The organism is Bradyrhizobium sp. USDA 4354 (genome assembly GCF_054060315.1).
This window is the reverse complement of the sequence record NZ_JBSSDC010000001.1, coordinates 3,709,054-4,170,426: the sequence shown is the minus strand read 5'-3', so window position 1 is coordinate 4,170,426 and position 461,373 is coordinate 3,709,054. Positions and strand designations below refer to the sequence as shown.

394 protein-coding genes and 17 pseudogenes (2 of these 411 cut by a window edge) are annotated in these 461,373 nt (G+C 63.0%); 177 read left to right on the top strand and 234 right to left on the bottom strand.

The genetic code is table 11. The features are described 5' to 3' along the window. From ACVIIV_RS19010 to neuB, 5 genes are all read left to right on the top strand, one after another. On the top strand, positions 1 to 213 hold the final stretch of the coding sequence (locus ACVIIV_RS19010) for an HAD-IIIA family hydrolase (protein ID WP_456745524.1). Its footprint begins 990 nt before the window's first position; the window shows 213 of its 1,203 coding nt (coding positions 991-1,203); its start codon lies off the left edge, out of view; it ends in the stop codon at positions 211 to 213. Between the two features lie 138 nt (positions 214 to 351). Continuing rightward, positions 352 to 1,371, top strand: a complete 1,020-nt coding sequence (locus tag ACVIIV_RS19005) for an NAD-dependent 4,6-dehydratase LegB (protein ID WP_456745523.1) — start codon at positions 352 to 354, stop codon at positions 1,369 to 1,371. Beyond that, positions 1,364 to 2,590, top strand: coding sequence for a LegC family aminotransferase (locus ACVIIV_RS19000; RefSeq protein WP_456745522.1), 1,227 nt, complete (start codon positions 1,364 to 1,366; stop codon positions 2,588 to 2,590). Before ACVIIV_RS19005 ends, ACVIIV_RS19000 begins: the two co-directional genes overlap by 8 nt. Further along, positions 2,583 to 3,761, top strand: a complete 1,179-nt coding sequence (gene neuC / locus ACVIIV_RS18995; RefSeq protein ID WP_456745521.1) for a UDP-N-acetylglucosamine 2-epimerase — start codon at positions 2,583 to 2,585, stop codon at positions 3,759 to 3,761. Before ACVIIV_RS19000 ends, neuC begins: the two co-directional genes overlap by 8 nt. Further along, complete coding sequence (neuB, locus tag ACVIIV_RS18990) at positions 3,758 to 4,828, top strand: N-acetylneuraminate synthase (RefSeq protein WP_456745520.1); 1,071 nt, start codon at positions 3,758 to 3,760, stop codon at positions 4,826 to 4,828. The genes neuC and neuB overlap by 4 nt, the downstream gene beginning before the upstream one ends. Here the strand turns inward: neuB and ACVIIV_RS18985 are convergent. Then, the gene (locus ACVIIV_RS18985; RefSeq protein WP_456745519.1) at positions 4,825 to 5,436 is read right to left on the bottom strand and encodes an acetyltransferase; all 612 of its coding nucleotides are present in this window, start codon (positions 5,434 to 5,436) and stop codon (positions 4,825 to 4,827) included. The genes neuB and ACVIIV_RS18985 overlap by 4 nt on opposite strands. Before the next feature lie 198 nt (positions 5,437 to 5,634). Here ACVIIV_RS18985 and ACVIIV_RS18980 point away from each other — a divergent pair, with 198 nt between their 5' ends. From ACVIIV_RS18980 to ACVIIV_RS18925, 12 genes are all read left to right on the top strand, one after another. Beyond that, entirely contained in the window at positions 5,635 to 6,684 is a 1,050-nt protein-coding gene (locus ACVIIV_RS18980; protein WP_456745518.1) for a nucleotidyltransferase family protein, read from the top strand. Further along, positions 6,681 to 7,589 carry a Gfo/Idh/MocA family protein gene (locus tag ACVIIV_RS18975; RefSeq protein WP_456745517.1) on the top strand — a complete coding sequence of 303 codons (909 nt, stop codon included), beginning with the start codon at positions 6,681 to 6,683 and terminating at the stop codon, positions 7,587 to 7,589. The genes ACVIIV_RS18980 and ACVIIV_RS18975 overlap by 4 nt, the downstream gene beginning before the upstream one ends. Further along, entirely contained in the window at positions 7,586 to 8,287 is a 702-nt protein-coding gene (locus ACVIIV_RS18970; protein WP_456745516.1) for an acylneuraminate cytidylyltransferase family protein, read from the top strand. Before ACVIIV_RS18975 ends, ACVIIV_RS18970 begins: the two co-directional genes overlap by 4 nt. Positions 8,288 to 8,300: 13 nt before the next feature. Beyond that, positions 8,301 to 9,122, top strand: a complete 822-nt coding sequence (locus ACVIIV_RS18965) for an SDR family oxidoreductase (protein ID WP_456745515.1) — start codon at positions 8,301 to 8,303, stop codon at positions 9,120 to 9,122. Between the two features lie 10 nt (positions 9,123 to 9,132). After that, positions 9,133 to 10,656, top strand: coding sequence for a hypothetical protein (locus ACVIIV_RS18960; RefSeq protein ID WP_456745514.1), 1,524 nt, complete (start codon positions 9,133 to 9,135; stop codon positions 10,654 to 10,656). Then, positions 10,657 to 11,547, top strand: a complete 891-nt coding sequence (locus ACVIIV_RS18955) for a class I SAM-dependent methyltransferase (RefSeq protein ID WP_456745513.1) — start codon at positions 10,657 to 10,659, stop codon at positions 11,545 to 11,547. Next, positions 11,544 to 12,476: a hypothetical protein gene (locus tag ACVIIV_RS18950; protein ID WP_456745512.1), complete on the top strand. Its 933-nt coding sequence runs from the start codon at positions 11,544 to 11,546 to the stop codon at positions 12,474 to 12,476. The genes ACVIIV_RS18955 and ACVIIV_RS18950 overlap by 4 nt, the downstream gene beginning before the upstream one ends. A gap of 25 nt (positions 12,477 to 12,501) precedes the next feature. After that, positions 12,502 to 13,890: a surface carbohydrate biosynthesis protein gene (locus ACVIIV_RS18945; protein WP_456745511.1), complete on the top strand. Its 1,389-nt coding sequence runs from the start codon at positions 12,502 to 12,504 to the stop codon at positions 13,888 to 13,890. A gap of 41 nt (positions 13,891 to 13,931) precedes the next feature. Next, positions 13,932 to 15,299 carry a capsular polysaccharide export protein, LipB/KpsS family gene (locus ACVIIV_RS18940; protein ID WP_456745510.1) on the top strand — a complete coding sequence of 456 codons (1,368 nt, stop codon included), beginning with the start codon at positions 13,932 to 13,934 and terminating at the stop codon, positions 15,297 to 15,299. Between the two features lie 11 nt (positions 15,300 to 15,310). Further along, entirely contained in the window at positions 15,311 to 16,060 is a 750-nt protein-coding gene (locus ACVIIV_RS18935; protein WP_456745509.1) for a glycosyltransferase family 2 protein, read from the top strand. A gap of 108 nt (positions 16,061 to 16,168) precedes the next feature. Continuing rightward, a complete protein-coding gene (locus tag ACVIIV_RS18930; protein WP_456745508.1) occupies positions 16,169 to 17,647 on the top strand; it encodes a DUF6056 family protein in 1,479 nt (492 codons plus the stop codon). Positions 17,648 to 17,675: 28 nt separating this feature from the next. Further along, the gene (locus ACVIIV_RS18925; protein ID WP_456745507.1) at positions 17,676 to 18,638 is read left to right on the top strand and encodes a glycosyltransferase family 2 protein; all 963 of its coding nucleotides are present in this window, start codon (positions 17,676 to 17,678) and stop codon (positions 18,636 to 18,638) included. 13 nt (positions 18,639 to 18,651) lie between these two features. Here ACVIIV_RS18925 and ACVIIV_RS18920 read toward each other — a convergent pair whose 3' ends face one another. The 3 genes from ACVIIV_RS18920 to ACVIIV_RS18910 are packed head-to-tail and all read right to left on the bottom strand — an operon-like array spanning position 18,652 to position 21,285. Further along, on the bottom strand, positions 18,652 to 19,575 hold the full coding sequence (locus ACVIIV_RS18920; RefSeq protein ID WP_456745506.1) for a transketolase family protein: 924 nt from the start codon (positions 19,573 to 19,575) through the stop codon (positions 18,652 to 18,654). Then, positions 19,572 to 20,390, bottom strand: coding sequence for a transketolase (locus ACVIIV_RS18915; RefSeq protein WP_456745505.1), 819 nt, complete (start codon positions 20,388 to 20,390; stop codon positions 19,572 to 19,574). Before ACVIIV_RS18915 ends, ACVIIV_RS18920 begins: the two co-directional genes overlap by 4 nt. Further along, complete coding sequence (locus ACVIIV_RS18910; protein ID WP_456745504.1) at positions 20,368 to 21,285, bottom strand: NAD-dependent epimerase/dehydratase family protein; 918 nt, start codon at positions 21,283 to 21,285, stop codon at positions 20,368 to 20,370. Before ACVIIV_RS18910 ends, ACVIIV_RS18915 begins: the two co-directional genes overlap by 23 nt. A gap of 169 nt (positions 21,286 to 21,454) precedes the next feature. On the opposite strand from ACVIIV_RS18910, the gene ACVIIV_RS18905 reads away from it, so the two are divergent. Further along, complete coding sequence (locus ACVIIV_RS18905; RefSeq protein ID WP_456745503.1) at positions 21,455 to 22,408, top strand: sulfotransferase family protein; 954 nt, start codon at positions 21,455 to 21,457, stop codon at positions 22,406 to 22,408. Further along, entirely contained in the window at positions 22,398 to 23,282 is an 885-nt protein-coding gene (locus ACVIIV_RS18900) for a phosphotransferase (protein WP_456745502.1), read from the top strand. The genes ACVIIV_RS18905 and ACVIIV_RS18900 overlap by 11 nt, the downstream gene beginning before the upstream one ends. Here ACVIIV_RS18900 and rfbG read toward each other — a convergent pair whose 3' ends face one another. Together rfbG and rfbF are read right to left on the bottom strand one after the other, a co-directional pair. Continuing rightward, on the bottom strand, positions 23,283 to 24,347 hold the full coding sequence (rfbG, locus tag ACVIIV_RS18895) for a CDP-glucose 4,6-dehydratase (protein ID WP_456745501.1): 1,065 nt from the start codon (positions 24,345 to 24,347) through the stop codon (positions 23,283 to 23,285). Further along, entirely contained in the window at positions 24,344 to 25,114 is a 771-nt protein-coding gene (gene rfbF, locus ACVIIV_RS18890; protein ID WP_456745500.1) for a glucose-1-phosphate cytidylyltransferase, read from the bottom strand. Before rfbF ends, rfbG begins: the two co-directional genes overlap by 4 nt. Positions 25,115 to 25,328: 214 nt before the next feature. Between rfbF and ACVIIV_RS18885 the strand changes: the two genes are divergently transcribed. From ACVIIV_RS18885 to ACVIIV_RS18855, 7 genes are all read left to right on the top strand, one after another. Next, positions 25,329 to 26,291 carry a UDP-glucuronic acid decarboxylase family protein gene (locus ACVIIV_RS18885; RefSeq protein ID WP_456745499.1) on the top strand — a complete coding sequence of 321 codons (963 nt, stop codon included), beginning with the start codon at positions 25,329 to 25,331 and terminating at the stop codon, positions 26,289 to 26,291. Positions 26,292 to 26,348: 57 nt separating this feature from the next. Then, on the top strand, positions 26,349 to 27,635 hold the full coding sequence (locus ACVIIV_RS18880; RefSeq protein ID WP_456745498.1) for a hypothetical protein: 1,287 nt from the start codon (positions 26,349 to 26,351) through the stop codon (positions 27,633 to 27,635). A gap of 4 nt (positions 27,636 to 27,639) precedes the next feature. Then, positions 27,640 to 28,818 carry a CgeB family protein gene (locus tag ACVIIV_RS18875; protein ID WP_456745497.1) on the top strand — a complete coding sequence of 393 codons (1,179 nt, stop codon included), beginning with the start codon at positions 27,640 to 27,642 and terminating at the stop codon, positions 28,816 to 28,818. Positions 28,819 to 28,945: 127 nt separating this feature from the next. Then, entirely contained in the window at positions 28,946 to 29,392 is a 447-nt protein-coding gene (locus ACVIIV_RS18870) for a hypothetical protein (RefSeq protein WP_456745496.1), read from the top strand. Beyond that, positions 29,389 to 30,510 carry a DegT/DnrJ/EryC1/StrS family aminotransferase gene (locus ACVIIV_RS18865; RefSeq protein ID WP_456745495.1) on the top strand — a complete coding sequence of 374 codons (1,122 nt, stop codon included), beginning with the start codon at positions 29,389 to 29,391 and terminating at the stop codon, positions 30,508 to 30,510. The genes ACVIIV_RS18870 and ACVIIV_RS18865 overlap by 4 nt, the downstream gene beginning before the upstream one ends. Beyond that, entirely contained in the window at positions 30,507 to 31,274 is a 768-nt protein-coding gene (locus ACVIIV_RS18860; RefSeq protein WP_456745494.1) for a class I SAM-dependent DNA methyltransferase, read from the top strand. Before ACVIIV_RS18865 ends, ACVIIV_RS18860 begins: the two co-directional genes overlap by 4 nt. Continuing rightward, a complete protein-coding gene (locus tag ACVIIV_RS18855; protein ID WP_456745493.1) occupies positions 31,271 to 32,479 on the top strand; it encodes a glycosyltransferase in 1,209 nt (402 codons plus the stop codon). The genes ACVIIV_RS18860 and ACVIIV_RS18855 overlap by 4 nt, the downstream gene beginning before the upstream one ends. Before the next feature lie 111 nt (positions 32,480 to 32,590). Here the strand turns inward: ACVIIV_RS18855 and ACVIIV_RS18850 are convergent, their stop codons facing one another. Beyond that, the gene (locus ACVIIV_RS18850; RefSeq protein ID WP_456745492.1) at positions 32,591 to 34,168 is read right to left on the bottom strand and encodes a lipopolysaccharide biosynthesis protein; all 1,578 of its coding nucleotides are present in this window, start codon (positions 34,166 to 34,168) and stop codon (positions 32,591 to 32,593) included. A gap of 43 nt (positions 34,169 to 34,211) precedes the next feature. Beyond that, positions 34,212 to 34,850, bottom strand: a complete 639-nt coding sequence (locus ACVIIV_RS18845) for a hypothetical protein (RefSeq protein ID WP_456748773.1) — start codon at positions 34,848 to 34,850, stop codon at positions 34,212 to 34,214. Positions 34,851 to 35,214: 364 nt separating this feature from the next. On the opposite strand from ACVIIV_RS18845, the gene ACVIIV_RS18840 reads away from it, so the two are divergent. Further along, entirely contained in the window at positions 35,215 to 38,829 is a 3,615-nt protein-coding gene (locus tag ACVIIV_RS18840; RefSeq protein WP_456745491.1) for an autotransporter domain-containing protein, read from the top strand. A 15-nt stretch (positions 38,830 to 38,844) separates the two neighbouring features. On the opposite strand, the gene gspM is transcribed toward ACVIIV_RS18840, so the two are convergent. Genes gspM through ACVIIV_RS18795 form a run of 9 tightly spaced genes read right to left on the bottom strand, consistent with a single transcriptional unit; the run spans position 38,845 to position 46,286 of the window. After that, positions 38,845 to 39,426: a type II secretion system protein GspM gene (gspM, locus tag ACVIIV_RS18835; protein WP_456745490.1), complete on the bottom strand. Its 582-nt coding sequence runs from the start codon at positions 39,424 to 39,426 to the stop codon at positions 38,845 to 38,847. Beyond that, complete coding sequence (locus tag ACVIIV_RS18830; RefSeq protein ID WP_456745489.1) at positions 39,423 to 40,460, bottom strand: PilN domain-containing protein; 1,038 nt, start codon at positions 40,458 to 40,460, stop codon at positions 39,423 to 39,425. Before ACVIIV_RS18830 ends, gspM begins: the two co-directional genes overlap by 4 nt. Beyond that, positions 40,460 to 41,374 carry a general secretion pathway protein GspK gene (locus ACVIIV_RS18825; RefSeq protein WP_456745488.1) on the bottom strand — a complete coding sequence of 305 codons (915 nt, stop codon included), beginning with the start codon at positions 41,372 to 41,374 and terminating at the stop codon, positions 40,460 to 40,462. Before ACVIIV_RS18825 ends, ACVIIV_RS18830 begins: the two co-directional genes overlap by 1 nt. Further along, positions 41,371 to 42,075, bottom strand: coding sequence for a hypothetical protein (locus tag ACVIIV_RS18820; protein WP_456745487.1), 705 nt, complete (start codon positions 42,073 to 42,075; stop codon positions 41,371 to 41,373). Before ACVIIV_RS18820 ends, ACVIIV_RS18825 begins: the two co-directional genes overlap by 4 nt. Next, positions 42,072 to 42,467, bottom strand: coding sequence for a PulJ/GspJ family protein (locus ACVIIV_RS18815; RefSeq protein ID WP_456745486.1), 396 nt, complete (start codon positions 42,465 to 42,467; stop codon positions 42,072 to 42,074). The genes ACVIIV_RS18820 and ACVIIV_RS18815 overlap by 4 nt, the downstream gene beginning before the upstream one ends. Then, the gene (locus ACVIIV_RS18810; protein WP_456745485.1) at positions 42,445 to 42,939 is read right to left on the bottom strand and encodes a pilus assembly FimT family protein; all 495 of its coding nucleotides are present in this window, start codon (positions 42,937 to 42,939) and stop codon (positions 42,445 to 42,447) included. The genes ACVIIV_RS18815 and ACVIIV_RS18810 overlap by 23 nt, the downstream gene beginning before the upstream one ends. Next, a complete protein-coding gene (gspG, locus tag ACVIIV_RS18805; protein WP_456745484.1) occupies positions 42,902 to 43,357 on the bottom strand; it encodes a type II secretion system major pseudopilin GspG in 456 nt (151 codons plus the stop codon). The genes ACVIIV_RS18810 and gspG overlap by 38 nt, the downstream gene beginning before the upstream one ends. 23 nt (positions 43,358 to 43,380) lie before the next feature. Further along, positions 43,381 to 44,592 carry a type II secretion system F family protein gene (locus ACVIIV_RS18800; protein ID WP_456745483.1) on the bottom strand — a complete coding sequence of 404 codons (1,212 nt, stop codon included), beginning with the start codon at positions 44,590 to 44,592 and terminating at the stop codon, positions 43,381 to 43,383. Positions 44,593 to 44,597: 5 nt separating this feature from the next. Further along, on the bottom strand, positions 44,598 to 46,286 hold the full coding sequence (locus ACVIIV_RS18795) for a GspE/PulE family protein (protein WP_456745482.1): 1,689 nt from the start codon (positions 46,284 to 46,286) through the stop codon (positions 44,598 to 44,600). 137 nt (positions 46,287 to 46,423) lie between these two features. Here ACVIIV_RS18795 and gspD point away from each other — a divergent pair, with 137 nt between their 5' ends. Then, positions 46,424 to 48,808, top strand: a complete 2,385-nt coding sequence (gspD, locus tag ACVIIV_RS18790; RefSeq protein ID WP_456745481.1) for a type II secretion system secretin GspD — start codon at positions 46,424 to 46,426, stop codon at positions 48,806 to 48,808. 4 nt (positions 48,809 to 48,812) lie between these two features. Then, positions 48,813 to 49,406 (top strand): prepilin peptidase, encoded by a 594-nt coding sequence (locus tag ACVIIV_RS18785; protein ID WP_456745480.1) that lies wholly within the window; start codon positions 48,813 to 48,815, stop codon positions 49,404 to 49,406. A gap of 195 nt (positions 49,407 to 49,601) precedes the next feature. Here ACVIIV_RS18785 and ACVIIV_RS18780 read toward each other — a convergent pair whose 3' ends face one another. The 3 genes from ACVIIV_RS18780 to ACVIIV_RS18770 form a co-directional block, all read right to left on the bottom strand. Further along, positions 49,602 to 50,156 carry a tetratricopeptide repeat protein gene (locus ACVIIV_RS18780; protein ID WP_456745479.1) on the bottom strand — a complete coding sequence of 185 codons (555 nt, stop codon included), beginning with the start codon at positions 50,154 to 50,156 and terminating at the stop codon, positions 49,602 to 49,604. 137 nt (positions 50,157 to 50,293) lie between these two features. After that, a complete protein-coding gene (locus ACVIIV_RS18775; protein ID WP_456745478.1) occupies positions 50,294 to 51,142 on the bottom strand; it encodes a right-handed parallel beta-helix repeat-containing protein in 849 nt (282 codons plus the stop codon). A 793-nt stretch (positions 51,143 to 51,935) separates the two neighbouring features. Further along, positions 51,936 to 55,253, bottom strand: a complete 3,318-nt coding sequence (locus ACVIIV_RS18770; RefSeq protein WP_456745477.1) for a M10 family metallopeptidase C-terminal domain-containing protein — start codon at positions 55,251 to 55,253, stop codon at positions 51,936 to 51,938. Positions 55,254 to 55,453: 200 nt separating this feature from the next. Between ACVIIV_RS18770 and ACVIIV_RS18765 the strand changes: the two genes are divergently transcribed. After that, positions 55,454 to 55,756 (top strand): hypothetical protein, encoded by a 303-nt coding sequence (locus ACVIIV_RS18765; protein WP_456745476.1) that lies wholly within the window; start codon positions 55,454 to 55,456, stop codon positions 55,754 to 55,756. Positions 55,757 to 55,874: 118 nt separating this feature from the next. Beyond that, positions 55,875 to 57,068, top strand: a complete 1,194-nt coding sequence (locus ACVIIV_RS18760) for a CaiB/BaiF CoA transferase family protein (RefSeq protein ID WP_456745475.1) — start codon at positions 55,875 to 55,877, stop codon at positions 57,066 to 57,068. An 87-nt stretch (positions 57,069 to 57,155) separates the two neighbouring features. Here the strand turns inward: ACVIIV_RS18760 and ACVIIV_RS18755 are convergent, their stop codons facing one another. The 8 genes from ACVIIV_RS18755 to ACVIIV_RS18720 form a co-directional block, all read right to left on the bottom strand. Then, complete coding sequence (locus tag ACVIIV_RS18755) at positions 57,156 to 58,022, bottom strand: outer membrane protein (RefSeq protein WP_456745474.1); 867 nt, start codon at positions 58,020 to 58,022, stop codon at positions 57,156 to 57,158. A gap of 160 nt (positions 58,023 to 58,182) precedes the next feature. Then, positions 58,183 to 59,700, bottom strand: a complete 1,518-nt coding sequence (locus ACVIIV_RS18750) for a tripartite tricarboxylate transporter permease (RefSeq protein ID WP_456745473.1) — start codon at positions 59,698 to 59,700, stop codon at positions 58,183 to 58,185. An 11-nt stretch (positions 59,701 to 59,711) separates the two neighbouring features. Continuing rightward, complete coding sequence (locus ACVIIV_RS18745; protein WP_456745472.1) at positions 59,712 to 60,254, bottom strand: tripartite tricarboxylate transporter TctB family protein; 543 nt, start codon at positions 60,252 to 60,254, stop codon at positions 59,712 to 59,714. A 181-nt stretch (positions 60,255 to 60,435) separates the two neighbouring features. Further along, positions 60,436 to 61,410, bottom strand: a complete 975-nt coding sequence (locus tag ACVIIV_RS18740; protein WP_456745471.1) for a Bug family tripartite tricarboxylate transporter substrate binding protein — start codon at positions 61,408 to 61,410, stop codon at positions 60,436 to 60,438. A 199-nt stretch (positions 61,411 to 61,609) separates the two neighbouring features. Next, on the bottom strand, positions 61,610 to 65,521 hold the full coding sequence (locus ACVIIV_RS18735; RefSeq protein ID WP_456745470.1) for a beta strand repeat-containing protein: 3,912 nt from the start codon (positions 65,519 to 65,521) through the stop codon (positions 61,610 to 61,612). Positions 65,522 to 65,991: 470 nt separating this feature from the next. After that, positions 65,992 to 66,789 carry an enoyl-CoA hydratase/isomerase family protein gene (locus ACVIIV_RS18730; protein ID WP_456745469.1) on the bottom strand — a complete coding sequence of 266 codons (798 nt, stop codon included), beginning with the start codon at positions 66,787 to 66,789 and terminating at the stop codon, positions 65,992 to 65,994. Positions 66,790 to 66,839: 50 nt separating this feature from the next. Further along, a complete protein-coding gene (locus ACVIIV_RS18725) occupies positions 66,840 to 68,039 on the bottom strand; it encodes a pyridoxal-phosphate-dependent aminotransferase family protein (protein ID WP_456745468.1) in 1,200 nt (399 codons plus the stop codon). A 138-nt stretch (positions 68,040 to 68,177) separates the two neighbouring features. After that, complete coding sequence (locus ACVIIV_RS18720) at positions 68,178 to 69,380, bottom strand: pyridoxal-phosphate-dependent aminotransferase family protein (RefSeq protein ID WP_456745467.1); 1,203 nt, start codon at positions 69,378 to 69,380, stop codon at positions 68,178 to 68,180. Positions 69,381 to 69,514: 134 nt separating this feature from the next. Here ACVIIV_RS18720 and ACVIIV_RS18715 point away from each other — a divergent pair, with 134 nt between their 5' ends. The 3 genes from ACVIIV_RS18715 to ACVIIV_RS18705 all read left to right on the top strand — a co-directional run bounded on the left by ACVIIV_RS18715 (position 69,515) and on the right by ACVIIV_RS18705 (position 73,751). Further along, positions 69,515 to 70,252 carry a GntR family transcriptional regulator gene (locus ACVIIV_RS18715; protein ID WP_456745466.1) on the top strand — a complete coding sequence of 246 codons (738 nt, stop codon included), beginning with the start codon at positions 69,515 to 69,517 and terminating at the stop codon, positions 70,250 to 70,252. Between the two features lie 102 nt (positions 70,253 to 70,354). Then, positions 70,355 to 73,330: an FAD-binding and (Fe-S)-binding domain-containing protein gene (locus ACVIIV_RS18710; protein ID WP_456745465.1), complete on the top strand. Its 2,976-nt coding sequence runs from the start codon at positions 70,355 to 70,357 to the stop codon at positions 73,328 to 73,330. Beyond that, positions 73,323 to 73,751: a GlcG/HbpS family heme-binding protein gene (locus ACVIIV_RS18705; protein WP_456745464.1), complete on the top strand. Its 429-nt coding sequence runs from the start codon at positions 73,323 to 73,325 to the stop codon at positions 73,749 to 73,751. The genes ACVIIV_RS18710 and ACVIIV_RS18705 overlap by 8 nt, the downstream gene beginning before the upstream one ends. A gap of 196 nt (positions 73,752 to 73,947) precedes the next feature. Here ACVIIV_RS18705 and ACVIIV_RS18700 read toward each other — a convergent pair whose 3' ends face one another. The 6 genes and pseudogenes from ACVIIV_RS18700 to ACVIIV_RS18675 form a co-directional block, all read right to left on the bottom strand. After that, a complete protein-coding gene (locus ACVIIV_RS18700; protein ID WP_456745463.1) occupies positions 73,948 to 74,730 on the bottom strand; it encodes an enoyl-CoA hydratase/isomerase family protein in 783 nt (260 codons plus the stop codon). A gap of 129 nt (positions 74,731 to 74,859) precedes the next feature. After that, complete coding sequence (locus ACVIIV_RS18695) at positions 74,860 to 76,947, bottom strand: molybdopterin oxidoreductase family protein (protein WP_456745462.1); 2,088 nt, start codon at positions 76,945 to 76,947, stop codon at positions 74,860 to 74,862. Between the two features lie 176 nt (positions 76,948 to 77,123). Further along, on the bottom strand, positions 77,124 to 77,930 hold the full coding sequence (locus ACVIIV_RS18690) for an SDR family NAD(P)-dependent oxidoreductase (protein ID WP_456745461.1): 807 nt from the start codon (positions 77,928 to 77,930) through the stop codon (positions 77,124 to 77,126). A gap of 22 nt (positions 77,931 to 77,952) precedes the next feature. After that, positions 77,953 to 79,246: pseudogene (locus ACVIIV_RS18685) on the bottom strand (TRAP transporter large permease). Then, entirely contained in the window at positions 79,237 to 79,788 is a 552-nt protein-coding gene (locus ACVIIV_RS18680; protein ID WP_456745460.1) for a TRAP transporter small permease, read from the bottom strand. The pseudogene ACVIIV_RS18685 and the gene ACVIIV_RS18680 overlap by 10 nt, the downstream one beginning before the upstream one ends. Before the next feature lie 65 nt (positions 79,789 to 79,853). Then, positions 79,854 to 80,825 carry a TRAP transporter substrate-binding protein gene (locus ACVIIV_RS18675; protein WP_456745459.1) on the bottom strand — a complete coding sequence of 324 codons (972 nt, stop codon included), beginning with the start codon at positions 80,823 to 80,825 and terminating at the stop codon, positions 79,854 to 79,856. Positions 80,826 to 81,120: 295 nt separating this feature from the next. Between ACVIIV_RS18675 and ACVIIV_RS18670 the strand changes: the two genes are divergently transcribed. Further along, complete coding sequence (locus ACVIIV_RS18670; protein ID WP_456745458.1) at positions 81,121 to 81,897, top strand: cyclase family protein; 777 nt, start codon at positions 81,121 to 81,123, stop codon at positions 81,895 to 81,897. Positions 81,898 to 81,907: 10 nt separating this feature from the next. On the opposite strand, the gene ACVIIV_RS18665 is transcribed toward ACVIIV_RS18670, so the two are convergent. Both ACVIIV_RS18665 and ACVIIV_RS18660 read right to left on the bottom strand, forming a co-directional pair. Continuing rightward, entirely contained in the window at positions 81,908 to 82,636 is a 729-nt protein-coding gene (locus ACVIIV_RS18665; RefSeq protein ID WP_456745457.1) for a Crp/Fnr family transcriptional regulator, read from the bottom strand. 285 nt (positions 82,637 to 82,921) lie between these two features. Beyond that, positions 82,922 to 83,635 carry a helix-turn-helix domain-containing protein gene (locus tag ACVIIV_RS18660; RefSeq protein WP_456745456.1) on the bottom strand — a complete coding sequence of 238 codons (714 nt, stop codon included), beginning with the start codon at positions 83,633 to 83,635 and terminating at the stop codon, positions 82,922 to 82,924. A gap of 154 nt (positions 83,636 to 83,789) precedes the next feature. On the opposite strand from ACVIIV_RS18660, the gene ACVIIV_RS18655 reads away from it, so the two are divergent. Continuing rightward, positions 83,790 to 84,107: a c-type cytochrome gene (locus ACVIIV_RS18655; protein WP_456745455.1), complete on the top strand. Its 318-nt coding sequence runs from the start codon at positions 83,790 to 83,792 to the stop codon at positions 84,105 to 84,107. 6 nt (positions 84,108 to 84,113) lie between these two features. On the opposite strand, the gene ACVIIV_RS18650 is transcribed toward ACVIIV_RS18655, so the two are convergent. The 3 genes from ACVIIV_RS18650 to ACVIIV_RS18640 are packed head-to-tail and all read right to left on the bottom strand — an operon-like array spanning position 84,114 to position 87,127. Beyond that, complete coding sequence (locus ACVIIV_RS18650; RefSeq protein ID WP_456745454.1) at positions 84,114 to 85,217, bottom strand: ABC-type transport auxiliary lipoprotein family protein; 1,104 nt, start codon at positions 85,215 to 85,217, stop codon at positions 84,114 to 84,116. Between the two features lie 3 nt (positions 85,218 to 85,220). After that, on the bottom strand, positions 85,221 to 85,988 hold the full coding sequence (locus tag ACVIIV_RS18645) for an ABC transporter ATP-binding protein (protein WP_456745453.1): 768 nt from the start codon (positions 85,986 to 85,988) through the stop codon (positions 85,221 to 85,223). 2 nt (positions 85,989 to 85,990) lie between these two features. Continuing rightward, positions 85,991 to 87,127 carry an ABC transporter permease gene (locus tag ACVIIV_RS18640; protein ID WP_456745452.1) on the bottom strand — a complete coding sequence of 379 codons (1,137 nt, stop codon included), beginning with the start codon at positions 87,125 to 87,127 and terminating at the stop codon, positions 85,991 to 85,993. A gap of 176 nt (positions 87,128 to 87,303) precedes the next feature. Between ACVIIV_RS18640 and ACVIIV_RS18635 the strand changes: the two genes are divergently transcribed. Together ACVIIV_RS18635 and ACVIIV_RS18630 are read left to right on the top strand one after the other, a co-directional pair. Beyond that, positions 87,304 to 87,579 (top strand): hypothetical protein, encoded by a 276-nt coding sequence (locus ACVIIV_RS18635; protein WP_456745451.1) that lies wholly within the window; start codon positions 87,304 to 87,306, stop codon positions 87,577 to 87,579. Then, positions 87,580 to 88,068 carry a phage holin family protein gene (locus ACVIIV_RS18630; RefSeq protein WP_456745450.1) on the top strand — a complete coding sequence of 163 codons (489 nt, stop codon included), beginning with the start codon at positions 87,580 to 87,582 and terminating at the stop codon, positions 88,066 to 88,068. It abuts the gene before it with no gap. Between the two features lie 9 nt (positions 88,069 to 88,077). Here ACVIIV_RS18630 and ACVIIV_RS18625 read toward each other — a convergent pair whose 3' ends face one another. Both ACVIIV_RS18625 and ACVIIV_RS18620 read right to left on the bottom strand, forming a co-directional pair. Beyond that, positions 88,078 to 90,771 carry a bifunctional acetate--CoA ligase family protein/GNAT family N-acetyltransferase gene (locus ACVIIV_RS18625; protein ID WP_456745449.1) on the bottom strand — a complete coding sequence of 898 codons (2,694 nt, stop codon included), beginning with the start codon at positions 90,769 to 90,771 and terminating at the stop codon, positions 88,078 to 88,080. 63 nt (positions 90,772 to 90,834) lie between these two features. Beyond that, positions 90,835 to 91,671, bottom strand: a complete 837-nt coding sequence (locus tag ACVIIV_RS18620) for a universal stress protein (RefSeq protein ID WP_456745448.1) — start codon at positions 91,669 to 91,671, stop codon at positions 90,835 to 90,837. A gap of 176 nt (positions 91,672 to 91,847) precedes the next feature. On the opposite strand from ACVIIV_RS18620, the gene ACVIIV_RS18615 reads away from it, so the two are divergent. The 3 genes from ACVIIV_RS18615 to ACVIIV_RS18605 are packed head-to-tail and all read left to right on the top strand — an operon-like array spanning position 91,848 to position 95,379. After that, on the top strand, positions 91,848 to 92,831 hold the full coding sequence (locus ACVIIV_RS18615) for a zinc-dependent alcohol dehydrogenase family protein (RefSeq protein ID WP_456745447.1): 984 nt from the start codon (positions 91,848 to 91,850) through the stop codon (positions 92,829 to 92,831). A gap of 23 nt (positions 92,832 to 92,854) precedes the next feature. Further along, a complete protein-coding gene (locus ACVIIV_RS18610) occupies positions 92,855 to 94,393 on the top strand; it encodes a bifunctional aminoglycoside phosphotransferase/ATP-binding protein (RefSeq protein ID WP_456748772.1) in 1,539 nt (512 codons plus the stop codon). Positions 94,394 to 94,404: 11 nt separating this feature from the next. Further along, positions 94,405 to 95,379, top strand: a complete 975-nt coding sequence (locus ACVIIV_RS18605) for a CHAD domain-containing protein (RefSeq protein ID WP_456748771.1) — start codon at positions 94,405 to 94,407, stop codon at positions 95,377 to 95,379. Between the two features lie 148 nt (positions 95,380 to 95,527). Here ACVIIV_RS18605 and ACVIIV_RS18600 read toward each other — a convergent pair whose 3' ends face one another. Then, positions 95,528 to 97,381: a PHA/PHB synthase family protein gene (locus ACVIIV_RS18600; protein ID WP_456745446.1), complete on the bottom strand. Its 1,854-nt coding sequence runs from the start codon at positions 97,379 to 97,381 to the stop codon at positions 95,528 to 95,530. Between the two features lie 210 nt (positions 97,382 to 97,591). On the opposite strand from ACVIIV_RS18600, the gene ACVIIV_RS18595 reads away from it, so the two are divergent. Further along, a complete protein-coding gene (locus tag ACVIIV_RS18595; RefSeq protein WP_456745445.1) occupies positions 97,592 to 98,320 on the top strand; it encodes a CBS domain-containing protein in 729 nt (242 codons plus the stop codon). A 38-nt stretch (positions 98,321 to 98,358) separates the two neighbouring features. On the opposite strand, the gene ACVIIV_RS18590 is transcribed toward ACVIIV_RS18595, so the two are convergent. The 3 genes from ACVIIV_RS18590 to ACVIIV_RS18580 form a co-directional block, all read right to left on the bottom strand. Beyond that, positions 98,359 to 98,817 carry a RidA family protein gene (locus ACVIIV_RS18590; protein ID WP_456745444.1) on the bottom strand — a complete coding sequence of 153 codons (459 nt, stop codon included), beginning with the start codon at positions 98,815 to 98,817 and terminating at the stop codon, positions 98,359 to 98,361. 21 nt (positions 98,818 to 98,838) lie between these two features. Continuing rightward, positions 98,839 to 100,530 (bottom strand): benzoate-CoA ligase family protein, encoded by a 1,692-nt coding sequence (locus tag ACVIIV_RS18585; RefSeq protein WP_456745443.1) that lies wholly within the window; start codon positions 100,528 to 100,530, stop codon positions 98,839 to 98,841. 148 nt (positions 100,531 to 100,678) lie between these two features. Further along, positions 100,679 to 101,197: a MarR family winged helix-turn-helix transcriptional regulator gene (locus ACVIIV_RS18580; protein WP_456748770.1), complete on the bottom strand. Its 519-nt coding sequence runs from the start codon at positions 101,195 to 101,197 to the stop codon at positions 100,679 to 100,681. A 251-nt stretch (positions 101,198 to 101,448) separates the two neighbouring features. Here ACVIIV_RS18580 and ACVIIV_RS18575 point away from each other — a divergent pair, with 251 nt between their 5' ends. Beyond that, positions 101,449 to 102,624, top strand: a complete 1,176-nt coding sequence (locus ACVIIV_RS18575) for an ABC transporter substrate-binding protein (protein WP_456748769.1) — start codon at positions 101,449 to 101,451, stop codon at positions 102,622 to 102,624. Between the two features lie 29 nt (positions 102,625 to 102,653). Then, a complete protein-coding gene (locus tag ACVIIV_RS18570) occupies positions 102,654 to 103,112 on the top strand; it encodes a cupin domain-containing protein (protein ID WP_456745442.1) in 459 nt (152 codons plus the stop codon). Between the two features lie 9 nt (positions 103,113 to 103,121). Here the strand turns inward: ACVIIV_RS18570 and ACVIIV_RS18565 are convergent, their stop codons facing one another. The 4 genes from ACVIIV_RS18565 to ACVIIV_RS18550 form a co-directional block, all read right to left on the bottom strand. Further along, positions 103,122 to 104,372, bottom strand: a complete 1,251-nt coding sequence (locus ACVIIV_RS18565; protein ID WP_456745441.1) for a flavin-dependent oxidoreductase — start codon at positions 104,370 to 104,372, stop codon at positions 103,122 to 103,124. Between the two features lie 51 nt (positions 104,373 to 104,423). Continuing rightward, on the bottom strand, positions 104,424 to 106,775 hold the full coding sequence (locus ACVIIV_RS18560) for a bifunctional salicylyl-CoA 5-hydroxylase/oxidoreductase (RefSeq protein WP_456745440.1): 2,352 nt from the start codon (positions 106,773 to 106,775) through the stop codon (positions 104,424 to 104,426). Positions 106,776 to 106,877: 102 nt separating this feature from the next. After that, on the bottom strand, positions 106,878 to 107,714 hold the full coding sequence (locus ACVIIV_RS18555; RefSeq protein WP_456745439.1) for an enoyl-CoA hydratase family protein: 837 nt from the start codon (positions 107,712 to 107,714) through the stop codon (positions 106,878 to 106,880). 39 nt (positions 107,715 to 107,753) lie between these two features. Continuing rightward, the gene (locus ACVIIV_RS18550; RefSeq protein ID WP_456748768.1) at positions 107,754 to 108,515 is read right to left on the bottom strand and encodes an SDR family NAD(P)-dependent oxidoreductase; all 762 of its coding nucleotides are present in this window, start codon (positions 108,513 to 108,515) and stop codon (positions 107,754 to 107,756) included. A 192-nt stretch (positions 108,516 to 108,707) separates the two neighbouring features. Between ACVIIV_RS18550 and ACVIIV_RS18545 the strand changes: the two genes are divergently transcribed. Genes ACVIIV_RS18545 through ACVIIV_RS18525 form a run of 5 tightly spaced genes read left to right on the top strand, consistent with a single transcriptional unit; the run spans position 108,708 to position 114,445 of the window. Next, positions 108,708 to 109,523: an alpha/beta fold hydrolase gene (locus ACVIIV_RS18545; protein WP_456745438.1), complete on the top strand. Its 816-nt coding sequence runs from the start codon at positions 108,708 to 108,710 to the stop codon at positions 109,521 to 109,523. Positions 109,524 to 109,536: 13 nt separating this feature from the next. After that, positions 109,537 to 110,826 carry an acyl-CoA dehydrogenase family protein gene (locus ACVIIV_RS18540; protein WP_456745437.1) on the top strand — a complete coding sequence of 430 codons (1,290 nt, stop codon included), beginning with the start codon at positions 109,537 to 109,539 and terminating at the stop codon, positions 110,824 to 110,826. Positions 110,827 to 110,828: 2 nt separating this feature from the next. Next, positions 110,829 to 112,364, top strand: coding sequence for a class I adenylate-forming enzyme family protein (locus tag ACVIIV_RS18535; protein WP_456745436.1), 1,536 nt, complete (start codon positions 110,829 to 110,831; stop codon positions 112,362 to 112,364). Then, positions 112,361 to 113,449 (top strand): NAD/NADP octopine/nopaline dehydrogenase family protein, encoded by a 1,089-nt coding sequence (locus ACVIIV_RS18530; protein WP_456745435.1) that lies wholly within the window; start codon positions 112,361 to 112,363, stop codon positions 113,447 to 113,449. The genes ACVIIV_RS18535 and ACVIIV_RS18530 overlap by 4 nt, the downstream gene beginning before the upstream one ends. 3 nt (positions 113,450 to 113,452) lie before the next feature. After that, complete coding sequence (locus tag ACVIIV_RS18525) at positions 113,453 to 114,445, top strand: 3-hydroxybutyryl-CoA dehydrogenase (RefSeq protein WP_456745434.1); 993 nt, start codon at positions 113,453 to 113,455, stop codon at positions 114,443 to 114,445. On the opposite strand, the gene ACVIIV_RS18520 is transcribed toward ACVIIV_RS18525, so the two are convergent. From ACVIIV_RS18520 to ACVIIV_RS18495, 6 genes are all read right to left on the bottom strand, one after another. Continuing rightward, positions 114,442 to 115,488 (bottom strand): peptidase M29, encoded by a 1,047-nt coding sequence (locus ACVIIV_RS18520; protein ID WP_456745433.1) that lies wholly within the window; start codon positions 115,486 to 115,488, stop codon positions 114,442 to 114,444. The genes ACVIIV_RS18525 and ACVIIV_RS18520 overlap by 4 nt on opposite strands. Before the next feature lie 28 nt (positions 115,489 to 115,516). Then, positions 115,517 to 116,284 carry an ABC transporter permease gene (locus ACVIIV_RS18515; RefSeq protein ID WP_456745432.1) on the bottom strand — a complete coding sequence of 256 codons (768 nt, stop codon included), beginning with the start codon at positions 116,282 to 116,284 and terminating at the stop codon, positions 115,517 to 115,519. Further along, positions 116,281 to 117,066: an ABC transporter permease gene (locus ACVIIV_RS18510; RefSeq protein ID WP_456745431.1), complete on the bottom strand. Its 786-nt coding sequence runs from the start codon at positions 117,064 to 117,066 to the stop codon at positions 116,281 to 116,283. Before ACVIIV_RS18510 ends, ACVIIV_RS18515 begins: the two co-directional genes overlap by 4 nt. After that, complete coding sequence (locus tag ACVIIV_RS18505) at positions 117,063 to 117,908, bottom strand: ABC transporter ATP-binding protein (protein ID WP_456745430.1); 846 nt, start codon at positions 117,906 to 117,908, stop codon at positions 117,063 to 117,065. Before ACVIIV_RS18505 ends, ACVIIV_RS18510 begins: the two co-directional genes overlap by 4 nt. A gap of 94 nt (positions 117,909 to 118,002) precedes the next feature. Next, a complete protein-coding gene (gene ilvD, locus ACVIIV_RS18500; protein ID WP_456745429.1) occupies positions 118,003 to 119,697 on the bottom strand; it encodes a dihydroxy-acid dehydratase in 1,695 nt (564 codons plus the stop codon). 73 nt (positions 119,698 to 119,770) lie between these two features. Then, positions 119,771 to 120,754 (bottom strand): ABC transporter substrate-binding protein, encoded by a 984-nt coding sequence (locus ACVIIV_RS18495; RefSeq protein ID WP_456745428.1) that lies wholly within the window; start codon positions 120,752 to 120,754, stop codon positions 119,771 to 119,773. Positions 120,755 to 120,917: 163 nt separating this feature from the next. Here ACVIIV_RS18495 and ACVIIV_RS18490 point away from each other — a divergent pair, with 163 nt between their 5' ends. Beyond that, entirely contained in the window at positions 120,918 to 121,835 is a 918-nt protein-coding gene (locus ACVIIV_RS18490) for an NAD(P)-dependent oxidoreductase (protein WP_456745427.1), read from the top strand. A 16-nt stretch (positions 121,836 to 121,851) separates the two neighbouring features. On the opposite strand, the gene ACVIIV_RS18485 is transcribed toward ACVIIV_RS18490, so the two are convergent. From ACVIIV_RS18485 to ACVIIV_RS18460, 6 genes and pseudogenes are all read right to left on the bottom strand, one after another. Next, positions 121,852 to 122,415 carry a flavin reductase family protein gene (locus ACVIIV_RS18485; RefSeq protein ID WP_212375233.1) on the bottom strand — a complete coding sequence of 188 codons (564 nt, stop codon included), beginning with the start codon at positions 122,413 to 122,415 and terminating at the stop codon, positions 121,852 to 121,854. A gap of 9 nt (positions 122,416 to 122,424) precedes the next feature. Next, positions 122,425 to 123,655: pseudogene (locus ACVIIV_RS18480) on the bottom strand (acyl-CoA dehydrogenase family protein). A 126-nt stretch (positions 123,656 to 123,781) separates the two neighbouring features. Next, a complete protein-coding gene (locus ACVIIV_RS18475; RefSeq protein ID WP_456745426.1) occupies positions 123,782 to 125,050 on the bottom strand; it encodes a CaiB/BaiF CoA transferase family protein in 1,269 nt (422 codons plus the stop codon). A gap of 241 nt (positions 125,051 to 125,291) precedes the next feature. Beyond that, positions 125,292 to 125,720, bottom strand: a complete 429-nt coding sequence (locus ACVIIV_RS18470) for a GNAT family N-acetyltransferase (protein WP_456748767.1) — start codon at positions 125,718 to 125,720, stop codon at positions 125,292 to 125,294. Between the two features lie 413 nt (positions 125,721 to 126,133). Next, positions 126,134 to 126,751, bottom strand: a pseudogene (locus ACVIIV_RS18465) (PBSX family phage terminase large subunit); the annotation flags it as partial. 158 nt (positions 126,752 to 126,909) lie between these two features. Further along, complete coding sequence (locus ACVIIV_RS18460) at positions 126,910 to 127,251, bottom strand: hypothetical protein (RefSeq protein ID WP_456745425.1); 342 nt, start codon at positions 127,249 to 127,251, stop codon at positions 126,910 to 126,912. Between the two features lie 660 nt (positions 127,252 to 127,911). On the opposite strand from ACVIIV_RS18460, the gene ACVIIV_RS18455 reads away from it, so the two are divergent. Next, positions 127,912 to 129,435, top strand: a complete 1,524-nt coding sequence (locus tag ACVIIV_RS18455; RefSeq protein ID WP_456745424.1) for an FAD-dependent monooxygenase — start codon at positions 127,912 to 127,914, stop codon at positions 129,433 to 129,435. A 141-nt stretch (positions 129,436 to 129,576) separates the two neighbouring features. Here the strand turns inward: ACVIIV_RS18455 and ACVIIV_RS18450 are convergent, their stop codons facing one another. The 4 genes from ACVIIV_RS18450 to ACVIIV_RS18435 all read right to left on the bottom strand — a co-directional run bounded on the left by ACVIIV_RS18450 (position 129,577) and on the right by ACVIIV_RS18435 (position 133,700). Then, on the bottom strand, positions 129,577 to 131,214 hold the full coding sequence (locus ACVIIV_RS18450; RefSeq protein WP_456745423.1) for an AHH domain-containing protein: 1,638 nt from the start codon (positions 131,212 to 131,214) through the stop codon (positions 129,577 to 129,579). A 416-nt stretch (positions 131,215 to 131,630) separates the two neighbouring features. Next, a complete protein-coding gene (locus ACVIIV_RS18445; RefSeq protein WP_456745422.1) occupies positions 131,631 to 132,266 on the bottom strand; it encodes an imm11 family protein in 636 nt (211 codons plus the stop codon). A 203-nt stretch (positions 132,267 to 132,469) separates the two neighbouring features. After that, complete coding sequence (locus ACVIIV_RS18440) at positions 132,470 to 133,246, bottom strand: DUF4261 domain-containing protein (protein ID WP_456745421.1); 777 nt, start codon at positions 133,244 to 133,246, stop codon at positions 132,470 to 132,472. Positions 133,247 to 133,535: 289 nt separating this feature from the next. Continuing rightward, positions 133,536 to 133,700 (bottom strand): hypothetical protein, encoded by a 165-nt coding sequence (locus ACVIIV_RS18435; RefSeq protein WP_456745420.1) that lies wholly within the window; start codon positions 133,698 to 133,700, stop codon positions 133,536 to 133,538. Between the two features lie 331 nt (positions 133,701 to 134,031). Here ACVIIV_RS18435 and ACVIIV_RS18430 point away from each other — a divergent pair, with 331 nt between their 5' ends. Further along, complete coding sequence (locus ACVIIV_RS18430; RefSeq protein ID WP_456745419.1) at positions 134,032 to 134,232, top strand: hypothetical protein; 201 nt, start codon at positions 134,032 to 134,034, stop codon at positions 134,230 to 134,232. Continuing rightward, the gene (locus ACVIIV_RS18425) at positions 134,229 to 134,450 is read left to right on the top strand and encodes a hypothetical protein (protein ID WP_456745418.1); all 222 of its coding nucleotides are present in this window, start codon (positions 134,229 to 134,231) and stop codon (positions 134,448 to 134,450) included. The genes ACVIIV_RS18430 and ACVIIV_RS18425 overlap by 4 nt, the downstream gene beginning before the upstream one ends. A 26-nt stretch (positions 134,451 to 134,476) precedes the next feature. On the opposite strand, the gene ACVIIV_RS18420 is transcribed toward ACVIIV_RS18425, so the two are convergent. After that, complete coding sequence (locus tag ACVIIV_RS18420; RefSeq protein ID WP_212375118.1) at positions 134,477 to 134,725, bottom strand: hypothetical protein; 249 nt, start codon at positions 134,723 to 134,725, stop codon at positions 134,477 to 134,479. A 543-nt stretch (positions 134,726 to 135,268) separates the two neighbouring features. Between ACVIIV_RS18420 and ACVIIV_RS18415 the strand changes: the two genes are divergently transcribed. Together ACVIIV_RS18415 and ACVIIV_RS18410 are read left to right on the top strand one after the other, a co-directional pair. Further along, on the top strand, positions 135,269 to 135,454 hold the full coding sequence (locus tag ACVIIV_RS18415) for a hypothetical protein (protein ID WP_456745417.1): 186 nt from the start codon (positions 135,269 to 135,271) through the stop codon (positions 135,452 to 135,454). Between the two features lie 231 nt (positions 135,455 to 135,685). Then, positions 135,686 to 136,972, top strand: a complete 1,287-nt coding sequence (locus ACVIIV_RS18410; RefSeq protein ID WP_456745416.1) for an NRAMP family divalent metal transporter — start codon at positions 135,686 to 135,688, stop codon at positions 136,970 to 136,972. A gap of 71 nt (positions 136,973 to 137,043) precedes the next feature. Here ACVIIV_RS18410 and ACVIIV_RS18405 read toward each other — a convergent pair whose 3' ends face one another. After that, positions 137,044 to 137,328: a hypothetical protein gene (locus ACVIIV_RS18405; protein WP_456745415.1), complete on the bottom strand. Its 285-nt coding sequence runs from the start codon at positions 137,326 to 137,328 to the stop codon at positions 137,044 to 137,046. A gap of 175 nt (positions 137,329 to 137,503) precedes the next feature. Continuing rightward, positions 137,504 to 138,481: an arginase gene (gene rocF, locus ACVIIV_RS18400; protein ID WP_456745414.1), complete on the bottom strand. Its 978-nt coding sequence runs from the start codon at positions 138,479 to 138,481 to the stop codon at positions 137,504 to 137,506. 262 nt (positions 138,482 to 138,743) lie between these two features. On the opposite strand from rocF, the gene ACVIIV_RS18395 reads away from it, so the two are divergent. Then, on the top strand, positions 138,744 to 139,004 hold the full coding sequence (locus tag ACVIIV_RS18395; RefSeq protein ID WP_456745413.1) for a hypothetical protein: 261 nt from the start codon (positions 138,744 to 138,746) through the stop codon (positions 139,002 to 139,004). A 17-nt stretch (positions 139,005 to 139,021) separates the two neighbouring features. On the opposite strand, the gene ACVIIV_RS18390 is transcribed toward ACVIIV_RS18395, so the two are convergent. The 3 genes from ACVIIV_RS18390 to ACVIIV_RS18380 all read right to left on the bottom strand — a co-directional run bounded on the left by ACVIIV_RS18390 (position 139,022) and on the right by ACVIIV_RS18380 (position 143,492). Continuing rightward, complete coding sequence (locus ACVIIV_RS18390) at positions 139,022 to 141,763, bottom strand: EAL domain-containing protein (protein ID WP_456745412.1); 2,742 nt, start codon at positions 141,761 to 141,763, stop codon at positions 139,022 to 139,024. Positions 141,764 to 141,819: 56 nt separating this feature from the next. Further along, complete coding sequence (locus tag ACVIIV_RS18385; RefSeq protein ID WP_456745411.1) at positions 141,820 to 143,034, bottom strand: FecR domain-containing protein; 1,215 nt, start codon at positions 143,032 to 143,034, stop codon at positions 141,820 to 141,822. A gap of 173 nt (positions 143,035 to 143,207) precedes the next feature. Beyond that, entirely contained in the window at positions 143,208 to 143,492 is a 285-nt protein-coding gene (locus tag ACVIIV_RS18380; protein ID WP_456745410.1) for a hypothetical protein, read from the bottom strand. A 3-nt stretch (positions 143,493 to 143,495) separates the two neighbouring features. On the opposite strand from ACVIIV_RS18380, the gene ACVIIV_RS18375 reads away from it, so the two are divergent. From ACVIIV_RS18375 to ACVIIV_RS18365, 3 genes are all read left to right on the top strand, one after another. Beyond that, positions 143,496 to 144,962 carry a ShlB/FhaC/HecB family hemolysin secretion/activation protein gene (locus tag ACVIIV_RS18375; protein WP_456745409.1) on the top strand — a complete coding sequence of 489 codons (1,467 nt, stop codon included), beginning with the start codon at positions 143,496 to 143,498 and terminating at the stop codon, positions 144,960 to 144,962. A gap of 153 nt (positions 144,963 to 145,115) precedes the next feature. Continuing rightward, a complete protein-coding gene (locus ACVIIV_RS18370; protein WP_456745408.1) occupies positions 145,116 to 145,946 on the top strand; it encodes an alpha/beta fold hydrolase in 831 nt (276 codons plus the stop codon). Positions 145,947 to 146,236: 290 nt separating this feature from the next. Beyond that, complete coding sequence (locus ACVIIV_RS18365; protein ID WP_456745407.1) at positions 146,237 to 146,554, top strand: c-type cytochrome; 318 nt, start codon at positions 146,237 to 146,239, stop codon at positions 146,552 to 146,554. A 305-nt stretch (positions 146,555 to 146,859) separates the two neighbouring features. On the opposite strand, the gene ACVIIV_RS18360 is transcribed toward ACVIIV_RS18365, so the two are convergent. Both ACVIIV_RS18360 and ACVIIV_RS18355 read right to left on the bottom strand, forming a co-directional pair. Next, a complete protein-coding gene (locus ACVIIV_RS18360; RefSeq protein ID WP_456745406.1) occupies positions 146,860 to 147,201 on the bottom strand; it encodes a phasin in 342 nt (113 codons plus the stop codon). Positions 147,202 to 147,341: 140 nt separating this feature from the next. Continuing rightward, positions 147,342 to 147,527, bottom strand: coding sequence for a hypothetical protein (locus ACVIIV_RS18355; RefSeq protein WP_456745405.1), 186 nt, complete (start codon positions 147,525 to 147,527; stop codon positions 147,342 to 147,344). Between the two features lie 626 nt (positions 147,528 to 148,153). Between ACVIIV_RS18355 and ACVIIV_RS18350 the strand changes: the two genes are divergently transcribed. Further along, complete coding sequence (locus ACVIIV_RS18350; RefSeq protein ID WP_456745404.1) at positions 148,154 to 148,510, top strand: hypothetical protein; 357 nt, start codon at positions 148,154 to 148,156, stop codon at positions 148,508 to 148,510. A 46-nt stretch (positions 148,511 to 148,556) separates the two neighbouring features. Here ACVIIV_RS18350 and ACVIIV_RS18345 read toward each other — a convergent pair whose 3' ends face one another. Continuing rightward, positions 148,557 to 149,132 (bottom strand): hypothetical protein, encoded by a 576-nt coding sequence (locus ACVIIV_RS18345; RefSeq protein WP_456745403.1) that lies wholly within the window; start codon positions 149,130 to 149,132, stop codon positions 148,557 to 148,559. Between the two features lie 46 nt (positions 149,133 to 149,178). Next, positions 149,179 to 149,712: a GcrA family cell cycle regulator gene (locus ACVIIV_RS18340; protein ID WP_456745402.1), complete on the bottom strand. Its 534-nt coding sequence runs from the start codon at positions 149,710 to 149,712 to the stop codon at positions 149,179 to 149,181. Positions 149,713 to 149,878: 166 nt separating this feature from the next. On the opposite strand from ACVIIV_RS18340, the gene ACVIIV_RS18335 reads away from it, so the two are divergent. Continuing rightward, positions 149,879 to 150,487: a S24 family peptidase gene (locus ACVIIV_RS18335; protein ID WP_027545883.1), complete on the top strand. Its 609-nt coding sequence runs from the start codon at positions 149,879 to 149,881 to the stop codon at positions 150,485 to 150,487. A gap of 106 nt (positions 150,488 to 150,593) precedes the next feature. Continuing rightward, a complete protein-coding gene (locus ACVIIV_RS18330) occupies positions 150,594 to 150,869 on the top strand; it encodes a hypothetical protein (protein ID WP_456745401.1) in 276 nt (91 codons plus the stop codon). 38 nt (positions 150,870 to 150,907) lie between these two features. Here the strand turns inward: ACVIIV_RS18330 and ACVIIV_RS18325 are convergent, their stop codons facing one another. Then, positions 150,908 to 151,882 (bottom strand): quinone oxidoreductase family protein, encoded by a 975-nt coding sequence (locus tag ACVIIV_RS18325; RefSeq protein ID WP_456745400.1) that lies wholly within the window; start codon positions 151,880 to 151,882, stop codon positions 150,908 to 150,910. A 223-nt stretch (positions 151,883 to 152,105) separates the two neighbouring features. Between ACVIIV_RS18325 and ACVIIV_RS18320 the strand changes: the two genes are divergently transcribed. The 3 genes from ACVIIV_RS18320 (at position 152,106) to ACVIIV_RS18310 (ending at position 154,780) form a co-directional block, all read left to right on the top strand. After that, positions 152,106 to 152,306 (top strand): hypothetical protein, encoded by a 201-nt coding sequence (locus tag ACVIIV_RS18320; protein ID WP_036007702.1) that lies wholly within the window; start codon positions 152,106 to 152,108, stop codon positions 152,304 to 152,306. A gap of 144 nt (positions 152,307 to 152,450) precedes the next feature. Continuing rightward, positions 152,451 to 153,398 carry an AAA family ATPase gene (locus tag ACVIIV_RS18315; protein ID WP_456745399.1) on the top strand — a complete coding sequence of 316 codons (948 nt, stop codon included), beginning with the start codon at positions 152,451 to 152,453 and terminating at the stop codon, positions 153,396 to 153,398. Positions 153,399 to 153,403: 5 nt separating this feature from the next. Then, positions 153,404 to 154,780, top strand: coding sequence for a vWA domain-containing protein (locus ACVIIV_RS18310; protein WP_456745398.1), 1,377 nt, complete (start codon positions 153,404 to 153,406; stop codon positions 154,778 to 154,780). A gap of 27 nt (positions 154,781 to 154,807) precedes the next feature. On the opposite strand, the gene ACVIIV_RS18305 is transcribed toward ACVIIV_RS18310, so the two are convergent. Then, a complete protein-coding gene (locus tag ACVIIV_RS18305; RefSeq protein ID WP_456745397.1) occupies positions 154,808 to 154,984 on the bottom strand; it encodes a hypothetical protein in 177 nt (58 codons plus the stop codon). 350 nt (positions 154,985 to 155,334) lie between these two features. Here ACVIIV_RS18305 and ACVIIV_RS18300 point away from each other — a divergent pair, with 350 nt between their 5' ends. After that, the gene (locus tag ACVIIV_RS18300) at positions 155,335 to 155,556 is read left to right on the top strand and encodes a hypothetical protein (protein ID WP_456745396.1); all 222 of its coding nucleotides are present in this window, start codon (positions 155,335 to 155,337) and stop codon (positions 155,554 to 155,556) included. Between the two features lie 202 nt (positions 155,557 to 155,758). Then, on the top strand, positions 155,759 to 157,078 hold the full coding sequence (locus tag ACVIIV_RS18295; RefSeq protein ID WP_456745395.1) for a dicarboxylate/amino acid:cation symporter: 1,320 nt from the start codon (positions 155,759 to 155,761) through the stop codon (positions 157,076 to 157,078). Between the two features lie 11 nt (positions 157,079 to 157,089). Here the strand turns inward: ACVIIV_RS18295 and ACVIIV_RS18290 are convergent, their stop codons facing one another. Beyond that, the gene (locus tag ACVIIV_RS18290) at positions 157,090 to 158,463 is read right to left on the bottom strand and encodes a hypothetical protein (protein ID WP_456745394.1); all 1,374 of its coding nucleotides are present in this window, start codon (positions 158,461 to 158,463) and stop codon (positions 157,090 to 157,092) included. 97 nt (positions 158,464 to 158,560) lie between these two features. Further along, on the bottom strand, positions 158,561 to 159,835 hold the full coding sequence (locus ACVIIV_RS18285) for an allantoate amidohydrolase (RefSeq protein WP_456745393.1): 1,275 nt from the start codon (positions 159,833 to 159,835) through the stop codon (positions 158,561 to 158,563). A gap of 389 nt (positions 159,836 to 160,224) precedes the next feature. Between ACVIIV_RS18285 and ACVIIV_RS18280 the strand changes: the two genes are divergently transcribed. The 5 genes from ACVIIV_RS18280 to ACVIIV_RS18260 all read left to right on the top strand — a co-directional run bounded on the left by ACVIIV_RS18280 (position 160,225) and on the right by ACVIIV_RS18260 (position 165,761). Next, positions 160,225 to 160,710: a nucleoside deaminase gene (locus ACVIIV_RS18280; RefSeq protein ID WP_456748766.1), complete on the top strand. Its 486-nt coding sequence runs from the start codon at positions 160,225 to 160,227 to the stop codon at positions 160,708 to 160,710. Positions 160,711 to 161,057: 347 nt separating this feature from the next. Beyond that, a complete protein-coding gene (locus ACVIIV_RS18275; RefSeq protein ID WP_456745392.1) occupies positions 161,058 to 162,629 on the top strand; it encodes an ABC transporter ATP-binding protein in 1,572 nt (523 codons plus the stop codon). After that, positions 162,613 to 163,704, top strand: coding sequence for an ABC transporter permease (locus ACVIIV_RS18270; RefSeq protein WP_456745391.1), 1,092 nt, complete (start codon positions 162,613 to 162,615; stop codon positions 163,702 to 163,704). Before ACVIIV_RS18275 ends, ACVIIV_RS18270 begins: the two co-directional genes overlap by 17 nt. After that, on the top strand, positions 163,691 to 164,608 hold the full coding sequence (locus ACVIIV_RS18265) for an ABC transporter permease (RefSeq protein ID WP_456745390.1): 918 nt from the start codon (positions 163,691 to 163,693) through the stop codon (positions 164,606 to 164,608). The genes ACVIIV_RS18270 and ACVIIV_RS18265 overlap by 14 nt, the downstream gene beginning before the upstream one ends. A gap of 76 nt (positions 164,609 to 164,684) precedes the next feature. Continuing rightward, on the top strand, positions 164,685 to 165,761 hold the full coding sequence (locus ACVIIV_RS18260; protein ID WP_456745389.1) for a BMP family ABC transporter substrate-binding protein: 1,077 nt from the start codon (positions 164,685 to 164,687) through the stop codon (positions 165,759 to 165,761). A gap of 109 nt (positions 165,762 to 165,870) precedes the next feature. Here the strand turns inward: ACVIIV_RS18260 and ACVIIV_RS18255 are convergent, their stop codons facing one another. Then, a complete protein-coding gene (locus ACVIIV_RS18255; protein ID WP_456745388.1) occupies positions 165,871 to 167,220 on the bottom strand; it encodes an 8-oxoguanine deaminase in 1,350 nt (449 codons plus the stop codon). A gap of 147 nt (positions 167,221 to 167,367) precedes the next feature. Here ACVIIV_RS18255 and ACVIIV_RS18250 point away from each other — a divergent pair, with 147 nt between their 5' ends. After that, complete coding sequence (locus tag ACVIIV_RS18250; protein WP_456745387.1) at positions 167,368 to 168,195, top strand: FAD binding domain-containing protein; 828 nt, start codon at positions 167,368 to 167,370, stop codon at positions 168,193 to 168,195. Continuing rightward, entirely contained in the window at positions 168,192 to 170,918 is a 2,727-nt protein-coding gene (locus tag ACVIIV_RS18245) for a molybdopterin-dependent oxidoreductase (protein WP_456745386.1), read from the top strand. The genes ACVIIV_RS18250 and ACVIIV_RS18245 overlap by 4 nt, the downstream gene beginning before the upstream one ends. Here ACVIIV_RS18245 and uraD read toward each other — a convergent pair. From uraD to ACVIIV_RS18220, 5 genes and pseudogenes are all read right to left on the bottom strand, one after another. After that, positions 170,915 to 171,802, bottom strand: a complete 888-nt coding sequence (uraD, locus tag ACVIIV_RS18240; protein WP_456745385.1) for a 2-oxo-4-hydroxy-4-carboxy-5-ureidoimidazoline decarboxylase — start codon at positions 171,800 to 171,802, stop codon at positions 170,915 to 170,917. The two genes, ACVIIV_RS18245 and uraD, sit on opposite strands and share 4 nt — an antisense overlap. Positions 171,803 to 171,807: 5 nt before the next feature. Next, the gene (puuE, locus tag ACVIIV_RS18235; RefSeq protein WP_456745384.1) at positions 171,808 to 172,743 is read right to left on the bottom strand and encodes an allantoinase PuuE; all 936 of its coding nucleotides are present in this window, start codon (positions 172,741 to 172,743) and stop codon (positions 171,808 to 171,810) included. Next, positions 172,744 to 173,157 (bottom strand): DUF3830 family protein, encoded by a 414-nt coding sequence (locus ACVIIV_RS18230; protein WP_036045261.1) that lies wholly within the window; start codon positions 173,155 to 173,157, stop codon positions 172,744 to 172,746. It abuts the gene before it with no gap. A 91-nt stretch (positions 173,158 to 173,248) separates the two neighbouring features. Next, positions 173,249 to 173,524, bottom strand: a pseudogene (locus ACVIIV_RS18225) (hypothetical protein). Positions 173,525 to 174,748: 1,224 nt separating this feature from the next. Then, positions 174,749 to 175,147, bottom strand: coding sequence for a hypothetical protein (locus tag ACVIIV_RS18220; protein ID WP_456745383.1), 399 nt, complete (start codon positions 175,145 to 175,147; stop codon positions 174,749 to 174,751). A gap of 292 nt (positions 175,148 to 175,439) precedes the next feature. On the opposite strand from ACVIIV_RS18220, the gene ACVIIV_RS18215 reads away from it, so the two are divergent. After that, entirely contained in the window at positions 175,440 to 175,691 is a 252-nt protein-coding gene (locus ACVIIV_RS18215) for a DUF2798 domain-containing protein (protein ID WP_456745382.1), read from the top strand. Positions 175,692 to 175,698: 7 nt separating this feature from the next. Here the strand turns inward: ACVIIV_RS18215 and ACVIIV_RS18210 are convergent, their stop codons facing one another. From ACVIIV_RS18210 to ACVIIV_RS18200, 3 genes and pseudogenes are all read right to left on the bottom strand, one after another. Continuing rightward, positions 175,699 to 177,486, bottom strand: coding sequence for a chloride channel protein (locus ACVIIV_RS18210; RefSeq protein ID WP_456745381.1), 1,788 nt, complete (start codon positions 177,484 to 177,486; stop codon positions 175,699 to 175,701). Positions 177,487 to 177,498: 12 nt separating this feature from the next. Then, complete coding sequence (locus ACVIIV_RS18205) at positions 177,499 to 178,152, bottom strand: L-fuculose-phosphate aldolase (protein ID WP_456745380.1); 654 nt, start codon at positions 178,150 to 178,152, stop codon at positions 177,499 to 177,501. 168 nt (positions 178,153 to 178,320) lie between these two features. Then, positions 178,321 to 178,568 (bottom strand): annotated as a pseudogene (locus tag ACVIIV_RS18200) (MarC family protein); the annotation flags it as partial. A gap of 111 nt (positions 178,569 to 178,679) precedes the next feature. On the opposite strand from ACVIIV_RS18200, the gene ACVIIV_RS18195 reads away from it, so the two are divergent. From ACVIIV_RS18195 to lon, 4 genes are all read left to right on the top strand, one after another. After that, on the top strand, positions 178,680 to 178,886 hold the full coding sequence (locus ACVIIV_RS18195; RefSeq protein WP_456745379.1) for a hypothetical protein: 207 nt from the start codon (positions 178,680 to 178,682) through the stop codon (positions 178,884 to 178,886). Positions 178,887 to 178,996: 110 nt separating this feature from the next. Then, positions 178,997 to 179,563, top strand: coding sequence for a YciE/YciF ferroxidase family protein (locus tag ACVIIV_RS18190; RefSeq protein ID WP_456745378.1), 567 nt, complete (start codon positions 178,997 to 178,999; stop codon positions 179,561 to 179,563). 153 nt (positions 179,564 to 179,716) lie between these two features. Then, entirely contained in the window at positions 179,717 to 180,100 is a 384-nt protein-coding gene (locus tag ACVIIV_RS18185; RefSeq protein WP_456745377.1) for an Hsp20/alpha crystallin family protein, read from the top strand. A gap of 8 nt (positions 180,101 to 180,108) precedes the next feature. Further along, positions 180,109 to 182,502 carry an endopeptidase La gene (gene lon, locus ACVIIV_RS18180; RefSeq protein WP_456745376.1) on the top strand — a complete coding sequence of 798 codons (2,394 nt, stop codon included), beginning with the start codon at positions 180,109 to 180,111 and terminating at the stop codon, positions 182,500 to 182,502. Between the two features lie 231 nt (positions 182,503 to 182,733). Here the strand turns inward: lon and ACVIIV_RS18175 are convergent, their stop codons facing one another. The 4 genes from ACVIIV_RS18175 to ACVIIV_RS18160 all read right to left on the bottom strand — a co-directional run bounded on the left by ACVIIV_RS18175 (position 182,734) and on the right by ACVIIV_RS18160 (position 187,446). After that, complete coding sequence (locus tag ACVIIV_RS18175; RefSeq protein WP_035705209.1) at positions 182,734 to 183,036, bottom strand: HU family DNA-binding protein; 303 nt, start codon at positions 183,034 to 183,036, stop codon at positions 182,734 to 182,736. 343 nt (positions 183,037 to 183,379) lie between these two features. Beyond that, positions 183,380 to 184,612: an acetyl-CoA C-acetyltransferase gene (locus ACVIIV_RS18170; protein WP_456745375.1), complete on the bottom strand. Its 1,233-nt coding sequence runs from the start codon at positions 184,610 to 184,612 to the stop codon at positions 183,380 to 183,382. Between the two features lie 254 nt (positions 184,613 to 184,866). Next, entirely contained in the window at positions 184,867 to 186,330 is a 1,464-nt protein-coding gene (locus ACVIIV_RS18165) for a GH1 family beta-glucosidase (RefSeq protein WP_456745374.1), read from the bottom strand. Between the two features lie 162 nt (positions 186,331 to 186,492). Then, a complete protein-coding gene (locus tag ACVIIV_RS18160) occupies positions 186,493 to 187,446 on the bottom strand; it encodes a LysR family transcriptional regulator (protein ID WP_456745373.1) in 954 nt (317 codons plus the stop codon). A gap of 79 nt (positions 187,447 to 187,525) precedes the next feature. On the opposite strand from ACVIIV_RS18160, the gene ACVIIV_RS18155 reads away from it, so the two are divergent. Continuing rightward, the gene (locus ACVIIV_RS18155; RefSeq protein WP_456745372.1) at positions 187,526 to 188,101 is read left to right on the top strand and encodes a YybH family protein; all 576 of its coding nucleotides are present in this window, start codon (positions 187,526 to 187,528) and stop codon (positions 188,099 to 188,101) included. 86 nt (positions 188,102 to 188,187) lie between these two features. On the opposite strand, the gene ACVIIV_RS18150 is transcribed toward ACVIIV_RS18155, so the two are convergent. Next, positions 188,188 to 188,595, bottom strand: a complete 408-nt coding sequence (locus ACVIIV_RS18150) for a hypothetical protein (protein ID WP_456745371.1) — start codon at positions 188,593 to 188,595, stop codon at positions 188,188 to 188,190. Between the two features lie 61 nt (positions 188,596 to 188,656). Next, entirely contained in the window at positions 188,657 to 188,824 is a 168-nt protein-coding gene (locus ACVIIV_RS18145; protein WP_456745370.1) for a hypothetical protein, read from the bottom strand. A 301-nt stretch (positions 188,825 to 189,125) separates the two neighbouring features. Between ACVIIV_RS18145 and ACVIIV_RS18140 the strand changes: the two genes are divergently transcribed. From ACVIIV_RS18140 to ACVIIV_RS18115, 6 genes and pseudogenes are all read left to right on the top strand, one after another. Next, entirely contained in the window at positions 189,126 to 190,088 is a 963-nt protein-coding gene (locus tag ACVIIV_RS18140; protein WP_456745369.1) for a helix-turn-helix domain-containing protein, read from the top strand. Then, a pseudogene (locus ACVIIV_RS18135) lies at positions 190,081 to 190,512 on the top strand (helix-turn-helix domain-containing protein); the annotation flags it as partial. The gene ACVIIV_RS18140 and the pseudogene ACVIIV_RS18135, both read left to right, overlap by 8 nt. A gap of 97 nt (positions 190,513 to 190,609) precedes the next feature. Beyond that, on the top strand, positions 190,610 to 190,888 hold the full coding sequence (locus ACVIIV_RS18130; protein ID WP_456745368.1) for a hypothetical protein: 279 nt from the start codon (positions 190,610 to 190,612) through the stop codon (positions 190,886 to 190,888). A 121-nt stretch (positions 190,889 to 191,009) separates the two neighbouring features. Further along, positions 191,010 to 192,215 (top strand): NAD(P)/FAD-dependent oxidoreductase, encoded by a 1,206-nt coding sequence (locus tag ACVIIV_RS18125; protein WP_456745367.1) that lies wholly within the window; start codon positions 191,010 to 191,012, stop codon positions 192,213 to 192,215. Positions 192,216 to 192,306: 91 nt separating this feature from the next. Continuing rightward, positions 192,307 to 193,224: an MBL fold metallo-hydrolase gene (locus tag ACVIIV_RS18120; RefSeq protein WP_456745366.1), complete on the top strand. Its 918-nt coding sequence runs from the start codon at positions 192,307 to 192,309 to the stop codon at positions 193,222 to 193,224. A 153-nt stretch (positions 193,225 to 193,377) separates the two neighbouring features. Beyond that, positions 193,378 to 194,124: an SDR family NAD(P)-dependent oxidoreductase gene (locus tag ACVIIV_RS18115; protein WP_456745365.1), complete on the top strand. Its 747-nt coding sequence runs from the start codon at positions 193,378 to 193,380 to the stop codon at positions 194,122 to 194,124. Positions 194,125 to 194,236: 112 nt separating this feature from the next. Here ACVIIV_RS18115 and ACVIIV_RS18110 read toward each other — a convergent pair whose 3' ends face one another. Beyond that, positions 194,237 to 196,708, bottom strand: coding sequence for a TonB-dependent receptor (locus ACVIIV_RS18110; RefSeq protein ID WP_456745364.1), 2,472 nt, complete (start codon positions 196,706 to 196,708; stop codon positions 194,237 to 194,239). Positions 196,709 to 196,959: 251 nt separating this feature from the next. Beyond that, entirely contained in the window at positions 196,960 to 198,318 is a 1,359-nt protein-coding gene (locus tag ACVIIV_RS18105) for a histidine kinase (RefSeq protein WP_456745363.1), read from the bottom strand. Positions 198,319 to 198,526: 208 nt separating this feature from the next. Between ACVIIV_RS18105 and ACVIIV_RS18100 the strand changes: the two genes are divergently transcribed. Then, positions 198,527 to 199,147: a response regulator gene (locus ACVIIV_RS18100; protein ID WP_008562541.1), complete on the top strand. Its 621-nt coding sequence runs from the start codon at positions 198,527 to 198,529 to the stop codon at positions 199,145 to 199,147. 72 nt (positions 199,148 to 199,219) lie between these two features. Beyond that, entirely contained in the window at positions 199,220 to 200,065 is an 846-nt protein-coding gene (gene fghA / locus ACVIIV_RS18095) for an S-formylglutathione hydrolase (RefSeq protein WP_456745362.1), read from the top strand. Positions 200,066 to 200,095: 30 nt separating this feature from the next. Here fghA and ACVIIV_RS18090 read toward each other — a convergent pair whose 3' ends face one another. Further along, a complete protein-coding gene (locus ACVIIV_RS18090) occupies positions 200,096 to 201,178 on the bottom strand; it encodes an ISAs1 family transposase (RefSeq protein WP_456742802.1) in 1,083 nt (360 codons plus the stop codon). A gap of 115 nt (positions 201,179 to 201,293) precedes the next feature. After that, complete coding sequence (locus ACVIIV_RS18085) at positions 201,294 to 201,866, bottom strand: DUF3280 domain-containing protein (RefSeq protein WP_456745361.1); 573 nt, start codon at positions 201,864 to 201,866, stop codon at positions 201,294 to 201,296. Positions 201,867 to 201,926: 60 nt separating this feature from the next. Here ACVIIV_RS18085 and ACVIIV_RS18080 point away from each other — a divergent pair, with 60 nt between their 5' ends. From ACVIIV_RS18080 to ACVIIV_RS18055, 6 genes are all read left to right on the top strand, one after another. Beyond that, on the top strand, positions 201,927 to 203,108 hold the full coding sequence (locus ACVIIV_RS18080; RefSeq protein ID WP_456745360.1) for an ABC transporter substrate-binding protein: 1,182 nt from the start codon (positions 201,927 to 201,929) through the stop codon (positions 203,106 to 203,108). An 88-nt stretch (positions 203,109 to 203,196) separates the two neighbouring features. Beyond that, positions 203,197 to 204,165 carry a YVTN family beta-propeller repeat protein gene (locus ACVIIV_RS18075; RefSeq protein ID WP_456745359.1) on the top strand — a complete coding sequence of 323 codons (969 nt, stop codon included), beginning with the start codon at positions 203,197 to 203,199 and terminating at the stop codon, positions 204,163 to 204,165. Next, positions 204,162 to 204,968, top strand: a complete 807-nt coding sequence (locus ACVIIV_RS18070; protein WP_456745358.1) for an ABC transporter ATP-binding protein — start codon at positions 204,162 to 204,164, stop codon at positions 204,966 to 204,968. The genes ACVIIV_RS18075 and ACVIIV_RS18070 overlap by 4 nt, the downstream gene beginning before the upstream one ends. Further along, positions 204,965 to 205,813: an ABC transporter permease gene (locus tag ACVIIV_RS18065; RefSeq protein WP_456745357.1), complete on the top strand. Its 849-nt coding sequence runs from the start codon at positions 204,965 to 204,967 to the stop codon at positions 205,811 to 205,813. Before ACVIIV_RS18070 ends, ACVIIV_RS18065 begins: the two co-directional genes overlap by 4 nt. Further along, the gene (locus ACVIIV_RS18060; RefSeq protein ID WP_456745356.1) at positions 205,810 to 206,424 is read left to right on the top strand and encodes a hypothetical protein; all 615 of its coding nucleotides are present in this window, start codon (positions 205,810 to 205,812) and stop codon (positions 206,422 to 206,424) included. Before ACVIIV_RS18065 ends, ACVIIV_RS18060 begins: the two co-directional genes overlap by 4 nt. Positions 206,425 to 206,553: 129 nt before the next feature. Next, positions 206,554 to 206,859: a copper-binding protein gene (locus ACVIIV_RS18055; protein ID WP_100232881.1), complete on the top strand. Its 306-nt coding sequence runs from the start codon at positions 206,554 to 206,556 to the stop codon at positions 206,857 to 206,859. Positions 206,860 to 206,913: 54 nt separating this feature from the next. Here the strand turns inward: ACVIIV_RS18055 and ACVIIV_RS18050 are convergent, their stop codons facing one another. Together ACVIIV_RS18050 and ACVIIV_RS18045 are read right to left on the bottom strand one after the other, a co-directional pair. Beyond that, a complete protein-coding gene (locus ACVIIV_RS18050; RefSeq protein WP_456745355.1) occupies positions 206,914 to 207,471 on the bottom strand; it encodes a PQQ-dependent catabolism-associated CXXCW motif protein in 558 nt (185 codons plus the stop codon). Beyond that, positions 207,468 to 208,352: a substrate-binding domain-containing protein gene (locus ACVIIV_RS18045; RefSeq protein WP_456745354.1), complete on the bottom strand. Its 885-nt coding sequence runs from the start codon at positions 208,350 to 208,352 to the stop codon at positions 207,468 to 207,470. The genes ACVIIV_RS18050 and ACVIIV_RS18045 overlap by 4 nt, the downstream gene beginning before the upstream one ends. Positions 208,353 to 208,479: 127 nt before the next feature. Between ACVIIV_RS18045 and ACVIIV_RS18040 the strand changes: the two genes are divergently transcribed. Together ACVIIV_RS18040 and ACVIIV_RS18035 are read left to right on the top strand one after the other, a co-directional pair. Beyond that, positions 208,480 to 209,403, top strand: a complete 924-nt coding sequence (locus ACVIIV_RS18040) for a quinoprotein relay system zinc metallohydrolase 2 (RefSeq protein ID WP_456745353.1) — start codon at positions 208,480 to 208,482, stop codon at positions 209,401 to 209,403. A gap of 49 nt (positions 209,404 to 209,452) precedes the next feature. Then, positions 209,453 to 210,271 (top strand): quinoprotein dehydrogenase-associated SoxYZ-like carrier, encoded by an 819-nt coding sequence (locus ACVIIV_RS18035; RefSeq protein WP_456745352.1) that lies wholly within the window; start codon positions 209,453 to 209,455, stop codon positions 210,269 to 210,271. A 187-nt stretch (positions 210,272 to 210,458) separates the two neighbouring features. On the opposite strand, the gene ACVIIV_RS18030 is transcribed toward ACVIIV_RS18035, so the two are convergent. Then, the gene (locus ACVIIV_RS18030; RefSeq protein ID WP_456745351.1) at positions 210,459 to 210,818 is read right to left on the bottom strand and encodes a hypothetical protein; all 360 of its coding nucleotides are present in this window, start codon (positions 210,816 to 210,818) and stop codon (positions 210,459 to 210,461) included. A gap of 87 nt (positions 210,819 to 210,905) precedes the next feature. Between ACVIIV_RS18030 and ACVIIV_RS18025 the strand changes: the two genes are divergently transcribed. The 5 genes from ACVIIV_RS18025 (at position 210,906) to ACVIIV_RS18005 (ending at position 214,675) form a co-directional block, all read left to right on the top strand. Continuing rightward, complete coding sequence (locus ACVIIV_RS18025; protein WP_456748765.1) at positions 210,906 to 211,886, top strand: ABC transporter substrate-binding protein; 981 nt, start codon at positions 210,906 to 210,908, stop codon at positions 211,884 to 211,886. A gap of 1 nt (position 211,887) precedes the next feature. Further along, positions 211,888 to 212,625, top strand: coding sequence for an ABC transporter permease (locus tag ACVIIV_RS18020; RefSeq protein WP_456745350.1), 738 nt, complete (start codon positions 211,888 to 211,890; stop codon positions 212,623 to 212,625). Further along, the gene (locus ACVIIV_RS18015) at positions 212,615 to 213,343 is read left to right on the top strand and encodes an ABC transporter ATP-binding protein (RefSeq protein WP_456745349.1); all 729 of its coding nucleotides are present in this window, start codon (positions 212,615 to 212,617) and stop codon (positions 213,341 to 213,343) included. The genes ACVIIV_RS18020 and ACVIIV_RS18015 overlap by 11 nt, the downstream gene beginning before the upstream one ends. 149 nt (positions 213,344 to 213,492) lie before the next feature. After that, on the top strand, positions 213,493 to 214,302 hold the full coding sequence (locus ACVIIV_RS18010; protein ID WP_456745348.1) for a pentapeptide repeat-containing protein: 810 nt from the start codon (positions 213,493 to 213,495) through the stop codon (positions 214,300 to 214,302). Between the two features lie 25 nt (positions 214,303 to 214,327). Next, the gene (locus ACVIIV_RS18005) at positions 214,328 to 214,675 is read left to right on the top strand and encodes a hypothetical protein (RefSeq protein ID WP_456745347.1); all 348 of its coding nucleotides are present in this window, start codon (positions 214,328 to 214,330) and stop codon (positions 214,673 to 214,675) included. 35 nt (positions 214,676 to 214,710) lie between these two features. On the opposite strand, the gene ACVIIV_RS18000 is transcribed toward ACVIIV_RS18005, so the two are convergent. After that, entirely contained in the window at positions 214,711 to 214,920 is a 210-nt protein-coding gene (locus ACVIIV_RS18000; protein WP_018642677.1) for a hypothetical protein, read from the bottom strand. A gap of 235 nt (positions 214,921 to 215,155) precedes the next feature. Between ACVIIV_RS18000 and ACVIIV_RS17995 the strand changes: the two genes are divergently transcribed. Next, the gene (locus ACVIIV_RS17995) at positions 215,156 to 216,334 is read left to right on the top strand and encodes an IS481 family transposase (RefSeq protein ID WP_456743958.1); all 1,179 of its coding nucleotides are present in this window, start codon (positions 215,156 to 215,158) and stop codon (positions 216,332 to 216,334) included. A gap of 261 nt (positions 216,335 to 216,595) precedes the next feature. On the opposite strand, the gene ACVIIV_RS17990 is transcribed toward ACVIIV_RS17995, so the two are convergent. From ACVIIV_RS17990 to ACVIIV_RS17975, 4 genes are all read right to left on the bottom strand, one after another. Further along, the gene (locus ACVIIV_RS17990; protein ID WP_456745346.1) at positions 216,596 to 217,465 is read right to left on the bottom strand and encodes a hypothetical protein; all 870 of its coding nucleotides are present in this window, start codon (positions 217,463 to 217,465) and stop codon (positions 216,596 to 216,598) included. Between the two features lie 231 nt (positions 217,466 to 217,696). Then, on the bottom strand, positions 217,697 to 217,777 hold the full coding sequence (gene pqqA, locus ACVIIV_RS17985) for a pyrroloquinoline quinone precursor peptide PqqA (RefSeq protein ID WP_008562446.1): 81 nt from the start codon (positions 217,775 to 217,777) through the stop codon (positions 217,697 to 217,699). A 219-nt stretch (positions 217,778 to 217,996) separates the two neighbouring features. Further along, positions 217,997 to 218,326: a hypothetical protein gene (locus ACVIIV_RS17980; protein WP_456745345.1), complete on the bottom strand. Its 330-nt coding sequence runs from the start codon at positions 218,324 to 218,326 to the stop codon at positions 217,997 to 217,999. Between the two features lie 144 nt (positions 218,327 to 218,470). Then, positions 218,471 to 218,863: a calcium-binding protein gene (locus ACVIIV_RS17975; protein ID WP_456745344.1), complete on the bottom strand. Its 393-nt coding sequence runs from the start codon at positions 218,861 to 218,863 to the stop codon at positions 218,471 to 218,473. Positions 218,864 to 219,201: 338 nt separating this feature from the next. On the opposite strand from ACVIIV_RS17975, the gene ACVIIV_RS17970 reads away from it, so the two are divergent. The 4 genes from ACVIIV_RS17970 to ACVIIV_RS17955 all read left to right on the top strand — a co-directional run bounded on the left by ACVIIV_RS17970 (position 219,202) and on the right by ACVIIV_RS17955 (position 223,429). Continuing rightward, the gene (locus tag ACVIIV_RS17970; protein WP_456745343.1) at positions 219,202 to 220,866 is read left to right on the top strand and encodes a methanol/ethanol family PQQ-dependent dehydrogenase; all 1,665 of its coding nucleotides are present in this window, start codon (positions 219,202 to 219,204) and stop codon (positions 220,864 to 220,866) included. 10 nt (positions 220,867 to 220,876) lie between these two features. Further along, positions 220,877 to 221,233 carry a c-type cytochrome gene (locus tag ACVIIV_RS17965; protein WP_456745342.1) on the top strand — a complete coding sequence of 119 codons (357 nt, stop codon included), beginning with the start codon at positions 220,877 to 220,879 and terminating at the stop codon, positions 221,231 to 221,233. Continuing rightward, positions 221,230 to 222,159 (top strand): ABC transporter substrate-binding protein, encoded by a 930-nt coding sequence (locus ACVIIV_RS17960; RefSeq protein WP_456745341.1) that lies wholly within the window; start codon positions 221,230 to 221,232, stop codon positions 222,157 to 222,159. Before ACVIIV_RS17965 ends, ACVIIV_RS17960 begins: the two co-directional genes overlap by 4 nt. Positions 222,160 to 222,427: 268 nt before the next feature. After that, positions 222,428 to 223,429, top strand: a complete 1,002-nt coding sequence (locus ACVIIV_RS17955; protein ID WP_456745340.1) for a Bug family tripartite tricarboxylate transporter substrate binding protein — start codon at positions 222,428 to 222,430, stop codon at positions 223,427 to 223,429. A gap of 132 nt (positions 223,430 to 223,561) precedes the next feature. Here ACVIIV_RS17955 and ACVIIV_RS17950 read toward each other — a convergent pair whose 3' ends face one another. Then, a complete protein-coding gene (locus ACVIIV_RS17950) occupies positions 223,562 to 224,530 on the bottom strand; it encodes a helix-turn-helix domain-containing protein (protein ID WP_456745339.1) in 969 nt (322 codons plus the stop codon). 513 nt (positions 224,531 to 225,043) lie between these two features. Between ACVIIV_RS17950 and xoxF5 the strand changes: the two genes are divergently transcribed. From xoxF5 to ACVIIV_RS17915, 7 genes are all read left to right on the top strand, one after another. Continuing rightward, positions 225,044 to 226,849, top strand: coding sequence for a lanthanide-dependent methanol dehydrogenase XoxF5 (gene xoxF5 / locus ACVIIV_RS17945; protein WP_456745338.1), 1,806 nt, complete (start codon positions 225,044 to 225,046; stop codon positions 226,847 to 226,849). Between the two features lie 111 nt (positions 226,850 to 226,960). Then, positions 226,961 to 227,452, top strand: coding sequence for a c-type cytochrome, methanol metabolism-related (locus ACVIIV_RS17940; protein WP_100232899.1), 492 nt, complete (start codon positions 226,961 to 226,963; stop codon positions 227,450 to 227,452). A 60-nt stretch (positions 227,453 to 227,512) separates the two neighbouring features. Continuing rightward, on the top strand, positions 227,513 to 228,622 hold the full coding sequence (locus ACVIIV_RS17935) for an S-(hydroxymethyl)glutathione dehydrogenase/class III alcohol dehydrogenase (RefSeq protein WP_456745337.1): 1,110 nt from the start codon (positions 227,513 to 227,515) through the stop codon (positions 228,620 to 228,622). 30 nt (positions 228,623 to 228,652) lie between these two features. Next, positions 228,653 to 229,216: an S-(hydroxymethyl)glutathione synthase gene (gfa, locus tag ACVIIV_RS17930; protein WP_456745336.1), complete on the top strand. Its 564-nt coding sequence runs from the start codon at positions 228,653 to 228,655 to the stop codon at positions 229,214 to 229,216. 637 nt (positions 229,217 to 229,853) lie between these two features. Then, on the top strand, positions 229,854 to 230,306 hold the full coding sequence (locus tag ACVIIV_RS17925) for a (2Fe-2S)-binding protein (protein ID WP_456745335.1): 453 nt from the start codon (positions 229,854 to 229,856) through the stop codon (positions 230,304 to 230,306). A gap of 1 nt (position 230,307) precedes the next feature. After that, positions 230,308 to 232,620 carry a molybdopterin cofactor-binding domain-containing protein gene (locus ACVIIV_RS17920; RefSeq protein WP_456745334.1) on the top strand — a complete coding sequence of 771 codons (2,313 nt, stop codon included), beginning with the start codon at positions 230,308 to 230,310 and terminating at the stop codon, positions 232,618 to 232,620. 56 nt (positions 232,621 to 232,676) lie between these two features. Continuing rightward, positions 232,677 to 232,937 carry a hypothetical protein gene (locus ACVIIV_RS17915; protein ID WP_456745333.1) on the top strand — a complete coding sequence of 87 codons (261 nt, stop codon included), beginning with the start codon at positions 232,677 to 232,679 and terminating at the stop codon, positions 232,935 to 232,937. Positions 232,938 to 233,194: 257 nt separating this feature from the next. Here ACVIIV_RS17915 and ACVIIV_RS17910 read toward each other — a convergent pair whose 3' ends face one another. The 4 genes from ACVIIV_RS17910 to ACVIIV_RS17895 all read right to left on the bottom strand — a co-directional run bounded on the left by ACVIIV_RS17910 (position 233,195) and on the right by ACVIIV_RS17895 (position 237,522). Next, positions 233,195 to 234,922 (bottom strand): methanol/ethanol family PQQ-dependent dehydrogenase, encoded by a 1,728-nt coding sequence (locus ACVIIV_RS17910; RefSeq protein WP_456748764.1) that lies wholly within the window; start codon positions 234,920 to 234,922, stop codon positions 233,195 to 233,197. Positions 234,923 to 235,051: 129 nt separating this feature from the next. After that, a complete protein-coding gene (locus tag ACVIIV_RS17905; RefSeq protein ID WP_456745332.1) occupies positions 235,052 to 235,705 on the bottom strand; it encodes a QcrA and Rieske domain-containing protein in 654 nt (217 codons plus the stop codon). A 240-nt stretch (positions 235,706 to 235,945) separates the two neighbouring features. Further along, the gene (locus ACVIIV_RS17900) at positions 235,946 to 236,410 is read right to left on the bottom strand and encodes a group III truncated hemoglobin (protein WP_456745331.1); all 465 of its coding nucleotides are present in this window, start codon (positions 236,408 to 236,410) and stop codon (positions 235,946 to 235,948) included. A gap of 260 nt (positions 236,411 to 236,670) precedes the next feature. Beyond that, complete coding sequence (locus ACVIIV_RS17895) at positions 236,671 to 237,522, bottom strand: 3-hydroxybutyryl-CoA dehydrogenase (RefSeq protein WP_036007996.1); 852 nt, start codon at positions 237,520 to 237,522, stop codon at positions 236,671 to 236,673. Positions 237,523 to 237,982: 460 nt separating this feature from the next. On the opposite strand from ACVIIV_RS17895, the gene ACVIIV_RS17890 reads away from it, so the two are divergent. Next, entirely contained in the window at positions 237,983 to 238,681 is a 699-nt protein-coding gene (locus tag ACVIIV_RS17890) for an ABC transporter permease (RefSeq protein WP_456745330.1), read from the top strand. Here ACVIIV_RS17890 and ACVIIV_RS17885 read toward each other — a convergent pair. Further along, positions 238,655 to 239,464: a substrate-binding domain-containing protein gene (locus ACVIIV_RS17885; RefSeq protein ID WP_456745329.1), complete on the bottom strand. Its 810-nt coding sequence runs from the start codon at positions 239,462 to 239,464 to the stop codon at positions 238,655 to 238,657. The two genes, ACVIIV_RS17890 and ACVIIV_RS17885, sit on opposite strands and share 27 nt — an antisense overlap. A gap of 563 nt (positions 239,465 to 240,027) precedes the next feature. On the opposite strand from ACVIIV_RS17885, the gene ACVIIV_RS17880 reads away from it, so the two are divergent. The 4 genes from ACVIIV_RS17880 to ACVIIV_RS17865 all read left to right on the top strand — a co-directional run bounded on the left by ACVIIV_RS17880 (position 240,028) and on the right by ACVIIV_RS17865 (position 246,848). Beyond that, a complete protein-coding gene (locus ACVIIV_RS17880; protein ID WP_456745328.1) occupies positions 240,028 to 242,760 on the top strand; it encodes an autotransporter family protein in 2,733 nt (910 codons plus the stop codon). A 185-nt stretch (positions 242,761 to 242,945) separates the two neighbouring features. Beyond that, on the top strand, positions 242,946 to 244,196 hold the full coding sequence (locus ACVIIV_RS17875) for a hypothetical protein (protein WP_456745327.1): 1,251 nt from the start codon (positions 242,946 to 242,948) through the stop codon (positions 244,194 to 244,196). Positions 244,197 to 244,258: 62 nt separating this feature from the next. After that, positions 244,259 to 244,543 (top strand): TonB-dependent receptor plug domain-containing protein, encoded by a 285-nt coding sequence (locus ACVIIV_RS17870; protein ID WP_456745326.1) that lies wholly within the window; start codon positions 244,259 to 244,261, stop codon positions 244,541 to 244,543. Between the two features lie 295 nt (positions 244,544 to 244,838). Continuing rightward, on the top strand, positions 244,839 to 246,848 hold the full coding sequence (locus ACVIIV_RS17865; RefSeq protein ID WP_456745325.1) for a putative bifunctional diguanylate cyclase/phosphodiesterase: 2,010 nt from the start codon (positions 244,839 to 244,841) through the stop codon (positions 246,846 to 246,848). Positions 246,849 to 246,947: 99 nt separating this feature from the next. Here ACVIIV_RS17865 and ACVIIV_RS17860 read toward each other — a convergent pair whose 3' ends face one another. From ACVIIV_RS17860 to ACVIIV_RS17825, 8 genes are read right to left on the bottom strand one after another with little or no spacing between them, the layout of a single operon-like run. After that, entirely contained in the window at positions 246,948 to 247,667 is a 720-nt protein-coding gene (locus ACVIIV_RS17860; RefSeq protein ID WP_456745324.1) for an ABC transporter ATP-binding protein, read from the bottom strand. Then, positions 247,660 to 248,415, bottom strand: a complete 756-nt coding sequence (locus ACVIIV_RS17855; RefSeq protein ID WP_456745323.1) for an ABC transporter ATP-binding protein — start codon at positions 248,413 to 248,415, stop codon at positions 247,660 to 247,662. The genes ACVIIV_RS17860 and ACVIIV_RS17855 overlap by 8 nt, the downstream gene beginning before the upstream one ends. Continuing rightward, positions 248,412 to 249,410 carry a branched-chain amino acid ABC transporter permease gene (locus tag ACVIIV_RS17850; protein ID WP_456745322.1) on the bottom strand — a complete coding sequence of 333 codons (999 nt, stop codon included), beginning with the start codon at positions 249,408 to 249,410 and terminating at the stop codon, positions 248,412 to 248,414. The genes ACVIIV_RS17855 and ACVIIV_RS17850 overlap by 4 nt, the downstream gene beginning before the upstream one ends. Further along, the gene (locus ACVIIV_RS17845; protein ID WP_456745321.1) at positions 249,407 to 250,282 is read right to left on the bottom strand and encodes a branched-chain amino acid ABC transporter permease; all 876 of its coding nucleotides are present in this window, start codon (positions 250,280 to 250,282) and stop codon (positions 249,407 to 249,409) included. The genes ACVIIV_RS17850 and ACVIIV_RS17845 overlap by 4 nt, the downstream gene beginning before the upstream one ends. Before the next feature lie 11 nt (positions 250,283 to 250,293). Beyond that, the gene (locus ACVIIV_RS17840; RefSeq protein WP_456745320.1) at positions 250,294 to 251,535 is read right to left on the bottom strand and encodes an ABC transporter substrate-binding protein; all 1,242 of its coding nucleotides are present in this window, start codon (positions 251,533 to 251,535) and stop codon (positions 250,294 to 250,296) included. Positions 251,536 to 251,558: 23 nt separating this feature from the next. Continuing rightward, positions 251,559 to 253,934 (bottom strand): xanthine dehydrogenase family protein molybdopterin-binding subunit, encoded by a 2,376-nt coding sequence (locus tag ACVIIV_RS17835; RefSeq protein WP_456745319.1) that lies wholly within the window; start codon positions 253,932 to 253,934, stop codon positions 251,559 to 251,561. Beyond that, the gene (locus ACVIIV_RS17830; protein ID WP_456745318.1) at positions 253,931 to 254,455 is read right to left on the bottom strand and encodes a (2Fe-2S)-binding protein; all 525 of its coding nucleotides are present in this window, start codon (positions 254,453 to 254,455) and stop codon (positions 253,931 to 253,933) included. Before ACVIIV_RS17830 ends, ACVIIV_RS17835 begins: the two co-directional genes overlap by 4 nt. After that, the gene (locus ACVIIV_RS17825) at positions 254,452 to 255,312 is read right to left on the bottom strand and encodes an FAD binding domain-containing protein (protein ID WP_456748763.1); all 861 of its coding nucleotides are present in this window, start codon (positions 255,310 to 255,312) and stop codon (positions 254,452 to 254,454) included. Before ACVIIV_RS17825 ends, ACVIIV_RS17830 begins: the two co-directional genes overlap by 4 nt. Before the next feature lie 255 nt (positions 255,313 to 255,567). Here ACVIIV_RS17825 and ACVIIV_RS17820 point away from each other — a divergent pair, with 255 nt between their 5' ends. Beyond that, positions 255,568 to 256,188, top strand: a complete 621-nt coding sequence (locus tag ACVIIV_RS17820) for a TetR/AcrR family transcriptional regulator (RefSeq protein ID WP_456745317.1) — start codon at positions 255,568 to 255,570, stop codon at positions 256,186 to 256,188. Between the two features lie 5 nt (positions 256,189 to 256,193). Here the strand turns inward: ACVIIV_RS17820 and hutU are convergent, their stop codons facing one another. The 3 genes and pseudogenes from hutU to hutI all read right to left on the bottom strand — a co-directional run bounded on the left by hutU (position 256,194) and on the right by hutI (position 260,664). Further along, positions 256,194 to 257,864, bottom strand: a complete 1,671-nt coding sequence (hutU, locus tag ACVIIV_RS17815; RefSeq protein ID WP_456745316.1) for a urocanate hydratase — start codon at positions 257,862 to 257,864, stop codon at positions 256,194 to 256,196. A gap of 13 nt (positions 257,865 to 257,877) precedes the next feature. Further along, positions 257,878 to 259,453, bottom strand: a pseudogene (gene hutH, locus ACVIIV_RS17810) (histidine ammonia-lyase). Further along, a complete protein-coding gene (gene hutI, locus ACVIIV_RS17805; protein WP_456745315.1) occupies positions 259,450 to 260,664 on the bottom strand; it encodes an imidazolonepropionase in 1,215 nt (404 codons plus the stop codon). The pseudogene hutH and the gene hutI overlap by 4 nt, the downstream one beginning before the upstream one ends. A gap of 85 nt (positions 260,665 to 260,749) precedes the next feature. On the opposite strand from hutI, the gene ACVIIV_RS17800 reads away from it, so the two are divergent. The 6 genes from ACVIIV_RS17800 to ACVIIV_RS17775 all read left to right on the top strand — a co-directional run bounded on the left by ACVIIV_RS17800 (position 260,750) and on the right by ACVIIV_RS17775 (position 266,727). Continuing rightward, positions 260,750 to 262,108: a formimidoylglutamate deiminase gene (locus ACVIIV_RS17800; protein WP_456745314.1), complete on the top strand. Its 1,359-nt coding sequence runs from the start codon at positions 260,750 to 260,752 to the stop codon at positions 262,106 to 262,108. Further along, a complete protein-coding gene (hutC, locus tag ACVIIV_RS17795; protein WP_456745313.1) occupies positions 262,105 to 262,833 on the top strand; it encodes a histidine utilization repressor in 729 nt (242 codons plus the stop codon). Before ACVIIV_RS17800 ends, hutC begins: the two co-directional genes overlap by 4 nt. A gap of 105 nt (positions 262,834 to 262,938) precedes the next feature. Further along, positions 262,939 to 263,883: an ABC transporter substrate-binding protein gene (locus tag ACVIIV_RS17790; RefSeq protein ID WP_456745312.1), complete on the top strand. Its 945-nt coding sequence runs from the start codon at positions 262,939 to 262,941 to the stop codon at positions 263,881 to 263,883. Positions 263,884 to 263,946: 63 nt separating this feature from the next. Then, the gene (locus ACVIIV_RS17785; RefSeq protein WP_456745311.1) at positions 263,947 to 264,720 is read left to right on the top strand and encodes an ABC transporter permease; all 774 of its coding nucleotides are present in this window, start codon (positions 263,947 to 263,949) and stop codon (positions 264,718 to 264,720) included. Then, positions 264,717 to 265,502 (top strand): ABC transporter ATP-binding protein, encoded by a 786-nt coding sequence (locus ACVIIV_RS17780; protein WP_456745310.1) that lies wholly within the window; start codon positions 264,717 to 264,719, stop codon positions 265,500 to 265,502. Before ACVIIV_RS17785 ends, ACVIIV_RS17780 begins: the two co-directional genes overlap by 4 nt. Further along, entirely contained in the window at positions 265,495 to 266,727 is a 1,233-nt protein-coding gene (locus ACVIIV_RS17775; RefSeq protein WP_456745309.1) for a hydantoinase/carbamoylase family amidase, read from the top strand. Before ACVIIV_RS17780 ends, ACVIIV_RS17775 begins: the two co-directional genes overlap by 8 nt. Here ACVIIV_RS17775 and bamA read toward each other — a convergent pair. Beyond that, positions 266,724 to 269,237 (bottom strand): outer membrane protein assembly factor BamA, encoded by a 2,514-nt coding sequence (gene bamA, locus ACVIIV_RS17770; RefSeq protein WP_456745308.1) that lies wholly within the window; start codon positions 269,235 to 269,237, stop codon positions 266,724 to 266,726. The genes ACVIIV_RS17775 and bamA overlap by 4 nt on opposite strands. Positions 269,238 to 269,534: 297 nt before the next feature. On the opposite strand from bamA, the gene ACVIIV_RS17765 reads away from it, so the two are divergent. The 8 genes from ACVIIV_RS17765 to ACVIIV_RS17730 all read left to right on the top strand — a co-directional run bounded on the left by ACVIIV_RS17765 (position 269,535) and on the right by ACVIIV_RS17730 (position 282,331). Beyond that, positions 269,535 to 269,900 carry a hypothetical protein gene (locus ACVIIV_RS17765; RefSeq protein WP_456745307.1) on the top strand — a complete coding sequence of 122 codons (366 nt, stop codon included), beginning with the start codon at positions 269,535 to 269,537 and terminating at the stop codon, positions 269,898 to 269,900. A gap of 1,229 nt (positions 269,901 to 271,129) precedes the next feature. After that, positions 271,130 to 272,674 (top strand): efflux transporter outer membrane subunit, encoded by a 1,545-nt coding sequence (locus ACVIIV_RS17760; RefSeq protein WP_456745306.1) that lies wholly within the window; start codon positions 271,130 to 271,132, stop codon positions 272,672 to 272,674. Then, positions 272,671 to 273,906, top strand: coding sequence for an efflux RND transporter periplasmic adaptor subunit (locus ACVIIV_RS17755; protein ID WP_456745305.1), 1,236 nt, complete (start codon positions 272,671 to 272,673; stop codon positions 273,904 to 273,906). Before ACVIIV_RS17760 ends, ACVIIV_RS17755 begins: the two co-directional genes overlap by 4 nt. 1 nt (position 273,907) lies before the next feature. Then, positions 273,908 to 275,881 carry a MacB family efflux pump subunit gene (locus ACVIIV_RS17750; protein ID WP_456745304.1) on the top strand — a complete coding sequence of 658 codons (1,974 nt, stop codon included), beginning with the start codon at positions 273,908 to 273,910 and terminating at the stop codon, positions 275,879 to 275,881. Positions 275,882 to 275,971: 90 nt separating this feature from the next. Beyond that, positions 275,972 to 276,685, top strand: a complete 714-nt coding sequence (locus ACVIIV_RS17745; RefSeq protein ID WP_456745303.1) for a response regulator — start codon at positions 275,972 to 275,974, stop codon at positions 276,683 to 276,685. Next, a complete protein-coding gene (locus ACVIIV_RS17740) occupies positions 276,682 to 278,013 on the top strand; it encodes an ATP-binding protein (RefSeq protein WP_456745302.1) in 1,332 nt (443 codons plus the stop codon). The genes ACVIIV_RS17745 and ACVIIV_RS17740 overlap by 4 nt, the downstream gene beginning before the upstream one ends. Positions 278,014 to 278,070: 57 nt before the next feature. Beyond that, the gene (locus tag ACVIIV_RS17735) at positions 278,071 to 279,231 is read left to right on the top strand and encodes an MFS transporter (RefSeq protein ID WP_456745301.1); all 1,161 of its coding nucleotides are present in this window, start codon (positions 278,071 to 278,073) and stop codon (positions 279,229 to 279,231) included. Between the two features lie 256 nt (positions 279,232 to 279,487). Beyond that, the gene (locus tag ACVIIV_RS17730) at positions 279,488 to 282,331 is read left to right on the top strand and encodes an ATP-binding protein (protein ID WP_456745300.1); all 2,844 of its coding nucleotides are present in this window, start codon (positions 279,488 to 279,490) and stop codon (positions 282,329 to 282,331) included. Positions 282,332 to 282,348: 17 nt separating this feature from the next. Here the strand turns inward: ACVIIV_RS17730 and msrA are convergent, their stop codons facing one another. From msrA to ACVIIV_RS17710, 4 genes are all read right to left on the bottom strand, one after another. After that, positions 282,349 to 282,864, bottom strand: a complete 516-nt coding sequence (gene msrA / locus ACVIIV_RS17725; RefSeq protein ID WP_456745299.1) for a peptide-methionine (S)-S-oxide reductase MsrA — start codon at positions 282,862 to 282,864, stop codon at positions 282,349 to 282,351. 244 nt (positions 282,865 to 283,108) lie between these two features. After that, positions 283,109 to 283,531 (bottom strand): OsmC family protein, encoded by a 423-nt coding sequence (locus tag ACVIIV_RS17720; RefSeq protein WP_456745298.1) that lies wholly within the window; start codon positions 283,529 to 283,531, stop codon positions 283,109 to 283,111. A gap of 211 nt (positions 283,532 to 283,742) precedes the next feature. After that, complete coding sequence (locus ACVIIV_RS17715) at positions 283,743 to 284,432, bottom strand: VOC family protein (RefSeq protein WP_456745297.1); 690 nt, start codon at positions 284,430 to 284,432, stop codon at positions 283,743 to 283,745. 34 nt (positions 284,433 to 284,466) lie between these two features. Continuing rightward, positions 284,467 to 285,135 (bottom strand): sensor histidine kinase, encoded by a 669-nt coding sequence (locus tag ACVIIV_RS17710; protein ID WP_456745296.1) that lies wholly within the window; start codon positions 285,133 to 285,135, stop codon positions 284,467 to 284,469. A gap of 325 nt (positions 285,136 to 285,460) precedes the next feature. On the opposite strand from ACVIIV_RS17710, the gene ACVIIV_RS17705 reads away from it, so the two are divergent. The 4 genes from ACVIIV_RS17705 to ACVIIV_RS17690 all read left to right on the top strand — a co-directional run bounded on the left by ACVIIV_RS17705 (position 285,461) and on the right by ACVIIV_RS17690 (position 290,593). Further along, positions 285,461 to 288,304 (top strand): ATP-binding protein, encoded by a 2,844-nt coding sequence (locus ACVIIV_RS17705; RefSeq protein ID WP_456745295.1) that lies wholly within the window; start codon positions 285,461 to 285,463, stop codon positions 288,302 to 288,304. Positions 288,305 to 288,422: 118 nt separating this feature from the next. Further along, on the top strand, positions 288,423 to 289,130 hold the full coding sequence (locus tag ACVIIV_RS17700; RefSeq protein WP_456745294.1) for a hypothetical protein: 708 nt from the start codon (positions 288,423 to 288,425) through the stop codon (positions 289,128 to 289,130). A gap of 162 nt (positions 289,131 to 289,292) precedes the next feature. Then, positions 289,293 to 289,493: a hypothetical protein gene (locus ACVIIV_RS17695; RefSeq protein WP_456745293.1), complete on the top strand. Its 201-nt coding sequence runs from the start codon at positions 289,293 to 289,295 to the stop codon at positions 289,491 to 289,493. A 125-nt stretch (positions 289,494 to 289,618) separates the two neighbouring features. Beyond that, positions 289,619 to 290,593, top strand: coding sequence for a helix-turn-helix domain-containing protein (locus ACVIIV_RS17690; RefSeq protein ID WP_456745292.1), 975 nt, complete (start codon positions 289,619 to 289,621; stop codon positions 290,591 to 290,593). Positions 290,594 to 290,651: 58 nt separating this feature from the next. Here the strand turns inward: ACVIIV_RS17690 and ACVIIV_RS17685 are convergent. Together ACVIIV_RS17685 and ACVIIV_RS17680 are read right to left on the bottom strand one after the other, a co-directional pair. Then, positions 290,652 to 292,974 (bottom strand): annotated as a pseudogene (locus ACVIIV_RS17685) (molybdopterin guanine dinucleotide-containing S/N-oxide reductase). Between the two features lie 492 nt (positions 292,975 to 293,466). Beyond that, the gene (locus ACVIIV_RS17680; protein ID WP_456745291.1) at positions 293,467 to 293,661 is read right to left on the bottom strand and encodes a hypothetical protein; all 195 of its coding nucleotides are present in this window, start codon (positions 293,659 to 293,661) and stop codon (positions 293,467 to 293,469) included. Between the two features lie 71 nt (positions 293,662 to 293,732). On the opposite strand from ACVIIV_RS17680, the pseudogene ACVIIV_RS17675 reads away from it, so the two are divergent. Continuing rightward, positions 293,733 to 293,858, top strand: a pseudogene (locus tag ACVIIV_RS17675) (DUF892 family protein); the annotation flags it as partial. On the opposite strand, the gene ACVIIV_RS17670 reads toward ACVIIV_RS17675, so the two are convergent. After that, complete coding sequence (locus tag ACVIIV_RS17670; protein WP_456745290.1) at positions 293,851 to 294,708, bottom strand: SDR family oxidoreductase; 858 nt, start codon at positions 294,706 to 294,708, stop codon at positions 293,851 to 293,853. The pseudogene ACVIIV_RS17675 and the gene ACVIIV_RS17670 sit on opposite strands and share 8 nt — an antisense overlap. Positions 294,709 to 295,178: 470 nt before the next feature. Here ACVIIV_RS17670 and ACVIIV_RS17665 point away from each other — a divergent pair, with 470 nt between their 5' ends. After that, positions 295,179 to 296,498 (top strand): Crp/Fnr family transcriptional regulator, encoded by a 1,320-nt coding sequence (locus tag ACVIIV_RS17665; RefSeq protein ID WP_456745289.1) that lies wholly within the window; start codon positions 295,179 to 295,181, stop codon positions 296,496 to 296,498. A 298-nt stretch (positions 296,499 to 296,796) separates the two neighbouring features. Here the strand turns inward: ACVIIV_RS17665 and ACVIIV_RS17660 are convergent. After that, positions 296,797 to 297,141: pseudogene (locus ACVIIV_RS17660) on the bottom strand (hypothetical protein); the annotation flags it as partial. A 255-nt stretch (positions 297,142 to 297,396) separates the two neighbouring features. On the opposite strand from ACVIIV_RS17660, the gene ACVIIV_RS17655 reads away from it, so the two are divergent. Next, positions 297,397 to 297,648 carry a hypothetical protein gene (locus tag ACVIIV_RS17655; RefSeq protein WP_456745288.1) on the top strand — a complete coding sequence of 84 codons (252 nt, stop codon included), beginning with the start codon at positions 297,397 to 297,399 and terminating at the stop codon, positions 297,646 to 297,648. Positions 297,649 to 297,683: 35 nt separating this feature from the next. Here the strand turns inward: ACVIIV_RS17655 and ACVIIV_RS17650 are convergent, their stop codons facing one another. Then, positions 297,684 to 298,373: a LuxR C-terminal-related transcriptional regulator gene (locus ACVIIV_RS17650; RefSeq protein ID WP_456745287.1), complete on the bottom strand. Its 690-nt coding sequence runs from the start codon at positions 298,371 to 298,373 to the stop codon at positions 297,684 to 297,686. Positions 298,374 to 299,317: 944 nt separating this feature from the next. Here ACVIIV_RS17650 and ACVIIV_RS17645 point away from each other — a divergent pair. Continuing rightward, positions 299,318 to 299,659, top strand: a complete 342-nt coding sequence (locus tag ACVIIV_RS17645; RefSeq protein ID WP_456745286.1) for an H-NS histone family protein — start codon at positions 299,318 to 299,320, stop codon at positions 299,657 to 299,659. 51 nt (positions 299,660 to 299,710) lie between these two features. Here ACVIIV_RS17645 and ACVIIV_RS17640 read toward each other — a convergent pair whose 3' ends face one another. Continuing rightward, on the bottom strand, positions 299,711 to 299,932 hold the full coding sequence (locus tag ACVIIV_RS17640; protein ID WP_456745285.1) for a hypothetical protein: 222 nt from the start codon (positions 299,930 to 299,932) through the stop codon (positions 299,711 to 299,713). Between the two features lie 402 nt (positions 299,933 to 300,334). On the opposite strand from ACVIIV_RS17640, the gene ACVIIV_RS17635 reads away from it, so the two are divergent. Beyond that, positions 300,335 to 301,420: a hypothetical protein gene (locus tag ACVIIV_RS17635; RefSeq protein WP_456745284.1), complete on the top strand. Its 1,086-nt coding sequence runs from the start codon at positions 300,335 to 300,337 to the stop codon at positions 301,418 to 301,420. Here the strand turns inward: ACVIIV_RS17635 and ACVIIV_RS17630 are convergent. Next, complete coding sequence (locus tag ACVIIV_RS17630) at positions 301,417 to 301,812, bottom strand: VOC family protein (protein ID WP_456745283.1); 396 nt, start codon at positions 301,810 to 301,812, stop codon at positions 301,417 to 301,419. The two genes, ACVIIV_RS17635 and ACVIIV_RS17630, sit on opposite strands and share 4 nt — an antisense overlap. Before the next feature lie 247 nt (positions 301,813 to 302,059). Next, positions 302,060 to 302,644, bottom strand: a complete 585-nt coding sequence (locus tag ACVIIV_RS17625; RefSeq protein WP_456745282.1) for a GNAT family N-acetyltransferase — start codon at positions 302,642 to 302,644, stop codon at positions 302,060 to 302,062. A gap of 174 nt (positions 302,645 to 302,818) precedes the next feature. On the opposite strand from ACVIIV_RS17625, the gene ACVIIV_RS17620 reads away from it, so the two are divergent. The 3 genes from ACVIIV_RS17620 to ACVIIV_RS17610 all read left to right on the top strand — a co-directional run bounded on the left by ACVIIV_RS17620 (position 302,819) and on the right by ACVIIV_RS17610 (position 309,773). After that, positions 302,819 to 304,693, top strand: coding sequence for an HAD-IIIC family phosphatase (locus tag ACVIIV_RS17620; RefSeq protein WP_456745281.1), 1,875 nt, complete (start codon positions 302,819 to 302,821; stop codon positions 304,691 to 304,693). Next, positions 304,680 to 304,922, top strand: coding sequence for an acyl carrier protein (locus ACVIIV_RS17615; protein WP_456745280.1), 243 nt, complete (start codon positions 304,680 to 304,682; stop codon positions 304,920 to 304,922). The genes ACVIIV_RS17620 and ACVIIV_RS17615 overlap by 14 nt, the downstream gene beginning before the upstream one ends. Positions 304,923 to 305,132: 210 nt before the next feature. Continuing rightward, positions 305,133 to 309,773 (top strand): DUF4082 domain-containing protein, encoded by a 4,641-nt coding sequence (locus ACVIIV_RS17610; RefSeq protein ID WP_456745279.1) that lies wholly within the window; start codon positions 305,133 to 305,135, stop codon positions 309,771 to 309,773. Between the two features lie 45 nt (positions 309,774 to 309,818). Here the strand turns inward: ACVIIV_RS17610 and ACVIIV_RS17605 are convergent, their stop codons facing one another. The 4 genes from ACVIIV_RS17605 to ACVIIV_RS17590 form a co-directional block, all read right to left on the bottom strand. After that, positions 309,819 to 310,433 carry a transglutaminase-like cysteine peptidase gene (locus ACVIIV_RS17605; RefSeq protein WP_456745278.1) on the bottom strand — a complete coding sequence of 205 codons (615 nt, stop codon included), beginning with the start codon at positions 310,431 to 310,433 and terminating at the stop codon, positions 309,819 to 309,821. Between the two features lie 830 nt (positions 310,434 to 311,263). Continuing rightward, positions 311,264 to 312,577 carry an HlyD family type I secretion periplasmic adaptor subunit gene (locus ACVIIV_RS17600; RefSeq protein WP_456745277.1) on the bottom strand — a complete coding sequence of 438 codons (1,314 nt, stop codon included), beginning with the start codon at positions 312,575 to 312,577 and terminating at the stop codon, positions 311,264 to 311,266. Further along, complete coding sequence (locus ACVIIV_RS17595) at positions 312,574 to 314,277, bottom strand: type I secretion system permease/ATPase (protein ID WP_456745276.1); 1,704 nt, start codon at positions 314,275 to 314,277, stop codon at positions 312,574 to 312,576. Before ACVIIV_RS17595 ends, ACVIIV_RS17600 begins: the two co-directional genes overlap by 4 nt. A 324-nt stretch (positions 314,278 to 314,601) precedes the next feature. After that, on the bottom strand, positions 314,602 to 317,103 hold the full coding sequence (locus tag ACVIIV_RS17590; RefSeq protein ID WP_456745275.1) for an Ig-like domain-containing protein: 2,502 nt from the start codon (positions 317,101 to 317,103) through the stop codon (positions 314,602 to 314,604). 816 nt (positions 317,104 to 317,919) lie between these two features. Here ACVIIV_RS17590 and ACVIIV_RS17585 point away from each other — a divergent pair. Next, positions 317,920 to 318,885: a class I SAM-dependent methyltransferase gene (locus ACVIIV_RS17585; RefSeq protein ID WP_456745274.1), complete on the top strand. Its 966-nt coding sequence runs from the start codon at positions 317,920 to 317,922 to the stop codon at positions 318,883 to 318,885. A 21-nt stretch (positions 318,886 to 318,906) separates the two neighbouring features. On the opposite strand, the gene ACVIIV_RS17580 is transcribed toward ACVIIV_RS17585, so the two are convergent. Beyond that, positions 318,907 to 319,743, bottom strand: coding sequence for a hypothetical protein (locus ACVIIV_RS17580; protein WP_456745273.1), 837 nt, complete (start codon positions 319,741 to 319,743; stop codon positions 318,907 to 318,909). 26 nt (positions 319,744 to 319,769) lie between these two features. Next, entirely contained in the window at positions 319,770 to 320,855 is a 1,086-nt protein-coding gene (locus ACVIIV_RS17575; protein ID WP_456745272.1) for a glycosyltransferase family 2 protein, read from the bottom strand. Positions 320,856 to 320,990: 135 nt separating this feature from the next. On the opposite strand from ACVIIV_RS17575, the gene ACVIIV_RS17570 reads away from it, so the two are divergent. Next, complete coding sequence (locus ACVIIV_RS17570) at positions 320,991 to 321,782, top strand: FkbM family methyltransferase (protein ID WP_456745271.1); 792 nt, start codon at positions 320,991 to 320,993, stop codon at positions 321,780 to 321,782. Then, the gene (locus ACVIIV_RS17565; RefSeq protein WP_456745270.1) at positions 321,779 to 323,050 is read left to right on the top strand and encodes a hypothetical protein; all 1,272 of its coding nucleotides are present in this window, start codon (positions 321,779 to 321,781) and stop codon (positions 323,048 to 323,050) included. Before ACVIIV_RS17570 ends, ACVIIV_RS17565 begins: the two co-directional genes overlap by 4 nt. Positions 323,051 to 323,159: 109 nt before the next feature. On the opposite strand, the gene ACVIIV_RS17560 is transcribed toward ACVIIV_RS17565, so the two are convergent. Then, the gene (locus ACVIIV_RS17560; protein ID WP_456745269.1) at positions 323,160 to 324,137 is read right to left on the bottom strand and encodes a glycosyltransferase family 2 protein; all 978 of its coding nucleotides are present in this window, start codon (positions 324,135 to 324,137) and stop codon (positions 323,160 to 323,162) included. Between the two features lie 290 nt (positions 324,138 to 324,427). Between ACVIIV_RS17560 and ACVIIV_RS17555 the strand changes: the two genes are divergently transcribed. Continuing rightward, on the top strand, positions 324,428 to 325,807 hold the full coding sequence (locus ACVIIV_RS17555) for a glycosyltransferase family 4 protein (protein WP_456745268.1): 1,380 nt from the start codon (positions 324,428 to 324,430) through the stop codon (positions 325,805 to 325,807). A gap of 75 nt (positions 325,808 to 325,882) precedes the next feature. On the opposite strand, the gene ACVIIV_RS17550 is transcribed toward ACVIIV_RS17555, so the two are convergent. The 11 genes from ACVIIV_RS17550 to ACVIIV_RS17500 all read right to left on the bottom strand — a co-directional run bounded on the left by ACVIIV_RS17550 (position 325,883) and on the right by ACVIIV_RS17500 (position 337,824). Beyond that, entirely contained in the window at positions 325,883 to 326,638 is a 756-nt protein-coding gene (locus ACVIIV_RS17550) for a class I SAM-dependent methyltransferase (RefSeq protein ID WP_456745267.1), read from the bottom strand. Beyond that, positions 326,635 to 328,125: a class I SAM-dependent methyltransferase gene (locus tag ACVIIV_RS17545; RefSeq protein ID WP_456745266.1), complete on the bottom strand. Its 1,491-nt coding sequence runs from the start codon at positions 328,123 to 328,125 to the stop codon at positions 326,635 to 326,637. The genes ACVIIV_RS17550 and ACVIIV_RS17545 overlap by 4 nt, the downstream gene beginning before the upstream one ends. After that, positions 328,122 to 329,318, bottom strand: coding sequence for a DegT/DnrJ/EryC1/StrS family aminotransferase (locus tag ACVIIV_RS17540; protein WP_456745265.1), 1,197 nt, complete (start codon positions 329,316 to 329,318; stop codon positions 328,122 to 328,124). The genes ACVIIV_RS17545 and ACVIIV_RS17540 overlap by 4 nt, the downstream gene beginning before the upstream one ends. Continuing rightward, positions 329,258 to 330,283, bottom strand: coding sequence for an NAD-dependent epimerase/dehydratase family protein (locus ACVIIV_RS17535; RefSeq protein WP_456745264.1), 1,026 nt, complete (start codon positions 330,281 to 330,283; stop codon positions 329,258 to 329,260). Before ACVIIV_RS17535 ends, ACVIIV_RS17540 begins: the two co-directional genes overlap by 61 nt. Further along, complete coding sequence (locus tag ACVIIV_RS17530; protein ID WP_456745263.1) at positions 330,256 to 331,434, bottom strand: DegT/DnrJ/EryC1/StrS family aminotransferase; 1,179 nt, start codon at positions 331,432 to 331,434, stop codon at positions 330,256 to 330,258. Before ACVIIV_RS17530 ends, ACVIIV_RS17535 begins: the two co-directional genes overlap by 28 nt. Positions 331,435 to 331,563: 129 nt before the next feature. Further along, positions 331,564 to 332,025, bottom strand: coding sequence for an acyltransferase (locus tag ACVIIV_RS17525; protein ID WP_456745262.1), 462 nt, complete (start codon positions 332,023 to 332,025; stop codon positions 331,564 to 331,566). 33 nt (positions 332,026 to 332,058) lie between these two features. Beyond that, a complete protein-coding gene (locus ACVIIV_RS17520) occupies positions 332,059 to 333,534 on the bottom strand; it encodes an oligosaccharide flippase family protein (protein ID WP_456745261.1) in 1,476 nt (491 codons plus the stop codon). Positions 333,535 to 333,587: 53 nt separating this feature from the next. Beyond that, positions 333,588 to 334,652: a Gfo/Idh/MocA family protein gene (locus ACVIIV_RS17515; protein WP_456745260.1), complete on the bottom strand. Its 1,065-nt coding sequence runs from the start codon at positions 334,650 to 334,652 to the stop codon at positions 333,588 to 333,590. A 36-nt stretch (positions 334,653 to 334,688) separates the two neighbouring features. Then, positions 334,689 to 335,951, bottom strand: a complete 1,263-nt coding sequence (wecC, locus tag ACVIIV_RS17510) for a UDP-N-acetyl-D-mannosamine dehydrogenase (RefSeq protein WP_456745259.1) — start codon at positions 335,949 to 335,951, stop codon at positions 334,689 to 334,691. Continuing rightward, a complete protein-coding gene (gene wecB / locus ACVIIV_RS17505) occupies positions 335,944 to 337,068 on the bottom strand; it encodes a non-hydrolyzing UDP-N-acetylglucosamine 2-epimerase (RefSeq protein ID WP_456745258.1) in 1,125 nt (374 codons plus the stop codon). Before wecB ends, wecC begins: the two co-directional genes overlap by 8 nt. Before the next feature lie 3 nt (positions 337,069 to 337,071). Beyond that, on the bottom strand, positions 337,072 to 337,824 hold the full coding sequence (locus tag ACVIIV_RS17500) for a WecB/TagA/CpsF family glycosyltransferase (RefSeq protein ID WP_456745257.1): 753 nt from the start codon (positions 337,822 to 337,824) through the stop codon (positions 337,072 to 337,074). 225 nt (positions 337,825 to 338,049) lie between these two features. Here ACVIIV_RS17500 and ACVIIV_RS17495 point away from each other — a divergent pair, with 225 nt between their 5' ends. Next, positions 338,050 to 338,937: a glycosyltransferase gene (locus ACVIIV_RS17495; RefSeq protein ID WP_456745256.1), complete on the top strand. Its 888-nt coding sequence runs from the start codon at positions 338,050 to 338,052 to the stop codon at positions 338,935 to 338,937. 117 nt (positions 338,938 to 339,054) lie between these two features. Here ACVIIV_RS17495 and ACVIIV_RS17490 read toward each other — a convergent pair whose 3' ends face one another. From ACVIIV_RS17490 to rfbC, 9 genes are all read right to left on the bottom strand, one after another. After that, complete coding sequence (locus ACVIIV_RS17490) at positions 339,055 to 340,227, bottom strand: hypothetical protein (protein WP_456748762.1); 1,173 nt, start codon at positions 340,225 to 340,227, stop codon at positions 339,055 to 339,057. Positions 340,228 to 340,251: 24 nt separating this feature from the next. Continuing rightward, on the bottom strand, positions 340,252 to 341,676 hold the full coding sequence (locus ACVIIV_RS17485; RefSeq protein ID WP_456745255.1) for an HlyD family type I secretion periplasmic adaptor subunit: 1,425 nt from the start codon (positions 341,674 to 341,676) through the stop codon (positions 340,252 to 340,254). Then, positions 341,673 to 343,886 (bottom strand): peptidase domain-containing ABC transporter, encoded by a 2,214-nt coding sequence (locus tag ACVIIV_RS17480; protein WP_456745254.1) that lies wholly within the window; start codon positions 343,884 to 343,886, stop codon positions 341,673 to 341,675. Before ACVIIV_RS17480 ends, ACVIIV_RS17485 begins: the two co-directional genes overlap by 4 nt. Continuing rightward, positions 343,864 to 344,184 (bottom strand): hypothetical protein, encoded by a 321-nt coding sequence (locus ACVIIV_RS17475; RefSeq protein WP_456745253.1) that lies wholly within the window; start codon positions 344,182 to 344,184, stop codon positions 343,864 to 343,866. Before ACVIIV_RS17475 ends, ACVIIV_RS17480 begins: the two co-directional genes overlap by 23 nt. 10 nt (positions 344,185 to 344,194) lie before the next feature. Then, complete coding sequence (locus ACVIIV_RS17470; protein ID WP_456745252.1) at positions 344,195 to 351,103, bottom strand: DUF4082 domain-containing protein; 6,909 nt, start codon at positions 351,101 to 351,103, stop codon at positions 344,195 to 344,197. 111 nt (positions 351,104 to 351,214) lie between these two features. Continuing rightward, a complete protein-coding gene (rfbA, locus tag ACVIIV_RS17465; RefSeq protein WP_456745251.1) occupies positions 351,215 to 352,102 on the bottom strand; it encodes a glucose-1-phosphate thymidylyltransferase RfbA in 888 nt (295 codons plus the stop codon). Beyond that, positions 352,011 to 353,000 carry a dTDP-4-dehydrorhamnose reductase gene (rfbD, locus tag ACVIIV_RS17460; protein WP_456745250.1) on the bottom strand — a complete coding sequence of 330 codons (990 nt, stop codon included), beginning with the start codon at positions 352,998 to 353,000 and terminating at the stop codon, positions 352,011 to 352,013. Before rfbD ends, rfbA begins: the two co-directional genes overlap by 92 nt. A gap of 7 nt (positions 353,001 to 353,007) precedes the next feature. Beyond that, complete coding sequence (rfbB, locus tag ACVIIV_RS17455; RefSeq protein WP_456745249.1) at positions 353,008 to 354,066, bottom strand: dTDP-glucose 4,6-dehydratase; 1,059 nt, start codon at positions 354,064 to 354,066, stop codon at positions 353,008 to 353,010. Positions 354,067 to 354,080: 14 nt separating this feature from the next. After that, positions 354,081 to 354,638: a dTDP-4-dehydrorhamnose 3,5-epimerase gene (gene rfbC / locus ACVIIV_RS17450; protein ID WP_456745248.1), complete on the bottom strand. Its 558-nt coding sequence runs from the start codon at positions 354,636 to 354,638 to the stop codon at positions 354,081 to 354,083. 354 nt (positions 354,639 to 354,992) lie between these two features. Here rfbC and ACVIIV_RS17445 point away from each other — a divergent pair, with 354 nt between their 5' ends. From ACVIIV_RS17445 to ACVIIV_RS17435, 3 genes are all read left to right on the top strand, one after another. Continuing rightward, positions 354,993 to 357,329 carry an AAA family ATPase gene (locus ACVIIV_RS17445; RefSeq protein ID WP_456748761.1) on the top strand — a complete coding sequence of 779 codons (2,337 nt, stop codon included), beginning with the start codon at positions 354,993 to 354,995 and terminating at the stop codon, positions 357,327 to 357,329. A 77-nt stretch (positions 357,330 to 357,406) separates the two neighbouring features. Continuing rightward, positions 357,407 to 359,410 carry a hypothetical protein gene (locus ACVIIV_RS17440; RefSeq protein ID WP_456745247.1) on the top strand — a complete coding sequence of 668 codons (2,004 nt, stop codon included), beginning with the start codon at positions 357,407 to 357,409 and terminating at the stop codon, positions 359,408 to 359,410. 149 nt (positions 359,411 to 359,559) lie between these two features. Then, positions 359,560 to 361,029, top strand: coding sequence for an exopolysaccharide biosynthesis polyprenyl glycosylphosphotransferase (locus tag ACVIIV_RS17435; RefSeq protein WP_456745246.1), 1,470 nt, complete (start codon positions 359,560 to 359,562; stop codon positions 361,027 to 361,029). Between the two features lie 59 nt (positions 361,030 to 361,088). Here the strand turns inward: ACVIIV_RS17435 and ACVIIV_RS17430 are convergent, their stop codons facing one another. Beyond that, a complete protein-coding gene (locus ACVIIV_RS17430) occupies positions 361,089 to 361,457 on the bottom strand; it encodes an H-NS histone family protein (protein WP_456745245.1) in 369 nt (122 codons plus the stop codon). Positions 361,458 to 362,156: 699 nt separating this feature from the next. Here ACVIIV_RS17430 and ACVIIV_RS17425 point away from each other — a divergent pair. Next, the gene (locus ACVIIV_RS17425) at positions 362,157 to 362,543 is read left to right on the top strand and encodes an H-NS histone family protein (RefSeq protein WP_456745244.1); all 387 of its coding nucleotides are present in this window, start codon (positions 362,157 to 362,159) and stop codon (positions 362,541 to 362,543) included. A gap of 264 nt (positions 362,544 to 362,807) precedes the next feature. On the opposite strand, the gene ACVIIV_RS17420 is transcribed toward ACVIIV_RS17425, so the two are convergent. From ACVIIV_RS17420 to ACVIIV_RS17405, 4 genes are all read right to left on the bottom strand, one after another. Next, positions 362,808 to 363,887: a nucleotidyltransferase family protein gene (locus tag ACVIIV_RS17420; protein WP_456745243.1), complete on the bottom strand. Its 1,080-nt coding sequence runs from the start codon at positions 363,885 to 363,887 to the stop codon at positions 362,808 to 362,810. After that, complete coding sequence (locus tag ACVIIV_RS17415) at positions 363,874 to 365,007, bottom strand: serine/threonine protein kinase (protein ID WP_456745242.1); 1,134 nt, start codon at positions 365,005 to 365,007, stop codon at positions 363,874 to 363,876. The genes ACVIIV_RS17420 and ACVIIV_RS17415 overlap by 14 nt, the downstream gene beginning before the upstream one ends. Before the next feature lie 186 nt (positions 365,008 to 365,193). Beyond that, positions 365,194 to 365,439 carry a hypothetical protein gene (locus ACVIIV_RS17410; RefSeq protein ID WP_456745241.1) on the bottom strand — a complete coding sequence of 82 codons (246 nt, stop codon included), beginning with the start codon at positions 365,437 to 365,439 and terminating at the stop codon, positions 365,194 to 365,196. Between the two features lie 350 nt (positions 365,440 to 365,789). Beyond that, entirely contained in the window at positions 365,790 to 366,128 is a 339-nt protein-coding gene (locus tag ACVIIV_RS17405; protein WP_456745240.1) for a hypothetical protein, read from the bottom strand. Between the two features lie 15 nt (positions 366,129 to 366,143). On the opposite strand from ACVIIV_RS17405, the gene ACVIIV_RS17400 reads away from it, so the two are divergent. Further along, positions 366,144 to 366,359 (top strand): hypothetical protein, encoded by a 216-nt coding sequence (locus ACVIIV_RS17400; protein WP_456745239.1) that lies wholly within the window; start codon positions 366,144 to 366,146, stop codon positions 366,357 to 366,359. 819 nt (positions 366,360 to 367,178) lie between these two features. Here ACVIIV_RS17400 and ACVIIV_RS17395 read toward each other — a convergent pair. Together ACVIIV_RS17395 and ACVIIV_RS17390 are read right to left on the bottom strand one after the other, a co-directional pair. Further along, on the bottom strand, positions 367,179 to 369,320 hold the full coding sequence (locus ACVIIV_RS17395) for a glycosyltransferase (protein ID WP_456748760.1): 2,142 nt from the start codon (positions 369,318 to 369,320) through the stop codon (positions 367,179 to 367,181). A 21-nt stretch (positions 369,321 to 369,341) separates the two neighbouring features. After that, positions 369,342 to 370,622: an HlyD family secretion protein gene (locus ACVIIV_RS17390; RefSeq protein WP_456745238.1), complete on the bottom strand. Its 1,281-nt coding sequence runs from the start codon at positions 370,620 to 370,622 to the stop codon at positions 369,342 to 369,344. Positions 370,623 to 371,072: 450 nt separating this feature from the next. On the opposite strand from ACVIIV_RS17390, the gene ACVIIV_RS17385 reads away from it, so the two are divergent. Continuing rightward, positions 371,073 to 371,711: a hypothetical protein gene (locus ACVIIV_RS17385; RefSeq protein ID WP_456745237.1), complete on the top strand. Its 639-nt coding sequence runs from the start codon at positions 371,073 to 371,075 to the stop codon at positions 371,709 to 371,711. Between the two features lie 103 nt (positions 371,712 to 371,814). Here the strand turns inward: ACVIIV_RS17385 and ACVIIV_RS17380 are convergent, their stop codons facing one another. From ACVIIV_RS17380 to ACVIIV_RS17275, 22 genes and pseudogenes are all read right to left on the bottom strand, one after another. Beyond that, positions 371,815 to 372,351, bottom strand: coding sequence for a tetratricopeptide repeat protein (locus ACVIIV_RS17380; RefSeq protein ID WP_456748759.1), 537 nt, complete (start codon positions 372,349 to 372,351; stop codon positions 371,815 to 371,817). An 82-nt stretch (positions 372,352 to 372,433) separates the two neighbouring features. After that, positions 372,434 to 372,838, bottom strand: a complete 405-nt coding sequence (locus tag ACVIIV_RS17375) for a hypothetical protein (RefSeq protein ID WP_456745236.1) — start codon at positions 372,836 to 372,838, stop codon at positions 372,434 to 372,436. A 14-nt stretch (positions 372,839 to 372,852) separates the two neighbouring features. Continuing rightward, positions 372,853 to 374,478, bottom strand: a complete 1,626-nt coding sequence (locus tag ACVIIV_RS17370) for a type II and III secretion system protein family protein (RefSeq protein WP_456745235.1) — start codon at positions 374,476 to 374,478, stop codon at positions 372,853 to 372,855. Positions 374,479 to 374,705: 227 nt separating this feature from the next. Continuing rightward, entirely contained in the window at positions 374,706 to 375,017 is a 312-nt protein-coding gene (locus tag ACVIIV_RS17365; RefSeq protein ID WP_456745234.1) for a hypothetical protein, read from the bottom strand. Between the two features lie 46 nt (positions 375,018 to 375,063). Then, positions 375,064 to 375,480 (bottom strand): TadE/TadG family type IV pilus assembly protein, encoded by a 417-nt coding sequence (locus ACVIIV_RS17360; RefSeq protein WP_456745233.1) that lies wholly within the window; start codon positions 375,478 to 375,480, stop codon positions 375,064 to 375,066. Further along, complete coding sequence (locus ACVIIV_RS17355; RefSeq protein WP_456745232.1) at positions 375,480 to 376,853, bottom strand: pilus assembly protein TadG-related protein; 1,374 nt, start codon at positions 376,851 to 376,853, stop codon at positions 375,480 to 375,482. The genes ACVIIV_RS17360 and ACVIIV_RS17355 overlap by 1 nt, the downstream gene beginning before the upstream one ends. Before the next feature lie 532 nt (positions 376,854 to 377,385). Next, positions 377,386 to 378,033, bottom strand: coding sequence for a methyltransferase family protein (locus ACVIIV_RS17350; protein WP_456745231.1), 648 nt, complete (start codon positions 378,031 to 378,033; stop codon positions 377,386 to 377,388). 2 nt (positions 378,034 to 378,035) lie between these two features. After that, positions 378,036 to 378,944 carry a type II secretion system F family protein gene (locus ACVIIV_RS17345; protein WP_456745230.1) on the bottom strand — a complete coding sequence of 303 codons (909 nt, stop codon included), beginning with the start codon at positions 378,942 to 378,944 and terminating at the stop codon, positions 378,036 to 378,038. Then, positions 378,941 to 379,873, bottom strand: coding sequence for a type II secretion system F family protein (locus tag ACVIIV_RS17340; RefSeq protein WP_456745229.1), 933 nt, complete (start codon positions 379,871 to 379,873; stop codon positions 378,941 to 378,943). Before ACVIIV_RS17340 ends, ACVIIV_RS17345 begins: the two co-directional genes overlap by 4 nt. Beyond that, positions 379,870 to 381,252, bottom strand: coding sequence for a CpaF family protein (locus tag ACVIIV_RS17335; protein WP_456745228.1), 1,383 nt, complete (start codon positions 381,250 to 381,252; stop codon positions 379,870 to 379,872). The genes ACVIIV_RS17340 and ACVIIV_RS17335 overlap by 4 nt, the downstream gene beginning before the upstream one ends. Beyond that, the gene (locus ACVIIV_RS17330; protein WP_456745227.1) at positions 381,249 to 382,451 is read right to left on the bottom strand and encodes an AAA family ATPase; all 1,203 of its coding nucleotides are present in this window, start codon (positions 382,449 to 382,451) and stop codon (positions 381,249 to 381,251) included. Before ACVIIV_RS17330 ends, ACVIIV_RS17335 begins: the two co-directional genes overlap by 4 nt. Then, on the bottom strand, positions 382,451 to 383,419 hold the full coding sequence (cpaB, locus tag ACVIIV_RS17325) for a Flp pilus assembly protein CpaB (protein ID WP_456745226.1): 969 nt from the start codon (positions 383,417 to 383,419) through the stop codon (positions 382,451 to 382,453). Before cpaB ends, ACVIIV_RS17330 begins: the two co-directional genes overlap by 1 nt. Before the next feature lies 1 nt (position 383,420). Beyond that, complete coding sequence (locus ACVIIV_RS17320) at positions 383,421 to 383,927, bottom strand: A24 family peptidase (protein WP_456745225.1); 507 nt, start codon at positions 383,925 to 383,927, stop codon at positions 383,421 to 383,423. Positions 383,928 to 384,022: 95 nt separating this feature from the next. Further along, positions 384,023 to 384,232 carry a hypothetical protein gene (locus ACVIIV_RS17315; protein WP_456745224.1) on the bottom strand — a complete coding sequence of 70 codons (210 nt, stop codon included), beginning with the start codon at positions 384,230 to 384,232 and terminating at the stop codon, positions 384,023 to 384,025. Between the two features lie 905 nt (positions 384,233 to 385,137). Beyond that, positions 385,138 to 385,884, bottom strand: coding sequence for an SDR family NAD(P)-dependent oxidoreductase (locus ACVIIV_RS17310; RefSeq protein WP_456745223.1), 747 nt, complete (start codon positions 385,882 to 385,884; stop codon positions 385,138 to 385,140). A 50-nt stretch (positions 385,885 to 385,934) separates the two neighbouring features. After that, positions 385,935 to 386,898, bottom strand: a pseudogene (locus ACVIIV_RS17305) (carbohydrate kinase family protein). A 36-nt stretch (positions 386,899 to 386,934) separates the two neighbouring features. Further along, positions 386,935 to 387,627 (bottom strand): class II aldolase/adducin family protein, encoded by a 693-nt coding sequence (locus ACVIIV_RS17300; protein WP_456745222.1) that lies wholly within the window; start codon positions 387,625 to 387,627, stop codon positions 386,935 to 386,937. 17 nt (positions 387,628 to 387,644) lie between these two features. Then, positions 387,645 to 388,304, bottom strand: coding sequence for a PaaI family thioesterase (locus tag ACVIIV_RS17295; protein ID WP_456745221.1), 660 nt, complete (start codon positions 388,302 to 388,304; stop codon positions 387,645 to 387,647). 126 nt (positions 388,305 to 388,430) lie between these two features. Next, a complete protein-coding gene (locus ACVIIV_RS17290) occupies positions 388,431 to 389,000 on the bottom strand; it encodes a peroxidase-related enzyme (protein ID WP_456745220.1) in 570 nt (189 codons plus the stop codon). 13 nt (positions 389,001 to 389,013) lie between these two features. Further along, positions 389,014 to 391,323 carry a molybdopterin-dependent oxidoreductase gene (locus ACVIIV_RS17285; protein WP_456745219.1) on the bottom strand — a complete coding sequence of 770 codons (2,310 nt, stop codon included), beginning with the start codon at positions 391,321 to 391,323 and terminating at the stop codon, positions 389,014 to 389,016. Beyond that, entirely contained in the window at positions 391,320 to 392,078 is a 759-nt protein-coding gene (locus ACVIIV_RS17280) for a CoA-transferase (RefSeq protein ID WP_456745218.1), read from the bottom strand. Before ACVIIV_RS17280 ends, ACVIIV_RS17285 begins: the two co-directional genes overlap by 4 nt. Beyond that, complete coding sequence (locus ACVIIV_RS17275) at positions 392,078 to 392,863, bottom strand: CoA transferase subunit A (protein ID WP_456745217.1); 786 nt, start codon at positions 392,861 to 392,863, stop codon at positions 392,078 to 392,080. Before ACVIIV_RS17275 ends, ACVIIV_RS17280 begins: the two co-directional genes overlap by 1 nt. Before the next feature lie 271 nt (positions 392,864 to 393,134). On the opposite strand from ACVIIV_RS17275, the gene ACVIIV_RS17270 reads away from it, so the two are divergent. From ACVIIV_RS17270 to ACVIIV_RS17255, 4 genes are all read left to right on the top strand, one after another. Beyond that, a complete protein-coding gene (locus ACVIIV_RS17270) occupies positions 393,135 to 394,289 on the top strand; it encodes an ABC transporter ATP-binding protein (RefSeq protein ID WP_456748758.1) in 1,155 nt (384 codons plus the stop codon). Next, on the top strand, positions 394,286 to 396,076 hold the full coding sequence (locus ACVIIV_RS17265; protein ID WP_456745216.1) for an ABC transporter permease subunit: 1,791 nt from the start codon (positions 394,286 to 394,288) through the stop codon (positions 396,074 to 396,076). Before ACVIIV_RS17270 ends, ACVIIV_RS17265 begins: the two co-directional genes overlap by 4 nt. Positions 396,077 to 396,108: 32 nt before the next feature. Beyond that, the gene (locus tag ACVIIV_RS17260) at positions 396,109 to 397,203 is read left to right on the top strand and encodes an extracellular solute-binding protein (protein ID WP_456745215.1); all 1,095 of its coding nucleotides are present in this window, start codon (positions 396,109 to 396,111) and stop codon (positions 397,201 to 397,203) included. A 114-nt stretch (positions 397,204 to 397,317) separates the two neighbouring features. Next, a complete protein-coding gene (locus ACVIIV_RS17255) occupies positions 397,318 to 398,133 on the top strand; it encodes an IclR family transcriptional regulator (protein ID WP_456745214.1) in 816 nt (271 codons plus the stop codon). A 92-nt stretch (positions 398,134 to 398,225) separates the two neighbouring features. Here ACVIIV_RS17255 and ACVIIV_RS17250 read toward each other — a convergent pair. The 7 genes and pseudogenes from ACVIIV_RS17250 to ACVIIV_RS17220 all read right to left on the bottom strand — a co-directional run. Continuing rightward, a pseudogene (locus ACVIIV_RS17250) lies at positions 398,226 to 398,522 on the bottom strand (gamma-glutamyltransferase); the annotation flags it as partial. Positions 398,523 to 398,916: 394 nt separating this feature from the next. Then, a pseudogene (locus ACVIIV_RS17245) lies at positions 398,917 to 399,416 on the bottom strand (flavin reductase). A 31-nt stretch (positions 399,417 to 399,447) separates the two neighbouring features. Beyond that, positions 399,448 to 400,689, bottom strand: coding sequence for a Zn-dependent hydrolase (locus ACVIIV_RS17240; RefSeq protein ID WP_456745213.1), 1,242 nt, complete (start codon positions 400,687 to 400,689; stop codon positions 399,448 to 399,450). Between the two features lie 3 nt (positions 400,690 to 400,692). After that, complete coding sequence (locus ACVIIV_RS17235; RefSeq protein WP_456745212.1) at positions 400,693 to 401,574, bottom strand: alpha/beta fold hydrolase; 882 nt, start codon at positions 401,572 to 401,574, stop codon at positions 400,693 to 400,695. Between the two features lie 11 nt (positions 401,575 to 401,585). After that, positions 401,586 to 402,731, bottom strand: coding sequence for a pyridoxal phosphate-dependent aminotransferase (locus tag ACVIIV_RS17230; protein WP_456745211.1), 1,146 nt, complete (start codon positions 402,729 to 402,731; stop codon positions 401,586 to 401,588). Positions 402,732 to 402,738: 7 nt separating this feature from the next. After that, positions 402,739 to 403,518: an SDR family oxidoreductase gene (locus ACVIIV_RS17225; protein WP_456745210.1), complete on the bottom strand. Its 780-nt coding sequence runs from the start codon at positions 403,516 to 403,518 to the stop codon at positions 402,739 to 402,741. A 67-nt stretch (positions 403,519 to 403,585) separates the two neighbouring features. Continuing rightward, complete coding sequence (locus tag ACVIIV_RS17220; RefSeq protein ID WP_456745209.1) at positions 403,586 to 404,236, bottom strand: GntR family transcriptional regulator; 651 nt, start codon at positions 404,234 to 404,236, stop codon at positions 403,586 to 403,588. Positions 404,237 to 404,527: 291 nt separating this feature from the next. Between ACVIIV_RS17220 and ACVIIV_RS17215 the strand changes: the two genes are divergently transcribed. From ACVIIV_RS17215 to ACVIIV_RS17190, 6 genes are read left to right on the top strand one after another with little or no spacing between them, the layout of a single operon-like run. After that, a complete protein-coding gene (locus ACVIIV_RS17215) occupies positions 404,528 to 405,391 on the top strand; it encodes an ABC transporter ATP-binding protein (protein WP_456745208.1) in 864 nt (287 codons plus the stop codon). Next, positions 405,388 to 406,143: a class II aldolase/adducin family protein gene (locus ACVIIV_RS17210; RefSeq protein WP_456745207.1), complete on the top strand. Its 756-nt coding sequence runs from the start codon at positions 405,388 to 405,390 to the stop codon at positions 406,141 to 406,143. The genes ACVIIV_RS17215 and ACVIIV_RS17210 overlap by 4 nt, the downstream gene beginning before the upstream one ends. A gap of 22 nt (positions 406,144 to 406,165) precedes the next feature. Next, positions 406,166 to 407,182 carry an ABC transporter substrate-binding protein gene (locus ACVIIV_RS17205; protein WP_456745206.1) on the top strand — a complete coding sequence of 339 codons (1,017 nt, stop codon included), beginning with the start codon at positions 406,166 to 406,168 and terminating at the stop codon, positions 407,180 to 407,182. Beyond that, complete coding sequence (locus ACVIIV_RS17200; RefSeq protein WP_456745205.1) at positions 407,179 to 407,994, top strand: ABC transporter permease; 816 nt, start codon at positions 407,179 to 407,181, stop codon at positions 407,992 to 407,994. The genes ACVIIV_RS17205 and ACVIIV_RS17200 overlap by 4 nt, the downstream gene beginning before the upstream one ends. Continuing rightward, complete coding sequence (locus tag ACVIIV_RS17195; protein WP_456745204.1) at positions 407,991 to 408,749, top strand: ABC transporter permease; 759 nt, start codon at positions 407,991 to 407,993, stop codon at positions 408,747 to 408,749. Before ACVIIV_RS17200 ends, ACVIIV_RS17195 begins: the two co-directional genes overlap by 4 nt. Before the next feature lie 4 nt (positions 408,750 to 408,753). Beyond that, positions 408,754 to 410,058 carry an LLM class flavin-dependent oxidoreductase gene (locus ACVIIV_RS17190; protein WP_456745203.1) on the top strand — a complete coding sequence of 435 codons (1,305 nt, stop codon included), beginning with the start codon at positions 408,754 to 408,756 and terminating at the stop codon, positions 410,056 to 410,058. Positions 410,059 to 410,128: 70 nt separating this feature from the next. On the opposite strand, the gene ACVIIV_RS17185 is transcribed toward ACVIIV_RS17190, so the two are convergent. From ACVIIV_RS17185 to ACVIIV_RS17130, 12 genes and pseudogenes are all read right to left on the bottom strand, one after another. Next, positions 410,129 to 410,284, bottom strand: a complete 156-nt coding sequence (locus ACVIIV_RS17185) for a hypothetical protein (RefSeq protein WP_456748757.1) — start codon at positions 410,282 to 410,284, stop codon at positions 410,129 to 410,131. 1,001 nt (positions 410,285 to 411,285) lie between these two features. Further along, complete coding sequence (aroQ, locus tag ACVIIV_RS17180) at positions 411,286 to 411,735, bottom strand: type II 3-dehydroquinate dehydratase (protein ID WP_456745202.1); 450 nt, start codon at positions 411,733 to 411,735, stop codon at positions 411,286 to 411,288. A 14-nt stretch (positions 411,736 to 411,749) separates the two neighbouring features. After that, on the bottom strand, positions 411,750 to 412,496 hold the full coding sequence (locus ACVIIV_RS17175) for an amino acid ABC transporter ATP-binding protein (RefSeq protein ID WP_456745201.1): 747 nt from the start codon (positions 412,494 to 412,496) through the stop codon (positions 411,750 to 411,752). A 58-nt stretch (positions 412,497 to 412,554) separates the two neighbouring features. After that, positions 412,555 to 413,383, bottom strand: a pseudogene (locus ACVIIV_RS17170) (transporter substrate-binding domain-containing protein). Positions 413,384 to 413,433: 50 nt separating this feature from the next. Beyond that, positions 413,434 to 414,090 carry an amino acid ABC transporter permease gene (locus ACVIIV_RS17165; RefSeq protein WP_456745200.1) on the bottom strand — a complete coding sequence of 219 codons (657 nt, stop codon included), beginning with the start codon at positions 414,088 to 414,090 and terminating at the stop codon, positions 413,434 to 413,436. A gap of 10 nt (positions 414,091 to 414,100) precedes the next feature. Next, positions 414,101 to 414,770, bottom strand: a pseudogene (locus ACVIIV_RS17160) (amino acid ABC transporter permease). Positions 414,771 to 414,821: 51 nt separating this feature from the next. Then, positions 414,822 to 415,676 carry a shikimate dehydrogenase gene (locus ACVIIV_RS17155; RefSeq protein WP_456745199.1) on the bottom strand — a complete coding sequence of 285 codons (855 nt, stop codon included), beginning with the start codon at positions 415,674 to 415,676 and terminating at the stop codon, positions 414,822 to 414,824. 15 nt (positions 415,677 to 415,691) lie between these two features. After that, a complete protein-coding gene (aroE, locus tag ACVIIV_RS17150) occupies positions 415,692 to 416,519 on the bottom strand; it encodes a shikimate dehydrogenase (protein WP_456745198.1) in 828 nt (275 codons plus the stop codon). 3 nt (positions 416,520 to 416,522) lie between these two features. After that, positions 416,523 to 417,749 (bottom strand): CaiB/BaiF CoA transferase family protein, encoded by a 1,227-nt coding sequence (locus ACVIIV_RS17145; protein WP_456745197.1) that lies wholly within the window; start codon positions 417,747 to 417,749, stop codon positions 416,523 to 416,525. Then, positions 417,746 to 418,216 (bottom strand): MaoC family dehydratase, encoded by a 471-nt coding sequence (locus ACVIIV_RS17140; protein WP_456745196.1) that lies wholly within the window; start codon positions 418,214 to 418,216, stop codon positions 417,746 to 417,748. Before ACVIIV_RS17140 ends, ACVIIV_RS17145 begins: the two co-directional genes overlap by 4 nt. Positions 418,217 to 418,228: 12 nt before the next feature. After that, positions 418,229 to 418,615 (bottom strand): VOC family protein, encoded by a 387-nt coding sequence (locus ACVIIV_RS17135; protein WP_456745195.1) that lies wholly within the window; start codon positions 418,613 to 418,615, stop codon positions 418,229 to 418,231. 4 nt (positions 418,616 to 418,619) lie between these two features. Then, positions 418,620 to 419,564 carry a ketopantoate reductase family protein gene (locus ACVIIV_RS17130; protein ID WP_456745194.1) on the bottom strand — a complete coding sequence of 315 codons (945 nt, stop codon included), beginning with the start codon at positions 419,562 to 419,564 and terminating at the stop codon, positions 418,620 to 418,622. A 103-nt stretch (positions 419,565 to 419,667) separates the two neighbouring features. Between ACVIIV_RS17130 and ACVIIV_RS17125 the strand changes: the two are divergent. After that, positions 419,668 to 420,644, top strand: a pseudogene (locus ACVIIV_RS17125) (LysR family transcriptional regulator). A 433-nt stretch (positions 420,645 to 421,077) separates the two neighbouring features. On the opposite strand, the gene ACVIIV_RS17120 reads toward ACVIIV_RS17125, so the two are convergent. After that, a complete protein-coding gene (locus ACVIIV_RS17120) occupies positions 421,078 to 421,383 on the bottom strand; it encodes a hypothetical protein (protein WP_456745193.1) in 306 nt (101 codons plus the stop codon). A 363-nt stretch (positions 421,384 to 421,746) separates the two neighbouring features. On the opposite strand from ACVIIV_RS17120, the gene ACVIIV_RS17115 reads away from it, so the two are divergent. Beyond that, entirely contained in the window at positions 421,747 to 422,562 is an 816-nt protein-coding gene (locus ACVIIV_RS17115) for an AraC family transcriptional regulator (RefSeq protein ID WP_456748756.1), read from the top strand. Positions 422,563 to 422,580: 18 nt separating this feature from the next. Here the strand turns inward: ACVIIV_RS17115 and ACVIIV_RS17110 are convergent, their stop codons facing one another. The 12 genes from ACVIIV_RS17110 to ACVIIV_RS17055 all read right to left on the bottom strand — a co-directional run bounded on the left by ACVIIV_RS17110 (position 422,581) and on the right by ACVIIV_RS17055 (position 433,725). Then, the gene (locus ACVIIV_RS17110) at positions 422,581 to 423,300 is read right to left on the bottom strand and encodes an ABC transporter ATP-binding protein (RefSeq protein ID WP_456745192.1); all 720 of its coding nucleotides are present in this window, start codon (positions 423,298 to 423,300) and stop codon (positions 422,581 to 422,583) included. Beyond that, the gene (locus ACVIIV_RS17105; RefSeq protein WP_456745191.1) at positions 423,293 to 424,018 is read right to left on the bottom strand and encodes an ABC transporter ATP-binding protein; all 726 of its coding nucleotides are present in this window, start codon (positions 424,016 to 424,018) and stop codon (positions 423,293 to 423,295) included. The genes ACVIIV_RS17110 and ACVIIV_RS17105 overlap by 8 nt, the downstream gene beginning before the upstream one ends. Continuing rightward, positions 424,011 to 425,045, bottom strand: a complete 1,035-nt coding sequence (locus ACVIIV_RS17100; protein WP_456745190.1) for a branched-chain amino acid ABC transporter permease — start codon at positions 425,043 to 425,045, stop codon at positions 424,011 to 424,013. Before ACVIIV_RS17100 ends, ACVIIV_RS17105 begins: the two co-directional genes overlap by 8 nt. Next, on the bottom strand, positions 425,029 to 425,898 hold the full coding sequence (locus ACVIIV_RS17095) for a branched-chain amino acid ABC transporter permease (RefSeq protein WP_456745189.1): 870 nt from the start codon (positions 425,896 to 425,898) through the stop codon (positions 425,029 to 425,031). The genes ACVIIV_RS17100 and ACVIIV_RS17095 overlap by 17 nt, the downstream gene beginning before the upstream one ends. Continuing rightward, on the bottom strand, positions 425,899 to 427,131 hold the full coding sequence (locus ACVIIV_RS17090) for an ABC transporter substrate-binding protein (protein WP_456745188.1): 1,233 nt from the start codon (positions 427,129 to 427,131) through the stop codon (positions 425,899 to 425,901). Between the two features lie 39 nt (positions 427,132 to 427,170). Then, the gene (locus ACVIIV_RS17085) at positions 427,171 to 427,719 is read right to left on the bottom strand and encodes a flavin reductase family protein (protein ID WP_456745187.1); all 549 of its coding nucleotides are present in this window, start codon (positions 427,717 to 427,719) and stop codon (positions 427,171 to 427,173) included. A gap of 56 nt (positions 427,720 to 427,775) precedes the next feature. Continuing rightward, on the bottom strand, positions 427,776 to 428,126 hold the full coding sequence (locus ACVIIV_RS17080) for a VOC family protein (protein ID WP_456745186.1): 351 nt from the start codon (positions 428,124 to 428,126) through the stop codon (positions 427,776 to 427,778). Then, positions 428,123 to 430,021: an AMP-dependent synthetase/ligase gene (locus ACVIIV_RS17075; RefSeq protein WP_456745185.1), complete on the bottom strand. Its 1,899-nt coding sequence runs from the start codon at positions 430,019 to 430,021 to the stop codon at positions 428,123 to 428,125. Before ACVIIV_RS17075 ends, ACVIIV_RS17080 begins: the two co-directional genes overlap by 4 nt. 2 nt (positions 430,022 to 430,023) lie before the next feature. After that, positions 430,024 to 430,803, bottom strand: a complete 780-nt coding sequence (locus ACVIIV_RS17070; protein WP_456745184.1) for an enoyl-CoA hydratase/isomerase family protein — start codon at positions 430,801 to 430,803, stop codon at positions 430,024 to 430,026. 10 nt (positions 430,804 to 430,813) lie between these two features. Further along, positions 430,814 to 431,968: an LLM class flavin-dependent oxidoreductase gene (locus ACVIIV_RS17065; protein WP_036041881.1), complete on the bottom strand. Its 1,155-nt coding sequence runs from the start codon at positions 431,966 to 431,968 to the stop codon at positions 430,814 to 430,816. A 220-nt stretch (positions 431,969 to 432,188) separates the two neighbouring features. After that, positions 432,189 to 432,920 (bottom strand): creatininase family protein, encoded by a 732-nt coding sequence (locus ACVIIV_RS17060; protein ID WP_456748755.1) that lies wholly within the window; start codon positions 432,918 to 432,920, stop codon positions 432,189 to 432,191. Positions 432,921 to 432,969: 49 nt separating this feature from the next. Beyond that, positions 432,970 to 433,725, bottom strand: a complete 756-nt coding sequence (locus ACVIIV_RS17055; RefSeq protein WP_456745183.1) for an enoyl-CoA hydratase/isomerase family protein — start codon at positions 433,723 to 433,725, stop codon at positions 432,970 to 432,972. A gap of 389 nt (positions 433,726 to 434,114) precedes the next feature. On the opposite strand from ACVIIV_RS17055, the gene ACVIIV_RS17050 reads away from it, so the two are divergent. Both ACVIIV_RS17050 and ACVIIV_RS17045 read left to right on the top strand, forming a co-directional pair. Continuing rightward, positions 434,115 to 434,669: an Lrp/AsnC family transcriptional regulator gene (locus tag ACVIIV_RS17050; protein ID WP_456745182.1), complete on the top strand. Its 555-nt coding sequence runs from the start codon at positions 434,115 to 434,117 to the stop codon at positions 434,667 to 434,669. 677 nt (positions 434,670 to 435,346) lie between these two features. Next, the gene (locus ACVIIV_RS17045; RefSeq protein WP_456745181.1) at positions 435,347 to 436,711 is read left to right on the top strand and encodes a tyrosine-type recombinase/integrase; all 1,365 of its coding nucleotides are present in this window, start codon (positions 435,347 to 435,349) and stop codon (positions 436,709 to 436,711) included. Positions 436,712 to 436,942: 231 nt separating this feature from the next. Here the strand turns inward: ACVIIV_RS17045 and ACVIIV_RS17040 are convergent, their stop codons facing one another. From ACVIIV_RS17040 to ACVIIV_RS17030, 3 genes are all read right to left on the bottom strand, one after another. Further along, positions 436,943 to 438,361, bottom strand: a complete 1,419-nt coding sequence (locus ACVIIV_RS17040; protein WP_456745180.1) for a nucleotidyl transferase AbiEii/AbiGii toxin family protein — start codon at positions 438,359 to 438,361, stop codon at positions 436,943 to 436,945. Beyond that, positions 438,358 to 439,170, bottom strand: a complete 813-nt coding sequence (locus tag ACVIIV_RS17035; RefSeq protein WP_456745179.1) for a type IV toxin-antitoxin system AbiEi family antitoxin domain-containing protein — start codon at positions 439,168 to 439,170, stop codon at positions 438,358 to 438,360. The genes ACVIIV_RS17040 and ACVIIV_RS17035 overlap by 4 nt, the downstream gene beginning before the upstream one ends. A gap of 1,829 nt (positions 439,171 to 440,999) precedes the next feature. Then, positions 441,000 to 441,290: a hypothetical protein gene (locus ACVIIV_RS17030; RefSeq protein ID WP_456745178.1), complete on the bottom strand. Its 291-nt coding sequence runs from the start codon at positions 441,288 to 441,290 to the stop codon at positions 441,000 to 441,002. A gap of 74 nt (positions 441,291 to 441,364) precedes the next feature. Here ACVIIV_RS17030 and ACVIIV_RS17025 point away from each other — a divergent pair. After that, positions 441,365 to 441,814, top strand: a pseudogene (locus ACVIIV_RS17025) (transposase); the annotation flags it as partial. 590 nt (positions 441,815 to 442,404) lie between these two features. Here ACVIIV_RS17025 and ACVIIV_RS17020 read toward each other — a convergent pair. The 4 genes from ACVIIV_RS17020 to ACVIIV_RS17005 all read right to left on the bottom strand — a co-directional run bounded on the left by ACVIIV_RS17020 (position 442,405) and on the right by ACVIIV_RS17005 (position 447,664). Next, positions 442,405 to 443,658 (bottom strand): DUF418 domain-containing protein, encoded by a 1,254-nt coding sequence (locus tag ACVIIV_RS17020; RefSeq protein ID WP_456745177.1) that lies wholly within the window; start codon positions 443,656 to 443,658, stop codon positions 442,405 to 442,407. 936 nt (positions 443,659 to 444,594) lie between these two features. Continuing rightward, the gene (locus tag ACVIIV_RS17015) at positions 444,595 to 445,935 is read right to left on the bottom strand and encodes a tetratricopeptide repeat protein (protein ID WP_456745176.1); all 1,341 of its coding nucleotides are present in this window, start codon (positions 445,933 to 445,935) and stop codon (positions 444,595 to 444,597) included. Next, positions 445,820 to 446,269 carry an adenylate/guanylate cyclase domain-containing protein gene (locus ACVIIV_RS17010; RefSeq protein WP_456748754.1) on the bottom strand — a complete coding sequence of 150 codons (450 nt, stop codon included), beginning with the start codon at positions 446,267 to 446,269 and terminating at the stop codon, positions 445,820 to 445,822. Before ACVIIV_RS17010 ends, ACVIIV_RS17015 begins: the two co-directional genes overlap by 116 nt. A gap of 348 nt (positions 446,270 to 446,617) precedes the next feature. Beyond that, positions 446,618 to 447,664 (bottom strand): transposase, encoded by a 1,047-nt coding sequence (locus tag ACVIIV_RS17005; RefSeq protein WP_456745175.1) that lies wholly within the window; start codon positions 447,662 to 447,664, stop codon positions 446,618 to 446,620. Between the two features lie 157 nt (positions 447,665 to 447,821). On the opposite strand from ACVIIV_RS17005, the gene ACVIIV_RS17000 reads away from it, so the two are divergent. The 3 genes from ACVIIV_RS17000 (at position 447,822) to ACVIIV_RS16990 (ending at position 450,208) form a co-directional block, all read left to right on the top strand. Next, on the top strand, positions 447,822 to 448,016 hold the full coding sequence (locus ACVIIV_RS17000) for a hypothetical protein (protein WP_456745174.1): 195 nt from the start codon (positions 447,822 to 447,824) through the stop codon (positions 448,014 to 448,016). 595 nt (positions 448,017 to 448,611) lie between these two features. Then, positions 448,612 to 449,031, top strand: a complete 420-nt coding sequence (locus tag ACVIIV_RS16995) for a CopG family transcriptional regulator (protein ID WP_456748753.1) — start codon at positions 448,612 to 448,614, stop codon at positions 449,029 to 449,031. Between the two features lie 4 nt (positions 449,032 to 449,035). Then, complete coding sequence (locus tag ACVIIV_RS16990) at positions 449,036 to 450,208, top strand: extracellular catalytic domain type 1 short-chain-length polyhydroxyalkanoate depolymerase (protein WP_456745173.1); 1,173 nt, start codon at positions 449,036 to 449,038, stop codon at positions 450,206 to 450,208. 342 nt (positions 450,209 to 450,550) lie between these two features. Here the strand turns inward: ACVIIV_RS16990 and ACVIIV_RS16985 are convergent, their stop codons facing one another. Continuing rightward, complete coding sequence (locus ACVIIV_RS16985; RefSeq protein ID WP_456745172.1) at positions 450,551 to 451,111, bottom strand: hypothetical protein; 561 nt, start codon at positions 451,109 to 451,111, stop codon at positions 450,551 to 450,553. A 100-nt stretch (positions 451,112 to 451,211) separates the two neighbouring features. On the opposite strand from ACVIIV_RS16985, the gene ACVIIV_RS16980 reads away from it, so the two are divergent. The 3 genes from ACVIIV_RS16980 to ACVIIV_RS16970 all read left to right on the top strand — a co-directional run bounded on the left by ACVIIV_RS16980 (position 451,212) and on the right by ACVIIV_RS16970 (position 454,190). Continuing rightward, positions 451,212 to 452,723 carry a hypothetical protein gene (locus tag ACVIIV_RS16980; protein WP_456745171.1) on the top strand — a complete coding sequence of 504 codons (1,512 nt, stop codon included), beginning with the start codon at positions 451,212 to 451,214 and terminating at the stop codon, positions 452,721 to 452,723. A 68-nt stretch (positions 452,724 to 452,791) separates the two neighbouring features. Continuing rightward, the gene (locus ACVIIV_RS16975; RefSeq protein ID WP_456745170.1) at positions 452,792 to 453,757 is read left to right on the top strand and encodes a helix-turn-helix domain-containing protein; all 966 of its coding nucleotides are present in this window, start codon (positions 452,792 to 452,794) and stop codon (positions 453,755 to 453,757) included. Then, entirely contained in the window at positions 453,747 to 454,190 is a 444-nt protein-coding gene (locus ACVIIV_RS16970) for a hypothetical protein (RefSeq protein ID WP_456745169.1), read from the top strand. The genes ACVIIV_RS16975 and ACVIIV_RS16970 overlap by 11 nt, the downstream gene beginning before the upstream one ends. Positions 454,191 to 454,341: 151 nt before the next feature. Here ACVIIV_RS16970 and ACVIIV_RS16965 read toward each other — a convergent pair whose 3' ends face one another. Together ACVIIV_RS16965 and ACVIIV_RS16960 are read right to left on the bottom strand one after the other, a co-directional pair. Continuing rightward, a complete protein-coding gene (locus ACVIIV_RS16965; protein ID WP_456745168.1) occupies positions 454,342 to 454,512 on the bottom strand; it encodes a hypothetical protein in 171 nt (56 codons plus the stop codon). 246 nt (positions 454,513 to 454,758) lie between these two features. Next, positions 454,759 to 461,373 carry the final stretch of a non-ribosomal peptide synthase/polyketide synthase gene (locus ACVIIV_RS16960; RefSeq protein WP_456748752.1) on the bottom strand. The gene runs 16,122 nt beyond the window's last position, so the window shows 6,615 of its 22,737 coding nt (coding positions 16,123-22,737); its start codon lies off the right edge, out of view; the stop codon is at positions 454,759 to 454,761.

Genomic DNA, 461,373 nt, shown 5'->3' with positions numbered 1-461,373 from the left:
TGCCGCACGAGCGATCGGCGCAAGCCGGCACCGGGCATGATCACCGACCTCGCGCAGCGCTTTCCGGTCGACATGGCGCGCAGCATGGTGATCGGCGACAAGCCGAGCGACATCGAAGCCGCTCGTGCGGCCGGCCTGCCCGGCCACTTGTTCGAAGGCGGCAATCTGGAGAGGTTCGTGAGACAGCGGCTCATTCCGGCCGGCTGGGCCTGAGCGCGCGTCACAAAAACTGCTGCATCCCCGGGCATTTGGCAGCTATCGAGCGCTGCTCTGTTGCGCGCAACCGCCAGTGTGCTATAGCGCCATCTATCTTGTTGCGAACACTGGCTTAATCGCCTTCTGGGGTCCGGCATGGCAGATCTGAGGGACGCCCGCGTCCTCGTTACCGGCAGCGACGGCTTCATCGGTTCGCATGTCGTCGAGGAACTGGCGAAGGCCGGGGCCCGCGTCAAGGCGGTCGTCTACTACAACTCCTTCAACTCCTGGGGCTGGCTGGACACGGTTCCCGCCGACATCATGAAGTCCGTAGAGGTGGTCGCCGGCGACATCCGCGATCCGCATTTCATGATCCAGACGGCCGCCGGCTGCACCGACGTGCTGCATCTGGCGGCGCTGATCGCGATCCCCTTCTCCTACGTCGCGCCCGATTCCTATGTCGAGACCAACGTGCGCGGCACGGTGAACGTGCTTCAGGCAGCGCGCATGGCCGGCGTGCGGCGCTTCGTGCAGACCTCGACCAGCGAGGTCTACGGCACGGCGCAGACCGTCCCGATCAAGGAGAGCCATCCGCTGGTCGGCCAATCGCCCTACTCGGCCTCGAAGATCGCATCTGACCAGATGGCGCTATCGTTCCACGCCTCGTTCGACATGCCGGTCGTCGTCATCAGGCCGTTCAACACCTACGGACCGCGGCAATCGGCGCGCGCGGTGATCCCGACCATCATCAGCCAGATCGCGACCGGCAAGCGCAAGATCCGTCTCGGCGCCGTCAGTCCGACCCGCGACTTCTCGTTCGTCACGGATACAGCGCGCGGCCTGATCGCGGGCCTTACTGCCCCGGCCGAACAATGCGTCGGCCAGACCATCAATCTCGGCAGCGGCTTCGAGATCTCGGTCGGCGCGACCGCGCAGATGATCGCCGACGTCATGGGGACCACGATCGAAATCGAGACCGACGAGGCGCGCCTGCGCCCAGCCAATAGCGAGGTCGAGCGGCTCTGGGCCGACAATTCCAAGGCGCGCCAGCAACTCGGCTGGAGTCCGGAGTTCGGCGGGATCGACGGCATGCGCCAGGGCATTGTGAAGACGGTGAACTGGTTCACCAGCCCCACCAATCTCAGCCGCTATAAGGCGGACGTCTACAATGTCTGAGGCAACGGTGGGAACGACCACGACCGGATCCGACATCTCCGCGCGCACCTTCGATCCGAAGGCGGTTGTCGACGCTGTCCGGCGCGCCGCGGGTACGCCGAACGGCATCCTCGGCCTGCACGAACCGGTGTTTGCCGGAAACGAGATCGCCTATCTCGAAGAATGCATCAAGAGCACCTTCGTCTCCTCGGTCGGCCCGTTCGTCGACCGCTTCGAGCGCATGCTCGAGGAGGTCACCGGCGCCAAGCGGGCGGTCGCCGTCGTCAATGGCACGGCCGCACTGCACGCCTGCTTCCGCCTCGCCGGCGTCGAGCCCGGCGACGAAGTCATCTCGCCGGCGCTGACCTTCATCGCGACGACCAACGCGATCGCCTATTGCGGAGCGGTGCCGCATTTCGTCGATAGTTCCTTCGTCACGCTCGGCATGGACCCGCGCGCCCTCGCCGTGCGGCTCGAGACGATCGCCGAGCGAACGCCGAAGGGCACGATCAATCGCGAGACCGGACGCCGCATCGCCGCGATCTCGCCGATGCACACGTTCGGGCATCCCGTCGAACTCGACGAGATCGCCGCGATCGCGCGCGATTGGGACATTGCGCTGGTGGAGGATGCCGCGGAATCGCTGGGCTCGACCTACAAGGGCCACGCCGTCGGATCGCAGGCGCGGCTCGCGGCGCTGAGCTTCAATGGTAACAAGATCGTCACCACCGGCGGCGGCGGCGCCATCCTCACCAATGACGAGGAGCTGGGGCGCCGCGCCAAGCATCTCACCACCACCGCGAAACTGCCGCACAAATGGGCCTTCGTGCACGACGAGATCGGTTTCAACTATCGCCTGCCGAACTTGAATGCCGCGCTCGGCTGCGCCCAACTCGAGCAGCTCGACGGTTTCCTGGCGAGCAAGCGCCGGCTGGCTGCAGCCTATGAGCGCGTCTTTGCCGATCTACCCGGCGTGCGCTTCTCGCGCGAGCCCGATCGCACCACGAGCAATTACTGGCTGAACGCGATCCTGCTAGACGAGGCGTATGCCGGGCGGCGGGACGACGTGCTCACGGCGCTGAACGAAGCCGGCTTCGGCGCGCGCCCGGCCTGGACCCTGATGCACCGCCTGCCGATGTTCGCGCAGAGCCCGCGTGGCGATCTCGCCACCGCCGAATCGATCGAGCGCCGCCTGATCAACCTGCCGAGCAGCGCCAGCATCAGGGCCCGCGATGAATAGCGTGCCGCGAAAAATCTGCTTCGTGACCGGCAGCCGGGCCGATTTCGGACTGCTGATCTGGCCGATGCGCGCGATACGCGAGGCATCGGGCCTGACGCTTCAGCTCATCGCCACCGGCATGCATCTCGCGCCGGAGTTCGGCTACACGTTCAACACCATCCGCGACGAGGGCTTCGAGGTCGACGAGCGCGTCGAGATGCTGCTCAGCAGCGACACCGGCACGGGCGTCGCGAAGTCCGTCGGGCTTGGCGTGATCGGATTTGCCGACGCGTTCACGCGGTTGCAACCAGATCTCGTCGTCGTGCTCGGCGACCGTTTCGAGATGTTCGCAGCCGCGCAGGCCGCGATGTTCATGCGGCTGCCGATGGCACATCTGTTCGGCGGCGACATCACCGAGGGTGCGGTCGACGAATCCATCCGCCATGCCATCAGCAAGATGTCGCATCTGCATTTCACCAGCAATCAAGGCTCGACGCGGCGGTTGATGCAGCTTGGTGAGCACCCATCCCGTATCCATACCATCGGCTCGGTCGGCATCGATGCCATCAAGCATCTCGATCTGATGAACCGCGACGACATAGGCAACGCGATCGGGATGCCGCTCGGCGAACGCAATGCGCTCGTGACATTCCATCCGGTGACGGTCGAGGCCGGACGATCGGCGGCCGAGCTGGACGAGCTGTTCGCGGCGCTGTCAACGCTCGATCCCGCCTTCCGTCTCACCTTCACGCTCGCCAATGCCGATGCCGAAGGACGCGCGCTGAACGACCGGACCAAGGCCTTCGCGGCAAGTCGGCCGAACACGGTCGCTGTCGCCTCGCTCGGGCAGCTTCGCTATCTTAGCCTGATGAACCAGGTGGACGTCGTGATCGGCAACTCCTCGAGTGGCCTGCTCGAAGCCCCCTCCTTCGGTGTTCCCACGGTGGATATCGGCGACCGTCAGAAAGGGCGCGAGCGCGCAGACTCGGTGTTTCACGCCGCGCCCGAACGCGGCGCGATCGGCGCGGCTATCTCGCAAGCACTTCAGCGTGGCCGCAAGGACACCGTCAATCCTTATGGCGACGGCTACTCCAGCCGGCGATTTGCCGACATCATTACCGGCATCCCGGAGTTCGGGCAGCTCCTGAAAAAGGGCTTCTACGAACTTCCCGCAAGCGGAGTGCGGCCATGACGACGCGCACGCTGATCATCGCGGAAGCCGGCGTCAATCACGACGGCAGCCTGGACAAGGCACTGGCCCTGGTCGATGCGGCCGCCGATGCCGGCGCCCACATCGTCAAGTTCCAGACTTTTAGTGCGAAAGCGCTGGCGGGTGGAGCGGCGAAGAAGGCAGACTATCAGCAGCGCACGACCGACGCCGCCGAGAGCCAGCTCGCCATGCTGGAACGCCTTGAGCTGCCGCAGGCCGCGCATCATACGCTGATTGCGCGCGCCGCCGAACGCGGCATCGAATTCCTATCGACGCCGTTCGACGGCGCTTCACTCGACTTCCTGCTGTCACTGAAACTGCCGCGCATCAAGATCGGCTCGGGCGATCTCACCAATGCACCGCTGCTGCATGCGGCAGCGCGGGCCGGTGCGACACTGATCCTGTCGACGGGCATGGCGACGCTCAGCGAGGTCGAGGACGCGCTGGGCGTATTGGCGCATGGCTACGCGCAGCGTAACGATCCAGCCGGTATCGCTTCATTCCGTGCGGCGTGGCGCGATCCAGCGGCTCGCACGGCGCTCGCACGGCACGTCAGTCTGCTGCATTGCACGACCGAATATCCCTGTCCCATCGGCGACGTGAACCTCGCTGCGATGGCGACGATGCGGTCCGCATTCCAGCTCCCGGTCGGCTATTCCGATCATACCGACGGTTTCGAGGTTTCAGTAGCGGCTGCAGCGCTTGGCGCCACAATAATCGAAAAACACCTGACGCTCGATCGCAAGGCGCAAGGCCCTGATCACGCGGCTTCGCTGGAGCCTAGCGACTTCAAGCGCATGGTCAGCGCCATCCGTAACGTCGAGGCCGCGCTCGGCGACGGCGTGAAGACGCCGAGGGAGTCCGAGGTCAGGAATGTGCCGGTAGCGCGCAAGAGCATCGTGGCAGCGCGCGCGCTGAAGGCCGGCGAGATCATCGGTCCGGCCGACATCACCGCCAAGCGGCCGGGCGCGGGACGGCCGCCGATCGAGTATTGGTCCCTGATCGGAACGGCGGCGCCGCGGGCGCTCGAACCCGACGATCCGGTTTAAAGACGAGGCTTTGCAGGAACCCCGCGCAGCGCGGATCCGGACGGCCATGAACTCGTGACGACAGCGCCCATCGCTACCAGCGAATCATTGCCGATGGAAATGTGATCGCGGACACGACTGCCGAGACCGACAAAGCAGTTGTCACCGATCTCCGCGCCGCCGCCGACCACCGTTCCCGGAGAGAGATGCGTGTAGTGCCCGACGCGCACATCGTGCTCGACGACTGCGCCCGAATTGATGATGCAGTGATGGCCGATCATGCTTCGCGCATTGACGATCGCGCCCGGCATGACGACGCTGCCCGCGCCGATCGTGGCCGACGGCGAGACGACCGCGCGCGGATGAATCACCGACGCCCAGCGCTTGAGCTGCAGCCGGGCGACCAGTTGGCGGCGCGCCGGCCCCGCCTGCATCGTTCCGATCCCGACCACGAAGACGGCATCCGGATAGTTCGGGGCAACGTCATCGGTTCCGAGATAGCGCGCCTCGCCCAGTGTTCCCGGCTGGCGATCGAGGAAACCGACCACGTTGAACTGGCCCGACAGGAGGGCGGCCTCATAAACCATGAAGGCATGTTCGCCGCCGCCGATGATGATCAGATCGTCCATCGCGATTCCCTTAAGCCGCCCCGATCTTAGCGACCGGGCCACGGCGCTTCAAACCGCCGGACCGGCCCGAAAACGCGAGAATTAACAAGGACAACGCAGTGACCCCTGGCGGGGTTGACGCCGCCTCTCGCAGCCGCGATATAGCAGGCTCAGCCGTGGGCCGCGCCCAATATCTGGCGTATACGAGGCAGAATTGCCATGAAATCCTGGCGCAAAGCCGTCGTCGGTACCCAGGCGACCGTGGGCGAGGCCATTGCCGCGATCGAGAGCGGGAGCATCCAGATTGCGCTGGTGCTCGATGACCAGAATCGCCTGCTCGGCGTGGTCACCGACGGCGACGTCAGACGCGGACTGCTGCGCGGCATCGCCCTCACCGGACTTGCGACCGAAATCATGAACCGGACGCCGGTGTCGGCCTCTGCGACCTTGCCGCGCGAGGATCGCCTGCATTTGATGCGGCAGAGATCGATCAAGCAGCTCCCGCTTGTCGACGAGGGCGGCCATCTCATCGTGGTCGAGACGCTCGATGAGCTGCTCGAGCCGCGCCATTACGCCAATCCGGTCCTGATCATGGCAGGCGGCCTCGGCGAGCGCCTGGGCGCGCTCACGCGCGACGTGCCGAAGCCGATGCTCAATGTCGGCGGCCGACCACTGCTCGAGACCATCGTACGCAACGTCGTGCAGCAGGGTTTTGGCAACATCTTCATTTCGGTCAACTACAAGGCCGAGACGATCAAAGACTACTTTGGCAATGGCGCCGCCTTCGGTGCCAACATCCAGTACGTGCACGAGACTGAACGGCTGGGCACCGCCGGTGCTCTCGGACTGTTTCCGACGCCGCCGGATTTGCCGATGATCGTCACCAACGGCGACATTCTCACCACGATCAACTACGGAGCGCTTCTCGACTTCCACAACGGAACGCCGGCGGAAGCGACGATGGCCGTTCGTGAGCACAAGGTGCACGTCCCCTATGGCGTGGTTTCCACGTCGGAGGGCTTTCTCCAGACTATTCGCGAGAAGCCGACCGAGAGCTGGTTCGTCAGTGCCGGAATCTATGTGGTCGGCAGGTCCGTCTTCAGCCATGTCGCGCCCCGCGTCAGCATCGATATGCCGACCGTGCTGGAGCGCGTGATCGCGGGCAAGGGACGCGTCGCGGTCTATCCGATTCGCGAGTACTGGCTCGATATCGGCCGCCTGGAGGATTTCGAGCAGGCGCATGCGGAGTTTCACGAGGTCTTCCCGTGACCTCGACAAACGCCGTCGTAGTTGGTCTCGGCTCGATCGGCACAAGGCATGCGCGCGTCCTGCGCGAGCTCGGCCTTCGGGTCGCGACGGTCAGCCGTCGCGAAGGCGGCGATTACGGATCGATCGCGCAGGCCCTCGCGGCGGCGCATCCGGACTACGTGGTGATCGCCACCGAGGCGGCGCGCCATGCGGACAATCTGCAAGAGCTCGCGCAGGCCGGCTTCCATGGCAACGTCCTTGTCGAAAAGCCGCTATTCGCAACACCTGCATCACCCCCGAAATATCCCTTCGCCCATGTCAGCGTCGGATACAATCTGCGCTTTCACCCCGTGATGACGGCGCTGGCGGAAGCACTGCGCGGGCGCGACGTGATCACGGTCGGCGCCTATGTCGGCCAGGACATCAGGGACTGGCGGCCGGACCGCGATCACCGCGCGACCGCATCCGCCACGGCTGATGCCGGGGGCGGCGTGCTGCGGGATCTCAGCCACGAACTGGACTACCTCTTGTGGCTGTTCGGGCCCTGGCATCGCGTCGCAGCGCTCGGCGGCGCCTCCGGCGCTCGCGACATCGACGTCGACGACCACCTCGACCTGCTGCTCGATATGCAGCGGGCACCATCGGTCCACGTCCATATGGACTATCTCGACCGTCAGGGCGTCCGTCGCATTCGCGTCAATGTCGACGACGACACCATCGAGGCCGATCTCGTCGGCGGCCGTCTCACGGTCAACGGCAAGGCAACGGAGATCCCCAGCGAGCGCGACCAGAGCTACCGGGACATGCATGTCGCGGCGATGAGTGGCGCGAGCCCGGCCTGCTCGCTGCCGGAGGCCCTCGGCGTCATGCATCTGATCGACGCCAGCGAGTGCGCGCTGCGTAGCAAGACCTGGGTGTCGCCGTGAGTCTCCTCTGCACCATCTGCGCGCGAGGTGGCTCGAAAGGTGTCGTCGGCAAGAATGCGCGCGATCTCCTGGGCAGGCCCGTGCTCGCGTGGAGCATCGCGCAGGCGCGCGACACTGGCCTGTTCGATGCGATCGCCTTCAGCAGCGATTCAGATGCTCTGCTCGAGGCGGCGGTGAAGGCCGGCGCCGACATCGTGGTCAAGCGCCCGGACGAGATGGCGACCGATACTGCGCCGAAGCTACCGGCGATCCGCCACTGTCTCGAGCAGGCCATCGCGCAAATGGGCACGACGCCGGAGATCTTCGTCGATCTCGACGTCACCTCCCCGCTCAGGCTGGCCTCCGACATCACCGGTGCGGTGGCGCTGCTGCGCGAGAGCGGCGCGCGCAACGTCATTACCGGGGCGCCGGCGCGACGGTCGCCCTATTTCAACCTCGTCGAGCAGCGCACCGATGGCAGCGTCGGCCTGTCCAAATCCGCCAATCCTCCGGTCACGCGACGGCAGGATGCGCCGCGCTGCTTCGACATGAACGCGTCGATCTACGTCTGGCGCGTCGCGCCATTCCTGGAGCAGCCCGCGGTGTTCTATCCGGATACACGTCTGTTCGAAATGCCGGAAGAGCGTTCGATCGACATCGATTCGGATCTCGATTTTGCGTTGGTGGAGCTGTTGCTCCGTCAACGACTGCCGGCGTGAGGAGGCGCAAGCGATGACCACGAGCTTCAAGGCTCTGTTCGATCTGACCGGGCGTACTGCCGTCATCACCGGCGGGTGCGGTATCCTAGGACGTCGATTTGCCGAGGGGCTTGCCGAGTTCGGCGCCAACGTCGCAATCGTCGACCTCGATCAGGCCGCGACCGATGCGGCGGCAGCCGACGTCGCCTCACGCCATGGCGTCCGTGCCAGAGGTTACGGTTGCGATATCACCAATCCCGACGCGGTGCGCAACACGGCCGATGCGATCGAATCCGACCTCGGACCGGTCTCGGTCCTGCTCAACAACGCCGCGAGCAAGACCCGCGACGTGGACGCCTTCTTCGCACCCGTCGAGACGTTTTCGCAGGACACCTGGCGCGAGATCATGTCGGTCAATCTCGACGGCATGTTCACCGTCGCGCAGGTGTTCGGCGGCCGGATGGCCGAGCGCGGCTACGGCGCCATCGTGCAAACCGCCTCGATCTACGGACTGATGGCGCCCGACCAGCGCATCTACGAAGGCTCCGAATATCTCGGCCGCGCCATCAACACACCCGCGGTCTACACGGCGTCCAAGGCCGGTGTCATCGGCCTGACCAAGCACCTCGCGACCTACTGGGCGGCGAAGGGCGTTCGCGTCAATACGCTCACCCCGGGCGGGGTCGAGAGCGGGCAGAACGAGACCTTCAAGGCGCGCTATGGTGCCCGTATCCCGCTCGGCCGCATGGCTCGCGCGGACGAGATGGTCGGGACCATGCTGTTTCTGGTGTCCGATGCTGCCTCCTACGTGACCGGGCAGAACATCGCCGTCGATGGCGGCCTGAGCGCCTGGTAACAAAACACCAATGATCAAGCGCCTGATCCAGAACACGGTGATTTCGGCGTTTGCCTTCGGCGTGGCCGCTTTGCTGGGCCTGGCGGTCATTCCGCTGATCATCGGGACCTGGGGGGTGACCGAGTTCGGCCTCATCGTCATCTCGCGGCTGCTGCTTCCCAGTGGCATGATGGCGGTGCTGGACCTCGGCCTGTCCGAGGTCGCCACCCAGGTCGTCGCGCGTGCGCGCGAACACCGCAACTGGCCACAGGCCAGCCGCCAGATCGCCTTTTTGGGAGCAGTCTCCATCGCTCTCGCCTTGATCCTGAGCGCCGCCATCTGGCTGGCAACGCCGCTGTTCGTCATCGTGATGAAGGTCGACGCCGCGCATCTGGAGACGTTCACCCGGATCATGCACTACACGGCCCTCGCGAATCTGATCTTCGTTCCGGCGCTGGTGTGGGAAGGTATTGTCAAAGGCTTCGAGCGCTACAACCTGCTCCGCGCTGCGGAGGTCACGTCGACGGCGGCCTATGTCGGCCTGACATTCGCGGCCTCGTCGGCGGCGGCAGGCTTTGAAGTGGTCGCCTACATCTATCTCGCCACGCTGGTGGCCCGCGCCGTCGTCATTGGAATTGCCGCATCCGTCGCCCTGCGGCACAAGCACGTGCGATTGCTGCCATGGACCCCGGACATCCGGCAGGACATTCTGCATCGCTGCCTGCTGCTGCTGCAAGGCAAGCTGATGGGCGGCATTTCCGGGCCGCTTCAACCCTTCCTGATCGGATTGCTGTTCGGGCCCAGGGCCGTCGGCACCTATGACGCCCTGGTGCGATTGTCGCGGGTCTCCAAGGTTGTCGTCAGCCTTCTGACGTCCGCCCTGCTTCCGGTTGCCAGCCGCCTCGATGAACGCGGCAGCGCGGCGTCGTTCCAGCGCCTCGGCGACCTCGGCCTCGTCATGATGCCGATGTTCGTGGTGCCGCCGCTTGCCGCCACCGCGATTCTCTCGCCTGAGATCATGGACATCTGGATCGGCCCGCTTCTTGCCCCCTACGCGTTCTGGATGGGCCTGAGCTTCCTGGTTCCGATCTGCACGCAATATGTGGCGATCGGCAGCCTGATCTTCCTGACGCGGCCTGAGGTCCAGGCCAGGCTCAACAGGCTGGTCGCCATTCAGCTTCTGATCTGGGCGGTGGTCGCCGCCGCAACATTGCATTTGTTCGCGGAACGCGCCCTGATACTTGGCCAGGTCATCGGCAGTATCGCCGTGCTGCCCTTGCAGCTGAGGGAGTTGCGCAACGCACTCGAACTCCATCGCAATCAGTTCGCGAAGGTGATCGGAACCCAGTTCGCAATCCTTCTCCTGGCAAGCGTTTTTCTAGCAACAATTGCAGGTTACATTCGGTTCGACAGCGTGCTAAAGCTCGCGCTCGGTTCCATGGTTTTCTGTCTGGTGACCTGGGTGCTCCAGTACTTTCTGGTCCTCGAGAAGCGGCACCGGACTGTATTTCCCGCAGTCGGACAACTGATGGGACTGACATCCAAAAGCAGCTGAATGAACATCCACGCGACAGACACGAAAGCCGTCATCACAGGTTTCGCTCCGGCGTCGTTGTCGGACAAGGCTGCGACTTACGCCATCGACGCGGCGAGGAGCATCGGTCGTCTCGTCATGCGCCGTGTGAAGCGCACTGCCGATGTCGTTGATTCCGAGTACAATCTGACGCATTGGCAGCGAATGCTGTCCGAAAAGACCTGGACGAAGGCCGCCAGCATCGGCGAGTTCCTGATACCGAAGAATCCCGCGCGGGGCCTTCGCAAGGTGGACAATCGGATTTGCAGGGTCGCGGCCGACGATTATTATCGCTATCGCGCCAGAGCCCTTGGCGACCTGCTCGCGCGGCACACAGGTGGCGCCACGGAAATCATCGAACTCGGCGCAGGCTGCGGCATCAATCTGCTTTCGCTTCACCTCAATCATCCCGACTGGAGGCTGCGCGGGTTCGACATCGCGCCGAACGGAATAGCCGCGGGCCGCGAGATCGCAGCGCATTATGGCCTGTCGGACCGGATATCGCTCGACAGGATCGACCTGACCGACGGCAACGACCCGAGCTATTCCGCCATCAGGGATCAGGTCGTCTTCACCTATTTCTGCATCGAGCAGATTCCTTATGACGTACGCAAGGTGGTGGACAACATCATTGCTGCGAGGCCAAAGCGTGTCATCAACATCGAGCCGACGACGGAGCTGCTGAATCTCTCGAGCCCGCGAGATATCGTCAGCTTCCTCTATATCCGCTCGGTCGACTACCAGACGCAGCTGTTCTCGACGCTCGACGATTACGAGCGGCAGGGCCGCATCCGCGTCCTGGCGCGCGAACGAATGCCGTTCGCGCCGACGATCCACAATGATGGTTTTTTGTATTGCTGGGAGCCCACATGACAACCATCAACACGACGGCTGATCAGCCAGCCCCGAAAAAGGCGAAGATCAGCCAGTTCCGCCGGCTGTTGTGGCACGTCAACCGCACCGACCTCGGATGGGTGCTGAAGGCGGGTCTGACCGCCCTGCAATTGCCGGCGCGCGCCAAACGCATCGCGCTGCTGAAGCAGCTTCCAACGAAGCCCGAATGGGCCGAGGCGAGCCGCAAGCTCGCCGAGGACGGCTACGTCGACGTGTCTACGCTCGTGGATCGCAGCCTCGCGGAAGCCGTCGCATCGTTCGCCGACGGCAAGGTGAAGCGCCTCAACGAGCTCGTCGGCCAGCAGAAGGAGCAGCACAAGTCGTTCTGGGTCAGCCTGCTGGATGAGGACCTCGTGAACGGCTCTTTCGCGACCGACCATCCCTTCGTGCGATACGCCCTGCAGCCGGCTGCGCTGCGCATCATCGGCGACTTCATGCACGATCTACCGCAATTGTCGGACGTGGTGTTGACCTTGTCGCAACCGACTCCGAACCAGGCGCTGAGCTTCTCCCAATTGTGGCACCTCGATCACGACGACAAGCGCGTCTGCAAGCTCTTCATCTACCTGACGGACGTACAGGACACCGCGGACGGTCCATTCACCTTCATTCCTGCGGGGCCGTCCAAGGCGTTCCGCAACTCGCTCAAGAGCCATATGAGCGACACTCAGGTGTTCGCCAAGACCGGTCCGGACGTGGTCAAGGAAATGATCGCGCCCCGCCTGTCGTCTTTCATCGTCAACACCGCCCGCTGCCTGCACATGGGAAGCCGGATCCAGTCGGACCGAAGTCGTCTGCTTTATACGGCAACCTACATCCAGCAGCCGCGCATCTTTCCCGAACCGCCGGCGCGCTTCCGCGCGGTCGGTGCCCTGACAGAGCTCGAGCGCACTGCGATGCGGCTCTGACGCGGACCTGCCGGGAGCTCACATCTTGCGCATAGGCCTGGTGGTCGATCACCCCAAGCGTGACCTGCCGGGGGCAGTCATGCTCGGTTATCAACTCGCACGGCGTGGCGTTTCCGTCATGCTGGTGCCGATGTACGAGCAGGCTGTCGATGTCCCGCGCCTCGGGCTGGACGCACTGGTCGTCAACTACGCACGTCCCGTCAATCTCGACCTGATGCGCAGCTTTGCCGGAGCTGGCCTGGCGCTTTACGTGCTCGACACCGAAGGCGGCGTGCTCGCGGAAAAGGGCGGCAACTCGCCACCGGCAATGGCGGCCCACATCAAGGCCAGCGGCTACGCCGACATTCTGAAGGGCTATTTCTTCTGGGGCAGCCGGCTGCACGACGCTTTTCTCGCGGCCGGAACCATGAAGCCGGAGCAGCTTCACCTCACCGGCTGTCCGCGCTTGGATTTTGCGGCCCCACGCTGGCGCAGGCTGCTCGACGGCGAGCCGCGCGGCTATCTGCTCGTCAACGCCAACTTTCCGCTGGTCAATTCACGCTTCACCGGCAAGCCGGGCGGCGAGCGCGAAGCAATGGTGCGGGCCGGCTGGGATGGCGCCTATGTCGATCGCTTCATCGCGGACCTGAAGCAGGTCTTCACCAACTATCTCGCCGAGATAGCTCGGCTCGCCGCAGCGCGTCCCGACCGCAACATTCTCGTGCGTCCGCATCCCTTCGAGAGCGAGGACGTCTATCGCAATGCGCTTTCGCGCCACGCCAACGTCCTGATCGACGGCACCGGCAGCGTGCTCGATCGCATCCGCAATGCAGCCGCCGTCATTCATCTCAATTGCGGAACGGCTGTGGAATCGGTCCTGCTCGGGAAGCTACCGCTCCAGCTCGAGTACCTGAACACGCCGACGACCGCCGGTCATGCCGCGCTGCCCGCGCGCGTGAGCCGGCCGGTCGCCTCGTTCGAAGAGCTGCTCGGCGCGATCGACCACGTCGAGCGCGAGACCGAGGCCTTCGATTTCGCCCGCGTTCACGCCGCCGATATCGAAGCCTTCTTTCATCTGAACGACGGGCAAGCCGCCGAACGCGTTGCCGATGTCCTGACCCGCGTGACGAGCTCGCGCCGGCCTTACGTCTCGCTGCTTACGACCGTGAAGGGCACGCGCGACAAGCCGAGCGTCGGCCAGATCATCAAGGGCACCGCCAGCGCCGCGCTTGGCTCGGCCGTCACCGAGCGGCTGCGCAGCCAGTTCAATCCGGCCCGGCGCGACAAGCGGATCGCACCATCCATCGTCCAGCCCCTGCTTCAGCGCATCGCCGCTCACGATCAGGCAAGCCCGTCGCAGTTTACGGCAAGGCGCGCGCATTGCGCGATGACGGGCTTGCCGCTCGCGAGCATTGCGATCGAACACGACCACTAGAGCCATGACAACATCTGCAAAGACCATTCTCATCACAACGCTTGCCGAATTACCAGACCCGGTTCTGGATTCCGGTTGCGCAGCGGTTGCGCGCGGCAGGCCATGACGTCGAGTTGCTAGCCTTCGACGATCGCAGCGCAGAGATCTCGACCGCCGAAGGCGTGCCGGTCACGAACATGTATCGCGAGGGCCTCAAGGCAGGCTCATCGCCCGACGATCGGGGAGCCTTCGATGCGCGCGTCGCGTCTTACGGTCTCGACGGGACCAATTTCCTGTTCAGCCATGAGCGCTTCACCTTCGGCATCAGGGATACTGCCGCCTTGCGTCGGCGCTTCATGATCTATGCCAACGCGATGGAGACGCTGCTCGACCGGCTCGAGCGGCAAGGCAAGCGCGCCGAGCTGGTGCAAGAGCTCGGCGGCTTTCTCTCGGTGATCGCGAGCTTCTACGCCGCACGGCGCCGCCACATCCGCAACTGGTTCATCGAGCCTTCGTTCTTTCGCGGCCGGATGTATTTCACGCCGGACAGCTTTGCCGCCCCCGACATGATGGCGGAGCCCGCGGGTGCGGTGTCGCCCGAGGTGCGCGCCTATCTGGACGACACTCTGAGGCAGCGCGCGATCGTCATTCCCAAGAAAGATCAGCATCATTATTCGGCGGCCTTCAAGAAGGTCGTCAATTTGCGCAACGCCAACCGTCTCGTCGAAAAGCTCTGGGACCAGTTCGCGCTCGGTAAGCACCAGGAGTTCGGGCACAATCTGCGCCATGCCCAGGCGCACGCTGCGATGGCGCTCAACGCGACGCGGCTGCGCAAGCTCTACCGGCCGCTACCCGAAACGCCGTTCGTCTACTATCCGTTCCACGTTCCGGCAGACATGGCGCTGACGCTGCGCTCGCCGGACTATCTCGACCAGGTCGCGACCGTTGATTTCCTGCTGCGTACGATCCCGGATTCGCATGTCCTCGTGGTGAAGGAGCATCCCGCCCAGATCGGCGCAATCTCGGCCGCCCGCCTGTTCGAGCTCGCGCGCCGGTTCGACAATTTCGTGCTGTTGCCGCCGCAGACCAACAATTACACCGTGCTCGATCGCGCCGCCGCCGTCGTCTCCGTCAACAGCAAGTCGGGCGCCGAAGCGCTGCTGCTCGGCAAGCCGGTCGTAGTGATGGGCGATGCGTTCTACCGCTCCTGTCCGCTGGTCTATGCGGTCGATCGTCTGGCCGATGTGCCCGCACGGTTGCGCGAGGCGCTCTCCGCCGGGCCGTTCGATCCGGCCAAGGGCGCGCCGTACTTCGAATCAGCCTGGCGCCGGTCTTATCCGGGCGAGCTCTATATCAGCGATGCCAAACTGCTCGACACGTTTGCGGCCTCCCTACGTGCCGCAATCGCCGAGCCGGCCCGTGTGAACTGAACGGACCCATCATGCCGCTCGTTTCGATCATCACACCATCCTGGAACGTCGAAGGCCTGATCGAGGAGACGATCCGTTCGGTACAGAGCCAGACATTCACAGATTGGGAGCTTTTGATCGCCGACGACTGCTCGACCGACGGGACGCCGGGAATCATCGCTGACATCGGCGAGCGTGATCCGCGCGTCAAGCTGATCCGGCAGGCCAGGAATGGCGGCCCGGCGCTCGCGCGCCAGGCGTCGATCGACGCCGCGCAGGGCCGCTATCTCGCCTTCCTCGACAGCGACGATCTGTGGCTGCCCGAGAAGCTGGAGCGGCAGCTCGCGTTCGCGAGTGCAAAGCAGGCCGCCCTCAGCTACACCGCCTTCCGCCGCATCAACGAGACCAACACCGTCACCGGACGGCTGATCGAAGTCCCGGCCTCGCTCAGTTATGGGCAGCTCCTGAAGAACACCGCGATCGCGACGCTGACCGCGATGGTCGACCGCGAGATCGCAGGTCCGGTCGCGATGAAGAACGAGGGCTATGACGATTTCTGCCTGTGGCTCTCGATTCTCAAGCGCGGCCATGTCGCATACGGCCTCAACGAAGATCTGGCGCGCTACCGCGTCAGGGGCTCCTCGGTCTCGAGCCGCCCAATGCGCTCGGCCAAATGGGTCTGGCAGATCTATCGCAATGTCGAACACCTCTCGCCGATCGGGTCGGCTTGGTGTTTTGCTCATTGGGGTGCGCGGGCATGGCTGAAGCGGCGGGAGTTCTAGCGACCCCGCGGTCTGTGTGCGCGCGACGCAGCTACCTGCAACGGCGGAAATGAACATTGCGACCTCGATCGGTTGTCTCTAGTCTGGCCGATGCCGGAGGAGCTTCGGGTGCACAATCAAGGCGTTATACCACTGAAAGCGCGTCCCGTCGTCGATCGCCGAGTCTGGATAGGCTGGACGCTGTGCAGTCTGTTTCCCGCAATTTTTCTGCTGTGTCTGTTTGCGCTCACGTCGCTGAGCGCGCCCGAACATGACGATTTCTGCTTCGCGTTTCAGTACGCGCGGCACAATTTCCTCCAGACCGTTTCGATCTTCTATCATACGCAGTCAGGGCGGGTCCTGGCGCTGTTGCTGACACAGGTCCCATCGGCCATCTCGACGGCGGCAGGTATCAGCCTTCTGTCAGCCTACTCACTGACCATGGCCGTGAGCGCAGGACTGTTCCTGAGCGGCGTGGCCCTCGCCATGATCCGTGCATGGCCCCGCACGGGCGCTCTTCAACTGACTTTCCTCACGCTCGCATTCGCAGGCACCGTGCTCGGTGCGGCGCCGAGCGTAAGAGACCTGCTCTATTGGCTGTCGGCCGTGACCTGTTACCTTCCGCCGGCCTTGGTTACCATTCTGATCCTCGGGGAGTGCATTCGGGCGATCGATGAGCAAACCAACTTTTCATGGCTGCTCAGTCTCGCAATGGCTCTGGGTGGATTCGCCGCTGCGCTATGCAACGAGTTCACCGGCGTCTGGCTCGCGCTGATCCTCTTGGCGTCACTGAGCGCGCGCTATCTTTACGGTCAGAAGCTCCAGATCGCGCACCATGTCCTGATCGCAACAGTCATCGTCATCGGATGGCTCATCGTCGTCTCGGCCGACGGTAACGACGCGCGCATGACACAGCTCCCGAACGGCGGGCGTGTGGTCTGGTCGCTCCATGAAGGGTTTCTCGATGCGCTCGTTGGACTCGGGCGGTTCGCCCGAGAGCCCGCCACCATCCTCTGGCTCGCTACTGCCGGCCTCTTTACATTGGTCGAGGCTGACGCGACGTCCCCGACGCCGCAAAAAAGCAAGCTGTTGGCTCTTGGCACAATCGCGATCAGCCTGGCGTGCTGCTATTTCGAATATTTCACTCATCGATATGCGACGGGGATGCGGCTCATCGAACGAGCACAGAACCAGGCGTTGATCCTGCTGCTGTTCGGATCGACGCTGGGTGTCAGGCTGCTCGTCAGCGCCTACCGCCCGCGGCTACGCGAGCGTCTTGCGGCAGGCATGTGTCGCGGTCTGCTGGATCCGGTCGGGATGCTCGCGAGCCTGACGCTCCTCACGATCGCCTCGCTCCTTCTGAACTCGACGGCGTTCGAGCTGCGCTCGCAGTGGCAAGACCTGTACCCGTACTGGCGGGAGAGTGCCGAACGGCACCGCCTCCTGACAACGAGCCCCGAACCGAGCATTTACATTCCGCGACACAAATGGACGCCGTCCTTGCTGATGACCGCGGACGTGACGGCCGATGCCGAGCGATTGCCTAACGACTGCATCGCCGCATATTACCATAAGTCCGCCGTCTACGCCGCCGATACACCGCGATGACCACTTGCCTTGCCCGAGAGAGAACAACGTGAAAACAATCAGCGTCATCACGCCCTGCTACAATGAAGAGCTGAACGTCAAGGATTGCTATGAAGCGATCCGGCAGATCTTCGAGGGCGAGCTCAAGGGCTATCGGCGCGAGCACATCTTCTGCGACAACGCCTCTGACGACCGCACCGTGGAGATCCTGCGCAAGATTGCGGCGCATGATCCCGCGGTCAAAGTGATCATCAATGCGCGCAATTTCGGGCCGCTGCGCAACACCTACAACGGGGTGATGGCGAGCAGCGGTGATGCCGTTCTCCTGTTCATGCCGGCCGACCTCCAGGATCCACCCGAACTGCTTCCCCAATTCGTCCAGTTGTGGGAGGCCGGGAACGAGATCGTGTACGGCATACGCGCCGTGCGGGAAGAGAGCGGCCTGATGCGTGGGCTCCGCAACGCCTACTACCGCGTGCTGACCAGATTCTCCGAGCTCAAGGTGCCTCCGGGAGTCGGAGACTTCCAATTCGTCGATCGGCGCGTTGTCGAAGCCATGCGTCACGTCCGTGACGCCTATCCCTTCATGCGAATGATGACTTTCGAATGCGGCGGGCGCATGGTCGGCGTGCCCTACACCTGGCGCGAGCGTAAGAAGGGGTTTTCGAAGAACCGCGCCAGCGCGCTCATTGATCAGGGCCTCAACGGACTCGTGTCCTTTACCACGGCGCCGGTACGCTTCGGCCTGTTCGCGGGCTTTCTGATCTCGGCCGCGAGCATTGCCTACGCAGTCCTCAACTTCATCATCGGCCTGGTGCTCTATCAGAAGCTCGCCGAGCCAGGCATCCTCACGCTGATCGTCGCCATGTTCTTCTTCGGCGGCGTGCAGCTGTTCTTCATGGGCATGATCGGCGAATACGTCCTCGCGATCTACGGGCAGGTGCGGGAGAAGCCCGTGGTGTTCGAGCGCGAGCGCGTCAATTTCGATCCCTCTCCGCCGTCCGAGGCCTGACGCGCGGGCGGCGTCAGCGCTTCGCCAGCGATTGCTCGATCCGCGCGACGATCGCCGGAACCGAGAGGCCCGCGGTATCGAGCAGCGCCTCGCGCGATCCCGCATGTGAGGTCTTGCCGCCCTGCTCGGGAATGCCGATGCCCGCAATCGGCGGCCGGACTGCATCGCCGGCAAACATGCCCGCCACCAGGCTGAACAGGCCGCCGCGCAAGATGTGCTCTTCGAGAGTTACGATGAGCGATGCGTCACGCACGGCGTCCCGGATCGCAATCTCATCGAGCGGTTTCAGGCAGGAGACGCTGACCACACCGACCTCCCTGCCGCGCCCGGCGAGCTCGCCGGCGGCCTCCAGCGCGCGCGAGGCGATCGGTCCGGACGCGAGGATGAGGATCTCCCGCCCCTCGCGCAGCGCGCGCGGCTTGCGCAGGTCGGTCACGGCGGCGCCGAGGTTCGGCTCCCCTGCCCGGCTGAGCCGTAGGTAGGACGGCTTGCCGCTTGCTGCGATCAAACGTGTCGCGGCGCGCACCTCCATCGGATCGCAGGGCACGAACACCTCGATGCCCGGCAGCATCGACATGATGCCTGCATCCTCCAGCGCGTGGTGGGTGTAGCCCTGGCTGCCATAGGCATAGCCGGCGCCCACCGCCACGACCTTGACATCGGCGCCGTGGTAGCAGACGTCGTTGCGAAGCTGCTCGAGGCAGCGCAAGGTCGGGAAGTTGCCGATCGAATAGATGAAGACCGTCTTGCCCGACAGCGCGATGCCGGCGGCGATCCCAGCCATGTTTTGCTCGGCAACGCCGACATTGAGATAGCGATCGGGAAATTTCGCCGCGAACGGCTCCAGCACGGAGTAGCCGAGATCGCCGCAGAGCAGCCAGATGTCGGGATTCTCGCTTGCGGCCTGCGACAGGCTCTCGATGAACGTCGTCCTCATGCGCCGACCTCGGCCAGCGCCTGCGCGAGCAGCTCATCCGAAGGTGAGCGGTAGTGCCATTCGAGCTTGTTCTCCATGAAGCTCACGCCCTTGCCCTTCACGGTGTGGGCGATCACGACGGTCGGCCGGCCCGATGCTGCCGGCACGGCGCTCAGCACACGCTCGAGCGCGGCGAGGTCGTGACCATCGATCTCCTCCACCTGCCACCCGAACGATCGCCATTTCTCGGCGAAGGGATCGAGGTTGAGCACTTCGGCAACCGAGCCAAAGCTCTGGATCTTGTTGAAGTCGACGATGACACAGAGATTGTCGAGCCTGTGATGGGGCGCAAACAGGATGCCCTCCCAGTTCGAGCCCTCGTCGCATTCGCCGTCGCTAAGCAGGCAGAACACGCGGCTGCCGGCCTCTGTGGAGCGCGCCGCGAGCGCCATGCCGATCGCAATCGGCAGGCCATGGCCGAGCGAGCCCGTCGAAACTTCGACGCCGGGCACGGCATGGCTGACGTGACCGGTGAAGATCGAGCCGTCACGGCAATAGGTGTCGAGCTCGGCCAGGGAAAAGAAGCCGCATTCGGCGAGCGTAGCGTACATGATCGCCGTGGCGTGGCCCTTGCTGAGCACGAAGCGATCGCGGCTTGGGGTTTGCGGCTCGGCAGGATCGACACGCAGGATCCGCGTGTACAGCACCGCCAGGATGTCCGCCATCGAGAGGCAGCCGCCGATGTGCGAAGCCTTCGCGGCATGCACCATGCGCAAGGCGTGCGCACGAATCCGTCGCGCGAATTCTTTCGGCTCAGGAAGATTTGGTCGCGTCATGCCAGTCTACCGTCTCGCGTAGTCCCTCATCCAACGGCACTTCGGACTTCCAGCCCAGGGCGAGCATGCGCGAAACGTCCGCAGCCAGGATCATAACCTGATCGGGCCGATACGCCAACTCGCCGAAGCCGAGCGCGGCATCGGGATCGACGAGATCGCGCAGCCGCGTCACCGTCTCACGCAGCGGCGGCGCGTCCGCACTGCCGACGTTGAAGATGCCGCTCGCCCCTTCATGCGTGATCGCCAGCCGGAAAGCGCTCGCAGCATCGCGCGCGTGCAGAAACCCCCAGCGCTGCTCGCAAGCCGTCAGGGCCATGTATTGTCCGGAGCGCAAGTTCCGGATCATGCTCGGGATCAGCCAGTGGTCGGCATCCTTCGGGCCGTAGGTCGAGAAGATCCTGAGCCAGGCCACGCGCAGCCCGCGCTCCTCGCACAGGCGCATCGCCATCGATCCGGCCGCGAGCTTGGCCATGCCGTACAACGTCGTCGGCTGCGGCGCGTCGTCCTCCCGGATCGCGCGATCGTAGGGTCCGTATTCCGCCTGCGATCCGGCGCCGACGAAGATCCTGGCGCCGGCCTCGGCTGCGAGTGCGGCAAGGCCCACCGTGTCGGCCACATTGACGGCCTGAACCGGGCTGTTGCGCTCGCTACCTGCGACGCCGCGCCAGGCCATATGCGCGACCGCCTCCGGGGCGAAGGCCGTCAGCGCCCCGCGCAGCCCGTCCAGACGCTCCAGAGCGCCGGGAATCACGTGGAGACGGTCATGCACCTCCCTGAGGCGCCAGGCGGCGCCTGCCGGCCGCAGCAGGACGGCCACCTCGTGCCCCCGCGCCACGAGGTCCGCAACGAGATAGGAGCCCAGAAAACCGCTCGCGCCGGTCACGAAGATACGCATGCGCCCCCCGGTAGATCAGCAACCGGGGCCCGTCAATGCCGGGGTGGGGAAGGTTCGCCGGGGCTGGGAGCCGCGCTCCAGGCCCTGTGACCGATCCGAACTTGATTATCCGGCCCACGCAGCTAAACGGGGGGCCTGGATTGAAGTTCGACGACACAGGGGTAGATGCATGAGCGATTTCAGGCTGGCCATGGTTTCCGCGGGCTTCGAGCACGGCGGAAACGTCACCCATCGCCACTTCGACGGCCATCCCGAGCTGCTCGTCTATCCCTTCGAGTCGCAGCTCGGCAACCGCAGCTTCAACGACTTCCTGGCCTCGGTCGAGCGCGTTCAGTACCGCTATCCCGAATTTCCGGAAGGACTGACGGCGGTCGAGCTCTACGAGCAGATGATCGACGAGGAGCTGAAGACCTTCCTGCGCAAGCGCAACGGCTCCAAGTTCCGCGATGCGGACTGCGTGATGGACGAGAAGAAGCGCGTCGCCGAGTTCGCCCGGATCGTCGGCCAGCCGCCAATCTTCCGCCGTCAGGTGATTGAGGCCTTCTTTCGTGCGACCTTCGCGGCCTGGGAGAACTACTACACCAAGCCGCGCCCGGGTATGGTCCATGTCGGCTACTCGCCCGCGATCGGCATCGATGCAGACCGCATGGTGCGTGACTTTCCCAATATCCGCATCCTGCACATCGTGCGCAATCCGTTCTCGGCGTATCGCGACACCAAGCGCCGCCCGTTCCCGCAGCCGCTGACCAAATACCTGATCACCTGGAACATCTATCACTCCACCGTCGAAATGTTCGCCAGGATGTATCCGGGCAACGTGCGCATCTTCCGCTACGAGGATCTCGTCGAGGACAAGCGCAAGTTCATGACCGAGGCGGCCGACTTCATCGGCGTGCCCTTCGCCGACACCATGCTTTATCCGAGCTGGAACGGCGTCGAGATCAAGGCCTCCATCGCGCCCTGGGGAACCGTGCTCAAGAGCACCAAGGACTACAACCAGGCCATCATCGAGGAGCTCTCGGACGAGGAGCGCAAACAGATCGCACAGGGCACCGCGGCGCTCGCCCGACATTTCGGCTACGATCGGGTCGACTATCTGAGCCCGCTCTATCGTGCTGAGTAAGATCGCGTTCTTCGAAACCGGCGACCGCCCCGACATCGCCGCCGATCGGGCGCGCCTGCTGCCCGCGCTGCGGGGGTATCTGCAACCCTTCGGCCATAATGTCACCGTGACGCCGGCGCCCGGCGGCACGCTTGGTGCCTGCTACGATGCGGACGTCTCCGGCGAAAAGCGCTTTCTGAAGACGCATCTCCCGGGCGCGCGCGCCAGCCTCGCCAAGGAAGCCGACATCCTCGAGCAGCTCTACGGCAACTCGATCGTGCTCGATCGCTTCGACATCCCGCTCGCGGATGGGACGGTGCGGCTCTGCCTCATGATGCCTGCGCTCGCGCCACTCGCCGCCCCGATGCCCCCCGCTGATGCCGCCGCGATGGCACGCGCATACGGTGATCGACTCAAGGATTGGCAGCCGGACGGTCTTGCCTCGCTCGAACACTATCTGGCATCCGCCGCACAGGCCCTGAAAATCCTTTCGGAACGCGGCCTGCTGGAGCAGGCCGGCGCAGCCGAGACGCACCGGCTGATCGCGCTGCTCGGGGATCGTCTACCCGAACTGCCCGTAGCCCTCTGCCATGGCGATTTCGGCCCCAAGAACATCATGCTCCAGGGCACAACGCCGCGCGCAATCGACTGGGAAGACGCGTTCCGGGGTGTCGCCGGGTACGACTATCTCTACTGGCTGACATTCATGGAGAACCGGCCGTTCCTGCAAACGGCTGCCTTCGGCCGGACAGGCCTCTCGCCGGACGTCGAGCGCGCCATCCTCGTGCTCGTCGTGCTGCTCAAATCCTATCTGGCGGTCTTGTCGGGCGCGTATCTGACGCACGCGGTATCGGCCCAGAACCGCATCGCCGAGATTCTCGATCTGCCGCGCTGATCAGGCTTGGGCAGTGCCGGCGACCTGGTCCAGCTGATCGAGCGAGAACCTGCGCAGGTCGCGCCCCTCGCGCAGCGCCTTGTACCACTCGACGGTGAGGCGAAGGCCCTGCACCAGATCGAGCCGCGGCGTCCAGCCGAGTTCACTGCGTGCCTTCGCGCAATCAAGCCTGAGATAGGCGGCTTCGTGCGGATGTGGGCCGGCGTCTGCCGCCCACCGCGCGCCGTCGCCCCACAGCGCGATCAGTTGATCGACCACCGTCCCGACTGGCACCTCGCTTGCGGTATCTGGTCCAAAATTCCAGCCGCCGACGAAACGTCCATCGCCCGCCAGCCGCTCGACCAGTGAGAGATAGCCGAGTACGGGATCGAGCGCATGCTGCCAGGGTCGCACCGAATTGGGATTGCGGATGCGGAGCGCCTCACCCGCCAGGAACGCCTGCATCGCATCGGGCACCAGGCGGTCGCGCGCCCAGTCGCCGCCGCCAAACACGTTGCCGGCACGCGCGGTCGCGACGCGCGCTGCGCCTCTCGCATTGAAGAAGCTATGGCGGTAGGAATGCGTGACCAGCTCGGCGCAGGCCTTGCTGTTGCTGTAGGGATCGTCGCCGCCGAGCCGGTCGCCCTCTCGGAAGGCGGCGCCCATGCCGTTGTTCTCGTAGCACTTGTCGCTGGTGACGTTCAGGATCACCTGCACCGATCGCAGGTGCCGCGCCGCCTCCAGCACATGCACCGTCCCCATCACGTTGGTCGCAAAGGTCTCGACCGGCTCCTCATAAGAGGGCCGCACCAGCGCTTGCGCCGCCATGTGGATGACGATGTCGGGCTCGGCCTCCGCCATCGCAGCGCGCAAGGTTGAGAGATCGCGGATATCGGCGAGGCGATGCTTGATGTCTTCGGCGATGCGCGCCGTGACGAACAGCGCGGATTGGTGTGTGGGCGGCAGCGCATAGCCGTAGACGTCAGCTCCGAGACGGCGCAGCAGCAGCGAGGCCCAGGCGCCCTTGAAGCCGGTATGGCCGGTGAGAAAGACCCTCTTGCCGCGCCAGAATGCCGGATCCGTCACCAGACCCTCCACTTGGCGCGGTTGCCCGTCCACTCACCCTCGAGGAAATTACGATCGCGCAGCGAGTCCATCGGATGCCAGAAGCCGGGATGCACATAGGCGCGCAGATCGTCGCCGCGCGCGAGCTGCTCCATCGGCTCGCGCTCCCAGATCGTCATGTCGCCGGCAATCAGGTCGCCGACCGACGGCGACAGCAGGAAAAAGCCGCCATTGATCCAGCCGCCATCGTCATTCGGCTTCTCCTCGAAATTGACGACCCGGTCGCCCTCGATCGCGACCGCGCCGAACCGTTTGGCCGGGCGGACCACCGAGACGGTGGCGCGGCGTCCATGTGCCTTGTGGAAAGCGATCTCGGCGGCGAGGTCGATGTCGGCGACGCCATCGCCATAGGTCAGCGCAAAAAAGGGCTCGTCTTTGACGTAAGGAAGCACGCGCTTCAGCCGGCCGCCGGTCTGGGTGTCCTCGCCGGTATCCACCAGCGTGACCCGCCATGGTTCGGCGGTTTCGCGATGCACTTCCATGCGGTTCTCGGCGAGATGGAACGTCACGTCGGACATGTGCAGGAAGTAGTTCGCGAAGTACTCCTTGATCATGTAGCCCTTGTAGCCGAGGCAGATCACGAAGTCATTGAAGCCGTAATGGCTGTAAATCTTCATGATGTGCCAAAGAATCGGGCGCCCGCCGATCTCCACCATCGGCTTCGGCCGCGTGCTGGTTTCCTCCGCGATTCGGGTGCCCAAGCCTCCCGCAAGAATTACGACTTTCATTCACCTGCTCCGGACGGGCACGCTTCCCGCGTAGTTCAGACGGCTTCTATACGAAGTGGCGCGACCTGGAAAATCTTCGAGTCGCAAAGCTTTTCGAAGCTTATAGGTGCTATATTACCTAATCGCAAAGCTATTGGCGTTTCCGCCCGTAGCCGATACCACTCTGCCGGCCGCATCCGGACGAGCCCCTCCCGAGACCCTGCTGGAACCGATCATGCCATTTGAAAACTACAGGAACAGCCGCATCCTCGTAACCGGAGGCGCCGGGTTCATCGGATCGCACCTCTGCGAGCGGCTGCTCGATGCCGGCGCGGAGGTGGTGTCCGCGGACAATTACTTCACCGGCAGCCGGCGCAACATTGCCCATCTGATCGCAAATCCGCTGTTCGAAGCCGTCCGGCACGACGTCACCTTCCCGCTCTACATCGAGGTCGACGCGATCTTCAACCTGGCCTGCCCGGCCTCGCCGATCCACTACCAGCGCGATCCCGTGCAGACCACCAAGACCTCGGTGCACGGCGCCATCAACATGCTGGGGCTGGCCAAGCGGCTCAAGGCGCGCATCTTCCAGGCTTCGACCAGCGAGGTCTATGGCGATCCGCTGATCCATCCCCAGACCGAGGATTACTGGGGCAACGTCAACCCGATCGGCATCCGTTCCTGCTACGACGAGGGCAAGCGCTGCGCCGAGACGCTGTTCTTCGACTACTGGCGTCAGCACGGCCTGCCGATCAAGGTCGCGCGCATCTTCAACACTTACGGCCCGCGCATGCAGCCAAATGACGGTCGCGTGGTGTCGTCCTTCATCGTCCAGGCGCTCAAGGGCGAGCCGATCACCGTGTTCGGCGACGGCGGTCAGACCCGCTCGTTCTGCTATGTCGACGACCTCGTCGAGGCCATCATGCGGTTGATGGTGACTGCGGAAGACGTCACCGGCCCGATCAATCTCGGCAACAATTCCGAGTTCACGATCCGCGAGCTCGCCGAAAAGGTCATCAAGCTCACGGGCTCGCGTTCCAAGCTCGAGTTCAAGCCGCTGCCGCAGGACGACCCGCGTCAGCGCCAGCCCGACCTCGCCAAGGCGAAGGCGGTGCTGAACTGGGAACCGAAGGTTGCGCTCGAGGACGGGCTGAAGGAGACGATCGCCTACTTCAAGCACTCGCTAGAAATCGCCTGATCCCGTTCGCAACCTTCCGCGTCCGCAGCGAGCTTCGGCAATGAGCGCACCGCCCGCATGATCAGCGATTTGCGCGCCTACCTGGACTCGAAGGCCGGGCTGAAGACCCTGGTGCTGCTGCACAGCGCCGTCACCTGCCTGTCGCTGATCGAGGTCGCGACCTTCCAGCTCTCCATCGACTTCAATCCGCGGCAGTTGTGGATCGCAGTCATCGTTGCGATCGGCTTCTCCGCCGTCTCGCTGCTGTTCGTCTCTGCCCGCTTCTGCTTCGGCTATTTCGTCGGATTCTACTTTTACACGATGATCCTGGGCTTCCTGTGGATCGACGTTTTCTCCGAGTACGACTATCCGCATCTGCTCGCCGGGATTTCGGCCGCGGTGTCGCTTCTGCTCTTCCTGATCCCCGTGCTGTTCATAAGAGCGCCGCTGCGACCAATCGTGATCCTGTCCAACGACCGCTTCGAGCAGCTGCTCACCCTCATTGTGGCGATCTCTGTCGCTGTCATTGCGGTGGCCGCGACCTACAATTTCAGGCTGGTCTCGATTGCGAACATCTATGACTACCGTGACAGCCTCGATTTTCCAGGACCGCTGCGATATCTCATCGGCTGGGTTTCCAGCGCGCTGCTGCCGTTCGCCTTCGCCTGCTACTGGCTACTCGGCTATGACTGGCGCGCCGTCCTGGTCCTGATCCTGCTGCTGTTGTTCTATCCCATCACGCTGACAAAGTTCGCGTTCTTCACGCCGGCCTGGTTGATCGGGGTGGCCGTGCTGTCACGTCTTCTGTCGACGAGAGCAGCGGCCATCGTCTCGATTTTCGGCCCGATGCTGATCGGGCTGCTGGTGATCTGGCTGACAGAGGCAAGTCTGGGGAGCACTCCCGGCAGATATTTCGACATCGTCAACATCCGGATGATCGCGACGGCATCCGGCGCCCTCGACATCTACAATCACTTCTTCGCCAGCCATCCGCTGACCTGGTTCTGCCAGATCTCCGCCCTCAAGCCGCTGATGCATTGCCCCTACGAGGAGCCGCTCGCGGTGGTGATGCAGAACACCTACGACTTCGGCAATTTGAATGCGTCGCTTTTTGCAACGGAAGGTATCGCGTCCGTCGGCCCCTGGCTCGCACCCCTGACTGCGCTCGCGGCAGGGCTCGTGCTAGCGCTCGGCAACCGGGCCTCCGCCGGGCTCCCGCCCCGCTTCGTCCTGATGTCATCAGGCGTGCTGCCGCACGTTCTGCTCAACGTGCCGCTCTCGGTCGCGATGCTCACCCATGGCACCGCCATCCTGTTCCTGCTCTGGTACGTGATGCCCCGCAGCCTGTTCGAACCGAAGCCGTGACGCCGTGCGCATCCTGATCCTCAACGCCGACTATCCGCGCTTCCTCTCCTGGCTCTACCGGCGGCGGCCCGGCCTCGAGACCGAGCCTTATGCGGCGCAGATGGCGGCACGGAACGCCAGCCTGTTCGGCGTCGCCGATTTCTACTCGCGCAATTTCGCCGGACTCGGACACGTCGCCGCCGACATCCACGTCAACAATCCCTGGATGCGGGCAGCCTGGGCACGCCAGCACGGCCTTGTCGTCAACGCGCCGCCCCCGCCCGGCGCGCCGGCGGCGCGCGATGCCGTTCCCGGCTGGCTGCAACGCGCAGTCGCGCCGTTCAAGCCAGTGCTACGACCGCTAGCGCGCAAGGTCGGCCTCAGCCCGCGCCTCGACGCCGAAGCGGAACAGATCCTGTTGGCACAGATCGAGGACTTCAAGCCCGATCTCGTGCTCAACCAGGATCTGTTTCACGTCGACACACGCCTCGCGCGCCGGATCAAGGGAATCGGCCGCCCGATCCTGATCGGCCAGATCGGCATCTCGCCCTCACGCGGCGAGGACTGGTCGGTCTACGACCTCACGATCTCGCAGATGGCTGCGGTGGTGGACTTCTTCCGTTCCCACGGAGCGCGCAGCGAAGTGGTCCATCTCGCCTTCGAGCCGGGCATCCTCGACGTCCTGCCTCCGCCTCCTTCGCAAGAATTCGATGTCACTTTCGTCGGAGCGGTGTCGGCGGATCACCAACTACGCGTGGCGCAGCTCGAGGCGGTGGCGCGGCGCTACGATCTCAAACTGTTCGGCAGCGGCCTGCACTCCCTTCCCGCCTCCTCGCCGCTGCACCGCTGTTATCAGGGCGAGGTGTGGGGCGTGGAGATGTATCAGGCGCTTCGCGCCTCGCGCATTACCCTCAACTCGCACATCGACATGGCCGGCCGCGAGGCCGGCAATGCGCGTCTGTTCGAAGCAACCGGAGTCGGCGCATTCCTGCTCACCGACTTCAAGGACAATCTCAACACACTGTTCGCTCCCGAGCGTGAGGTCGTCGCGTGGCGCAACGTCGAGGACTGCATCGCGATGATCGATCGCTATCTCGCCGACGACACGGCGCGCCAGTCCATCGCCAAGGCGGGACAGGCGAGGACATTTGCCGCGCATACCTTTCGCCGCCGTGTCGAGGAGATCCTCGTTCACGTCGGCTGAATTCTGGTCGGCGGACGCGGCAATCGTCATACCTCCGTGCGCCCTTGACGGTCTCGGCCAAAATGGCCAAAGTGCGCATCGAGACAGCTATCTCACTCTAATTACAGTGATTTTTTCGAGGCTCACGATGCAACACGTCGAACATGTTCGATTCGGCGACCAGCTCTACGCGATCATCGTGCGGGCCTCGTTTCGCGAGCCCGGCATCCACTTCTTTTCGACGCCGGAGCTGTCGCAGCAGCTCGCCTTCATGAGCCATCCGCAAGGCAAGACCATCGAGCCTCATCGCCACAACAAGGTGACGCGGGAGGTGCACTACACCCAGGAGGTCCTCCTGATTCAGAAGGGCAAGCTCCAGGTCGACTTCTACACGGTCGAGGAAAAATATCTCGAAAGCCGCGTGCTTGTTGCCGGCGACATCATCCTGTTGTGCAGCGGTGCCCACGGCTTCCACGTGCTCGAGCCGCTCGAGATGTTCGAGGTGAAGCAAGGGCCCTATTCCGGCGAGAACGACAAGACCCGCTTCCCCGAAGCCTCCCCGTCCGAAATCCGGATCAAGGATCCGCACCTGTGACCGCCCCGTTCATTCCCGTCAACACGCCGCTGCTCGACGCGAATGAGGCCGACTATCTCGCCGAATGCATCCGGACCGGGTGGATCTCCTCGGAGGGACCGTTCATCAAGCGCTTCGAGCAGGCGATGGCCACGGCCGCCGGACGGCGGCACGGCATCGCGGTCACCAACGGCTCGGTCGCGCTCGACATCGCGGTCCATGCACTCGGACTCGAGACCGGCTCCGAGGTCATCATCCCGACCTTCACGATCATCAGTTGCGCTGCCGCCTTGGTGCGGGCGGGCCTCGTGCCGGTCGGGGTCGATTGCGATCACGCGACCTGGAACATGACGGCGGAGGGCGTGCAAGCCGCGATCACGCCGCGCACGCGCGCGATCATGCTGGTTCACATCTACGGCCTGCCGGTCGATCTCGATCCGATCCTGGCGCTTGCCCGCAAGCACGATCTGAAGGTGATCGAGGACGCCGCCGAGATGCACGGCCAGACCTATCGCGGTGCGCCCTGCGGCAGCTTCGGCGACGTCTCGACCTTCAGCTTCTATCCCAACAAGCACGTGACGACCGGTGAAGGCGGCATGATCCTCACCGACGACGATGCGCTCGCCGATCGCCTGCAATCCTATCGCAATCTCTGCTTCCAGCCGCAGCAGCGCTTCGTCCACGAGGAGCTCGGCTGGAACGCGCGCATGACGAACCTGCAGGCCGCGCTTGGCGTCGCCCAGGTCGAGCGCCTCCCGCGCACGGTCGAAATGAAGCGTCGGATCGGCCGGCTCTACGACGAACATCTCACAGGGCTCAACCGCATCCGCCGCCCGGTCGCCCGCACCTCGTATGCCGACAACATCTACTGGGTCTATGGCATCGTCCTGACCGAGGACGTGCCGTTCAACGCCAAGGAGGCGATGCGGCGTCTCGGCGAAAAGGGCATCGGGACGCGGCCGTTCTTCTGGTGCATGCACGAGCAGCCGGTGCTGCGCCGGATGGGCCTGATGCTCGACGAACGCCATCCGAACGCAGAATGCATCGCTCGGCGCGGTTTTTACCTGCCGAGCGGACTTGCCCTGACCGACGAGGAGATCGCGCGCTCGGCTGAGGCGCTCAAGGAGATCCTGGCGTGACGGTGTTCGCCGACTACGCGCCCTGGTATGATCTTCTCTATCAGGACAAGGATTACGCGGAGGAGACGGCATTCGTCGAAGCGCGGCTGCGCGATCACGGTGTTGCCCCAAGCAAGCTGCTCGATCTCGGCTGCGGCACCGGCCTGCATGCACTCGCCTTCGCCCGCCGGGGGTGGGACGTCGCCGGCATCGATCTCAGCCACGAGATGATCGCGTGCGCCAAAGCACGGGCCGAGCAGGCCGGGCTGTCGATTCCATTCCGGCAGGGCGATGCCCGGGACGCAGGTCCCGAACGCGACTTCGACGCCGTGGTGTCGCTATTCCATGTCGCGAGCTATCAGACCAGCCGCGATGCGCTGACGGGCATGTTCCGCACGGCCGATGCGGCGCTGAAGCCGGGCGGCGTGTTCTTCTTCGACTATTGGTACGGCGGCGCCGTGCTGGCGCAGGGCGTCGAGACGCGTGTCAAGGTGATCGAGCAGAAGCCGCTGCGCCTCACCCGCATTGCGCAATCCGATCATGACGAACAGGCTGCGACCGTCACCGTGAACTACACGCTGTTCTGCGAGGACATGGACCGCGCCACGATCCGGCGCGTCGACGAAGCGCACCACATGCGCTACTGGTTTCCGTTCGAGATCGACGCCGCGCTTGCCGCAAGCGGCTTCCAGCCCGCAGCTCACGCCGCATGGCTGACGCAAGACGCCCCGAGTTCGAAGAGCTGGGCTGCCTATGCAGTCGCCAGAAAGAGTGTCACGCCGTGAGACCACTGCGGCTCGCCGTGATGCTGGAACAAGCGCTCGAGGTCGGCGGCGGCTTCCAGCAGCCGCTCAACGATCTGCTCTGGCTGCGCGACTGGGCGGCAAGTTCGGGCAACGAGATCGTGGTGTACTCGCCCTATCCGAAGACGTTAGACATCCTGAAGGAGTTCGGCGTCACGGCCCGCCTCCTCAAATTCGGCCCGCTCGACCACATCTTCCTGTTCCTGAAATATTGCGGGCCGTTCGATCTCGTCCAGATCGCGCTGAAGCTGAGATCGACATTCGAGCGCGCGCTGATCCGCGACGGCATCGACGTCGTGCACTTCACCTCGACATCGAAGCGGCACCTGTTGCTCTACGAGCTGCCCTTCATCATCACGATCTTCGACGGCTGCCATCGCGACGCGCCGGAGTTTCCGGAGGTCAGGACGTTCGGAGAATTCGAGCGCCGCGAGATTCTGTTCGGCCTTGCCAGCACCAAGGCGGCAGTCGTGATCGTCAATGCGCCGGAGCTGGTCGACGACCTCAGCCGCCGTTATGCTATGGAACGCGAGCGCGCGGTGTGCATCCCGTTCTCACCCTCCACCTATGTCAGCCAATCCACGTCCGATGCTTCTGACGATGCAGCCGTGCTGGCAAGATACCGGCTCGAGCCCGGCTATCTGTTCTATCCGGCGCAGTTCTGGCCGCACAAGAATCACATGACGCTGCTCGCTGCGCTCGCAAGCTTACGCGAACGGGGGATCACGGAGCGGCTGGTACTGTGCGGATCGGATCGCGGGGGCCGCGACAAGATCGATGCAGCGATCCGCAGCTACGGCTTGTCGGATCAGATCTCCATCATCGGCTTCGTCGAGTCCGCTGAACTTGGCGCGCTCTACCGCGGCGCCGCGGCGCTGGTAATGCCGAGCTATTTCGGCCCGACCAATCTTCCACCCTTGGAAGCCTGGGCGGTCGGCACGCCGGTGATCTATCCCGAGGCCTTCAAGGCCCAGGCCGGCGACGCCGCGATCCTGTTCGACTATGACGATCTGCGCTCCCTTGCGGATGCGATCGTCGCTCTGCGCAGCGACGGCACGCGCGAACGGTTGCGCGCGGCCGGTCATCGCAGGCTCGCGCAATTCGCGGCGGAAACCGAAGCCGGCCACCAGCAGTTCGCACGTCACCTCGAACGGCTGAAGCACCGGCTGGCATTGACCGCGCGTTGAACAGCAATAGCTAGAGCATGATCCGGAAAAGTGTGCAGCGGTTTTCCGAAAAGATCATGCTCAAACAATAACCTAAAGCGCGATGACGATTCATCCTGATCTCATCGCGCTTTAGGCTGGAATAAGCGCCCGCAAGCGCTCGCGCAGAGCCGTGCTCAGCAGCGGGCTTGCGAGCCCGCCAACCGCGACCAGCCAGATCGTGCATTCCACGATGAAGTGCACGAGCCCGCTGCCCGGCAGCAGCGCGATGATCGCCTGCCCGATCAGCCAACCCGTTGCCACGATGGCGACGGCCATGACCATCAGGAAGGCGATGTGCCTGAACGGATGATGCAGGGTCTGGCGCATCACCATCAGCGCGAGCAGTCCGAACTGGACGAGAATGTCGCTTGCGACCACCGCGAGCGCAGCACCCAGCGGCCCGAGCCGCGGAATCAGGACGATGGACAGCGTCAGGAAGACCACAAGCTGAAGGCCCTTGGCCCGGATCAGGAGGTCGCCGCGATTGCTGTGATTGGCAAAGACCAGCGCCAGCAGTGACGGCGCGACGGCGGCCGAGCCGAGCAGCAGCGTCACCGTGAGCGGCGCGTCGTAGGGAATGCTGCCATGGGTCCATAACGCGAAGAAGTCGGGCCAGAACGGCAGCAGGCCCGCGACAATCAGGCAGGCAAGTCCGGTCACGAACACCGAGCCGTGGGCGTAGAGCCGGCGCAGCCGATCCTTGTCGCCGACCGCATGGTCGTGGCCAAGCTCGGCGGCGAGCGGCAGCGTCACCTGAAGGCACAGGCCGCGCACCATGCTCGCGATCACGCGGGTCAGCCCCCATTGCGCCACCGCGACGCGGTTCGTGACCAGCGCGGAGACGAGCAGCACCGGGACGTTGACGAGCGCAAGCTCGGTGATGTTGGCGACTGCGAAGGGCACCGCACGGCCGAACTGCCCGACGCTCCAGCGCAGGGATGGCGACACGAACGGCGGTTTGCCGGCGCGGCGCAGGAACGGAAACAGTCGCGGCGCATCGAACGCAGCGAGCACGATCGCGAACAGGAGCTGCATCGACACGAAGGCAATCGCAACCGCAAGCAGGCTGCCGGACAATGCGAGCGCCGCAAGCTGGGCGATCTGTCCGAGCAGCAGCGCGGCGTTTTGCAACCAGACCGTCCGGCCATAGCGGCCGCGCACGCGATAGAGGCCGGAGACGAGGTTGGCGGGCAGGGTCAGAAGCATGCCCAGGATCATCACCAGCATCGCGGCATCGAATGTCGGCGTCGCGTGAAAGCCGAGCACGGTCGACGGCGGAGCCAGAACCACGGCCACGCACAACAGGATACCGAGCACCGCGATGATGACGAAATAGATCCGCAGCAGGGCCGAATAGAAGTTCGCCGTGCGCCCGTCGCAATCGGCGCAGGCTTTGAACGCGAGAAAGCGGTTGATCGCGCGAAGCTGCAATCCGGCATCCGCGACGACGACGAGACTGCCCGCCGCATAGATCGCGAGCCACGCCGCGAGCGTGTCGCCGGTCCAGACGTGCAGAAAGGCGGGGATGAGCAGAAGCTGCTGCGACAGCCCAAGCGCCATCTGGACCAGGTTCGCGGACCAGCCCTGCAAGAGACGGCGGGCGCGGCCGACGCCGGGTCCGCTCGAACCGTCGGCCGGTCCCGGCAGGTCAATTTGCTTGTCGGTCAAGCCGCGTCCTTCCCGTCAAGCAATTGGCCCGGCGCGCCAGTGCTCAGAGCCCATCCGACTCGCCGTTCTTCGGCGTCGAACGCGGCACGAAGGGCGCGAACGACGGGTCGGCCGGGCTCGGCATCGTCAGCTTGCCTCCGCCATCCGCGGGCGGGCTTGCGGGAGCGGCTGCGTCCGGCCGCTGCAGCGCCAGCACCTCGCTGCGTTCGCCCTGCTTGAACGTCACTTCGCGTGGCTGCACCGAAATCAGCGACCAGCCGCCGAGCGTATCGCCCTGCCGCAGGCGCACGACCTTCTGGTCGGTGCGATTGACGAGAATCGCAATGGCATCGCCCTCACCCACGACGGCCCCGACCAGCAATAACGGCGGCGGTGCCTCGACCGGCTTTGGCGGCGGCGCATAGACCTCTTCGACCGGCGTTGCGGCGACCGCGCGCGCCGGCGGCCGGCGCATGGCCGAGAAGATCGGGCGTTCCTGGGTCGCGGTCAGCGCCGAGAGCGGCACCGACCACAACGGATTGCCGCGGGGATTGGGCTTGCTCGGCGCCTGTTGCGCCGGACGCGCGATCGGCCTGATCGTTCCGACATCGATACTTTCAGCGGGACTGCCTACGGCGTCATCGGGCAAGACGTCCACGCGTGAAGAGGTGGCCGCCATGGTCCGAGCGGTGCCCAGAACCACGCACAATACGGCCACTCCTGTCGGCCTGAGCCACCCGGACATCGATATTCCCCTGCGACCGCCGGCCGCGCCACGACGACGGCGAGGCGTCCGCGCCAAACTAGTTCCGATCCGGTGCGCCATCAACCCGCGCCGCCTCGCCGAATTCGACGGAGCCGGGCATTCTCGTTGTTGCAACGCGTGAATATGTTGCTGGATCGCCACGATCTCAAAAAATGCAGGACCGAATGCGCTGGAACCCGGCGTAAATGGATACCCGTTCATTGCGGGCTGCTGCAACGCCATGAGATCATCGCACGGGCGTCGGACTACGCGCCCCGGTTGCATGCTAGCGATGATTTCTTTGCTGATTTGAGAAGATCTGATGGGTGGACGTACGATGGCAGGTGGGCGGATCGGACACGGACTGCGATCCGTCGTGCGCCACTCCCTGGCGATGCTGCTCGCGACCACGGCCCTCGGCGTCGTCGCCGCTCACGCCGTAGACGGCACATGGGTCGGCGGCAGCAGCGATTGGACAGCCCCTTCCAACTGGTCGTCCAACCCGAGCGTGCCGGACGGCACCGCAACCTTCACCAACACCGGCAGCACGGCGGTCGACAACAACAACGGCGTCGTCAGCATCGGCACGGTCGAGTTCACGAGCATCTCGCAGGCCTACTCGGTCACGATCGGCAACCCGTTCATCGTCAACGGAACGGGCATCATCAACAACGATACGGTCAATACGCAGAACTTCGGAGTCACCTCCGGCAACAACCTTGTCTTCCAGAACAGCAGCACCGCCAGCGGCGGCGCCGGTGCCGTGACCATCACGAACGATATCGGCGGCAGCGTCAACTTCATCCAGGACAGCACCGCGGGAACGGCAAGTCTCGTCAACAACGGTTTCGTTACATTCGAGGATTCCAGCTCTGCCGCCAGCGCGCAGATCACCAACAACGGCACCGGCCAGATCGACTTCTTCACCAGCGCCTCGGCCCGCACCGCCACGATCAGCAACGCCGCGGGTGCGTCGCTGAATTTCCACAACAGCACCACCGCCGCCACCTCGTCCATCGTCAACGACGGAACGGTGAATTTCGACGGCTCCGCCACCGCCGGCAACGCCACCATCACGACCAACAACGGTGGCACCACGAGTTTCGCCGGCACCAGCACCGGCGGCAGCGCGCGCTTCATCACCAATGCCGGCGGCACTGTCGACATCTCCGGCCTCACCAGCGGCGGGATGACGGCCGGATCGATCGAAGGCGCGGGCAATTATGTTCTCGGCGCCAATACGCTCACGAGCGGCAGCCTCAACACCTCGACCCAGGTTGATGGTGTGATTTCCGGCGCCGGCGGCGGACTGATCAAGGTCGGCACCGGCACGCTGACGCTGACCGGCACCAACACCTACACCGGCGCGACGACGATCTCGGCCGGGACGCTGGCGATCTCCGGCTTCGGCAGCATCTCGTCATCCAGCGTCGTCACTGTGGATGCGACGTTCGATATTTCGGCATCCTCGGTTCCGTTCAACGCAATCACGACGCTTGCCGGCAGCTCTTCCGGCATCGTCAACCTGGGTGGCAACGGGCTGGTGATCACCAATGGTTCGACTGAGTTCGCGGGCGTGATCCAGGGCTCCGGCGGGCTCGAGGTTTTCGGTGGAACGCAGACGCTGTCGGGCGTGAATACCTACAGCAACGCCACACAGATCGATGCGGGCGCAACGCTGGCGCTGAAGGACAGTGGCTCGATCGCGAATTCGCTCTACGTTGGATTCGCCGGCGCAGGCGCGACGTTCGATATCTCCCAGACCACGTCCGGCGCGTCGGTCACCCGGCTCTTCTCGTTCGGCGCCAACGGAGTCGTCGCGCTGGGATCGAAGACTCTGACCGTCACGATCGGCAATTCTTTCGGCGGCGTGATTCAGGACGGCGGCATCGGTGGCGGCACCGGGGGCAACCTCGCGATCGCGAACGGAGCCGTGCAGCAGCTCTACGGCATCAATACCTATACCGGCACCACGACCATCGCGAACGGCGGCGAGCTCGATCTGGTCAATTCCGGCGGTAGCGACGGCCGCATCGCGACCTCGAGCAGCGTCATTGCCAACGGCATCTTCGACATCGCGGGCCTGAGCGCCGGCACCTCGATCAAGTCGCTCTCCGGCTCTGGCACAGTTAATCTCGGCGCCAACACGCTGACGATCACGGCCGGCAACGGCACCTTCGCGGGCGTCATCGATGATGCCGGCTTCGGCGGCGGGCTGACGTTGACGAGTGGCACGCAGACGCTGACCGGCATCAACACATATACCGGCGCCACCGCTGTGAACGGCGGCACGCTGGTGGTGGACGGCTCGATCCTGAACAGCCCGGTCACCGTCAACACAGGCGGCACGCTCGCTGGCAGCGGCACGGTCGCCGGCGTCCTGATCAACGGCGGCACGCTCGCCCCCGGCAGCGCGGCAAGCCCGTTCAGCCCAATGACGATCAACGGATCGCTGACCTTCACTGCCGCTTCCACCTATCTGGTGCAGGTCTCGTCGACCAACGCCAGCCTCACCCAGGTCACGGGCGCGACCGACCTCGGCGGTGCGGCAGTGCGCGCGAACTTCACTTCGGGGACGGTCAAGAAGCAGTACACGATCCTGACCGCGGCCGGCAGCCTCGTCGGCACCACCTTTAATCCAACCGTTCTCTCCAACATGCCGACGCTCAACGCGACGCTGAGCTACGACACCAGCAACGTGTACCTCAACGTCAATGTGAACTTCACGCCCGCCGGCGGCCTCAACGCCAACCAGCAGAACGTCGCGAACACGCTGACCAATTTCTTCAATGCGACCGGCGGCATTCCCGCGGCCTTTGCCGCGCTGACGCCGGCGGGATTGACGACCGCCTCGGGCGAGCTCGGCACCGGCATCCTCCAGGCCGCGATCAATGCCGACGGCCAGTTCCTGAACCTGATGCTCGACCCGACCGTCGTCGGACGCAGCGGTGGTTTCGCCAAGGCGGGCAGGGTTGCGCAATTCGCCGAGAGCGACGAGGCCGCCGCCTATGCCTCGATGCGGCCGGCCACCGCGCGCGAACGCGAGGCCTATGCAATGGCGACCAAAGCGCCGCTGCTCTCTTCGCAGCCGAGCAGCCGCTGGAGCGTCTGGTCGGCGGGCTATGGCGGCTCGGCCGAGGTCGGCGGCAACGCGCTGGTCGGCTCGCAGGACCTGACCGCACGGGTCTGGGGCGGCGCGGCCGGCGCCGACTACCGGCTCTCGGTGGACACTCTGGTCGGCTTTGCGCTCGGCGGCGGCGGTCTGAACTACTCGCTCGCCAATGCGATGGGCGCGGGCTCGGCCGACCTGTTTCAGGCCGGCGTCTATGGCCGGCACAATTTCGGCTCCGCCTACATCTCGGCTGCGCTCGCCTATGGCTGGCACGACGTCACCACCAACCGCACGGTCGCGCTCACCGGCGCCGACCAGCTCCAGGGCCGCTACAAGGCCGACAGCTTCTCGGCCCGCTTCGAGGGCGGCTACCGCTTCGCAACGCCGATGATCGGCATCACGCCCTATGCGGCGGCGCAGGTGACGAATTTCAACCTGCCGAACTATTCCGAAACGAGCCTCAATGGCGGCGGCCTGTTCGCGCTGAACTACGCCGCACAATCGCTCACCGACACCCGCTCCGAGCTCGGCCTTCGCACCGACAAGTCCTACGCCATGCAGAACGGCGTGCTGACCTTGCGCGGCCGCGCCGCCTGGGCGCACGACTACAATCCCAGCCGCGCCGTCACCGCGCTGTTCCAGACCCTGCCCGGCACCAGCTTCGTAGTCAACGGCGCCAGGGTCGACGCCGACTCTGCGCTCGTAAGCGGCAGCGCCGAGATGAAATGGCTGAGCGGCTTCTCGCTCGCCGCTACCTTCGACGGCGAGTTCTCCGGCAACGTCACCAGCTATTCCGGCAAGGGCGTTTTCAAGTACTCCTGGTGAGCTGACGAAGCCGCCCTACTTCCCCGCCTGCCATTGGCCCGAGACGCCCAGGATCACCCTGACTCGGCCGGCGCCGGCCTCATTCAGAGCCGTCGTCTGCGGCACCTGGACGTCGAGCTGATCGACGAACAGGAACGGCATGCCTGCTTCGAGATCGTAGAGCAGCCTCTGCAGCGCGGACTGTTCCAGCTCGCAGCTCATGACGAGGCCGACGAAGCCGTCCTTCGCTTGCGCGCCTGTTACGTCGACCTGCGACGACTGCACCGAGCCGCCGGCATCACCGACCGCCGCGGCAACCCGCTGCAACAGATTGGCCCCCGCGACCGTGACGGTCGGGCCTTCCAGGAACGGCGTGCCGGGACGCTCGGCCACCGAGGCCGCGGCATTCTTGGCGCCGCCCTTCCTGCCGCGAAACTGGTCGAGCAGGTCGGAGGTCTGCGCCAGCGCCTGGCGGTGGGCGACGATCTCGGCGATCGACAGCCCCGTCGTCAGCAGTAGCCCGCCGGCAACCGCCACATAGAGCGTGACCGCGATCAGCGGCGAGCTTGCAATCGCTCGTGCAACCGCATTGCCTCCCGTGACCTTCGCGCTGCTCATGGCACGTTCCTCGGTTCGATCTGCGCCTCGATATGGAAGCGCTCGCCGGGATCGGAGGAGCTGCGCGTGGTCGGAGCGTAGAAGGTGGCGCGGGTGAAATGCTGGGACTGCTCGATCAACGGGATCAGCGAGGGCGCATCGCGCGTGATGCCGCCGATCTGGAGCTTGTTGCCCGAAAGATGAAGCTCGGTGACATAGGTATGATCCGGCAAGACCCGGCTCAGCGATTCCAGCACGATCACGCTCGCCGGCGTCTCGTATTTGCGGCGTTCGAGCAGCGCGAGCGGCGAGCGCTCGCCACTGTCGCTACCGCGGAGTGCGGCGCGGCGCTGGGCGATCTGCCGTTCGAGCTCCCTCTCCTGCGCGCCGAGGCTGTCCGCCAGATAGCTTGCTGCGACCGACCCGCTCACCGCAGCGACGGCGGCAAGCGCCAGCACCGCTTGCAGCACCCGGCTCAACCGGACCGGGTCTGCCGCGCCGCGCGATCTCTGCTCGAACACCTTGATGCGCCCACCCGTGGCAGCCTCCGTCGCGAACGCGATCGCCGAGGGATGAAAGGACGACACAGCCTCGACGTAGCTCATCGCCAGCTTGCGCGGCGCCGCGGCGATCTCCGTGGTGATGCCGTCGCCGCCATGCGACACCGGAGCGCTGCAACCGAATACGGCCTCGCTCGCGCTCCACGGCGTCAGCCGGTCGATCTGCGCCCGCACGATGCCGTCGAGGAAATCGGCCGCGCGCGCCGGCAGCTCCAGGGTGCGAAACAGGAAGCGCGACGGCCGCAGCACGATCTCGACGCGGCTGCCGCGCACGATCTGCGCGAGGTCGGCGCTCGCGAACTTGCCATTCTCGAACGCGATCTCGTTTGGAACGTTCTCCGACCTCGCCGCCTCCAGCTTGAATGCGCCCGTGTCGGTCTCGACCAGCCTCACCACGCGCGGCGCCACCACCCGCTCCAGGGCGGAAACGATCGTGCCGGCCACCGTGCCGGTCCAGGCATCGAGAATGGCGCGAAGGGACTCGAGCGAGCTCATCACAGAGGCTTTCCAGCGGAGCCGTCGACGGCGTTGTGCCACGACAATACACGATAAGGTTCATCGCCGCTGTCGAGAAGCAGAATGACGATCTCGGCCGAGCTCCGCCGACGCGACGGCAGCTCGACCGCGACCGTCAGACGGTACGCCCTCGAACCCTCGACCGTCGCATTGGCGCCGCCGGCGAGCCCGACCAGGGCGCGCGGATCGACGTTGGTGTCAGCGCGATCGCGCAGGACCTGTTGCAGCCTCTCAGGGGTCATATCCGGCAGCCCGGCTAGCACCTGCGGCGCGGCATCGACCACGTTCACGGTCCGCATGTTGCTGAAGACCGTGACGAAGGGCAGCAAGCGTTCCACGACGGTAGCCGGAATGCCGCGCACGAGCCAGAGCTCGTCGCTGTGCGGAAACGGCGCGTGGCGCGGCAGATAGGGCGCGCCGATCGTGCGGTAGTAGGAATCCTCCGGATTGTCCTGGCCGGGCTCGGCCGACGAGCGCCAGGCGAGAACCCGGTCGGCATAAACGGGTGCGTCCGCGGCGGAGACACCGAGCGCCGTCATCAGCCCCGCGAGCATCGATTTCGACGCCATGTTGAGATCGACGCGCGCAGCCTCCGAGCGGAACGTCACGCTCACCCGGCCGGCGCCGACGCGGGCATTGAAGGTGCCGCTGGTCGGACGCACCGCCTCGTTCTGCGCCGTCAGGCGGTAGGCCGCAAGCTCGAGCCCGGCATTGACCAGCGCGTCGGCCTGCAGCCTGTCGGCATTCACGGCAACCGTGGCCGCCGTGTTGGTGACATAGGTCAGGTAAATCAGCGCGAGCGCCGCCAGTGCCGCCAGCATCCACAGCACAGCGACGACGATGAAGCCGCGGCCGTCACGAACCCCCGCCTGGTCGCGCCGCGCTCCGCTCACAGCTGCTGCTCCTCTTTCTCCGCCTGTTGCGGCCGGGTCCGCGCCGTCACACAAGTCGACGGATTCTTGGCCCGCGCGCATTCGGCCGGCGCCGTGATGTGTGGGGCGACCGCGCCCGAGACCGCGAGCACCTGCCCGGTCACGCTGTCCCGCACGGTGATGCGGATGCGATCCGGCAGCTGGGTCTGGCCACGCCAGGTCGGCAGCCATTGACCGTCCGGTCCGGCATAGGAAAAGCTGACTCGGAACGGCGCCCGGATCAGCACGACCTGATCGACAAAGCGGATCTGCCCGTCCGTCGGCATCGGTTGGAACGGCGCGCGCTCGCGCACCAGCGCGAGCCCCTGCGCGTCGGCCTTTTCGATCAGGCGGACGAATTCGAGCCCAGGACGAGCGCTCGGGCCAAGTGCCGTACGCAGGAAGGTCACTGACAATTCGGCGCCGTCGAACAGGGGCACCTTGGCGTCGCCGTTGACGGTAATCTGCTCGGCGACGGAGAGGTCGGCAACGATGCGGTCGAGCCCGGTCGCGAGTCGCTCGGCCCGCTGCACGCGAGCGATGCCGCGATTCCAGTTCGGCAGCCATTGCGCCGTCACCGTCGCCAGCGCCGCCAGGATGACGGTCATCAGCAGCGTTGCCAGAAGCACTTCGAGCAGGGTGAAGCCTGCCTCGTCGGCAAGCGCGCGGCGCAGGCCCTTCATTGCGCCGCCCTCGGGACCAGCTTCACCGTCGTGATTTGGATCGCAGCTCCGTCGCCGCGCTGGAGGCGCAGGTTGACGGCCAGCGGCACGAATCGGTCGGTGGCAGGATCGCCGCCCGCCACGCGCATCGGCGCGACATCGATCCGCCAGCGGCTGCCGGCCAGTTCGCCGCTCTGCCGGCCGGGTTTCAGCAGAGAGCGCGCCGGCAAATCCGCAAGCAGGGTCTCAGCCGTGCCCGCGAGCGCCAGATGCTGGTCGATCGAACGCGTCCCCCTCGCCGTCGTGGCGATGACCGAGCCGATTGTTCCGAGCACGATCGCGATGATCGCGAGCGCAACCAGCGCCTCGATCAGGGTGAAGCCGGCGGCATCAGAGCAGCTTCTGCGGGACAATCTCGACGCCTCCGGTCAGCCAATTGACACGCACCTCGTATCCCATGCCGGTCCGCGCCAGTGCGATCACCCCGCCGCACGACATGCCTGATGGAAAGAAATCGATCGACCGCCCCGTCGTCCGGTCGGCACAGCGCGCGGCCAGCATCGCCTGCACCACAACGTCGTCGGGCAGACGGATGGTCCGACCGGTGGCGCCGGAACGGATCGCGCGCGCCTCCGCATCCACCTGGGTCGCCACCCTGGTCTGCCGGCGCAGCGCCGCGTTGCGGTCGGCCTTCAGCAGCGCCGCTGTCTCGACCGCGTAGCTCTCCAGCCTCGCGCGCGTCGTCGAGCGCGGGATCGCCGGCAGAATGATCGCCGCGAGCAGGCCGATGATCGCGAGCACGCACAGGATCTCGATCAGCGCAAAGCCGCGCGCCTCGCGAATGCCGTCAGCGCGCGCCGCTGACAATGTCGGCCGCCGTTCCACTGCCGCCCTCCTGACCGTCCGATCCCAGCGAGATGATCTCGAAGGGCGCGCTCGCGCCCGGCGAACGATAGACGTAGAGGTGCCCCCAGGGATCGTTCGGCACGACGCCGCCGCGCAAATAAGGCCCGTTCCAGCCGGCCTGATTGTTGCTGCGGGTCAGCGCGGAGAGCCCTTCGTTCGATGTGGGGTAACGGCCGAGATCGAGAAAGTAGAGATCGAGTGCGCTGGAAAAACTCTCGATCTGGATCTTCGCCGCCTTCGCCTTGGACTCGCTGAGATAGTTCAGCACGCGCGGGCCGACCAGCGCCATGATCATGCCGATGATGGTGATGACGACCAGCATCTCGACCAGGGTGAAGCCCGCCTCCCCTTGCCGCGCACGCCACCTGCCGCGCCTTGCGCATGGATGTTTGGTCACTTCAAGCCTCTCCCGTTCCCTGCCTATCCAACAATCTGGCTCACCGACATCAGCGCCGTCATCACCGACGTGATCAGGCCGCCGACGACGAGCGAGATCGCTATGATCGCCGCCGGACCTGCGATGCCGACGACGCGGTCCAGCGTACGCTGCAATTTGGCCTCGTAGAATTCGGCGACACGCCCGGACAGCATCGGCAATTGCCCGGTCTCGTCGCCGAGCCTGAGCATGCGCACCGCCATCGCCGGCAGCGCCTCCGTTTCGGCGAGAGCATCGGATAGCTTCGAGCCGTGGCGGACGCGGTCCGCGGCATCGCTCCAGGCCATGGACGGGCCGGTCGTCGCCATCATGTCGACGAGGATGCGCAGGGTGATGGTGAGATTGACGCCGCTGCCGAGCAGCAGGCCAAGATTGCGGCAGAACAGCGCCGTGCGGTACGCGCTCATCACGTTGCGGATCGCCGGCAGCCGCGTGATCGCATTGGTGACGCCGCGGCGGACTCGCTCCTGCCGCAGCAAGAGCCACACCGCCGCGATGACGGCCGCAAGCGCGGCCAGCACCGCATCGGAATTGCCGCGCAGAAACGTCGAGATGTTGAGGAAGGCGCCGACGACCGGATCGATCTTGGCGCCGAAATCCAGCAACACGGATGCGAACTGCGGCAGCACGAAGGTGAGAAAGAACAACAGCACGCAACCCGACGCGCCCAGCACGAACAGGGGATAGCGGATTGCATCCGACAGCCGCTGTCTCAGCGCCTCGCTGCGCGTGCGCTCCCCGGCCAGCACCTCCAGCACCTGGTCGAGGGATCCCGAGGCCTCGCCGACCCGCACCAGCGCGACATACATCGGCGGAAACAGCCCCTCGTGCCGCGCCAACGCTTCGGCAAAGCTCTCGCCCGCAACGACGCGGGATCGGATATCGGCAACGACCGGCCGCAGCCGGCCGAAATCGGGATCGGCCGCGAGCAGCTCCAGTCCGTCATTGATGCGGGCGCCGGCGCGCAGCAGCAGCGCGAGGTCGCGGGTGAAGATGGTGACGTCTTCCGGCTTCGGCCTGTTGAAGAGGCTGAACACACGGCCCGCCGAGCCGCCCTCTTCCGGCGTGACGTTGTCGACCAGCACGAGGCCGAGCCGCTCGATCCGCTGTGCGACGTCGCCCGGCCCGGGTGCAGCGATGGCGCCGGAGACCAGTTCACCGTTGGCGTTGAGAGCGCGGTAGCGATAATTCGGCATGAGCGTCAGCGCACCGTCGTGACGCGGAAGACCTCGGGCACGGTGGTGAGTCCGGCCCGGCATTTGGCAACCGCATCCTCCAGCATCGTCGTCATGCCGCCCCGCGTCGCGGCAGCATCGATCGAATGGGAGTCGGTCTGAGGCCCGACCAGCGCGCGCACCTCGTCGGACATTTCGAGGATCTCGAACACGCCGTTGCGGCCGCGATAGCCGGTGCCGCCGCAGCGCTCGCAGCCGGCGGCCTCGTGCACGACCTCCCCGCATTTGAAGCCGATCACCGCAAGGCGCGGGTCCCTGGCAAGATCGGCCTCGGTGAGCGCATGAGGCACCTTGCAGCGGTCGCAGAGCACGCGCACCAGACGCTGCGCCACCACTGCGCGCAGCGTCGACTTCAGCAGGAAGCCCTCGATGCCGAGATCGATCAGGCGGGGCACGGCGGCCGCCGCTGTCTCGGTGTGCAGCGTCGTCAAGACGAGATGGCCGGTCAGCGCCGCATGGATCGCGATATGCGCGGTCTCGGGGTCGCGGACCTCGCCGACCATGATGACGTCGGGGTCCTGACGCACGAAGGCGCGCATGGCCGAGGCGAAGGTCAATCCGATCGACGGCTTGACCTGGGACTGGTTGATGCCGGGAATCTCGTATTCGACGGGATCCTCGATGGTGAGTATCTTTCGCGTGGGTTCGTTCAGGATCGACAGCATGGTGGCGAGCGTCGTGGTCTTGCCGCTGCCGGTCGGGCCCGTGACCACGATCATGCCGTGCGGCATTGCCAATAGCCGCGTCATCCCGCTCTCGTCACGTGCGGCGAGGCCAAGCTTGCTCATCTCCAAGAGGCCGCGGTCGCGCGGCAGCAGGCGGATGACGGCGCTCTCGCCGTGCTGCGTCGGCATGGTCGCGACGCGGACGTCGATCTCGCTGCGCCCGACGCGCACGCGCGCGGCGCCGTCCTGCGGCAGGCGCCGTTCCGCGATGTTGAGGCTGGCGAGAATCTTGATGCGCGAGATCAGCGCCTGCGGCGGAATGCCGTGCGGCGACGGCAGCGCACGCAACAGGCCGTCGACGCGCATGCGCACGGCGAGGCCGGCGCGGAACGGCTCGACGTGGATGTCGCTGGCACGCAGATCCACCGCGCGGTCCAGGAGATCGTTGAGCGCGCGCACCACCGGCGCGCCGCTGGCGAGATCGCGCAGGCTCTCGATATCGTCGTCGGACTGCTGCGCAACGCTCCTGCCGCTTCGCTCGGCATTTGCGTCATCGGCATCGTCGCGTTGATCGAGGACCGTGGTGATATCCTCATACGAGGCCACGACGACATCGACGGGTGCTCCGAACACGATTTCGGCGGCGCGAATGGCCGCCCTGTCGGAGGGATCGGCGACAGCCAGCCGGAAAACGTCGTCAGGCGCGCTGAAAGGAAAGATCGTGGATTCACGCAGAAAGCGGCGCGAGAAGCCGTCGAGGCGAGGCGTTGCCGCAAGCAGTTGCGGAAGGCTCAGCCGCGGCAGACCAAAATGATCGGAGACTTCATCGGCGAATTCGGCTGCGGAAAGATCGGTGGCCTCCCACAATTCACGCAAGGGGCGCGTGAGCGCGGGAGTGGCCGACTTGTCGAGATGGGCATGCGCCCGCGGCGGCAATGAATATTTTTCCAGAAGATGCTGTCGGAAACTATCTGCGGAGCGGTCGCGCATCGCATTCACAGCGTTGACCTTGTTACCTGAATGCAACAACCTCGACGGGACACGGCAGGCCCTTTGCCCTTGACTTATTGCTTAGCAAAAACATAATCGTGGCGCAAATTATTGCGCGTCCGAACCGAGGGGATCGGATGCGATATCCTTTCACTTCCAGCGTTGGCAGGCGTATTTTGTCCGAGGTGGTTCAACCGCTCTTGCGCCTTCGCTCAGCGTTGCCTGGAACGCTCATCCTGTTGTCGTCGGCCCTGCTGCTCGGCGCCTGCATCGTCACCGCCGACCAGTCGATCGAAGCCGACCCGAAGGATCCGCGCGCGCAGGACATTGCCGATAAGATCCGCTCCCTCGATCTCCAGCCGCGGCAACCTGCGGATGCGGGCGCAAGTGGCATTGCGCAGACGAAGCCATCGAAACCGGCGATCTATCTCAGCGATGGTGCAACGCCGCAAGGCGGTGGGCTGGTCGAACGCGACGATGGGGGCGGCAGCGGCTACGACCTCAATTTCGAGAATGCTCCCGTCGCCACCGTCGCGAAAGTCATTCTTGGCGACGTGCTCAACGTCGGATACACGATCGACCCGCGCGTGCAGGGAACCGTGACGCTCGCCTCGGTGCGCCCGGTGCCCAAGGCAGATGCGCTCTACGTGCTGGAGAACGCGCTACGCATGTCCGGCGTCGCGCTGGTCCGCGACCGCACCGGCTATCGGCTGCTGCCGGCGCCGGAGGCCGGCCCCGGCGGCATCGACCGCTCGGTGAACGCCGCGGCTGGCCAGGGCATCACGGTGGTGCCGCTGCGCTACGTCTCGGCCCAGAACATCTTCAAGCTGCTCGATGCCTTTGGCGTGAAAGCCCAGGCCATGCGTCCCGACACCGCCCGCAACACGCTGATCATCAGCGGCAGCGGCACCGAGCGGGCGACCGCGGTGGATACCATTCTCTCCTTCGACGCCGATTGGATGCGCGGGCAATCGGTCGGCATCTTCCCTGTGCGGAATTCCACGCCGGAGCCGCTCATCTCCGAGATCGAGAAGATCATGGACTCGGGCGAAGGCGGCCTGAGCCAGAGCGTGATCAAATTCCAGCCGATCAGCCGCCTCAATTCGATTCTGGTCGTCAGCCAGAAGCCGGAATATCTCAAGCGTGCGCAGACGTGGATCGCGCGGCTCGATCGCTCCGACACTGACGGCGTGAACCTGAAATCCTATCCGCTGCGCTACGGCAATTCCAAAGCGGTGGTGGCGCTGCTGAACGAGATCCTGTTCAGCCAGAGCGCCTCCAGCACGTCCTCGCTCGACAATTCCGCGGGCCAGATCTCGCCTGGCTCGGGCGTCGCGACGTCGTCGTCCGGAACCAATCCGATCGCCTCGCTCAGCGCACTTCCGACCGCAGCCGCGGGCGCCGCGACTCCGGTCACCGGCGCTCCCGGCTCGTCGCTGGCGGCGCGCCCCGCCCCTGCCGCGGCCGGCGCGCCGGGCCAGGACAACGGCTCCGGCTCGCTGCTCGGCTCAGGCGCGAAACCCGTCAACAATGCGATCCTTCAGAACGTGCGGATCACTGCCGACGTCAGCAACAACGCGGTGCTGGTCTATGCCAACGCGGAATCGCAACGCATTGTCGAGCAGACGATCCGGCAGATCGACCGGCCGCAGCGCCAGATCGCGATCGAGGCCACGATCGCCGAGGTCACGCTGAACGACGCGTTGAACTACGGCGTCCAGTTCTTCATCGCCAGCAAGCATGGCTCGGTCTCCAACGTCATCGGCGGCGTCAGCAACAGCGCCGCGGTCGGCAGCAACATCGAGCAGCAGACCAGCGCGGTCAACGCCGCCGCCGGCGCGCTGCTGGGCCGCGCGCTGCCCGGCTTCAACTTTCTGATCGGCGCGGAAAACTCCCCGCGCGTGGTGCTCGATGCACTTCACAACGTCACCACCGTCAAGGTGCTGTCCAACCCGTCGCTGGTCGTGCTGGACAACCAGCCGGCGACCTTGCAGGTCGGCGACCAGGTGCCGTTCTCGACCGGCACCGCGACCGTGCTGACCGCGAACAACACCGTCGTCAACACCATCGATTACAAGAACACCGGCATCATCCTGCGCGTGCTGCCGCGCGCCAATGCCAACGGCAATGTCGTGCTCGACATCGAGCAGGAGATCTCGAGCGTGGCCGCCGGCAGTGCCGGCTCGTTGACGCCGACGATCTCGCAGCGCCGGGTCAAGAGCTCGATTGCGGTGACGAGCGGCCAGACCGTGCTGCTCGCCGGCCTGATCAGCGAGACCGAAAACAAGCAGCGTCAGGGCATTCCGATCCTCGATTCGATTCCAGGCGTGGGCGATGCGTTCTCGCACCAAGGCAATACGCGCAGCCGCACCGAGCTGATCCTGTTCATCCGCCCAACCGTCATCAAGGACGGCGTCGATGCGCATGTCATCGCGGAGGAAATGCGCAGCAAGATGAACAGCCGCCTGGTCGGCACCAGCAATCCCGTGATCACCGTGAGCCCGCCCAAGGCGGCGCGTTAGGGGCGTGGGGGATCAGGCGGCGAAGGTCGGGACGGGCCCCGAGCTCGTGCTCGGCATGACCCTGCTGGCCGGCGTGATCGCAAGCCTCGTCACTGCTCCGGGCGCCGAAGGCCTGTACGGCGCGTTCCTGGCCGCCCTGATGCTTGCGATCGCGGCGAACGATGCCCGCCACTACCGCATTCCGAACGCGCTGACGGGCGCCGCCTTCGCGCTCGCCTTACTCCGCGCCGGCGCGTTCGTGCCCGATATCGGCGTCGAGGCGCTGCTCTGGCCGCTCGCCCGCGCCGCGGCCACCGCGCTTCCGCTCGTGCTGCTGATGGCGGTCTACCGGCGCTGGCGCGGCCGGGACGGGCTCGGGCTCGGCGACGTCAAGCTCGCCGCGGTCTGCGGCGCCTGGCTCGATCTTGCGACCGTCGTCGCAGTGATCGAGCTTGCCGCGTTGCTTGCGATCGGCGCCTATGTCGCGAACGCTGCGCTGCAAGGCAAGCGGCTGCGCACCACGGCTTTCCTGCCGTTCGGGCTATTCCTGGCGCCGGCGATCTGGATCGGCTGGCTGGGCGAGACCTGGTACGCGAACTGGCTCGGCGGCTGGCCGTAAGGGCCCGCCTTCACAAAAACTGCGAAAACAACCCCATGCACAGTAGGCGGGGTCAGCTTTATCAATGACTTATCGGCCGGCACAAAGCGACTGCGGATTTTACGAAGCGATTTGACTCGTCGGGCAAAACACCGGCATGATGTCATTCTGGCCATGCCGCCCGCTCCGGGCACCGCTCGCCGGCAGGCGTGTCGGTCAGTGCTCGCGGCTCGGCGCCCATTCCAGCGCCCGCAGGCGGGCCTGCGCGATCTCTCCGCGAGTCATCTTGGTGGTCACGGCATCCCGGATCCGGGCCCGCGTCTCACGCACCGGCGGCGGCGCCGCGGCCGCGGACAGGTTGAGCCATTTGGAGGCCTCGACGATATCCTGCGGCACGCCCTGGCCGCGGTCATAGAGCAGCCCCAGCGAATATTGGGCGCGGCTGTCGCCCTGCTCCGCCGCGCGCCGATACCACATCGCCGCTTCCGTGTAGTTCTGCGGCACGCCACGGCCGGTCTCGAACAGCAAACCGAGATAGGACTGCGCAGCCGCATTGCCGCGCTCGGCGAGCGGAATGAAGATTCGTGATGCCGTCACATAGTCCTGACGATGGAAGGCGGAGACGCCCTGGCGGACCGATTGGGCGCTGGCGGGAATCGCGAAGACGAGCGCCAGCAGAACGGCGGCACAGCCCCATCCTGGTCGCGAGAAACCGGGCGCCCGCGGCACCGCGCGGCAAAGCCCTGGATCCTGGCTGTCGAGGGTCTCCATGCGACCGTCTCTCCCTGCATCAGCAGACAGACTAGTCCGCAGGCACCCCGAAATCCATAGCGCTGCCGGGCACAAAAAGCTCCGGGCGCACCGCACCCGGAGCTCGTCGATTGGGGCAGCTAAAGCGCGATCATGCTCTAGTGATAACCGCCAGCGGTCGCCGGCGTCGTGTCCGGATTGTTGCCGTTGATCTGGTTGTCCAGATAGGACAGCACGTTGCCGCTGGTGGCGGCTCCCAGATTATTGACGATCGCCGAGCGGCCGATCCGTGCCCCCGCAACGCCGCTGAGCGCGAGGCCCGTGCTCAGGTTTTCGGAGATGGTGCTGTTGTTGACCTGGAGGTTGGTCGAACCCTGCACGCTGATGCCGACGAAGTTCTTGTGAAAGGCCGTGTTGTTGATCAGGACCCGGGAGCTACCCCCGTTCGTATTGAGGGTGATCCCAGCGCCGGCGGCGGCAGTGCCATTGTGCGAGATCACGCTGTCGCGGATCATGAGCATCGAGTTGAAGTTCGAGGGATTGGAGAAGACGCCGGCTCCGCTCGCGCCGTTGAAGTTCCTGATGAAGCAGTGCTCGATGACCACCGAGGCCGCCTGGAGAATGTTGACGCCCTTGATCCCGGTGCCGGCGCCCTCGATGTCGAGGCCGCGCAGCACGACATGATCGGTCGCCGCGGCGTTGATGTTGACGCCGTTGGTGCCCGACCCGAGAATGCTGCCGACGACGCCTTCACAATAGATCGTCATCGCCTTGGTGATGGTCACTGTGCCGAAGCCGGCGGAATCGAGGCAGTTGATCTCGCCGCCCGCGGCCGTCTTCGAGATCGCGCCGGCGAAGGTCTTGCACGGAGCGGTGCGGCTGCACGGATTGACGTCATCACCGACACCGGACACCCACGTTCTGGTCGCCTGGGCATGTGCCGGCTGCGACACGGCGAACGGCAAGAGGAGTCCGGCGACCAGAGTCCAAAGAGCAATACGACGCATGTTGAACCTCCAAAGTTGAACTTAAAAATCTGACTTCTATCAGGCCAGCAGTTTCCAAAGACTAGTGATATCCCACCAGCGGTTAGCCGGTGCCGTGTCCGGAGGCGTTGCCGTTGATCTGCCTGTCCAGCTAGGACAGCACATTGGCGGACGTCGTCGCCCCCGGATTGTTGACGATCATCGAGCGGCCCATCCGCACCCCTGCATGGCCTGGGCGTGAGCCGGTTGCGATGCGATCACCGGTGCGAACAATCCTGCAAGCAGAGCCAAGAGTGCAATTCGACGCATTTCTCCTCCTGAGATTAAGCTGAGATTCCAGCTTGTTGTCATGCACAAGTCTTCGCTGTCCTAGCCCGCGCGTCGCGCGGCCTACGGCATCACTCTTCAGATTTCGCAGAGACCTCCCCCGCCGCTTTGCGGCGCTCGCAATACGGCCTTCGTGTTCAAACGACTCGATAACGCAACGCGATTGGGAAAAAAACGGAAGCAGGCTTTTGGCACACCGCATCGCGCAACTGTTGCGCGATGGAACGCAGGCCTTCTAGTGGTCGCGCCGGATCAGGCAAGGTTCAATCGAACGTAACATTTTATGTGAGGACCTTTTCATCAGGAGTTTGTTCATCAGGAGCTTGCCCTCAAGGTCCCGAAGCTCGTCCAGGACGGCCTCGGCGACGACAGCCACGGACACTGATCGCCCCGCGTCGTGCACCTCCCACGATGGTGACGTTACCGGCCGGCTGTGACAAAGAAATGATCGGCCGCGCGCTCTATCCACACCGCAAGACCCACGTCGTCAGCCCAGCAGGAAACCGGAGCCGTGCAGGTTATGGAGCACATCTATCAGTATGTCAGCCGTGTCGTGACTCCCCGTCACTTGAGTCCAATGCTCCGACGCGGTCCGCGGATCGGCTGGCGCGGGCATAGGGTCAGGGGGCTCGGACGGAGCAGCCAATGAAGCTGGGTTCTGGGTAGAGTTGAACGCAAAGTTGTCACCGAGCGGCGCGGCGCCGACGGTGCCGTCGCCATTGAGATCCTGCTGGAGCGTCGGCTCCAGTGCTTTTAGCGACGGATCGGACCCGAGCACTTCCGGGGCCGCGGCAAGGGTGGTCTGGAAGTTGCCGTTGGCGTCCGTGCTCCAGACCGAATAATGGGCGTTCGCCGAATTCTTCCAGACCACGTCGTAGCCGCCGCCGGACACTTTCTCGGCACCAATCACCGACCAGGTGCCGTAATTGGCCGCGATCACCGAAGCGCCACCAAACTTGAGAGCAGGTCCGACGCCAGTAGACACGTCGGCCAAGTAGTAGCTACCACCGGACAGGACCGCTTTGGTCGATCCGAAAGCCTCAATCGTAGCGCCGCCAATGGGCGCGCCGATCGTGCCGTCGCCGTTGAGGTCCTGTTGGAGCGTCGGCTCCAGCGCTTGCAGCGATGCATCGGTCCCGAGCACTTCGGGGGCAGCGGCGAGCGTGGTCAGGAAATTGCCGGTGGCGTCCGTGCTCCAGACCGAATAGTGGGCGTTCGCCGAATTCTTCCAGACCACGTCGTAGCCGCCGCCACTCACCTGCTCGGCAGCAATCACGGACCATGTGCCGAAATTCGCCGCGACGACCGTAGCCCCCGCATATTTCAGGGTGGGCCCGGCGCCGGTCGAGATGTCGGCCAGGAAATAATTGCCACCCGACAGGACCGTTTTGGTTGATCCGAATGCCTCGACCGTGACGCCACTGACGACGGGGACGCCGGTCGTGCCGTCGCCGTTGAGATCCTGGTGCAGCGTCGGCTCCAGCGCTTGCAGGGACGCATCGCTCCCCAGCACCTCAGGAGCTGCGGCGAGCGTGGTCAGGAAGTTACCGGTGCTGTCCGTGTTCCAGACGGAATAATGGGCGTTCGCCGAATTCTTCCAGACGACGTCGTAGCCGCCACCGCTCACCTGCTCGGCAGCAATCACGGACCATGTGCCGAAATTCGCCGCGATCACCGCAGCCCCGGCATATTTCAGGGTCGGTCCGCTGCCGGTTGAGATGTCGGCCAGGTAATAGTTGCCACCGGACAGAACCGTTTTGGTCGATCCGAACGCCTCGATCGTGACGCCGCTGACGACGGGGGCGATGGGGACCCCGGTCGTGCCGTCGCCGTTGAGATCCTGCTGCAGCGTCGGCTCCAGTGCCTCCAGGGACGCATCGGTCCCCAGCACTTCCGGGGCCGCGGCGAGCGTCGTCAGGAAGTTGCCGGTGCTGTCCGTGCTCCAGACGGAATAGTGCGCGTTCGCCGAATTCTTCCAGACCACGTCATAGCCACCGCCCGTCACCTGCTCGGCCGCAATGACGGACCACGTGCCGAAATTCGCCGCGATCACCGCAGCCCCGGCATATTTCAGGGTGGGACCGGTGCCGGTCGAGATGTTGGCAAGGTAATAGTTGCCACCTGACAGCATCGTTTTGGTCGATCCGAACGCCTCGATCGTGACGCCGCTGACGACGGGGACCCCGATCGTGCCGTCGGCGTTGAGATCCTGTTGCAGCGTCGGCTCAAGCGCCTGAAGAGACGCGTCGCTCCCCAGCACTTCCGGGGCCGCGGCGAGGGTCGTCAGGAAGTTGCCGGCGCTGTCCGTGCTCCAGACTGAATAATGGGCATTCGCCGAATTCTTCCAGACCACATCGTAGCCACCTCCCGACACTTGCTCGGCGGCAATGACCGACCAAGTGCCGTAGTCGGCCACGTTTACCACGGAGCCCGCAAATTTCAGGACAGGCCCGCTCCCGGTCGAGATGCTGCTCAGGTAATAGTTGCCGTTCGTCAGAACCACGCTGGTCGATCCGAACGCCTCGATCGCGCTCGGCACGAGGCTGGAGCTGGCGACCGTCGAGCCACCAAACTGAAAATATTCAACACCGGTGACGGTATCGGTGCCGTCCGGTGAGCCGCTGCGCAAGTCGGTCAGCGTGAACGTCTGTGTCGTCGCGTTGTAGGAAACCGTATAATTGGCCCGGCTGCCCGAATACATTGCGGTATCCGTGCCTGAACCGCCATTGACAGTGTCGTTGCCCGCACCGCCGGTGATCGTGTCGTTGCCGCCGGCGCCGTTCAGCGTGTTGGCGATGGCGTTGCCGATGATCGTGTCGTTGCCGGACCCGCCGTTGGCGTTGTCGATGTAGGAGCGCGCGTCGCCATTATAGAGGTAGGCGTTATAGACGTTGCCCGAGGCGTAGTGGCTGTCGCCGAGATAGGCCAGCTGCACGGAGGAGAACACTGACGACGCACCGGGATTGAGGTTGATGCTGAGGTTCGTCGTGTAGTTCGACAGATCGTAGGTATCTACGCCGCCGCCGTCCCAGATGGTCTCGTAAATGCGATTGGCCGAGCCGCCGACGCCGCCGCCCGGTGCGAGCTGCCCGACGCCATTGATGAACTCCTGCCCCGTGGTCGGATTCCAGGTGTAGACGGTGTTGCTGCTCTGGGTCGTGTAGTCCGCGCCGTACATCACCTGGAGCGCGAGGATATCGTTGGCCATGTAGGTCTGCGAATATCCGTACGCTTCGTTGGTGTAGCCGCTCGTTGTCGAACCGCCGACATAGCTGCGATAGCTCATGACGGTGTATTCGCTGCTGTCATGCGCGCTCGGCACGGCGACGTTGGCGGGGCCGCCGGCCTCCTGGCTGTGCTTGAGGCCGAGGGCGTGGCCGAGCTCGTGCAGCGCGGTGGTGAAGTAGTAATTGCCGAGCTTGGCCAGCGAGAAATTGTACTGAGTACCGAACCAGATGTCGCCGCCGGACGCATAATTGCCGGGATAGTAGGCGTAGGCGGTCGGATTGGCCGCAGGCGACTGCGCGATCATGATGTCGGCGCCGTTCGTGCCCGCATATTGGATGTTGGCGTTGGTGTAGCCGAGGATCAATCCGATCGCGTAGTTGATCGCCGCCTGGATCTGGGTGGGCGCCGAGGCGAAGCCTGACGTGGTCGGCTCGCTGCTGCCGCCGTAATAGGGATTGGGGTAGTCGCTGGATGCGTCAGGAAAACTATAGGTGATCGTGCCCGACCATTTGTAGCCGGACAGCAGGCCGTCGATCTCGGCGTTGTTGGTGGCACTGACATTAACAGCGGTAGCCAATGGACTCTCCAGAGCAACGCGTCGCGTGCGATTCGGGACGAAAGCACATGATTCTAGCTTGAGAGTTAAACGTTTGGTTTAAATTGGGCAGCTCCGCCTGCCCCTCTTCCATAAGACTGTGTTAGCAATCAGATCCGGTAGTCATACGGGGCGAGAACAACAGCCTCGGTTCCTGCGGCACCCGTAATTTGCAGGGTTTCATGAAGCGACGTTCACTCATAGCCGGTCTGTTTGGCGCCTTGATGGCGCTCGCCGGACTGGACCATCACCCCCTCGGAGGACTGCCTGTCATGGTGGAGAAAGCCAAGGCGGACGACAGCGGCAAGGCGGCGCGTGAGCCCTCCATGCCGATGGCCCGCGATCCCGCCGTCGCGGTGGCAGAGGAGTACGAAGCCGCCCGCCGCAAGGGAACGCGCCAGGCGCTCGAGCTCTTCATTGCGCGCCACGGCGATAATCCCCTGGCCGAGCAGGCACGCACGGAGTTGAAGCGCCTGTCGCGCTGATCTCTCGGGCACCACGTCAGGCATGGCGTTTCGGCAGGCGGCATCGGCGCCGGGCCGGCTTGTCGCGTGATCTTTCGGCACTATGGTAGGCCCGCAATCTGTCCCGGAGCCTCTCAAGATGCCCTTTCCGCATGCCTCGGAAGCCCTGTCGCGCTTCACCGTGCTCGATCTGACCCGCGTCCGCTCCGGGCCCACCTGCGTGCGGCAGCTGGCGGACTGGGGCGCCAATGTCGTCAAGATCGACGCGCTGACCGAGGATGCCGGCGGCGAGCAGCCGGGGGGGCCGCGGCGCGGTTCCGACTTCCAGAATTTGCACCGCAACAAGCGGGCCATGACGCTGAACCTGAAGGACGAGCGCGGGCTCGCATTGTTCAAGCGCCTCGCCGCCAAGGCCGACGTCGTGGTCGAGAATTTCCGGCCCGACGTAAAGAAGAAGCTCGGCATCGACTATGAGAGCCTCGCGAAGATCAACCCGCGCATCGTCTATGGCAGCATCTCCGGCTTCGGCCAGGATGGGCCCTATCACAAGCGGCCAGGCTTCGATCAGATAGCGCAAGGCATGGGCGGGCTGATGTCGATCACCGGGGCGCCGGGCGAAGGCCCGATGCGGGTCGGCATTCCCGTCGCCGACCTCACGGCGGGCCTGTTCTGCGCCATGGGCATCCTCACCGCACTGCTCGAACGCGAGGTTTCGGGCAAGGGCCAGTGGGTGCAGACATCGCTGCTGCAGGCGCAGATTTTCATGCTCGACTTCCAGGCCGCACGCTGGCTGATGGAGAAAGAGGTCGCCAAGCAGGCCGGCAACAACCATCCGACCAGCATTCCGACCGGCGTGTTCAAGACCTCCGACGGATACATCAACATCGCCACCACAGGCGGGCGGATCTGGGAGCGCTGTGCGCAGGCGATCGGCGCGCCCGAGCTTTACAACCATCCCGACTATGCGACCGCCCCTGCCCGCTCCAAGAACCGCGATGCGCTCAACGCCGAGATCGAGAAGCGCACCGTGACGAAGTCGACCGAGAACTGGGTCCGCGAGCTCAACGAAGCCGGCGTGCCCTGCGGGCCGATCTATGCCATCGACCAGATGTTCGAGGACGCCCAGGTCAAGCATCTCGGCATTGCGCAGGACGTGCCGAACGACGAGGGCCGCCACATCCGCCTGGTCGGCCAGCCCGTGACGCTGTCGCGCACGCCGAGCAGGATGGTGGCGCGGCCGCCGGAATTCGGCGAGCAGACCGACGAGGTGCTGAAGGAGTTCGGCCTCAGTGCGGACGAGATCAGCAAACTCAGGGACGCCAAGGTGGTGTGAACCTCACGCGCACCGTCTGCAACGACAAAGCCCGGCGTGAGCCGGGCTTTGCTTGTAGTTGACGCCTTTGTTGATCTCGGTACTTGCTCAGTACTTGGCAACCACCGGGCCGCCGAACTGATAGTTGATGCCGGCGCGCAGGATGTGATCGGTGAAGCGCGACGAGACGTCGGCGCTGATCGTGGAGGCCGGTGCCAGCGTGAACGGACCGGACGAGAAACGCCCGAGGTCCATGTAGAGATATTCGAGCTTGGCGCTCCAGTTCTGCGTGATCTTGCCTTCGACACCCACACCAACCGTCCAGCCGGCGCGCGTCGTCGAGTTCGTGCCGATCGAGGCGATCGCCACACCGGCGGGGGTGAAGCCGGTCATGGTGCCTGTCGTCTTGATCTCGCCGAAGGCCAAACCGCCGGTGCCGTAGAACAGGACCTTCGGGGTTGCCAGGATACCGATGCGGCCGCGGACCGTGCCGAACCATTGGAGATGCTGATCGACCGTCAGAGTGGTGCCGGCCAGACCGCCCGGTGGGAGGAACGTCAGGCCGGGAAGGCAGGGCCCGCCGGCAGGCGCGACGCCGCCGCAATTGAAGGTCGCGCGGCCCTTCTCGTCAGACCAATTCAGGTCGCCCTCGATGCCGTACACCCAATTCGCGTTCTGCCAGTTGTAACCGGCCTGGCCACCGGCGACAGCGCCGTTCATGTCGAACGAGCCGCTGGTGATGGATCCCGCCGGGGGCGCGATCGCTGCACCCGTGGCCGAGTTGAAGTAGGAAACGTCCGTGCGCGAGCGGCCCCAGCTGTATCCGCCATTGGCGCCGACGTAGAAGCCGGTCCAGCTCCAGACCGGGTCGACGATTGGTGCCTTGACATAGGGCCTTGCCGCGAGATCGGCGGCCAGCGCGCCCGTCGCAAACAGCGACATCGCCGCCGCCATTCCAATCACTATCCGCTTCATGGGAAGTTCCCCCTTTTGCACGACTTCGTGATGAATATACGTCGAGGAACGCCAAAGAGCTGTGCCACGCCTGCAACATCCAGAAACAATCGAGGCGTGTGGCGCCCTGGACTACAACGACATTTCCGCGATATGCTTTTGAATATGAAGGAGATTTAGCTTATTGCGATGGCGCCCGGGCCCGCTGCGCCCATCCGATGCGACCGAGCAGATTGTCGATGACCGGCCAAAACAGCAGCAGAATCGCCAGTGTCGTGATCGAGCCGACCAGGCCGTTCGACCAGAACACCTTGAGGTCGCCGCCGGAGCCGATCATCGACAGACGAAAGGCGTCCTCGGCGCGATTGCCGAGCACGAGCGCGAGGGTAAACGGCGCCAGCGGAATGCCGATCTTCTTGAAGACGTAGCCGACGATTCCGAAGCCGAGCATCAGCCAGATGTCGAACATCGCGTTCTGGATCGCGTAGGCGCCGATCGCGCAGGACACCACGATCATCGGCGCCACCGCCGCAAACGGCACGCGCAGGATCGAGGCGAAGATCGGCACCGTCGTCAGCACCAGCACCAGGCCGACGACATTGCCGAGATACATCGAGGCGATCAGGCCCCAGACGAAATCCTTGTGCTCGACGAACAGCAGCGGTCCCGGATTGAGCCCCCACACCATGAGGCCGCCGAGCAGGATCGCGGCCGTGCCCGAGCCGGGAATGCCGAGCGCCAGCATCGGCAGCAGCGCCGAGGTGCCGGAGGCATGCGCCGCCGTCTCCGGCGCGAACACACCTTCGATGCGGCCCTTGCCGAAAGTTTCGGACTCCTTGGCGAAGCGTTTTGCCAGGTTGTAGCCCATGAAGGAGGCCGCGATCGCGCCGCCCGGGGTGATGCCGAGCCAGCAGCCGATGAAGGAGGAGCGCACCAGCGTGACCCAGTACTTCGGCAGGTCCCTCCAGACGCCGAGCACGACGCGGAGCGAAATCCCCGCCGCGTGTCCGCGCAACGCGAGGCGCTCCTCCATCGTCAGCAGGATCTCGCTGATGCCGAACAGGCCGATGACGGCGACCAGGAAGTTGATGCCGCGGAGCAGCTCCGGCGAGCCGAAAGTCATGCGCAGATTGCCGGACACGGTATCCATGCCGATGCCGGCGAGCAGCAGGCCCAGCGACATCGAGATCACCGTCTTGTGCTTGGCCTCGCGCCCGAGGCCGACGAAGGAGCAGAAGGTGAGCAGATACACCGCGAAGAACTCGGGCGGGCCGAACTTCAGCGCGAAGGACGAGATCATCGGAGCAAGGAACGTGATCAAGAGCACGGCGACCAGCGAGCCGATGAATGAGGACGTGAACGCCGCGGTCAGCGCCTCCGCCGCCCTGCCCTGCTGAGCCATCGGATAGCCGTCGAACGTGGTCGCGACCGACCAGGCCTCGCCCGGGATGTTGAACAGGATCGAGGTGATCGCGCCGCCAAACAGCGCGCCCCAATAGATGCAGGACAGCATCACGATCGCCGAAGTCGGGTCCATCGTGAAGGTCAGCGGCAACAGGATCGCAACGCCATTGGGGCCGCCGAGCCCGGGCAGCACGCCGACGAAGATGCCGAGCACCAGCCCCACCATCATCAGGACGAGCGTCTTCCATGTCAGCAAGACGGCAAAACCGTGGAGCAGGAGACCAAAAGCTTCCATCGCGGGACCGCCTAGCGACCGAAGGCCGCTTCGAGCGGCCCTTTCGGCATGATGACGTCGAAGGCGATATCGAAGGTGACGAACATGATCGCCGTGAACACGAAAGCGGTGAGCAGCGACTTCCACAGCGCGATCTTGCCGACGAGGCGCATGAAGCCCGCGATCAGGAGGAAGCTCGCGACATAGAGGCCGAGGAACTGCGTCACCAGGCAGAACAGCAGCGTCGGCACGAACACCGCCACCACGCGGCGGGCCTGCGCGCGCGTGACGAAGGTCTCGCGCGCCGCACGGTGCGAGACGAGCGCCGCGATCAGGCCATAGAGGCTGCCGCCGCCGAGGATGATGGAGAGATAGAACGGGAAATAACCGGGCTCCGGCCCGGTCGCATCCCAGGACGCGCCGGTGCGCCAATTGTCGTAGCCGAGCGTGACGGCGAGCGCGAGCAGGAGGAGGCAGACGAGGATCTCGATCGTGCCGGAGGAGACGACGGAGGGCGAGTCGTCTTCAGGCGCGGTCGGATCGTCGACGACGATTTCGATATCGGTTTGGGACATGAGTTGAGCGAATCGCTGTGGCCAATCCCCTCTCCCCCGCTTGCGGGGAGAGGGTTAGGGTGAAGGGGAGTCTCCACGAGGACGGTGAGAGTCAGACTCGCGGAGAGCCCCCTCACCCGGATTGCATCTTCGATACAATCCGACCTCTCCCCGCACGCGGGGAGAGGCGAAGAACAACAAGCTACTTCGCGACGAAGCCGGCTTCCGTCATCAGCGACTTGTTGATGGCATCGTCCTCCTCGAGGAACTGCACCATGTCCTTGCCGGTGAGGAAGATCGGCTTCAGCGCCTGCTTCTCCATGTACTCCTTGTATTCCGCGGTCTGCGTCACCTTGTGGAACAGATCGACATAGAACGCCTGCTGCTCCGGCGTGACCTTGCCGGGCAGGAACATCGCGCGCAGCATCAGATACTGCACGTCGACGCCCTCCTCCTTGCAGGTCGGGATGTCAGCCCAGGACTGCGTCTCCGTCACCTTGCCGGTGTAGGAGATGCGCTCCTTGTCGAACACGCAGAGCGGACGCACCTGGCCGGCACGCCAGACTTCGAGATTTTCGGATGGATTGTTGACGTTGGCCTCGGTGTGGTTGCCGACCAGCTGGGTCGCGGCCTCGCCGCCGGACTTGTAGGGCAGATAGGAGAATTTCGCGCCGGTCTTCTGCTCGAGGAACACCGTGAGCACGTGGTCCTCGCGCTTGGAGCCGGTGCCGCCCATCTTGAACGGCGAGCTTGCGGCCTTCGCGGCCGCGACGAATTCCTTCACCGTCTTGGGACCTGCGCTGTTGTCCCACAGCACGAACTGGTCGAGCGCGACCACAGAGACCGGCGTCAGCTCACGCCAGTTGAACGGGATCTTCGCCGACAGCGGCAGCATGTAGATCAGCGAATAGGCGATCAGCACCTTGTTCGGATCGCCCTCGCTGGATTTCATGTACATCAGCGCTTCCGCGCCCGATGCGCCGCCCTTGAGCGAGACGACGATCGGCTGCTTCATCAGATTGTTCTTCTGGATCGCGGCCTGCATCATCCGCGCCATCTGATCGGAAGCGCCACCCGCGCCGGCGGCCACCACGATTTCGACCGGTTTCGTCGGCTCCCAGCCCGCAAAAGCCGGCGTGCCGCAAAGCGCGGCCGCAAGCGCAATTGCGGCCTTCATTCCATGTCCCACGTGCGTCTTCCCTATGTTCTTGTTTGGATTGGAAATTCAGAGACGAATTCAGCACCCATTGTGCTGACGAATCCGGCCGAGTTCAAGCCATCCTGCATCATCCCCGTTATGACTTTGGACTGAGAATGGCGCGGCGCACAAAAGCGCGGGCCTGCTTGGGCCCGCGCCTCGGCGCGATGGCGAGGGCCTACACGACCAATATGTCGTGCTGATTGAGCAGCACGCCATTCTGGACGGTGACCAATGCGACCGCCGCGCCTCGCGTCCCGTCGGCGCTGTAATAGAGCGTCTGGTTGCCGGTGTCGAAATGGAATTGGGAGGATCCCGAGAACACATCGTCGCCTGAGGTTTCGAACGTCACCTCCATCCCAGCCATCAACCCGCCGCCAAAGCCGCTCGCCGAGACCGCGATCCGGTCCTGCTCGGTGACGTTGTTGAAATCGCCGACCGTGCTCGGACCGGACGGCTGGAGGAAGGCGAAGATGTCGTTATCACCGCCGCCGGTCATGGCATTGCCAGTCGCTGTGGCGATCAGGACGTCGTTGCCGCCGCCTCCGCTCATCGTCTCGGACCCGTTGGTGGCAATCAGGATATCGTCGCCGCCGGTCCCAGCCAACGCGGTCGCGCCGGCCGCGTTGTTGAGGATGGTCGCGCTCGCAATATTGGACGAGGTCGTCGTGCCGTCGGAGGTCGTGTAGCTGAACGAGCCGCCGAGCGTCGCGTCATCGCTGAAGAAGGCATTCCCGAAGCTGAAGGCGCTGCCGCGGGAGCTTGTGGTGATCGTACCGAGCGAAAGGCGGTCGATCGTGTCGGGGTCGGTGTCGTTCAAGGCGAGCGCCCAACTGGGGATCTCGACCGTCGCGCTGGCGCCGACGTCGGTGATGACAGTCTCGCCGACCGCAGTCGGCGCGTCATTGGTGCCGATGATGGTGACGGTGACGTCCTGCGTGGTCGAGCCGCCATTGTTGTCGGCGATCGTCACCAGATAGTCCTGGGTCAGCGTCTGCCCCTGCGCCAGGAACTGGATGTCGGCATTGTTCACCGTGAAGTGCCAGGCGACGGTTCCGGCGCCGGCGGCCTCGCTGACCGGATCGAGCGAGAACGTGCCGACATAACCGCTGTCGCTCGGCACGAAGCTTGCGCTGTGCGTATCCCCGGCGTCGACGTCGGAGAACGACAGCGCGCCTTCCGTGGATTCGGTGACCGGTCCCGTTGCCGGACTGACGTTGACCGAATCGAGGATCATGCCGGTGCCGTCGTCCTCATAGGAGAACTGCAGCAGCGTGGACGACAGCAAGCCGTCGCCGAGCACGTCGAAGGAATAGTGGTTGACGCCGGACGGCACGTTGGCGAGCGACAGGATCGTCACGCCGTCCCACGACACCGTGAACGGCGCGTTGACACTCTCGGGATCGCCGATGACGTCGAAGCTGACGAAATAGTGCTGGCCCGGCGCGGTCGCGACGTTCTGCGACAGCGTTTCCGGGCTGCTGTTCGCGAGCAGCTCGACCGAGTAATGACCGAAGCTGCCGCCGAGCTCGAGTTGTGCGACGCGGATGTGTCCGCCGCCGCTCACTGTCCAATTGGCGAAATTGCCGGCTTCGAAATCGCCATTGAGGATCACCGGTGGGCCGGCATCCTCGGTGACCGATCCGCTGAGATTGGCCGCCGTGACCTGCGGATTGTCGTTGGCGCCGGCGATGTCGAAGGTCAGCGTGGTCGAGGCCTGATGGCCCTGGCCGTCATCGACGGTAAAGGTGAACTGGTCGGTGACGCCGTCGCCGGCGAGAAGCGCGTCCACCGAGGAATCCGCGACATAGCCGTAGGAGCCATCGGCGTTGAGCACCAGCGTTCCATGCGCACCGGCGACCGCATTGCCGACACTGGCGGCGCTGCCGTTGACCTCGGTGATGGTCCGCGGCGTGCTCGAGTCCACCGGCTGCGTGATGTCAAAGATGGCGCCGGTCGCGATTGGCGTGCCGGCGTCAGGGCCCGCGGTATCGGACGCTGCGATCGTCAGCGGCGTCAGGACCAGCGGATCGGCGGCACCATCGATCGTGACGGTGACGGTCTGGGCCGAATTGACGAAGCCGTCCCAGACGTTGACAGAATATTGCACCGTCAGCGTCTCGCCGAGGCTCAAGAAATCGAGATCGGCATCGGCGATGCTGAAAGTCCAGTCGATGCTGCCAGAGCCGTTGCCAGCGGAATCGTGCAGCACCGTGGCGAGCGCCGATTGCAGGTCCACCAGCGTCTGCGCCGGGACGGCGAAACTATTGGCCGACCACACTGCGGAATCCAGCACCACGCTGACCGAATGCGTGTCCGACAAATCGACGTCGCCAAAGCTCAGCGTGCCCGTCGGCACCGGGCTCGTCGTATCGGGCGACGGCGATCCGGTCACCCCCGGCTGCTCGGACAGCGCGGCGGATCCCGGTCCGCTCGTGATCGCCGGCGCGTCGTTGGCGCCGGCGATGACGACGGAGACGGTCTGCGTCGCGCTGGTCGAGCCGTCCGCGACCGTGACGTTATAGGTCACCGTCAGCGTCTCGCCAGCGGCGAGATAGTCGAGATCCTGATCGGCAATCGCAAAATCCCAATCGATGCTGCCGCTGCCGGTGCCGGTGGAATCGTGCAGCGTCGTCGTCAGCGCCGCAGCGAGATCGGCCTGTGTCGCGGCTGGCGGCGTTGGCCCTGAGGCCGAGTCCAGCGTCACCGTCACTGTGTGCGTGTCGCTGGTGTCCTCGTCGGTAAAGGCCAGCGTGCCGGCCGGGGTCGTCGGCGTCGTATCGAGGACGGGGGAGCCGGTGGTGGCGTCCTGCTCGGCCACGGTGGAGGATTGTGGACCACTCGATATCACGACGGGCTCATTGACACCGAGGATCGTGATGGTGACGTCCTGGGTCGTGGCGGCCCCGGAGGGATCGGTGACGGTGACGTGATAGACGAGCTTGAGCGTCTCGCCGCCGTTGAGGAAATTGGCCGAGGAATTTGGAAACGCGAAATTCCAGTCGACCTCGCCGATCAGATGGCCGGTCGAGTCCTGGAGCGAGGTGCCGAACGCGGCGAGCAATTGCGCATTCGTCAGGGGTATCGCGCCGCCGCCCGAGCGGCTCGCCGTGACCGTCGTCCAAACGGTGTGCGCGTCGGCGAGATCGATGTCGGTGAAGACCAGGCTGTCATGCGCGGTGAGATTGCCGCCCGGGTCGACATTCTGATCTTCGACCAGAGCGGCCGATTCCGGGCACGACAGGAACAGCGGCCTGTCGTTGGTGCCGACCACCGTCACGGTGACGGTTTGAGTGGAAACTCCGCCGGCATGGTCGTCGAGCTGCACGGTGTAGGTGATGTCGAGATGCTGGCCAGCGGCCAGATAATCGAAGGCGAGATCGGGCGCGGAGAAGGTGGTGTTGATGGTGCCGGTCGAGGAGCCGGAAGCCTTGACGACGTTGTCGACGTGGAAGAACGACATCAGCTCGGCATAGCCGAACGGCCCCGGCAACAGGCCCGCGGTGGCGCCGGAGGCGGAGACGCCTGTCACGGTCGCGGTGTGCCCGGTGTTGGCGAGGTCGTCGTCGGTGAAGTTGAGCGCGACGTGAACCGTGTCGGGAGAGAGCGACAGCGTCTGGTTGGTCTGCTCGGCGACGGTTGCCGCCGCCGTCGTCATGTTGATGACGGGCTTGTCGTCGGTCCCGGTGACGGTGATCTTGACCGTCTGGATGGCGAAGCCGCCGTGATTGTCGAAGACTTTGATGTCGTAGGTCAGGACCAGCGTCTGGTTCTTGGCGAGGAAATCGAAATCCTCATCGGCGTCGCTGAAGCTCCATTTGAGCTGGCCCGAGCCGTTTGCATCGCTCAGGATCTGCGATTGCATCGCGCTCTGGAAATGGGCGAGCGAGGCCGCCGGGACGGTCGTTCCGCCTGACACCACCGCGGAATGCAGCGTCGCCGACGTCGTATGGGTGTCGGTCCTGTCGCTGTCCCTGAAGCTCATGGTCCCGGACAGCGTATGCAGCGTGGTTGAATCGTTGAGGTTGGCAAATTCGGTGAAGCTGCCCGTTGCGGACGACGAGGTGAAAACCGGCGTGTGGTTGGTCATGGAAAAATCCCTGCCTGCGTTGCCATGAAGGCGTCGCCGCATGAGGTCGCGGCGACGTGACTGATCGGTCCGAGAAATCAGACGTGACTCAACGGTCTTGGCTTGTTCGCGAGATCGTGCCTGGCGTCGGGATGGTCAGCAGCAATGAATTCGGCGCGGCTCGCGTGGTCGAACGTACTTCGTTAGTTTTTCAGTACAATGACTTCTGGTTGCAGCGTTGCCAGCGAGAAACGACTGACCTAACCGATTCGGAAAATGGGCGATAGCGTGCAACCTCAGTGATCTTATTCCCTAGGTTGCAGTAGCGTCAATGTCGATGCGAAAGCCACATGGCGCGGCTCTAGTAGAGCGGAACCAATTGAAAAATTTGCCACAACCCTGCGCGTCGTGAACGACTGCCGACACATGTCAGCCGTCGTTTTCAATTTTCTTGCGCCGAGGCGCATGCAGCAGCGCGTGAAGTGTTGCCGCTACTTGCCCTTCCAGACGGGTGCGCGCTTGTTGAGGAAGGCGTCCATGCCCTCGCGGAAATCTTCGCTCATATAGGCCTTGAGGATGAGGTCCTCGCCCTCCTCGCGCGACAGCGTGCGGCGGATGCGGCGCACCGCTTCCTTGGTCGCCTCCAGCGTCAGCGGCGCGTGGCTGGCGACAAGCTTTGCAGTCTCGTCGGCGCGGCGTTGCAGCGTTTCGACGTCGGGCACGACCTCGTTGAGCAGGCCGAGTGCCAGCGCCTCCTGCGCCTCGACCAGGCGCGCCCTAAAGATCATATCCTTGGTGCGGGCGGGACCAACCAGCGCGACGACGCGGCTGATATTCGACATCGACAGGCAGTTGCCGAGCGTGCGCGCGATCGGAAAGCCCATCCGTGTCGTCTCGGTGCCGATGCGAAGATCGCAGCAGGCCGCGATGCCGGCACCGCCGCCGGTGCAGGCGCCGGCAATGGCCGCGATCACGGGCACGCGGCACTGCTCGAGCGTGCCGAGCACGCGATCGATCCGCGCCTCGTAGTCGAGCGCATCCTGCGCGGTCTTGAAGGCGCGGAATTGCGAGATGTCGGTGCCGGAGGCGAACGCCTTGTCGCCGGCGCCGGTCAGGATCAGCGCCTTGATCGAGCGATCGGCGTTGATCTCCTGGCAGATCTCCGCCATGCGGTCATACATGGCGAAGGTCATGGCGTTGCGCGCCTGTGGGCGGTTGAAGGTGATCCGCGCGATGCCGTCCTGGACGGAGTAGAGCAGGTCTTCGTTGGCAGTCGCAGGTAGGTTCATCGCGCGTCTCTTCTTCGTTATGCTGGTTCAGGCCACCTGAACCGCTAAGCCTAAGCCACCTGGGCCTTCGTCATCGGCACCACGTCGCGTCCCTTCAGGACGTCCATGGCCGCCAGCACGCCGCCGCTCCGGTGCGGGATCTTTGCAAGATCGAGGCCCATCTCGACGCCGGCGAGCGTACCCATCAGCATCAGATCGTTGAAATGTCCGATATGGCCGATGCGGAACACCTTGCCCTTGACCTTGTTCAGGCCGGTGCCGAGCGACATGTCGAAGTTTTCCAGCACCACCTTGCGGAAGGCGTCGGCGTCATGGCCCTCGGGCACGCGCACGCCGGTCAGCGCCGGCGAATGCGCGGCGGGATCGGCACACTGGGTCTCCAGGCCCCAGACCTTGACCGCAGCACGCGTCGCGGCGCTGTGGCGCTTGTGGCGGGACCAGACGTTCTCCAGCCCCTCCTCCTCCAGCATCTTAACCGCTTCACGCAGACCGTAGAGCAGGTTGGTCGCGGGCGTGTAGGGGAAGGTGCCGAGCTTGTTGAAGCTGATGACCTCCTGCCAGTCCCAGTAGGAGCGCATGCCCGGGTTGGCCTTGGCGACGGCGAGCGCCTTCTCGGAGACCGCGTTGAAGCCGAGGCCCGGCGGCAGCATCAGTCCCTTCTGCGAGCCCGCAACGGAGACGTCGATGCCCCAAGCGTCGTGCTCATATTCCATCGAGCCGAGGCCGGAGATGGTGTCGACCATCAGCAGCGCCGGATGCTTCGTGCGGTCGAGGATCTTGCGCGCTTCCGCGGGCGGCGTCACGCAGCCGGTCGAGGTCTCGTTGTGGACGACGCAGACCGCCTTGATCGCGTGCTGCTTGTCGGCAGCGAGGCGCTTCTCGATCTCGGCGAGATCGGCACCATGGCGCCAGTCGCTCGGGATGAAGTCGACGTCGAGTTTGAACTTGTCGGCGATGCCGCGCCACAGCACGGCGAACTGGCCGGTCTCGCACATCAGGACCTTGTCACCAGGCGCGAACACGTTGACCATCGCTGCTTCCCACGCGCCGGTGCCGGACGAGGGAAAGATGATCACGGGCTGCTTGGTGCGGAACACGCGCTGCATGGCAGCGAGGACGGCGAAACCGAGCTCGGCGAACTCCGGACCGCGATGGTCCAGCGTCGGCATGTCCATCGCCCGCAGCACCCGATCGGGCACGTTGGTCGGTCCTGGAATCTGTAAGAAATGCCTTCCAGTATGCACGGTCATCGGCGTCCTTCCCGGTCTAGCCTTGGTTTGGTGGGCGCCGAATAGCACCATTTGACCGGCTTGTCCTCTCCTCCAAAAGGGGTCGTCCGCGCAAAACGGCCGGCCTGCCCCCTCCACCGCCGCGCGTCGCGACCACCCTTACGTGCCGACCACCTTCAGATGCGGCGAGGCATTGCCCTGCGGGCGCTGCTCCAGGAGCTTCATCGCGACGTCGACACCGCCGGAGCGATGCGGCACGCCGGCGACCGACAGGCCCATCTCGACGCCGGTGAGCGCGCCGAGCAGCGTCAGCGCGTTGCATTCGCCGAGGTGACCGATGCGAAAGACCTTGCCGGCGACCTTCGACAGGCCCGAGCCGAGCGACATGTTGTAATTGTCGAGCACCACTTTCCGGAACTGATCGGCATCATGCCCCGGCGGCATCAGCACCGCGGTGAGCACCGGTGAGTACTCGGCCGGCTCCTGGCAGAGGATCTCGAGGCCCCAATGATTCACGGCGGCGCGCGTTGCGGCTGCGAGCCGTTGGTGGCGAGCGAACACGTTGTCGAGTCCCTCTTCGAGCAGCATCGCGATCGCCTCGCGCAGGCCGTAGAGCAGATTGGTGGCGGGCGTGTAGGGGAAGAAGCCTTTTGCGTTCGGCTTGAGCATCTCCTCCCAGTCGAAATAGGAGCGCGGCATCTTGTTGGTCCTGGACGCCGCCAGCGCCTTCTCTGAGATCGCGTTGAAGCCGAGGCCGGGCGGCAGCATGAAACCCTTCTGCGAGCAGCTGACGCTGACATCGACCTTCCACTCGTCGTGGCGGTAGTCGATCGAGCCGAGCGAGGAGATGGTGTCGACCATCAAGAGCGCCGGATGCGACGCGCGGTCGATCGCGGCGCGGATCTCGGCGATGCGGCTGGTCGCGCCGGTCGAGGTCTCGTTGTGCACGACCATGACGGCCTTGATCGCGCGCGCGGTGTCCTCGGCAAGCTTTGCCTCGATCACCGCGGGATCGGCGCCGCGGCGCCAGTCGCCAGGGACGAAATCGACCTCGATGCCGAATCGGCCGGCCATCTGCCGCCACATGGTGGCGAAATGGCCGGTCTCCACCATCAGCACCTTGTCGCCCGGCGACAGCGTGTTGACGATCGCGGCCTCCCAGGCGCCGGTCCCCGACGAGGGGAAGATCACCACGGGGCCCTTGGTCTGGAAGATCTTCTGGCTGCCTTCGAGCACTGTGCGGCCGAGCTCACCGAACTCCGCGCTGCGGTGGTCGATAACAGGCATGTCCATGGCGCGCAGGACGCGCTCGGGAACCGGGCTCGGGCCCGGAATCTGAAGGAAATGGCGTCCCTGATGCATGAAAAACCTCCCTGTCGACGGGTTCTGGCCGGCTCAGCCAGGTATTTTGCATTCATTTTTTGTCTCTTCAATCGAAATCTGGTATCCGATTGTGGACGTCGACGCGACCAAACGGGCAAACTACTGTACTCCAAATGAAATCCACGATTCCCGATACCGGGGTCCCGATCACCCCGCCCGCCGGCAATGGCGGCGACCGCCAGGAGGCCTCGCTTCACGGCGAGATCCTGCTGCGGCTGCGCGACTACGTGGTCGAAGGCAACATTCCCGAGGGCGCACGGGTTCCCGAGCGGCAGCTCTGCGAGATGCTCGGCATCTCCCGCACGCCCTTGCGCGAGGCACTGAAGGTGCTCGCCGCCGAGGGCCTGATCGAGCTCTTGCCGAACCGTGGCGCGCGGGTCCGCCAACTCAGCCAGCACGACCTGGAAGAGCTGTTCGACGTCATGGCCGGACTGGAAAGCCTGGCCGGGCGGCTGGCCTGCGAGGCCATCACGGATGCGGAAATCACCGCGATCGAGCAATTGCATTACGAGATGTACGGCCACTATCTGCACCGCGATATGCACGGCTATTTCCAAACCAATCAGCGCATTCACGAGAGCATCGTCGCCGCCGCGCGCAACGAGACGCTGAAGACCGCCTACGCCAGCTTTGCCGGGCGGATCCGTCGCGTCCGCTACTCCGCCAATTTCGCCCGTAAGCGGCAGCGCTGGGCGGAGGCGATGCGCGAGCATGAAGCTATTCTCGATGCGCTGCGCCGCCGGGCTGCGAGCGAGCTCAGCGACATCCTGTTCCAGCACCTGCGCAACAAGCGGACGGCCGCAATCGAGCACCTGACCGAGCCCCAAGAGGGCGCGCCGGCCTCGCCTTAAGGGGCTCGGCTTGCTGATTTTGCATTCATAATATAATCGGTCTGGAACCATAATGAATAACTCAGCAAGGCTGAGCCTCGCTGGGGCAGTCCGGGATCAGGGATGACCAACGCCTCCTCGCTCGAACGGCGCCTGCGCGCGGAAATGACCGGCGACGTCCTGTTCGACGGCTTCAGCCGCGGCCGCTACGCCACCGACGCCTCGTTCTATCAGATCATGCCGGCCGGCGTGGTGGTGCCGCGGACCATGGACGAAGCGCGGCGGGCGCTGGCGATCGCCCGCGACGAGCGGATGAAGGTCACCCCGCGCGGCGGCGGCACCTCGCAATGCGGCCAGACCGTCAATGACGGGCTCGTGATCGATCTCTCCAAGCACCTGAACCGCATCCTGTCGCTCGACGTCGAGGGCCGCACCTGCATGGTCGAGCCCGGCATCGTGCTCGACGACCTCAACCGCCAGCTCAAAACGCACGGCCTGTGGTTTCCGGTCGACGTCTCCACCGCCTCCCGCGCCACCATCGGCGGCATGGCCGGCAACAATTCCTGCGGCGGCCGCAGCCTGCGTTACGGCACCATGCGCGATAACACGCTCTCGATGGAGGCATCGCTCGCCGACGGCACGCTGAGCCGTTTCGGCGAGGTCTCGCGCGATCTCTCGGACGTCGAGGCGCCCGGCAGCACCCGCGCGCTGTTCCGCCACATGCTCGATCTCGGCACGCGCGAGGCCGAGGAGATCGCCGCGCGCTTTCCGAAAGTGCAGCGCCGCGTCGGCGGCTATAATCTCGATGCCCTGGTGCCGCGCAACGCGCCGAACAACATGGCGCATCTCCTGGTCGGGTCGGAAGGCACCCTCGCCTTCACCACCAAGGTCGAGCTGAAGCTCTGGCCGGTGATCCGCAACAAGGCGCTCGGCGTCTGCCATTTCGGCAGCTTCTACGAGGCGATGGATGCGGCCCAGCATCTGGTCAAGCTCAAGCCGATCGCAGTCGAGCTGGTCGACCGCACAATGATCGCGCTCGGCCGCGACATCGCGATGTTCAGGCCGATCATCTCCGCCGCGATCAAGGGCGATCCGGATGCCGTGCTGGTGGTCGAGTTCGCTGAAGAAGATCAGGCCGACAATCTGGTGCGCCTTAAGCAGCTCTCCGAGCTGATGGGCGATCTCGGCTTCGGCTGGAACAACGAGGCGCGCAAATGGGGCGGCGTGGTCGAGATCACCGAGCCGGCGTTGCAGAGCGGCATTGCCGATTTCCGCGCCGCCGGTCTCAACGTCATGATGTCGATGAAGCAGGAGGGCAAGCCGGTCTCCTTCGTCGAGGACTGCGCCGTGCCGTTGCCGCATCTCGCCGACTACACCGCGCGGCTGAACGAGGTGTTCGCCAAGCATGGCACCAGCGGAACGATGTATGCGCACGCCTCCGAGGGCTGCCTGCATGTGCGTCCCGTGCTGAACCTGAAGCTCGAAAAGGACGTCAAGGCGATGCGCGCCATCGCCGAAGAGGCGTTTGCGCTGGTGCGCGAATACAAGGGCTCGCATTCCGGCGAGCATGGCGACGGCCTGGTGCGCTCCGAATTTCACGAGACGATGTTTGGCGAGCGTCTCGTCTCCGATTTCAGGCAAGTGAAGCAGCGGTTCGATCCCGCCGGGGTTCTCAATCCCGGCAAGATCGTCGATGCGCCCAGGATGGACGACCGCTCGCTGTTCCGCTTCAAGCCGGACTATCGCGTCGGCGAGCTGAAGACGAAGCTCGACTGGTCGGCTTATCCCGGCGCCGGCGGCGGCTTCCAGGGCGCGGTCGAGATGTGCAACAACAACGGCGCCTGCCGCAAGCTCGAAGGCGGCGTGATGTGCCCGTCCTACCGCGCGACGCGCAACGAGAAGGACGTCACGCGAGGGCGAGCGAACACTTTGCGTCTCGCGATCTCCGGCCAGCTCGGCCCCGACGCGCTCGCCTCCGACGAGATGATGGAAACGCTCAAACTCTGCGTCTCCTGCAAGGCCTGCCGCCACGAGTGCCCCACCGGCGTCGACATGGCCAAGATGAAGATCGAGGTGCTCGCCGCGCGCGCCGCCTCCCATGGACTGACGCTGCGTGACCGCCTGGTCGGCTATCTGCCGCGCTATGCCGGCCTTGCTTCGCGCTTCGCGCCGCTGGCGAATGTGCGCAACAGCAGCCCGCTGATGCGAAAGCTGTTCGAGCGCTTTGCCGGCATCAGCGCGCGCCGGGCGCTCCCCGCCTTCCGCAGCGATGTGTTCGTACCGCCCGCCGAAAGCGTTGGCCCGGAGACCGGCCGCGAGGTCGTGCTGTTCGCCGACACTTTCAATCGGGTCTATGAGCGCGAGAACCTGGACGCAGCGCTGCGCGTGCTCGCGGCTGGCGGCTATCGCGTGCATCTACCAAAACCTGCGAGCGGTAGCCGTCCACTGTGCTGCGGCCGCACTTTCCTCTCTGCCGGTCTCGTCGACGAAGCCAAGGCCGAGCTCGACCGGCTGGTTTTGGCCTTCGCGCCGTTAGCGGCACGCGGCGTGCCGATCGTCGGCCTCGAGCCGAGCTGCCTGTTGACGCTGCGCGACGAGCTTTCGTCGCTGCGCAAGGACAACGACGCCAAGGCGGTCGGTGCCCACGCGCTGACCTTCGAGGAGTTTCTGGTGCGCGAGGCCGAGGCCGGAAGGCTGCAACTGCCGCTCGGGACCGTCGCCGACAAAGCCGTTGTGCACGGCCATTGCCACCAGAAATCCTTTGGCGCCTTGAAGCCGGTCGAGCAGGTGCTGCGCCTCGTCCCGGGCCTCAAGGTCGATACCATCGAGTCCAGTTGCTGCGGCATGGCCGGCGCGTTCGGTTATGGTGCGGACACTTATGATGCCTCGATCGAGATGGCCGAGCTGTCGCTGCTGCCGGCCGTGCGGCGCGCGGACCAGGATACGCTGGTCGTCGCCGATGGCACCTCCTGCCGGCACCAGATCCATGACGGCACGCAACGCGAGGCGCTTCACGTCGCACGCGTGCTGGCGATGAGCCTCGATCGCGCCAAGACCCATTCCACTTCTCAAGCCGCAAAGGAAACCAGCCATGGCTGACCTCACGCTCGACACCGCCCGCAAGATCCTCGACGCCGCCTTCGCGAAGGCCGGCGAGCTCAAGCTGAAGCCGCTGGTCGTCATCATCCTCGATGCCCGCGGCGTGCTCAAGCTCGCCGCCGCGCAGGACGGCACCAGCCTGATGCGCGGCGAGATCGCCCACGGCAAGGCCTATGGCGCGCTCGCCATGGGCGTGGGCTCGCGGGCCCTGTTCCAGCGCGCGCAGGAGCAGGCCTATTTCATCGACGCCGTGAACACGATCGCAAAAGGCGCGCTGGTGCCGGTCCCCGGCGGCGTCTTGATCATGGACGGCGCAACGCTGCTCGGCGCCGTCGGCGTCTCCGGCGACACCTCCGACAACGACGAGGCCTGTGCGGTGGCGGGCATCCAGGCGGCGGGGCTGAAGGCGAATGCGGGGTAGACTCATTCCTGAGCGCGTTCGCGCTAAACCATCTCCGTCACCCTGAGGTGGCCGCTTCTTCAGTGGCCCTCGAAGGGCGACGGCCCGGCTGCATCTCGGCCGTACATCCTTCGAGGCTCCCGATGGGGCGCGACGCGCCCCATCACTCGCACCTCAGGATGACGGATAACAAGCAGTTCGAACCAGCTCGGCCCCTCTACCTTCCCGTCCAGACCGGCTTGCGCTTCTCGCTAAACGCCTTCAGCCCTTCCTTCGCGTCCTCGGTCATCGCGAGCAGCGCGATCTGGCTTTCGGTGTAGGCGATGCTCTCGTCGAACGACATCGCAGCGATCGCGCGCATGGCGTATTTGCCGCGGCGGATCGCTGTCGGGGACTTGTCGACGATGCGGCCGATCAGCCAGTCGACCTTGGCGTCGAGCTCAGCCGTGGGCACGACGTAGTTGAGGAGGCCCGCGGCCTGCGCGGTCTTGGCGTCGAACGGTTCGCCCGTGAGCGCCCATTCGTTGACGAGACGCGGCGGCGCGATGCGCTGGAGCAGACTCAGCACCTGCATCGGGAACACGCCCACCTTCACCTCGGGCAGGCCGAAGACGACGTGATCCGCCGCAATCGCCATGTCGGTCATGCAGAGCAGGCCCATGCCGCCGGCCATGCAGACGCCACTGATGCGCGCAATCGCAGGCTTGGTGGCGTTCTGCGACAGCCGCAGCAGATCGGCATAGTCGACATTCGGCTTGGAATGATCCATCGCGAAGGCCGCGCCGGAATTCTGCAAGTCCGCGCCGGCGCAGAACGCCTTGTCGCCCGCGCCCGTCAGCACGATGACGCGGACATCCTTATCGTCGTGCGCGTCGCGATAGCCTTTGCTGATGCCGGCGATGACGTCACCGTTCAGCGCGTTGCGCTTCTCCGGTCGGTTGATGGTGATCCAGAACGCCTGCCCGCGCTTCTCGGTGATGACAGCTGTGGTGTCGGTCATGGCACGCTCGCTTCCTTAGCTCCCGTTTGCAGCCATTTGCGGCAGCTTGGGCGAGAGGTGCAAGCGCAAACTGCGGCGCGGCGCCGCTTTAGCGCCTCGACACAAATTACGCCGCGATCGCGGGCGCGCTCAGGCGACCGCTCTCCGGATCCAGACCTTGTTGTCGTGGAACGCGGCGCCGCCGATCGGGGCGATGGTGTCCGCACCCGTCAGCGTGTTGATGCCGCGGCCGCCGATGTGGCCCTTGTTCGGGTGAACGGATTCGGCGATCAGCACGCCGCGCCGCACGCCCTCGAACAGCGTCGCGACCAGCGTGGTCTCGCCGCGGCTGTTGCCGAGCGTCACCGCATCGCCATCGGCGATGCCAAGCGCGGCCGCATCGAGCGGATGGATCATCACGCTGGCCCTGCCCTCGCGCGCCTGCGAGGACGGCGTCTCGTTGAAGGTGGTGTTGAGGAAGCTGCGCGACGGGCTGGTGGCGAGCCGGAATGGATGGGCCTGATCGGTGTGCTCGATCACCGCCCAATGGTCCGGCAGATCAGGCATCTTGTCGAAATCGCCCATCGTCTGGCCGAACGGCGGATGCGCCCAATCGGCTTTGAAATGGAATTTGCCGTCGGCATGAGCGAAGCCGTCGAGATAATGGGATGTGCGGAAATCCGGCTGCAGGTCGCGCCAGATATCGGCTTCGAGGCCGGCGATGTCGCCGTGATTGCTAAGCTTCAGCGTCGCGTCGATCAATTCGCGCGGCGTCATCTCGAAACCGGGATGCTTGGCGCCGAGCCGCCGCGCCAGCGCCTGCAGCACCTCGTGGTTGGAGCGGCATTCGCCTGGCGGGTCGATCAGCTTCGGCCCGACCGAGATGTGCTGGTGGCCGCCGCCGTAATAGAGGTCGTCGTGCTCCATGAACATGGTCGCCGGGAGCACGATGTCGGCCATTTGCGCGGTCTCGGTCATGAACTGCTCGTGCACCGCGACGAACAGATCCTCGCGCGCAAAGCCCTGGCGCACCAGCGCCTGCTCCGGCGCCACCGTCATCGGGTTGGTGTTCTGGATCAGCATCGCCTTGACCGGGCCTTTGCCTTGGAGCGCTTCGGCGTCGCCGGTGAGGATGCGGCCGATCTGCGACTGGTCGAGCGCGCGCGTGGACTTGTCGATCGCGTCGTGGCCTTCGATGATGGATTCGTTGAAATGCCACAGCGCGTAATTGTTGAAGAAGGCGCCGCCGCCTTCATATTGCCAGGCGCCGGTCACCGCGGGGATGCAGAGCGCAGCATGCATCTGCGTCGCGCCGTTGCGCGAGCGGGTGAAGCCGTAACCGAGGCGGAGGAAGGTCCGCTTGGTCTCGCCGACCGCCTTGGCAAAGGCCTCGATTTCCGCCACCGGCACGCCGCAAATGTTCGACGCCCATTCCGGCGTGCGCGTCTTCAGATGCGCCTCGAGCTCGGCCGGGCAGTCCGTGTATTTGTCCATGTAGGAGCGGTCGGCATAGCCGTCGCGGAACAGGACATGCATCACGCCGCAGGCGAAGGCGCCGTCGGTGCCGGGGCGCAGGATGATCTTGATGTCGGCCTGCTTCATGGTCTCGTTGTCGTAGATGTCGACCGCCGCGATTCTGGCGCCGCGCTCCTTGCGGGCGCGGGAGGCGTGCGTCATCACGTTGACCTGGGTGTTGACGGGATTGGTGCCCCAGATCACCACGAGATCGGACAGCGCCATCTCGCGCGGATCGACGCCGGCGATCTTGCCGGTGCCGATCGCATAGCCGATGCGCGCGACGTTGGCGCAAATGGTCTGATAGAAGCGCGAATATTTCTTCACATGGGTGAGGCGGTTGAGGCCGTCGCGCATCACGAGGCCCATCGTGCCGGCGTAGTAATAGGGCCAGACCGATTCCGCGCCGAACTCGCGCTCGGCCTGATTGAACCGCTCCGCGATCTCGTCCAGCGCCTCGTCCCAGGAGATGCGCACGAATTGCCCGGAGCCCTTCGCACCCGTTCGGCGCATCGGATAAATCAGCCGTTCGGGGTGATGGATGCGCTCGGCGTAACGGGCAACCTTGGCGCAGACCACGCCGGCCGTATAGGTCTGCTTTTTCGAACCGCGGACGCGGCCGATGCTGCGGCCCTCGACCACCTCGACATCGAGGGCACAGGCCGAGGGGCAATCATGCGGACAGGTCGAATGGCGGATTTCGATCTTGGCGTGCTGGTTCATGTCCCAGTTCGTAACACCAAAATACCAGCCAGCCGAGCGCATTTATCCGGCAAGCCCCATGCGATTTGCTCAAAGCGCACGCGCCGCAGGTTCCTGCTGCGATCGCGAAGACGGCTCGGTCAGGTCGAACAATGGCCGTTGCGCGCAGGCGCAATCCCGTACGAGCGGTGCCTGCCCTACTTATGCAGCTGGGTGAGCCCGGTCGGCGGGCCGTCGACGGCGGTCCAACCGCCATCGACGAACAGCGTGCTGCCGCTGACATAGCTCGCGGCGTCGGAAGCGAGATAGGCCACGGCGGCGGCGACCTCGTCGGCGCTGCTCCAGCGGTTGAACACGGTGTGGCCGGCGTAAAGATTGTAGATGTCGGGGCGCTGCTTGAACGGGCCGGTCAACGCGGTCTCGGCGATGCTGGGCGCGATCGCGTTGACGCGCACGCCGGCATGGCCGACCTCGGAGGCGAAGCCCTTTACGAGAAGACCGATCGCTGCCTTGGTCGAGCCGTAGACGCCGAGGCCCGGCTCGATGGTGACGGCGCGCACCGAGGAGCAGGCGATGATGCTGCCGCCCTTCTGCTCGACCATGATGCGGCCGAAAGCCTGGAAGAACCACACCGTGCCCTTGACGTTGAGGTTGAGGACGCGGTCGAGATCCTCCTCGGTGTAGTCGAGGATGGTCTTGCGGATGTTGAGCCCGGGCGTCGTCACCGCGATGTCGAGCCGCGGGAATTTCTGCATCACGGTTCTGGCCAGCGCGTTGACGTCCGCAGCGCTTGCGGCGTCGCAATTCGCTGCTTCCGCCCAGCCGCCCTTGTCGCGAATGCCGGCGGCGGTCGCCTCCGCCGCATCAAGCGCGCGATCGGCGCAGACGACGCGGGCACCGAGCCCGGCCAGCGCCTCGGCCGACGACTTGCCGATGCCGGAAGCGGCGCCGAGAACGATCGCGGTCTTGCCGGTGAGATCGAATAGCTTGCGATAGTCCGTCACTGATAGCGTCTCCCTGGTGCTGCTAGCCCTTGTAGCCCATCAAGAGGCGCGGCAGCCACAGCGAGAATGCAGGGACATAGGTCACGAACATCAGAGCTGCGATGAGCGCAGCGTAGAACGGCAGGATGGTGCGCATCACGGCACCAACCGAGATGCCGCCGATGGCGCAGCCCACGAACTGCGTGGTTCCGACCGGCGGCGTGTTGAGGCCGAGCGCGCAATTGATCAGCATCAGCATGCCGAACTGCACCGGATCCATACCCGCCTTCATCGCGATCGGCAGGAAGATCGGAGTGCAGATCAGGATGGTCGCGGCCATGTCCATGAACGTGCCGAGCACGAACAGGATGATGTTGATGAGCAGGAAGATCATCCAGGGCTGCGTCGACACCTTGCTCATGAGGTCGCCGGCGAAATCGGCGACTTCGTAAAGCCCCATCAGGTACTGGAACATGGTGGAAACGCCGATCAGCAGCAGCACCACGCCCGTCGTCTTCACCGCCTTGGCAGCGGCGCGCAGGAAGTTGCCCCAGGTCATGGTGCGGTAGATGAAGAAGGTCAGCAGGATCGTGTAGGTGACCGCGATGGCCGCCGATTCGGTTGCCGTGAAGACGCCGGACAGGATGCCCGCCAGGATGATGCCGACGATCAGCAGTCCCGGCAGTGCGGCCGCGAGCGAGCGGAAGACCTCGGCCCAGCCCGGGAACTTGCCGGCGGGATAACCGCGCTTCACCGCGACCGCGTAGGCGGCGACCAGCATGCACACCATCAGCACCAGTGCCGGCAGGAGGCCCGCGGCGATCAGCGCGCCGATCGAGACCTTGCCGCCGGCCGCCAGCGCATAGATGATCATGTTATGGCTGGTCGGCATCAAGGCTCCGACCAGCGAGGCGTGGGTGGTGACGTTGACGGCGTAGTCGGTGTCGAACCCCTCTTTCTTCATCATCGGGATCATCACCGCGCCCATCGCCGAGACGTCGGCCACGGGCGAGCCGGAGACGCCGCCGAAACAGCGTGCAGGCGACCACGTTCGACATGCCGAGCCCCCCGCGGATGTGTCCGACAAGATTCTTGGCGAGCTGCACGATCTTGTCGGCGACGCCGCCGTGCAGCATCAGCTCACCGCTGAAGACGAAGAACGGGATGGCGAGGAACGAGAAGATGTTCATCCCCGACATCATCTGCTGGAAGATGACTGCGACCGGCAGGCCTTCGTAGAGGATGGTGCAGATCGCCGACAGGCCGATCGCGAAGGCGACCGGCACGCCCAGGATCAGGAAGCCGAAGAAAGTGGCGCCGAGAATGATCAGTTCCATGAGGGGACGACCTCTTCGCCGCGCAGGAGAGCAATGATGTGCTCGATGGAGAAGGAGACGATCAGGATCCCGGAGGCGGTCAGCGGCACATAGCGGATGACCTCGGGAAGGCCGAGATTGGGGATTTTCACGGTGCCGACCGATGCCCCGAGGATCCAGCCGTTATAGGCCATCGCAATGCCGAACACGGCCACCAGAACGTGGATCACGATCTCGATCTTCTCCCGCAGGTGATCGGGAAGCATGACCAGCAGACTGTCCATGCCGATGTGCCCGGCATCGCGCACGCCGACGGCGGCGCCGATCAGCGTGACATAGAGGATGAGGACCAGCGCCAGGTTCTCCGTCCAGGTCGGGCTGGAGTTGAGCACGTAACGTCCGAACACCTGGTAGAAAACGATGGCGACGATGACGAGCAGGCCCGTCACCGACAGGTACATGCCAAGGCGCGCGACGGGAGCATTGATCCGCGACAGCAAGCCGGTGGACGGGCGCGCCGCTACGGCCCCCTGCTCGTGGCTTGCGACGTGTGGGTCTGTCATCCCGCGCCTCCTTGCGGGATCCGGTGCCGCCTCGCAGCGACGCCGGATCCGGTCCTCGCCCTGTCTTACTTCGTGTCCTGGATCCGTTTGACGAGGCTCTGCAGCTTCTCGTCGCCTGCGAACTTCTGGTACACCGGCTTCATCGCGTCGACGAACTCCGCCTTGTTGGCGATCGTGACGACCTGAACGCCAGTCGCCTCGACAGTCTTGCGGGAGGCCTGCTCACGCTCGTCCCAGAGCTTGCGCATGACGGGCACCGATTCCTTGGCCGCCTTGCGGATCATGGCCTGATCATCCTTGCTCAGCGTGTCCCAGACCTTCTTCGACATCACGAGAACTTCGGGAGCGAGGGAGTGCTCGGTGATGTTGTAGAACTTGGCGGCCTCGAAGTGACGCGAGGATTCATAGGACGGCCAGTTGTTCTCGGCAGCGTCCACGAGGCCGGTCTTGAGCGCGGTATAGACCTCACCATACGGCATCGGCGTCGGGTTGGCCCCGAGGCTCTGGATCATGCCGACCCACAGGTCGGACTGCTGGACGCGGATCTTCAGCCCCTTGAGGTCGGCGAGCGACTTGACCGGTGCCTTGACGGTGTAGATCGACCGCGCGCCGCTGTCGTAATAGGCAAGGCCGACCAGGCCTGCGGGCTCCATGGCCGCCAGGATCTCATCGCCGATCGGGCCGTCGAGGACGGTGCGCATGTGCTGCGTATCCCGGAAGACGAAGGGCAGGCACAGCGCGATGGTCTCAGGCACGAAATTGTTCAGCGGCGATGCGTTGATCCGCATCATGTCGAGCGCGCCGATCTTGAGCTGCTCGATCGTGTCCTTTTCCGAGCCCAGGGCGCCATTCGGAAACACTTTCACGCCGAGCTTGTTGCCGCTCGCCGCCGCGAGCTGCTTGCCCATGAACTTGACAGCCTCGACGGTCGGGTAATCGGCGGGGTGGACGTCGGCGGAGCGGAAATCGCGTGCGGTCGCCAGGGGCGCTGAGACCGCCAGTGCAACGGCTGTGATGATACCGGTGAGCGTCTTCATCTGGGCTTTCCTCCTGGTCGATTGGATTGATTATATCGTTGTCGGGCCGGCTGCAGGCCGCCTTGGGTCGCTCCACTTCAGGTGTGAAGTCAAGCGCCATTGTCGTCCCTAGGGCGGGGCGGCATTCTCTGTCCAAGCCAAATCCGGCATCGATCGATGCAAGAGTTGCATCGATCGATCTGGCGCAATTCATGTGGACGACCAGCCGGGTTGGCGTCGCCGCCACGTGACTTGACGCTGCGAATGGCGGCCCCTCAAGATGGCGGAAACTCCGGACCGCCTTGAGGAAATGCCCATGCCGCGGAAGCTAGTCGATATCTCGGTGCCGCTTGCAAACGACGTGACCGCCGATCCGCCCGGCAATCACCCGACGATCCAGTATATCGATCACCAGCAGGGCCTGCCGCGCATGCTGCAGTTCTTCGACGGCCTCAAGGCGAAAGACCTTCCGGACGGCCAGGGCTGGGCCGTCGAGCAGGTGTCGCTATCCACCCACAATGGCACCCATCTCGATGCGCCCTGGCACTTCCATCCGACCATGAACCGGGGCGAGCGGTCATGGACCATTGACGAGGTACCGCTGGAATGGTGCTTCCAGCCCGGCGTGAAGCTCGACTTCCGGCATCTGCCCGACGGCTACGTGGCGAATGCCGAGGATGTCGAGAAAGAGCTGAAGCGCATCGGACACACGCTGTCGCCGCTGGAGATCGTCGTCGTCAACACCAACGCCGGCGCAAGATTCGGCAAGGCCGATTACGTCAATTCCGGCTGCGGCATGGGTTATGAAGCCACCATGTATCTGCTCGAACGCGGCGTGCGCCTGACCGGCACCGACGGCTGGAGCTGGGACGCGCCGTTCGTCTACACCGCGAAGAAATATGCCGAGACAAAAAATGCGAGCCTGATCTGGGAGGGCCACAAGGCGGGACGGCACGTCGGCTATTGCCATCTCGAGAAGCTGCACAATCTCGACCAGCTGCCTTCGACCGGATTCACGATCTCGTGCTTTCCGGTGAAGATCGAGCGCGCCTCCGCGGGCTGGACCCGCGCCGTCGCCATCATCGACAATTAGGCGAAAGGCGTCACTCGCCGTCGAGGCCGCTCTCGGTGAGCTCGCGCAGCGCGTCGGTATCCAGCACGACGATGGCGCCGTGCTCGAGGCGGACCCAGTTACGGCCGGCCCAGGCGCGCAATTGCTTGTTGATGCTCTCGCGCGTCATCCCGACCATCTCGCTGATCTCCTGTTGCGTGATGGCGAGCGTGCCGCTGCCGGAATCGAGCTTGCGCTCCTCGGTGAGACCGAGCAGCGCACTCGCAAGCCGGCCCGGCAGATTCTGCAGGATCACCTGCTCGACCTGCTGACTGGTCCAGCGCAAACGCGCGCATAGCAGCTCGATGAATTTCATCGCCAGCGCCGGCTGGCTCTTTACGAAGGGCAGGAAGTCCCGGCGGTCGATGATATAAAGCTCGCAATTGGTATTGGCAGTGGCGTCGGCCGACCTGGGCGCGCCGTCGAGCACTGCGATCTCGCCAAAGATCTCCCCGGGGCCGATCAGATTGAGAATGGCGTTCCGCCCATCCGGCGACGAAGAGGAGATCTTCACCGTACCCGAGATCACCGCGAACAGATTGTTGCCGGGATCGCCCTTGGCGGCGATGGTCGCACCGCGTTTGACGGTGGTATGCTTGGCGTAGCGGCAGAGCTGGTCGAGCGCCTCCGGCTCCAGATCCGCGAAGATCGGGTGCTTGCGCAGGACCGATAGTTTGTTGCCCGCCGACTGTCGGGGATCGCCGGTCTTGTCCTGAGGCACGCCGCGGCTCCTAAGACTGCGAGGCACTGGGGTTCCTGCGTAGTCAACGTTACCAGGCTTTTCAACCGGAAAGCATGGACACAGTTTTAGGCATTTGCCGTGAAAACGCCGTGAAGGCGCATCCGAGGGATGCGCCGATGCATTTGGGGCGATGCAGAGTTGCGGGTTACGCAAGCCGTGGTTGCGTTGATGCGCTGCCGTACGGCCGAGACCGGCCGGGCAAGCACCCGGTGGAGCCGGCGTCATTGATCGGGATCAAAATCGGCGCCCGTTGCCGACGGAATGTCAGGCCGCGGCCAGGGCCTCGACACGCGCGGCGTCGCGCAGGCTGATGCCTCCATGGAGGATCTCGATCACACCCTGACGCTCCAGCTTGGTGAAGGTGCGGCTGACGGTTTCGATGGTCAGGCCGAGATAGTCGGCGATGTCCTGGCGGCTCATCGGAAGCGGTACCGTGTCGGACAGGCCCTTGAGCGCGACCAGCCGCTCACGCCAGCCGAGCAGAAAGGTGGCGACCTTCTCGTCGGCCGAGCGTCGGCCGAGCAGGACCATATGGTCGCGAGCCTGGCTCAACTCGCGAATGGCCAGCTCGTTGATCCGCCTGAGCAGCTGCGGCCGGTCATCGATGAAACGGCTGAAGGGCGCTTTTGCGAACTGGCACACGTTCACCACGCCGATCGCATCGGCCGAAAAGTTGTGCCGGCCGGACAGATTCATCCCCAGGAAATCACCGGGCAAGGCAAAGCCGACGATCTGCCGCCGGCCATCGGGCAGCAGCTTGTACAGCCGCATGACGCCTTCGAGGACGTTGTAGAACGAGGTCGTGATGTCCTCCTCGGAGAACACGGTCTCGCCCGAGTCAAAATGGACGCGGCGTCCGAGATGCTCGAATTCCCTGAGCTCGGCCGCATCCAGCGACGAACAAACCGCAGCCCCGCGTACGGCACAATCGTCGCAAAAATGCCCGTTCGGCTCAATCGTGACCACGGAAGGCTTCATCCACCGCTCCTCGCGTCGGCTGACCCCGACACCAAGCCGTGTCCACCGCGCGGCTGCATTTTACTGCACCGCGCCACAGCCGATTGACTCAGATCAAATTTGAGTGGCATCCGCGTCTTATTCTGCCTCCACGGTTCGACGGGATCACTTTTCCATGCTGCAAAGCGCACTGCGTCACGGCCTGATTGGGCTGCTTCTGATTACGCCTGCGCTGGCGGCCCCGACGGCCGAACAACGCGGCAAGGCTTTTGCTCGGGCCAATTGCGCACGCTGTCACGCGATCGATCGCGTCTCCAAAAGTCCGCTCGAGATCGCGCCTCCGCTGCGCACTCTGCATCGGCGCTATCCGGTCGACAGCCTTGGCGAGGCGCTGGCCGAGGGGATCTACACCGGTCATGACGACATGCCGGTCTTCGCGCTCAGCCCGGACCAGATCCACGACCTGTTGTCCTACCTGAAGACGCTGGAATAGTCCGCCTCACACCGCCTGCACGGTCCACCCGATCAGCTCCTTCGCGATGCGCGCGAAGGCCGCATCGAAGGCGGCGACTGAAGCGGCCGGTTCGACCTTCTCGAGCTTTTCGCTGGCCTCGATGAGGCGCGAAGCGATCACCTTGCCGTTCTTGTCGACGATCCGCGCCGACAGTCCGATCTCGGCCCGAGTCTCCCCTTCCGTCGCGATCCGAAAGCGCCGGATATCGACCAGGAGCTGGTAATCCGCCTGCCCGAGATCGCTCGTGCGCAGCGGGGCGTGGGCGATGTCGTAGTTCTCGAAGCAATCGATCAGGCGCGCCTGCACCAATTTCGGAATGCTGTCAGCCCAGAGGAAATCGGCAAAGCCCGGCCTGTCTCCGCTGGGCGCGAACAGCATGCGCTGGGTCTGCAGCATTGCGACCGCCGTCGGCTCGGGAATCGCCAGTGACGCGGACAGCGTCTTGCCGGCCGGTCCGAGATTCTGTGGTGTGCGCAGGTCGTAGGTGATCTTCTGCGCGGGCGTGCCGCCGCCGGTCATCTTCTCGAGGCCCGCCAGGATGCCGTCGATCTTGCCGGTGTTGCGCGCGAGCCCGTCGGAGAAGGTCTTGAAATTCGCCATGGTGTCCTTCAGCGGGCCGGAATTGTCCTGAAGCACCATGTCGACCCGCCGCAGCGCATCGCGCGCGGCCTGCGTCATGCTCTGGCCGGCGCCGGCCTCCGCGATCAAGGTCGGGAGCTCGCCGGACTTGGCGACGATCACGCCGCCCTCCAACGTCACCACCGGCACGCCGGTCAGGCCCTGGAATTCGAGGCCGACCTTGGTGTCGGTACGGACCGGCGTCGCCGTGGCAACCGAGATCGTCGCATTGACGAAGCGCGGGTTGTCAGGCGCGAGCCCGAGCTGGGTCACCTCTCCGACGCGAATGCCGTTGAACAGCACGCCGGCGCCGACCAAGAGGCCAGGCACCGGCCCCTGGAATTGCACATGGTAATTCGTGCGCGGGCCGATGCCGCCGGTGTTGTTCAGCCAATAGACGAAGCCGAACACCGCGAGGATCGCGGCCAGCACGAAACTGCCGATCAGCACGTAGGGAGCGCGGGTTTCCATCTCTCATCTCATCTCGTGTTGCAGCATCTGCGAGCGTTTGCCGTGGAAGTAGGCGCGCACCCAGGGATGCTCGGATTGCAGCAGTTCGCGCATCGGGCCGACGGCCACGATCTTGCCGTCGGCGAGCGCGGCGACCCGGTCGCAGACCGTGGTCAGGCTCGCGAGGTCATGGGTCACCATGAACACGGTGAGCTCCAGGGTCTTTTGCAGCGTCTTGATCAGCGCGTCGAAATCGCCGGCGGCGATCGGATCGAGGCCCGAGGTCGGCTCGTCCAGGAACAGGATCGGCGGATCGAGCGCAAGCGCACGCGCCAGCGCCACGCGCTTGGTCATGCCGCCGGACAGCTCCGCCGGATATTTGTCGGCGTCCCCGGCGCGCAGGCCGACCATTTCCAGCTTGGCGATCGCGATCTCGTCCATCAGCTCCTGCGACAGCACGAGATTTTCACGTAAGGGAAACTGGACGTTCTGACGGACCGTCAGCGAGGAGAACAGCGCGCCTTGCTGGAACAGGATGCCCCATGCCGTGGCCGCGCCTCGGCCGTGGCCACTGGAAGCTTGCCCCATGACCTCGATGGTCCCGCTCCGGCACGGGATAAGGCCGATGATGGTCCGCATCAGGACCGACTTGCCGCCGCCGGACGCCCCCACCAGCCCGAGGATCTCGCCCCGGCGAACGTCGAGCGACAGATGGTCGAGCACGGTCTGGCGACCGAAGCCGACCACGAGGTCACGGACGCGGATCGCGAACTCGTCTTGCGGTCCCTCCATCGTCACATTCCGATCGAGGCAAAGAAGATAGCGAACAGGCCGTCGAGCACGATCACCAGGAAGATCGACTTCACGACCGACGTCGTGGTCTGCCGCCCGAGCGACTCGGCGCTGCCCTTGACGCGCAATCCCTCGCTACAGGCCACGATCCCGATCACCAGCGCCATGAACGGCGCCTTCAGGATGCCCACCTCGAAGTGAGTGACGGAAATGGCCTCACGCAGCCGCGCGATGTAGATCGCCGGCCCCATGTCGCCATAGAACTGGGCCACGAGACCGCCGCCATAGAGCGCGGCAATCGACCCGATGAAGGTGAGGATTGGCAGCGCAATGACCAGGGCCGCGACGCGCGGCAGGATCAGGACGTCGACGGGATCGAGCCCCATGGTCGAGAGCGCGTCGATCTCCTCGCGCATCTTCATCGAGCCGAGCTCGGCGGTGTAGGCGCTTCCCGACCGGCCCGCGACCATGATGGCGACGATCAGCACGCCGAGCTCACGCAGCACCAGGATGCCGACCATGTCGACGGTGTAGGACTCCGCGCCAAATCTGCGGAAATGAAAGAAGCCCTGCTGGGCGATGATCGCGCCGATCAGGAAGGTGATCAGCGCGACGATGGGGATCGCCTGCCACCCGATGCGGTAGAGCTGATACACCAGCGACGTCAGCCGCAGCGAACGCGGCCGTCGCAGCACCCCGATCACCGCCATGAACAATGCGCCGAGCATCTGGAGGAAGATCGTGATGTCTTCCCGCGCCCCGACCGTCGACTTGCCGAGATCGCCCAGCCTCGCCAGAACTGGATTGGGCGCAGCCGCCGGAGCCGGTGTGTGGCGGTTGACCTGGCGCACCTCGTCCATCAGCCCGCTGAAATGGTCGGCGACGCCGACGAATTCGGCCGATCTGCCCGCCGATGCGGCCCTGCGCGACAGCTTTTCCAGGACCCAGGCGCCGAGCGTGTCGAGTGCGCTGATGCCCGACATGTCCAGGGTTACGACGCGCGAGCGATCGACGTCGGCCCCGACCGACCGGGACAACGTCTCGAGCGTCACCACGTTGGCGGCTGTCCACGGCCCTTCAGGGCGCAATTTCAGCACGTCGCCGGACGGCGTCGCGCGTAGCAGCGGTTCGTGGTTCACGCTTCCACCTCGTCGGGACAATTGGTCCCCATTCAGCCGGTATTTCTAGGCCAGCATGTGGCGGCCGGTTTGACCTGTCTCAAGACCCCGAGCACGCCCGGCCTCTTGACGCAAATCAAGCGCGATCGCGCGGGCGGGTCTTAGGCTCAATGCGATTCAATGAGGACACCAACTCCATGTTCGACAGCGACAGGATGAGCGAAGAATTGCGGGCGCTGAAGGTCGACGTCACACGCTTGCTAAGCACCGCCGGCGAGGAGATGTTCGAGAGCTCGAAAGATCGCGCCGAGGCGCTAGCCGATCAGATCAGGGCCGCGCTTGCCGAGCTCGGCGAGACAGTCGACCAAGAGCAGGAGCAGCTCCAGGGTCTGATCGCGGAGCGTCCGATCACATCGCTCGCGTCCGCCTTCGCGCTGGGCGTGGTTGTCGGCTTCATGCTGAGGAGACACTAGGTGAATACCGAGAATATCGTCAAACATCTGCGCGTGCTGTGGCGCACCGACAGGATCATCGCGGATATCAGGCTGCGCCATTTGCTGACCGGCCTCGGCCTGCGCGCCTTCGCGGCGCTGATCGCCGCGTTCGGGCTCCTGATGCTGGAGCTGTCGGCCTATTTCGCGCTGGTGCAGATCTGGAGCACGATTGCCGCGGCTGCCATCCTCGGCGCCGTCAATTTCGTTATCGCGGCCGCTCTCTTCCTGATCGCCGGCCGCGCTCCGTCAGGGCGTGACATCGAGCTCGCCAACGAAATTCACGGCGCCTCCGTCGAGGCTCTCCAGCTCGAGGCGCGTGCGCTCCAGGCGCAGGTGTCAGGCGCAGTGCATCATCCGCTCAGCACGATCGTGCCGGTGCTGGTGCCGCTGATCGCGATCCTCATCAAGAATTTGCGGACAACGACCAAGACGTCCGCCGATGCAAATTCGGCCGAAGCGCGCTCCTAACGGGCGAGCTCAAAGTCTCAGCCTGACGTCGCAAATATCAGGCTCGGCCGGATCCGGCTTGACCTCGAAGCCGAGCTGCCGGCACATGTCGAGCATGACGGTGTTCTCCTGGAGCACGTCGCCCGATATGGTCTTCAATCCTTCCGACCGGGCGTAGTCGATGATCAGCTGCATGAGGGTCCAGCCGAGCCCCCTGCCCTTGAGATCGGACCGCAGCAGGATCGCGTATTCGCCGCTCTCATAGATCGAGTCCGAATGGAGCCGGACGACGCCGACCATTTCGCCGGTGGCCTCGTCAAATGCGATGAAGGCCATCGCGCGTGCATAGTCGAGCTGGGTCAGGCGTGCGATGAACTCGTGGGTGAACTCCTTCATCGGTGCGAAGAAGCGCAGGCGAAGGTCGTGCGCGGTCACGTGACGCAGGAATTCGTGGATCGTCGGCTCGTCCTCGGGGCGCATGGGCCGCACGAAGATGCGCCAGTCGTCCTTGAGCTTGAGGCGCCGCTCCCATTGCGACGGATAGGCGCGAACGGCGAAATTGGCCGGACCGGAGCCGACGAATTTCCGCTGCGGCGACCCGACCGCGACGCGGGCATCCACCGCGGTCACGCCGGTTTCGTCCGCCAGCAGCGGATTGATGTCGAATTCGCGGATCTCGGGAATGTCGGCCGCCATCTGCGCCAGCTTGACCAGCACCATGGCGACGGCGTCTTGCTTGACCGCCGGCACATCACGATAGGCTTTTAGCAGCCGCGACACGCGCGTGCGGTCAATCAGGTCGCGGGCCAGTTGCAGATCGAGCGGCGGCAACGCAAGCGCCTTGTCGTTGATGATCTCCACCGCCGTCCCGCCGCGACCGAAAACGACAACCGTGCCGAAGGTCGGATCGTCGGCCAAGCCAAGGATCAGCTCGCGCGCCTTTGCCTTGACGACCATGGCCTGGACGATGACGCCGGCGATGCGGGCCTCGGGCCGCAGCTTTCTAGCTCGCGCAAGAATGTCCGTGGCCGCCGCACGCACGGCCTCCGGGGTCGTCAGGTTGAGCACGACGCCGCCGACATCGGATTTGTGGATGATGTCGCGCGACATGATCTTCAGCACGACGGTGCCACCCTGCGCGAAGATGTCCTTCGCACAGGTCACCGCCTGCTCGACATCGGCTGCCGCATAGGTCGGCACCATCGCGATATCGTAGGCTTCGAGCAGGTGCTTGATCTCGACAGGCTCGAGCCACTGGCGGCCGTCCGCGATCGCGGCGGTGACGATCTCTCTCGCCCCCCGGGCGTCCGGAACGAACGTATCGGGCATCGCGGGAGGCACCTGGCTCAGCTCCTCCACCACTTCGCGATGCCGGACTAGATGCATGAAGCCGCGCACGGCATCGTCCTCGGTCGGATAGTTCGGTACACCGGCGCCGGAGAGTGCCTGAATGATGTGCTGATCGGCCCCAACCCAGGCCGCCAATACGGGCTTCGCCCATCGGCGGTGCTGCTCGCGATACTTTCCGACGAGCTCCGTCACGGTCGTGGCGATCTCGGCGGCCGAGGCGATCGCCGTTTGCACGTTGAGGACGAGGACTGCGTCGTTGTCGCGATCGGCCAGCAGTTCCTCCAGCGCCGCCGCGTAGCGCGAGGCGTCGGCGTCGCCCACGATGTCGACGGGATTTGCACCGGACCAGGTCGGCGGCAACGCCGCATCGAGCTTGTTGCGCGCCTCGGCCGAGATGGTCGCCGGAATTCCTCCGAGCTCGACCAATCGATCGACGGCGAGGACGCCGATGCCGCCACCGTTGGTCAGGATGGCCAGACGCTTTCCGGTCGGCGATTCGACGCGGCCCAATGTCTCGGCACAATCGAACAGCTCGCGCAGATCGGACACCCGCAGCACACCCGCGCGGCGGAACGCCGCGTCGTAGACGGCGTCGGCGCCGGCAAGCGCGCCGGTATGCGTGGCAGCGGCCTTCGCTCCCTGCGCCATGCGGCCGGACTTCACCACGACGACGGGCTTCACGCGCGCGGCGGCGCGCGCCGCCGACATGAACTTGCGCGCGTCCTTGATAGCCTCGATGTAGAGCAGGATCGCGCGGGTCTTGTGATCCATCGCGAAATGGTCGAGCAGATCGGCAATGTCGACGTCGATCTGGTCGCCGATCGAGACGATACCGGAGAAGCCGACGCCGCGCTGCGCGGCCCAATCCACCATGCCGGCGGCAATCGCGCCCGATTGCGAAATCAGCGCGAGGTTGCCCGCTCCCGGCATGTGCGCAGCGAAACTGGCGTTCAGGCTGACGCCGGGCATCATGATGCCGAGGCAGTTCGGCCCGATCAATCGCATGCCGTGTTTGCGGGCAGCAGCGCTCGTAGCCTCGTGCAGCGATCCCGGTCCCTGGCCGAGCCCGGCCGAGACGATCAGCGCGCCCGCAGACCCGCGTCGCCCGGCTTGGCTGACGATGTCCGGAATCTCGCTCGCGGGGGCGGTGATGACCACGAGCTCGGGCACGAAGTCCAACCTGTCCAGGCTCTTCACCGCCGCGACGCCGCCGATCTCGGCATGGCGCGGATTGACCAGGCCAAACTGTCCCTTGAATTCGGCCTTGCGAATGTTCTCCAGGACGGCACGTCCCACGGACGCCGGACGGGCGCTCGCCCCGACCAGCGCGACCGAGCGCGGCGACAGCAGGTTGTTCAAGCGATAAGTCGACATGAAAGCAAATGCGCCGCGTCAGCCGCGGTTCCGATGGTTGACGATCAGGCTAGAAGAAGAAGCCTAATGCGAGATCATAACCCAGCACGGTGGCTGGCCAATGACGGTCTTTGTCACACCGCCCCATACGATCTCGTTCAGGCGCGAATGATGATAGGCGCCCATCACGATCGCATCGATGCCATGGGAATTCGCCCAGCTTCCCAGTACCTTGCCGATCGAGCTGCCGCCGCCTTTGGTCGTTTCGAACGAGGCATAGACCCCGTGTTCCCGCAAATGATCGACGAGAGTCGTTCCGGATTGCATGACCGCGTCAGTCTTGTCCTCCGCCACGGTCACCACACGAACCGAGGTGGCAGCCCGAAGAATAGGCAACGCGTCGCCGACCGCACGCGCGGCGCGCGCAGAGTGATCCCAGGCAATCATGACGTCTTCGAATTCGGGCCGAAGTTCGTCCGCGAGATGTTCGGGACAGAGCAGAAGAGGCCGGCCGGATTCGAACAAGAAGGTCTCGACAATGCCCTCTGTTCGACTGTCGTGCGGTTTCACCGGAACCAGCGTGAGGTCGCCGAAGCGAGCATGCTCGGCCAAGATCGCTCCGATCTGATCTGCAGGCACCTTACCCGACCGGCTCCGGGCGCGAATGTTGGCCCGCGAAGCTGCGTCGGTGAAGGCATTCAGGAGCTGTTGCATGTCGCCGGCCCCGGGGCTCGCCTGCACGGAATCGCGATCGTAAGGCAGCATCACCTTCGGCCGCTCGAAAACATCTTCTTCCTCGAGCGCGAGCGCGGTGATCCTGGCGCCGAGATCGGCGGCGACAGCCACGCATTTCTCGATCGCAACCAGGGCTGGCCCGCGCGGCTGGCCGACAAGGGGCAGAAAGACGTCCTTGATGGGCATCGGAATTCTCCTCAGTCACCACAATAGGCCGGCTCGCGTTGAGACGCTTGATCCTCGTCAAGGCAGGAGGAAGCTTCATCCGGCCGCCCGGGAACAGGCGTTGACCGACGTCAAGGACTGGTGGCTCGGTCATTCTATGAATAGCTCAATCGGAGCGGTTCGCCCCGGAGAGACTCATGCGTGCGATGGTGTTACCGGCCCCACGAGCACGGCTCCAGATGGAGGAGCGGCCTGACCCGAGGCCAGGCGAGGGCCAGATCCGGGTGAAGGTCAGCGCCTGCGGCGTATGCCGGACCGATCTTCATCTCGTCGATGCCGAGTTGCCCGAGATTCGCTATCCGATCGTGCCTGGCCACGAGATCGTCCGCCGGGTCGATCTCGTAGGGCCGAATGTGACAACACATGCGCCTGGTGACCGGGTCGGCATTCCCTGGCTCGGCTTCACCTGCGGAAAGTGTCGCTTCTGCCGGGAAGGCATGGAGAACCTGTGTGACGCGCCGCTATTCACCGGCTACACGCGCGACGGCGGCTACGCAACCCACACCATCGCCGACGCGCGCTACGCTTTTCCGCTCGGTGAGGCCGGCAGCGACGTGGAGATTGCGCCTCTGCTGTGCGCAGGGCTGATCGGCTGGCGCTCGCTGGTCCTGGCCGGCCCCGCCGACAGGCTCGGCCTCTATGGCTTTGGCGCGGCCGGCCACATCATCGCGCAAGTCGCGGTTTGGCAGGGACGATCCGTTCATGCATTCACGCGAGGCGGCGACACCGCTGCACAAGACCTTGCGCGCCGCCTCGGCGCGGTCTGGGCCGGATCATCGGACCAAATGCCCGACGAGCCGCTCGACGCCGCCATCATTTACGCACCGTCCGGCGAGCTTGTCCCGGCGGCGTTGCGCGCCGTCCGCAAAGGCGGTCGCGTCGTATGCGCCGGCATCCACATGAGCGACATTCCAAGCTTTCCGTATGACTTGCTCTGGCAGGAACGGCAGCTGGTCTCGGTCGCCAATCTGACCCGACAGGATGGCCTCGATTTTTTAAAGATCGCTCCACAAGCCGGCGTGCGCACCGAGACGACGGCGTTTCCGCTCGATCAGGCCAACGAGGTTCTGAGCATGCTGCGGAACGGCCAGATTCTCGGCGCGGCCGTGCTGACGCCCTGACGGTGCTTGCCATGTCCGCTTCGATGAAGGATGAGACGGCGGCTCAGGAGCGCATCTTTGCGATGCTGACCGACCATCCCAGCGTGAGGCGCATCGACACGCATGCTGCCTCGGTGTTCCTGGACGCAAAGCGCGCGCTGAAGATCAAGCGCGCGGTCCGGTTTCCCTTCCTCGACTATTCGACGCTCGAGAAGCGCAAGGCGGCTTGCGAGGAAGAGATCCGGATCAACCGGCCCCTGGCGCCGCAGATCTATCACCGCGTCGTGGCGATCACGGAGGAGCCGGATGGATCGGTGAAGGTCGACGGCGCCGGTCGACCGATCGAGTATGCGGTCGACATGTCGCGCTTCGACGAAAGCAGGACCCTCGATCATCTGGCCAAGGCCGGACCGCTGGACACGAAGCTCGCCTCGGCCGCCGCTGACGCGATCGCGGCTTCGCACGCGGCGGCGACGCATGCCGACGCAAAAGCATGGGTCTCCTCCATCCCGGCCCTAATCGACGGCAACACTGACGGTCTGCGGGCCGGCGGACATTTCAACGCGGAACAGATCGAAAAGCTCGGCAAGGCCTCGCACGCGGCATTCTTACGAATCCGTCCGCTGCTCGCAGAGCGCGGCCGCCAGGGCTTCGTGCGCCGCTGTCATGGCGATCTGCATCTCGCAAACATCGTTCTGATCGATGATCGGCCCGTGCTGTTCGATGCGATCGAGTTCGATGCGCAGATGGCAACGGTCGACGTGCTCTACGATCTCGGATTCACGCTGATGGACCTGTTGCAGCACCATCAGCCAGGCGCGGCGAACATGGTCCTGAACCGCTATCTCGCCACGACGCCGGTCGACAATCTCGACGCGCTCTCGGCCCTGCCGCTGTTCATGTCGATCCGGGCGGCGATCCGCGCCCAGGTTGCCCTGGCACGGCTAAAGCGGCCGCATTCCGATGCTTCCGGCATTGTTGACCAGGCACAGCGCTATTTTGAGCTCGCCAGGATGCTGATCCATCCTCCCGCTCCGCGTCTGATTGCGGTCGGCGGACTGTCCGGCACCGGAAAGACGGTCTTGGCGCATGCGCTCGCCCCGCTCGTCCCGCCGCAGCCGGGAGCCGTCGTGCTGCGCAGCGATCTCGTCCGCAAGCAAATGTTCGGAGTCGAGGACACGCATCGCCTGCCGCCATCCGCCTATACGCCGGAGGTCACGGCCCGCGTCTACGACATGCTGGCTCAGCACGCCCGGCGGGTGCTGGCGCAGGGCCATTCGGCGATCATCGACGGCGTATTTGCTCGTGAGGACGAACGCGACGCGATCGCCGCGCTCGCGCGCGAGCGCAATGTGTCGCTGAACGGTCTGTTCCTGATCGCAGACCTCGCGACCCGGCAAGCGCGAATCGGAAGCCGCCAGGGAGACGCATCGGATGCCACGCAAGAGGTTGCCGCGCTGCAAGAGCACTATAATATCGGCCATGTCGGCTGGGCGACCATCGATGCATCCGGGACACCGGAGCAGACGCTCCAGAACTGCCGGGACGCGATCGCTGTGGGGCAAAAAGGGCAATCTGATTGATGCGATCAAGGATATCGCGACCCACCACTAGCTCGACGGCGACCACGCATGCCAAGCCGGCGACGCGGCGTAACACCCTGCCCGCCCGCCTCAGCCCCGGCATGGCCTGCGATACGGCGTTCCGGATCATCGCCCGCCGTCACCTGGACGCCGTGCTCGCTCAGCACGACGGCACCTGCCGCGGCGATCCCGACGCGCTGCACCAGATCCGCATCGCACTGACGCATCTGCGAACTGCCATCCGCTTCTTCGCGCCAATGGTCGACGATGCCCTGCGGCCGAATGTCTGGGCCGAACTGAAATGGCTGAACGGCCAGCTCGGCATGGTGCGGGACCTTGACGTGGCAATCGAGCGGGTCGTCGCCGAGAGTGGCGACGAGCTTGCCGTGGTCGCCGAGCTTCAGCACTGGGACGAGAAACGGGCCGAGAGCCACCGGCTGCTGGCGCGCGCGCTGCAATCCGCACGTTACCGCCGCCTGGTCGAGCAGACCTCAACGTGGATCGATAGCGGCCCCTGGTCGACCCGGCGCAGCAAGGAAGCCATCCGATTGCGCCGCCGCACGCTCGCCGACCACGCGACGGAACGGCTGACCGAGTGGGAAACGACGCTGCTCAAGAAAGCCCGGAAGCTGAAGAGGCTCGATGTCGAGAAACGGCACAAGCTGCGGCTCCTCAACAAGCGGCTGACCTATTCGATCGAGTCGCTTGCGGATCTGTTCGCCGATGGGGCGGCGACGAAGCAGAAGTCCATCCTCAAGCAATTGCGCAAGGCGCAACGGTCGCTCGGACAATTGAACGACGATGCACGAGGGCAAGCACTGGCTGCGTCCTTGAACGGCGCTGGCCTTAATGCCGGCAAGCGTTTCCTCGATCGCAAGCGGCAAAAGAAGCTGTTGCGAACGGCGTCAGTGGCCTACCGGAAACTGGACAAGGCCAAGCCCTTCCGCTCCTCCGACCTCGCGCCGAGCTCCGAGCCGGAGATCTAAACCGCGATGAGATCGGGATGGTCGTCATCGCGCCATAGATTAGATCTGGCTTTAGATTGAATCGGTCGCCGCGATTCGTTTCCCTCTCCCGCTTGCGGGAGAGGGAGTGCACCTCCATTGCAGCAATTAAACCTGATCTCATCCCGTTCTAGGTGTGGACGTAGTCCCCCGGCGCATCCGGGAGGCCGAGGGCATCTCCAAGTCCGATCTGCGGCGGATCGCACGGGGCGCCTGAGCGTGCCGCCAGCCATTTGGTCCATTCCGGCCACCACGAGCCTTCAACCCGCGGAGCCAGCTTCAGCCATTCATCCGCACCAACATAGGGCGCATCAGCAGCCTTGGTCAGCACCTGATAGCTGTGGCCGGGCTCCTCCGGAGGCGCCACGACGCCGGCATTGTGACCGCCGCTGGTCAACAGGTACGTCACGTCGGCATCGACCTGATAGTGGATCTTGTAGACGGATCGCCATGGCGCCACGTGATCGGCGAGCGTGCCGACCACGAACATCGGGGCATGAATATCGGAGAGCGAAATGCTCCTGCCTCCGACGCGATAGCGCCCTCCCGCCAGATCGTTGTCGAGGAAAAGCTTGCGCAGATACTCCGAATGCATGCGATAAGGCAGCCGCGTGGCGTCGGCGTTCCAGGCCATCAGGTCGCTCGGCGGTGCACTCTCGCCCATCAGATAATCGTGTGACAGCCGCGACCAGATCAGCTCGTTGGAGCGCAACAGCTGGAAGGCGCCGGCCATCTGCGTCGTGTCGAGATAACCGCGCTGCCACATCATGTCTTCGAGAAAGGTCACCTGGCTCTCGTTGACGAAGAGCGTCAGCTCCCCGGCCTCGGTGAAATCGGTCTGCGCGGCAAGGAGAGTGACGGTGCCGAGGCGGTTATCACCGTCGCGCTCCATCGCGGCGGCGGCGATCGAGAGCAATGTGCCTCCCAGACAATAGCCGAGCGCGTGGGTCTTCCGACCCGGCATGACCAGTCCGATCACGTCCAGCGCCGCCATGACGCCCAGTCTGCGATAGTCATCGAAGGCGAGATCCCGATCCCTCGTATCCGGATTGCGCCAGGAGATCGCGAACACGGTGAAGCCTTGGCCAGTCAGATATTTGACCAGCGAGTTCTGCGGCGAGAGATCGAGGATGTAATATTTCATGATCCAGGCCGGCACGATCAGGATCGGCTCGGGCCGCACCTGCGCGGTGGTCGGATGGTACTGAATGAGCTCGATCAGCTCGTTGCGGTAGACGACCTTGCCGGGTGACACCGCCACCGTCTTGCCGACCACGAACTGCGCGTCGTCCGCCAGCTTCGCGTTGGAGAGCAGGCGCATCAGGTCGCTGCACCAGTTCTGCCAGCCGAAGACGAAATTCTCCCCGCCGCTCTGGAACGCCTTCTCCAGCACCTTCGGATTGGTCGCCGTGAAGTTCGACGGCGCCAGCATGTCGAGCATCTGGCGCATCGAGAACTCGACGATGGCTTCATTTGCGTGCGACACGCCGCGCACGCCCGTCGCAGCATCGCGCCACCAGCTCTCTGTTAGCAAAAATGCCTGCGCCAGCAGATTGAACGGCGGGGTCTCCCATTGTGGTCCACTGAAACGGCGATCCCGCCCCTGCGGTTGGATCACGGACCACGGCTTTTGCTGCGGTGACGCTGCGTGCGCGGCGGCTTCCGCCAGCCGGCCGATATCGCGAAGAACGGTGCGGGAAATCTCCATGTGCCGCTGCGGCGCCGCGGCGAGATGCGAACTCCAATCGAGCCAAGCGAGCGACAAGGCAAGCGGCGAGATCCCGCCGGTGAACCGCGCCAGCATCGCGTGAAGGGCGCGGTCAAAAGGATATGGTTCCGATCCGGGCTGAGGACCGGCGGCGACCGGCGTGTGTTCGAGCCTTTCGGGGCTCACCGGCGAGGCTTCGGGACGAGCGACGGCATCAGCGGGGAGAACCTGCACCGCCGGCTCTTCGGCCCGTGGAAATATCTGCACGACGCTCATAGCTCATATTCCTGCGGGCTTCAGTTTCTACGTCGGGAACAGGATACGGCTCGACCTCAAATCCGTCTTGAGCTGCATCAAATTCGGAGCCGGACCACAATTGCTCAATCAGGGTCGACCGTGTTCGCCGATTGACCTGAGTCAAACTGCACCTCGATACCCGAGCTAGGTTTCGCGCATCGGAATCTCAAAGAGCCAGCGGAGTTGTCCATGCGCGCCCACCAGATCATGACCCGGTCGGTCATCTCGGTAACCCCCGACACCAGCATCGTCGAAGCGGCAAATATCATGCTGAAGCGACATGTGAGCGGTCTCACGGTGGTCGACGACACCGGCAAGCTGGTCGGCGTGGTGTCGGAAGGCGATTTCATCCGCCGCAGCGAAATCGGAACCGGGCGCAAGCGCGGGCGCTGGCTGCGGTTCATCCTTGGTCCGGGCAAATCCGCCAGCGACTTCGTCCACGAGCACGGCCGCAAGGTCTCGGAAGTGATGACCGACTCGCCCGTGACCATCACGGAGGATACCGCGCTCGCGGAGATCGTCGATCTCATGGAGCGGAACAACGTGAAGCGGCTGCCGGTCGTGCGCGGCGACAAGGTCGTCGGGATCGTGTCCCGCGCCAATCTGTTGCAGGCGGTGGCGGGGCTCGCCCGCGAAGTGCCGGATCCGACCGCCGATGACGACCACATTCGCAGCCGCATCATCGACACCATGGAGAAGAACGACTGGTGTCCGTTCGGGCTGAACGTGATCGTGCGCGACGGTATCGTTCATCTCAGCGGCGTCATCACCGAAGAGCGCGCACGGCAGGCCGCGATCGTCGCAGCGGAGAACGCCGAGGGCGTAAAGAAAGTGCACGACCATCTGTGCTGGGTCGACACCGTGTCCGGCGTCTATCTGAACTCGCCCGAGGACGACGAGCTCGCTAAGGCAAGCTGACAAGACGAGCTAACAAGGCGAGCTGAACCAGACGCGATTCAGAGTGGAATGACGGCGGTGGCTTCGATCTCGACGCGCGCCGCCTTCTCCACAAGGCGAACGACCTGAACCAGCGCCATCGCCGGATAGTGCGCGCCGAAGATGGCACGATAGATCTTGCCGAGCTCCTTCAGGTTAGACAGGTACTCGTCCATGTCGACGACGTACCAGGTCAACCGCACGAGGTGCTCGGGCCTCGCGCCTGCCTCGGCCAAGATCGCGGCGATGTTGCTCAAGGTCTGCCCCACCTGCGCGACAAAGCCGTCAGCAAGACGCTCTTCGGCATCCCAGCCGATCACCCCGCCCGTGACGACGATGCGCCCCTCGGCGGCCATGCCATTGGCATAGCCCTTCGGCATCGGCCACCCCGACGGCTGGAGCACCTGCACCCGCGAACGGGTGTCATCCTCGGTTGCTGTCGGCAGCACCGCGAGTTGCGGGCCTTTCGGCGTCGTCACGGACAATTCTTCATCCTCTTCTCATTCCGCCGCGACACCTGAGGACGTTGCGGCAGCCTGCGCCAGTTGCCGCAGGGCAAAGCGCTTCAATTTTCCGGTCTCGGTCTTGGGGAGTTGCGTCACGAACTCGATGGCGCGCGGATATTTGTACGGCGCGATCTCGCGTTTGACATGCTCCTGCAACTCGGCCACGAGCTGAGCGTCAGGCGTCACGCCGGGCGCGGCGATGACATAGGCCTTCACGATCATGCCGCGCGCCTCGTCCGGGGCGCCGACCACACCGCACTCGGCGACCGCCGGATGCGTGAGCAGCGCCGCCTCGACATCCGTACCCGCGATGTTGTAGCCGGCCGACACGATCATGTCGTCCGAGCGCGACTGGTACCAGAAATAGCCGTCGCTATCCATCAGATAGGTGTCGCCGGTGATGTTCCAACCGTTCTGGACGTATTTCCGCTGCCGCTCGTCAGCCAGATAGCGGCAACCGGTCGGCCCGCGTACGGCGAGACGGCCCATCGTTCCAGGCGGCACGTCGCGGCCCTCGTCATCGACGATCTTGGCCTCATAGCCCGGCACGGGCTTTCCGGTGGCGCCGGGACGGATCTCGTCCTCGGTCGCACTGATGAAGATGTGCAGCAGTTCGGTCGACCCAATGCCGTCCATCAGCTTGATGCCGGTGGCCTTCAGCCAGGCTTCGAATGTCGGCTTGGGCAGCGTCTCGCCGGCGGAGACGCATTTGCGGAGCGAAGCAATGTTGCGGCCTGCGAGCTTGCCGAGCATGGCCCGGTATGCGGTCGGCGCCGTGAAGCAGACCGTAGTCTTGTACTGCTCGATCGCATTCAGAATGTCGTCCGGCGTCGTCTTCTCCAGCACCACGAAGGAGGCGCCAATATGCATCGGGAACAGCACGCCGCCGAAGCCGAAGGTGAAGGCGAGCGGCGCCGAGCCGATGAAGCGATCCTTCTGCTCGGCCCGCAAGATATTGCGCGCATAGCCGTCGCAGACCGCGAGCATGTCGCGATGGAAATGCATGGTGCCCTTGGGATCGCCCGTCGTGCCCGACGTGAAGGCAATCAGGCAGATGTCATCGGCAGCGGTATCGAGAGCCCTGAACTCCGGGCTCGCATCCGCGATCAGCGCTTCGAGCGAATCGGAGGCGCCATTGCCCCAATAAACCACGCGCTCGAGACCTGGCGCAGCTAGCTTCGCCTTCTCCATCTCCTCGGAGAGTTTTCCGTCGCACAGTGCCAGCGTGATCGCAGCTTTCTGGATCGGATAGGACAGCTCCTTGGCGCGGAGCAGCGGCATCGTCGCTACGACGATGCCGCCGGCCTTGATCACCGCAAGATAGGTCGCAACCATCATGGGGTTGTTGGCAGAGCGCAACAACACGCGGCCGCCGGGGACGAGACCAAGCTTGCCGACCAGCACGTTGGCAATGCGGTTCACCAGCGCCTGCAGCTCGCGATAGGTGTAGCTGACGCCGGGGCTGATGACGCAAGGTGCATCGCCCTGGCCCTGCTCGACCCAGCGATCGAGGAAATAGCTGACGCAGTTCAGTCGCGGGGGATAGCGCAGCTCCGGCCGCGTGAAAATGAATTCGGGCCAGAGCTCGCGCGGCGGCAGATGCTGCCGCGCGAACGTATCGACATGGGCCGTCGCGGCATTGCCGTCACACGGGCCTGACACTTGAACCTTGGCGGCGTTGGCCATCGCACGCTCCTTTCAGCATGGATTGCACCCGGCAGCACGATCTGGAAAACATTTTAGGCTTAAAACAATTTGGCGCAATAGCGGATTTTGGGCACGCCGTGCTTTTTCCTGTGGCAAAGGGGTTCGGCGGCCTGCTCGGCCGGCCTGTTTATGGCCGGCGCCGCGCGGCCGATTTCTGCGCCGAGGCCTTGGTCTTGGCCAAGAGGCGCATCAATTCGCGCACGTCCTTCGGCGAAAGGTCGGCGAAGAGATCGGCGATCCAGGTCTCGTGTTCCGCAGCCATCCTGCGAAACTCGGCACGCCCGAGCTTCGTGAGGCGGATCACCTGGACGCGACGGTCCGTCTCCGAGGTCCGACGGTCGAGATGACCGGACTCCACCAGGCGCTCCACGAGGCCGGTCACATTGCCGTTCGACACCATCATGCGCTTGGAGACATCGGACAACGTCATGCCGTCAGGCGCCTTGTCGAGCTGCGCCATCAGGTCGAAACGGGGCAGCGTGACATCGAACCGCTGCCGCAGGCGTCCGCGCACCTCGCCCTCGATCAGCGTCGTGCAGGTCAAGAGCCGCAGCCACAGCCGAAGCTCTTCGGCGTGGTCCTCCGGCGTTTCGACGGCCTTGGTCTCGGAATCGAGCATGTTGATGCAGTCACTCGCGGCCGGCATTGGCGCCGGCACGGATTCCCCAACGTTTTGAGCTTCAAATAAATCGGAGCCGGCTGCAAGTCCAAAGCTGCAACAATCGACCGCACGTCAATTTCTTTAGGCTTCAAATAATTGGCGCGCCGCTTGCATGCACAGCTGCCCGCAAGGATGTGACGCCTCGAGCTCGGCTTGCCGCGGCGGCTGTCATCGGCATAAGCTTGGATTGGAGTACGTGGCTTGCGGCGCAAGCCAATCGTCACGAAGGACAGATGATGAAGACGCAAATGACCTTGGCCGCAGCCGCAATGCTGTTCGGAACCGTTGTGACCCCTGCCCTCGCCCAGGAGAAAATCAAGCTGGGTGTGATCGTGACCTTGTCAGGACCTGCCGCCGCGCTAGGCCAACAGGTTCGCGACGGCTTCACGCTCGCAGTGAAGGATCTCGGCAGCAAGATGGGCGGCCGCGACGTCGAGGTCGTCGTCGTCGACGACGAGCTCAAGCCGGATGCAGCGGTGACCAAGGTCAAGGGCCTTCTCGAGCGTGAGAAGGTCGACTTCGTGGTCGGCCCGATCTTCTCCAACATCCTTCAGGCGATCCACCGACCCATCACGGAATCGAAGACCTTCCTGATCAGCCCCAATGCCGGCCCGTCGACGTTCGCCGGCAAGGACTGCAACCCGTTCTTCTATGTGACGTCCTATCAGAACGATCAGGTGCACGAGGTCCTCGGCAAGGTTGCGCAGGATCGCGGCTACAAGCGCATGTACCTGATGGTCCCCAACTATCAGGCCGGCAAGGATTCGGTCGCGGGCTTCAAGCTCGACTACAAGGGCGAGATCGTGGAGGAATCCTACATGCCGCTGAACACGCTGGATTTCCAGCCGGAGCTGTCCAAGATCTCGTCGCAGAAGCCCGATGCACTTTTCACGTTCATGCCCGGCGGCCTCGGCGTCAATCTCGTCAAGCAATACCGGCAGGCCGGACTAGCAGATACCATTCCGGTGCTCTCGGCCTTCACGGTGGATGAATCGACCCTGCCGGCGCAGCAGGACGCGGCGGTCGGCATGTTCGGCGGCGCGAACTGGGCGCCCAATCTCGACAATCCCCAAAACAAGAAGTTCGTTGCCGCCTATGAGGCCGCCTATAACGTGGTGCCCGGCACCTACGCCTTCCAAGCTTACGATGCCGCGATGCTGATCGACAGTGCCGTCAAAGCCGTGAAGGGCGACCTCTCCAACAAGAACGCGGTCGCCGCCGCTTTGAAGAAAGCCGACTTCACCTCGTTGCGCGGCACCTTCAAGTTCAACACCAACGGCTATCCGATCCAGGATTTCTACCTGACCAAGGTGGCCAAGCGTCCGGACGGCAAGTTCCAGACCGAGATCGTCCAGAAGGTCTTCGAGAATTACGGCGACCGCTATGCCAAGGACTGCAAGGCGGCGAACTAAGCTGCGTGCTGCGTTACGGGAGGACTGCAATGAAGAGCGAAATCACCGGCATCACCCGGGCCAATGAGGGCATCCAGGGCATTTCCTGGAACATCCTCGGCCAGACCTATGTGCCGAAAAGCTACGCCGAACACAGCTTCTCCTGGCATGCGACGCTTCCGCCGGGCACGTTCGTGCCGCCGCACATCCATCCCGACCAGGACGAGTATCTCTACATGCTGGAGGGCAAGCTCGACTTCATGCTCGGCAATTCGGAGGCGCAGGCAACCGCCGGCGATCTGATCCGTCTCGGCATGGGCGTTCCGCACGGTATCTTCAACAAGTCGGAGCAGACCGCCAAGGTGCTGTTCTGGGTCTCCCCGAGCCGCAAGCTGTTCGACCTGTTCTGGGGCCTTCACAACATGAAGGAGCAGAAGCCCGAGGATGTGGTGGCGATGGCCGCCGAGTTCAACATCCACTTCCTGCCGCCGCCACCGCCCGGCGGCTAGCGGCGCGCGTCAGGCGCGCACCGCGGCAAGTCCCGGCACTGCGGCGAAGCCGGCCTTGGTGGCGTAGCCGCGCACGATGGCTTCGCGCTGGGAATAGCTCAGGACGTTGTCGACATTGTCGAAGCCATCGGGCGCGAGCTGCTCGACGGCGTCGATGACGCCCTCGGGTCCGCCGCGCCGGTTGGAGCGGACGATCTCGGCCGTCATCGGCAGACGCTTCTTCTCGTATTCGAGCAGCGCCTGGCGCGGATGCTCCGCGCGCACCAGCGCGTCCGCAAGGCAGCGCGCGTCGAGGATCGCCTGCGAGGCGCCGTTCGATCCCACGGGATACATGGGATGCGCGGCGTCGCCGAGCAGCGTGACTCTGCCCGCTGACCAATAAGGCAAGGGATCGCGATCGCAGGTCGGATATTCGTAGAATTCGGGCGTCGCCGAGATCAGGCTCTTCACGTCGATATAGGGAACCGAGAAGCGCGCGACATGCGGCATCAGCTCTTCGCGGCGGCCCGGCCGTGACCAGTCCTCTTTGCGCGGCGGAGGTGCATTGCCCTCGCCGACCTTCACCAGCACCGCCCAATTGGTGAGACGGCTTGCCGGACTCGATCCTTCCGCGATCGGATAGATCACCACCTTGGCATTGAGACCGCCGGCCACGATCATCGACTTGCCGGTGAGGAACAGCGGCCAGTCGCGGGCGCCGCGCCACAGCATCAAGCCATTCCAGCACGGCGGGCCCTCGTTGGGGAACAGCGTCTCGCGGACGCGCGAATGTATGCCGTCGGCGCCGATCAGGATATCGCCACGCGCGGTACGGACGTGGGCGCCGGCGCGGTCGAAGAAATAAGCCGTGACGCCGCCCTCATCCTGCGTGAACGCGCCGAGCCGGCAGCCGGTGTGAATCGCGTCCGGCCCGAGCCGCTCTTCGACGGCGCGATGGATGACGCCCTGAAGGCGCCCGCGATGGATCGAGAATTGCGGAACGTCGTGGCCGGCGTCGATGCCGCGGGCTTCGCGCCACACCTCCTGGCCGTGGCGATTGAGATAGTAGAGCTGATCGGTGCGGATCGCGACGTCGTCGAGCTTCTGCAGAAGGCCGAGCCCAGCCAACTCGCGCATGGCATGCGGCAGCGTGTTGATGCCGACGCCGAGTTCGCGAATGGTGTCGGCCTGCTCGTAGATCTCGCAATCCAGGCCGCGCGAGCGAAACATCAATGCGGTGGTGAGACCACCGATACCGCCTCCGACGATAATCGCCTTCATCGCCCTAACTCCACTCGAAACACAGGCAATGGGTTAACGTCGCACGGGCGGTCACTCCGCCGCAAGCGGCTTTGTCGCCTCCGCCTTGAGCTCGGCCCGGGTCTTGGGCTTAGCCTTAATTCTCAGCTCCTCGAGGTCCGCCCGGTCGCGCACGCTGTTCCGGAAAATCTGATCCTTGCCGGGCAGATATTGCGGGGGGCAGAAGGTGTCGTTTGCCCCGTACCAGGCCGCCGCCTTGATGGTGAAGAACGGATCGACCAGATGGGGACGGCCGAGCGCGACGAGATCCGCCCGGCCGGCCGCCAAGATGGTGTTGGCCTGGTCCGCCGTGGTGATGTTGCCGACGCACATGGTGGCCACGCGCGCCTCGTTGCGGACCTGGTCGGAGAAAGGCGTCTGGAACATGCGTCCGTAGACCGGCTGCGCATCGCGCACGGTCTGGCCGGTCGAGACGTCGACGAGATCGACACCCGCCTCGGCGAAGGCACGCGCGACGGCAACAGCGTCGTCGCCAGTGATGCCGCCATCGGCCCAATCGGTAGCCGAGATACGCACCGACATCGGCTTGTGCGGCGGCCACACCGCACGTAGCGCCTCGAAGACCTCGCGCGGGAACCTCAGCCGGTTCTCGAGCGAGCCGCCATACTCGTCCGTGCGGGTATTGGTCAGCGGCGAGATGAAGCTCGCGAGCAGATAGCCGTGGGCGCAGTGCAATTCGAGCATGTCGAAGCCGCAGCGTTCGCCGCGCTCGGCCGCCGCGACGAAAGCGTCTCTCACCGCATTCATGCCGGCCCGATCGAGTTCGCGCGGCACCTGGCTGTCGGGGAAATAGGGTAGCGGTGATGCCGAAAAAACTTCCCAGCCGCCCTGCTCCAAGGGACGGTCCATGCCGTCCCACATCAACTTGGTTGCGCCCTTGCGGCCGGCGTGGCCCAGTTGCAGGCAGATCTTCGCGGCCGAATTGCCGTGGACGAAATCCACGATGCGGCGCCACGCGGCTTCCTGCTCGTCGGTCCAGAGACCGGCACAGCCGGGCGTGATCCGGGCGTCGCGGCTGACACAGGTCATCTCGGTGAAGATCAGCCCGGCGCCGCCGATCGCGCGCGAGCCGTAATGCACGAGGTGGAAATCTGTCGGAACACCTTCCTTCGCCGAATACATGCACATCGGCGAAACCACCGCGCGATTGGCGAGCTCCATCTCCCGTAAGCGGAACGGCTGGAACAGCGGCACCATCGGCCGATCGGTATCGACATCGAAGCCGCTGCTGCGGACGCGCCTGGCGAACGACTTGTCGACCTCGGCCACGAAATCCGGCGCGCGAAGCTTGAGATTGTCGTAGGTGATCGCCTTCGAGCGGGTCATCACGCCGAAGGCGAACTGCACCGGGTCGAAATCCCAGAAGCGGTCGACATGCTCGAACCAGACCAGCGAGACGTCGGCGGCGTGCTGGGTCTTCTCGACCTCCTCGCGGCGGCCGTGCTCGTAAACGTCAAGCGCAGCTTTGATGTCCGGCGCCTTCTCCATCGCTTCGGCCAGGGCGATGGCGTCTTCCATCGCGAGCTTGGTCCCGGAGCCGATCGAGAAATGCGCGCTCGCCTTGGCATCGCCAAGCAGCACCATGTTGCCCCTGACCCAGCGCTTGCTGCGGATCATCGGAAAACTGCGCCACATCGAGCGGTTGGTCAGCAGCTTGTGCCCATCGAGGAACCAGCCGAAGATGTCCGCCATCCGCGCGGCGGACTGAGCCTCGTCGAGACCCGTCAGCCCCGCCCGCTCGAACGTTTCAGGGTCGGTCTCGAAAATCCAGGTCGAGTGCCCGGCCTCGTATTGATAGGCGTGGGCAATGAACGGGCCCCACTCCGTCTCCTGGAAGATGAAGGTGAAGGCGTCGAGCGGCCTGGTCGAGCCCATCCAGGCGAACTTGTTGGAGCGGACGTCGACCTCCGGCTGGAAATGATCGACGTATTTCTCGCGGAAACGGCTGTTGATGCCGTCGGCGATCAGCACGAGATCGGCATCGGCGAAGCGGGATTCGTCGTCGATGTCCACCTCGAAATGCAAGGTGACACCCAGCTCGCGCGCCCGCTCCTGAAGGATCAGAAGCAGCTTGCGTCGGGAGCAGCCGCAAAACCCGTTGCCGCCGACGCGATGCACCGTGCCGCGGAAGTGCACGGCGATATCGTCCCAATAGGCGAACTCCTGGGTGATGCGGCGGTAGCTCGGAAGATCGTGCTTCTCGAAATTATCGAGCGTCGCATCCGAGAACACCACGCCGAAGCCGAAGGTGTCGTCGGCGCGGTTGCGCTCATACACGGCGATGTCGGCGCCTGGCCGCTGCTTCTTCAGCAGGATCGCCGCATAAAGACCCGCAGGTCCGCCACCGATGATCGCGACTTTCATGGGAGCCTCGCCAATTCACCCGGCCATGAAAACTATTTTAAGCCTAAAACAATTTTACGCAAGTCCCCGTCGCTGGCTTGACCACGGATAATAGCAGCCGGCTCAGTCGCCCCTGAAGACCGGCTTGACCTTGTTGGCGAACGCCTCGAAGGCGCGCTCGAAATCCGCCGTGGTCATGCACAGCGCTTGGGCAACGGCTTCCGCCTCGATCGCCTCCTCCACCGACATCGCCCATTCCATGGCCAGCATCCGCTTGGTCATGGTGTTGGCGAAGGTCGGCCCTTCCGCGATCTGTCTCGCCAGAACTTGCGCCTGAGGCAGCACCTGCTCCGGCGTGACGATGCGGCTGAAGAAGCCCCAGCGCTCGCCCTCTTCCGCGGTCATGAACCGGCCGGTGTAGAGCAGCTCGGAGGCTCGGGACTGCCCGATGATGCGCGGCAGGATCGCGCAAGCGCCCATGTCGCAGCCGGCCAGCCCCACCTTGTTGAACAGGAACGCCACCTTGGCCCCGCTGGCCGCAAGGCGCACGTCCGATGCCATGGCGACGATCGCCCCCGCCCCGGCGCAAATGCCTTCGACCGCGGCGACGATCGGCTGTGGGCAAGCCCGCATCGCCTTGACGAGGTCGCCGGTCATGCGCGTGAAGGCGGTCAGCCCCTTGGTATCCATCTTCACGAGCGGGCCGATGATCTCGAAGACGTCGCCGCCCGACGAAAAATTGCCGCCGGCACCGGTAACGACGATGGATTTGACCGCGTCGTCGAAGGCGCAGGCACGGAAGAAATCGGTCAGCTCCCGATAGCTTTCGAACGTCAACGGGTTCTTCCGTTCGGGACGATTGAGCGTGACCGTCGCAACGCCGTCGACCACGGCCAGCAGGAAGTGCTGCGGCGAGTAATCCGCAAGCGGGACGGTGACGGGATTGGCGGGTCTGCTCATGCGATCTCCTTGGCTTCCTTGGTCCGGGCCTCGCGCACCTTAGATTTCACCACCGGCAACAGCGATCGCCTGTCCGGTGATCGCGCCGGCGCCCTCGCCGCACAGCCAGAGCACCGCATCTGCGACCTCCTGGGGCGTGATCAGGCGTCCCTGCGGATTGTGTTTCGCGAGCTCTGCGACCGCCTGCTCGCGACTACGGCCCGTCTTCTTTATGATGTTCTCGATGCTGCCGGCAACGAGATCGGTGTCGGTGAAGCCGGGACACACCGCATTCACGGTCACATTGCTTCCGGCCATCTCGAGGGCAAGGGAACGCACGAACCCGACCACGGCATGCTTGGCGGCAGCGTACGCGCTGACATAGGCATAGCCCTTGAGCCCGGCCGTCGACGCGACCGCGACAATACGGCCATAGGGACGATCCTTCATGTCCGGCAGCACAGCACGGACGGCGTGGACCACGCCCATGAAATTGACATCCATCATGCGCGCAAAAAGAGCGGTGTCCGATTTCGCGAATGGCGCCGATTCAGCGCTGCCCGCATTGGCAATCAGGATGTCGATCGGCTTGCGCGCACTCGCCGCGGCAATGGCCGCTTTCAGTGACGCTTCGTTCGAGACATCAGCCACAGCCGCAAAGTGCGCGGCACCTGCATTGACCGCCTCTTCGAGAACCGCCGCATTCCGGCCAAGCACGGTTACGGTCGCACCAGCGCCGACGAGAGAAGCAGCTATCGCACGGCCGATGCCGCGGCCGCCACCGGTCACCAGCGCGTGCGGCGAGTGCGGCAATCCGGACATGCGCTGGCTCCCTCGGATCTCGTGATCGTACTTCCGATATATTTTAACCTTCAAATTTTTGCAACGAGCGACGCTCGCCGCCGCGAATGCCGCCGCACGCAAGGCGGCCCGAAAATTGCTTTAAGTATAAAATTATTGCTTCCCATCCCCTCCAGGCCTGTTAGCATCAAGGGGCCAGCAAAAGGATGTCGCGTGTCGCAGCCTGTGCCAATGATAACAAAGGACGGACGCTTCGCCTATGAAGCCGCGGGCGATCCGGGCGCGATACCTCTGATCTTCCTGCATGGCATCGGCGGCGCGGCACGGGCCTGGCGGCGGCAGCTTGCCACATTCGGCGACCACTTCCGCGCGATCGCATGGGATATGCCGGGCTATGGCGGATCGGCACCGCTCGCCAGCGTCAGCATCGCTGCCCTGGCGGGGGCGCTCCAGCAATTCATCGAGCAGCTCGGCGCCAGCAGGCCTGTTCTGGTCGGCCATTCCATCGGCGGCATGATCGTTCAGAAGTGGCTGGTGCAATCCCCCAAACTGGCACGCGCGGTCGTGCTGGCGCAGACCAGCCCCGCCTTCGGCAAGGCCGACGGCGACTGGCAGAAATCATTCATCGCGGCGCGGCTCGGGCCGCTCGATCGCGGGGAAACAATGCAATCGCTGGCACCTTCGCTGGTGAAGGAGCTCGTCGGCGATGACCCCGATCCGGACGGGATGGAGCTCGCCCGCGAATGCATGGGAAGCGTGCCCGAGGCCAGCTATCGCGCCATGATGCTGGCTCTCATCGGCTTCGATCAGCGCAGCACGCTTGGGGATATTTCTGTCCCCACACTGCTGCTGTCCGGCTCAAAGGACAACAACGCGCCTGCGCCGATGATGGCAAAGACGGCGACCTATATCCCCGGAGCTGAATATGTCGAGCTCGCCGGCGTGGGCCATCTCGCGAATCTCGAACGCCCCGGTGCCTTTGACGAAGCTCTCGGCCGGTTTCTGAACCCTCTCGCGACCAAAGCGTAAAGGTAACTGCGCGATGACCATGCAAGTCAGCAAGACGATTGGCACGACCAACAAGGTCGCGCTGGATGCGCCGATCTTCGATCCTGTCGCATTCCGCTTGAGCGACGAGCAAGCCGGCATCGTCACGCGCGCCCGCGAGATCGGCCAGAGCGTGTTCGCTACGCGCGCCGCGGCCTACGATCGCGAGGCGACCTTCCCGACTGAGAATTATCGCGACCTGCATCGCGTCGGCCTGCTCGGTATTGCCGTTCCCAAGAAGCATGGCGGCCTCGGCGCGAACTACCAGACCTATGCCTTGGCAGCCGCCGAGATCGGCCGCTATTGCGGTGCGACCGCGCTAACCTGGAACATGCATGTCTGCTCGACGCTGTGGTCGGGTCCCCTCGCCGACGATCTGGACATGGATCCAGAGACGCGCACGGAACACGAGCGACGCCGCGCGGTCCACTATAAGCGCATCGTCGAGCAGGGCGCGATCTATTCGCAGCCCTTCTCCGAAGGCGGCGCGGCGGCTGCGGGCGGTGTCGCATTCGGCACGGAAGCGCGGCCGGTCGAAGGCGGCTGGATCGTCAACGGCAAGAAGATCTTTGCGTCGCTCTCCGGTCATGCCGATTATTACGGTGTGCTCTGCACCGAGGTCGAGGAAGGCGAGAAGGCCTCGCGCCGCAACACGCTCTATCTGGCCATCCCGGCAAAGTCGCAGGGTGTCTCGGTCGTCGGGGACTGGGATCCGCTCGGCATGCGCGGCACGGTCTCGCGGACGCTGCTGTTCAAGGATGTGTTCGTGCCCGAAGACTCTGCGCTGATGCCGCGCGGCGTGTATTTCCAGGCGGCGATGCGCTGGCCGCACATGTTCCTGACGCTGTCGCCGACCTATATGGGCCTGGCACAAGCCGCCTACGACTTCACCGTACGTTACTTGCGCGGCGAGGTTCCGGGCATGCCGCCGGTCAAGCGCCGGATGTACCCGACCAAGCAGATCGCAGTCGCGCAGATGCAGATCAAGCTGGAGCAGATCAAGGCAATCTGGTTTCAGGCTGTGACCGAAGCCCGCGCCAATCCGAGCAAGGAGCAGGTGCTGCGCGCCTACGCCGCGCAATATTCGGTGATGGAGGGCGCCAATGAGCTCGCCGCGCTCGCGATCCGCACCTGCGGCGGTCAGGCCATGCTCAAGTCACTGCCGCTGGAACGGATCTATCGCGACAGCCGCTGCGGCTCGCTGATGCTGCCCTGGACCGCCGAGCTCTGCCTCGACCGGATCGGGCGCGAAGCGCTGTACGAGGCCGGCGAAACGGACGACTGACCGTGGACCTCTGTAGTCTGATCGACCGCAACGCGGCGTTCGCGCCAGACAAGACAGCCATTGCCTTCGAAGGCGAACGGCTGACCTACGCGGCATTCGCCGCGCGCATCGAACGGACGGCGACGGCCTTGAAGCAGGAGCTCGGCGTCGGCCGCGGCGACCGCGTCGCGATTCTAAGCCTGAACCGACCGGATTATCTGGTTCTGCTCTACGCGTGCGCGCGGCTCGGCGCGATGCTGGTGCCGCTGAACTGGCGGCTGGCCGTCGCCGAGCAGCTGTTCATTCTCAGTGATGCCGGCGCCAAGGTCCTGGTGCTCGAGCAGGCATTTTCCGGAGTGCTCGCCGAGCTTGGGCAGTCCGCGCCGGGGACATCCGTCGTCGGCCTCGACTTCACGCCACCTCGCGGCACGACATTCGAAGGTCTGCTGGCTCGCAGCCAGGGCAGCGGCTGCAACCCGCACACCGACCTCTCCTGCCCGCTGCTCATCGTCTACACGTCAGGAACGACGGGACGGCCAAAGGGTGCGGTGCTGCGCCAGGAGGCGCTGTTCTGGAACGGCGTCATGAGTCAGCACATGCACAGCATGACGTCGGACGACCACGTGCTGACCGTGCTGCCGTTCTTCCACGTCGGCGGCCTCAACATCCAGACCACGCCGGCGCTGCAGCTGGGCGCGACCGTCACGGTCCATGCGCGCTTCACGCCGGATGGCGCGCTTGCGGCCATCGAACGGGAACGACCGACGCTCACGGTGATGGTGCCTGCGATCCTCCAGGCCGTGAGCGAGCATCCCGCCTGGGCGACCGCTGATCTTTCGTCACTCAAGGCCGTCACCACCGGCTCGACCATCGTGCCTCCGCACCTGATCGAGCGTTTCGTCGCGCGCGATGTCCCCGTGCTTCAGGTCTATGGCTCGACGGAAACCTGTCCTATCGCCGTCTACACGCGGCTTGGCGGTGACCTTTCGCGCGCGGGATCGACCGGCCTTGCCGGCTTATGCTGTGAGGCGAAGGTGATCGACCAGGCCGGAAACGAACTGCCCGCGGGCACGCCGGGCGAGATCGCGGTGCGCGGCCCAAACGTGTTCTTCGAATATTGGGGCAACGAGGCCGCAACGCGCGATGCGCTGCACGACGGCTGGTATCGCACCGGCGATGTCGGCCTGTGCGATGCCGACGGCTATTTCTGGGTCCGCGACCGCAAGAAAAACATGATCATATCGGGCGGGGAAAACGTCTACCCGGCCGAGGTCGAGCGCGTCTTGCTCGAACATCCTGATGTCAGCGAATGCGCGGTGATCGGCCGGCCGGACCCGCGCTGGGATGAGGTACCGATCGCCTATGTCATTGCGAGATCCGGCTGCCGGCTCGAAGCGGACGAATTGAGGGTGCATGTTCAGGCGCAACTCGCGCGCTACAAGGTTCCGCGCGAGATCGTCTTCGTCACCGATCTGCCGCGAACGGCGCTGGGCAAGGTCCAGCACTTCCTGCTGAAGCAGCTTGATGCGCAGTCCCGCGCGCAAGGAGAAGTATCTTGAAGATCGCAGTTCTGGGTGGGGGAAACGGCTCTTTCGCGGCCGCGGGCGATTTTGCGCTGTCGGGGCATGAGGTGCGGCTCTGGCGCCGCGATGCCGATCAGGTCGCGGCGCATCGCGCCGCCGGCTCGCGCATCCTGGTCAAGGATCACAACGGCCGCCACGACGTGAAGCTCGCGCTGGTCACGACGGACATCGCCGACGCCGTCGATGGCACGGAGATGATCCTGTGCCCGGCTCCTGCCTTCGCGCAAGCAGATATCGCTCGCCTGCTCGCCCCGCATCTGCGGGAGGGTCAGGTGATCTTTCTGCCGCCCGCAACATTCGGCTCGATGATCTTCGCCCAGGCAGCGCGAGATGCCGGCAACCACGCGAAGGCAAGCTTTGCCGAAACGGGCACGCTTCCGTGGCTGACCCGCAAGCACGGACCGTTCGAGGTCGCGATCACCATTCGCGCCAAACGGCTGCCGGTCGGCGTGTTCCCGCTTGACCAGGCGCCCCACGCGCTCGCAGTGATCGGACGCGCTTTCCCAGACGCGATCGAGGCGTGCGGGGATGCGCTGTCGGGCGCACTGATGAACGCAGGCCCGATCATCCATCCGCCGTTGATCGTGATGAACGCCGGCCCAATCGAACATTTCGAGCGCTGGGACATTCACAAGGAAGGCACGCAAGCCGCGATCCGCAAGGTCACTGACGCGCTTGACGCAGAACGCATCGCGGTGCGCGAGGCACTCGGCTATGGCGCGCCGCATTTCCCGCTCGCTCATCACTACGCGAAAGAAGGCGAGATCTGGATGTATGGGCGCGGTTCGCACGACCGACTGACCGATTCCGGCGACTGGCGAGAGCGGATCGTGCTGACCGAGCATCGCTACATGCGTGAGGATCTGCGGCTCGGGCTGTCGCTGCTGGTTTCCGTCGCCGGCCTGGCTGGCGTAGCCACGCCGCTCGCCAAAGCGTTCCTGTCGATCGGCGGCGCGGTCTGCGGCGAAGATTTTGCGCAAGGCGGACGGACGCTCGAGACGCTGGGGCTCGGCAATCTCAGCAAGGCTGAATTGCAGACGCTGCTTCGCAATGGATTCTGATCGATGAATAGTCGCGCCAACATCGCCTGTCTCGGAGCTGGCCGCATGGGCCGCGGCATCGCCGTCGCGTTCGCTTTTGCGGGGCACAGGGTCACGATGATCGACGTCAAGGCGCGCTCGGCCGATGAATTCGCCAAGCTGGAGACGGATGCGCTCGGCGAAGTCGGTAAGACTTTCGCCAGCTTGTCGAAGCTGGGGCTACTGAGCGAAGCAGACGTCGATCCGCTCATCGCCCGGGTCTCGGTGGTCGCGGCCGGCCAAAGCGATGAAGCGCTATCCGAAGCCGGCATGGTCTTCGAGGGCGTTCCCGAGGTCGTCGAACTCAAGCGGGAGGTGCTCGGGGCGGCCTCAAAACAGGTCGGTCCGGAGACAGTCATTGCATCGACGACGTCGACCATTCTCGTCGATGATCTCTCCGGTGCGATCGTGAACCCGCGTCGCTTCCTCAACGTGCATTGGCTCAATCCGGCCTATCTGATCCCGCTCGTCGAGATATCTCCAGGCAAATCAACCGATTCTGCCATCATCGAGCAAGTCAAGACGCTCCTCGAAGGCATCGGTAAGGTACCCGTGGTCTGCGCGGCGACACCCGGCTTCATCGTTCCACGCATCCAGGCGCTGGCGATGAATGAGGCCGCACGCATGGTCGAGGAGGGCGTCGCCAGCGCGGAAGAGATCGACAAGGCTATCCGCTACGGCTTCGGCTTCCGTTACGCCGTGCTCGGGCTGCTCGAGTTCATCGACTGGGGCGGCGGCGACATCCTCTACTACGCGAGCAGGTATCTGGAAGGCGCGCTCGGAAGCGAGCGCTATCGGGCGCCCGACGTCATTTCACGCAACATGCATGAAGGCCGGATCGGCCTGCGCAGCGGCGCAGGCTTTCTCGACTATTCCGGGCTCGACGTCGACGCCTATCGCGCGCAGCGGCTCCAGGCCATGGTCGACCTGCTCCGGCACTTCGGACTGGCGCGCCCCCCGGTGCTCGACCGCAACTAGCCGAAGACGTCCTGGAGCACGCCCTCCCGGACCACCGCAACGCCATCGAGCTCGATCGTCGTGCCCATCATCGGCAGATCGAAATGGCCCGCCGTATAGCGGCCAGCGAATTCGTTGGCTCCGGTCGAGAACAGGAAATTGCCGGAGACGGCCCGAATCTCGGTGCCGTTGGTGTCGCGTTGATCGTACATCGACAGCGCCTCGTAGCGCGCACCCGGATTCATGCCGAAGCCAACATGTGACACCGCATAGGCTTCGCGATCGCCCCAGGCGGCGAGATAGGCACGCATCATAGCAGCGTCGGCGCCTTCACCTTCCAGCTCGACGACATAATCGTCCTTCAACGTCATCTTCACAGGCGACGTCAGGTAGCGCTTGAAGGTGAGATTGATGTCGCCGGGCGCCATCACGAGCGTGCCGTTGATGGTCCCGCTCTTGGGGAAGCTGACGACGATTCCACCCGGCCAATGCGCCAGCGTGCCGGGTTTGTCGGTCCAGCCCCACACACCGACCGTGGACGCGCCGACCATATCAACATCGAGCGCCGTGCCGGCCTTCGAGGTTACCCGCATCCGCTTGGTCCCGCGCAGCATCTTGGCCGCCGCGCGAACACGCTTCTCGAGTGCGGGATCCGGCACCATCCGCTCCAGCGCCTCGGGATGCTCGTTGGAGATCACCAGGATCCGCGCCCCCGCCTTCAGTATCTCGGGGGTCTCAACCGCATGCATCAGGCCCTCGATGGTGCAATCCACCACAAATCCAGCCTGCTGAAGCGCCGTGATAACTGGACCAAGCTTTTGGATCGCCTCGCTCGCCCCCGTCGAGCGGACCGGAACGACATGCCGGTTACGCGGTGTCGGCATCACCACATGAAACGGCCGCGCGCCCATGCGCAGCAGGGCCAGCTCCGCAAGATGCACGTTCAACGCGCGCGACTGGGTTTCCGAGAGGATCGCCGCGGTATCGCCGGCCTTGACGGCGCATCGCTCAAAGATCTCGCAAAATGCGTCAATCCATTTTGCTTCGATGCGATCAGCCAGCATGGTTCTCTCCCGGTCTTCTATTTGTTCGTTACGCTTCGGGAAAACCCCGAAGCAAATACGAGCGCACGGCCCCCAACAGGCCGTTCAGGATCAATCCCAGCAGTGAGATCGTGATCAGCGGCACGAACATATCGACGGCCTGGAAGGTTCGGGCCGCCGTCACCAGCGCGTGCCCCAATCCGTCCGTCGACGTGATCATCTCGGCCAGAAACACCACGATGCAGGAAATGACCAGGCCGATCCGACATCCGGTCAGGATCGACGGCATTGCGGCCGGCAGCACCACCTTGAAGAGGATTTCATAGCGCGGTGTTCCCGCCGCCATGGCCGACCAGATCAGCTTCTGCTCGACGGTCGATGCACCATAATAGGTCGAGAGCAGAATGGGAAAGAGCGCGTCCGCGGCCACCAATGTGACCTTCGATCCGTGGCCGAACCCGAGCAAGAGCAAGAGCGCCGGATAGAGCGCGACCTTGGGCAACGGCGCCAATACACGGACGATGGGACGGACCACGGCGTTGATCGCGGGGCTGGCGGCAGCCGCGATCCCGATGCTCACGCCAAGCACGACCGCAATCGCGAATCCGGCAAACAGGCGGATCAGCGTTGCCGCGATCTCCTGTTGAAACGTCAATGTCACGAGCTGCTGAAACAGCCGGCTGAAGACGAAGCCCGGCGGCGGCAGCAAAACCGCGGGCGCAAAGCCGAATGACACCAGGGCCTGCCACACCGCGATGACCAGCACGATCGGCGCGATCCCGAGTAAGATGTTCGGGGAGAGAAGGCGCGACATCATGAGAAGCTCAGCGGCATGTCGAACTGCGGCTCGGACCAGCGCACGAGCCTGGCACGAACCCTTTCGAAAATCGCATCGAGGCAAATTCCCATCGCCCCCACGATGATGATCATCGCAAAGACGGTGTCGTATTGGCCCATGTCGAGCGCATTGAACAGGATGTTGCCGGCGCCCGACTGACGGGCGATCATCTCACTGGTGATCATCGTGATCAGCGCCAGCACCAACCCCGTGCGGCATCCGGTCAGGATTTCCGGCAGCGCCGCGGGCAGCACGATCCGCACCAGGCGTTGTGCGGGGGAAAGTCCCATCGCGGCACCTGACCACAGCATTTTCTCCTCGACGGCCTTGGCCCCCTCGAAGCTGTGGTAGATTACGGGGAGGCTAACGCCCAGGAAGATCACCAGTGTCTTGGTGACGTCGCCGACGCCCAGCCAAAGCATGATAATCGGCATCAAGGCGGCCTTCGGCACCGGATAAATCACCATCAGCAGGGGGTTGAAGAAGGCCGCGACGGCCCGGCTGCGTCCCATCAACAGGCCCAGCGGAATCGAAAGCAGCACCGCCACGCCGAACCCGATCGCCATGCGGCGAAGCGAAGCGAGGATGTTGGTCAGGGATTCCTTGTCGCCGAGAATGTCCGGAATTGCCCGGACCGCCTCGACCGCCGTGGGAAAGCTGTCGTTCTTCAGCGCAAGCGAGGCGACCTGCCACACGGCCAGCAATCCGATGCAGGCCAGCACCGGAGCCGCCCGCCTGGTCAGGACAGCCGGCGCCATCATGTGGGCACCCCGGCTTGGTCGCTCTCATCGAACATACGCTCGATATCGACGACGTGCTTCTGGTACCGCGCATCGAGCAACAGCTCGTTGCGGCGGCGCGGCCGCGGCAGATCGATGTCGATGACCTGCCGGATGCGGCCGGGAGATTTCGACATCATGACGACCTTGTCCGAGAGGAAGACGGCCTCGTCGACTGAATGAGTGACGAACAGCACCGTTTTGCGGTCGCGCTCCCAGATGTTCAGAAGATCGTTCTGCAGGCGCGTCCGGGTATGAGCGTCGAGCGCACCGAACGGCTCGTCCATCAGCAGCACTTCAGGATGATAGGCGAGCGTGCGCGCCAGCGCCACGCGTTGCTTCATGCCACCGGACAATTCCTTGGGGTAGAAATTCTCAAAGCCCTTGAGGCCGACCATCTCGATCAAGGCCCGGCTTTGCGCTTCGGCCTCGGCGGTGCGTACACCTTGCTGGCGTGGGCCATACATCACGTTGCCGAGCACGGTCTTCCAGGGAAACAGGGCAAACTCCTGGAACACCGGTCCGCGATCCGGACCGGGACCCGTGATCGCCTGCCCTTTCATCTTCGCCGCACCGCTGGTCGGACTGACGAAGCCGCCGACAATGTAGAGCAGTGTCGACTTGCCGCAGCCGGACGGACCTAGGATAGAGACGAAGGCGCCCTCCTCGATCGTCAGCGAGATGTCCGAAAGCGCCAAATGATCTTTGCGCGCCGAGGTCTGAAAGACCTGCGAAACGCGGTCGATCTCGATGATTGCAGAAGCCGGCTTTTGCGACGTCACCGGTCTCACCCATTCGCTCGATCTAGCAGGCACTACCGTCATCCCGTCTTCCGTCTCACTCGCACGAACATTCAGCTGCACGAGCTTAGCAAGAAGCCTGCCAGACAGGCCGTCCTTTTCGCGCGCGTGCGGTGCGTCATTCGAACCACGGCCACTCTGCCGGGCCTTCATGCGTGACGGCGCCGCCCGGCGCCTGCCCAACCAGTCGCGCATATTTTGCGAGCGCACCTGCACGGTGGCGTGGCGGGCGCGGCCTCCAATCGCGGCGCCGCGCGGTGAGTTCCTGTTCGTCGAGCAGGACATCCATCCGCCGGTTTGCGGCATCAATCCGGATCCTGTCACCGTCGCGAACAAGCGCCAGCGGACCGCCAACAAATGCCTCGGGGGCCACGTAGCCGATGCACATGCCGCGGGTCGCGCCGGAGAAGCGGCCATCGGTGATCAGAGCCACTTTTTCACCCATGCCCTGCCCGTAGATCAGTGCGGTGACGCCGAGCATTTCGCGCATGCCGGGACCACCGACCGGCCCTTCATTGCGGATCACGAGAACCTCGCCCGCTTTGTAGCTGCGGTCACGAACCGCTGCGACGCAAGCTTCTTCATCCTCGAAAACGCGCGCAACGCCTTCGAAGAACTGGCTCTTCAAACCGGCGACCTTGATCACCGCACCATCGGGGCAGAGGTTGCCCTTCAGAACTGCCACGCCACCGTCAGGCATCATTGGTGCGCGGGCCGCGTGCACAACCTCTCCATCGGGCGCATTGGCCCCACCATATTCTTCGGCAAGCGTGCGGCCGGTAACGGACAAGCAGCTGCCATCGATATGCCCGCTCTGGATCAGCTCACGGATCACAACTGCCGCGCCGCCGATGTCATAGACGTCCTTTGCCGTGTATTTGCCGCCGGGGCGCAAATTCCCGATCAGGGGCGTCCTGGCAAAGACCTCGCCGACGTCGTCGATGGTGAACGCGATGCCGGCTTCGTTCGCGATGGCAGGCAGGTGCAGCGCGGCGTTGGTCGAACCGCCCGTCGCCGCAACGATCGCCGCGCCGTTCTCCAGGGATTTTCGGGTCACGACGTCGCGCGGCAGCGGCCCGCCCCGCTCCACCATCGCCATGATCAGCCGCCCAGCGCGTCGCGAGATCTGCGCCCGCTCGGCATAGACACCGGGCACCATCGAGACGTTCGGAATGGTCAGCCCCATCGCCTCGGAGACCATTCCCATGGTGTTTGCGGTGAATTGGCCGGCGCACGCGCCGATGGTCGGCAAGCAGGCACGCTCGATCCGCTCGAGCGCGGCGCCGTCGATCTCACCGGTCATGAAGCTGCCGACAGCCTCATAGGAATCGAGCACCGTCAGCGTACGTCCATCCACGCGGCCCGGCAGCGAGCTGCCGCCATAGATGAAAATGGATGGCACGTTGCAGCGAACCATGCCCATCATCACGCCGGGAAGAGTCTTGTCGCATCCGCCGTATCCGATCAGCGCATCATAAGCCAGCCCATGAACGACGGCCTCGATGGAGTCGGCGATCAGCTCCCGCGAGAACAGGGAGAACTTCATCCCCTCGTGGTTCATGCTGATGCCATCGGAAACCGAGACGGTCGAGAACTCACGCGGTGTGCCGCCGGCCTCCTCGATTCCGGTTTTGGCCGCAGCCACCTGGAAGTCGTGGGTCATGTTGCAGGGCGTCTGCTCGCCCTTCATGCTGACGATGCCCACCATCGGCTTGGCAATCGCAGCGTCATCGAGCCCCATGGCACGCATGAATGCACGATGCGGGGCTCGGTCGAGCCCGTCTGTGGTGACGCGTGATCGCAACTTCTTCATATCTGCATCTTCTTCATGCAGCGTCCCGGATGATCCGGAACGCCACGATCTTACGCTCGCTCATTTCGCGCTTTTATTGCAGCGGAGCGACGATCGTCTGATGCTTGAACTGTGCGACATCCAACTTAGGCAGCATCCCTGTCTCTGCATAGATATCCAGCATCTTCTGGATCGCGGGGAAGTTTGGTGCTGCGCCTGGATCGCGACCGAAATCGTTTTCCTTGAGCAGATAGGTCTCGAGCACCGGAACGGGCGCCTTCAGCACTTCGGACACCACCTTCAAGGTTTCCTCGCGGTTGGCCAGCGCCTTCTTCATGCCGGACGTGATGTCGCGGACATAGGCTTTGACCAGCTCCGGATTCTTGTCGACGAAATCGGCACGGCAGGCTTCCAGGATGTGCACGATGTTCGGCATGGCCTGGGACAGCGAGAACAGCTTCCTTGTGCCGCCCTTCGCCTCCGCGCGCGCGGCAAACGGCTGGTTCATGTTGACTGCATCGACGCGGCCTTGGCGCAGCGCGTCCTCGGAGACGGCAAAGCCGACCTCCACCAGCTTGATGTCCTTGGCCGGATCGACGCCATTCTGCTTCAAGAGCAGGTTGAATGGCCCTTGCGTGCCGCCACCGATCACGGAAATGCCGACCGTCTTGCCCTTGAGATCGGCGATTGTCTTGATGGGCGAGTCATCCTTGACGGCCCAGTACACCGAGAAACCGCCGGGCTTCTCGAACACGTGCTGTGCCACGATATAGGCCTTGAGATTGCCGCCGACGACGCCATTGGAAAGCGACAGAGGCGCCTGCGTCGCGCAGTCCAGCGCGCCGGCCGCCAACGCCTGCGTCATCGGCGCGGTGCCCTGGAATTGGGTCCATTCGATGTTGTAGGCCTTACCAATATTGGGAAATTCGGTCGGCCTGCGCATCATCCAGTACTTGGATTCCTCGGCCGGGATGGTCCAGCCGACGCGGATCGTCTGCTGCCCCCATGACGGGCTTGCCCCCGCACTCACGGCTGCTGCCGCTCCCAAAGCCAGGATCCACTTCGAAACGGTTCGCATCGTGCCACTCCGCTGCTCCGGCGCCGACCGGCGCCCCAACCCGACCGCCTCAAATGTTTCATGGTTCAAACAATCAGGCAAGCCATGCGCGCCGGGCGGTTTTGCCGTCCCATGCGCAATGTATGGTAAAGCGGCGTCGCATTGCGACAGAAGGAGGCAACCTATGGCTGATGAGAGCAAGGCAAACCCGCAAGGCACCGAGAAGCTCGGCTATCTTGGCCTTGGACTGATGGGAACGCCGATGACCCGACGCCTACTCAAGGCCGGCTATCAGGTCGCGGTCTGGAACCGCTCGGAGGGCAAGGTGGCTCCGCTCGCCGAGGCCGGCGCCAAGCGCGCGGTCACGCCTCGTGATCTCCTGGTGAACTCGGATATCGTCTTCATGTGCGTGACGGATGCGGCGGCGGTCGAGGAGGTGATCTTCGGGCCCGAAGGTCTGGCAGCAGCACCCGGCTCAGGCAAGCTTGTCGTCGACTTCTCGTCGATACATCCCGACGCTGCTCGCAATCTTGCAACGCGACTGAAAGATGCGAACGGTGCGGGCTGGATCGATGCGCCGGTGTCCGGGGGCACGAAGGGCGCTGAGGAAGGCACGCTCGCCATCATGGCGGGCGGAGAAGCTGGCGACATCGGGAGGGTGCGGCCTTATGTGCTGGCCATGGCGCGCAGGTTCACTCACATGGGCCCGGTCGGCGCCGGCCAGACCACAAAGCTGTGTAACCAGGTGATCGTCGGATGCGCGATGGCCGTCCTCGCGGAGGCAACGCGCCTTGCCGCGAACGCCGGAATTGACGCCAACCGCTTGCCCGAAGCGCTTGCCGGCGGCTTTGCAGATTCCATTCCGCTCCAGCTGTTCGTGCCACGGATGGCGCAGGGCATTCACACCCCGCCGCTTGGTCACATCGCCACGATGCTCAAGGACCTCGATACGGTTGCCGATGTCGCACGGGCGACGTCGACACCGGTGCCGATGGCTTCGCTTGCCGGACAGCTCTTCAGGCTGGCGAAGGCCGCGCGAGGTGCGGAAGCCGACGCGCTGGAGATCTACAAGCTTTCAGCGGCAGAGCGCCACGCTGTCTAGGGCGGCCTGAAGCGCGTTACGGCGCCTTCTTGCGCTCATCGTCGGCCATGAATCGACCGAACGCCCCTCGCGCGAAGAGCAGCGGCTCCTTCGCATTGTAGGTGTAGGCCTCGACCGCGCCGAGAAAGATCACGTGGTCGCCGCCATAGTAGCGATTCACGGAGCGGCATTGAAAGTTGGCGACGCTCTCGGCGAGCACTGGCGCGTTGCCGAGGCCAGGTGTCCAGCCGACGCCGGTGAACTTGTCGTCCGACGATTTTGCGAATTTGTTCGCAAGCGCCTGTTGCGAAGCGCCAAGAACGTTGACGCTGAAATGGCTGGCGTTCTGGAAGATGGTCAGGCTCGAGGAATAGACGACGAGGCTCCACAGAACCAGCGGAGGATTCAGCGAGACCGAGGCGAACGAATTGCACGTCAGTCCGTAGGGCTTGCCGTCGGGCGCTGCCGCCGTGATGATCGTCACGCCTGTTGCATAGGTTCCGAGCGCGTTGCGAAAGTCGCGAGGATCGATTTGCGAGCTGTCGCTTGCGAACTCGTTGGCGGGATCGGGGGCGCGGGGCTGCTTCGGCAGATCATTCATCGGCCGACCTCACAGCGTGAGATTCTCGGACGGCAGGCCGAGCGCCACCCGCCCATAATTGGTCCCCGCCGCATCGAAGTTGAACGCGAGATGCGAGTTGATCGCGTGCGCATCGCGGAATTGCCGCTGCAACACGCCGCTCGTGAATAGACCACGCGCGCCGCTCGCGGCAAACAGCATCGAGACCGCGTCAGTGCACAGGTTCACTGAAAAAGATCCATCGCGCCGATATCTGGTCTTGGTCGCCATGTCAGGGATATGGCCGCACTGTGCCTCCTCCATGGCATTGACGCAGGCGGATCGCATGATCAGGCGTGCGGCATCGATCTTGGCCGAGGCCTCCGCGATCTTGATCTGCGTGCTTTGAAAATCGCTCAGCTTGGCGCGGTTGTAGGTCGAAATGCGATGACGCGCGACCTCCGTGTAATCGTCGAGACACGCCTGCGCATTCCCCAGCGCGACACCGGAGAGGACGTAAGGGAATAGCGAGAACACGGGGAGCGCAAACAGCGGATTCGGATTGACCTTGCTTCCGGGTGTCGGGCCACCTGAGAGGTCGCCGACGGCGACCGTCATATGGTCAGCCACGAAGGCGTCCCTGACCTCCACGTCGCAAGATCCCGTCCCGCGCAGTCCGGCGACGTTCCAGGTGTCCAGCACCTTGTAATCGCCTTTCGGCAGCAGAAAGATTCGGTACTCGATGCCGTCCGCCTCATCGTCGGAGTAGACCACGCTTGCCAGCATATTCCATTCGCAGGAGGCAACGCCCGAGGAGAACGGCCAGCTGCCATGCAGCTGGTATCCGCCCTCGATCCGCGTGGCGCGTCCGGCGGGAAAAATGAACGAGGATGCGATCAGCGCGTCCGGGTTGCGGCCCCAGACCAGATCCTGCGCCCTAGGCTCGAACATGCCGAGCATCCAGTGATGGCTCGCCAGATTGGCGAGATTCCAGGCTACCGACGCATCCGCCTGCCCGAGAAGTTCAGCGCAATCGACAAGGGCGACATAGTCGAGCTCGGCGCCGCCCGATCCGGGCCGGTTGGAGCATCCGGAACAGGCCGGCGTCATGGAGATCCATCTCGGTTTCCGACGGGAGATGCCGTAGCTCCTCCGTCCGCGCCGCCCGCTCACGTAGTCGCGGAACGAGGCTCCGGGCCTTCGCGATCATTGCCGCATAGGCGCCTTCGCCGGCTTCCGACCCGGTGGACCGTCCCATGCTCGGCTTTCGATCCGGCGCCATTCGTGTCCCTCAATTTCACATATTTATGCGGCCGCCCCTTCGCCAAATCAAGCCAATGCAACCGGCATTGCGAAGCATCGACCCGCACGTTGCGCAATGCCCGGTGCCATGCGACCGTCCTTAGGCTCACATCTGCGTCGAGGGTTTGCCGGGGCCAAAAGCACCTTTCTGGGTAAGCTCTGTGATTCGACGTTCGTCGTAACCGAGGATACTGCGTAAGGCGTCCGCGGTATGCTCGCCCAACAGGGGTGCCGCAACGGGATCGATCGCGCCTGTCAGGCTCATTGTGATCGGCGGCTCGATGTTGGGCACCCACTCCGCTGTCGGGTGCGGAATCCGGTTCAGGCGATGGCGCTCGCGAGCCTCGGGCGCATTGAAGCCCTCCTCGACCGTCCGGAGATAGCCAACCGGGATATTGGCCAGCTTCATCTTCGCCATCCAGTTCTCCAGAGTATCGCTTGCAAAGACCTCCGCAATGGCTGCCCGCAAGAGCTCCTTGTTCTCCGAACGGGCTTTGCGCGTGGCAAACTGCGAATCGGTGATGAGATCAGGCCGATTCAGCACCTCGACCACGAGCCGGCGGTAGAGCCGGTCGTTGGCGCATGCCATGTAGAGCGGCCCGTCAGAGGCTTCGTAGACGCCGACGGTGGGAGACCCGCTGGGCGAATTGCCGAACCGGCCGGGGTTTTCGCCGTTGATGAGATAGGCCATACCATAGAAGCCGGTCATTCCCATCGCGACGTCAAACAGAGCGACCTCGACACGTTGCCCGCGGCCGAGCCGCTCCCGCGCCAGCAGCGCCAGCAGGATGGCATTACAGGCAGACATCCCTGTCGCCATGTCCACGATGGGGGGGCCGGTCCGAACCGCCGGGCCGTCGGCAAATCCGTTGAGCGACATGAAGCCGCTTTCCGCCTGCGTGATGGGATCGAAGCCCGGCCGCGAGGCAAACGGTCCGGTACGTCCGTAGGCCGAGATCGAGCAATAGACCAGCCGCGGGTTGAGCGGCGCGACCGACTCATAGTCGAGCCCGAACTTCTTCATGACCCCGCTCGAAAAATTCTCCACGACCACATCTGCCTTGCGGATCAGATCCAGTGCGATTTCTCGAGCCTCCGGCACGGCAAGATCGAGCGCAATGCCGCGCTTGTTGCGGTTCAGACTGAGATAGGCGGCGCTTTCGCCGCCAATCTCGGCGTGCTCATAGGCACGCGTGTCGTCGCCACCGTCGGGATTCTCGATCTTGATGACGTGCGCGCCATAATCGGCGAGCGTCTGGGTGCAGGCCGGGCCGGCGACCACGCGCGTGAAATCGACCACCAGCAGACCATCGAGCGCACTCGGCCCTCCCGTCCCTCGCGACGAACGTACCGGCAATTGAGGCTTGGTGGGCATCGATAGCGCTCTCCCTTACATCGGCTTATGGCCGCCGAATTCCTTGCAGAAGCAAACTTAAAGCCCGACGCGGCCAAGTTCGCAAGAGCCTCACCCGCATCGCCTGAAAACGCGAAAAGGGCCCGGCAGCCATCAGGCTGCCGGGCCCTTCGATATTCTGGGCGTGCAGCTCGCGCTACGTCTCGCGCCGGCTATTCTACGTTCCCCACGTTCCGCATCACGGGAAACCCTGTTCCTTCCCTCAGCAGAGCCACTTTCGCCAATAAAGCGTATGCGACCAAGCCCACGGCAATTCGGGTTCATAGAGCCGATAGCCCGCCTGGATGAAGTTGTTGGCAGATATCGGATTGTCCGTCGTATCGGAAACGATGCTCTCCCATCCGACCCGCCGTCCCCACGCCTCGACTGCGCGCATCAGCCTGCGCTGAAGGCCGCGCCCCCAATGCCGCTGCAAGACCCCGACCCTCGAGAAATAGCCGCCATTTCGAACGTGCGTCGACGGCACAACGCCAGCAAAGGCAACCGCGTCTTCGCGATGATAGGCCAGCCACCAAGCGCCAAGACCGAACTCGGGCATAGCCGCGGCATCGAAGAACGTGAGTTGATGCAGATCGGCTAAGGTGTCGGCAATGTCATCATCGGACGCATCGACGATACGAATTCTGTACATGAGGTGGCTCGTTGCGGCAGAAGAGACCTGGATCGGGCGCGCGGCGACGTCACCACCGCCGTGAAGGCTCACTTGCCCAGCACGACCTTAACACCGAGCCAGACCGCTCCCATGAGACCGGTGGCAATCACTGTGATCACCGCCTTAAAGGTGTAGCTCTGCGCCTGCTCCACGCTCTTTCGCCACCTCCGCAAGTGCTGAAAATCGGCTCTCATTTCGCTGCCGACCCATTGCACGACCCAGATCGTGAAGGCATCCGCCGCGGCGCCCGCGCCGCCGATGTCGATGAAGGCACGCAGCGGCAGCAGTGGATCCGCCGCCACCTTTCCAATCCGCCCCTGAGCGCGCGCTTGCGACAGCAGCGAGGCGAAGTACGCGCCCTCGAAGGCGCGGGCATAATCGCCCTCCCAGATGTGGTCGTAGCGCTCCGGATAGAGCTTCTGATCCAGCAACCGTTCCTCCGCCAGAACCTCCGGAAACCATGGATTGTCGCGCCAATTGGCTTTCACCACCACCGCCCCGTCAGGCTGGCGCCCGCGCAAAAAATCGTCGATCGCATCGCTCTTGCGACGCGGATTCCAGCTCGCCCAGAGTTCGGAGTTCTTGGTGCGGATCGTCGGCCGCAGCAGCGCGAGGCTGCGTCCGCTCAACGATTGCGCCTCGTCGATCCAGGCGATGCGAAAACCTTCCAGTGACTTGATCGAGTCGGCCGTGTGATCCTGAAGTCCGCGGAAGATGATGAGCCCGTCCCCGGGCGTCTCGATCTTGTCGCTGAACAACTTGAAGCCGTGGCCGAGCCCGAGGCTTGCGATCTTGCCTTCGATCAAGCGCTTCGACGATTGCGCCAGCGTCCGCTGCGCCTCGCGGATGCAGACCGCGAGCGTGCCGCGCTCGGCTTGGCAGGTCTCGACGAGAAGCTCGCCGAAGAAATGCGATTTTCCCGAGCCGCGTCCGCCGTAAACGCCCTTGTAGCGCGCGGGCTTCAGCAGCGGCTCGAAGATCTTGGCCGTCGGAATTTTCAGGATGGACACGAGATGCCCTCGTTTGCAAAGGCATCAAACAAAAACCCGCGCCGGATTGCGTCCGCGCGGGCAACACCAACTTCTGTCGATGATGCCATTCTGCCAGTGTTTTGCCCGACGGGTCAACGGTGACCGCGGCGATATTGCAGATCGAGATCTCCGCTGTCTCAAGCGTCATGAACAGCGTCACCGCTGTTCGAGCTCCGCGGATGCACGATGATGCGTTCGATCCGGTGAATCAATTCCAGCACTCCGTCTTCACTGTTCTCCACCGGCTGTGCGGCCTTGCCCCAGCCGCGATCGAGGATGGCATTGGCCGCCGAGACACGCGCCGCCGGCGTTGCATCCTCGCTGCGCATGATGCCGACGAGCACCCTGATCGCCGTCCTGCTGTGGCTGCGCGCAAGCGAGCGGATCTCGGTCGGCGTGCGCGCCCGCGACGTCTTGCCTCGCGTGGGCAAGCTGGCTGCTGCACGCTCGGGCTCACATTCGATGATGTCCTCGCTCACGAGAACGTCTCCCACAGCACGATTGCAACGAGGCCCGCGACGGCCAGCGATATCAGATAGGCGGTCATCTTCTCTCCTTCTGAAGAAAATGCGCGGCAGATCGTGCGAGGGGGCGCGATCGTTTCGGGCGCGAACCCTATCTCCGGTCCCGGAGACCGCAGCGGCGAGGGCAACGGGCCCTGCGCCGCGGGCCGGCACGTTCGCGCGTGCACGGCCAGCAATGGTTCGGACGACGGCGCGCCGATCGGCGCTCCCTGAACGCGTATCAAGCGAGTGCGTGGCCGTAATGCGCCGCCGCCGTCCGATTCCGAAGTCGAGAACGAAAAAACCCGCGGCGGATGTCTCCGCGCGGGTGAACCAAACTCGTCTCGATGATGTCATTATGCCGGTGTTTTGCCCGACGTGTCAAACCTCGTGTCGTGCGCGATTGTCGTCGCACCGAGCGGACATGTAAAAGCCCGCCGCAGATCGCTCCGCGCGGGCTAATCATATTCGTTTCGATGATGCCATACTGCCGGTGTTTTGCCCGACGTGTCAATCGACGCGCGAAAGGACAGCCCCTCCTCCCAGCTCGATATGTGGTGCGCAAGGGGCTTGCTTCAAGCCCCCTGGGATCGCGTAGAAGCCTCGACCCGAACAACGAGTCGAGGGGATCACGACATGCCTGCATTGCTTCCGACGTCCCGGTCGCGCGGCCGAACGCGTGCAGAACGCGCAGCAAGCACCGGCCATGAGGTCATCATCGCCGGCGGCGGCCCGGCCGGCCTGATGCTGGCCGCGGAGCTCGCGCTCGCGCATATCGACGTCGCAGTCATCGAACGGCGTCCCGATCAGGCGATCGTCGAGACGCGCGCCGGCGGATTGCACGCGCGCAGCATCGAGATCCTCGATCAGCGCGGCGTCGCCGATCGCTTCCTGCGCGAGGGCCAGATCACTCAGCTCGCCGGCTTCGCCTGGACGAAGCTCGACATTGGCGATCTCCCCACCCGCTATCCTTACGGGCTCGCGCTGCGGCAGAGCCACATCGAGCGCATCCTGGCCGACTGGGTCGCGGAGCTCGCAGTGCCGATCTATCGGAACCTCGAGGTAACGGGCTTCGCGCAGGACCAGACCGGCGTCGACATTACGCTGTCCGACGGCGAGCGCCTGCGCGCAGACTATCTCGTCGGCTGCGACGGTGGCCGCAGCGTGGTGCGCAAGGCCGCCGGCATCGAATTTGCCGGCTCCTCACCGACGCTCAGCAACCTCATGGCCGAGGTCGAGATGCGCGAGGCGCCGGAATTCGGCCTGCGTCACGACGCGCTCGGCTTTCACGGAATCAGCAAGACCGAGAGCGGACGCGTGCTGGTCGTCGTGACGGAAGCGACGCTCGCGCGCAGCGGCGAGCCGAGCTTGCACGATCTCAGCGACGCCCTCCTCGCCGTGTACGGCACCGACTTCGGCGCGCACAGTCCCGCCTGGATCTCCCGTTTCACCGACGCGGCGCGGCAGGCCACCTCCTATCGCAAGGGCCGCGTGCTGCTCGCCGGCGATGCCGCGCACATCCATCACTCCGTGGGCGGGCAAGGCCTCAACACCGGCCTGCAGGATGTGGTCAATCTCGGCTGGAAGCTTGCGCAGGTCGTGAACTGCATTTCGCCCGAGAGCCTGCTCGACACCTATCACGCCGAGCGCCATCCCGTCGCCGCGCGCGTGTTGAAAAACACCATGGCGCAGATCGCCCTGCTCCGCCGCGGCGACGACGGCCTCAAGGCCGCGCGCGATGTCATGGCCGAACTGCTCGCCATGGACGAGCCGCGACAGCGTTTTGGCGCGATGATGAGTGGGCTTGATATCCGCTATGATCTCGGCGAAGGCCACGCGCTGCTTGGGCGGCGCATGCCCGATCTCGACTTGACGGTCGACGGACAGAAGCTGAGGCTGTTCACGCTTCTGCACGGCGCGCGCGGCGCGCTGCTCAATTTTGGCAAGCGAGGCGGCATCGACATCGCGCCCTGGGCGGATCGCTTGGAGATCGTCGATGCCGATTACGACAGCGCCTGGCAGCTTCCGGCCATCGGAGAGGTCGCCGCGCCGAGCGCGGTGCTGGTGCGGCCCGATGGCCATGTGGCCTGGGTGGGAGACGAGAGCCAGCGCGGACTTGCGGAGGCGTTGACGAGGTGGTTTGGGCCGGGTGGCGCGTAGAGCACGAACGTCTCATGCGCCGCCAAAACAAACAAGCCCGCGGCAGACCCGCGGGCTTGTTTCCGGAATTCTTCGATGATTGCCATTCTGCCAGTGTTTTGCCCGACGTGTCAGATGACGCCGCTCGCTCCGCCACAAAGGTCATTCGGGCCGAAGCAAGGGCCGTATCCAGCGCGAGAACCATTCCTCACTGTCACTGTGTGGATTGACGAGGCCGTCGACTCCGAAGATCGGTGGAGGAATGAGATAGCTCGGCTCGTCTGCAAACACGCCGATCGGCTTGCTCGGTTGCGGCTGCTGGCCGCGAGCGGCCAGGACGGTCCAAGTACCAAACCGCTCGTCGAATTCGGTAGATGGTAGATACGGGACTGGCGCACTTCCCGATGTGAACACGTTGCCCGCGTTCGTCTCATTCACACGGGCGAGACGCCGGACATCTTCGGGTGCGAATGATCCTGCGGCAGATGTGGGCGCGACTGGGAGATCTTTGGCGGGCATGGTGTCAGCTCGCGTGGTGACCCAATCCCCGAAGCGATCTGCAAAAGTGCTAGCGGGCGCTTCTGGATCAAACGAGGAAGCTCCGTCCAGCTGCGGCCTGAGGGTCGATGATCGCAATACGCCCCTGGTGCCGGCCGCGTTGTCAACGCTGAGTCCATTGTTCAATGTGTTGTGCGGAGGCGCTCCTGTCGAGAACACTCCTCCGCCAGGAGTAGCAGCTTCCATCGTCGCGCCGGAACTACTTTCCTGCGCGTTAGCAGCGCGCGTAAAAGCCAAGATGCCTCCAACGCCGAGCAGCCAGGGGAGGATAGAGGGAGCCGCCAGGCCGACGGCGACTCCTCCGGCCAACCAAGGAAGAACATCGCGCTCCGGAGATGTGCCTCCGGCCAACGGGTTCTCGTAGTATGGATTCATGGTTCCGGTGATCGGATCGGATTTTAGCACCAGCGGGTCTGTTGGTGCCGCCGTGGTCGGAGGCAACTGACCGAGCCGCTGTTCATTGGGACTTGGGGTAGCGAAAGGTGGCAGCGCACCTGTAAACCGGGGATCGCTTCGCGTGAACCCTTCATTGTCATTCAGACCGGCAAGGGAAGGTGAGCTGTAGCCCGGCAAGGGCGGAAAGTCGCTCGGGTTGACGGGAGTCGAGCCGGGTATACGAAGGATGCCCGACGAGGGATCGGAGGCTTCAAACTTGGACCAATCCGTGCCGGCCAGATTGCTATTGCCGGAAGTTAGATTAACGCCAGGATTGCTGGCAATCACCTCATCCAGGATTTTCCGCCTCTCGGGGTTATCCAGGTACAATAACCATTTGATCAGATGGTCCAGACCTGCATTCGCTCCTCTTTGCTCGATGTCTCTGATGATCCTGAGTTGATCCGGGTACTGAGCAAGGTAGGCTTTGGGGTCGTCGAAAATCTTTGCATGTAAGCGCTCAACCTCCTCTCGCGTCTTGTCGATCGGCCAATTTGCATAGAGATGACCGTTGAGGAAGCCGACGCGCATTGCATCGATGAGAGTCCTGATCTCCGCAGCTCGCTCGCTTGGACTTTCGGTCTCCTTGATCCGATCCAGTTTCGTTTTGACGGTGCCGGCGTACGAATCAATATGATTACTGGGATGAGGCGATACGCCCAGTCTCGCGGCGATTTTCGGATCTGCTGGCAAATAGATGCGGTTTGCTGGAGAGTCGATATCGAAGATTTCTTTGTCTATACCGAGAAACGCGTCGTGGTCTCTAAAGCGCTTGAGAATAATGTGGTGATCAAACAAAATTGACATGCATCCTCACAAATGAGGCTCATTGAAGTGTGGGCTGATTGGAGTAGGTGGATGAGGCGCGCGAGCACGGGCGCAGCGGCGGGTGCCGCGCGCCTGTCAAACGAGCTGCAATGCTTCTGAAATGCTAGGGCGCGCCAGCGATGCGCTCGATCAGATCATCCGGGCTGGATGCGGGGCACGAAGTGACAATTGTTCGCCAGCCCGAAAGGGGACGCCTCGTGTCATTCTGTTGCGATCGTCCGAAGAAGTGCTGGCGTGCCAGCCGCTGTCTAGCCGCGCTACTGCTAGCGCCAGTGAACAGAAATTCCTCCGTCTCGACTTATCGTTGCCGAAGCGGAGCGGCTGTGACTCCGGCAGACCTTGGGATGCGGAGTCGTATGCGCGCGCCCCCATTCTTGTGAAGGGCCGAAGCAGACTCAGCGTTTCAAGACGTCTCGAAACTTAATTCTCTTGAGGCCCGCAGACTTGCAGGCGTCTTTGAACTCTTGATCGCATATGTAAGTCGAATCCTGGAATGCCATACGGAAAATATGAGCATTGCCGATAGCTGTCTCTCTAAAGACCAGTTTGCCTCCGAAGTACAAGAACTCGTAATATTTCCGGCCATGGTCGAGAAAGCGGATATCGTCCCGGATTCCGATCTTCAGGCGCGATTGCGATTCGTCCAGCGCGTCGAGGACGCGGACGACATCGCACAGCCAAACCTTCGGTCCATCGTAGCGACCGCGCGGCATTCGCACCTCGCATGGCACAAATACAAAGGCCTCCGGGTCAAGCCTCTCGAAGAGGGCCTTTGTCCGCTCCGAAACGAGCCACCAGCGAAAACAGAGCTCGATGTCGCATGGCGGTCGGCCGACCGATTTATCGAACACGAAACGTACCTGCGGGGTAGAAGCCGGCAGACGACGGACTCCGTAGGGAGGAAGGACACTCTCGTCTTCAACCCAAAAACCCGGCCCGCCTCCCAGCGCGAAATTAGGACCTATTTCGTAGAAGCGGCGCTTTCGTACTCTGGGTCGCTTCGCAACTGGAATCGCGTTCTGGTCAGTCATAGCTGAGCCTCGTTGAACGTCGCGCCTGCAACGGCACCCGGCCGAGGCCACGATGAACCACCCAAAAATAAAGCCCGCAGCGTTCCGCGGGCTTCGTTCGGACTCTTTCGATGATGCGATTCTGCCAGTGTTTTGCCCGACGTGTCAAACGATCGCCCTCGAACAGCTTCCACACAACGCCGCAATCTGCCGACGATGCCCACTTACGCGGAATCATCCGTACAGGAAAACACCGGCAGCCCTTCAAAAACATCGGAGTTCTTGTAGCGAACCGCAATCCGCTCGCTCGCACTTGCTCCGATCGTATCGCCGTCCTTCACCACGTTTCCGTGCTCGATCAGATACACGGAAAGCCCCGCCACATTCTCGAACAACGCCGGAAGCGCGAGCTTACCGGACACGAATTCGATCTCACGGCCGACAAAGGCCGACAATCCCATCGTGATCACCCCGATCTTCGCACCTGACCGGAACGGAAGAATGTCGACCCATAGTCTGAAGGGATAGTCCGGATACGGTGCGAGCGACCAGCGAGACGCATCGAGCCATAGATCGGCCGGCTGTGCCACCCGGCCCGCCCACACCACGCCGCAACATTCCGGCACGGTGGCAATCAACGCACCGATGACCGCAGTCGTAAGGCGGGCGGCGACCAGCGGCCGCTCACCTTTTCCGAGCAGCGAGACGATGATATGACCTTGATGGCCCGTTGCCACAGCCTCGCTTTCCGGCCAAGTTCGCGCAGCGCGCGCCCACAGCCCCGGGTCCTGCGGAATAGGTGCCGGCATCGACATGACCGCAACGAGTTCGTTGCCGCAGCGGATGAGCGGCGAATTCGCTTGAGCCGGTTGCGGCTCTTCATCGTCCGCCGCCTCTGTTGCCAACTCCGGATGTCGGACGTGAAGGACTTTGGCGAGTGCTGACATGTCGGGCGTCACCGGCTTGTTCAATAAGACCAAAGCGAGAAGCGAGTTACTCATCGACTACCCCGCAGAAAATTCCAGAGTGAGCCGAAACTTCGGCTCTTCGCTCAGAGGTTGAAACAGGGACCTCTCTAGAACAAATAGAGAACATTGTCAATCGGCGTTTCCTCGCTCGCGCGGAGTGAGCGCAAGATCGCTCTATGCCCCACGCCAATGCAGCGATCGAGGCCAGGCGCGGGCCGAGTCTGGAGCTCGGCAATAGCAAGGCATTCGCCGGGGACGAGCCGACCACCTTCAACCAAATCCCGGATATGGTGCTTCAGCCTTGCAGTTGCACAGTCCCCCGTCATCCGACGTCGCTGCCCTCCTCCTTCGACGGCGCGTCCTGCGTCTTGCGTCCCAGAAACGTATCGGGTGGCGGCTCCTTCAACAGCTCGCGGCATTCACGCACGATCTGGCGCATGTATTCGGCCTGGTCGTGCTCGACAGGCAACGGCCGATAGACCCGCATAGGGGGCTCCCTTCGCTTTGCAGGCGGGAGCACGCTCGGTCTCTCAGCCACCGACGCCCACGGACGAAGCCTTGGCCGGTGATGTCTTGCAAACGACCTGAGGTCGCTTTGGTTCAAAAATGAACTCAGGTCTCACGATGCGCTCAAGTTGAGTAAGTGGCTCAAAGCACTGAAATCACGCCCGAAAATTTAATCTGCGGGCATACCAAATGATACAGACTCTCCGCCGCAAGCCGCGTAAGGTTAGTACATCATCGCAAGGCCCGTGGCATTCATCGGTGATGAGAACGCCAGTTGCGCTCCCGCCCAACGCCAACGAGGGAGTAGCGCCATGCTGAAGCGGCGTCGTTTCAAACAGACCACGACCCTGACCGAGAGACTCGCGGACGAAGCCGCGCGCTGCCGCGCGGAAGCGCGCATGCTGGCGCCGGGGCGCCGCCGCGAGATGCTGCTGCGCCGGGCGCGGCAGGACGAGACGGCCATGCAGATCGACGCCTGGCTGCATTCACCCGGCCTGAGGGCGCCGACATGACACAGCAATATCGCGCTTATCTCGTCGGCGAGAACGGCGTCTTCCGCTCCGCCGAAGCGTTCGAAGCCCCCTCCGATTCCTCCGCTCTGGTCTTTGCGAAGCAGTTCACGCGGCTCGGCAAGGTCGAGGTCTGGCAGCTCGGCCGAAAGATCGCCGTGCTGGAGTCCGAGCAGTCCCGGCCGCGCGAGCCATCCCGCCCGACACTGGCGCGTCAATGATCGCGCGCGCGCGATCGTGACGCCCCTTACTCCTCCGCAAGCTTGCGCTCGATATAGGCGTCCACCGTCTCGGCGAACGAGCGTTGCACGCCGACCGCCACATCGTGCTGGTCGAGTGCGTCGCGCTGGAGCACGCGCAGGCCGCGCCCCCGGGCGCTCACTGGGGCCGTGTTCAGAAACTGATCGATGGCGCCCTTGGCGAGCGGGATGGCCTTGGGGTCGCCCCTGGCGATCAGGAGCCGCAACAGGCTCTGGCATTCGGCCAAGCCAGGCATGGGTTCTCTCACCCTTGCTGCGATTTCGGCTTCGGCCGCTTGACCGGCTGGGTATGGCTGCCAAACAGCGCCAGCAACAGCGCGACTTCTTCCTTCGAACCGATCTGGATCATGATTGTCTCTCCTGTTCGCTCCGTTGGTCGAGGCTTGACCCAGCGGAGTTCAGGACGATCTGGTTTCAGCAATGTTTCAGGCGTGTTTCGTCGAAGCGATCGACATGACGCCTGCCCGCGCCTGTACAGAGGGCGTCGCAAGCACGCGACGCACGCTCAAGCGACGCCTGGCAGAAGTCTGCTGGACCGAGACAAAGCCCGACACGACAAAGGCCCCGCGATGCGGGGCCTTTGTCATGCCGGATGGTCATGCCGAATGCCGGTCATCATCATCGCGACGCCGGCTTGCCTATGGTGTCATTCTGCCAGTGTTTTGCCCGACGGGTCAAACTTTATCTTAAATGCAGCAAAGCGGATTCGGCGAAACGAAATCTCTTCGCGCCATGCTGGGACATGTCGCCTGGACGGGGGCTAGCCGGAGAGACCTTCAATGTACTACGTCGCCACTGCATTGCTGGTGCTGTCGGGACTGTTCTATTCCGCAAGCCGTCATGAGCTCGGCCAATTCGGAGCAGGCGTGTGCAGCTATGGCGGCGCGTTCTGCGATAATCCGGTGGTCCTCTTCACCGGCGCGGCGCTGGCCGCCGCCTGGGGCATGTTCGTCAGCGTCAAGTAGGACGCCGGCGCAGCACCTCCGTCCGGCATCCACATCCGCTACCGGGCGCGAAGCCTGGCGAACGGCCGTGACGTCGTGAATTGCCCGATGCTGCCAATCTACGCCTGTTTTGCCCGACGGAGCAAGTCGACTTAGCATTATCAGAAATGCACGGCGTGCTTGGGTGTCCGGGAACTTTCGTTCTCTTGTCGGCATTTGCTATGAAGACACCACCCTGACCGAGGCCCTTCCATGAGCGACAGCGCCGTGGACCCTAGGAAATCCGCGCCGACGCTGCTGCAACGATTGGGGCCCGGCCTCGTCACCGGAGCTGCCGACGACGATCCTTCGGGCATCGCCACCTATTCGCAAGCGGGCGCGCAATTCGGTTACGGTCTGCTGTGGACCGTGTTTCTGACCACGCCGTTCATGATCGCGATCCAGCTCGTCAGCGCGCAGATCGGGCGCGTCACTGGCAAGGGGCTGGCCGCCAACGTCATGCAGGTTGCGCCGCGCTGGGCGGTTCTGGCCCTGGTCGCCATGCTCGTGACCGCGAACACGTTCAACATCGCCGCCGACATCGCCGCGATGGCCGAGGCGCTCTCGCTCGTCATCGGCGGCCTCAATCACGAGCACGCGCTGATCTTCGCGGCCGGCTCGACCCTGCTCCAGGTGTTCCTGCCCTACCGACGTTATTCGCCCGCATTGAAATTCCTCACCCTGGCACTGTTCGCCTACGTCGCGACCGCCTTCACCGTCGAGATTCCCTGGAGCACGGCTCTGCTTTCCGCGGTGTGGCCGAAGGCAAATGTCAGCGGCGATTATTTTCTGATGGTGGTCGCCGTGCTCGGCACCACCATCAGCCCCTATCTGTTCTTCTGGCAGGCCTCCCAGGAGGTCGAGGAGATGAACCAGGGCGAACGTGACAAGCCGCTTCGCCAGCTCAAGCACGGCGGCAATCCGGAGCTTGCGCGCATCAGGACCGACACCATCTCCGGCATGCTGCTCTCCAACGTCATTGCCTTCTTCATCATTCTCACCACGGCGTCGGTCCTGCATGCCAACGGCGTCACCAACATCAGTTCGGCGACGGAAGCGGCTGAAGCGTTGCGGCCGCTCGCCGGGGATTTCACCTTTGCCCTGTTTGCGATCGGCATCATCGGCACGGGCCTGCTCGCCATCCCGGTGCTGGCGGGCTCGGCCGCTTATGGCGTCTCGGAGATCTTCGGCTGGCGCGCCACGCTGGAAGCCAAGCCGGACGAAGCGGTCGGCTTCTACACCATCATCGCCGCGGCGACCCTCATCGGCTTCGGCCTCGGCTTCACCGGGATCGACTCCATCCACATGCTGGTGTGGAGCGCTGTGCTCAACGGCATCGTCGCCGTCCCGATCATGGCGATGATGATGCTGATCGTCTCGAGCCGCGCCATCATGGGCCGCTTCAGGGCCCGCTCATGGCTGATCGCGCTGGGCTGGCTCGGCACCGCGCTGATGGCGCTGGCCGTCCTCGCCCTGCTCGGCTCGTCGGTGATTGGCTGACGCGAGCGGCCCACGCAGCCGCCGAAGACGAGCAGCGGGCTCCTCAACTACGGCCGCAGCAGCTGAGAGCGCTACGGCGTCACGGGATTGACGGTCGGGGACGTCTTGGGCCCCGGCCGCACTGGCTCGACCGGCGACTTCGGTTTGGTCGGGAGCACCATGGCGCCAGCGGCCCGTGCCGCTTCTCCCGTGGTCGCATACATCGCAACATGGGCCGGTTGGGTCTTGGCGCGGTTCCAGGGGCCGTGGTCGACGATCAGCATTGCCGCAATCGTCACACCCGCGACGATGAGCGCGATCACGCCAGGATGGCGGAGGGCGGTGGAGATGGAGCTTGCGAAACGACCACTTGTCATCGAAGGATCCGCTATTTTCGCTATCGCAGGTTAATTCGATTGCGCCCCACCAGGTTCCCCGTTTCGATCAAGCAAGTTCCAAGCCAACGGGGCCTTTTCCTGCTGCTGCAACCGAATTCCACGTCAAGGAACACGTCTCCGCTGCGCCTTCAGCGTACAAGCGCCATCCGCCGCTTCACTCGCCCGGAGCGATTGCGTTGCTCGGCGTCGGCCGGTCGGTGATCTGCTGGCCGAACAGACTGCCGATAAGCTCGACCGCAGTACGCGCGGTCCGACCACGTTCGTCCAGGAAAGGATTCAGCTCGACGATGTCGACCGAACCTACGACGCCGGAATCGTGCAACAGCTCCATGATCAGGTGCGCCTCGCGATAAGTTGCACCACCCGGCACCGTGGTGCCGACGCCCGGCGCCACGCAGGGGTCGAGGAAATCGACGTCGAAGCTGACATGCAGCACACCATTGCTCGCCTTGACCCGCTCGATGACGCGCCGGATCAGGACGGCGACGCCGAACTCGTCGATCTGGCGCATGTCGACGATCCTGATCCGACGCAAGCGCATCAACTCCTTTTCGAGCTTGTCGATCGAACGCGCGCCGAACAGGTCCAGCCTGTCCGGCTCGATCGAAGCCCGCGGATCGTCGCCGAGCAGACCGTCGAGGCCGGGCTCGCCGCACAAGAACGCGGCTGACATGCCGTGCATGTTCGCGGTGATCGTCGTCTCCGGCGTGTTGTAGTCGGCATGGGCGTCGAGCCAGAGCACGAAGAGTTCGCGTCCACGTTCCCGCCAATGACGGGCCATCGCATTGACCGACCCCATCGACAGCGTATGATCGCCGCCGAGAAAGATCGGCAGCGCACCGGTTGTCGCGATCTCATAACCTCTGCGGCTCAGAGCGCGCGTCCAGCGCTGGATCTCGCGGTAGTGATTGGCTTTTTCGGGCGGGCTGTCGGTGAGGTCCCGGACTTCGGCTATGGAAAGATCGCCGTAGTCGATGACCTGGAAATCCAAGCTTTCGAGCAGTGTCGCAAGGCCGGCGGTGCGCAGCGCCGCAGGACCCATCAAGGTGCCGCGCTGCGAAGCCCCCATGTCGATGGCGGCGCCGAGCAAGGCGATGCGCCGGTCTCGATCTGTCGTCGTCCGATCGGTCACGGCTGTCTCCTGACATCAGCAAGGTTGACCTAGCCTAACAGAGATTCGCACCCGTCGTTTCCCGGGGAAGGTCCGTCCCAGTCGACATATCATTCGGAACAAAATCCCGCGCGCTGAATTGCCCATCCAAGGCCGGCACCCGCCGTCAATCACGGCGCCTGTCGCGGATAGCCAAAGGTCATCAGACCCGCTGTTCAGAACGAGCGCTCGCGCGGATAGCCAAAGGTGTCGGCCTCCATCGTCAGGCCTGGAGGTCGCGCCCTTGAGCACGGAGATACCGCAATCCACGTCCCAACCCGGTGTGGCCGAGCGTGCCATCGATGCAGCGACGGATGTCTCCCGCACGATCGGTGAGGTCGCGGGGGGCCTGCATGCGGCTGTCGACCGCCTGACCTCCGCAATCGAGGCAGCACGAAAGCCTGGCGGCGCTCTCGCGACAGTCGCGGCGATCACGCGCGAAGCACCGCTGGCCAGCCTGTTCGTTGCTTTCCTCTTTGGCGTGGCGGTCGCGCGGCGACGCTAGAAGTGAGGCCGCTTCGCTCAGGCAGCGCTGACAGCGTCGAGCTCGGCCGCGAGGAACTGCTTTTCGAACGCCTCGGCAGGCATCGGACGGCCGAAGAAATATCCCTGCCCCTCCTCGCATCCCATGCTGACCAGGAAGTCGGCAGTTGCACGGTTCTCGATGCCTTCAGCCACGACCGTGAGACCGAGTTGCTTGCTGAGGCCGATTGTCGAGCCGACGATTGCAGCATCGTCGGAATTCGCGAGAAGACCAAATACGAACGACCGGTCAATCTTGAGCCCGTCGAGCGGAAATTTTTTGAGGTAGCTCAGGCTCGCATAACCGGTGCCGAAATCATCGAACACGACTCGGACGCCGAGTTCCTGAATCCGCTTGAACATGGCGAGCACGCGGCGTTCATCATGGAGCAGGATGTCCTCGGTGACTTCGATTTCGAGAAGCGATGGCGTCAGTCCCGTCACGTCGAGCAGTGCTGCAACCGAATGCGCGAGATCGCCGGATTGAAGCTGAGAGGGTGAGAGGTTGAGCGCGACGCGCACGTTATTGCCGGACAATTCCCAGGCTCGCGCCTGACGGCAGGCGGTTTCCATCACCCAGTTCGCGATCCGCTCGGACAGGGCTGAAGTGTTGACCACCGGCATGAACTCTCCGGGCGAGACGTAGCCGCGCAGCGGATGTCGCCAGCGGATGAGCGCTTCGGCTCCGACGAGACTGCCGTCGATCAAACGAACCTGCGGCTGGTAAAACAGTTCGAATTCGCCGCGGTCCGCAGCAAGCGCCAGCTCGCTTTCCAGTGTCAGCCGGCTCTCGAGCTCCTGCCTGATTGCGCTTTCGAAGATCACATGGCTGCCGCGCCGGGTCGCCTTCGCGCGGCTCAGCGCCAGATGGCTGTTGCTCAGGAGATCGTCAGCCTTTTGCCCGCCTTCCGGATAGACGGCGACGCCAACGCTGATCCTGACGCGGTGCTGCCGCGTGCCCGTTGCGAGCGGCACTTCAAACGCGCGCGCGATCCGTTCGGCAAATGCTGCGATCGGCTCGCCGACGTCCGCGCAATCGACCGCGATGGCGAATTCGTCGCCGCTGAGCCGGGCGACGATCGCCTTACCATCGACTTCGCTCCGGAGACGCTCAGCAACCGCGCGCAGCACGAGGTCGCCGGCCGAGTGTCCGAGCATGTTGTTGATCTCTTGGAAGCCGTCGAGCCCGAGCACGAGCAGGGCGACGCCGGAAGACCGCCGCTCCGCCGCGCTAATCAGATCGGTGAGGCCCACATGCAGCATGTTCCGGTTGGCAAGACCCGTCAGCGCGTCGTGTTCGGCCAAATATCTGATGCGTTCAGTTTCACGTTTACGCACCGAAATATCGCGCAGGATCGCTCCGTATTGAAAGCCGTCTGTCCCCTGCCAACCCGAGAAGCTCGCCTCGACCGGAAAGGTTTCCCCGTTCTTGCGCCGGCCCTCGAACTCGACGACGACCGCGCCGCCCGGCACCAGAAGCGCCTGGCGCGCGGCGTCGTGCATGGACGGCCTTGCACCGCCGCCCACCGGCAAAGCGCAAAGCGCTTCGAACGGGCGGCCGATGATCTCGGCCGGCACGTAGCCGAAGATCGCGCTCGCGCCGGGATTCCAAACCGTGATCCGGTGATCCTCGTCGGTGCAGACGAGCCCGTCGCCGAGCGACATCGCGATGCGATGAAAGCGGCTCTCGGCAATGCGTCCGAGCAGGCTACGGAAGTCGATCTCGTCCAGCGCAATTGCCGTCAGATAGGCAATGATGGCGATATGAAACAGCGATGTGTCGATGACGAGGGACCATCTCGCCTGCACCAGGGCCGTGACCAATTCGAGGCCCATCCCGCCCGCGATGAGGATCGCGACGCGAGTTCCTGGTGCGAAGCGGCGCCACGAATACATCATCAGCACACAGATCACGCCCAGGCCAAGGATCATGCCGATATCGGACGTCCAGCGTAGCATCCGGTTCTGAAGGATCGATTCAGCGGCCAGCGCCTGGAGGAGCGGCCCTGAGATGATCTTGCCGTTCGGAACGCTGAACCGGTCACCGAGCTCGAGCGCCGTAGCACCGACGATGATCTTCTTGTCCTTCAGCTTGCCGAGAGTGGCGGTATCGCCGCGCAGCACGTCAACATAGGAGACAATGGGAATGGTGGCCGCACGGATACTGAAATCTATCAGAAAGGGCGGCCGCCGATTGGCATCCTGTCCTGCCAGCACGACCGCCATCGAAGGCATGAAAGCGTCGCCGAGCTTCTCGCCGAACGGATAGCGGCGAACGAGCCCGTCGGCTTCGACTGCGACATTGACGACGGCCGGCCACGATTGGTTGCTGAACGACTTGAGGGGACGGTTGACGTGAGCCGGGCCACCATTCGGCGTCGGCTGCTTGAAGGACGGAAGGATCGTCGAACCGCCGACCTCACGAAGCGCATTGACCAAAGCCTCGTCGGACGCCGGATCCGATGGCGTGCTGAAATCGACATCGAAAGCTATGTCCTGCGCTCCGGCCGCCTCGAGCCTGCGCAGCAGCTCCACGTGCAGCCGGCGCGGCCAGGGCCAGACCCCGATCTGGTCGATCGACGGCGCGTCGATTGCCACGACGACGACATTGCCGCCAGCCTCACGCGATTGCCAGGCGAACCGTAGGTCCGTGAGCGCGTTGCGAAGCGAACCATGCCATCCCGTGGACAACACGATCGCAAGCGCGATCACAACCAGAATATGCGGCCGATAGCGTTTCACTTTGCCCCCCTGCACTGGCGGCGCATGCCGCAAAGTGCTCCCCTATATCGGCGGACCTAGCGGTGGCCCTTGCCCCAATGCCAACCGTAGTGGTGACCATTATTGCCGTTTCCGTTGCTGCCGTTGTTCCCGTTGCCGTTATTGCCCGCGCCGCCGTTGCCATTGCCAGTCGCTCCGGTCCCGTGGCCTCCGCTTGCCGAATTCCCGATGGACACATCACTCGCCGAACCGGCGATCGCAACGGTGGCTGTCGCACTTGACGACGCCGACGTGGCGCTCGCCGCAGGTGCACTGCTGGCTGCGGTAGCTGCCGTCGCATCGGAGCTGTTGGCGACCGGGGTCGTCGCACTCCCCTTAGCATCGCCCCAGACCGTGCCGGAGCTGGCATTCGCGTTACGCACGCGCCCCGGCGCGATGGCGCCATGGGCGAGCCCGCGCGTGACTTTGTGGACGTTCAGTTTGACCTCGCCAAGCGAGCTCGATATTCGCACGACACCGCCCTTGTGAGGCTGTCCTCCAGCCGCTTGGTGCGATGGCTTCGGCGCACCGGCCGTCTTGGTCCCCTTGTCGATCGGACCGAGCGCGTGGATTGCACCGCCGTTCGCCGCATTGCGCGGCGCCGACAGCCCTAATTTCGGCACGGGAACGCGCTCGATCGTCGGGCCGCGCGGCTTGCCGTGCTCGATCGGATTGAACGTCCCGGCACCGCTTAGGCTGAGGCCGGGCTTGCCGTGCTCGAAGACGGTGGCCGCTTGTCCCGGCATGAGCTGGGCAATCTGCCCCGTCTTGAAGTCGGAGACTTCGACCCGGCCGCGGAGCACGCCGACCCTGGTGCTTCCCGCACTCACCGTGACGCTGAATTGCGTTCCCTTGACCACGGCGGCGAGATAGGGCGTCTCGACCTCGAAATGCTTGACGTTGCGCTTCTCGACCTCGAGCAGGATCGAACCCGCCTGCTGGATGATGGTGGTCGAGAGCCCGTCCTTCTTCTCGGCCGGCAAGCCCACGACCGAATTGGGAGCGATCAGAATCGTTTCCTCGCCGCGGACGAGCAGGACGCGTCCGTTGCGGCCGGTGCGAATGGTATCGCCCGGTTTCAGTGTCCCTTCCTGGCTCAACGACACCTGCTGGCTGCTGCTCGTTGCAAGCCAGACCTCGCCTGAGGACTTGCTGACAGACCAGACCCCGTCATCTGCAGCGAATGCGCTGGAGGTCGTTCCCAGGATCAGCACTGCCAGCAAGGCGCGCCGCATTCCAACTTTGCCGAACATGATGATCCTCAGTCCGCGTTTACAGCCAAGCCAGAGGGCTATTCGAAATCACTCAAGATAGGATTATCGGGCAGCCGCCAGCGGCGCGACCGGATTAACCAATCGTTGACCATAAAAAACTATGAAAAATCATGTGGCTAACGACCCCTTACCGCCCTATAGGACAGTCCCCGTCAAACTACGGAGACGGGTTCGCTACGCGTGGTGAGAAGCGGCATCTTCTTACCGCGCTGGTGTTGCTGGGGCCCATTTTCGCGGGAGTTCCACAGGCATTCGCGCAGCAGGCGAACCAGCCGGGATTCGATCCGCGCCAGCCCGAGAAATACTTTGAAAACCAAACCGAACGGGACTCGCTGAACCGGCCTCCGATCAAGCTGCCCACCGTCGATCGGATTAACACCGGCGGCGATACCAAGTCGCAGTTCGTGCTGCGCGGGATCAGCGTCATCGGCGCTCACGCCGTGTCCAGCGATCGCATCGCAGCGGTCTATCAGCCTTATCTCGCCAAGAAGGTCTCGCAGGCGGACCTCGCCGCGATCGCTGGCGCGATCAGCGAGCTCTACCGCGAAGCCGGATTCCACTTGAGCCGGGCCATCGTGCCGCCGCAGGACATTGCCGACGGCCGCGTCCGGATCCAGGTCATCGAAGGCGCCATCGTGCAGGCCGAGCTGAAAGGCGACGGCGCCGAGCAGTTCGGCGTAAGGCCGATGCTCGGACCGGTTCTGACCGAACAACCGTCGCGGCTGGCAACGCTCGAACGCCAGCTCTTCCTGATCAATGGCAGGCCGGGCGTCCGGATCACCGACACCGCGTTGGAGGAGATCGGCGGTACGACCGGCCGCTTCCGCCTGACCATCTATTTGAAGACCTGGCACGTTTTCTCCTCGTTCGGCCTGGACAATCTCGGATCGTCGTCGGTCGGTCCCTGGCAAACCTACGCCACCGGCGCGTTCAACTCCTATCTCACGCCCGGCGACGCGCTGGCGGTCAATCTGTCGACCATTGCCAACGACCCCCGCGAGCTCGGCTTCGCACGCCTGTCCTATGACGCGCCCGTCGGCGTCGACGGTGTGCGCCTCGGCGCTTCCGTCCTGTACAGCGCGGTCCGGCCGGGTGACGCACGCCGTCTCGACAGCGACATCACCACGACCGAAGCTTTCGAGGTGCGGGCAAGCACCGTGCCCATCATGTCGCAATCCTCGGGGCTGACGCTTACCGTGGCGGGGACCTTCAGCAACGTGTCCGAGCACGACATCTACGGCCCCTGGTACAACGACCACATCAGGACCGTCAGTCTGACCGCTGACTACCGGCTTCAGGATCGCTTCGGCGGCACCAATCTCGCGACGCTGACCTACCGCCAGGGCCTCGACATCTTTGGCGCATCGCATTTCGACGATGATCTGTTGTCGCGCGACGGCGCCTCGTCGAACTTCTCGGTGCTGAACTTCTGGTTCACGCGCTACCAGACGTTCAACGACGCCTGGTCGCTCAAGCTCTCAGCTGCGAGCCAGACGGCATCACGGCCATTGTTCACCTCGCAACAGTTTTACCTTGGCGGCGCGGCCTTCGGCCGAGGCTATGGCGCAGCCGAGATCAGCGGCGATAACGGCCTTGCCGGCACGCTCGAGCTGCGCTTCGATCAGAAGCTCAATTTCCGCTATTGGACCGGCTACCAGCTCTACGTCTTCGGCGATGCTGGCGCAGTCTGGAACGACGGTTACCGCCTGAGCGACGGGCTGTCGCTGACATCGGCCGGAGCCGGCGTGCGGTTCTTCCTGCCATACGATCTCCAGGCCGATCTCGGCGTGGCGGTCCCCTTGAGCTACCGGGCGCCGGACAACGAGCGCCGCAACCCACGCCTCCTTCTCACACTGTCGAGCGCGTTCCGAGTCTGCCCCGAACGCGGCAAGGCCGGCTGTCTCTAGCCGCCCTGTCATTCGGGCGATCGACCCGGGAGGCGGCCCTTTCGCGGCCTTGCTCAAAGTCTTGCCTAAATTTAATCCCGTAACCTGCTCACGATCGCTCGATCGGGGGTTCCCAATGACCATGTTCGGTCAAAGGTGATTTGAGACAGAACCATGAAGAAGGTATTTGCAATCCTGGCGTTTCTCTGCGTCCTCGGCGTCGGGCAGTATTTCGTCGTCAGCCAATTCGCGATCCGCCATGAGACCTTGACCATCTTCGACGCCTCGCGCCAGCGGCCGATCTCGGTCGAGATCGCCGTGCGGCGCGATTATGAGACCAAAGCCAATCTCGGCCTCTGGAAGCTCCCGCTCGCCATCATCAGCAACGGCAACACCGTCAAGGCTACCGAATATTCCTTCCTCGCCAACGTGCTCGCCGCGCGAGGCTATCTGGTTGCCAGCATCCAGCAGGACTTGCCGAGCGATCCGCCGCTGATGACTCATGTCGGTCAGCAGTATGTCGGCCGGCGTGAAGTCTACATCCGCTGCGAAGCAAACATCCTCTTCGTGCTGGGCGAACTGAAGAGGCGGCAGGACAACGTCGAATACGACCACATCACCCTCGTCGGCCACTCCAACGGCGGTGATGTCTCCATGTACGTCGCCCATCAGCACCCGGAGTTGGTGTCGAAGGTGATCACGCTCGACAATCTGCGGGTGCCTTTCGTGCTCAGCGACCGCATGAAGATCTTGTCGTTCCGCTCGAAGGACCCGCATTTCGTGACAGATCCCGGTGTGCTGCCGACGCCGGAAGAGGCCAAGGCGCGCGGCATCGACATCATCCACACCGGCGCGCAGCACACAGAGATGAGCGATCGCGGTCCCACCTCGGTCAAGGAGAAGATCCAGGAGACGCTCGACCGCTTCCTGCGTGACAGCGCCAGCAGCGCGCTCGCGCCTGCGGATACGAAGAGCCCAATGATCATGAACCCAGGCGATTATTAGCCGGGTCCGTTTTGCGGCAGATCAAGGCGGCTCCAAAGCGGCGCGATAGAAGAGCCACATGGCGTCGGAGAGACACGTGTCGCACTATATCGAAAGTCTTGATACGAAAAGCCTTGATACGAAAGGCCTTGGCCTGCCCGCGGCAAGAATGTCGGCATTCGTCCGGCATCTCTATCGTTCGACCCGCAGGCTGCTGCGGTCGATCATCTCGCGCATCGATCTCTCGCAGTTTCCGGGATCGTGCTGCGGATGAGCGCGGCGGCTGGAAGCGAATGCAGAAAGATTGCCCTATGCCTCGGCGTTTGAAACGGATTTGCCTGCTGCTTGGCCTGATCTCTGGCGTCGGCACGTCGTCCGCTCTCGCCGCTGATGCCGATCACGGTGCCGACCTTGCCAGGCGCTGGTGCGCCAGCTGCCATGTCGTGGCGAACGGGCAGACCCAGGCGAGCGCCGACGTCCCCTCATTTGCATCCGTTGCGCGCAAGCCGGACTTTAGTCCGGAAAGGCTCGCCTTCTTCCTGCTCGATCCGCACCCGAAGATGCCAAATTTTCCCTTGAGCCGGACCGAAGCCGGCGACATTGCGGCCTACATCGCATCGCTGCGGTAGAGCATGATCAGGACCCGAAGGGCCGCATTAGCGCAAAGTGTGCGGCGGCTTTCCGAAAAGATCATGATCAAACATAACCTGACGAGCGATGACTACTCTTATCGCGCTTCAGCAGCCGCCGGACGATCACGACTTGCCACCAATGCAAATCCCTGCCGGAGGACCGGCAGGGATCAGCAGAAAGGACGACGGACGGCGAATGAAATCATTCGGTGGCCCGTCATGGACCTGCGCAAGTATCGAAGCGCGGATCTCCATGCCACACAAGATCAATTTGTGGGCACCTGTATACACACACCGAAAGATCAGGACTTGCCCTTGCCTGATTGCATGAGACTGCCGGTCATCTGGCGCATGTGATCTCCGGCGCTGGTGAACTGACTGCGCAGGAAATCGGATTGGATTCGCATCGCTTCCTGGAGATCGGTGGCATGCACCAGCTTGCGGGCATGCTCGAAGGCCGACTTCATGTTCTGCTCGGTGAAAGCCAGCGCCTGCTTCGACACCTCCGTCCCCGCGCCCGGAACGGTGGACATCGATTTGGTGGCGGCTTCAAAAAACATGCCGAATGCCTTTTCCGCCTGGTCGATCGTCTTCTCGGCCAAATCGCGCAGTTCGGCCGGAACTTCGAGCTTCGGTTCGATCATGGTCACACTCCTCCCGTTTTCCCAACTGAATACCACACTTGCCGGACCGCCATCCAGCGGCCAGCCTCGGGGGAACGACGCCGGCGGGCCCGGCTCTGGTAGGAAAAGGAGAAAGACGGCAGGTCGGCGCGCGGCCGGACTCAGGACAAGGGGTGCTCGGAAAGAGCTTCTTCGGTGGCGAGATCTTCGACCAGCTTGATCACCTCGAAACGCTGTCGCGGCGCAAGCTTCAGGAACGCTCGGAGCAGGCGCAGACTTTCGACAGTGCTGCTTGCCGGCACACCGAGCTTGAGATGCAACTCAGCCGCGAAGTTGAGGTTTTTCATCTCGCACCTATGACAAGCATCGGCCTTCGTGATCCACTCAAGAACCGCACGCCGCAACAGAACCTATCGCGACGAACTCTCGGTCCGGGGCCCGCCGGGTTGGCACGCTGAACTACATCCAAGCGGCGGCCTCAACCACCTGGTTGTAATTATGCCAAGGAACAACCCCTCGGGCAAGCCCAACCGTGGGTATAGCGATGCTTCGTCTGCATCGCACCACGGCGATTCCGGATAACAGGAATATCAACCGCCGTCACCCACCTGCGTCAACAAGCGCATCAATCACGCACACAGCCCGTGATCGCCGTCAATCGACGCAGCGTTTCGCCTTGTTTCCGATATGAATGCACATTGGCGCGCACGAATTGGCAATCAATGGGCATATACACGCAATTGTTGAGTCCTATCCCGGTGGTTGTATCACCAGCACGAAAGTCGATCCTGCAGCCGGTCCTGGTCCTGGCGCGGCTGTTCGCGGCAGGATCGATCGTTCTGGATATGATTCCGCCGTGAACCGCTGTCCGCGAGCGAGCGACCAAGCCGTTGCGGCACGGCCACGCAGATACGGGCGCCATGGCTGAGGACTCTTCGATTTGGGCGCGCGTCAGCACCAAAAGGACGACGGCATGCTTTCTCGCTGCGATCTCATCAAGGGCGCCGCAGTCGCGCTTCTCACCCTTTCGATACAAGGCGCATGGGCGCAGGAGACCAAAATGAACCTGTTCAAGATCGTCACCGTCAAGGACGAAATCGTGGTCGGATTGTCGGCAGAGGAGCTTCAGGCGCTCGGCGGCAATGATGCGAGCGCCGTTGCACACGCGCTGGCGCAGAAGGGCGATCTCACCGTCTGGCAATACAACGTGCATCGTGGCCCGAACGGCGAATTACAGCAGGCGCCGACCGCAAAGATCGGGCTTTTGGCCAACGCCTCGCTCCGCGTCGAGCCCTACGCCACGCCCTACCAGATTGTCCCTCATCCGTAAGTAACACGCCGGCACGCCGGCGGCCGAAGCCGCCGCCGTGCCGCGATCATCTACGCCGGTCGGCACGCGGTGATCCAATCTCCGTCGCGAAGCCATAGACCAGCGCCAGCCGATCCAGGCATTCGCGAAAACGCCGCGCGAAGTAATCGTTCCAGCGCTGCGTGCGGACGGCACGACGCTGCCCGACCTGATCCATGGTCAGACCCAGCACCAGCACGTCGTGCACCAGCGCGGCGCCATCGGCGCCGAGCTCGCGCTCGACCCGGTTTAGCCGCAGCACTGCCTGACGCTGGCTCTCGGTGACAGGCTCGCGCGTGCCGGTCCCATCGACATATTCGCGGGTCGTATCCACCGCCTGGGGGCCTCGCTCCGCGCGCTCCCAATCGTTCTGGAAGGCGCGCCCGCCACGGTATTGCGCCTCGTCGATCTGGTGGTGCGCGTGCAGCCGGCCGAGCGGATCGCAGCGGACCGAGCGGATGGCCAGAATCTTCTCGCCGGAATCGAGCGCGAGCGGATTGTCGACCTCCACCTCCGCCACCTCGGCGTTGAACGGCACCTCCCGCGATCGCCGGTCGTAGATCTGCGCCAATTTGTAGGACTTGTTACGTCGGGCACGAGCCACTCGGATACTCCTTGCAAGACTGACGATTGAACGGACGGCTGCCCCGTCAGGCGGCCGAGACCAGCTTCAGCACCACGGGGCCTGCGACACGGCCGGACGCAGCCTCGGAACGGCGCGTCAGCCGGGCATGCGGCGCGCAATAGCTGGAGCCTGACTGGCGCGGATGGCCGCAGAAGGTGATGTCCTCCCCGTCCCTGTCGCCGCCGTAGGGATAGCGGCAGTCGGCCGACTCGAGTTCGACCAGTTGGATCAGGCGCGGCTGGACACCGACGCAGCGCAACTTCACCCGTGCCGCAGGCTTCATTGCGGACTTCGGCGGCAGGTTCAGGTTCGGCAACGCCGCCCGACGCGGCGAAAGCAGGCTGGGTTCACCCGGCAAGAACGGCGCGACCGACGGACTCGTCATCCATTCCGGCACGACGAGCCCGAGCCGCTTGGCGCGGCCGACCACCGCGCTGCGCGTGTAAGCCGTTCCAAACCTTGCGTTAATCTGTCTTCCGATCTCCGCATATGACATGCCTTTGAGAAAATAGTCGCGAAGCGCGTCGGAGTGCTCCGACGGCCAATGGCCCGGTTCCATGCTGCTGTCCTGTGATGCGCCTCCCACCAAGGAACGACCGGGGAGACGAAAATACATTCCGTTATTCCGAATACAGAGTCAAGCGGTATTTCTGATATTCATAATTGCATCAATTCCGAATTTCGGATTACAAGAGGCGAGACGGTGCGCAATCGAGGGAATCACCATGTTGGACGTAGCAATGATCGAGCGGGGCCTGGAGAAGACGGGCAAGAGCAAGGGCGGCCTGGCGGCGGCCATGGGCGTGCGACCCGGCGCGGTCTCGGAGATTCTCGGCGGCGAGCGCCTGGTGAAGGCGTCGGAGATCATTCCGATCATGGAATATCTCGAACTCAATCTGGCGCCGATCATGGGCCGCGTCGGAGCCGGCGCGGTGATCGAACCGGACTATGAGCAGGTTCCCCCGGAAGGTCTCGGCGACATCGCATTGCCTTTCCCGATCATGGAAGAGACGATCGCATTCGAGATCGTGGGCGATTCGATGCTGCCCAAATACGAAAGCGGCGACGTGATCGTGGTCTACAAGGACCAGCGCCATCCGCTGTCGAGCTTCTACGGCGAAGAGGCGGTGGTCCGGCTCAAGACCGGCGAGCGCTATCTGAAGACCATCGAGCGGGGAAAATCACCCTCCGTCGTCAATCTCACGAGCTTCAACGCCAAGCCGATCGTCGGCGTGAAGCTCGACTGGGTGGGGGAGATCTGCCTGTCCATGCCCAAGGGGCAGCTTGAGCGGCTGCGCGCGAAATCGGCGCGTCCTCGCAAGAAGGGCAAGTAAGAGAGCGACCGCGGTTTCCGATTTATGGAAATCGCGATTGACAAAATGACGATTTTCCGAAATACTCTGCCTCGTCCCCGACCACGGGGCGCGGCAGGATCGTTTCATGCAATATTTCGTCGTGATGATCGATTATGGACGGCGGGGCCGCGAGGCGGTCGTCGATCCCGAGATCACAAGGCGCGAGGTCATCTCCCGCATCGCCTCGGGCGAATACCAGAACATCTCGTTCATCCACGAAATCGTGGAGAATGCGGTCGAGGACGTGACCGAGACCATCCTGACCGAAGCCGCCCTGCCCCAAATCCCGCCCGAAGATGTCGACCTCCAGGCAGTCCGCCTTGATCACACCCGCGATCTGCGCAAGCACGAACGGACGTGACGCAGGCCAGCCAGCTTGCGTCACGGCCCGGCCGAGCATTAGACCAGGAGAACGGTTGATCCCGTGGTCTTGCGCGCAGCAAGATCGGCATGCGCCTTGGCGGCGTCCTTCAGCGGATAGGTCTGGTGCACCTCGATCTTCACCGCGCCGGACTTGACGACATCGAACAGTTCGTTCGCCATCGCGACCAGATTTTCGCGCTTGGCCGCGTAGGTGAACAGCGTCGGACGCGTGACGTAGAGCGAGCCCTTCTGGGCCAATAGGCCGAGATTGAGCGGCTCAACCGCCCCGGAGGACTGGCCGAACAGCGCGGCGACTCCGAGCGGCGCGAGGCAGTCCAGCGATTTCAGGAACGTGTCCTTGCCGACGGAGTCGTAGACCACCGGCACCTTCTTGCCGGCGGTGATTTCGTCGACCCGCTTCACGAAATCTTCCCGCGTATAGATGATCACGTGGTCGCAGCCATGCGCCTTGGCGAGCTTCGCCTTCTCGTCGTTGCTGACGGTGCCGATCACGGTCGCGCCGAGATGCTTGGCCCACTGGCTCAGGATCAGACCGACGCCGCCCGCCGCGGCATGAAGCAGGATGGTGTCGCCCGCCTTCACCCGATAGGTCTGCCGGATCAGATATTGCGTGGTGAGCCCCTTGAGCATCATCGCCGCCGCGGTCTTGTCATCGACGCCATCGGGCAGCTTCAGCAGACGATCGGCGGGAATCAGCCGCGCCTCCGAATAGGCACCGAGCGGCGAGGCGCCATAGGCGACACGATCGCCCGGCTTCAGATCGGTGACACCTGCACCGACCTCCTCGACGACGCCGGCCGCCTCGCTGCCGAGCCCGCTCGGCAGTTGCGCCGGATAAAGGCCGGAACGGTTGTAGATGTCGACGAAATTGAGGCCGACAGCGGTGTGGCGGATGCGCACTTCGTCGGGTCCAGGCTTGCCGACGCTGACCTCCTCCCAGACCAGGACTTCCGGACCGCCGGTCTTGTGAAAGCGAATGGCATGCGTCATGGGCGTTGCTCCCTTATCGTTGAGGTGAAGTCCGAACACCGGATCGGCCTGTGAAATAGGCATTTGGTCCGCCCGTTACAGTACAGAGCCGTAACAAGAATGCCACAGCGAACGACAAACGGTCGTCGTTCCGGCTCTGTTCGGAAGAGTTGATGAGGGCTCCGGACTAACCGGCGGTAGCCTTTGCGCGGGGTTTGATGGTCGCCTGCGAAGGAGAGCCGAGATGCCAGCTTACGTTCAGCATCATCAGGACGTCGAAATCGCGCCAGTGAATTGCCCAACCTGTATGGGGTTCCTGCCGATGTATGTGCGCGAGGTTGAGCCGCATTGGAGCCTTGCCAAAATCGACTTCGTCTATGAATGCGCCGATTGCGGCGCCGAGCTCAGACAGACGATCCGCAAGCCGGAGCTGCTGCGGCACTGATCGCGACCAGCGATCCGCTCAACTATTTGCGCTGAACGGAAAAACACCGCTCACGCGGATCTGATGTCTCCCAAACGAGACTTGTTCTTTGCCGGGAACGCAGGCAGAACAAGCCTCAACCAAGACCTTTGGGAGCGCCCATTCGTGGCAGATCAGAAGGCCTCGACCTCGATCGAGGCAGTGGAGAGCGGCCTCGCCGCGCAGGGTTATATCGCGAGCCGGCAGATCGCGACCGCCGTCTATTTGTCGCAGCAGATCGAGAAGCCGATCCTGGTCGAGGGCCCCGCGGGCGTCGGCAAGACCGAGCTCGCCAAAGCGATCGCGGCCTGGCGCGGCATGAAGATGATCCGCCTGCAATGCTATGAGGGTCTCGACGAGGCCAAGGCGCTTTACGAGTGGAAATACGCCAAGCAGCTTCTCTATACGCAGATCCTGAAGGACAAGCTCGGCGAGGTTCTCGGCGGCGCGCAGACGCTGCACGCCGCGCTCGACCAGCTCCATGATTTCGGCGACGTGTTCTTCTCCAAGGAGTTCGTCGAGCCGCGTCCCCTGCTCCAGGCTCTGGAGCAGCCGGGTGGCTGCGTGCTCTTGATCGACGAGATCGACAAGTCGGATGCGGAATTCGAATCGCTGCTGCTGGAGATCCTGTCCGATTTCCAAGTCACGATCCCCGAGCTCGGAACCGTCTCGGCCATCACGCCGCCGACCGTGATCCTCACCTCCAACAGCGAGCGCGACCTCGGCGACGCCCTGAAACGGCGTTGCCTGCATCTGCATATCGGCTTTCCCGAGCAGCGACTCGAGGAACGCATCGTCGAAAGTCGCGTGCCCGGCATCTCGCAGACGCTGCGCCGGCAGATGGTCGGCTTCATCCACGAGATCCGCTCGCTTGATCTGAAGAAGCTGCCGTCGGTCAGCGAGACCATCGACTGGGCACGCGTGCTTGTGCTGCTCCAGGCCACGGAGCTCGACACCGAGATCGTCAAGGACACGCTCAACGTGCTCCTGAAATACGAAGCCGACATCGAGGCAGCAGCGCCACAGGTGACGACTTTCATTGCCAAGGCGGCACGGTCCAACGTCTTCGGTTGACGCCGATGCGCGAGAATCTCCATCGTTTCTTTCGAGCGGCGCGCGGCGTCGGCGTTCACGTCTCGCCTGCCGAAAGCATCGATGCCATGCGAGCAGTCGCGCAGGTCGGCATCTCCGACCGCGCCGTCCTGCGCGATGCGCTGCTTCTGACACTTGCCAAGTCGCAAGACGAGAAGCTCGCGCTCGGCGATTGCTTTGATCTCTTCTTCAGTCAGCCGGAACCGCGGCAGGACCAGCCCGAGGCCGACAACGACGATACACCGCAGGACGCAGATCAGTCGCCCTCCTCCGGCGCTCGCAGCGATGCCGGCGAAGGTCAGCCTCCCGAAGGTTTGGGCCCGCTCGCGCAGATGCTGCTGTCGCAGGACCGCAATACGATCGCAGCCGCCATTGCCAGTGCCTCGGGGGCGGCCTCCCTGTCCGACATCCGCTACTCCACTCAGCGCGGCATCTTCTCCAGCCGCATCCTCGATGCCATGGGCCTCCAGCGCCTGCGCGACGATCTCGACGAGCTGACCGCGACCAACCCGGCACTGGCCGAGCGTCTACGCGCCGCGCTCGACGCCTTACGCGAAGCCGTGCGCGATACGGTCTCCCAGGGACTTGCACTCTATGCCCGCGAGGAGGCCGAAAACCTCCGCAACGAAATCCTGCGCAACGCGCCGCTTGCGCGCATCGAGCGGCGCCAAATCGCCGAGATGCGCGCCCTCATCCGCCAAATCGCGCGCCGGCTGCGCGAACGCTACTCGAAACCGCGCAAGCGCCAGCGCCGCGGCCATCTCGACGTCCGCCGCACGCTCCGCCGCAATGCGGCCTGGGGCGGCGTGCCCTTCCTCACGGCATGGAAGCGCAAGCATCGCGACCGGCCGAAGATCGTAGCGCTGTGCGACGTCTCGGGCTCCGTTGCGCAAGTGTCCGATTTCTTTCTGCTGCTGATCCACTCGCTGCACGAGGTGGTCGACGATGTCCGCTCCTTCGCCTTCTCCTCGCACCTGATCGAGGTCAGCGAGATCCTGGAATCGAAGTCGCCGGAGGAGGCGATGTCCGAGATCATGTCCAAGGTCGGTTTCGGCTCGTCGGACTACGGCTCTTCGCTGGTCGATTTCGAGAAGGAATTCATGACTACGCTGACGCCGCAGACCACGGTGATCGTGCTCGGCGATGCCCGCAGCAACAATCTCGACCCGCGCGCCGACATTTTGCGCCGGATCTCGGACCGCTCGAAGCGACTGGTCTGGCTCAACCCCGAGGGGCGGCTCGCCTGGGGCTTTGGCGATTCCGAGATGCCGCGGTACGCGACCTTCTGTACGGTCGTGCGCCAATGCGCCACCGCGCAGCAGCTCGAGCGCGCGGTGTCGGATATCGTGGCGACTTATCAGTAGGTCTTCTACGCGCGGCCAGCGTCAGTTTCACGCAAGCTCCGCTTGGCCGACATTGCACTCCCGGAAGCGATTGGCAATTTCGTCAAGCGCACGCTGCTCCCATTCCTCGGCTTGCGCGAGCCAAAAAACCCGGCGATCGAAATCGAGCGCGGCACGCTCCCGGCACAGGGATTCCTGACTGCGAATTTCAACCAGCCTGTTCATGCACTCCACTCCTGCAGCGTGAAGTCGTTTCCCGGTAATTAGCGTAACAGAGTCCCCAACCTTTCGCCTCACGATTTCTGTGCATATTGCGACGCAGAATGGGACAGCAGCGCTTTCCATGCATCGCGGCAACTTGCAGTGCAGCATCAAGCCGAAATCATCAATATGTGATCGAAGCTCGGGACGATATTCGCAGTCGAACGATCTTTACTCTTGTGGCGCAATGAAGTGCGGCAATTCGTGAAGAGAGGTTCTAAACAGCGCACCGAATTCCCGACTCATTGTCGTCGCATGGTTTTCATGCGGCGCCGCTAACAGGGGCGCGCGACTGGACTATCGCTTGAGGCAAAATGAGCAACGACGTCGACTTCGATCTTTCGCCGGACCAATGGGAAGCGCTGCGCACACTTCGCAATCCGACGTCGAGCGGTCGCCTCTCGAAGGCCTACCTTATCGAAAGCCTCGTCAAGCTCGGCCTCGTTGTCGTCAATGAGGGCGTACCGGCGATGACGCCCACGGGACGCAAGGTGCTCGTGCGCGGATCCTGCCGGCTGCTGGATCTCGTGGCATGACACGAAAGCGTGACGACCGACCGAGGGTCCTGCGGCTTCTCGGCGGCCACTTGATGAGTCCCGGCTCCCCGGTGCACCGCTGAAGAGGTGCCGCGCGGCGTCCCGGACATCACGCCTGCGATGCTTTCGGGATCGCCGCGAAAATCTGGCACGGTTGTTGCTCCTTTTGACGTTCAAGACGCGTCAAATCGGGGAGTGAACCATGTCGACCATCACTGCGGCACGCGCCGCCGAGCCGAAGCCGCTCTACACCTCGCTGTTCGTCCAGGTCCTGACCGCGCTGGTGCTTGGCGTCATCCTGGGGATGGCGGTCCCGGACTTTGCCATCGGGCTCAAGATCCTCAGCGACGCCTTCCTGAAGCTGATCTCGATGACCGTGGCGCCGATCGTGTTCTGCGTCGTCGTGCACGGCATTGCCGGCGCCGGCGACCTCAAGAAGGTCGGCCGCGTCGGCGTCAAGGCGCTGGTCTATTTCGAGGTCATGACGACGGTGGCGCTCGTCGTCGGCCTGCTGCTCGCCTACATCTTCGGCCCCGGGCACGGGATGAATATCGATCCCTCGACGCTGGATGCCAAGGCGCTCAACACCTATGCCGACAACGCCCATAAACTGTCCGGCGGCGGCATCGGCGCCTTCCTGATGAACGTGATCCCGACCACCTCCTTCGATGCGCTGTCGCGCAACGACGTGCTCCAGGTATTGTTCTTCGCGGTGCTGTTCGGCGTCGGCCTCGCGCTGGTCGGCGGCGAGAAGGGCGCGCTCGTCACCTCCGTCATCGAGGCGGCCTCCACCGTGCTGTTCCGCGTCATGGGCCTGATCGTGCGTGTCGCCCCGCTCGGCGTGCTCGGCGCGGTCGCCTACACAGTCGGCAAATACGGCGTCGGCTCGCTGAAGCAGCTCGTATCGCTGGTAATGCTGTTCTACGTCTCAGTCGGCATCTTCGTGCTCGGGGTGCTTGGCGGGGTTATGGCGCTCGCGGGCATCAACATCCTCAAATTCCTCGCTTACCTGCGCGAAGAGCTGACCATCGTTCTCGCGACTGCGTCCTCGGACGCGGTGCTGCCCCAGATCATGAAGAAGCTGGAGCGCATGGGCGTGAAGGATTCGGTGGTCGGTCTGGTCATTCCGACCGGCTATTCCTTCAACCTCGACGCCTTCTCGATCTACCTCACACTTGCGGTCGTCTTCATCGCGCAGGCCACCAACACGCCGCTATCGTTCGGCGACCTCCTGCTGGTGCTCGGCGTTTCGCTCATCACCTCAAAGGGTGCACATGGCGTGCCGGGCTCGGCCATCGTGATCCTGGCCGCGACGCTGAACGCGGTGCCGAGCATCCCCGCGATCGGCCTTGTGCTGGTTCTGTCGGTCGACTGGTTCATCGGCATGGCCCGTGCGCTCGGCAATCTCCTCGGCAATTGCGTCGCGACGGTCGTGGTCGCGGCCTGGGAAGGCGACCTCGATCGCACCAAGGCGGCCAAGGTGCTCGAAGGCGGCGAGCTGGTGGACGTGACGGCAGGATAGCGGTTCGCGGATCAGTCATTCCACTGGAGGAGCGGCGTGCCGTACGCCCTCCTCCAGACCGACAGAAAGCGCGGAAACCAGGAATGGGCCACGGCGCCCTTATAGGCCCAGGTGCGATACTTCAGACCCTGCTCCGAGATCAGCTCCTGATAGCCGCCGTGAATCTCGGTCGCCGTTCGGATGTCCCTCAATATGCCTTGCGCGCAAGCCCGGTAGGTATTACTGCCAGTGAATTCATCATAGTCCAGCATGCGATCCGCGAACTCGACGTTGAACGTCGGCCAGGAGGAACGCCCCTGATAGGCAGGTGCGGCAATCCTGTGGAGCATCTTGTTCCTGGGATTATCGGCTGACACCAGGAAATGAAACGTGCTGGGGATGCGAAACCGCGGTTCGGCGATGATCAGATCCGCCGTGGCCGCGAATAGCGATCGCTCGCTCGCATCGTTCATATCCCAAAATCCGCGATGTACGCTGACGAAATCCAGCGCGACCGATGATGCCGGCAAGCCCGCCCGACCATCCAGGGAATGCCTGATATGGCCATCCTTGCCGAACAGGCGGAGCAGGTCCTTCTTGTGCTGCGCGAGGTCACGCCCGAGCAGCCGCTTCAGCTCGTTCTCGTCGACGATCCCGAGCTGCACGCCCCACACGAAGGTCGTGTAGACGCAAGCATTGGTCACGAAGCGCCTGCGTTCGGCGCGGGTGTCTGTTGCGGCGGAACGGGGTGCGTGGACATCGCAAAGCAAATACCTGGTGCCGTCATCATTGAACGGTTCGAGCTCGCTTGCGAGCTGGAGGATCGCCCGCTTCAGGTCACCGCCATGTTCGGCCAGCAACAGGCGGCCTGCGTGCGCGCATTGTGACATCGCCAGATACGACGACGTCCTGTCCTCGGCAGAGATCATCTGCTGGAGACCGGCGAGAATGCCGAGCAGCGTATCCGAGGGCCGTGAGAAATAGTTCACGCCGAGATATCGGCCGCGTCCCGCCGGCACGATGGTCGTGGTGACGACATTGGCGCGGACCGCCTCCAGCAGCAGGCGCACGCTCCTCTCGAGCAGGCGCATCCGCCGCACCGCGTCCTGCGAGTCCATGATCGTTTCAGGATCGAGCACGTCAGGATAGAACCAGGCGAAGTCACGGGGATAATAGGCGGAGGCGTGCGGCGCGCCCGTGACGAGGAAGGCCTCGGTCACCGAAAACGCACTGTCCATCGAGTGCCGATAGAGGTCTTCGATAGTCGACAACGAATAATGCGACTTTCTCAGGAACCGATCACCGAGAAAATTGACCGCCTGAAGCGCGTTGGCGACAAAGGTCGCAGCCATGCCCTGGTAAAAGCGGTTTCCGCGATGTGGCGGCCGGTGAATGTCGCTGTTCATGTGCACCTAGTGTCTCGCGATCCCGGCAATGGCCGTTCACCATTCCAAGCATGACCGATTCGTGTCTCGCCCCGATGACGAACGGCCGTCCGGCTGTTCAGCTCGCTCCGGCGCGGCTCTCCCGCGTCTGAAAATTCTCGATTACCCTGAGCAGTACCCGCGCGCCGGCGTCGGCATCGGCGAGCTCGACATGCTCGTCCGGGTGATGGCTGATGCCGCCGCGGCAGCGGACGAAGATCATGCCGACATCGGCGATGTCGATCATCGCCATGCCGTCGTGTCCTGCCCCGCTCGGCAGCTCGAACACGGAAAAGCCTTCGGCTTCGATCGCTTGCGCGATCTGCTCCTTGAGCCACGGCGCGCAAGGCGCGGTGCGGTTCTCGTGGGTGACGTCGAGCTGAAGCGCCAGCTGCCGGCGCTTGGCGATCGCCTCGATCTTGCGGACGACGTCTGCCACCGCGCGCTTGCGGTGCATGTCGGTCGGCGCCCGCATGTCGATGGTGAAGGATACTTCGCCCGGAATGACGTTGGTCGCACCGGGCCTCGCCTGGATGTAGCCGACGGTGCCGACCAGACCGCCTTCGTCGGTGCGGCAAAACTGCTCGATCGCACCGATGCATTCGGCCGCGCCGGCGAGCGCATCACGGCGCAATGCCATCGGCACGGTGCCGGCATGACCGGCCATACCGGTCAGCCGCGCGGCAAGGCGCGTTGCACCCGCAATCGCGGTGACGACGCCCACGGGCAGATTCTGCGCTTCCAGCACTGGCCCCTGCTCGATGTGCAATTCGAGATAGGCAAGCAGCTCGCGGCGCGCCCGTGCCGCCGCGCCGATATGGTCGGGATCGAGGCCGAACTGCACGAGCGCGTCGCGCATCGACACGCCATCCCTGTCGCGCGAATTCAGGACGCTCTCGTCAAAAGTGCCGGCCACCGCACGGCTGCCGAGCAAGGTCGAAGCGAACCGCACCCCCTCCTCGTCGGCAAAGCCGATCACCTCGATCGCAAACGGCAGGCGCTTGCCGCGGCGGTTGAGATCGGCAACGCAAGCGATCGCGGTGATCACACCCAGCGGTCCATCCCACTTGCCGGCATCGCGCACGGTGTCGTAGTGCGAACCGAGCATCAGGCAGGGCGCCCCCGGCCGGTCGCCTTCATAGCGGCCACGGACATTGCCGATCGCGTCGATGCGCGCGCTCATGCCGGCTTCTCGCATCCAGCTCAGGATGAGGTCCGCTGCCTCGCGCAGCTCCTTGGTGAGATAGATGCGGGTGAGGTTGTCACCTCCTTCCGAGATTGCGGCCAGATCGTTGATCTGACGCACGATCATTTCGCCGAGCGATGCATTTTGAACGGCGTTAACGGCCCCCATCTCGACAAATTTCCTCTTCTCTGGACCGCGGGAGTTGCTGTCCTGGCGACAACGACACGGGTTCGGTGCCAGCAAAATCACGCACCGGCGCCGGTCCCAACATGCGCGTGATTAGCATGAATGCGAGTACGCGCCAGGCTGCCTCGCACCGGCCATTCACGCGGGCGGGCCGGCGCCGGCAATTGCATCTGGCACCTCTTTCTTATCAGGATCTGGATGGGCCGATAATCAATATTTTCAATCGGTTATCCGGAAAATACTTTCGTCGACAGCAGTCCGACCGGCTGGTGGTGATGTTCCACGGCAAATTGTGTATGAAGCTCGGATCAGCGAAACCGACCTTCATCGTGGTCGGCTGGCGCATGGCCGGCACTGATCGTGGAGCAGCGATGGACGGCGCGTCCGAACGTGACGAATACTTTTTGCGTCTGTCCTTTGCGGTCGCCCGCCGCTCCCTCACCCATGGCAACCACCCGTTCGGCTGTATCGTCGTCGATGCCGACGGCAAGGTGCTGATCGAGACCGAGAACGGCTACATGCCGGATCACGACGGCACCGCGCATGCCGAGCGCCTCGCGGCCACCGAGGCCTGCCGCACCCTCAGACGCGAGGTGCTGGCGAAAGCCACGCTCTATTCGTCAGCCGAACCCTGCGCGATGTGTGCCGGTGCGATCTACTGGGCCGGCATCGGCCGCCTCGTCTATGGCCTCAGCGAGCATCGCCTGCGCGGCATCACCGGCAACCATCCGGAGAACCCGACCCTCGACCTGCCGTGCCGCGATGTCTTTGCCAGCGGCCAGCGGCCGACGGAGGTCGTCGGCCCGCTGCTCGAAGAGGAAGCCGAAGCGCTGCACGACGGCGCTTGGACGAAGTAGCAGCACATCCAAAAGCACGTGACGCCGCGGAGGTTTGACGCGGCGCCGTTGCGCTCCCAGCCGATGAACGGACCGGCGCGTCGGTGCTCAACATGGCGTCAGGTCTGCACAGCGGGTTCCGATCTGGCTTGAACCGTCACAAATCTGCAACAGACACCGCTCGCAGGCGCTGTCGCTCCCGCTATCCAGCGTGCCGTTTGCGGTGCTGGTCGCTCAAAATCGATGATGACTGCTGGGCCGATCGCCTGCCGAAGCGTTGAGCGAGGGATGATGCTTTTTCACATCTTACGCCGCGGTTCAATCTGGCCCACTATTGAGGCACTTCACCCATGCAAGTGCATCAGCGAATGTTAGATCCGACACCCAACGGCCAGCATTCCGGCGATTCCCCGCTCCTGAGGACAATCGGCCTCACCAAACGTTATGGCGATTTCCTCGCCAACGATTCCATCGACATCGACATCTGGCCAAGGGAAATCCACGCCCTCCTCGGCGAGAACGGCGCCGGCAAATCGACGCTCGTCAAGGCGATCTACGGGCTGATCCAGCCCAGCGCCGGCGAGATTCGCTGGCAGGGCCGACGGATCGTGCTGTCCGGTCCGTCGGACGCGCGCAGCCGCGGCATCGGCATGGTGTTCCAGCATTTCTCGCTGTTCGACAATCTCACGGTCGCCGAGAACGTCGCGCTCGGCCTCGACGGCAAAGAGTCCTTCAAGGACATGTCGGCCCGGCTGGAGCAGGTGTCGAAGACCTATGGACTGCCGCTCGATCCCAAACGAGAGGTCTGGCAATTGTCGGTCGGCGAGCGCCAGCGCATCGAGATCGTCCGCGCCTTGATGCAGGATCCGGAATTCCTGATCCTGGACGAGCCCACCGCGGTGCTGACGCCACAGGAAGCCGACCAGCTCTTCATCGTGCTGGAGCGGCTCAAGGCCGAAGGCCGCGCCATCCTCTATATCAGCCACAAGCTGGAGGAGGTGAAGCGGCTCTGCGACACAGCGACGATCCTGCGCGGCGGCAGGAAGGTCGCGACCTGCAACCCTCGGCTCGAGACCGCGGCCTCACTCGCGCGGATGATGGTCGGCGGAGAGGTCAAGGAAGTGAAGGCCGTATCCGGCCGCAAGACCACGGTGCCGCGGCTCGTCGTCAACGATCTCTCGCTGGCTCCCAGCGAAGCGCATGGCATACGGCTCGAGCATATTTCGTTCGAGCTCAAGGGCGGCGAGATCCTCGGCATCGCCGGAGTCGCCGGCAACGGCCAGGACGAATTGTTCGCCGCACTCTCCGGCGAGCGCCTCTCGAAGGACCCCGGCGCGGTGGTGATCGAAGGCATCGCCGCCGGCCACCTCTCGATCACGCAGCGGCGCAAGCTGGGCGCGGCCTTCGTTCCCGAGGAGCGGCTCGGCCACGGCACCGCGCCGCGGATGAGACTGTCGGAGAACGCGCTGCTCACCGGGCACGCCGCCAGCGGCATGGTCCGTCGCGGCTTCATCGATACTGCGGCCACGCTGAACACCGTCGACCGCGCGACGGAGACGTTCGACGTCCGCAAGGCCAAACGCGATCCGGAAGCGGCGAGCCTCTCCGGCGGCAATCTGCAGAAATTCATCGTGGGCCGCGAGATCCTGCGCGATCCGGCGGTGCTCGTGGTGAGCCAGCCCACCTGGGGCGTGGATGCAGGTGCTGCTGCCGTCATCCGTCAGGCTCTACTCGATCTCGCAACCGCAGGCGCCGCCGTCCTCGTGACCAGCCAGGATCTCGACGAGCTCGCGGAAATCGCCGACCGCATCGCCGTGATATTCCACGGCCGGCTGTCCGCACCGCTCGCGACAAGCGAAGCGAGCCGCGAAAAGCTCGGCCTTCTCATGGGCGGCAGCAGCCTGGAGCCGAAGGAGGTCGCGCATGCAGCTGGTGCTTGAGAAGCGCGCCGAGCGCTCTGGCTCGATCGCGCTGGTCTCGCCGCTGATCGCAGTCGGCCTCACGATCGTGACCATGGTGATCCTGTTCGCGGTCCTCGGCAAGAATCCGCTGCTCGCCTTGCACGCCTATTTCATCGCGCCCTTGACCGATGGCTATTCGCTCCAGGAGATCGCGGTGAAGGCAACGCCGCTGGTGATGATCGCGATCGGGCTCTCGCTCTGCTATCTCGCCAAGGCCTGGAACATCGGCGCTGAAGGGCAATTCCTGATCGGCGCCGTCGCGGGAAGCTGGATCGCGGTGAAGACGCAAGGCACCGATGCCGGCGCCTGGGTGCTGCCGGCCATGTTCGTGCTCGCCGCCGCCGCGGGCGCGCTCTATGCGCTGATCCCGGCGATCTGCAAGGTCAAGTTCGGCGCCAGCGAGATCCTGACCAGCCTGATGCTGGTCTACGTCGCCGACCTCTTCCTCGACTATCTCGTGCGCGGTCCCTGGCGCGATCCGCACGGCTTCAACTTCCCGACCACGGCCGAGTTCGATCCGGTCGCGACGGTGCCGCTGCTGATCGAAGGCGGCCGGCTGCATCTCGGCTCGATCATCGCCCTGCTCGTCGTCGCGGCGGCAGCCATCCTGCTCGGGCGCACCATCAAGGGCTTTGCGATCCGCGTGGTCGGCGCAGCGCCGCGTGCGGCGCGGTTTGGCGGCTTCAACGCCAATCAGCTGATCATCCTGACCTTCGCGGTATCGGGCGCGCTGGCGGGCCTCGCCGGAATCATCGAGGTTGCAGGTCCGGTCGGGCATCTCCAGCCCGGCATTTCACCGGGCTACGGCTTTACCGCGATCATCGTCGCCTTCCTCGGCCGGCTGAACCCGCTTGGAATCTTAATTGCAGGCCTTTTCCTCGCCTTGACCTTTATCGGCGGCGAGCAGGCTCAGATCGCGATGAAGATTCCGTTGGACGTCACCAAGGTCTTTCAGGGCATTCTGCTGTTCTACGTGCTCGCCTGCGATTCCCTGATCCTGTACCGCTTCAAGCTGGTCTTCCCAAACCGACAGGTGACCCGTGGAGCTGGTTGAGGCCATCATCCTTGCGGTGCTCGCCGCGTCGACCCCGCTGCTGATTGCGGCCACGGGCGAGCTCGTGACCGAGCGTTCCGGCGTGCTCAATCTCGGCGTCGAGGGCATGATGATCGTCGGTGCCGCCTGCGGCTTTGCCGGCGCGTGGCTGACCGGATCCATCTTCGTCGGCGCGCTGTTCGGCATCGCGGCGGGTACGCTGATGTCGCTCGTCTTCGCGCTGATGACGCTCGGGCTCGCCGTCAACCAGGTCGCAACGGGTCTCGCGCTGACCATCCTCGGCGTCGGGCTCTCCGGCCTGATCGGCGCCGGCTTCGTCGGCGAGCGCATCACGCCGGCCGTGCACCTCTATATTCCCGTCCTGACCGACATTCCGCTGATCGGCCGGGTGCTATTCGGTGAGGACGGCTTCGTCTATTTCTCGGTCGCGCTGATCGTCGGCGTCTGGTGGTTCCTGTATCGCACCCGGGCCGGATTGATCCTGCGCGCCTGCGGCGACAATCACGTCTCCGCGCATGCGCTCGGCTATCCCGTACTGCGCATCCGCACCTTCGCCGTGATGTTCGGCGGCGCCTGCGCGGCTCTTGCGGGCGCCTATCTGCCGCTCGCCTATACGCCGTTCTTCATCCCCGGCATGACCGCCGGCCGCGGCTGGATCGCGCTGGCGCTCGTGGTGTTCTCGTCCTGGCGGCCGGGCCGGCTCGTGGCCGGCGCCTATCTCTTCGGCGCAGTGACGATCCTGCAATTGCATGCACAGGGCTGGGGCGTCGGCATACCCTCGCAATTCATGTCGGCGCTGCCTTATCTGGCAACCGTCATCGTCCTGGTCCTGCTCTCTCGCGCGCGCACCGGCGGCTCGACCGCGCCGGCCGCACTCGGCACGGTGTTCGTGCCTGACCGCTGAGTTTCATTTCAGCGGCGTGCGCGATGGGGCGCGCATGCTGCGGATCGTGGCTGTCCCCGATGTTTGGAGATTGATGATGAGGAAATCACTTCTTGCACTGGCTGCCGGGCTCTTGCTTGCCGCGAGTGTCGGTGCAGCCTCTGCCGCCGACAAGCTGAAGGTCGGTTTCGTCTATCTGGGTCCGATCGGAGATCTCGGCTGGACCTATCAGCACGATCTCGCGCGTCAGGCGCTGGTGAAAGAATTGGGCGACAAGATCGAGACCACTTATCTCGAGAACGTGCCCGAAGGTCCAGACGCCGAGCGCTCGATCGAGCAGCTCGTCCGCGCCGGCAACAAGCTGATCTTCACCACGTCCTTCGGCTACATGGATCCAACGCTGAAGGTCGCCAAGAAATATCCGAACGTGCATTTCGAGCACGCCACCGGTTACAAGCGCAACCCGAATATGTCGACTTATTCGGCAAAATGGTATCAGGGCCGCTACATTCAAGGCCTCATCGCGGCCAAGATGTCGAAGTCGGGCGTGCTCGGCTATATCGGCTCGTTCCCGATTCCGGAGGTCGTCTCCGGCATCAACGCGACGATCCTGGCGGCGCAGACCATCAACCCGAATATCAAGGTCAAGATCATCTGGGCCAACACCTGGTTCGACCCCGGCAAGGAAGCCGACGCCGCCAAGGCGCTGATCGACCAGGGCGCCGATGTCATCATGCAGCACACGGATTCGCCGGCGGCGATGCAGATCGCCAGCGAACGCGGCAAGCTCGCCTTCGGGCAGGATTCCGAGATGATCAAGTTCGGGCCCAAGACCCAGCTGACCTCGATCCTCGACACCTGGGGCCCCTACTACATCGAGCGCGTCAAGGCTGAGCTCGCCGGCACCTGGAAGTCCGAGGACACCTGGGGCGGCCTCGACAGCCACATGTTCGCGATGGCGCCCTACACCAACATGCCTGACGATGTGAAAAAGATGGCTGAGGATGCCCAGGCCGCGATCACCGCAGGCAAGCTGCATCCGTTCAAGTGCCCGATCGTTGGGCAGGACGGCAAGCCGGTCGAGTGCAAGGGCGGCGATCACCTCGACGACGGGCAGATCCTCGGCATGAATTTCTACGTGAAAGGCATCGACGACAAGCTGCCGGGCAAGTAGCACGCTTCTTGCATTGCCTAGCTCACCTGCTCCTCCCGGAGGAGGTTCGGAGGGGGTGGCCAGAAGCACCCGGCACTTGTGGCTGCCCCCTCTTTCTATTTCGCCCCAACTATCCAGCCTGCATGGCCCTCGCCGCGGAACTGTGGCGGCGGATGAGATCGGCGACATCGAGGCCCGGGATCGCACCGTCGATCACCGCCCATTTTCCAGCCACCATCACCCGGTCGGCGCGATGCGCCCCGCACAGCACGAGCGCAGCCAGCGGATCGCCATGGCCGGAGAAGCGCAGCTCGTCGAGCCTGAACAGCGCGAGATCACCGGCCTTGCCGACGGCGATCTCACCGAGTTCCGGCCGGCCGATGCACGCCGCCGAGCCTCTGGTCGCCCAGCGCAGCGCATCCTTGTGGCTGACCTTCGTCACACCGTAACGCGCCCGCTGCAGCAGGAACGCGGCCCTTACCTCCTGCATCAGATTGGACCCGTCGTTGGAGGCTGAGCCGTCGACACCGATGCCGATTCCGACGCCGGCCTCTTCCATGTCGCACACCGGGCAACAGCCGGACGCGAGCAGCTGGTTGCTGCATGCGCAATGGCTGATGGTCGTCTTCGCCTTGCCGAGCCGCTTGATCTCGTCGTCGCGGAAAAAGATGCCGTGGGCGAGCCACGTTCGCGCATTGAGCCAGCCGCATTGCTCGAGATAGTCGAGCGGGCGGCAGCCATACATCTGCTCGCAGAATCTGTTCTCGTCCTCGGTCTCGGCGAGATGGGTGTGCAGGCGCACGTCGAGCTTGTCGGCGAGATCGGCCGTCGCGCGCATCAGCGACGTCGTCACGGAGAACGGCGAGCACGGTGCCAGCGCGATCTGCACCATCGCATCCGCGCCGCGCTGGTGATGTTTTGCGACCACGCGCGCGCTGTCGGTGAGGATCGTGTCCTCGTCCTGCACCACGCTGTCGGGCGGCAAGCCGCCGTCGCGCTGCGACAGGTTCATCGAGCCGCGCGTGAGCAACACCCTTAACCCGAGGCGCTTCGTCACCGCCACCTCGATATCGACGGCGTCTTCGAGTCCGGCCGGGAATACATAGTGGTGATCGGTCGTGGTGGTGCAACCTGAGAGCAGCAGCTCGGACATCGCCACCGTGACGCCGAGCTCGAGCGCTTCGGGCGTCAGCCTCGCCCATACCGGATAGAGCGCCTGAAGCCAGGGGAACAGCTCGCGGTCCATCGCGGCCGGCAGCGCCCGCGTCAGCGTCTGGTAGAAATGATGATGCGTATTGATCAGGCCCGGCAGCACGGCGTGTTCGCCGGCGTCGAACACCGCGACATCAGCGGTTGCGGGCACACCGCCGGCCGGCACCAGCTCGACGATTCGGCCGTCCCTCACCACGATGCCACGCTCGGCACGGTCGGCGAGGATGGCCAGGGGATCCCTGATCCAGATCGGACTTGCGTCACTCATGATCCTGCATCTCCTCACACAAGCTGACGGCGGGCCTGCAAGGCGGAGGACGACTGCGTTCCTGCTCCGACTTGTTGTTGCCACTTGGCTCCCGTCTTGCAACACTTTCTCTTGAACGATTCACCCGGCGGAAGCGTTGGCGCAGCCATGGACTTGAATACCATCACAGCCGTCGCTCATCCGCAAACGCGCGCGCAGCTGCCTGTTTGGACGGCAGGTGATGCTTGGCTCGCAGGCGGCACTTGGCTGTTCTCGGAGCCGCAAACGCATCTGGCACGACTGATCGATCTCACCGATCTGAAGTGGCCGGCGCTGACACTCACCGAGAGCCACCTCAGCATCGCCGCCACTTGCACCATCGCGGAGCTCGATGGACTCGCGTGCCCGTCCGATTGGCTCGCGGCACCGCTGATCAACCAGTGCTGCCGCGCCTTTCTTGCTTCGTTCAAGGTCTGGAAGACCGCGACCGTCGGCGGCAATCTATGCATGTCGCTGCCGGCGGGACCGATGATCTCGCTTACATCAGCGCTCGACGGCGTCTGCACCGTCTGGAAGGCTGGCGGCGGTGAACAGAGGCTTCCCGTCGCCGAATTCGTTACCGGCAACCAGCGCAATCGCCTGACGCCGGGCGACCTGCTCCGGCAGATCGATATCCCAACCGCCGCACTGAAGCGCCGCACCGCCTTTCGCCAGATCTCGCTGGCGCCGGTTGGCCGCTCGGCGGCGCTGCTGATCGGCAGTCTCGACGCCGATGATACGCTGACCCTCACCGTCACCGCATCGACGGTGCGGCCGATCCAGTTACGCTTTCGCAACGCTCCGGACGCGAGCGCGCTTCGTGCCGCGCTCATGCAGCAGATTACCGATGATCTGTACCACGCCGACATCCATGGCGCGCCACTCTGGCGCAAGCACATGACGCTGCGGCTCGCCGAGGAAATTCGCGGCGAACTCCTGGGAGCAACGCGGCCATGAGCTTCGAGATCAACGGCAAGGCGTTTTCTCGGGAGCCACGCGCCGGCCAGTGCCTGCGCACGTTCCTGCGCGAGCTCGGCCATTTCGGCGTGAAAAAGGGCTGCGACGCCGGCGATTGCGGCGCCTGCACCGTGCTGCTCGACGGCGAGCCCGTGCATAGCTGCCTGATCCCGGCGTTCCGCGCCGAGGGGCGCACCATAACCACGGTCGAAGGGCTCGGCAGCGACCACGGCGTTCATCCGATGCAGCAAGCCTTCCTCGACGCGCAGGCGTTTCAATGCGGCTTCTGCACCGCCGGCATGATCCTGACCTGTGCCTCGCTGAACCAGGCACAGCGCACCGATCTTGGCTCCGCGCTGAAGGGCAATATCTGCCGCTGCACCGGTTATCGTTCGATCGAGGACGCGCTGCTCGGCAAGTCCAATGTCCAGGCGAGCGTCGAGCCCGGCGCCGCCTTCGGCCGCAGCCTGCCGGCACCAGCAGGTCCCGATATCGTGCGCGGCAAGGCACGCTACACCTTCGACACCGCAATCGAAGGCCTGCTCCACATCAAGCTGCTGCGCTCGCCTCATGCGCATGCGAGGATCGTCGCGATCGACACGTCGGACGCGCTGAGCGTTCCAGGCGTGCACGCGGTGCTGACGCATGAGGATGCGCCGTCGGTGCTGATCTCGACCGCGCGCCACGAAAAAGAGTGGATGGACCCCGAGGACACCCGCATCCTCGACGACGTGGTTCGCTTCATCGGCCAGAAGGTCGCCGCCGTCGTTGCCGAGAGCGAAGGCGCGGCCGAGGAGGCGTGCCGACGGATCAAGGTCGAGTACGGGATCCTGCCGGCGCTGATTGATCCCGAGCAGGCGATGGCGCCGGGCGCGCCCGTCATTCATCCCGATCGCACCACCGCCAACCGCATCGCGGATCCCCAGCGCAACCTCGCGGCGGAGACGCATGGCGAGTACGGCGACGTCGCAGCTGCGCTCGCGACGTCCGCCGTCGCCTACGAAGCCACCTACCACAGCCATCGCGTGCAGCACGCAGCGCTGGAGACCCATGGCGGCCTCGCATGGCTCGACGAGGCAGGCGTGCTCAACGTCCGCACGTCGACGCAGGTGCCATTCCTGACCCGGCGTGCGCTGTCGGACATCTTCAGTCTTCCCATGAACAAGGTCCGCGTGTTCTGCGAACGCGTCGGCGGCGGCTTTGGCGGCAAGCAGGAGATGTTCGTCGAGGATATCCTGGCGCTTGCTGCGCTCAGGACAGGGCGGCCTGTGAAGCTGGAGCTCACCCGCGAGGAACAGTTCATCGCGACCTCGACGCGGCATCCGATGCGGGTCCACATCAGGGCGGGCGCTGATAGCGACGGCAAGCTCACCGCGCTCCAGCTCGACGTGCTCTCCAATACCGGAGCCTACGGCAATCATGCCGGCCCCGTGATGTTCCACGCTCTGGCCGAATCCATCAGCGTGTATAATTGCCCGAACAAGCGAGTGGACGGCTCCGCCGTATACACCAACACGGTGCCGGCGGGGGCGTTTCGCGGCTATGGCCTGCCGCAGGCGCTGATCGCGGTGGAAGCCGCGATCGACGAGCTCGCCAAGCAGCTCGGCATCAGTCCCTACGAGATGCGCCGGCGCAATATCGTCAAGCCCGGCGATCCCATGCTGTCGCCGCCGCCGTCCGAATATCACGACGTGCTCTACGGCTCCTATGGCCTCGACCAGTGCCTCGACCTCGTCGAGCGCGCGATGCAGGCCGATGGCCCGCAGCCGGAGCTGTCGCCGGAATGGCTGATCGGTGACGGCATTGCGCTGACCATGATCGACACGGTGCCACCGGCCGGCCACATAGCCGACGCGACGATCGCGCTCAACGACGACGGCGGCTTCGACCTCACCGTCGGCACCGCCGAGTTCGGCAACGGCACCAGCACCGTGCACCTCCAGATCGCCGCGACCACGCTGGCGACCACGGTCGAGAGAATCCGTCTGCGTCAGTCCGACACTGCCCATGGCGGCCACGACACCGGCGCCTATGGCAGTGCCGGCACCTTCGTCGCGGGCAAGGCGACGCATGCGGCGGCCATGCAGCTTGCGACCGAGCTGAGGGCGGCCGCCGCCGGCGCGTGGCTGTGCGACGTGGACACCTGCGTGCTCGATGGGGACGCCGTCGTTAGCGGCGTACGGCGCATGCCTTTTGCGGAACTGGCGAAGCTCGCGCGCGAACGGGGACAGCCGTTCGTGGGCACCGGCAATTCCATCGGCACGCCGCGTTCGGTCGGGTTCAACGTGCAGGGCTTTCGCGTCGCGGTGAACAAAAGCACCGGCGAGCTCAGGATTCTCAGGAGCGTGCACGCCGCGGACGCGGGCGTCGTCGCCAATCCCGTGCAGTGCCGCGGCCAGGTTGAAGGCGGCGTGGCGCAGGCGCTCGGCGCTGCGCTCTACGAGGAGATGGTGATCGACGCGAACGGCCGCGTCGTCAACCCGAAATTCCGCGACTACCACCTGCCCTCTTTCGCCGACGTTCCGCGCACGGAGGTGTTCTTCGCCGAGACGTCCGACACGATCGGACCTCTGGGCGCAAAGTCGATGAGCGAGAGCCCGTACAATCCGGTTGCGGCCGCGCTCGGCAACGCAATTGCCGATGCCACCGGCATTCGCTTCACCGCACCGCCCTTCAAGCCGGATCGCCTGTTTCCGGCGCTGCACGAGAAGTTTGGTGACTAGCTGCCGCGATAGGTCGAATAGCTCCAGGGCGTGACCAGCAACGGCACGTGGTAATGGCTTTCCGGCTCGTTGATCGCAAAGCGCAGCGGGATCTCGTCCAGGAACGGCGGGTCGGACAGCGGCACATTGCGCTCGGCGTAATATTTGGCAACGCGGAATCTGAGCTCGTAGCGGCCGATCGGCAGCGGTCGACCGCCGATCAGCGGCTGGTCGGTGCGGCCGTCGGCATTGGTCATCGCGCGCGCGATGACACGGTTCTCGCCAAGGCTCGCGAGCTCCACGAGCTCAACCGGGATGCCGGGCGCGGGCTTGCCAATGTGATTGTCCAGCACATGCGTCGAGAGCCGGCCGTGCACCTTCAGCCTGTCGTCGGCAATGACGAGCTGATCGAGCCGCAGCGCCGAGATGCGGCCAATTTCCTCGATCGCGCGCCGCGTCTCGGTCTTGGCAATATTGAGCAGTCGCGCCTCGAATTCGCGCAACACGGAATCTTTGGTGTGACGGCGCACGCAAACGATATAGGGGAAGCCGAACTTGTCGCGATAGGCGTTGTTGGCACGCTCGAACGCCGCATATTCGGCCTCGGACAGCCGGTCGAGCCCGGCGCTGTTCTGCTCGTCGGTCGATTCCACGGTGAGTCCGGCGGCGCGCTGCGTCTTGTTGGCGAGATCGGGATGCGCCCGGATCAACGCCAACTGAACGTCAGGCTCGGCGCCCTGGATCGCCGCCATGAGCGCGGCGTGCAACTGGTTGATGCCGGCGAACGGCCGCTTGCCGGCGAGCTGCTCGGCGATCCATGGTGAATATTCGACGACGTTGGCGAGCGCAGCGACGAAATCGGCCTTGCTTGCAGCATTGAGATCGGCGAGCGAGATCCGCGCCATCATTCTCACCCGATCTCGAACGCGTCGACGGCAAGATGCGCGTGCTTGTCGTGCCAGTGCTGCGCGATCTGCAACCGCGTCGGCACCCAGACGCGCTCATGCTTGCCGATATAGTCCAGGAAGCGGATCAGCCCGGCAGCGCGGCCGGGCCGCCCGGCGAGACGACAATGCAGCCCCACCGACATCATCTTCGGCGCACTCTGCCCTTCCGCGTAGAGCACGTCGAAGGCATCCTTCAGATAGGTGAAGAACTGCTCGCCTTCGGCAAAGCCCTGCGGGTTGATGAACCGCATGTCGTTGGCATCCAACGTATAGGGGATGATGAGCTGCTTGCCGTTGGCCCCCTTGACCCAATAGGGCAGATCGTCGGCATAGGAGTCGCAGAGATAAAGGAAGCCGCCCTCCTCCATCAACAGCCGGTTGGTGTTGATCGAGGAGCGCCCGGTGTACCAGCCGAGCGGCCGCACGCCGGTCGCCTCTGTATGGACGCGAATGGACTCGGCGATCTCGGCGCGCTCCTGCGCCTCGGTCATGTCCTTGTGCTCGATCCATTTCAGGCTGTGGCTGGCGATATCCCAGCCCGCCTCCTTCATCGCTGCTACGATTTCCGGATTGCGCTTCAGCGCAGTGGCGACGCCGAACACGGTGGCCGGCCATTTGCGCTCGGCGAACATCCGCCAAAGCCGCCAGAAGCCGGCGCGCGAGCCATATTCGAACATGGATTCGATGTTGGCGTGGCGCTGGCCCGGCCAGGGCTGCGCACCGAGCACGTCGGACAGGAACGCTTCCGAGGCTCGGTCGCCGTGCAGGATGTTGTTCTCGCCGCCCTCCTCGAAATTGACGACGAACTGCACCGCGATCCGCGCGTTGTCAGGCCATTGTGGATGCGGCGGATTGCGGCCGTAACCGCGGAGATCGCGCGGGTAGCGGGGCTTAGTCACTCAGACTTCCTCGAAGCGGATCGGCAGCGCGCCCTTCCAGAGCACGCTCTTGCCGAGCGTCGCCAGATTCTCCAGGCCCGAGGTCAGCGTAATGAAATGGTTGCCGGCGAGCTGGCCCATCTTGCTTGCAAAGTGCACGCCGCCATAGGCCAGCAGGATCTCGGTTTCGCTGATGCCGCCCGGATACAGGATGATCTGACCGGGCGCGGGATAGCTGGTGTGGTTCTCGTAGCCGACGCCGAAATCGAGGTCGCCAAGCGGCATCCACACGCCCTCGCCGCTCCAGCGCACATGGATGATGTGGCTTTCGAACGGCAGCGCCTTGCGGAACGCGGCCACGGTCTTGGGCGCCGCTTGCTCCTCGAAACGGGCATCGAAGGTGAAATCGCCGGCGCGGATAACGAGTTTGCTCATCTCATCTCTCTGGATCGGGGCCGCTGGCCCCACGGATATCTCCCAAGCAAAGAGCATTCCCGACAGCTTCACGCAAGTGGTGCGGCCCCCATCACCTGCGGTCGTAGGACCAGCCGAAAATGCCGCTCCGGCGCGTCTCTGGCTCCGGCTCCGCCGCTGGCGGAGGCGGCTCCTTCAGTTCCACTTGCGCCGGCCGCGGGCGGCGTCGGCAGGGTCTCGCATTTCATGGAGTAGACCAGCTTGCCGTCCGCGGTACGCCCGATCGGGGCACAGGGTCGGGATGCGCCGCATTGGCCTTCGGCGTCATCTTGACTTGCGCTGCCGCCGGCGAGGCGATCAGAAGCAGGACCAGCAGATATCTCGACATCGTTGCCTGGAAACTCAACCGGTCCCATTGAACCGGATTGCGACGGGCAAGTCCACCTGCGCCGCGGGCACGATTGCCGAATATTTGGCCGGCGCTCTGGCAACTCCTGGTGGGTCGTATTGCGCAGTCTCGTATCCCGGACAAGCTGCAACGCGGTGAGCGTTGCGGCGCAGAGCCGGGACCCAGGGCGGCACGGCCCATGCGGAGACATGGGCCCCGTCATTGCGAGCGCAGCGAAGCAATCCAGAGTCTCTCCGCGGTGGGATTCTGGATTGCTTCGCTGCGCTCGCAATGACGGAGTATGAGGCAGCAGCGTCGCTCTTCTCTCTTGCGTTTCGAATCGCAGACACACCTTCGCAGCCTCGCGGCTCAATTCGCCCGAGCTTTGCTTCATCTCGCCGCCCCCTTGAGCCAAGAGGGCGCAGGGAAGGCCGGGTGCCGGCGGCACCCGCGGTCCGCTGCGCAAAAGGCACACGCAGAAAACCGCACAGCAGCATACAGGTGAAGCCCAACACACGGCCTTCCCTGCGCGATGGTCGGACGGCTTATGCCGCGCTCTCCCGGGAGCCGAGTTCCTTCTGGCCTCCCTCGCCTTCGCGAAATTCACCGGCGACCGCGCCGGTTGACGCAGCTGCCGCATCCGCAAGAGCTTGACCGTAGCAACGACGGCCAGGACCACACGGTTTTGCCGTACGCACGGTTCGTTGGCGCCACAGGGTTCGACAGCGTTGTGCACGTTGCCGCCGAAATGCTGGCACGACGAACCTGACAGCGCCGCTCGTCCGCACGAAGCCAAAGGGCTCACGAAGAGCAATCCGCCCTGCCCTTGACATCTCGTACACGACGCTGCTGCGTCCACCGCAAGCCCGGCTCGCGACAATGACGACCTCACGATCGCCCCTCAAGATGAGCCGGGATGGGCGACAGATACGACAATTCCGAATTTCGGTAAAGCGGAATATTTTCGGCGACGAAGATTGACAGAGGGCGACACAGGCAACGATGCCGTAGCCCGGATGGAGCGCCAGCATAATCCGGGACGGTGCGCGATGCCGGGCGAGCGGCCCCGGATTGCGGCATCGGGCGGCGCTTCGCGCCGACCCGTTCGCTCCATCCGGGCTACGGATACCGACACATAAATAAAAGGGCGGCACAAAGCACCGCCCTTTTTTCGCGCAACCCAATCCAGGCGATGTCGAAAACGGCCGCTCGATACGGCCGGTATTAATAGCCCGGATCGTAATAGAAGGGGCTGCCGCCATAATAGCCCGGACCGCCGTAGTAGCCCTGACCACCGTAATAGGGACGCCCGCCATAATAGTAGCGGTTCTCGTAGTAGTCGCGGCGCCGCTGCTCGGCGATTACTCCCCCGATGATGCCTGCCGCCGCGCCCATGAAGGCGAGGCCTGCGGCGTTCGACCCGCGTCGATAGTAGCGGCGACGGTGGGCGCTGAAATCGGTGACGTCGGAGGCGGCCTGGCCGGCGACGACCGCCTTGGCGGCCGGCGTCCCGGCCGAAGCCGCGGCGGACGGGGATGCGGAGGCCGCAATCAGGGCGAGGCTTGCGAACGCGGCCACGACCGTGTTGCGGCCGGCTGCGGAAATCATGGGTCCAATGCTCATTTTCGACCTTCCTCTCTTCTCGCTCAAAGAGAAATAAGCAAACCATCTATAATCCGCAAACCACTGAAACGGTTTCATGATCGCGGCGATCTGCCACGCTTTGAACGATTGTAAACCGAACGATCAGAGCCAGCTTGAACCATCCAACCTGAGCGGATAATGAACAGCCGCGCCGTCTTCGGCCGCCGTAAGCGTTTCACGTGAACCAACGCATCAACCGACGCCGTCGGGATCGATGCCATTTTTTGGGGTTCAACGTGATCGACGCGTCCTTTTCCTCGAAAGAAATCAGATGATTACGGTTCGCAAACTGCCGGCGCGCTATGCGCCGATCGTGATGTCGTTCGTGCTGTCCATCCTCATGACGGCGGTGGTGTCGGTCATCTCGACGCTGCGAAGCTTAGGGGCAACGCCGGCGTTCCTCGCGACCTGGCCGGGCGCATGGGCGCTGTCCTGGCTCGTGGCCTTTCCGACGCTGCTCGCGGTCCTGCCGCTGGTCCGGCGGATCGTGGCCTGCCTCGTTGCAGCCCCACCCGGCCGCTAGAAGGCACCTACGACAGCGCCCCAAGCACGCCCCTCGTCGCCTTGTCGATCTCCTCGACATAGCGGCGGCGGGCGAAGTTCTCGGTGAGGAAGCCGACCACCTTGCGGCTGTCGGTGGAATCGACCACCGCCAGCATCTCCGCTTCGGCCTCGTCGAACACCGCCATCGCCGATTTCACGTTCATTTCCGGGATCAGCACGATGTCGATCAGGCGGGCGAGCTCGATCACCTGGATGTCGTCGGCGATGGTGTCGAGGTCGCTGGAGAACAGGTCGGGCAGCAGGACAAGGCCGACATATTCATCCGCATTGTTGACGATGACGACGCCCGGCCGGGAGCCCAGCGCGAATTCGCGGCGCGCGGCGGCGATCGTCGTGGTCGACGGCACCTTGCCGACGTCGGAGCGCATCAGCCGCTCGACAGTGAGATTGCGCAGCCAGCCGACGTCGTTGGCGCTGCGGATCGTCTCGCCGCGCAGATGCAGGCGCCAGGTCGAGAAGGAGTGGCCAAACATGAAGCGCACGCAGATCGAGGTGACGATGCAGCCGGCCAGCACCACGGCGGTGACGTCGACATTGCGGGTCATCTCGAGCACCAGGAACGACATCGTCAGGGGGCCGCCGACGATGGCGACACCCAGCGTCGCCATGCCCGTCAGCATCGCGACCAGGGGATCGATCACGAAGTTCGGGCTGATCAAGAGCAGCAGCGCGGCAAAGAACTTTCCGATCAGGCTGCCGACGAACAGCGAGGCGAAGAACAGGCCGCCCCGGAAGCCCGAGGCGAGCGAGACCAGGCAGGCCGTCACCTTCAGGGCGATGATCAGCGCGATCAAGCCGATCGTCATGTCGTGAAAGAGATCGAGCACCATGGCGCCATGGCCGGCCGCCAGCACCTGCGGCGTGATGATGGCGAAGCCGCCAACGATGAGGCCGCCGAACACCGGGCGGAGCCAGACCGGCAACCAGGCGAACAGGCGCTCGAAGGTCGGCGAGGAGCGCATCACGGCGATGCCGACGCCGCTGGTGATGAGCGCGAGCCCGATCAGCGCCAAATATTGCTCGACGCCGACGGCGCTGACCTTGGGTATCTCCAGCGAATATGGCGCGCCGCCGAGCCATTGCGCAGTCAGGGCGCCCGCGAGCGAGGCCGCCAGGATCGGCGCTGCGCTGCCCACAGCATAGACGCCGACGATCAGCTCGCAGGCATAGAAGGCACCGGTGATCGGCGCACCGAACGCCGCGGCGATCGCGGCGGCCGCACCGCAGCCGACCATCAGGCGCAGATCGTTGCGGCGCAGATTGAAGAACTTGCCGAGCAGCGAGGCGATGCCCGAGCCGATCTGGGTATATCCGGCCTCGAGGCCGACGGAGGCGCCGCAGCCGTTGGAAATCAGGGTCTGGCTCGAGACCACGACGCTGTCCCGCATCGAGAGATTGCCGCCGCGCAGCGCATTCGCCTCGATCGGGTCGACCGCGTTCGAGATCTTCATGCGCCGCCGCGACCATTCCATGATGCCGAGCGAGAGCCCGCCGAGCGCAGGCGCGATCAGCGCCGCCCACGGACTGACGCTCTCGTGAGCCGACAGGTGGACATCAATGGGAATTCCGTAGATCACCACATGCGCGATCTGGGCGATCTGGGCCATCAGCGTCACGACCGCGCCTGCGAGCGTGCCGATCACGAGCGCGAGCGGGATCAAATAGAACTCGTTGCTGCGCAGGAGGGCGCGCATTCGAACCATGGTGCGGTTCGTCCCCTTGCGATCGACGAGATGTCTGATCCGCATGAACACCTTCTGCCCGCCCTACCCTTCCGACAGGCCGTAGCCGGCCATGCGCTGGCGGACCCGTTCGATCTCGTCGCTGGAAAGCAGCGGCGGCTGTCCGATCTGCAGGCAGCCGTGATATTGCCGCGCCAGCGTCTCGACCTCGACGGCCAGCCACATCGCCTTGTCCAGCGTCTTGCCGATCGCGATCATGCCATGGTGATCGAGCAGGCAGGCAAGCCGGCCCTCCAGCGCCCGCACCGCATGGTCGGACAGCTCCACCGTTCCGAACGTCGCATAGGGCGCGCAGCGGATGCTGTCGCCGCCCGCAGCCGCGATCATATAGTGCACCGGCGGAATCTCCATGCCCATGATCGCCAGGATGGTGCAATAGGTGGGATGGGCATGCACGACGGCATTGACGTCCGGCCGCGACTTCAGGATGTCGCGATGGAAGCGCCATTCACTCGACGGCTTCCGATCGGGCGCATGTGCGCCGTCCATGGCCATGAAGACGATCTGGTCCGCCGTCATGGTCTCGTAGGGCACGCTGGTCGGCGTGACCAAGAGCCCGTCCAGATGTCGGACGCTGATATTCCCTGATGTGCCCTGGTTGATGCCGAGCGCATTCATGCGACGGCAGGCGTCGATGATGGCTTGCCTCTTGTCGAGTTCGTCCGCAGTCATCGACATCTCGGTTTCTTCTCGGCTTCTTGGCGATGGACGTTTGTTAGAGGGGAGTTACGTCAAAGCAATGCGGCAGCGCAAGCGAAAGCGACCGGATCGCGCCCCGTCTCGGCGACGGATTCCCCGCTCCCGGAAACAGACCGCAAAATCAACAGATTGGCAGATTGTCGCACCCTACGACAGGCTCGCCCGGACGGCCGCAATCCCGTTGATGACGAACTGCACCGAATAGGCGGCGAGCAGCATGCCGAGCACGCGCGAGAGCACGGCATTTCCAGTGCGTCCAAGGGTACGCGCGATCAGGCGAGCTGAGACGAAGACAACATGCAAAGCAGGCAAACCGCGAGCACCACCGCGATGATGATCGCGAGCTTCGCGCCATAGCCGGCATCGCCCGACAGCAGCAGCGTGGTCGTCACGGAGGCGGACAGGGCGAAGTCGAGCATGTGTCGGCGCGGTCCTCGGACGCTGGAACGATGGCTGCCGGGCAGACTTAGCCCAGCAAGCCGCTTTGGAAATCACTGGAGACGACAATGAGCGACAGTGGAATCGGAATGCTGCTCGGCCAGCTCTCGGCCAACCTGCTCTGGCTCTGGTTCATCGGCGCGTTCGTGCTCGGCGGGGTCCTCGTTTACGGGGTGATGAAGGCCGGCCACCTGCGCCGCAGCGAGCGGGCACGCCTCGACCGCGCGACGGAAGAGCGACAGCGCCAGGAAGACCCCTACAAGCGCCCGACCTGAGCTAGCCGCGAACGCCGGTTGCAGTTTGGAACTTTCGTTCTCCAACGGCTTTGATCGGCCGAGGATTGAGGAAGGCGGGGCCTTCCCGTGTCGCCTCATGAGGAGGACGTATGGCTAAACGAGCGAAGAGACGCACAACCAAGAAGACGGCGGCGCGCCGGCCGCGTCAGGCGCCGAAGATGCTCAGCGACCTGTTCCTGGAGACGCTGAAGGACATCTATTTCGCCGAGAACAAGATCATCAAGACCTTGCCCAAAATGGCGAAGGCAGCGCAGTCGAAAGAGCTGGCAGCCGCCTTCAACAAGCATCTGCGCGAGACCCAGGGCCAGGTCAAGCGGCTGGACCAGATCTTCAAGATGCTGAGCAAGCCTGCACGCGGCAGGCCCTGCGAGGGCATCAACGGCATCGCCGATGAGGGCGCCGAGATCATGAAGGAGTTCAAAGGAGCGCCGGCGCTCGATGCCGGACTGCTCGCGGCCGCCCAGTCGGTCGAGCATTACGAGATCTCCCGCTACGGCACGCTGCGCACCTGGGCCGAGGAGCTCGGCATGCAGGACGCAGCAAGGCTGCTCCAGGAGACGCTGGACGAGGAAGAGGCGACCGATCACGCTCTGACCGAGCTCGCCACGTCCGTGATCAATCTCAAAGCGGAAGAAGAGTACCGCGCTGCGGCCTGACCCGCGCCGCTGGCAATGACGGAACGTCGCGGCCAATGCCGCGGCGTTCGCTTGTCTTGATCGCACGACGGCGCATGGCACATCGGCGCCAACGCACTGGATTTCCCGGGAACCCGCCCCATATGCAGGCTTTCCCACCCCCGAGCCCGCATCATGCAACCCAAAAATCCCCTCGACTGGATGCTGTCCGAAGCCCTGGACTCGCTGACCCGCGCCGATCGGCTGCGCCAGCAGTTCGGCCGCCAGGAAGCCTGCTGGGAGCCGCCGATCGACGTGCTCGAGACCGAGCGTGAGCTCCTGATCCTGGTCGCGCTTCCGGGCGTCAATCCGGACAATGTCGAGACGGTCATCCATGACGGCGTTCTCGTCATCTCCGGTCAGCGCACGCTCCCGCCGGAGCTTCGCAACGCCCGCATCCATCGGCTCGAGCTGCCGCAGGGCCGCTTCGAGCGGCGCATCTCGCTGCCCCTTGGCCGCTACGCCATCAGCCGCTTCGTGATGGACGGCTGCGTCGCGCTGCGCCTCGCCAAATCCTGAGGTCGATCATGGCCACCGAACAGATGAACAACGAACAGACCAATAACGACGTGAAGATCCCCGACGACGCGCTGATCATCGTCCCCGTGCGCGAGATGGTGCTGTTTCCCGGCGCCATCGCGCCGATCACGATCGGCCGGGCGAAGTCCATCGCGGCCGCGCAGCAAGCGCTGCGCGAACAGCGGCCGGTCGGCATCGTCCTGCAACGCAGCCCCGAGACCAATGACCCCGGGGCGGACGACGTCTATCGGGTCGCAACCATCGCCAACATCGTGCGCTACATCACCGCGCCCGACGGCACCCACCACATTGTCTGCCAGGGCGTGCAGCGCGCGCGCATCCTCGACTTCCTGCCGGGGACGCCGTTCCCGGCCGCGCGTTTCCAGCAGATCCCCGAGCCGACCACGACCTCGCCCGAGATCGAGGCGCGCGCGCTGAACCTGCAGCGCCAGGCCATCGAGGCGATCGAGCTGCTGCCGCAGGCGCCGCCCGAGCTGGTGACGATGTTCCAGGGCACCACCGCGCCCGGCGCGCTGGCGGACCTCGCGACCTCGTTCATGGACATCAAGCCGCAGGACAAGCAGGAGGTGCTGGAGACCATCGACCTCGCCCTTCGCGTCGAGAAGGTGTCAAAGCACCTGGCCGAGCGGCTGGAGGTGCTGCGCATCAGCAATGAAATCGGCCAGCAGACCCGCGCCAGCTTCGACGAGCGACAGCGCGAGGCGATCCTGCGCGAGCAGATGGCGACCATCCAGCGCCAGCTCGGCGAAGGCGACGGCAAGGCGGCCGAGGTCACCGAGCTGACGGCCGCGATCGCCAAGGCCAACATGCCGCCGGAGGCGGAGGCGCACGCCAAGAAGGAGCTGCGCCGTTACGAGCGCATGCCGGAGGCTGCCGGCGAAGCCGGCATGGTCCGCACCTATCTCGACTGGCTGATCGAGCTGCCCTGGGCGCTGCCCGAGGAGAAGCCGATCGACATCAAGGAGGCGCGAGCCATCCTGGATGCCGACCATTTTGGCCTGGAGAAGATCAAGAGCCGGATCATCGAATATCTGGCGGTGCGCAAGCTCGCCCCGCAAGGCAAGGCCCCGATCCTGTGCTTCGTCGGCCCGCCCGGCGTCGGCAAGACCTCGCTCGGCCAATCGATCGCGCGTGCGATGGATCGCCCGTTCGTGCGCGTCAGCCTGGGCGGCGTGCACGACGAGGCCGAGATCCGCGGCCACCGGCGCACCTATATCGGCGCGCTGCCCGGCAACATCATCCAGGGCATCAAGAAGGCAGGCGCGAGGAACTGCGTCATGATGCTGGACGAGATCGACAAGATGGGCCGCGGCGTGCAGGGCGATCCTTCCGCCGCCATGCTGGAGGTGCTCGACCCCGAGCAGAACGGGACGTTCCGGGACAATTACCTGGGCGTGCCCTTCGACCTGTCGCGCGTGGTGTTCATCGCGACCGCCAACATGCTGGACCAGATCCCGGGTCCGCTCTTGGACCGCATGGAGCTGATCAGCCTCGCCGGCTACACCGAGGACGAGAAGCTGGAGATCGCGCGGCGCTATCTGGTGCGGCGGCAGCTGGAGGCCAACGGCCTCTCGGCCGAGCAGGCCGAGATCGAGCCGGAGGCCTTGAAGCTGATCGTCAAGGGCTACACCCGCGAGGCCGGCGTGCGTAACCTCGAGCGCGAGATCGGCAAGGTGTTCCGGCATGCCGCGGTGCAGGTCGCCGAGGGCACGGCGACCAAGGTCGTGGTGAGCCCGAAGGACATCGCCACCGTGCTCGGCCAGCCGCGCTTCGAGGGCGAGATCGCGCAGCGTACCAGCATTCCCGGCGTGGCCACCGGCCTTGCCTGGACGCCGGTCGGCGGCGACATCCTGTTCATCGAGGCCTCGCGCGTGCCCGGCCGTGGCGGCATGATCCTGACCGGCCAGCTCGGCGAGGTCATGCGCGAGAGCGTGCAGGCTGCGCTGACGCTGGTGAAGAGCAAGGCCCCGCAGCTCGGCATCGATCCCCAGGTATTCGAGAAGAGCGACATCCACGTTCACGTCCCCGCGGGCGCAACCCCGAAGGACGGGCCGAGCGCGGGCGTTGCGATGTTCACGGCGTTGACCTCCCTGCTCACCAATCGCACGGTGCGCAGCGACACCGCGATGACCGGCGAGATCTCGCTGCGCGGCCTGGTGCTCCCCGTCGGCGGCATCAAGGAGAAGGTGGTGGCCGCGGCTGCTGCCGGATTGAAGCGGGTGATGCTGCCGGCGCGCAACAAGCGGGACTATGACGACATCCCGAAGAGCGCGCGGGACAACCTCGAATTCATCTGGCTGGAGCGCGTCGACGAGGCGATCGCCGCGGCGCTCGAGCCGGCCGAGGCCCAAGTCAATTCGAAGGTCGAAGCGGCGGAGTAAATGCGATGAAGAAACTGCTGGAATGAGCTGAGAGATCGCGGAAGGCGCAGCGGCTGCGCCAGTTGCTCGATCGCGCGATCGACCGGGTTCGCAATACGCTTGCTGCGCCTGGGCCGCGACTTCAGCCGGTCCCGGTCCGGGTGAAGCGCCGCAAGGGTTGAGCCCTCCGTCTCGAGCCCTCGCGGCAGCCCCAAACAAAAGGCCCCCTCCTGCGAGGGGGCCTTTGCGTTGTTAGGACACGGCGTCCTTGGCAGCCTTGACCGGGCGGGCGCGGACGATCTTCCGGGCCGGCTTGGCCTTGAACATCATCTCTTCACCCGTGAACGGGTTGGTGCCCTTGCGCGCCTTGGTCGCGGGCTTCTTGATGACCACGAACTTGGCGAAGCCCGGCACCAGGAACAGGCCGTTCTTCTTGAGCTCCTTGTGACCGACGTCGGTCAGCGTCTCCATGACGTTCTTGACGTCGCGCTTGGAAAGCTCTGTGGCGGTCGCAATCTTTTCGATCAACTGCGATTTGGACATTTGGGTTGCCATCGTGTCTCCTCTGATTCGTGACGGCTGCATATTAGACCAACCGGCGAAGGCCTATAGCCTTCTGCACAGTTTTGTCGCGATTTTACGGGCTTTTTGCCCCGCTGTGACAAAAAACCCTGCATTTTAGCCACTTCCAGTGCGGAAGGCGCCTTGAGCAGCGGATTTTGCCTTGTTTCAAAGGCCCGCACGACATCTTGCTAGAACTGATTCGCCGCTTTCGACAAGCGAAGACCGGCCTCTTTCTGAAAGGCCGGTCGTGTTTCACCCTGAAAAATAAGGGTCGGAGCGCATGTCGCCGGTCTTACGCCCCGTAAAAACAGGGAGAAAGCGAGGTGGCGATCGGCTAGACGCGCTCGATGATGATGGCGGGCGCCATGCCGCCGGCGGCGCACATGGTGACGAGACCGCGCTTGAGGTCGCGCCGTTCGAGCTCGTCGAGCACGGTGCCGATCAGGATCGAGCCGGTGGCGCCGATCGGATGGCCGAGCGCGATGGAGCCGCCATTGACGTTGACCTTGGCGCGATCGAGCTTGAGGTCGCGGATATATTTCTCCGCCACCACGGCAAAGGCCTCGTTGATCTCGAACAGGTCGATGTCGTCGATGGTGAGGCCCGCCTTCGCCAGCACCTTGCGCGTCGCCGGCACCGGCGCGTTCAGCATCAAGGTCGGCGAGTCCCCCATGTTGGCCATCGCGACCACGCGGGCGCGGGCTTTAAGGCCATGCGCCTTGGCGTAGGCGGACGAGGCCAGCAGGATCGCGGCGGCGCCGTCGACGACGCCGGAGGAGTTGCCGGCGTGATGCACGAAGTCGATCTTCAGATCGGGGTATTTCTGCAGGATCAGGCCGCGATAGGTCGTGCCCTTGTCGTCGAGCGCGTAATCGGCGATCGCCGGAAACGCCGGCTTCAGGCTGCTGAGGCCTTCCATCGTGGTCTGCGGCCGCGGATATTCATCGTGATCGAGCGCGAGGCTGCCGTCCTCGCGGTGGACGGGCACGAGGCTCTTCTTGAAGTGGCCGTTCGCGATCGCAAAGCCTGCGCGCTTCTGGCTCTCCAGCCCGAGCGCGTCGACGTCGCTTCGCGTAATGCCCTCCATGGTCGCGATCGCATCGGCGCAGACGCCCTGATGCGACTGCGGATGCTTTGCCCGCAGGCGCAGATTGCCGCCGTCCATCATCATCGGACCGCCGCCGCGGCGTCCCTCCATCGACATCATCTCGCAGCCGCCGGCGATGACGAGGTCTTCCGCACCGGCCATGATCGAGGATGCCGCCATGTTGACGCTGGTGATGCCGCTGCCGCAGAAGCGGTCGAGCGTCACCGCGCTGGCGCGCACGTCGTAGCCGGCATCGAGCGCCGACATGCGGCCGAGATCGCCGCTTTGCGTTGCGACCTGCGCGCTGCAGCCCCAGACGATGTCGTCGACGTCGGCAGTGTCGATGCCGGTGCGATCAGCGAGCGCGCGCAGCACGGTTGCCCCGAGCTGCTGCGGATGAATGCCCGAGAGGGCTCCCTTGCCGGCCTTGCCGATGCCCCGCGGGGTCCGGCAGGCATCGATGATCAGCGCGTCAGCCATTGGCGTCGTCCTCTTGTTTATGGGTGTTGAGACGGTTTTGAATAAGCGGAAGAGTGGAGTCAATGCGAGACGCCTCTTCGCCTCTCCCCGCCTGCGGGGAGAGGCCGGATTTTACGCACAGCGGAAAATCCGGGTGAGGGGAGCAATAATGGCGGCAGACGGACTCGCGGAGAGTCCCCCTCACCCGGAATTTGCTGTCGCAAATTCCGGCCTCTCCCCGCAGGCGGGGAGAGGCGAAGGCACCGAGACCGCCGCTACACCCCCGCCGCGTTGTTCGCGATCACGTTGCGGTAGAAGCTGGCGCTGAGCTTCGGCGTGCGGATCTGAGTCTCGAAATTGACGTGGTACAGCCCAAAACGCTTGTTGAGGCCATACACCCACTCGAAATTGTCCATAAGGCTCCAGAGAAAATAGCCGCGCACCGGCACGCCCTCGGTGGTGGCACGCTGGAGCTGAGCGAGATAGTTGCGCAAATACATGATGCGGTCGGTGTCGTAGATCTTGCCGTCGGGACTCACCACGTCGTCGCCGGATGCTCCGTTCTCGCTGATATAGATCGCATCCGTCTTCCAGATCTTTGCCGCCAGCTTTGGCACCCAGTAGATCGTCTCGGGCCCGACGCGCAGCCAGTCCGAATTCATGTGCGGGAACGATTTGGGGATCGGCAGCGGCATGAAGCCCGCGCCCTGGTCGGAGGCCACCACATAGTTTTGCGGCGCGTAGATGTTGAGGCCGAGGAAATCGACCGGCGAGGAGATGATCCTGAGCTCCGCGTCGGTGAATTTCGGCGCGTTGGGACCGGCGTATTTCAGGAAGGCGTCGGTGTAGCGGCCCGTCATGATGACGTTGAGATAGCCGGCGTTCATCTCGCGCAGCGCGATCTCGGCGGCGCGAACGTTTTCCGGCGTGTCGATCGCAGGCGCGCAGGCATCGATGTTCTCGGCCGGCCCCACCCTGGTGCCGCGGCGGCCATGTGCGCGCACCGCCTGCACCGCGAGCCCGTGCGCCAGCGCGCTGTTGTGCCTGATCTGGTTGACCTCGGCTTGCGGCAGCCTCAAGCCCGGCGCGTCGATGCCGATGCCGTAGCCGAAATAGACGAAACGGCCGCTCTCATTCAGCGTGAACACGTTCCTGACCCGGTCGGTCAGACGCTGGGCAACATAGGCCGCATAGTCGCCAAAGATCTTGCAGGTCTCGGTCGAACGCCAGCCGCCAAAACGATCCTCGAGCGATTGCGGCAGGTCCCAATGATAGAGCGTCAGCCACGGCTCGATGCCGTTCTTCAGGAGCTCGTCGACGAGACGATTGTAGAAGTCGAGCCCCTTCGGGTTGGGCTTGCCGTCGCCGTCCGGAAACAGCCGCGGCCAGGCCACCGAGAAGCGATAGGCCTTGCAGCCGAGCTCCTTGATGAGCGCGATGTCCTCCTTGTAGCGGTGATAATGCTCGTTGGCGCGGTCGCCCGTGGTGCCGTCCTCGATCTTGCCGGGGATGCGCACGAACTTGTCCCAGATCGAGCCCCCTCGCCCGTCCTCATTGACCGCGCCCTCCACCTGATAGGACGAGGTCGCCGTGCCCCAGACAAAGCCCGCCGGAAAGCCGTTTCCATTGCGCGGCGGTGCTGCCGGCCTGGCCTCGACGACCTCGAGGGGACTCGCAATCCCGGCTGCGGACAATCCCGCCAGCTTGGCAAACCGGCGGCGCGAGACCCTTTCCGTCATTGATGCTGCTCCACTTCTTTTCGTTTCGGGCCGGCACAATGAACAGTTCCGGGCGATTTGAGAAGCGGGTGCGGGAGGATCCAGATCCGCCACCGTAGGCGCGGCGGCACAAATGCCGTTCCCTGGCCGAGATGAGCGCCTATTGGGTTGAGGGTGGCGATTCTAGCGTCGGCCTGCTCCGATTGAACCGACCACAACCTGCATCAGCCACGCGATGCCCGCGTCTCTCATCGCCGCCTTGGTCGCGATGGCCCGGATCGTATCCGGTTTGCGCGCGAAAGGCAGCTCGACAAACACGAGGCCGAAACGGCCGGCGTGCTGCTCCACCAGTCGGCGCGGCAATGCGGCGATCAGATCAGACCCGGAAAGCTGGGCAAGCGCCATCATGAAATTCGGGACAGTCAGGGCGATGCGGCGTTCGAGGCCGCGCTTTGCCAACATCTCATCAACGAAACCGCGCGGTTCCCCACTGAGAGAGACCAGCAGGTGCTGTGAGCGCACGAACGCAGCATGGGTCGGCGCTTTTGCGAACGGATGTCCCTTGCGCATCGCCAGCACGAACTCCTCCTCGTAAAGCCTGCGCGCCTCGAAACGCGGTGATACCGCCAGCAGCGGCAGCATGGCGATATCGAGCTCGCGTCTTTCGAGCATGTCGAGGCTTTGCTGCCACGGCTCCCTGATCGCGCCGCCGCGCGGCGCAGGCATCAGGTGGATCAGCCCGATGTCAATGTGGGGTGCCGCAGTCGCGATCGATTGCAAGAGCGGACCGATTGCTGAGACCAGTACGGCATCGGGAGCGCCAATCGTGAACCGACGGCTGCTTTGCTCCGGGTCGAACGGGGCAGCCGAGCCAATCAGCTGTTCGACGCGCGCGATGATCTCGGCCACCGGCTCCCCAAGCTCCAAGGCCCGTGCCGTTGGAACGACGCCCTTCGGTGTCCGCAAAAACAGCGGATCGTTCAGCAGAAGACGGAGCCGGCCAAGCGCATGGCTGACAGCCGACGGCGTCAGGCTCAGCCGAGCGGCTGCACGCGCGACATGGCGCTCTTCCAGAACCACGCGGAAGAGCACGAGGAGATTCAGATCAATCCTGGATAGATCAATTTGGTTCAGCATGTTGCTGAAATCATATCGCTGGATTCATTGGGATCAAGGCTTCATGCATTGGGCTCGTCGTTCGATCAGGAGCTGAGAAATGACCCAGAAACCGTGCGGGCTGAACAGATGGCCATGCGGGCAGGAAAAGATGTCGCGGCGCTCGATGATGGCCGCTACCGCAGCAATTCCTCTGTCCGGTCAGCTTTCGGCCAATGCGGCCGCTGGGAGCGACGCCATAGCGGGCCTCGTCGAACGCGCCCGCGAGAAAAATGCCGCCTTCATGCGTGGCAATATGGATCGCTGGTCCCAGCTTGTCCGCATTGCGCCGGATTTCACGCTGATGCAGCCCTTCGGCGGGCCTACGAGTCGCGGATTCGACGCTAGCCCCCAGCGTCTGGCTGCCCTATCGCGATACTTCAGGGAAGGCGAAACCGAACTTGAGGTCTTGCAAACCTATGCATCGGACGCGCTCATCGCTCTCGTCATGGTCGAGCGCCAGCGCGCCGAGGTGGGCGGGTTGCCGGCCCAAGACTGGTCGCTGCGCGTGACCGAAGTCTACCGCAAGGACGGCACGGATTGGCAACTCGTGCACCGTCATGCGGATCCGCTGGTCCGAAGCATCACCTTGAAACAGGCAGCGATACTCGCCCGGGGCTGGCCGGAGGCAGAATGACGAAGCGCCGGTCGAAGGTGTTCGGGATGGAGATGGACGGACACCAGCCAAGACGACGAGCGATTTCGTCGCGATGACTCCATCCATCAGCGCGAGCGCTTCGGCAATTTCGGCAGCTTGCCGGGATTGAACACTGGCACCTGCTCGGCTCGTTCACGTGCCGGCGGCTGCTGCTCGGTCAGAATGAGCGTGCCATGGAGGATCATTCCCGGCACCTGTTGCGCCGTCGCGGTGTAAGTCGCGATCTTGCCGGGGCAGTGTCCTTCGATGTCCAGCGTGAGCTCATCTTCAACGCCGAACACCGTCGCGCGCCCATCGGTGTGACGCTTCGTCGATACGGTCGCGGTGAAGCGGTCGCCATCAATCTTGCAGGAGCCGTGATACGTCATCAGGCTGTCGCGGCCCCAAATCTGGCCGTCTGCGACATGGACGATCCCGGTACCCTGGTCGAGCGGCGTCTTGTACCACGCCGCGTAGGTGCCGTCCTTCAGCATGGGAGCAGCCTCCCCTGATATTCCCACGCCGACAATTGGCATCATTAGCGCCAAGAAACGGTTAATGACCCGGCCCGTGCCAAGCCGGTCTTTCCTTGCGCAGCTCGGCCTCAAGCTCCTCGATGATGCTGTGAAGCAGATGCGCGGCAAGCGGGTCGGTCACTTCGCGCTCCAAATGCCGGTAACGCGCGATCAGGAATTCCTGCTCTCTCAACTGGTGTTCTGTCATCAGACGGGCCCTCCAACACATCGACGCGGAGAGGACCGGGCGGTTTCGTTAAAGTTTTCAGATCATTTGCTATGGTTTCCGATGGGTTAAGAGGGCCACGCGGCATCAAGCTTCGCCCGCGGGGCCGGAGCGATCGGCCATCGTGCGTTTGCGAAACCGCGCGACTGCCTGGAGCAGGATCGGGCAATACAGAACCGTTTCAAGCAAGACCCGGAGCCTCCGCGCCGGATAGAACGGGCGCCGACCCGTACAAATACGGAACCCTGTTCTGAGGCAGCTAGCGATCCGAAGGAGCCACGCAATGACCGGGAGCACCGCACCCACGCGCAATCCCTCCTCCGACGGCCAGCCGCCCGTCCCTGGCGCGCAGCCCGCCGATAGTGCGATGTCCGAGCGGCGCGCCGCCGGCCTGGAGATGGCGCGGGTGCTCAGGACCGAACCGACCCGCATGGCCTTGGACGCCTCCGGCGCCGGGATCGCGCACTGGAACCACGATCCATTGCATGACGTCGTCGAGCCCATGAGCCACCACGTGATCATGGCGTATAACGGCGTGATACAGCGCATGGAGCGCCGGTCGGGAAAATCGGTTTCGATCGGCACATTTCGCCCCGGAGTCTTGATCATCATTCCGGAAGGATCGAGCTCCCGATGGGACATTCCGAAGCCCGTCGATGTCGTTCAACTCTACCTTCCGAATGCGACACTGAAGCGCATTGCCGGCGAAGCCGGGATCTCGGGAGCGACCGACCTGCTCGAGCGGACGGCGCACCCTGACCCCATTACGTCCAGACTGCTCTTGAGTGCAGCGGATGCGCTCGAAGGCAATGGAGTCCTGGATGCGCTGTTCCGGCATCAGGTGACGGATCTTCTTGCCACCCGCGTCCTGGCTGCGCACACAGGTGCGCCGGCCACGTTCCATCCGACCATGGGCGGGCTGTCACCGAAGGTTCTGCTCCGCGCGATCGAACGCTTGCGCTCGGACAGCGATACGGACGTCTCCCTCGATGCGCTGGCATCCGATGCCGGCTTCTCGCGCTTTCACTTCTGCCGCGCCTTCAAGGAGAGCACAGGACTCTCGCCGCATGCCTGGCTACGCCAACACAGGCTCGAGCAGGCCATGAACAAGCTGCGGGCGAGCGACGAACCGGTCGTCTCGATCGCTGCGGCGCTTGGGTATTCCTCGCAGACGGCGTTCGCCGCGGCCTTCAGGAAGCTGACCGGCGAAACGCCGAGCGAGTGGCGCAGGCGCCACTCGCGCTAGCGACAATCGCTTCGAGCAGCAGCTTCTTCCCGATAGCGGGGACACGTCCAAGCTGCAAGCCCGCCCGGTGCGAGCCCGGGTCCAGCCCGTGATCGGTGGCTTGTCGCCGGCGACGATGGGCTGCGCGATCGAGCGCCTCCGTTCGGATATCGACACGGACGTCTCGCTCGCCGCGCTGGTGTCGGACGCCGGCCTGTCGCGCTTCCATTTCTGCCACGCATTCAAGGAAAGCACCGGGCTTTCGCCGCATGCCTGGCTGCGCCAGCACCGCCTGGAGCAGGCCATGAGGATGCTGCACGACACCGACGAGTTGGTCGTCTCGGTCGCCGCCGCGCTCGGCTTTTGCTCCCAGACCGCTTTCGCCGCGGCATTCAGGAAGCTGACTGGCGAGACGCCGAGCGATTGGCGCAAGCGGATGCGTTAGCAGCAATCGCTCTATAGCGGCAGCAATCACTCTGGGGCAGCGGCACGCCCGATCGGTTAGATCATCACCATGTCCAATCCCACGACGGAGACAGATGATGATCGGGAAAGATTTCGTCCACCGGCTGGCAACCACCTCATCACGCAAGGGTCTCGCGACCGCGGTCGTGTACGGACTTACGCTGACCGTCCGCTTCACTTCAGCCGCAGGTGAAGAGGCGGACATTCCGCCGCAATCGGTACAACACGCTCACCCGGTGATTTCAGTCATGAGCGGCGACAGATCCCGCCTTCCCTACCAGGACTGGGGCCGCAAGCCCGCGCCCTCCATCGTCTTTCGTCAGAGCCCGCAGCCGCTCGGCTGCCCCCTGCATTAACCGCCTGCAAGCTCGCTTCAACCCTTCGCATCGTTGCTGACCGCAACAGGATCTGCCGCAAACCGGTAGCGGCGGCGGCAACGCGCCTGTGTCCAGGAAGATCAACCAGAGGAGAACGTCAATGCGACTAGTCATCATCGGCGCCGGCTTCGCCGGCATGTATGCCGCTCTTTCCGCTGCCCGGCTGCGCGAGATCCAGGGCGTCTCGCCCGACGAGCTCGAGATCGCGCTGGTCGCACCCGAGCCGACGCTGGTCGTCCGCCCGCGACTCTACGAACAAAATCCGGAGACCTTGACGGCACCGCTGCTCGATGTGCTCAAGGCGATCGACGTCGCCTATGTTCAGGGCAGCGTCGAGACGGTCGAAACCCAATCCCGCATGGTGAGGATCGCCACGGCGAAAGGGACCAAGAAGACGCTCTCTTACGATCGTGTCGTGGTTGCCACCGGGAGCCGGCTGTTCCGCCCGAACATTCCGGGTCTTGCCGAGCACGGCTTCAGCGTCGATTCGCTCGACGATGCGATTGCGCTCGACAAGCACCTGCACGGCCTCGCCAAGCGCCCGGCCGCGAACGGACGCGACACCGTCGTCGTCGCCGGCGGCGGCTTCACCGGCATCGAGGCGGCCACCGAAATGCCGGCGCGGCTCCGCGCAATCCTCGGCCCGGATGCCAAGACTCGCGTCATCATCGTCGAGCGCAACAGCGCGATCGCACCCGACATGGGCGCAGGTCCGCGGCCGGTCATCGAGAGCGCCCTCCGCAAGCTCGGCGTGGAGACCCGCCTCGGTGCCGGGGTCGCCTCGCTCGATGAGTCCGGCGTCACCTTGTCGAACGGTGAACACATCGAAACCGAGACCGTGATCTGGGCGGCGGGCATTCGTGCGGCCCCGCTGACGGCGCAAATTCCCGCCGAGCGCGACAATTTCGGCCGGTTGCTGGTCGACCCTTGTTTGCGGGTGCCTGGCGTCGAGGGCGTCTTCGCGACCGGCGATGCGGCCCGTGCCGCCTGCGACGACGAGGGCAATTATGCACTGATGTCGTGCCAGCACGCCACGCGGATGGGCGCCTTTGCAGGCAACAATGCCGCCGCCGAGCTGCTCGGCGTTCCGACCAGGCCGTACCACCAGAAGGCCTACGTCACCTGTCTCGATCTCGGCGAAGCCGGCGCATTGTTCACGCGCGGCTGGGATCGCAAGGTCGAGATGGTCGGCGACGTCGCCAAGAAGACGAAGCGAGAGATCAACACCATCTGGATCTATCCGCCGAAAGCCGAACGCGCCGCTGCGCTCGCATCAGCCGATCCGGAGCGCGTGACCAGCCTCTAACGCACGACGCGATGACGGCCGCGCTCCCTGGCTGCGCGGCCTGCTCCACCAAAACAAGCCAGCAGCCTCTACTATGAAACAGGAGACAAACATGAACGTACACAACACTCCGCATCTCGGCACATCGAAACCCGAAGAGCTCGTGCCCTCGCGCTACGCGCTGAAGGTCGGAGAGATCGACGTGCTGGTGGTCAGCGACGGCGTGCTGCCGCTGCCGACCACCATGTTGGGCCACAACGCCGCCCCGGCCGACCGGGCGAGCTGGCTGCGCGAGATGTTCCTGCCGCCGGATGCCTTCGATTGGGCGTTGAATGCGGTGATGGTCCGCAGCGGCGACAAGACCATTCTCATCGACGCTGGGCTAGGCTCCGATCCAGATCTGCACCTGCCGCGGGCCGGGCAGTTGATCAAGCGACTGGAGGCTGCCGGCATCGACCTTGCGTCCGTCACCGATCTCGTGCTGACCCACATGCACATGGACCACATCGGCGGACTGCTCGTCGACGGGGTGAAGGAGCGACTGCGTAAGGACCTGCGCATCCACGTCGCAGCCGCCGAGGTCAAATTCTGGGAGGCGCCCGACTTCACGCACACCAACATGCCGCAGGGCTTTCCCGATGCGCTGCGGGCGACCGCCAAGCAGTTCGTGAAAACGTATGGCAGTCAGCTCAGGCCCTTCGATGAGGGCCACGAGGTTGCGCCGGGCGTCGTCGCACGTCGCACCGGCGGTCACACTCCCGGACACAGCGTGGTTCGCATCGCATCCGGCGGCGAGGCGCTGACGTTTGCCGGCGACGCCGTGTTCGCCGTCGGGTTCGACCAGCCCGACTGGCACAACGGATTCGAGCACGATCCCGAAGAGGCGGCGCGCGTTCGCATCCGTCTTCTGCGGGAGCTTGCCGAGACCGGCGAGATGCTCGTGGCCACGCATTTGCCGTTCCCGTCGGTCGGACGGGTCGCGATCGATGGCGACGCCTTCCGCTGGGTGCCGGTGTTCTGGGACTACTGACGGTTTGCTCGGTCAGATCAAAATCGGAGCGCGCGCTCATGGCAGTAATGAGCGCGCCTCCACCAAATCTCTCGCAGCCGAGAAACCGGCGAAGTCGAAGTGAGAGTGCGGCCTTGAGCACTCGAACTTCACGACAAAACAGGACGAACGAAAATGCAGAACGGGAAAGTCGTGATCATAACGGGTGGCAGTTCCGGCATTGGCCGGGCGGCTGCACTCCGTTTCGCCAGCAGGGGCGACAAGGTGCTCATCACCGGCCGTCGCGCCGGTCCCGTCGAGCAAACGATCGCCATGCACAAGAACATCGTGGGCCTGGTTGCGGACAGCAGCTCTGCCGAGGATGCCAGACGGACGATCGCGGAGGCGGTCGATCGCTGGGGGCGAGTGGATGCGCTCGTCAACAACGCTGGCGCAGGCGCCATCCTTCCATTGTCGGATGTGTCGCCCAACAGGATTGTGGACATCTTTTCCGTCAATGTTCTCGGTCCGAGCCTGCTGGCCTCCATCGCGCTTCCTCACTTGAAAGCGACGCAGGGCGTCATTATCAACATCTCCTCGACCTATGGTCACCGACCGGCGGCCGGACTATCCCATTACGCTGCCAGCAAGGCAGCCCTTGAACACCTGACCCGGTGCTGGGCGCTCGAGCTCGCACCGCTGGGAATAAGAGTGAATGCCGTCGCCGCCGGGCCCACGGAATCCGGCGCCTTGACCGGGATGATGGGGCTGTCCGCAGAGCAGGCTGAAGCCGTCAAGCAGGAAGAACGCGGAAAAATCCCGCTCGCCCGACGCGGCGATCCTGACGAAATCGCGGATTGGATTGTGCAGTTTGCGAGCCCCGCCTCACGATGGATAACGGGACAGGTTCTCGCAGTCGATGGCGGCCTCGGACTGATCTAAAGCGCGATGGGATCCAGGTGAATCATCACGCCGCTTCAGCTCCTCGTTTGAGCATGATCTTTTCCGGATCATGCTCAGCGTCTGCGCGATCTGTTGCCGCCTTCCGAGCCGGCTAGAACGTCACCCGCATCCCCGCATAGAACGCGCGCGGCCTTGCCGGGCTCAGCGAGCGCGGGTCGATGAAGTCGTTGCCGCCGTTGGTGAAGTTGGGCAACGCGTCTGTATCGAAGAACTGTCCGTAGGTCGCATAGCGCTTGTCGAAGACGTTGTCGACGCGGCCGTAGAGCTGGATGTTCTTCGTCACCTGGTAGGAGGTGTGGAGATTGAACACGGTATAAGACGGCAGCTTCGCGAACTGGTTCGACTCGTCGCCGACGAGATATTGGCTGGAGACGAACAGCGCGTTGCCGCCGACCTTCCAGACGTCGGTCACGGCGTAGTCGACGCCGACCTTGACGCGGTGGCGCGGGATCGCGGGAATCTGATTGCCGGGCCTGACCTGGATGGTGTCGGTGGCCGGATCGGCAAACGGGCTCTCGGAGCCGAGCTCGAGCGGATCGAGGAAGCGCGCGTCGACGAAGGCGTAGCTCGCCTGGAACTGGAGCGTGGGCGACTTGATGTTGACCTCGGCCTCGAGGCCCTGCCGGCGTGTCCGGCCGACATTGGAGAAATAGCCAAAGCCTGTTCGCCCGACGACGGGCACCGCTACGATGTCGTCATAGTTGGTGGCGCGGAAGCCGCCGACCTTCCATCCGAGCGTGCCGATGTTCAGCTCCTTGGTGCCGCGGAAGCCGGCTTCCACGGTCTTGGAGACGACCTGCTTCAGCGGCGGATCCGCGACCAGAAAGGCCGCGATGAGGCAGGGCCTGGCGGGATCGGCGCAGCCGAGCTCGAGCGGCGTCGGCACGCGGTTGGCCTCGGAATAGCCGGCATAGGCGGTCAACTCCGGCGTGATCTTGTAGGTACCGCCGATGATCGGATTGAAGCGAGTGAAGGTGTGATCGCCGTTGAGCGCGGTCCCGAGCTGATCTTCCAGCGAGATCCGCGCCACGTTGAAACGGCCGCCGCCGGTGATGGCGAAGGCATTCGTGACGTTGAACGTGTCCATCGCATACAGGCCGTTATATTGGTTGACGGTCCGCAGCGAGACGGGGCCGGCAACGGGGTCTGCCGTGGGGGTCGCGCCCAGGAAAACGCCGCTGCCGCTGACGACGTAGTTCTCTCCCATCGAGCCGATCTCGGCGGTCGCGTTGTAACGCGTGACACTGGCGTCGTAGGTTGCGCCCATCACGAAGCGATTGTCGTGGCCGAACAGTTGATCGGTGTTGGTGGCCTGCCCCGACACGCCCAACGTGGTCGAACGTATCGAGCCCCGATCTATCTCGCCCAGGATCGTTCCCGGAGCAAAGGGGTTGGCAAGCTGCACCCCATTGCCGCCATTGGCGGCCGTGGTGTCATCGCCGAAGCAGAGCAGCGCCGGATCGACGCACTCCTGCACGTCGGTCGGATTGCCGTCGACCACCTTCTGCTCGAACCTGCGCACATGAGCGGTGCCTTCGAGCGTCCAGGTCGGCGTCGCATCGACCTTGCCGGTCAGGTTGAGATAGCCGACGCGATTGGAGGTGGTCTGCGGCGTGGTGTAGGTCGCGCCCCAATATTTGTCGAGCAGCTCGGCCGGTACGGTGGCGCTGGCGCCGAAATCGTTCTTGGCGACGCCTATATTGGCGTGGAATTCGCTGTCGCCGGCCTTGTAGCCGACGTCGCCATAGAAGCGCCGCACCGTCGATTGCGAAAAATTGCGGAAGCCGTTGTCGCGCAGTCCTTCGAGCGCGGCATAGACGGCGTAGTTCTTGTCGACCTGCTTGCCCCATTGCGCCGAGCCCTGGATGCGGCCGAACGAGCCGCCCATCACATCCAGCTCCGCGCCCTGATAGGTGAAGCCGTCCTTCATTTGCAGGTTGATCGCGCCGCCCAGCGCGTTGAGTCCGAAGGCGGGATTGTTGGTTACCAGCGTCACCGACCTGATCGCGGCAGTGGGGATCAGGTCCCAATTGACGGCGTCCGAGAATGCCTCGTTGATGCGGACGCCGTTCTGATACGCTGCAAGCCCCTGCGGCGTGCCGGTCACGGGAGAGGCGACAAAGCCGCGGAACTCGACATCAGGAGTGAATGGATTGCCGGTGACCTCGCTGATATTGACGCCGGCGATGTTGTCGCGCAGTGCGTCGGTGACGTTCAGCGAGCCCGTGCGCTTGATCTGGCTGGCATCGACAGCATTGATCGCGGATGGGACCTTGTCGACATCGAGACCCCTGCCCGTGCCCGGTGCGGTCGGGTAGACGTAGATGCGCGTCCTCGGGCTGGCGGACGACGGCGCCCCCACGCGCGCGACCGGTCGCGGCGCCGTGATACGCCGCGTTGTTGACGGCGGCGGCGCAGTGACCTCGACCGGCGGCAGGTTCTGGACGTTGGTCTCTTCGTCCTGCACGGCCTCGACGGGGCTCGCGAAAACCAGCCCGGACACCAGGCCGGTCGAAACCGAGGCCATCAACAAACGACGCTTGAACCGAAGACGCTCGCCCATCCCTGCTTCCCCATCCGTCACCACCGGCCGTTTTGATTTTCGCCGTTTGGTCGAGAGAAGTGTAGTCAGGGACTGTTCGCGCGCCAGCCACAAAAGGTCGGGCAATATCCGCACCCGTTTTCCCGACCAAATCGGGAATTTTTCCCGATCAACCTGAAGCGCGATAAGATCATCGCGCTTCAGGTTATTATTTGAGCATGATCCTCTCGGAAAACCGCTTCACACTTTTCCGGCTCATGCTACGGCCGCGATCAGGCGTTCGCCGTCGGAATCAGCGCCTCGACGGTCAAGCCGCCGTCGCCGGAGACGACATTGAGTGTGCCGCCCAGCGCCAGGATCCGCTCGCGCATCCCGACGAGCCCGAAGCCGAGCTTCTGGCCCGGCTCCATGCCCCGGCCATTGTCGCTGACCCGCACCCGGGCGCATGCCCGACCGTCACGCCCCTGCTGTTGCACAGGCTCGATGACGACATTGACCGATGTCGCGCCGGCGTGGCGGAACACATTGGTGAGCGCCTCCTGCACGATGCGGTAGATGGTGAGGTCGGCGGTCTCGCCGGTTGCGCCTAGCGCCGGCGAGATCACGGTCTCGATCGCGACGTCGGGATGCGACTCCCGCCACAGCCGCGACAGCGATTCGAGCGCCTGGCGCAGGCCGAGCTCGGCAAGGCCCACGGGCCGAAGGCGCTCCAGCACGCGGCGATTGAACTGCTGAAGTGCATTGAGCTGCTCCAGCATGGCGCTGCCATGTTTTCGCACGGCATCCGCACTCGGCGCGCGTCCGTCCGCCAGCTTCGCCAGCGCGCTCGCATGCGCGCGCAGCGAGAACAGATAAGGCCCGAACTCGTCATGGAGCTCGCGCGCAATCTCCTTGCGCTCGATGTCCTGAAGCGACACTGCACGCTCGGCAAGACGCCGCTTGTCCTCGACCGCCTCATGAAGCGTCGCGGCAAGGTGGTTGAGCTTGGTGCAGATCGCAGCGAGCTCCGGCGCGCCGCCCGGCGCGACACGAGCCTCGTAATGTCCGCCTTCGAGCTTCCCCATTGCCTCCGCCAGCGACTGGAGCGGTGCCAGCGCCCGGCCGACCACATTCATCATCAAGAAAAACAGCGCCACCGCGATCATCGAGCCGACCTCGAGCTGGGTCACGATGCCGTCCCAGATCTCGGCGATCTCGTCGTCGGGATGCGAGGTGATGACGAGTGAGCCGGGCTTGCCGCGGATCGAGACCGGCACGTTGACCGCGGTCTGCTCGGGATGAACCAGGCTGACGAACCAGGCCGGCGGGCCGCGCGTGTCGGCGTCGGCGTCAGGCCGGGGCGGCGTCAGCGGATCGCCTCCGGCGTCCCGAAGCGTGATGCTGACATGGCGCAGGCGGCTGAGATCGCGGGCGATCTGGTTCAGCCGCGCGTCCGGATCGGGCGCCTCGTTCAGGTCCGCCACGATCATCTCGATGAACTCTCGGGCAAGGCGGATCACGCTCTGGTCCTCGGCCTGCACGCGCGGGCCAGCCTCGGCGACCTGGCGGCCGATATTGACCGCGAGCCCCAGCGCCAGCAGCAGCGCCAGCAAGAGGTTGATGCGCCCGCGCAAGGATAGATTTTGCCACATGGGTCTCGCTCGTGCTCCGCGAAGGTTTTGCCCGCGCCTGTCCGACGACATTGACAGAGGCGAAGCGGCGGATATCTAATCGGAAGCGTACAGCAATCCCGGCCGGGTTGCATGAGGCGACATGAGACGCGCAGCTGCTCATGCCGGCAACATGCGGCAGAGAACAGGCAAGTTCTATCAGGGGAACAGGCTGTCGCGGGGAACGCCTATGCGCATTCTGATCGTCGACGATCATCCCATCGTCGCCTCCGGCTGCCGTGCCGTGCTGGCCGACGAAGGCGAGATCGAGATTTTGGAGGCCGCCGACGCCGAAGACGGCGAGTGCGTCTTCATCGTCGAACGCCCCGACCTCTGCATCATCGACATCAACCTGCCGACCGTCTCCGGCTTCGAGCTCGCGCGCCGCATCCTCGAGCGCGCGCCGGAGGCCCGCATCATCATGTTCAGCATGAACGACGACCCTGCCTTCGCCGCGCGCGCGATCGAATGCGGCGCCAAGGGCTACGTCTCCAAGACCGGCGACCCCGACGATCTCGTCGAGGCGATCCGCGCCGTCGGGGGCGGCGGGACCTACCTTCCGACGGCGATCGCGCGCAGCATCGCCTTTGCCGGGCCGGCGCTGGCGCAAAGCCCGCTGTCGAAGCTGAACGCGCGCGAGATGGAGATCCTGCGGCTGCTCAGCGCCGGCAAGAGCCTGTCCGAGATCGCCTGGCTGGTGCAATCGTCCTACAAGACGGTGGCCAACACCTCCTCGATCATGCGCCAGAAGCTCGGCGTGAAGACCTCGGTCGAGCTGGTGCGGCTGGCGATCGACAGCGGCGTCGCCTGACATCGCCACAAATTTCGGTCACACAAGCGTTGCAATGTTGATTGCGGGTGAGATGCCACGGAGCTCTAGGGCATGACGATTCAGACTGTCTCGACGAACAAATCCTATGGCGGCGTGCAGGGCGTGTATCGCCATGCCAGCCAAGCGACCGGAACCGACATGGTGTTCTCGGTTTATGTTCCGCCACATGCCGACGGCGCCAAGCTGCCCGTGGTCTGGTATCTCTCCGGGCTCACCTGCACGCATGCCAACGTCACCGAGAAGGGCGAATTCCGCAAGGCCTGCGCGGAGCTCGGCCTGATCTTCGTCGCGCCCGACACCTCGCCGCGCGGGCCCGACGTGCCAGGCGACGCCAACAACGCCTATGATTTTGGTCTCGGCGCCGGTTTCTATGTCGACGCGACGCAAGAGCCGTTCGCGCGCAACTATCGCATGTGGAGCTATGTCACCGACGAGCTGCCGAAGCTCGTGGCGGATAACTTTCCCATCGATGCCAAGCGGCAATCGGTGATGGGCCACTCGATGGGGGGCCATGGTGCGCTGACGGTGGCGCTGCGCAATCCGCACCGCTTTCGGGCGGCCAGCGCGTTTGCACCGATCGTGGCGCCCTCGCTCGTGCCCTGGGGCATCAAGGCGCTGACCGGCTATCTCGGGCCGAACAAGGACGCCTGGCGCAACCACGATACGGTGGCGCTGATCGAGGACGGCGCGAAATTCTCCGGCTTCCTGGTCGACGTCGGCGATGCCGACAATTTCCTGAAGGAACAGCTCAAGCCGGAGCTGCTCGAATCCGCGTGCAGCAAGGCCAACATCCCGCTGACGCTGCGGCGCCAGGCGGGCTACGACCACAGCTATTATTTCATCTCGACCTTCATCAGCGATCATCTGCACTGGCACGCCGCGAGATTGACGGCGTGATCTTACTTACCCTCCCCCTCCAGGGTAGGGCTATCGCATATGGGCGAGAGTGGAGAGAAGGAAGTCGTTATTCCATCTGGCCTGGAGCATTTTGTGGCTGATGCGCGCGGGACCGGGCGTTGCCTGCAGGGCATTGATGGCCAGCTTGCGAATAAGAGCGAGATTTTCCGCAGCGTGATCCTTGCGGCTGCGGCAGGCGTCCTCGTCGAACAGAACGTCGAGAACCCAGTGCAGGTTGTTCTCGATGCTCCAGTGGGCGCGCACGGCCTCGAGCAGCTTTTTGGCCGACAGCAGGCGCGAGGCCAGGAAATATCGGACCGTATGCTTGGCGGTCTTGCCCGAGTTGGCGCGCCAACTGTCGATGCGGCCGACGGCGGCGATAGCAGGGAAGTCGTATTGCTTCGCCAACTGTGGCGCCGGCGCGATGATGGCCTGCCGGCGTTCGATGCGGCCGTGGGCGGTGGCCCTTCGTTGACTCGCTCGCGCAGCCTTTCGGGCTGTGTCGACCAGCGTCTTGGCGGCCTTGAAGAGCCGGCCACGATTGCTCTTGATGGCCAACACGTAGTGCCCCTTCCGGTCGCGGATGGCTTGCGCGGTATCGGGCCGGCAATGCAAGGCGTCGGCGGTGACAAGAGCTCCGTCCAGATCGAGCAGCGCGAGGACTTCGAGAGCTCCAGCAACCTCGTTGCGATTGGGGGCCTTCCGCTGAGCCAACGCCATACGCGTGCCGGCCGCCCAGACGTTGACCATATGCAGCGGCGTGGCCTGCCGGCCACGCGCGAAGGCTCCGCGCAGAGCCTTGCCGTCGATGCTGACCACGCCCTCGATGCCGAAGCTCTTGCTGAACTTGCGCAAAACCGCTTCCAGACCTTTCGGGTCCAGCGCACGGAAGACGTTGCTGAACGTATCGTGGCTCGGAATACCGTGCCTAAGCTCCAGGAATCGCCGCAACAGTTCCTCGCGGCCTTGGCCGAAGAACTCGAACTCGGTGCAGGTCTTGGCGCCAGCCAGCGTAGCCGCCAATGCAATGACAAGGATATCCACCAGATCGTGTCGGCTGTTGCTGGCGCGCGGATCCTTGAGCGGTCGAAACAGGCGCTTGAGCTTGCGCATTTAGGGCTCCCTCGGGAATCGAGAGACACCCAAAGAATCCAGTTCCAGCCGCTTGGCAACACCCCGCCAACGCCATATGCGATTCCCCTACCCTCCAGGGGAGGGTAAGAGTCCCCTACTCCGGCTTGCCGTAATTCGGGGCCAGCAGGCGGTTGCGGATCAGGTAGCTCATCGTACGCGTCCAGGATTCGTCGGTGTTGCCGCGCATGTCGGCGCTGGCGGCCGCGATCATGTTGCCGGTCTTCACGTCGCGCAAATAGATGTTGAGATTGATGATCAGGTTCGAGACCTTTTGCACCAGGCCGGTGATCTCCAAATCGGCGCCAAGCTGGCCGGCGAGCTTGAGGTCGCAGCCGCCGCAGGCCTGCAAATTGGCGTGACGGGCGGCGTCCCTGACCGGAGCGATGTCGAGCACCTGGAACCGGCCCGACTCTGCCAATTCCTTGCGCAGCTGCTCGCTGATGCGCTCCAGCCGCGCCTCTTCCGGCTTGGAGCCGTAGAACTCGCCGGGCAGGCTGGTATCGATCAGCTCGAAATCGAACACCGCGAGCTTGGGCGGATCGGCGAGCGCGGCCGACCCCGTCACCAGCAAAGCCGCGAGACATATCAATGCTCGCATGATCGTGATTCCCGGCCTCGCGCGCGCAAGGACGAAATGCGGGGTTGCATGCCCTGACAAATTGGTCATGCTTGAAGCAGAGACAATTCTTCACCGGCGGTCAAGCCGGGGAGATCGTCTGGAGGAAACATGATCCGATGGTTGGCCGGCCTGATCGGCTTTGGTCTTGCTGCGACGAGCGCGCTCGCGGCCGAGCCTGTCCTGATCGGCGTCGGCTATCTCGGAATCGCCGGCACCAGATCGACGCTGTCGCTGGTCGAGCAGCCCGCGGAGAATGACGGCGTCGCCGGCGCCCGCCTCGCCATCGAGGACAACAACACCACCGGAAAATTCACGGGGCAGCGGTTTTCGCTGGAAGAGCGCCGCATCAAGGAAGGCGAGGACGTGGCGCAAGCCGCAACCGCGCTCGCCGAGAAGAACAGCTTCATCATCGCCGACCTGCCGGCCGATGCGCTCTTGAAGGTCGCCGACGCCCTGCGCGACCGCGGCACGCTGCTGTTCAACGCCGGCGCGATCGACGAGCGGCTGCGCGAGGCCGATTGCCGTGCCAACGTCATCCACACCGCGCCGACGCGCGCGATGCTGGCGGATGCGCTCGGTCAATACCTGGTGTGGAAGAAGTGGTCGCGCTGGCTGCTGGTGGTCGGCTCCCATGACGAGGACAGGCTGTTCGCCGATGCCTTGAGGCGGACAGCAACGCGGTTCGGCGCCAAGATCGTGCAGGAGCGCACATTTGAAGACAAAGGCGGCGCGCGGCGCACCGACTCGGGCGTCACGCAGATCCAGCGGCAGATGCCGGTGTTCACGCAACAGGCGCCCGCGTATGACGTGCTGGTCGCCGCCGACGAGAGCGAAGTGTTCGGTGCGTACCTGCCCTATCGCACCTGGGATCCGCGGCCGGTCGCGGGCTCGGCCGGGCTCGTGCCGCGAAGCTGGGACGCATCGCAGGACCAGTGGGGCGCCATCCAGATACAGAACCGCTTCGCCAAGCTGAACTCGCGGCGCATGACCGCGCTCGACATGCAGGCCTGGACCGCGGTGCGCATGATCGGGGAAGCCACCTCGCGCACCAATTCCGGCGACGTCAGGAAGGTCACCGACTTCATCAAGGGCCCGGACTTCTCCGTCGCCGCCTTCAAGGGGACGCGGCTCACCTTGCGCGACTGGAATCTGCAGCTGCGCCAGCCGATCCTGCTGGTCGACGGCCGCATGGTGGTGTCGGTGTCGCCGCAGGAAGGATTCCTGCACCAGGTCTCCGAGCTCGACACGCTCGGCTACGATCGCCCGGAGAGCAAATGCAAGCTGAAGTGAGCGAGGTGAGATGAAATCGAGCAGCCGCGACAATGACGGTGCGCCCCCTCCCCCGCAAGCGGGGGAGGTGAACGCAGCCCGCGGACAGATGTCGTTTATGTTGAGGGCAGCTTTGCTGGTGGCACTAGCGCTCGTCGCAGCGCCTGCGCATGCGTTCATTGCCTATGTCTCGAACGAGAAGAGCAACACGGTCTCGGTGATCGACACCGACAGCTGGACGGTGACCAAGACCATCAAGGTCGGCCAGCGCCCGCGCGGCATCGAGTTCACGCGCGACGGCAAGTTCGTGATGGTCGCGGTCGGTGACGACGACACCATCCAGGTGATCGATGCGAAGACACAAAGCGTGGTCGACAGCCTGCCCTCCGGCCCCGACCCCGAATTATTCGCCCAGGATGCCGCCGGCAAGATCCTCTATGTCGCCAACGAGAACGACAACACGGTGACGGTGATCGACCTCGAGAAACGCGCCCGCCTCGGCGAGATCCAGGTCGGCGTCGAGCCCGAGGGCATGACCATCAGCCCCGACGGCAAAACGCTGATCAACACGTCCGAAACCACCAACATGGCGCATTTCATCGACACGGCGTCGCGCCAGATCGTCGCCAACGTGCTGGTCGATGCACGCCCGCGCTTTGCCGAGTTCAAGCACGATTCTTCGGAGGTGTGGGTGTCCTCGGAGATCGGCGGCACCGTCTCGATCATCGATCCCAGGAAGCACGAGGTGATCGGCAAGGTCACGTTCGAAATCCCGGGCCTGCGGAAAGAGGCGATCCAGCCGGTCGGCATCGGCATGACAAAGGACGACAAGACGGCCTTTATCGCGCTCGGCCCCGCGAACCGCATCGCCGTTGTCGATGTCGCCACGCGCAAAGTGACGAAATATCTCCTGGTCGGACAGCGCGTCTGGCATGTGGCGTTCACGCCCGACGAAAAATACCTGCTCACCACCAATGGCGTCTCCAATGACGTCTCCGTCATCGACGTCGCCGCGCAAAAAGTGATCAAGACCATTCAGGTGGGTGAGCTGCCCTGGGGCGTCACGATCGCACCATGACCAGCCCTGCCCCGATCGCCGAACCGCATGAGACGCCGAGGCCGGAAGCGGCCGCGGTGCCGGCGCTGTCGATCGACGGCGTCAGCCATGCTTACGGCGCGCGACGGGCGCTGACCGACGTCTCCTTCAGCGTGCAGCCAGCGAGCTTCACGGCGTTGCTCGGCCTCAACGGCGCGGGGAAGAGCACGCTGTTTTCGCTGATCACGCGGCTGTTCGGTATCAAGTCTGGCCGAGTCTCCATCTTCGGGCATGACATCAGCAAGCGCCCTGGCGAGGCGCTGCGGCTGCTCGGTGTCGTGTTCCAGCCGCGCACGCTCGATCTCGATCTGTCGCTGACGCAGAACCTGCTCTATCACGCCGCGCTGCACGGCATCAGCCGCCGCGAGGCCGCCGCGCGCAGCGCCGAGCTGCTCGGCCGCATCGGACTCGCAGACCGCGCCGGCAGCAAGGTGCGCGACCTCTCGGGCGGTCAGATGCGGCGGCTGGAGATCGCCCGCGCGCTATTGCACCGGCCGCGCCTCTTGCTGCTCGACGAGCCGACCGTCGGCCTCGACGTCAAGGCGCGCGCCGACATCATCAGCCACGTCCGCCAGCTCGTCACCGAGCAAGGCATCGGCGTGCTCTGGGCCACGCATCTGTTTGACGAGATCGTGCCCGGGGATGATCTCGTGGTGCTGCACCAGGGCAAGGTGCTGGCGCAGGGGCCAATGAGCCGCGTCATCGCGGAATCCGGCGCGCAGGACGTCAACACCGCCTTCATGCGTCTGACCGGCGCGCAAACCATGCCGGGAGGTGGCGCATGAGCAGCATCACCACGCGCCGGGCGCCGCGCGGCTTCTCGGCCCAGGAGTACCTGACCTGCCTTACCGGCATCGTCTGGCGCGAGGGTCTGCGCTTCCTGCACCAGCGCGAGCGCTTCGTCTCGGCACTGGTGCGGCCGCTGGTATGGCTGTTCATCTTCGCCGCCGGCTTCCGCCAGGTGCTCGGCATCTCCATCATCCCGCCTTACGAGACCTACATCCTCTACGAGGTCTATATCGCGCCCGGGCTGATGGCGATGATCCAGCTCTTCAACGGCATGCAGTCCTCGCTGTCGATGGTCTATGACCGCGAGATGGGCAATATGCGCACGCTCTTGGTAAGCCCGCTGCCGCGCGGGTTCCTGTTGTTCTGCAAGCTGCTCGCGGGCACTGCGGTGTCGCTGCTCCAGGTCTATGCGTTCCTCTTGATCGCCTGGCTCTGGGACATCACCCCGCCCCCATCGGGCTATCTTACCGTGCTGCCGGCGCTGATCCTGTCGGGGCTGATGTTGGGCTCGCTCGGCATGCTGATCTCCTCCGGCATCAAGCAGCTGGAAAACTTCGCCGGCGTGATGAATTTCGTCATCTTCCCGATGTTCTTCGCCTCCTCCGCGCTCTACCCGCTCTGGCGGGTGCAGGAGGGCAGCCCTTATCTCTACTATCTCTGCGAGGCCAACCCGTTCACCCATGCGGTCGAGCTGATCCGCTTCGCACTTTATGGGCAGATCAACTGGATCTCGCTGGCGGTGGTCGCGATCTGCACAATCGTGTTCATGATCGGCGCGATTTTGGCCTATGATCCCTCGCGCGGGCTGGCGCGACGCGGGCCTGCGGGAGGCGAAGGATGACGGTTCGGGTTCTGGCGACGGCTGTTCTGGCGCTCGTTGTAGCGAGCACGGCCGCGCGCGCGGCCGATCCACGCTATCCGGACTGGCCCTGCACGCAGGCCAAGGTGCCGGAGATCTCGCTGGCCGCGGTGTGGGCCGGTCCGCCGCTCGACGACGTCCAGAACAAATGGAAGGACGACGCCAGGATCAGCGCGCTGGTCGCAAAGCTGGCGGCGCGCAAGACGCCGCTGGAGGAAGCCGAGAAGTCGGTGAAGGAGTTTTTCGCCTCCTCCGCGTCTGACAAGACGGCGAACGCCAAGCTGCTGTTCGCCGGCCTGTTCGACACGCTCAACGCCCAGCGTTCCCAGGTCATGAACGGGCTCGAACGCGTCAGCCGCAAGCAGCGCGAGGCTGCCGACAAGATTCGCGAGGAGACGCTTCAGCTCCACGCCCTGCAAGGCGCGACTCCGCGCGACGAAGCCAAGGTCGAGGCGCTCAGCAACGAGCTGATCTGGAAGACCCGCATCTTCGAGGACCGCCACAAAGTGGTCCGCTTCGTCTGCGAGGTTCCAACCACGATCGACCAGCGCCTGTTCGCGCTCGGGCGCGTGATCCAGCAGGAAATGGAATAGCGGCGGCCACGCGCGACGGGTTCCCGCGATCGCCGTGGGAATCGTTAACTTATTCGCGGCGCCATCTGCCGGAACCAAATCGATCTAGGATGGCTTGTCGAAGTGAACTCCAGACGTCGGGAGGCCTCGATGGGAACAAAAAGATTCATCTTCGCGGGCGCTGCAGCCCTCAGCATGCTCGCAACCAGCGCCCTTGCTGACGATATGACCGGGATGATCACGCGGATCGATCGGCTCAACGGCACGATCTCGATCCAGCAGACGCAGAAGGGTACGGTCGGCGCCAGCGCAGGCAGCGCCGGCGCGCTCCAGGAGTACAAGGCGAAAGATGCCGCGATGCTGGACGCCGTCCATGCCGGCGACCGGGTGAGCTATTCCGCCACCGAGACCAACGGCACGGGCACGTTGACCAAGTTGCAGAAGCAGAAGCCGTAGCACTGTCTCCAACCTCTCCCCGGGTACGGGGAGAGGCCGCATCGCATTCAATCGTTACTGGTCCGGGCGCGGCTCCGGCTGCGCTTCCTCGGTCGGAAGTTTTGCTCCCTCCCAGCCGTCGGTGCCGTCCGGATACCAGGCGACACTGGAATAGCCGTACGCCAATGCGCGCTTGGCGGCGTTCCAGGACATCCAGCAGTTGGCCAGACAGTAGATCACCAGCAGCGCGGCCCTGTCGCCGCGCGAGGCGCGCGCGAGGCCGCGCTGGAGATAGTCGTCCATCGCCAGTGGCAGCGTGCCGTAACCGGTGTCCGGCAGCCATAGGCTACCCGGAATGTTCTTGCGCGGCGCGGCGCGCCACACCGTGCCTACAGGAAGGTTCTTCGGTTTCGGCGGGCGCGGCATCACGTCGATGAAGGCACCGCTGTTGGCGCGCCAGATCGCCTCCGCCTCCTCCGTCGTGAGCACGCGCGCACCAGCAAGCGTCGCCGGCACCGGCGCGCGATAATTATCGGTGCGATAGCCCTCGGGTTCGAACGGCTCCTGCTGCTGCGCCCACGCCGGTGCCACGAGCAGGGCAACGACGATCACAGCGGCAAGAGGCCGTCTCATGGCGTCTTTTTGGCCGTCTCCGCGCCGAGCGGCCGATCGCTGTCGTCCAGCAGCGGCACGCCGAACTCGAGCAGGATCTTGTTGATCTCGCCCTGGTTCTCCTGGATCAGCCTGTTGAGCTGCCGCTTCCAGTTCTGGTCGGCGGGCCGCACGCCCATGCCGATGCGATAGACCAGCTTCGGCCCGGTCGTTTCCTTCACGAGCGGCGTGACGTGGAGCGAAGAACCGACCTTCTTCGCATAGTAGCCGGCCATCGGTCCCCACAACACGCCGGCGTCGATCTTTCCGGCGGCGAGGTCATCGATCATGGCCTGCGCCGAATTGTCGAAGCGCGTGTCGATCATCAGCGGATAGGGCTTTGCATCGCCCATCAGGCCGGCCAACGCCATGTTGGTCGCCGGCGGCGTGCCGGCGACGATGCCGACATGCTTGCCCTTCAACTTCGGATCCGCGAGCGTGTCGACATCCTCGAGCCCGCTGCCGGTCTTCGCGACCAGCGCATAGGTCGTGCGATAGTAGGGATTGGTGCCCTGCACGAGATCGTCGCCCTGCGGGAAGCCCATGATGACGTCGCAGCGATGCGCACCCAGCGTCATCCGCACGAAACCGGTGGCCTGTGGAAAGAAAACATAGTCGAGCTTCTTCTGCAGCTTGGCCGCAAGAAACTCGGCGAGCTTGTTCTCGAACCCCTCGCCCTTTTCGTTGGAGAACGGCAGATTGCGCGGATCGGCGCAGACGCGCAGCACCTTGGGATCGACCAGCTCGAATGAGAGATCGCCGGTCTCGTTGGTCTGCGCGATGGCGATATCGCCGAACGCACAGGATACGACCACGACCCACAATGAAAACAACCAGCGACGATGTCGTCCGGCCTGCATCATCGCGCTTCCTCCTCGTTTTGGTTGGATGTTATCCATGCAACACATGACGCGCCATGTGTGCCAACTTTGTGCTGGCTTCGCTTTGTTGCAGTGCAATGAGACAAGCCCTTTGAACTGAGGCGGAAAAGTGTCTCGCATCGCTCTCGTGATCGCAGCCTTGTCCCTGGGACTCGCGACGCTAGCACGCGCCGGGGCGGCCGAATTGCCTGTGAGCGAAGTCGCACCTGGAATCTTCGTACACTCCGGGACCATCGCCCTGATGACCCGCGAGAACGAGGGCGACATTGCCAATGTCGGCTTCATCGTGGGCGATGAGGCCGTGGCCGTGATCGACACCGGCGGCAGCCTTCGCGAAGGCGAGGCGCTGCTGGCCGCCGTGCGGGCCCGTACGCCCAAGCCGATCCGCTATGTCATCAACACCCACGGCCATCCCGACCATGTCTTCGGCAATGCCGCCTTTGTTGCGGAGGAAGTGAGCTTCGTCGGTCATAGCAGGCTGCCACAGGCGCTTGCGACGCGCGGGCCGTTCTATCTCGATAATTTCCGCCGCATCATGGGCAGCGAGTTGATCGATCCCATCAAGATCATCGCCCCGACCCTGCTGGTTTCGGACACGACGATCCTGGATCTCGGATCGCGGCGCCTGACCTTGCGCGCCTGGCCGGCCGGACACAGCGATAACGACCTGATCGTGTACGACGAGACGACCAAAACCCTGTTTGCGGGCGATCTCGTCTTTCTCCGCCACATTCCGGTCATGGACGGGAGCATCCGCGGCTGGCTCGACACATTGAAACGGCTTGAGCCGATCCCGGCGCTGCGGGTCGTTCCTGGTCACGGCCCCGTGAGCGACTGGCCTGCCGCACTGACCGATGAATTGCGCTACCTGTCAACGCTGCTGTCCGACGTCCGCACGCTGAACAAGAGCGGCGAGCCGATCCGCGCCGCCGCGGACAAGGCCGCCGCATCGGAACGACCGCGTTGGCAGCTGTTCGACGACTACAACGCCCGCAACGCAACCGCAGCATTCTCGGAAATTGAATGGGAATAGCAGGCGCGCTAGGCTGTACCGAACGATATACGTCCGCAGGACCATGACCATGACGGGGTGCACACGCCGCCTGACTCTCGCCGCGCTCCTGCTCGGCATCGCTTTCGCGATGCCGGCGCAGGCTGAAGAGGCCCACGATCCCTGGCCGGGCCTGGTGCAGGACATCTTCAGCAACCGTCCGATGAACGACGGCAGCGCCGTCATCGGCATCGAGATGCCCTATCGCGCCGAGGATGCGGCGATCGTGCCGGTCACCTTGCGCAGCAAGCTGTCGCCCGGCGACAGCAGGCGTATCCGTTCGATCACGCTCGTGATCGATCGCAATCCCGCGCCGATGGCGGCGAGGTTCGAGCTCGGGCCGGACGCCAATGTCACGGAGATCTCAACGCGCGTGCGCGTCAACAATTACACCGACGTGCATGCGGTGGCCGAGCTCAGCGACGGCCAGCTCTATGTCTCGAAAGTCTATGTGAAGGCCTCGGGCGGCTGCTCGGCGCCGGCAGCAAAGAATGTCGAGGAGGCGCGGAATCGGCTCGGCCAGATCCGCTACCGGCAGTTCGCACGCGAGGAGGCGCCGGCAAGCCGCGTGCGCGAAGCGCAGATCATGATCGGCCATCCCAACAATTCCGGGCTGCAGATGGACCAGGTCACGCAGCTCTATATTCCCGCTTTCTTCATCAACCAGTTGAAGCTGACCCAGGACGACAGCCCCGTGCTCTCGATGGAAGGCGGCATCTCGATCTCGGAAGATCCCAACCTGCGCTTCATCTATGTCTCCAACGGAGCCAAGCGTTTTCGCGCCGAGGCGAAGGACACGGATGGGCACGTGTTCCGAAATGAATGGGACGTGGAGAAGCCGGGGACCTGAGGCGAAGGAGCACCCTCCCCTGGAGGGGGAGGGTCGGCTCACATGGAGCGTAGCGAAATGTGAGACGGGTGGGGTGACGGTCTCTCCCCATCCAACAGCGCCCGAGTGGAGAGATCACCCCACCCCGCTCGCGCTGCGCGCGATCGACCCTCCCCCTCCAGGGGAGGGTTAGACACCGCGGCGCAATTTAGAAACACCTCACCTCGGCTTCCGCCTGCGCGCGGCGCAAATCATTCACCGCAGAGTTCGCCTGCTCCGAGGTCCGGAACTGGACGCCGAGATTGCCACGCACTTGCGACATGCTGAGCGCGGTCTCTGCGGTAACATAGCGCTCGTAGGGCATGATCGAGGCGACCACGTCGATCGAGCAGGAACATTGTTCGATTGCGGTCCGCGTCTCGCCATTGGCCTTGATGCAGCCATAGACATATTCCGCGCGCGCTGAGGTCGGATAGTCATTGGCCTGCTCCGCCCGCGCCACGCACGCGGTAGCCGCCAATACCGCCAATGCGGCGACAATCGGTCGTAGCCGTCCGGCCAGATTCATGCGCGTCCTCCCGCTGGTTGCGACCAAGGCTATGCTATGCCTATTGTCCTGAAAAGCACTCTGTCAGAGGAAACGGCTCACAAGGTGATGAGAGTTTTGGGACGAACATTGGCACTCGCGACGACGCTCGTGCTGACGCTGGCCGCACCCGGCCGCGCCGCGGATGCGATCCGCCTTGCGGTGCAGAAAACCGGAACATTCTCGTGGGAGCTGGCCGCAATCCGCAGCGCCGGCCTCGACAAGGAAGCCGGCCTGTCGCTGGAGGTCACCGAGCTCGCGAGCACCGAGGCCGGCAAGATCGCGATGCGCGCCGGCAGCGCCGACATCATCCTGTCGGACTGGCTGTGGGTGTCGCGCGAGCGTGCGCTGGGCGCCAAGCTCACCTTCTATCCTTATTCCAGCGCGCTGGGCGCGGTGATGGTGCCCGCCAATTCGCCGGTCAAGACGCTCGCCGATCTGAAGGGCCGCAAGCTCGCCGTCGCCGGCGGGGCGATCGACAAGAGCTGGCTGCTGCTCCAGGCCCGGATGAAGCAGGACGGCATCGACCTGAAATCGGACGCGACCATCGTCTATGGCGCGCCGCCCCTGATCGCCGCCAAGGCGCTCGACGGCGAGATGGATGCGAGCCTCAATTTCTGGAATTTCTGCGCCCAGCTCGAAGCCAAGGGTTTCAGACGCCTCACCGGGATCGAGGACATTTTGCCGAAGCTGGGTGCCACGGGTGCTGTCTCCGCCGTCGGCTACGTCTTCGACGAGACCTGGGCCGCGAGCCATCGCGACGCCGTGGCGCGCTTCATCGCGATGACCCGCAAGGCCAAAGAGCTGCTGGCGACTTCGGACGCAGCCTGGGACAAGGTCGCGCCGCTCACCGGCACGACCGACCCGGCCATGCTCAAGACCTACCGCGAGCGCTATCGCGACGGCATTCCGCGCCGGAGCATCGACGACGAGGAGAAGGACGCGCGCGTGCTCTACCGCGTGCTGGCCGAGATCGGCGGACGCGATCTCGTGGGTCCGGCAGCCGAGCTCGACCCCGGCACCTTCTATCACGCAGTCCCCGGAGACTGAGGTGCTGCGCCTTCTGTCGTTCGCCCTCTTCCTCGTGGTCTGGTGGATCGCCGCGTTGTTCGTCGGGGGCGCAAAGCTGCCCTCCCCGGCGGCCGTGCTCCAGGTCATGATCGCGGAGGCCTCATCGGGCGCGCTGTTCCTGCATCTCGGCGCCACGCTGGCGCGCGTCGCGCTCGCCTTCGTGCTGGCGATGTCGCTCGGCAGCGCGATCGGTTACCTGATGGGACGGATCAAGCTCGCCGACCGGCTCGGCGATCCCTGGCTGATCCTGCTGCTCAATCTGCCCGCCTTGGTCGTGATCGTGCTGGCCTATATTTGGGCTGGCCTCACCGAGGCTGCCGCGATTGCGGCGATCGCCATCAACAAGCTGCCGACCGCCATCGTCACCTTGCGCGAGGGCACCCGCGCGCTCGACCGCTCGCTCGACGAGATGGCGAGCGTGTTCGCGATGCCGCGCTGGCGCGCCTTCCGCCACGTCGTGCTGCCACAGCTTGCGCCCTATATTGCAGCCTCCGCGCGCTCCGGGCTGTCGCTGGTGTGGAAGATCGTGCTGGTCGCCGAGCTGCTGGGACGGCCGAACGGGGTCGGCTTCGAGATCGGCGTCGCCTTCCAGCTGTTCGACACGCCGCGGCTGCTGGCCTATTCGCTGACCTTCGCCGCCGTCGTGCTCGTCATCGAAACCTTGCTGGTGCAGCCGTTCGAAGCCCGCGCAAACAGGTGGCGGCCACGTGCGGCTTGAGGTCGAGATATCGGGCAAGACCTTCAGGAGTGCCGCGGGCGGAACGCACGAGGTGCTGGCGCCGGTCAAGTTCGCGCTTCAATCCGGCGAGGTCGGCGTGCTGATCGGCCCGTCCGGTTGCGGCAAGAGCACGATGCTGCGCATCATCCTGGGACTGGACCACGACTTTACAGGCCACGTCGCGCGACCGCAGGAGGCGCGGATTGGCATGGTATTCCAGGAGCCGCGGCTGCTGCCGTGGCGCTCGGTCGAGCAGAATGTACGGCTTGCGGCACCGGACATTTCCGACGCGAAGCTGTCAGAGCTATTCCGGATCCTGGAGCTGGAAGCGCATCGCAGCCACTTCCCCGGCGAACTGTCGCTCGGCCTTGCTCGCCGCGTCGCACTGGCCCGCGCCTTCGCAGTCGAGCCCGATCTCCTGGTGCTCGACGAGCCCCTCGCCTCGCTCGACGATGCGCTCGCTGGCCGTTTGCGCGACGAGATCGCAACGCTGGTCGCGAGCCGTCCGGTGATGACGCTTTTGGTGACACACAGCCTGGACGATGCAGTGCGCCTGGGTGACCGGCTGTTCTTCCTATCGCCGCGGCCAGCGCGGATCGTGGCCGAGGTGCCTATCGGCATCCCGCGCGGCACACGCGGCGAAGCCGAGATTGCGGCGATCAAGGCCGGCCTCGCCCAACGAACTCAAGGCGACCGTACTGAGCGGGATGTCTCATAGCCGGTCGCCTGGCGGACGTGCTAGACTAAAGCGCGATGAGATTTCGATGAATCGTCATCGCGCTTTAGGTTGTTGTTTGCGCACGATCTTTCCGGAAAACCGCTTCGCACTTTTCCGGATCATGCTTTAGGCCGGCGGCGGAGCTGATGATGACGCGGACGGTCGCCTTCGCAACGCTTGGTCTTGCAGCGCTTAGCCTCACACTCGTTGCGACGACGGCGGGCGCGCAGGACATGATGCGTGACGTCGACCTCACCTCCCCCGCGATGGTCTCGGCCGAAATGACGCGGCCAGAGGTCGAGGCCGTGCTGGCCAAAGCGAGCGCCGCGCAACCTGCCGATTTCACCGGCAAACGCCTGTCGGGTCTCGATCTCTCGGGGCTGGACCTATCCAACGCGGTTCTCCGCGCCGCGCGGCTCAACAAGACAATCCTTCGAGCCGCCAGGCTTGACGGTGCGATCCTCGATCAGGCTTGGCTGCTGGATGCGGATCTTACCGGCGCAAGCCTGAAAGGCGCCAATCTGTTCGCCTCGCAAATGGCCCGCGCGCGTCTCGACGGCGCGGACCTGTCAGGAGCGCGCATCGCTGCCGACCTCACCGGCGCAAGACTGGTCGGCGCCTCGATCGCGGACGCGCATCTTGGCGCCGACATGCGCAACCAGTCGATGGGACTGATGCGCGCGGTGCTGAGATCCGCCAATCTGGAACGGCTGAACGCGCGCAACGCCGATTTGTCGCGCGTCGACCTCGAATTCGCAGTTCTCAGGGGCGCCGATCTGAGCGGCGCATCACTGAAAAACGCGCAACTCGGCGGAGCCGATCTGACCGGCGCCGTCGTCATCGACGCCGATTTCGACGGCGCCGATCTCGTCTCGGCGAAGCTGATCGCACCGAACGGCCTTGACCGCGCCAAGAATTTCGACAAGGCAAAGAATCGCGAGCGCCTGATCAGGGAATGACGGCGCCCTTTGGGAGGATTGGCTGATGCGTGAGGTTCTTGCTTTGATCGCGTTGTTGACGCTTGCCGGCGAAGCCGCCGCGCAGACCAAGGGCAAGGGCATCCGGCTCTGGAATCTGACGACTGAGACGATCTCCGGCTTTCAGCTCTCACCGGCCGGCAATACCGACTGGGGTCCGAACCAATGCTTGAACGACAAGGACAAAGAGGTCGACCACGATGAGCGGCTGCGTATCACCGGCGTCGAGCCCGGCCGCTATGATGCCAAGGTCAGCTATCCCAATGCGCGGCAGTGCATCGTCCGCGATATCGAGATCAGGGCGGATGCGGTGTTCTCGATCGCCGACAAGGATCTGAAGGACTGCACGAAGTAGCGTTTGAATAGATTCTTGGAATAGATTCTTGCGCGTCATGCCTTGTCGTTCGGGTGCGGATATTCGCAACGCCACCGCACTGCCTGCCACTTCGGATGCTCGCCGACCCATTGCGCGATATAGGGCGGCGCGGCCATCACGCATTGGCGGGGCGACCCGGAATAGTTGAACACCAGATGCTGCTCCTCGCAGGTCGCAGGCGAGAGCACCGCACAAACAGTCACCACCAGGTCAATCGGGTTCATGCCGGAGTCCTCTCGCAAGGGGCGATGGAAGATTAGACTAGCACGAAGGCTTACGTTCCAGGGAGCGGGAAGTTTCAAACGGAGTGAGGGACGGTACAGGGAACTGCAGGCCGCACGCTCGGATTTCCTTCTCCCCTTGTGGGAGAAGATGGCATAGTGTCCAGACCGGATAGATGGGTAACACAGTAGACCGGATGGATGGGTAACAGTTCTCTATCGGCTGGAGGATCAGCCGATGCCTTGGCGAGAGAGCTGTGCAATGGACCAGCGGATTAGCTTCATATCGGAACAGCGAACCGGCTTGTGGACGATGACGGAGCTTTGCGAGCGATACGAGATCAGCCGCAAGACCGGTTACAAATGGCTGGATCGTTACCGGTTGGAGGGACCTGGAGGACTTGCCGATCGCTCCCACGCCGCGCGGGTGCATGGGCGAGCGACGCCGCAGCACATTGTGGATGCGATCGTTGGGCTGCGGCTCGAGCGGCCGAGCTGGGGACCGCGCAAGATCGTCAGCAAGCTTGAGGCTCGCCAAGGGGATGTCGATTGGCCGTCGGCCTCGACGGCGGGCGAGATTCTCAAGCGGGCGGGACTGGTCAGCAGCCGTCGGGTCCGGCGACGAGCGCCGCCGCGTATGGGACAACTGACGGTGCCGCAGCATGCCAACCATGTATGGGCTCTCGATCACAAGGGCTGGATCCGGCTGGGCGACGGATCTCGCGTTGAGCCCTTCACGGTGACCGATGGCTTCAGCCGCTATTTGATTAGCCTGGCGGCGACGGGCAGCACGCAATATGCCGAGTGCCAACCGCTGCTGGAGCGGGCGTTTCGCGAGCACGGCTTGCCGCAGATCATCCGTTCCGACAACGGCTCGCCGTTCGCCTCAACCGGAACCACCGGTCTGACGGCGCTGTCGGTATGGTGGATCAAGCTTGGCATCAGTCATGAACGAATTGATCCTGGCCATCCGCAGCAGAACGGCCGACACGAGCGTTTTCACCTCACGCTTCTGGAAGCCATGCGGCCACCGCCGCCGACCAAGACCGCGCAAGCCCGCCGGTTCGCAGCATTTGTGCGCGACTACAACGAAGAACGGCCGCACGAGGCACTTGGGCAGCGTCCACCTGCCAGCGCCTACCACGCTTCTCCTCGTGCGATGCCAAGTCGGCTTCCGGAGCCGGATTATCCGGTCGAAGCGGCGGTGCGCCAGGTTCGCTCCAATGGCGAGATCAAATGGCGCGGCGATCTCATCCATCTCTGCAGCGCTCTCGCTGGGGAAACCGTTGCCGTGGAGGAAGCCGCTGACGGGCAATGGCAAGTACGTTTCTTCAACGTGCCGATCGGCATCATCGACCAAAAAACATCAACGCTGCGGCGCTGCGCTAGCGCAGCGCCGCAGCGGACCGAACCATGAACGACTGTTACCCATCCATCCGGTCTGTTTTGTTACCCATCCATCCGCTGGACAATAGGCGGCCTTTGGCCGCCGTTCTTGAGAACGCCGAAGCGAAGCTTCGGCTATAGCGCCGGATGAGGGGTTCTATCCGTGGACTCAAATGAGAGTTGGGCTCGTGGAGAGAACCCCTCGCCCGGCTTCGCTGCCGCGAAGCCACCTCTCCCACAGGGGGCCCACAGGGGGAGAGGGTGCACCTCCATTGCGGTGACAGGCCCAAAGCTAGAAATTCACCCCGAACACCAGTCGCGCCTGATGCCGCTCGAAATTGACGAGGTCGAGATTGGCTCCCGATCCGGCCGGACGTCCCCAGGCTTGCATGCTCCAGCTCATGGTCAGCCGCGAACGTGGGGAGAGCTGGAAATAGGCAGTGGGGCCGACGAACAGGGCCTGGCCCGCGAGCTCACCGAGACCGATACCTTCATATTGCCGGAAATAGCGCATCTCGCCGCCGAGGAGCACATCGGGCCGGACGCGCACCAGGGTAGCAAACGCCGCGCCGATCGTTGAGCTCTTCTCGGACACCCCTCCAACCTCGAAGCGCGCCCACTCCGGTTGATAGGTCAGGTTGAGGGCACCGATGACGAAGTTCGGGATGAGCTCGCGGTCGAAGGCCAGCGTGAAATCGGTGCCATACATCCGCCCTTTCGCGCCGCTGGTCTCGTCGATGCGGTCGCCGTGGAGCTCGGCAGCGACAGTGAAGCCGAACGGCGCGCGCGCGCGGTCGAGCAGGCGATAGCGCAGGTCGAGCGAGGCGCCCTGGAAGTTGAACTGGCGGCGGTCGTCGATATCAGGGACGCCGGTGATGTCGTGCAAGCTGGCGGCGCCGCCGACCTCGATACGAAAATTCGGCAGCGGCACCACCTCGATCTCGACCTCGTGCTCAAGGGCGCGATAGGTGCCACCGCCCTTGCCGAAGCGGCCCGTCGTCTCCGTCTGGAATTCGCGCTCGCCGACATTGCCGACGTCGGTGCCGATCATGAAGCCGAAGATATGCTCGGTATCAGAGCCTTCTTCGGCGCTGGTGCGTGCCGGTACCAGCGCGATCACGCACCCAATCACCATCCAGAACTTACAGGCTCTGCCGCCCATCCCGTGCCCCAAAGGCGCGCGCCGCTCTGATGCGGCAGCAGCGCTGACCGAGCATCAGCGTAACACACTGCCGCAGAGCATGGTCGAGATTTTGATGGGAGAGGATCGAAGCCTCTGCACGGGCGGCTTCGCGGCAATCGCAAAGCACCGAGCACAACAAGGCCAAGCCGAGTCCGACACTGCCACGGCCGCGACGGCGTTCGCCATCGAAGCCGCGGCAGGTCGTCGGTCTTACTTGCGCGAAGCGCAGGCGTACATGTTGATTTCCATGCCGACCGGCACTTCCACGATCTTCGGAGCTTTCCAAGCCATTCGGGTCTCCCAAAGGTATTGAGCGCGACATCGCGCGGCGCAAAACCTAGGGCTGCGTCAGGTGCAGTTCAAGCCTCGATTCGACTGCCGAGAGCGTCTGTGTCGATTCTTCGCGGCTGCATTTCTCTCTCGGACAAAGCCAGTTCCCTCTTGGTCAAAAACGACCAGCGAGACACGACCTTGTGCAATGCACCGCACGTCGAATCGCACAACGCGCCGTCAGCAGCCCTTGTCGGCCATTTCAGCATTCGGCTTGGCGCCTTCGGCGCGCTGGGCTGCCGTCGGCTCACTCTGCATTTGCCGCTGCGCATCCTCGGACGAAGCCGGCGTTTCACCGCTTGCACGATTCATCGTGCTGGTCGGCGGATGCTGACTGGTATCACTCGCTGAACTGGACGAGTGCGATTGCGCGGAGCCCACGGTAACCGGACCAGAACCAGCATCCTTGTCGGTGCTGGCGCTGCCGGTGTTGCACGGACCGGCGAGGGCAACGCCGCCGCTCAACGTCAGGATCGCGCAGGCAGCAAGAACGGATCGTTTTGTGTTCATCTGCATCTCCTCTTCTCCCGCCGCGCAGCCCCGGCGCCAGGCAGGACATGCGGAGAAAACAGGCCGAGCAGCCCGATGTTCCCGACTGTCAGACCGGAACGATCGCAAACGTCGCGCTCCTCATGTCTGTTCCGGTTGCGGCGCTCACCGCAACAATCGCAACAGCGCGCGGCCGGCGCGCGAGTTCAGCTCCTTCGCATCCAGCGTTCCGTCCTTATCGGGATTCGCTGCGTTGAAGCGCTGCTCGACCACTGAGAGATACTCGTCGAGCGTAAGGGTCCCGTCGCGATCAGGGTCGGCGGCAGCGAGTGCTTTCGCCGTCAACCGTCCACGCAATTCGCGCGCATCAAGCGTGCCGTCATGATCGGGATCGAGCTTTGCGAACAATGCGGCGGCCGCCTTCTTCACCTCGGCAAGATCGACCGTGCCGTCATTGTCGGTGTCGAGCAACTTGACCGCATTGCCGGAGGCCGACCACGCCGGACCGGCCGACAATGCAATCGCAAGTGCAAGGGCAATTGAACGACGCGAAATCATCAAGACAACTCCCTGACGAGGAGCCCCGGATCGGCGGGGATCAGAGACGACATAAATCCATAAGCGGACCTCGGTTCAAGCCCGGAATTGCAACTTGCACGCGCCACGGCCCAGGAACCCGGCCGAGCGCCCCCCCGCACCCGAGACTGCTTCGTGCCGCGGATTCTCAGCGTCTCCGCACAAGTGGGAGTTGCTTGCGTAAGGTTTCCGTAAGGTGACCGGCACCAGCCGTCCAACGAGATCGGCACGGCATTTACGACTTTCGTATTGACGCGTTTTGCTTTCAGGCGGAGTGTTGCAGTCGCAGCGTCAAAAGGCGCGCATATTGGGAGGAACGGATGAAACGCTTTGCGATGGCCGCGAGCCTCGTCATGCTTGCGTCAACCTGTGCAAATGCACAAACCACCGAGCAGCTGGTCAAGGGTGCGGCCGACACGTCGAATGTTCTCAATTATGGAATGGGCTACAATCTCCAGCGCTTCTCGACGCTGAAGCAGATCAACAGGGACACCGTCAAGAACCTTGTCCCGGTCTGGAATTACTCCTTTAACGACGATCGCAGCGAGGAATCGCAACCGCTGGTGTACCAGGGCGTGATCTACGTGACCTCGCACAACGCGACCATGGCGGTCGATGCCAAGACCGGCAAGCAGATCTGGAAGACCAAGGTCGAGTATCCCGCCGAGACGCCGCGCATCGTCTGCTGCGGCATCATCAACCGCGGCGCCGCGCTGTACGACGGCAAGGTATTCCGCACCACGCTCGACGCTCATGTAATCGCGCTCGACGCCAAGAACGGCAAGGAGCTGTGGCGGCAGAAGGCGGCCGACATCAAGGAAGGCTATTCCATGACGGTGGCCCCGCTGGTCGCCGACGGTGTCGTCATCACCGGCATCTCCGGCGCAGAGTTCGGCACCCGCGGCTTCATCGACGGCTGGGATCCGGCGACGGGCAAGCACCTATGGCGCACCCATTCGATCCCCTCGCCGGATGAGCCCGGCGGCGACACCTGGAAGGGCGATACCTGGAAGCTCGGCGGCGGCTCGACCTGGATCACGGGCTCTTATGATCCCGAGCTGAACACGATCTATTGGGGCATCGGCAATCCCGGCCCGTTCAATTCGGCGGTGCGCCCGGGCGACAATCTCTACACCTGCTCCGTGCTGGCGTTGGATCCCAAGACCGGCAAGATCAAGTGGCACTACCAGTTCTCGCCGAACAACCCGTTCGACTATGACGCGGTGGCCGAGATGGTCCTCGCCGACGTGAACGTCGAGGGCAAGCCGACCAAGGCACTGATGAATGCCAACCGCAACGGCTTCTTCTACGTGCTCGACCGCACCAACGGCAAGTTGCTCGCGGCCAATCCTTACGTGAAGGTGAACTGGGCGACCGGCATCGACATGAAGACCGGACGTCCGGTCGAGACCGACGTGTCGAAGGACGCGCGCGAGGGCAAGAAGGTCACGGTCTACCCATCGATCCTGGGCGGCAAGAACTGGGAGCCGATGTCGTTCAATCCGCAGACCGGCCTGGCCTATGCCAACACGCTTGCCTTCGGCGGCCGATACAAGACCGAGCCCGTCACCTACAAGCAGGGTGAATGGTATCTCGGCATGGACCTGACCGACCTGTGGGAGTTTGGTGACGGCCCGCGCGGTCACCTCAAGGCAATCGACCCCATGACCGGCAAATCGAAATGGGAAGCGCCGAGCGACATTCCCCGCTTCTCGGGCGTGCTGTCGACGGCCGGCGGCGTGGTGTTCTCGGGTCAGCTGACCGGCGAGTTCGAGGCCTTCGATGCCGATACTGGCAAGAAGCTCTGGCAGTTCCAGACCGGCTCCGGCATCGAGGGACAGCCGGTGACTTGGCAGCAGGACGGCGTGCAATACGTCGCCGTGACGAGCGGCTATGGCGGCGTCTACTCGCTGTTCTCGGGCGACGAGCGGCTGGCCAAAGTGCCGCCCGGCGGCTCGCTGTGGGTCTTTGCGGTCAAGCAGTAACCACGGCACGATGCTGAGAGAAGTATCACACAGGACGGTGGCGACGATCGCCACCGTCGCGGTGTTGACGGTCGCGCTTGCGGCGACCGTTCGCGCCGCGGATGACGCAACCGGCAATCCGCTGCAGGCGCAGATCGACCATGGCAAGTCGACCTACGCCGCGAAATGCTCGCACTGCCACGGGCCCAATCTGATGAACTCCGGCACCATCACGCCGGACCTGCGCGCCATCCCAGACGACAAGACGCGCTTCGTCACCACCGTGAAGAACGGCAAGAACAACAAGATGCCGCCCTGGGGCGACATCCTCAGCGACGACCAGATCGGCGATCTCTGGGCCTTCATCTCCAGCCGGAGGAAGCCATGAGGGGCCGGCGCGTCGTCTGGAGCATTGCGGCCTTTCTTTCCGCGATGGCGTCGGTCGCTCTTGCTGCCGACGATCCCTTGAAGATCTGTCTCGACGAAGACCGGCCGCCGCTCTCGATGCACCACCGCGGCAAGCCGGATGCCGGCTTCGACGTGCTGCTGGCCAAGGCGATCGCGGAGCGGCTCGGACGGCCGCTGGCGATCCAATGGTTCGAGAGCCGGTTGGACGAGGATTCGAGCCCGCAGCTCGAAGCCAATGCGCTGCTCTCGGATGGGCGCTGCTCGCTCGTCGGCGGCTACGCGCTGACGCAGGATTCGCTCGTCGTGCCCGGGATGAAGACGGCGCGCTTGCCGGATTTCGCCGGGGCAACGCGAGACGATCGACGGCGTCGCGTCGCGCTCGGCGTGCTCGCGCCGAGCCAGCCTTACGTCTATTCGCCGATGACGGTGGTGCTGGGGCCGAAGGCCCGCGACCGCAAGATCGGCGACATCGGCGATCTCACTGGGCTTCGCCTCGTCGTCGAAAGCGGGTCGCTCGGCGACGCCATCCTGATGACCTTCGACAAGGGACGCCTGATCGACAGCATCACCCATCTCGTCCCCGGCCGCGACGATCTCCTGGGCGCGCTCCAGCGCGGCGACCATGACGCGACGCTGATCGATCTTGCCCGTTTCGACGCCCATCGCGCCGCGCACCCCGACACGGCGATCACGCCGTCCGGCTACTACTACCCGATCGGAGCCAATCGCGGCTATGTCGGGCTCGCCAGCGATGGCGCCCTGATCGGGGCGGTCAACAAGGCGCTGACGGAGCTCGCCGCTGAGGGCAAGATCGCCGAGTTCGGCAAGCAGGCCGGCCTCACCTATCTGCCGCCGCGCGAGCCGGCGATTCTGGGCGACGTCTGGACGAAAATCATTCAGCGGTGATCGGAACTGCCCTGGTGTCCCGGACGCACTGCAACGCCTCTTAGCGTTGCTGCGCAGAGCCGGGACCCAATGCGGGATAGCTTGCGGTTGAGGCATGGCCCCGGCTCTGCAGCGCACCGCTGAAGTCGCGCTGCGCTGCGTCCGGCGCACGAACGCCGCGCCCACCATGTCCCACCCAGTCCGACTGAATGCGCCAATCTGTCTCGCGCGCCGACCATGCCGGCGCCAGCCTGATGCAGTAGGTTCGGCAAAACTCCGGGAGAGAATCATGTCCGCCAAACTCGATCGCCGCCACTTCATCGCCGCCGGTACCACTGCACTGGCGCTGCCGTTCGTCGTGCGCAACGCATCGGCGCAAAGCACATCGCAAGGCACCTGGCCGGCGCGGCAGATTCGCATGATTTGCAGCTATCCCGCCGGCGGCCAGACCGACCTGCTCGCGCGCGCCTATGGCGAGTTCATCTCCAAGCAGATCGGCAAGACCGTCGTCATCGAGAACAAGCCCGGCGCCTCCGGCGCGATCGGCACGGCGGAGGTCGCCCGCGCCGAGCCCGACGGCCACACCATCCTGTGCTCGATCTCGACCACCTACATCATGAACCGGGTGGTGATGAAGAATCCCGGCTACGACATGGACAAGGACCTGACGCTCGTCAGCGTCATTCCGGGCGCGGGCCTGTTGCTGGTGGCGAACCCGAAAACCGGGGTCAAGACGCTGGAGGATTTCGTCGCCTTCGCGCGCAAGAGCGGCAAGGTGAACTTCGGCACCTACAGCGCGGGCTCGGCTCCGCACATGACCATCAACGAGCTCAACAAGCAGTATGGCCTCAACATCGAGCCGGTGCACTATCGCGGCGAGGCGCCGATGTGGACGGGAATGCTGGAAGGCACGCTCGATGCCGCGATGGGCAGCTACACGGCTGCACAGTCGGTACTGCAAAGCGACCGCGGCACCGTCTTCGCCGTGCATTCGAAGAAGGTCGATGCAATTCCGACCATCAAGACTCTTCCCGAGCAGGGCGCGACGTCAAAATTCTTCACCGTGAGCGGATTCACCGGCTGGGCCGTGCCGAAGGCGACGCCGCAGCCGGTGGTCGACCGCATCGCCGAGCTCTGCGTCGCCGCCAACAACGATCCGAAAGTGAAGGAGGTTCTCACGACTTTCGTGCTCGAACCCGCGATCGGCTTCAAGGAGACCAATGCGCTGTATCAGCGCGAGCTGCCGATCTGGATCGAGAGCGCAAAGTCGCTGGGCCTCGAGCCGGCCTGAGCTTCGAGCGGCCCGAACTTCGAGCGGCCCGAACTTCGAGCCCTGGCCGGCGTGCCGGTTGCTCGCATCCGGGCCCGGCGTCCGATCGAAGCCTAATCTTACTCAGTCAGAAAGCCCCGGCCGGCGCGCGGCCTAGTGCTCGCCCGAAGTCGCCGTGCCCTGCTGCGCCTTGTGGATCGAGGACGGCACCACGCCGAAATATTTCCGGAACACCCGGCTGAAATGCGATGAACTCGAGAAGCCCCAGGAGAAGGCGACGTCGGTGATGGTCTTGCCGGCGTGGGCCTCGAGCTCCTGGCGGCAGTTCTGCAACCGCGCCTGCCAGATGTAGTCGCTCACCGTGGTGCCGCGCTCCGAGAACAACATGTGCAGATAGCGCTTGGAGCAACCGAGCTCAGCCGAGATCTGGTCGATGCACAGATCCGGATCGCGCAAGTGCTCTCGGATGAAGAATTGCGCGCGCACATACATCGCTTCAGGTCCGACACGATCGAACATCGTGTCGGCTTCGCGCAGCGGCAGCAGCAACAGGTCGATCAGCGAATCGGCGACGCCGACCGCGCTGTTCGCCGACAATTTTGCGGCCTCGTCGAAGGTGGCATGGACGAAATCGTGGGCGATCCGCCCGGTACCCGTCTTCGCCGTCAATTTGCAGGCAGGCATCCGCTGCGACGGGAATCCGCGGTCGCGCAGCAGCGCCTTCGGCACGATCACCACGTCGTGACGGGTAAAGGCGGGGCTGATGATCGAATGCGGGCAGGAGACGTCATAGGCGATGATGTCGCCGGGGTTGATCTCGATGTGGCGACCTTCCTGCTCGAAATAGGACACGCCGTAAGTTTGGAAGTGGATCTTTATGTACGGGTGTGCATTGGCCTTGGCGCGCGCAAGCGTATGCGCGATGCGATGTTGGCTGACCTCGATCTGGCAGAGCTTCAGACGCGAGACCGTGGTGTAATCGATGCGACCTTCGAGCGAGGACGCCTCCAGCGGATCGACGTCGAAATACCCGCACAGGCTCGTCAGCCCGTCGATCCAGCTCTGGATCTGCCGCTTCGGCGTCATTCCGGTCGTCGAGAGCGTGTGAATGGTGTCGGACATTAATCCAGCCACTGGTTTGATCCGGAGATTCGGCGCGAATCGCAACCAGCGCTGCCGGAGCCCTCAGCCGTGATTGCGGACGTTTACCTCGAATTTGAGCGGTCTCGTGCAACGAGCGCCATCGTTCCATTGCCACTCTTGAAACTTAATCCTCCGCCTTAGTTGCAGCGCCGTCAAGGGGAACCTGAGCGCGGAAGGCGGCCTCAAAGGCGCACCGAAGCCGCTGAATTCGCTACTGCAAAATCAAAATCTTCGCCTCCGTGCGCTGTCAAGCAAACCGGCTTCTCTCTTGGGCAAGTTTCCCAACGACGAAGTCGTTAGGGATTGCGGCAGGAACAACAAGAACGGGCCGCTCCCGCACGTGGACCCGTGGCTCTCATCAGGAGGAGGAAACAGCACAGCATCGTTTCTGGTCCCAATCGTGACCGCCCTGCACGAGCAGACGCCGGACGAGAAGCCCGGCGATTGAGCAATGCTTCGGAAACAATAAACGAGACCAACGGAGGAATAACTATGCGCAAGGTGCTACTGGCGACCTATCTCGGCTCCGCGGCGGTTCTCGCCGTCGGCAGCGCTTCAGCCAATGAAGAGCTGATCAAGATGTCGCAGAACCCGAAGGACTGGGTGATGCCGGCGGGTGATTACGCCAACACCCGCTATTCCAAGCTGAATCAGATCAACGCTCAGAACGTCGGCAAGCTCCAGGTCGCCTGGACGTTCTCGACCGGCGTGCTGCGCGGCCATGAAGGCGGGCCGCTGATCATCGGCAACGTCATGTACGTCCACACGCCGTTCCCGAACAAGGTCTATGCTCTTGACCTTTCCAACGAGAACAAGATCATCTGGAAGTACGAGCCGAAGCAGGATCCGAACGTCATTCCGGTGATGTGCTGCGACACGGTCAACCGCGGCCTGTCCTACGGTGACGGCAAGATCATCCTGCATCAGGCCGACACCAACCTCGTCGCGCTCGACGCAAAAACCGGCCAGGTGGCCTGGTCGGCGACCAACGGCAATCCCGCGAAGGGTGAGACCGGCACGTCGGCCGCACTGGTCGTCAAGGACAAGGTCCTGGTCGGCATCTCCGGCGGTGAGTTCGGCGTGCAGTGCCACGTCACCGCTTACGACCTCAAGAGCGGCAAACAGGTCTGGCGCGCCTACTCCGAAGGCCCGGACGACCAGATCAAGATCGATCCGGCCAAGACGACGTCGCTCGGCAAGCCGGTTGGGCCCGACTCCAGCTTGAAGACCTGGCAAGGCGATCAGTGGAAGATCGGCGGCGGCTGCACCTGGGGCTGGATCTCCTACGATCCCGCTTTGAACATGGTCTATTACGGCTCGGGCAACCCCTCCACCTGGAATCCGAAGCAGCGTCCGGGTGACAACAAATGGTCGATGACCATCTTCGCGCGCGACGCGGACACCGGCATGGCCAAGTGGGTCTACCAGATGACGCCCCACGACGAGTGGGACTATGACGGCGTCAACGAGATGATCCTCACCGATCAGCAGATCAACGGCCAGCCGCGCAAGCTCCTGACCCATTTCGACCGTAACGGCCTCGCCTACACGATGGACCGCGAGAACGGTGAACTGCTGGTCGCCGAGAAATACGATCCGAAGGTGAACTGGACCTCCGGCGTCGACATGAACAAGAGCTCTCCGACCTATGGCCGCCCGAAGGTGCTCGACGCGGCTTCGACGGACAAGGCGGGCGAGGATGTCAACGTGAAGGGCATCTGCCCGGCCGCGCTCGGCACCAAGGACGAGCAGCCGGCAGCCTACTCGCCGGACACGCAGCTGTTCTACGTTCCGACCAACCACGTCTGCATGGACTACGAACCGTTCAAGGTGAGCTACACCGCGGGCCAGCCCTATGTGGGTGCGACGCTCTCGATGTATCCGCCGCAGGGTGAAAGCCACATGGGCAACTTCATCGCCTGGGACAACAAGACCGGCAAGATCGTCTGGTCGAACAAGGAGCAGTTCTCGGTCTGGTCGGGTGCGCTCGCAACGGCAGGCGGCGTGGTGTTCTACGGCACGCTCGAAGGCTACCTGAAAGCGGTCGATGCGAAGTCCGGCAAGGAGCTCTACAAGTTCAAGACTCCCTCCGGCATCATCGGCAACGTCACCACCTATGAGAACAACGGCAAGCAGTACGTTGCCGTGCTCTCCGGCGTGGGTGGCTGGGCCGGCATCGGTCTTGCGGCAGGTCTGACCGACCCGACCGCAGGTCTCGGCGCCGTCGGCGGCTACGCGGCCCTCAGCAACTACACGGCGCTCGGCGGCACGCTGACCGTGTTCTCGCTGCCGAACTAGGCCCATCAGCATCGCTCCGGCGCGTGGAATCACCTCCACGCGCCGGCTCGTCTCCACCGAACGCCTTCGAGGAAGAATCTCTTGCGTAAAATCTGCTCTGTCATTGCTGTGATGATCTTCGTTGCGTCCGGAGGAGTTGCGGTCGCGGACGGTCCGGGCGACCCGACTGCGGTGAAGAAGGAAGACGACGGAAAGTGGCTCGATAAGGAGGGAAATCCCACCTACAAGATTTCGGCCGACGGCACCGTGGACTGGTTCACCTATTCCGGATACCGCCGCTATCACTCAGACTGTCATGTGTGCCATGGCCCCGACGGCATGGGCTCCACCTACGCACCGGCGCTGAAGGATTCCGTCAAGTCGATGAGCTATGGCGACTTTATCGGCGTGATCGCCTCCGGTCGCAAGAACATCTCGACTGCACAGGAGAACGTCATGCCGGCCTTCGGCGACAATCCGAACGTCGCCTGCTACATGGACGATCTGTACGTCTATCTGCGCGCCCGCTCCACCGAAGCATGGGGCCGGCAGCGTCCCTCCAAGAAGGAGGAGAAACCGGAGGCCTACACCAAGGCGGAAGACGCCTGCATGGGCAAGAAATGAACACTACGAGGACTGCCGAGACCACCTCTTGGCGCCTGACGAGAATCTGAGGAGTTTACGATGAAGACACGTGCCGCCGTTGCTTTCGAAGCCAAGAAGCCGCTCGAGATCGTCGAGGTCGATCTGGAAGGCCCGAAGGCCGGCGAAGTCCTGGTCGAGATCAAGGCGACGGGCATCTGCCACACCGACGCCTACACGCTCGACGGCTTCGACAGCGAGGGAATCTTCCCGTCGATCCTGGGACATGAGGGAGCGGGCATCATCCGCGAGATCGGCCCGGGCGTGACCTCGGTGAAACCGGGCGATCACGTCATCCCGCTTTACACGCCGGAATGCCGGCAGTGCAAAAGCTGCCTCAGCCAGAAGACCAATCTCTGCACCGCGATCCGCGCGACGCAGGGCAAGGGCGTGATGCCTGACGGCACCAGCCGCTTCTCCTACAAAGGCAAGCCGATCTACCACTACATGGGCTGCTCGACCTTCTCGAACTTCACCGTGCTGCCCGAGATCGCGGTCGCCAAGATCCGCGAGGACGCCCCGTTCGACAAAAGCTGCTACGTCGGCTGCGGCGTCACCACCGGCGTCGGCGCCGTCGTCAATACCGCCAAGGTCGAGCCCGGCGCCAACGTGGTCGTGTTCGGCCTCGGTGGCATCGGCCTCAACGTCATCCAGGGCGCCAAGATGGCCGGCGCCGACAAGATCATCGGCGTCGACATCAACGACTCCAAGGAGGAGTGGGGCAAGCGGTTCGGCATGACCCACTTCGTCAACCCGAAGAAGGTCACCGGCGACATCGTCCAGCACCTCGTCGGCCTCACCGACGGCGGTGCCGACTACACCTTCGACTGCACCGGCAACACCACCGTGATGCGCCAGGCGCTGGAAGCCTGCCATCGCGGCTGGGGCACCTCGATCATCATCGGCGTCGCCGAAGCCGGCAAGGAGATTTCCACCCGCCCGTTCCAGCTCGTCACCGGGCGCAACTGGCGCGGCACGGCCTTCGGCGGCGCGCGCGGCCGCACCGACGTGCCGAAGATCGTCGACTGGTACATGAACGGAAAGATCCAGATCGATCCGATGATCACCCACGTCCTCAAGCTCGAGGAGATCAACAAGGGTTTTGACCTCATGCACGAGGGCAAATCCATCCGTTCAGTCGTCGTGTTCTAGCTCGCACATCACACCAAGGAGGATCGACCCATGACTGTTGCACTCCATCCCTCGATCGACAACGGCATCAAGCAGGGCAGCGGCAGCTTTGCCGGCGGTACGCTGGTCTGCAAATGCAAGGACCATCCGGTCAAGGTCGGCATCAAGGGCGATGTCGCCCACAACCACGCCTGTGGCTGCACCAAGTGCTGGAAGCCGCAAGGAGCGACCTTCTCCGTCGTTGCCGTGGTGCCACGCCAGAACGTCACCGTGCTCGAGAACGGCGACAAGCTCCAGATCGTCGATCCCTCCGCGGTGATCCAGCGCTATGCCTGCAAGGCCTGCGGCACGCACATGTACGGCCGGATCGAGAACAAGAACCATCCGTTCTATGGCCTCGACTTCATCCATCCCGAACTGTTCCAGGAGCAGGGCTCGCAGGCGCCGCAATTCGCCGCCTTCGTCTCCTCGGTGATCGAATCGGGCGTGAAGCCCGAGCAGATGGCCGGAATCCGTTCGCGGCTGAAGGAAATCGGCCTCGAGCCCTATGACTGCCTGTCGCCGGCACTGATGGACGCGATCGCGACCCATGTGGCGAAAGCCAAAGCCGCCTAGGAAGGCCGCCTGAGCTGGCTGGCCGCCGAGCCTTGGCCAGACATTCTTCGGCTCGCTGGCACACCTATCGCCGCCAGCGAGCCGCACAGGTCCCGCGCTCCGGGACCGCCGCGGCGATGCCGCCGCTTCTGCACCACGCGTATGTGAGGGCCATCAGCTCCTCAGTCCTGGTCTCTGAATGACTGCGCAGGACCGCCCGCTTCCTACTCGAAGCTCGCGGGGCTTGCGTTCTCCCTCCCTCGACTGAGGCATCCTGCTTCGTCCGCGCAGTCTTTCTGGCGGACGAAGCTTTTTTCGTTGCGCCTATTTCACAAGCACGCGGCGTGATGACGCGCCCTGCTTTTGACAAACCATCTATGCAATCTTTTCCCGGTGAGAACACTCGGCTGTGAACGCCGGGCCGGGGAGATCTCTGCTACGGTCGCCCCGTCACGATGCCGCGCGAAATACAATCAATTAAGAACAATACGGGAGGTATCGAGCACATCCAGACATCGCCATCAGCGTTCCTGCCTCCCTCCGGGATTTGCCCGCGTGGGATGACGGCGGAATCTGGGCGAAAACGATGCACGAACCGTCGCCCATTGGCGTCGGCGGACTTCGAATTTGGCATGCTTATGAAGAGCGAGGGACGATCATGATCAAGGTGAAGATCAACGGCCAGGAACAGAGCTGGGACGGCGACCCGGATCTCCCGCTACTCTGGTTCCTGCGTGACGAGGCTGGGCTGACCGGCACCAAATACGGCTGCGGCCAGGCCCTGTGCGGCGCCTGCACCGTCATCGTCGACAAGGAGGCCGTCCGCGCTTGCATCACCTCGGTGAACGACGTTGCCGGACGCGAAGTCACCACGATCGAGGGACTACACCCCACCGGCGATCACCCGGTGCAGAAGGCCTGGCGCGAGCTCAACGTGCCCCAATGCGGCTTTTGCCAGGCCGGCCAGATCATGCAGGGCGCAGCACTCCTGATGGACAACCCAAAACCCTCGCACGACCAGATCCGCGAGGCGATGTCCGGCAACATCTGCCGCTGCGGCTGCTACCAGCGCATCGAGAACGCCGTCCATCTCGCATCGACGGGAGTGTGACATGAATTTCATCGACAATCCCCGCAGACTTCGCGGCTTCGAAAAGCACGTCAGGGTCGAGAAAGTCTCGCGCCGCAGCATCCTGAAGGGACTCGGCATCACCGGCGGCTTCGTGCTCGCCGCACCGGTGATGTCACGCCAGGCGCTCGCCTACGAGACCGGTGCCGGCAAGATGCCGCACGGCGTCGTGGTCGATCCGCGCGTGTTCGTCTCGGTCGGCCCGGACGGCATCGTCACCATCGTCGGGCATCGTTCCGAGATGGGCACCGGCGTCCGCACCAGCCTGCCGCTGATCGTGGCCGAGGAGATGGAAGCCGACTGGTCCAGGGTCAAGGTGCAGCAGGCCCATGGCGACGAGGTCAAGTTCGGCAACCAGGACACCGACGGCTCGCGCAGCACGCGACACTACTTGATCCCGATGCGCCAGATCGGCGCCTCCGCCCGCACCATGCTGGAGCAGGCCGCGGCGAAGCGCTGGGGCGTGCCGGCGACCGAGGTCAAAGCCGTCAACCACGAGGTCGTGCACAGCGCCAGCGGCCGCAAGCTCGGCTTCGGCGCACTCGCCGCTGATGCCGCCAAGGAATCGGTGCCGAGCATCGAAGGCCTCAAGCTGAAGGATCCCAAGGACTTCCGCTATCTCGGCAAGGGTCAGGTCGGCATTGTCGATCTTCACGACATCACCACCGGCAAGGCGCGCTACGGCGCGGACGTCCGCTTGCCCGGCATGAAGTATGCCGTGATCGCGCGCCCGCCTGTGACCGGCGGCAAGCTGGTCAAGTTCGAGCCGGAGGAGGCGCTGAAAGTCCCCGGCGTTGAAAAAGTGATGCAGGTTCAAGGCTGGCCTTGGCCTTCAAAATTCCAGCCGCTCGGCGGCGTCGCCGTGATCGCGCGCAACACCGGCGCGGCGATCAAGGGCCGCGACGCCTTGAAGCTGGTGTGGGACGACGGGCCGAACGGCAAATACGACTCGGTGGCCTACCGCAAGGAGCTCGAGGAGGCCTCGCGCAAGCCCGGCCTTGTCCTGCGCAAGGAGGGCGATGCGGACGCCGCATTAAAGAGCGCCGACAAGGTCATCGTCGGCGAGTACTACCTTCCCCATCTCGCTCATGTCTCCATGGAGCCGCCGGTGGCGGTGGCCGACGTCAAGGGCGACAAGGCGGAGATCTGGGCGCCGGTGCAGAGCCCCGGCGGCACCCGCGAGGACGTCGCCAAGACGCTCGGCATTCCCGAAGGCAACGTCACTGTCAACGTGACGCTGCTCGGCGGTGGGTTCGGTCGCAAGTCGAAATGCGATTTTGCGCTCGAAGCCGCGCTGCTGTCGAAGGAGCTTGGTGCGCCGGTGAAGGTGCAGTGGACGCGCGAGGACGACCTCCATAACGGCTTCCTGCATACCGTCTCGGTCGAGCGGATCGAGGCCGGCCTCGACAAGAGCGGCAAGGTGATCGCCTGGCGCCACCGCAGCGTGGCGCCCAGCATCGCCTCGACCTTTGCCGCCGGCACGGTGCATCAGGCGCCGTTCGAGATCGGCATGGGTCTCGTCGACATGCCGTTCGAGATCGCCAACATCTCCTGCGAGAATCCGGAAGCGGCCGCGCATACCCGCATCGGCTGGTTCCGCTCGGTCTCGAACATCCCGCGCGCGTTCGCCGTGCAGTCGATGGTCGGTGAGATCGCGCAGGCGACGGGCCGCGACCAGAAAGACATGCTGCTCGAGCTGATCGGCTCGCCTCGCATCGTCAAGCCTAACGTGAAGGACCTCTGGAACTACGGCGAGCCCGAGGACAGCTACCCGATCGACACCGCGCGCCTGCGCAAGGTGGTCGAGCTGGTCGCCGAGAAGGGCGAATGGGGGCGAAAGGTGCCGAAGGGCCACGGCCTCGGCATCGCTGTGCACCGCAGCTTCGTCAGCTACATCGCGACCATCGTCGAGGTCGCCGTGGACGACAAGGGCAAGCTGGCGGTGCCGCGGGTCGACACCGCGATCGACTGCGGCACCTATGTCAACCCCGAGCGCATCGCCTCGCAGATCGAGGGCGCTGCGATCATGGGGCTCAGTCTCGCCAAATACGGCGAGATCACCTTCAAGGACGGCAAGGTGCAACAGAAGAATTTTGACGACTTCCAGGTCGTCAGGATCGACGAATCTCCTGCGGTGACCAACGTCTACATCGTGCCGCCCGGACCCGACACGCCGCCGAGCGGCGTCGGCGAGCCCGGCGTTCCCCCGTTCGCGCCGGCCCTGATCAATGCGATCTTCGCGGCGACGGGAAAACGTATCCGCGCACTTCCGATCGGCAAGCAATTGGAGGCGTAAGCAGCGGAACACAAGCGGCCTCGCGCCGTTTGCATCGATCTGACAGGAGCAGATCGATGACCAACATCTCAAAGGCGCTCGCAGTCTCGTTGCTGTCGGGCGCCTTTCTTTTGACCACCAATGCTGCGTTCGCCCAGAAAAACACGACGCCGCCGACCACCGCGACGCGCCCCACCGCGCCCGAGCAGAACTCGCTGCCCAACGCCAATGCCCCGCCGGCATCGACCACCCAGACCACGGGGCAGCATAATCCGGACCCGAAGGTTCGTGAGATGAACCAGAAGGAGAAGGGCAAGGTGGAGCGTCTGGGGAAGTAGGCTTTGCAGGCAGCGACCCTTCCGCGCCCGTCATGGCCACGGTCCACATCCTCGCCGGTGCCAATTGATGTGCCCTCTCCCCTTGTGGGAGAGGGCTGCGAGGCTGGCTGCCACGATCTCGCTTGGGAGAGAACCCCATCCGGCGCGCCCACCTTCTCCCACAGGGGAGAAGGGAAGGCACAAAATGCGGCGGACGTTGCCGTCCGCCGCATTCGCCACCCCCCTGCTGCTCCGCCTCTTTCGATCCGCCCGCGGAGCTATTTCTTCAGCGCGAACACCCAGATGACGCCGCCCTGCGGCACATTGGCTTCGATGCCGATATTGTTGGTCGCGAGCGCATCCTGTATGCGCTGCGCGTCCACGCCCCAGCCCGACTGGATCGCGATGTATTGCGTACCGTCGATCTCATAGGACACCGGCATGCCCATGATGCCGGAGTTGGTCTTCTGCTCCCACAACAGTTCGCCGGTCTTGGCGTTGAAGGCGCGGAAGTTGCGGTCGTTGGTTCCGCCGACGAAGACGAGATCGCCTGCGGTCGCCGTGACCGAACCGAACAGGTGCGTTTTGGCGAAGTTGTGCTGCCACACCTTCTTGCCCGTGGCAGGATCCCAGGCCTGAAGCTCGCCGAAATGATCCGCGCCCGGCTTCGTCTTCAGGCCGATGTCTTCCGGCTTGGTGCCGAGCCAGAGCTCGCCAGGCTTCAGCGCGACCTTCTCGCCGGTGAAGCCGCCGCAGAAATTCTCATTGGCAGGCACGTAGACGAGTCCGGTCCTCTGGCTGTAGGCCGCCGACGGCCAGTCCTTGCCGCCCCACAATGAGGGGCAGAACTCGACGCGCTTGCCGATCACCGGCTTGTGCGCGGGATCGACGATCGGCTTGCCGCTCTCGGGTTCGATGCCCTTCCAGACGTCGGTGGAGACGAACGGCCAGCCGGCGACGTAGTTGATCTTAGTCGGCGTGCGCTCGAGCACCCAGAAGATCGCGTCGCGTCCCGGATGGACCAGGCTCTTGATGTTGCGGCCGTCGCGCTGCAGGTCGATCAGCATCGGCGCTTCGACCTCGTCCCAATCCCAGGAATCGTTCTGGTGATATTGGTGATAGGTCTTGATCTTGCCGGTGTTGGGATCGAGCGCGAGCACCGATGATGTGTAGAGATTGTCGCCGGGATGCGAGTCGCCGGGCCACGGCGCGGCGTTGCCGACGCCCCAATAGATCGTCTTGGTCTCCTTGTCGTAGTTGCCGGTCATCCAGGCCGAGCCGCCGCCGTTCTTCCAGTCGTCGCCCTGCCAGGTGTCGTGCCCGGGCTCGCCTTCGCCCGGAATGGTGAAGGTGCGCCACAGCTCCTTGCCGTCCTTGGCGTCATAGGCGGCGACATAGCCGCGCACGCCGAACTCGCCGCCGGAGCCGCCGACGATGACCTTGCCGTCGACGATCAGCGGCATCAGGGTCATGTACTGGCCCTTCTTGTAGTCCTGCACCTTGGTGTCCCACACCACCTTGCCGGTCTTGGCGTCGAGCGCCACGACATGGTCGTCGGTCGTAGCGAGATAGAGCTTGTCCTCCCAGAGGCCGACGCCGCGGCTGGTCGGATGCAGCTGGAACAGATCATCGGGGAGCTGCCGCTTGTAACGCCAATATTCGTCGCCGGTCTTGGCGTTCAACGCGATCACCTGCCCCATCGGGGTTGCCACGAACATCACGCCGTTGTTGACGATCGGCGGCGCCTCGTGGCCTTCGACGACGCCGGTGGCGAAGGTCCAGACCGGCGTGAGGTTTTTGACGTTGGAGGTGTTGATCTGGTCGAGCGGACTAAAGCCGTGCCCGTCATAGGTGCGCCGGTAGAGCATCCAATTGCTTGGCTCCGGATTTTCCAGCCGCTGCGCGGTGACCGGAGAGTAATTCTCGATCGGACCCGATACGGCGGCGGTCGAGGCGAGGCAGGTGAAGGCGACGAAGCCGGACAGATACCATTGCTTCCTGGTCATGGAGGTTTTCATGGACGTTCCCCTTTTTCATCCGTTTGAATTCTTGTTGTGAATTCTTGTCGTTCGTCCCGTCGTCCGCCCGTCGGCGGAGACGGCCTCTCGTGACGCGAGCATGGCCCGCACCGTCCATCATCCTGGCTGCGCGCCACCTACCTTTCCGACAAAATTGCCGGCGACGCTGAGCGAGCCGTCAGCGAGCGCCAGCGGCAGCGCTGCAAGCCGCCGCGGCGCCGGCCCGAACACGACCTGCGCGCCCGCGCGGGGATCGTATTCGGAGTTGTGGCACATGCACTTGAACACCTCCTTGTCGCCGACATCGCTCTTCACCCAGGCGGTGACGGGACAGCCCGCATGCGAGCAGATCGCAGAATAGGCGATGATGCCGTCGACGGCCCGCGCGCGGGTCTTCTCGTCGAGGTCGGCGGGATCGAGCTTGATGATCAGGATCTCGTTGAGCCGCGAGGCGCTGCGCACCACCGATGTGTTGGGATCCTTTGGCCAGGCATGGACCGGCGGCCCGCCGACCTGTAGGTCGGCCGCAGTGACGAGCTTTCCCTCCTGATCACCTTCGGAGAAGACGAGCAGATCGCCCTTCTGCGGCCGTACGTCGGAGCCAGGCGGATCCTCACCTGCGCGCGCTTGGCTGGAACAGCCGAGACACGCTGTGGTCGCAAGCGCACCCAGCAGCAGGATTCGCCGCGTCTGCCCCGTGCCCGCGTCAACTTTGGGTTCCGCAGCACTCTCCGAGGATGAGGAATTGGTATCGAACGATGCGCAAGCCATGCCCGCTAGCAGGCGCTGGAACTCTGCCGAAAACAAGGCGAAGAATTGGCGCCGCAGTGCATCAATATGGCTTTGCTCGCATTGATTGAATGAGAATGAACGCGAGCAAGCGCGTTTTCGAAAATTCTACATCGCATTGCGCGAACGGCATTATGATTTTGCAGATCAGACCGATGATGTAGGAATTGGTGCAACGCGCCATCCCGCGATGCGAGCTGCACCAGGTAGCCATCTTGTATTTCACGACCTGAGCACGTGACGCGGCGAAGCGAGGCGCCCCGCAACGGTTGCCGACGCCATTTCAAAACTGTCGGCAATGCGCCGTGCCTTGTCGATGAAAAGCGCAGCCGCTGCGGGCGGGCAGACTTCGCGCGCGGTCTGCTCGAACAGATCGAGCCAACGGTCGAAATGGCCGCCAACCAGGCTCAGCGGCAGGTGTGCCCGCATCGGCGAGCCATGATAGCGGCCGCTCATCAGCACAACCGACGACCAGAAATCCCGGAGCTTGGCGAGATGCTCGTCCCAGTTCTGGACGATCGCAAAGACCGGACCAAGCAGCGCGTCCTCGCGCACGCGCCCGTAGAAGCGCGTCACGAGTTCCCCGATCATCTCCTCGGTAATCCCGGTGCGCTCGATCGCATCCTGGGTCAGCAGGTTCCGCCGCGCAGCCGCCGCCTCGCGCTCGGCTTTCAGTCGATCCGACATGTTCTCTTCTCTTCGTGCGTTTTATCTTTCCCTCTCCCCTTGTGAGAGACGGGTGAGGGGTCTGTCTCCGCCCACTCATCAAGCATTTGAGTTCACGGAGGGAACCCCTCATCCGGCGCTCCGCGCCTCCTTCTCCCACAAGGGGAGAAGGAAGGAAGCGCCCGCATCCACGCTGGGGCCGATCGCGCGCGGCGTCTTTGTCGCAGCGCAAATTGCGGGATGTGGCGGTGGACGCACAGTGCCCGCCGCCAATGCCTTCGTCAGGCGCTATAGGTGTAGAAGCCCTGCCCGGTCTTGCGGCCGAGATGACCGGCATCGACCATTTCTTTCAGCAGCGGGGCTGGCCGATATTTAGGATCGTTGAAGCCCTTGTAAAAGACCTCCATCACCGAAAGCATGGTGTCGAGCCCGACGAGATCGGCCAGCGCCAGCGGCCCGATCGGGTGGTTGCAGCCGAGCTTCATGCCGGCGTCGATCTCTTCCGCCGTCGCGATGCCCTCCTGGAGCGCGAAGATCGCCTCGTTGATCATCGGACACAGAATGCGGTTGACGGCGAAGCCTGGGCTGTTCTTGGCCGTGATTGCCACCTTGCCGACACGCTTGGCGAAATCCAGCGCCTTGGCATGGGTGTCGTCGGAGGTCTGCAGGCCGCGGATGAGCTCCAGCAGCGCCATCACCGGCACCGGGTTGAAGAAGTGCATGCCGATGAAACGGTCGGGACGATCGGTTGCGGCGGCGAGCTTGGTGATCGAGATCGACGAGGTGTTGGTCGCAACCAGCGTGCGCGGCGACAGCGTCGCGCAGAGGTCCTTCAGGATCTTGACCTTGAGCTCCTCGTTCTCGGTGGCGGCCTCGATGACGAGGTCGCAATCCGACAGCTTCGCCCGGTCGGTCGTGCCGGTGATGCGCTTGAGCGTCGCCTCGCGGTCGGCCGCCGACATCTTCTCCTTCTTGACCAGGCGCTCGAGGCTGCCACCGACGGTCGACAGGCCGCGGTTCACCGCCGCGTCGGAAATGTCGACCATCACGACCGAGAGCCCGGCCGCGGCGCAGACCTGCGCGATGCCGTTCCCCATGGTCCCTGCCCCGATGATACCAACGGTTTGGATCATTGCGTCACATCCTTCATCTTTGTGGCGAGCCAGGTACCAGCCCGGCCCCATTGTTCCTGCATCAGGGTCTAGCACCGCCACCGGGCGGGTGCGACCTGATCCTGTCCCTTCCTTAGTGCATCCACGGGCGGAATAAAGCCGTCCACGGCACACCGCGCCAGGATTTGGGCTCACCCTGCCCGAAATTGCCGGGTCCTGTGCCCTGCGGCCCCTGGACAGCCCGACGAAGGCCGGTCCCCAGGCCCCCGATTCATATGGACCAAAGCTCACCCTGAGCACCCTGAATTGCGCCCCCTTGATTGTGGCGACCACAGCGGCCAGAACCGGTGCAGCGTGGAGGACCCGGCCTGCCGCCAATGCAGGCCGAAGCTGTCAGGCGCAGGCTGCCGGGGACGAAGGATTTCGCAATGGACGTGATCAGGATCACCGGCATCGAGCCGGCGCAACAGCGTCAGGCCGGATGAACGATTTCGCACGATCCATCGGTGCCGCCTTCATGCTGATCGGCGAAGCCGACGCCGAGTTGCTGGGCATCGTCGCATTGTCGGTACGGGTCAGCCTGACCGCCAGCATCCTCGCGCTCCTGATCGGCGCGCCGTTCGGAGCCCTGCTTGCAATCACCCGCTTCCGGGGCCGTCAGGTCATCGTCATTCTGACCAATGCGCTGCTGGGCCTGCCGCCGGTTGTGGTCGGGCTCGCCCTCTATCTTCTGCTGTCGCGGTCCGGCCTGCTCGGGGCTGCGGGCTTGCTGTTCACGCCGGCCGCCATGGTGATCGCGCAGACGCTGCTGGCCACGCCGATCGTGGTGGCGCTGGTGCACCGGCCGGCAAGCCTGCTGTGGGCGGAGTATGGCGACTTGGCGCGGATCGACGGGCTGTCGGCCCTGCGCAGCATGGCTCTGCTGTTCGCGCTCGGCCGGACCTCGTTGCTGACGGCCTTTCTCGCGGCGTTCGGGCGCGCCATTGCGGAAGTCGGCGCCATCATCATCGTCGGCGGCAACATCCGCGGCTTCACCCGCACGATGACGACAGCGATCGCGTTGGAAACCAGCAAAGGCGACCTGCCGCTGGCGCTCGGACTCGGACTGATCCTGCTCGCACTCAGTGTCGCGGTGTCGACCATCGCCTTCGTGCTAGTGGGACGCGTTGGGGAAAAATAGCTGCTCGCCGCCGACCTTGTAGGCTGCGATCGCGTCCTGCCCCTTCGACGAGACCAGCCAGTCGATGAAGGCCTGTCCTTCCTTCGCCTTCACGTTCGGATGCTTCGCGGGATTGACCAGCATGACGCCGTACTGGTTGAAGAGCCGCTTGTCACCCTCGGTCAGGACGGCGAGTTCGCCACGGTTCTTGAACGACAGCCAGGTGCCGCGGTCCGACAGGAGGTAGGCGTTCGACGACGAGGCCATGTTCAGCGCCGGGCCCATGCCCTGGCCGATCTCCCGGTACCAGTTATCCTTGCCGGCACTGAGGTCGACGCCAGCCTCTTTCCATAGCCTCAGCTCGGCCGCATGCGTGCCGGACTTGTCGCCGCGCGAGATGAACGGCGCCTTCGCCTTCGCGATCTTGCGCAACGCCTCGACCACATCCTTGCTGCCTGATATCTGCGCCGGATCGCTTTTCGGCCCGACGATGACGAAGTCGTTGTACATGACGTCCAAGCGCTTCACGCCCTGCCCTTCGGACATGAACTTGTCTTCGGCGGGCCTGTCGTGGACGAACACGACGTCGGCATCGCCGCGACGCCCGATATCCAGCGCCTGGCCGGTGCCGACGGCGACGACCTTGACACCGATGCCCGCGGCCTTCTCGAACAGCGGCAGCAGATGGCCGAACAGCCCCGACTGTTCCGTCGAAGTGGTCGAAGCCACCGTGATGGTGCGATCCTGTGCGGATGCGATGGTGGACCAGAGCAGAACCGCTCCGATGGTGACAAGCTTCCTCATGCGACGTCCTCGGCGAGACAATGACGGTTCTGAATAGCGGCTCGCGGCGACGACGGGAACCCCAGCCTTGGATCGCAACGAGAGTTGATGTGCGCGGTGCACCTCGTCTGGCAGAAAAAGCGCGCCGGCGCGGGCCAGGCGCGCCCGCAAAACAAAAAGTAAAAAAACAACCCCATGCACAGTAGCGATGGGGTTGAGAGCCTTGAGGATTTTCGGTCTTGCCGAAGACGCGCTTGCGGCGTCGGGCAAAACAGGGGTATTATTGCATCATCGGCTGCTGTGGCGGTTTCGTAACTCGGGCGGATGCGAGTGATCTTTCGCCTTTTCCTGCACGCGCGGTCACGGGCATCCAACAGATCTGGCGTGGTTACAGCTCCACTAACTTAGACGACCTGACGTTGCACCGGAAACACACTGCGCAGCTTTCCCAATGCGCGGCAATGATCTGCATTGACCGGATCAGAGGCAGTCAAATACCGTAAGGATCACGATCCGCTGTCGATGATGTTTGGCAATCCGCCATCCGGACGCAGCAGCAAGAGCAACAACAAGGTCTGTGCGCCATGCGCGAATGCATCGGGGCTGCGACGTTTTCACGACAGGCGAATCACTATCGGGGCAGACGCCCACGCCGCCCTTCATCCTCCACAAGCAAGCGTGCCGCGTTCCGCCGCCTGCTGCTGATGAGCGTCTCGCTGGTCGCGCTCTCGGCGTTGGTGCCGCGATCGGCGGCGGCGCAAAATTGGACCGGTGCCACAAGCTCGGACTGGATGACAGGCTCAAACTGGCTGAGTGGCACGGTTCCGGTCGCTGGCAGTACGATCAGCATCGCTACAACGTCCCCGAACCCGACCGTCCTCGGCGTTAGCGGTGCGGCGACCGTCACGACGAGTAACCTTGGTGTTGCCGTAGGCGCTGGAGCATCGGGCAACCTGACGATTCAGAACGGCAGCACACTCACGAGCAATGGCGGCACCTTTCGAATTGGCCAGGGTACAGGAAGCACCGGCATCGCCACGGTGACCGGAGCCGGATCGCGGTGGGATATATCCGGCTCCCAGATGATCGTCGGCTTCGCCGGCAACGGCACACTCAACATCGAGAACGGAGCGACCGTCGTCGCGCAAAACGGACTGAGACTAGGGAATAACGCGGGAAGTTCCGGTACGCTCAACATCACCAGCGGCGGCATCCTGGAGACGACGGGCATAAGCTTCGGCAGCGGAACGCCGCAGATGAATTTCGACAACGCCGTTGTCCGGGCGTTGGCCATTAGCAGCACCTTTTTTGGCTCAGCGATCAACCGAACCAATATTGCCGCGGGCGGACTGACAGTCGACACCAACGGGTTCAACATCAGAGCGCTTGGATTCACCGGTGTCGGCGGATTGACCAAGATCGGCGCCGGGACCTTCACGTTGGGCGCCAGCAGCAGCTACACCGGCGAAACGGTGATCCAGCAGGGCACGCTAGCGCTGGCGGGTCCCGCAAGCTCTGCCAATGATGCCCTCGCCAATTCAAGCCGGGTGGTCGCCAACGCAACGTTCGATATTTCAGCCATCAGCGGCACGGCCTCACACATCAAGAGTCTGGCAGGAAGCGGGACCGTCGCGATCGGCGCAAAGAACCTGATCATCACCAATGCGAACGATACGTTCGCCGGCGCCATCAACGGCAGCGGCGGGCTGACGATCACGAGCGGCACGCAGACGCTGTCGGGCGCCAACACCTATAGCGGCGCGACCATGGTGACCGGTGGCACGCTGCGCGCCGGCGCTGCGGGCGCCTTCAGTGCCGCTTCCGCCTATGCCGCCAACCCCGGCACAACGCTCGACCTGAACGGCTTCAATCAGACGGTAGCCTCGCTCGACAATGCCGGCACCGTGCGGTTCGGCAGCATGCCCGGGACCACGCTGACGGTGACCGGCAACTATACGGGCAGCGGCGGCACGGTTCTCCTCAACAGCGCTCTCGGCGGCGACGCCTCGATCACCGATCAACTGGTGGTGCAGGGCGCGACGTTCGGCGCGTCCACGCTGCGCATCGCCAATGTCGGCGGCGGCGGCGCGCAGACGGTCGAAGGCATCAAGGTGATCGACGTCGCCGGCGCATCGAACGGCACGTTCGCGCTGCAGGGCGATTACGTCCTTGGCGACCAGCAGGCCGTGGTCGGCGGTGCCTATGCCTACACGCTGCAGAAGAACGGGATCAGTACGCCGGCCGACGGCGACTGGTATCTCAGGTCGAGCCTGATCAACCCGCCGCCTTCGGCACCCGCCGGGCCGCTCTATCAGGCCGGCGTCCCCTTGTACGAGAACTACGGGCAAGTGCTGCTTGGGATGAACCAGGCACCCAGCCTTCAGCAGCGCGTCGGCAATCGCTATTGGGGCGGCAGCGAGGCGATGGCGCGCGCCGGCGTCAATACCGCGCAAGCGCCGGATAGCTCGTCAAACAATTCGTGGACGCAATCGGCATTCTGGGGGCGGATTGAGGGCGGGCAGAGCGCGTTACGGCCGTCCAACACCACGGGATCGACCTATGACTCCGACGAGATGAAAGCACAGGTCGGGCTCGACGGCATGGCGCTCGACAACACGCGCGGCCGGCTGATCGTCGGCCTCACGGCGCAATACGGCCTGACCACGGCCTTCGTCAATTCGCCGTTCGGCAACGGCCGCATCCGCGCGCAAGGAACCGGCGTCGGCGCCACCGCGACTTGGTACGGCGACGACGGCTTCTATGTCGACGGCCAGGCGCAGACGATGTTCTACCGCAGTGATCTGTCCTCAGTGCTCGTCGGCAGCGTGATCCATGGCAATGAAGGCTTCGGATACGCATTCAGCGTTGAGAGCGGCAGGCGGATTGCGGTCGGCAACGGCTTTTGGCTGACACCGCAGGGTCAGCTTGCTTATTCAAAGGTCGGTTTCGACGCCTTCACCGACCGCTTCGGGGCGCTGGTCTCGCTTGGCAATGCCGACAGCCTGCTCGGCCGTCTCGGGCTGTCACTCAATCATCAGCGCACCTGGAACGACGGCACGGGCATCGTCCGATCCGACCTCTACGCCATCGGCAATCTGCACTACGAGTTCCTGGGCGGCACCAGGATCGATGTCGCCGGCACCGGCTTCGCGAGCGGCCATGACCGCCTGTGGGGCAGCATCGGCGGCGGCGGCACATATAGCTGGGCCAACAGCCGCTATGCCGTCTTCGGCGAGATCACCTATCGCGCGAGCGTCGATGATCCCGCAGACAATCATAGCTACAAGGGTACTGGCGGCGTCCGTCTCGTGTGGTGAGCTCGCATTCGATTCGATTGCCACGCCGCCCGCGTACTGAACTTGCGCATGTTCTGCAATTGGTCCCACCTACATTGACATCGGTGTGACGGCCGGGGCAGTTTTTCATATTGCTGACGAATCAGCGATCGCCTCACGCCGAGCACCTCTTGGACAACTCCCTGTGCTTTCGAGACTGATATTCGTTGCTGCGCCGCATTCCTGCGGTGAAATGGGCGTTGACCCGGCTTCGGCCCTCGCCGCACGGCGGCAGCAGCATCGACGCCGCCCCGATTGCCGCAGACAATTCGCCAGCCCTCATTGTCGACGCCGCAGAAACTTCGCCGGCTCCGAACATCAGCATCAGCGCCGATCCACTGCCCGGCGACGCGGTCGCCGCGGACGAAACCGCGATCTCTGTCGTCGCGGAGAACCTGTCGGCAGCGCCGGCCGATGTCAGCGTCATCGACGATTCATTGCGGGAGACGCCGACAGGAGCCGAGCCGATCGTCGTGGCGGAGGCTGCAATCTCGCCGGTCGACGTCGCGCCCGAGCCGACCGATATTCCCGAGCCCATCATCGACAACGATCCGCCGGCGCTAGATTCGGCGGACATTGCGCGCGGCCAGGCCGAGCAGGCCGCAGTCGCATCTGTCGAGGCCGAATGTGAATCGGCCGACGCCGAGCCGATCATCAGCAGCAGCGATCCATCTCCCGAGCTTCTGGCCGACGTCGAGCCCATCGTCGCCGAGGAGACCGAGCTCGTGTCTGTCGACGTCGCGATCGTGCCGGTTGACGCCCTCGATCTCATCGTCAACGACGATCACTCCTCTGGCATTCCCGCTGATGTCGAGCCCGCCGTCGCAGACACATTCTGTGTCGCGCTTGCCGAGAGCGAAGCCCCGGTGGAGGACCTCTCCGAGAGCTGCATCGATAGCGCGCCGACCTCCATCGTCGCGATCGAGATCGAGCCGGTCCTCGCGAACAATCCTGCGCCGGCCGGCGTCGCAGTCACCACCGAGAGCTCTTCGGACGACACGCCCGGCGTCGTCACGGACATCGCGCCGGAGCAGGACTTGGCGCCTGCTGCGCCGGAGGTCCGCAGCACACCGAAACTTCGCGCCAAGCCCGCAGAACCCGCTGATCGCGCCGCCCTGATCCGACAGCGCTGGGCCGAGACGGGCATCAGGATGTGGAATCCGCGGCTTCACGGCACCGGCGATGCCACGCTGAACATCCAGGGCAGCATCGAGCTGCTGCCGCCCGCGCCCGGCGAGACCATGCCGCGCTACGACAAGCTGGAATTCAGGATGCTCGGCGGCCAGATCGTGTGCGAGGGTGTCATCGTCGAGGCGCCCGTGCAGGCGGGCCATCGCAGCTTCACCCGCCTCGCCGAGCCGCGAGTTCCGGACCGGGTGCGTGAGCCCGCGCGGGAACGCCAGGCCGCCCTCGCCTGATCCTTTTCCCTGCGGGAATGCCCGCCATATGCTAGGCTGACGCCCCGGATATGGGAGATCGCATGCGCGCGACATTGTTGCGATTGATCGTCATCGCCGCCCTCTGCTTCTCGCAAGGCGCCTTTGCAGCGTCCAGCAAGCGGCCGCACCACGTGCCGGCAACGGCGTACGCCGTCGATGCCACAGCGCACTACAAAGCCGACCGGCTCTCGTCCTCGCGTGGCGAGACGATCCTCAACACGCCCGGCCAAACCACCGTGCTGACGCGAGAGGTCCTCGACGACAAGAAGGCGACGAGCCTTAAGGACGCGATGCGCTCGACCGCCGGTGTGACGATCGGACGCTAAGCGTCCCGCGCGCCATTCGACCGACAAGCCGCCATTCCCTGGTGGACCGGGCACACCGGCTGACACGATGGTTAGCAGGCGGTAGGTGCGGTGATTGCGGGCGACTTGTCTCAGGGACGCACGCCCCTGCCGCCGGATATCCTTAACGAAGATCTCACCAATGCACGCGGCCGGACGATCCTAACGTAGCACGCAACCTGTGCTGGCCTTCCGCGCAAGACCCGGTCTAACGCGCCCTTTACCCGCGCCGTGCAAGATCGCCCATGTTTTCAGGGGATCCGGGGCTCGCATTTCAATGCCTATTGCCGATTTGAAGTCTCATCTTGCCGCGGCAATACGATTGTTTCGCGTTCCCGCCGACAATCCAGATCTGACGCGCGCGCAGTTCGACGCGTTCTCCAAGCAGATCCCGCTGCTCTACTTCATCCTCATCAGCAACACGATCGCCGTCGCCTACACCTACGTGAACGTGGCGCCGGACTGGCTGACGATGATCGTGCCAAGCGTGCTGACCGTGCTCGCAGGCTTGCGGACCTTCTGGTGGCTGCGACAGCGTCGCCTCGTGCGCAGCGACGCCGACATCCTGCGCAACCTGCGCGCCACCAACTGGCTGACCTTGCCGATCGGCGCCGGCTTCACCGCCTGGTCCTTCGCGCTCTATCCCTACGGCGATCCCTTTGCCAAGAGCCAGGTCGCCTTCTACATGGCGGTCACGGTGATCGGCTGCATCTTCTCGCTGATGCATCTGCGCTCGGCCGCGTTGATCGTGACGCTGATCGTCGACGTGCCCTATGTGCTGTTCTTCTTCGCCACGGGCGAGCCGACGCTGAAGGCGATCGCGGTCAACAACCTCCTGGTTTCCGGCGCGATGGTGACGGTGCTGTTCATCTACTATCGCGACTTCGCCGATCTTGTCGCCAGCCGCAAGTCGCTGCTCGCGCAACAGGCGGCGACGCAGGCGCTCTCGGATGAGAACTTCCGCCTCGCCAATCTCGATTCCCTCACCGAGCTGCCGAACCGCCGCCGCTTCTTCGCCGAGCTCTCGAGCGCCTTCACCGATGCCGAACGCCGAAATGTTCGCGTCGCAGTCGGCATCATCGATCTCGACGGCTTCAAGCCGATCAACGACAATTACGGCCACTCGGTCGGCGATCGCGTCCTGATCGAGGCGGGCCGGCGTATCCGCGAGGTCTGCGAGGGCTTTGGTCCGCAGCGGGTGGAGTTTGCCCGGCTGGGCGGCGACGAATTCGGCCTCGTCGTGTGCGGCGATCCCGACGACATGGATCTGATGCGGCTCGGCGAACGCATCGGCGGCCAGGTAAAGCTGCCTTACCAGCTCGACACCGCCCATACCGGACTGTCGTGCTCGATCGGATTCGCGACGTTTCCGGACTCCGCGACGACCTCGGAAGCGCTCTATGAGTGCGCCGACTACTCGCTCTATCACGCCAAGCGCCATCTGCGCGGCCGCACTGTGACCTTCTCGAGCGAGCTCGAGGCCGAGATCCGCAGCCGCGGAGTCATCGAGAATCTGCTGCGCACTGCCGATTTCGGCACCGAGATGGATTTGGTGTTCCAGCCGATCGTCGACGCCATGAGCGAGCATACCGCCGGCTTCGAGGTCCTGGCGCGCTGGCGCAGCGCCCGCCTCGGCCTGGTCTCTCCGGCCGATTTCATTCCGGCCGCCGAGCGCATCGGTCTGATCCGGCCGCTGACCCAGGCGCTGCTGGTGCGTGCACTCGCCATCGCGAAGACATGGCCCGATCGCATCCGCCTCTCGTTCAACCTCTCCGCGCACGACGTCTGCGCGGCAGAGGGTATCTTGCCGCTGATCTCAATCATCGAGAAGAGTGGACTGCCGCCACACCGGATCGACTTCGAGATCACCGAGACCGCCGTCACCTTCGACTTCGTACGCGCCCAACAATCGATCGCAACGCTGAAGGCGATGGGTTGCGGCATCTCGCTGGATGATTTCGGCACCGGCTATTCGTCGCTGAGCCACGTGCACCGCTTGCCGCTCGACAAGATCAAGGTCGACCGCAGCTTCGTTTCCGACATCAACGAGAATCCCGTCAGCCACAAGATCATCAAATCGCTCGCGGGCCTATGCGACGACATGGAGATCGCCTGCGTCGTCGAGGGCGTCGAGACCCGCGCTCAGCTCGACAGCCTGCGCCGCCTGGGGTGCGACTTCATCCAGGGCTACTATTTCGCCAAGCCCATGCCGGGCGATGCGATTGGCGACTATCTGGCCAAGGAACAGCTGCGCCTCGAAGGCAGCGGGGCCAAGGTCGTGGCCTGAAGCATGACCAAAAGTGCGCAGCGGTTTTCCGAAAAGATCATGTTCAAACAACAACTCAAAGCGCGATGACGATCGATCTAATCTCATCGCGCTTTATGATCAGACCGCGCAGTAGCGCTCCTGGATGTCCTTGTCCGCGAGCAGCGCCGCCGCGCTGCTTTGATGCACGACCTCGCCCTGATCAATGATGACGGCGCGGTCGGCGAGCCGCAGCGCCCATTCGACGTTCTGTTCAACCAGCAGCAGCGTCTTGCCCTCGTCGCGCAGGCGGCGGAACAGCACGCCCATCTCCTCGACTAGCACCGGCATGATGCCTTCCGAAGGCTCGTCGAGCAGGATCATTTTGGGCTTTGCGATCAGCGCGCGCGCGATCGCCAGCATCTGCTGCTCGCCGCCCGAGAGCGTCACGCCCTCCTGATCGAGCCGCTCCTTCAAGCGAGGGAAGGTTTCGGCGATCTCGTCGATCGCGGAGCGCTCCTGGATATCGCCCCCGGCCGCGACGAGACCGAGCCGCAAATTCTCGCGCACGGACAGGCCGGGCACGATACGGCGTTCCTCGGGCACGTAAGCGAGACCGAGATGGAAGCGCTGATGCGCGCGGAGCGGCAGCAGTTCCCTGCCCGCGAAGCTGACGCGGCCCGTCGCCTTCGGCATCAGGCCCATCATCGCGCGCAAGGTCGTCGTCTTGCCGGCGCCGTTCCGGCCGACGAGGGCGACCACCTCGCCCGGGTCCACGTGCAGGGAAATGCCGTGGAGAATATGGCTCGCGCCATACCAGGCGTGGAGATCATCGATTTCGAGCAGGGCAGTCTCAGCCATAGCCTTCACTCTGTCCGAGATAGACCCGGCGGACTTCCGGATTGGTCCTGATCTCGTCGGGCGCGCCGTCTGCCAGCAGGCGCCCGTGATGCAGCACGACGACGCGCTTGCTAAGCCCCAGCACCATCTTCATCTTGTGCTCCACCAGGAGCACGGTGCGCTTGTCGGCGAGACGCTCCAGCAGAGCGACCATGTCCTTGGTCTCTTCCGGCCCCATACCAGCGGTCGGTTCGTCCAGCAGCAGCAATTCCGGCTCCGAGACCAATGCGATAGCGATCTCAAGTGCGCGCTGCTGGCCGTGCGACAGGAATTTCGCCAATTCGCGCCGCCTGGCCAGCAGCCCGACTGCGTCGAGCGCGGCGTCCGCCCGCGCATCCAGTTCAACCATCCGGGCGCGGTTACGCCAGATGTCGTAACTCACGATCAGGGCCTGGGCTGCCACGCGCACGTTCTCGTGGACGGGCAGATCCGGAAAGATGTTCGTGATCTGGTAGGAGCGCGAGATGCCCTGATGCACGAAGCGATGCTGCGGCAGGCCATTCAGCTCGCGCCCCCTGAAATGCAGCTTGCCCGAGGTCGGCGTCAGCGCGCCCGAGAGGATGTTGAAGAAGGTGCTCTTGCCGGCGCCGTTCGGTCCGATGATCGACGTGAGCTGTCCCGCCGCAAAGGACAGGGTGATGCCTTCGAGCGCGACGAAGCCGCCAAAGCGTTTGCCGATCCCTTCGGCGCGCAGCAATTCGCCGCTCATCGCCGCGCCTTTCCGATGTCGAGGGTATCGAGCAGCGTTCCCCAGATACCCTTGGGCAGGAACAGCACGAACAGCACGAAGATCGCGCCGACGAAAACTTGCCAATGTGGCGTCCAGAGCGAGATGACGTCCTCCAGGATCAGGAAGCTGGCGGCACCAACGAAGGGCCCGAAGAAGCTGCGGGCGCCGCCGAGCAGCACCATCATCACGATCATTCCGGAGGTCTGGTAGTGCAGGATGTCCAGCGGCACGATCGACAGATGCAGCGCCAACATGCAGCCGCCGAGCGATGAGATCGCGCCCGACAGCATGAACACGACCAGCTTGCTGCGTTCGACGTCATAGCCGCAGGCCCGTGCGCGCTGCTCGTTCTCGCGGATCGCCTCGATGACGGCCCCGAACGGCGAGTTCAGGATGCGGGACTGGAACCACATCGCCAGCGCCGCAAAGGCCATCAGCACGTAGTATTTGTTGATGGGGTCGAGGAAATTGACCTGTAGGCCGAACAGGCTGATGCGGTCGACGGTGAAACCGCGCAGGCCGTTCTCACCGCCGGTGAAAGAGGCCGCCTGGAGCGCGACGTAGTAGACGAGTTGCGCCAAGGCGAGCGTCACCATTGAGAAGTAGATGCCGCGGGTGCGGGTCGAGACGATCCCGATCGCGGCGGCGAGGCAAGTGCTGAGGAGTACAGCGATCGGGACCGCAGCGAACCAGGGCACGCCGTAGCGGCCGATCGCGATGCCGGTGAAGTAGGCGCCTGCGCCGAAGAACGCCGCCTGGCCAAATGACAGCAGCCCGGTGTAGCCGAACAGCAGGTTGTAGCCCATCACCACGACGCCGTAGATCAGGACGTTGACGGCCAGTGCCTTGGACGGCAGCAGCCAGGGCAGCACGGCCAGCACAGCGATGGAGAGCAGCACGCGCTGGTCGAGAAGCCAGCCGAGCCCGCTCGAGGCAGGCCTGGCGGCCGCTTCGCCGCTCGATGGTCCCGTCACGCCGTCCTCCCTCTCACACCGAACAGGCCTTGCGGGCGGATCAGCAGCACCACCGCCATCAGCGCGAACATGACGATGGTCGCCATCTCAGGCGCGAACAGCGCCACCATGCTGATGGATATTCCGACCATGAGGCCGGCGACGACCGCCCCGACGATCGAGCCAAGACCGCCGATCACGGTCACCACGAAGGCTTCCGCCAGCACCAGCGACCCCATCTCCGGATTGACGCTGCGCATGGGACCGGCGAGCACGCCGCCGAGCGCGGCGAGACCGACACCGAGGCCGAAGATCGCAAGCCAGACGCGGCCGATATCGACGCCGAGCACCTGCATGATGGTCGGATCGCGCGCGCCGGCGCGCACGATCAGGCCGACGCGGGTCTTCTCCAGCATCAGCCAGAGCGCCAGCAGCACCACCGCCACCAGCACGATGACGAACAGGCGGTAGCGCGGGAAGAAGCCGATGCCGAGATCGAGCACGCCGACCAGCTGCGGCGGCGTTGGAAACGGAATGCCGTCGCTACCGAACACGATGCGCACGCCCTCGACCAGGATGTAGCTGAGACCGAAGGTGAGCAGCAGCGGATCGTCGATCGAGCGTCCATAGAGCCGGCGGATCAGGACGAGCTCGATCAGCATGCCGAAGGCGCCGATCAAAACGGGAGCGAGCAGCAGCCCCCACCAGAAGCTCCCGGTGAGCGACGCCAGATACAGCCCCGCATAGGCCCCGATCATGAACAACGCGCCGTGGGCGAAATTCACCACCCCGAGCATGCCGAACACGATCGTCAGCCCAAGCGCAGTGATCACCAGGACCGCCCCAAGGGCGATCCCGGAGAGAAGCTGCATGATGATCAGCGACAGGTCCATCGTCACAAGTCTTAGGTGGCGTGGCCGAGCTCGCTGCAGCTGCGCAGCATGTCGTCGGCCCCCGCGTCGTTGGCCAGGATCGCGAACAGATCGTTCTCGCCCGCCATGGCCGACTTCTTCTTGGACTCCAGCACCAGCACCGACTGCACCGACTGGTGGTCGCATTTGCGGTAATGCTGCGGGCCCTTGGTCAAATCGTATTGCAGCTTCTCCAGGGCATCGACGACCTTGTCGGTGTCGGTGCCGCCGGCGGCCTGCATGGCGGCCAGTAACGATCCTACGCCGGAATAGCCGTAGGCGCCATAATCGGTCGGGATCGCGCCGCCATTGGCGGCCTTGAATGCCGTGTTGAAGCTGGCCGCAGACTTGCTCTGCGTCTCCAGACCCCAATAGTAGTTGGCACCGCCGATCACGCCCTCGAATACGTCGGGGCCGACGGCAAGGCGTTGATTGTGCAGGATGACGGGCACGACGATCTTCATCTGCTGCTTGACGCCGAAATCCACCGCCTGCTTGATGGCATTGGCCTGGTCACGGCCGAAGTTGGAAATGCAGAGCACATCCGGCCGCATCGACATCAGGCGCGGCATGAAGGTGGAATAATCCGCCGCACCGAACGGGTGCAGGATCTCGCCGACATTGTTCGCGCCGATCGCCGCTTGTGCGCGCTTGAAGCCGCGCAGCATCTCATGACCGTAGGCATAATCGGCGACGAGATGAGCCACCTTCATGCCCTTCTTCATGGTCTGCCGGGCCACGGCTGATGTCGTCATGTGCGGGTTCAGCGCTTCATGAAAGGTGTATTTGCTGAAGTCCTTGGCTTCGTTGATGGTGTCGGACTGGCTGATCGAGACGTAGATCACGCCGCGGGCGCGGGTGACCTCGTTGACCGCGAGCTGCACGGCACTTGAGAGCGCGCCGACCACGGCATGGACTTTGTCCTTCTCGATCAGCTCGAGCGTGCGGGTCGCGGCCTCGCCGGCGTTGAGCTTGTCGTCGCGGACCAGCAGCTCGACCTTGCGGCCGGCAATGCCACCCTTGTCATTGACGAGCTTCACCGCGAGCTCGGCGCATTTGACCTGATCGCGCGCTTCAGCGGCGAACGGCCCGGTCAGCGGCGTCGGGAAGCCGATGCGGATCGTCTCATCCGCAGCGCGGCCGAGTCGGGGCATGGCGAGCAGCGCCGCGCTGGCCGAGAGGCCGGCGAGCGCGGTGCGGCGGGTTATCTTCGGCATGGAACCGGATTTGGGCATGATTTCCTCCAACTGTCTTTTTTCTAGAAGCGCTTCAGGGCTTTCAGGACTTTTGCGGGCGTGATCGGAATCGAATTGATGGCGGCTCCGAACGGAGCGAGCGCATCGTTGACGGCATTGAGCACGCAGGCGGACGCCGCCGCCGTGCCGGCCTCGCCAACCCCCTTCGCGCCGAGCTCAGTGTCGGCGGTCGGCGTCTCGACATGGGCGATGACGATGTCGGGCATCTCCATCGGCATCGGCACGAGGTAGTCGGCGAGCGAGCCATTCACGAGTTGGCCGGTCTCGCTGTAGCGGCATTCCTCGAACAGCGCCGCGCCAAGCCCCTGCACGATACCGCCGCGGAGCTGCTCGTCCACCAGCATCGGATTGATGACACGGCCGCAATCCTCGACGATGAAATGCTTCAGGAGCCTGATGAAGCCGGTCTCGACATCCACCTCCAGCGAGCAGCCCTGGATGCCGTTGGTGAAGGCAAAGGGGTAGCCCTGCGGCGCGAAATGGTGGCTCACGGTGAGCTGCGCCTGCGTGCCGGGCGGCAAGGTGTCAGAGCGGAAATAGGCGATGCGCGCGATCTCGGCGATCGGCAGGCGGGGCTTGCGCGTCGCAGCGTCCACGACCTCGCCATCGACGATGTCGAGCGCGGATGGCTGCTCCTGCAGAATGAGCGCGGCGATCTCCAGAATGTTGCGCTTGAGCGCGCGCGCGGCCTGGAGCGCTGTCTCGCCGCCGATGCCGGCGCCGCGGCAGGCCCAGGTGGCGCCGCCATGCGGCGTCACCTCGGTATCTCCGGTGATAACCTTGACGTGCTCCTGCGCAAGGCCGAGCTGATCGGCCACGATCTGGCTGATGATCGCCTCTGTCCCCTGCCCCTGCTCGGTGACCGAGATCAGGCAACGCACCTCGCCCGACGGTGTCAGGCTGACGATCGCCCCGTCCTGCGAGGAAATGCGCGCGCCGCCGACGCCATAGAATGCCGGGCTGGGGTTGGTGATCTCGACAAAGGCAGCAACGCCGATGCCGCGGTAGATGCCGCGTTTGCGCAAGTCCATCTGCTCGGCACGCAGCGCCTCATAGTCCATCAGCTCATGCAGGCGCTTCAGGCACGCCTGATGCGACAGCGCCTCGAAGCGGTAGCCGGTCGGCGAGGTCTGCGGATAGGTGTCGTCGGCGATCACGTTCTGCGCGCGGATGGCGAAAGGATCGAGGCCGAGCTTCGCCGCCGCCATATCAACCATCCGCTCGGTGACGGCGCAGGCGATGGGATGTCCGACAGCACGGTACTGGCTGGTCTGCACCTTGTTCTGGAAGATCACTTCCAGCGTGGCGCGGTAACTCTTGAACCGATAGGGCGCACCGATCAGGCGGATCACCTGATTGCCCTCGACCACGCTGGTGCGTGGATAGGTCGAGAACGCGCCGATCGCGGTCAAATCCAGCACGTCCATCGCGAGAATCTCGCCCTCGGCGTTGAGCGCCATCCGGGCGCGGACGCGGTGGTCGCGGGCGTGGATGTCGGAGACGAACGACTCGATACGGTCCGCCACGTATTTGACGGGGCGGCCGAGCAGGATCGAGAGGCCGACCACAGCCATGTCCTCGTGATAGACATGCAGCTTCATCCCGAAGGAGCCGCCGATGTCGGTCGCGATCACGCGAACATGGGCCTCAGGTATGCCATAGTGCCGCGAATAGAGGTCCTGGAACTGATAGGGCGTCTGCGTGCCGTGATGCACGGTCAGCATGCCAGCAGCGGGATCGTAGTCGGCGACGATGGCACGAGGCTCCAGCGTCACTGCGGTATGGCGGCCGAAGGAGAATTCCTCCTCCACCACATGGGCTGCATGCGCGAAGGCGTCATCGACGGTGCCGCTGTCGAGCTGGCTGCGGAAGCACACATTGGTCGCGCTGCCGGGATTGACCAGCGGGCTGCCGGCCTCACGTGCGCCGTGGATGTCGACGACAATGGGAAGGTCCTCGTAATCGATCTCGATCAGCTCCAGCGCATCCTCGGCGATCGCACGATTCTCGGCGACGACGGCGACCACCGCCTGCCCGGCCCAGACCACGCGATCCAGCGGCAGCGGCAATTGCGGCGCGGAGGTCATGCCCTTGAAATGATCGAGTGTCCCGGTCCAGGGCGTGCAGATCTTGGCGAGATCCGCCCCCGTCGCGACGAGATGCACACCTTCCAGCGCGCGCGCCTCGTCGGTATTGATCGAGACGATCTTCGCGTGGGCATGCGGACTGCGCAGGAACGCAGCATAGAGCATGCGCGGCAGGCGGAGGTCGCTGACATAGCGCCCGCGCCCCGCGAGCAGGCGCTTGGCGTTCGGCCGCGGCAGGGAACGGCCGATATAGGAATTCGGAGGATCGAGCGAGGTCAACGGCGCGTTCATGTCGCACCTCCGCCTTCGCTGCGCGCCTTCGCCACCGCATCAATGGCGTCGACAATGGCTTCATAGCCGGTGCATCGGCAATAATTGCCCGATAGAGCACCGCGAATGTCCTCGCGGCTCGGCTGCGCCATCTGCGAGAGCAGCTCGTGGGCGTTGACCAGCATGCCGGGCGTACAGAAGCCGCATTGCAGCGCGTTGCGACGATGGAATTCCGCCTGGAGGTCGGCGATCACCCCGCTCTCGGTGAGACCCTCGATCGTATTGATGCTGGCGCCGTCGGCTTGCACCGCGAACATCAAGCAGGAGTGCACGGCGCGGCCGTCGATCTGAACCAGGCAGGCGCCGCAGGCGCCCATTTCGCAGCCGGCATGCGTGCCCGTCAGCTCCAGCTCGTTGCGCAGGCAATCGACCAGCGTCTCGCGCGGTGCGACCTCGCAGGCGACCTTGCGGCCGTTGACGACGAAGCGAACCCGCACTGTCTCGTCGGCATCTTCCCGGAGGGATTCGTCAACGCCGCTCATGCGCCCTCACCTAGGCGTCCGAGCAGGCGCCCAAGCAGCACACGGGCGAGATGCAGCCGCATGGCCGGCGGCACCTCGTCGCTTTCGGGCGGCGTGAGATCGCCCTCGAGCGCCGCCTGCGCAGCAGCGATACGTTGCGCATCGAGGCCGAAGCCGATGAGGGCCGCCTCAGCGCCTTTCACCCGCGTCGGCGTATTGCCGACAGAAAAGAAAGAGATGCGGATGTCATCGATCCGATCATTCGTGAAAGTCGCAAGCATGCCGCAACCGACCAGTGCATAGTCCCCGCGCCGCCGCGCCAGCTCGTCGAACGCAAAGCGCTGGTCGGCCCGAAATAGCGGGACATGGATCGCGGTGATCAGCTCACCCGGCTGTAACGCCGTCTCGAACAGGTCGATGAAGAAATCATCTGCCCTCACGCGCCGACTGCCGGACGGACCCGCGATCTCGATCTCGGCGTCGAGCGCCAAGGTCATCGCTGGAAACTCGGAAGCCGGATCGGCCAGCGCGACGCTGCCGCCGAACGTGCCGCGATTGCGGATGGCCGGATGCGCAACGAACGGCGCCGCGGCGCGCAGCAACGGCGCGAACTCGGCAATCAGCGGCTCGCTCAGCATTTCGCAATGGCGCGTCAGCGCACCAATGCGCAAGTGACCGCCTTCGCGCCTGATGCCGCGCAGCTCGGCGATATGCGTGATGTCGATCAGCAGCCGCGGCGCCTGGAGCCGCAGCGACAGGGCCGGCACGAGGCTCTGGCCGCCGGCAATGAAGCGCGCCTCGTCCCCGGCGCGCGCATGAGCATCCAGCGCCTGGTCGATCGTCGCAGCACGAAAATAGCTGAAAGCCTTGGCCTTCACTGCCGTTTCCTCAAGATCCATCGGCCCATCAGCCGGGATGCCAGATTTGTAACCATCTGGTCTCAAAATCCTGACACGCCGCCAAGGGATGGTCAACAGGAAATGACCATTTGGTCACAAATGTAGCTTGGGCTATGAAGGCGACGATACGTGCGATTCAGCGACGAAATGGCCCGAAAAGCGCAGAAAACGGCGAAGCGACTGGTCCGCAAGCGGACCGAGACAGGCAGCAAGTCTGCGCCAAAGCGCCGCAACATGCGTGCGGCGGACCGAGAACGCGCGATCGTGGAGGAAGCGATCCGCTTCTTCGCCGAGCACGGCTTCGAGGGCCAGACCCGCGAGCTCGCCAAGCGCATGGGCATCACGCATTCGGCGATCTATCGCCACTTCCCGAGCAAGGAAGCGCTGATCGAGCGCGTCTATCAGGAGGTCTATCTCAGCCGCTGGTCGCCCGATTGGGCTCCGATGATCCGCGACCGAACCGTGCCGCTGGAGGTCAGGCTCACGCGTTTCTATCTCGATTATGTCGAACGCGTGTTCGAGTACAATTGGGTGCGGATCTTCGTCTTCTCCGGCATGAAGTCGTTCGGCATCACCAGCCGCTATCTCGATATCGTCCGCCGCGAGATCATCGAGCCGGCGGCGGCCGAGCTGCGCTGTGAGCTGAAGCTGCCCGACGCAAAAGCTCACCCACTGAGTGAACGCGAGACCGAATTGTTCTGGGGCCTGCACGGCCGCATCTTCTATCTCGCCATTCGCAAGTTCATCTACGCGACCCCGATCCCATCAGACCTCGACGCCATCGTCCGCGATGCCGTCCAGACTTTCATGGACGGCGCCAAGGCGACGATGCCGAAGCTGCTAGGAAGCGACTGAGGGCGCTACTTCGAAAGGCTCGGCAGATCGAGCCCCTTGTCGCGGGCGCAGTCGATCGCGATGTCGTAACCCGCGTCGGCATGGCGCATGACGCCGCTGGCGGGGTCATTCCAGAGCACGCGCTCAATACGCTTGGCCGCTTCCGGCGTACCGTCGGCGACGATCACCATGCCGGCATGCTGCGAATAGCCGATGCCGACGCCGCCGCCATGGTGCAGAGAGACCCAGGTCGCACCGCTGGCGCAATTGAGCAGTGCGTTCAGCAGCGGCCAATCGGACACCGCATCCGATCCGTCCTTCATCGCCTCGGTCTCGCGGTTGGGGCTCGCCACCGAGCCGCTGTCGAGATGATCGCGGCCGATCACGATCGGAGCCTTCAACTCGCCGCGCGCCACCATCTCATTGAACGCGAGGCCGAGGCGATGGCGGTCGCCGAGGCCGACCCAGCAGATCCGCGCCGGCAGGCCCTGGAACTTGATGCGCTCCTTGGCCATGTCGAGCCAATTGTGCAGATGCTTGTCGTCAGGCATCAGCTCCTTGACCCTGGCATCTGTCTTGAAGATGTCCTCGGGATCACCCGAGAGCGCGGCCCAGCGGAACGGCCCGACACCGCGGCAGAACAGCGGGCGGATATAGGCGGGCACGAAGCCCGGGAAATCGAACGCGTTCTTCAGGCCCATGTCCTGCGCCATCTGACGGATGTTGTTGCCGTAGTCGAGCGTCGGGATGCCCTGCGCGTGGAAATCCAACATAGCCTGGACGTGCTCGACCATCGACATCTTCGAGGCACGCTCGACCGATTTCGGATCGGACTCGCGCTTCGCCTCCCACTCAGCAAGCGTCCAGCCCTTCGGCAAGTACCCATTGATCGGATCATGCGCGCTGGTCTGATCGGTGACGATGTCCGGTTTGACGCCGCGGCGCACCAGCTCCGGGAAAATCTCCGCAGCATTGCCGAGCAGGCCGACCGAGACCGCCTTCTTCGTCTTCGCGGCCTCCGTCATCATCGCGAGCGCCTCGTCGAGCGTTGCGGCCTGGCGATCGAGATAGCCGGTGCGCAAGCGCATCTCAATGCGGCTGGGCTGGCATTCGACCGCGAGCATCGAGGCACCGGCCATGGTCGCGGCCAGCGGCTGCGCACCGCCCATGCCTCCCAAGCCGGCCGTGAGAATCCATTTACCGGCAAGGCTGCCGCCATAGTGGCGACGGCCGACCTCGGCGAAGGTCTCGTACGTGCCCTGCACGATGCCCTGGCTGCCGATATAGATCCAGGAGCCCGCCGTCATCTGGCCGTACATCATCAGGCCCTGACGATCGAGCTCGTTGAAATGATCGAGCGTCGCCCAATGCGGCACGATGTTCGAGTTCGCGATCAGCACACGCGGCGCGTCCGCATGGGTCCGAAACACGCCGACCGGCTTGCCGGACTGCACCAGCAGCGTCTGGTCGGCTTCCAGCTTGCGCAGCGCCGCAACGATGCGGTCGAAGCTTTCCCAGTCGCGCGCGGCGCGGCCGATACCGCCATAGACGACGAGCTCGCTCGGGCGCTCCGCGACATCAGGATCGAGATTGTTCATCAGCATGCGCAAAGGCGCTTCCGTCAACCAGCTCTTGGCGCTGATGTCGCTGCCGCGGGGCGCGCGGATGGTGCGGTCATTGTCCAGTCGGCGGTTCATGCGGAAGACCTCTTCAGTCAAGTCTCGTTTCATCAAGTCTTGGAAACGGATCGGTTGGAAGCGCCGTGAGCGCGATGGTCGGCAGCAGGTCCGCTTCGACCAGCGCAGCGGCCTTGGCGAGATCGCCCGCCATGTAACGGTCGGCGCCAAGCGCGGGCACCCGCTCGCGCAGCTCGGAAATGACGGCAGCGAGCGGCGCGCTGGTCGCATGCGGCGCGCGCAGCGTGATGCCTTGGGCCGCGACCAGAAGCTCGATGCCTAAAATGGCAGCGAGATTGTCAGCCATATCGGACAGGCGCCGCGCCGCATGTGCGGCCATCGACACATGGTCTTCCTGGTTGGCACTGGTCGGTGTCGAGTCGATCGAGCAGGCGAGCGCACGCTGCTTGTTCTCGGCATAGAGCGCAGCCGCCGTCACCTCGGCGATCATGAACCCGGAGTTGATGCCGGGATCGGGGGTGAGGAACGGCGGCAGGCCGAAATTGAGCGCGGGATCGACCAGCGTCGCGATGCGCCGCTCGCTGATTGCGCCGATCTCCGACAGCGCCAGCGCGATCGCATCGGCGGCGAAGGCGACCGGCTCGGCATGGAAATTGCCGCCGGAGACGATCTCGCCGGTCTCGACCAGCACCAGCGGATTGTCGGTGACGGCATTGGCCTCGACGATCAGCGTGCGCGCGGCCTGCGTGATGAGATCGAGCGCCGCGCCCGCGACCTGCGGCTGGCAGCGCAGGCAATAGGAATCCTGCACCCTCTCATCGCCTTCGAGGTGAGAGAGGCGGATATCGCTGCCATCGAGCAGCGCGGTCAGCGTCGCGGCCGCCGCGATCTGCCCGGCATGGCCACGCAGCGCCTGGATTTCGGGGCGGAACGGCGCCGTCGAGGCCATCGCCGCGTCCACCGACAGCGCACCGGTTACGAGTGCGGCGCGGAAGAGGCGATATGCACGCAGCACGCCTGACAGGGCGTAGGCGGTCGAGAATTGCGTGCCGTTGATCAGCGCGAGACCTTCCTTCGGCCCAAGGGTCAGCGGCGAGAGGCCGGCCGCCTCGAGAGCGTCGGCGCCGGATACGGTTTTCCCCGTCAACGATCGCCTGCCCTTCGCCGATCATCACGGCCGTCATATGCGCGAGCGGCGCCAGATCACCGGAGGCGCCCACCGAGCCTTGCTGCGGCACCTGCGGACAGACGCCACGGGCCAGCATGTTCTGCAGCTGCTCGATCACCGCGCGGCGCACGCCGGAGGCGCCGCGGCCGAGCGAAACGATCTTCAACGCCATCATCAGGCGGACGATCGGCTCCGGTGTCGGCTGGCCGACGCCACAGCAATGCGAGACAATCAGATTGCGCTGGAGCAGCGCGGTCTGGTCCGGAGGAATGCGCTTCGACGCCAGCTTCCCGAAGCCGGTGTTGATGCCGTAGACCGGCGCGTCAGCCCCCGCCGCCTTCGCGACGATCTCCGCCGCCGCTTCCACACGCGGCCAGAACGACGGATCGAGCACGACGGGCGCACCATCGAGCGCGCACGAGAGATCATCGAGACCGACTGTCCCCGGTTTGACGACGATCGAGGTGTCCTGCTCCGTCACTGCCCCCTCCAAACCCGGCGGTGCAGCGGATTGAAGCCGATGCGGTAGACCAACTCGGCCGGACGCTCGATCTCCCAGATCGCAAGGTCGCACCATTTGCCGGCTTTCAGGGTGCCGGTCGCATTCAGGAGGCCAAGCGCCCGCGCGCCTTCGCGGGTGACGCCGGCGAGGCACTCGGCCACATTCATCCGGAACAGCGTCGCGCCCATGTTCATCGCGAGCAGCAGCGAGGTCAGCGGCGAGCTGCCGGGATTGCAGTCGGTCGCCAGCGCCATGGGAACACCATGCTTGCGGAACCCCTCGACCGGCGGCTTCTGCGTCTCGCGAATGAAGTAGAATGCACCGGGCAACAGCACCGCCACCGTGCCAGCCTTCGCCATGGCGGCAGCGCCGGCTTCGTCGGTGTGCTCCAGATGATCGGCCGACAGTGCGGAGTATCTTGCGGCAAGCCCGGCACCGCCGAGATTCGACAGCTGGTCGGCATGCAGCTTCACCGGCAACCCAAGCCCTCTCGCGACCTCGAACACTCGCGCGGTCTGCTCAGCCGAGAACGCGATCCCTTCCATGAAGGCATCGACGGCATCGGCAAGTCCGGCCTTGGCGACGGCGGGCAGCATCTCCTTGCAGACGAGATCGATGTAGCGATCCTTGTCGCCATCGGCCTCCACTGGTAGCGCATGCGCACCGAGGAAGGATGTTCGGATCGCAACGAGCCGCTGACGACCGAGGATCCGCGCCGCGGAGAGTTGCCGCATCTCGGTTTCAACATCGAGGCCGTAGCCGGACTTGATCTCGACCGTGGTCGCGCCCTCGCCGATCAGCGCATCGAGCCGCGGCAGCGCGCTTGCGACGAGATCGGCTTCGCTCGCCTTGCGCGTTGCCGCCACTGTCGAGACGATGCCGCCGCCGGCGCGCGCGATCTCCTCGTAGCTCGCGCCCTTCAGGCGCAGCTCGAATTCATGCGCACGGTTGCCGCCATAGACGAGATGGGTGTGGCAGTCGACGAGACCCGGCGTGATCCAGCGCCCCGCGCAATCAATCCGCTCGATCGCGTCCGCATCGACGGGGAAGTCCGCCTTCGCGCCTGCATAGGCGATACGGCCGCCGCGTGCCGCGATGACGCCGTGCTCGACCTCGCCGAGATCGGGGCGGTCGGTCCGCATCGTGGCGAGACGGGCATTATGCCAGATCCGGTCGAAGCGCTCTGCCATGCGGGTATCCATTCGCCGTCGGATGCTTGACTTATATGTCTAGACATATAATCGTAATGCCGTTCTGTCCAGCCGGCGTGTAATCATGACCCGACTGCATTTCGCTTCCGCGCTCCTGCCTTCAGGCTGGGCCAATGACGTGCAGGTGGTCGTCACCGCCGGCGCGATCGCAGCGGTGACGCCGAATGTGGCGCCCGCGGCTGGCGACGAGCGCCACGCAATCGCGCTTCCGGGACTTGCGAGCCTGCACAGCCACGCGTTCCAGCGCGGCATGGCAGGGCTTGCTGAATTGCGCGGCGATTCTACCGACACGTTCTGGACCTGGCGCGAGACGATGTACCGCTTTGCGCTGGCAATGACGCCCGACGACGTCGCGGCTGTTGCGACGCTGCTCTATGTCGAGATGCTCGAGCAGGGTTTTACCCGCGTCGGCGAGTTCCACTATCTGCATCACGACCGCGACGGTTCGCCCTATGCCGACATCGCCGAGATGGCCGCGCAGATCGCGCAGGCCGCCGAAGCCTCCGGCATTGCGCTGACGCTGCTGCCGAGCTTTTATGCACATGGCTCGTTTGGAGGCGCGGCACCGCACACCGGCCAGCGCCGCTTCATCTGCACGGTCGATCAGTTCGACGCATTGATGGCTGCCTCGCGCCAGACGATCAGCGCGTTGCCTGGCGCCAATATCGGCATCGCACCACACAGTTTGCGCGCGGTGGCGCCGGACGAGCTTGGCGCGATCATTCCGATCGCCGAAGGCGGGCCGGTACACATTCACGCCGCCGAGCAGGTGAAGGAAGTCGATGATTGCCTGGCCTGGTCGGGACGCCGTCCAGTGCAATGGCTGCTGGAACATGCCCCCGTGGACCAACGCTGGTGCCTCATTCACGCGACCCACACGACGGGCGAGGAAGTGGCGGCTTTCGCAAAGACAGGCGCGATCGCCGGCCTCTGCCCGATCACGGAAGCGAGCCTCGGCGACGGCATTTTTTCGGCGCGCGCGTTTCTCGACGCCGGCGGCCGTTTTGGCGTCGGCACAGATTCCAATGTGCTCGTCGGCGTCACCGACGAGCTCCGTCAGCTCGAATACGGCCAACGTCTAAAGCATCGCGAACGCAACGTGCTCTCCAGTGGCGCAGGCCGTTCGACGGGACGCACGCTGTTCGATCATGCGCTCGCTGGCGGCGCACAAGCGCTGGCGCAATCGTCAGTCGGCCTCACGCCCGGTGCGCGCGCCGACATCGTCACGCTCGACACTGCGCATCCATCGCTGGCTGGACGTCAGAGGGACGCGGCCATCGATGGCTGGATCTTTGCAGCCGGCAGCGGTGCGATCGACTGCGTCTGGGCCGGCGGCGACAAGGTCGTCGAGGGCGGCCGGCACAGACTTCGCCAGACGGCACGCGAACACTTCAACGCAGCAGTGCGGAGGCTCGTCGCATGAGCCTCGCCGCTGACGCAGCCGACAAGCCGACGCTCTACAAACGCATTCGCGCCGACATCGAGAAGCGCATCCTGACCGGCGAGTGGCCGCCCGGACATCGTATTCCCTTCGAGCACGAACTGGTCGAGCGCTACGGCTGCTCGCGCATGACCGTGAACAAGGCGCTGTCGGAGCTGGCACAGGCCGACCTGATCGAGCGGCGGCGGCGCGCCGGCTCGTTCGTACGCCGGCCGCAGCATCAGTCGGCGGTGCTCAAGATCGCCGACATCCGCGCCGAGATCACCGCGCTCGGACGCTCGTACGGCTACGAGCTGATCGGCCTCAAGCTGCGCGCGTCGACCGCTGCCGACCGCGACCGTCTCGGCGCGAAGAAGGCCGGCAAGGTGGTCGCGATCACCTGCCGGCATAGCGCCGACAACGTTCCGTTCGCGGTCGAGGACAGGCTGATTGATCTCTCATCCGTACCGAATGCCGCGACCGCGGATTTCTCGCGCGAGCCGCCGGGCTCCTGGCTGCTTCACCATGTCCCATGGACCGAAGCCGAGCATACGATCAGCGCCATCGTTGCGGACGACCGCACGGCGGAAGCGCTCGACATCGCCGTCGGCGCGCCCTGCCTCGTGATCGACCGCTACACCTGGCGCAGCGCACGCACCATCACCGCGGTGCGCCTGCTCTATCCCGGTGACTCTCACCGCCTTGTCGCCCGATTCAAGGGAGGCTGAGAGGACATGTCGGCACAATTCGTGCAACGCGTCGGGCAACGGTCCAGATGGGCCGACAGTGATCAACAGGACGTCAAACCATCGATCGGCAAGAGGACGACAATCATGCGTAGCTCAAAGGTATTTGCGACAATCATTGCTCTCGCGGCCACGACCCCGGTGCTCGCCGACGACGTCAAGGTCGGCGTCGGCATCTCCGGATGGACCGGCTTCGCGCCGCTGACGCTGGCGAAGGAGGCCGGAATCTTCAAGAAGAACGGCCTCGACGTCACCATCAAGAAGATTCCGCAGAAGGACCGCCACCTTGCGATCGCCTCCGGCGACATCCAGTGCGCGGCGACCACGGTCGAGACCTGGATCTCCTGGAACGCCAATGGCGTCGCAACCAAGCAGATCTTCCAGCTCGACAAGAGCTATGGCGCCGACGGCATGGCCGTGCGCAACGACGTCGCCGCGATCAAGGACCTGAAGGGCAAGACGGTTGCGGCTTCCGCGCCGGGCACCTCGCCCTATTTCGCGCTGGCCTGGATGCTCAAGAAGAACGGCCTCACCACGAAGGATGTCACCGTGGTGAACCTCGAGCCGGCGGCCGCGGCGCAAGCCTTTGTCTCCGGCCAGAATGATGCGGCGATGACCTATGAACCGTATCTGTCGACGGTTCGTGCCGCGCCCGACAAGGGCAAGATCATCGCCACCACGCTCGACTACCCGATGGTCATGGACACTTTTGGCTGCACGCCGAAGTTCCTGAGCGAGAATCCCAAGGCTGCCAAGGCGCTCGCTGACAGCTATTTCGAGGCGCTCGACATGATCGCCAAGGACCAGGCCAAGTCCTATGAGATCATGGGCGCCGACGTGAAGCAGACCGGCGAGCAGTTCGGCAACTCGGCGAAATATCTGCGCTGGCAGGACAAGGCCGCGAACCAGAAGTTCTTCGCCGGCGACTTCCTGACCTTCAACAAGGAGGCCGCCGAGCTCCTGCTCGAGATCGGCATCATCAAGTCCGTGCCGAAGGTCGAGGACCTCTACGACGCGAGCTTCATCAAGTAAATTTCTTCGAGCTGCCGGTTCCGCCAGCGGCGGAGCCGGCGCACCATTCGGATAGACAATTTGATGCGTCCTCTGGATCCCGTGACATCGAAGCAGCGCGCGGCCTACGGCCTTGCGTTCTTCGTGCTGTTCGTCGCCCTCTGGTCGTGGGCGACGTTCGGCGGCCATGTGTCGAAGACCTTCCTCGCCAATCCGCTGACCATGGTGCAGGAGGGCGTTGAGCTGCTCACCAAGCACGGCTTCCTGTTCGACATCGGCATGACGATCTGGCGCGTCGTCGGCGGCTTCGCACTCGCCGCGATCATCGCGGTGCCGCTCGGGGTGCTGATGGGCGCCTACAAGCCGATCGAAGCGTTCCTCGAACCGTTCGTGTCCTTCGCTCGTTATTTGCCCGCCTCCGCCTTCATCCCGTTGCTGATCCTTTGGGCCGGCATCGGCGAGCTGCAAAAGCTGCTCGTCATCTTCATCGGCTCGGTGTTCCAGGTCATCCTGATGGTCGCGGTGACTGTCGGCGCCACGCGGCGGGACCTGGTTGAGGCCGCCTACACGCTGGGCGCCAGCGACCGCGGCATCATCCGGCGGGTGCTGCTGCCCTCCTCCGCGCCGGAGATCGCAGAAATCCTGCGGCTGGTGCTGGGCTGGGCCTGGACCTACGTCATCGTCGCCGAGCTGATCGGCTCGTCCTCCGGCATCGGCCACATGATCACGGACAGCCAGGCGCTGCTCAACACCGGCCAGATCATCTTCGGCATCATCGTGATCGGATTGATCGGCCTGCTCTCGGACTTCCTGTTCAAGGCATTCAACGCCTGGCTGTTTCCCTGGAAGCTGGCATGACGACGCTCAGGATCGAACAGGTTTCGCGGACCTTCCCCGCGCGCCACGGCAACGCCCCGACCAGGGCGCTGGAGCCGACCGACCTCATCATCGGCAACAACGACTTCGTCACCATCCTTGGCCCCTCCGGCTGCGGCAAGTCTACGCTGCTGCGTATCGTCGCCGGCCTCGACCGTCCCACCAGCGGGCGTGTCACGCTCGACGGACGCGAGGTAACCGGCCCCGGTGCGGATCGCGGCATGGTGTTCCAGTCCTACACGCTGTTTCCCTGGCTGACCGTGCGCGAGAACATCGCTTTCGGCCTGCGCGAGCGCGGCGTATCCGAGACGGAGCGGAACAAGACCGCGGATACCTTCATCCGCCAGGTCGGATTGTCGGGCTTCGAGAACCACTGGCCGAAGCAGCTCTCCGGCGGCATGCAGCAACGCACGGCGATCGCGCGTGCGCTCGCCAATGATCCAAAAATCCTGCTGCTCGACGAGCCCTTTGGCGCGCTGGACAACCAGACCCGCGCCCTGATGCAGGAGATGCTGCTCGGGATCTGGGAGCGCGACCAGAAGACCGTGCTGTTCGTCACCCACGACATCGAGGAAGCCATCTTCCTCGGCAGCCGCGTCATCGTCATGAGCGCACGCCCCGGCCGCATCAAGGCTGAGATCAACGTGGACCTGCCGCATCCGCGTTCCTACAAGATCAAGACCACGCCGGAATTCGTCCAGCTCAAGGAGCGGCTGGTCGAGGAGATCCGCACCGAGGCACTGAAGGTTGCCGAACATGCCTGACACCCAGCCCCGCGCCGACGGCAAGCGCGTTCTCGCCGACCTCAATGCACTGCGCGCCATCGGGGCCTACAAGACCGGCGTGCACAAGCCGACCTTCTCCGAGCCGCATAAGCAATCGCTCGACTGGCTGATGCACAAGCTGCCCGAGGCGAGCCTCAACGCCGCGATCGACGGCATCGGCAATGTCTTCGGCACCAGCGCCAAGCCCGGGCCGAAGCTGCTGGCGGGATCGCATCTGGAAAGCCAGAACTACGCCGGCTGGCTCGATGGCCCGCTCGGCGTCGTCTACGCGCTCGAAGCCGCTAGGGTTCTCAATGCCGATCCCTCCGTGAAAGGCGCGGTCGAAGTCGCCGCCTGGTGCGACGAGGAGGGACATTTCGGCCATTTCCTCGGCTCGCGCTCCTATGTCAGGCAGGTCACCGAGGCCGACATCGATGCCGCACGCGACCGCAGCAGCGGCCGCACCATGCGCGATGCGCTTGCCGACATGGGTCTCGCCGGGCGCCCGCGCGTCACCGTCGAGCAGGGGCGGCACGTCGGATATCTGGAGGCGCATATCGAGCAGGGCGACACGCTCGAAAGCGGCCGCCTCGCGATCGGCGTCGTGACCTCCATCGTCGGCATCTGGCAGTACCAGATCAATTTTACCGGCGAGCAGAACCACGCCGGCACCACGCGCATGGCGGTGCGCAAGGATGCCGGTCTCGCGCTGGCAAAATTCTGCGTCGCGATCGACGAACGCTTTCCGGCTGCATGCGGCCCGCGCACGGTCTGGACCACCGGTCGCATCACGCTCGATCCGGGCGCGCCGAGCATCATTCCGGGTGGCGCAGAGATGCTGTTCCAGATCCGCGACGACGATCCGGCCGTGATCGCGCGGCTGGAGCAATTGCTGCGGACCATGGCGGAGGAGGCCAGTTCGAACGGTCCCTGCACCGTCGCCGTCGAGAAACTGCGCACTGGTGCGCCCGCCATGATGAATTCCGGCTTTCAGGATGCGATCGAGGCCGCGAGCAAAGCCCTGGCCGGCGGCCGATCCATCCGCATGCCCAGCGGCGCCGGGCACGATGCGCAGATGCTGGCGACCGTCATGCCCGCGGGCATGCTGTTCGTGCCGTCGATCGGCGGCATCAGCCACCATTGGACCGAGAACACCGCCGATGCCGATATCGTCACCGGCGCACAGGTGTTCGTCGACACCTGCCGGCGGATACTTGGCGGCTAGAATGACGTGCCGCCGCCGAACCTGAATTCCTGAACCACGTCGTATTTTCCTTTCGTGATCGGCACGGCATAGTCGAAGCGCAACGGCCCGAACGGCGAGGCCCAGATCAGGCCGACGCCGACCGACGAGCGCACCACATTGCCGTCGTCATATTGAAGTCCGCAGGTCGGGCAGGCCTTGGTGTTGACTTCGCCCGTGGCCGACCATGAGGTCGGACCCTGGTAGCCCCAGAGCGATCCGGCATCGGCGTAGACTGCGCCCTTCAAGCCGACTTCCTTGGGCAGGAACCAGAACGGCATCTGCAACTCCATCGACGCGCCCCAATATTTGGTGCCGCCAAGCGAATCGCCGTTGGTGCCCAAGCTCCGATAGGTGATGTCGCGCGGACCAATGCCGTTGGAGGCGAAGCCGCGCACGAGATTCGGCCCCATCTGGAAATGATCAAGCATGCGCAGCTCCTGGCTACCAAGCTTGCTGAGGAGACCGCCCTGGAAATGGATCACGCTGACGATATCGAGCACGAGTGGCGTGTAGTACTTGGTGTCCAGCGCCGTCTTCAGGTAGGTGACGTCGCCGCCGACGCCCGCAAAATCCTGCTTGAAGTCGACCAGCAACCCCTCTGTCGGGTTCTTGGTGTTGTCGAGCGTGTTGTAGTTCAGCGTGTAGCCGAGCGCCGACGTCCAGGTCGCGCCGTTCGCCAGCTCCTTGCGGACCGGCAGGCTCGACTCGCCGTCGCCATAGCAGCCGTATCCGTAGACGCCCGAATCGGTCGAATTGGTCGGATCCACGCCGCCGAGGACGTTCTTGATGTAGGCTGGCGTCGGATTGAACGCCAGTGATGTGTTCGAGGCATTGTTGTTGCAATTGTTGTAGGCGCTGGCGAGCGTGATGCTCTGCTGATAGAGCGAGTAGCGGAGCTGGAGCGAGAGATCCTCGCGCAATGCAAGGCCGATGCGCGGCGAGAAGCCCAGCGTGGTCACGCCGTAGCTCGTATAGCTGTTCGACAATTGCTGGCGCCAGTAGGTGTCGAAGCCGAGCGCCATCCGGTAGTCGAGCAGGTAAGGCTCGACGAAGGACAACGATATGCCGCGCGAATACTGGCCGTAGCTGACCGACGCCTTGGCGTAGAGCCCCTTCCCGAGCAGATTGCGCTCGGAGATCGAGACTTCGGCCAGCGCACCGTCGGAGGTGGAGTAGCCGCCCGAGATCGAGAAGTCGCCGGTCGATTTCTCCTCCATGTCGACGATCAGGATGACGCGATCGCTCGACGAGCCGGGCTCGGTGACGATCTTGACGCTCTTGAAGTAGTCGAGGTTCTTCAGCCGCCGCTCGGCGCGGTCGACCAGCGCGCGGTTGTAGGCATCGCCCTCCGAGAGATCGAATTCTCGACGGATCACGTAATCGCGCGTGCGCGTGTTGCCGCGGATGTTGATGCGCTCGATATAGCTCCGCGGGCCTTCGTCGACGTTGAACACGACGGAGACGGTGTGCGCCCCAAAATTGCGGTCGCCGCCGGGCCGCACCACGGCGAAGGAATAGCCGCGGCGCGAGGCCTCGATCTGCATCTCTTCGGTCGACTTCTCGACCGCTTCGACGTTGTAGAGCGAACCGACATGGACGCGCGAATAGACGCGCAGCGAATTTGCGTCGAAATTGGGAATGCTGGAGCGGAAACTCACCGACCCGACCCGGTATTGCTGCCCTTCCTCGATCTTGAAGGTGACGAGAAAGCCCTTCTTCTCCGGATCGTATTCGGTGAGCGCGGCGACGACCTGGACGTCGGCGAAACCGTTCTTGAGATAGAAGCGACGAATCAGGTCGCGATCGGCCTCGACGCGATCGGGATCATAGATGTCGTTACTGGCGAGGAAACTGAGCAGGTTGCTCTCACGGGTCTTGATGACGTCGCGCAATCGCGAGGCCGAGAAGGCACTGTTGCCGATAAACTCGACCGACTTGACCGAGGTCTTTACCCCCTCCTCGACCGTGAAGACGAGATCGACGCGATTGCTCGGCTGATCGATGATCTCAGGCGTGACGCGCACGTCGTAGCGGCCCGAGCGCCGATAGATCTCGGCGATGCGCAGCGTGTCGGATTGTACCAGCGCCCGCGAGAAGGTCCCGCGCGGCTTGGACTGGATCTCGGCCGAGAGCTGCTCGTCCTTGATCTTCTTGTTGCCCTCGAAGGCAATGCGGCCGATCACGGCATTTTCCACCACCGACACCACGAGGCGGCCGCCGGACTGACTGATCTTCACGTCCTGGAACAGGCCTGTCCCGATCAACGCCTTGAGCCCGTCATCGAGGGCGGATTGATCGAGGCGCCCGCCGGGGCCGGGTCTGAAATAGGAGCGGACCGTCTCGGCTTCCACGCGGCGGTTACCTTCGACCACGATGGTCTCCACGCCCTGCGCTGCCGCCGGCTGCGGCATCAGCACGACGGGAATTGAACTCGCAATCGATACACCACTCATCGCCACCGCGATCAGCAAGACCCGCAACACCGACATTCCACACCTCAGGAGCACCTCCTGCTCTGAAACGAAACGGCTGTGGCCGCGATGTGGCTTTGAGATTGCTGGATCGTTTCCAGTCGTTGAGATTGATTTGCGGATCAGTCGCTCGAGTGCGGCCGCCATGACGGCCGTGCGAGCCTTTCGGCGGCGAACGAACGAGATGCGCGCTGCCGGGCCCGCAGCCCGTCCGCGCAAGCGCGCAGCAACATCGCGCAACGCCAGAATTCTTTACAGCCTCTCCAGCCGGTGCGAGAGGCGACGGCATCATGAAGTTGCATGGGGTATCTTCCGATGACCGCGCTCGTCGTGACCAGAACGGTGCTGGTCACCCTCCTCGCCTCGACCCTCACTGCGCATGGCGCAGCCACCGGCAAGCGCGATCAGCAACAGACGACGCATGCCGTCTATGAATACGGTCCGCGCGGCCCCAACCGATCCTACCAGTCCGGTCCCCGCACGCGCATCTATGTGAGCAAGCGGTCGTGGCTGGATGGCGGGACCGAAGTGCTGCCCGGCGAGCGCAAGTTCACCGACTACGCCTTGCCGCCCGGCACCTCGTTCGCGCGCGGCAACAACAACCGGCCGCTGGATCGCCAGCCGCTGAACCCCGAGTCGGATCTGGGCGGATTCGCGCAGAAGATTCCGATTTCGTGGTGATCGGGTTCTTGCACGTCCCGGACGCGATGCAGCGCAAAGCGCTGTTTCGCAGAGCCGGGACCCATGCCACACGGACTGTTCGGAGAGATGGGCCCCGGCCCTGCAGCGCACCGTCGAAGCGACGCTGCGCTGCGTCCGGGGCACGAGAGTGAGGTGTGGCGCTCGCTCTTTCCAGGTCGTCATTGCGAGCGCACCGGTGTCCTCAACAGCTGACGCGGTCATTCCCCGCGCGGGCGGGAAATCCAGTACGCCGCGGCCTATCGATCGATCACTGCCGTCTCGGAGTACTGGATCGCCCGGTCCCGGCTCCGCCAAGGCTACGCCGAGGCCACAAGGGTGCCTGGCCCGCCGAAGCTTGAGCGAAGGCGGCAAGCCGGGCGATGACAGCGAATGTGTGGCCGCAGACGCGGCTTCACGTTCTCGCGGCTCAATTCGCCCGAGCTTTGCTTGATCACTCCACCCTCTCGTCCAAGAGGGCACAGGGAAGGCCGGGTGCTCAACCAGCACCCGCGGTCTGCTGCGCAAAATGCAGCGCAAAGAAGACCGCACAGCAGCATACAGGTGTAGCCAATCACTCGGCCTTCCCTGCGCGATGGTCGGACGGCTTATGCCGCGCTCTCCTGGGAGCCGAGTTCGTTCTGGCCTCCCTCACTCCCGCGAAAGTCGCCGGCACCGCGCCGGTTGACGCCAATGCCGCATCCGCAAGAGCTTGACCGTAGCAACGACGGCCAGGACCACACGGTTTTGCCGTACGCACGGCCCGCCATTTCGCCGCAGTTTTCCCAGCCTGTCGACAGAGCCGGAAACTTACAGACGAGACGAACCTGACAGCGCCGTTCGTCCGCACGCAGCCTTGGGCTCACGGAGAGCAATCCGCCCTGCCCTTGGCTTGTCGCGCCCGACGCTGCCGCGTCCACGGCAAGCCCAGCTCGCGAACATGACGACCACATGATCGCCCCTCAAGGATGAGCCAGGATGGGGCGACACATACGACAAATCCGAATTTCGGTAAAAGTGGAATATTTTTGCGTGATGGGCTTGACGCGACGGCGAAACAGGGCCGATGTGCTGCCCGGCCGGCGCCGAGATAGCTCGCAACATCTGTTTACATCCAGCAACATTCGGGCTGCCGAAAGGCCACGATCGGGCGGCTAGTGGGGCCTGGCCGGACTACCCCTTCCGACGGCCATGGGCATCGCCCGCAAGGCCAATGGATCTCAGCCGATTTGATGCCGTCAAACTTGTTCGTCGCAGTTCCCACACCATCCGCAGAAGAGAACCATCACTCGACGCCGCCCCTGTTGCGCGCCGGATCGGCCTGCGTCGCACTGATGCTGGGCGCGACATTGGCTGGCTGCGCCGTCGGCCCGGACTATGCCGGGCCGCCAAGGCTCGACATGCCCGCGCACTGGAGCGCCGAGCCGGTATCGCGCCGGCAGAGCGGTACGCTGGATCGCTGGTGGCTGCGGCTGCGCGATCCCCTGCTCAACCGTCTGATCGAACAGGCCGTCGAAGCCAACCCGAGTGTCGCCAAAGCCAAGGCGCTCATCCGCCAGGCGCGCGCAACGGTGCAAGAGACCGGCGCCGGCCTGTTTCCTTCCGTCAGCGGCTCGACCTCGGTGACCGACAACAAGATCAGCGCCGGCTCCGCCTCGGCCGTAGTCGACACTGCACCCTATACGCTGCACCAGGCGAGCTTCGATTCGAGCTGGGAGCTCGACCTGTTCGGCGGCACGAAGCGGAACATCGAGGCGGCGGTGCGTGGGCAGCAATCGGCCGAGGAGGATCTGCGCGACAGCCTCGTCACGCTGATCGGCGACGTTGCCGCCTATTATGTCGACGCGCGCGGCTATCAGGCGCGCATCGCGCTGGCGCAGCGCACGTCGGTCTCGCAGCGCGACACCGAGAAGCTCACCCGCAGCAAATACGAGGCCGGCAGCGGCAACGCCGTCGATCTCGCCAAGGCCACCGCACAGGCCGCGAGCACCGAAGCCAACGTTCCGACCTATCAGGCGGCGCTCGCCGCGGACATCCATCGGCTCGGCATCCTGCTCGGACGGCCGCCCGACGGCGTCGCCACGCTGATGGCGAAGTCAGCGCCAGTGCCGGCACCGCGCATGCCCCTGCCGACGGGGCTGCCCGCGGATCTTCTGACGAGCCGTCCCGACGTCGCCAGCGCCGAGCGCAAGCTGGCGCAGGCCACCGCCAAGATCGGCGCGGCCGAGGCCGATCGCTATCCGGCGGTGTCGTTGACCGGCTCGGTCGGCACCTCCGCGATGCGCGTCGGCGACCTCGCCAAATATTCCAGCGTGAGCTGGTCGGTCGGACCTTCGGTCACGGTGCCGGTGTTCGACGCGGGCAAGCGGCTAGCCACGGTGAAGATCGCGGAGGCGCAGCGCGACCAGGCGTTCGCGACATTCCATTCGACCTTGCTCACCGCACTCGAGGACGTCGAGAACGCCCTGGTCTCGCTGTCGCAGGAACGCGTGCGTGCCGCCAAGCTGACCGAAGCTACCAAGAACTACCGCGAGGCCGCAAAGCTGTCGCGATCGCTGTTCGAGACCGGCAGCGCCAGCTTCATCGACGTGCTGGACGCCGAACGTTCGCTCTATTCGGCCGAGGATTCGCTGATCCAGAGCAAGGTATTGGCGGCCAGGGACTACATCTCGCTGGCAAAGGCGCTCGGCGGCGGCTGGTCCGATCCGGTCGACATATCGACGCCGATCATCGTGGACAGCAACACGGGACCTCACTTCCGGGAGACGGTGAAGTGACTGATATCATCACCGCGAGGCGATTGAAGATCGCCGCCGCCCTGGTCGCCATCATCGCAACCGGCGTCGTGGCGGCCACACGTTTTCCCGGCACATCGAGCAAGGCGCAGTCCTACATCACCGCGCCAGTAGCCGTGAGCGACCTGCGCGAAGAGGTGCTCGCCAGCGGCACGCTCAAGCCGGCGCGGCTGACCGCCGTCGGCGCCCAAGTGTCCGGCCGGATCACCGCGCTCAACGTCCGTGTCGGCGACAGCGTCAAGGCCGGCGACGTCATTGCCCAGATCGATCCGGTCACCAGGCAGAACGATCTGCGCAGCTCCGAGGCCTCGCTGAAGAACTACCGCGCGCAGAGGGTCGAGAAGGAAGCCGCGCTGGTGCTGGCCGAAGCCAACCTCGCACGCCAGCAGGCGACGCTGGCGCAGCGCGCGACATCGCGCAGCGATTTCGACAGCGCGGATTCGACCGTGCGGCAGACCCGGGCCCAGATTGCGGCGCTCGAAGCGCTGATCGTGGGGGCCGAAGCCAGCGTCGAGACGGCGCGGGTGAACCTCGACTACACCCGTATCACCGCGCCGATCGACGGCACGGTGCTGGCCACCGTGGTGCAGGAGGGACAGACGGTCAACGCGGTGCAGTCCGCGCCGACCATCGTCGTGCTCGGCCAGCTCGAGACCATGACCGTGCGGGCCGAGATCTCCGAAGCCGACATCGTCAAGGTCAGGCCGGGACAGCCGCTGTACTTCACGATCCTGGGCGACCAGGATCATCGTTACGAGGCCCGGCTGGAGCAGATCGAGCCGGCGCCCGAATCGATCAAGAGCGACGCCAGCTTCTCCTCGACCACCACGACGTCGACGTCGAGCACGAGTTCGTCGAGCTCCACCAGCACCGCCATCTACTACATCGGCGTTTTCAACGTCCCGAACAAGGATCTTGCGCTGCGGACCTACATGACCGCCGAGGTGCACATCGTCACCGGCGAGGCCAAGCGCGTGAAGGTCATCCCCGCACTTGCGGTGATGCGGAAATCCGACGGCCGCAGCACCGTCCGCACCCTGGACGCGTCCGGCGGGGTCATCGAGCGCGAGGTCAAGACCGGCCTCAACGACCGCACCACGGTCGAGATCCGGTCAGGCCTCTCCGAGGGCGAACGGGTCGTCACCGGAGAAGCGAACGAGGAGACTGCATCACGCGGCGTGCCAGGCGGCCCGCCAGGAGGGGGAGGTCTCTGACATGATCCCTCACCCGGCCGACCCGATCATCGATCTGCAAAGCATTCGCCGCGAGTTTGTGGCCGGCGAAACCACGGTGGTGGCGCTCGACGATCTCTCGCTGTGCATCCAGCCCGGCGAGATGGTCGCGATCATCGGTCAGTCCGGATCGGGCAAATCGACGCTGCTCAACATCCTCGGGTGCCTCGATCGTCCGACATCGGGCGCCTACCACGTCGCCGGCAAGAACGTTGCCGAACTGGATGCGGACGAACTGGCGGCACTGCGGCGCGAGCATTTCGGCTTCATCTTCCAGCGCTACCACCTGCTCGGCGACGTCTCCGCCGCGGCGAATGTCGAGATCCCCGCCGTCTATGCCGGCATCAATGCGCGCGAGCGGCGCTCGCGCGCGAATGGGCTGCTCGAGCGGCTGGGCGTCGGCAGCAGAGGCGGCCATCGTCCGAACCAGCTCTCGGGCGGCCAGCAGCAGCGCGTATCGATCGCGCGCGCGCTGATCAACGGTGCCGAGGTCATCCTGGCGGACGAGCCGACCGGCGCACTCGACCGGCACAGCGGCGAGGAGGTGCTGAAGATCCTGAAGGAGCTGCATCGCGAAGGGCGAACGATCATCATCGTCACCCACGATGCCGATGTCGCCGCCCGGGCCGAGCGCGTCATCGAATTACGGGACGGCCGGATCGTCGCCGACCGCCGCGCGGAGACGGCAAGCGTATCGGAGCCCGCTGCTAAGGCATCGCGAACGTCTCCGGACAGCGGTGCCGGCTGGACCGGCGCATTGGGACGCCTGCGCGAGGCCTCGCGGATGGCGCTGGTGGCGATGGCCGCGCACCGGCTGCGCGCCTTCCTGACCATGCTCGGCATTATCATCGGCATCGCGGCAGTGTCGTCCGTAGTCGCACTCGGCAACGCCTCCCAGCGCAAGGTGCTGTCAGACATCTCAAGTCTCGGCACCAACACGATCGAGGTGTTTCCGGGCAAGGACTTTGGCGACGCGCGTGCCGGCAAGATCAAGACGCTCGTGCTTGGCGATGCGCGCGCGCTCGACCGGCAGGACTTCATTGCCGGGGTCACACCGACGGTCTCGACCAGCACGACGGTGCGCTATCGCGGCAACGAATCCAACGTGCTGGTGAACGGCGTCGGCGAAAGCTATTTCCAGGTCAAGGGCACCAAGCTCGCGAAAGGACACCTGTTCGACGCCGATGCGGTGCGCAACATCGAGCGGCAGGCGGTTATCGACGACAACACCCGCAAGACCTTCTTCGCCGACGACCAGTCCGCGGGGATCGGCCGGGTGATCTGGCTCGGCAAGGTGCCGTGCCGCATCGTCGGCGTCATCGCCCAGCAGCAGGGCGGGTTCGGCTCGAACCAGAACCTGTCGGTATACCTGCCCTACACCACCGTGCAGGCGCAATTCACCGGCGACCGGGCGCTGCGCAGCATCCTGCTGCGCATCAGCGACGACGTCTCGACCAATCTGGCGCAGGACGCGGTGACCACGCTCTTGACGCAGCGACACAACACCAAGGATTTCGTCATCCTCAACACCGACGACATCCGCCGCACCATCACCAGCACGACGCAGACGCTCGCCTTTCTCGTGGCGGCGATCGCCGTCATCTCGCTGGTCGTCGGCGGCATCGGCGTCATGAACATCATGCTGGTGTCCGTTTCGGAGCGGATCAGCGAGATCGGCGTGCGCATGGCGGTCGGCGCGAGACGCAGCGACATCCTCCAGCAGTTCCTGGTGGAGGCGACGCTGATCTCCTCCATCGGCGGCATTGCCGGCATCCTGATCGCGATCCTGCTCGGCATGGCGATCAACGTCGCGATGCCGGGATTTCAGGTCACTTATTCGATGTATTCGATCGGCGCGGCGTTCCTGACCTCGACCGGGATCGGGGTCGCCTTCGGCTTCTTCCCCGCCCGCCGCGCCGCGTTCCTCGACCCCGTGGTGGCTTTGAGCCGTGACTGACCGTAGGATCGCACCATGACCGTAGTTCTCCGCCCAAGACGATCGTCCGCAAATCGACCAATGATCGGTGCTCCCGATGCGATATCAGTCATGATCCATGGCACTCAGAACATCCTGATCGTCGAGGACGACCGGCAGACCCGCGACCTCATCTCGCGCTATCTGAGCGAGCATTCGTTCTCGGTCGGCGCGGTCACGAACGGCAGGGAGATGGACCGGTACCTCTCGCAGAACAAGGTCGATCTGATCGTGCTCGACTTGATGCTGCCGGGAGAGGACGGCCTCAGCCTGTGCCGCCGCGTGCGCATGGAGTCCATGACGCCGATCATCATCCTCACGGCGAAGGGCGAGGACCTCGACCGGATCCTCGGCCTCGAGATGGGGGCGGACGACTATCTGCCAAAACCGTTCAACCCGCGCGAGCTCGTTGCCAGGATCAACGCCGTGCTGCGCCGGCAATCGAGCGGGCGTGCGACCAGCTCCACGGCGACGCGGCTCAAATTCCAGGGTTGGACCATCGATCTTCGCTTGCGGGAATTGCGCGACCCCGAGGGCGCGCAGGTGCCGCTGACCAGCGCCGAGTTCGATCTGCTGCAAGCTTTCTGCGAACGGGCCGGCCGCATTCTCACCCGTGACAATCTCCTGAGCGTGACGCGCGGCCGGCCCGGCGGCAGCTTTGGCCGCAGCATCGACGTGCTGGTCAGCCGGCTGCGCCGCAAGCTCGACCGCACGGAAGAGAGGTCCGTGATCAAGACCATCCGCACCGGCGGCTACATCTTCACGCCGATGGTGGAGCAAGCATGAGCCGCGCCGCCGACATCCTGGCGCTGTTCAGCTTCAGGCGGATCAGCGGCCAGATCGCAGCGCTGGTGCTGGTGTCGCTGGTCCTGATCCATGTCCTGATCGCCGGATATTTCCTGCTCAACCGTCCGAAGCTGCTGGCGGACAGGCCGCTCGAGCAGTTCGAAATGATCGCGCCGATCATCGCGAATACACCGAAGGCGGAGCGTGCCGTCGTGCTCGACACCATCAGTCGAACCTATCCGGCGCTGAAGCTGCAGTTGCGGGACAACTTATCCGCAGCCGCCGTGCCATTGCCGGAGCGAACGCGTCTGAACATCCCCTCGCCGCTTGACGGCAAGGTCGACCTCATTCGCGGCACCTCGCCCGAAGACGACCGCCTCTGGTATTACCTGGCGGGCGACGACGTGCTCGAAGCCACAATCGGATCGCCCAAGATGCCGGCCTTCGTCAGCGGCCTCTGGACCTCCACGCTGCTGTTCCTGGTGGCGAGCATCACGCTGCTCGGCATCTGGGCCGGTCGCGCACTGTCCTCGCCGCTGTCGGCCTTCGCGCGCGCGGCGGAGAATTTCAGCTTGAACCGGTCCTCGCCGCCGCTGCCGGAAAGCGGGCCGGAGGAGATCAGGTCCGCGGCCAGAGCACTGAACCGCATGCGCGAGCGCATCACCGCGCTGATGAACGACCGGACCCGCATGCTCGCCGCCATCAGCCATGATCTGCGCACGCCGATCACGCGGTTGCGACTGCGCTCGGAATATATCGAGGATCAGGCGCAACGCGCACAAACCGTGCACGATCTCGACCAGATGCAATCCATGCTCGAATCGGTGCTCGCTTTGCTGCGCAGTGAAAGCCCGGCCAAGCCGACGCTGGTGGACGTCGCCGCGCTGCTTGAGATGGTTTGCGAGCAATTTTCCGATTGTGGCCATGCGGTGAGCTATTCCGGCCCTGACAGGGCCGCGTTCGTCTTGCGACCGGACGAGATCATCCGCGCGGTCACCAACCTCGTGCAGAACGCAACGCGCTTCGGAACCGACGTCGAGGTCGCGCTGTTGATCTCGGGGGATCAGCTCGTCATTGACGTTTCCGACAATGGACCGGGCATTCCCGATGAAAGGAAGGCGGCAATGCTGGAGCCCTTCGTGCGCGGAGAGGACGCCCGCACCATGGACGAGACGGCCGGATTCGGCCTCGGCCTCTCGATCGCACAGGCGATCGTAACCGCGCATGACGGAACGCTTCAACTGCTCGACAACGAGCCCAACGGCCTGCGCGTCCGCCTGCAGCTGTCGGGCGCCGGCTGCGACAATCCGAGCACGCCTCGGCCATAAAGCCGTGGCATTTCTCCGGTTTGTCCTCCGCCCGCCCCCTGCTTCCCCGGAGTTCTCATGTCTTCTGCCGACCGGCCGGCGACCCGCCTTGCGACCCGGCTTGCCTTCCTCGTCGCGGGCTTCGGCATCGCGTGCTGGGCGCCGCTGGTGCCGTTCGCGAAGGCGCGACTCGCGGTCGACGACGGTGTCCTCGGGCTGCTCCTGCTCAGCCTCGGCATCGGCTCGGTCGTCGCGATGCTGCTGACCGGCGTTCTCAGCGCGCGCTACGGCAGCCGGCCGATCATCGTCGCAGGCGGGCTCGGTCTCTCGTTGGTGCTGCCGCTGCTCGCGATCGCAAGCTCGCCCCTGTTGCTGGCGCTGGCGCTCCTTGCGTTCGGCGCCGCGCTGGGCTCGATCGACGTCGCCATGAACATCCACGCCGTGGAGGTGGAGCGCGCCGCGGGACGCCCACTGATGTCCGGCTTCCACGCCCTGTTCAGCATCGGCGGCTTCGCCGGATCGGCGCTGATGACGGCGCTGCTCTCGCTGCAGCTCGGCGCGCTCGCCTGCACGCTGATCTGTTCCGTGCTGATGCTGATCGCGATGCTCGTGACCTGGCCACGCCTGCTGCGCTCGGTGCAGGTGCAGGAGGGCCCGCTGTTCGTGCTGCCGCACGGATCGGTGCTGCTGCTTGCGCTGCTCGGCGCCATCACCTTCCTGGTCGAAGGCGCGATGCTCGATTGGGGCGCGCTGCTCGTGATCGGCGCGGGGCTCGTCACCGAGGCGCAAGGCGGAGCCGGCTACATCGCGTTCTCGATCGCGATGACGATAGGCCGGCTCGGCGGCGACGCGGTCGTTGCGCGCATCGGGGACCGCACGACATTGCTCTGGGGCAGCCTCATAGCGATCGCCGGTTTTGTCGTGCTGCTCACGGCGCCCATTGCAGCGGTCGCCATCGGCGGATTCTTGCTGATCGGGCTCGGCGCGTCAAATCTCGTGCCGGTGCTATTTCGGCGGGCGGCGCGGCAAACGGTGATGCCAACCGGACTTGCGGTCGCGGCGATCACGACTGCAGGCTACGCAGGGGTCCTGATCGGTCCTGCCGGCGTGGGCTTCGTCGCAAGCCTTGGCGGATTGCCGATGGCGTTTTGGCTGCTGGCCGCATTGATGGGTCTCGTCACGCTATCGGCGCGGATCGTCACGGCGGAGCAGCGCCAGATGTCGCATGTCGATGCGTGAGCGGCCTTGCGCCGAATTTACGGACCGAGCGGCCGGGAGCCGCAATGGTCCGCCTGCCGGCGCGAGTCCAGGCCGTCGCCTTGACATGCCAACCTAAACCCTTCTTTCAAAGGCACTATTTTGGCGGGCCGAAGCAAACCCATGCCATCTGCGCAGGTCTATCTGCCATGCGGCTTTCGGCCAGTTTACTGGACGCGTCGTTCTGCTAGACCACAACGAAATACCTTTTTGACTCCCGTCGAGGGGGCAATGGCACGTGCCAGCTCAAAGTAATCACGACTCACACATTTCATTCGGGCCATTTCGGCTGTTTCCAAAGTCCCGGCTCCTGGAGAAGGAGGGGGCGCCGCTTCACATCGGCGGCCGCGCGCTCGATATTCTGATCTTGCTTGCCGAGCGCCCCGGCGAAGTCATCGACAAGAGGGAGTTGGTCAAGCGCATCTGGGCCGACGTGAATGTCGACGAGGGCAGCCTGCGCTTCCACGTCGCAGCGCTGCGCAAGGCGCTCGGCGACACCGGCAAGTCGGCCCGTTACGTCCTCAACGTGCCCGGCCGCGGCTATTGCTTTGTCGCGCCGTTCGCTCAAGCGGCTCCGCCGGTCTCCTCAACGCCAGCCGAAATCGTCACTCCTCGCTCCCTGCCTGCTCAGCTTGCAAAGATGATCGGACGAGAGGAGGTGATCGAGAAGATTTCAACCGGATTGACGCTGCATCGCTTCATGACGGTGGTCGGCCCGGGCGGCATCGGCAAGACGGCCGTCGCCGTCACGGTCGGGCATCGCCGCTCGGCGGATTTCGGCGGACGCGTCTTCTTCGTCGATTTCGGCCCGCTGCGGGACGCCAGCCACGTCACCACCACCATCGCCTCGGTCCTCGGACTGACCGTCAGCGCGGAGGACCCGACGCCGGCCATTCTGACATTCCTGAGGACCGGACCGGCCCTGCTGATCTTCGACAGTTGCGAGCACGTGCTGGACACGCTGGCTCCACTCGTCGAGCGCATCGTTCGCGAAGCGCCGCAGCTTCGCGTTCTCGCGACCAGCCGCGAGTCGTTCCGCAGCGAAGGCGAGCGCATCTTTCGGCTGTTCCCGCTGGATTGTCCGCCGGAGCGGGAGGGCATCGATGTCGCCGGGGTCCTCGCCTATCCCGCGGCTCAGCTCTTCGTCGAGCGCATCGCGCAGAGCTCGGGTCCGTTCCAGCTCAGCGCGGAAGAAGCGCCGCTGGTCGCGAACATCTGCCGGCGTCTCGACGGCATTGCGCTGGCGATCGAGCTTGCGGCGGGCCGTGTCAATGCGTACGGCATCGCCGGCACGGCTTCCCTGCTCGACAGCCGCTTTTCGCTGCAATGGCGGGGACGGCGCACGGCCGTGCCGCGGCACCAGACACTGGCCGCGGCCCTGGACTGGAGCTACGACCTGCTGCCTCCGGCCGAAAGCGCCACCTTGCGGCGACTGTCGGTGTTTGCCGGACCATTCGCGCCGGAGGCGGCCGCCGCGGTCGCATCCGGCGAGGGCCTCAGCACCTCGGAGACGCTAGAGGCGATCGACAGCCTGGTGACCAAATCGCTGATCTCGCCATCCGGTTCGCGGGCGCTGCGCTATCGCCTGCTCGACACCACGCGCGCCTACGCGCTCGGGAAGCTGAACGAGCTCGGTGAAGTCAGGCAGTTCGCGCGGCGCCATGCCGAGCATTTTCGAGATTTCTTCGAGCACGCGGAGGCCGATGCATCGACACCGCTGCCCGAATGGCTGAGCATCTACGCGGGCGAGCTGGACAATGTGCGCGCGGCGCTGGATTGGGCCTTCGCGCCCGACGGCGACGCAAGGCTCGGTGTCGCGCTGACTGCGGCCGCGGTCACGCTGTGGGTGCGCCTTTCGTTGTTCGCCGAATGCCGCGAACGCACCAGAACGGCGCTTGCAGCGCTCGGAGACACCGGGGGCGACGATCGCATTCGCATGCAGCTGCTGTCGGCGCTCGGCTGGTCGCTGATGTATGGCGAAGGCCGCGCGCGCGAGGCGCGCCCGATCCTGGAGACGACTCTCGCGCTGGCGGACAAGCTCGACGACAAGGATTTCCGCCTGCGCGCGCTGTGGGGCCTGTGCATCGACCAGTTCAACAACGGGCAATTCGGCAAGGCCCGTGCCTTCGCCGATCGCTTTGCGATCGCGGCGGCGAACTCCCCTGACAAGACGGACCTCATGCTGGGGGACCGGCTGATGGCTGTCGCGCTGCACTATCTCGGCGACCAGAACGACGCGCGCCTGCGCATCGACCGGGTGCATGCATCGCTGCATGTGCTGGCAGAGAAGCCGAAGATCTTCCCGCTCGATCTCAGGATCTCGACGCAATACTTCCGGGCCCGCATCCTGTGGCTGCAGGGTCTCGCCGACCAGGCCCAGGCGCTGGCGGCAAGAAACATCGAGGAAGGCCGGGCTAATGGCCACGCCCTGACCTTCTGCAGCGTGCTGGGGCAGGCGGCCTGCCCGATCGCCTTCTGGGCCGGCGATCTCGACGCCGCCAAGCGCCACGGCAACGAGTTGCTCGAGCACACCGAGCGGCACGCGATCCGGCTGTGGGGCCTGTGGGCAAGGGCCTTCAATGCGGCAGTCGTCGCCAAGCGCGGCGACGTCGCGATCGGCCTGCCGCTGCTGCGCGAAGAACTCAATCGCGCCGGCGATGCGCGCTTCTTGCCGCGCTTTCTTCCCCTGCTTGGCGAACTCGCGGCGTGCTTTGGCGAAGCCGGCCAGGTCGACCGCGGTCTCGACGTCATCGAGGACGTCCTGACCCGTTGCAACGACCGGCAGGAGCTCTGGTACCTGCCGGAACTGATCCGCATCAAGGGAGAGTTGATGCTCAGGAGCGCGCGGCATGCGGGCGACGCCGAGACGCGCTTTCGCGAGGCCATGGAAATTGCCGACCAGCAGGGCGCGCGCTTCTGGGAGCTGCGCTGCGCGATCAGCCTCGCGCGATTCAAAATGGGGGCCGGCCAGAATGCGGACGCTCTGGCCGTTCTGAAGAATGTCTTGGGTTCGTTCACGGAGGGCGCCGAAATCGCCGACATGCGCACCGCGCGCGAGTTGACGGCGCAACTCCGGAACTGACGGCGCACTGATGCGCGCTAACTTCCCACCGCAGCCGCGCGCCGCGGCAGCTTCCAGCCTGGCCGGATGAAGTGGCAGGTGTAGCCGTCAGGATAACGTTCGAGATAATCCTGATGCTCCGGCTCGGCTTCCCAAAACTCGGCTGCGGGCGCGACCTCGGTCACCACCTTGCCGGGCCACAGGCCAGACGCCTCGACATCGGCAATGGTGTCTTCGGCGATCCGCTTCTGCTCCTCGCTCGTGTAGAAGATCGCCGAGCGGTAGCTGGTGCCAAGATCATTGCCTTGGCGATTGAGCGTGGTGGGATCGTGGATCTGGAAGAAGAACTCCAGCATGGTGCGGAAGCTGGTCTTGGCGGGATCGAACATGATCTCGATCGCTTCGGCATGGCCTTCGTGATTGCGGTAGGTGGCGTTCTTCACGTGGCCGCCAGTGTAGCCGACGCGGGTGGAGATCACGCCCGGCTGCTTGCGGATGAGATCCTGCATGCCCCAGAAGCAGCCTCCGGCCAAAACTGCGCGTTCCGTCGTCATCTGTCCGCTCCCAATTGATCGCGTTGTCCCGTTCTGCATCCGTCGCATCATATATGCGTTCGGCCGTCCGGCCGAAAGCCACGCAATGCACGCGAGTCCACCCGGTTCCTAAAGCGCGATGCGATTAGGATGAATCGTCATCGCGCTTTAGGTTATTGTTTGAGCACGATCTTTTCGGAAAACCGCTGCACACTTTTCCGGATCATGCTCTAGAACCGGATGGACCCAAAGCAAGCGCTCGCCTCTAAACCAGCTTGGCGTCGAGCGTGATCGCGGCGTTGAGCACCTTCGACACCGGGCAGTTCTTCTCGGCCTCGCCGGCGAGGCGGGCGAAGCCGGCGTCGTCGAGATTCGGCACTTTCGCCCGCAGGGTCAGCGCGGACTTGCTGATCTTGAATCCCTTGCCTTCGGGCTCGAGGGTGACGGCTGCCTCCGTCGAGAGCTCATCCGGCGTGAACCCTGCCATCTGAAGGCCGAAGGCCAACGCCATGGTGAAGCAGCCGGCGTGCGCCGCCGCAATCAACTCCTCGGGATTGGTCCCTTTCTCGTTCTCGAAGCGGGTCTTGAACGAATAGGGCGTCTGCGCGAGCACGCCGGATTCGCTCGAGAGATGACCGGTCCCGTCGCGACCGGTGCCCTTCCAGACTGCTGTTGCCTTGCGGATCATCTCAATTCTCCTTGTTTGCTTTTTTGAGCACCGGCGCTCCGTACCGGTGAAAGGCGACATCGGCGTGACCGCCTGCCCTCCCAACCGATCGAGCGCTGCAGCGGTTCCGTTAGCTGCCGAGTTGACCAACATGGAAGCCGAGCCGGTTCTCGATGTCGCCGAATGCTTGGTCTCGGCGATGGCTTCCTTGTCGAATGAGAATGCCGTTGCTTCACGACGGCAGCGGCTGGCCGGCCTGCTCGCGGACGATATAGTCGGCGTACCAATCCGGCCAATTCTCGTCGTGACCGCCGGTCCGCGTCTCGTGCTCGCCATGTGCGATCGCTGCACGGCGCAGCGCCGCCGCCAGATCGGTCGCCGAAGCGAATATCGTGCCGTCGCCTGCGACGCGACCGGGCAACCGTGTCGTGACCTCCTGGAACAGCCAGCCATTGCCGTCGGGGTCGCTGAACGATGCGAATGAGCTGTAGCTGCCGCGTTTCGGGTCGACACCGCCAACCCGAACGCTGCCGAACAGATAGGGCTCGTCGGGCCCGGCATGAACGTCGCCGGCACCGTGGAATGGCGCGCTGACCGCGATGCCGCGGTCGACCAGGTCCTGCCGGGCCGCCTCCAGATCGGAAACGATCAGGTACAGGCCTCGCGCCGAGCCGGGCGCTGCGGCCGTCACGTTCCTGCCGAAGATCACCGAGCAGGCCGAGCCCGGCGGCGTGAACTGGATCACGCGCCAGTCGTTGCCCGACGAGAAATCGGCGTCCAGTCGCCAACCAAGGCGCGCGTAGAACGCCTTGGCGCGATCCACGTCGGACACCGGAATGACGATGACTTCGAGCTTCATATCAACGCTGCGCGATGGCGAGGGCTTGGTCCCGGTTTCGGGATCGATTTCGAGTGTGGTCATGTCGAACTCCCGTGGTGTGAGTTGAGGCTGTCCTTCATGCGACGGTCGGCATCACGATGGTCACGCGCGTGCCGCCCTGCCCCGCCTCGCCGTGCAACCGCGCGTGGATGCTGCGTGCGAGCCCTTCGAGGATGCGGCTGCCGGTGCCCTGAAGCGGACCGGTCGCACCAATGCCGTTGTCCGCGACCGTGCAGAGCCAGGCGCCGTCGCGGCTCGCCAATTCGATGCGGATCAGCGCACCATTCTTGTTCGGGAAGGCGTGCTTTGCCGCATTCGTGACCAGCTCGGTCAGCATCAGCGCGAGCCGATGACATTGCGCAGCCGGCAGCCTGCCGCTCTCGATCGCGGCCTCGCAGCGGATGCCTGCCGGCTCCAGCACCGCTTCGGAGAGGGCACCGCACAGGTTTTCGAAGAAGAGCTCCACAGCGACGCCGGACGGATCGTCGCTGTCCGACAAGAGCTGATAGAGCCGGCCGAAGGCGACGATGCGCCGCTCGAGCCGGTCCACCGCCAGCGACACATCCCGCGTAGCCGCGCGCGTGAAGTCGCGGCGGACTGACGCACCCAACAGCGTCAGCGTGTTCTTCATGCGGTGGTGGGACTCCCGCAGCACGAGCTCCCAATCACGCGACTGATCATCGCGACTGGCAACGAACTGAGGTCGAACGACATGGTCGTTCGACCGAGCGCCGATACCGTACATCATAGCCTCCCGTTGGAATAGGATCTCACTCGAAGGCTATAGTGGACGGGGCGCGCGCGTTTTGCCCGTTAGACGTTGCAAGATTCTGTTATGATCGGCAGAGCAGGCAGACTCGCCGCAGAGACCCATGGTTCGACGGTCAGGCACGCTGACGAATTGTCGCGGCCGCGCCGTAAACCGCTCGCGTTTAAGCAAAATTTGCAACAGACGTCCCGGCGCGCTCGGCGACCGCCACGCGATTTCGCCACTTTCGGCCAGTTTACTGGAGGTCTCGATCTGGTAGATCAAACTGCAGACTTCAGCTCATTCATTGGATTGTTGGCCCGTGCCGGACACTAACGACCAAGATTCGGCCATTGCCTTCGGGCCGTTCCGCTTGTTCGCGAAATCGCGGCTGCTCGAAAAGGACGGCGCCCCGCTTCACCTCGGCGGCCGTGCGCTCGACATCCTCATTTTCCTCGCCGAGCGCGCCGGAGAGGTCGTTGACAAGCGGGAGCTGATCAAGCGCATCTGGGCCGACGTGAACGTCGACGAAGGCAGTCTGCGCTTCCACATCACTGCGCTGCGCAAGGCTTTGAGCGATGCCGGCGAAGGCTCCCGCTACGTGGTCAACGTCCCGGGACGCGGCTATTGTTTCGCGGCTCCGCTGCTCCGGCCTGCAGCATTGGACAGCCGGACCAGCCCGCCCACCGCTTCGCCGCGCTCGCTGCCCTCTCCGCTCGCGAAGATGATCGGCAGGGACGATGCTGTCGAGAGGATTTCCACTGAACTTGCCGAGCATCGCTTCGTCACGATCGTCGGCCCCGGCGGGATCGGCAAGACGTCGGTCGCACTCGCCGTCGCGCAGGGCGAGCTCGCGACCTTCGACGGCCAGGTGTGCTTCGTCGATTTCGGCGCACTGACCGATGCCCGGCTCGTCCCCGGAACGATTGCCGCCGCGCTCGGCCTGACGGTCAGTTCCGAGGACCCGATACCGGGCCTGCTGACGGTCCTGCGCAGCCGGCGGATGCTGCTGGTGTTCGACAGTTGCGAGCATATGCTCGACGAACTCGCTCCTCTGGCCGAGCGCCTCATCCGCGAGGCGCTGCAGCTGCATATTCTGGCCACCAGCCGCGAATCCTTTCGCGCCGAAGGTGAACGCGTCCATCGGCTGTTTCCGCTGGATTGCCCGCCGCAGCGCGACGGGCTCTGCATCGCCGACATCCTTGCCTATCCCGCAAGCCAGCTCTTCGTGGAACGCATTGCCGAGAGCTTGAGCGAATTCGAGCTCCGCGAGGAGGATGCTCCGCTCGTCGCCGAGATCTGCCGGCGACTGGACGGCATTGCGCTCGCGATCGAACTCGCGGCCGGACGTGTCAACGCCTATGGCATTGCCGGGACCGCCTCGCTGCTGGACAGCCGCTTCTCACTGCTGTGGCGGGGACGGCGTACCGCGATTCCGCGGCACCAGACCTTGAGCGCGGCGCTGGCCTGGAGCTACGACCTGCTGCCGCCGGCCGAAAGCGCGACGCTGCGCGGATTGTCGGTGTTCGTCGGGCCGTTCACGCTGGAGGCCGGGCTTGCCGTCGCGTCCAGCCAGGGAATCAGCGAGCCCGAAGCGGTCGAGGCGATCTCGAACCTGCTCTCCAAATCCCTGATCGCGACCTCGCCGGCGGAGCGGCGGCTGCGCTATCGCCTGCTCGATACCACCCGCGCCTTCGTTGCGGACAAGCTCGTCGAGAACGGGGAAGCGGACCGCGTCGCGCGCGCCCACGCCGAATATTTCCGCGACTTCCTGCACGACATTGCCCTCAAATCCTCGGGCATGCAAAGCGCGGGCGGCTTCCTTCCCTATGCCGACCATTTGCCGAATGTCAGGGCCGCGCTGACCTTCAGCTTTTCGGAGCGCGGCGATCGGACGCTCGGCGTTGATCTGGCAGCCTCGGCGGCACAGTTCTTCCTCGAACTGACCTTGCTGACAGAATGCTACCGCTGGACCCGGCAGGCGCTGGCGTCACGCGATACGAGCGCCGTGGACGGCCGGAAGGAGATGACCTTGCAGGCTGCGCTCGGCGTCTCCGTGATGTTCACGCAAGGCAATACCGAGGCGGTCCGGTCGGCGTTCACGCGCAGTCTCCAGCTGGCCCGGGAGCTCGAGGACCTGCACTGGCAGCTCTGGCTGCTGCGCGGATTGCACATCTATCTGACCAGGGTCGGAGATTTTCACGGCGCGCTCGGAACCGGCGAACAGGGCGAGAGCGTCGCGCGAAAGCTGAACGATCCCACCGCCACGCTGAACGTCGAATGGATGCTTGGCGTGGCGCATCATCTGATCGGCAACCAGGACAAGGCGGTTCGGTTCTGCGAGAGCGCGATGGTGCACAATCCCGGCTCGCAACGGCTGAACATCGGGCATCTCGGCTATGACGACCGCGTCGTCGCGCTGGTGGCGCTGGCGCGCGGGCTCTGGCTCACCGGCCGGCCCGAGCGGGCGATCGAGGCGGCGAAATACACGGTTCGCGAGGCTGAGCTGCTCGAACAGCCGCTCACCCTCGGTATCTCCCTGATCTGGACGATTTACGTGTTCCTCTGGGTCGGCGACTGGGCCAACGCCGAACTTCTGATCGAGCGGCTGATCGATCATTCGGCGCGGCACTTCCTCGGCCCCTATCACGCGGTCGGCATCGGTCAGAAGGGCGAGCTATTGCTGCGCCGCGGGGACGTTGCCGAGGGTATCGAGCACCTTCGCCGCAGTCAGGCCACGTTATACGCGACACGGCACCGGATCATGACGACCGTATTTGCGACGGCGCTCGCAGAGGGTCTCGTTTCTCAGAACCAGCCCGACGAGGCCTTGCAGACGATCAACGAGGCGATTGCCCAGATTCCCGATCATGGGGAGTCCTTCGACATGCCGGAGATGCTCAGGGTCAAGGGCGACATCCTCGCCCGGTCGGGCAATGCCATGGAGGCCGAGAGCTGCTTGCGCAAATCGCTCGATCTGTCGCAGCGACAATGTGCGGTGGGCTGGGAGCTCCGGGGCGCGATCAGCCTTGGCCGCATCTGGCGCCAGGGTGGAAAAGCCGGCGACGCACGCGATCTGCTCGCTCCGCTCGTCGCGCGCTATCAAGAGGGGCTCCAGACCCGCGATCTGGTCGCCGCAAGGGAGCTGCTGGGCGCCCTGAATTGACAGCATGTTCAACGGGATACCGCCAAGAGCCCCGCTCGCAATTCCTAACAACTTCTAACACGCCAAGCCGCATACGCCCCGCCATGGTGGCGACACTTCATGGTGGATATGGCGGGACATGGCGCTTCTTGACGACGTAATCGATGCCAGTGGCGGCTTGGCCCGCTGGAACAGCTTGAACCGGTTTACGCTCCACCTGTCGGTCGGCGGATCGCTGTTCACCAGCGCCGGACATGCCCGGGAATTCAAGGACGTGACGGCGGAAGGCTCGATCCGCACACAGTCGCTCCGGTTCACGGGCATCACCGGAGGCGAACACTCCGGCTCCTTTCAACCCGACGCGATCACGATCGAGAGCCCGGATGGTGAAGTCCTGCGGAGCTGGCGCAACCCGAGCCTTGCGTTTCCCGAAGTCGGTGTCCCCGCGCTTGCGGACGAACTGCATCTGGTCTTCTTCTGCGGCGTCGCGATCTGGAATTATCTGACCAACCCTTTCCTGCTCGCCCATCCCGATGTCGTGGTCGAGGAGCTGCCGCCCTGGCGTGAGGGCACTGAGACGTGGCGGCGGCTGCGGGCGCAATTCCCCTCGCACCTCATCACGCTCGCGCCTGAACAGATCTTCTATTTCGACGACAGCGCACTGCAACGGCGGACGGACCACGATCTCTTCGGGATCAAGGTCGCACACTATTCGTGGGCTCATGACAGCTTCGGCGGCATCGTTGTCCCGACGCTTCGGCGTGCGCAGACGCTGCAGCCTGACGGAACCGTGATCGCCAAGCCCGTCTTGATGGATGTCGAGATTTTCGACGCCGTGTTCGAGTAGGGACGTACGCAAGATCTCGGCGCTCTCAACGTCTGACAATACACAACGAGCCGACAGACAAGCCCCGGGTGCAGACTGCGCTCGCGAGCATCGAAGTTCGGCCACTGCGAGCAGACAGCTCTCGCCACCGAGACATCGTAACCCTGCACGCGGAGCGACGACATGAGCATTCCAGCCTCCCATGCGCATATCACGAGATCGCACCTGATCGCCCCCGGCTGCGGCAACAGCAGCGCGCCGCCGCCGTCCGCTTTCACCTGCACGTTCGACAACATTGCCGGCGTGATCGGAGAGCTCGCGACGAAGCTCGGTCTCAGCATCTGCGACCAGCTGTCACACCTGATGCACACGCACAAAATCTAACAGATCCTAATCACCACTAACGGGCGTCCTGGCCAGCTCACGTCTATCCTCTCAGCATGGAAAGCATTGGGTTTGCGCGTTTGCCGATCGTTGCAAACGGCAGCGAAGCCCGGAGAGGACGAACGATGTCTAGTAACTTGCACGTGGCGCACGCCTGGATTGATTTTCCGGTTGCCTCGCGGGATCATGGGATTCGCGCAACACAGGCGATTCCACGGGAGAGCCAATGGCGTCGGATCGATCGCACGCAGGAGCCGGCGAGTGAGGGCATCACGATCTCGCGATGGGACGATGCGCGGAGCACCTCATCGCACGAGACGACGACGCCAGAGGATCGCTATTTCGTCGGCATTGCCCTGAAGACCACGCGTGCGAAGCTGACGCGGAACGGCCGGATCATCTTCGAAGGCACCATGCCGGCGGGGTCGCTGTATGTCACCGCGCCGTCGCAGCCTCTCGGCGCCCAATTCCAGTCGCCGTGTGCCTTCCTGCACGTCCACATCTCCACGGATCATCTTCCGGCACATGCCGACGGACTGAATGACCTCGTGCTATTGCGCGATCCGCTCGCTGCGGAGCTCGCCAAGGCGCTGATCGAACATGGTGACGCCGCGGACCGGCAGTTCACGTGCTGCATCGGTCAGACCCTGGCGATGCATCTCACCCGGATCGAGCTGCCGCGCGTCAAGGTCAATGCCTTGCCGAAATGGCGGCTGCGGCGCGTCGAGCAGTACATTGCCGATCATTTCGACCGCTGCATCAGCCTGTCCGAGCTCGCCAATGTCGCCGGCCTGTCCAGGATGCACTTTGCGGCCCAATTCCGCGCCGCGACCGGTTACCGTCCGCGCGAATATCTCCTCACGCAGCGGGTCGAGCATGCGAAGGCGCTGCTCGCGACCACCGAGCGGCCGTTGGCGGAGATCGCGCTTGCCGTGGGCTTCAGCACGCAGGCGCATTTTTCGACCGTCTTCAAGCGCATCAGCGGTCAATCTCCGGCGCGCTGGCGCCTCGCCAACGCGGGCGGACAGCTCGAGGCCGAAGCGCGGCCGAGGCGGCGTGCAATTCCAGAGACGGGCTGGACCGCCGGCGCGGCCGCGTAGCGATCGATTGAAACACAACCGTCTCGGAGGTTACTGGATAGCGCGGTGAAGCGAAGTCCTATACCGGATCGAAGGCGCGGATCGGCGGCAGATTGCCGGTGAACTTCTCCACCTCGACGGTCGTCAACTGGCCGGTGCAGCCTTGGGCCAGGGATGAGGTGCCAACGTCGCGGGTGAGCACGTTCGGATTGCCGTGAACGCAGAGCGGCGCCTCGTCTTCGGGATCCATCGGATCGTACCAGGCGCCGGTTGGAAGCTGGACCACGCCGGGCGCGATGCCGTCGGTGACGTGGACCGCGGCCAGGCACGCGCCACGCTCGTTGAACAGGCGGATGATGTCGCCGTCCCGGATGCCACGCGCGGCCGCGTCAACCGGGTTCATGCGCGCGACCTCGCGGCCGCGATGCTTTGAGCTAAGCGAATGTCCGCCGAAATCGAGCTGGCTATGCAGGCGCGTCACCGGCTGGTTGGCGACGAGGAAGCACGGTGCGCCGGGCTTCGGCATATCGGTCTTGTCGAGCCAGACCGGGTGGCCGGGACAATCCGCATCACCATGGGCCGCGATCTTTGCCGAATAAATCTCGATCCGTCCGCTCGGCGTCGGCAAGGCGTGATTGACCGGATCCTCGCGGAAGCGGCGCAGCCTGCCACCGTCGTCCGCCTGTTGCGGCACGACCAGGCTGCCGCGCGCCCAGAACTGGTCGAAGCTCGGGGCTTCGAGGCCGCGTTTGGCAAGCGAGGCGCGGGTCGGCTCATAGAGATGCTCCAGCCACTGCCGCGACGTGCGTCCCTCGGTAAATGGCTCACGCGCCCCGAGACGTTCGGCGAGATCGGCAAAGATCTCGTAGTCGTCGCGCGAAAGCCCAAACGGCTCGGCGATCCGGTGCATAGCGACCATCAGGGGATCGTTGGTGGAATAGCCGATGTCCTCGCGCTCCAGCGTCATCGTCGAAGGCAGCACGATGTCGGCGTGGCGGGCGGTGGCGGTCCAGGCGAGCTCGTGCACGACCAGCGTGTCCACCTTCGCGAAGGCCTTGCGCAGGCGGTTGATGTCCTGATGGTGATGGAACGGATTGCCGCCCGCCCAGTAGACCAGACGAATGTCCGGATAGGTGCGCGTCTCGCCGTTGTAGCGATACGTGGTGCCGGGATTGAGCAGCATGTCGGCGATGCGCGCCACCGGAATGAAATCGGCAACGCCGTTGCGGCCCTGCCCCAGCGTCGGTCCCGGCACGTCGTTGACGCGACGGCCGTAATAGCCGATCGCACCGAGCGAATAGGCGTAGCCGCCGCCGGGCAGGCCGATCTGGCCGAGGGCCGCCGCCAGCACCATGCCCATCCACACCGCGCTGCTCGCCATGCTCGGCGCGCTGCAGCGAATGGGAGACGGTGATGAGCGCGCGCTTTCCGGCAAGACGCCGCGCCAGCTTGCGGATCGCATCCGCACTGACGCCGCAGATCGCGGCGGCCCATTCGGCGTGCTTGGCTTGCCCGTCGCTCTCGCCGGTGAGATAGCGCAGGAAGATTGGCCAGCCTTCGGTGTAGCGATCGAGGAAGGCCTGGTCGTGCAGGTTCTCGCTGACCAGCGTATGGACGATGCCGAGCATCAAGGCGGTGTCGGTACCGGGCACGCAACTCGTCCATTCGGCGCCGGCCTCGACCGGCAGATCGTCGCGCAGCGGGCTGACCAGGATGAACTCGCAGCCGCGCGCCCGCGCCGCCGCCATGGCGCCGCGCTCGACATGCTTGCTGATCGAGCCGCCGGCCACCATGGAATTCTTCAGCGCCATGCCGCCGAATGCCAGCACGATCTCGGTGTTATCAGCGATCTGCTCCCAGGTGACGTTGCGCTTGGTGATGTCCTCGTAACCGCAGAGGATCTGCGGCAGCAGCACCGAGGACGCGCCCGAGGAATAGGTGTTGACCGAGCGCACGTAGCCGCCCATCGCGATGTTGAGGAAGCGATGCACCTGGCTCTGGGCGTGATGGAAGCGGCCTGCACTCGACCAGCCATAGGAGCCGCCGAACACGGCGTCGGGTCCGCGCGTGTCGCGGATGCGGCACAGCTCCTCGCCGAGCAGGTCGAGCACCTTCTCCCAGCTCACCGACACGAATTCGTCGCGGCCGCGGCGATCGTCGGGGCCCGGCCCGCACTCGAGCCAGCCGCGGCGAACCGCCGGCTGGGCGATGCGCGCCTGGTGGCGGAGCGCGCCGGGAAAATTGTCGATGATGCCGTTCGGATCGGGGTCGCCCGCATAGGCCCTGACCTCGAGCCCGGCCGCGCCCTGACGGGCGGAGAACACGCCCCAATGCGAGGTGTGCGGCTTGAAGCCGTCAGACAGGTCGAGACCGGGGTCGGGAAAGCCAATCGTATCGTCCATCGTCTGATCCTTGTTCCGCTCCGGCCTGCAATCGGGGTGGTAATATACCGATCCGCTCCGGACGTCGTCGAGATCAGCGTTGACGGAAACGCTTGCCTGCCCCGCGCAAAGTCAGCCTTGGCTTGCGGTCAACTGCGGCCGCCGACGATCATGTCAGGGACGCGGCGATAGCCGGAGTTCGGCATCATCCACTCGCACAGGAATCGACCAACAGCTCCCAGATCCGCTGCGCCTCTTCCCTCTTGTGGGTCTCCCGCACCTTCTCCGCGCTCGACCGATCGCACGCATCAATGGTGGGTGTCTCGCGAGGCACGATCCACCGCTCCGAGATCGGGTCGTACCACTTTCCGATATTCATCTCAGTCACGTCGGTCGGCTCACAGATTTGATTACGGTTGGGTGATGCGCCTGCTGCGGGCTCATTGAGCCGTTCGGCAGCGCGCCAGACGATTCACCAATCAGGAGCTCGTGCGATCGTTCCCGCCGGCCGCGTCATCCTGGCCGGGCCGGATGCATCGTGCGCGGATGCCGCTCGTGCAGCAACCGCGCGAGCTCCTCACGCTCCGTCGCGCGCCCCTTCATGGCGGTCTCGAACAGCGCTTCCTGGATGTCGCGAGGCATGTCGCCCCACACCTCCATCGCAGCACGTCCGAGCAGGCCCGCAAGATGATCCACTCCATCGCTCATTCGGCTCTCCTGATCCGCACCGGGAATGGAACAGCCGCGGCCGCACGGCGTTCCACTGCCATCATTGTGAAGAGAGCAACAAGCAGGTCGAGCGCCTCGACAAGATCTTCGCGAGGCTCGGCAAGGACCCGAGCGACACGCATTGTCCAGCCACCGACGGCCTGATCAAGGCAGCCGACGAACACGCGATCAGATGAACGGCTTGCCACCGGTGACGGCCAGCGTTGCCCCCGAGGTGTAGCTCGAGAGCGGATCGGCCAGCATGACATAGGCCGTCGCGAGCTCGGCCGGCTGGCCGGCGCGCTGCATCGGCACCTGCTTGCCGAAGTTCTTGACGGACTCCTCCGGCATGGTCGACGGGATCAGCGGCGTCCAGATCGGGCCCGGGGCAACTGCGTTGACCCGAATCCCTTTCCCGGCCAGCATCTGGGCGAGCCCGCCGGTAAAGTTCTGAATGGCGCCCTTGGTCGTGGCGTAAGCCAGCAGGCTCGGGTTCGGCATGTCGGAGTTCACCGAGGCGGTGTTGATAATCGCGGCTCCCGGCCGCATGTGGGGGACGGCGGCCTTGGCCAGATAGAACATGGCGTGGATGTTGGTCTCGAACGTCCGCTGCCACTCTTCGTCGGTGATATCGGCGATGTCCTTGAACGTGGCCTGATGCGCCGCGTTGTTGACGAGGATGTCGATACCGCCGAACTCCTCGACGGTGCGACGCACGATGGCGCGGCAGTGATCGGGATCGCTGATATCGCCGGGGATCAGGACGATCTTGCGTCCTTCCCGCTGCACCAGCGCCTTGACCTCGGCCGCATCCTCGTCCTCGTTCAAATAGGAGATGACGATATCAGCGCCTTCACGCGCGTAGGCGATCGCCACCGCGCGGCCGATGCCGCTGTCGCCGCCCGTGATGATCGCCTTCTTTCCCGCCAGACGCCCGGCGCCTTTGTAACTCTCCTCGCCATGATCGGGCCGCGGCTGCATCGGCTGCGTCGAGCCGGGGATCGGTTGCCGCTGCGCAGGATAAGGCGGCTTCGGATAGTCGGTCATGGACAACTCCCGGTGTTTGCTGCGCTAACGGAGCGCCGCCGAAAGTGTTCCTGGGTCTGCACGCCAATTGGCGGTCAGGAAATCCTGCTGCTCCAACATGTTCAGGAGGAGTCCATTCGGGTCCTTCTCACAGAGGCAGCGTTAGCGGCCGCATGGCAAACGCGAGGAGCGGCAGAATCGCAACGGGTCGCGGCCGAAGAGCTTGTGCGGAGAGCGGTCCCTGCCAAGGACGCTCTTCAGCCCTCGCGCAGCCTGCTCACGACAAGCCGATGCAATCCCTTGCGGTCTTGCCGAGCGCCAGCTGGAGGCGAGTCACAACGAGAGATTACCGTGCCCCGACATGCTCACCGTTTCATCATGGGAACCATATCTGTGGTAGCCAGTTGGCTTGCTGTTGAGCTGGGAATCTGCAGAGCAGCTCGACACCGGCATGCGTTCGAGCGCCGGGGCATCCGTCGGGGGCCAATCCCATGATGGACCACGCGACCAGAGTTGGTAATAGGTTGTTAGCAGCGTTGCCGCCGGCAGATTTTGCTTTGCTCGCGCCTCATCTGCGGAAAGTCGTGATCGAACGGGATTCCGTGCTCGTCCGATCGGGCGATCGGATCGGGCATCTTCTCTTCCCCCTCAGCGGAGCGATCGCCGCCATCGTGGAGCTGCCGAACGGGCAGACAGTCGCCACGGCGGTCATCGGCCATGAGGGAGCTGTGGGTCTGACGTCAGCGCTTGGCGCATCCCACTCGCCCTCGACGGCGGTCGTTCGCATATCAGGGGCCGCGCTGCAGATCTCGCCCGCGCAATTTCTGGCAGCCCAACACCGCAGCCCCCCAATCACATCCATGGTGCAGGTTTTCACGAGATCGTTGTTGACGCAACTTCAGCACGTGGCGGCCTGCAATGCACTACATTCCGTCGAAGCCCGCCTAGCGTGCTGGCTGCTTCACATTCACGATCGGGCAAATGGCAGCGATCTCCTCCCGCTGACTCAGGAAACATTGTCGGAATTGCTGGGCGTCCGCCGCACCACCGTCACACATGTCGTGAGCACAATGCGCGCATCAAGAGCGCTGAAATCCAATCGACGCGGTCAGCTTGAGATTGATCGGCCCCGGCTCGAAGCCGTGGCATGCGATTGCTACAAGGTCATGAGCCGCAGAATCGATCGGATAGTCTCGCACGGCGCGGTCGGGCTCGTTCATGGGGCTGCGGCGCGGAGCGCCTCCCGCCTCGCCCGGAAACCGAATAGCCGGGACAGGCCCGTAGAGCCGGTTCGCTTTCGCGAGCCACCCGCATGTACCCTCGCCATTCGGCAAAAGTGCACGAGACTCGGTCGTCGCAAACGCCCAATCCTGCGTGGAAGCGAACTCAAGAATTCTGCAGCTTTGGGCTGGCTCCCCCCGCTGAAGCGAACAATGGGCGGAAAGTCCCGTCATTCATTCGCCTTGGGATGCTCGTCAGAACAGCCCGGCTTATTGCGAGCAAGCAGCACGGACATGAGCTTTGCCTGTGCGAAGCTGGAACGACGGCTCGCAGGTCCGGGCTCGGCTATGGGGACTGCCCGCCTTGCGCAGCTTGCGTTGACGATTCTCCTCTCGACCTACCCGCTCTCTGAGCTTCTCAAGCTCCGCGAGCTGGGTGACCAGCGCATCGAGACGCTCTTGAAGCATAGCCGCAGGACTCTCCGCTCGAACGCGGGTATTCATGACAGGCCTCCTGATCGAGGTCTTAGGAAGAACTCGCCCACTCTTGAGAATCGGGAAAACTATGCAATCCTAGGACAATCGCACTAACATTTGGCAAGTTGAGTCCGCAAAAGCGTTGCGGCGGTGCGTCAAGAGGCCACGCGGCCGACGTTTGGCTTGTCGGAGCAAAGGCCCAGCCTTGCCAGGCCGTACGGCCGCCCACAGGCTCACGCATGGGCTGAGAAGACTCCTATTGGCTGGATTCGGTCGCGCTCGAAATCCGAGTGTTAGCTCCGGGGCAATCGGCCTTGCGCTTTTCCTCGTTTTCTTCTGCGCAATCGAGCCCACCCTGCGCGCTTGGAATTCCAGAGCTGCCGCTAGTTGCGAAAGGCCCCTTGGCGCTGCCTCCACCACCACCAGACCCACCGCTACCGCCGGATCCGCCACCGCCTGATGTCCCTCCGGCGCGAGATGACCCAGCAGAGCGACCGCCAGGTCCTCCCCCACCCCCTGATGACCCGCCGCTGGAGCTGCCGGGCCCTGCCGCGGACGACCGATCGTTATCGAAGAACGACTGACCCCTGTCGTTCTGCGTCACTCGATGCAGGCCGCCCGAAGTTGCAATGGCTCTTGAGGTCAGGGATGTCGATAGAAGCAGGGTCATCACAGGTGGCGTCACGGCCGCAAATCTTCCGCAGGTTTTCAAAAACGCCCGCCGGTCGTCGTCTTCGTTGCCGTCCCGGGTCACGATACGCTCTCCTCAGTTTAAAATTTTATTTACAGTATTATATATTAAATGGGCTTTCAACCAAGAATTTTCTTTACTCGGCCGGCGTTGCTGAACGTGCGCCGCCGGCAGATCGCCGGCAATTTCCGTGCTCTACCCTCCACTTCCTGGCGCATCCCTGCCGCTCGCGCGCGATTTGGACTTGCGCCCCGTCATTTAATACAGTTAATTTGTATTTAACAGGATCGAGCGCAGGCTCGGCTACAATGGATCATTGCGATGCCACTGCAATTCCATCGCTCCGTCCGGGACATGGAGATCTGGAGCGCGACCAGCGAGGGCTTCTCGTTCGTGATCAGTTTCGGAAGCCCGAGAGGTCCGGGCTTTCACGGACGCTCCGGCTATCTGGCGAGCTGGCGTCCGCTCCACAAGAACCAAGCCGCAATCAAGATTGGCGGCTCGCCCTTTCGAACGTTAGCCGAGGCCGAAGGGGCCTGCCGCGACATGGCTGAGCATCTGGCGCCACATTAGCTCGCACACGCTCCGGAAGACGCCAGGCGTCCTCGTCATTTCACGCCAGCCGGATGCTGATGCAACAGATCAGGGGAATCCGGCTCACGCGGCGCTCCATGCAGCTCGTTTCGCGAAATCGCCAATGCCGCAAGAACCGTGCGATTGCTGATATCCAGCTTCTGGAAAATATGATGAAGGTGGACCTTGATCGTACCGTCGGCAAGGTTCAACCGACGCCCGATCTCCTTGTTCGATAGTCCCTCTGACACGAGCCGCATGATCTGGCGCTCCCGGTCCGTCAGTTGCGCCAGGGGCTTCTCACCGGCGCGGGACTCCTCGTTGGCCTGCCCGGTGCTCGGCGAGGCCGCTGCTTGGCCCTGGACGGCCCTCCGCAGCGTTGCCAACAGCATCTCGGCATCCGAATCCTTCGAGAGGACGACGCAGGCGCCGTTCAAGGCCAGCCTTTGCAATTCGCAATCGGCCGCATTACCGGTGAAGAAGACTACCGCGGGACCAGGGCCCGCAGCAGTTGCAAGTGCGAGGATCTGCTGCCGGCCGACATCGGGCAGTCCAGCATCGACAAGCGCGACGTCAGGCACAAGAAATCGGATTGCCTCAATGCAGCTTGCACCATCGCTGCACGACGCAACGATCGTAAAATCACGCTGCGTCGCAAGAACGCTCCTGATCCCTTGTAAAACGATCGGATGTCGGTCCGCGATGACAATTCTGATGCGGCGCATGCTTCCCCTGCCTAGTGCTAACAACCCCCCGTGCAGCCATTTAATCCAACAATCTCTCTTGAAACGCGCGAGGATAACCAGTCCGCTCGGCCATAACGTCGCACCGTCTCAAGTCTTTGACAGCCCCGGCAATGTCGATGGCGGCGCCACCCTAACTTGAGCAGCAAGTAGGCGCAGCACCGTAAGAATGCGGTGCTCCACACAAGTTCAAGACCGCGAATTCCTCGACGAAAACAACGTTCTTTCGACAACGCCTGATAGATCGAATCGACAAATTCTCTCTGAGAATGTCATCGGCGCACCGATTGGCTGCCTTGTTATTATGGTCAACATCCAGTTAACCTCGTTGGCGCCATTATTACGAACGATATATTGGGACATTCACGATTCAAATCTAACATTCGACGAAATTTCGGCAAACGCGAGGCCATTCGAAAAGCCTCGCCTCTGAAGAAGGAGGCAAAAGTAATACTATTCATCAAAGCGAACTGCGTAATCAAGCACGAAAATGGCTGCGTCTGATCGCAGCCCGTGTAGCACCGATGACAACCGGTCACCCAAGATGGAGCTGCATCTTCGTCAATTCAGCAACTTCAATGGACCGTGACGGGCATCGTTGGCAATGAGTAGGTGGTCATATGTATTCTTCAGCTGTTTTGCGTCAAACTCATCAGGCTCTCATCGTTCAATTCACCGAATTGCAGAACCTACGTAGTCGCGTGTCCAAGGCCGAGCAGCGGATGCTTGGTAAAAGGCGACCCAGCCGGCGACGGGCACTTTGCAGACGCCCGCTCGGTCGGACGGCCGGCCCGAGCCGGTAGCGTCAACAAGCGTCGGAAGTGCGCGCTGGGGCTGCTCCGCGACGGATCATGCTTGCCGGACCGGGCTTGGACCTGATATCCCCTCCACCTTCGTTTAGACGGAAGTAGTTGGGGACGGCTTCCATGGATAAGGACGACTGGACATCCGCCACGACGGCGGAGCTTTGGCGGCTGTATGATGAAGTGACCACGGTCCTTGGTCGCAGAATGACCGCGGAAAAAGCTAAGCTCGAAGAACGGCTTCGCAGGATAGAAGGGAATGCCGGGGGTGAGAACGAGGGACGCGCACGCCGCCCCTACCCTCCTGTGCTGCCGAAGTACCAGAACCCCAAGAATCCATCCGAAACCTGGTCTGGTCGCGGCAAGCAACCTCGATGGCTGAAGGCCCAGCTTCGCGCCGGCAAGAAGCTGAACGACCTTCTGATCGACCGCCCGTCCGGACAAAGGCGCCGCCGGGCCGGCTGAACCTCCGACTGTCAGTGGGACGGGTGTCAGGACCGGGCCGCAGGCGCCACTTTAGCGCGTGCGGTCCTCTTTCTCGTTAGGACTGCCGTCGCCACCACCGTTGCCCTTGCCATTATTGCCCTGCACAAGGTTTCCGCCAGAGCTGGCGATGGCGGTTGAGGTCAGAGAGGTCGAAAGCAGCAGCGTCATCGCGGGAGGAGTGACGGCGGCAAATTTTCCGCAGCTCTTCAAGAACTCACGACGGTCTTCACTGTCGGTGTCGAGTTGGGTCATCGGCTTTCCCTGCGATCGTCGACGATAGAAAATAAGCGGTTTTAGATGCGTCGCAAGTTAAATATGTTAATTTCGACTTTTAAATTATCTGGCCGCAACGACATCTTGATTGCCATCGCGCCGACGCCCCCGTCGTGCGCAGAACGTTGAGGTGAACTCCTGCGCATAGTGCAGGCCTGCAACGCACCTCGTGAGATCCGGGGCCAGCTTATACCAATCGCATTATATGCACACGGCGCGTTTGACTTTTTTAAATTAGAACTCTTATAATTTTAAATTGAATTTAAATGATACTGGCATATCGCTCTTTAGCCGCCGCTTCGGCGCAAAGAGGCTAGAGCAGCCACGGCACATGCGCCCAAACGACCGCTATTCCCAACTGGCGAAAACGAGAGGCAGTTCATGATCGGAGCCGAGGCCGGTCCAGCATTCAGGCAATTGCGGTCTGGCTTCGACACCGCCTTCCGGCCGGGCTTCTCATTGCCGCGTCTGGGCGCCCTGATGAGCCGTGCCCTCACCGAAACTCTCTTAGACCTTTCGGAACTAACGGTTCTCACCGAGGCTGCGACCGGCGCGTATGCCGTGACGGCTGTTCTCGCAGCGATGGCCGGAGCCAGGCACGTCTATGCCTTTACGAGAACTACGCGGCACGGCACCTCAGCTGAAGCAAGGGAACAGACCCTGAAGCTGGCAGATTCGGTCGGTGTGGCCAATCGCATCGACATCCTGGAGCAGATCACCCCGGATATTCTCCATCAGACGGATATCGTAACCAACAGCGGCCACCTTCGCCCCCTTACGGCCGCGCTCATTGATGAGCTGCCAAGGGAGGCCGTCATCGCCTTGATGTTCGAGGCCTGGGAATTCCGCCCCAAGGACCTCGACATGCAAGCATGCTTACGGCGCGGAATTCCGATCGTCGGCGTGAACGAACGCCACCCGTCAGTCGATGTCTTCTCGTTTCTTGGTCCGCTGTGCGTGAAGCAACTGCACGATTGCGGCTTATCCGTTTACAAGAATCGCATTGCTGTGCTGTGCGACAACGACTTCATGGGCTCACTTCGCTCCGGTCTCGCGAGCTCGGGCGCGAGCGTCGAAGTCTTCGACAACGTCGAGGCCGTGTATCGCGACCAATGGGATGCAATCATCGTCGCGCTGCGACCGGCGGTCGGGCCTCGTATCGGTTCGCCGGAAGCAGCTCACCTCGCTGCGCGCACGCCCGCAGGTGCCATTGTCGTGCAGTTCTGGGGGGATATGGATCGAACCGTATTGTCAGCGAATGGCCTGGGCGTCTGGCCAACAACGCCTCCGGGATTGGGGCACATGGGCATTCTGCTGTCGGAGATTGGCCCCGAACCGGTCGTGAGACTGCAGGCCGGCGGCCTCCGCGCTGCTGAATGGGTTCGGCGCAGCGGAACTGTCTCGTCGGATGGACTGGCGCAAATCGTTGCTCAGCCGCCCGATCACGCTCCGGCCAATCCACCCTAGGCCTTCTCGATGAGTTCGATGAGCGTCAGCGTCGCGGAGGCGAGAAACACTATGCGGCGCAGGTCGAACGCGACCGCGGGCGCGGGTGGCGATACGGGAAGATACTGCCGCGCCCTGAAGCAAGCGATCGCATCGTCGAAGTGGGCCACTTCGTAAGCAAGATGATAAAATTTGCTGCCCCGCTTCAGGACCCCCGCCACCGGCGATTGTGCGCCGACCGGCTCAATGAGCTCCAAGCGCGGACCGCCGCCTGACACGAATTGAATCCGAACCTGCTGGATCGGGTCCTCAAACGTAGGTCCTTCGGGACTGTAGCCAGCCACAGCGAGTTCGGGCAGCTCCGCCGCGATGTTGCGGCACGCCATTCCCACATGATGAAAATGCAAATCCATGCTGTTCCTCTCTTCCTTGCCAGCACAAGGAGACCGGCCCGTTCGGCCTGGTAAGAAATGTCAGGACTATCGATCCCCGCAAGCAGGTAATCGACACGAACTTTCCTCCGGGGCTCCGCAGACCGGAAGAGGCAAAGGACCCACGATCCGGGCGCTGTCATGAGGTGCTCAGGAGACAGACAACTCCCGACTCCAGCGTGAATCCGTCGCCTCGGCAGCGCGATGGGCTGCTGATCGGGCTAGCCGCTTAACTTTCGCGCGCATCGAGGAGCAGCGCCGACCAGGCCTGCTTCAACCGCGGATAATCTTCGCGCGACATCCGAAACGTAATCACATCATCGCCGTTCCACCAAGCCTTCGGCGCAATCCTTTCGATCTGGAAACCAAGGCGAATATGGAAGTTCTTTGCGGGCGCGTTCTTGCTTTGCACGTTGGCGACGACGACCGAAAGCCCCAGCTGCCCGAATGCGAACTCGAAGAACAGATCGAATATCTCCGCCAGAAAGAGGCGCGCGCCAGGATCGACGATCAACCGCGCGACTTCGCCCTGTCTCGCCGCGAAATCCAGGTTCGCAAGCGCGATGCTGCCAGCCGGCCTCTTCGAGCGCTTGAATTCGGCGATGAAGTAGTAGTCGTCCACCCTTGCCTGATATTTTCGGAAAAACTCTTCCTGCTGGGCTAAGGTCAGCTCTTCGCGGGTCAGGAACTTGCCGAGAACAGGGTCATTCCGCCAAGCGATGATTTGCGCGGAGTCCTCCAGCCGGACCTCTCGGAGGAGCAGGTTATTTCCTTCGGGAAGCAGCTTGAGATTCTCAGCCTTGGCGGAAAGCATGCCTGGGCTCGGCGGCTCCAGTCCCATATGCGCTGTCATCTATTATTACACCGCAGTTGATGTCATTTAAATATATTTAATTGACCAAAACTTTATCATTATTTAATGTAGGAGACAATCAAATGATGCTGCTGCCTTTGATGGAGACCCGCCATTCTCGCTGCTGTACCCGTATTGCCGGACCGGCCCATCAATGATGCCGAACTCAAGTCCCTGGCGTTGTCCGGCGATGCCACCTTCTGGGGGCATCTTGCCGCCCGCTCGCGGCAAGCGACGAGCTTTTCTGAGCTGTTCTTTCTGTCGACGCTTCGCAAAAAGGCGAAGCCTTATGCGCCCGAAGGCGTCCAGCCAAGACTTCGCCTCGCCTTGATCGGCGGCTACAACCTCTATCCATTGCACGAACTGGTTGAACATCTCCTGGCCATTCGCGGGGTCGAGTGCGAACGCTTCCTCGGCGAGTACGATAATTTCGTCTCGGAGATCCTCGACGGCTCGAGCCCACTTTACGCCTTCAAGCCGGATCTCGTCTTCATATTGCCGAACGCGAGCCACTGCCGTTTCTCTGGCTCGCTCCTCGACGCCGTGGAACATCAGCGCGAAGCCGCAGTCGGCGCCGCCGAGCACCTCCTCAACCTCGCGCAGACTTTCACCGCGCGCTCAGGCGCGACGGTGATCCTCGCCAATTTCGCGCTGCCCGGCGATCTCGATCTCGGCTCGTTTCGTTCACGTACGCTTGGCGCCGATTGGAGTTTCCGAAAGGCGGTAAATCTCGAGCTCGGGCTTCGGGCCCCAGCTGAGGTGCAGATCTGCGACGTCGAGTTCCTCTCGGCGCGCCGAGGGCTCTCGGCCGCGGCGGACGCGCGAGCGTGGTACGAATCGAAGCAGCTCGGCTCACCTGACTTCCTCGTGGACATCGCACAAGAGCTAAGCCATCTGATCGCCTCCAGGAAGCAAGGCCCGAAGAAGGTGCTGGCAATCGATCTTGATCATACGCTATGGGGCGGCGTGATCGCGGAGGACGGTATCGAGGGAATCGAACTTGGCAACTCGTCGCCCCGCGGCGAAGCTTTCAAGGCTTTCCAGAAGTACCTGCTTGGGCTTTCCCAACGCGGCGTCCTGCTTGCGGTATGCAGCAAGAACGACCATGCGCGCGCGATCGAGGTATTCGAGAAGCATCCCGAGATGGTGCTCCGGCTGGAGCACTTCGCGGCCTTCAAAGCCAATTGGGACCCGAAGTCCGACAACCTGCAGCGGATCGCAGATGAACTGCGCCTTGGCCTGGACAGCTTCGTCTTCGCCGACGACAACCCGGCGGAAATCGAGATCGTGCGACAATTTCAGCCCCAGGTCGAAGGCGTGCTCCTCGGGCCGGACCCCGCCGAATTCATCGCTCGCCTCCAGGCCGGGCGCCATTTCGAGCCGCGGAACGTCACGGAGGAGGACCTCGAGAGGACGGCGCAGTACAGGCAGGAACAACGACGTACGGAGCTCGCGGCGAGCGTAACCGACATGCCGTCGTACCTGGCCTCGCTCGAGATGCGAGGCACGATCAAGGAGTTCGACTCGCTTGACGTCCCCCGCATTGCCCAGTTGATCGCGCGCAGTAACCAATTCAACCTGACGACGGTCCGTCGGTCCGAGACTGAGATCCAGGGACTCCTGGGCAGGCCGGGCTACCGGTGCTTCACGATGCGGCTCGAGGATCGATTCGGTGATTCCGGGCTCATCTCGGTAGTCATTGCGGAAATCGAAGGCGGTGTCTTCGTTGTCGATACCTGGCTCATGAGCTGCCGCGTGCTCAAGCGCCAGGTCGAGGACGAGATCATGAACGAGATTTTCCGGCTTGCAGAGGTCGCCGGCTGCACGAAGGTGCGTGGCATTTATCTTCCGACAGCAAAAAACGGGATCGTCGCCGGAATCTACGAGGAATTCGGCTTCGCACGTACGGAAGACTCCGCTGACCGAAAAGAGTTCGAGCTCAAGGTTGAGAATTACCAGATGCGTTCGACGAAGATCCGCATGACCCGGAGGGCTTATGAACCAGGCTGAAGTACTGGCGAAATTGCAGGAGGTGTTCGACGGCATCTTCCTTGAGAAGGTCGCGGCCAAGCCCGAGCTATCAGCGGCCGACGTCGAGGAGTGGGATTCGCTCATGCAGATCTCGCTCGTCATCGCCATCGAGCAGAAGTTTCGCGTACGATTCCGCGTTGGCGAAGTCGAGGCGGCCCGGAACCTCGGGGAGTTTGCTGATCTGATCGCGAGACGGATGGAGCCGTAAGCGCCAACAGTCAATCCGGACGCCATCCGTGATCGCAACTTCCAGGAGAAAATTGCCATCCGTGCAAACGTCGCTTGCTTCACACGAGCAATTAAAAGTGAGAATAATAACCGAGGCCAAGAGTTTTAATTTATTTAATTTCCGATTTATGTAATTTATCTGGTGAAGCTGCTTTATTGCGTTCAAGAATCGACTGCGCCGGAGAGCAACATGGCGACCTTGTTCACCACTCAGGCACCCGTTCTGACCAACAACACCGATGGGACCGGGGCGGACTATGAGCTGGGGATGCGCTTCACTGCTGACGCTTCCGGTGTGATCGAGGCGATCCGGTACTACAAGGCCTCTAACGAGACCGGCACCCATATCGGCCACATCTGGTCGGCAACGGGCCAGGAATTGGCGACGGTCACGTTCACCAACGAAGGCGCATCGGGCTGGCAGCAGCAGACGCTGGCCACACCGCTCACCATCGCAGCCGGCACCACCTACGTGGTCTCGGTCAACATCAACAGCTACTACGTCTCCACCTCCCAGGGCTTCGCGTCCGGCATCAGCAATGGCGGCCTGAACGCTCCGGTGGGTGCAGGTGTCTTCGACTACAGCGCGGGCGTCTTCCCGACCGCCGTCTATCAGAATGCAAACTATTTCCGCGACGTCGTGTTCACTGCCGGCTCGAAGAAGCCCAACAATCACGCCGGTACGGTGAGCATCAGCGGGACCCCGACGCAGAACCAGACCTTGACCGCAACGGTGAGCGATGCCGATGGCGTGCCGGCCACCGTAACCTATCAATGGCAGCAAAGCACGAACGGCACCACGTGGACCAACATCACCGGCGCGACCGCGAGCACGCTCACCCTCGGGCAGGCCCAGGTCGGCAGCTTCATACGTGTCACTGCCTTCTACACGGACCAGCTGGGCAGCAGCGAGACCCCGGTGAGCGCCGCGACCCCGTCGAAAGTAGCCAATGTCAACGACGTCGGCCTCGTTACGATCAGCGGCACGGCGACCCAGAACCAGACGCTGACGGCCAGCGTCGCGGACCCTGACGGCGTCCCGGCGAGCATCACCTATCGCTGGCAAAGCAGCCCCGACGGCACCACCTGGACCAATCTGTCCGCCACAACCGCGAGCCTCACCCTCGACAGCAGCCTCGTCGGCAAGCGGATCCGGGTGAATGCCACCTATACCGATCTGCTCGGCACCGGCGAGAACGCAACCAGCACGGCAACTTCGATTGTTGCAGCGGCCAGTGCCACCACCACCCTGTTCACAACTCAAACGCCATCCAACACCAACGCCACCGATGGGGTTGGAGCGGATTATGAGCTGGGAATGCGCTTCACCAGCGACGCTTCCGGCGTGATCCAGGCGATCCGGTACTACAAGGCCTCGAACGAGACCGGCACCCATATCGGCCACATCTGGTCGGCAACGGGCCAGGAGCTGGCAACGGTCACGTTCACCAACGAAGGCGCATCGGGCTGGCAGCAGCAGACGCTGGCCACGCCGCTCACTATCGCGGCCGGCACCACCTACGTCGTCTCGGTCAATATCAACAGCTACTACGTCTCCACCACGCAGGGCTTCGCGTCCGGCATCAGCAATGGCGGCCTGAACGCTCCGGTGGGCGCCGGCGTCTTCGACTACAGCGCGGGCGTCTTCCCGACCAGCGTCTATCAGAATGCAAACTATTTCCGTGACGTCGTGTTCTCCGCGAGCTCGACGACGCCCGATAATCACCCCGGCACGGTGAGCGTCAGCGGGACCCCGACGCAAAACCAGACCTTGACCGCAACGGTGAGCGATGCCGATGGCGTGCCGGGCGCCGTCACCTATCAGTGGCAGCAAAGCACGAACGGCACCACGTGGACCAACATCACCGGCGCGACGGCGAGCACGCTGACCCTCGGGCAGGCCCAGGTCGGCAGCTTCATCCGTGCCGCCGCCACTTACACGGACCTCCTGGGCAACAGTGAGAGCCCGGTGAGCTCCGCGACCGCCACGGCGGTGGCCAACGTCAACGACGTCGGCCTCGTTACGATCAACGGCACAGCGACCCAGAACCAGACGCTGACGGCCAGCGTCACGGATCCTGACGGCGTCCCGGCGAGCATCACCTATCGTTGGCAGAGCAGCCCCGACGGCACCACCTGGACCAATCTGTCCGCCACGACCGCGAGCCTCACCCTCGACAGCAGCCTGGTCGGCAAGCGGATCCGGGTGAATGCCACCTATACAGATCTGCTCGGCACCGGCGAGAACGCAACCAGCACGGCAACTTCGATTGTTGCAGCTGCAAGTGCCACCACCACCCTGCTCACCACTCAGGCACCCGTCCTGACCAACAACACCGATGGGATCGGGGCGGACTATGAACTGGGAATGCGCTTCACCAGCGACGCTTCCGGCGTGATCCAGGCGATCCGGTACTACAAGGCCTCCAACGAGACCGGCACCCATATCGGCCACATCTGGTCGGCAACGGGCCAGGAGCTGGCAACGGTCACGTTCACCAACGAAGGCGCATCGGGCTGGCAGCAGCAGGCGCTCGCCACGCCGCTCACCATTGCCGCCGGTACGACCTACGTCGTCTCGGTCAATATCAACAGCTACTACGTCTCCACCACGCAGGGCTTCGCGTCCGGCATCAGCAATGGCGGCCTGAACGCTCCGGCCGGGGCCGGCGTCTTCGACTACAGCGCGGGCGTCTTCCCGACCAGCGTCTATCAGAATGCAAACTATTTCCGCGACGTCGTGTTTGCCCCGTCCAATGTCATCGCACTCCTCAACACCTCTACGATCTATGTCAGCGAAGCGGCCGGCACCGCCACCGTCACCGTCGTACGCTCCGGCGATCTCTCGTCTCAAAACACCATTGAGTACACGACGAATGAAATCGGGACCGGCGGTACTGCGACGGCAGGATCGGACTTCATCCAGCCCACCTTCAATGGTCGGACGAACACCGGCCAGATCGTCTTCGGACCGGGAGAGAGCACCAAGAGCTTCACCATCCCGATCGTCAACGATCAACTCACCGAGGGCAACGAGACCTTCGCCATCGGTCTTCAAAATCCGGGGTCCGGCTCCCTCGGAGCCCCACGCACCGTGCTCGTCACCATCGTCGACGACGACTCACCCGCCACAATCGCAATGGCGGACGTCGTGCTGAGTGTTGCGGAGAGTAGCCCGACCGCGACGATCACGCTGCTTCGCAGCGGGCCCGTCAATCAGGCAGCCACGGTCGGCTTCACGACGAGCGGCGGCAGCGCACTCGCCGGATCCGACTACACGACCACGTCCGGCACCGTGACCTTTGCCGCGGGCCAGGTGAGCCAAACCATCTCCGTGCCGATCTTCAATGATGCGACACCGGAGAGCGACGAGACCTTCACGGTCACGTTGAGCAATCCGACGGGCGCCACTCTCGGATCCCAAGCGACAACGACAGTGAAGATCCTAGACAATGACAACCCTGCTCTCGGCAATCTGGTGGGCGAGACAGCCGTGACGGGGCTGAACCAGCCTGCGGCGATGGACTGGACGCCCGACGGCCGCTACATGCTGGTCGCGCAGAAGGACGGCGTGGTGCGCGTGGTGGACAACGGCACATTGCGATCGACGCCCCTCATCGACATTTCGAGCGAAGTAAATGATTTTGGCGATCGCGGACTGCTCGGCATCGCCGTGAACCCGAACTTCGCAAGCAACCACTACGTCTACCTGCTTTACACTTACGATCCGCCCGAGACGGCAGGCCAGAGCGGCCTTGCCGCCGCCGATCAGGGCGGCAACCGACCTTGTCGTCTGGTGCGGGTCACTGTCGACCCGACCACAATGATCGCCGATCCGGCCAGTGAAGTGGTGCTGGTCGGCAAGAACAGCACCTGGGCCTATACCAGCCGTCCCGACGCGAACAGCGGCGGCGATCCCAGCATCGTTCCTTCCGGGATCGTCAACGGCACCACAATCACGGCTCCCGCGAGCCAGATCGAGACAGGAGCGCAGGACAACGATCCCGACAGGGCCGGCATCCAGAACCAGAACATCCGCGACTATCTTGCGACCGATAGCGATTCGCATTCGATCGGTGCCGTTCATTTCGGCCCCGATGGTTACCTCTACCTCACGGTCGGGGATGGCACATCGTACAACTTCGTCGATCCTCGAGCCGTGCGAGTCCAGGACATCCACAATCTCTCGGGCAAGCTCTTGCGGATCGATCCTGTCACGGGTGAGGGAGCGCCCGGAAATCCGTACTATCAGGCCGGCGATCCGAACAGCAATCAGTCGAAAGTGTTCTACTACGGCGTCCGCAACGCGTACCGCTTCAGCTTCGATCCCGTCACGAATCTGCCTGTGCTCGGAGACGTGGGCTGGAACAATTGGGAAGAAATCAACACGGGCCCAGCCGGTTCTAATTTCGGATGGCCTTATCTTGAAGGCCCGGACAGAACCGCCAGTTACCAGAACCTCGCCCAGGCGATCACCTTCTACAATAACGGCAACCGCAACTTTACAACGGACCCGGCTGCCGTGTTCCCGATCTTACCACTGAGCCACGGGGCTCCGGACAATTTCCACGTGATCACCGCGGGAGATTTCTACAATCAGAACACGATATTCTTCGACGACGTCTACAATGGAACGATCTTCGCCGCGACGTTGGATGCGAATCGGCAGGTCGCAAGCGTCCAGTTGGTAGACAACGTACAAGGCATTGTGGACCTCCAGAAGGGGCCCGACGGTTGGCTCTACGGTGCCGATATATATGACGGCACGATCCGACGTTGGGTGGACCCCACCGCCGCTGGCGGAAACAACCTGGGCCTCGCGGCGTCTTGACCGCGGGCGCGCCGTCTCTCGACGATCGCCCGCTGCCGGCCGAGCTTACGCTCCTGGACGACCAGCCGTCGCCCATAATCGGCTGTCGCTCGGCGTCTGCATCCGGACCCAACCATACGGCACCCGCGCCCAGGGCTTGATCTCGGGCGTTAGATTGTCGAGGACCAGGTCGCCAGTCGCAGCGCGCACCACGAGTACAAGGTGATGGTCTCCAGAACCGGTGACCACCTCGCTCAATAGCAGAGCTCGCGCGGGCCAGCCGCGTTGCAGCAGTTCATGACGCTTGCTGACTGCGTAATCGTTGCAATCGCCGCGAGCCGGGTTGACGAGCCACTCCTCACCAGCGAGGCCGAGCTCGTTAGGTTGTGGAGCAATGGCGCGGTTCACTGCGCGATTGACTGCTTTCAGCTCTGTCCACCGTTCCTTCGTCAGCCGGATCGGCCCGCCGCGAAAGAAGCGGCGCGGGCGACACTCGGCCTGATAGCGCAGGCAGAACACCGTGTAAGTGAGGGGCGGAAGAGCGGGGCGTCCCAGCTCGATATGCGCAAGGTCCGCTGGGGGGGCCGTTGGCATGGCCAGCCATGCCGCACGCGCCCACTGAACGCCCCCGATCACGATCGCGATGGTTGCCGCGATGATCGGGCCCGAGGTTCGCTGCATCTGCCGATCCCCTCCGAACGCCAAACTGTGTGTCGGGTCCAGCCGGCGCAGGCGCGCTCGACTGCACATACCGATATTTAATTAATTAACTCTAACGATATTTAATTTAACTGGCAATAAACATTAAATCGGCAGTCGGCGGCAAAGAACACGCCGGTAGCGCCTGCAAGGACGAGTGGGGATGAACAGAAGAGAAGGAGCGAGGCGCCTCGATCGCTTGTTCTCGGTGAAAAGCGTTGAAGCGCGGCGCGACACCGGTCGTGCGCCGCGGAGCGGCGGACGATTATTTGCTGTCCATATATTTTAGCGTTGATTTAATTATTTACTGGAGCCAAAACCGCAAACAGGCTTCCTCGCGCAGGACCCATTTCACATGCCAGTCGAGCTACTCGTCATTCTGGGGGCTGAAGCTTCAATACTCGGCTTCGTGGCCGCAATGAGCCTGCACGCCAAACGAATGGACGTACTGAGCGGACGATCGTTCGAGCACCCCATCGTCTCTCCCGGAGGCAACGAGCATCCAGCGCGGTCGAGCAATCGAAAGTCGCGCGATTTGCTACGGTTGACCGGGAAGTGGGCGATCTCATCACGTTCGTTCGACCCGATTTCTTGCGCCGCGCCGATAACCCGAATGCTGCGGCGGATACTTCAAATCAGATCGCAGACGCCGGCCCGGCTCGAGACGCGCGCTCGTCGGACCGGCACATCCGCTCCCGGTGCTTGCGACCGCCCCGCCGTGCCTTCAGGGGCTGGCCGCAACACCGGCGCCCAGGGAAAGGGCGCCAGTCCCGAAGACATGCAGTCGAGTGCTGCTGCCATCTTGCACCAACTCAGCGCTCCTTGAACGCCCGCCCGGCCTGATCCTGCAGCGGCTTGAGCAAGTACGAAAGCGCGGTCCGACCCGCCGTCTTGATGAAGACCTCGACCGGCATGCCAGGCAGCAGCTTGGCCGAGCCGAGCTTCGCCAGCTCTTCCCGTTTCAGCAGAACGCGGCCCGTATAGTAACTCGTGCCGGCGCGCTGATCCTGTGTGATGTCTGCCGAGACCATGCTGACCTCGCCGTCGATTTCGGGCGTGGTCTTCTGGTTGAACGCTGCGAAGCGCATGGTCGCGGTCTGCCCCACATAGACCTGGTCGATATCCTTCGGTGCGATCTTGACCTCGACCGCAAGCGAGTCCGCGTCCGGCACGATCAGCATGATTTGCTCGCCGGGAGAGATCACCCCTCCAACCGTGTGGACGCTGAGCTCGTGGACGCGGCCGGATTGTGGTGCCCTGATATCAATTCGGTTCAGCTGATCGACCGCCGCAGTCTTGCGCTCGCCCAGCTCGGAGAGCTTCGAGCGCGTTTCGATCAGATCCTTGCCGACCTCCGTCCGCAGATCCTGGTCGACCTGAATGATCTGGAGTCCGATTTCGGAGATCTTGCCCTTCGACTGAGCAATCATTCCTGCGAGCTGGCTGCGCTCCCCTTCGATGCGGGCGGAATCGCGCTCGAGGGAATTGAGCCGCGTGATCGGCACCAGATTCTTCTGCCAGAGGCTGCGCACGCCCTCCAGCTCCTGGCGGATGAATTCGACTTCCTTCTGCTTGGCCTCGGTCTGCCCCGTATAACCCTTGATCTCGTTTTCCAGTTGCGCGCTTTTCTCCTGCAACTGCGCTTTTTGGCCGCTCCTCGCCTGACGGCGAAGGTCGAACAGCTTCCGCTCCGCAGCGATCGCACGGCTCGCCTCGGAGTTGTTCTCCTTGGCCCGGTCGAGCAGCACCTTGGGAAACACGACCTGCTCGGCACCATCGCGCTCGGCCTCGAGACGAGCCTGCCGCGCCAGCAGCTCATCGATGCTGTTCGTGACGATCGTCGCATTCGCGAGCGTCTGAGTCTCGTCGAGGCGGATCAAAACGTCGCCTGCATTGACCCGATCGCCCTGGCGCACACGCAACTCTCCCACGATTCCGCCAGTGGCGTGCTGAACCTTCTTGACGCTCGAATCCACCACGACCACGCCCTGAGCGATCACCGCGCCCGACAATTGGCTCGTTGTCGCCCAACCGCCGATTCCAAATGTCACCAGACCGAACATGATCATGCCGACGATCATGTAACGCTGGATGGATTGCATCGCCGGCGTCACCTGGCCGTTCATCGGTTGCCTCCTTGAGCTTCCGCAACCACCTTGAGCGGCACGGGATTTCGCAAGACCTTCTTGAGGACCTCCTCTCTCTTGCCGAAGGACTGAACCCTGCCTTCCCCGAGGCACAAGACGTGATCGACGGCTTCAAGCGCCTTCGGACGATGGGCGACAACGACGACAATCCCGCCGCGGCGACGCACGTTCAAGATCGCCTCCGTCAGCGCCTCCTCGCCCTCGGCATCCAGATTGGAGGAGGGCTCATCGAGCACGACCAGGAACGGTTTGCCGTAGAAGGCACGTGCGAGCCCGATGCGCTGCCGCTGCCCCGCCGACAGCGCCAATCCTCCCTCGCCAATTTTCGTGCCGTAGCCGTCCGGAAGCGAAAGGATGAGATCGTGCGCGCCCGCGGCATGCGCGGCCTCCAGAACAGCGGCGGCCGTCGCCTGCGGATCGAACCGGGCAATGTTCATCGCAATGCTGCCGTCGAACAATTCGACATCCTGAGGCAGATAACCGATGTGCTTGCCGAGGGCGTCAGAAGACCAGTGCTCGAGTGCGGCGTTGTCCAGCCGTATCCGGCCTCGGATGCACGGCCACACGCCTACCAGCGCACGTGCCAGCGTCGATTTTCCGGATCCGCTCGGCCCAATGATTCCGACCGCCTGCCCGCTCCGCAGTTGGAACGACACTTCATTGACGGTGGGCCGCTCCGAGCTTGGAGCGCCAATATAGAGTTGCTCGACCGTGAGAGTTTCAACAGGAGGCGGCAATGCCAGCCGCTCCTCCTCGCCGGGCAGAAGCCTCAGCAAAGCATCAAGCCGTTGTCCCGATTGCCGCGCAGCGACGAACCCTTTCCAGTTCGCAATGGCCATTTCGACGGGCGCCAAGGCCCGAGCGGTGAGGATCGATCCGGCAATGATGATGCCGGCCGTCGATTCCTGGTTGATGACCAGGACTGCGCCAACGGCAAGAACCAGCGATTGCAGGATCGCTCGGAAGATCTTGGAGGCGCCCCCGAGCCCGTTTGCGACATCGCTGGCCCGCTCATGGGCCGCGAGATACTTTGCGTTGATATCCCGCCACCGCAATGCCGCCTGCTGCCTCATCCCCATGGCCTGCAGAACCTCGGCATTTCGTCGGCCCTCGAGCGCCAGTGCCGTTCGCGAGATCGCGAGACGCGAGGACGCCTTTGCCGGCCCTCGCGTCCGGGTTTCCGTGAGCATCGTGATGCCGACAAGCACCAGCGCGCCGGCGAGCGCGGTGACGCCGATCCAGAAGTGAAAGAGAAAGCAAACGCCGAGATAGATCGGCATCCAGGGCAGATCGAAGAGCGCAGTCGGCCCGCCGCTCGACAGGAAGCTGCGGACCTGATCAAGATCCCGCACCGGCTGCAAGCCGTCGCCATCGGCCCTGGTCTTCAAAGGCAGGCGAACAAGCGCGTCGAATATGCGAATGCCGAGCTGTTCATCAAAATACCGGCCGACCCGCGCGCTGATCCTGCTCCTGACGAAGTCGAGACCACCCTGAAACAGGTAAAGGACCGTTGCCAGAACCATCAAGGCGACCAAAGTCGGTATGCTGCGCCCGGGCAGCACCCGGTCATAGACTTGCAGCATGAAAAACGAGCCGGTGAGCATGAGGAGATTGCTCATCCCGCTGAAGGCCGCGAGAGCCCAGAATATCCGGCGGCAAGACCGCAGGAATGCCGACATCTCCGACTGAGATTCTTCATAGTCCGCCGCCGGTCGGGGGCGACCAGCGAATAGCCGTTGCCGCAGGGCTTCGACCGGGGGCTTTACCCAGCCGATCCATCGCGGAGTCTGCAGTTCGGCGTCTTCCGCCCACTGCCGTCCAGCCGCCCAGAGCTCCGATATGTGAAGAAGTGGAATTCGAATGAGATTCGTGGGCGGGGGGAATCCCCCCCGCCGTCCAAAGTCAATCATGGTAGCCGCCCTTGAACCATGCCTTTGTCGGAAGATCCCCCAAGAGATCCCCAAGGCAGTTGTTGAGTACTACTCGGTGCGGATGCCCGCGCCTTACGCGAAGTGGAAGTCCTGGCTGGTCAACGAACCGACCTTCATGTTCTTCAGCGTGAGCGTGTCGCCCCCCGCCGCGATCACGACGTCGCCGCCTGATTGGGTCGCGTGGGAGAGAACACTTGCAAAGCTGTCGAACACGCTCTTGCTGAACTCGATCGTGTCGTGAGCAGGTCCGCGCGCAGCAAAGCCTTTGATGACGTCCTGGCCGAAATTTGCGGCAAAGGCGAAAGTATCGGCTTGGCTGGTGCCAACGAAGACTTCATTGGCTGAAGTGCTCGTCTGTATGTTGCTGCCTGTCGAGCTTGAAGGTGCAACGGACGACGTAGCTGTGCTGGAAGTACCGATCTGCCCGTCAGCGTTCAGATCCTGATGGAAGCTCGTCTCAAGCGATTTGAGGCCAGCGTCGGTACCCGACACGGAGCCACCCGACGTAGAGCCAGTCAGCGTGTCGACATGCGAAACGTAGTTGCCGTTATTGTCGGTGTTCCACGCCGTGTACTGACCCGTGCTCGCCTCCTTCCAGACCACCTGATAGCCGGTCGCAGTCTTCTCTGCACCGATCGGTGCCCAGGTGCCATCCGAGCCGTCAACGAACTCCTTCCCCTCATCCTTCAGCGAGGGGCCCGATCCGGTGCTGTCGTTGAGGTAGTATTTTCCGCCACTCTCGACGAGACTCGTCACACCAGCCGACTCGATGACCTTGCCAGTCGTCGGCGTTGGCGACGTCGGTGCGGTTGCAGTGGAAGTACCGATCTGCCCGTCACCGTTGAGATCCTGATGGAAGCTCGTCTCGAGCGATTTGAGGCCAGCGTCGGTACCCGACACGGAGCCACCCGACGTAGAGCCGGTCAGCGTGTCGATATGCGAAACGTAGTTGCCGTTACTGTCGGTGTTCCACGCCGTGTACTGACCCGTGCTCGTCTCCTTCCAGGCAACCTCATAACCCGTCGCCGTCTTCTCCGCGGCGATGGGAGTCCAGGAACCATCCGAGCCGTTCACAAACTCCACGCCGTTATCCTTTAGCGTGGGCCCCGATCCAGTGCTGCCGTTGAGGTAATATTTTCCGCCGCTCTCAACGAGAGTTGTCGTGCCAGCCGACTCGATGACCGTACCGGCAGCCGGCGAGGTCGGCGAAGTCGGTGTGGTTGGGGCAGTCGAGGTGCTGATGCTGGCCACAAACGCGGTGGATGCCGCGCCGGTGTTCCCTGCCGCGTCCGTTGCCTTCGCGGTGAGACTGTGCGAACCGACCGCAAGGGCAGCACTCGTGTAGCCCCACGCGCCACTGCTGTCGGCCGTGACGGTCCCGACCTGGGTCGTACCGTCGAATACCTTGACGACGCTGCTCGCCTCGGCTGTGCCCGACAACACCGCCTGATTGGCGCTGTTCACCGTATGACTGCCAATGGTCGGCGCAGTCGGCGCCTGGGTGTCGACCGTGATTGCCAGAGCAGATGACGCCGCGCTGGTCAGCCCCGACGCGTTGGTCGCCGTTGCGGTGAGCGTATGCTTGGCGTCAGTCAGGATCTTTGTGATGTAGTCCCAATTGCCGCTCGAATCCGCGGTCGTCGATCCGATCTGGGTCGTACCGTCGTAGACCTTGACGGTGCTGCCGGCAGCAGCGGACCCCTTGAGCTCGATGGTATTGTCGCTGGTGACCTTGTCGCCAGCGGTACCGCTATCGGTCGAGAACGACGCGATGACGGGAGCATCCGGTGCGGTCGGGGCTGTCGAGCCCGAGCCGCTGTTCGCGGATGTGTTGAGCGTCGAGATGAGGCTCGCGCTGTCATCGACGTTGCCGGTGTAAACCGGCGAGTTGCCGGTGAATGCGGTCGGGCCCCAATAACCTCCGCCCATGTGATTGTTCGTGATCGACACTCCCGTGACCGATCCGCCGTTGAACTGGGCCGAGCTGTAGATGTTGTAGCCACCGCCATACAGCAGATTGTTGTCGACAACGACGTTCGAGACGGGCCCGAAATAGTTGTCGATCATGATCGCCGCCGTTTGAGTGTGGTCATTGATGACCGTGTTATGGCGGATCGTGATGTCGTAGTTATTCCCGTCGATCGAGATACCGTCGTAGTGCGGGGATCCCGACGCGATCATGTCGTGGATGTAATTGTCCTGGATGAGGGTATTCCCTCCATCCACGCCGATCCCATTTTCGACGTTGTAGATGTTGTTGGCGATGAACGTTCCTTGGCCCATGATGCCATAGTCGCCGTCGTTGCCCGAGCCGACGCCATTGATCTCATTGTGCTGGATCACCGCACCGGTTACGCCGGTCGCAACCCTCACGGCATAGAACGCATCGGTCGTGACCTTGCAGTTCTCCAAGGTGACATTCGGAGCGTTGATGTAGACCGATCCATGGATGTCGAGGCCGCTGATCACGGCTCCCGCTGTATTGATGACGAGGTCCCCGTAGTAAGGAGTGAGGGTCACGCCCGCCGACACTCCAGTGTTCGTAGCATCAGGCCACGCTGTCGTCGTTGCCAAGATATTCTTCTCCTTCGCAGTTAAATCGAACGTGCAGTGCACGTAGGCGCGGTCATCCCCAAAGGCGCGCCACGGCCGGTGTCATGCTCCATCGGCGGGGGCTTTTTTGGGACAAGATGGCGGCGCCACTTGGGTCATTTTCTGGATGCACTTCCCAACCAAATTCAACCACGATTAAAAAAAACCGAAGCAGCACCGTCATATAAGCGCCAATAGATTGCGTGTGTTCGCGCGTTGCCACAAGAGCACACTGCGGACTTATTCACTTCAATCTCGCAGATGCCGGCAAATAGGCACGCACCCCATCGCTGTGGGGCAACGTATTCTCCGATTTAATTCGGGTTATATAAATGGCCTGCATTCATCTAGATGCTCGCTGCCAGAACGCCGCCAGACCGCGAATGTCCGGGGTCGAGCCGCCCGATGTCACGAACCTCGTTCGAACTCGTCAGCAGAGTTCGGCAGGCGCTGTGCATCCGCCGGCAACACACACGTGAGACGTGGCCGTCGAAGTCGCGAGAGAAGCTGTCGGGAGTGCGGCCGGTCCTTTGCGTAGCCGCGACTTCGCTTGAAGCGCGCGCTGAGTCTCCGTGCCTCTGCAATCGACCGCAGCTGAGGCCAGGCTCGCCGCGTTGTCGCGGCAGGCTACGCATGACGATCCAGCCATTTCCGCGCGGCAAAGACAGCCGGGCTTCGAGGTCTGGTCTGGACGGGGGATTGGCAATGAGTCACAATATTTTCGTGCATCGAGGCGGAGCTTTGTTGGGCCGCAGACTGTCCCCCCATTTCTTCTTCATTAATCGGAAGTGACGATCCATGCACTATTTCCGTAAGTCTGTTTACAGAGCACTCGATCTGATTTTGACGCCCGCCGTTTTGCTTTTTGCGCCGCTTGCGGTCCTCCTGAGTCGCCTTCGTGATCGAGCTCCCCTGTCGAGGTCTGTCTGCGACAGATTTGAGTTCGCCATTGTTCGGCATCACTACTACGAGCCCATCGTTTTCGCGAAAGACTTGAAACGCGATCTTGATCTTCCGAGGGAAATTGCCGGCCTCGACTTGAACGAAGCGGCACAGCTTGATCTGGTCGGGCAATTTAACTACCGCGACGAACTGCTCAAAATTCCAACCGTTCAAAAGGGCCTCGGCGAATTTGGGTACCACAACGGCTCATTCGAACCTGGAGACGCCGAATTTCTTTACAACATGATACGTCACTTCCAACCCAGACGGATCATCGAGGTCGGAAGTGGCAATTCGACCCTCATGGCCCGCCTTGCGATAGAGGCGAACAGAACAGACAATCCGCGCTACGAATGTGAGCAGATCTGCATTGAACCATTCGAGCAACCCTGGCTCGAATCAGCGGGCGTGACGGTCCTGAGAAAGAAGGTCGAGTGTTGCCCCGACAGCCTGTTTGAGACGCTGGACGAGAACGACATTCTCTTCATCGACTCCTCCCACATCATTCGGCCGCAGGGCGACGTCCTGCACGAATACCTGCACTTGCTCGGTCTCCTCCGCCCCAACGTGATCGTGCATGTCCACGACGTCTTCACGCCGCACGACTACCCTGCTCAATGGCTACTTCGCGACCGCTGGCTATGGAACGAGCAATATCTCCTTGAGGCCTTCCTGAGTTTCAACGCGCATTTCGAGATCATTGGCGCAGTTAACTGGCTTGCCCGCTACCACAGGGCCAGGCTGAACAACGCATGTCCGGTCTTGATGCGCGAACCCTGGCGAGAACCAGGTTCGTTCTGGTTCCGGCGAGTGGATAAATAAGAGATTTGGGTCCCCCGATGATTACCGCGGGCCAATGGCGCGGCCCGTCGCGTTATCCACATTTTCTCGCCAGACCGGGACGTTCTTCACAATCGAACTATAACCCCACTTCCCTCTGCCCATCCGGTTCTTCGTGAACGAAACCCTCTCGACCGTTCCGCCATTGAACTGCGCAGAGCTATAAACCGTGTATCCACCACCCATCAGCAGATTGCCGTCGACTTCGATATTCGAGATTGGTCCGAAATAATTATCGATCATGACCGCCGACGTCTGCGTGTGCGTGTTGATGACCGTGTTGTGCCTGATAACGATATTGACGTTGCCGCCATCGATCGAAATACCGTCGTAGTGCGGAGAGCCGGACGCAAGGAGATCGTGAATGTAGTTGTCCTGGATGAGCGTATCAGACCCGGACACACCAATCCCGTTTTCCACATTGTAGATGTTGTTTGCGATGAACGTACCCTGCCCCACTATGCCGTAGGAACCATCATTGCCGGAGCCAACACCGTTGATCTCACAGTTCTTGATCACTGTGCCAGTGACACCGGGCTCGATCCTCACGATGTAAAAGGAGGCCGAAGTCACCTTGGAGTCGATCAACGTTACGTTCGGTGCCTTGATGTAGACCCGGCCTTCAATATCGAGGCCCGAAATGGTTGCGCCGGCCTTGTCTGCCACAACGTCGCCGGACGGCGTTAGCTTCACGCTCGGACGCACTCCCGTATTCGCAGCGTTGGGCCAATCGGACGTGGGCATCGGGTCACGCTCGCCCGCACGCGCAACAACGCCGCCTCCTCCGAGGCTCGCGATTACAAGCAACAGTGCCGCCTGGAGGAAGATCGACCGCCACATCTGGAATCGCCCCCGACTTGCGTTCGCTATTGGGCCATCCGTTCCTTCGGCCGGCCCATCTCGCCTCTCAATCCAGCGACAAGCCCTTCGATCGCTGCACGACTGTTGTTTGGCGCTCCCTGCAACAAGAACCTGAGTGCATACAGGAGGGACACCGCAACTCTAAGAGGTACCGACCACGGAAAATGTCGGCGTACAAAGCGAACGCAATTGCGGTGCTGGAGATAGACGGAGAGCACAGGTATCGCCGATGAACCTCTGGCAGATCCCGTCGTCGTACCTCGCTTGTGAACGACGATCGAATCGGCCGCATAACCCAGCCCCAGATGTCTCGCGCGAAGTCCCCAATCCATATCCTCGTAGAACAGGAAATAGCTCTCATCCATGAGGCCGATGCGTTCGATGCACCAGCGGGTCACATACATCGATGCCCCCGAAGGACTATCCATCGCGTCTTCGACGGCCGCGATGTTGCAGGACACGTTGAGAAGGTCTCCCAGGCCGATGGCAACGTCTCTCGCCGCCAGCTTCTGCCAGGAGAGACCCCCGCGGAATCTCACGTGATCCGCGTCCAGGCTGTCGAGAATGGTGCTACCCACCATTGCCTTCCGGCCGGACTCCGCCCGTTCGTGTAGCGCGGCCAGCGCAGACTCGGTCGGCTGAGTGTCTGGATTCAAGATCCAGATCGCCCGCCAAGTGGGTATCGCCGAGAGGGGGCGCAGCCACGCGTTAATCCCGCCCGCATAGCCAAGATTGTCGGAGGCGCACGCAACCCAGACATTTGACGACCTTGCCCGCAGAACCATGCGCTGAACGTCGGTAAATCGGCTGATGTCGCCATCTATTCCGGTTCCGAGAGGTTGGCACCGCAGGCAAGGACCTCCCTCGCTGATCAGAGCGGAAACCAGGCGGCGGTAGGCATCTTCACCGCCATTCTCGCAAATGAAGATATCGAAACCCGGCGAAGTCGTCGCACGCGATAATGCCAGCAGACAATCGACGATGTCCTGCGAGTTGCGATAGCCGACGATGAGCACCGCGACCTCGGAAACGAGGCTTTCCACCAGCCCATACGACGCATCCGTCTCGTTCGCCTTCAACGCGGTCGCCATGGGAACTTTCGCTCCGACCTATTTAATAACAACAATATATTTTGATATCTTTAAATGCGGATTATTGCAATCTGATTTATTTTGTTTAATCTAACGCAATTGAATGCCGCGTCGCTGGGGCAAGGTCCTATCGTAATGAATTTGAAGCCTTTTGCCCGTTTCGCATATGCGAACATCCCCGGCGTTGCCGCCGCGCGATTTGCATTCAAGGACGCGGCGGCCTCATACCTTCCGAAACCCGAGTACAGGGGTGCCACGTGGACGGCTGCAGCCGACGGCTTGATCATCGATATCGGGGCGAACCGCGGGCAAAGCATTCAGGCCTTCAGGAGGTTCAGGCCGCAGTCGAGTATCGTCGCCTTCGAGCCGGAACCCCTCTCCGCCGAGCGGCTCAAGCGACGATTCACCGGAGATGAGTCCGTCTCGGTATTGCCTTACGCGCTAGGGGCCAAGCCGGGCACCATTACATTCTTCGTTCCCTCATACGGTCGGTGGGCTTGCGATGGTATGGCGGCGACCTCCCGCGAGGCGGCGACCGAATGGCTGAGTGATTCCGGCCGCATGTACCGGTTCGATCAGTCCAAGTTGACCGTGGGCGAGCACAAAATCGAATGTCGCACGCTCGACTCCTTTGCCTTGGCGCCATCCCTGATCAAGGTGCACGCCCAGGGGGCTGAGCTGGACATTCTGCAAGGGTCGGAGCACACGCTGAGGCGGCACAGGCCAGCACTCATGTGCGCTTTTGCATCGGACGAGATTTCGAGCTTCGTTTCCGACATCGGCTATCGGCCTTACGTCTTTCACAACGGACGTTTCGCGAGCGGGGTGGCGCCACGTTCAGTCACCTTCACCTGGTATCTGACTGACGATCACAGCCGCCGCGTTCAGATCGAAGCGGGATCGCCGAATAAGGTGGCCCTCTCATGAGCGTCACGGTTACAGGCGGCGAGTTCGGACTGACGAGAACGGCGCTACCGAGAGCCCCTGAGCGATGCAGTACGCTGCCGGCTTGGCTGCTGCTGATCGGACTCATTCTGCCGGCGGCGCAAGTCCAACTGTACCTCGCCGATGCGAAACTGACGATTGGGCGGATCGGCATCTTGCTCCTCATAGTGCCTGCGGTGACAAGACTGGTCAGGGCCGGTCGTCACATGCTCGCCTCGGACTATCTTGCATTCGCCGTCGCGGCATGGATGTTCGCGGCCGCCTACTACACGAGCGGCCCGAGTGCGCTCTCATCGACCGGCGCCGAGAGCCTCGAGTTTCTGGGCGGATACCTTGTAGCACGCGGATTTTTCTTCGGTCCGGCGGCGATCCATAGCTTCATTCAACCATTCAAGATCGTGACTGCTTACATCGTCCTGCTCGCACTCTTCGATAACCTTTCGGGTCGGCTCATTGTTCAAGAAATGTTTTCTGTCGCTTTCGGCAGCCATGCGCCGCTCTCGCCCGACTTCAGGCTGTATTGGGTAAGAGCTGCCTCGACGTTTGACCACCCAATTCTGCTGGGCACCTACTGCACCGTTGCTTGCGGCATCTTCCTGTTCTCGGAGCAACGCCCATTGTCGAAGATGTTTTGGGCGGGTCTTTGTGTTTTTGGCTGCCTCTTGTCGTTGTCCTCCGCGCCCCTCTTGTCGTGTCTCATTGTCCTGATGCTCTACCTCTACAATACGGCACTGAAGGAATATTCGGGACGATGGCGCGCGCTCCAGATGTGTCTCGCTGCGATCGTTGTCGCGATCATGGCCGTGGCCAATCACCCGATTGGCTGGATCATTTCCCACCTGACCTTCGATCCGGTGTCAGGATACTTTCGCATGCTGATCTGGGACGCAGCCATCCAGAAGATCACGGAGTCTCCCTTCACCGGATACGCGTTCGGCCGGCTCAATCACGACATTCTCGATACCACGGTCGACTCGGTGTGGCTGGTGTTTGCGCTCCGGTTCGGACTTCCGATGATAGTCCTGCTTGTCTTGACAAATATCGCGAGCGTCCTGCCTGTAAGAGGTCGCTTCAACGGCGCAATGGAGGATCCCAGCGCGCCAGAGCTGCGCATCGCGTTCACCATTGCGGTGGTGATGCTCATGTTTACCGGGCTAACGGTGCACTACTGGAACTACCTCTGGATATTTTGGGGAGTATGCATCGGTATCAGGGCGTCGCTACGCGAGTTCTCGATGTACCGGGCGTGAGCCCTGCCAATCGGTTCATGCGCGAGAATCTTCGAGCCGTGACGCCGGTAGCAGTCACGTTCGAGGGCCAAAACGCAAGTTGCAAATGCAGCCCGGAGCTCGGAGCCGATCACGGCGTCCTGAGCCGCTCGATGGCCGGCCGCAGCAACTGCCATCCCCGCGATCCCAACTGCCGTTTGCAGGCGAGAAACCACCAACGGCGCGATCGCGTAACCTCCGGGTCCAGCTTTGACGCAAGCGCCGAAAGGCGATCCGATAAACCGACGTCCCCCTCATTGAAGGCACGGCTCGCACTACTGATCGCGTCGAGCGCCAGGTTGCGTTTCAACCAGGACCGGAGATCATCAGCGTCCGGAAGCACGGCAGAACAGCGATCCAGGAAATGCTCAAACGCCAGCTTGCGTTGAAGGAAGTCTTGCTCGGCCGAATAGCCGCCAGACATGTTGGTTGAATGTCGCCGATACACAGCCTGGATGGCATCGATATAGCCGACGGGACCATGCGCTGCGAACCGCAGCCACATCTCCATATCACCGCTGTGCGTCAAATCCGGTAAGTAGCCCCCCACCTTCTTCTGCAGGCTCGTACGCACCACCACGCTTGGCGCCAACACTATATTTCTAGCGCCCCCAATTTTGATGAAATCCCGGCCAGACAGTATCTTCGTTCCAGGCCCAAGTTCCGCCGGCGGTGCCACGATCTCCTCCCGCCCCTGGTGGAGCGCGACCGCACCGCCAAACGTGAGGCCGACGGACGGATGCTCATCCATCAGTCTCACCGACCTCTCAATCGCGCCGGGCATCAAGTAATCGTCCGCGGAGAGCAGAATCATATAGTCGGCAGCGGCCCAGGCGATCCCCTCATTGAAGGTGGCAATGTGGCCGTGATTAGTCGCATGCCTGCGAAATTCGACCCGAGGATCTGAACGAGCCAGTTCTTGTGCGACCTGGGGTGTACTGTCCGTGGACGCATCATCAATAATCAGTACCCGCAGCTCGGGTCCGCACTGCTTCAATATGCTTTCGGCGCACTCCCTGAGAAAATGCCCGTACTGATAGCAGGGAATGATCGCATCGACGGAACTCATGAAGGTCTCCCGGAAAGGCCTATGATGTCAGAGCCTCGCATGACAATGTTGCGCGGTCAGGAAGCAAAACTTGATCGCCCCTTCGAACCTCAGATAATAATCCAATTATTTAATTGTCTTTTAAATTTAACGCAACATGTGTTTATCATTTAACTGGTGTGCTACATATCCGCATCAGAACATCGAGACGGGCGGCAGTCGAACCCATGGGTCCCAGTCCAGACAACCTCTCTTTACGCGGACGCGCGACACTTTGGGCCCAACGAAACTCCTGGCGGCTGCCGCGAGGCGTGAGACGTATCGCAAAAAGGCTTTTGATTGGCAGCCAGCTGGCTTCCGGAAGCGACGGTATTGTTGAGGACTGGTCGAGCCCCCTCGTGCCATACGATGCGGACGTCGCGCCGGATCCACCGGCCGCGCCTGCTTCGAGTCCGACCGGCAGCCTGTCGAAGCCGGGCGACTTGCTTGTACCGCCAGGAAGTGTGCATTGCCTGATCGTCACTCCGGTGCTCGACGCTGGGGGGCTTGATGAATTTGTCGCTTTTCTTGCAAGGCGCCTCCCCCACTTTGGATTTCGCGTGACGGTCATGTGCGCACATTCATCGGCGGAGCCCGTCGGACGATTGTTCACAATCCTGCAGAAGGAGGGCACAGCAGTCGTTGCCGCCTCGCCAAGCGACGCTTGCCTGTGGCTCGAGACAAACCGCCCCGACGTCGTGAGCGCGCACGACCCGCCCGGCTGGCTCTTGCAGGCGGCCAGTGACGTCCGCGTCCCGGTCGTGGAGACGCTCCACGGCATTCCAACGCCCATCAGCACGAATTGGAAGGAAGAGCGCCAGAGATCGAAATTCGTTACCCGCTTTGTCGCCGTAAGCGAACTCGTGAGGCGTCAGTACCTGTCAGGTAATCCATCCTATCCCGATTCCGCGGTCATCACCATCCCGAACGCGTTCAACCAGACACACCGCCCGTCGGTGAACCGGTCGAAGGCCCGGGCCTGGTTGGGCCTCAATGACGAATTTCTCTTTCTCTCGCTTGGTCGTCATACGGTTCAGAAGAATGCCTACGGTTTGGTTCGGGCCTTTTCCGAGGTCGCCGAGAATGATCCCAAGGTACATCTGCTGATCGCCGGCCGACTGGACGATGCAGTGTATACACGTCAAGTACGCACTCTCCGCGACACGATGCTTTGCAAGGACCGCATTCATCTCCGGCAGTCGTTTCCCGATCCGTCCATCCTGCTAGCCGCCGCCGATTGCTTTGTTCTGAATTCCTTCTTCGAGGGATGGTCACTGGCCTCCATGGAAGCTTTAAGTGCGGGGTTGCCGACAATTGTGAGTGACGTAGGCGGCGCGCGTGAGCAAATCGGTATGGACGGTAGCCGAGGATTCGTTGTGGCGAACCCCGTCGGCGATCCCGAAAGAGCGAATTGGCATCGCTCCTGTCTTATGCGATTTCAGCCACAGAAGAATAAGGATGAACTCGTCTCCGCCATGAAGTCAGTGCTCGCACGCCGAGATCATTGGTCCGCCGTACGCGAACAACTGTCCGCGGATTCACAAAGCCGCTTCGATCCCGTCATATGCTCCAGACGGCATGCGGAGGTCCTTCTCTCGGCGATGTCACGATCTCCGGCCGAGAATCAGTTCGCCGATTGTGCTCGACCGTAGTCGATGCCCGGGGGTATTGCGCATCTTCGGGAAGCAAAGCGCTCCGCTTCTTACCATTGCACCGCTAGACTCTATCTAGCCGATCAGCCGGCTCTTCTTCCAATTGACCCTCGGCTGTGCGACAGGGCCACCAGTCAGCTCACCCGCCATGATGTATTGCTTTGCCAGGTGGTGGGTCAGGAGTCCGAGGGTCAATCGATCCAACATCATGGACTTTGGACCTTCAAGGCCCGTGATCAGACCGTCCTTGACCACCAGATTTGAGTCATTGAGAAGCTTGAGGGCAGTATCTTCGACGAAGAACTTCAAATGGGTGCGATCGAGAATTCCCGAATCCGTGTAGTCAAATCGACGTCGGAAAAGCAGCGGGAGCGTCACGCTCAAATGCGCGATGTTCGGAACGGAAACAATCACGCGACCGCCATCCATGAGAAGCCTTCTCGTGATCGCCTGGAGCGTGCGAGTTGGATCCGGGACGTGCTCAAGCACATCAAGCAACAAGATCAGGTCAAACTTGCTGCCGACTCGTGATATCAATTCGTCGATGTCTCCGATGATCGCGACATCAGCGTGCTCTCGCAGGTCAGCCTCGAGTGCTTGATTGAGCTCGACCCCAAATGTCGTGGCATCAGGGTAGATCGACTTGAGCCACACAAGCGTGAAGCCTGCGCCAGGCCCCACTTCGAGTATCCGGGAGGCGCGGCTGGGCAGCAACGACCGTATCTCGCGGCGAGAGCGGCTATAGTACTTTGTCGCAGCCGAGACCTGCGAGGCCCCTCCATGTCCCTGCATGTCATCGATTTCGATCCTCGTGGCGGCCTCCAAGCTCATTGAGCGACGCTCCTTCTGGAAACCTCCATTTGCTCCATCTCGTGCCCGCCGCGAAAGAATGGCTTCCATGCCTCATGTCTCTTGGCGGTGACAATCAGGTCGGGCGCAAGTATGGGCGACAGGAGTTGCAACATCGGACTAGTTCTTCTTGAAGCGCGTCTTTCGATCTTCTCGATCGCCAGACCGGCTTGCGCGCACCACCTTTGAATCTTTCCGATGCTCGTGTCGTGAATCCCTACAGCCTCGAAAGTCCCCCAGTGCCGAAAGACGTTGCTGGATTTCGCGCATTCCCAAGCGTAACGAAGAGAGGGTCGATTCGGCGCGCATATGATCACTTTGCCGTCCGGAGCCAAGAGACCGGCAAATTGCCTGAGCAGATGGGCCGGATCGCGGACGAATTGCAAGACATCAACGAAAAGCAACCGGTCGAAACGCTCCGCTGCAATATTCGCGCGCGCCGTCGTGACGTCGCCCAACACCACCTCGGCCCCGAGCTGGGCCAAGCCGCTGCCCACCACGGGGTCGAGGGGTACAGCGACCACGCGGTTTCCTTGCTCCAGCAGGCGGCGCTCGTTTGCAGCCGAGCAGGATCCAATCGATAATACCGCGGCGCCTTTCGGGACAGCGGACAACACTTCGTCCCTGGCCGGCTCGTAATAGTCCTTCGAATACATGCCGTGCCAAAGCCGAGTCTCGGCACTGAATAGCGGAACCGCATTGCTGCCCTCACGCGCAATCCGCATCAGGACGGATAGTTGAGCGTCCAATTGCTGGCGGTCGACGCCGAGCCGGTTGATATACTTGTTAGGCAGATGGTGGGCCGAAAAATCATCGATGTTGGAAATCGGTATCAGCTTCTTGAAACCACACTGGGTGTATGGATCAGTTGCAGCGGTGCAAGGAAGGTCGTACTTGCCTTCGTGAGGCCCGACCAAAAATCCCCCGGACGCGATCGCCCTCGCAAGCTGCTGCTGGGTGAGCACATAGCTGGCGGCATGCTCGTTGGTAAATTGGGCAAGATAGTAACTCCCCCTGATCTTTACCGACGTGCAATCCCAGTGGAAGGCGCCATGGGCCTGCGGATAATTGAGTTCGCCGTTTGACGCTTTCTCAACGAGCATCAGTCCGGCAACCTCGTCCTCATTCAGCACTGAAGTCACGTCAAGGAACGCTCTGATGTTCCTTTCAGTTATCAAGATGTCGTCTTCGGAATATATAAATAGATCGTACTGATCAACCCGCGCTGCAAATAGCTCCTTGTGCGCGAAGGGAAGCGACCAGGGATTCTTGTTGGGAAGGCCTACGATGCATTCGACGTCTGCAGCGGGCCTCTTGTCAATGTTGGATATGATGACGATGTCCACATCGAACGACATGGACCGATACTCCTGGATCACTCGATCCAGGTAGGCATTATTGGCAGTCCCATAGCTCGCGATCACGACCAAAAGTCGCAATGCCTTTCGATCGGCGATTCCCGAAGTCATCGTTCCAGCTCTGCCCGCACCGCAGCACTCACCTTCGAGGTATCCTCCGCGCTCATCTGTGCGTAGATGGGCAGCAAGATGGACCGATCCTGGGCGAGCTCGGATTGACGCAGATACTGCCTCTGCGTGATCCCCGAATACGGCTGCTCACGGTGGGCACACATGATGCCGCGGCGGGTCGCAATGCCGTTATCGAGGAGGTGTTGCATAACCATCCGTTGATCGAGGCGGTCCGGGAGGCGCACGCAATAGCTCTGCCAGTTGGATCTGGCCCACGGCGGTTCGGTTGGCAACCGCAGTCCTTCCAGATTGCCGAGCTGCTCGGCATATTTGGCGGCAACGGCCCGCCGGCGTGCCACCAGCTCTGGAAGCCGTTCGAGCTGTCTGCGCCCAATTGCGGCCTGCATATCCGTCATTCGGTAATTGTAGCCGACGACGACGTAATCCTCGAAGATCACGCTCGACGAATTGTGCCGTACCGTGTCAGGAACGCTCATCCCGTGCTGGCGCAGCAGCTTGAACTTGCGATCAAGTTCGGCATTCGCGGTGGTGAGCATCCCCCCCTCACCCGTGGTGATCACCTTTCGCGGATGGAAGGAGAAGCACGCAATGTCTCCATGCGGCTTGCCGATCGGCTCCCATTCGCCATTCATCCGGATCTGCGATCCGGCGGCACAGGCCGCGTCCTCGATCACGGCGATGCCGTGGCGGCGCGCTATGGGCAAGAGCGCTGCCATATCACACGGCATGCCCATCTGATGAACTGCAATGATCGCGCGCGTGCGTTCGGTGATGGCCTCGGCCAGCCGAGTGCAATCCAGATTATATGTCTCGGGATCGATATCGACAAAAACCGGAATGGCGCCTTGATGTCGGATGACGTTCGCGGTCGCAATGAAGGAATGGCTGACCGTGATCACCTCGTCGCCGGTGCCGATATCCAACGCCGCCAACGCGAGCTGCAGGGCGGTCGTACAATTGGATACCGCACAGGCGTGCGGTGCGCCGACAAGAGCGGCGAATTCGCGCTCGAACGCTGCGACCTGCGGGCCTTGCGATACCCAGCCCGACAGCACGACTGCGCGCGCAGCGTCAGCCTCTTCGTCCGCAAGCAGCGGCGTGGCGATCGGAATCACGAAGCCGCCGCCTGACGTTGATGGTCCGACGCGAGCTCGCGCTCGGATCGCCACCATTTTACGAGATCGGCGAGCCCCTGCTCCAACGAAACCGCGGTGCGGAAACCCAGCAAGCGCTCTGCCTTGCCCGTCGATGCCAGTCGCCGCGGCACCGGATTGACCGAGCGCTCCGGCGCGAATTCGGGAGTGAGGCCGCGGTGCCCCATCACGGACGCAAGCACCGTAGCCAGCTCTATCAGGCTGGTTTCAGTGCCGCTCCCGACGTTGAAGACTTCGTCAGTAATTTTTGCCCTGGCTGCCAGGATGTTGGCGCGCGCGACGTCGCGGACGTGGACGAAATCCATGCTCTGACGGCCGTCGCCGAAGATAACGGGGGGCAGTCCGGCTTCCAGACGCTCCATCCATCGGATCAAGACCTCGGTGTACCGTCCGTGGATGTCCATTCGGCTGCCATAGACGTTGAAATACCGGAATGCCACGTAATCGAGCCCGCACGCATCGTTGAAGGCCCGCAGAAGCCCCTCGTTAAACGCCTTGGCGGCCCCATAGAGAGTTCGGTTGTTGTACGGATTCTGCCGCTCTGTCGTCGGAAATTCCTCGGCCATGCCATACACGGAAGCCGAAGACGCCGCGATGATCTTCTCAATATCGTGCTTGATGCACAGCTCCAGCAGGTCGTACGTGGCGTCCACCATGACCTCCTTGGCGAGGCGTGGTTCTGCCGCACAATGAGTGATGCGGAGCGCAGCCTGGTGAAAGACGATGTCCGCCGACTTGACCAACGCTTCCATCATCTTGCGGTCGCGAATATCGCCGTGAACCAATCTCACCGGCCCACGCCCGAGCGCGCGACGGAGATTTTCGGGTCGGCCCCTGATCATGTTGTCCAAGGCGACGATTTCGATACACCCCTCGTCGCAGAGCAGATCAATGATGTGGGAGCCGATGAATCCTGCCCCGCCGGTGACCAGAACGCGTTTACCCTTGAGATCAATCAAGACGCTCTCCTGTTGTGCGACCATGCCATGACGCTTTGGGGATGCTCGGCCCGATTGCTGACGGCTGCGCTGGGCTGCCATGCCGCCGCGCTCCCCAGTGCGGCGACAACTTTGTTCGCCCCATCCGGCGGCATCTCCGGATAGATCGGAAGGGAGAGGAAGTCGTTCGCGAGCATCTCAGTGACGGGGAGATCACCGGCGCGATAGCCGAGTTCTGCGTAGGCTCTTTGCAGATGCACCGGAACCGGATAGTGAATCCCAGCACCAATACCGGCATCACGCAACAGCTTCAGCGCGTCATCGCGCCCGTGCAATCTGACCGCATAGACGTGATACACGTGACGGGCGTGCCGCGGCGGGTGCGGCCGTCCGAATGGGAGATCAGACAGCAGAGCATTGTAACGCTCAGCCAGCGACCGACGCGCCTCCGTCCAGCGCTCAATGTAATCAAGCTTGACGTTCAGTACCGCGCTCTGAATTTCGTCCATGCGATAATTGTATCCGGGGATGGCATGGTCGTATTTCGCCTCCTGCCCCCAATCCCGCAGCAGCGACACGCGACGCGCAAATTCAGCTCGGTCGGTGACGACCGCCCCACCTTCGCCAAATGCTCCGAGATTCTTGCCGGGGTAGAAGCTGAAGCATCCCAGATCACCAATCGAGCCTGCCCGACGTCCGCGGTATTCCGCGCCGTGCGCCTGCGCGGCGTCCTCGATGACGATCAGCCCGTGACGACGCGCGATGTCCATTATCGGATCCATATCCGCCATCAGCCCGTGGAGGTGAACCGGCAGAATTGCCTTGGTTCGCGGTGTTATCGCGGCTTCGATCAAGTGGGGATCCATCGTCCAGGTGACCGGATCAACGTCGACAAATACCGGCCTGGCCCCGCTGTAGAGAATGGCAGCGGTGGTTGCGACGAACGTCATGGATACCGTGATGACTTCGTCACCGGCTCCGATGCCGGCTGCCAGCAAGGCAAGGTGAAGCGCCGAAGTGCCGCTGTTCACCGCGCGGCAGTGGGCGGTCCTGCAATAATCCGAAAAGCGCTCCTCGAAGGCTGTGACCTCGGGTCCGAGCACAAAGTGCCCGCTGCTAACGACCCTCGCGACTGCCGCGTCGATCTCCGGCTTGATCTGGCTATATTGCGCCTTGAGGTCCAGGAGAGGTATCAAGATACAACACCTTTGAGTGGACGATAATTATATCGGCTATTTAAAAATATTCATCACATTTAATCAAGCATTAAATTGTGCTCGAATATATTAACAATAATGCCAGTGCCGAAACACCTGACAATCTCTTCAGGCGGTCAGGATCCGAGCGGGTACGCCGGCGACCGTGGCCCCAGGTGGAATGTCCTTTGTCACCACGGCACCCGCACCTACGCAGGCACCCGCACCGATCGTCACACCGCACAGAATGGTGGCGTTCGAGCCGATGGAAGCTCCCCTACCGACATGAGTGCGCTGCAGCGTCCAATCCGACGCTTGTTGAGGACGACCATCCCCGGTTGTCGCCTTGGGATATTTGTCGTTCGTGAACATCACGCCGTGACCGACGAACACTTCGTCCTCGATCGTGACGCCCTCGCAAATGAAGCTGTGCGACGATATCTTGCATCGCGCACCTATCTTTGCCCCCGCCTGGATCTCGACGAAGGTTCCGATCCTGCTCTCATCTCCAACGGCGCAACCATACAGGTTGACCAGATCCGGATGCAGGATGCGGACATCGCGCCCAAGCTGGGTGTCCTTTATCGGCATGTCAGTTCTCCGTCTCCACAGTCAAGCAAACCTTCAAAGCGCCGAGCGCGACGGGAGCAGCCTGGGCGCCATCTCCAGAAGACCCGTTGCCGTTTGACGAAGGTGCTGCAGCAGAGGATGCCCTGTCACGATCAGCCCCAGCCACCAGCAGAGCGCGGCGACCACAAATGCCAATCCGAGGCCCATAACGACATTGAGAGCTCCTGCCTCGATCGACACGGCACAGGTGGCGGCGGCCGAGGCGGTCGCGACGGTGACGACGCCGCTCTTCAGAAGGGCACGAGCAAACTCGCCGGGCCGCAGCGCCAGATGCCGACTGAGATAGTATATCGCGACTGCCGCCTGAAATGGCAGCGTCACCAATGCGCACGCCGCGACCGCCTCCACGCCAAAAAAGGACGCAAACAGCAGGGCAAGCAGCGACGGTGGCAACGAGATGAAGGACGAGACCAGCGCGTCCCGCACGCGTCCCACCGCCAGGAAGATGGGATATGTCAGACACGCAGCGAACAGCGCCAGATTTGCAAAGCAGAGAATGCGCACCAGCGGAACGACATCCAGCCAGGCTTCGCCAAGCCAGATCAAGACGATCGGTCTTGCCATGATCGCGACGAATGTAAGGAATGGCCACTGAACGGCGGAAAGCAGTTGGACCGCATCCAGATATACGCCCTTTAGATCTGCCCCGGCTGCACGCTGAGTCATGATTGCCGGCATGATGATCGGGTTCAACACCTGCGTGACGAGCCTGTCGAATACCTGGGTCAGGTTTATCGCTCGGCTATAGAGACCAACGGCCGTGAAATCGAGAATCTTCGCAAGAAAGAGCTGGGGTGCAAGGTTGTAGAAAATGTTGATGGCGCCGACGCCGCTGGAAAAGAGACCAAATTTGAGGACGTCTCGGCATTCGAACAGCGAAGGCCGCAGCACACTGAAATCCCGATACGATATCAGCAGCATGGTCGTGAGGACCACGCTTCCCGCCACACTCCCCCAGATCGGGGCCATGTAGCTGAAGTTCAATATCGCAAGAGCGATCGAAACCAGCGCGACCGTCATATTGCTTGCAAGGTTGCAGAGCGCGAGCGTCCCGAACAGCATGTCGCGGCGAAACAAAGCGACCAATGTTCCGGAGACGGGTAGAAGGAGGAGGTTCAGCGCAGAAACCTCGATTCCTCGCCTTACACTGTCCTGCCCAAAGAGTTCCGATAAGACATCGGCCGCGGCCAGCAGGCTCAGCGCGGCCGCCAGTGAGATCGCACAGCTGATGGTGAACGCCGTACGAATAGTCACGCGCGACAGATCATGCTTCTGAAGCAGGTAATTCGCCCCTCCAAATTCCTGGAAAGCGGCCGCGATCACGGCGATAAGCGCGTTGACGACCGCAAAAACCCCAAACTCGGCCGGCGTCAGCAGTCGCGAAAGCACCGCGGTCGAGAAGAAGAACAGCACAAGACCCGCATAGCGGTCGACCGCCGAGAACAAGACGGAGCGCTGCACTGAATTCATCGCGACTCCGTCGGGGGACCTCGGCTGGCGAAATGCCACGACCAAACCGCCAATTAAGCCGTAACCCGGGCCAGCTCCGGCAGCCTGCGTGGTAACTGCCTGATCTCGACTGGTTTGCCCTGTTCGGTGATCGATCGCGAGGCCGCCTCGAGCACCTCGATCACTCGCAGCCCAGACCTGCCGCTCGAGACCGGCTGTCGCCCGGTGCGCACGCAATCAACGAAATGCTCGACTTCTGCTTGTAACGCCTCCTTCGGCGAGATATGCGGTGCCCACATGTCGCCGGCGCGATACCCGATCCGAAATTGATGCGCACTCTCGGGGGGCCTGTCGAGCGTAATTCCCTTGTCGTAGACCTTCACCTTTTCGGTCGGTTCGAGATCGTCATAGACGATCATCTTCTTGCTGCCGCCAATGAACGTCTGCCGTACCTTGACAGGCGAGAGCCAGTTGACGCTGACGTGGGCCACGCATGCGTTGCCAAAGAACAATGTGATGTGAGCCATGTTTTCCGGCGAACCGGCAACATGGCACGACCCCGTCGCCGAGACCGCGATCGGCTCCTCATCGAGAATGTGATCGATGATGGAGATGTCGTGCACGGCCAGGTCCCAGATCACATTTACGTCCTTTTGAAACAGCCCGAGGCTCGAGCGCATGCTATCGTAATAGTAGATGTCTCCGAGCTCCCTCTTCAGCAGAAGCTCACGAATCTTCTGAACCGCCGGCGTGTAGATAAAGGTGTGATCGACCATCAGCGTCAATCCGCGCCGGTCCGCCTCGTCGATCAGGCGGGATACCAGCTCCGCGCTCGGCGCCAGGGGTTTCTCGACCAACACGTGCTTGCCAGCTCTCAACGCGGCAATTGCCAGCTCGTAGTGTGTGTGCACCGGCGTAGCGATGGCGATTGCATCGATCGAGGAGTCCTTTAGCAGATCGTCGTATCGAGCGGTGGTCGCTACCCCCGGGTACAGTTGCCTCATGGCGGCCAGCCTGCCTGGATCGAGGTCGCTGACGCTGACGACGCGGACGGCGGGATTGCTCGAAAAATTGCGGACGAGATTGGGACCCCAATAGCCGTATCCCACAACCCCGATTCCCAGCTGGCTATCTCGCATACTGACCTCGATCCATTCGGAATACGATTCTGCACGTTAGGTTCGCGCAGGCATATCCTGCCATATGCCTCGCGTATCGATGACGTCGAGGTGCCGCCGCTCCGCCAGGGGCACCATCTTGAATTCATCATGGTCGACGAGGAGAATCGCAATTTCGCAACTGCGCAGAGCTTCCTCGATGTTCACGAATGCGACACGATAGTCGGCCAGCTGGGGAGGCAGACGGCGCAGATTCGGTTCAACGACCTTGATCCGCTCGCCGTATTTCGCCGCGAGATGCGTGGCTATCTCCATCGCCGGGCTTTCACGCAAGTCGTCGACATTGGCCTTGAACGTCAGTCCACAACAGGCAACGTTCGCGTAAGGATGGTCGTCAATCAGCGCCTCTGTGCGCTCTATGATTTTCCGCGTCTTGGCGTTGTTCACGTCTCGGCTTGTTCGCATCACGCGCGCCAGGTCCGGCGCGGAGTCGATGATGAACCAGGGGTCGACCGCAATGCAGTGCCCGCCCACCCCCGGTCCCGGCCGCAGCACGTTTACGCGAGGGTGGCGGTTGGCGATATCGATCACTTCCCAGACGTTGATGTCGAACCGGTCGCAAATCATCGAGAGTTCGTTGGCGAATGCGATGTTGGTATCGCGGAAGGCGTTCTCCGTCAGCTTGACCAACTCGGCCGCTCGTGCCGTAGTACCGACGCAAGCTCCGCGAACGAACATCTTGTAGAAGCGTTGAGCACGCCGCGTGCAGGTTGGCGTAATCCCGCCGATGCACCTGTCATTGTTGATGAGCTCGGTCAAGATCCGACCTGGCAATACGCGTTCGGGACAATATGCGACGTAGATCGCTCCGTCCTCCTTGCCGTTGACGCCTATGTGCAACTCCGGCCTGCGTTCAATGATCCGATTTGCGATGGCTTCAGTCGTTCCAATCGGCGATGTCGATTCAAGGATGACAAGATTGCCGGGCGCAAGAAGGTCCACGATGCTGTCGACCGCGGCATTCACACTTGACAAGTCTGGATGGTTCTCGCGATCGATCGGGGTCGGCACCGCGATGATGAACACGTCCGCCGGCTGCGGCTTCCTGGACGTCGTGAGCGCACCACTCGACACGACTTTGGAAACGAGACCATCCAGATCCGGCTCGGCGATGTGAATTTTGCCAGACGCAACGGTGTCAACGATGCGTTCGTTGGTATCGATGCCGACGACCTGCAGCCCTCGGCTCGCAATTAGCGCCGCGGTCGGCAGCCCGATATAACCGAGTCCAATGACATTGATCTTTTGGAATTCAGGCATCGAGAAGAACCTTCACGATCCGCTCGCTCGCGTGCCCGTCACCAAACGGGTTGTGCGAACGTGCCATGGCAGCATAGGTCTCGTCATCGTCGAGCAGACGAAACGTCTCCGCAACGATCCTGTCGTAGTTTGCACCGACCAGGCGCGCCGTGCCCGCCTCTACTCCCTCGGGACGCTCGGTGGTGTCGCGCATCACCAGGACGGGCTTCCCGAAAGTCGGGGCCTCCTCCTGTACTCCGCCTGAATCTGTCAGGACCAAGTAGGACAACGAGAGCAAGCTCACGAAATCCGTGTATTCCTGAGGGGAGATGAGGACGACTCGTGGGTGGTCCGACAGCCGCGACGCAAACAGGTCACGAACATTCGGATTCGGATGAACGGGGAGCACCACAGCAACGTCCTCACGTCGCAGGATAGTCTCCAACGCGTTCACGATATTGGCGACGCCGCCGCCGAAGTTTTCCCGGCGATGACAAGTCACCAGGATGATGCGCCGATTGCCGTGACGCTGCTTGATGCCATCCCATCGGCACGAGAGTCCTGGGTCGGATTCGACCATGGCTTTCGCGAGGATGAGAGCATCCACCACCGTGTTTCCAGTAACGTGAATGCGGTCATCCGAGACGTTTTCGGAACGCAGCGCTTGCGCAGCACGTTCCGTGGGGGCGAAATGTTGATCGGCGATCGAGCCGACGATCTTGCGGTTCACCTCCTCGGGCCACGGGGCGTAGATGTCGCCGCTGCGCAGTCCAGCCTCGATGTGCGAGACCGGTATACGGTGATAGTAGGACGCCAGCGCACCCGTCATGGCGGTCGCCGTGTCGCCTTGGACAAGGACCCTGGTGGGCTTCAGCTTGTCGAGGAGTTCGCCGACTTGTCCGAGCAACCGGGCGCTCAGGTGATCCAAGGTCTGATTGGTCGTCATCACGTTCAGATCGAAATCCGGAACCACCTTGGCCAGCTTGAGGACTTGATCAAGCAAGTGCCGGTGCTGCGCCGTCGCACAGATTGTTAGGGAGACGTCCTTGCTCTTCTCCGCCTTGAGCCGGTTGATGACCGGAAAGAGCTTGATTGCTTCCGGCCGGGTTCCCAGAAGGACCAGAAAATGCTTCCGCACGCCTCACCCTCCGATCCGGCTCGGACCGGGCGGAACGGCACCGGGCGGAGCAAGCGGATGCCGAAACGCCTGCCTGATGAGAGCTTGCGCCAGGACGGCCGCAAACAGCGTGTTGGTCGTGGCGTATCGCCACCACATCCGCCCGGGCTCCTGATAGATGCGATAGAGCCATTCGAGGCCGAGTTTCTGAATCCGGACCGGCGCACGCCGAACGGCGCCTGCCAGAATGTCGAATGAACCGCCCACGCCCATGATGAAAGGCACGCCAAGATCATCGCGGTGGGCGGCGAGAAAGCGCTCTTTTCGGGGTGTGGGCATGCCGATGAAGAGACAATCGGCCGCGCTGGATCGGATGTCGCGTACGACGTCACTCTCCTGCTCGCGTTTGAAGTAGCCATCGTGCCAGCCTGCGAAGACAAGCGAAGGATGCCTCTCGCGCGCGGCTTGCATCGCCTGGTTCAGTACGGCGGGAGTGGCGCCCAGGAAATAAGGCTTGAAGCCTTCCTGTGCACACACCGCGAGCAACTCGGCGAGAAGATCCACACCCGGGACCCGAGACGTCGCCGGAAGCCCCAGCGCTCGAGCGCCCCAAACAATGCCCATGCCGTCGAGGCCGACAACATCGCTGCTGGCGACATCGGCCGCCAGCACGGGATCGGATCTCATATTGATGAACTTGGCGACGTTCAGCGCCACGTGTTGCAGCCGGCGGCGGCTGCGCATGGCGCGGCGCGCGAGATCGACGGTCTCCGCCATCGTCAGCAGGTCGACGGGGCATCCCAGAAATGAGGCGCGCATTGGAACCTATCTCCTAGAAAATCCGAGCCGATTTAAGTTTGCATTTAACATTATTATGGAGATAATACGCGCCCGCCATTTAATTGCAAGGTTTAAATACGTCGATATGCATCGCAAATAGCGGGGCCGTCGCGCACGAGGCCAGACAAACGTCCGACCTAAATTAAATGGAGAAATTAATTGATGATTTCGGTCATCATTCCCCACCTCAACCAGGCTGATGCGCTGGAAGCCTGTTTGCGCAGCCTGGACGCACAGACCCTGACTCGGGAGGCTTTCGAGATCATCGTGGTAGACAACGGCTCGGCAGCGCCCCCGCTGGACGTCGTTGCCCGTCATCCCGGCGTACGGCTGCAGCACGAACCGCGTCCGGGACCTGGCCCGGCGCGAAATACAGGCGTTGCTGCCGCCAGAGGCGAGATCCTCGCCTTCATCGACGCCGATTGTAGAGCCCATCCGGATTGGCTAAGCGCCGTGATGAAATGGTCCTACTCGTCGCCAGTTGGCACAATTCTCGGGGGCGACGTTCGCATTTGGCGACCGGACAATGTGGAGCTAGACGCCATTGCTGCTTACGAGAGCATCTTCGCTTACCGGTTCAAGCTCTATATCGAGCGTCACGGCTATTCCGGCACTGGCAATATGGCAGTGTTTCGCCGCGACTTCGATCGCGTCGGCCCTTTTGCCGGCATCGACGTAGCCGAAGACATGGAGTGGGGGCAGCGTGCGCTGCGCGCTGGACTTCGATTCCGGTACACGCCTGAAATGATCGTCTTCCATCCGGCTCGCGGCTCTCTCCAGGAGCTCTACACCAAATGGGATCGACACATCGCGCACTATCGCAACATGGCGGAAGGTAAGCCTATTTGGCAATTGCGCTGGATCGCGCAAGCGTTGCTCGTCTTCGCATCACTCGCGCCAAGCGCCGTGACTGTGCTGACCAGCGACCGCCTGCATGGTAGCGGCGTCCGGCTCAAGGCTATTGCCGTATTGTGTGCTGTCCGGACGCACCGCGCCGTGACGATGCTCTCGCACCTACGAGGCCAGCGAGCGGTCGCCTGGAATCGCTAGAGCATGATCCGGAAAAGTGTGCAGCGGTTTTCCGTAAAGATCATGCCCAAACAATAACCTAAAGCGCGATGACGATTCATCCTGATCTCATCGCGCTTTAGCGGAACGGCGATTCTGTCAGGCGCCGCCAAAAGCAACATTGTGGGTCAGCTCCGGCAAATCAGTACGCCGGCCGAATGACCACAGGATCCAGCCCAGTTCGTAGCTGCGGCACTCGAGCCGCACCTCCACATCGGCACCGTCGATCAGCCGCGCATCGTTTCCGAGCCAGGCGCTCCTGAGCGCGCGCAACACCCTCGGCGCCTTCGTTGTCAGTTCACCCTTGCGAACCTGCGAGCGGAGAGTCAGGTTCAGTTCAGGAACGAGCATGGCCCGGCCGAGTTGATTGTGCCCAAAGACCCAGTTGAATCCCTTGACCAGGGCGTCCTGCGCTTGCCTCTGTCCAAAGCGCTCGGCCCATTCCAGCAGCGCCGGGGCCATTCCATACTGATGGACCGAGTAGACTTCGTAAAAGTCCACGACGCGGCCGCTCAGCGCGTCGAAGAACCAAGGCCATTCGCCTTGCGGGCCTTGAAGCGCTATCAGATTGCGCACGCAAGTATCGGCGATGACAAGCGCGGACGCGTCGCCAGCGAATTCGCCGTATTGATAGCAGGCTATCGAGAGGTAGGTCTGAGTCGCAAAAGACGAGAAACGGCGACGAAGGCCAAACGGTGCATCGAAGAACAATCCCGATTGGCTGTGAAAGCGTTCCTTCAGGAAGCGATAAAGCGGCCTGGCGTGGCGCCACCACTCGTTCTCGCCTGCCCTCGCCTGGGCCACGACTCCCGTGAGCAGCATACCAAGATCCTGCGCACGGAAGCTCTTCCAGCGACCCTCATCGGCAAGAATGGCCCTCAACTCGCATTTGACCGGGTCGGGCATTTCCAGCCCGAGTTCGGCGGCACTCCATAGTGCCATGCCGAAGGCATACTTGCGTACGGGAAGCTTCGTGAGCTGCAGAACGTTGCGACGGAATATCTCGGGGATATCAATGCCATTTGGAATCTCGGCAACGCGCGACATTCCGAGAAGGACGTTGAGGGTATAAAATACGTCGCTGCTTGGTACCGACTCGTTTGGCGAAGAACGGCCATCGAGATGGTAAATATGCGACCACCGACGGTGCTCAGGTAGCCAACAACGTTCCAGTCCATTGAGCGCGTAGTCCACCAATGGTGCATTTTGCGAGAGCTTACTCGCTGCCGTGGGCACCACGAGCCTCACCCCAAAATTCGGACTAATCATCATGGTCAACCGCCATTCCAAGCCGGGTTAGTATTCTCGAATGCTCTCATCCAATCCGCGTAGCAACGGATAGAGGAAGTAGGAAATCACGGTGCGCTTGCCGACTTTCAGTTCGGCCGTAACCGCCATGCCTGGAATCAGTTGAATGCGCTCAGGCGGCAGCCGAAGGTGCGTGTCCGACAAATCGACCAGTACGCGGTAATAAGGAGCTGGCGCGCGGCGCGCACCTTCGGCCTTCGGATCCGGCGAGAACGTGTCCTGACTGATGACGCGCACTTCTCCGGTAGCAGTTCCATACTTCTGGAAGGGAAACGCTTCGAACTTGATGCGGACCGCTTGTCCAAGCGCCACCTGACCGATATCGCGCCCTTCGACATTGACCTCCGCCTGCAGAGGCACATCGCGCGGGACCAGGACGAACAGCGTCTCCGCTTCGCGAACTACCGAGCCGACCGTGCGGTTTGCGATCTCCAGCACCACGGCATCTGCCGGCGCCTGCAGGACGATCAACTGTCTGCGAAGCTCGGCCTTCTTCAATTCCTCTGCTGCGCTATTGCGCTTCGGCACCGTCTCCACCAGTTCCTGATAGGTGGTGCGTCGGAACTCCTCGGCGAAGACCTTCTGGTCAGCACGGGCCTTGTCCAGCCGATGGGTGCTATCGGCGATACTGCCGCGAACGCGAGCCAGATTGCTCTCAACCTCGAGCCGTGCATCGCGTGACAGCAGGAAGTTCAACCTCGAGCCGACCTCCTTGTCCATCAGCGCGGTGCGCATGGCTTCTATCGAGCGCATCGTGTCGAGCCGCTGAAGGAGAACCGCCTCTTCATCCTGCGCTGTCTTGAGATTGGCTCGGGCGGAAGCGATCATTGCGTCGTAGTTCTGAATCTGCGCCTGATACGCGGCCCTCCTCTGCAGAAACACCTTGCTCTGGAGGACCTGGTCCGCGTTCGTGAGCTCCTTGATCACATACTCCGTCCCATTCAGTTCGGCGCCCAGACGATCGATCGACGCATCGAATCCAGCCACTCTGCCGCGTAGTTGATCGAAATCCGCCTGCGAGAAGGTCGGATCGAGGGTCGCCAGAACGTCGCCGCGGTTGACGCGATCACCGGCCTTGACGTGGATCTCGCGGATGACCGACGTTTCCAAAGGCTGCACGACCAAGTTTGGTCGTGTCGTGGTCAGTTTCCCCTGCGCCGTGACGATCATCTCCACCTGCGAAACCGATGCCCAGGTCACCGCGAAGACGATCAGTGCAAGTACGCCGTAGAGAGTGAGACGCGCGAGCCGCGGCGGCGCTTGCTGCTCCACCTCGGCTGCATCGGACTGGAACTCCGCAATCAATCGCGCTGGCCTCGGCGCCGGCCTGAACTTTCGTCGCCGCTCGACCGTCCTGGCCACGACCAGACCGTCCGGCTTCGCATCTGCGCGTGATTGCCTTGGCTGCTTCATGCAATCTGCTTCATCTGTTGGTTCCACAAATGCCTGTAGATGGTGCATTTCGACAGGAGGTGATCGTGGCGATCCACGTCAACGATCCGGCCACGGTCCATGACGAGGATCTGGCTTGCGTCGGTCAGCATCGACAGCCGATGCGAGACGATGATGACGGTACGCCCTGCTGCCAACCGGCGGAGATTGCGCCTGATGATCATCTCGCTTTCGGAATCGAGAGCGCTCGTCGCTTCGTCGAAAATCAGGATCCGTGGGTTGACGATCAGAGCCCGCGCAATCGCGAGCCGCTGCTTCTGTCCACCGGATAGGTTCGCAGCGTCTTCCTCGAGCATGGTATCGAAGCCACGTGGCAACCGCTCGATGAACTCGTCGGCGCCTGCAAGCTGCGCCGCAGCGACGACCTCGGCAAAGGTCGCGTCACGTTTCACGCAGGCGATGTTGTCGCGAACCGTCCCGCGAAACAGGAAATTATCCTGCAAGACGATTCCGAGGTTTCGGCGCAGGTGTGCCAGGTCGAGCTCTCTTGAATCGTAGCCGTCGATACGCAGCAGCCCCTGCTGCACCGGATACATCCCCGAAATCAGCCTTGTGAGCGTGGTCTTGCCGGAGCCGCTTCGGCCCACGATCCCGAAGATCGAACCCGGCTCGATGGTGAAGGAGACGTCATCGAGCGCCGGCGCGCCCTCAGTTCCATAGCGAAACGAAACGCTCTCGAACTCGATCTTGCCGGCGAGGTCGGGCCGCAGCCCATCTCTCCTGCCATCACGCTCAGGCTTCTGGTTCATCACTTCGCCGAGCATTTTCACGGCAAGCGCAACTTCCTGGTATTCGTGGACCATGGTCACGAGCTGGACCAGCGGCCCGGAGACTCTCCCGGCCAACATGTTGAAGGCGACCAGCGCGCCGATCGTCATCTCTCCAGCGAAGACGTCGAGTGCTCCGATGGCGATGATCCCCAGTGTCATGATCTTCTCGAGGAATCCGGTGAGCGCCTGGGCGCCCGCGGAGATCTTCTCGACACCGAACCGCATGGTCACCGATTGCGCACAACGGCTATCCCAGATGCGCCCCTGCAGGGGCTCCATCCCCAGCGACTTCACGGTGCGCATGCCGTGAACTGTTTCGACGAGGAGAGCCTGCCGCGCACCTTCCGCCTGGTACAGATCGTAGAGACGTCGCCGGAAAGGACCCATGAGCAGGCCGACAACAGCGCCGCTCGCGGCAGTGAAGGCGAGAACGATGAGTGTCAATTTGACGCTGTAAAGCGCAAGTACCGGCAGGAAGACGAACAACGAAAGCGTATCGAGGGTCGTCAAGAACAGCCGCCCGGTCAGAAACTCGCGGATCCGGGCCGCTTGTTGCATGTGCTTGACCAGGACGCCCGCGGCCATATGCTCGAAAAATGTGACCGGCAGTCCGAGGAGATGACCGAACGTCTTTGTAGCAACTCGGATGTCGACCTTGTTGGTCGCATAGAGCAGCAGGTAGCGCCGCAGAAAGCCGAATATCGCATCAAAGACGAGCGCTACGGCCGCACCTGCCGCGAGTACGTAGAGCGTGGTGAAGCTCTCGTGGACCAGAACCTTGTCGATGACGAGCTGGAAGAAGATCGGGACGACGAGGCCCAACGCATAGAGCAGGATGGCGGCGATCGCGACGTCCCGGAACAGTCGCCACTGACGAAGCAGCTCCGGCACGAACCAGCGGAGGCCGAAACTCCTTCGTCCATCCTGTGTCAACTGCTCACGCTTGATCAGGATCGTTTCTCCGGCCCACTGGGCACAGAATCGGTCCCGGTCGACAACCAGGACCTCGTGCTTGCGGTCGGCAAGCGGGTCGAACACGCTGACGACCTCGATACCCTCGGCCCCCAGCCCGGCACCAAGGACGACGATCCAGTTGCCATTGGCGAGCCGAGCCAACGCCGGATACGCTTCTCCGAGACGGATCAGCGCGCCCCAATCCAGTCTCGTGCTTCTCGCGCGCAGGCCCGCGTCCTTCGCCATGCGCAATAGGAGATTCAACTCGAGCGGGCCAGCCACGGCGTAGGCGCTCTTCAAGCGCTCGACCGGGAGATCGATGCCATGGTGACCGGAGATCTTGGACAGGCATTCCAATGCCGTCTGCGTTGCCAAGCCGGACGCGTCCGCGACCTGGTCCTTCGCGCCGCCAGCGGCGTCGAGTTCAGCGGAAATTCGAAGAGACATTCAAGGACCGTGTGTTGGGCGCAAGCGCATCACGTGTCCCCGACGCGCCGTTGTGCGACTGGGCTGGCTGATTCCGCCGGACCACGCCCGCATCAACCAGGCCTTGAAGCGCCTTCTGCATCACATCCACCGAATTGGCGAAGGATTCGACCGAAAAGATCAGCCGCTGCGAAAACACGCGTTTCGGGGCATTGTTGGCGTCACGCTCTGTCGGTGAAAGACTGACCAGGTCGACGCGGACGATGGTTCCGCTGACAGTAATTTCCTCGATGCCATCGGTATAGAGTTCGGCGTGCATGCTACGTCTCCTATGCTGCCGCCAGCTGCGGCCTGAAAACAACGTCAACGCCATAGCTCGTTGAGTTGTAGGTGTTGGTTGGGAACAGGCTATCTGTGCCGTATGCGAACACACCGTTGCCGCCGATCGATGCCGACGACGGGGCCGTCAGAGGTCCGTTGGTGATCGCATTGGCCAGCAGGCCCGGATCGGCGGCGTAATGCCCGGGGGTGTGATAGGAGGCGACGTAGGTCGATCCCGGCATGATCGTCACGGGCGTGGCGAAATTGACTTGCTGCCAGCCATCAGCCGTTTCGTTGGGAAAGGTCGCAGTCGCCAGCAGAGTCCCGGTGCCACTCCAAAGACTCGCAACGTGAGTGCCCGTGTTTGAAGGTCCCTTGTAAAAGCGAAGACCGATGATATCGCCAGGGGTAGACGCCTGAAACTTGACGCCCAGTTCCACTGACTGTGGATCATTGGCCGCCACGATGGCGGGCTCCTGACTTGCGCTGAACAGGCGCACAGTCGTCGAAGACGCAGCGCTCACATTGAGAGCGACAAATGCATCGGCGATGCCACCATGGCCGTCGGAGATGCTATAGTTGAAGGACGCGGGTCCCGTGTAGCCGGCCGTCGGAGTGAAGGTCACGATGTTGCTTTGGGCGTTGTAGCTGGCGGCGCCATTCACACCGCCGCTCGCGCCCGTGACCGTGAGCGTGTCACCGTTGGGATCGGTGTCGTTGGCAAGCAGTGCTGAGCTCGGAATCCCGAACGGAACGTTCTGAGTAGCGTAGAAGCCGCTGTCGTTTGCTGCGACCGGCGACTGGTTGGGGCCGCCGCTCGAGCTGTTGAACACGACATCCACCCAGTAATTGCTCGCGTTATAGGTACTGGTCGGGAACAGATTGCTTGTTCCGTAGGTGTAAAGGCCATTGATGTTCGCAGGAGCCGTGAGCGGACCATTGGTGCGCGCGGTGGTGAAGTAGCTGGTGGTGGAGGCGTAATGGCCGTTGCTGTGATAGCTCGCGACGTAGGTGGTGCCGGCTGCAATGGACACGGGATTGCTGAACGTGACCGTCTGCCAGCCACTGCTGCTCTCGTTCGTGAAAGTCGCCGTCGCCAGCAGCGCGCCGGTGCTGCTCCACAACGAGCCCGTATGGGTGCCGGGGTCATTCGCGCTCTTGTAATATTTGATGCCGGTAATCGTTCCTGCCACGGACGACGTGAATTGCACTCCGAGGTTGACTTGGGAGGTGTCCGAACCCGATCGTATTGCCGGAGTATCGGTGCTCGAGAACAGGCTCACCGTCGAAGGAACTGCCGAAACTACGATATCGAATGTCTCGCTGCTGGTGAGGTTGCCGACATCGGCAGCAGAGACCGTAACGCTTAGCGTACCAACGTCCGCGGACGTTGGCGTGCCGCTGAAGGTACGAGTCTGAGCATTGAACGCGAGCCAGGCGGGAAGGGCTGAACCGCCAGCGCTTGCGGTGTAAGTGAGCGAGTCGCCGGAATCGACGTCGGTGAAGGTGCCGGCGGGCAACGTCAGCGAGAATGCCGAGCCCACGGTGACGGCTTGGTTGCCGGTCTGGACCGCCAGCACGGGCGCATCGTTGGCGCCATGAATGGTGACAGTAAGCGTGCTCGATGATGCGACGCCCGCGGCATCCCGCATCGTATAACTGAAGACATCAGTCAGCGTATTGGCCGACTGCCGCAAGGCTTGCACGGCTGCATCGTTCTCGTTCACCGTGTAGGCGAAAGCACCCGAGGCACCGAGCAAAAGAGTGCCGTGCGCGCCCGGGAGAGGTGTATCGAGCGTTCCGTTGGTCGAGCCGAAGCTGACTGCAGTGACGGTCTTGGTGTCGCCGGAATCGGGATCGGTATCGTTGGTCAGCACGTTGCCGATGGCGGACGAGCCGCCAGTGCCGTTGTTCGCCCCGCCCTTCTCGGTGGCATCCGCGGCGTCAGAAACCGCAACTGGCGGCGTGTTGTTGGCGGCGGAGGAGCCGTTGAAGACAACATCGACCCAGTAGTTGGAGGACTTGAAGGTATTCGTCGGGAACGCGCTTCCTGATGCGTAGATGTAGACACCGTTGCCGTCGGCCGGAGCCGTCAGCTGACCGTTGGCAAGCGATGTCGCGAAATAGTTCTGCGTGCCGGAATAATTGCCGTTGGTGTGATAGGAGGCGACGTAGGTGGCGCCTGCCGTGATGGCCACGGGATTGGAGAAGTTGACCTGCTGCCAGCCGCTGGCTGTCTCGTTCGTAAACGTGGCGGTCGCAAGCAGAGTGCCGGTCGAGTTCCAGAGATCCGCAATATGGGGACCGATGTTCAACGATCCCTTGTAGAAGCGCAAGCCGGTGATTGTCCCGTTGACGGATGCGGTAAACTTGACTCCGACTTCGACGGGGCTGGTGTCGCCGGAATTGGGGACGTTTGGCGCATCATTGGTGCCGAACAGACTCTGCGCGGAGGCCGGATAGTTGACCTTGAGCGACACCTGGCCGGAGCCGCTTTGGCCGCTCGTGTCCGTGATCGTGTAGGTGAAACTCGCCGCTCCGGCATAGCCGGCGATGGGGGTGAAGGTCACGGTCTGGTTCTGCGAATTGTAACTTACGCTTCCATTGGCGGCGTTACCGACGCTGGTGAGTGAGAAAGCCAGCCCGGACGCGTTGGTGTCGTTCGCGAGCAACGCTGATGCCTGAATGTTCAGCACACCATTTTGGCTAACGGTAAAGCCGCTGTCGGCGTTGGCTTGCGGCACGCTGGCGGCAGAGGAACCGTTGAAGACGACATCGACCCAGTAGTTGGAGGATTTGAAAGTACTGGTCGGGAACGCGCTTCCGGATCCGTAGCTGTAGACTCCGTTGGCGCCGGCCGGCGCCGTCAACTGGCCGTTGGCAAGCGATGTCACGAAATAATTCTGAGTACCGGAATAATTGCCGTTGGTGTGATAGGAGGCGACGTAGGTGGTACCTGCCGTGATGGCCACGGGATTGGAGAAATTGACCTGCTGCCAACCGCTGGCTGTCTCATTCGTGAGCGTGGCCGTAGCAAGCAGGGCTCCGGCCGAGCTCCATAGATTCGCAATATGAGGGCCGGTATTCGACGATCCCTTGTAGAAGCGCAGGCCGGTTATCGTTCCGCTCACGGATGCGGTGAACTTGACTCCGACTTCGATGGGGCTGGTATCGCCGGAATTGGGGGCGCTTGGCGCATCATTGGTGCCGAACAGGCTCTGCGCAGAGACCGGATAGTTGACCTTGAGCGAGACCTGGCCGGACCCGCTTTGGCCGCTCGTGTCGGTAATCGTGTAGGTGAAATTCGCCGCTCCGGCATAGCCGGCGGTGGGAGTAAAAGTCACGGTCTGGTTCTGCGAATTGTAGCTTACGCTTCCATTAGCCGGGTTACCGACGCTGGTAATCGAGAAAGCCAGCCCGGACGGGTTGGTGTCGTTCGCAAGCAGCGTCGATGCCGGAATGTTCAGCACACCATTTTGACTAACGGTAAAGCCGCTGTCTTCATGAGCTTGCGGCGACGTCAGGCCTGAATCGCTGAAAACGACGTCGACCCAGTAATTCGCGGCCCTGACATAGGAAACGTTGCCGGGAAAGACCGGGCTACTGCCATAGGCATAGACGCCGTTGAGGCTGCTACCGGGCGCGGTGAGCGCACCTTTCGTAAGGCCGTCATAGTCGATGAAGTAGTAGTCGGTCGAGGAATAGTGGCCGGTGTTCGTGTGATAGGAGGCGACATACGTGACGCCGGCCTGCACCGTGACAGGCGTCGCAAAATCAACCTGCTGCCAGCCGCTCGCGGTTTCGTTGCTAAAGGTGGCACTCGCAAGCAGCGTGCCGTTTGTGGTCCAGAGATCACCGATGTGGGTGCCGGTATTCTCGGGCCCCTTGTAGAAGCGAATCCCGGTGATCTTGCCCGACACGGCGGGCACGAATTTGACGCCAAGCTCAACTGCGCCCGAATCGCTGTTCGAGATCACCGCAGGCGCATCGGTCGGACTGAAGAGTGTCAGGCTGGAAGATGGTGTGACCGTGTAGCTAGTTCCTGCACCGGGTGTTTCCAAGTTCAGGCTGTCGTCGACCGCTCTGGTTTTGAGGGAATATGCCCCTTGAGCGCCTGTGACGAACGTGTACGACCACGTCACGTTCGCTGCGCCGACACTGCTGTTGGCCGGATGCCAGCTCGTTCCACCATCCGTGGAGATTTCGACACCGGCAATCTTTCCACCCGCATCAGTGGCCGTCCCCGTCACCGTGATCGACTGCCCCTCGGCAACACTGGCAGCCGAAAGATTGGTGATACTGGAGGTCGGCGCCGCAACGTCTGTCGACCGGATCGCGGCAGTCAAGCTCGCTTGCAGCGTCGCCGGCTGAACCCCCATGTCGGCGAAAAGGTTAACCATCGCCTGCTGGACATTGGGATCGACAGGCGTTGCCGGTCCGTCGTGGTCGCTAGCAAGCGCCCACGGCCAGTTGATTGAACCGGCCGAGAAGATCAGCGCGCCACTAACGGGATCCCGATGCAGAACGAGATTGTGGGTCGCCGTTCCTGCTCCGAACGTGTTGCCATAGTCGAGCAGATATTTTCCGTCCACGTTGACCGTAGAGGACGAGACACTGACCAACCCGGCTGGACGAAATCCGTTGTCCGGTGCGATGTCCCATTCAACGCCCAACAGGCCAGGTACGAGCGAAGCGGTCTGCCCGGCTGGCGTTTGCGCGACGGCCGTATTGCGCCAGAAGCGCAATTGAGTCATCGGGTACGGTATCGTGATCGTATCGTACCGAAATGCGTTGACCGCGAATAATGTACCGGTCAGCTGATTCGAGGGAAGAGGAGGACCGAACCTCGGGTCGGAGAAGTTGCCGGTCGCCTGTCCTGAGGGATCGATCAACGCATTTGCATGCGTATCCTTGTAGCTAATGAGTGTGCGGTTGGCTGTTCCGCTGCCATCGATGCTGGGCGCCAACCTCGTTTTCCAAAATATCTCGTTGGCTGTGAGAAACGCCAGGTTCACGCCGGCGTGCGCTGCGGCCTCTACGTTGGCGCGCTGAGCTTCGGTCCAATACTCGTCATGCCCCGCATCCATGAAGACCTTGTGATTGAGCAATAACGAGCCGTTTGTCGCAGCATCTATTCCGGAAATGTAAGAGACATCGTACCCGTTCTGCTCGAGCCAATAGATGGCCGCAATCTCGGCCGTGAACGGGGAGTCTCCCCCCTCAGAGAACGTTCCGGTGCCGTCACGCGTTACGAGGGGACGATTGTAACTGACCGCATACGCCGATCCATTGATGCCGGGGCCGTTCCCGAAATAGAGGTTGGCCCCTCCCCAACCGTTGTAGGCTTGCCAATCTTGATCACTTGTCTGGAGGACGATGTCGCTGTGCGACGCATCGTTCCTTATGATGAACGGAATCTGGAAAATCTCGGTGCCGTTGATGACGCTTGCAATATAGACGCCCGAGGCCGCATCGGTCGGGACGCTCCAGGAATCGGTTACGCTCCAGTTGCCGGCATCTACGAGACCGGTCGACGCGTCCCTTATTGGAGCGGGTTGGACGACCGCGGCTGCGGCCTGATGCTGCAGGCTCGTAACCAGTCTGGCACCATCGCCACCGTAATAGCCGAGCCGGTAGACATCGACGCGGTAGTTCGGGTTGCCGGTCAGGTTGTTGATCTTGAATTGGACCGTTCCCCCGACGTTGGTGCTGATTGCTGTCGCAAACCCCTGGGTCAGCGTCGAATTGTCGCCCGGCTGGATCTCCCAGACACTTCTCGGCGTCCCCGGCTTCTGATTTTCCAATACGGTGGGATTCGTGGGTGGATCCGAGACGATGGTGCCTCCCTGCCCATCGCTCTTGAAATTCCAGTTCAAATCCATCCCCGAGAACAGCAAGGTGACATTGCCCGCACCATTGCTGAAATCGACTGTGCTGATATTCGAGCTGTTGTCGTAATGGACGGTCGCCGACATCGACGTCGTGAAGGGTAGATCTTTCAGGTCGATGAGATTCCCGGGGGAAAGCGGCGCTCCCGGCGATGAACCCGCGATCAACCCGTGGAAGTTGGCCGACTGGTCGAGAACAAGTGTGCCAACTTCCGTGTCGAACGACACGGTTATGCCGGAGAACGATCCATTCAAGAACTGGCCGGAAACAGAACCTCCGATCTTCAGGATCGCCTGGTCGGAAATCTCGAAAGATCCAGTGCCGCTGACGTCACCCTTGAATTCCCCGATCGCAATGCGATCGCCAAGGAACGCTCCAACTTCGACAGTCCCATTGTTCAGTGCATCGCCTTCGACGATGAACGGCGAGCCGGCACCCAACGAAAGCGTGGCACCCGCATCGAGGACCAGGTTCCCAACATCAACACTGGCCGAACTGGTGACGACATACGTTCCTGCCGCATCAAGGAATGCAGACTCGGTCGCGCCCGGGAGGCCGGCGCTCCAGTTCGCCGCGACATTCCAGGCTCCGTCAGTCGGATAGGCCCAGTGAGTTGCGCGAGGGGTGGAAACCGATTGCGACGTCGGCGTCGCCTCGCTTGCCACAGACGGGAGCGTTGACGCCAAGCCTTTGTGACCGCTCGTCAAGGACGTCGAAGACAGCAGAGCGGACAATCGCGACTGGAAAGGCGCGGCGAAGAGACGGGGCATGACGCCGCGCAAGTCCGGCGGATCACCCGAGCAGGCCCGAGCCGTCTGCTCGACGAACGAGGCGTCATCGATAAGAAGGGGCAGAGTGGACAACCCGCTGACTGGCTGATCAACAAGCCGCGGAGCCCAGAAGCCAGGCGTGTCGATGCCCGCGAATGCATGCCGGATGGTCGATTCCTGCCAAAGGGCGGGAATGCCTTCCCCCGGAAAAACGGCCTGAGTTCCCCGGCCGAAGGCGCTCGCCTTTTGAAGCAGCATGGCCATACCGATTAAATAGATAGCCGCTTATAATATTTTAATTGTCTTTTAATTCGCAGTCAATTCAATGCGTGCACATTTAACGCGATTTCGAACATCCGGTAAGTAGCGCTATCGCGAAACGAATTGCGGCAGTCGCATGATTTCGCTCAGATATTTGCCGTAGCCGCTCTTCTCCAGCGGTTGCGCCAGCGCAAGAAGTTGATCGCGATTAATGAAGCCTAGTCTGAACGCAACCTCCTCAAGACAGGCAATCTTCATTCCCTGCCGCTTTTCCAGAGTCTGCACGAACGTCCCTGCGTCGATCAGAGATTCGACCGTGCCGGTATCCAGCCAGGCAAACCCCCGTCCCATGCGTTCGACGTGGAGCGCGTTGGCCGAAAGGTAACGCATCTGAAGATCGGTAATCTCGAGCTCGCCGCGCGCAGACGGCTCGACGCGACGAGCGTAGCGGACAACGCGATGGTCGAAAAAATAAAGCCCCGTGATTGCCCAGTTCGAAGCTGGCCGCCTGGGTTTCTCCTCGATCGACACCGGGCGGTCCGCCTCGTCAAACGCAACCACTCCATACCGTTCCGGATCGCGCACGTGATAGGCGAAGACCGTTGCGCCTTCTTCACGTCCAGCCGCCCTGGCAAGCAGTTCGCTCAGGCCGTCACCGAAGAAGATATTGTCCCCAAGCACCATCGCCACGCGATCGCTTCCGATGAAGTCGGCACCGACGATGAACGCGTCCGCGAGACCGGCGGGTCGGGCTTGCTCCGCGTAGTTGAGCCGGATGCCCCATTGGCTGCCATCTCCTAGCAATCGCTCGAACTGGCTCCGGTCCGAAGGCGTCGTAATAATCAGAATTTCGCGGATCCCCGCCAACATCAGCGTCGACAGGGGATAATAGATCATCGGCTTGTCATAGATCGGGAGCAACTGCTTGCTGACCACGCGCGTGATCGGATAGAGGCGCGTTCCGCTGCCGCCAGCGAGCACGATTCCCTTCAGCATCGGTTTCTCCTTCTTCGAGCAGCTGGTCCAGACAAGCTTCGAGTGAGTGACGCCAAGGTGCCAATCGAATCCCGAACACCCGTTCGGCCTTGGATGAGTCCAGGCGCGAGTTCCGAGGTCGACGCGCAGCGGTTGGAAACTCCTCGGTCGTAATCGCCTCGAGCGCCGGAATCCGCGCTCCACGACGGGAACGCTCGTCAAAGATTGCCTGCGCGAAATCGTGCCAGCTTGCCTCGCCTTGACCGGCGAGATGAAAGATGCCGGCCGTGGCCCTGCGATCGTCCGTTACTGACCGTTCGGCGATCCGGAGGACGGCCTCCGCGAGGTCGAACGCGTAGGTCGGATTTCCATGTTGGTCGCGGACAACCCTTACAATCTGCCGCGTCTCACATAGCCGCAGCATCGTCCGGACGAAATTGCTGCCATAGGGACTGTAGAGCCACGAGCATCTGATCACGGTCGCGAGCGGGTGCGCGGCCAATACAGCAGCTTCACCTGCAAGCTTGGATGCGCCGTAGACGTTCAACGGCGCCGGAATGTCGGTTTCGTCGTACGCGTCGGGCTTCGCACCGTCGAACACATAGTCGGTCGAGAGATGAATGAGTGGAATGTTCATCTGCCAAGCGACATCCGCCAATGCAGCCGCGCCGTCGCGATTGACGTTGAACGCCTTCGCCACTTCAGACTCGGCCTGATCTACCGCCGTATAGGCGGCAGTATTGATGATTGCGGAAGGGGCGATCGACGCGATGAGCTTGTCGATCCCTTCGCGGCCCTCTAGATCGAGCTCTGGGCGCCCGAGAGTCACCGCAGGCAGACCGCGCATTGCGGCAAGATCGCGAAGACACTTCGCCAATTGACCATTCCGTCCGGCGATGAGGATGGGGCGATTTGTCATCTTCACCTCAGCTTTGGGCGGCCAGGAGACCCAGACGCGAGCCGTCGTAGACACCGCAGCGGGCACGCTCCCACCATGTGCGGTTCTTGAGATACCATCCGACGGTTTCGGCCAGTCCCTGTTCGAAGGTTCTCTTGGGTTCCCAGCCGAGTTCGCGATGTGCCTTCGATGCGTCGATTGCATAGCGCGCATCATGCCCCGGACGATCTGGCACGAACGTGATGAGAGAACGTCTTGACCCGGCGCCCGGAGACAATCGATCCACAACGTCACAAATCCGGGTGACGACCTCCAGGTTGGATCGCTGGGCGTCTCCGCCGAAATTGTACTTCTCGCCGGGCCTTCCTTCGTACAGAAGTCTTATCAAGCCGGCGGCATGATCATCGACGTGAAGCCAGTCGCGAATGTTCCTGCCGTCGCCATAGACTGGCAGAGGCTTCCGGTCGATCGCATTGAGGATCGTCAGCGGGATGAGCTTTTCCGGAAACTGATACGGACCGTAATTGTTCGAGCAGTTCGATACGATAACCGGCAGGCCGTAGGTTCGAAACCACGCGAGTGCGAGGTGGTCCGAGGCGGCCTTGCTCGCCGAATAGGGGGAGCTCGGCTTGTAGGGCGTGTCCTCGCGAAACAAGTCGTCTGGTCCCAACGAGCCGTAGACTTCGTCTGTCGACACATGGATGAAGCGGAACTGCTTCCGCCTCGAAGACGGCAGACGTTCGTAGTAGGTTCTGGCAGCCTCCAATAGCGTGTAGGTGCCAACTACATTGGTATTGACGAAGGCGTCGGGCCCGTTGATCGAGCGGTCGACGTGGCTTTCGGCGGCCAGATGTATGATCGCATCCGGCTCATATTCGGCGAACGCATAATCCATGGTCTCGCGATCGCAAATGTCGGATTGCAGGAACGCATAAGTCTCCAGCCGCTCGATGCTCGCGAGCGAAGCCAGGTTGGCCGCGTATGTCAACTTGTCGACGTTGATCACTGCGGCACCCGTCTGTAAGGCCAAACGGCGACAGACCGCAGAACCGATAAAGCCCGCTCCGCCGGTCACCAAGATACCCATACTACCCGCCTCCACTAGTCGAAAACGCAACCGAGCTGGCTGAGCGCAGGAAGGGTCTGGTCCTTCGGCGACACCTGGGCCTCTGAGATCGTCACGGGCCACTCGATCGCTAACGTCGGATCAGCCCAATAGACACCACCGTCGTGGCTCGGGGCGTAGACCTGGTCGACCTTGTACAAGACGACGGTCTTGGGCTGGAGCGTACAGAAGCCGTGCGCAAACCCCTTCGGAATGAAGACCTGCTCACCGCTCTCGCTATCCAGCTGGATGGCGATGTGCTTGCCGAAGCTAGGCGATGAACGCCGAAGATCGACTGCAATATCGAGAATCGCCCCGCACAATACCCGTATCAACTTCGCTTGCGCGAAGGGCGGCCGCTGGAAATGCAGGCCGCGCACCGTGCCGATCCGATCCGAACTGGACTGATTATCCTGAACGAAGTCATGGAGAATTCCCTTCTCCGCAAAAGCCGATCGCTGAAACGTCTCGCAGAAGTAGCCGCGAGCGTCGGAAAACCGATCTGGGCGAATGACTTTGACATCCGGGATCGCCAAGGATCGCAGTTCCAACATTGGGTACCCTCCTGCCCGCTCCAAATTCGGATCGGGCTTCGATGCGGTGAACCATAATCCCCGATGGGATTAATTTCTCGCCCTCTCAATCCAGCCCTGAATGCTCGTGTTATTTTCGTCAGAAGGCGTCGCACCAAGCGTAAGCTACGGAAATATCGTCGAATTCACCAACATCCGCTCAAGCAGAACCGCATCGTCGCGATTTTCAAGCTCGGCTCAATTAATATCCAGTTTATTTAATTTGGCAAGGAGATTTTTATAAGGTATATAATCCATCACCCTTCCGCAGGCCTCATTAAATGCTGGTATGCGGGCGGGACGCCGCAACGTGACCCACCGTCGGACAGGTACGTGATGCTCCAGAACAATCTTCAACACACGGATAGAATGCGGCTGCCGGTGACCGGGCTGGCTCAACCCGCCCAGGCAGACGGTGGAGGAATCACCGATGTCATCAATTTCGCCATCGGGCTCCTACGGCGGCAGTATCTCGTGATCCTTGTCACTGCCGCGCTCGCCACTGCGGCCAGCCTGCTCTATCTCCGTTTGGTCTCGCCAACCTATACGGCGCAGGTTCAGATCCTGTTGGCCAATCCAAGGCCTCAATTTGTCCAGCAGCAATCACTGCTCGCCGAGCCGGCTTTCGATCTCAGTCAAATCGAGACCCAGCTTCAGCTCCTGAGATCGAAAGCCACTGCGGTCGCGGTAATCGACCAGTTGAAACTGACCGAGGATCCGGATTTTAGTGCGTCCGGCCTATCTTTACAGTCGCTCTGGCAACGCGTTCGGTCATTGGCCTCGACTGGATCGAAGAAAGATGCGCCACCCGAGACGCATGGCGAACCGTCGGACACTCTCGTAGACGCATTCCTCAGCCGGCTTTCCGCCGGACGCGTCGGGTACAGCAACGTCATCGAGATCAGTTTCAGTTCGAGCAACGCAGCCCGAGCCGCGGAGATCGTCAACGCGGTAGCCAATACTTATGTTGCAGACCAGCTCAATGCAAAATTCGACGCCAATCGCAGGGCAACGAGCTGGCTGCAGGAGAGGCTGCGCGATCTCGGCGATCAAGCCCTCGCTGCGCAACGTGCAGTCGACGTCTACAAAACCCAGAACAACATCGTTTCTCTGGATGGAAAGCCCATCGACGAGCAACAGATCACGGAAATCAACAATCGATTGGCCGCTGCACGTGCCCAAACATCTGAAGCCACGGCCAAGTTGGCTCGCTATGACACTCTCCTTGCCGTCGATCCGAAGAAGCCGTCCTCGATAGACAATCTGGATGCCATCGGGACCGACGCGCTCAACAGCCAGATCATCACGGGGTTGCGCCAGCAATATCTGGAGCTCACCAGACGCGAGGCCGAGCTGGCGGCCAGGGTCGGTCGCGACCACTTGGCAGTCGTCAACATCCGGAACCGCGCGCGAGAGTTCCGCGTCTCCATCTTCGACGAAGTCAGGAGACTTGCCGAGGTCAGCCGCAATGAATTCGAACTCGCCAAGCAGCGCCAGGAAGAAATCGAAAAGCAGTTATCGAAAGCCGTGTCGCAGTCCCGTTCGGTCAATTCTGCTGAACTGACCATCAAGGATCTGGAAAGCCGAGCAAAGGGCTTGCGTAGCCTGTACGAGACCTTCCTGCAGCGTTACATGGGCTCCGCACAGCAGGAGACATTTCCCACCTCGGACACGCGGGTACTTTTTCCGGCTTCGCCGCCGGCGAGCAAGAGCAAGCCAAAGACCAGGTTGGTGTTGGCGCTTGGCATTCTCGGCGGTCTCGCGCTGGGCGTCGGCTTGGCGCTCCTCAGAGATCTCATGGACCGTGTCTTTCGGACCTCCTCACAAGTGGAAACCGTGTTGGAGTTGCCTTGTCTATCTTTGGTCCCGCTGTTGCCGGCCCGCAAATCTGCGAAGCTACCAGTCCGCCTCCAGAAAACCGATGATGATGTTCAGCAACGGATAGTCTCGTCTCCAACCGCAATTCATCGCACCGTGGTCGGAATGCCGCTATCTCGATACACCGAGGCAATTCGTTCCATCAAGCTGGCCATCGACCACAATCCAGCGAAGATCTCCTCCCAAGTGATCGGCATTACCTCTGCTTTACCGAATGAGGGGAAGACCACGATTGCAGCCTCGCTCGCGCAATTGATCGGGCACACCGGCAAGAGAGCCATCATCGTAGATTGCGACCTCCGGAATCCCTCACTCTCTGCACTCTTTGCACCCAAGGCGGCCTGTGGAATCATCGAAGTTGCAAACGGCAGCCGGTCGCTCTCCGACGCCATCTGGCGGGACCCGACGACCAATCTTGCATTTCTACCTGCCGTGCGGCGGGGACCTCTGCTTCACACCAGCGAAATTCTTTGCGCCGACGCGATAAGCAAGCTGTTCGACCGTTTACGCGCCGAGTATGACTACGTCATCGTCGACCTTCCTCCTTTGACCCCGTTGGTCGACGTTCGAGCCACTTCATCTCTGATTGACTGCTACATTCTCGTTGTTGAATGGGGCCGGACCAAGATAGATGTCGTGCAACACGCACTGCACACGGCACCAAACATTCGCGAATCGCTGATCGGGGCAGTTCTCAGCAAGACGGACACTAAGGCGATGGCTCGATATGACGGTCATCGGAGCTACTATTATCATGATAGCCATTACATCCGTTATGGTCTTTCTGGCTCCTGAGGCCGTCTCCTAGCGGCCTGCACGTATCCGTGCCTGCGGGTCCAACGGAGTGGCCGCACCACACGACGGTGTTTTACATGATGGTCCGGCTTGTCATATTAGCCGAGTTGGTGGCGATTACCGCGGCGTTCGCAATGCCGGAAAGCCTGCAAGGCTGGGTGCTGGCATCGCTGGTACTTGCAGCAGCGGCCCTGGTGGTCGCGATCTTTCCATCGCCCTCCTCCCTCGGGCTCGCCAGACTGCTCCGGCCCGGTCTCGTCGTTGTACTCGCGGCTCCGGCGCTCTGGATGGCGTTGCAGGCAGTGCCCACGCCGATGGGCAAACTCGGCAATCCCATTTGGGCGACTGCATCGGCGGCCTTGAACGAGCCCCTCGCCGAAAAGATCACAGTCGATACCGCGGCGACCATTTTCGCGCTCGCGCAGTATTGCGCCGTGCTCGCCGCAGCCCTCATCACTGCCGTCATCTCGCTTGACCGCTATCGCGCAGCGCAAGTCCTGCATATTCTGCTGTCGATAGCCACGATTGCTACGGTCATGTGGTTCGACAAGGAGGCGACCGGTGCCGCCGGGCCCGATGGCTCGACCGTCGCAGTGCTCGGTGTCCTACTCTCCTGGGCGACGGGAATACGTGCGGTCGATCAGCTACTGCGACACAGTCGGCCAGGAGCGATTGCGCCAGCCCCGCTCCCCGCTCTGTCCGCCGCGATCATCGCAATGATTATCTGCATGGCCGCGTTGCTCATTCGGGCCAACTCAGCTGCAGTCGTTGCCGCTCTCCTCGGATCGGGAATCTTGCTCTCGGTGTTCGCTATTCGCAGGTGGTTCCTGGGCTTGTGGGGTACTGCTGGCGTTCTCGCAACCGCCGCGATCGTCTTCATCGCCACCGTTACGGTCATTCCCTTCAGAACGAACACCGATCTGACGATCGCCCTGTCGACGAGCAGTCAGGCCGCAACAGAGCGGATGCTACAGGACGTCGGACCGGCGGGATCCGGCGCGGGTGCTTCGACGGTGCTCTTGCCGATTTACCAGGACGCTGGAGCCGGCACCTCGCGAGAAAGGCCAACCGCCGCCGCCGCGATCGTTATAGACATGGGGTGGGCCTTCCTTTGCGGACTCGTGGTTGTTGCAATGCTCGGCGCTTGCATTCTGATCAGGCGCTCTCTGTCACGTACCTACGACTACGTGTTCCCAGCCCTGGGCGCCGGCGCTTCGATTGCAGTGACGATACTGGCCTTTTCTGACCATGGAATTCTGGGTTTGAGCGCATCGCTTCTGGTCGCTGCGCTTTTTGGGCTGGCGTTCGGTCAAAGCGTCCCCGGCGCAGGACGTGACGCCATATCCTCGGAATTGAAAGGGGCCGCCGACCAGATCGCAGTTCAAGCACCGGCGTCTCGTCGAGGGTTCGCGTCAGCATTCGTCTCCGTGTGGCCCCGCGTTACGCTGGTGGTGCTTGGAATAGCGCTGATCATGCAGGCAGTATGGATGGTCCTCCCTGAGCTGTATCTCGGTGGACGATCGTCAGTTGTGTCGACTGCAGCAGCATGGCCGAACGGGATATCGAGACCGGTTTCGGTTACGGCAGCGCGTGAAGACTTATGGATCCGAGGGGGATCGAGATTCAGCTGGGATTCGGCTCTGGCTGCGGACGACCAAGGGACGGCTGCTCCAGTTACTTCGAGCGCGTTTGCCCGTGCATTGCGCTCTTCGCCGCTCCGGGGTGACATTTGGCTCATGCTAGCGGCGAGGTCGAAGCACAATTCGCCCCAGTCCAGCACGGCGGCGATGCTCAAAATGTCGTACTACACTGCGCCCAATGATCTGGATCTGCTTCCGCTACGCGTATCCGTCGCGCTCGCTACAGATGCCGTGGTACGGGAGCCTGAGTTTCGTGAATTGATCAAGCGGGACGTCAGCCTCGTCGTTAGACATCGGCCTGGCCTCAGGCCAGCGCTTGTGACCGCGCACCGGTCAGCCTCGGCCGACGGGAAGGCCTATCTCGAAGGCCTGATATCGGAACTGGATCCGACGTACCTGGACCAAGTACGCGCGCGTAATTCCCGACAGGGCTCTCGATAAAAATCCCGAGAGCGGGCGATTTTTTGCCCAGCAGGCGGATCCGGCGCCAAAGGCAGCGCACGCAGATTAAATTGCAGGAACCGCGATTTCCACTTGATAAACTCGGTTAATTAATAATAAATTAAATATTAAATTGCAGGGCCCCGACAATGAATTTCGTGAACCGACATTTCCCCGATCGGGAGGTTACGGATCGTGTCAGTCCCGAGCCGGCACTATCCCGCCAGCACAAATGGCCCCTCCGTTATGACGCGGTCGAGCACGTGGTGCTCGGTGCGGATATTGCGACCGTTCTATTTGCGAGCATCGTTTCTATATTGCTGTACCAAGCTCAGAATGGGCAAGCCGGGACCGATTTGGGCGACGCACTTGGCATGGCGCTGGTCAGCGCAGCTTGTCTCGTTTGCTTGCTCAAGATCCACGGCCTCTATCAGCCAGTCGAGCTCCTCGTCCTCCGGAATCAGATACGCGCGGTCTGTCTGGCTTGGACGTCATCGGTGCTTTTCATTTGGGCGGTGTACGGCTTTGCAACTCGCCCGGGAGCCCCACAGCACGCAGGCCTGCTCTTCGCCGTCATGGGTCTGGGCTTGCTTTTGGCCGAGCGTTGGGGAGTCAAGGTGCTTCTCGGAAGGGCACTGAGTGGCAGGAGGTTCGCCAATACAAATATTGTTCTGATCAGCGATCAACCGTTGTCGAAGAACGTGGGATTGTCCGAAACCCTGTCAATGCACGGGTATTCCGTCAAGGGACGATTCAGCTTGCCTCCGTTTGGCTTCGGTCCTGCCTGCCGAAGGCGGCTCACGGCTCGCGTCATCGACCACATTCGCACTTGCCAACTCGACCAGGTGGTGGTGGAAGCTGACCCGGAGCGATGGCCCGAACTGCGAGCCTTTGTTGCCGATTTGCGCGTTTTGCCGTTCCCGATCATATTCGTGCCCGTCGGCACGACATCCGAATTGCTTCGACACCCCAAGCGGAGCCTTGGAAGTGCCGTTTGTGTAGAACTCCAGCGTGGCCCCCTCACGCCGCTGGAGTGCGCGATCAAGCGGATGATCGATGTTGTCGGCGCGGGCCTCGCCTTGGCGGTACTCGCCCCGCTGCTTGCGCTGACTGCAGTCGCGATCAAGCTGGATTCTTCCGGCCCCATTTTCTTTCGGCAGCACCGCTGTGGCTTCAACGGCCGCACCTTCTTGATCCACAAATTCCGGACGATGCATGTGCTCGAGGACGGGCCAGCAATCCTTCAGGCCAACCGCGCCGATCGACGCGTTACCCGCGTCGGCAAATGGCTGCGCCGGACGAGCTTCGATGAACTGCCACAGCTGTTAAATGTTCTCGACGGCAGCATGTCGCTGGTGGGCCCGCGTCCTCATGCCGTGGCTCACGACGGTGAATTTGACAAGCTCGTGCGAAACTACGCGCTTCGCCGCCGGGTCAGGCCAGGATTGACCGGCTGGGCTCAAGTCCATGGCTGCCGCGGCCCCACCCCCACAGCAGTCATGGTCGAAACACGTGTCCAATATGATCTCTGGTACATCGACAATTGGAGTCTTGGGCTGGATCTCGCAATCATGCTGCGGACCCCCGTGGAGGTACTGCGAGGACGCAACGCCTACTAGAGCATGGACTCATGGGTGCTGCGCCGGCTTGCTGGCTGTTACAATCCCACCATCACAGCTTACGCCCGCTGACGAAGCTTCGGACCCTGTTCGCCGATGCGAAACTCCTCAATTCTCCGGCCAGACTTCATTGCGGCAACCAACCACCGTGGCCGTTTGCCACGCCCAGACCAGGTCTCGGACGTCTGCGGATTCCGATACTTCGGCAGCACCTGAGGATATTTACGTCTCGGCTTGCCGGTCGAAGATACGCCTGCCCGGCTCGAATCCGCCAAAACGGCCATCCCGCCCCCAAGTGCCGCCAGGCGCTTTTCCAGCTCGTTCTTTTCCGCCTTGATCCGGTCAGACAGAATTCCGCTAATTTTCTCATGAAGCGACCAGAGATCGTCGAGGGACATCGTTTCTAATTCGGGTTTCTTAGCTGACATGCTCTCACCGTGTAGTTGCGCCCAATTCAATATTGCCCCTGCCGACATATTAATCAAGACAGAGAACCGGATTATCCCAAGACAATACGTGGAACCGAACTGGAACTCGCGCTCCAGATAACCGGGTCGCGGTTAGTAATCAAGCCGAGAAAATGAGCGAGCCGCATAATTTAACTGCGGACAGGAAATTCTGCACGTCCTACTTGCGGCGAGGGAACCGCTCAAGCGTCGCTAACAGAGAGGGATTAAGCTAGCCGCCCGAACAACCTGCCCCGCCGCAGCCTCGATTTGAGATGCCGGCGGCCGCTTTTCCTTTGTGCGGGCAGCCCTATCGCCGTCCCATAACGCAGACGGGAGCGAATAACCTCGATATCCCTCAGCGCACTCCGTCTCAGCTCGATTTGGAGCCTCAGGCCCTGAATGTCCGACAATGCAGCCGTGGGAGCCACGAACCGGCGGACTGAATCCTGAAGTCGCTCAAGAGGATACTCGATCAAGACTACGCCTCCTCTACTCGCCCTCAGCAAGCTTCTTACCTGCCGAGACCAATTAATAAAATAATCGTCGCAATAATTATTAAATAATATATAATAAATTTATTGTAGGGTCCAATTTCAGCGCTGACTTCGGTCAACATTCATTCGCCACTCGGACGTGAAGAATGGATAGATGGTCAGTCGAACGGTGACGAGAAATGCTATGCGAAGGCAAGATCTCGAAGCCATGGATTTTGAGGAACTTTGGCTCCTTCACGAGGAGCTGACGAAGATTCTCGCCGAAAAGATCACCGCCGAAAAGCGGGAACTGGAAAAGCGTCTTGCGCAACTCAACCAGCCGGATCAATTCGGCGAAGCCGAAAGCGGGGCGGCTGAGGCGGGGACAGGCCAGCCGCCCCGTCGCAAATACCCGAAGGTCGTGCCGAAGTACTACAACCCGCTCCAGCCAACAGAGACCTGGTCAGGTCGCGGCAAGCAGCCCCGCTGGCTGGTCGCCGCCCTCCAATCAGGCCATACGCTGGAGGAGTTCAGAATCCGCGAGAACGGCGAATCCTCCGAACGGAAGGCTGGCGGCCGAGAGCATTCCTAGCTCTGCGCGACTGAACGCACCTCGGGTCGGCCGAGAATGTTCAGCCCTGCGGATTCCGGGCAGCCGCCTACCCACCTTGAGCAGGTAGCGGATCGAAAACTCGCTCTGCCAAGAGGCCTGCCGCCACAATCTCTCGAAAGCGCTCGTATGGCGGTCGCAGGCCCTAAAGCGCGATGAGATTTGGATGAATCGTCATCGCGCTTCAGGTTGTTGATTACGCATGATCTTTCCGGAAAACCGCTTCGCACTTTTCCGGATCATGCTTTAGACCTTTCCTGCACGAACTGCGGTCGCCGCATTCAACAGAAACTGCAAGGTGCTCGCTCTTGGCACCGACCACAATCCACGTCGGTTCGCGCCGGGTCTTGTCGAGGCGGTGGTCGCCTCCCTGCGATAATTTCCGAGGTCCAGAACGTTCATCGCCAGAAGAGGCACGCGTGTGGCCGGAAAGCGTGCTTGCATCAACTGTCGCATGAACTGCAGGCGGGGAATCAGTCGGGAGCGCAACGCGTGCGGAATCTCGACGCCAAGCAGCTCAGCAAGAGCGAACAGCTGGGTTTCAACCGCGTTCTTCATCAATTCGCCCGAGACAAGAGAGGAAAGCTCTCCCCAATCGAGGCCCTCATCGGAATTGACTAGATCGCGCAATTCAACAAGGTGCCGCAGATCGAGGTCGCCGAGCCAATAACCATAGTCTTGAAACTGATCATGGATGATCAACATGAGCGCTCGGTAGGTAGGCGTGGGGATATACACGCGCCCCCGTCCCAGCGGCGCTGGGACGCAATGGTTCAGCGCATGCCCGAAGCTCTGGTAAAAATATGCAGGACCTGGAGCTGCCTGCTGCAGGTCGATGGTCCCGACATCCTGCGACCGATTCAGGTCGACGTGCCATCTCTGGCTTTCGGGAGGGGTCTGATGGTCAATATCGTAACCAATTGCACAGAGAGCGGCGACCGCCATTCCGGCTTGGTCTGGCATAACCATAATGTCCAGATCGGACATTAGCCGAACGCCTCGTCGCTCCTCGGGCGCGGTCGCCAGCGTCGATGCTCCCTTGAGCATGATCGGCGTAATTCCCAGGCCGTTCATCGCAACGACGGCCTCCTCCAGTTGAACGACGAGGCGATTGTTGCGCAGCACGTTTCGGCGGTGAATATGACGAATATATGCGCAGACGTCGTCCGGCAGCATCGACGCAAATTTGTCGACGAAGTCGATGAGAGCCGGCGTCGTCAGAGTCTGATTTGCGAGCCCGATTACGGACGTCCACTCTATATCGACTGGTGGCATGCCTCGCAAGCAATTGCAGAGGCTCGTGAGCGCGCTGCTATGCCTTGCCATGGCACAACTCCATAAGCAAGCGCCGAGCCTCCACGGCCTCGCAGTAGGTGAGTTGAAGCGATCGCGCGCCCGCGACAATCCGCTTTAGAGCGAAGAAGCCGGCCTGCGACAGTCTTCCGTCAGCAGCAAATGCGTTCTCGATGAGCCGCTTCATCGAATCCAACTGATCTATCGCGGTTAGTTCGGCCGGACCGCTCGCGACCCGGTTCAAGAAGATGATCCAGCTTGCGGACACGCATTGGTTCTGCGCATCCGGAATGGGTACGTACCGCACCCGCACGCCGTCGGAGCGGCAATGTGTCGCGTCGTAACGGTCGCCATGTAGTCGCGAGAGCAAGTCCCACGATCCCTCCTTGAGGGTGAGAGCAAACGGGATTCCACAGATCGTTCCGTCAGCGCCGACCAGCGCAACGTCATCGCCGGCGTAGCGAAATCCGGCGTCCACCAGCTGCAGTGTGAGGGTAGACTTTCCAGCCCCCGGTTGGCCGCATAACAGCAGGCCCATGCCGTCTTTCACGAGAGAAGCGGCGTGAAGCGAGAAGACCCAACGATTGCTCCGAATAAGCCGCTCGGTGACGTGAGCTTTGATGGTCGGGGCCAGTGCTTCGACTTCACATCTGGAGATGCTGGAATTCTCTCCGCGCAAGAGCACTTGCTCGTCCAGCATCATTGCCTCGATCGCGATGTCGCCGTCGCCGCCCTGGTCCGAAGCACAAAACGGCGAAAGCAGCCGTCTCAAGAGGTCCCGATTTGTCGCCCGGACGCTTATTCTGTGTCGACCTAGATTCGCTGAGAAGGCGCAATCGGTCGGCATTCGCCAATCGACTTCGAGCAACGCTCGATCGATCCAGACGTCTACGACCTGTCGCGTGAACCGGCGTGCCGCGTGCTCGTCGATGCCCAGCGCCCCAAGCCCCTGATAGACGTCTTCCAGAGAGGCGCCTTGCGCCAACTTGCACCAAATGAACGCCCCTACTCGGTCGAGTTCAAAGATCTTCTGCCCTGCTTCGCTGAACAGCATTGATCGACCGTCCAGCAGCGCGAACACTGCATCCGGAGCCGGTCTCAACACCATCTCTGCCGACGATCTTTCCAGCACGGCCTCAACCAACGTGAACAAATCTGCCTCGCCCTGTACCGGCGAGGCGGCGGCAGCGTCCGGGATGCGCTGTTGTCGCGGCACCCGACAAACGGACGGCCGCCGCCTGCGACATTCAGTTTGGCCCGGCCTGCGACGCTGCGATTGCCCGTTCAGCCGAACACACGCCGCGCGGTCGGGCTCGTTTCGAAGTGACAATCCGGTCGGTCATGCCGCGAGCTGACCGTCCTTGCCCCCTTCTTGCGGAGGAATGTTCAACACCTGCTCTCCAGGAAGGCTCGCTCTCGCGATCAACCGATGAGCATCCAACAGGTACCGATAAGCTTCGCGATCGGCACTCCGTTCTCTCAGAATGCGCTCCTTCTCGCCGATGCTTAGCAACTCCGCGCGCATCTGAGCCAGCCGCGGTGTCTCCGAGGTGAGGTTGTACCTGCTAAGAATAAATTCCCACATCGTCTCCTCCAGCCGAAGAAACTTGGACGAGTTTAGCTTACGTGATCGGCAGCAATTAACAACGAGATTTACGTATTTAGGTTATAATCAAAATTTGTTTCATATTTGAACCTCGGCGCGACCATTCAATACCACGAACAGACTGCAGCACGCACCGAACCGATGCCGAGAATGGGGCCGGTGAAGCCCACTAGAAGAAGCTGACATTTTCGGTGATGCATCGCATCTCGCAGCACCGCGCAAAAAAATAAATCGGTCGAGAGTCGCAAATCAGACCGACAACGCAAATTTTTATTTGCACATTAAATGTAAACAGAGAATATTAACGAACTGCACCGAGGGGAGTGAAACTAGTGATGCGATTGGCTGATCTGTCCGTCGAGAGGAAGATAATGGTTTCGTTGCAGGGGGAACATTCCGCACGAAGTCGCGGGGATTTCGACACGACAATTGTTGGTGGCCTCCCAGAAGCTTTCGGTTGAGGTCGGAATATCATTCAGGATTGCCGAGCCAAAGCCGGCGGTATCCAAGAATTCGCCAAGCAGGAATCCGGTCGGTTGGAGTAGCGTCGTCACGAGCAAGTTGCCCTTTGCTCGAACAACGACCCCAGGTGCGATGCCCCCCCAAGTAACCCGCACCGACGAAAGCGCACTCCAGCCGACCGGCCCTTTTACCTGACAAATACGCATTTCAGGGAGACTCGTATGGGCATGATCATGGTCAAGTGTCCGCAAACCGGTCGCGCGATTTCTACCGGCATCAAATCCGATCGCGAGACTTTCCTGCGGAGCATCGTGTTCTTCGGCAATACTCGTTGTCCGATCTGTCAGGCCGATCACAACTGGTTCGCCCGCGAGGCCTGGGTCGAAGAGCCAATCGTCCGGACGGTGGAGATCCTGCGGGCGGCTCCTTCGTGCTGACGCAATGACGAGTCCGCTTCAGAGGTGCCGCCCCTTCTCCGATGCACGCAATTTGTTGCAACGCACTGGAATAATGCTCGAAAATATTTCCGCGTATCGTCGTAAAGCGAACGGACGGCGCAGCCATCCATCGCTTAGACGTTGTCGGGACGTCATCACAAATCCGAGCTTCCCGTCACGGATTCGGCAAGGCCTGTTGGGGTGTTGTAGTGAGTAGTGGGGTTTGTAGCCTGGCTGTTCTGCGTCACACGGCGATCGAGCTCGTTAGCCTGCTCGCTCAATTGCAGCGGCTCCGAGAGAAAGTCCGAAAGGCGGAAGCACGGTGCGCGGGAGAAAGACGGCGATCCGGGTCGGCCTCGCGTGCGCGAAGGCGCCGAGCGACGAGGTATCGCATGCGGGTATAGCCGGCGGGCCCCTCACCGAGATCACCTGCGAGCGTCATATCAGTCCGACACACCACGCGCGACACGCGCCTGCGACAGGCATCGCTCGCCTCAGGGCCGCGGCGGTCCGATAGCGCGCCGAGGCGAGCCGCATGTCGGTCGTTCGCCTTGATGCAGATCAGAACGAATAGCGGCAGCCGCCTATTTCATTCTCAGGTCGACGGCAGCTGCCAGATGCTGCAGCGGGGTCGCCACACGGATGGGATAAAGCGGCCGCCCATTTTCGGTTGAGGTTCGTGGCAGAACGTGGAAGGCGGCTGACCGCATCGAGAACCGGCTTGTGTATTGATCGACGGCTCGCGGACCGGTCAATGATCATGGGGATCAATATCATCAGCTCAGTCGATGGCCTGGAGCTCCGAGCCATCGACTCGGCTTACAGCTGGGTTCTGGTGAAACCTGCCGGATGCAGGCTTCGAACTCCGGCGGGATGTGTCAAATCGGCGATCCGCGGCTGCGGCCGGATGACCAGGCTCTCGGCCGGCAGACGCTCAGTCGGCGAAGGCGCTGCGGGCTTGGTGCCACTTATCTCAATCTGAGGCAACGGCGCGGCCATGGACCAGATGCTCTTGAGCATCGTCCTGTTCACCGACCACGCGATAGCGCAATTTTCCTGCAGCCGGGTGACGGTAAAGAGCTTGCGGATCAACAGGTCTCGTTCAAGCGACTGCGGCAATTTGAACTGCACCCCGACGAACCGACCTCTTTGTTGCACGATCATCGCGTCGATCCAGCCCACCTGCATGATGTGCACGCGCAGCGGCTCCCCGCTGCGAGGACAGTCGATGCCGGGGTCGAGCAGGACGCCCGCGCCGGAAAGGGAGATGTTGCTCATGCGCCCGGAAAGCAGCTCACCGGTCTCACAATGGATCAAGACTGATTCGTCGACATCGAAGCGTTCCTCTGAACGTCTCACTCGCGCCTGTAGCGAGGTCATGCAGACGAAGAAGAGCACGACGATGTTCACGACCGACCAGAATGCAACCATTGGCAAAGCGGCGGGATGATCGATGATCCGCCATTCTGGGATGGTGTTCAGAACGAGACCGACAACCGTTAGCGCCATCATGGCCGCCGACGGCCAGAATATCTCCGCGGCATAGGTTGCGTGCCGCGCGGCGGCTCCCTTGGGCGTCACCCTGAAGGCATGTCCCTTCGGCTTGACGAGAGTCCCGAGCACCGTCGGCAGAATCTTGAAGCTCTGGATGGTCGCCGACACCTGAGCAGCGAGTGGAAAATGCGCGTGGGGCGCGAACCAGGAGATGCCGCCGTTGAGCGCCAGGATCGCGGGAAACAAGTAATAGAAGACCGACTCGGGGGTGACGTCGACGACGGGCGCGAGGCCGGTCCACATGAACACGATCGGGACCAGCACGACCATGAGCGCCCGCAAGCCCAATGAGAGCCAATGCGTCGGAAAGAAGAGGAGCCGATGCATCACGCTCAAGCCGGGGCCGAGCGGGCCGGCGGCGAGATACAGGGTCTGGATCGCGCCACGCGCCCAGCGTTGCCGTTGCACAAAAAAGGCGCCAAGGCTTTCCGGCGCCAATCCGATTGCCAGCGGTTCGCAAAGATAACGGGTGACGTATCCCTTGCGCAGCAGGACGAGCGTCAGCAGGATGTCTTCCGTGATGGACTGGGTCGGCAGGGAATCGCCTATCGCGCGGAGTGCTGCACGGCGTGTGACGGAATTGGATCCACAACAAAAGGCGCCATCCCAGCCGTCGCGCGCGGGCATGATGGAATCGAAGAAGAACCGTTGCTCGTCCGGCAGTCCTCGGTGCAGGCCGAGATTCGCCTGCATCGGGTCCTCATTGTAGAAGGCGTGCGGGATCTGAACAATTCCTATCTTTGGATCAGCGAAGAAGCCCATCGTCCGCATCAGGAAATTGCGCTGCGGCACGAAGTCCGCGTCAAAGATCGCGAAGAAATCGCCATGCGTCATCGTCAGCGCATGATTGATATTGCCTGCTTTCGCATTCAAATTGTCGGAACGGGTGAGATAGCCGGCCCCCTTGTGCTCGCAGAGTTCCTTGAGCCAGGGCCTGCGACCGTCATCCAGGACCCAGACCTGGAAATTTGGATAGTCCAGGCATAGTGCGCCCGTGATGGTCTTTTCCAGGACCTCGAACGGTTCGTCATAGGTTGGAATGAAGACGTCGACCGAAGGCAGCTCATGATCCGGCAGGCTGCGAAGCCGACATTCGTGCTGATCCGCCTCGCTGCGGCGATCGGTCCTGCGAAGGAAGGTCAGATAGAGAATGAACTGATCCGTGAAGGTCAGGAGCTCAACGAAGAGACAGAACCAGATCCAGCCGACCTGATACCAGGCTCCGCTTGCCGGCAGCACCGTGGAGAAGACACGCCATTCGAGATAGCGGGCAACGACAAGCCAAACCGCGACAAAAATCGAGACACGCGCCCAAGGGCGCGCGACTGCAAAGGTCGGTGCAAACAGGTACATCGCCGCAAAGACACCCAGCATCGGCGCGAACAGCTGAGCGAAAGACAGAGTCATGACCTGCACGGAATTTCTCGCTCACAGGAATGACTGGTCGAGGTCCAGCCGAGCGGTCAGCCATTTCAGCTTCGAGCTGACCAATCGAAGCAGGCCGTCGGCTCTGCGCTCGAAGCGCACCTCGGCCAACCGACCGATATCGCAGGAGCCGTTGTGGTCGGCCGCCGTCTCGTTGGGCGGCAACGAGATCTCAACAGTGATATTGCCCGGATCAGGCCGCGGCACCCGGGCCGCGAGCAGTCGATCATCGCCGTACGCCGCCGAGCCGCGAACTTGCCGGATCTGGCCGGTCTTCCAGTCCCGGCTCCCGATCAGGCGTACAGTCGCCGCATCCCCGGGCTTGATCTTCTCGAAGTCGCGCTCGGGCAGTTCAACGACGATGAAACGGCGTTCGCAATCTGCAAAATCAAGAACCGATTGTCCTTCCGTGACCATCGAGCCCGGGCTGGCCGCGACCGACCAGACCACATGGGCCGCAGGCAACGATAAATCGTAGCGTTGAAGGCGATCAAGTCGAGCGCGCTCCTCAGCGATTTCCGCGGTCAGCTGTGCGGAACGCGAGCTGTTCTGCAACAGGTCCGTCTCGAGCTCCTGACGGCGGAGAACAAGCCGCTCGCGCTGCTGCTGAGAATAGGGCACGTCATTGGCATCGCCACGAAGATAAATGCCCTGCTCGGCCGCCGCCAGCTCGGTCTTGAAGCGCTGCAGGCGCTGATCGGCCATCTGGCACCGCGTTGCGGTTGCCTCCTGAGACGCTTGGGCCTCGGCAGAACGGATCTGTGAACTGATGCCGAGCTTAACGAGCCGCTCCATCCGGCCCGCGACATCGTTCCGCTGCCGCGCCTCGGCGAGACAGCCGCCTCTTTCAGCCTCCGTTTCTCCGATCTCGTGGCTCAGCCGTGCTATCGCGCCCAAACGATAGTCCTCGCTGCGCTCACCGAGCTTGCGATCGAGCTCGGCGATTTCCTCAAGTTGTCGACGTGCAAGTTCGGCGCGTCTGGTGGACATTGCAAGCTGCTGATCGAGATCCATGAGGTGCCGGCGATCCGGCGAACGCGCCTCGACCAGCGAGACGACCCGGGTGCGCTGGAAATACTCACCTTTGCGTGGAAGATCGGGCGCAAGCTGACCCGCGATCGGAGCAGTCACTCGCATGAGCTCGGCGTTGACAAAGGCGGAGGGAGCGATTCTGTAGGTCACATGCGGCAGCAGGGTCCATCCGCTCAGAGCGATGATGCCGAGCGCGAGGCATCGTCGGACGGTTCGACTACGAATGAAGCGTTCGACATGCAAGCGGACCACGACTGGATCTCCAATAGGCTTTGGTCGCTGCACCTGCCTCAGCGAAGGTGGACCAATCGCCGCGGGCCCGCCCAGCATTGTCATGAAGTCTGCGTGTGAGGCACTGAGCAATCCGGCAGCATTGCTGCTAGCCGAAATCGGGGTCGTCGCGTCGCAGACTCGTCTTCGCAACCAAGAGAAGTTTATCTAGCTTTCACCACACCAGGTTAATTTGTGTCAAAACCGGGAGACTACGGCCCGAACGGAAATCAAGATATTAACTCATGCCGGCTTGAAGTCGGCGCACCAAAGCCGGCGCAGATCGTCGAACTTGGGTCCCGCTGATTCGGAGCCAAAGGACCCGCGCACGTGAACGAGATCCTAAGCCCATGCGAGGACCTGGAGCCGCTTGACTCAGGCTGGAGGTTGGCTGCTAATCGCTAGTCTTGAGGCTAGTTCGTTTTCGGCAGCATGAAGATCCGACGCAGCTGCTCAGAGAAAGGCAACGTATTCCCGGACATCGCTGCCGCCTTCCGGCGTCTCGGTACATTGTGGCGCAAGCACCTGGAACACGAGCTTCCGGACAGGAAAATGCAGCATCGAAGCCGAAACGTGATCGGCGCCGTCATCGCGCTCCTAAGCCTCATGCTACTTGCCATGTGCGCGGGAGCCGCTGCCGTCGTGATGCAGTTCAGGTCCATGAAATCTGAGATCGCTTACCTGCAACGCGAGGTGCTATCGCTGAAGGAACGATTGACGCGCATCGATCAGGCTGAGAGGGCCAGGCAGCTCGAGAAAGCGAACACCGAGCGGGCCAAATCCGGAGACAACAAGTCCGGCGACAATCTGGCGCAAGAAGCAGCCCTAAATCTCTCGGCCGACGAGATTCGGCTCATACGAGACTACATCAAGCCAGCTCAGTCAGGGAATCCGGCAGTTGCGCCCATGAACGTGGGTGATCCCATCATTGGCCCAACCATTCCCCTTCCTTCTCCTCTCACAGAGAAGGTGCCCAGATTGATCGGGGCCAGATTTGCAATCCGCAACGGTGCGATCATCATCGTCAAGCGGGACAGCCGTCGGGCTGACGCTGTGCTGGGGCCGAACTAGGCTTGACTGTTGGCACAGTGCAGGTCCCTCGATGCCCTGAGCTATCAGCTACAGCTCTCCGAGCTCGAACGACCTTGGACGGATCATCCGTGGTCGGTCCTTCTTACGGCTGATTGTTTGGCGGCCTTTCAATGAACCGCCGGCTGCCATTGAGAAGCTCAAGGTTATTGGCGATAACCGGGTTGCCCGGATCGAGCGAATAAGCCTTCTCGAACTTTCGCCGCGCCGCATTCAGATTGCCGCGCAGCATGTACGAGTATCCCTGATCATTGAGGACTTGAACGGTTTCGCCCCCCAGCCGGATTGCTTGCGCATAAGCCTGATCGGCGAGATCAAAGCGACGTATCCGATCATAGCTCGCCGCGAGCCCAATCCAGGCCGTCACGTCCTTCGGCGATTTCTCGACAGCATCCCTGAAATAGCGATTAGCGATTCCGTAACTGCCGCGGTTGAAATGCTCCAGGCCCAGCCGTACCGGCTCGTCCGAGGGATAATATTTGACGTCGGTCGGCTCCTGCACGGGGTCCCCGCCAGGCGGCTCGACGGGAGCCACGACGGCGGCGTCCCTCAGTGTTTGGTCACACCCCGCAAGGCCTATCCCCAACCAGCAGCAGGTCAGCATGAAGATGATGCGCCTCATAACCCCTTCGTCCCCCGCACGGCGCAGCAACTTCACTGCGCCGTTCGCAAACAACATCGCCAAAACCACACACTAAAAGTCGTTACCTGCCGCCTCCGCCTACCCCGCCGACCGGCACCGATACCCCAGCAGTCGATCCAGCCCCCAATCCTTCTATGTTGACGTTCTGGGTTGGGGCAGTCCGCACGCCCATCTGTCTCGTCGCATCGCCAATGTCGGGAAGCTGATCCACCGGCTGTTTCGTGTTGCCATAGCGCGTCACGGCGGCGCCGACGCGCCGAGCGTCGTATGCGATCCTGCGGTCACCGACGTTACGCGGCCAGGGATGGATGGTGTGGGTGACGGCGTTGACCTCCTTGGCATTGCCGGCACTCATCGTAATGGTGTCGGAACGCTGGAAGTAGCGGTCCACCTCGTCGTGACCGGCGACCCCGTAACATCCCCCGAGCAGGAGCGGTGCGAACAGAGCCAGATACCTGATGGTCATCTCCCGCTTCCTTCTCAGTTGAGCGTTTTCACGACCGGCTGGTTCGCAGCAGGCGGTACCGGAATGGTCGCAGTGACCTCGGGAGCGATGATGTGCCCATAGGGTCCTTTGACGTCGCCTCCGGAATTGACGTAGTCATTGTAGCGCTTGCGGACCTCCATCTGGCCATTGAGGAAGAAATCGACGTCGTTGGCCGGGAGGCGGGAATCGAGGGGCGACGCCAGTTGCTGACCGGGTGCAGCCGGCGCGACCAGGCGCGGCGTCACGATGATGACGAGATCGGTCTCCTCCTGCTGGTACGACTTGCTGCTGAACAGGGCTCCAAGCACGGGTACCGAGCCGATCCAGGGCAATTGCGAAACGTCCTGACGGTTGCGGGTTTGCAGCAGGCCGGCGATTGCAAAGCTCTGGCCGTCGCGCAGCTCGACGGTCGTGCGCGCATCGCGGCGGGTCAATGCTGGAACCGTCGTTCCCTGGATCGTCACCGCATTGGCGAAATCAAGCTCACTAACCGACGGCTCGACCCGAAGATTGATCACGCCCCGCGAGAGGACGGTGGGGACAAAAGCCAGCTCGACACCGAACTTCTTGTAGTCGATGGTGATGGTCGGAAAGCCGGTTGCGGTCGTGTTTGGTATCGGCACGGGAAATTCACCGCCGGCAAGGAAGCGAGCCGCATCCCCGGAAAGCGTGGTCAAGTTTGGCTCTGCCAATCGGCGTGCCAATCCTTTGGTCTCAAGCGCTGAGATCAATAGGTCCACCGAGCCCCCATTGCTCGTTCTGACGATGCTGGTCAATAAGCTTCCGAAAGGTACCGGAGCGATACCGCCCGCAGTGCCAAGAAGCGTACCTGCTGTGGCGAGTACTGGGAGGCTACCTGTTGGGGGAGCACCGACAGGGCCATTGACACCTCCGATCGGTCGCCGGCCGGTCGCGCTGGTTACCACTCCGCCACGCCCCGTGTTCCCGACGTTGGTCCCGTTGGCATTCGCCGCGTAGAGGTTCACACCGAGGTCGCGGCCGGCATCCCGGGTGACCTCAAGAAAGCGCACCTCCAGCATCACCTGCTGCGGGGCCGCGACGCTCATCGCGTTGACGACCGTGCCCCCCTTAGCGACCGTGCTGGTGGCGATCGCCATGGCGCGCTCGGCAGTAACCGCGTCGGCCGCCGTTCCGCTAAGCACCACCTGGCCCTCGGAAGCCGACACGCGGATGCCCTGCCCGCCGGTGCTGGTGCGGATGTTCTGCTGCAAATTGCCCGTATCGATCACGACCTCGACGTCGAGGATGCCGATCTGCTTCATCGAGGAGTCGAGCAGGATGACATTGGTGGTGCCGGTCTGCTTGCCCTGGACGTAGATCAGGTGATCGCTGAGCGACTTCACGTCCACAATGTCAGGCGAGCCGGCCACGATAGTTGCGAAAGCCGTATCGACCTTGAAGGTGCGTGACTTGTTGACGACCACCTTGACCCGCTGGACGTCGCTCATTTCGCTGACGAAGACGCCGCCGGAGGAGCCCCGCCGGTCTGCGGCCGCCGCGCGGTCAGCAGACGCAAAGGAGGCGAGCGCAGCGCCAAGACCCATCACGCTGAAGGCGAGAAGCCCCCCTAGCTTACCCGAAATGCGACCGCCACCCATTCGAGTCCCCCCGCTGCGATCCGCGGCATCCCCGCAAATCTACGTGCTCGATATCCCCAACAGTTCCCCTCTGCGCACCACGTCGCAGAGCTTACAAGCTGTCCCACTACAATTCGTTACTTCGTGTTTCCAAGATCATCGTCCTTCAAACAGCCTCCTTGCAAGAAGAGACGCTTACCGCACAGCCTCAAGTGGCAAAGAAAACTTGCCAATGTTGCGGGCGAGCATCATTTCTCTCTGCAGCTGTGTTCAGAACCATGCTGCAGCACAACCAGTTTGCGCGAGCTTCCGTCGTCGCTCACGATCGAACGGCGTCGGCCTGCAGTCTTCAAAAGGAACTTGGCCAGGCGCAGACTGCTCTGGCGCAGTTCGATTCCCAAGCGTTTGTCCGGCTCGACACGCGCTGACCCGAGGCGGCGTCGGCCAAGATGCGTAAGGTATGCTGCCATATTTTGAGCCTGCGCCAATGATGCCGGCACGGTGGCACTTGGCGTGATGGCATGTCTTGGCTTCGCATCCGCCATCATCGTGATCGCCATTGTCCGGGGCCGGTCGGGTGTTCATCGGCTGATGCTCGCGAGTGCGCTAGAAGGGAATTTGCGTTGACGCGCTCGGCGCATTGAGTGTCGTACCCCATATCGGCATCAGCATAGTGAAGCCCTCTTGAGAAGCGGTCACGGTCAGATTGCTGCCGCTGGACGCCACGCTCAGCGTCGGCGTGAGACCGCCGAAATACAGGAACGGCGCCGTGTTCTGCTTTTCGCTAGTGGACATTGGATCGCCCCCGCAGCTTGACGGCGATTGAGGCGGGCTTTGAAGCAAGGCAGGCGTGTAGCAGTTGATCATGACCGCCCGAGCTCCGGCGCTCGCGAGCTTCCGCAAGGACTGCATCGTGATCGCATAGCGTCCGAGATCGAAGATGGCGAACATCAACATGAAGAGGGACACGAAGACGAGGATGAATTCGAACGCAGCGATGCCCCGCTGATCGAGCTTCTTCATCACTGCACCAAGCGGACAACTTGGGTGTAAGGAACGGTCACCGGATTACATCCATCCGTGCTCAGGAAACCGCCACCGCCCATGGTGAGTGTTTTGGCGATCACTTGCGAACAGGTCGTATTGGTACTTTCTGTCGCTCCGTTCCAGGTAACGTCGACGTGCGGGAAATACATCGCACCACCCAGCTTAACCGCACCACCGGTGATGGTGACCTGATTACTGCTCTTGCTCGGTGCCTGATCATCGATCAGAACGCCGTCCAGATCAGAAGAGAACGTGTTGGTGTAAGGCGCGGACAGATTAACTACAGCGCCGCCAGAGATGGAAATGCTCGAATCCCCGAGTAATACAAGAGTGACGCCTAAACCTGTGCCTGCCGGTGGCCAAGGTGTGCAGGCACTGCAAGTGATGGTTCCGCCATTGAATTTTATTGTCCCATTGTAGAAGAAGTACGTGCCCGGACTAAAATCTACCGCGTTCCCGGTCGTGCACGTTAGGTTGCGGTACAGGTTCGTGCTGCTCGGCGGGGTATTGGGCGTCAACGTGCCACTGCACGCCAAATCATTTGGCTTCCCGCTCGAGGTCAAGCTATTGAACGATTGGCTGTCCAATTTGCTAAGCGGATTGTTGGCGTACGGCATGAAATAGTTGTGCGTGACGCCGGGATCGGCGCAGGTGCTGGCTGGACTACAGCCGGTTACACCCAAGACGGCCCATCCCGAACCGGTGAAAGAGGCAGTGCTGGCAAACTGAACACTGGCATCCGACATTATCGGGCAACCCGTGCCGTTGTTGCTGACGTTACCGGCAATTTTAAGCGCCCCTCCGCCGCCGTTCGGATCAGGTCCGAGCGCCAAGGCGCACACCTTGCTCGGCAATTCGACCAAAGCGATGGCTTGGGCGGGGATGTTGACGGTCGTCAAACCCAGCACTGCCGACAAGTAGGCCGGCTGCTGCTGGCTGACGAGGGCGCGAACGGCATTACCGCCGCCTCCTGCGGGCGGCGTTGTGAACGCACCCGCACTGTAGCTGCCGATATCGATCTGCACGGCCCGCGAGATCCCTGCTGGAAGGCTGGTCGCACAGTTGGTGCCCGGATAGGCCGTGTCGCCGGAGTTGCAGAACCCGTTCTGTGCCGCGAATTCCTTTGCTTGATAATCCACTGATGTATCGCAGAGCACACCGGCATTCTCGCATGCAAGCCGCAAGGCGCCCGAATAGGCCGCTGCATCGGCGGCATTCTGCGCGTGCTGCCTGGTGACGTACCAGGATCCGGCCTCTGCCCCGAGCGCGACCACGCCGATGAGCGGCACCAGCGCGATGACTGTTGCGAATGCGGCCGAGCCTTGCCTGGAACGGAGCAGACTACGCATGAAAACACCTATTGGAAACGTTCAGAGTAAGGCAGCGTGTACGTGCAACTGTTGGGACACAGCACCGACGTCAACACAATCGGGGCCAAAGTGACAGTTGTCGAAAACGTAAAGTATTTGGGAGTCGTACCAAGATTGCCGGAGTTGCAGACAGTGCTTCCGCACATGACCTGGATGTTGCCGATGGTATGCCCGGCGACCGTTGTCTGTAGCGCCGACACCCAGGTCCCCGGGTCCGCCGGGTCGGGCGGATTCTTGTACTGAATGTATTGCCCGAAAGAGCGCAAGGCCGTCCACGCGGAGATAAACCGGAAGCCCGCGGCAGCTACGTCGGCGAGCGGCATCAGCAGAAATGCCACCAAGAATATGTAAACGAACACTGTCTCGAACGCGACGGCGCCGCGCTGATCGGCGATGAAGGACGCTCCACGATACGCACACCTGGCTCGACGGGGGCATGCCATGTGCGATCGCGGCGCCCTGGCAACAGCGATCTGAACCTTGTCCACGACAATCCGGCCACGCATACCGCTCACCAAACGTAAGGAATCACTCGCCAACGTGATGCTTCGTAACTCGAATACTCGGGGCAATTGCGCCGAAGCAGGTCCTCTTCGTAATGTATGCGGCAGACCTGAATGCCTATATGCAGGACCAGTATGATCACCGTAACCGGCGTCAGGTATTGCAGCACGACGCCCAGCACCACGATTTCTTCAGCGACATAGAGCGGGTGCTTGATCCATCGATACGGACCGGTCTGCACCACCGAGCGCGCCTGCGGCACCAGGCTGAACGACCGCCCCAGATGTCGGATGGTGACGAGCATCATGATCGTGCCGACCAGAACGCAAGCCGTCGACGCCAGGTTGGGCAGCGTGTCGTCGGTTTTACCCAGGAAGCTGATCGTCCATGGCAGATAGCTGCCGACGAACGCAGCTATTCTTGGAAGCAGGCCGTCTGCATGCGCCTTTGCCGGTGCGCGCGTCACGATCAACAGCGCCAGGAGCATGTAGAAGATGCCGAGGCAAAAACTCGACAAGAGCGAGGGCCATGGATCGTGCAGCGACGCCCCAATCCTGACGGCGACGCAAAGAGCCAGCAACAAGAACCACATGCTGCCAAGCAGTCGCATGATCCGGTCGTAAGATCCGCTCTTCGAGAGGGCAATTGTGCTCATGGCTACTTTCCGAAGCTGGCGAACGAACGCACGAGGTGCAGGACGGGACTTCCGCCCATGATGACGAACATGGCTGGAAGCAGGAACAGCACCATCGGAATGGTCAGCTTGGCGCCCAGCTTGTGCGCTCTTTCTTCGAGCTTGGTGATACGTTCCCGCCGCAGATCGAGCGCGATACTGCGTAGCGCCTGGCTCAACGGCGTTCCGTATTGCAGGCTCTGGCTGATCATTGTGCCGAACCGGCGAAGACCATCCGAAGTGGACGCCAAGTTCTCGAATGCGTCGACGCGACTTGGCAGTATCCGGAGATCATCAAGAAGACGGTGCAGCACCCAGGCCATGGCAGGATTGGTCGACTTCATTTCATCGGCGACACGCCCCAGCCCGCTTTCCAGGCCCATTCCCGCCTCGCTGCATACGATCAGCAGATCGATCATATCCGGCGTGCCTAGCCGAATGGCAGCATCAAAGCGCCGCTTCATCACCGACAGAACCAATCGCGGCCCCAGGATTCCGATCACCACACCCACCAGCGTGAAGACCAGCACGTCCGCAGGTCCCCTTCCCGACAGTTGCGCCAGAAGCAGCGCAATGACCGGCAGCAAGAACATGCTGACGACCTTGATGCCGATCCAGATCGGCAAGGTTCGATGATGATTGAAACCAGACGAGTGGAGGATCGTTCGTAGTTCTTCCAGATTCTCCTCGGCGTAGAAACGCCGATACCGCATGCCCAGCCATGAAAACCAACTGGTCAGGTCCTTGAAGGGGGCTGAACGGTAGGGGATACCCATCACGGCGTTTGACACCCGCGTGTCCAATGCGCGGACGTGTAGCTCGCGGATGATCAACATACAGGCCGCAGTTCCAGCTGCTACTGCGAGGGCCACCAGACCGAGACCAAAAGTCATAGCTCCGTTTCCCGTCTGACCATCCAACTTATCACCAGATGCCCGATGAGCACCGAGACTATCGCGTAAGCCAGAAGCTTGTTTCCAGTCGGATCAGTGAACAACAGATCGACATTCTGCGGATTGGCCGCGTATAGCAAAGCTCCGGCAATCACGGGCGAGATCGTGAGTGCTCGCGAGGAAAAGATCACTTCTCCCGCCAGCGCCTTGGCGCGAGCAGCGAGCGCGACACGCTGACTCACCGTGTCGCCCAGCGTCTGCAAGGTCTCGGCCAAGCTGCCGCCGGATTTCAACTGGACTGCAAGTGTCACCGCAAACATCGCATACTCTGCCACTTGCGATCGCCGATAGACGGCTTCGACGGCTTCCTCTGGAGGTCTTCCCAGATTCACTTCGCTGCATACGATTGCAAACTGTCCAGACGTCGGTTGCGGCATCTCGCGCGCGATGGTGCGAAATGCTTCGTGCACAGGCAGACCCGATCGAACCGTACTCGTCACCAGCTGAATGGCGTCAGGCAGCTGTCGGAACAGTTGACTGGCGAAGCGACGTTGCTGCCAACCAAACAGACCTCGCACGACCACGATGGCGGCAATTGCAGCCGCGACAGACACGTAGAAAACGGAAAATCCCAGCAGGCGATTGGCATAAAAGATCGCTGCTACCGTGATGGCGGCAGCAAGCAGCACATACGCCGGATGCCAGGTGTGAACCATCTCGGGCCTGTAATTGGCCAAACGGTGGAGAAGCAGATACCGAGAGCCGGCCTCCGCCCGGCGAATGGATGGCAGGCTGGCCGGATGGGAGGCCGGTAGAGCGATCGCCAGCCGGCGGTCCATGCGCCGCTCCCGGCCGTCGAGCCACAATGAGCCGACGGATGCGCACATCGCAAGCATCAGAACAGCGAAGATCACGGACTCAGGTATCATATCTGCCTCACGGCCTCAGCCCAGGCGCGATCAAGCCCAAAATAGACAAGACGGCTTTTGAATTTCGGGACTGCAAGGGTGGCTCTGTAGGTGCCCGAGATCCGCCCATGCTCATCCTCCTCCTGATACTCGAAAGCAGCGATGTCATTGGTCGTGATCACATCCGATTCCAGCCCCATCACCTCGCTGATCTGGACAATGCGACGTTGCCCATCGCGCATGCGTTCGACTTGCACGATGAGATCCAGCGCAGCGACGATCTGAGTTCGAATGGCGCGCGACGGCAGATTCACCTGCCCCATCTGCACCATGTTCTCGATGCGGGTCAGGGCATCACGGGCGCTATTGGCATGGACCGTGGAGATCGAACCATCATGACCGGTGTTCATTGCCTGCAGCATGTCAAACGCTTCGGCGCCGCGCACCTCGCCCACGACGATCCGGTCAGGACGCATGCGCAGCGCATTCCACAAGAGATCGCGCTGTGTCACCTGCCCCGTGCCCTCAAGGCTGGGAGGCCGGGTCTCCAGGCTGATCACGTGCGGCTGCTGAAGCTGCAACTCTGCCGCATCCTCGATGGTGACGACGCGTTCGCTGTGATCGATGAACTGGCTCATGGCGTTGAGCAGCGTCGTCTTGCCGGACCCGGTGCCGCCGGAGACCAGAACATTGAGCCGACACCGGGCGGCGATCTCCAACAACTGTCCGACGGCTGCGGTCATTGAGCCGTTTTCGACCATTGCGGCGATATCAAAACGGCGGCTCGGAAATTTTCGAATCGAAATGCAGGGACTATGGATCGCCAGCGGTGGGAAGATGATGTTGACCCGGCTGCCATCGGGCAAGCGGCAATCCACCATCGGACTGGATTCATCAATGCGCCGTCCAACTTGCGCGGCAATTTTCTGGGCTACCGATGCGATGTGATCGTTGTCGCGGAAGCGCACCGCGATCCGCTCCAGCTTGCCGGCTCGTTCGACATAAACGTTGCTCGGTCCGTTGATCATGATGTCGTTGATCGATTGATCGAGCAGAAGCGGACGCAGCGGCCCGTAGCCGGTCATGTCGTCCGCAATTTCATCCGCCAGTTGAAGCTGCTCGCGCCCGGACAGTTCGAGCCGCTCCTCATTGGCGATTCCATGGATGATTTCCTCGATCTGCCGCCGAAGGACGTCACGCGAAACAGTTGCGGCCACCGATGGCTCGATCTGTTCGATGACGCGCTCGCGCAGTGAAGCTGGCATCACTGGCCGGTCAATCGAAGGTTCGTCGCGCCTTGACGTTGATGCAGGTGCGCTTGGCGGCGATGCAGCCAGGCTTGGCATCAATGCAGGCAAGCGAACCGACGTTTCGTCGTCGCGCCTACCAAACTTTCTCATAGCCCGAGCAGCCTCCTCAGCCGTCCCTTCCGCTCGACCCCGAGCCCCGTGATCTCCCGTACGATCGGCGCGAGATGGCGTCGCAGTGCTGATACGTGCTTCAGCGCTGGAATTCCGAGATTGACCGCCTGGGTCATCCCCTTCCCAAGATCGGGTACAACCATGTCTGGCTCTGTCCCCAACGCCTTGACCACCGCAGCCCTGGGAAGGCCGCCGGGGCGATTGGCGCGGTTGAGCAAGGTAAAGACCCGATCCCTGCCGGCAATGTTGGTGACGGCGGTCCGCAGTGCATGAGCATTGCGAAGCCCGGTCACCTCGGCCTCCAGCAGCACCATCACGTGTCGAGAAAGGGAGATCACCGGATGGATCGATGGCGGAAACGGGACCGGGACATCGACAACGATGTAATTGAATCGCTGGCGCAGCAGACCAAGGACGTGCCTCACGCCCGCTTCGGTGATGTCGAGCTGAGCATCCAGCTCCTCGTCGGCGGAAATCAGGCTAACTCGCTCGTTGACTGCAATTGCGGCGCGCTCGAGGAACAGCGTATCCGCCCGCATCGGGTTCTCCAAAGCGATGCGCAGGCCTGGTCCGGGCTGAACACCCAGCATCACGGCTGTTTCGCCGCCCTGAAGATGAAGGTCGAGCAGCGCGACCTTGGCTTTGGTGGTCTCGGCCAATTGCAGCGCGAGATTGATGGCGATACTTGTTGCGCCGGCACCGCCCTGCGCGCCACAGATCGAGATCACATGCCCGCCTCGGTCGGCCGGACCCGGCGCACCGTCGCCAAGCAGCTTTGGGCGCAGCTGATCCAGCACGATGTCCCGCGTGATCGGCTTCGGCAGGTACTCGGTCAAGCCGAGTTCCATAAGCTCGCGGTAGAAGGTGATCTCCCTGCTTTCACCGATCAGAGCCACCCGGACATCAGGTGGGCAGACGCCGGCCAGCCTCTCCAGTTCGGGAAATGGATCATCGATTCCACTGATGTCCGTCACCAGGGCGGACAATTCGGAGTCCGTTTCGAGCATCCGTATGGCATTGCGAATCGTGCCACGCTTGATCGATATGTTGCTGCCTTCGAGGCCCTTGCGCAGAGCCGCAGCACTCAGCTCGTCATTCACGAAGCAGACAATTCGATTGCGCGCGACAACAGATGTCGCTTCTTCAGACGAACTGACCGCCGCTATGTTAACGCTCATCAACGTTTCTCCAGCAACTTGCCTGCCTGAACCACCATCGTCGCACCACGGCGGGAAACTTCCGATCCGTCGCAGTTGATCAGAGCGTCGCCGTCGGCTGAATCCTGTTTCCTGACCGAGTATTGCTTTATCTGACCACCAGAATGAACGACGACCGCTGCAGTCCGGCCGGCAATTGCATTCTGGCGGGCGATTTCCGGCGACACATCGCAGCTGGACATGGCGCCAGTGTCCGCCGTATCCCACTGCTCGACTGCTGCCCGTACTGCCAGGGAGAGCGTTCCGAGCTGCCTTGCGACTGTGATCTTCTTGACCTGGTCTGGCGCAAGCTCCAACGACACAGTCTGCGCTTGCTTGCCGGCCACCGAGCCGGTCACCGAGCCTACGGTTCGGCCGCCTTGCATAATTTCCTGGTCGATCGCGATGACACGAACGTTGCCTAGAACGGTTTCGCTCAGGGCCCGGCGCGCGGGATCTGCTTTCTCGAACACCTGGGTCAACAGGACATCAACATGATCACCCGGCCTGATCAGCCCCGACACGCCAGACTCCTCGTCCACCTTGATGCTGATTGCACGGCTATCCGGTGCCAAGACGCTGGCCAGGAAACCCCGATCGCGAGGTCGCAACACGTCCGACAAGGTGATCGGGCTGCCAGCGTCGACGAACTTGCGAATCAGGGAGCCGGGAAGTCCGGCCTTCGAGTCAGGTGTTTCCAGGATCGCCCCTGCAGGAAGGCGTTCAGGCGACACCGAGCGCACTGTGAAATCCTCTGCGCGGGCCAATGTACCTTTCGGCAGCGGACGTGCCGCAACAAAATACCCGACAGTCGAAGGAGGCGCCGGCCCCTGCTCTGTAACCGTTACCGGAACCTGTTTCGGCAGGTTCATGTTGTAGGCAATCAGCCCGAACGCGGTGGTTGCGAGCAAGAGCACCAGGATGATTGAGAGGCGCAACGCGGATGACATGTCAAAATCCTCTGCTCAAGATGGTCCAGATGCCACCGCAGGCTATGGCGACGCCGTACGGGAGGGGCGCGTGTCGCACGTGGCGCCAACGCTCGATCGCGTAGACGCGGCGTGCGAGCGACGATCCGACTGGCGCCAACTTCGGATATGGCAGGACACGCATCAACAGATGCAGGAGGGCAAGAACGCCCCCCGCCAGCGAGGTTACGGTCAACAACTGAATCAAGCCCGTCGGCGGCAGACCAATGGCCAAAGCCGCCAGCAACTTGACGTCGCCCCCGCCAATCCGTCCATGCTGGTAAAGCGCGAACAGCAGCAAGAACAGGATCGTCGCGGCGATGACGGATTCGGCAAGCTGCATCGGGCTGGCAAGCTGACCGGCAATCCCGAGCAGCGCCAGCAAGAGACAGACGTCATTTCGGATCAAGCGGGTCGCGACATCGAGCATTGCGACGTACAGCAACAACGCGATTTCCAGTATCGAGGCGATGTAAGAAGGCCAGCTCATGCATGCCTCAAGGAGGTGGAAGGCACACTAAAATGGAGAGAGAACATTCGAGGGGGACACATTCCGATGCCCCCCTCTGGCGCCAGATGGCCGTGTCAAACTGCCGCAGTAAAAGCTGTGGTGATCGCGGTGATCCCGCCTGTCAGCGCCGTTCCGATCGCGCCGCCGGCTCCAACGCCGAACACAGCCGATACGGCGCCGATGATGCAAACCGCGACGATAATGTACTCGAACGACACCACGCCCTGCTGGTCTGCACGCAGACGCTTCATGGCTTCTGTGGTCTTGATGTAGTAGCGCAGCATGGGGAAAGCCTTTCTTTGAAGATGAATTTGCGGACACCCTTAGCGGCTGCGGACGATGACCGCCCCGCCACCTCATAAACACTTTATTAAATATTATCTTTAGTCAATATTTAATAGGCGGCGGATTTTAAACTGCCGGTTCCAGGCCATTAAAATCCGACAAGGCATCGATAAAATGCATTTATTTACAAAGACATACCCGGATTAACCATCATACGATCGAGATTTACCGGGATAATACGGTCATTCAAACGGGCATAGCAGATCAGGAGATTTCTCTCCGCTGCAGCTCTTTTAATATTCCACATTCATTTAATTCACATGCACGCCGATTGGCTGGCCGCAAACGAGAGGGGCCGGTCTCGGCGGCGGTGCGCGATCTGAGCGAGGCGCAGCCCAGCGCCACGCAGCCTGTCCTCCGATGCGGTCAAAGGCGGCGGAGTTCTTCGCGAACTCGTCGTTCTCCTGCGGGTGATCGGTCAGACAGCCGATTGGCGCCGCGCGGCCCATTTCGAACGAGCCTGAAGTCTGTCCATGTGATACTCGGACTTGCCGCAGGCTTCGTCCTTCTGACGCGTGTCGCCTGGCGAACGCATTTCGGGCGCACACTGCCGCCTGCTGACACGGGAACATGTCATGCGATCGCAGTCGCTACGCACGACGCGCTCTATATTCTCCCCGGAGCGATTGTACTTGGCATCATCGATGCGTCGTACCGTTACCGTGGCTTCAATCTGTTCGGAGTCTGGACTGGCGAGATCTCTTGAGGCGCCCCGCCTGCGAGCGGCCGGATTCGAGTTGATGGGGAGAATCAAAGCCGAGGCCGGCATCATCCAGATTCTGGTTCTGCAGCAAAAACGCGCTGAAACGGCCAGATGATGAGCCATGTGCGATCGATCCCGTCGCTAGCTGTAGAAGATGCCTCCGTCTACGTTGAGCGCCTGGCCAGTCACAAACGCAGAATCATCTGACGCGAAGAACGCCACGGGCCCGACGACGTCCTCTGGCTGCCCTAGCCGATGCAGGTCCGTGACCTTCTCGAAATAGGCGACGCGCTCGGGATCGCGAAGATTGTTCATCCCCATCTCAGTCACGATGATGCCCGGGCATACCGCATTGACCGTGATCCCGTAGCCTCCGAACTCCATGGATGACACCCGTGTGAAGCCGACCACGGCTGACTTCGACGCGGCATAATGGGATTGTCCCGGGCCGCCCGTTCTGGCGGCTAGCGAGGCGATGTTCACGATGCGCCCGTACTTGCGCTCCTTCATGTGCCCAACCACAGCCTGGGTCATTTGGAAGACGCCGCGGGTGTTGACGGCGAACGTCTGATCCCACGTATCGGTCGTCAGTTCGTCGATGGTCGCCAGCCTGAGGATCCCCGCATTGTTGACGAGGACGTCGATGTGCCCAAGGCTCTGGACGGCTTCCGCCACGGCTCGTCTGCAATCACCGGCGGCGCTGACGTCGCCCAGCACCGGGATGCAGCGGCCGCCAATCTCGTTGATCTCAGCGACGGTCTCCAGCAGGACCTTCTCCTGCGCTGCGATGTCGGTCAGCGCGAGATCGTAGCCGCGCTTGGCAAGACCGATGGCAATCGCACGGCCAATTCCGCGGCTTGCTCCCGTCACAATCGCATGTCGGGCCATGTTGCGTTCTCCCCCTTTGTTCGGATGAATGGTCTTTACGGTGCAAAAGATCAGGCGCGAGCAGGCTTGCGGACCGGCAAGGTGCTCATGGCTTTCACGGTTTCCTCGAACGATATGAGGTTAGCACCGGAGCCCAGACCCGTTGCGACGATCGCGGCCGTCGCCGTCGCAAGCTTGGCGCAGTCGAGCAGGTCCCAGTCGCGGGCGAGACCCGCGATGAAGCCGCCCGTGTAGGAATCGCCGCATCCCGACGTATCGCGGACCGCGACCTCGAACGCCGGCACCGTGAACTGGCGTCCGTCGCGTGTCATCACGAACGAGCCATCGGCACCGAGAGAGATGGCGCAGGCCCCCGCTCCCTTGTCGATGAAGAACCGCGCACACGCGGCGGGATCGTCGGTTCCGACCATGGCATTGGTCTCATCGATGCTCGGCATGAAGAAGTCGACATAGGGCAGCAGCGGCTCGACCAGTGCCAGCGTTTCACGCCGCGCCTGGATGAGATCGAGCGTCGTCGTACAACCGGACGTCTTCGCCTCGCGCAGCAAATGCGACGGAAGGCGCTCCGTCCATCGCGAGCAGGGAGCCAACCCCGCCAAGATGCAGGATCTTGCTGCGACAAGCAGCCTTCTGCGTTTCGGGCGCGATCCGCCAGCGGGCGGAGGCGCCTCTTGCGTGCATCACCGGACGCGAGCCGTCGGGCCTGATCGGCAGGATCGTGGCCGAGGTCGGACTGTCGGCCATCCGCTCCATGAGAGAGATGTCGATCCCTTCACGCTGCAGCGCGTTCAGCATCCAGTCGGCCTTCTCGTCGGAGCCGACGGCGCCGACTGCGAGCGCCTTCAGACCGAGACGCGCGCACGGGACGACCGTTCCGCCGGCGGTGCCTGCTACTGCGAGCCGAATTTCTTCGATCAGCAAACGGCCGCCACCGGGGGGAATCTCGGTCACCGGGACCCCCAGAATGTCCAGAATATAAGTGCCGCAGACGCTGACGTCGTGAGTGTAGGCCATGAGTTCTCGCACGAAATTGGTTTGACCGGAATTCATCTAGCTCGACTGCAGGGGCATCTTCGGCATGCCGTCGTTATCGCGCAGCCCGTACTGTCCCCATCGCTTGAGGATGCTGTCGATTTCCTCGTCCGGCAGCAGCGGAGGAGACCCAAGTTGAAGACAACCGTGATATTGCTTGGCGAGCACCTCAACCTCTACCGCGAGCCACATGGCCTTGCGCAGGTTGGGACCGATGGCGATCAGCCCGTGATGTGCAAGCAAGCAGGCGCGGCGATAGCGAAGCGCGTTCAGGGCCGCCTGCGACAGCTCGGCCGTGCCATATTGAGCATAGGGCGCGCAGGGGATGTCGTTTCCGCCGGCAGCGGCGATCATGTAGTGAATCGCGGGGATCGATCGGTTCATGATCGCGATGATGGTGCAGAAGACCGGATGGGCGTGAACGACGGCGCCGACCTCCTGCTTCGATTTCAGGATATCGAGGTGAAAACGCCATTCCGTCGACGGAACGTTGCCGGCCGACGCGGTCCACATGCCGTCCCACTTCATCGCCACGATGTCTTCGGGCTTCATGCGGTCGTAGGGAAGACCGGACGGCGTCAGCAGGATGCCGTCATCGGTTCGAACGCTGATGTTTCCGGACGTTCCCTGATTGATGCCTTGCGCCGCCATCTCGCGGCACGCGTCGACGACGGATTGACGAAGTTCGAGCTCTGCTTCGCGGCCGGTCATACCTTGCTCCCACCTGTTCATGCGCTTGCTCCGAGCTGGACCTGGCGGTTGACCAACAGCCAGGTGGCTCGCGCGGTCGCCAGCACCTCCTGCTCGGCATCGAGCAAAGCGCTCTCGGCAAAGAGCTTGCGGCCTTCCCGTCCGGTCGGCCACGCGACCACCACGCAAGGATCTCCGGGACGCGGCCGGCGCTCGATCCGTGCGGCCATGCGTCCGAGCAAGGCCGTCTCGTCACCATTCAATCCGAGATGACGGGCGCCCACGCTGCAATAGCCGGTCGGGCAATCGAGAGCGGCCCAGATGAATTCGGGCGCGACATAGCCGTCCTCGCCGGACAGACTGCCGTGAGGTACCCAGGAGGCTGCGAACACGACGGGCTTGCCCGGGACTGCCCCCGCCTGCAGCGGACCTGCGAAGATCCGGAGACCGTCGCCATGACCACGCGCAGGGCCACAGACGAAGCATGTCGGAAGGTTATGGGTCTGCTCGTCGTAGGGCGTTCTGCCGGCCGCCTCTTCGGCCGCCTCGCGGCTCACCCTGGGAACGTCCGCCACATCGACGCCTGCAGCACGCGCCGTCGCGAGCAGCCTGTCGTCTTCGCGCAACTCGATCCCGCCGCCGCTTCCCGTCAGCACATCGAGCGGCCGCTCCAGCGGCGGCGGAGAGCGTAACGTCACTTCGGCGTCTCCGGCAACGTGCCTTGCGAGACATCCGCATACGTAGCCGCCATTGCCGGAGTTGGGCGGGCCCCGGAAGCGCCTTTCTATGACCAGCGATACCATTGCAGTTCTCGTTCGCGGCGCTCAGCGTCCCATCGCGAAGAACTCGTCGTTCGGGCGCATGCTGGTGACGTTGGCGAGGCGGTTCGACATGCCGAAGAATGCAGCGATGGCCGCAATGTCCCAGACGTCCTCTTCGGTGAATCCGTGTGCTTTGAGATCCTGGATGTCGGATTCGTCCACTTCATAGGCACGCGCCGAGACCTTCATCGCGAAATCCAGCATCGCCCTTTGCCGCGCGGTGATATCGGCCTTGCGGTAATTGGCGCCGACCTGATCCGCGATCAGCGGATTCTTCGCGCGCACGCGCAGGATGGCGCCGTGTGCGACCACGCAGTACTGGCATTGATTGGCGCTGCTGGTTGCGACGACGATCATCTCGCGCTCGGCCTTGGTGATCGGCCCGGGCTTGTCCATCAGAGCGTCGTGATAGGCGAAGAACGCCCGGAACTCGTCAGGACGATGCGCAAGTGTCAGGAAGACATTGGGGACGAAGCCGGACTTCTCCTGAACCGCCTCGATCCGCGAGCGGATATCCTCCGGCAGCGTCGCGATGTCGGGGACGGGAAAGCGGCTGATGGCGGGCGCAGACATGTTCAAGCTCCTGTTAGACTGCCGCAAGCGCGACGAGCGTTTCCCGATAGGATTCGAACGCATCGCGCCGATCGGCGGCGTAGGGCTCGACCCGCACGAGGCACGTGTGGGCCGAGCAGCCTTGGCCGAATTGAGACGTGCCGATATCGAGCGTGAGCACGTTCGGATTGCCTGCGACCTCCAGACCGCTATTGCCTGTCGGCGTGAACCAGGCACCGGTCGGAAGCACCAGCACGCCTTGACGGACCTTGTCAGTGACCTTTGCCGTCGCAAGGCACTCGCCACGGCCGTTCCAGATGCGGATCGTCTGGCCGTCTTCGACGCCGAGAGCAGCCGCGTCGCCAGGATGAAGGCGAGCCTGTTCACGTCCATTGCGCTTCATTGCCCGGCTCGACGCGCCGGTTTCGAGCTGACTGTGAAGACGGCCGGCCGGCTGATGCGACACCAGGTGCATTTGGCCGGCGGCGGCATTGCCGAGCCATTCAGCCGGCTCGATCCACGCGGGATGCGGGCGGCAGTCGGCATAGTCCAGCCTCGCCAGAGTTTCGCTGCCGAGCACGATCTTTCCGCTTTCGGTCCTGAGCGCATGAGCCTCCGGCTCGTTGCGGAACTCGGCCAGGAAGGTGTGTTCTGCCTTGACCGGGCAGCGGGCATAGCCCGCTTCCCAGAACGCATCGAAGTCTGGCATCGCAAAGCCGAAGCGCTGCGCGGCGTCGCTGCGGCAGGCTTCGTAGAGATGCCGGACCCAGCCCATTTCGTCCCGGCCTTCGTTGAACCGATCGGCTACCCCGAGCTTGCCTGCAATCGCGTCGAAGATCGCGAAGTCGGAGCGGGATTCGCCCAGCGGCTCGATTGCCTTTTTCATTGCCAGGATGAAGTCGGAGCGCCTGTTGCCGGCAAGATCGTTGCGTTCGATCGACGTCGTTGCCGGCAGCACGATGTCGGCCCGCTGGGCTGTCGCCGTGAACATCGGGTCCTGCACGATGATCGTTTCCGGCCTCGTCCAGGCTTCGGACAGGCGATTGAGATCTTGATGATGGTGGTAAGGATTGCCGCCCGCCCAATAGACCAGCCTCGTATCCGGATAGGTGCGGATCTCGCCTTCGTAGCTGAACGGCTCGCCAGGATTGAGCAGCATGTCGCTGATCCGCGCCACCGGAATGAAGCTGTCGATCGGTCTCGTCAGCTGTGAAATGGCAGGAGAGCGACCAAGGTTGAGCGGTGCCCCCACGCCCCCCAGTGAAGCGTAGCCGTAACCGACGCCGCCGCCCGGCAATCCGATCTGGCCGACAACAGATGCAAGTCCAAGCGCCGCCCAGAACGGCTGTTCGCCACGATGGGCGCGCTGCAGGCTCCAGCTCACGGTCAGCATGCTTCGCGTGCCGACCAGGCGCCTTGCGAGCTCAGTGATCTGGCCCGCATCGATCCCGCAGATGCCGGCGGCCCACGCGGCGTCCTTGCGTTCGCTATCCGCCTGGCCTGCGAGATAGCCAAGCAGGCGATCCGCACCGCTGGTGCAGCGCGCGAGGAAATCCGTGTCGTGCCGGCCCGCTTTCACGATCTCGCCGGCAACGCCGAGCATCAGCGCAGTGTCGGTGTTCGGGCGGATCGGCCACCATTCGGCATTGACCCAGTCGGGCAGATCGTCCTTCAGCGGCGAGACATGAATGACCTTGACGCCGCGCTCGACGATTTTTCTGAGATACGTTTCAAGCCGGTGGCTGCCGATTCCTCCGGCCTCGTTTTGTGCGGTCCGAGGCGACAGGGCACCGAACACCACCAGCGTTTCGGTGTGTTGCGCGATGGTGTCGAGCGTATTGGCGCGGCCGCCGCAGGCGTCGTCGCTACCCAGCGTGTGCCGCAGAATCACGGGACCTGCCGCGATGGAATATGTGTCGACATGTCTCGTGAAGCCGCCAACTAGGTTGAGCATGCGCTTCAGAAGCGATGAGGCATGGTGCAGGCGGCCCGAGTTTGTCCAGCCGTACGAGCCCGCGAATATCGACGCATTGCCGAAGGTGCCGGCCACGCGGCGTATTTCATCCGCAACCAGCGTCGTTGCCTCGTCCCAGCTGACTGGCACGAACCTTTCCCGGCCGCGGCCCCGGCGATCGCTCTTCTCGCGCTTGTCTAGCCAGCCGGAGCGAACCATCGGTCGCAGCACGCGGCGCTCCGGGTTCGCCCATTCGGCGATCGAATGGATGATCGGGGAAGGTGCCGGATCGTGCTCGAACGGCTCGACGCCCACGATGCGATTATCCTCGACGAGGATCGTGTACGCACCCCAATGGCTGCAGTGCGGTATTCGTTTGATCCTGCTCATGCGTCGGCCGCTACAAGATCGCGCCGCATCTGCGCGGCGAATTCGGGATAGGTCTCGGCGAGTTCGTCGAACACGCGGCCGCGAAGCAGCTCCAGCGTCGATCGATCGGGCAACGCAGTCTGCCGCGGCTCAGCGTCATGCTCGAACCGAAAGCCGGTCGCTTGCTTGATTTCCGCCAGATCGTGGCCGGGATGAACGCTCTCCAGCGCGAACCCCGGCCGTGTCTTGTCGAACCGGAAGAGTCCCTTGCCGGTCAAGAGAGCAATTGGGCCGCCGCTCCGGAAGACTCCGTCCGGGCTGACACCGGGGGCGCTGATGAAGTCCACTTTCTCGACGAAGACGCGCGGCGTATGCTCCTCCCGGAACAGGATGACGCGCGGCACGACGAAGTAGAGATAGGCCGAGCCGAACGAGCCCGGCCAACGCACGCTCAAGCGCGGATAGTCACCGGTGCCGACGAGGTTCACATTGCCGAAGCCGTCGATCTGGCCGCCACCGAGGAAGAACGCATCGATCCGACCTTGACCCGCGCAATCGAACAGTTCCGCCGAACCGTTGGTGAAGAAATTGTGCTCGACAGACCCGAGAATGGAGATGCGTGGGCCGACGGCGCCGCCCGCTACCTTCATTGCGCGCAGCAGCATCGCGCCCGCGGCGGGAATCGGAGAGGCCGCGCCGACGGCGACGTGCCTGACCCCGTCGAGCAGCCGCGCGATCGTGCAAATCAGCACTTCGCGAGGGAGAACCTCGACCATCACGCAAACTCCATCTGCGCCTGGGCCATATAGGCGGAGAAGCCGTCGGCCGTTCGCGCGGCCTTCGCATAGCGAGCGATCTCCGCGCTGTCAGGCGGATACTCGCCCCACAGGCCATAGGGCCATGCCCCCTTCGGAGCGCGCGCAACTGCCGTGACGTAGAGTGCCGGCAGCACGCCGGCAGCGCTCATCTCGTCGGCGAGCAGATTTTCCTCGACTATTCGCTCCACCGTGACCAGAACGGTGCGCGAAGCGTAGGCCATGGCGGCAAGCTCGCGGCGCCGCCCGATCCAGACATTGCCGAAGCGATCCGCCATGGGCACGTGGAAGATCGTGACGTCGGGCTTGATGGCGGGAATCAGCACGATCGGGTCGCTTCCGTCCGCCAGCGGATTGTCGACCACGCGCCAATCGCCGCGATGGCGCAGCAGATCCGTTCCGATCAGCCCCCGAAGCGGCATGAAGGGACTGCCTTTCTGCGCCGCCATGAGGCCCGCATGGATGGCGGGACACGTCGCGTCCTTCAGTCGAACCGCGCCTTCCTTGACGGCCGCGTTGAACCGGGGCGCTCCACCCGCTTCGCCCAGCGAGACGGCGCTAGTCTCCACCGTCCGGACCAGACCTGCGCCGACAAGCTGGTCGACCTGCAATCCGCCGGTCGGCACGCAGACGAGATCGAGATCGCCCGCGCCATGCTCGATGATTGGCCGCGTCATGGCCATGGAGACGCCGGCGTAATCGACCGGCAACGCCACGCGCATGCCTGGCTCGATGTGCTTCGCCATTGCGCGAGGCTCACTCAACACCGTCATCCTCCCTGCGTATGTTCTATATTTTAGAACACTATTCCAAATTATGTTAGGCGGATTTGGACGGCACTGTCAATCCGGCTTCGCCGGCGAAGACCTTTGTTTGCAGAGGTTCACGCATGCGCAACCGATCATTGCGGCGTGCCATTGCGCCGCCATCGGGCAGCTCGACTTGACAAGACGACGCGCCGCGCCAACAATAATTAGAATAATGTTCTACAATATAGAACAATCCGGGAGGAGAAAGATGGGTGAGCCCGCGGCTCTGCGCGCAACGCGCGCCGGCGAAGTAAACGTTCGGACGTCGCCGACCGGCCGCCTCCGGGAACGCGACGCCATCGGATCGAGCATCGCCGTCCGCGACGCGGTGAAACGATACGGCAGCTTTCACGCGGTCGACCGGATCAGCATCGACATCGAGCCGGGCGAATTCATCACGCTCCTCGGCCCCTCCGGCAGCGGAAAGACGACGCTGCTCAATCTCGTGGCCGGATTCCAGAGCCTCGACAGCGGCGAAATCCTCGTCGACGGCAAGCCTGTCCACAACGTGCCCACGCACAAGCGCGGCTTCGGCATGGTGTTTCAGAGCTACGCGCTGTTTCCGAACATGACGGTGAGCCAGAACGTCGCGTTTCCGCTTCGCATGGCGGGAGTCGACCGGGCGACCGCAGAGCGCCGTGTCGCCGAAACGCTGGAGATCATGCGGCTGACGGAGCATGCGGCGAAGTCTCCCTCGCAAATGTCAGGCGGGCAGCAGCAGCGCGTCGCGATTGCCCGAGCCATCGTCAGGAGGCCCAGGGTCGTGCTGATGGACGAACCGCTCAGCGCCCTGGACAGGCGGTTGCGCGAGCAGATCCAGATCGAGATCCGCGACCTCCACCAGACCATCGGCAGCACGATCCTGTTCGTCACCCATGACCAGGGCGAAGCCCTGACGATGAGCGACCGCATCGCGGTACTCAACGCCGGCAAGATCGTTCAGATCGGCCGCCCGCTGGACATCTACCGGCATCCGACCGATCGCTTCGTCGCCTCGTTCGTCGGCGAGAGCAACCTGATCGAGGCGGAGATTCTGCAGAAGCGCGGCTCGACACTGACGATGAAGAACCGTGCGGGATACGTGTTCAGCGCCGAAAGCCGGGACACGATCGACGTCGGGCGCGCAACCGTGCTCGTCCGCCCGGAACGCATCGCCGTGTCGAACGAACCGACCGCGAATTCCACGGCCGTCAGCGTCACGTCCGCGATCTTCCTCGGCGAGATCTTGCGGATCGAGGCCCAAATGGAAGGCGGCGATCCGCTCCTGATCCGGTGCACCGACATGGCCGACCGGCCCCTGCCGGCCGTCGGGGATCGTCTGCACGTGAGCTGGGGCGCCGCGGACTGCTGGGTGCTTGCATGACCTCGGCATCGATCGGCACCACGGCGGAGCGTCCTGCGGAGATCGATCTGGTCAGGAGGTTGAAGGATCCGGCGCTGCTGCTCCTGCCCGCGCTCGCGTTTCTAGCCTTCATCTATCTCCTGCCGCTGATCGATCTCATCCGCATCAGCGTGAGCGGGCCGTCGTGGTCGTCTTACTTCGAGCGGGTCTTCGCCATACCGCTCTATTGGGACTCGCTCGTCCGCACGATGCAGATCTCGGTGACCGTCGCGGGCCTGTGCCTGCTGTTCGGATATCCGACCGCGCTGCTCATTCACCGCAGCCGCGGCATTGCCCAGGTCCTGATCGCAACCGCGATCGTGCTGCCCTATTTCATCGCCATCCTGATCCGAACCTACGCCTGGATGGTCCTGCTCGGCCGTAACGGGCCGGTCAACAAGCTGCTGGTTTCGATCGGAATATTGAGCGAGCCTGTGCAGCTTCTGTTCAATCGCGGCACGGTGCTTCTCGGCATGACCGCGGTGCTTCTGCCGCTGATGGTGCTGACGATCTATTCCAGCGTGGCGCGGCTTGATCAAAGCCTGACCCGCGCGGCGCTGGCCAGCGGCGCCGGACCCATTGCGGCTTTCTGGCGCGTGTTGCTGCCGCTGACCCTGCCCGGGATGGGCGCCGGCTTCCTGCTGGTCTTCGTCGCGGCGATCGGGTTCTTCATTACGCCCACGCTGCTCGGAGGACCCGGTGACCAGATGTTTGCCATGCATATCACGCAGCAGGCAGACTCGGTCACATCGGAGGGATTCCTGCAAGCCTTGGGCGTGGTGCTGCTGACGATCACATTGGCGGTGGTTGCGGTGGCCGGACGCTTCCTCGGCTTCGAGTTCATTTGGGGCGGCCGCAAGCTGACCGAGGCCACACCGACAACGACTGACCGTCACGCCGCCGATGTCAGCCGCCGCAGTGTCGGCGCCTCAGCTGCCGACTTGATCGGCTGGCCGCTTCTGAGACTTTTCGGGCAGCTGCCGGCGAGCTTCGGGACCTGGACGGTTCGCTTCATGGGCGGACTGGTTATTACCATTCTCATCCTGCCGATCATCGTGGTGATGATCATTTCCTTCAGCAGCGCAAGCTATCTGACCTTCCCGCCGCCGGGCTTCTCATTTCGCTGGTATGAGCAGTTCTTTTCCGATTCGAACTGGATGCGGGCGTTCTGGACATCGTTGGTCGTCGCGGCGATGTCGGCCGGAATCGCGATCGTGCTGGGCGCGTCGGCCGCCCTCGGCATCGTCAGGAGCAGCATTCGCGGCAAATCCACCATCATGCTGCTTCTCGTAAGTCCGATCATCGTCCCTCCGGTCGTGCTCGGCCTGTCGCTCTACAGCCTGTTCCTGCGTTTCGATCTGGTCGGCTCGGTCTTCGGCCTTGCCGCGGCGCATGCGATCGGCGGTCTTCCCCTCGTCGTGGTGATCCTGTCCGCATCGCTTCAAGGTGTCGATACCAGGCTCGAACAGGCCGCCGCCGTCCACGGCGCATCGTCCCTGACGGTGTTCCGCCTGGTGACGCTGCCTGCCATCATGCCGGGTCTCGCTGCAGCGACATTCTTCGCCTTCCTGCACTCGTTCGACGAACTGGTGCTGACGCTGTTCCTGTCGAGCGCGGAGCTGAAGACGCTCCCGCTCATGCTGTGGGGCGACATCAACTATCGGCTCAATCCGGTGCTGGCCGTGGTCTCGACGTTGGAGGTGCTACTGGTGGTCGCCGGGCTCGTCCTTGCACGACCTGTTCTCGCAACGTCGCGTAAGGCGACGTGACGCAGATCAATTTCAACTGGAGGAAAGAGAAAATGCTGGGAATGAAACGCTGGCAACTATCGGTTTCCGTATTGGCCTCGGCCCTGTGCGTCGCGATGGGAGCGGGTCTGGCTCAAGCGCAGAGCAACGTCGTGATCATGCAGGATCCGGGCGGCGGATATGGCGATGCATTGCGCAAGGTCATGTACGATCCGTTCGAGAAGGAGACCGGCATCAAGGTGGTCACCGTCCAGGAGGCCCGTAGCGGCCCACGCATCAAGGCTCAGGCCGAAGCCGGCAAGGCGCAATGGGACCTGACGTTCATCTTCGACCAGGAGACGAAGCTGCTCGGCGACTGCTGCCTGGCCGATATCGACTATTCCAAGCTATCCGACGCGGCGAAGCAGACGCTGGCGGCCATGCCGGACAATCTGAAGCGCAAGAAGGGCGTGGCACTGCAGGTGATCGGCGTCGGCCTCGTCTACAACAAGGACAAATACAAGGGCGAAAACGTGCCGACCACTTGGGCCGACTTCTGGGATGTGAAGAAATTTCCCGGCCGGCGCTGCATGCCCGCCTGGCCGCGTTTCGTATTCGAGGCGGCGCTGATGGCCGACGGCGTGGAGAAGAGCAAGCTCTACCCGATCGACATGGAGCGCGCGCTGAAGAAGGTCAAGGAGATCAAGCCACACATCGCCAAATGGTGGACGACATCCGCACAGCCGCCGCAGCTTCTGCTCGATGGCGAGGCCGACATGTGCATGGCCTACACCGGCTCGATGAGCAAGCTCGCCCTGGAGGGCGCCCCGATCGAGCTGACCTTCAATCAGGGCTTCGTCTACTACGACTTCTTCTCGATCCCCAAGGGAGCGCCGAACTACGATAACGCGCTGAAACTGCTTTCCTGGCGGCTCGAGCCCAAGCGCGCGGCGCAGCTCACCTCGACCTTCCCGGTCGCCCTTCCCTCCCAGGTCGTGTTCGAGGCAGCGACCGACAAGAAGCTCGCCCGCTACTGGGCCAACAACCCGGACAACGTATCGAAGGCGATCGAATGGAGCCCGGATTATTGGGGTGCACCTTCGCCGGCCGGAAACTCCACCAATGAAGAGTACGGCCAGGAGAAACTGAACGCCTTGCTGGCGCAGTAGGCAGGCTGATCGGCCCCGATCCAAGAGGATCGGGGCCGATCCCCGCACGCGGGCTGTTACGGATTTCGCGACCATGCTAGACGCAGTGAAAGATCATTCTATTTTGGCTGATGGATGGATAAGGCTTTCACCAAGGGGCTACGTCTCCTGGAAGCACTTGCTCTGAGCGAGCAGCCCCGGGGGGTCACGGACCTCGCGAGCGAGCTGAAGCTCACCAAGAGCAACGTGCATCGGCTGCTCATGACGCTGCAGTCACAAGGCTATGTGCGTCAGATCCCGCCGCACAGCACCTACGAGCTCACGACCAAGATCTGGGCGCTTGGCAGCCATGTCATTCACCGGATGGATCTCATCAACGTCGCGCGACCGGCGATGACGAAGCTCGCCGAGATCACCGGCGAAACCATTCACCTGTCCGTGCTCGAAGATACCGACGTCGTCTACGTCGACAAGATCGAAAGCGCCCACCATATCCGCGCCCATACCAGCGTGGGCATGCGCGCACCCGCTTTCACCATGGCGACAGGAAAGGCGATGCTCGCCCATATGCCTGACGACTACCTGGAGCGCTTCCGGCCGCATCTCAGGCGCTATACGGAAACAACTCGAACGACGATCGAAGAGCTGCGCGAGGACATCGAACTTGCACGCGCGCAGGGTTACTCCTCAGTGCTGCATGGCGAGTGGCGCGAGGGCATCGCGGCCTGCGCTTGTGCCATCCTCGGCCGCTCCGGCGAGCTCGTCGGAGCGATCGGGGTATCCGGCCCCGACACCCGCATCAAGCGCAAGCAGATTAAGGAGTACTCGGTTCACGTAATGGAGGCAGCCCGGACCATCGGCGCTGCGCTCGGCTATTCCAATAGGCCGGCGGCATATCCAGCCGTGCGAGGCGATCCGAGACAGTCGCATCAGCCGCGACGGGCTCCCTGATCGTAGATGTCAGCGGCAGGGCGCAGCAGTGCGACAGCGGCAGCGGCTCGGTACCGGCAATGGGTCCTAGCAGTCACGGTTTGTATCGAACTCTAATAGCCAAGCGCGCAGCCATCCTTCCGATGGTCGGAGCCGCCGACGAGCACGCCTTCCTGCCAGTCAATCCCGATGGCTTGGGCCCCGCCTATCGGCCACCGCGGCGGTTGCACTCTGAGACCCCGCTCGCCGAACGCCTCGACGATCGAACCGCGAAGAAGTTCCTCCGTCTCGACAGCGGAGCTACCGGGCAATGGAAACAGCCGTGGTTCGTCGATCGCGGACTGAAGATCAAGTCCGTAGTCGTACAGTCGGGCCAGCAAGTGGGCATGACCCATCGTCGCACGAGACCCGGTTTGTTCTGCGGAAGAATTTAAAAAAGCCCTTGCGGGCCAATCGTTTAAGGTGGTGGGCGCACCAGGGCTCGAACCTGGGACCCGCTGATTAAGAGTCAGCCACAGGTTAAGCACAACCAATGGCTTGCCGGTCTCACCCCGGGGCCTATCCGGCAGAAAATGGGCATTCGTCGCACGATCATCGTCCTACGTTGCACTGTCCGCTATCGGAGTGGCTGGACGCTAATTCCGGCAAACTTGCCCGCATCTCCGGACCGTCCATCTCACGAGCCCCTCCTACTCTTGCCGGCATGCGCTAACCATGAATTCGGATCGAATTGTCATCGCGTTTTAGCTCTCTTTTTGAGCATGACGTTTTCGGAAGATCGCCGCCACTTTCACGGATCATGCATTAGGCGTTCGGACACCTCACCCGAACGACATGGTAGTTGCGGTCGGAATAGACCAGGCAATCAGCGTAGTCCGACCTTTGCAGCGCAACCACCCGGCAGGACAAGACGTCATGGGTGCGGACATTTGTGCTGTCGATAATGCGGCAATCAAATGCGGCCGCACAGTCGGAAAGAACGGGAGCTCCGGCATCGAGGGTCGGCCACACCGCAGCAGCAAATCTCCCATCGAGCGGCACCTTGCCGCCGAACAGCCGCGATATCCCTTCGTGCCTGGCTGAGAGCACGTTGACACACACGACGCCATTGTCGATCACGGCCGCATAGGCTGACGATGCACGGTTGATGCAACCAACAGGGTTGGCGGACGATCGGTAACGCTTCATACGGCAGATGCCGTGAATCCGGCGCGCCCGGCTTTTCCGTCCGTGGTGACAATACTGACAGCAGCGCCGAGCGTCGCCATTGCATCGCGGTAATCCTGGCTCACAATGTTCGGCATCTCGCCCTCAGCGACCTCTAGCTGCCAAGCATCAATCGGCAAGGGCGAGCTCACGGACCACCTGAGCAAGGGCCGACGCGCCCGCCGCAACATGCACCGGCTCCGCCCATTCATGCTCGACATGGCTCGCTCCGTCGCGGCACGGGATGAAAATCATCGCGGCCGGACAGATTTTAGCGAGATGCCGCGCGTCGTGACCCGCGGCCGATAGGATGTTCATGAAGGGATGCCCCTGGTCACGCGCCGCCGCTGCGATGCTTGCCCGCAAGGCCGGATCGAATTCGTTCGACGGCGCTTCGACGAGCGGCGTCAGCATCACCGTGCAGGGTTGGGTCTGCTCGCGGCATAGAGCCGCGATGCGGGCACCGGCCGCATCGAGCACTGCATTGTCGGGATGGCGCAGATCGATGCTGAAGCTGACGCGCGACGGCACCACCGAGGGCGCGTTCGGCACGACGGCGACCCGGCCGATGGTGAACTTGATGTCGGCATCGATGGTCCCGATCTCGGCATGGAGCGCGCTTGCGATCCGTGCAAAGGCGGCAATCGCATCGCGCCGATCCCGCTGCGCCAATGTGCCGGCATGCCCCTCGGTTCCCTCGACCACCACCTGAAAGGTCTTCTTGCCCTGGATGCCGGTGACGATTCCGATGGTAGAGGCGGCCGCCTCCAGCAGCGGTCCCTGCTCGATGTGCAATTCAAGATAGGCGTCGACCGCGAAGCCGAGCGGCCGGTGCGGCATATCGGGAAACGCCTGGTGAAGGCGGTCGAGCGCTTCGCCGACGCTGATGCCGTCTGCATCGCGCGCGGTGCGGATCGCCGCCATGTCGCGCTCAGCGGTGAAGGCCTCCGACCCCATCATGCCCGGAGCGAAGCGCGAGCCTTCCTCATTCATCCATGCGACGACGATGACATCGCGCGATGGCCTCTCGCCTTGCTCGGCGAGTGAGACGACCACCTCCAACGCCGCCATCACGCCGGCCGCGCCGTCAAACTTGCCGCCGGTCGGCTGGCTGTCGAGATGACTGCCAAGGAGAAGCGGCGGCACAGCGCGATCGCGCCCGGCCAGCGTCAGGAACAGGTTTCCCGCCGGATCGGTCGAAGGTGTCAAACCCGCTTCGCGCGCCCAGCCGATGACAAGTCGCCATGCGGCGATCTCACCGTCGCTCAATGCCTGGCGGTTAACCCCGCCGGCCGGCGTCGCGCCGATCTCGGCGAGCGACATCAAGCGGGTCCAGAGCCGATCGGCGTTGATCAGAGTCAGACTCATCATCGACTATTTCGTGCGCATGATCTGGCCCGGCAGCGCGCGGGGATCGCGCGGCAGCCAGCGTCCGGCCTCGACCTGCGCGATAAACTCAGCGAGCAGCGCGTTGAACGCCGCCGGCTCTTCGAGATTGAGCGTGTGGCCGGTCTTGGGGAAGACCGAGAGGCCGCAGGCCGGAATGGTCTTCTTCAGGAAGACGCCGGGCTGGAGGCAGTGGTCGTCCTCGTCACCGACGACGACCAGCGTCGGCACCATCATCTTTTTCAGGCCGTCTTCGAGATCATAGAATGACGGCCGCCGCGCCTGGACACCGCGCATGGTGTTGGCGGCGCCGCGGTCGGAATGGGTCGCGAGGCGATTGGCGAACTCCTGCCAACCTCGCGGGTCCTTGTTCTGGAATTGCACGCGGCTCGCGCCGAGAGCATAGATCTTGGCGAATTCCTTGGCGCCCTGCTTCTCGAAATTGTCGGCAACTTCCAGCGAGACACCGCGAAAATACTCCTCGAACTCCTTCTCGCAGCCGTAGCCGGCGCCGGCCACAGTCAGCGACAGGGCGCGCTCGGGCGTGCGCAGGCCGAAATGCACCGTGCAGAAGCCGCCCATGGAAAGGCCGACGATATGCGCCTTGTCGATTCCGAGCGCATCGATCACGGCGACCGCATCGTCCGCGGCGATCGCCTGTGAATAGGCCTCCGCGCTGTCAGGCACATCCGACGGCGGATAGCCGCGTGCGGCGTAGCTGATGCAGCGGTGGCGCCGGCTGAAATACCGTAGCTGCGGCTCCCAGCTTGCGTGATTGCCGCCGAATTCGTGGATGAAGAGGATCGGCGTGCCCTCTCCCGCTTCTTCCACGTGGAGCTTCACGCCGTCTTTCGCTGTGATTGTCGTCATCGGCATCGTCCCTAGAATTGCGGCGGCAAGTCGTTGAGCGTGCGGGCCTGCGCGACCATCTCCGGCAACAGTGTACAAAGCTTCTCGACCCAGGCTTGCGGCACCGAGGTGCTGATCTTGACGAAGCGGTCGCCGAAGCGCTGGGTGTGATAGGTGCCCTGGCGGATCATGATGCCCTGGCGGCGATAGCATTCGACCAGCGCCTCCGGGCGGATGCCGGCCGCGATGGTCTCGAGCACCAGGAAGTTGCCGTGCGAGGGCATGATCGGCAGCGCCAGCCCGTCGATTGCGGCCACCGCCTCCTGGATCATCGCCTTGTTGGCCCGGTCGATGCTGCGGACCTTCTTCATCCATTCGGCCTTGACCGACAAACCCGCCTGCGCCGCGCGCTGGGCGATGACGCTGGCGCCGAGCACGCTGGTGGAGGCCTGCGCCAGTTCCTCGAACAGGTCGGGCGCGGCGACGAGCGCGCCGATCCGAAGGCCGGCAAGCCCCAGCCATTTGGAAAAGCTGGTCGAGACCACTGACCCTTGCGGCGCCACGTGAAGCGCCGGCGTGTGGCCATCGGCGAAATCGCGATAGGTGCAGTCGTGGACCAGCAGCGCGCCGCAATCGCGCGCGATCGCCGCAAAGCTCTCGATCTCCTCGCGGGTGTAGCGGATGCCGAGCGGATTGTTGGGGTCAACGAGATAGATGATCGCGGTGCGCTCATCGACATGCGCCTTCAACGCCTCGGGCGTCAGGCGGTAGTTGCAGGCGGGATCGTAGATCGGAATCTCGATCACCTCGGCACCCTGCTGGCGCGCGAACAGGCACGGCCATTTCCAGGTCGGGTCGGTCGTGACCAGCGTGGTGCCAGGCTTGCAGCGTGCACGGCAGATCATCGCCAGCGCGTTGACCCCGCCCTCGGTCACCAGCGCTTCTGCGCCGGGCGCGCCGAGATCGGCGACGATCACCTCGCGCAGCGCCTCGAAGCCGAGCGGCGGCGCATAGGCATTGAACTCGCCCGCCTCGATCGAGCGCAGCATCGCCTCGCGCACGGCGGGATGGCTCTCGACGTGGTTGGTGTTCTGGCCGAGCCAATAGAGCCCCGGCGTCGCCGAGAGCTCGTCGAAATAGCGGTTGCGGACCAGTGCCGCGGATTGAGATCCCGACATCGACGCCTCAGATCACCGAGCCGCGCGCGGCGATGCCGCCGTCGATCGTCACCACCGTGCCGGTGATATAGCCGGACCGCGGCGAGGACAGGAAGGCGACGAGATCGGCGACCTCTTCCGAGGTGGCCGGGCGCTTGCCCGGATATTTGTCGAACAGCTCCTCCCAGCGGCCTTCGTCGCCGAGCATGTCGATCGCCTTGCGCTTCATGATCTTGAGCATGCGGTCGGTGGCCACTGGCCCCGGATTGACGGCGACGACGCGCACGCCGTGATCGAGGCTGCGGCCGCCGAGCGCCTTGGTAAAGGACATCAGCGCCGCATTGCCGGTCGAGCCCGCGATGTAGCTCGCGTCCCAGTTCTCGCCGGAATTTCCGATGATGTTGATGATGACACCGTCCTTGCCCTTCATGCGCGGATAATAGAGGCGCGACAGCGTGATGTAGCCGAACACCTTGAGATCGAAGCCGCGCCGCCAGGCGGCGTCGTCGAGAATTTCAAGCGAGCCGGCCGGGATGTCGCCGGCATTGTTGACGAGGATGTCGATATCGCCGACCTCGGCTGCGAGCTTCTCCATGGCGGCCGTGCTCGACAGGTCGAGCGCGTGGATCGTGATCTTCACACCATGGCGGGCTTCAAGCTGCTTCTTGGCCTCCAGCATCGCCTCGCCGTTACGGGCGGCAAGATGCAGATGACACTCTTCCGCCGCGAAGAGCTCGGCCACCGCCAATCCAATTCCTTTCGACGCGCCGGTGATCAGGGCGGTCTTGTTCGTCAGCTTCAGGTCCACTCCGGGTCTCCAGGATGCAAGCCAGATATACAAGGTCTAGCAATTTGCATACCAAGAGACCGAAACATCACTCGAAGGCGGCCAGAAAGTCCAAGAGGTTGTCGCCTAGCAGGTTGACGTGGTCGCGCATGGCGCTGTGCGCCCGCTCGGGATCGTGGGCCAGGATCGCCTGCATGATCGTCTCGTGCTCGCGGACGGTGTCTGCGATCCGGTTCGGCATGCGCGTGACCCGGCGGCGATAGGCGGCCACCTGATTGCGCAGCTTGCGGGTTTGATCCGCGAGGAAGGTATTGCGCGAAGCCTCGTAGATCGCTTCGTGGAACTCCTGGTTGATGTCGTAGAAGAGGTCGATGTCACCGGTTTCGCCTGCCGCCACAAGTCGCTGGTGAATCTCGTCTATCTCAGCGCTCCAGGCCTGCGAGACGCGCCTTGCGGCAAGCCGCGCGCAGAGCCCCTCCAGTTCCGCCATGACCTGGAACATCTCGATCAAGGCCTGCGCCTTGATGCTGCGGACGGTCGCCCCCTGCCGGCCCCGCAGCTCGACCAGATTGTTGGCGGCCATCAGGCGGAACGCCTCCCGCACCGGCGTGCGCGAGACACCGAAACGCTGGGCGATCTCCTGCTCGTCGAGCCGGCTGCCGGGCTCGAGATGGCCCGCCGCGATCGCCCCTTCAAGCTTCTGCCGCAGGCTCTCCGCGAGCGTCGTGCCGGGGCTCACGGTGAGGGTTTCGTGCCCATTTTTGACGCGCTTGCCTGCGCTATGTGCACCAGTATCAGCCATCATGTTTCTCCAATACCAATACAAGTATACATATTGGCACTCATATCCAGCGAAATGACCTGCTCTCTCTCAGAGAGGCACGGCTCTCCGATCTTTTCGCCGTCGATCTCGCAAGTCTTATGCCTGATTTGCCGGGGAAACGGCACTGGCACACGAGTTGCTAAGAGATTTCCGACGCGGTCCGCTTTCGTATGCGAAGGGCCGCCGCCATTATACAAGGACATGCTGGTGCAGGCCGCCCGCCTCCCCGATCCCGGACCGACCATCGAAGCCCCGCAGGCCCAGCCGAAGCCTGAGCCGCTGCTCGAGTTGCGCGCGATCAACAAGACCTTTGGCTCCGTCGCGGCGCTGTCAGAACTCCAGGCGAGCGTCGCCCCTGGCGAGTTCGTCACCGTCGTCGGTCCCAGCGGCTGCGGCAAGAGCACCCTCTTCAACATCGTCGCCGGGCTTGAGGAGCCCGATGCCGGCGGCATCCTGCGCTTCGAAGGCAAGAGCTGCCATGCTGCCGACCTGCTCGGCCGCGTCTCCTTCATGCCGCAGCGCGACCTGCTGTTTCCCTGGCGCAACGTGGTGGACAACGCCATTCTCGCGCTCGAAGTCGAGGGCATGAAGCGCGAGCAGGCGCGCGCCAAGGCGCTGAAGATGCTGCCAGAGTTCGGGCTGGCCGGCTTCGAGAAGCAGTACCCCAATCAATTGTCCGGCGGCATGCGCCAGCGCGTCGCCCTGATGCGCACCTTCCTGTTCGAGCGCGACCTGATGCTGCTGGACGAGCCGTTCGGCGCGCTCGATGCGCTGACGCGGGCGATGATGCAGCGCTGGCTGCTCGACGTCTGGCAGAAATACCGCCGCACCATTCTTTTCATCACCCACGACGTCGACGAGGCGATCTTCCTCGGCGACCGCGTGCTGGTGATGACGGCGCGTCCCGGCTCGGTGAAGCTCGAACAAATCGTCGATCTCCCGCGCCCGCGCCGGCCCGAGATCGTCACCTCCCCCGAATTCGTCCGCCTCAAGCGCACGTTGCTCGATGCGATCGAGGAAGAAAGCATGAAATCGTTTCAGTCTTCCATCGCGCAGGAGAAGCCGCAATGAGCGGGATCAATCCGGCCGAATGGGATGCCCGGATCAAGCTCGCGGCCTGTTATCGCATGGTCGCCAAGCTCGGCATGGACGATTTGATCTACAATCATATCTCCATGCGTGTGCCCGGCCATGACGATCAGTTCCTGATCAATCCCTACGGCCTGCTGTTCGACGAGATCACGGCCTCGAGCCTCGTCAAGATCGACACCAAAGGCAACAAGCTCGACGACACGCCCCACGCTGTCAACGTCGCGGCCTTCGTCATCCACGCTGCGATCCACACCTCGAACCACGATGCGGCCTGCGTGCTGCACACCCATTCCGACGCGAGCGTTGCCGTCTCCGGGCAGGAGAAGGGCCTGCTGCCGCTGAGCCAGTTCGCGATGCGCTTCTACGACCGCCAGGCCTTCCACGATTACGAAGGCGTCGCCATCGATCTCGACGAACAGGCGCGCCTGGTGCGCGACCTCGGCCCGCACAAGGTGATGCTGATGCGCAACCACGGCATCCTCACCGTCGGCCGCACGCCGGGCGAGGCCTTCATGCTGCTCTATTATTTCGAGCGCGCCGCACGGATCCAGCTGCAAATGCAGGCGGCGGCCGCGGCTGGCGCCAAGCTGGTGATGCCGCCGCACGAGGTCTGCGAGAAAGCCGCGCGCCAGTTCTGGGAATTGCAGGGCGACATCCTCGTGCCCGGCGAACGCGAATGGCCGGCGCTGATGCGCCAGCTCGATCGCACCGATCCGTCTTACCGCAATTGATTTTCACCGCTGGAGTATGACAATGTTGAGCCGTCGCCACGCCTTCTTCGTCCTCTCCGCCATCGCACTGGCGACCGGCTCGCTGGTCACGGCTGCGCCCGCAGCCGAGCCGCAGAAGGCGAGCCTGCGCCTGAAATGGCTGCCGCAGGCGCAGTTCGCCGGCTTCTACGTCGCGGCCGCCAAAGGCTACTACAAGGCCGAGGGCATCGACCTCACCATCAATCCCGGCGGGCCCAATCTGCTCACCGAGAACCTGGTTGCGACCGGCGCCGACACGTTCGGCCTGTCCGGCGGTACCGACAGCGTATTCGCGGCCCGCGACAAGGGACTGCCGATCGTCTGCATCGGCGTCTCGCACCAGATCACGCCGTTCATCTTCGTCACCCGCAAGGACGGGCCGGTGAAGACGATCCAGGACTTCAAGGGCAAGACCGTCACCACCTGGTTCACCGGCGCCAATCACGTGCTCAACGGCATGCTCGCCAAGGAAGGCATCAAGCCTGATGAGCTGAAGATCCAGCCGCAGCAGGTGTCGGTGACGCCCTTCGTCGACGGCAGCGTCGATGTCGTCACCGCGACCTACTACAACGAGTTCTACACCATCCAGTCGCGCATGCCGAAGGACAGCCTGAAGACCTTCGTCGCCGAGGATTACGGCATCACCTTCCCGCGCGATACGCTGATCGTGGCCGAAGCGACCGCCAAGGAGAAGCCGGAGTTGATCAAGGCGTTCCTGCGCGCCTCGATCAAGGGGTGGAAGGATGCGTTCTCCGACCCCAAGGGCGCCGTCGACACCGTGATGGCCGCGGCCCCGACGCTCGATCGCGCCCAGCAGGAATTCATGCTCACCGAGGTGAAGCGCCTGATGACATCGGGCGCGGCAGCCAAGAACGGCCTGTTCTGGATCGATGCCGACGCGGTGAAGACCGCCCACGATTTCTTCCTGAAATACGGCGTGATCTCCAAGCCGGTCGACCTCGCCGCGGCCTATGACGCGAGCTTCATCCAGAGCATCCCGGCGGCGGACCGGCTGCCGTGAGCAGCCCTGCCGCGACATCGATTGGTAGCGACCGCGCGCCTGCGCGGTCGATCGCGATGCCGAATTCGCTGCGCAAGCTGATCCGGCTCCTGCTCAGCCTCGCCATCGTCGCGGTGATCTGGGAAGGCGCGGTGCTGCTGTTCGGCATCCGGCCCTATTATCTGCCGCGGCTCAGCACCATCCTGATGGCGATGGCGGCAACGCCCCGTGCCTATGTCGACGGCTTCCTGCGGACGTTGGCGGAGACGCTGATCGGCTTTGCCTCCGGCGGCGCCTTCGGCGTGCTGATGGGCGTCGTGTTCTTCCGCGTCCGTGCGCTGCGCGAGATGATCTTTCCGATCTTCGTGGTGTCGCAGACCATTCCGGTGATCGCCTTCGGGGCGCTGGTGGTGCTGTGGTTCGGCAACACGCTGCTCGCCAAGGCGATCATCGCGTTCTACCTGACCTTCTTTCCGGTGACGGTGAACACGCTGCTTGGCCTCGAGACGGTCGATCCAAAGCAGGTCGCCCTGATGCGGAGCTTCGGCGCCTCCAATCGCCAGCTCCTGCTCCGCCTGCAGTTGCCGACCGCGCTGCCGCAGATCTTCGTCGCGTTGCGGCTCGCGGCGTCGCTGAGCCTGGTCGGCGCCATTGTCGGCGAATGGTTCGGCGACACCACCGGGCTTGGCGTGCTGCTGCTCCAGGCCATGTTCACCGAGAACGTCGTCGCGATCTGGGGCGCCCTGCTCGCCGCGGCCCTGCTCGGCACCGGCTTCTATGCCGCGGTCGCGGCCGTCGAGCGGCGGCTGGTATTCTGGAGCGCCGAGCAATGAGCCACGCGAGCGCCTCCCCCTCGCTCGCCGTCCAGCGCGGCATTCTCGGCGCGGTCCTGCTGATTGCGTGCTGGGAAGGCACGGCGCGCGGACTGCGTCTGCCGGCTTATGTTCTTCCCGCCGTCAGCGATATCCTTCTCGGCCTCTGGGCCAAGCGGGCCATCCTCATCGACGCCGCCGGCTACACCCTGCTTGAAGCGCTCGCCGGTTACGGGCTTGGCTGCCTGATCGGCATCGGCCTTGCCCTCGCAATTGCCCTGGTGCCGGCGCTTCGCTCGGCAATCCTGCCGCTCGCGACCGCGATCAACTCGGTGCCCGTGGTCGGCTATTCGCCGCTGATCCTGCTCTGGTTCGGCATCGGCATGAGCTCGAAGATCGTGATGGTGGCGATGGCGGTCAGCTTCACCATCCTGCTGTCGATGCTGGCCGGTCTCGACCGCGTCGATCGCCGCGCCGTTGACCTCATGAAGAGTTTTGGCGCGAGCCGTCTCGGCGTGCTCTGGCGGCTGCGGCTGCCGACCGCACTGCCGCTGCTGCTCGCCGGCATGCGCGTCTCCACAGTGCGCAGCGTGATCGTGGCGATCGTCACCGAGATGTTGGGAGCCCATGGCGGGCTCGGCTGGGTGATCTACCAGGCCGTGCTCCAGATCGACTTCGTCCAGGTCTGGTCTGCGATCTTCGTCGCCTCCGCCGCGAGCCTCGCCTTCTTCAGCCTGATCGGCTTCCTCGAACGCAAAATCCTGTTCTGGACCTGACGCCATGACACGACAGATGCATCTCGGCCTGTTCATCCTGGGCACCGGCAGCCACGTCGCGGGCTGGCGCTATCCCGGCGCCGTTGACAGTTTCCAGGATTTTGCAGCGATCCAGGAGATCGGCCGCACCGCCGAACGCGGCAAGTTCGACCTGATCTTCATGGGCGACAATCTCTATGCCGATGCTGCCGCCCATCCATCCTACACGCTGCGGCTCGAGCCGCTGACGATGCTCGCGGCGCTATCGACCTCGACCAGCCATATCGGCCTTGGCGCCACCGTCTCCACCACCTACAGCGATCCGTTCTCGGTCGCGCGCGTGTTCGCCTCGCTCGATCACATCTCCAGGGGGCGCGCCGCGTGGAACGCGGTAACGACCGCCAATCCCGCGACGGCGGCGAATTTCGGCACCACCCATCCCGATCACGCCCGCCGCTACGAGATGGCCGGCGAATTCCTCGACGTGGTCAAGGGCCTGTGGGATGGCTGGGCCGATGATGCCATCGTCGCCGACCGCGCAAGCGGCCTCTACATCGATCCGGCGAAGCTCCGGCCGATCGACCATGACGGCGCGTTCTTCAAGGTGAAGGGCCCGCTCAATATCGGCCGCAGCCCGCAAGGCCGCCCCGTCGTGCTCCAGGCCGGCGGCTCCGAGGCCGGGCAAGCGCTCGCCGCGCGCACCGCCGACATCGTGTTCTCGGTGGTGCAGGACATCGACGAAGCCAAGGCCGGCTACGTCTCGCTGAAGACGCGGCTGCCTGCGTTCGGCCGCAAGGCCGAGGACGTCACCGTACTCCCGGGCGTGATGCCCGTGGTCGGCCGCACCGACAAAGAGGCGTTCGAGAAACTCAATACACTCCAGAGCTTTGTCAGCGGCAGCAATGCACTCGCCATCCTGTCCGACCGCTTCGGCCGCGACATGTCGACCTACGATCTCGATGGCCCTATCCCCGATATCTCGCCGTCGGACAGCTATCACAGCTTTGCCAGCGTCATGCTCGCCAAGGGCCGCCGCGAGAGCATGACGCTCCGCGATCTCTACAATCTCACCGCCGCCGCTCGCGGCCATTGGGTGCTGTGCGGCTCGGCCGAACGCATCGCCGACACGCTCCAGCTCTGGTTCGAGGAGCACGCCGCCGATGGTTTCAACGTGATGCCGCCCTACTTCCACGAAGGGTTCGAAGATTTCGTCCAGCTCGTCGTGCCGATCCTGCAGGAGCGCGGGCTGTTCCGCAGCGATTACGAGGGGACGACATTGCGCGATCATCTCGGCCTCGCGCGGCCGGCGAACCCGTTCTTCCACGCTTAAGACGGCCATTCTCGACGTCGATGCCGGCCGCATGGTGAGCGTGGAATCGGCGCGGATCGATCTTGACTCGCTAGGCGGCGGTGACCATGCGCCACAACGTCTCGACCAGCACGGCATACCCCTTGTCGAGAGCTTCGGGTGTCGTGAATTCACGCGGATTGTGGCCGAGCCCACTCTGGCTCGGCACGAATATGAGCGACGTCGGGATGCGTTTCTGAATCGCCAGAGCATCGTGCCCCCTTGCCGGTCCTGACTGTCATGGCCTTGCAGCCGAGATCACTCGCAACGGCCAGGATCAACTCGACTCCGGCGGGATCGAGCAAGGGGACCGAACGCCTTTCGTCGGCCGCGAGATGTCGGCTCCGATCTCGCGAGCGTCGCGTTCGATCGGTTTCAGAAAACGGTCATTGATCTCGCCAACCACGGCTTCTTCTTCAGACCTACCGCGTGCCGCTGGCCCTCGATGTCGTGCCGGTCGAGATCAACCCGTACGAAGGTGCGCCGTCAATTGGGCCGCTAGGGACGAAGGGCGCCGGCGAGGTGCCGATCCTGGATGTCGCAGCCGCCGTCGCATGTGCCGTCGCCAACGCAATTGGAAAGCCGGTCCGGGAGCTGCCATTAACTCCACCTCGGGTGCTCGAACTCCTCCTCGACCAAAGGCCAACTTTGTCTCTGCCTCACATTGCCGAGGCCTGGACAGACAATTTGGTGCGCCCGCACAGCGCTGGCGGGTCGAACGCCTAAATGCGTAAGCCAGGAAGTGAATCGAACCGCCGAGCCGAACAATCCGGTTCTGGAGCCGCACCACTGGGCTTTGTCCGACTGAAAGTCGGCACTCGCCGCACGATCATAGTGAATGCACTGCCTGATATCCGAACACGCGCTACTCGGACCAGCGCGACTCCGGATCGACCCGCACGGCCGCGACGCTCTGGACGACTGCGCGAAGAGCCGATGCATCCGGTGTATCGAAGCTACGCGCGTCCGCTCGGTCATAGCGACGCATACTAAGGTTGGGTCGTGTGAGCGAGATGCCCACGGCTTATGGCGTCGCCGCCGGCTCTTCAAGGACAAAGCGCTCCATACCCGCGTCGTCGCTCGGATCAACGCGGCCTTCCCGAATCGCTGCGGCTAGATAAGTCATGTGCGCCCGGACTGGATCGGGATGGGGCTCACGCGCTCGACTACGAGGTCCAGCACGAGTTCGGAGCGGTCCGCCATCCGATGCTACCCCTTCTTCTGATCAAGCAGCTTGGCCACACGACGCAAGCCGAGCAGATAACCCTGGGTGCCGAAGCCTGCGATGACGCCATCTGCCCGTTTGGAGACAAAAGAGTGGTGGCGGAATTCCTCGCGCTTGTGCACGTTCGAGATGTGCACCTCGATCACTGTCCCCTCGAACGTGTTCAAAGCATCCAGGATGGCGACCGACGTATGGGTGAACGCCGCTGGATTCACCACGATACCGGCAGCCGTCTCGCGCGCCTCGTGGATCCAGTCGATCAGCTCGTACTCTCGGTTGGATTGATGGAAGCGAATCTCCAGGCCAAGCTCCTCGGCCAAGGTTCGACAATCCCGCTCCACATCCGCAAGCGTCTCGTAGCCGTAGATGTGGGGCTGGCGCTTGCCAAGCAAATTGAGATTCGGCCCGTTCAGGAGATAAACAAGACGACTCATGGAAGAAGCTCCGTTCAGTGATGGGCAAGGATCTCGCCAAGGAACTGCCTTGTGCGGGCGTGCTGTGGATTGCGGAAGAAGGCGTCGGGCGCGCCTTCTTCGACGATCTGCCCTTCAGCCATGAAGATGACGCGATCGGCAACCTGGCGGGCAAAGCCCATCTCGTGGGTAACGCAAATCATGGTCATGCCGTCGTTGGCGAGGCCGATCATCGTATCGAGCACTTCCTTGACCATCTCAGGGTCGAGAGCCGATGTCGGTTCATCAAACAGCATCACCTTGGGCTGCATGCACAGCGCCCGCGCAATCGCGACGCGCTGTTGCTGCCCGCCGGAAAGTTGCGCCGGATACTTCTCGGCCTGATCACCGATGCGCACGCGCTCGAGATATTTTCGCGCGGTCGCCTCCGCCTCACTCTTGCTGGCCCGGCGCGCGCGAATGGGCGCGAGCGTGCAATTCCGCAGGACCGTCATATGGGGGAAAAGGTTGAAGCTCTGAAAGACCATGCCGACATCCTGACGTACGATGTCGATCGCCTTGATGCTGTTGTCCAGCCGATGGCCGTTCACCACGATACTGCCCTGCTGGATCGGCTCGAGGCGGTTGATACAGCGGATCAGTGTCGACTTGCCTGAACCGGATGGACCGCAGAGCACGATCTTTTCACCTCTGCGCACAGTGAGATCAACGTTGCGGAGAGCTTGGTACCCGCCGTACCACTTCTGCACGCCCTTCATTTCGATCAGGATCTGGTTCTGCATGCTGGGTCTCCGCCGGTGGGCGGCGGCCAACGCGGGTCGCGTCGGCCGCTCGCAGTCGCTACTGGACGGTGAAGGGAACGCCGGGAAGGGAGTCCGGGAAGACGGGGACCGGGACCTTCATCCATTTGGCGTAGAAACTGGCCAACTTGCCGTTCGACTTGATCTGGTCGATGAACTTGTTGGCCGTCTCGTTCCACTCCTTCTCTCCGAGGCGCGTGCAGGCGCCGTTGTACAGAGCGGTAAAGTGAAGCTTGGGCTCGAACCCCAGTTCCGGCTTTGCGGCGTTGAGGCGCTGCGGATAAAACAGATTCGCGCCGACTGCCTGGACTTGGCCAGAGAGCAGCGCCTGGATGGTGGCGGCGTCATCGTCGAATCTGCGGATTTCGGTCCCGGACGGAGCGTTGTTGGTCACCTGAGTATCCTGCGTGGAGGACCGCCGGAACGCCGATGACGAATTTGCTCATCTCGGCATTGCTGTTGATCGGCGTTGCCTTGGCTGCGACCAGTGTAATCTCGTTGGCGACGTAGGGTCTGGAATACTGCACCGCCTTCGCACGCTCGGGCAGCATGGCCATGGTTGCGAACAGAATGTCGACCCGGCCTGTGGTCAGCGCCGGAATACGATTGGCCACCGCCAGCGGGACGAACTCGGCTTTCACGCCGAGATATTCGGCGAAGGCGCGCCCCATGTCGGCATCGATGCCGTCCTGCTTTCCCGAACTGTCGACATAGCCCCAGGGGGGATTGTCGCCCTGAATGCCGATGACGACGACGCCCTTCTTCTTCACATCTTCCAACGTGCCGGCCTGCGATTTGCCTGCGATGGCGATAGCCGCCAATGCCAGCAGCGCGATGCCGAGCTGGCGACGGTTGGGTGAAAACAACATGAGTATCTCCTCCTTGTGATGGCTGTTTGTGATTAGTAGGTGCGCCGTTCCTACCTTTGACTGGCCAGGGCGAGCCTGGCCTCCATCCGGCTGCCCCACCACGACAGTGGCCAGCAGAGGATGAAGTACATCGCGCCAACCACGCCGAAGACCAGCAAAGGCTGGAAGGTCTGGTTCGATACGATCTGACCGGCGCGAGCGAGTTCGATGAAACCAACGATGGCGGCGAGCGACGTGCCCTTGATGAGCTGCACGAGATAGCCGATGGTGGCGGGCAGCGAGATACGGATTGCTTGCGGCAGCACGATGTCGCGCATGCGAGACGAATAGTGCAGTCCAAGTGCCATTGCGGCCTCGGTCTGGCCACGCGGCACGGCCTGTATCGCTCCGCGCCAGATCTCACCAAGGAAGGCCGAGGCATTCACGGTGAAGCCGATCGCCACCGCCACGAAGGCGTCGAGCTTCAGCCCGGTGAGCGCCAATCCGTAATACACGACGAAGAGCTGCAGCAGCAGCGGAGTGCCCTGAAATATCCCGATGTAGATGCGGGTGATCCATTCCACGCCCCTATGACCGCAGGTGCGCAGCAATGCGACAGCGAGCCCCGCCGTGCAGCCGCCCACAAAAGCGACCAACGTCAGCAGCATCGTCCATTGCAACCCACGCAACAGAAAGCCAAATTCAGGAAGACCAAAATGCGGTGTCATGGTCGCTCCCTCAGCGTGTCGGATAAGAGAAGAAGCGGTGAGAGACGACCGCGAAGCCCAGCATCAACAGCCAGGAGATCGCGAGGTAGAGGAAAGTGACGAAGAAGTAGACCTCGAAGCTGCGGAACGTATCGCTTTCGATGCGCTGCGCAACCGATGTCAATTCGTAGGCCGATACTGCCGAACAGATCGACGAGGTCAGCGTCAGCATGATGAACTGCCCCGTCAGCGAGGGGTAGATCGCGCGAAGCGCGGGCTTGAGCACAATGAACCGGAACACCTGCCCTTTGTGCAGTCCGAGGGCGTAGCCGGCTTCCACCTGTCCTTTATGAATGGACTGCACCCCCGCCGCGGATGATCTCGATGGCGTAGGCGCCGCCATTGACACCGAGCGCGATAATGGCGGTGGCCGTCGGATTGAGTTTCAATCCGACGAGCGGCAAGGCGAAGAACAGAAAGAAGATCTGCACCAGGAACGGCGTATTGCGCACGACCTCGACGAAGCCGATCACGAGAGCACGCAACCAGGTCGCCCTCGAATCGCGTGCCGCGACCCCGGCGACACCGATCATCATCGCGAGAGTCATGCCGGCAAGCGCCAGACCCAATGTACCCACGCACCCCCACAACAGTGCAGGCATCGCCTGCCAAACCACCGAGAAATCGAGCGTATAGCCCATCTTGCGTTTCCTCTCGGGCGTTGTGCGTACCGCTCGCCCATCGGCCGGGTGTCACCCTCCCAGGGATGTAAAAGTGGCGAAGAAAACGTCCGGATCAGGTGCGATGCCCGTGAACAGGCGAAATGCTTCGGTCCCCTGGAAGATCGCCATGCCACCGCCATCGACGGCGCGGCAGCCGAGAGCGTGCGCCGCGCGCAGCAGTGCGGTTTCCAGCGGGAAGTAAACGATCTCGGCGACCCACAGATCGGGTCGTAGCAGGGCCGTCGGCAGCGGCGTGCCCGGATATTTGTCCATACCGATCGGCGTCGCGTTGACAATTCCGTCTGCGGCGGCAACGGCGGCCGCGACATCCTGGCCGACCTTCAAACGCCCTTCTGCAAATCGCGGCGATAAGCCGTCGACCACGCTGTGCGCCTTGGCCACGTCGATGTCGATAATGGTCAATTCCTGCACGCCGAGCTTCATCAGCGCGAACGCGACCGCCACGCCGGCGCCGCCGGCGCCGAATTGGACGACGCTACCAAGCGGTGCACCTTGCATGTTGCGGCGAAAGTTCTCGGCGAAGCCGAACCAGTCGGTGTTGTGCCCGGTCATTCGGCCATTCCTGACGACCACGGTGTTCACGGCACCGAGCGCCTCCGCGTCGGGCGAAAGCTCGTCCAGGAGCGGGAGGATCGCCTGCTTGCAAGGATGGGTCACGTTCAGCCCGTCAAAGCCCATTCGCCTTGCCGCCGTGAGCAATTCCGGCAATGCGTCCACACCGAGCTTCAACTCTGCCAGATCGATCTTCTTGTAGAGATAGCGGATGCCGGCGGCCTCAGCGGCCGCTTCGTGCATGGGCGGGGTGCGGGAGGCCGCGATGCCGCTGCCGATCAGACCGACGAGAAAGCTGGACTTCTGATGCATGTTCGGCATCGCCGGTCAGCTCAAAGGAACAGTCAGCTCGGCGATGACCTGAGCCGTGCTCGGTCGAACGCCGCGCCACCAGGAAAAAGCTTCGGCCGCCTGCTCCACCAACATGCCGACGCCGTCGGCCAGCTTGGCTACGCCTTCGGCGCGAGCCGCTTGCAGAAATGGAGTCAGCCCTTTGCCGTAGGCGAGCTCGTACGCCAACTCCGCACCGCGGAAGACATTGCCGGGAAGCGGCGGCATCTCACCTCGCAGGCTGGCCGATGTCGCGTTGACCACGATATCATAGCCTTCGGCAAGATCGGCCAGCTCGGCATAGCCGCTGACGATCAGGGGACCACAACCGGCAAACTCTTCGGCCAATGCCACGGCCTTGGATAAGGTCCGGTTGACGAGAACCAGCTCGGACGGCTCCTGGCGCAGGAACGGCAGCAGCGCGCCGCGCGCTGCGCCCCCGGCGCCGAGCATCAGGACGCGCCGGCCGGCCATTTGGACGCCGAGATTGACGGTGATGTCGCGCACAAGGCCGATTCCGTCGAAATTCTCGCCAATGATCCGATCGCCATCGAACTTCAGGCAGTTTACGGCTCCGGCCCGGTCGGCGCTCTCTGAAAGCTCGTTTGCGTAGTCGAAAGCATCGAGCTTGAACGGGGCGGTGATGTTCAGCCCCTTGGCGCCCTCTGTGCGGAATTGATCAACCCGTTCGCTGAAGCCATCGAGGGAACCCTCGATCGCCTCATAGACAAGGTCCTGTCCTGTCATTCTGGCGAATGTGCCATGGATGAGAGGTGATTTGCTGAAGCCGATCGGATTGCCGATCACCGCATAGCGGTCGCTCATCGCTCACTCCTGCACTGCGACTTCGTTGTAGAGGACCTTGTCGCGCACCATCGCCTCGACGAGTTCGACCGACAGTCCCAGCGACTCAGCAATGCGGCGATTGTCCTGGCCGAGCAGCGGCGCCGGCGTGCGCACCGTGGTGTCGCAGTCGGAGAAGCGGAAGGGCAGGTTCGGTAGCGTCACCTTGCCGAGCACGGGATGCTCCTGTTCGACCAGCATGCCGCGCGCGTGGATCTGCGGATCCTTCACGACCTCTTCGATGGTCTGCACGGGAGCGGACGGCACGCCTGCTCCGTCGAGTGCCGCAAGACAGGCATCCCGAGAGGGTTGCGACAGCGTCCAAGTGCGCACAATCTCCATCGCTTCAGCATAATGGACGTTGCGCGCAGCAGGCGTGGTGAAGCGTTCGTCGGATGCCAAATTGTCTCCCCCGATCAGGCTCGCCAATCGTCGCCACGCATCATCAACTTGCGCTGCGATGACAAGATTGCCGTCCTTTGCCGGAAAGACGCCGTAGACGGTCGAGTCCGGCTGTCCGCTTCCAGTCTGCTTCGGCAGGTCGCTCCCGCCGGAGAGGAAGTAGCGCTGGACCGCATAGTCGTGCATCGAGACCATGCAATCGTACAGCGCCAGATCGATATGCTGGCCGCGTCCGGACGACGCGCGGCCGACCAGCGCGGCATTGATGGCAGCCACACCGTGGATGCCGGTGTACATATCGGCAAGAGGCATGCGCAGCAGCGGCGGCGCCTCGCCGGGATTGCCCAGTTGCGCCAGAGCGCCCGACATCGCCTCTGCGATCAGGCCGAAGCCCGGACGGTCGGCATATGGACCGGTGTGGCCATAGGCGGAGACCGAACAGTAGATCAGTCCGGGACTGCGCGCCGAAAGCGCCTTGTAACCGAGCCCGAGACGCTCGAGTGCGCCGGGGCGGTAGTTCTCGATGAAGACATCGGCCGTATCGACCAGCTTCATCATCATGTCGAGACCGCGCTTGTCGCGCAGGTCGATGCACAACCCCTGCTTGCCCATGTTCTGCTGCAGGAAGTAGCCGGATTGTCCGTCCTTGAAATAGCCATGGGCGCGGCCCGCATCGCCCGCCTTCGGGCGCTCCACCTTGATGACTTCCGCACCCATCGCAGCTAAGCAGCGGCCCATGAACGGTCCCGCCAAAAAATGGCTGTAGTCGATGACGCGAATCCCTTTGAGCGGCAGATCTTGCGCGGTCATGCCTGATCTCCCGCGACGCTGGTCTTCGGCCGCATCGGAATCATCAGCCGGTGCTCGCCCAGCTGCACGACCTCGCCGCGCTGGTTGATCAGCTCCGAGGGCAGCACCACGATGCCCCACCCATCACGCTTCGTCGTGCGCATTGAGCCGACGCGGAACTTCACATGCACGGTGTCGCCGAGTTTGATCGGCAGCTTGAAATCCCACGTCCAGCCTAACGACATTCCCGGAAGGAAGCGGTAGTCGGCACGCGTCTTCAAACCGTCGGCCAGCGACAGACCAAACAGCCCGTGCGCGACGCGCGTGCCAAATGGTGTGGACTTGGCGTACTCCTCGTCGACATGGACCGGCGTAAAATCACCCGTCAATTCGGCATAGGCATTCACCATCGCTTCGGTGACCGTCACTGTGGGGGTGACGCATTCGTCACCGACCTTGGCATCGTCCCAATAGCGCTCGTCCGTCATGTCGCGTGTTCCTTAGGCCCGTGGATTGATGGCCAGCGCCGCTTCCACGGCACCCGCACTGGCTTGCAAGATTTCGACGTTGAGGCCGCCCGGCAGCTCGAGCCAGTTCGGCCCGGCCGGCAGTGCTTTGGCGCCCCATGCGGCAGCACGGGCGAGCACACCTTCGTAATCGTCGACCATGATGCCGAGATGCGCGAGGCGCCCCTCCGGTCCGACGAAATTCGGGTCCTCGATGAGCTGCACGCTTCCGAGCACCCATACCTGACGCGGGCGCGCACCATCGGCGGGTTGCTCGTCGCGAATGGCAAGGCCAAGCACCTCGCAAAAGAAGTCGACGTGACGATCAACGTCCGGCACGCGGATCGCGACGTGTTCGACATAGGCTCGCGGTAGCGACATCGTCTCAGGCCTTTCCTGGATAATCGCTGCGGGCGTATTCGAGGCCCTTGACCAGTGCGACGAGGGTGGAATTGACGGGGGTCGGGACATTGAACTTGGCGCCCCAACGCACGACCGAGCCGTGAATGTATTCGACCTCGGTCAGATTGCCGGACTGCAGGCTCTGCAACATCGACGTTTTGAATTCAGGCGGCAGTCCGGCAGACGCCATCGTCCAGGCAAGGCGCGGATCGGCAATCGAGATCTTGACGCCAGCAGCTTGCGCCACCGCGATGCCCTCCGAGATCGCGGCCAGCGCGCAATCTTCCAGTATCGGCAGCGAATAGAGACCGCCGTAAGTCAGCCCGGTCACGGCGGTGATTCCGCCACCGGCGACGTTGATGAACAGCTTGTCCCACATCGTGCCCAAGATGTTGTCGCTGAGCAGCGTGAGAATGCCGGCACGGTTGAACGTCTCGGAGATTCGCCGTGCGCGTCCCGTCAAGCGCCCATCAAGTTCGCCGATGATGGTTTCCTTGCCGATGACGCCCGAGCGAACATGACCAGGGCCGAGCAGCACGCCGCCAACATAGGTCTTGCCCGCCATAACCCGGTCGCGACCGACTTCCTCCGACAGGATGTCCTCGTGACCAAGGCCGTTTTGAAGCGACATCACGACAGTCTGCGGCCCGATGATCGGCGCAGCGGCGCGGATGGCGTCTCGCGTGTGGTAAGATTTGACGAGGACAATGACGAGGTCCGCCTCAATGCCGACCTGGGCCGCGGACGTGCAGGCAGTGACCTTCACGACGGCCTCGGCGCCACCTTCGAGAATGTGAAGCCCGCGGGCGTTGATCGCGTCAACATGGGCCTGGAACGGATCAATCAGCCAGACCTCGGCTCCACCACGCGCCAGTGTGCCGCCAATGGTCGAGCCCAGGGCCCCCGCTCCGATAAAGCAGATCCTCATCCGAACGCTTCTCCCAGCGCCTTTCTTGGCGTTGGTCGCGTGGTAGCAGGCTGGTCGACATTAAGATATGCTATGATCCTTATAGCCATTATTGTGAATTGCAATGATACATCCGGATCACACCGAGACGAATCTGCTGGACCCGCGCCTGCTCAGGTTGTTCGACGCATTGTTCACCACGGGCAGCGTCACCAAGGCAGCCGAGAAACTCGGTCAGAGTCAGCCGACCATTTCGATCTGGCTGGCCCGCCTGCGACGGGAACTGGACGATCCGCTCTTCATCCGGTCAGCGGAGGGGATGCTGCCGACGCCGCGCGCCGAGGCACTCATCGGCACGGCGAGGCAGGCGTTGGAAATGCTTCGTCGCCTGGCCGAGCTTCGCACGGATTTCGATCCGACAACCGCAAAACGCCGTTTTACCATCTGCATGACGGATGGAAGCCACGTCACGCTGCTTCCGTCCATTCTCGCTCACGTCCGCCGCGTTGCCCCTGGCGTTCGTATCGAGGCGACACAGATCGGCGCGGACACCCCACGGATGCTGCAATCCGGCGAGGCGGATCTGGCGCTCGGCTACATCTCGGATCTCGACGCGGGACACTTCCAGCAGGCGCTGTTTCCGCAGGATTGGGTCTGCCTGGCGAACGCAAAACATGCCCGGATCCGCGACCGCATCGCCACAAAGGATTTCAGGCGTGAGGCGCACGTCCTCATTCGCTCCGGCACCGGACATCGTTGCTCGCGGCTGCGCTACAAGAGCAGCGGATGGTACTTGACGTCGCGCTTGAGCTACCGGGCTTTTTGGGGTTACCCGCAATCGTCGGGACGACTGACCTGATCGCCACCCTTCCAAGGCACATCGGCGAAACATTGGCTCATTATTACGGACTGCGCGTGCTCGATTGCCCGCTGGCGATCGCCGGCTTCACGGTGAAGCAATATTGGCACGCCCGCTTCCATCACGACCCGGCAAGCCAATGGTTGCGTGGCGTCTGCGCGGAGCTTTTTCAACAACAGGAAGTACGGGGTCTACATCGTTCCGGTCGGCCAAAGAAACGAAAGCCACGCGTATCGTGGTAGTCGAACGTCTATTGAGAGCGGAAGCTAAACGTCCGTTTTGCTCGCTCAACAACACGCGCTACTCTGACTTTACTGGGTCAACTGCGACTACTAGGCAGGTTCAAAATCGGCAACCATCTTTACTTGCTCGTCCGCGCAGTGCGCCTAGCGCCTCGTCACCTCCGATTGAAACACACAGAAAGCGCGGAAAATCGGGACGACTCCTCGGGTCGGCGCAGGCAATCGCAGGCGTCTTATTTGTTGAGATCTTCAGCCTCTGGGCAGACCGCGCCAGCCATTCGCGCAAGCTGCGGGCCGATCCCGACTCTAGTCTCCGGCCGGCAGCACGGATTAGCCAACCGATCCGCGCAGTTCCTTCCTCGCTTACCTGACGGCGCGCCTTGCAAATGGACGAACCCTGGCCAGACGGCAAGATGTCAGATCTCGTTGTTCGTCAGTGCTCGGGAAATGCTTCGAACGCGTTCAGAATTTTCTCATTGAAGAGAGCCAGATTGGAGAGAAGTCCGGGAACTTGTTCCAGCGGGATCGCCCTTTGCTCGATCGCTCTGTTGAAAACACGCAGCAATCTTGCAAGACCATGATTAAGAAACGCGCGCCGTATTTTCCCTGAATTCGGAACGGCCAGCGCATCGCCTTCAATGATGATCTGATTCCCAGCGCGCGGATCCATCTCGAGCACGAATGTTCTGCAGGCGAACGCGAACTCAATCTCCTGAGCGGTTAGGATCACGCGCCTCAAGGTTCGCTACCTCCATCAATTTCGACCACCAACACCACAGTCGCTAAACAGACCCTGCGGGCAAATGCTGTGATACCATCCCTGGCGTAAGCAGTTTCTGCTGAAAGCAGCCCTCCACTGTCTACTATCGCAGTCTCTGCCGTGAATCGCGTTGGCGGCGGCAGATCATGCCGTGATTCACGAAGAGGGGCGATTTGTCCTTGGCGGACCCGAACGAGAGCCGCTATATTTGGTGGCCGTCTCACGACAAGGCAGGTAAATCGCCCAAGTTCAACGAGCCGACCCAATCATCGGAGCAAGATCGTGTACCGCCCACCTGAAATGCAGGCACGGTTTCCACGGGCCGATGCAGGCCTGCGGATGATGCAGCTGCCAGATCTGCGGATCAACTACACGCCGATCGATCCCGACTTTCTCGACCGCCCGGTTATCTCCGTCTGCATTGAGACCCGGCAGAACGATGACGAATTGCCGATGCACGCGCATCAGAAGGGGCAGTTGGTCGTAGCCTCTCGCGGCTCGGTCATGTGCCGGGCGCCGGACGGTCTCTGGATTGTTCCACCGCAGGGTGCGGTGTGGATCCCGGGAGGCGTCCAGCACAGCAATTGCGTCTCATCCTTCGGCAAGATCTACTGCGTCTTCATCGACCCCCGCGCAATGAAGCTGCCGGCCGAATGCTGCACGTTCACGATCTCGCCCCTTGTGCGTGAGCTGATCGACAGGCTTGCCTCGTTCCCTCCGCTATATCCTGTGGGCGGACCGACGAGCCGGCTCGCCCAGGTCTTGCTCGACGAATTAGTGCAGATGGATTCCGAGCAGATGTATCTGCCGATTTCGCGCGACATCCGCCTGCAGCAACTCGCCGCGGCTCTCCTGCGCGATCCCGGTGACCGCAGCACGCTCGATGAATGGGCGGAGCGATACGCGATGAGCGAAAGGACCCTGGCGCGTCTCATTCAGAAGCAGACAGGATTGACATTTGGCCGCTGGCGCCAGCGTCTGCATATTCTGGTCGCACTCCAACGGCTTTCGGCTGGAATATCGGTTCAGACTGTCTCACAAGATCTCGGCTATGAGACGCCAAGCGCCTTCATCACGATGTTCAAGAAGGCCCTGGGCAAGAGCCCCCGCCGGTATCTGGCCGATCGAAAGATCAGTGGCATCTCGGCGACGAACTGACGACAGCGCAAGTCGCTCTCACAGCCCCAGATAGGCGCGGCGGACATCCTGGTTGGTGAGCAGAGCGGCACCCGTGCCTTCGAGTACAACATGTCCGTTCTCCAGCACGTAGCCACGATCGCCGATCGAAAGCGAGTCCGCGACGTTCTGCTCGACCAGCAGGATGGTGGTCTTCTTGGCGTGCAGCATTTTGACAATATCGAACATTGCCCGAGTCAGCGATGGCGAAAGCCCGATGGACGGTTCGTCGAGCATGATGAGTTCGGGTTCGGCCATAATGGCGCGTCCGATCGCCAGCATCTGCTGCTCGCCGCCCGACAGTGTGCCCGCGGCCTGCAGCCGCCTTTCCAGGAGCCGCGGGAAGAGCCCATAAACCTGCTGCATGTTGCCCGATCTGCGAGCTCTTGCCCGCTTGAGCGAGCCGCCGATCAGCAGATTCTCCTCGACCGATAAATTACGAAACAGCTCGCGACCTTCGGGTACCTGCGCGATACCGAGTTCGCAGATCTCCCATGGTGGAAAACCCGCAATATTGATGCCGCGCCAACGTATCTCGCCATCCAGGGGCTGGACGACGCCGGCGATCGACCGAATAAGAGAAGTCTTGCCGGCGCCGTTTGCGCCGATGACGCTCAGCAGCTCCTCCGGATAGATGCTGAGCGATACGCCGTTGAGGGCCGTGGATCCACCATAACCCACTGTAAGGGACTGTACCGTGAGAAGCGGCTCGTTAGGCACGGAACCCCTCCCCGAGATATCCGGCGATAACTTCCGGATGGCTGACGATGTATCGTGGCGTGCCTTCGGCGATCTTCGCGCCATGATGGAGAACGATAACGTGCTCGGCGGCTTCCATCACGATGCGCATGACGTGCTCGACGAGCAGGATCGACAATCCCCTCTCGGCCAGACGCCTGAGCACCGCGACCACAGCCGCGGCCTCAGGAGGCCGCAGCCCGGCCATCACTTCGTCGAGCAGAAGCAGGCGTGGCCGGGTCGATAGCGCCTTGGCAGTCTCGAGCATCTTGCGGTCGGGGAGCGTCAGCTTGCTGATGGCGGCCTCGGCCTTCGGTCCGAGCCCCACCATGTCAAGCGCTTCGCGCGCTGCGTCCCTCGCCTCACCCACCTTTCGGGTCCAGCTGAACGCACCGATCATGACATTCTCGAGAACGGTCATGTCGCGCATTGGCCGGACGACCTGGAAGGTACGGCCGATGCCGAGCCGGCATATGTCCTCTGCCGGAAAGCCGGAGATGATCTCGCCCCCGAACCTGATCGACCCTTGCGTCGGGGGGAGAGCGCCGGCAATGAGATTGAAGCATGTCGTCTTGCCGGCGCCGTTCGGTCCGACCAGCGCGGTGATGCCTTCGCCTTTCAGGCGGAAGCTCACATTGTCGACGGCAAGCAATCCGCCAAACCGGCGCGAGACGCCGTCGAGTTCGAGAAGATCAGCCACTTCTTGACATGCTCCTCTGAAGGTTGCCAAACCAGGAAACCTTGGTGATGGATTTGGCCGAATTGACAATCGCTGGCCAGATCCCATCCGGCAGCAGCCAGACGGCGGCAATCAGGGCGAGGCCGTAGCCGACGTTGTTGAGACCCGGAATTCCGAACTTGTTGCCGATCGCGCTCGCGAGATGATCCAGCGGCAGCGTGATGAGAGTCCCGATCAGCGGCCCGAACGCCGTTCCGAGCCCGCCGACGATGGGACCGACCAGGATGTCGACCGAGATGCCCATGCCCATGATCGAATCCGGAAATACCGAGCCTTGAACCAGCGCGAGCAGTCCCCCACCGATCGCGGCCCAGGCGCCGGAGAACGAGACGACGAGGATCTTGTGCAGGAACGTCCGCACACCGAGCGCGCGTGAGGCGTCCTCGTCGCCGCGCATCGCGCGCCACACATAACCGAGGAAGGATTGGCGAATGAGCGCCGTGGCGCTGACGCCGAGCAAAACTGCGGCAAGCGAAACGAAATAGTAGAAGCGCGCATCACCACGCAGCATCCAGAACGAGTTCGGCCCGGATTGCGCCGGGAAGAACAAGCCTTGCATGGCTCCGACGAATTCCCAGCCGCTGAACACGACGCGGGCAAACTCGGCCGCGGCGATTGTCAGCAGCGCGAAATAGATGCCACGGACCTCAAAGCGAAAGCTCAACCAGGCCAGCGTCGCGCCGACAATGGCTGCCAGCGCCATGCCGACGACCAATCCGAGCCACGGGCTCAGACCGTAGCGGATGTTGAGGACCGCGACCGAGTAGGCGCCGATGCCGACGAACAGCGCGTGACCAATCGAGAGCTGACCGCCGAGCCCCAGCATGATGCTCCACGACTGACCGATGAAGGTGAACAGAAACACGATCGTCAGCAGCGAGATCAGATAGGGGTTCAACACGCCGCCGAGCATCGCCAGGACGGCGAAGGCGGCCAGACAGCCGAGAACTGCACCACGATCCGGTAAGGCATTACGATTCTTTTGCACCGAAGAACCCTCTTGGACGCACGATCAGGACAATCATCAGCAGACCATAAGACAACGCGGACTTCAGCGAGGGGGCAAACAACAGCGCCGCAACTGCTTCCGTGAGACCGATGGTCAGCCCGCCAACGAGAGCTCCCACGAAGCTTCCGAGACCGCCGACGATTACCGTGACGAACGCCAGCAGCGTGAAATCGACGGCGAGGAACGGCTGGGCATCGAACAAGGGCGATATCAGCGCACCAGCAACGCCCGCGCAGGCCGCGCCGATGCCAAACGTCATGGCGTAGATCTTCGGGATCGGCAGCCCGACCATCAGGCCGCCCAGCCGGTTGTCGGCGGCGGCACGGATGAACCGACCGAACGTCGAGTATTTAAGAAACGCGGCGAGCGCCAGGATCATCACTGCCGCAACCGTTGCCGCCTGCAGCCTGGCAAGGTCTAGCCGAATCGGCCCAAGGGCGACGGTCTCGAAGGAGAGGTGCGAGACCGAGGGGCGCGGGTCGGGCCCGAACGCGATCAGCTGCGCTCCGCTGAGGGCCAGCGAAATGCCGATGAACAAAATGAACTGGATATGGTGCGGCCGCGTGACGAACCGCTTCACCACCAACGTCTCGAGCCCGTAGCCGAACACGAACAGCAGAGCGCCGGCGCCGACGGCCGCGACGATCGTCGGAATCCCCCACCAGGCTCCGGCGCAATAGCCGACATAGAGGCCGAACACGACCATCGCACCGTGCGCAAAATTGACGATGCGGATGACGCCGAAGATGATCGTCAGCCCCAGCGCGATGATGCCGTAAACGAGACCCATGAGGATCCCGCTTGCAAGGACATTGCCCCACAATGTCAGCATCTAGCGCTTCTCGAACGGCACGAGGGGATACTGCGCCTTGTACTCGGCTATGCCATCGGGCCCGACTACGTGCGGCTTCGATTCCTTTGCCTGCAACACGGTCACGGCTGCCCCGGTGTTCTGCCCAGTGGCATCGAACCTGATCGGACCGCTGTACATGAGGACGGGCTTCAGGTCCGTCGCCTTCAGCGCGGCGTGAATCTCGGACGAGACCGCCGATTTGGCGCGCACGACCGCGTCGGCCACGATCTGGACCGCCTCGAACGCGCATCCCGAATTGGCATCCATCCATTCGTTGGCATAGGTGGACTGGAACCGATCCACGATCGTCCGCGCATCTTCGCCCTTCGGATTGTACCAGAGGTTCGAGGACATCGCGCCATCAGCATACTTTCCGAGCGCGTCGTAGAATGCCTTGTCCGGCACGCCATTGCCGTTCGGCGAGAAGATCAGCTTCGGATTCCAGGCCTGTTTGATGCACTCCCGGATGATCATGATAGCGTCGTTGACGCGGGTGACTGAGACTAGGGCATCGGCGCCGGATGCCTTCGCTTTCGCCACCTCGACCGAGAGGTCGCGTGCCTTCTCGTCGTAGGGAATATATTCGAGAAGCTTGACCGGCAGGTCGAGTTCCTTCCAAGCCGCGTCGAGGCTGGTCGCCGTCGACGTTCCCATCGTGTTGCTCAGATGCAGGATGACAGCGCCCTTTGGAGGATCGTTGACGCTCATGACCAGCGCTTTCATTTCGGCGAGCGACTGGCGGACGATCGTCGCGGCGGGCGGATAGAAGCGAAACACCTGCGTGAAGCCCTGCGAGGTGACCTGGTTGGCGCTCGCGATGTGCACGACCATGGGCACCTTTGCCGCTTCCGCGGCCTGCAGGGCCGATATGGTCGCGCCGGAGTCCCACGCACCGATCAGGACGTTGCATCCTTGCTGGATCAAAGAATCGGCTGCGATCCTGCCGTTCTCCGGCTTGCTCTGCGTGTCCGCGTGGACGACGGTCATATCGACGCCATAACGCTCCCTAGCAAATTTGGCGCCGAGATCGATGCCACGCACGCAAGACTGGCCGGGGAACGCAAGTATGCCGCTACTCGGCATGATCGCACCAACCTTGACGGGCGGCGGCACTGCCGCGCGAACCCAGGGCGCCATCGTCGCAGCCGCGAGCCCGACAGCGCCTTTCATCGCCACACGTCGGTTGATCAGTGGTTCCTTGAGGCTGGTCATCGAGGTCTCCGTCTATGAGAGAAGCAAAGCGTGCATAATTCAGGTCGCCTTTTCCGCGCCGGCGGGATCGAGACTGGCGGGCACGGCAAATTGCCCGTGCCTGTAGACAAGGGGCTCGAGATCGTCGCGATGCTGTTCGGCCAGCACCGCCCCGACAAAGACCGTGTGCGTGCCGGTCGGATGCACCCCGATGACGCGGCAGTCGAAGCTGCAAAGCGCACCGATCAGAATGGGCGCGCCAGTTCTGAGCGAGCGCCATTCCTCGTCAACGAAGCGGATGTCGCCTTTGCTGCCGTCAAGCCCGGCGAACTTCTGGGCGAGCGGCACATGACAGGAGGACAACAGGTTCCAGCCGAACGAGCGCGTCTTGACAATCGTGTCGTGCGCCCCTGCCGATTTGTTGATGCAGACGAGGACCGTCGAAGGCTCGATGGACAGCGAACAGGCGGCGGTGACAGTCAGACCGCGGCGCGACGGATAAGATCCGGACGTCACGATCGACACCGCGCCAGCCACGCTTCTCAGCGCCCGCTTGAACGATGGGCTGTCGACGAGATTGTTCGGGTCGAAATTGGCTTCGGCAGTCATGGCGTCTCTTCCGGCTTTGGTACACGGTTCCAGGCGAGCGGCAACAGCGACCTCGCTCATGCTTTGGCCCGCTCGAAGAACTGGATCAGGTTGTTCTGGGGATCGCGGATCTGCGCCGCACGGCCGTGGCTGCCCATGTCGCGGATGCCCGAGATGTTCGTCCCGCCCGCGTCGACGGCTTTGGCCAGCGCGCCTTCAAGCTTCTCGACTCCGAAGACGACAACGGCATTCGAGGACGGCTCCACGGCCGATTCGTCCAGACCCGCGATGCAGAATGCGGCGCCATCCGTTGCGAACTGTATCCATCGCTCGCCATCGGCGAAACGAACCGGCATGCCGATCTCGCGATAGAATTGCGCCAGGGCCCCGGGGTTCGATGCCGTCAGGTACAAGTGCTTGATTTTCATGGACTGCCCCCGTGCGACTTCGACGCCGGCGACAATTGATCCTTGATGAGCTGCTCTTCGGAATCGTCGTAGAGGGTGTCGATCAGCGACTTGTACCGCTCCATCAGCGGCTTGCGGCGCTTCTTGCGCGTCGGCGTCATGACGCCGGTGTCGGGCGAGAGTTCTTCCGGCAGGATGCGGAACGACTTGATCTGCTCGACGCGCGCGAGCCGCATGTTGGCCTTTGCGACTTCGCCCTCGATCAGGCGGATCACAATCTCGGATTTGGCGAGGTCCTTGTATTCCTTCACCCGATCATCGCGCGAGCGCGCCCAATCCAGGCCGGCTGTGGCATCGACTTCGATCAGGGCCGTGAGGTACTTCTTGCCCTCGCCGATCACAGCGGCTTCAGAGATATAAGGGCTCTGGCGCAGTTCGTTCTCGATCTGGGTCGGGCTGACCGATTTGCCGCCCGAGGTGTTGATGATCTCCTTCTTGCGATCGACGAGCTTGAAGGCCCCATCAGGCTGAACCTGGACCACGTCCCCCGTATAGAGCCATCCATTCCTCAGCGCGGATTGCGTTTTCGCCGGCTTGTTCCAATAGCCATTGAAGAGGCCCGGACCGCGCACGATCATTTCGCCGTCTTCGAGAACCCGGGTTTCCCATGCCGGGTCCTGAACCGGAATGCCGACAGTGCCGGCCTTCGACCAATCCGCCATCTGGCCGAGATTCCCGCCTACCATTTCGGTCTGGCCGTAGCACTCCTTGAGGTTCAGTCCCCAGAGCTGCCACAGGGTCATGACTTCCGACGGCATCGGCGCCGAGGCGGTGTAAGGATAGGTGAGCTGATCGAAGCCTACTTCGGCGAGCAGAGGACGAAACACCTTCTCGCAGCACACCTCGAACAGACCGTCGAGAAAGGGATTCGCTTCGCGGCACGCCTGGCGACGCGCGAGCACCGTCTTCGCAATCCGCATCGCGTGCTTGTAGTCTTGGCGAAGCCGAGCCGATCCGGACTGGACCTTGCTGAGGATCTGCGCCGCATTGCGCTGGTAGAACCGCGGCGGCGCCATGTAGAAGGTCGGCTTCACTTCGCGAATCGTCGCGGCGAATTCGGCCGTGGTCTCGCCGAAATAGGGTACGACGCGCGTGATGAGCGGCATTGTCGTGGCTTGCGCGCGGGCGACGGTGTGGGACATCGGCAGATGCACGGCAACCCGTTGCGGCTCCGTTGCGAGCGGTGGACAGAACGTGATGTTCGTATGCGCCCCCGAAAGCAGAGCCGTATGGCTCAGAATGGCTCCCTTGGGATAACCCGTCGTTCCCGAGGTGTAGCCGATCGTTGCGATGTCGGAGGCCTTCGCAGTAGCGGCTTCTTCGGCCAGCGCCGTGCCGGCATCGACCGTGACCCCGCGGATAAAGTCCGCCAGCGTCGTGACGTTACTTGCCGGCGAAGCCCCGCTCCAGCCGGGATCCATAATGATGATCTTCTCGAGTGCGGTCGCCTGGCTGCCGGAGAGAAAGGCGCGAAGCTGCAGCTCGCAGCCGACAAAGGCAATTCGCGCCCCCGAATCCCGCAGGTGGTAGTCGACTTCCTCCGGCGAAGAGGTAAAGTATATGCCGACCGTCACGGCGCCGGAGCAGATCGTGGCCATGTCGGCCAAGAGCCACTCCTGCGACACGTCCCCCATGATCGCGACGCGGTCTCCGCGATTGAGCCCAACCGCCTTCATTGCGGCGGAGATGCGGCAGACGAGCGAAGCGTAGTCCTGCCAGGTGGTGCGAAGCCATTCTCCGTTTCGCTTCTGACAGAATGCGACCTCCCCGGCTCGCTCGACGCTTCTGGCCCTCAGCAGGCTCGGGATCGTCACGTCGGCATATTGGGCGCCAGACGTCCGCGTTGGCTCTGTCATCGTCACTTCTCCGCGAAACGCTTGCGCTTCTCGGCGAAGGCAGCGACGGCCTCGCGGCGCTCGGGGCTCGCAAAGGTCAGCGTTTCCAGCGCAATCGACGTGTCGAGCAGCAGGTGGGTGTACTCCTTGATGATCTTGTTGACCGAGTATTTCGTCCAGGCAATCGCTTCGCGCGGACCGCTCGCCAGCATTTCGGCATATTCGATCGCGTGGTCGCGGACGTCGCGTTCGGTCACCACCTCGTTGATCATCCCCATCGTCGCCGCCTTTTCGGCGGAGATGAAATCGCCCGTCATCAGATAGTGCTTGGCGCGCGCCGGCCCGATCAGGAGCGGCCAGATGACGGCGCCGCCGTCACCGGCGACGACGCCCGCCGTGACGTGGGTATCGGCGAAGCGCGCGCTAGAATGGGCGAAGATCACGTCGCACATCAGGGCGAGCGTCGCTCCCAGCCCGACCGCGGCGCCGTTGACGGCGGCGATGACGGGCGCCTCGACCTCCAGGATGTTACGGATCAGGTGACGTCCGGCCCGCGTCGGCGACGGGATCGCGACTTTGTCGAGCGACTTCTGGTCGCCGCCCGAGCAGAAACCGCGGCCCGCGCCGGTCAGCACGATGGCGCGGACGTCCTTGTCGGAATCGAGGTCGACGAAGGCGCGCTCGAGCTCGTGGTGCATCTCCCAGTTCACGGCATTGAGGAGCTCGGGGCGGTTCATCGTCACGACGGCGACGCCGCTGGGACGCTTGTCAACGAGCAGATACGTGAAGTTATAGGACGTCATGGCGGTCTCCTCAGGCCGACTTGGCCGCCGGCGAATCGTTTTGCGGACGCATCGCCCTGATCCTGTCGAGTATCTCGTCGGTCGGGCGAACGACGTTGTTGCGGTCGTTGAAGTGCGGAATGACGTAGCGGCCGACCATTTCGATGCCTTCCATGATCTTCTCGTGAGTCACGGAGTCGAGATGCAGCAGCACCTCCTGGATGCCCATCGCCTGGAATTTCTCGATCTGGCGGATGACGGTATCGGGGCTGCCGCATACCGTGGTGCCCGAATGATTGAGCAGATAGTCCCAATCGCGGCCTGCACGCTCCATCGCGGGCACGCTCTCGCTCATATAGGAGTAGTCGTCGGCGAGCTTGGCGAGACGCGGATAGGCGTCGGTCGAGATGCGCGCGTAGTGCATCAGCGCTTCGGCGTAGTCGTCCTTGGCGGCCTGATCGGTCTTCCCGATGCCGAAGAACAGCGGCACGCCGACGCGCGGGCGATCGAGAGGACCGGTCTCGTCGCGCTTCCAGGCCTTCTGATAGGCATCGATCAGCTTCTGCTGATTCTCGAAACCCTGGTAAATCGTGGCGCTCATGAGAGCCAGGCCTTCCGCGCCCGCCCAGGCGTGGCTGCGCTCGCTCGTCGCCGCAATGCCGATAACGGGATATGGCTTTTGCACTGGCTTCGGCACCAGCATGCGCGGCGGCACCTGATAATACTGACCATCGAACGTGAAGATGTCCTCGCGCATCGCCTTACGCAGCAGGGCCATGCCTTCTTCCATCTGCGGCAAGGTTTCCTTGGGATCGACGTTGAAAGCGCGCATGGCGATCGTCGTGTTCGCGCGGCCGCAATACATTTCCATCCGCCCGTGAGACAGAATATCGCTGACGGCGAGCCGCTCAGCCGAACGCAGGGCATGGTTGATGCGCTGAGGCATTAGGGTCACCGCAGTGCGGAGTCGAATCCGCTGGGTAACAGCCGCAAGATAACCGAAGACGACTTCGGGGGCCGAACTCGATATGCCACCGAGTGCAACGTGCTGCTCCGACAGCGCGACGAAGTCGAAGCCCATCTTCTCGGCGAGCCTGGCTTCGTCGACAAGTTCGTGCAGTCTGCGAGCATAGCTGTGTCCGACCTGCGTTTCCTGCTCCGACCACAATCCAAACTTGAGTGACATGCATCGTTTCCCTTCGCGTCGCCTCTGATGCAAAGAGTCTGTCATAGGTCGAACGATATTTTCTCCCGAAGGTGACGCCGAGAGATCTGGATTTCCCTATTTCCTGCTGCACAAAGGGAGCGCGGCGTGATGCGCGGCCATTGCGGATTCGGAACGGAAAAACCCCGCAAACGTAGTTGCGGGGTCTTGATGCGATGTCGGCAAGAGCGATGCGGAAGTCTCAGTCCATGGTACGGAAGAAATTCGCCAGAAGGCCGCCGACATCATGCAAACATTGTTCTCCGATCGCGGCCGTCGATCCATGCGGATCGCCAACGATGCCGTTTCTGGACACGGACACGATGCCGTTCTTCCACATCAGATCCAGTTGATCGGGTGTCAATGCGCCGAGATGGCCGCGCACGAAGCGATTGAAGCGGACACTCTCAGGCCGAAGCTTGAGCATCAGAGACGTTTCGGCAATATCCGCGTGACCACCGACATTCTCCGGATCGCCTCCGGCAGCCTGGACGGCATGCCTCCAGCATCCGATCCAGGCTTGGGAGTCCGTATAGGCGGCGATGCGGGCCTGGCCGTCGGTTGCCCGGAGCAAGCGCGGCAGCATGTCCGCCAGAACGGGAAAATTGCCGATATGGCCCGAGAACAACAGAATGCGCCTGAAGCCGTGCAGGGCGAGGCTGGTGCAATAATCCTGGCAGACCGCCTCGAACGTCTCGTTGCGCAGGGAGATTGTCCCTGACAGCGCTAGGTGATGCGACGAGCAGCCAACCTTGATGGTCGGCGCAATGAGCGTCTTGCCAAGGTCTCGAGCGATCAACACTGCCAGATGCTCGGCATGATCGGCATCCATGCACAGGGGCAGATGGGGTCCATGCTGCTCGATCGCGCCGCACGGCACGAGCACGGTGTCGAAGCCGTCCCTCAACGCAGCCGCCACCTCCTCGAACGTCATGAGCTCGAGCTTCAGGGCGTCTGCGGATGCATCGTCCGTCATCTTGCTTTCATTTCCTGGCGAGAAACCGCGCGCGGGCATCCGCGGAGTCGTCGTTGTCGAGATATTGGCCGAGGTCGTCGACCGTCATCTGTTCAAGCTGATCATCGCTTAGCTGGCCCGTCAAATTCAACGATCGCTTGATGGCCGCAAAAAGTTTTGGGTCCTTGCTTCGGAAGTCCCGACAGACATCGATCGCGCGATTCAGTACGGTGTCGGTGTTAACCACTTCGTCGAAGGCACCGATCTGCATCGCTTTCCCTGCATCGACGAGGACTCCTGAATAGAGCAAGACCTGCGCCGCCCGCTTTCCCAGCCGCAGCGCGGCCTGGCGCATGCCTTTGGCCACCGGCAGAAGGCCGTGATTGATCTCGGGAAAGCCGATCTGGGCCTTGTGGTCGGCAATCACGTGATCGGAATGCAGGAGAAATTCGAGGGCGCCACCGACCGCGTAACCGCGCACAGCACAGACCACGGGACCCGGATAGCGCTCGAACGCGCACAACACTGCATGGAAAAAGCGAATGCGCGGCGCGGCGACTTGTAGCCCGGTGACTTCGCGAATATCGCCGCCAGCACTGAAGAAGCGATCTCCCTCGCCGGTCAGAACGATGCCGGGCGGTTCCGGCTCGGATTCCAGGCGCCTGATCTCTTCGAGCAAGCGCGCAATCAGCGCATAATTGAGGGCGTTTGCGGGAGGCCGGTTCATCGTGAGGACGACGAGGTCCGGTTCACGCCTGATCTTGAGAATGTCTGCATCCATCATGCCCGATAAGCTAACGGGATCCGCGTTGAATGAGCTACCGTATTGTGAGAGGCTTGACCCGATCGACGGCAGAAACGATTGCGCGGAGCGCTCCGTGCCGACTTTTCTGCTGCACCGCGTTCCCGGTCCTTCGACCCAACCCGGCGAGAACGTAGCACGCCGATTGAGCAATTTGATCCATTCCTGATCAGCCGATTGGATCGATATTGGTCAGCTCGAAGGGCGGCTTATGACATAAATTTCAAGGTTGTCTGTTTTTCGATATAAGATGACAATTTAGCGAAATACAGACCCCCAGAGCCGCCTTAGCCTCCTCGAATACCCGAAGCTGCGGCTCTTACCCAGAAAAACTCGCCCGGCCGGTATTTGGGAAAGGTAAGGAGGTCTCGATGAGCTTTGACACGCTGGACAAAATCGATCTGCGGATCCTGCAAGAACTTCAGAATGACGCCAGTCTCACCAATGTCGAGCTGGCCTCGCGCGTCAACCTCTCCCCGTCCCCTTGTCTTGCCCGAGTCAAGAATCTGGAGCGGCTCGGCGTGATCAATCGGCGCGTCGCCGTGGTCGATCCGCAGATTGTCGGCCTGCGCGTCATGGCGTTTATCCAGGTGACATTGGAAAAACACGTGCAGAGTGTCCGCGACGGCTTTGCTATTGAAGTCGGCCGCATCGCCGAAATCATGGACTGCTATCTCATGGTCGGAGATCAGGACTATCTGTTGCGTGCCATTGTGTCCGACGTCTCCGACCTCGAAAATCTGATTGCACGCATATCCCGGATCGCCGGTGTCGCGAGCATCCGCTCTGGTCTCGCCGTGCGCAACGTCTCCAGCCGGCGAGCACTGCCGCTCGATATATCCAGGCCCATCCAGGTAAAGTCGGCGTCGGCCGACTCGGAACGACATCGCCCATCCCTACATCGCCACCTGCAAGCCCTCGCCTGACAAGCGACCACAGGATCTTCGTACAATTTACGGCCCGGACTGTGGCAAGCGATAGCCGCACATACATATTGCGGGCTTGTGGTGCCCTCGGAAGCGGATTCATTTGCTCGCCGCGGTCGCCCGTCTCTACGACCTCACCGCCATGTTACGGCCGGAGGCGGAACGACAGACCTTTGATAGCCAGGTCGACACTAGAGCAAATCAATAGCCTGCGGCGACGGGCAGAACAGATTGCCCGTTTTGCTCGCTCTTGTATCCTGATCTACGATGAGCACGTGATCGGCCTGCATCATCGGATTTCCGCGCTGTATCGAATGGGTGAAGGTACAGAAGCAAAGGAAAGGTCGACGCCCGGTCCGGCCGTGTAACGTCCGATTACAAGAAATTTCGCACGAGACCCGTTTTGTTCTCGAAAAGCGGCTCGCCCAAGCGATTGATCGAGAAGGTCTTATATGGTGGGCGCACCAGGGCTCGAACCTGGGACCCGCTGATTAAGAGTTCAAGATCAATCCTTCGCTGCAGTTTCCGAATGCACGCCGCGCTACGACGAGTCTTCGAGAAGCCCTTTGTTTATAGGCGTTTCTCGCATAGTTTCGCGCTCCGTCGAGCCCACACCTCCAAACAGCTCGATCCGCCAAAACCGTTTGAAAACCGTTTTAGCAGTCTCCCTCATCCTCATGACCGATATTCGCATCCTCCTGAGTGACAAAGCGATCGCGCAGTTGCCCACCCCGAAAGATGGCTGGTACCTTGCTCGCGACACCGAATTGAAGGGCTTCTTTGTCGTTGTTGGGAAGCGAAAAAGGACCTTCACCGTCCAGGGCGATCTTAGGCTAGGAAAGAAGCGGGCATCATCCATCCGAGTGTCGATCGGAGATGCCCGCGAGCTGACGACCCGAGCAGCGCGCGCGATTGCCAAGGAGCATCTTGCTCAGATCAGCAAGGGACTGCACCCCAAAGCGAGCCGAGGCGGAGATACCGAACAAGCCGGGACCGACCAGAAAGCCGCCTTGGCGACCGTTAGCCTCAAGCAGGCTTGGCAACGTTACCTAGAAGCCCACCTGATCCGCAAAGGCCGCAGCGAGAAAACGGTCAATGGCTATCGTGATCACGTCGAACGCCTTTTTGCGGAGTGGCTCGACACCCCTCTGCTTGATCTCGCGAAAGATCCGGCCAGCGTCGCGGAAAAGCACGATCAGCTTACTAAGGAAAATGGCCCCTATATAGCGAATGGCAGCATGCGGACGCTGCGGGCCATCTACAATCATGCCCGGAAGACCAATCGATCGCTGCCGCGTGACAATCCCGCAGATGCTGTCGACTGGAATCAGGAAGAGCGCAGAAATACTGGTATGGGCGCCGGCGATTTGAAAGGATGGTTTCTTGAACTGGCCAACCTCGATAACCCAGTCCGGCGAGAATTCCATCTATTCACGTTGCTATGTGGGTCTAGGCCGGCGGCCTTGCAGCAGGCCAAACCCGGTCACATCGATTTTCGGCGGCGAACGCTGCACATCCCCAAACCGAAGGGTGGCAGCAAGCGAGCGTTCGATATCCCGCTCTCCCGGGAAATGATCCTGTGCCTCATTCGAGTACTTCGTTTAGGTAGGCAAATGTATCCGTCTCAAGCTCAAGAATGGTTATTCCCAGCTGAGAGCGCCGCGGGACACTTGGCGGAAACGAAGGAAGATCGAGGGGTCCTGTCAAAGTGGGGTAACGACCTTCGTCAAACATTCCGAACGATTGCCACCGCTGCTGGTGTCTCTGAATTCGACGCAAAGCTCCTGATGAACCATTCAATCCCAGGGGTGAACGCGGGCTACGTCACTCGAAATAAGTTGCTTGAAGACCATCTGCGAAGCCAGCAGCAGGCAATTAGTACGGTCGCCTTCTCCGCTATCGGTAAGTCGCTCGCAGGACGAGGGCCTTTGCCAGATTGGCTCGGTCACGGGCCAAGCCGACAGGTCGTCAGCCATTTCCAATTGAAGCCAACCGCACAATGCCCCCGAGCCGATGGAGGACATTTTTGCGATCGAGCGTAGGCGGAGCTCAAAGCTCCTGCTAGTCTTTGATCGCTCAACCGGAGATCGTTCGCGAGGCATGGCTGTCCCTGGGCTCGACCGTCCAGACCGGGCTCTTTGATCGCAGCACCTCTCTCCTGGAAGATGAAGCGGGAATTTACCACGGCCGGAATAGGCAGGCGGGCTTGCCCCAACACTTTTTCCACTACTTGTGGGCGCACTAGCACTTGCCCGCGCATTCAAGGCATCTGGCTAGTATTTTGTGCGAACATAGGTCCCGTAGGTGCCATAGCACTGAAAGCCTGTCCGGTTTTTGTGAGGACGCAACTGACTGTCATGGGTCTTACGCTCGAACAGCTTGCCGCACGCTGTGCAGCGGAAGACGTAAACGGGACCGCCGCTCGATGTCCGCCGGCGGCGTTGCGTTGATAGGCGTGGCACGGTTAACGCCGGCCGCGCGGTTGGAGCGATCGATTGGACGCCTGTTGGCGTCAGTTCGATCGGGTACCGCGGCGCGAACGTTTTTTGAGTGGGCGTTACGCCAAGGATACTGTTGAGCAGATAGCTGCGCGGCTGGCCATCGTCCGCGCGCACCGCCATGAGAAGGACGTCGCCGGCCTTCGAGCGTCGCAGGGAGTAAGCCTCAATCGGTCGCGTTGAGCGCTTGCCTTTCTGGTCACGGTAATCAATGTCGACCACAAGCCGATTGGCGCCCGCAAAGCGAATGGTCTCAATGAAAGACTGACCTTGGAAGCCAGTCGGGAAGCCGATGACGCGCTCCTGAATGAGCGGCGCGCTGACCGCCATGGCCATCGCTGGCAGGACTGGCGCCACGACGCGACCATGCAGCCACTCGAAAATCTCGGGCAGGGCTTCCCAGAATGAAGCTATTGGCAGCAGGGCCGGAAGCTGGTGGTTCAGCATTCCCATCCAGCCGGCTTCAACGTCCGCCCGATGGATCTCAATATCACCGAGCTGCGGCAATTCGATGCCTTTAAAGGCGCATTTCTCGCGTAGCACAGCAGCAAATTGTTGCTGCTCGGGGCGCGCGTCGGTGTTGCGATAGAGATTGACGACATCGTAGAGATCACGCGGCCGCGTGCGCTCGGCGAGGGCCCGAAATTTTTCGGCGAACGCCTCGACATAGTCGTAAGCGAGCACCTCGATGCCGTCTTCAGGCGCGTCTGAATAGGGATGAAAAATGTCGACAGTCTCTGGCGCCCGTACGACGCTTTCGTCGGCCGTCAGATCGAGTTTGATGCGGGGCAGAGGCCGGGTGGGCGAGACGGGCCCTTTATAGCTGATCTTGCCCTGGCAGGAGAGTTTGCCGCGCGGATTGCGATAGATGTCAAATTCCTGCTGATCCACGGGGACTTCGATGCCAGATTCCTCATAAACCCAGGCCCCCACTTCGGCGAAGACCCGCTTGAGAAACGCGTCGTCCAGGTGCGCTTCATTGCGTAGCGTGAAATCGAGATCCTCAGAAAAACGATAGGTTTCGAAGAAGCACTTCTTGAGACAGGTCCCGCCCTTGAAAATCCAGCTCTCGGCGAGTTCTTCATGGGCGTAGATGCCAGCGAGCATCCAGCCAAGGACGTAGTCCTTCTCAATGACATGCGGTGTGAGCGAGGTCTGCGCGGCGAGATCAAGGATTTCGCGCTTGTCGATCAAGGATCGTCTCCACGTGCCCAGGACGAGGGAATGAGGAGCCGCCATTTTGAGATGAGTCGCTTACATTCCAAAGCGGGATCAAGCTTTGCGTGACCGGTTGTCAGCCTCATGCGGCACTGCGCAGCAAGCGTTCCTCCCCCGTCCTGCCGCTCGGTCAGAAAACCGAGGCGCTTGAACACGGCACCGTTACCGAGTTGGTCGGCATATTCGATCAGTTTGGGATCGCTGCGATCAGACCTCTTAAAGTAGGCGTTCAAGCAGTCTGCGACCTGTTGGATGCCGCCGCCGATGGCTGGGTCATCGAGCATGTCAATGACGGTCCGGTGTACGTCAGAGACCGGCACTTTGCTGTGATGCCGCCAGACTGTCTTAGTACCGAAAATTTTCTCGGTCTGCAGGTGCTTGAGCGTAAAATCGAAACCGTGCCGCTTTTGCTTCTTTGTACGAAGGGCCTGGCCGGTGATGACGACGATGTCTTTGAAAATCTGTTCGGTGAGGTCCCAGTGCTCGGCGGCGGTACGGCCGCCGATGTAGGCGGGCGCGAAAAGTGCTGGCACCAGAACCCAAGCGTCATCGAGCACACGTTCCGAGCCCAGAGTATCGATCGCCGCCGGCACATAGGCGCCTGTTCCCACCCGATTGAGCCAGCCTTGCTCGCGCCAGCGGGCGAGCCGTTTGGCCGCCTCGACCCGCGAAAGAGCAAGTGCCTCCTCGACATCGGCGATATGAATAACATCGCCCGACGCGGCAAGAACCCTCTGAAGTTGCGCACGCCCCTTGGGAAGACGCGCCCGGCGACTCTGGCTCATGTGCCTAAATTCTCAAAAATTGCGAATATTTACACATAAATTATCAAACGAGCCCCTGAATTGTCGAGTTGACCTGCGTAAATTCGCGATAATAGAGAATTTTAGTAGATAAGATATATGAACCAGCGACCTCAAGGTCCACACGGGAGAAGTATCCAAGGTTTGATCCCTTGTGCGCCTACTACCATTCGATCATCTTAATCATTGACTTAGCGAACCAATTCCCTTCCGGCGTGCCCAAGAAAAGCTGGGGCACAATAGGGGCACTTACCCCGCCATGGCCTACATGCCGCTGCCGCGATCCTGGTGCCAATAAATGAGATGCGCAGGATTGGCCAAACGGACGGGGCGGCTTTGATGGCGGACGGTCGCGATATCGCTGCCCCGAAGGCTATAGGCGAGAACGAGGGCCATCTCCCTCTTTGGACTTTCCGCGGCGGAAGCTAGGTTCAACCTAACTGCGGAGGTTATAGCTAATGGACGACGAGTCTGACGAAGCTGAGGGATCACGCGGCCGTCTGGCCAATGCACGCCAAACGCTGATTGATCTCGGTTGGACAGAGGACGAACTCGACGACTTGGATATCTCAGACATCTTTAAGTACGCACGAAAGAAAAAGCTCCCGCCGTTAAGGCCACGGTTCTAAGTTTCTGCCGTCGCAGGCGGCCTTCTGCCGACATTCGCTTCAAGTCCCGATCCGACTGGGGGTGGCTGCTGCGTCCCGAACGCAGTGCGCATCTTTTAAGTTATTGATATTTCTCGATGTGGCAGACGTTTCCGTCCCGTTTTGTTCACGGTCATTTCACCCAATTCGTTGCGATTTCGTTGCGGCTTTCTTGAAGCGGGAACGGGCGTCGGTCATGCATGGGCATTTTCAACAAGTAGCAATATCTCCGGGCGGGGAAAGGGTCCCCCGTGTAGGCTGTTTCGAGGGTCGTGGGCCGCTGTCGCCGGTTGTTGGCGGTTCGAGTCAGTAGTCCGCTGATGCGCAAATTCGGTCACGTGCCCCTAGAGATATTCGCACCAACGTTTTACTGGGCGAACAAACGACCTTCCGGCTCACAGCTAGCTCAGTCACAAAATACAGAATTGGGCTCTTGCGTTCTCATTAACTGTGTCCGCCAAGGAACTTCCGCTTTCGGCTTGAGGCTCTTGTGCCCCGAGCCGATTGCACTTTCATAAAGTCGCCTTTGGCGATCTGCTCCGCGTCGCTTGCCAGGCAGCAGCCCACGATGATCGCTGCCCGCGTAGCGCGATCCTTTAATTTCCCAAAATGCTCGTAACAGTCTCAGGTTCTGCATCGGAACGCGGTTGCGGATGATTGCGATGATCGGTTTGCGGCGCAGCACACTGTGATCGCAGAAATCGACTGGAGAACTTGCTTGCGGCCCTCTCATCCCGCTTGAACCTGCAATGCTGTTCTGAAATCCTACTCAACCAGTGATCGTGCAGCATTTCCAATGACCGGCTTTCATTTTTGCGGCTTTCGAGCATCAGGTAAGTCAAGAGAAGATCGTGCCATTTTTCGGCGCCCGCATTTGCGCGCAAGCTCCTAGAGGAGACGGACCAGCTGAACGCGAGGCTTGCTTCAGCAGATGCGCAGATCAAGGAGGCTTCCTCAAAACTGGCGCAACTGAGAGCGGAGGTCGCGCTACTTCGGGAGGAGCGTGACATAGCTCGGCAGCAGCTGGTCACTATCGGAGCTGTCCCGTTGCTTGCCGTAGACGCGCGGCGGCGGGAGTTGCAGGCAGCGGTCGATGCGCTGAATGAGAATCTTGCAAAAGCGCGTACAGAAAAGGCGGATGAAGCGCTGATCGGCGAGCGCGGATCACCGCCCGAACCGTCCCGGCCGGTTGGCGTTCCCCATCTCCTCGAACGCCTTCGCTAGCGCTTCAGCGCCGTGTTTCTGCTTGAACGCTTTCCATGCCACCTTGAAGCGGCCCTTCGCCTCGTCGAGACTCGGCGCATCGCCGAACGATGCACGATAAGAGATCGGCACCGTGATGTGCCAGAGCCATGTAGCGGGTGAATGCTCGGTCGCGAGCCTGATGCGGCCGATCGGGCGGCCGTCCTCTCGGACGCTGTAATCATCGAGACCGATGAGACGAACGGTGAGCATTTTAACCCGCATGCTTGGCCAGCACGGCCCGGCCCTGCGGCTGAGGGGCTTAAGACGAGACCGGCCGGGGAACATCCGGCGAGATCGAAGCACTGGCCGTCAAGATCAGGCATGTTCGCGCCTGATGACGGTGCCTGGCATCGGGCCGATCATTTCGAGTGCCATGGTGGCCGCGATCGGCACTGGAGACGTATTCTCCAAAGGCCGCGACTTCGGCGCCTGGCTCGGACTGGTGCCCAAGCAGATCTCGACGGGAGACCGCACGATCCTCGGCAAAATCTCGAGGCGCGGCAATCGCTACCTGCGCGTTCTGTTCGTGCAGGCGGCATGGGTTGTGCTGGTCAGGATAAAGAACCGGGAACGTTACGGGCTCAAATCCTGGATCGAAGTCGCCAAAAGGCGGTTGCACCACAACGTGCTCGCGCTCGCCAACAAGCTTGCCCGCATCGCCTGGGCGGTGCTGGCAGAAAGGACGCGCCTTCGAGCTGACGAGGACCGACGAGGCAGGCGTCCGACCTGCTTGATCCTCGCGCCGTGCTCGGCGCGGTCAAGGCGCAGCCTGGCAACGCCGGAGCCCGCCGCAAGCCAAGCGCGACGGCTGGCCTTGACCGCCTCTGCGCGCGACGCGATCGACGTTCCGCGGGCCGGGACGAAGGAACGGCCCTTGGCTCGAACAAAGGAACTGAGCGATATGAGGAGCAAGCGATGACGTAGCCCTATCAACAATTTCCAGCCGAGGTCTGCGAGAGGATGAGACGAGATGGAGGTTCGGTCTTCCCGGCGCATGCGAACACTGGTGACCCAAATGGCCCAATCGAGGCCTGTCTGCTAACGAGAACGCACGCGCGCTGATATCCATGATGGCCCGGAGCAAATGCTCCAATCAAAGGCCGGATACATTGATGCAAGACCGCTCACCGCCAGCTCGGCGAAACCACTTGTAACGCAGGTCAACGGCTGCCTTGGGCGGCTCGCATGGCTCTGTTCGGGTCACCCTCAGAAAGCAGACGTTGCGGTGCTCTGAGCCAAGGTCAGGCACGGGCCAAAACCAGCCGTACCCGCTGGGGCGGCTTCCGCTTGAAGCAGAACGCAGCTTGGGTATCTGGAGGCCGCATCAATCTGCTATGGTCGCGCGCATGATGAGTAAATTGACCGTTGCCGGCATCGGCTGCGATACCCCATACATGCACGAGCGCCAGAGCCACTCGACAGGACCGAACCGATAGCGGCGCAGCCACCATGCGCTGAACACCACCTGCGCGAGATACACCAAAATGCCGATCGCCAGTGTCGCGGCCACGCCGAGGCGGCCAAATTGGCCTAGACCACAGCCGTAGAAGATCCAGCCGCAGATCACAGATTGCGCCAGATAATTGGTGAACGCCATGCGGCCGAGCGGCGCGGCCCAGCCCAGCATCCTCCGCCCGCCCGACAGGTTCACAGCGGCGATGACTGCGGCCGCATAACCCAGGGCCAACACGACCGCGCCCAGCTGTTCCACCGGAAAATGCGCGCGCCCGAGCGACGGCCAATCGAAGAGCTCTTGTCCTGCTGCAGCGAGACTCAATCCGCCGCCGAGAAGAATGCCAACGGTTGCGACGACGAACAGCAGGCGCCGGTTCGCCGAAGCCCGACGCAAAACCCCGCTGCGCCATGCGAAGGCGCCGACCAGGAACAGCGCGACAGTGCGCGGAAAGACCATGACGTGCAGCGGAAAAATCGCCGGCACCTCGCGGATCCGGAACGCGAGCACATCGAAAAATCCGCCCGTGCCGTAGGCACGCGTCGCGTCTGCGGCAAGAGCGGCCATCTCGGCTGCACGCGGCAGCGGCACGATGGCCGGTAGCACCGGCATGGTCACGTAGAGCCCCAGGAGCAGCAGGGCTGCACCCGCCATGAGCCACCGCGCGGCGCCGAGGAAGGGCAGCACCACGAAGCCCGCCAGCGCATATTCGACGAGAATGTCGCCGTTCCAGATCAAACAGAGATGCACCAGGCCAATCGCCAGCAACACCACGAGCCTGCGCACGAGCAAGATCATGCGCCGTGCATTGCCGGCAAGCCGCTCGAATTGGATGGCGAGGCCGACGCCGAACAGTAGCGAGAACAGCGCAAGCGCCTTGAAGTCGACGGCGACCGTCAGCACCGCCGCCACCGCCCGGTCGAGCGGCCCCGCCGGCTCCGCGTTCGGCAAGAACGGCGCGAAGAAGGAGACCCGAAATATGGTCACGATGTTCATGGCGAGCACGCCGAACAGGGCCAATCCCCGCAGCACGTCAATCGCGTCGAGCCGCTCCGACGGGCTCATAGGCTTTGGAGGCGCGTCACTCGCCGGCGCGGTTCGCGAGCCGATGCTTCCGCCGGTCATTGCAGGACTCCCCCATTTCCGATGGAGAGATTTAGAATGCCGCCTCGTGCTGCGTCAAACTACCTGAATTGGGGAGCTGAATCGAACCGTGACAAATTGATTCACTGCCAATGCGAGGAAATAAACATGAACTTAGATTGGAGGAATTTCTCCAATGGCTCAACTTGATCTCCCGGTATTGCCGCGGCTGTTAATTCGGTACCGTTCGATAACAGACGAGACCATCAACGCAAAATCTCTGCTATTAGGAGCAGTATCTATGGTTGTCCGAATTTCGGCGTTTGAACGATCCGATGGAAGGATCTTCCAACCAGACGTTCCGAAGTTTATCGACACCACGGGGTGGACTAAGGGTGTTCTCCGCAGCAAGCCAAAAATTGGAATTTGTTGCTTTAGCGACACCAACGACAACGAACTAATGTGGGCGCATTACGCCGCCAACTATTCTGGGATTTGCGTCGCATACTTGGCGGAACGCTTGACCAGCGGCCCGGCGGGGACGGTCTGTTCGCAGGGTCTCAGGTCGACTTTAGCACGCCATTCATTCGGGTAGAATCCGCCTTTGCTGACACCCTACTTCTCGGTCAAATAGACGGTATGGATCACCTCAGCGGCGCTGCCCCCGGCGTACGCGGTCCCGCGGACGTACTCAAACAGCATGCCGCCCAGCAAAACAGCCATGTCAGCGGCACACGGATCGAAATCGGCGGCGAGACCGGCGGTCAGTTGTCAGGCGCGACCCAGGAGAGGGACGGGTCCTCAACGTCAGGATCGCCAAACTGGAGAAAGCTTAAGGCCGGCAATTCGCGTCCGCTAGACCTTGTGAAGCAGGCCGCAAAAGGGACGAGCCGCAGCTTCGCCGATGGGCCATTTCCGGACTCGCACCGCAAAGCAAGGCCCCATTCAAATCACTTCGTCGGCACAGGCGATAGCGGCTTATTCAGGCAACCCCGCTTTCCGAAGGCCCTCGATCAAAAGCGTCGCGTTTGAGTGCCCGCCCCGGGCGATCAACGCGGATATTGTAAAGGCGGGATCGAGCTGAAGCAGGAGCGCCGCCGCCTCACGCGCCTCAGCGTCGCGTCCGAGATGAGCGAAAGCGGACGCGAGACAGCGGTAAGCTGTCGAATAGGAGGCGTTCTGACGTCGGCATTTATTCCCTGCGACGATGGCCTGGTCAAAGCGGCGAAGCTCAATAAAGGCCATCCCCATCGCAACAAACGTTATGGGTAGCCGCGGGTCTACCGGGCTCAGGCGGATGGCGCGTTCAAAGCTCCGGACCGCTTCCTCCGGAAGCCCCGCAATTCTATAGACTTGGCCTCTGCAGGTCCATGCGCGATATGAATTTGGATTAAGCGCGACCGCCCGGTCAGCCATTTCGATCTCGCTTTCACAATCGCCGACCATGTAGGCCGAGATCATGGAAACCAATGCTAACGTTTCCGAATCATCACCGTCGATGCTCAATGCCAAGCGAAGAAGCCGAACCGCTTCCTTGCGGTCGAATTGAGGATCGATAGCATGCCCCCAAATGACGTTCCGCATGTGACAGTGACCCGCCAGAGCAGCGACAAAGCCGAACCGAGGGTCAAGCTCCAAAGCACGATGCGCCAGCCTGATCGCCTCGACCAATCCTTCGCGGGTCATTAGGTAATACTGCTGCATAGCGCGAAGATAGAAATCATAGGCGGTGAGGTTCTCTGATGGCCGACGTGCTGACAGGCCAATTTCTATTTCAAGCAATTTCGGTTGAATGGCCGAGACAACGGCGACTGTCACCTCATCTTGCAGAGCAAACACGTCCGTCAGGTCACGCTCGAACCTGTCCGCCCAAATGTGCGCCGCTGTAGTCGCATCGATCAATTGCCCTGCGATACGAACTTTGCCTGAGGCCTTGCGCACAGACCCCTCCAGGACATACCGGACGCCAAGCCGGCGTCCCACCTCCTTGATATCGACCGCTCTGCCTTTGAAGGTGAAACTCGAATTTCGGGCGATCACGAACAACCATTTGAACCGCGAGAGCGCGGTGATGATCTCTTCAACCATTCCGTCCGCGAAGTATTCCTGCTCGGGATCGCCGCTCATGTTCTGGAACGGCAGCACGGCGATGGAGGGTTTATCTGGAAGCGGCGGGGCCGCACTTGGCCTCTCGCTTAGCGGGCTATGCGCTCTCGCGCGTATAGCAAAAGCGCGGACTGGCTTGGAGATGTTCTTGAGCTGCTGCTCGCCCCGGTCCTCGAAGCGAACGTCCAGCTTGCCCTCGACCTCGCTGTACACCCTTTTCGGAAATCAGGATGCCCCCTGGACTGGCGACCCCTTCTAGTCGGACAGCGATGTTGATCCCGTCGCCAAATAGATCGCCGTCAGCCCCGACGATGACCTCCCCGAGATTGATCCCAATGCGTAGCTCAAGGGAGCTTTGACCCGACCCGATGCTTTCCTGTATCTCCACCGCGCATCGCACCGCAGCCGACGGACTTGCGAACTCGGCCAAAGCGCCGTCACCCGTAGTCTTGATCAGTCGCCCGTCGTGGCGGGAGAGGCCAGGCTGGATTACTCCGCGCTTCAGCCGCTCGAACTCGGCGTAGGTGGCTTCCTCAGCGCGTTGCATCAACGCGGAGTAGCCGACCACGTCAGTGGCCAAGATCGCCGCTAGTCGCCTTTGAACCCGCCGCTCGATCACAGCACCCTCCGAACGGCCAGACTAACCACGCCGCTGGGACAAGAGCGAGCCTAGCACGTTGTTGCGCACGTGTGAGCGGTAATCGCGGAGCCCGATTGCCCCAAGTGCCATTTTGCCGGGCCCGTGGCACGGGGGCAATGAACGTGCATCAACTCGGGAGGTCCGAATTGGGTCTTGGTTGTGTGCAAACGGATAGGTCGGCACGCGGCCGTGGTTGCCAATCACTGCAGGCGGCCGAGGTTCTCGCGTCGGATCGGTGGACGCACTTTCCGGCGTTCAGGCGGAGCGGATGGCTGTAATCTGGCTCGGTTTGCCGACGATGTTCATCACCCGTGTGAGGTTATAGGCGAGAACATGTAGCGCCATCTTTGCGGCGACGTTCCGTAGGCGCTTCATCAGGAAGTGGGTCGCACCCATACGGGCTTTGATCGTGCCGAAGGGATGCTCGACCGTCTCGCGCCGCGTCCGCATGGCGTCGGGATTGGAATCGAGCCGTCTCTGGACCTCCTCGACCACATGCTCACGCTCCCAGCGCATGATGCGGCACTCCTTGGACGGTGTACATTGGCTCTTGATCGCGCAGCCTTGGCACGCCGCTGTCGACCAGTAACGGCGCAGCGTCATTCCATGCTCGATGTTGATGTAGTGATAGGGCAGCAGCTGGCCGGATGGGCAGCGGTAGACGTCCTCATCAGGCAGGTAGACAAAGTCCTGTTTGCCGAACCGACCCTCCGCCTTGGCGTCCGACGTCATGGGCTTTGGCAAGGTGACTGCAACGCCAGCCTCTTCGCAGGCTAATATCTCCTCTCCGTCGAAGTAGCCACGGTCGGCGACCGCCTCGAGTTTGTCCACTTCGAGCACTTTTTGGCTTGCTTCGACATCCGAGCAAGCTGCCCACATTCGTTGCCGACGTTTATGACCTCGTGCGTAACAATCAGATGCTGTTCGGTATCCACCGCGACCTGGACATTGTAGCCGACGACAACCGATCCGCGTCCGCTTGGCCATCGAACGGGCATCCGGATCGGTGAGCGATACCTGTTGATCCGGCGTGTTGCGCATCCGCGCATCAACTTCCAGGCGGCTCATCTCCTGCTTCAGCCGAGCGATTTTTTCCTTGATCCTCGTCGTCTTGATGCTGATCGCTTCCGATGGCTCCTGCCGATCGGCGCTATCGAGTTGACGCAGATATCGACCGACGCTTTCCTCGATCTGCGCCATCCGCCTCGCCATCTTGGCATGCGTGAAGTTGCGGTCGCGGTTGTTCACCGCCTTGAACTTGCTGCCGTCGATTGCGACGCTTGGGATCTGCAACAGGCCCATCTGCCGGCATAGTGCAAGCGCTAAGGCGACTTACTGCAGGTCCAAGCGTTTTGAACATGGCTAGAGCATCGGAAATGGTCAGTACCTTCCCAACGCAGCGCCCGTCGCTAAAGGGCTACTTACGCCGCCTGCTGTTTCGTGGGCCACGTAATCCATCGTGACCCTTGCGACGTTGGCGCCGATCCAGGCGGCCATGCGCTCCTCCTCCCTCAATGAGGCTTCGAGCGCGGAAATCTTTCGGCGGCTGATCGCGACTGTGAGCCTGGTCGATGACGAAACCCTGCTCGCGCACGTCGAACTTTGGGAACGCGAATCCGACAGGCACGCTCACCATCGACTGTGGGCGCGGTAAGCTACGATTTCCAGCCGTGCTCGGCGGCCGACCTCGTCATGCGCTTCATAGCGGAGCGGACATGCGGCCTGCCAAGCGCAGCACCGATTGAGCTTCGCCGCACCGCAACCTTCAATCACCGCATTGCCTTTCGACGCATCACCCTTTTCGGTCTTCGCGTTGCGCTTCGGCGCGGCACATCGAGCTTTCAAGGACGCCCCGCTTCAATTCCACCACCTGCCCGTGGGCGCGTCGGCAAGGTGCTGATGTTGCGGGCGAAGACTGCGGCTTTCCTCGATGGCAAGCCGAAAACGGGCGAAGAGCGGATCCTCCATGGAAATCCCACGATAATTGCTCACTCGTATTCACATGGCTTATGGCTGAAGAACGTCACGGCAGGACCTCAGCCTGCGTTATCGGCCGCGGCAGTCCCCTAGCACCCTCCTCGGGCTGGCGGCGCGTTCAGCGCGCCTCAACCTAGGCTCGATCCGATCGAGAAGGCTGACCAGTACTCTCCCCTGCACTTCACGTCATATCAATGGGGGACACCCCCCCCCTGAATGCCCAGGCTCTCCATCCATATACCATCCTTGCAGATGGAGAATGGATGGAAATGATGGCCAGCAACGTCCGCGAAATCCGACCAAAGCCCTCCGACTCGGAAAAAATCACGATCAATCTTGGCTTCGTCGACCTCGGTCAGATCGACTTGATGGTCCAGGAAGGATTCTACTCGAACCGTACTGATTTCATCCGAACGGCAATCCGCAATCAGCTCGAACGTCATGCCGACGTGGTCAAGCAGTCCACGGTCCGAAAGAGTTTGGACCTCGGGCTCCGGCACTACAGCCGCGACGATCTCGAGGCGGCGCGGCGGGCGGGCGAGATGCTGCACATCAATGTTCTGGGCCTTGCCACCATCGCCCCAGACGTGACGCCCGAACTCGCTCGCGCGACGATTGCCTCGGTCTCCGTGTTGGGAGCCCTGCACGCCAGTCCCGCCGTCAAATCCGCTCTCGCTGACAGAACGAGGTAGGGCCATGCTGAAACTGGACATGGTTCGCGAAGCCACACGCTTGACGCGGTCGGGGCAGCTCGTTGAAGCAACCGCGCTGATCCAGCGCATGCTTCGGGGTGAGAACGCGCCGGACGTCACCGCACCCACCACACACGGCTCTGCCCGTACAGATCGAGAGTCGCCGATCACCCTCCTCGACGCCAAGGCCGATGCCGCAGAGACGAGGACACCGCGACGCACCGTTTATCCGCCGGTGCGTCTCGCCAAGAACCTCGCCGGGCTGGGAATCGAAGGATCGCTGAGGCGGGCCCCGTCCATGGACGACATCGTGCCGGACGGCGCGCGGTTCCTCGAAGGCAGCTATGGCAACGCCGCCGGGAGCCGCGCCTATCGGCTCTTCATTCCCAGCGGCTATCATTGCCAGGCCATTCCGCTGGTCATCATGCTCCACGGCTGCACGCAGTCGCCGGAGGATTTCGCCGCCGGGACGCGGATGAACTTCATCGCCGAAGAACAAACCTGCCTCGTGGCCTATCCTGAGCAGCGACCCGAAGCGAACCATGCGAAATGCTGGAATTGGTTTCGTCCGGGCGACCAGCAGCGTGGCGGAGGCGAACCATCGCTCATCGCCGGCATCACGCGCCAGATCATGCGCGACCATTCCGTCGACGCACAACACGTCTACGTCGCGGGGCTGTCAGCCGGAGCCGCGGCCGCCGCCATCATGGGATCGACTTACCGCGATCTGTACGCAGCCATCGGCATACATTCCGGACTGGCCTGCGGGGCCGCCGCCGACCTACCCTCCGCGCTGATCGCCATGAAGCAAGGCGGCGGGCCAGAAGCAAAGCCAGGCGACGGCCGGCCTATTCCGACGATCGTCTTCCACGGCGATCGTGACACGACCGTGCATTCGAACAACAGCGGTCGAATTGTCCGGCAATCCATCGCCGGGACGAGCACCAAGGTAAAGGTACATCGCGGGCGAGTACCCGGAGGGCATGCCTACACCCGCACGGTGCATACCGACGCCGGCGGACGCGGAATCCTCGAGCACTGGGAAATCCACGGAGCCGGACACGCATGGTCGGGCGGCAGCCCCGCCGGCTCCTACACCGATCCGGACGGACCGGATGCAACGAGGGAGATGCTGCGTTTTTTCCTCGAGCATTCGCTCCTCCACAGGCAAAACTAGCAGCCCTGCGGACGCGTCCTGACGACCTGGAGAACCTGGATCAGTTAACTGCCGCAAGAATCGACTTCACGGCGATGGTGTGAAAGTCCGCGAATGGCCTCTCAAACCATATGTTCCTATTGGGATTCACCGCGATCAGGCTCCCCTCGCGCCGAGCACAGCTAAATCTAAATCGATCAAGAAAGTCGTTAGCTCGCGCACTGGAAGGAAGCTCTAGTTCGGTCATCAATACTTGATTGCGCAGCCGGGCAGACGATCTGCGGCTGCTCGAATGTGGTGCTACCCATAGCGGCTTCGCGGGAATCGGATGCGCAAATCTGCCATGTCGACCAAGATCGCCGTCTAAACCTTCCGATAAGTAACGTGCGCCGTGGCGAACGGAATGCCCGCTCGCCCTGCACAGCCGCGTTCGTCGGATGCCGGACTCGCCGCCTGCGGGGTCGTATCGGACGCAAGCTGGGCATTCTGCTTCAGAAGGAACGACCAGATCAGGTCATAGGTGTCCTGGGCTGCAGCGGTGGAGCCCACGTGAGTCACCTCGTTACTGGTCGCGCTCAGAATCCGCTTGTAGTCGAATGCCGTACCGGATCCGAAGCCGCCCGTATCAGTCACCTTCAGCTCCAGGAAGAAGGTACCGTAAAGTAACGGGTCGATGTCGAAATGGGCATACCTGTCGAACGCCTCTTCAGGCCGAGTCTTGTAGATCTTCAGGCATGCCTTCCGTCTCTCTCGTTCGATCTGGTAGAAGGTCACGACCTCACACCGGATGGACTTGAGGAAGTACGGCAGCTCACCGGCCGTGATCACGCCTGTCTGCGGATCATGAATATGATATAGACTGGTGCACCCGCCCATGGCGAGGCAAATGCCAACGTAAGCCGCGGCTCGGCTGAATTTCCACATATGTATGCCCCGTCCGGGTCGAGGCGCGGATCTCCCGCTCAGATAGAAAACAGTCCGCATAGCTTCGTCGATAGCATCGTGAGGACAATGCAACTCTTCGTTGTCCCTGCTGGATTTCGCGCAGGTTTTCCGCGCGACTTCCCACGTCTTGGCAAGCGTGTTCAGTGATGGTCCTACGGCACAGGCGAAGAAGTGTGAGCAACAATGTCGAGCCGATTGCAAAATCTTCGGCGCACGCCTATCGATGGAACATATTGCTGGTGTGATTTGGACGAAGATTTTGCCTGGGGCCGTGAACAGCCGAGCCGAAACGTCAGCCTTTGATGCCTGGAAGAAGGAGGCGTGGGAGCTTGCCGGGCGGCAGGAGCTGATCACGAATGCCAGTCGGGATGATCTCAGGAAAGCTCTGATCGAGCTCGACGCGCTGTTTCGGAAAGCCCCGGGAAGCGTGCACAAGGCCTACCGAAATCTTACAGAAAAGCGACTCAAGCAGGCGCGAGAGAGCTTCACCCACTCAATAGGAGATGGCCATCTCTCATGGTCGTTGTCCGATGAGACGCCTGAACTGGCAGCGTTAATGATGGGCGGCCTCATATGGGAAATCGACCGGGTCCTCGCTGAGCGGCGGTCTCATTGGCCGATCGCACCGAGTGAGTGGCACCTCGAGCAGCTTGGATGCTGGTTCATTCCGCGGCAGGGCGTGAGCGCATTGCGTCCGGCTCGAAGGGGGCAGGCTTACTCGAAGCGGGGCCTGCTTTTTCACAGGATTCTGCCCGCACTGATACAGGGCTATCCTGTCCACGTCGTAGATACTCGCACATTGCATAGTACGACACCGGACGCGAGCAAATGGAAGATGGGTGCTTGCCTGTTCAAGGCTCTAGAGATCAAACCGGAATTTGTTTCCGTAGGAGGCGATAAGCGTTTCATTGTCGCGGGCGTCGAGGCGCCGTCAGCCGGTGACGCCATTTCGGAGCAGATTACTCAGGCTCTCAAGGAGAACTGCATTGCCGTTGTGTGGCCGGAGCTAACCGTCTCGCCGGAATTGCGCGAGAACATCGTCAAGCTCATTCGAGACCGCGACGTTGCGGACGAGCTCGAAGCTCCCGAAATTCTGATTCCAGGAACCTGGCACGAGACGACCGACCATGGGATCGTGAACCGGGCCCGGATCTACGACGGTTATGGAGAGGAGCGCCTGATCTACGACAAGATCGCCCCGTACGCCGACGAGGGTTGGGGGACGGAAAATATCACTGCGGGTGACCGGGTATGTGTCCTTGCCACCGAAGGCGCTTTGATCGGGATCGCCATTTGCCTGGACTTCTGTGACGCGTGCGAGACGCCCTTCAGCGAACTCGACGTGGACGTGATGCTGGTCCCCTCGATGGGGAACGACCGCACAATGCAGGGCCACCAGACCACCGCGGCTCAGGTTGAGGTGAGGTTCGGCACCCGCAGTTTCGTAGTGCAGCATTCAACCCAGATGGCTTTCAAAGGTCACAGAATTGGTACTATTTTACCTCTGTTGAAAGAACCGAACGCGGTTTCAGCCAAGGAACTTGGTCAAAAAACCATTTGGGCTGCCTACCAATGGGGCCTTGACACCTAGATTCCCGGACTAAAATCAGAGTAAAGCGTTGTAAAACGATCTTAACGGTTATGATATAGGGCTAGCCCATGTCGGACGTAGCATTGGAAAAGATAGAATCGGGCGAAGCGACGGCGAACGAGGCCAGGCGTGTCATTTCGGAACTCCTCAAAGACGGGTCCGAAAGAAGCTTGGAGCGACTCTATGCGACACTGGGCGCGTGGGTTTGGAACGCCCTTGAAAGCCGCCGCCGTGACCCTGAACTGCGGGAATGGTTCGATATTTTACGTCGGATGAGCGCAACGCTCGGGCCAAGGAATGCTGCCTATGCGGAGCGCTTCAGAGCATTCTACGATCTTCTGCAGATGTCGATAAATACCTCCAAGCTCGCACGTCCGAACGAGGTCATGCATCGTCAGCACGTCATCGAGATACTTCGGTTGCTGCGCGACACACCGTCGGGACAGATGGAGAAGGCGGCGATCGCCAAGAGATTATCTCTTAGAGATGCCAATCTCAGCCGCATCCTCCGCCTCATGACGAATGCGCGTTTCGTGGAGCGAACAACACAGGGCAAGTTCGCTCATTTCGCCCTGACGCGTGACGGCTTGGTTGAGTTAGAAAGGCGCGAAAAGCGCGAAGCGAAAGAGCGTGGCCGGTCAACCCATTTCGTGCGAGATAAGTTTCCAGCAGCCGCCCACCCGCTCCACGTAACCGCGGATGCAGACACGGTTCTTCGTACCTTTATTGATCTGGCAATGCAGGGCTCGTTGCACGCCAACACAGCTGGGTCGCTGAACGCGAGCGCTGTCGGCGTCCGGCGAGCAATGGAGGACTATCTGCTCCATTTTCACGGGCCGGCACCTGCCGCGCCCGGATATATGAAGGCGAGGACGAAAAGCTCCTACCAAGCCTTTTCCGTCACTGTCGTGCAGCCAAAAAAGGCCGAAGCTCACGGCTCCTACAGTATAGAGCCGATGAATAGTCCCAAACCCGCCTCATTCCCCGTGGGGATGCTGCATCTGCAGGGAGAGGAGACCGAACATGTCGAATGAAGATCATAGTGCTTCGAAGCCGGATGAGGCGCAAAGTGATCCCGACGCCGTCATGTTGTATGGAAGCGCCCTGGTCGACCGGCTCACATATATCTCAACGACATTCAGCTCGCTGGTCATGAGTATGGGCAGAGCTGCGCGTGACAATCGCGATGTCCTAGTCCCACTCGTCGAGGTGAAGTTCGAGGGACCCACCGGCCAGGACGACACCGTATCCAAGACCTTTTTTGCGGAGCTGGTGCCCCTCGAAAATATAGCTTTCGTTCTGGAGGATATGTCGAACGATCTCACGACCGTTTGCCATCACCTGAGCGCGGTGAGTGCCGGCCCGGTGAAACCTGACTTCAAGCGACTGGGCGAAACGAGAAGGCTTTTGAACGAAGCCAAGGGCAACCTCGAAAAGTGCTTGGCCGATTTGGAAAGGATTGGCTGAGGCTCCCTTAAGCAAGGGAACAAAGTGCTCGAGCGCAGTTGAGAACCGCTTGCCGAGGCGCCAAGTCGATCAGCCATGTTCGCTAAAGACAAGCATGAGCATGACCAGCGTACTGCGGGAGTGTTGTTCGGTGTCGAATCTCTTCTAAGCCTCAGCTTGCCGCCTTCAAAGCGAGCACAGTATTTGCAAAGCGAACGCCATAATTCCTGGCCGCTATTGCGCCGAGGACAAATTGCGCCAGGAGCGCTCCCACATACACCAGCGCTGTCTTAGAAGTCTGCATAGTCATCGCGCCGATTCCGCCAAAGAAGATCAGCAGCATGAACGCGATGCCGGCATAGTCGTGACCTGCCGCCGGCTATAACTTCGGCCTGCTGCTGCGATGGCTCGCAGAGCTCTTGCGTGCCATCATCCGAGCCTTCTTCGAGACCGTCCCGGCTCGAAACATCGCTTGAGCCGGGCGCCGCGCCAGTTCTTCACGAACGACCGGCTCCTTGGTGTTCAAACCAGTGGGCCTGCTCCACATCCCAGATCATGTCCGCCGCTCCCAATCGATGCCCGAACAAGGTTAGCTCGGCGGCACCTGCGATTGCCGCCGACGGTCTGGTGAATTGGTCAAGGCCATCGAAAGGCATCGAGCCAGAACTCGGCGGTTGTCTGGGATGTTCATCATCGTCGTGTGGTCACCCGGAACGGACACGGCGTGAATGGCCTCGGGACGCAAAACCCTGTCCCACCCCCGCAACGGCGAACTTGCCTCCTGACCTATTGAACCTCGTGCACGACGGCTGCGGACAGGCCCGTTGACATAAAACTGGTTGATCTCGATTCCAAGAGATGGAACTTCATACAAGTCCAGTGCCCTTTGGAACCGCGCGGCCTTTTCATACGTCAGAAGAAGGCTTTCTAGATCACGATCCAGGGGTATCGCCCCAATTTGCTGTGCCTTTTTAATCAGCTGGCCAATCGAGCTGTTTGCAGCAAATCGTTCTAAGAATCGGAAGCTCTCATCTTCCAAGAATTCCATAGAATCCAGTAGCACTTCCCGTGCCATTTGGGTCAGCGATAAGCTTCGTCGATTTGCAGGTAACGCAGCATCCATGAAGGCCATGAATGACACAGCTTCATTCAGATTCAGTAACTGCTGCGCAATTGCGTAAGCCAAGATTGCCCCTGATGAATATCCAGCAAAGCGATACGGTCCATGTGGCTGGATCTCTCTAACTGCTAGCATTACTTCCGCCGCTATTGCCTCAAGTGTTGGTGGACGTACGTCGTCGAAATGCGGCCATGGCAAAGCATAGACCGGACAGTCGACGTCCATTTCCTTCACGAGGGGGAGGACATAGGAACAATCGCCCAATCCCGTGGGAACAAAGAAGAGCGGTGGCTGTGATCCCGTTTTCAGAACGGAAATCACTTGCGGACTGCTGGGCTGTCGCTTCAAATGAATCTTCGATGCAAGCTCCCTCAGAACAGGGGCTTGGAAGAGGTCGGCAGCGCTAAACGTCAGCCCAGCTTTTTGTGCTCGACTGAGCAGCCGCACTGCCACCAGCGAGTGCCCGCCGAGCGCAAAAAAGTGGTCGTGGCGTCCGACCCGCGCCAGCCCCAGAAGCTCGGCCCAGATCTGTGCCAGCGTGGTCTCGATCTCGCCTTGCGGCGCCTCATAGGCGCGATGCGCATACGCCTCATCGTCCGGCGCAGCCAGCGCCTTGCGATCGAGCTTGCCATTCACCGTCAGCGGCAGCGCCGCCAGCCGCACGAATGCCGATGGCACCATGTAGTCCGGCAGGTGCGCACTTATGTGTCCGCGCAAGGCGCCGGCAAGCTCGCTTCCATCCAGCCCGTTCGAAGCTGCTTCAGGCGCACACACCACATAGGCGACAAGACGCTGCTCGCCGCCGGGGCCCTCGTGCGCCACCACCACCGCATCGCGCACCCAGGCATGCTCGATGAGCCGCGTCGCAATCTCGCCCGGCTCGATCCGGAAGCCGCGGATCTTCACCTGGTCGTCGTTGCGGCCCAAAAACTCCAGATTGCCGTCCGGCAGATAGCGCGCCAGATCGCCAGTGCGGTACAGCCGGTCGCCGTCCACAAAGGGACTGGTGATGAACCGCTCCGCGGTCAGCTCGGGCCGGTTCAGATAGCCGCGCGCCACCCCCGCCCCGCCAATGTAGAGCTCCCCGACCGCGCCAAACGGAACCGGCGCACGGTAACCGTCAAGCAGATAGATCCGCGTGTTCGCAATCGGACGGCCGATCGGGACAATGGCGCCATCAAACTCATCCGGACAACTCCACGCTGTCACGTCGATCGCAGCTTCGGTCGGACCGTACAGATTGTGCAGGCCCGTCCAAGGCAAGAGGCGCCGAACCTTATGCACACTGGCGGCAGGAAGCGCCTCGCCGCTGCATAAAACACGCCGCAGCGACGTGCAGCGGTCAACACTCTTCGCATCCATAAAACTGACCAGCATGGATGGCACGAAGTGAACCGTCGTGATGCGCTCGCCGATGATCAAGTCAACCAATGCATCGGGATCTCTGTGCGCATCCGGAGGCGCCAGCACCAGGGTCGCCCCTTCAAGCAAGGTCCAGAAGAACTCCCAGACCGAGACATCGAAGCCAAATGGCGTCTTCTGCAACACGACATCAGTTGCCTTGAGACCATAGGCGTTTTGCATCCAAATCAAGCGATTGACGATAGCCCGATGCTCATTCTGTGCCCCCTTGGGGGTGCCGGTTGAGCCGGAGGTGTAGATCACATAGGCGAGATGGCGTGAGGTCAGGCCGAGCGCACGCGGGTCCGGATCCGACGCCGGCAGATTGGCCCATTCCGGCGTCGCCGCCGCCAGGTCCACGACCGTCAGATCGCGTAGCGCATCGTCGCCCAGCGCCGATCGTCCCGCCGCATCGGCCAGCAACAGGTGGGGCGCCGCATCCTTCAGCACCTGGTGCAGCCGCACCGACGGATAGGCCGGATCCAGCGGCAGATAGGCGCCCCCCGCCTTGAGGATCGCCAAAAGCCCCACCACCATCGCCACGCTGCGCGCAAAGCAGATCGCCACCGGCTGATCCGGCGTCACCCCGAGCCCGATCAGATGATGCGCCAGCTGGTTGGCCCGCGCATTGAGCTCGCCATAGCTGACGCGCTCCTCCGCGCAGACCACCGCCACCGCATCCGGCGCCTGGCGCACCCGCGCCTCAAACAGCTCATGGATGCACTGCTGCTCAGGATACGTCACCGCCGTCCGGTTCAGCTCCTCCAGCAGATAGGCGCGCTCGTCGGCCGCCAGCAGCTCAATCCGTCCGACCGCTTGCTGCGCATCGGCAACCATCGCCTGCAGCAGCGCCAGCAGATAGCCTCGTTGCCGCTCGATGGTCGCCTGATCGAACAGCGCCGTGGCATAGCCCAGCGTCCCGGCGATGACCTCACCATGCTCGCAAAGGTTCAGCTCCAGATCGAACTTGACCTGATCGAAGCCGTCTGCCGCCGCCTCCACACGCAGCCCAGGAAGGTCGAACGGCCCAGCGGCGTTGTTCTGCCAGGCCAGCATCACCTGGAACAACGGCGTGTGATCAAGACGCCGTGGCGGCTGCACGATCTCCACCACCTGCTCAAACGGCAGGTCCTGATGCTCCTGCGCTCCCAACGCCGTGCGCCGCGTCCGCGCCAACAGCTCCGCCACGCTCGGCTCGCCCGACAGGTCAAGCCGCAGCGGCAGGGTGTTGATGAAGCAGCCGATCAGCTCTTCGACCTCGCGGCGACCGCGATTGGCGCTCGGCACGCCGATCACTAGGTCGTCCTGCCCTGACAGACGCGACAGCAGCGCCGCCCAGGCCGCCAGCACCGTCATGAACAAGGTCGTGTCATGCTGCCGGCTCAGCCGCTTCAGATCCCGCGTCAGATCCGCATCGATCACGACCGTCACACTGGCCCCGGCAAACGATTGCTCTGCCGGCCGCGACCGGTCCGTCGGCAAGGCCAGACGGGCCGGCGCGCCAGATAGATTGTTGCGCCAATACTGCGCCTGGCTCTGCAGCCGCTCGCCCGACAGCCACTGCCGTTGCCAGGCGGCATAGTCCGGATACTGGATCGCAAGCGGCGGCAGCGGATCGTCTTGCCCAGCTACGAACGCCCGGTACAGCTGACTGAGTTCGCGCACCAACACGCCCAGCGACCAGCCATCCGAGACAATGTGGTGCTGCGTCAGCAGCAAGACGTGCTCCTCATCCGAGATCCGGATCAGCCGGCCGCGGATCAGCGGGCCACGCGCCAGATCGAACGGCGTGCGCGCCTCTTCCTTGCACAGACCCAATAGCGCCTCGTCCGCATCCGGCCTGTCCCGCAGATCGTGCTCCACAACCGGCAGCCCCGCATCCTCCGGCAGCAGCTCCACCCAGGGCTTGCCCTCCGGCGCGACAAACACGCTGCGCAGCGCCTCATGGCGCGCCAACACACGGTCCAGGCTACGCTGCCAGGCGCTGCGGTCGAGCCCACCCTTGAGCCGCCACCCGAGCGGAATGTGATAGTTCGTGCTGCTCTGATCCAGCTGCGCCAAAAACCACAGCCGCTGCTGCGCAAACGACAGCACAAGCGGCGCTTCACGCGACACCGGCACAATGGCTGGCAGGTCTTGCGCGCCGGAGCGGCTCAACTCATCCATGATACTCGCGGCCAGATCGGCCAGCACCGGTTTGGCAAACAGCGTGGTCAGCGGCAGTGTGAAGCCAATGGCCAGCGAGACCCGGCTCAACAGCTGCACCGCCAACAGCGAGTGCCCGCCGAGCGCAAAAAAGTGGTCGTGGCGTCCGACCCGCGCCAGCCCCAGAAGCTCGGCCCAGATCTGTGCCAGCGTGGTCTCGATCTCGCCTTGCGGCGGCTCATAGGCGCGATGCGCATACGCCTCATCGTCCGGCGCAGCCAGCGCCTTGCGATCGAGCTTGCCGTTCGCCGTCAGCGGCAGCGCCGCCAGCCGCACGAATGCCGATGGCAACATGTAGTCCGGCAGGTGCGCACTTATGTGTCCGCGCAAGGCGCCGGCAAGCTCGCTTCCATCCAGCCCGTTCGAAGCTGCTTCAGGCGCACACACCACATAGGCCACCAGCCGCTTCTCGCCGGCGCCATCCTGCTGCGCCACCACCACCGCATCGCGCACCCAGGCATGCTCGATGAGCCGCGTCGCAATCTCGCCCGGCTCGATCCGGAAGCCGCGGATCTTCACCTGGTCGTCGTTGCGGCCCAAAAACTCCAGATTGCCGTCCGGCAGATAGCGCGCCAGATCGCCAGTGCGGTACAGCCGGTCGCCGTCCACAAAGGGACTGGTGATGAACCGCTCCGCGGTCAGCTCGGGCCGGTTCAGATAGCCGCGCGCCACCCCCGCCCCGCCGACGTAGAGCTCCCCGACCGCCCCGAACGGCACCAGCCCGCCATGATCATCCAGCAGGTACACCCGCGTGTTCGCAATCGGACGGCCAATCGTCTCGACGACAGCCTCTCCCCGTCGCATGCAAATCCAGGTCGAGTACGTCGTGGTTTCCGAAGGCGCGTACAGATTGCAGATCTTCTCGACCCGGCTACTCTCGAAGGCCTTCTCTATGAGGCCTGCCTTCAGCCGCTCGCCCGCCAAATTGATGACCCTTGTCGAGGGCGGCACGGCTTTCTTGTCGACCAGAGAGGCGATCGCCGAGGGCACTGTGTTGATCAAAGAGATATCCAAAGATGTCTCGGTCAGCGCCAGCGCATTCTCGACAAGGTAAAGCGTGCTTCCTTGCGAAAGCGGAACGAAGCACTCATAGACGGACAGATCGAAACTGATCGAGGTGGAAAACAGCATGCGGCTGGTGTCCTCCGCAAACACGCCGCTGCTCCAATGCAGCAGGTTCACGGTGCTCGCATGCTCGATCATGACGCCCTTGGGGGTGCCGGTTGAGCCGGAGGTGTAGATCACATAGGCGAGATGGCGTGAGGTCAGGCCGAGCGCACGCGGGTCCGGATCCGACGCCGGCAGATTGGCCCATTCCGGCGTCGCCGCCGCCAGGTCCACGACCGTCAGATCGCGTAGCGCATCGTCGCCCAGCGCCGATCGTCCCGCCGCATCGGCCAGCAACAGGTGGGGCGCCGCATCCTTCAGCACCTGGTGCAGCCGCGCCGACGGATAGGCCGGATCCAGCGGCAGATAGGCGCCCCCCGCCTTGAGGATCGCTAGCAGCCCGACCACCATCGCCACGCTGCGCGCAACGCAGATCGCCACCGGCTGATCCGGCGTCACCCCGAGCCCGATCAGATGATGCGCCAGCTGGTTGGCCCGCGCATTGAGCTCGCCATAACTTACGCGCTCCTCCGCGCAGACCACCGCCACCGCATCCGGCGCACGGCGCACCTGGGCCTCGAACAGCTCATGGATGCACTGCTGCTCAGGATACGTCACCGCCGTCCGGTTCAGCTCCTCCAACAGATACGCCCGCTCGTCAGGTGGCAGGATGTCCAGCTCCCGCACCGGCGTGGTCGGCGCCCGCTCCAGCGCCTCCGCCAGCTGCGCGAGCGTGTGCTGCATGTAGCCGCAGACCCGATCCGCTGAGACGCCCTCCGCCACCTGCGCCGTCAGCCCGAGCGCCTCGCCAAAATCCTCCACCGACAAGGTCAGCGGATAGTTGGTGCGCTCCTCCCCGCCCAGCCATTCCATGCCGGACAGCACATCATCGGCTGCGGAGGCGGAGACCGCCGCCGGCGTGTTGTGGCGGTAGTTCAGCAGCGCGCTGAACAGTGGCGCCGGCGCCGCAACGCCGCTGCAGCGCTGTGCCAACGCCAGCGAGGCATGCTCATGTACGAGCAGCTCGGCCAGCCGCGCGTGGGTGGTCCGCACGCTCGCCTCGACGGCGGTCCCGTCCAGGTCAAGCCGCAGCGGCAGGGTGTTGATGAACAGCCCCATGGCGCGGTCGGCGCCGGCGCTGCCCTGCAGGCGGCCCAACAGCACCGTGCCAAACACCACCTGCTCGCGGCCGCTGCTGCGCGCCACCACCTGGCCCCAGGCCAGGTGGCACAGGCTCGCCAGGCTCACGCCCAGCCGCCGCGCCTGCACCCGCAGCCGCGCGTTGAGCGCCTGCGGCAGCATCCGCTGCGCCTCACGGGTCCCGCCGCCGTCGCCCTGGACCTCGCACAAGCCGAAGGGCGTGGTCGGCTC

Coding starts and splice junctions, on each gene's coding strand:
- ACVIIV_RS18310 (WP_456745398.1), top strand. CDS start 153,404: ATGCGCGAGAATCTCCATCGTTTCTTTCGAGCGGCGCGCGGCGTCGGC.
- ACVIIV_RS18980 (WP_456745518.1), top strand. CDS start 5,635: ATGAAATCCTGGCGCAAAGCCGTCGTCGGTACCCAGGCGACCGTGGGC.
- ACVIIV_RS18305 (WP_456745397.1), bottom strand. CDS start 154,984: ATGAACAGGCTGGTTGAAATTCGCAGTCAGGAATCCCTGTGCCGGGAG.
- ACVIIV_RS18505 (WP_456745430.1), bottom strand. CDS start 117,908: ATGACGGTAGTGCCTGCTAGATCGAGCGAATGGGTGAGACCGGTGACG.
- ACVIIV_RS18660 (WP_456745456.1), bottom strand. CDS start 83,635: ATGAAGCCTTCCGTGGTCACGATTGAGCCGAACGGGCATTTTTGCGAC.
- ACVIIV_RS18910 (WP_456745504.1), bottom strand. CDS start 21,285: ATGCGTATCTTCGTGACCGGCGCGAGCGGTTTTCTGGGCTCCTATCTC.
- ACVIIV_RS18050 (WP_456745355.1), bottom strand. CDS start 207,471: ATGAGACGGCCTCTTGCCGCTGTGATCGTCGTTGCCCTGCTCGTGGCA.
- ACVIIV_RS17910 (WP_456748764.1), bottom strand. CDS start 234,922: ATGACCAGGAAGCAATGGTATCTGTCCGGCTTCGTCGCCTTCACCTGC.
- ACVIIV_RS17440 (WP_456745247.1), top strand. CDS start 357,407: ATGATGGTCCGGCTTGTCATATTAGCCGAGTTGGTGGCGATTACCGCG.
- ACVIIV_RS17525 (WP_456745262.1), bottom strand. CDS start 332,025: ATGCCGATAAAGGACACCCAGCTTGGGCGCGATGTCCGCATCCTGCAT.
- ACVIIV_RS17255 (WP_456745214.1), top strand. CDS start 397,318: ATGGATAAGGCTTTCACCAAGGGGCTACGTCTCCTGGAAGCACTTGCT.
- ACVIIV_RS18550 (WP_456748768.1), bottom strand. CDS start 108,515: ATGTCCGGATTGCCGCACTCGCCGCACGCGCTGGTGACCGGTGGCGGC.
- ACVIIV_RS18440 (WP_456745421.1), bottom strand. CDS start 133,246: ATGAGTAACTCGCTTCTCGCTTTGGTCTTATTGAACAAGCCGGTGACG.
- ACVIIV_RS17425 (WP_456745244.1), top strand. CDS start 362,157: ATGCGAAGGCAAGATCTCGAAGCCATGGATTTTGAGGAACTTTGGCTC.
- ACVIIV_RS17545 (WP_456745266.1), bottom strand. CDS start 328,125: ATGACTTCGGGAATCGCCGATCGAAAGGCATTGCGACTTTTGGTCGTG.
- ACVIIV_RS17900 (WP_456745331.1), bottom strand. CDS start 236,410: ATGTCGGATCGACTGAAAGCCGAGCGCGAGGCGGCGGCTGCGCGGCGG.
- lon (WP_456745376.1), top strand. CDS start 180,109: ATGGCCACCGAACAGATGAACAACGAACAGACCAATAACGACGTGAAG.
- ACVIIV_RS18320 (WP_036007702.1), top strand. CDS start 152,106: ATGCCAGCTTACGTTCAGCATCATCAGGACGTCGAAATCGCGCCAGTG.
- ACVIIV_RS18610 (WP_456748772.1), top strand. CDS start 92,855: ATGAAGGATGAGACGGCGGCTCAGGAGCGCATCTTTGCGATGCTGACC.
- ACVIIV_RS17005 (WP_456745175.1), bottom strand. CDS start 447,664: ATGGGCCTGTTGCAGATCCCAAGCGTCGCAATCGACGGCAGCAAGTTC.
- ACVIIV_RS17260 (WP_456745215.1), top strand. CDS start 396,109: ATGCTGGGAATGAAACGCTGGCAACTATCGGTTTCCGTATTGGCCTCG.
- ACVIIV_RS17585 (WP_456745274.1), top strand. CDS start 317,920: ATGCACTATTTCCGTAAGTCTGTTTACAGAGCACTCGATCTGATTTTG.
- ACVIIV_RS17535 (WP_456745264.1), bottom strand. CDS start 330,283: ATGGTCGCACAACAGGAGAGCGTCTTGATTGATCTCAAGGGTAAACGC.
- ACVIIV_RS17035 (WP_456745179.1), bottom strand. CDS start 439,170: ATGAGCCAGAGTCGCCGGGCGCGTCTTCCCAAGGGGCGTGCGCAACTT.
- ACVIIV_RS18955 (WP_456745513.1), top strand. CDS start 10,657: ATGAACATCCACGCGACAGACACGAAAGCCGTCATCACAGGTTTCGCT.
- ACVIIV_RS18175 (WP_035705209.1), bottom strand. CDS start 183,036: ATGGCAACCCAAATGTCCAAATCGCAGTTGATCGAAAAGATTGCGACC.
- ACVIIV_RS18205 (WP_456745380.1), bottom strand. CDS start 178,152: ATGTCGATGACTGCGGACGAACTCGACAAGAGGCAAGCCATCATCGAC.
- msrA (WP_456745299.1), bottom strand. CDS start 282,864: ATGACGACGGAACGCGCAGTTTTGGCCGGAGGCTGCTTCTGGGGCATG.
- ACVIIV_RS17475 (WP_456745253.1), bottom strand. CDS start 344,184: ATGCACGCCGAACTCTATACCGATGGCATCGAGGAAATTACTGTCAGC.
- ACVIIV_RS17140 (WP_456745196.1), bottom strand. CDS start 418,216: ATGACGGACGAGCGCTATTGGGACGATGCCAAGGTCGGTGACGAATGC.
- ACVIIV_RS17300 (WP_456745222.1), bottom strand. CDS start 387,627: ATGACCGGCCGCGAAGCAGAGCTCGAACTTCGTCAATCCGTCGTCGAC.
- ACVIIV_RS18125 (WP_456745367.1), top strand. CDS start 191,010: ATGCGACTAGTCATCATCGGCGCCGGCTTCGCCGGCATGTATGCCGCT.
- ACVIIV_RS17130 (WP_456745194.1), bottom strand. CDS start 419,564: ATGAGGATCTGCTTTATCGGAGCGGGGGCCCTGGGCTCGACCATTGGC.
- ACVIIV_RS17095 (WP_456745189.1), bottom strand. CDS start 425,898: ATGCTGACATTGTGGGGCAATGTCCTTGCAAGCGGGATCCTCATGGGT.
- ACVIIV_RS17270 (WP_456748758.1), top strand. CDS start 393,135: ATGGGTGAGCCCGCGGCTCTGCGCGCAACGCGCGCCGGCGAAGTAAAC.
- ACVIIV_RS17860 (WP_456745324.1), bottom strand. CDS start 247,667: ATGGCTGAGACTGCCCTGCTCGAAATCGATGATCTCCACGCCTGGTAT.
- ACVIIV_RS17840 (WP_456745320.1), bottom strand. CDS start 251,535: ATGCCCAAATCCGGTTCCATGCCGAAGATAACCCGCCGCACCGCGCTC.
- ACVIIV_RS18290 (WP_456745394.1), bottom strand. CDS start 158,463: ATGAACAGCGACATTCACCGGCCGCCACATCGCGGAAACCGCTTTTAC.
- ACVIIV_RS18300 (WP_456745396.1), top strand. CDS start 155,335: ATGAGCAACGACGTCGACTTCGATCTTTCGCCGGACCAATGGGAAGCG.
- ACVIIV_RS18350 (WP_456745404.1), top strand. CDS start 148,154: ATGCTTTCTCGCTGCGATCTCATCAAGGGCGCCGCAGTCGCGCTTCTC.
- ACVIIV_RS17715 (WP_456745297.1), bottom strand. CDS start 284,432: ATGACCACACTCGAAATCGATCCCGAAACCGGGACCAAGCCCTCGCCA.
- ACVIIV_RS17695 (WP_456745293.1), top strand. CDS start 289,293: ATGAGCATTCCAGCCTCCCATGCGCATATCACGAGATCGCACCTGATC.
- ACVIIV_RS18680 (WP_456745460.1), bottom strand. CDS start 79,788: ATGACAGACCCACACGTCGCAAGCCACGAGCAGGGGGCCGTAGCGGCG.
- ACVIIV_RS18740 (WP_456745471.1), bottom strand. CDS start 61,410: ATGAAGGCCGCAATTGCGCTTGCGGCCGCGCTTTGCGGCACGCCGGCT.
- ACVIIV_RS17060 (WP_456748755.1), bottom strand. CDS start 432,920: ATGACGTTCGAGGAGGTGGCGGCTGCGTTGAGGGACGGCTTCGACACC.
- ACVIIV_RS18750 (WP_456745473.1), bottom strand. CDS start 59,700: ATGGAAGCTTTTGGTCTCCTGCTCCACGGTTTTGCCGTCTTGCTGACA.
- ACVIIV_RS17480 (WP_456745254.1), bottom strand. CDS start 343,886: ATGTCTCTTCGAATTTCCGCTGAACTCGACGCCGCTGGCGGCGCGAAG.
- ACVIIV_RS18445 (WP_456745422.1), bottom strand. CDS start 132,266: ATGACTGACCAGAACGCGATTCCAGTTGCGAAGCGACCCAGAGTACGA.
- ACVIIV_RS18675 (WP_456745459.1), bottom strand. CDS start 80,825: ATGAAGACGCTCACCGGTATCATCACAGCCGTTGCACTGGCGGTCTCA.
- ACVIIV_RS19000 (WP_456745522.1), top strand. CDS start 1,364: ATGTCTGAGGCAACGGTGGGAACGACCACGACCGGATCCGACATCTCC.
- ACVIIV_RS17350 (WP_456745231.1), bottom strand. CDS start 378,033: ATGAGCACAATTGCCCTCTCGAAGAGCGGATCTTACGACCGGATCATG.
- ACVIIV_RS17500 (WP_456745257.1), bottom strand. CDS start 337,824: ATGGCGGAGACCGTCGATCTCGCGCGCCGCGCCATGCGCAGCCGCCGC.
- ACVIIV_RS18245 (WP_456745386.1), top strand. CDS start 168,192: ATGAGCTTCGAGATCAACGGCAAGGCGTTTTCTCGGGAGCCACGCGCC.
- ACVIIV_RS18485 (WP_212375233.1), bottom strand. CDS start 122,415: ATGAATGATCTGCCGAAGCAGCCCCGCGCCCCCGATCCCGCCAACGAG.
- ACVIIV_RS18470 (WP_456748767.1), bottom strand. CDS start 125,720: ATGTACAGAATTCGTATCGTCGATGCGTCCGATGATGACATTGCCGAC.
- ACVIIV_RS18325 (WP_456745400.1), bottom strand. CDS start 151,882: ATGACGCATGCCATTCGCTTTCACAAGACCGGCGGTCCGGAAGTCCTG.
- ACVIIV_RS17920 (WP_456745334.1), top strand. CDS start 230,308: ATGAATTTCATCGACAATCCCCGCAGACTTCGCGGCTTCGAAAAGCAC.
- ACVIIV_RS17890 (WP_456745330.1), top strand. CDS start 237,983: ATGAACGATTTCGCACGATCCATCGGTGCCGCCTTCATGCTGATCGGC.
- ACVIIV_RS17955 (WP_456745340.1), top strand. CDS start 222,428: ATGTCCGCCAAACTCGATCGCCGCCACTTCATCGCCGCCGGTACCACT.
- ACVIIV_RS18090 (WP_456742802.1), bottom strand. CDS start 201,178: ATGCGCAAGCTCAAGCGCCTGTTTCGACCGCTCAAGGATCCGCGCGCC.
- ACVIIV_RS18120 (WP_456745366.1), top strand. CDS start 192,307: ATGAACGTACACAACACTCCGCATCTCGGCACATCGAAACCCGAAGAG.
- ACVIIV_RS17310 (WP_456745223.1), bottom strand. CDS start 385,884: ATGGCCCGACATGCGATTGTGACGGGAGCAAGCCGCGGAATTGGCCGT.
- ACVIIV_RS17395 (WP_456748760.1), bottom strand. CDS start 369,320: ATGACTCTGTCTTTCGCTCAGCTGTTCGCGCCGATGCTGGGTGTCTTT.
- aroE (WP_456745198.1), bottom strand. CDS start 416,519: ATGAGCGACCGCTATGCGGTGATCGGCAATCCGATCGGCTTCAGCAAA.
- gspD (WP_456745481.1), top strand. CDS start 46,424: ATGCGATATCCTTTCACTTCCAGCGTTGGCAGGCGTATTTTGTCCGAG.
- ACVIIV_RS17965 (WP_456745342.1), top strand. CDS start 220,877: ATGCTGAGAGAAGTATCACACAGGACGGTGGCGACGATCGCCACCGTC.
- hutU (WP_456745316.1), bottom strand. CDS start 257,864: ATGAACCGCCGACTGGACAATGACCGCACCATCCGCGCGCCCCGCGGC.
- ACVIIV_RS17045 (WP_456745181.1), top strand. CDS start 435,347: ATGACCGATATTCGCATCCTCCTGAGTGACAAAGCGATCGCGCAGTTG.
- ACVIIV_RS18270 (WP_456745391.1), top strand. CDS start 162,613: ATGCAGCTGGTGCTTGAGAAGCGCGCCGAGCGCTCTGGCTCGATCGCG.
- ACVIIV_RS18795 (WP_456745482.1), bottom strand. CDS start 46,286: ATGCGCGACCGCTCCGCAGATAGTTTCCGACAGCATCTTCTGGAAAAA.
- ACVIIV_RS18145 (WP_456745370.1), bottom strand. CDS start 188,824: ATGACAGAACACCAGTTGAGAGAGCAGGAATTCCTGATCGCGCGTTAC.
- ACVIIV_RS17240 (WP_456745213.1), bottom strand. CDS start 400,689: ATGATGAGTCTGACTCTGATCAACGCCGATCGGCTCTGGACCCGCTTG.
- ACVIIV_RS18905 (WP_456745503.1), top strand. CDS start 21,455: ATGAGCGATTTCAGGCTGGCCATGGTTTCCGCGGGCTTCGAGCACGGC.
- ACVIIV_RS18670 (WP_456745458.1), top strand. CDS start 81,121: ATGCCGCGGAAGCTAGTCGATATCTCGGTGCCGCTTGCAAACGACGTG.
- ACVIIV_RS17575 (WP_456745272.1), bottom strand. CDS start 320,855: ATGGCGACCGCGTTGAAGGCGAACGAGACGGATGCGTCGTATGGGCTG.
- ACVIIV_RS17820 (WP_456745317.1), top strand. CDS start 255,568: ATGCGTGCGGCGGACCGAGAACGCGCGATCGTGGAGGAAGCGATCCGC.
- ACVIIV_RS18360 (WP_456745406.1), bottom strand. CDS start 147,201: ATGATCGAACCGAAGCTCGAAGTTCCGGCCGAACTGCGCGATTTGGCC.
- ACVIIV_RS17720 (WP_456745298.1), bottom strand. CDS start 283,531: ATGATCCGCAAGGCAACAGCAGTCTGGAAGGGCACCGGTCGCGACGGG.
- ACVIIV_RS18030 (WP_456745351.1), bottom strand. CDS start 210,818: ATGAATCTGGCCGGACGGCTACGACCGATTGTCGCCGCATTGGCGGTA.
- ACVIIV_RS16985 (WP_456745172.1), bottom strand. CDS start 451,111: ATGTGGAAATTCAGCCGAGCCGCGGCTTACGTTGGCATTTGCCTCGCC.
- ACVIIV_RS17265 (WP_456745216.1), top strand. CDS start 394,286: ATGACCTCGGCATCGATCGGCACCACGGCGGAGCGTCCTGCGGAGATC.
- ACVIIV_RS18780 (WP_456745479.1), bottom strand. CDS start 50,156: ATGGAGACCCTCGACAGCCAGGATCCAGGGCTTTGCCGCGCGGTGCCG.
- ACVIIV_RS17665 (WP_456745289.1), top strand. CDS start 295,179: ATGATGGACCACGCGACCAGAGTTGGTAATAGGTTGTTAGCAGCGTTG.
- ACVIIV_RS18190 (WP_456745378.1), top strand. CDS start 178,997: ATGGCTAAACGAGCGAAGAGACGCACAACCAAGAAGACGGCGGCGCGC.
- ACVIIV_RS18515 (WP_456745432.1), bottom strand. CDS start 116,284: ATGATGTCGCGCCTTCTCTCCCCGAACATCTTACTCGGGATCGCGCCG.
- ACVIIV_RS18885 (WP_456745499.1), top strand. CDS start 25,329: ATGCCATTTGAAAACTACAGGAACAGCCGCATCCTCGTAACCGGAGGC.
- ACVIIV_RS18450 (WP_456745423.1), bottom strand. CDS start 131,214: ATGTCAATTTTGTTTGATCACCACATTATTCTCAAGCGCTTTAGAGAC.
- ACVIIV_RS18115 (WP_456745365.1), top strand. CDS start 193,378: ATGCAGAACGGGAAAGTCGTGATCATAACGGGTGGCAGTTCCGGCATT.
- ACVIIV_RS18935 (WP_456745509.1), top strand. CDS start 15,311: ATGCCGCTCGTTTCGATCATCACACCATCCTGGAACGTCGAAGGCCTG.
- ACVIIV_RS18000 (WP_018642677.1), bottom strand. CDS start 214,920: ATGAACCCGATTGACCTGGTGGTGACTGTTTGTGCGGTGCTCTCGCCT.
- ACVIIV_RS17800 (WP_456745314.1), top strand. CDS start 260,750: ATGACCCGACTGCATTTCGCTTCCGCGCTCCTGCCTTCAGGCTGGGCC.
- ACVIIV_RS17565 (WP_456745270.1), top strand. CDS start 321,779: ATGAGCGTCACGGTTACAGGCGGCGAGTTCGGACTGACGAGAACGGCG.
- ACVIIV_RS18495 (WP_456745428.1), bottom strand. CDS start 120,754: ATGCGAACCGTTTCGAAGTGGATCCTGGCTTTGGGAGCGGCAGCAGCC.
- ACVIIV_RS18720 (WP_456745467.1), bottom strand. CDS start 69,380: ATGCATCAGGGACGCCATTTCCTTCAGATTCCGGGCCCGAGCCCGGTT.
- ACVIIV_RS17870 (WP_456745326.1), top strand. CDS start 244,259: ATGCGCGCGACATTGTTGCGATTGATCGTCATCGCCGCCCTCTGCTTC.
- ACVIIV_RS18365 (WP_456745407.1), top strand. CDS start 146,237: ATGCCTCGGCGTTTGAAACGGATTTGCCTGCTGCTTGGCCTGATCTCT.
- ACVIIV_RS18985 (WP_456745519.1), bottom strand. CDS start 5,436: ATGGACGATCTGATCATCATCGGCGGCGGCGAACATGCCTTCATGGTT.
- ACVIIV_RS18260 (WP_456745389.1), top strand. CDS start 164,685: ATGAGGAAATCACTTCTTGCACTGGCTGCCGGGCTCTTGCTTGCCGCG.
- ACVIIV_RS17995 (WP_456743958.1), top strand. CDS start 215,156: ATGCCTTGGCGAGAGAGCTGTGCAATGGACCAGCGGATTAGCTTCATA.
- ACVIIV_RS16965 (WP_456745168.1), bottom strand. CDS start 454,512: ATGCTGCTGATCTTCTTTGGCGGAATCGGCGCGATGACTATGCAGACT.
- ACVIIV_RS17975 (WP_456745344.1), bottom strand. CDS start 218,863: ATGATTTCGCGTCGTTCAATTGCCCTTGCACTTGCGATTGCATTGTCG.
- ACVIIV_RS18560 (WP_456745440.1), bottom strand. CDS start 106,775: ATGAAAGTCGCGATCATCGGTGGCGGACCTGCGGGTCTTTATGCGGCG.
- ACVIIV_RS18625 (WP_456745449.1), bottom strand. CDS start 90,771: ATGTCGACTTATCGCTTGAACAACCTGCTGTCGCCGCGCTCGGTCGCG.
- ACVIIV_RS18870 (WP_456745496.1), top strand. CDS start 28,946: ATGCAACACGTCGAACATGTTCGATTCGGCGACCAGCTCTACGCGATC.
- ACVIIV_RS17115 (WP_456748756.1), top strand. CDS start 421,747: ATGCAGCTGCCAGATCTGCGGATCAACTACACGCCGATCGATCCCGAC.
- ACVIIV_RS18760 (WP_456745475.1), top strand. CDS start 55,875: ATGCCCTTTCCGCATGCCTCGGAAGCCCTGTCGCGCTTCACCGTGCTC.
- ACVIIV_RS16975 (WP_456745170.1), top strand. CDS start 452,792: ATGTCGGACGTAGCATTGGAAAAGATAGAATCGGGCGAAGCGACGGCG.
- ACVIIV_RS17195 (WP_456745204.1), top strand. CDS start 407,991: ATGAGCCACGCGAGCGCCTCCCCCTCGCTCGCCGTCCAGCGCGGCATT.
- ACVIIV_RS18185 (WP_456745377.1), top strand. CDS start 179,717: ATGCAACCCAAAAATCCCCTCGACTGGATGCTGTCCGAAGCCCTGGAC.
- ACVIIV_RS17420 (WP_456745243.1), bottom strand. CDS start 363,887: ATGGCAAGGCATAGCAGCGCGCTCACGAGCCTCTGCAATTGCTTGCGA.
- ACVIIV_RS17230 (WP_456745211.1), bottom strand. CDS start 402,731: ATGTCGGGATCTCAATCCGCGGCACTGGTCCGCAACCGCTATTTCGAC.
- ACVIIV_RS18700 (WP_456745463.1), bottom strand. CDS start 74,730: ATGACCGACACCACAGCTGTCATCACCGAGAAGCGCGGGCAGGCGTTC.
- ACVIIV_RS17615 (WP_456745280.1), top strand. CDS start 304,680: ATGAACCAGGCTGAAGTACTGGCGAAATTGCAGGAGGTGTTCGACGGC.
- ACVIIV_RS17485 (WP_456745255.1), bottom strand. CDS start 341,676: ATGAAGCAGCCAAGGCAATCACGCGCAGATGCGAAGCCGGACGGTCTG.
- ACVIIV_RS17155 (WP_456745199.1), bottom strand. CDS start 415,676: ATGCATCAGAAGTCCAGCTTTCTCGTCGGTCTGATCGGCAGCGGCATC.
- ACVIIV_RS18600 (WP_456745446.1), bottom strand. CDS start 97,381: ATGAGCGTCGTGCAGATATTTCCACGGGCCGAAGAGCCGGCGGTGCAG.
- ACVIIV_RS17070 (WP_456745184.1), bottom strand. CDS start 430,803: ATGACGTCCTATAACTTCACGTATCTGCTCGTTGACAAGCGTCCCAGC.
- ACVIIV_RS17355 (WP_456745232.1), bottom strand. CDS start 376,853: ATGCGTAGTCTGCTCCGTTCCAGGCAAGGCTCGGCCGCATTCGCAACA.
- ACVIIV_RS17610 (WP_456745279.1), top strand. CDS start 305,133: ATGGCGACCTTGTTCACCACTCAGGCACCCGTTCTGACCAACAACACC.
- ACVIIV_RS17020 (WP_456745177.1), bottom strand. CDS start 443,658: ATGACCGGCGGAAGCATCGGCTCGCGAACCGCGCCGGCGAGTGACGCG.
- ACVIIV_RS18745 (WP_456745472.1), bottom strand. CDS start 60,254: ATGTCCCAAACCGATATCGAAATCGTCGTCGACGATCCGACCGCGCCT.
- ACVIIV_RS18165 (WP_456745374.1), bottom strand. CDS start 186,330: ATGACGGAAAGGGTCTCGCGCCGCCGGTTTGCCAAGCTGGCGGGATTG.
- ACVIIV_RS17085 (WP_456745187.1), bottom strand. CDS start 427,719: ATGACTGCCGAAGCCAATTTCGACCCGAACAATCTCGTCGACAGCCCA.
- uraD (WP_456745385.1), bottom strand. CDS start 171,802: ATGGCGCGGATCTCGCTCGCCGATCTCAATGCTGCAAGCAAGGCCGAT.
- ACVIIV_RS18635 (WP_456745451.1), top strand. CDS start 87,304: ATGTTCGACAGCGACAGGATGAGCGAAGAATTGCGGGCGCTGAAGGTC.
- ACVIIV_RS18255 (WP_456745388.1), bottom strand. CDS start 167,220: ATGAGTGACGCAAGTCCGATCTGGATCAGGGATCCCCTGGCCATCCTC.
- ACVIIV_RS18645 (WP_456745453.1), bottom strand. CDS start 85,988: ATGGAGGGACCGCAAGACGAGTTCGCGATCCGCGTCCGTGACCTCGTG.
- rfbC (WP_456745248.1), bottom strand. CDS start 354,638: ATGTTGGAACTGCGATCCTTGGCGATCCCGGATGTCAAAGTCATTCGC.
- ACVIIV_RS17560 (WP_456745269.1), bottom strand. CDS start 324,137: ATGAGTTCCGTCGATGCGATCATTCCCTGCTATCAGTACGGGCATTTT.
- ACVIIV_RS17080 (WP_456745186.1), bottom strand. CDS start 428,126: ATGAAAATCAAGCACTTGTACCTGACGGCATCGAACCCCGGGGCCCTG.
- ACVIIV_RS18755 (WP_456745474.1), bottom strand. CDS start 58,022: ATGAAGCGGATAGTGATTGGAATGGCGGCGGCGATGTCGCTGTTTGCG.
- ACVIIV_RS18510 (WP_456745431.1), bottom strand. CDS start 117,066: ATGATGGCGCCGGCTGTCCTGACCAGGCGGGCGGCTCCGGTGCTGGCC.
- ACVIIV_RS17495 (WP_456745256.1), top strand. CDS start 338,050: ATGATTTCGGTCATCATTCCCCACCTCAACCAGGCTGATGCGCTGGAA.
- xoxF5 (WP_456745338.1), top strand. CDS start 225,044: ATGCGCAAGGTGCTACTGGCGACCTATCTCGGCTCCGCGGCGGTTCTC.
- ACVIIV_RS17445 (WP_456748761.1), top strand. CDS start 354,993: ATGCTCCAGAACAATCTTCAACACACGGATAGAATGCGGCTGCCGGTG.
- rfbD (WP_456745250.1), bottom strand. CDS start 353,000: ATGACAAATCGCCCCATCCTCATCGCCGGACGGAATGGTCAATTGGCG.
- ACVIIV_RS17370 (WP_456745235.1), bottom strand. CDS start 374,478: ATGGGTGGCGGTCGCATTTCGGGTAAGCTAGGGGGGCTTCTCGCCTTC.
- ACVIIV_RS17785 (WP_456745311.1), top strand. CDS start 263,947: ATGCGTCCTCTGGATCCCGTGACATCGAAGCAGCGCGCGGCCTACGGC.
- ACVIIV_RS18920 (WP_456745506.1), bottom strand. CDS start 19,575: ATGAGGACGACGTTCATCGAGAGCCTGTCGCAGGCCGCAAGCGAGAAT.
- ACVIIV_RS18385 (WP_456745411.1), bottom strand. CDS start 143,034: ATGTTCGGCAAAGTTGGAATGCGGCGCGCCTTGCTGGCAGTGCTGATC.
- ACVIIV_RS17640 (WP_456745285.1), bottom strand. CDS start 299,932: ATGACCCAACTCGACACCGACAGTGAAGACCGTCGTGAGTTCTTGAAG.
- ACVIIV_RS18705 (WP_456745464.1), top strand. CDS start 73,323: ATGGCTGACCTCACGCTCGACACCGCCCGCAAGATCCTCGACGCCGCC.
- neuB (WP_456745520.1), top strand. CDS start 3,758: ATGACGACGCGCACGCTGATCATCGCGGAAGCCGGCGTCAATCACGAC.
- ACVIIV_RS17950 (WP_456745339.1), bottom strand. CDS start 224,530: ATGTCCGACACCATTCACACGCTCTCGACGACCGGAATGACGCCGAAG.
- ACVIIV_RS17165 (WP_456745200.1), bottom strand. CDS start 414,090: ATGACACCGCATTTTGGTCTTCCTGAATTTGGCTTTCTGTTGCGTGGG.
- ACVIIV_RS19005 (WP_456745523.1), top strand. CDS start 352: ATGGCAGATCTGAGGGACGCCCGCGTCCTCGTTACCGGCAGCGACGGC.
- ACVIIV_RS18060 (WP_456745356.1), top strand. CDS start 205,810: ATGACGGTTCGGGTTCTGGCGACGGCTGTTCTGGCGCTCGTTGTAGCG.
- ilvD (WP_456745429.1), bottom strand. CDS start 119,697: ATGAAGAAGTTGCGATCACGCGTCACCACAGACGGGCTCGACCGAGCC.
- ACVIIV_RS17855 (WP_456745323.1), bottom strand. CDS start 248,415: ATGAGCGGCGAATTGCTGCGCGCCGAAGGGATCGGCAAACGCTTTGGC.
- ACVIIV_RS18140 (WP_456745369.1), top strand. CDS start 189,126: ATGACCGGGAGCACCGCACCCACGCGCAATCCCTCCTCCGACGGCCAG.
- ACVIIV_RS18085 (WP_456745361.1), bottom strand. CDS start 201,866: ATGACCAATTTGTCAGGGCATGCAACCCCGCATTTCGTCCTTGCGCGC.
- ACVIIV_RS17205 (WP_456745206.1), top strand. CDS start 406,166: ATGTTGAGCCGTCGCCACGCCTTCTTCGTCCTCTCCGCCATCGCACTG.
- ACVIIV_RS18405 (WP_456745415.1), bottom strand. CDS start 137,328: ATGACAAGTGGTCGTTTCGCAAGCTCCATCTCCACCGCCCTCCGCCAT.
- ACVIIV_RS18280 (WP_456748766.1), top strand. CDS start 160,225: ATGGACGGCGCGTCCGAACGTGACGAATACTTTTTGCGTCTGTCCTTT.
- ACVIIV_RS17345 (WP_456745230.1), bottom strand. CDS start 378,944: ATGACTTTTGGTCTCGGTCTGGTGGCCCTCGCAGTAGCAGCTGGAACT.
- ACVIIV_RS18820 (WP_456745487.1), bottom strand. CDS start 42,075: ATGAAGGGCCTGCGCCGCGCGCTTGCCGACGAGGCAGGCTTCACCCTG.
- ACVIIV_RS18130 (WP_456745368.1), top strand. CDS start 190,610: ATGATCGGGAAAGATTTCGTCCACCGGCTGGCAACCACCTCATCACGC.
- ACVIIV_RS18420 (WP_212375118.1), bottom strand. CDS start 134,725: ATGCCTGGCTTGGCCGAATGCCAGAGCCTGTTGCGGCTCCTGATCGCC.
- ACVIIV_RS18950 (WP_456745512.1), top strand. CDS start 11,544: ATGACAACCATCAACACGACGGCTGATCAGCCAGCCCCGAAAAAGGCG.
- gspM (WP_456745490.1), bottom strand. CDS start 39,426: ATGAGCAGCGCGAAGGTCACGGGAGGCAATGCGGTTGCACGAGCGATT.
- ACVIIV_RS16970 (WP_456745169.1), top strand. CDS start 453,747: ATGTCGAATGAAGATCATAGTGCTTCGAAGCCGGATGAGGCGCAAAGT.
- ACVIIV_RS18340 (WP_456745402.1), bottom strand. CDS start 149,712: ATGGAACCGGGCCATTGGCCGTCGGAGCACTCCGACGCGCTTCGCGAC.
- ACVIIV_RS17365 (WP_456745234.1), bottom strand. CDS start 375,017: ATGGCGATCACGATGATGGCGGATGCGAAGCCAAGACATGCCATCACG.
- ACVIIV_RS17490 (WP_456748762.1), bottom strand. CDS start 340,227: ATGATGATTAGTCCGAATTTTGGGGTGAGGCTCGTGGTGCCCACGGCA.
- ACVIIV_RS17550 (WP_456745267.1), bottom strand. CDS start 326,638: ATGAGCTTGGAGGCCGCCACGAGGATCGAAATCGATGACATGCAGGGA.
- ACVIIV_RS18580 (WP_456748770.1), bottom strand. CDS start 101,197: ATGCCGGCCGCGAGTGACTGCATCAACATGCTCGATTCCGAGACCAAG.
- ACVIIV_RS17750 (WP_456745304.1), top strand. CDS start 273,908: ATGATCCCTCACCCGGCCGACCCGATCATCGATCTGCAAAGCATTCGC.
- ACVIIV_RS17835 (WP_456745319.1), bottom strand. CDS start 253,934: ATGAACGCGCCGTTGACCTCGCTCGATCCTCCGAATTCCTATATCGGC.
- rfbA (WP_456745251.1), bottom strand. CDS start 352,102: ATGCTGAAGGGAATCGTGCTCGCTGGCGGCAGCGGAACGCGCCTCTAT.
- ACVIIV_RS17780 (WP_456745310.1), top strand. CDS start 264,717: ATGACGACGCTCAGGATCGAACAGGTTTCGCGGACCTTCCCCGCGCGC.
- aroQ (WP_456745202.1), bottom strand. CDS start 411,735: ATGAGTCGTCTTGTTTATCTCCTGAACGGGCCGAATCTCAATTTGCTT.
- ACVIIV_RS17905 (WP_456745332.1), bottom strand. CDS start 235,705: ATGGCTTGCGCATCGTTCGATACCAATTCCTCATCCTCGGAGAGTGCT.
- ACVIIV_RS18035 (WP_456745352.1), top strand. CDS start 209,453: ATGACGGGGTGCACACGCCGCCTGACTCTCGCCGCGCTCCTGCTCGGC.
- ACVIIV_RS17430 (WP_456745245.1), bottom strand. CDS start 361,457: ATGTCAGCTAAGAAACCCGAATTAGAAACGATGTCCCTCGACGATCTC.
- ACVIIV_RS17760 (WP_456745306.1), top strand. CDS start 271,130: ATGCCGTCAAACTTGTTCGTCGCAGTTCCCACACCATCCGCAGAAGAG.
- ACVIIV_RS18775 (WP_456745478.1), bottom strand. CDS start 51,142: ATGCGTCGTATTGCTCTTTGGACTCTGGTCGCCGGACTCCTCTTGCCG.
- ACVIIV_RS18765 (WP_456745476.1), top strand. CDS start 55,454: ATGAAGCGACGTTCACTCATAGCCGGTCTGTTTGGCGCCTTGATGGCG.
- rfbB (WP_456745249.1), bottom strand. CDS start 354,066: ATGGGTATCTTGGTGACCGGCGGAGCGGGCTTTATCGGTTCTGCGGTC.
- ACVIIV_RS17320 (WP_456745225.1), bottom strand. CDS start 383,927: ATGAGCTGGCCTTCTTACATCGCCTCGATACTGGAAATCGCGTTGTTG.
- ACVIIV_RS17435 (WP_456745246.1), top strand. CDS start 359,560: ATGAATTTCGTGAACCGACATTTCCCCGATCGGGAGGTTACGGATCGT.
- ACVIIV_RS18335 (WP_027545883.1), top strand. CDS start 149,879: ATGTTGGACGTAGCAATGATCGAGCGGGGCCTGGAGAAGACGGGCAAG.
- ACVIIV_RS18330 (WP_456745401.1), top strand. CDS start 150,594: ATGCAATATTTCGTCGTGATGATCGATTATGGACGGCGGGGCCGCGAG.
- cpaB (WP_456745226.1), bottom strand. CDS start 383,419: ATGTCATCCGCGTTGCGCCTCTCAATCATCCTGGTGCTCTTGCTCGCA.
- ACVIIV_RS17050 (WP_456745182.1), top strand. CDS start 434,115: ATGAGCTTTGACACGCTGGACAAAATCGATCTGCGGATCCTGCAAGAA.
- ACVIIV_RS18570 (WP_456745442.1), top strand. CDS start 102,654: ATGAAGAGCGAAATCACCGGCATCACCCGGGCCAATGAGGGCATCCAG.
- ACVIIV_RS17700 (WP_456745294.1), top strand. CDS start 288,423: ATGGCGCTTCTTGACGACGTAATCGATGCCAGTGGCGGCTTGGCCCGC.
- ACVIIV_RS18425 (WP_456745418.1), top strand. CDS start 134,229: ATGACACAGCAATATCGCGCTTATCTCGTCGGCGAGAACGGCGTCTTC.
- ACVIIV_RS17775 (WP_456745309.1), top strand. CDS start 265,495: ATGCCTGACACCCAGCCCCGCGCCGACGGCAAGCGCGTTCTCGCCGAC.
- ACVIIV_RS17010 (WP_456748754.1), bottom strand. CDS start 446,269: ATGCAACGCGCTGAGGAAGCCACCTACGCCGAGTTCGAGCGGCTGAAG.
- ACVIIV_RS18170 (WP_456745375.1), bottom strand. CDS start 184,612: ATGGCTGACGCGCTGATCATCGATGCCTGCCGGACCCCGCGGGGCATC.
- ACVIIV_RS17690 (WP_456745292.1), top strand. CDS start 289,619: ATGTCTAGTAACTTGCACGTGGCGCACGCCTGGATTGATTTTCCGGTT.
- ACVIIV_RS17745 (WP_456745303.1), top strand. CDS start 275,972: ATGATCCATGGCACTCAGAACATCCTGATCGTCGAGGACGACCGGCAG.
- ACVIIV_RS17030 (WP_456745178.1), bottom strand. CDS start 441,290: ATGCTCACCGTTCGTCTCATCGGTCTCGATGATTACAGCGTCCGAGAG.
- ACVIIV_RS17540 (WP_456745265.1), bottom strand. CDS start 329,318: ATGGTGGCGATCCGAGCGCGAGCTCGCGTCGGACCATCAACGTCAGGC.
- ACVIIV_RS18005 (WP_456745347.1), top strand. CDS start 214,328: ATGCGTGAGGTTCTTGCTTTGATCGCGTTGTTGACGCTTGCCGGCGAA.
- ACVIIV_RS18155 (WP_456745372.1), top strand. CDS start 187,526: ATGACCCAGAAACCGTGCGGGCTGAACAGATGGCCATGCGGGCAGGAA.
- ACVIIV_RS18960 (WP_456745514.1), top strand. CDS start 9,133: ATGATCAAGCGCCTGATCCAGAACACGGTGATTTCGGCGTTTGCCTTC.
- ACVIIV_RS18575 (WP_456748769.1), top strand. CDS start 101,449: ATGAAGACGCAAATGACCTTGGCCGCAGCCGCAATGCTGTTCGGAACC.
- ACVIIV_RS17735 (WP_456745301.1), top strand. CDS start 278,071: ATGTCTTCTGCCGACCGGCCGGCGACCCGCCTTGCGACCCGGCTTGCC.
- ACVIIV_RS18025 (WP_456748765.1), top strand. CDS start 210,906: ATGAGAGTTTTGGGACGAACATTGGCACTCGCGACGACGCTCGTGCTG.
- ACVIIV_RS18725 (WP_456745468.1), bottom strand. CDS start 68,039: ATGACCGTGCATACTGGAAGGCATTTCTTACAGATTCCAGGACCGACC.
- ACVIIV_RS18295 (WP_456745395.1), top strand. CDS start 155,759: ATGTCGACCATCACTGCGGCACGCGCCGCCGAGCCGAAGCCGCTCTAC.
- ACVIIV_RS17285 (WP_456745219.1), bottom strand. CDS start 391,323: ATGAGCAGGATCAAACGAATACCGCACTGCAGCCATTGGGGTGCGTAC.
- ACVIIV_RS17330 (WP_456745227.1), bottom strand. CDS start 382,451: ATGAGCGTTAACATAGCGGCGGTCAGTTCGTCTGAAGAAGCGACATCT.
- ACVIIV_RS18730 (WP_456745469.1), bottom strand. CDS start 66,789: ATGAACCTACCTGCGACTGCCAACGAAGACCTGCTCTACTCCGTCCAG.
- ACVIIV_RS17710 (WP_456745296.1), bottom strand. CDS start 285,135: ATGTACGGTATCGGCGCTCGGTCGAACGACCATGTCGTTCGACCTCAG.
- ACVIIV_RS17090 (WP_456745188.1), bottom strand. CDS start 427,131: ATGACCAGCCTCAAGGAACCACTGATCAACCGACGTGTGGCGATGAAA.
- ACVIIV_RS17680 (WP_456745291.1), bottom strand. CDS start 293,661: ATGAGCGATGGAGTGGATCATCTTGCGGGCCTGCTCGGACGTGCTGCG.
- ACVIIV_RS17580 (WP_456745273.1), bottom strand. CDS start 319,743: ATGTGGCGGTCGATCTTCCTCCAGGCGGCACTGTTGCTTGTAATCGCG.
- ACVIIV_RS16995 (WP_456748753.1), top strand. CDS start 448,612: ATGGCCAGCAACGTCCGCGAAATCCGACCAAAGCCCTCCGACTCGGAA.
- ACVIIV_RS18080 (WP_456745360.1), top strand. CDS start 201,927: ATGATCCGATGGTTGGCCGGCCTGATCGGCTTTGGTCTTGCTGCGACG.
- ACVIIV_RS17290 (WP_456745220.1), bottom strand. CDS start 389,000: ATGTCTGCGCCCGCCATCAGCCGCTTTCCCGTCCCCGACATCGCGACG.
- ACVIIV_RS18250 (WP_456745387.1), top strand. CDS start 167,368: ATGGACTTGAATACCATCACAGCCGTCGCTCATCCGCAAACGCGCGCG.
- ACVIIV_RS18735 (WP_456745470.1), bottom strand. CDS start 65,521: ATGACCAACCACACGCCGGTTTTCACCTCGTCGTCCGCAACGGGCAGC.
- ACVIIV_RS18160 (WP_456745373.1), bottom strand. CDS start 187,446: ATGCTGAACCAAATTGATCTATCCAGGATTGATCTGAATCTCCTCGTG.
- ACVIIV_RS17385 (WP_456745237.1), top strand. CDS start 371,073: ATGAAGATCCGACGCAGCTGCTCAGAGAAAGGCAACGTATTCCCGGAC.
- ACVIIV_RS18055 (WP_100232881.1), top strand. CDS start 206,554: ATGGGAACAAAAAGATTCATCTTCGCGGGCGCTGCAGCCCTCAGCATG.
- ACVIIV_RS17210 (WP_456745207.1), top strand. CDS start 405,388: ATGAGCGGGATCAATCCGGCCGAATGGGATGCCCGGATCAAGCTCGCG.
- ACVIIV_RS17650 (WP_456745287.1), bottom strand. CDS start 298,373: ATGCGCCGCATCAGAATTGTCATCGCGGACCGACATCCGATCGTTTTA.
- ACVIIV_RS18045 (WP_456745354.1), bottom strand. CDS start 208,352: ATGATGCAGGCCGGACGACATCGTCGCTGGTTGTTTTCATTGTGGGTC.
- ACVIIV_RS18490 (WP_456745427.1), top strand. CDS start 120,918: ATGGCTGATGAGAGCAAGGCAAACCCGCAAGGCACCGAGAAGCTCGGC.
- ACVIIV_RS17600 (WP_456745277.1), bottom strand. CDS start 312,577: ATGAACGGCCAGGTGACGCCGGCGATGCAATCCATCCAGCGTTACATG.
- neuC (WP_456745521.1), top strand. CDS start 2,583: ATGAATAGCGTGCCGCGAAAAATCTGCTTCGTGACCGGCAGCCGGGCC.
- ACVIIV_RS17065 (WP_036041881.1), bottom strand. CDS start 431,968: ATGTCACTCAAGTTTGGATTGTGGTCGGAGCAGGAAACGCAGGTCGGA.
- ACVIIV_RS17630 (WP_456745283.1), bottom strand. CDS start 301,812: ATGGATTTGCATTTTCATCATGTGGGAATGGCGTGCCGCAACATCGCG.
- hutI (WP_456745315.1), bottom strand. CDS start 260,664: ATGGCAGAGCGCTTCGACCGGATCTGGCATAATGCCCGTCTCGCCACG.
- ACVIIV_RS18275 (WP_456745392.1), top strand. CDS start 161,058: ATGTTAGATCCGACACCCAACGGCCAGCATTCCGGCGATTCCCCGCTC.
- ACVIIV_RS18650 (WP_456745454.1), bottom strand. CDS start 85,217: ATGGAAACCCGCGCTCCCTACGTGCTGATCGGCAGTTTCGTGCTGGCC.
- wecC (WP_456745259.1), bottom strand. CDS start 335,951: ATGCCTGAATTCCAAAAGATCAATGTCATTGGACTCGGTTATATCGGG.
- bamA (WP_456745308.1), bottom strand. CDS start 269,237: ATGTCGGTGTTGCGGGTCTTGCTGATCGCGGTGGCGATGAGTGGTGTA.
- ACVIIV_RS18100 (WP_008562541.1), top strand. CDS start 198,527: ATGCGCATTCTGATCGTCGACGATCATCCCATCGTCGCCTCCGGCTGC.
- ACVIIV_RS17915 (WP_456745333.1), top strand. CDS start 232,677: ATGACCAACATCTCAAAGGCGCTCGCAGTCTCGTTGCTGTCGGGCGCC.
- ACVIIV_RS18075 (WP_456745359.1), top strand. CDS start 203,197: ATGTCGTTTATGTTGAGGGCAGCTTTGCTGGTGGCACTAGCGCTCGTC.
- ACVIIV_RS17400 (WP_456745239.1), top strand. CDS start 366,144: ATGGGCATGATCATGGTCAAGTGTCCGCAAACCGGTCGCGCGATTTCT.
- ACVIIV_RS17740 (WP_456745302.1), top strand. CDS start 276,682: ATGAGCCGCGCCGCCGACATCCTGGCGCTGTTCAGCTTCAGGCGGATC.
- ACVIIV_RS18065 (WP_456745357.1), top strand. CDS start 204,965: ATGAGCAGCATCACCACGCGCCGGGCGCCGCGCGGCTTCTCGGCCCAG.
- ACVIIV_RS17235 (WP_456745212.1), bottom strand. CDS start 401,574: ATGACGACAATCACAGCGAAAGACGGCGTGAAGCTCCACGTGGAAGAA.
- ACVIIV_RS17885 (WP_456745329.1), bottom strand. CDS start 239,464: ATGAGGAAGCTTGTCACCATCGGAGCGGTTCTGCTCTGGTCCACCATC.
- ACVIIV_RS17595 (WP_456745276.1), bottom strand. CDS start 314,277: ATGTCGGCATTCCTGCGGTCTTGCCGCCGGATATTCTGGGCTCTCGCG.
- ACVIIV_RS17670 (WP_456745290.1), bottom strand. CDS start 294,708: ATGACCGACTATCCGAAGCCGCCTTATCCTGCGCAGCGGCAACCGATC.
- ACVIIV_RS18915 (WP_456745505.1), bottom strand. CDS start 20,390: ATGACGCGACCAAATCTTCCTGAGCCGAAAGAATTCGCGCGACGGATT.
- ACVIIV_RS17925 (WP_456745335.1), top strand. CDS start 229,854: ATGATCAAGGTGAAGATCAACGGCCAGGAACAGAGCTGGGACGGCGAC.
- hutC (WP_456745313.1), top strand. CDS start 262,105: ATGAGCCTCGCCGCTGACGCAGCCGACAAGCCGACGCTCTACAAACGC.
- ACVIIV_RS17340 (WP_456745229.1), bottom strand. CDS start 379,873: ATGATACCTGAGTCCGTGATCTTCGCTGTTCTGATGCTTGCGATGTGC.
- ACVIIV_RS18565 (WP_456745441.1), bottom strand. CDS start 104,372: ATGAAGGCGATTATCGTCGGAGGCGGTATCGGTGGTCTCACCACCGCA.
- ACVIIV_RS17655 (WP_456745288.1), top strand. CDS start 297,397: ATGCCACTGCAATTCCATCGCTCCGTCCGGGACATGGAGATCTGGAGC.
- fghA (WP_456745362.1), top strand. CDS start 199,220: ATGACGATTCAGACTGTCTCGACGAACAAATCCTATGGCGGCGTGCAG.
- ACVIIV_RS18410 (WP_456745416.1), top strand. CDS start 135,686: ATGAGCGACAGCGCCGTGGACCCTAGGAAATCCGCGCCGACGCTGCTG.
- ACVIIV_RS18105 (WP_456745363.1), bottom strand. CDS start 198,318: ATGTGGCAAAATCTATCCTTGCGCGGGCGCATCAACCTCTTGCTGGCG.
- ACVIIV_RS17645 (WP_456745286.1), top strand. CDS start 299,318: ATGGATAAGGACGACTGGACATCCGCCACGACGGCGGAGCTTTGGCGG.
- ACVIIV_RS17970 (WP_456745343.1), top strand. CDS start 219,202: ATGAAACGCTTTGCGATGGCCGCGAGCCTCGTCATGCTTGCGTCAACC.
- ACVIIV_RS18520 (WP_456745433.1), bottom strand. CDS start 115,488: ATGCTGGCTGATCGCATCGAAGCAAAATGGATTGACGCATTTTGCGAG.
- ACVIIV_RS17765 (WP_456745307.1), top strand. CDS start 269,535: ATGACCGCGCTCGTCGTGACCAGAACGGTGCTGGTCACCCTCCTCGCC.
- rfbF (WP_456745500.1), bottom strand. CDS start 25,114: ATGAAAGTCGTAATTCTTGCGGGAGGCTTGGGCACCCGAATCGCGGAG.
- ACVIIV_RS18585 (WP_456745443.1), bottom strand. CDS start 100,530: ATGGCCAACGCCGCCAAGGTTCAAGTGTCAGGCCCGTGTGACGGCAAT.
- ACVIIV_RS18230 (WP_036045261.1), bottom strand. CDS start 173,157: ATGAGCAAACTCGTTATCCGCGCCGGCGATTTCACCTTCGATGCCCGT.
- ACVIIV_RS17605 (WP_456745278.1), bottom strand. CDS start 310,433: ATGCAGCGAACCTCGGGCCCGATCATCGCGGCAACCATCGCGATCGTG.
- ACVIIV_RS17935 (WP_456745337.1), top strand. CDS start 227,513: ATGAAGACACGTGCCGCCGTTGCTTTCGAAGCCAAGAAGCCGCTCGAG.
- ACVIIV_RS17880 (WP_456745328.1), top strand. CDS start 240,028: ATGCGCGAATGCATCGGGGCTGCGACGTTTTCACGACAGGCGAATCAC.
- ACVIIV_RS18695 (WP_456745462.1), bottom strand. CDS start 76,947: ATGAACCAGCACGCCAAGATCGAAATCCGCCATTCGACCTGTCCGCAT.
- ACVIIV_RS17790 (WP_456745312.1), top strand. CDS start 262,939: ATGCGTAGCTCAAAGGTATTTGCGACAATCATTGCTCTCGCGGCCACG.
- ACVIIV_RS17375 (WP_456745236.1), bottom strand. CDS start 372,838: ATGACCATCAGGTATCTGGCTCTGTTCGCACCGCTCCTGCTCGGGGGA.
- gfa (WP_456745336.1), top strand. CDS start 228,653: ATGACTGTTGCACTCCATCCCTCGATCGACAACGGCATCAAGCAGGGC.
- ACVIIV_RS17190 (WP_456745203.1), top strand. CDS start 408,754: ATGACACGACAGATGCATCTCGGCCTGTTCATCCTGGGCACCGGCAGC.
- ACVIIV_RS17625 (WP_456745282.1), bottom strand. CDS start 302,644: ATGCTTTCCGCCAAGGCTGAGAATCTCAAGCTGCTTCCCGAAGGAAAT.
- ACVIIV_RS18475 (WP_456745426.1), bottom strand. CDS start 125,050: ATGCCCACCAAGCCTCAATTGCCGGTACGTTCGTCGCGAGGGACGGGA.
- ACVIIV_RS18070 (WP_456745358.1), top strand. CDS start 204,162: ATGACCAGCCCTGCCCCGATCGCCGAACCGCATGAGACGCCGAGGCCG.
- ACVIIV_RS18880 (WP_456745498.1), top strand. CDS start 26,349: ATGATCAGCGATTTGCGCGCCTACCTGGACTCGAAGGCCGGGCTGAAG.
- ACVIIV_RS17335 (WP_456745228.1), bottom strand. CDS start 381,252: ATGAGAAAGTTTGGTAGGCGCGACGACGAAACGTCGGTTCGCTTGCCT.
- ACVIIV_RS17960 (WP_456745341.1), top strand. CDS start 221,230: ATGAGGGGCCGGCGCGTCGTCTGGAGCATTGCGGCCTTTCTTTCCGCG.
- ACVIIV_RS16990 (WP_456745173.1), top strand. CDS start 449,036: ATGCTGAAACTGGACATGGTTCGCGAAGCCACACGCTTGACGCGGTCG.
- ACVIIV_RS18215 (WP_456745382.1), top strand. CDS start 175,440: ATGATTACGGTTCGCAAACTGCCGGCGCGCTATGCGCCGATCGTGATG.
- ACVIIV_RS17865 (WP_456745325.1), top strand. CDS start 244,839: ATGCCTATTGCCGATTTGAAGTCTCATCTTGCCGCGGCAATACGATTG.
- ACVIIV_RS18110 (WP_456745364.1), bottom strand. CDS start 196,708: ATGGGCGAGCGTCTTCGGTTCAAGCGTCGTTTGTTGATGGCCTCGGTT.
- ACVIIV_RS17280 (WP_456745218.1), bottom strand. CDS start 392,078: ATGGTCGAGGTTCTCCCTCGCGAAGTGCTGATTTGCACGATCGCGCGG.
- ACVIIV_RS17315 (WP_456745224.1), bottom strand. CDS start 384,232: ATGCTGCGCTACTACATCAAGACCACAGAAGCCATGAAGCGTCTGCGT.
- ACVIIV_RS18455 (WP_456745424.1), top strand. CDS start 127,912: ATGCCTGCATTGCTTCCGACGTCCCGGTCGCGCGGCCGAACGCGTGCA.
- ACVIIV_RS18965 (WP_456745515.1), top strand. CDS start 8,301: ATGACCACGAGCTTCAAGGCTCTGTTCGATCTGACCGGGCGTACTGCC.
- ACVIIV_RS18655 (WP_456745455.1), top strand. CDS start 83,790: ATGCTGCAAAGCGCACTGCGTCACGGCCTGATTGGGCTGCTTCTGATT.
- ACVIIV_RS18555 (WP_456745439.1), bottom strand. CDS start 107,714: ATGAGCAGACCCGCCAATCCCGTCACCGTCCCGCTTGCGGATTACTCG.
- ACVIIV_RS18715 (WP_456745466.1), top strand. CDS start 69,515: ATGAAATCCACGATTCCCGATACCGGGGTCCCGATCACCCCGCCCGCC.
- ACVIIV_RS17470 (WP_456745252.1), bottom strand. CDS start 351,103: ATGCTGCTTCAAAAGGCGAGCGCCTTCGGCCGGGGAACTCAGGCCGTT.
- ACVIIV_RS17570 (WP_456745271.1), top strand. CDS start 320,991: ATGAATTTGAAGCCTTTTGCCCGTTTCGCATATGCGAACATCCCCGGC.
- ACVIIV_RS18840 (WP_456745491.1), top strand. CDS start 35,215: ATGGGTGGACGTACGATGGCAGGTGGGCGGATCGGACACGGACTGCGA.
- pqqA (WP_008562446.1), bottom strand. CDS start 217,777: ATGGCTTGGAAAGCTCCGAAGATCGTGGAAGTGCCGGTCGGCATGGAA.
- ACVIIV_RS18525 (WP_456745434.1), top strand. CDS start 113,453: ATGAATAGTCGCGCCAACATCGCCTGTCTCGGAGCTGGCCGCATGGGC.
- ACVIIV_RS17940 (WP_100232899.1), top strand. CDS start 226,961: ATGATCTTCGTTGCGTCCGGAGGAGTTGCGGTCGCGGACGGTCCGGGC.
- ACVIIV_RS17520 (WP_456745261.1), bottom strand. CDS start 333,534: ATGAATTCAGTGCAGCGCTCCGTCTTGTTCTCGGCGGTCGACCGCTAT.
- ACVIIV_RS17175 (WP_456745201.1), bottom strand. CDS start 412,496: ATGCAGAACCAGATCCTGATCGAAATGAAGGGCGTGCAGAAGTGGTAC.
- ACVIIV_RS18370 (WP_456745408.1), top strand. CDS start 145,116: ATGAAGAAGGTATTTGCAATCCTGGCGTTTCTCTGCGTCCTCGGCGTC.
- ACVIIV_RS17895 (WP_036007996.1), bottom strand. CDS start 237,522: ATGATCCAAACCGTTGGTATCATCGGGGCAGGGACCATGGGGAACGGC.
- ACVIIV_RS18540 (WP_456745437.1), top strand. CDS start 109,537: ATGACCATGCAAGTCAGCAAGACGATTGGCACGACCAACAAGGTCGCG.
- ACVIIV_RS18195 (WP_456745379.1), top strand. CDS start 178,680: ATGAGCGACAGTGGAATCGGAATGCTGCTCGGCCAGCTCTCGGCCAAC.
- ACVIIV_RS17405 (WP_456745240.1), bottom strand. CDS start 366,128: ATGCGTATTTGTCAGGTAAAAGGGCCGGTCGGCTGGAGTGCGCTTTCG.
- ACVIIV_RS17410 (WP_456745241.1), bottom strand. CDS start 365,439: ATGTGGGAATTTATTCTTAGCAGGTACAACCTCACCTCGGAGACACCG.
- ACVIIV_RS18430 (WP_456745419.1), top strand. CDS start 134,032: ATGCTGAAGCGGCGTCGTTTCAAACAGACCACGACCCTGACCGAGAGA.
- ACVIIV_RS17515 (WP_456745260.1), bottom strand. CDS start 334,652: ATGCGAGATAGCCAGCTGGGAATCGGGGTTGTGGGATACGGCTATTGG.
- ACVIIV_RS18150 (WP_456745371.1), bottom strand. CDS start 188,595: ATGCTGAAGGACGGCACCTACGCGGCGTGGTACAAGACGCCGCTCGAC.
- ACVIIV_RS18595 (WP_456745445.1), top strand. CDS start 97,592: ATGCGCGCCCACCAGATCATGACCCGGTCGGTCATCTCGGTAACCCCC.
- ACVIIV_RS18800 (WP_456745483.1), bottom strand. CDS start 44,592: ATGCCGAATTATCGCTACCGCGCTCTCAACGCCAACGGTGAACTGGTC.
- ACVIIV_RS17360 (WP_456745233.1), bottom strand. CDS start 375,480: ATGAAGAAGCTCGATCAGCGGGGCATCGCTGCGTTCGAATTCATCCTC.
- ACVIIV_RS18010 (WP_456745348.1), top strand. CDS start 213,493: ATGACGCGGACGGTCGCCTTCGCAACGCTTGGTCTTGCAGCGCTTAGC.
- ACVIIV_RS17055 (WP_456745183.1), bottom strand. CDS start 433,725: ATGATGGATGCAGACATTCTCAAGATCAGGCGTGAACCGGACCTCGTC.
- ACVIIV_RS17380 (WP_456748759.1), bottom strand. CDS start 372,351: ATGAGGCGCATCATCTTCATGCTGACCTGCTGCTGGTTGGGGATAGGC.
- ACVIIV_RS17135 (WP_456745195.1), bottom strand. CDS start 418,615: ATGTCGCTACCGCGAGCCTATGTCGAACACGTCGCGATCCGCGTGCCG.
- ACVIIV_RS17980 (WP_456745345.1), bottom strand. CDS start 218,326: ATGAACACAAAACGATCCGTTCTTGCTGCCTGCGCGATCCTGACGTTG.
- ACVIIV_RS18220 (WP_456745383.1), bottom strand. CDS start 175,147: ATGAGCATTGGACCCATGATTTCCGCAGCCGGCCGCAACACGGTCGTG.
- ACVIIV_RS18710 (WP_456745465.1), top strand. CDS start 70,355: ATGACCAACGCCTCCTCGCTCGAACGGCGCCTGCGCGCGGAAATGACC.
- ACVIIV_RS18435 (WP_456745420.1), bottom strand. CDS start 133,700: ATGCGGGTCTATCGGCCGTTGCCTGTCGAGCACGACCAGGCCGAATAC.
- ACVIIV_RS18620 (WP_456745448.1), bottom strand. CDS start 91,671: ATGCCCATCAAGGACGTCTTTCTGCCCCTTGTCGGCCAGCCGCGCGGG.
- ACVIIV_RS17830 (WP_456745318.1), bottom strand. CDS start 254,455: ATGAGCGGCGTTGACGAATCCCTCCGGGAAGATGCCGACGAGACAGTG.
- ACVIIV_RS18615 (WP_456745447.1), top strand. CDS start 91,848: ATGCGTGCGATGGTGTTACCGGCCCCACGAGCACGGCTCCAGATGGAG.
- ACVIIV_RS18285 (WP_456745393.1), bottom strand. CDS start 159,835: ATGGGGGCCGTTAACGCCGTTCAAAATGCATCGCTCGGCGAAATGATC.
- ACVIIV_RS18415 (WP_456745417.1), top strand. CDS start 135,269: ATGTACTACGTCGCCACTGCATTGCTGGTGCTGTCGGGACTGTTCTAT.
- ACVIIV_RS17275 (WP_456745217.1), bottom strand. CDS start 392,863: ATGGCGAAGCACATCGAGCCAGGCATGCGCGTGGCGTTGCCGGTCGAT.
- ACVIIV_RS17635 (WP_456745284.1), top strand. CDS start 300,335: ATGATCGGAGCCGAGGCCGGTCCAGCATTCAGGCAATTGCGGTCTGGC.
- ACVIIV_RS18830 (WP_456745489.1), bottom strand. CDS start 40,460: ATGAGCTCGCTCGAGTCCCTTCGCGCCATTCTCGATGCCTGGACCGGC.
- ACVIIV_RS17075 (WP_456745185.1), bottom strand. CDS start 430,021: ATGACAGAGCCAACGCGGACGTCTGGCGCCCAATATGCCGACGTGACG.
- ACVIIV_RS18355 (WP_456745405.1), bottom strand. CDS start 147,527: ATGAAAAACCTCAACTTCGCGGCTGAGTTGCATCTCAAGCTCGGTGTG.
- ACVIIV_RS17145 (WP_456745197.1), bottom strand. CDS start 417,749: ATGACCGCGCAAGATCTGCCGCTCAAAGGGATTCGCGTCATCGACTAC.
- ACVIIV_RS17845 (WP_456745321.1), bottom strand. CDS start 250,282: ATGGACCTGTCGCTGATCATCATGCAGCTTCTCTCCGGGATCGCCCTT.
- ACVIIV_RS17990 (WP_456745346.1), bottom strand. CDS start 217,465: ATGGGCGGCAGAGCCTGTAAGTTCTGGATGGTGATTGGGTGCGTGATC.